The sequence below is a fragment of the Pseudomonas sp. GL_139_B genome, from assembly GCF_057834475.1.
This window is the reverse complement of the sequence record NZ_CM174403.1, coordinates 3,971,086-4,432,458: the sequence shown is the minus strand read 5'-3', so window position 1 is coordinate 4,432,458 and position 461,373 is coordinate 3,971,086. Positions and strand designations below refer to the sequence as shown.

At 57.7% G+C, this 461,373-nt stretch carries 405 protein-coding genes, 12 tRNA genes, 1 other RNA gene and 12 pseudogenes (2 of these 430 cut by a window edge); 254 read left to right on the top strand and 176 right to left on the bottom strand.

Translation table 11 applies throughout. The features are described from left to right. The 9 genes from AC3ISI_RS20185 to AC3ISI_RS20145 all read left to right on the top strand — a co-directional run. Positions 1–1,674, top strand: partial view of a long-chain-acyl-CoA synthetase gene (locus AC3ISI_RS20185; RefSeq protein WP_489333491.1) — the 3' portion only. It extends 165 nt beyond the left edge of the window; 1,674 of the gene's 1,839 nt are visible here — the last part of the coding sequence; the start codon falls outside the window, past its left edge; its stop codon occupies positions 1,672–1,674. A 96-nt stretch (positions 1,675–1,770) separates the two neighbouring features. Beyond that, on the top strand, positions 1,771–2,289 hold the full coding sequence (locus AC3ISI_RS20180) for an ankyrin repeat domain-containing protein (RefSeq protein ID WP_223518709.1): 519 nt from the start codon (positions 1,771–1,773) through the stop codon (positions 2,287–2,289). Positions 2,290–2,403: 114 nt separating this feature from the next. Beyond that, on the top strand, positions 2,404–2,934 hold the full coding sequence (locus AC3ISI_RS20175; protein WP_489333490.1) for a hypothetical protein: 531 nt from the start codon (positions 2,404–2,406) through the stop codon (positions 2,932–2,934). A gap of 78 nt (positions 2,935–3,012) precedes the next feature. Continuing rightward, on the top strand, positions 3,013–3,204 hold the full coding sequence (locus AC3ISI_RS20170) for a PLDc N-terminal domain-containing protein (RefSeq protein WP_452627535.1): 192 nt from the start codon (positions 3,013–3,015) through the stop codon (positions 3,202–3,204). 127 nt (positions 3,205–3,331) lie between these two features. Next, the gene (locus tag AC3ISI_RS20165) at positions 3,332–3,565 is read left to right on the top strand and encodes a hypothetical protein (protein ID WP_489333489.1); all 234 of its coding nucleotides are present in this window, start codon (positions 3,332–3,334) and stop codon (positions 3,563–3,565) included. A gap of 213 nt (positions 3,566–3,778) precedes the next feature. Further along, positions 3,779–4,120, top strand: a complete 342-nt coding sequence (locus tag AC3ISI_RS20160; protein WP_489333488.1) for a ribonuclease E inhibitor RraB — start codon at positions 3,779–3,781, stop codon at positions 4,118–4,120. 393 nt (positions 4,121–4,513) lie between these two features. Continuing rightward, complete coding sequence (locus AC3ISI_RS20155; protein ID WP_027922514.1) at positions 4,514–5,923, top strand: circularly permuted type 2 ATP-grasp protein; 1,410 nt, start codon at positions 4,514–4,516, stop codon at positions 5,921–5,923. Between the two features lie 12 nt (positions 5,924–5,935). Next, positions 5,936–6,886, top strand: coding sequence for an alpha-E domain-containing protein (locus tag AC3ISI_RS20150; RefSeq protein ID WP_489333487.1), 951 nt, complete (start codon positions 5,936–5,938; stop codon positions 6,884–6,886). Beyond that, positions 6,883–7,692: a transglutaminase family protein gene (locus AC3ISI_RS20145; RefSeq protein ID WP_489333486.1), complete on the top strand. Its 810-nt coding sequence runs from the start codon at positions 6,883–6,885 to the stop codon at positions 7,690–7,692. The genes AC3ISI_RS20150 and AC3ISI_RS20145 overlap by 4 nt, the downstream gene beginning before the upstream one ends. Positions 7,693–7,826: 134 nt before the next feature. Here the strand turns inward: AC3ISI_RS20145 and AC3ISI_RS20140 are convergent, their stop codons facing one another. Then, on the bottom strand, positions 7,827–8,648 hold the full coding sequence (locus AC3ISI_RS20140) for a c-type cytochrome (RefSeq protein ID WP_489333485.1): 822 nt from the start codon (positions 8,646–8,648) through the stop codon (positions 7,827–7,829). 594 nt (positions 8,649–9,242) lie between these two features. Here AC3ISI_RS20140 and AC3ISI_RS20135 point away from each other — a divergent pair. The 3 genes from AC3ISI_RS20135 to AC3ISI_RS20125 all read left to right on the top strand — a co-directional run bounded on the left by AC3ISI_RS20135 (position 9,243) and on the right by AC3ISI_RS20125 (position 13,437). After that, complete coding sequence (locus AC3ISI_RS20135; protein WP_489333484.1) at positions 9,243–10,448, top strand: acetyl-CoA C-acetyltransferase; 1,206 nt, start codon at positions 9,243–9,245, stop codon at positions 10,446–10,448. Between the two features lie 26 nt (positions 10,449–10,474). Beyond that, positions 10,475–12,619 (top strand): 3-hydroxyacyl-CoA dehydrogenase NAD-binding domain-containing protein, encoded by a 2,145-nt coding sequence (locus AC3ISI_RS20130; RefSeq protein ID WP_489333483.1) that lies wholly within the window; start codon positions 10,475–10,477, stop codon positions 12,617–12,619. 95 nt (positions 12,620–12,714) lie between these two features. Beyond that, entirely contained in the window at positions 12,715–13,437 is a 723-nt protein-coding gene (locus tag AC3ISI_RS20125; protein WP_489333482.1) for an amidotransferase, read from the top strand. 84 nt (positions 13,438–13,521) lie between these two features. Here AC3ISI_RS20125 and AC3ISI_RS20120 read toward each other — a convergent pair whose 3' ends face one another. The 3 genes from AC3ISI_RS20120 to AC3ISI_RS20110 form a co-directional block, all read right to left on the bottom strand. After that, positions 13,522–14,493: a magnesium and cobalt transport protein CorA gene (locus tag AC3ISI_RS20120; RefSeq protein WP_489333481.1), complete on the bottom strand. Its 972-nt coding sequence runs from the start codon at positions 14,491–14,493 to the stop codon at positions 13,522–13,524. A gap of 158 nt (positions 14,494–14,651) precedes the next feature. After that, entirely contained in the window at positions 14,652–15,374 is a 723-nt protein-coding gene (locus AC3ISI_RS20115; RefSeq protein WP_489333480.1) for a lysophospholipid acyltransferase family protein, read from the bottom strand. 213 nt (positions 15,375–15,587) lie between these two features. Further along, a complete protein-coding gene (locus AC3ISI_RS20110) occupies positions 15,588–16,277 on the bottom strand; it encodes a crotonase/enoyl-CoA hydratase family protein (protein ID WP_222585383.1) in 690 nt (229 codons plus the stop codon). A 308-nt stretch (positions 16,278–16,585) separates the two neighbouring features. Between AC3ISI_RS20110 and AC3ISI_RS20105 the strand changes: the two genes are divergently transcribed. After that, positions 16,586–16,675 (top strand) — tRNA-Ser (locus AC3ISI_RS20105). A gap of 154 nt (positions 16,676–16,829) precedes the next feature. Here the strand turns inward: AC3ISI_RS20105 and AC3ISI_RS20100 are convergent. Continuing rightward, positions 16,830–17,120, bottom strand: a pseudogene (locus AC3ISI_RS20100) (Fis family transcriptional regulator). 8 nt (positions 17,121–17,128) lie between these two features. Further along, a pseudogene (locus AC3ISI_RS20095) lies at positions 17,129–17,448 on the bottom strand (type II toxin-antitoxin system RelE/ParE family toxin). A gap of 419 nt (positions 17,449–17,867) precedes the next feature. Between AC3ISI_RS20095 and AC3ISI_RS20090 the strand changes: the two are divergent. From AC3ISI_RS20090 to AC3ISI_RS20055, 8 genes are all read left to right on the top strand, one after another. Then, entirely contained in the window at positions 17,868–18,071 is a 204-nt protein-coding gene (locus AC3ISI_RS20090; RefSeq protein WP_489333479.1) for a hypothetical protein, read from the top strand. 110 nt (positions 18,072–18,181) lie between these two features. Then, complete coding sequence (locus AC3ISI_RS20085; protein WP_489333478.1) at positions 18,182–19,510, top strand: serine hydrolase domain-containing protein; 1,329 nt, start codon at positions 18,182–18,184, stop codon at positions 19,508–19,510. 27 nt (positions 19,511–19,537) lie between these two features. Next, complete coding sequence (locus tag AC3ISI_RS20080) at positions 19,538–19,858, top strand: YbjQ family protein (protein ID WP_489333477.1); 321 nt, start codon at positions 19,538–19,540, stop codon at positions 19,856–19,858. A gap of 161 nt (positions 19,859–20,019) precedes the next feature. Then, on the top strand, positions 20,020–20,208 hold the full coding sequence (locus AC3ISI_RS20075) for a hypothetical protein (RefSeq protein ID WP_489333476.1): 189 nt from the start codon (positions 20,020–20,022) through the stop codon (positions 20,206–20,208). 330 nt (positions 20,209–20,538) lie between these two features. Then, positions 20,539–20,910 (top strand): bacteriocin, encoded by a 372-nt coding sequence (locus tag AC3ISI_RS20070; protein WP_489333475.1) that lies wholly within the window; start codon positions 20,539–20,541, stop codon positions 20,908–20,910. Between the two features lie 111 nt (positions 20,911–21,021). Next, positions 21,022–21,492, top strand: a complete 471-nt coding sequence (locus AC3ISI_RS20065) for a glycine zipper domain-containing protein (protein WP_489333474.1) — start codon at positions 21,022–21,024, stop codon at positions 21,490–21,492. A 124-nt stretch (positions 21,493–21,616) separates the two neighbouring features. Beyond that, the gene (locus AC3ISI_RS20060) at positions 21,617–21,799 is read left to right on the top strand and encodes a hypothetical protein (RefSeq protein ID WP_489333473.1); all 183 of its coding nucleotides are present in this window, start codon (positions 21,617–21,619) and stop codon (positions 21,797–21,799) included. Positions 21,800–21,903: 104 nt separating this feature from the next. Then, complete coding sequence (locus tag AC3ISI_RS20055) at positions 21,904–22,116, top strand: hypothetical protein (protein ID WP_489333472.1); 213 nt, start codon at positions 21,904–21,906, stop codon at positions 22,114–22,116. A gap of 862 nt (positions 22,117–22,978) precedes the next feature. On the opposite strand, the gene AC3ISI_RS20050 is transcribed toward AC3ISI_RS20055, so the two are convergent. Together AC3ISI_RS20050 and AC3ISI_RS20045 are read right to left on the bottom strand one after the other, a co-directional pair. Beyond that, positions 22,979–23,395, bottom strand: a complete 417-nt coding sequence (locus AC3ISI_RS20050; RefSeq protein ID WP_489333471.1) for a hypothetical protein — start codon at positions 23,393–23,395, stop codon at positions 22,979–22,981. After that, the gene (locus tag AC3ISI_RS20045; protein ID WP_489333470.1) at positions 23,392–28,248 is read right to left on the bottom strand and encodes an RHS repeat-associated core domain-containing protein; all 4,857 of its coding nucleotides are present in this window, start codon (positions 28,246–28,248) and stop codon (positions 23,392–23,394) included. Before AC3ISI_RS20045 ends, AC3ISI_RS20050 begins: the two co-directional genes overlap by 4 nt. A 252-nt stretch (positions 28,249–28,500) precedes the next feature. Here AC3ISI_RS20045 and AC3ISI_RS20040 point away from each other — a divergent pair, with 252 nt between their 5' ends. Next, the gene (locus AC3ISI_RS20040; RefSeq protein ID WP_489333469.1) at positions 28,501–29,196 is read left to right on the top strand and encodes an HAD-IA family hydrolase; all 696 of its coding nucleotides are present in this window, start codon (positions 28,501–28,503) and stop codon (positions 29,194–29,196) included. A gap of 115 nt (positions 29,197–29,311) precedes the next feature. Here the strand turns inward: AC3ISI_RS20040 and AC3ISI_RS20035 are convergent, their stop codons facing one another. Beyond that, positions 29,312–30,058, bottom strand: coding sequence for a 3-oxoacyl-ACP reductase family protein (locus AC3ISI_RS20035; protein WP_489333468.1), 747 nt, complete (start codon positions 30,056–30,058; stop codon positions 29,312–29,314). 124 nt (positions 30,059–30,182) lie between these two features. Between AC3ISI_RS20035 and AC3ISI_RS20030 the strand changes: the two genes are divergently transcribed. Then, complete coding sequence (locus AC3ISI_RS20030) at positions 30,183–31,106, top strand: LysR family transcriptional regulator (protein WP_489333467.1); 924 nt, start codon at positions 30,183–30,185, stop codon at positions 31,104–31,106. 152 nt (positions 31,107–31,258) lie between these two features. On the opposite strand, the gene AC3ISI_RS20025 is transcribed toward AC3ISI_RS20030, so the two are convergent. Next, positions 31,259–31,999: a phosphoadenylyl-sulfate reductase gene (locus AC3ISI_RS20025; RefSeq protein ID WP_489333466.1), complete on the bottom strand. Its 741-nt coding sequence runs from the start codon at positions 31,997–31,999 to the stop codon at positions 31,259–31,261. A 173-nt stretch (positions 32,000–32,172) separates the two neighbouring features. Here AC3ISI_RS20025 and thrH point away from each other — a divergent pair, with 173 nt between their 5' ends. Beyond that, positions 32,173–32,790, top strand: coding sequence for a bifunctional phosphoserine phosphatase/homoserine phosphotransferase ThrH (thrH, locus tag AC3ISI_RS20020; RefSeq protein WP_477791820.1), 618 nt, complete (start codon positions 32,173–32,175; stop codon positions 32,788–32,790). Between the two features lie 102 nt (positions 32,791–32,892). Here thrH and pabB read toward each other — a convergent pair whose 3' ends face one another. From pabB to rloA, 4 genes are all read right to left on the bottom strand, one after another. Further along, positions 32,893–34,230, bottom strand: coding sequence for an aminodeoxychorismate synthase component I (pabB, locus tag AC3ISI_RS20015; protein ID WP_489333465.1), 1,338 nt, complete (start codon positions 34,228–34,230; stop codon positions 32,893–32,895). A gap of 215 nt (positions 34,231–34,445) precedes the next feature. Then, positions 34,446–35,432 carry an alpha-L-glutamate ligase-like protein gene (locus AC3ISI_RS20010; protein WP_489333464.1) on the bottom strand — a complete coding sequence of 329 codons (987 nt, stop codon included), beginning with the start codon at positions 35,430–35,432 and terminating at the stop codon, positions 34,446–34,448. Continuing rightward, a complete protein-coding gene (rloB, locus tag AC3ISI_RS20005) occupies positions 35,432–36,967 on the bottom strand; it encodes an osmotic stress tolerance membrane protein RloB (RefSeq protein ID WP_489333463.1) in 1,536 nt (511 codons plus the stop codon). Before rloB ends, AC3ISI_RS20010 begins: the two co-directional genes overlap by 1 nt. 5 nt (positions 36,968–36,972) lie before the next feature. Then, the gene (rloA, locus tag AC3ISI_RS20000) at positions 36,973–37,509 is read right to left on the bottom strand and encodes a retropepsin-like aspartic peptidase RloA (RefSeq protein WP_223516750.1); all 537 of its coding nucleotides are present in this window, start codon (positions 37,507–37,509) and stop codon (positions 36,973–36,975) included. Between the two features lie 302 nt (positions 37,510–37,811). On the opposite strand from rloA, the gene AC3ISI_RS19995 reads away from it, so the two are divergent. The 5 genes from AC3ISI_RS19995 to prpF all read left to right on the top strand — a co-directional run bounded on the left by AC3ISI_RS19995 (position 37,812) and on the right by prpF (position 44,623). Next, the gene (locus tag AC3ISI_RS19995; RefSeq protein ID WP_489337758.1) at positions 37,812–38,528 is read left to right on the top strand and encodes a GntR family transcriptional regulator; all 717 of its coding nucleotides are present in this window, start codon (positions 37,812–37,814) and stop codon (positions 38,526–38,528) included. Beyond that, complete coding sequence (gene prpB / locus AC3ISI_RS19990; RefSeq protein WP_053157387.1) at positions 38,525–39,415, top strand: methylisocitrate lyase; 891 nt, start codon at positions 38,525–38,527, stop codon at positions 39,413–39,415. The genes AC3ISI_RS19995 and prpB overlap by 4 nt, the downstream gene beginning before the upstream one ends. A 44-nt stretch (positions 39,416–39,459) precedes the next feature. Further along, positions 39,460–40,587: a bifunctional 2-methylcitrate synthase/citrate synthase gene (prpC, locus tag AC3ISI_RS19985; protein ID WP_489333462.1), complete on the top strand. Its 1,128-nt coding sequence runs from the start codon at positions 39,460–39,462 to the stop codon at positions 40,585–40,587. A 184-nt stretch (positions 40,588–40,771) separates the two neighbouring features. Further along, on the top strand, positions 40,772–43,366 hold the full coding sequence (gene acnD / locus AC3ISI_RS19980; protein ID WP_489333461.1) for a Fe/S-dependent 2-methylisocitrate dehydratase AcnD: 2,595 nt from the start codon (positions 40,772–40,774) through the stop codon (positions 43,364–43,366). A gap of 66 nt (positions 43,367–43,432) precedes the next feature. Then, positions 43,433–44,623 (top strand): 2-methylaconitate cis-trans isomerase PrpF, encoded by a 1,191-nt coding sequence (gene prpF, locus AC3ISI_RS19975; protein ID WP_489333460.1) that lies wholly within the window; start codon positions 43,433–43,435, stop codon positions 44,621–44,623. A 138-nt stretch (positions 44,624–44,761) separates the two neighbouring features. Here the strand turns inward: prpF and ppsR are convergent, their stop codons facing one another. Further along, positions 44,762–45,580, bottom strand: a complete 819-nt coding sequence (gene ppsR, locus AC3ISI_RS19970) for a posphoenolpyruvate synthetase regulatory kinase/phosphorylase PpsR (RefSeq protein WP_027922552.1) — start codon at positions 45,578–45,580, stop codon at positions 44,762–44,764. A 174-nt stretch (positions 45,581–45,754) separates the two neighbouring features. Here ppsR and ppsA point away from each other — a divergent pair, with 174 nt between their 5' ends. The 8 genes from ppsA (at position 45,755) to AC3ISI_RS19930 (ending at position 53,804) form a co-directional block, all read left to right on the top strand. Beyond that, positions 45,755–48,130: a phosphoenolpyruvate synthase gene (ppsA, locus tag AC3ISI_RS19965; protein ID WP_489333459.1), complete on the top strand. Its 2,376-nt coding sequence runs from the start codon at positions 45,755–45,757 to the stop codon at positions 48,128–48,130. A gap of 85 nt (positions 48,131–48,215) precedes the next feature. Continuing rightward, positions 48,216–49,205 (top strand): alpha/beta fold hydrolase, encoded by a 990-nt coding sequence (locus tag AC3ISI_RS19960; protein ID WP_489333458.1) that lies wholly within the window; start codon positions 48,216–48,218, stop codon positions 49,203–49,205. A gap of 120 nt (positions 49,206–49,325) precedes the next feature. Beyond that, positions 49,326–49,817, top strand: a complete 492-nt coding sequence (gene rraA / locus AC3ISI_RS19955; protein WP_027922555.1) for a ribonuclease E activity regulator RraA — start codon at positions 49,326–49,328, stop codon at positions 49,815–49,817. Positions 49,818–49,841: 24 nt separating this feature from the next. Continuing rightward, on the top strand, positions 49,842–50,837 hold the full coding sequence (locus AC3ISI_RS19950) for a zinc transporter ZntB (protein WP_489333457.1): 996 nt from the start codon (positions 49,842–49,844) through the stop codon (positions 50,835–50,837). 63 nt (positions 50,838–50,900) lie between these two features. Beyond that, positions 50,901–51,149, top strand: a complete 249-nt coding sequence (locus AC3ISI_RS19945) for a hypothetical protein (RefSeq protein WP_007944521.1) — start codon at positions 50,901–50,903, stop codon at positions 51,147–51,149. A gap of 1 nt (position 51,150) precedes the next feature. Beyond that, a complete protein-coding gene (locus AC3ISI_RS19940; RefSeq protein WP_008048604.1) occupies positions 51,151–51,975 on the top strand; it encodes a mechanosensitive ion channel family protein in 825 nt (274 codons plus the stop codon). Positions 51,976–52,062: 87 nt separating this feature from the next. Further along, positions 52,063–52,653 carry an RNA polymerase sigma factor SigX gene (gene sigX, locus AC3ISI_RS19935; RefSeq protein WP_033049026.1) on the top strand — a complete coding sequence of 197 codons (591 nt, stop codon included), beginning with the start codon at positions 52,063–52,065 and terminating at the stop codon, positions 52,651–52,653. A 107-nt stretch (positions 52,654–52,760) separates the two neighbouring features. Then, positions 52,761–53,804, top strand: a complete 1,044-nt coding sequence (locus AC3ISI_RS19930; protein ID WP_489333456.1) for an OmpA family protein — start codon at positions 52,761–52,763, stop codon at positions 53,802–53,804. 75 nt (positions 53,805–53,879) lie between these two features. Here AC3ISI_RS19930 and cobA read toward each other — a convergent pair whose 3' ends face one another. The 8 genes from cobA to AC3ISI_RS19890 all read right to left on the bottom strand — a co-directional run bounded on the left by cobA (position 53,880) and on the right by AC3ISI_RS19890 (position 65,571). Next, positions 53,880–54,665, bottom strand: coding sequence for a uroporphyrinogen-III C-methyltransferase (cobA, locus tag AC3ISI_RS19925; protein ID WP_489333455.1), 786 nt, complete (start codon positions 54,663–54,665; stop codon positions 53,880–53,882). 10 nt (positions 54,666–54,675) lie between these two features. After that, positions 54,676–57,393 carry a nitrate reductase gene (locus tag AC3ISI_RS19920; protein ID WP_489333454.1) on the bottom strand — a complete coding sequence of 906 codons (2,718 nt, stop codon included), beginning with the start codon at positions 57,391–57,393 and terminating at the stop codon, positions 54,676–54,678. Then, entirely contained in the window at positions 57,393–57,710 is a 318-nt protein-coding gene (nirD, locus tag AC3ISI_RS19915) for a nitrite reductase small subunit NirD (protein WP_489333453.1), read from the bottom strand. The genes AC3ISI_RS19920 and nirD overlap by 1 nt, the downstream gene beginning before the upstream one ends. Further along, positions 57,707–60,160, bottom strand: a complete 2,454-nt coding sequence (nirB, locus tag AC3ISI_RS19910) for a nitrite reductase large subunit NirB (RefSeq protein ID WP_489333452.1) — start codon at positions 60,158–60,160, stop codon at positions 57,707–57,709. Before nirB ends, nirD begins: the two co-directional genes overlap by 4 nt. A gap of 361 nt (positions 60,161–60,521) precedes the next feature. Beyond that, positions 60,522–62,192: a bifunctional protein-serine/threonine kinase/phosphatase gene (locus tag AC3ISI_RS19905; protein ID WP_489333451.1), complete on the bottom strand. Its 1,671-nt coding sequence runs from the start codon at positions 62,190–62,192 to the stop codon at positions 60,522–60,524. Between the two features lie 7 nt (positions 62,193–62,199). After that, positions 62,200–63,411, bottom strand: a complete 1,212-nt coding sequence (locus AC3ISI_RS19900) for a nitrate/nitrite transporter (RefSeq protein ID WP_489333450.1) — start codon at positions 63,409–63,411, stop codon at positions 62,200–62,202. Between the two features lie 357 nt (positions 63,412–63,768). Then, entirely contained in the window at positions 63,769–64,344 is a 576-nt protein-coding gene (locus AC3ISI_RS19895; RefSeq protein WP_489333449.1) for an ANTAR domain-containing response regulator, read from the bottom strand. A 15-nt stretch (positions 64,345–64,359) separates the two neighbouring features. After that, entirely contained in the window at positions 64,360–65,571 is a 1,212-nt protein-coding gene (locus tag AC3ISI_RS19890; RefSeq protein WP_489333448.1) for a CmpA/NrtA family ABC transporter substrate-binding protein, read from the bottom strand. 226 nt (positions 65,572–65,797) lie between these two features. Here AC3ISI_RS19890 and AC3ISI_RS19885 point away from each other — a divergent pair, with 226 nt between their 5' ends. Then, on the top strand, positions 65,798–66,817 hold the full coding sequence (locus AC3ISI_RS19885; RefSeq protein ID WP_489333447.1) for a quinone-dependent dihydroorotate dehydrogenase: 1,020 nt from the start codon (positions 65,798–65,800) through the stop codon (positions 66,815–66,817). Positions 66,818–67,025: 208 nt separating this feature from the next. On the opposite strand, the gene rmf is transcribed toward AC3ISI_RS19885, so the two are convergent. Further along, positions 67,026–67,244, bottom strand: coding sequence for a ribosome modulation factor (gene rmf, locus AC3ISI_RS19880; RefSeq protein ID WP_007948532.1), 219 nt, complete (start codon positions 67,242–67,244; stop codon positions 67,026–67,028). Between the two features lie 529 nt (positions 67,245–67,773). On the opposite strand from rmf, the gene rlmKL reads away from it, so the two are divergent. Continuing rightward, positions 67,774–70,044 carry a bifunctional 23S rRNA (guanine(2069)-N(7))-methyltransferase RlmK/23S rRNA (guanine(2445)-N(2))-methyltransferase RlmL gene (gene rlmKL, locus AC3ISI_RS19875; protein ID WP_489333446.1) on the top strand — a complete coding sequence of 757 codons (2,271 nt, stop codon included), beginning with the start codon at positions 67,774–67,776 and terminating at the stop codon, positions 70,042–70,044. A 141-nt stretch (positions 70,045–70,185) separates the two neighbouring features. Next, positions 70,186–72,585, top strand: coding sequence for a sensor domain-containing diguanylate cyclase (locus tag AC3ISI_RS19870; protein WP_489333445.1), 2,400 nt, complete (start codon positions 70,186–70,188; stop codon positions 72,583–72,585). Positions 72,586–72,723: 138 nt separating this feature from the next. Here the strand turns inward: AC3ISI_RS19870 and dacB are convergent, their stop codons facing one another. Continuing rightward, positions 72,724–74,184: a D-alanyl-D-alanine carboxypeptidase/D-alanyl-D-alanine endopeptidase gene (gene dacB, locus AC3ISI_RS19865; protein ID WP_489333444.1), complete on the bottom strand. Its 1,461-nt coding sequence runs from the start codon at positions 74,182–74,184 to the stop codon at positions 72,724–72,726. 234 nt (positions 74,185–74,418) lie between these two features. Here dacB and AC3ISI_RS19860 point away from each other — a divergent pair, with 234 nt between their 5' ends. Next, positions 74,419–74,763, top strand: coding sequence for a YggL family protein (locus tag AC3ISI_RS19860; RefSeq protein WP_007896965.1), 345 nt, complete (start codon positions 74,419–74,421; stop codon positions 74,761–74,763). A gap of 64 nt (positions 74,764–74,827) precedes the next feature. Here the strand turns inward: AC3ISI_RS19860 and AC3ISI_RS19855 are convergent, their stop codons facing one another. Continuing rightward, positions 74,828–76,018, bottom strand: a complete 1,191-nt coding sequence (locus AC3ISI_RS19855) for a benzoate/H(+) symporter BenE family transporter (protein ID WP_489333443.1) — start codon at positions 76,016–76,018, stop codon at positions 74,828–74,830. Between the two features lie 355 nt (positions 76,019–76,373). On the opposite strand from AC3ISI_RS19855, the gene AC3ISI_RS19850 reads away from it, so the two are divergent. Beyond that, positions 76,374–77,138 carry a GntR family transcriptional regulator gene (locus tag AC3ISI_RS19850; protein WP_489333442.1) on the top strand — a complete coding sequence of 255 codons (765 nt, stop codon included), beginning with the start codon at positions 76,374–76,376 and terminating at the stop codon, positions 77,136–77,138. A gap of 179 nt (positions 77,139–77,317) precedes the next feature. On the opposite strand, the gene guaD is transcribed toward AC3ISI_RS19850, so the two are convergent. From guaD to xdhA, 4 genes are all read right to left on the bottom strand, one after another. Further along, positions 77,318–78,622, bottom strand: a complete 1,305-nt coding sequence (guaD, locus tag AC3ISI_RS19845; protein WP_489333441.1) for a guanine deaminase — start codon at positions 78,620–78,622, stop codon at positions 77,318–77,320. A 23-nt stretch (positions 78,623–78,645) separates the two neighbouring features. Further along, positions 78,646–79,491: a xanthine dehydrogenase accessory protein XdhC gene (gene xdhC, locus AC3ISI_RS19840; RefSeq protein WP_489333440.1), complete on the bottom strand. Its 846-nt coding sequence runs from the start codon at positions 79,489–79,491 to the stop codon at positions 78,646–78,648. 116 nt (positions 79,492–79,607) lie between these two features. After that, complete coding sequence (gene xdhB, locus AC3ISI_RS19835) at positions 79,608–82,007, bottom strand: xanthine dehydrogenase molybdopterin binding subunit (RefSeq protein WP_489333439.1); 2,400 nt, start codon at positions 82,005–82,007, stop codon at positions 79,608–79,610. Continuing rightward, complete coding sequence (gene xdhA / locus AC3ISI_RS19830; RefSeq protein WP_489333438.1) at positions 82,000–83,454, bottom strand: xanthine dehydrogenase small subunit; 1,455 nt, start codon at positions 83,452–83,454, stop codon at positions 82,000–82,002. Before xdhA ends, xdhB begins: the two co-directional genes overlap by 8 nt. A 267-nt stretch (positions 83,455–83,721) precedes the next feature. Between xdhA and AC3ISI_RS19825 the strand changes: the two genes are divergently transcribed. The 6 genes from AC3ISI_RS19825 to ffs all read left to right on the top strand — a co-directional run bounded on the left by AC3ISI_RS19825 (position 83,722) and on the right by ffs (position 93,061). After that, entirely contained in the window at positions 83,722–84,381 is a 660-nt protein-coding gene (locus AC3ISI_RS19825) for a GntR family transcriptional regulator (RefSeq protein ID WP_489333437.1), read from the top strand. Positions 84,382–84,383: 2 nt separating this feature from the next. After that, positions 84,384–87,872: a chromosome segregation protein SMC gene (smc, locus tag AC3ISI_RS19820; protein ID WP_489333436.1), complete on the top strand. Its 3,489-nt coding sequence runs from the start codon at positions 84,384–84,386 to the stop codon at positions 87,870–87,872. Between the two features lie 258 nt (positions 87,873–88,130). Further along, a complete protein-coding gene (zipA, locus tag AC3ISI_RS19815; protein ID WP_489333435.1) occupies positions 88,131–88,985 on the top strand; it encodes a cell division protein ZipA in 855 nt (284 codons plus the stop codon). A gap of 166 nt (positions 88,986–89,151) precedes the next feature. Then, a complete protein-coding gene (ligA, locus tag AC3ISI_RS19810; protein ID WP_489333434.1) occupies positions 89,152–91,509 on the top strand; it encodes an NAD-dependent DNA ligase LigA in 2,358 nt (785 codons plus the stop codon). A gap of 154 nt (positions 91,510–91,663) precedes the next feature. Next, on the top strand, positions 91,664–92,830 hold the full coding sequence (locus AC3ISI_RS19805) for a zinc-binding metallopeptidase family protein (RefSeq protein WP_489333433.1): 1,167 nt from the start codon (positions 91,664–91,666) through the stop codon (positions 92,828–92,830). Between the two features lie 134 nt (positions 92,831–92,964). Continuing rightward, positions 92,965–93,061: signal recognition particle sRNA small type (gene ffs, locus AC3ISI_RS19800), an RNA gene on the top strand. 124 nt (positions 93,062–93,185) lie between these two features. Here ffs and AC3ISI_RS19795 read toward each other — a convergent pair. Beyond that, complete coding sequence (locus AC3ISI_RS19795) at positions 93,186–93,950, bottom strand: substrate-binding periplasmic protein (protein ID WP_489333432.1); 765 nt, start codon at positions 93,948–93,950, stop codon at positions 93,186–93,188. Positions 93,951–94,093: 143 nt separating this feature from the next. Here AC3ISI_RS19795 and dnaX point away from each other — a divergent pair, with 143 nt between their 5' ends. The 5 genes from dnaX to AC3ISI_RS19770 all read left to right on the top strand — a co-directional run bounded on the left by dnaX (position 94,094) and on the right by AC3ISI_RS19770 (position 99,890). Beyond that, the gene (gene dnaX / locus AC3ISI_RS19790; protein ID WP_489333431.1) at positions 94,094–96,187 is read left to right on the top strand and encodes a DNA polymerase III subunit gamma/tau; all 2,094 of its coding nucleotides are present in this window, start codon (positions 94,094–94,096) and stop codon (positions 96,185–96,187) included. Positions 96,188–96,253: 66 nt separating this feature from the next. Next, positions 96,254–96,592, top strand: coding sequence for a YbaB/EbfC family nucleoid-associated protein (locus AC3ISI_RS19785; RefSeq protein ID WP_027921723.1), 339 nt, complete (start codon positions 96,254–96,256; stop codon positions 96,590–96,592). Between the two features lie 263 nt (positions 96,593–96,855). Further along, positions 96,856–97,890 (top strand): NADP-dependent oxidoreductase, encoded by a 1,035-nt coding sequence (locus AC3ISI_RS19780; RefSeq protein WP_489333430.1) that lies wholly within the window; start codon positions 96,856–96,858, stop codon positions 97,888–97,890. A gap of 65 nt (positions 97,891–97,955) precedes the next feature. Then, positions 97,956–98,558, top strand: coding sequence for a recombination mediator RecR (recR, locus tag AC3ISI_RS19775; RefSeq protein ID WP_489333429.1), 603 nt, complete (start codon positions 97,956–97,958; stop codon positions 98,556–98,558). A gap of 183 nt (positions 98,559–98,741) precedes the next feature. Continuing rightward, positions 98,742–99,890 carry an acyl-CoA dehydrogenase family protein gene (locus tag AC3ISI_RS19770; RefSeq protein ID WP_489333428.1) on the top strand — a complete coding sequence of 383 codons (1,149 nt, stop codon included), beginning with the start codon at positions 98,742–98,744 and terminating at the stop codon, positions 99,888–99,890. Between the two features lie 121 nt (positions 99,891–100,011). Here the strand turns inward: AC3ISI_RS19770 and AC3ISI_RS19765 are convergent, their stop codons facing one another. The 18 genes from AC3ISI_RS19765 to ccoN (AC3ISI_RS19680) all read right to left on the bottom strand — a co-directional run bounded on the left by AC3ISI_RS19765 (position 100,012) and on the right by ccoN (AC3ISI_RS19680) (position 120,764). Beyond that, complete coding sequence (locus AC3ISI_RS19765; protein WP_489333427.1) at positions 100,012–100,560, bottom strand: adenine phosphoribosyltransferase; 549 nt, start codon at positions 100,558–100,560, stop codon at positions 100,012–100,014. A gap of 79 nt (positions 100,561–100,639) precedes the next feature. After that, positions 100,640–101,374 (bottom strand): fumarate/nitrate reduction transcriptional regulator Fnr, encoded by a 735-nt coding sequence (gene fnr / locus AC3ISI_RS19760; protein WP_489333426.1) that lies wholly within the window; start codon positions 101,372–101,374, stop codon positions 100,640–100,642. A 126-nt stretch (positions 101,375–101,500) separates the two neighbouring features. Next, entirely contained in the window at positions 101,501–102,883 is a 1,383-nt protein-coding gene (gene hemN, locus AC3ISI_RS19755; protein WP_489337757.1) for an oxygen-independent coproporphyrinogen III oxidase, read from the bottom strand. Between the two features lie 120 nt (positions 102,884–103,003). Beyond that, positions 103,004–103,687, bottom strand: coding sequence for a sulfite exporter TauE/SafE family protein (locus AC3ISI_RS19750; RefSeq protein WP_489333425.1), 684 nt, complete (start codon positions 103,685–103,687; stop codon positions 103,004–103,006). Beyond that, positions 103,680–103,898 (bottom strand): cbb3-type cytochrome oxidase assembly protein CcoS, encoded by a 219-nt coding sequence (gene ccoS / locus AC3ISI_RS19745; protein WP_223511746.1) that lies wholly within the window; start codon positions 103,896–103,898, stop codon positions 103,680–103,682. Before ccoS ends, AC3ISI_RS19750 begins: the two co-directional genes overlap by 8 nt. A 25-nt stretch (positions 103,899–103,923) precedes the next feature. Then, positions 103,924–106,374, bottom strand: a complete 2,451-nt coding sequence (locus AC3ISI_RS19740; RefSeq protein ID WP_489333424.1) for a heavy metal translocating P-type ATPase — start codon at positions 106,372–106,374, stop codon at positions 103,924–103,926. A gap of 113 nt (positions 106,375–106,487) precedes the next feature. After that, positions 106,488–107,027 carry a FixH family protein gene (locus AC3ISI_RS19735; RefSeq protein ID WP_489333423.1) on the bottom strand — a complete coding sequence of 180 codons (540 nt, stop codon included), beginning with the start codon at positions 107,025–107,027 and terminating at the stop codon, positions 106,488–106,490. Between the two features lie 11 nt (positions 107,028–107,038). Next, positions 107,039–108,454 (bottom strand): cytochrome c oxidase accessory protein CcoG, encoded by a 1,416-nt coding sequence (gene ccoG / locus AC3ISI_RS19730; protein ID WP_489333422.1) that lies wholly within the window; start codon positions 108,452–108,454, stop codon positions 107,039–107,041. A 267-nt stretch (positions 108,455–108,721) separates the two neighbouring features. Continuing rightward, entirely contained in the window at positions 108,722–110,500 is a 1,779-nt protein-coding gene (locus AC3ISI_RS19725; protein WP_489333421.1) for an inositol phosphate phosphatase SopB, read from the bottom strand. A gap of 163 nt (positions 110,501–110,663) precedes the next feature. After that, entirely contained in the window at positions 110,664–113,672 is a 3,009-nt protein-coding gene (locus AC3ISI_RS19720) for a hypothetical protein (protein ID WP_489333420.1), read from the bottom strand. A gap of 193 nt (positions 113,673–113,865) precedes the next feature. Continuing rightward, positions 113,866–114,849 carry a cytochrome-c oxidase, cbb3-type subunit III gene (gene ccoP, locus AC3ISI_RS19715; RefSeq protein ID WP_489333419.1) on the bottom strand — a complete coding sequence of 328 codons (984 nt, stop codon included), beginning with the start codon at positions 114,847–114,849 and terminating at the stop codon, positions 113,866–113,868. Further along, positions 114,846–115,031: a CcoQ/FixQ family Cbb3-type cytochrome c oxidase assembly chaperone gene (locus tag AC3ISI_RS19710; protein ID WP_003175465.1), complete on the bottom strand. Its 186-nt coding sequence runs from the start codon at positions 115,029–115,031 to the stop codon at positions 114,846–114,848. Before AC3ISI_RS19710 ends, ccoP (AC3ISI_RS19715) begins: the two co-directional genes overlap by 4 nt. A 5-nt stretch (positions 115,032–115,036) precedes the next feature. Beyond that, positions 115,037–115,645 carry a cytochrome-c oxidase, cbb3-type subunit II gene (gene ccoO / locus AC3ISI_RS19705; RefSeq protein WP_223511739.1) on the bottom strand — a complete coding sequence of 203 codons (609 nt, stop codon included), beginning with the start codon at positions 115,643–115,645 and terminating at the stop codon, positions 115,037–115,039. After that, the gene (gene ccoN, locus AC3ISI_RS19700) at positions 115,645–117,087 is read right to left on the bottom strand and encodes a cytochrome-c oxidase, cbb3-type subunit I (RefSeq protein ID WP_489333418.1); all 1,443 of its coding nucleotides are present in this window, start codon (positions 117,085–117,087) and stop codon (positions 115,645–115,647) included. Before ccoN (AC3ISI_RS19700) ends, ccoO (AC3ISI_RS19705) begins: the two co-directional genes overlap by 1 nt. Before the next feature lie 482 nt (positions 117,088–117,569). After that, entirely contained in the window at positions 117,570–118,523 is a 954-nt protein-coding gene (gene ccoP / locus AC3ISI_RS19695) for a cytochrome-c oxidase, cbb3-type subunit III (protein ID WP_489333417.1), read from the bottom strand. Next, entirely contained in the window at positions 118,520–118,717 is a 198-nt protein-coding gene (locus tag AC3ISI_RS19690; RefSeq protein WP_489333416.1) for a cbb3-type cytochrome oxidase subunit 3, read from the bottom strand. The genes ccoP (AC3ISI_RS19695) and AC3ISI_RS19690 overlap by 4 nt, the downstream gene beginning before the upstream one ends. Before the next feature lie 3 nt (positions 118,718–118,720). Continuing rightward, positions 118,721–119,329, bottom strand: coding sequence for a cytochrome-c oxidase, cbb3-type subunit II (gene ccoO / locus AC3ISI_RS19685; RefSeq protein WP_428270231.1), 609 nt, complete (start codon positions 119,327–119,329; stop codon positions 118,721–118,723). Positions 119,330–119,339: 10 nt separating this feature from the next. Beyond that, entirely contained in the window at positions 119,340–120,764 is a 1,425-nt protein-coding gene (gene ccoN / locus AC3ISI_RS19680) for a cytochrome-c oxidase, cbb3-type subunit I (protein ID WP_489333415.1), read from the bottom strand. A gap of 109 nt (positions 120,765–120,873) precedes the next feature. Here ccoN (AC3ISI_RS19680) and AC3ISI_RS19675 point away from each other — a divergent pair, with 109 nt between their 5' ends. Beyond that, on the top strand, positions 120,874–121,551 hold the full coding sequence (locus AC3ISI_RS19675) for an alpha/beta family hydrolase (RefSeq protein WP_489333414.1): 678 nt from the start codon (positions 120,874–120,876) through the stop codon (positions 121,549–121,551). A 175-nt stretch (positions 121,552–121,726) separates the two neighbouring features. Here AC3ISI_RS19675 and AC3ISI_RS19670 read toward each other — a convergent pair whose 3' ends face one another. Beyond that, positions 121,727–123,292: a methyl-accepting chemotaxis protein gene (locus AC3ISI_RS19670; protein WP_489333413.1), complete on the bottom strand. Its 1,566-nt coding sequence runs from the start codon at positions 123,290–123,292 to the stop codon at positions 121,727–121,729. A 317-nt stretch (positions 123,293–123,609) separates the two neighbouring features. On the opposite strand from AC3ISI_RS19670, the gene AC3ISI_RS19665 reads away from it, so the two are divergent. Both AC3ISI_RS19665 and AC3ISI_RS19660 read left to right on the top strand, forming a co-directional pair. Beyond that, entirely contained in the window at positions 123,610–131,172 is a 7,563-nt protein-coding gene (locus tag AC3ISI_RS19665; protein ID WP_489333412.1) for an SDR family NAD(P)-dependent oxidoreductase, read from the top strand. A gap of 8 nt (positions 131,173–131,180) precedes the next feature. After that, positions 131,181–132,530, top strand: coding sequence for an aminotransferase class I/II-fold pyridoxal phosphate-dependent enzyme (locus AC3ISI_RS19660; protein ID WP_489333411.1), 1,350 nt, complete (start codon positions 131,181–131,183; stop codon positions 132,528–132,530). A 51-nt stretch (positions 132,531–132,581) separates the two neighbouring features. Here AC3ISI_RS19660 and AC3ISI_RS19655 read toward each other — a convergent pair whose 3' ends face one another. The 8 genes from AC3ISI_RS19655 to AC3ISI_RS19620 form a co-directional block, all read right to left on the bottom strand. Continuing rightward, on the bottom strand, positions 132,582–133,040 hold the full coding sequence (locus tag AC3ISI_RS19655) for an REP-associated tyrosine transposase (protein ID WP_489333410.1): 459 nt from the start codon (positions 133,038–133,040) through the stop codon (positions 132,582–132,584). A 231-nt stretch (positions 133,041–133,271) separates the two neighbouring features. Next, positions 133,272–134,723: a capsular polysaccharide export protein, LipB/KpsS family gene (locus AC3ISI_RS19650; protein ID WP_489333409.1), complete on the bottom strand. Its 1,452-nt coding sequence runs from the start codon at positions 134,721–134,723 to the stop codon at positions 133,272–133,274. 11 nt (positions 134,724–134,734) lie between these two features. Continuing rightward, entirely contained in the window at positions 134,735–135,346 is a 612-nt protein-coding gene (locus AC3ISI_RS19645) for a GNAT family N-acetyltransferase (protein ID WP_489333408.1), read from the bottom strand. Beyond that, on the bottom strand, positions 135,339–136,895 hold the full coding sequence (locus tag AC3ISI_RS19640; RefSeq protein WP_489333407.1) for an LTA synthase family protein: 1,557 nt from the start codon (positions 136,893–136,895) through the stop codon (positions 135,339–135,341). The genes AC3ISI_RS19645 and AC3ISI_RS19640 overlap by 8 nt, the downstream gene beginning before the upstream one ends. After that, positions 136,888–137,664 (bottom strand): SDR family NAD(P)-dependent oxidoreductase, encoded by a 777-nt coding sequence (locus tag AC3ISI_RS19635; RefSeq protein ID WP_489333406.1) that lies wholly within the window; start codon positions 137,662–137,664, stop codon positions 136,888–136,890. Before AC3ISI_RS19635 ends, AC3ISI_RS19640 begins: the two co-directional genes overlap by 8 nt. After that, positions 137,661–138,920 carry a capsule polysaccharide biogenesis protein gene (locus AC3ISI_RS19630; RefSeq protein ID WP_489333405.1) on the bottom strand — a complete coding sequence of 420 codons (1,260 nt, stop codon included), beginning with the start codon at positions 138,918–138,920 and terminating at the stop codon, positions 137,661–137,663. Before AC3ISI_RS19630 ends, AC3ISI_RS19635 begins: the two co-directional genes overlap by 4 nt. Further along, complete coding sequence (locus tag AC3ISI_RS19625; protein ID WP_489333404.1) at positions 138,920–140,947, bottom strand: capsule polysaccharide biogenesis protein; 2,028 nt, start codon at positions 140,945–140,947, stop codon at positions 138,920–138,922. Before AC3ISI_RS19625 ends, AC3ISI_RS19630 begins: the two co-directional genes overlap by 1 nt. Before the next feature lie 293 nt (positions 140,948–141,240). Next, positions 141,241–142,275 carry a phosphotransferase gene (locus AC3ISI_RS19620; protein WP_489333403.1) on the bottom strand — a complete coding sequence of 345 codons (1,035 nt, stop codon included), beginning with the start codon at positions 142,273–142,275 and terminating at the stop codon, positions 141,241–141,243. A 261-nt stretch (positions 142,276–142,536) separates the two neighbouring features. On the opposite strand from AC3ISI_RS19620, the gene AC3ISI_RS19615 reads away from it, so the two are divergent. Then, positions 142,537–143,469: a KpsF/GutQ family sugar-phosphate isomerase gene (locus AC3ISI_RS19615; RefSeq protein ID WP_489333402.1), complete on the top strand. Its 933-nt coding sequence runs from the start codon at positions 142,537–142,539 to the stop codon at positions 143,467–143,469. A gap of 251 nt (positions 143,470–143,720) precedes the next feature. On the opposite strand, the gene AC3ISI_RS19610 is transcribed toward AC3ISI_RS19615, so the two are convergent. The 3 genes from AC3ISI_RS19610 to AC3ISI_RS19600 all read right to left on the bottom strand — a co-directional run bounded on the left by AC3ISI_RS19610 (position 143,721) and on the right by AC3ISI_RS19600 (position 145,944). Further along, positions 143,721–144,014, bottom strand: a complete 294-nt coding sequence (locus tag AC3ISI_RS19610) for a hypothetical protein (protein WP_489333401.1) — start codon at positions 144,012–144,014, stop codon at positions 143,721–143,723. Positions 144,015–144,518: 504 nt separating this feature from the next. Continuing rightward, a complete protein-coding gene (locus AC3ISI_RS19605) occupies positions 144,519–145,184 on the bottom strand; it encodes a DUF1796 family putative cysteine peptidase (RefSeq protein ID WP_489333400.1) in 666 nt (221 codons plus the stop codon). A 487-nt stretch (positions 145,185–145,671) separates the two neighbouring features. Further along, positions 145,672–145,944 carry a hypothetical protein gene (locus tag AC3ISI_RS19600; RefSeq protein ID WP_489333399.1) on the bottom strand — a complete coding sequence of 91 codons (273 nt, stop codon included), beginning with the start codon at positions 145,942–145,944 and terminating at the stop codon, positions 145,672–145,674. A 72-nt stretch (positions 145,945–146,016) separates the two neighbouring features. On the opposite strand from AC3ISI_RS19600, the gene tnpB (AC3ISI_RS19595) reads away from it, so the two are divergent. The 8 genes and pseudogenes from tnpB (AC3ISI_RS19595) to AC3ISI_RS19560 form a co-directional block, all read left to right on the top strand. Further along, on the top strand, positions 146,017–146,220 hold the full coding sequence (tnpB, locus tag AC3ISI_RS19595) for an IS66 family insertion sequence element accessory protein TnpB (protein WP_489333398.1): 204 nt from the start codon (positions 146,017–146,019) through the stop codon (positions 146,218–146,220). Positions 146,221–146,731: 511 nt separating this feature from the next. Further along, positions 146,732–148,000 (top strand): group II intron reverse transcriptase/maturase, encoded by a 1,269-nt coding sequence (gene ltrA / locus AC3ISI_RS19590; RefSeq protein ID WP_489333397.1) that lies wholly within the window; start codon positions 146,732–146,734, stop codon positions 147,998–148,000. Positions 148,001–148,033: 33 nt separating this feature from the next. Beyond that, the gene (gene tnpB / locus AC3ISI_RS19585) at positions 148,034–148,237 is read left to right on the top strand and encodes an IS66 family insertion sequence element accessory protein TnpB (RefSeq protein ID WP_489333396.1); all 204 of its coding nucleotides are present in this window, start codon (positions 148,034–148,036) and stop codon (positions 148,235–148,237) included. Positions 148,238–148,254: 17 nt separating this feature from the next. Beyond that, the gene (gene tnpC / locus AC3ISI_RS19580; protein WP_489333395.1) at positions 148,255–149,799 is read left to right on the top strand and encodes an IS66 family transposase; all 1,545 of its coding nucleotides are present in this window, start codon (positions 148,255–148,257) and stop codon (positions 149,797–149,799) included. A gap of 373 nt (positions 149,800–150,172) precedes the next feature. Further along, positions 150,173–150,285: pseudogene (locus AC3ISI_RS19575) on the top strand (transposase domain-containing protein); the annotation flags it as partial. A gap of 207 nt (positions 150,286–150,492) precedes the next feature. Continuing rightward, positions 150,493–150,605, top strand: a pseudogene (locus AC3ISI_RS19570) (transposase domain-containing protein); the annotation flags it as partial. A 271-nt stretch (positions 150,606–150,876) separates the two neighbouring features. After that, a pseudogene (locus tag AC3ISI_RS19565) lies at positions 150,877–150,989 on the top strand (transposase domain-containing protein); the annotation flags it as partial. Between the two features lie 155 nt (positions 150,990–151,144). Then, a pseudogene (locus AC3ISI_RS19560) lies at positions 151,145–151,309 on the top strand (transposase domain-containing protein); the annotation flags it as partial. Positions 151,310–151,413: 104 nt separating this feature from the next. On the opposite strand, the gene AC3ISI_RS19555 reads toward AC3ISI_RS19560, so the two are convergent. From AC3ISI_RS19555 to acnA, 10 genes are all read right to left on the bottom strand, one after another. Further along, positions 151,414–153,195, bottom strand: coding sequence for a hypothetical protein (locus AC3ISI_RS19555; RefSeq protein WP_489333394.1), 1,782 nt, complete (start codon positions 153,193–153,195; stop codon positions 151,414–151,416). Positions 153,196–153,301: 106 nt separating this feature from the next. Then, complete coding sequence (locus AC3ISI_RS19550) at positions 153,302–154,864, bottom strand: glycosyltransferase (protein ID WP_489333393.1); 1,563 nt, start codon at positions 154,862–154,864, stop codon at positions 153,302–153,304. A 14-nt stretch (positions 154,865–154,878) separates the two neighbouring features. Then, positions 154,879–156,330 (bottom strand): capsular polysaccharide export protein, LipB/KpsS family, encoded by a 1,452-nt coding sequence (locus AC3ISI_RS19545; protein ID WP_489333392.1) that lies wholly within the window; start codon positions 156,328–156,330, stop codon positions 154,879–154,881. A gap of 103 nt (positions 156,331–156,433) precedes the next feature. Continuing rightward, positions 156,434–157,864: a mannose-1-phosphate guanylyltransferase/mannose-6-phosphate isomerase gene (locus AC3ISI_RS19540; protein WP_489337756.1), complete on the bottom strand. Its 1,431-nt coding sequence runs from the start codon at positions 157,862–157,864 to the stop codon at positions 156,434–156,436. A 45-nt stretch (positions 157,865–157,909) separates the two neighbouring features. Next, positions 157,910–158,986 (bottom strand): polysaccharide biosynthesis/export family protein, encoded by a 1,077-nt coding sequence (locus AC3ISI_RS19535; RefSeq protein ID WP_489337755.1) that lies wholly within the window; start codon positions 158,984–158,986, stop codon positions 157,910–157,912. Positions 158,987–159,026: 40 nt separating this feature from the next. Then, a complete protein-coding gene (locus tag AC3ISI_RS19530; RefSeq protein ID WP_489333391.1) occupies positions 159,027–160,133 on the bottom strand; it encodes a KpsE/RkpR family capsule polysaccharide export protein in 1,107 nt (368 codons plus the stop codon). A gap of 47 nt (positions 160,134–160,180) precedes the next feature. Beyond that, positions 160,181–160,834 (bottom strand): ABC transporter ATP-binding protein, encoded by a 654-nt coding sequence (locus AC3ISI_RS19525; protein ID WP_489333390.1) that lies wholly within the window; start codon positions 160,832–160,834, stop codon positions 160,181–160,183. Positions 160,835–160,847: 13 nt separating this feature from the next. Next, positions 160,848–161,642: an ABC transporter permease gene (locus AC3ISI_RS19520; RefSeq protein ID WP_489333389.1), complete on the bottom strand. Its 795-nt coding sequence runs from the start codon at positions 161,640–161,642 to the stop codon at positions 160,848–160,850. A 241-nt stretch (positions 161,643–161,883) separates the two neighbouring features. Then, complete coding sequence (locus AC3ISI_RS19515; protein ID WP_489333388.1) at positions 161,884–162,675, bottom strand: CPBP family intramembrane glutamic endopeptidase; 792 nt, start codon at positions 162,673–162,675, stop codon at positions 161,884–161,886. 267 nt (positions 162,676–162,942) lie between these two features. Then, positions 162,943–165,684, bottom strand: a complete 2,742-nt coding sequence (acnA, locus tag AC3ISI_RS19510; protein ID WP_489333387.1) for an aconitate hydratase AcnA — start codon at positions 165,682–165,684, stop codon at positions 162,943–162,945. Between the two features lie 222 nt (positions 165,685–165,906). On the opposite strand from acnA, the gene rlmM reads away from it, so the two are divergent. Beyond that, positions 165,907–166,980: a 23S rRNA (cytidine(2498)-2'-O)-methyltransferase RlmM gene (gene rlmM, locus AC3ISI_RS19505; protein ID WP_223511694.1), complete on the top strand. Its 1,074-nt coding sequence runs from the start codon at positions 165,907–165,909 to the stop codon at positions 166,978–166,980. Between the two features lie 192 nt (positions 166,981–167,172). After that, the gene (gene tusA, locus AC3ISI_RS19500; RefSeq protein WP_489333386.1) at positions 167,173–167,424 is read left to right on the top strand and encodes a sulfurtransferase TusA; all 252 of its coding nucleotides are present in this window, start codon (positions 167,173–167,175) and stop codon (positions 167,422–167,424) included. On the opposite strand, the gene AC3ISI_RS19495 is transcribed toward tusA, so the two are convergent. Next, positions 167,421–168,830 carry an MATE family efflux transporter gene (locus tag AC3ISI_RS19495; RefSeq protein WP_489333385.1) on the bottom strand — a complete coding sequence of 470 codons (1,410 nt, stop codon included), beginning with the start codon at positions 168,828–168,830 and terminating at the stop codon, positions 167,421–167,423. The genes tusA and AC3ISI_RS19495 overlap by 4 nt on opposite strands. Positions 168,831–169,050: 220 nt before the next feature. Between AC3ISI_RS19495 and pdxB the strand changes: the two genes are divergently transcribed. Further along, positions 169,051–170,193 (top strand): 4-phosphoerythronate dehydrogenase PdxB, encoded by a 1,143-nt coding sequence (pdxB, locus tag AC3ISI_RS19490; RefSeq protein WP_489333384.1) that lies wholly within the window; start codon positions 169,051–169,053, stop codon positions 170,191–170,193. A gap of 185 nt (positions 170,194–170,378) precedes the next feature. Here the strand turns inward: pdxB and AC3ISI_RS19485 are convergent, their stop codons facing one another. Next, positions 170,379–170,558, bottom strand: a complete 180-nt coding sequence (locus tag AC3ISI_RS19485; RefSeq protein WP_489333383.1) for a PA1571 family protein — start codon at positions 170,556–170,558, stop codon at positions 170,379–170,381. A gap of 256 nt (positions 170,559–170,814) precedes the next feature. Here AC3ISI_RS19485 and AC3ISI_RS19480 point away from each other — a divergent pair, with 256 nt between their 5' ends. Beyond that, positions 170,815–172,593 (top strand): ABC transporter transmembrane domain-containing protein, encoded by a 1,779-nt coding sequence (locus AC3ISI_RS19480; RefSeq protein WP_489333382.1) that lies wholly within the window; start codon positions 170,815–170,817, stop codon positions 172,591–172,593. Positions 172,594–172,678: 85 nt separating this feature from the next. Here AC3ISI_RS19480 and AC3ISI_RS19475 read toward each other — a convergent pair whose 3' ends face one another. Beyond that, positions 172,679–174,607: a transglycosylase SLT domain-containing protein gene (locus AC3ISI_RS19475; RefSeq protein WP_489333381.1), complete on the bottom strand. Its 1,929-nt coding sequence runs from the start codon at positions 174,605–174,607 to the stop codon at positions 172,679–172,681. Between the two features lie 213 nt (positions 174,608–174,820). Between AC3ISI_RS19475 and AC3ISI_RS19470 the strand changes: the two genes are divergently transcribed. After that, positions 174,821–176,740, top strand: coding sequence for an ATP-binding cassette domain-containing protein (locus AC3ISI_RS19470; RefSeq protein ID WP_489333380.1), 1,920 nt, complete (start codon positions 174,821–174,823; stop codon positions 176,738–176,740). Between the two features lie 191 nt (positions 176,741–176,931). Here AC3ISI_RS19470 and AC3ISI_RS19465 read toward each other — a convergent pair whose 3' ends face one another. Beyond that, complete coding sequence (locus AC3ISI_RS19465) at positions 176,932–177,369, bottom strand: universal stress protein (RefSeq protein ID WP_489333379.1); 438 nt, start codon at positions 177,367–177,369, stop codon at positions 176,932–176,934. Positions 177,370–177,473: 104 nt separating this feature from the next. Here AC3ISI_RS19465 and AC3ISI_RS19460 point away from each other — a divergent pair, with 104 nt between their 5' ends. The 7 genes from AC3ISI_RS19460 (at position 177,474) to AC3ISI_RS19430 (ending at position 185,971) form a co-directional block, all read left to right on the top strand. Next, on the top strand, positions 177,474–177,911 hold the full coding sequence (locus AC3ISI_RS19460) for a hypothetical protein (protein WP_489333378.1): 438 nt from the start codon (positions 177,474–177,476) through the stop codon (positions 177,909–177,911). Positions 177,912–178,448: 537 nt separating this feature from the next. Beyond that, a complete protein-coding gene (fadB, locus tag AC3ISI_RS19455) occupies positions 178,449–180,596 on the top strand; it encodes a fatty acid oxidation complex subunit alpha FadB (protein WP_489333377.1) in 2,148 nt (715 codons plus the stop codon). A gap of 29 nt (positions 180,597–180,625) precedes the next feature. Beyond that, the gene (gene fadA, locus AC3ISI_RS19450) at positions 180,626–181,801 is read left to right on the top strand and encodes an acetyl-CoA C-acyltransferase FadA (protein ID WP_489333376.1); all 1,176 of its coding nucleotides are present in this window, start codon (positions 180,626–180,628) and stop codon (positions 181,799–181,801) included. 98 nt (positions 181,802–181,899) lie between these two features. Continuing rightward, the gene (locus tag AC3ISI_RS19445) at positions 181,900–182,130 is read left to right on the top strand and encodes a DUF1653 domain-containing protein (RefSeq protein ID WP_489333375.1); all 231 of its coding nucleotides are present in this window, start codon (positions 181,900–181,902) and stop codon (positions 182,128–182,130) included. Between the two features lie 120 nt (positions 182,131–182,250). Further along, positions 182,251–184,878, top strand: coding sequence for a type I DNA topoisomerase (topA, locus tag AC3ISI_RS19440; protein WP_489333374.1), 2,628 nt, complete (start codon positions 182,251–182,253; stop codon positions 184,876–184,878). Positions 184,879–185,060: 182 nt separating this feature from the next. Beyond that, complete coding sequence (locus AC3ISI_RS19435) at positions 185,061–185,585, top strand: DUF6586 family protein (RefSeq protein WP_489333373.1); 525 nt, start codon at positions 185,061–185,063, stop codon at positions 185,583–185,585. Positions 185,586–185,737: 152 nt separating this feature from the next. Continuing rightward, positions 185,738–185,971, top strand: coding sequence for a hypothetical protein (locus AC3ISI_RS19430; RefSeq protein ID WP_007944145.1), 234 nt, complete (start codon positions 185,738–185,740; stop codon positions 185,969–185,971). 94 nt (positions 185,972–186,065) lie between these two features. Here the strand turns inward: AC3ISI_RS19430 and sulA are convergent, their stop codons facing one another. Together sulA and lexA are read right to left on the bottom strand one after the other, a co-directional pair. After that, on the bottom strand, positions 186,066–186,539 hold the full coding sequence (gene sulA, locus AC3ISI_RS19425) for an SOS-induced cell division inhibitor SulA (RefSeq protein ID WP_489333372.1): 474 nt from the start codon (positions 186,537–186,539) through the stop codon (positions 186,066–186,068). A 10-nt stretch (positions 186,540–186,549) separates the two neighbouring features. Next, complete coding sequence (lexA, locus tag AC3ISI_RS19420; protein ID WP_007944149.1) at positions 186,550–187,158, bottom strand: transcriptional repressor LexA; 609 nt, start codon at positions 187,156–187,158, stop codon at positions 186,550–186,552. 229 nt (positions 187,159–187,387) lie between these two features. On the opposite strand from lexA, the gene AC3ISI_RS19415 reads away from it, so the two are divergent. The 4 genes from AC3ISI_RS19415 (at position 187,388) to AC3ISI_RS19400 (ending at position 193,356) form a co-directional block, all read left to right on the top strand. Then, on the top strand, positions 187,388–188,095 hold the full coding sequence (locus tag AC3ISI_RS19415) for a TetR/AcrR family transcriptional regulator (RefSeq protein ID WP_489333371.1): 708 nt from the start codon (positions 187,388–187,390) through the stop codon (positions 188,093–188,095). A 170-nt stretch (positions 188,096–188,265) separates the two neighbouring features. Then, positions 188,266–189,264, top strand: coding sequence for a beta-N-acetylhexosaminidase (gene nagZ / locus AC3ISI_RS19410; protein WP_489337754.1), 999 nt, complete (start codon positions 188,266–188,268; stop codon positions 189,262–189,264). Positions 189,265–189,276: 12 nt separating this feature from the next. Continuing rightward, a complete protein-coding gene (locus AC3ISI_RS19405; protein ID WP_489333370.1) occupies positions 189,277–190,014 on the top strand; it encodes an S-methyl-5'-thioinosine phosphorylase in 738 nt (245 codons plus the stop codon). Positions 190,015–190,059: 45 nt separating this feature from the next. Next, positions 190,060–193,356, top strand: a complete 3,297-nt coding sequence (locus AC3ISI_RS19400; RefSeq protein WP_489333369.1) for a DEAD/DEAH box helicase — start codon at positions 190,060–190,062, stop codon at positions 193,354–193,356. Positions 193,357–193,501: 145 nt separating this feature from the next. On the opposite strand, the gene AC3ISI_RS19395 is transcribed toward AC3ISI_RS19400, so the two are convergent. Genes AC3ISI_RS19395 through mfd form a run of 3 tightly spaced genes read right to left on the bottom strand, consistent with a single transcriptional unit; the run spans position 193,502 to position 200,233 of the window. Next, a complete protein-coding gene (locus AC3ISI_RS19395; protein WP_489333368.1) occupies positions 193,502–196,195 on the bottom strand; it encodes an SNF2-related protein in 2,694 nt (897 codons plus the stop codon). An 11-nt stretch (positions 196,196–196,206) separates the two neighbouring features. Next, complete coding sequence (locus tag AC3ISI_RS19390) at positions 196,207–196,773, bottom strand: CsiV family protein (RefSeq protein WP_489333367.1); 567 nt, start codon at positions 196,771–196,773, stop codon at positions 196,207–196,209. Positions 196,774–196,783: 10 nt separating this feature from the next. Continuing rightward, a complete protein-coding gene (gene mfd, locus AC3ISI_RS19385; RefSeq protein WP_489333366.1) occupies positions 196,784–200,233 on the bottom strand; it encodes a transcription-repair coupling factor in 3,450 nt (1,149 codons plus the stop codon). 363 nt (positions 200,234–200,596) lie between these two features. Between mfd and AC3ISI_RS19380 the strand changes: the two genes are divergently transcribed. The 5 genes from AC3ISI_RS19380 to AC3ISI_RS19360 all read left to right on the top strand — a co-directional run bounded on the left by AC3ISI_RS19380 (position 200,597) and on the right by AC3ISI_RS19360 (position 208,636). Continuing rightward, positions 200,597–202,060: a glyceraldehyde-3-phosphate dehydrogenase gene (locus AC3ISI_RS19380; protein WP_489333365.1), complete on the top strand. Its 1,464-nt coding sequence runs from the start codon at positions 200,597–200,599 to the stop codon at positions 202,058–202,060. 528 nt (positions 202,061–202,588) lie between these two features. Further along, on the top strand, positions 202,589–203,794 hold the full coding sequence (locus AC3ISI_RS19375; protein ID WP_489333364.1) for an HlyD family secretion protein: 1,206 nt from the start codon (positions 202,589–202,591) through the stop codon (positions 203,792–203,794). Beyond that, complete coding sequence (locus tag AC3ISI_RS19370; RefSeq protein ID WP_489333363.1) at positions 203,791–205,035, top strand: hypothetical protein; 1,245 nt, start codon at positions 203,791–203,793, stop codon at positions 205,033–205,035. The genes AC3ISI_RS19375 and AC3ISI_RS19370 overlap by 4 nt, the downstream gene beginning before the upstream one ends. A gap of 1 nt (position 205,036) precedes the next feature. Further along, positions 205,037–207,187 (top strand): glycosyltransferase family 2 protein, encoded by a 2,151-nt coding sequence (locus tag AC3ISI_RS19365; protein WP_489333362.1) that lies wholly within the window; start codon positions 205,037–205,039, stop codon positions 207,185–207,187. Positions 207,188–207,196: 9 nt separating this feature from the next. Beyond that, positions 207,197–208,636, top strand: a complete 1,440-nt coding sequence (locus AC3ISI_RS19360) for an efflux transporter outer membrane subunit (RefSeq protein WP_489333361.1) — start codon at positions 207,197–207,199, stop codon at positions 208,634–208,636. Between the two features lie 120 nt (positions 208,637–208,756). On the opposite strand, the gene AC3ISI_RS19355 is transcribed toward AC3ISI_RS19360, so the two are convergent. Continuing rightward, on the bottom strand, positions 208,757–210,058 hold the full coding sequence (locus AC3ISI_RS19355) for an MFS transporter (RefSeq protein ID WP_489333360.1): 1,302 nt from the start codon (positions 210,056–210,058) through the stop codon (positions 208,757–208,759). A 405-nt stretch (positions 210,059–210,463) separates the two neighbouring features. On the opposite strand from AC3ISI_RS19355, the gene AC3ISI_RS19350 reads away from it, so the two are divergent. Continuing rightward, positions 210,464–211,450 (top strand): FAD:protein FMN transferase, encoded by a 987-nt coding sequence (locus tag AC3ISI_RS19350; RefSeq protein ID WP_489337753.1) that lies wholly within the window; start codon positions 210,464–210,466, stop codon positions 211,448–211,450. Positions 211,451–211,648: 198 nt separating this feature from the next. Continuing rightward, complete coding sequence (sthA, locus tag AC3ISI_RS19345; protein ID WP_007984277.1) at positions 211,649–213,043, top strand: Si-specific NAD(P)(+) transhydrogenase; 1,395 nt, start codon at positions 211,649–211,651, stop codon at positions 213,041–213,043. A gap of 42 nt (positions 213,044–213,085) precedes the next feature. On the opposite strand, the gene AC3ISI_RS19340 is transcribed toward sthA, so the two are convergent. After that, positions 213,086–213,808 carry a glycerophosphodiester phosphodiesterase gene (locus AC3ISI_RS19340; protein ID WP_489333359.1) on the bottom strand — a complete coding sequence of 241 codons (723 nt, stop codon included), beginning with the start codon at positions 213,806–213,808 and terminating at the stop codon, positions 213,086–213,088. A 14-nt stretch (positions 213,809–213,822) separates the two neighbouring features. Beyond that, positions 213,823–214,401 (bottom strand): PilZ domain-containing protein, encoded by a 579-nt coding sequence (locus tag AC3ISI_RS19335; protein WP_489333358.1) that lies wholly within the window; start codon positions 214,399–214,401, stop codon positions 213,823–213,825. A gap of 94 nt (positions 214,402–214,495) precedes the next feature. Here AC3ISI_RS19335 and AC3ISI_RS19330 point away from each other — a divergent pair, with 94 nt between their 5' ends. The 3 genes from AC3ISI_RS19330 to AC3ISI_RS19320 all read left to right on the top strand — a co-directional run bounded on the left by AC3ISI_RS19330 (position 214,496) and on the right by AC3ISI_RS19320 (position 217,747). Further along, positions 214,496–215,746 carry a lipoprotein-releasing ABC transporter permease subunit gene (locus AC3ISI_RS19330; protein WP_489333357.1) on the top strand — a complete coding sequence of 417 codons (1,251 nt, stop codon included), beginning with the start codon at positions 214,496–214,498 and terminating at the stop codon, positions 215,744–215,746. A 7-nt stretch (positions 215,747–215,753) separates the two neighbouring features. Further along, a complete protein-coding gene (lolD, locus tag AC3ISI_RS19325; RefSeq protein WP_489333356.1) occupies positions 215,754–216,437 on the top strand; it encodes a lipoprotein-releasing ABC transporter ATP-binding protein LolD in 684 nt (227 codons plus the stop codon). A gap of 65 nt (positions 216,438–216,502) precedes the next feature. Beyond that, complete coding sequence (locus AC3ISI_RS19320; RefSeq protein WP_489333355.1) at positions 216,503–217,747, top strand: lipoprotein-releasing ABC transporter permease subunit; 1,245 nt, start codon at positions 216,503–216,505, stop codon at positions 217,745–217,747. 122 nt (positions 217,748–217,869) lie between these two features. On the opposite strand, the gene AC3ISI_RS19315 is transcribed toward AC3ISI_RS19320, so the two are convergent. Continuing rightward, the gene (locus AC3ISI_RS19315) at positions 217,870–219,219 is read right to left on the bottom strand and encodes a heavy metal sensor histidine kinase (RefSeq protein WP_489333354.1); all 1,350 of its coding nucleotides are present in this window, start codon (positions 219,217–219,219) and stop codon (positions 217,870–217,872) included. After that, positions 219,219–219,899, bottom strand: a complete 681-nt coding sequence (locus AC3ISI_RS19310) for a heavy metal response regulator transcription factor (RefSeq protein ID WP_489333353.1) — start codon at positions 219,897–219,899, stop codon at positions 219,219–219,221. Before AC3ISI_RS19310 ends, AC3ISI_RS19315 begins: the two co-directional genes overlap by 1 nt. 155 nt (positions 219,900–220,054) lie before the next feature. Between AC3ISI_RS19310 and copI the strand changes: the two genes are divergently transcribed. Both copI and queF read left to right on the top strand, forming a co-directional pair. Next, positions 220,055–220,579, top strand: coding sequence for a copper-resistant cuproprotein CopI (gene copI, locus AC3ISI_RS19305; protein ID WP_489333352.1), 525 nt, complete (start codon positions 220,055–220,057; stop codon positions 220,577–220,579). Positions 220,580–220,640: 61 nt separating this feature from the next. Next, positions 220,641–221,471: an NADPH-dependent 7-cyano-7-deazaguanine reductase QueF gene (gene queF / locus AC3ISI_RS19300; RefSeq protein WP_489333351.1), complete on the top strand. Its 831-nt coding sequence runs from the start codon at positions 220,641–220,643 to the stop codon at positions 221,469–221,471. Between the two features lie 173 nt (positions 221,472–221,644). On the opposite strand, the gene AC3ISI_RS19295 is transcribed toward queF, so the two are convergent. Together AC3ISI_RS19295 and pcrP are read right to left on the bottom strand one after the other, a co-directional pair. After that, a complete protein-coding gene (locus AC3ISI_RS19295) occupies positions 221,645–221,908 on the bottom strand; it encodes a DUF4404 family protein (protein ID WP_489333350.1) in 264 nt (87 codons plus the stop codon). 109 nt (positions 221,909–222,017) lie between these two features. Continuing rightward, positions 222,018–222,638, bottom strand: a complete 621-nt coding sequence (pcrP, locus tag AC3ISI_RS19290) for an HAD superfamily inactivated hydrolase PcrP (RefSeq protein WP_489333349.1) — start codon at positions 222,636–222,638, stop codon at positions 222,018–222,020. Positions 222,639–222,839: 201 nt separating this feature from the next. Between pcrP and AC3ISI_RS19285 the strand changes: the two genes are divergently transcribed. From AC3ISI_RS19285 to rssC, 3 genes are all read left to right on the top strand, one after another. Next, positions 222,840–223,529 carry an MlaA family lipoprotein gene (locus tag AC3ISI_RS19285; protein WP_489333348.1) on the top strand — a complete coding sequence of 230 codons (690 nt, stop codon included), beginning with the start codon at positions 222,840–222,842 and terminating at the stop codon, positions 223,527–223,529. Positions 223,530–223,999: 470 nt separating this feature from the next. Beyond that, complete coding sequence (gene rssB, locus AC3ISI_RS19280; RefSeq protein ID WP_489333347.1) at positions 224,000–225,181, top strand: two-component system response regulator RssB; 1,182 nt, start codon at positions 224,000–224,002, stop codon at positions 225,179–225,181. After that, positions 225,181–225,663 carry an anti-sigma factor antagonist RssC gene (gene rssC / locus AC3ISI_RS19275; protein WP_007943680.1) on the top strand — a complete coding sequence of 161 codons (483 nt, stop codon included), beginning with the start codon at positions 225,181–225,183 and terminating at the stop codon, positions 225,661–225,663. Before rssB ends, rssC begins: the two co-directional genes overlap by 1 nt. 200 nt (positions 225,664–225,863) lie before the next feature. Here rssC and AC3ISI_RS19270 read toward each other — a convergent pair. The 4 genes from AC3ISI_RS19270 to AC3ISI_RS19255 form a co-directional block, all read right to left on the bottom strand. Continuing rightward, positions 225,864–227,086, bottom strand: a protein-coding gene (locus AC3ISI_RS19270) for an IS3 family transposase (protein WP_489333346.1) whose coding sequence is annotated in 2 segments (ribosomal slippage) — positions 225,864–226,735 and positions 226,735–227,086 — 1,224 coding nt in all. Because the reading frame shifts where the segments join, the coding sequence is not laid out codon by codon here. Between the two features lie 114 nt (positions 227,087–227,200). Beyond that, positions 227,201–228,127, bottom strand: coding sequence for a transaldolase (gene tal / locus AC3ISI_RS19265; protein WP_489333345.1), 927 nt, complete (start codon positions 228,125–228,127; stop codon positions 227,201–227,203). Positions 228,128–228,305: 178 nt separating this feature from the next. Continuing rightward, positions 228,306–229,301 carry a tRNA dihydrouridine(20/20a) synthase DusA gene (gene dusA, locus AC3ISI_RS19260; protein ID WP_489333344.1) on the bottom strand — a complete coding sequence of 332 codons (996 nt, stop codon included), beginning with the start codon at positions 229,299–229,301 and terminating at the stop codon, positions 228,306–228,308. 149 nt (positions 229,302–229,450) lie between these two features. Then, positions 229,451–230,905 (bottom strand): TrkH family potassium uptake protein, encoded by a 1,455-nt coding sequence (locus AC3ISI_RS19255; RefSeq protein ID WP_489333343.1) that lies wholly within the window; start codon positions 230,903–230,905, stop codon positions 229,451–229,453. A 315-nt stretch (positions 230,906–231,220) separates the two neighbouring features. Between AC3ISI_RS19255 and AC3ISI_RS19250 the strand changes: the two genes are divergently transcribed. Then, a complete protein-coding gene (locus AC3ISI_RS19250) occupies positions 231,221–231,439 on the top strand; it encodes a hypothetical protein (protein ID WP_489333342.1) in 219 nt (72 codons plus the stop codon). A 127-nt stretch (positions 231,440–231,566) separates the two neighbouring features. On the opposite strand, the gene AC3ISI_RS19245 is transcribed toward AC3ISI_RS19250, so the two are convergent. Together AC3ISI_RS19245 and AC3ISI_RS19240 are read right to left on the bottom strand one after the other, a co-directional pair. After that, a complete protein-coding gene (locus AC3ISI_RS19245) occupies positions 231,567–232,352 on the bottom strand; it encodes a transporter substrate-binding domain-containing protein (RefSeq protein WP_489333341.1) in 786 nt (261 codons plus the stop codon). 234 nt (positions 232,353–232,586) lie between these two features. After that, complete coding sequence (locus tag AC3ISI_RS19240; RefSeq protein WP_489333340.1) at positions 232,587–233,291, bottom strand: murein L,D-transpeptidase catalytic domain family protein; 705 nt, start codon at positions 233,289–233,291, stop codon at positions 232,587–232,589. 81 nt (positions 233,292–233,372) lie between these two features. Here AC3ISI_RS19240 and AC3ISI_RS19235 point away from each other — a divergent pair, with 81 nt between their 5' ends. Continuing rightward, complete coding sequence (locus AC3ISI_RS19235) at positions 233,373–235,103, top strand: L,D-transpeptidase family protein (RefSeq protein ID WP_489333339.1); 1,731 nt, start codon at positions 233,373–233,375, stop codon at positions 235,101–235,103. On the opposite strand, the gene AC3ISI_RS19230 is transcribed toward AC3ISI_RS19235, so the two are convergent. Together AC3ISI_RS19230 and AC3ISI_RS19225 are read right to left on the bottom strand one after the other, a co-directional pair. Next, entirely contained in the window at positions 235,104–236,108 is a 1,005-nt protein-coding gene (locus tag AC3ISI_RS19230) for an alpha/beta hydrolase (RefSeq protein ID WP_489333338.1), read from the bottom strand. A gap of 27 nt (positions 236,109–236,135) precedes the next feature. Continuing rightward, complete coding sequence (locus tag AC3ISI_RS19225; protein ID WP_489333337.1) at positions 236,136–236,603, bottom strand: hypothetical protein; 468 nt, start codon at positions 236,601–236,603, stop codon at positions 236,136–236,138. A 250-nt stretch (positions 236,604–236,853) separates the two neighbouring features. Here AC3ISI_RS19225 and AC3ISI_RS19220 point away from each other — a divergent pair, with 250 nt between their 5' ends. The 3 genes from AC3ISI_RS19220 to AC3ISI_RS19210 all read left to right on the top strand — a co-directional run bounded on the left by AC3ISI_RS19220 (position 236,854) and on the right by AC3ISI_RS19210 (position 240,166). Continuing rightward, positions 236,854–238,260 carry a DUF1254 domain-containing protein gene (locus tag AC3ISI_RS19220; RefSeq protein ID WP_489333336.1) on the top strand — a complete coding sequence of 469 codons (1,407 nt, stop codon included), beginning with the start codon at positions 236,854–236,856 and terminating at the stop codon, positions 238,258–238,260. Positions 238,261–238,446: 186 nt separating this feature from the next. Continuing rightward, positions 238,447–239,241 (top strand): exodeoxyribonuclease III, encoded by a 795-nt coding sequence (locus AC3ISI_RS19215; protein ID WP_489333335.1) that lies wholly within the window; start codon positions 238,447–238,449, stop codon positions 239,239–239,241. A gap of 112 nt (positions 239,242–239,353) precedes the next feature. Further along, positions 239,354–240,166 (top strand): arylamine N-acetyltransferase family protein, encoded by an 813-nt coding sequence (locus tag AC3ISI_RS19210; protein WP_489333334.1) that lies wholly within the window; start codon positions 239,354–239,356, stop codon positions 240,164–240,166. Between the two features lie 48 nt (positions 240,167–240,214). On the opposite strand, the gene AC3ISI_RS19205 is transcribed toward AC3ISI_RS19210, so the two are convergent. Then, entirely contained in the window at positions 240,215–240,547 is a 333-nt protein-coding gene (locus tag AC3ISI_RS19205; RefSeq protein WP_489333333.1) for a BrnA antitoxin family protein, read from the bottom strand. Between the two features lie 3 nt (positions 240,548–240,550). Then, positions 240,551–240,832: a BrnT family toxin gene (locus tag AC3ISI_RS19200; protein ID WP_489333332.1), complete on the bottom strand. Its 282-nt coding sequence runs from the start codon at positions 240,830–240,832 to the stop codon at positions 240,551–240,553. 255 nt (positions 240,833–241,087) lie between these two features. Here AC3ISI_RS19200 and AC3ISI_RS19195 point away from each other — a divergent pair, with 255 nt between their 5' ends. The 4 genes from AC3ISI_RS19195 to AC3ISI_RS19180 all read left to right on the top strand — a co-directional run bounded on the left by AC3ISI_RS19195 (position 241,088) and on the right by AC3ISI_RS19180 (position 246,128). Then, positions 241,088–242,605: a nucleobase:cation symporter-2 family protein gene (locus AC3ISI_RS19195; protein ID WP_489333331.1), complete on the top strand. Its 1,518-nt coding sequence runs from the start codon at positions 241,088–241,090 to the stop codon at positions 242,603–242,605. 314 nt (positions 242,606–242,919) lie between these two features. Continuing rightward, positions 242,920–244,179: a SorA family sulfite dehydrogenase catalytic subunit gene (sorA, locus tag AC3ISI_RS19190; protein WP_489333330.1), complete on the top strand. Its 1,260-nt coding sequence runs from the start codon at positions 242,920–242,922 to the stop codon at positions 244,177–244,179. Positions 244,180–244,188: 9 nt separating this feature from the next. After that, positions 244,189–244,836, top strand: a complete 648-nt coding sequence (gene sorB, locus AC3ISI_RS19185; RefSeq protein ID WP_489333329.1) for a SorB family sulfite dehydrogenase c-type cytochrome subunit — start codon at positions 244,189–244,191, stop codon at positions 244,834–244,836. 818 nt (positions 244,837–245,654) lie between these two features. Next, the gene (locus AC3ISI_RS19180) at positions 245,655–246,128 is read left to right on the top strand and encodes a GNAT family N-acetyltransferase (RefSeq protein ID WP_489333328.1); all 474 of its coding nucleotides are present in this window, start codon (positions 245,655–245,657) and stop codon (positions 246,126–246,128) included. Between the two features lie 446 nt (positions 246,129–246,574). Here AC3ISI_RS19180 and AC3ISI_RS19175 read toward each other — a convergent pair whose 3' ends face one another. The 3 genes from AC3ISI_RS19175 to AC3ISI_RS19165 all read right to left on the bottom strand — a co-directional run bounded on the left by AC3ISI_RS19175 (position 246,575) and on the right by AC3ISI_RS19165 (position 251,129). Next, a complete protein-coding gene (locus tag AC3ISI_RS19175; RefSeq protein ID WP_489333327.1) occupies positions 246,575–248,065 on the bottom strand; it encodes a DUF1254 domain-containing protein in 1,491 nt (496 codons plus the stop codon). 14 nt (positions 248,066–248,079) lie between these two features. Next, positions 248,080–249,546, bottom strand: coding sequence for a DUF1254 domain-containing protein (locus AC3ISI_RS19170; protein WP_489333326.1), 1,467 nt, complete (start codon positions 249,544–249,546; stop codon positions 248,080–248,082). A gap of 524 nt (positions 249,547–250,070) precedes the next feature. Next, positions 250,071–251,129, bottom strand: a complete 1,059-nt coding sequence (locus AC3ISI_RS19165) for a diguanylate cyclase (protein ID WP_489333325.1) — start codon at positions 251,127–251,129, stop codon at positions 250,071–250,073. 704 nt (positions 251,130–251,833) lie between these two features. Here AC3ISI_RS19165 and AC3ISI_RS19160 point away from each other — a divergent pair. Then, positions 251,834–253,705 (top strand): DUF1302 domain-containing protein, encoded by a 1,872-nt coding sequence (locus AC3ISI_RS19160; protein ID WP_489333324.1) that lies wholly within the window; start codon positions 251,834–251,836, stop codon positions 253,703–253,705. 26 nt (positions 253,706–253,731) lie between these two features. Next, the gene (locus AC3ISI_RS19155; protein WP_007943012.1) at positions 253,732–255,099 is read left to right on the top strand and encodes a DUF1329 domain-containing protein; all 1,368 of its coding nucleotides are present in this window, start codon (positions 253,732–253,734) and stop codon (positions 255,097–255,099) included. Positions 255,100–255,227: 128 nt separating this feature from the next. On the opposite strand, the gene AC3ISI_RS19150 is transcribed toward AC3ISI_RS19155, so the two are convergent. Further along, complete coding sequence (locus AC3ISI_RS19150) at positions 255,228–257,924, bottom strand: winged helix-turn-helix domain-containing protein (RefSeq protein ID WP_489333323.1); 2,697 nt, start codon at positions 257,922–257,924, stop codon at positions 255,228–255,230. 247 nt (positions 257,925–258,171) lie between these two features. On the opposite strand from AC3ISI_RS19150, the gene AC3ISI_RS19145 reads away from it, so the two are divergent. The 10 genes from AC3ISI_RS19145 (at position 258,172) to AC3ISI_RS19100 (ending at position 268,375) form a co-directional block, all read left to right on the top strand. Beyond that, entirely contained in the window at positions 258,172–259,302 is a 1,131-nt protein-coding gene (locus tag AC3ISI_RS19145) for a CaiB/BaiF CoA transferase family protein (RefSeq protein ID WP_034150882.1), read from the top strand. 155 nt (positions 259,303–259,457) lie between these two features. Continuing rightward, the gene (locus AC3ISI_RS19140) at positions 259,458–260,645 is read left to right on the top strand and encodes a lipid-transfer protein (RefSeq protein ID WP_034150883.1); all 1,188 of its coding nucleotides are present in this window, start codon (positions 259,458–259,460) and stop codon (positions 260,643–260,645) included. Between the two features lie 175 nt (positions 260,646–260,820). Then, positions 260,821–261,258: a MaoC family dehydratase N-terminal domain-containing protein gene (locus AC3ISI_RS19135; protein WP_320396229.1), complete on the top strand. Its 438-nt coding sequence runs from the start codon at positions 260,821–260,823 to the stop codon at positions 261,256–261,258. A gap of 10 nt (positions 261,259–261,268) precedes the next feature. Next, on the top strand, positions 261,269–261,703 hold the full coding sequence (locus AC3ISI_RS19130; protein WP_007943006.1) for a MaoC family dehydratase: 435 nt from the start codon (positions 261,269–261,271) through the stop codon (positions 261,701–261,703). Positions 261,704–261,749: 46 nt separating this feature from the next. After that, positions 261,750–262,580, top strand: a complete 831-nt coding sequence (locus tag AC3ISI_RS19125; protein WP_007943005.1) for an SDR family NAD(P)-dependent oxidoreductase — start codon at positions 261,750–261,752, stop codon at positions 262,578–262,580. A 69-nt stretch (positions 262,581–262,649) separates the two neighbouring features. Beyond that, positions 262,650–263,795, top strand: a complete 1,146-nt coding sequence (locus AC3ISI_RS19120) for an acyl-CoA dehydrogenase family protein (protein ID WP_489333322.1) — start codon at positions 262,650–262,652, stop codon at positions 263,793–263,795. Positions 263,796–263,857: 62 nt separating this feature from the next. After that, a complete protein-coding gene (locus AC3ISI_RS19115; RefSeq protein WP_489333321.1) occupies positions 263,858–265,426 on the top strand; it encodes a long-chain-fatty-acid--CoA ligase in 1,569 nt (522 codons plus the stop codon). A gap of 90 nt (positions 265,427–265,516) precedes the next feature. After that, positions 265,517–265,852 carry a helix-turn-helix transcriptional regulator gene (locus AC3ISI_RS19110; protein WP_489333320.1) on the top strand — a complete coding sequence of 112 codons (336 nt, stop codon included), beginning with the start codon at positions 265,517–265,519 and terminating at the stop codon, positions 265,850–265,852. Positions 265,853–265,863: 11 nt separating this feature from the next. After that, on the top strand, positions 265,864–266,766 hold the full coding sequence (locus tag AC3ISI_RS19105; RefSeq protein WP_489333319.1) for an enoyl-CoA hydratase: 903 nt from the start codon (positions 265,864–265,866) through the stop codon (positions 266,764–266,766). A gap of 52 nt (positions 266,767–266,818) precedes the next feature. Further along, on the top strand, positions 266,819–268,375 hold the full coding sequence (locus AC3ISI_RS19100; RefSeq protein ID WP_489333318.1) for a long-chain-fatty-acid--CoA ligase: 1,557 nt from the start codon (positions 266,819–266,821) through the stop codon (positions 268,373–268,375). A 183-nt stretch (positions 268,376–268,558) separates the two neighbouring features. On the opposite strand, the gene AC3ISI_RS19095 is transcribed toward AC3ISI_RS19100, so the two are convergent. Then, positions 268,559–270,058 (bottom strand): DUF1254 domain-containing protein, encoded by a 1,500-nt coding sequence (locus AC3ISI_RS19095; protein ID WP_489333317.1) that lies wholly within the window; start codon positions 270,056–270,058, stop codon positions 268,559–268,561. Positions 270,059–270,116: 58 nt separating this feature from the next. Beyond that, on the bottom strand, positions 270,117–271,613 hold the full coding sequence (locus tag AC3ISI_RS19090) for a DUF1254 domain-containing protein (protein ID WP_489333316.1): 1,497 nt from the start codon (positions 271,611–271,613) through the stop codon (positions 270,117–270,119). 326 nt (positions 271,614–271,939) lie between these two features. Between AC3ISI_RS19090 and AC3ISI_RS19085 the strand changes: the two genes are divergently transcribed. The 7 genes from AC3ISI_RS19085 to AC3ISI_RS19055 all read left to right on the top strand — a co-directional run bounded on the left by AC3ISI_RS19085 (position 271,940) and on the right by AC3ISI_RS19055 (position 279,277). Beyond that, entirely contained in the window at positions 271,940–273,133 is a 1,194-nt protein-coding gene (locus AC3ISI_RS19085) for an acyl-CoA dehydrogenase family protein (RefSeq protein ID WP_320396238.1), read from the top strand. A 14-nt stretch (positions 273,134–273,147) separates the two neighbouring features. Continuing rightward, positions 273,148–274,290, top strand: coding sequence for an acyl-CoA dehydrogenase family protein (locus AC3ISI_RS19080; RefSeq protein ID WP_489333315.1), 1,143 nt, complete (start codon positions 273,148–273,150; stop codon positions 274,288–274,290). A gap of 66 nt (positions 274,291–274,356) precedes the next feature. Continuing rightward, entirely contained in the window at positions 274,357–275,184 is an 828-nt protein-coding gene (locus AC3ISI_RS19075; protein ID WP_489333314.1) for an enoyl-CoA hydratase-related protein, read from the top strand. A gap of 55 nt (positions 275,185–275,239) precedes the next feature. Beyond that, positions 275,240–276,001 carry an SDR family oxidoreductase gene (locus tag AC3ISI_RS19070; protein ID WP_489337752.1) on the top strand — a complete coding sequence of 254 codons (762 nt, stop codon included), beginning with the start codon at positions 275,240–275,242 and terminating at the stop codon, positions 275,999–276,001. Positions 276,002–276,048: 47 nt separating this feature from the next. Continuing rightward, complete coding sequence (locus AC3ISI_RS19065) at positions 276,049–276,825, top strand: SDR family NAD(P)-dependent oxidoreductase (RefSeq protein ID WP_489333313.1); 777 nt, start codon at positions 276,049–276,051, stop codon at positions 276,823–276,825. Between the two features lie 60 nt (positions 276,826–276,885). Continuing rightward, positions 276,886–278,178 carry an acyl-CoA dehydrogenase family protein gene (locus AC3ISI_RS19060; RefSeq protein ID WP_034150893.1) on the top strand — a complete coding sequence of 431 codons (1,293 nt, stop codon included), beginning with the start codon at positions 276,886–276,888 and terminating at the stop codon, positions 278,176–278,178. 34 nt (positions 278,179–278,212) lie between these two features. After that, complete coding sequence (locus tag AC3ISI_RS19055; RefSeq protein ID WP_007942989.1) at positions 278,213–279,277, top strand: phosphotransferase family protein; 1,065 nt, start codon at positions 278,213–278,215, stop codon at positions 279,275–279,277. 46 nt (positions 279,278–279,323) lie between these two features. Here the strand turns inward: AC3ISI_RS19055 and AC3ISI_RS19050 are convergent, their stop codons facing one another. After that, positions 279,324–280,766 carry a DUF1254 domain-containing protein gene (locus AC3ISI_RS19050; RefSeq protein WP_489333312.1) on the bottom strand — a complete coding sequence of 481 codons (1,443 nt, stop codon included), beginning with the start codon at positions 280,764–280,766 and terminating at the stop codon, positions 279,324–279,326. 203 nt (positions 280,767–280,969) lie between these two features. On the opposite strand from AC3ISI_RS19050, the gene AC3ISI_RS19045 reads away from it, so the two are divergent. Then, positions 280,970–281,833, top strand: a complete 864-nt coding sequence (locus AC3ISI_RS19045) for an MBL fold metallo-hydrolase (RefSeq protein WP_489333311.1) — start codon at positions 280,970–280,972, stop codon at positions 281,831–281,833. Between the two features lie 360 nt (positions 281,834–282,193). Here the strand turns inward: AC3ISI_RS19045 and AC3ISI_RS19040 are convergent, their stop codons facing one another. The 7 genes from AC3ISI_RS19040 to AC3ISI_RS19010 all read right to left on the bottom strand — a co-directional run bounded on the left by AC3ISI_RS19040 (position 282,194) and on the right by AC3ISI_RS19010 (position 287,856). Next, on the bottom strand, positions 282,194–282,487 hold the full coding sequence (locus tag AC3ISI_RS19040) for a hypothetical protein (RefSeq protein ID WP_489333310.1): 294 nt from the start codon (positions 282,485–282,487) through the stop codon (positions 282,194–282,196). Continuing rightward, entirely contained in the window at positions 282,487–284,376 is a 1,890-nt protein-coding gene (locus tag AC3ISI_RS19035; protein ID WP_489333309.1) for a YfjI family protein, read from the bottom strand. The genes AC3ISI_RS19040 and AC3ISI_RS19035 overlap by 1 nt, the downstream gene beginning before the upstream one ends. Then, entirely contained in the window at positions 284,373–285,224 is an 852-nt protein-coding gene (locus AC3ISI_RS19030) for a toprim domain-containing protein (RefSeq protein WP_489333308.1), read from the bottom strand. The genes AC3ISI_RS19035 and AC3ISI_RS19030 overlap by 4 nt, the downstream gene beginning before the upstream one ends. A 196-nt stretch (positions 285,225–285,420) precedes the next feature. Beyond that, the gene (locus AC3ISI_RS19025) at positions 285,421–285,726 is read right to left on the bottom strand and encodes a helix-turn-helix transcriptional regulator (RefSeq protein ID WP_320396248.1); all 306 of its coding nucleotides are present in this window, start codon (positions 285,724–285,726) and stop codon (positions 285,421–285,423) included. Between the two features lie 80 nt (positions 285,727–285,806). After that, complete coding sequence (locus AC3ISI_RS19020; RefSeq protein ID WP_489333307.1) at positions 285,807–286,232, bottom strand: hypothetical protein; 426 nt, start codon at positions 286,230–286,232, stop codon at positions 285,807–285,809. Positions 286,233–286,302: 70 nt separating this feature from the next. Next, positions 286,303–287,619 (bottom strand): tyrosine-type recombinase/integrase, encoded by a 1,317-nt coding sequence (locus tag AC3ISI_RS19015; RefSeq protein WP_489333306.1) that lies wholly within the window; start codon positions 287,617–287,619, stop codon positions 286,303–286,305. Between the two features lie 164 nt (positions 287,620–287,783). Next, positions 287,784–287,856 (bottom strand) — tRNA-Asn (locus AC3ISI_RS19010). A 227-nt stretch (positions 287,857–288,083) separates the two neighbouring features. On the opposite strand from AC3ISI_RS19010, the gene AC3ISI_RS19005 reads away from it, so the two are divergent. Next, the gene (locus AC3ISI_RS19005) at positions 288,084–288,314 is read left to right on the top strand and encodes a hypothetical protein (protein WP_489333305.1); all 231 of its coding nucleotides are present in this window, start codon (positions 288,084–288,086) and stop codon (positions 288,312–288,314) included. Here AC3ISI_RS19005 and AC3ISI_RS19000 read toward each other — a convergent pair. Together AC3ISI_RS19000 and AC3ISI_RS18995 are read right to left on the bottom strand one after the other, a co-directional pair. Next, a complete protein-coding gene (locus AC3ISI_RS19000) occupies positions 288,311–288,511 on the bottom strand; it encodes a hypothetical protein (RefSeq protein WP_489333304.1) in 201 nt (66 codons plus the stop codon). The genes AC3ISI_RS19005 and AC3ISI_RS19000 overlap by 4 nt on opposite strands. A 231-nt stretch (positions 288,512–288,742) precedes the next feature. Continuing rightward, positions 288,743–289,939, bottom strand: a complete 1,197-nt coding sequence (locus AC3ISI_RS18995; RefSeq protein ID WP_489333303.1) for an amino acid aminotransferase — start codon at positions 289,937–289,939, stop codon at positions 288,743–288,745. Between the two features lie 338 nt (positions 289,940–290,277). On the opposite strand from AC3ISI_RS18995, the gene uvrB reads away from it, so the two are divergent. After that, the gene (gene uvrB / locus AC3ISI_RS18990; protein WP_489333302.1) at positions 290,278–292,293 is read left to right on the top strand and encodes an excinuclease ABC subunit UvrB; all 2,016 of its coding nucleotides are present in this window, start codon (positions 290,278–290,280) and stop codon (positions 292,291–292,293) included. A gap of 84 nt (positions 292,294–292,377) precedes the next feature. Here uvrB and AC3ISI_RS18985 read toward each other — a convergent pair whose 3' ends face one another. Then, positions 292,378–293,928 carry an MDR family MFS transporter gene (locus tag AC3ISI_RS18985; RefSeq protein WP_489333301.1) on the bottom strand — a complete coding sequence of 517 codons (1,551 nt, stop codon included), beginning with the start codon at positions 293,926–293,928 and terminating at the stop codon, positions 292,378–292,380. After that, the gene (locus AC3ISI_RS18980) at positions 293,918–294,967 is read right to left on the bottom strand and encodes an HlyD family secretion protein (RefSeq protein WP_489333300.1); all 1,050 of its coding nucleotides are present in this window, start codon (positions 294,965–294,967) and stop codon (positions 293,918–293,920) included. The genes AC3ISI_RS18985 and AC3ISI_RS18980 overlap by 11 nt, the downstream gene beginning before the upstream one ends. A 220-nt stretch (positions 294,968–295,187) precedes the next feature. On the opposite strand from AC3ISI_RS18980, the gene gltX reads away from it, so the two are divergent. The 10 genes from gltX to AC3ISI_RS18930 all read left to right on the top strand — a co-directional run bounded on the left by gltX (position 295,188) and on the right by AC3ISI_RS18930 (position 301,158). Then, entirely contained in the window at positions 295,188–296,669 is a 1,482-nt protein-coding gene (gene gltX, locus AC3ISI_RS18975) for a glutamate--tRNA ligase (RefSeq protein WP_489333299.1), read from the top strand. A 189-nt stretch (positions 296,670–296,858) separates the two neighbouring features. Further along, positions 296,859–296,934 (top strand) — tRNA-Ala (locus tag AC3ISI_RS18970). Positions 296,935–297,013: 79 nt separating this feature from the next. Continuing rightward, positions 297,014–297,089, top strand: a tRNA-Glu gene (locus tag AC3ISI_RS18965). 53 nt (positions 297,090–297,142) lie between these two features. Continuing rightward, positions 297,143–297,218: transfer RNA gene (locus AC3ISI_RS18960), tRNA-Ala, on the top strand. Between the two features lie 80 nt (positions 297,219–297,298). After that, positions 297,299–297,374: transfer RNA gene (locus AC3ISI_RS18955), tRNA-Glu, on the top strand. Between the two features lie 183 nt (positions 297,375–297,557). Continuing rightward, entirely contained in the window at positions 297,558–298,097 is a 540-nt protein-coding gene (locus AC3ISI_RS18950; RefSeq protein ID WP_489333298.1) for a TetR/AcrR family transcriptional regulator, read from the top strand. Between the two features lie 31 nt (positions 298,098–298,128). Next, positions 298,129–298,962 (top strand): alpha/beta fold hydrolase, encoded by an 834-nt coding sequence (locus AC3ISI_RS18945; RefSeq protein WP_489333297.1) that lies wholly within the window; start codon positions 298,129–298,131, stop codon positions 298,960–298,962. Between the two features lie 48 nt (positions 298,963–299,010). Then, complete coding sequence (locus AC3ISI_RS18940) at positions 299,011–299,466, top strand: acyl-CoA thioesterase (RefSeq protein ID WP_489333296.1); 456 nt, start codon at positions 299,011–299,013, stop codon at positions 299,464–299,466. Between the two features lie 165 nt (positions 299,467–299,631). After that, positions 299,632–300,591, top strand: coding sequence for a tRNA dihydrouridine synthase (locus tag AC3ISI_RS18935; RefSeq protein WP_489333295.1), 960 nt, complete (start codon positions 299,632–299,634; stop codon positions 300,589–300,591). 120 nt (positions 300,592–300,711) lie between these two features. Continuing rightward, positions 300,712–301,158 carry an Hsp20 family protein gene (locus AC3ISI_RS18930; protein WP_007943514.1) on the top strand — a complete coding sequence of 149 codons (447 nt, stop codon included), beginning with the start codon at positions 300,712–300,714 and terminating at the stop codon, positions 301,156–301,158. A 48-nt stretch (positions 301,159–301,206) separates the two neighbouring features. Here the strand turns inward: AC3ISI_RS18930 and AC3ISI_RS18925 are convergent, their stop codons facing one another. Further along, positions 301,207–304,485, bottom strand: a complete 3,279-nt coding sequence (locus AC3ISI_RS18925; RefSeq protein ID WP_489333294.1) for a sensor domain-containing protein — start codon at positions 304,483–304,485, stop codon at positions 301,207–301,209. A 70-nt stretch (positions 304,486–304,555) separates the two neighbouring features. Further along, a complete protein-coding gene (locus AC3ISI_RS18920; protein ID WP_489333293.1) occupies positions 304,556–305,446 on the bottom strand; it encodes a LysR family transcriptional regulator in 891 nt (296 codons plus the stop codon). Positions 305,447–305,593: 147 nt separating this feature from the next. Here AC3ISI_RS18920 and leuC point away from each other — a divergent pair, with 147 nt between their 5' ends. The 23 genes from leuC to AC3ISI_RS18805 all read left to right on the top strand — a co-directional run bounded on the left by leuC (position 305,594) and on the right by AC3ISI_RS18805 (position 330,650). Beyond that, positions 305,594–307,012: a 3-isopropylmalate dehydratase large subunit gene (gene leuC, locus AC3ISI_RS18915; protein ID WP_489333292.1), complete on the top strand. Its 1,419-nt coding sequence runs from the start codon at positions 305,594–305,596 to the stop codon at positions 307,010–307,012. 11 nt (positions 307,013–307,023) lie between these two features. Further along, complete coding sequence (gene leuD / locus AC3ISI_RS18910) at positions 307,024–307,668, top strand: 3-isopropylmalate dehydratase small subunit (protein WP_489333291.1); 645 nt, start codon at positions 307,024–307,026, stop codon at positions 307,666–307,668. Between the two features lie 144 nt (positions 307,669–307,812). Next, positions 307,813–308,580: a class I SAM-dependent methyltransferase gene (locus AC3ISI_RS18905; protein WP_489333290.1), complete on the top strand. Its 768-nt coding sequence runs from the start codon at positions 307,813–307,815 to the stop codon at positions 308,578–308,580. 66 nt (positions 308,581–308,646) lie between these two features. Further along, positions 308,647–309,729, top strand: a complete 1,083-nt coding sequence (gene leuB, locus AC3ISI_RS18900) for a 3-isopropylmalate dehydrogenase (RefSeq protein ID WP_489333289.1) — start codon at positions 308,647–308,649, stop codon at positions 309,727–309,729. Between the two features lie 69 nt (positions 309,730–309,798). Beyond that, entirely contained in the window at positions 309,799–310,911 is a 1,113-nt protein-coding gene (gene asd, locus AC3ISI_RS18895) for an aspartate-semialdehyde dehydrogenase (RefSeq protein ID WP_027921588.1), read from the top strand. 293 nt (positions 310,912–311,204) lie between these two features. Continuing rightward, positions 311,205–312,215, top strand: a complete 1,011-nt coding sequence (locus tag AC3ISI_RS18890; protein WP_489333288.1) for an aspartate-semialdehyde dehydrogenase — start codon at positions 311,205–311,207, stop codon at positions 312,213–312,215. A gap of 114 nt (positions 312,216–312,329) precedes the next feature. Further along, positions 312,330–314,978, top strand: coding sequence for a motility hub landmark protein FimV (locus AC3ISI_RS18885; protein WP_489333287.1), 2,649 nt, complete (start codon positions 312,330–312,332; stop codon positions 314,976–314,978). A 268-nt stretch (positions 314,979–315,246) separates the two neighbouring features. Next, positions 315,247–316,071, top strand: coding sequence for a tRNA pseudouridine(38-40) synthase TruA (gene truA, locus AC3ISI_RS18880; RefSeq protein WP_489337751.1), 825 nt, complete (start codon positions 315,247–315,249; stop codon positions 316,069–316,071). Between the two features lie 63 nt (positions 316,072–316,134). Beyond that, the gene (locus AC3ISI_RS18875; RefSeq protein WP_489333286.1) at positions 316,135–316,758 is read left to right on the top strand and encodes a phosphoribosylanthranilate isomerase; all 624 of its coding nucleotides are present in this window, start codon (positions 316,135–316,137) and stop codon (positions 316,756–316,758) included. 177 nt (positions 316,759–316,935) lie between these two features. Continuing rightward, on the top strand, positions 316,936–317,856 hold the full coding sequence (gene accD / locus AC3ISI_RS18870) for an acetyl-CoA carboxylase, carboxyltransferase subunit beta (protein WP_489333285.1): 921 nt from the start codon (positions 316,936–316,938) through the stop codon (positions 317,854–317,856). Continuing rightward, the gene (gene folC / locus AC3ISI_RS18865; RefSeq protein WP_489333284.1) at positions 317,853–319,160 is read left to right on the top strand and encodes a bifunctional tetrahydrofolate synthase/dihydrofolate synthase; all 1,308 of its coding nucleotides are present in this window, start codon (positions 317,853–317,855) and stop codon (positions 319,158–319,160) included. Before accD ends, folC begins: the two co-directional genes overlap by 4 nt. Further along, a complete protein-coding gene (locus AC3ISI_RS18860; protein WP_489333283.1) occupies positions 319,144–319,800 on the top strand; it encodes an SPOR domain-containing protein in 657 nt (218 codons plus the stop codon). The genes folC and AC3ISI_RS18860 overlap by 17 nt, the downstream gene beginning before the upstream one ends. A 99-nt stretch (positions 319,801–319,899) precedes the next feature. After that, positions 319,900–320,460, top strand: coding sequence for a CvpA family protein (locus AC3ISI_RS18855; protein ID WP_489333282.1), 561 nt, complete (start codon positions 319,900–319,902; stop codon positions 320,458–320,460). 41 nt (positions 320,461–320,501) lie between these two features. Then, complete coding sequence (gene purF / locus AC3ISI_RS18850; protein WP_007935163.1) at positions 320,502–322,007, top strand: amidophosphoribosyltransferase; 1,506 nt, start codon at positions 320,502–320,504, stop codon at positions 322,005–322,007. Positions 322,008–322,086: 79 nt separating this feature from the next. Next, entirely contained in the window at positions 322,087–323,298 is a 1,212-nt protein-coding gene (locus AC3ISI_RS18845) for an O-succinylhomoserine sulfhydrylase (RefSeq protein ID WP_489333281.1), read from the top strand. Next, a complete protein-coding gene (locus AC3ISI_RS18840) occupies positions 323,295–324,071 on the top strand; it encodes an SDR family oxidoreductase (RefSeq protein ID WP_489333280.1) in 777 nt (258 codons plus the stop codon). Before AC3ISI_RS18845 ends, AC3ISI_RS18840 begins: the two co-directional genes overlap by 4 nt. A 158-nt stretch (positions 324,072–324,229) precedes the next feature. Then, a tRNA-Val gene (locus AC3ISI_RS18835) sits at positions 324,230–324,305 on the top strand. Positions 324,306–324,358: 53 nt separating this feature from the next. Further along, positions 324,359–324,435: transfer RNA gene (locus AC3ISI_RS18830), tRNA-Asp, on the top strand. A 92-nt stretch (positions 324,436–324,527) separates the two neighbouring features. Then, positions 324,528–324,604: transfer RNA gene (locus AC3ISI_RS18825), tRNA-Asp, on the top strand. Between the two features lie 471 nt (positions 324,605–325,075). Next, positions 325,076–327,907, top strand: a complete 2,832-nt coding sequence (locus tag AC3ISI_RS18820) for a xanthine dehydrogenase family protein molybdopterin-binding subunit (protein WP_489333279.1) — start codon at positions 325,076–325,078, stop codon at positions 327,905–327,907. Next, positions 327,900–328,439 carry a (2Fe-2S)-binding protein gene (locus tag AC3ISI_RS18815; protein ID WP_489333278.1) on the top strand — a complete coding sequence of 180 codons (540 nt, stop codon included), beginning with the start codon at positions 327,900–327,902 and terminating at the stop codon, positions 328,437–328,439. The genes AC3ISI_RS18820 and AC3ISI_RS18815 overlap by 8 nt, the downstream gene beginning before the upstream one ends. A gap of 2 nt (positions 328,440–328,441) precedes the next feature. Beyond that, positions 328,442–329,677, top strand: coding sequence for a c-type cytochrome (locus AC3ISI_RS18810; protein ID WP_489333277.1), 1,236 nt, complete (start codon positions 328,442–328,444; stop codon positions 329,675–329,677). A gap of 1 nt (position 329,678) precedes the next feature. Continuing rightward, on the top strand, positions 329,679–330,650 hold the full coding sequence (locus tag AC3ISI_RS18805) for an XdhC family protein (protein ID WP_489333276.1): 972 nt from the start codon (positions 329,679–329,681) through the stop codon (positions 330,648–330,650). Positions 330,651–330,815: 165 nt separating this feature from the next. Here AC3ISI_RS18805 and AC3ISI_RS18800 read toward each other — a convergent pair whose 3' ends face one another. Further along, positions 330,816–332,099, bottom strand: a complete 1,284-nt coding sequence (locus AC3ISI_RS18800) for an NAD(P)/FAD-dependent oxidoreductase (RefSeq protein WP_489333275.1) — start codon at positions 332,097–332,099, stop codon at positions 330,816–330,818. A gap of 183 nt (positions 332,100–332,282) precedes the next feature. Here AC3ISI_RS18800 and AC3ISI_RS18795 point away from each other — a divergent pair. Beyond that, positions 332,283–332,359, top strand: a tRNA-Val gene (locus AC3ISI_RS18795). Positions 332,360–332,471: 112 nt separating this feature from the next. On the opposite strand, the gene AC3ISI_RS18790 is transcribed toward AC3ISI_RS18795, so the two are convergent. After that, the gene (locus tag AC3ISI_RS18790; protein ID WP_489333274.1) at positions 332,472–333,611 is read right to left on the bottom strand and encodes a tyrosine-type recombinase/integrase; all 1,140 of its coding nucleotides are present in this window, start codon (positions 333,609–333,611) and stop codon (positions 332,472–332,474) included. Further along, on the bottom strand, positions 333,611–333,844 hold the full coding sequence (locus AC3ISI_RS18785; RefSeq protein WP_489333273.1) for a hypothetical protein: 234 nt from the start codon (positions 333,842–333,844) through the stop codon (positions 333,611–333,613). The genes AC3ISI_RS18790 and AC3ISI_RS18785 overlap by 1 nt, the downstream gene beginning before the upstream one ends. A 514-nt stretch (positions 333,845–334,358) precedes the next feature. Here AC3ISI_RS18785 and AC3ISI_RS18780 point away from each other — a divergent pair. Next, positions 334,359–334,580, top strand: coding sequence for a hypothetical protein (locus AC3ISI_RS18780; protein ID WP_489333272.1), 222 nt, complete (start codon positions 334,359–334,361; stop codon positions 334,578–334,580). A 147-nt stretch (positions 334,581–334,727) separates the two neighbouring features. Here the strand turns inward: AC3ISI_RS18780 and AC3ISI_RS18775 are convergent, their stop codons facing one another. Continuing rightward, positions 334,728–335,117: a hypothetical protein gene (locus tag AC3ISI_RS18775; protein ID WP_489333271.1), complete on the bottom strand. Its 390-nt coding sequence runs from the start codon at positions 335,115–335,117 to the stop codon at positions 334,728–334,730. A 152-nt stretch (positions 335,118–335,269) separates the two neighbouring features. Here AC3ISI_RS18775 and AC3ISI_RS18770 point away from each other — a divergent pair, with 152 nt between their 5' ends. Beyond that, positions 335,270–335,509 (top strand): hypothetical protein, encoded by a 240-nt coding sequence (locus AC3ISI_RS18770; protein WP_489333270.1) that lies wholly within the window; start codon positions 335,270–335,272, stop codon positions 335,507–335,509. Positions 335,510–335,516: 7 nt separating this feature from the next. On the opposite strand, the gene AC3ISI_RS18765 is transcribed toward AC3ISI_RS18770, so the two are convergent. From AC3ISI_RS18765 to AC3ISI_RS18740, 6 genes are all read right to left on the bottom strand, one after another. Then, positions 335,517–335,948 (bottom strand): hypothetical protein, encoded by a 432-nt coding sequence (locus AC3ISI_RS18765; RefSeq protein ID WP_489333269.1) that lies wholly within the window; start codon positions 335,946–335,948, stop codon positions 335,517–335,519. Positions 335,949–336,610: 662 nt separating this feature from the next. After that, positions 336,611–336,940: a hypothetical protein gene (locus AC3ISI_RS18760; RefSeq protein WP_489333268.1), complete on the bottom strand. Its 330-nt coding sequence runs from the start codon at positions 336,938–336,940 to the stop codon at positions 336,611–336,613. An 81-nt stretch (positions 336,941–337,021) separates the two neighbouring features. Next, positions 337,022–337,351, bottom strand: a complete 330-nt coding sequence (locus AC3ISI_RS18755; protein ID WP_489333267.1) for a hypothetical protein — start codon at positions 337,349–337,351, stop codon at positions 337,022–337,024. Positions 337,352–337,511: 160 nt separating this feature from the next. Continuing rightward, a complete protein-coding gene (locus AC3ISI_RS18750; RefSeq protein WP_489333266.1) occupies positions 337,512–337,829 on the bottom strand; it encodes a hypothetical protein in 318 nt (105 codons plus the stop codon). Positions 337,830–338,075: 246 nt separating this feature from the next. Beyond that, on the bottom strand, positions 338,076–338,327 hold the full coding sequence (locus tag AC3ISI_RS18745) for a DUF1654 domain-containing protein (RefSeq protein WP_489333265.1): 252 nt from the start codon (positions 338,325–338,327) through the stop codon (positions 338,076–338,078). 157 nt (positions 338,328–338,484) lie between these two features. Further along, positions 338,485–339,138: a LexA family protein gene (locus tag AC3ISI_RS18740; RefSeq protein WP_489333264.1), complete on the bottom strand. Its 654-nt coding sequence runs from the start codon at positions 339,136–339,138 to the stop codon at positions 338,485–338,487. Positions 339,139–339,225: 87 nt separating this feature from the next. On the opposite strand from AC3ISI_RS18740, the gene AC3ISI_RS18735 reads away from it, so the two are divergent. The 8 genes and pseudogenes from AC3ISI_RS18735 to AC3ISI_RS18700 form a co-directional block, all read left to right on the top strand. Continuing rightward, positions 339,226–339,441: a hypothetical protein gene (locus AC3ISI_RS18735; protein ID WP_489333263.1), complete on the top strand. Its 216-nt coding sequence runs from the start codon at positions 339,226–339,228 to the stop codon at positions 339,439–339,441. A 63-nt stretch (positions 339,442–339,504) separates the two neighbouring features. Then, positions 339,505–340,002 (top strand): YmfL family putative regulatory protein, encoded by a 498-nt coding sequence (locus tag AC3ISI_RS18730; protein ID WP_489333262.1) that lies wholly within the window; start codon positions 339,505–339,507, stop codon positions 340,000–340,002. Between the two features lies 1 nt (position 340,003). Next, positions 340,004–340,858 (top strand): hypothetical protein, encoded by an 855-nt coding sequence (locus tag AC3ISI_RS18725; protein ID WP_489333261.1) that lies wholly within the window; start codon positions 340,004–340,006, stop codon positions 340,856–340,858. Then, on the top strand, positions 340,839–341,621 hold the full coding sequence (locus AC3ISI_RS18720) for an ATP-binding protein (protein WP_489333260.1): 783 nt from the start codon (positions 340,839–340,841) through the stop codon (positions 341,619–341,621). The genes AC3ISI_RS18725 and AC3ISI_RS18720 overlap by 20 nt, the downstream gene beginning before the upstream one ends. Positions 341,622–341,638: 17 nt before the next feature. Next, positions 341,639–341,848: a hypothetical protein gene (locus tag AC3ISI_RS18715; protein WP_452629096.1), complete on the top strand. Its 210-nt coding sequence runs from the start codon at positions 341,639–341,641 to the stop codon at positions 341,846–341,848. Beyond that, on the top strand, positions 341,845–343,140 hold the full coding sequence (locus AC3ISI_RS18710) for a tyrosine-type recombinase/integrase (protein ID WP_489333259.1): 1,296 nt from the start codon (positions 341,845–341,847) through the stop codon (positions 343,138–343,140). The genes AC3ISI_RS18715 and AC3ISI_RS18710 overlap by 4 nt, the downstream gene beginning before the upstream one ends. A 4-nt stretch (positions 343,141–343,144) precedes the next feature. Continuing rightward, positions 343,145–343,465: a hypothetical protein gene (locus AC3ISI_RS18705; RefSeq protein WP_489333258.1), complete on the top strand. Its 321-nt coding sequence runs from the start codon at positions 343,145–343,147 to the stop codon at positions 343,463–343,465. 12 nt (positions 343,466–343,477) lie between these two features. Beyond that, positions 343,478–343,852: pseudogene (locus AC3ISI_RS18700) on the top strand (antiterminator Q family protein); the annotation flags it as partial. Between the two features lie 1,001 nt (positions 343,853–344,853). On the opposite strand, the gene AC3ISI_RS18695 reads toward AC3ISI_RS18700, so the two are convergent. After that, a complete protein-coding gene (locus AC3ISI_RS18695) occupies positions 344,854–345,540 on the bottom strand; it encodes a hypothetical protein (protein WP_489333257.1) in 687 nt (228 codons plus the stop codon). A gap of 130 nt (positions 345,541–345,670) precedes the next feature. Between AC3ISI_RS18695 and AC3ISI_RS18690 the strand changes: the two genes are divergently transcribed. The 28 genes from AC3ISI_RS18690 to AC3ISI_RS18555 all read left to right on the top strand — a co-directional run bounded on the left by AC3ISI_RS18690 (position 345,671) and on the right by AC3ISI_RS18555 (position 370,444). Beyond that, positions 345,671–347,383 carry an arylsulfatase gene (locus AC3ISI_RS18690; RefSeq protein WP_489333256.1) on the top strand — a complete coding sequence of 571 codons (1,713 nt, stop codon included), beginning with the start codon at positions 345,671–345,673 and terminating at the stop codon, positions 347,381–347,383. Positions 347,384–347,796: 413 nt separating this feature from the next. Beyond that, positions 347,797–348,123: a phage holin, lambda family gene (locus AC3ISI_RS18685; RefSeq protein WP_489333255.1), complete on the top strand. Its 327-nt coding sequence runs from the start codon at positions 347,797–347,799 to the stop codon at positions 348,121–348,123. Between the two features lie 128 nt (positions 348,124–348,251). Further along, positions 348,252–348,698: a DUF1737 domain-containing protein gene (locus AC3ISI_RS18680; protein ID WP_489333254.1), complete on the top strand. Its 447-nt coding sequence runs from the start codon at positions 348,252–348,254 to the stop codon at positions 348,696–348,698. A gap of 504 nt (positions 348,699–349,202) precedes the next feature. Then, positions 349,203–349,760, top strand: coding sequence for a terminase small subunit (locus tag AC3ISI_RS18675; protein ID WP_489333253.1), 558 nt, complete (start codon positions 349,203–349,205; stop codon positions 349,758–349,760). A gap of 4 nt (positions 349,761–349,764) precedes the next feature. Beyond that, positions 349,765–351,792, top strand: coding sequence for a phage terminase large subunit family protein (locus AC3ISI_RS18670; protein WP_489333252.1), 2,028 nt, complete (start codon positions 349,765–349,767; stop codon positions 351,790–351,792). Between the two features lie 53 nt (positions 351,793–351,845). Beyond that, positions 351,846–352,052 carry a phage head-tail joining protein gene (locus tag AC3ISI_RS18665; RefSeq protein WP_095059241.1) on the top strand — a complete coding sequence of 69 codons (207 nt, stop codon included), beginning with the start codon at positions 351,846–351,848 and terminating at the stop codon, positions 352,050–352,052. Then, complete coding sequence (locus AC3ISI_RS18660) at positions 352,052–353,536, top strand: phage portal protein (RefSeq protein ID WP_489333251.1); 1,485 nt, start codon at positions 352,052–352,054, stop codon at positions 353,534–353,536. Before AC3ISI_RS18665 ends, AC3ISI_RS18660 begins: the two co-directional genes overlap by 1 nt. Continuing rightward, on the top strand, positions 353,533–354,681 hold the full coding sequence (locus AC3ISI_RS18655; RefSeq protein ID WP_489333250.1) for a head maturation protease, ClpP-related: 1,149 nt from the start codon (positions 353,533–353,535) through the stop codon (positions 354,679–354,681). The genes AC3ISI_RS18660 and AC3ISI_RS18655 overlap by 4 nt, the downstream gene beginning before the upstream one ends. Further along, positions 354,678–355,022, top strand: coding sequence for a head decoration protein (locus AC3ISI_RS18650; RefSeq protein ID WP_489333249.1), 345 nt, complete (start codon positions 354,678–354,680; stop codon positions 355,020–355,022). Before AC3ISI_RS18655 ends, AC3ISI_RS18650 begins: the two co-directional genes overlap by 4 nt. A 63-nt stretch (positions 355,023–355,085) precedes the next feature. Continuing rightward, positions 355,086–356,081 carry a major capsid protein gene (locus AC3ISI_RS18645; RefSeq protein WP_489333248.1) on the top strand — a complete coding sequence of 332 codons (996 nt, stop codon included), beginning with the start codon at positions 355,086–355,088 and terminating at the stop codon, positions 356,079–356,081. A gap of 2 nt (positions 356,082–356,083) precedes the next feature. Beyond that, positions 356,084–356,398 (top strand): head-tail joining protein, encoded by a 315-nt coding sequence (locus tag AC3ISI_RS18640; RefSeq protein WP_489333247.1) that lies wholly within the window; start codon positions 356,084–356,086, stop codon positions 356,396–356,398. Then, positions 356,395–357,027 (top strand): hypothetical protein, encoded by a 633-nt coding sequence (locus AC3ISI_RS18635; RefSeq protein WP_489333246.1) that lies wholly within the window; start codon positions 356,395–356,397, stop codon positions 357,025–357,027. The genes AC3ISI_RS18640 and AC3ISI_RS18635 overlap by 4 nt, the downstream gene beginning before the upstream one ends. Further along, a complete protein-coding gene (locus AC3ISI_RS18630; protein WP_489333245.1) occupies positions 357,020–357,589 on the top strand; it encodes a hypothetical protein in 570 nt (189 codons plus the stop codon). The genes AC3ISI_RS18635 and AC3ISI_RS18630 overlap by 8 nt, the downstream gene beginning before the upstream one ends. Next, complete coding sequence (locus tag AC3ISI_RS18625) at positions 357,556–358,116, top strand: phage baseplate assembly protein V (protein ID WP_489333244.1); 561 nt, start codon at positions 357,556–357,558, stop codon at positions 358,114–358,116. Before AC3ISI_RS18630 ends, AC3ISI_RS18625 begins: the two co-directional genes overlap by 34 nt. Positions 358,117–358,175: 59 nt before the next feature. Further along, positions 358,176–358,397 carry a hypothetical protein gene (locus AC3ISI_RS18620; RefSeq protein ID WP_489333243.1) on the top strand — a complete coding sequence of 74 codons (222 nt, stop codon included), beginning with the start codon at positions 358,176–358,178 and terminating at the stop codon, positions 358,395–358,397. Positions 358,398–358,410: 13 nt separating this feature from the next. Further along, positions 358,411–358,737, top strand: a complete 327-nt coding sequence (locus AC3ISI_RS18615; protein ID WP_043302559.1) for a GPW/gp25 family protein — start codon at positions 358,411–358,413, stop codon at positions 358,735–358,737. Beyond that, positions 358,734–359,612 (top strand): baseplate assembly protein, encoded by an 879-nt coding sequence (locus AC3ISI_RS18610; protein ID WP_489333242.1) that lies wholly within the window; start codon positions 358,734–358,736, stop codon positions 359,610–359,612. Before AC3ISI_RS18615 ends, AC3ISI_RS18610 begins: the two co-directional genes overlap by 4 nt. A gap of 1 nt (position 359,613) precedes the next feature. Then, a complete protein-coding gene (locus tag AC3ISI_RS18605; protein WP_489333241.1) occupies positions 359,614–360,225 on the top strand; it encodes a phage tail protein I in 612 nt (203 codons plus the stop codon). After that, entirely contained in the window at positions 360,218–362,290 is a 2,073-nt protein-coding gene (locus tag AC3ISI_RS18600; RefSeq protein WP_489333240.1) for a phage tail-collar fiber domain-containing protein, read from the top strand. The genes AC3ISI_RS18605 and AC3ISI_RS18600 overlap by 8 nt, the downstream gene beginning before the upstream one ends. Then, positions 362,290–362,721, top strand: coding sequence for a tail fiber assembly protein (locus tag AC3ISI_RS18595; protein ID WP_489333239.1), 432 nt, complete (start codon positions 362,290–362,292; stop codon positions 362,719–362,721). Before AC3ISI_RS18600 ends, AC3ISI_RS18595 begins: the two co-directional genes overlap by 1 nt. Positions 362,722–362,817: 96 nt before the next feature. After that, positions 362,818–363,981, top strand: a complete 1,164-nt coding sequence (locus tag AC3ISI_RS18590; protein WP_489333238.1) for a phage tail sheath subtilisin-like domain-containing protein — start codon at positions 362,818–362,820, stop codon at positions 363,979–363,981. A 12-nt stretch (positions 363,982–363,993) separates the two neighbouring features. Further along, positions 363,994–364,497: a phage major tail tube protein gene (locus AC3ISI_RS18585; protein ID WP_489333237.1), complete on the top strand. Its 504-nt coding sequence runs from the start codon at positions 363,994–363,996 to the stop codon at positions 364,495–364,497. An 11-nt stretch (positions 364,498–364,508) separates the two neighbouring features. Further along, positions 364,509–364,817 carry a phage tail assembly protein gene (locus AC3ISI_RS18580; RefSeq protein ID WP_489333236.1) on the top strand — a complete coding sequence of 103 codons (309 nt, stop codon included), beginning with the start codon at positions 364,509–364,511 and terminating at the stop codon, positions 364,815–364,817. Positions 364,818–364,960: 143 nt separating this feature from the next. Further along, positions 364,961–367,312 (top strand): phage tail tape measure protein, encoded by a 2,352-nt coding sequence (locus tag AC3ISI_RS18575; protein ID WP_489333235.1) that lies wholly within the window; start codon positions 364,961–364,963, stop codon positions 367,310–367,312. Between the two features lie 9 nt (positions 367,313–367,321). Next, entirely contained in the window at positions 367,322–368,179 is an 858-nt protein-coding gene (locus AC3ISI_RS18570) for a phage tail protein (RefSeq protein ID WP_489333234.1), read from the top strand. Further along, complete coding sequence (locus AC3ISI_RS18565) at positions 368,154–368,360, top strand: tail protein X (protein ID WP_223513278.1); 207 nt, start codon at positions 368,154–368,156, stop codon at positions 368,358–368,360. The genes AC3ISI_RS18570 and AC3ISI_RS18565 overlap by 26 nt, the downstream gene beginning before the upstream one ends. Positions 368,361–368,412: 52 nt before the next feature. Beyond that, on the top strand, positions 368,413–369,447 hold the full coding sequence (locus AC3ISI_RS18560) for a phage late control D family protein (protein WP_489333233.1): 1,035 nt from the start codon (positions 368,413–368,415) through the stop codon (positions 369,445–369,447). 202 nt (positions 369,448–369,649) lie between these two features. Beyond that, a complete protein-coding gene (locus AC3ISI_RS18555) occupies positions 369,650–370,444 on the top strand; it encodes a DNA adenine methylase (protein ID WP_489333232.1) in 795 nt (264 codons plus the stop codon). A 231-nt stretch (positions 370,445–370,675) separates the two neighbouring features. Here AC3ISI_RS18555 and AC3ISI_RS18550 read toward each other — a convergent pair whose 3' ends face one another. After that, a complete protein-coding gene (locus AC3ISI_RS18550; protein ID WP_489333231.1) occupies positions 370,676–371,584 on the bottom strand; it encodes a LysR substrate-binding domain-containing protein in 909 nt (302 codons plus the stop codon). Positions 371,585–371,886: 302 nt separating this feature from the next. Here AC3ISI_RS18550 and AC3ISI_RS18545 point away from each other — a divergent pair, with 302 nt between their 5' ends. The 9 genes from AC3ISI_RS18545 (at position 371,887) to AC3ISI_RS18505 (ending at position 379,421) form a co-directional block, all read left to right on the top strand. Further along, positions 371,887–372,270, top strand: a complete 384-nt coding sequence (locus tag AC3ISI_RS18545) for a VOC family protein (RefSeq protein ID WP_096510388.1) — start codon at positions 371,887–371,889, stop codon at positions 372,268–372,270. 108 nt (positions 372,271–372,378) lie between these two features. After that, positions 372,379–373,224 (top strand): S-formylglutathione hydrolase, encoded by an 846-nt coding sequence (gene fghA, locus AC3ISI_RS18540; protein ID WP_489333230.1) that lies wholly within the window; start codon positions 372,379–372,381, stop codon positions 373,222–373,224. Positions 373,225–373,346: 122 nt separating this feature from the next. After that, complete coding sequence (locus AC3ISI_RS18535) at positions 373,347–374,171, top strand: phytanoyl-CoA dioxygenase family protein (protein ID WP_489333229.1); 825 nt, start codon at positions 373,347–373,349, stop codon at positions 374,169–374,171. Between the two features lie 129 nt (positions 374,172–374,300). Continuing rightward, positions 374,301–375,071 carry an ABC transporter substrate-binding protein gene (locus tag AC3ISI_RS18530; RefSeq protein WP_489333228.1) on the top strand — a complete coding sequence of 257 codons (771 nt, stop codon included), beginning with the start codon at positions 374,301–374,303 and terminating at the stop codon, positions 375,069–375,071. A 91-nt stretch (positions 375,072–375,162) separates the two neighbouring features. Further along, entirely contained in the window at positions 375,163–375,852 is a 690-nt protein-coding gene (locus AC3ISI_RS18525) for an ABC transporter permease (RefSeq protein WP_489333227.1), read from the top strand. Positions 375,853–375,854: 2 nt separating this feature from the next. Next, entirely contained in the window at positions 375,855–376,568 is a 714-nt protein-coding gene (locus AC3ISI_RS18520) for an ABC transporter permease (RefSeq protein ID WP_489337750.1), read from the top strand. A gap of 11 nt (positions 376,569–376,579) precedes the next feature. Continuing rightward, positions 376,580–377,347: an ABC transporter ATP-binding protein gene (locus tag AC3ISI_RS18515; RefSeq protein WP_489333226.1), complete on the top strand. Its 768-nt coding sequence runs from the start codon at positions 376,580–376,582 to the stop codon at positions 377,345–377,347. A 90-nt stretch (positions 377,348–377,437) separates the two neighbouring features. After that, positions 377,438–378,613 carry a M20 aminoacylase family protein gene (locus AC3ISI_RS18510; protein ID WP_489333225.1) on the top strand — a complete coding sequence of 392 codons (1,176 nt, stop codon included), beginning with the start codon at positions 377,438–377,440 and terminating at the stop codon, positions 378,611–378,613. A gap of 31 nt (positions 378,614–378,644) precedes the next feature. Then, on the top strand, positions 378,645–379,421 hold the full coding sequence (locus AC3ISI_RS18505) for an ABC transporter substrate-binding protein (protein ID WP_489333224.1): 777 nt from the start codon (positions 378,645–378,647) through the stop codon (positions 379,419–379,421). 256 nt (positions 379,422–379,677) lie between these two features. Here AC3ISI_RS18505 and AC3ISI_RS18500 read toward each other — a convergent pair whose 3' ends face one another. The 3 genes from AC3ISI_RS18500 to AC3ISI_RS18490 form a co-directional block, all read right to left on the bottom strand. Beyond that, on the bottom strand, positions 379,678–379,959 hold the full coding sequence (locus AC3ISI_RS18500; RefSeq protein WP_489333223.1) for a hypothetical protein: 282 nt from the start codon (positions 379,957–379,959) through the stop codon (positions 379,678–379,680). Between the two features lie 128 nt (positions 379,960–380,087). After that, complete coding sequence (locus AC3ISI_RS18495) at positions 380,088–380,297, bottom strand: hypothetical protein (protein ID WP_489333222.1); 210 nt, start codon at positions 380,295–380,297, stop codon at positions 380,088–380,090. A gap of 453 nt (positions 380,298–380,750) precedes the next feature. Next, a complete protein-coding gene (locus AC3ISI_RS18490) occupies positions 380,751–381,014 on the bottom strand; it encodes a hypothetical protein (protein ID WP_489333221.1) in 264 nt (87 codons plus the stop codon). 601 nt (positions 381,015–381,615) lie between these two features. Between AC3ISI_RS18490 and AC3ISI_RS18485 the strand changes: the two genes are divergently transcribed. Both AC3ISI_RS18485 and AC3ISI_RS18480 read left to right on the top strand, forming a co-directional pair. Continuing rightward, positions 381,616–382,185, top strand: a complete 570-nt coding sequence (locus AC3ISI_RS18485) for a lipid-binding SYLF domain-containing protein (RefSeq protein ID WP_489333220.1) — start codon at positions 381,616–381,618, stop codon at positions 382,183–382,185. Between the two features lie 300 nt (positions 382,186–382,485). Beyond that, positions 382,486–382,613, top strand: a tRNA-Val gene (locus tag AC3ISI_RS18480). A 282-nt stretch (positions 382,614–382,895) separates the two neighbouring features. On the opposite strand, the gene AC3ISI_RS18475 is transcribed toward AC3ISI_RS18480, so the two are convergent. After that, entirely contained in the window at positions 382,896–383,255 is a 360-nt protein-coding gene (locus tag AC3ISI_RS18475; RefSeq protein ID WP_489333219.1) for a hypothetical protein, read from the bottom strand. A 548-nt stretch (positions 383,256–383,803) separates the two neighbouring features. On the opposite strand from AC3ISI_RS18475, the gene AC3ISI_RS18470 reads away from it, so the two are divergent. After that, positions 383,804–384,049, top strand: a complete 246-nt coding sequence (locus tag AC3ISI_RS18470; protein WP_489333218.1) for a hexameric tyrosine-coordinated heme protein — start codon at positions 383,804–383,806, stop codon at positions 384,047–384,049. A 102-nt stretch (positions 384,050–384,151) separates the two neighbouring features. On the opposite strand, the pseudogene AC3ISI_RS18465 reads toward AC3ISI_RS18470, so the two are convergent. Then, positions 384,152–384,253: pseudogene (locus AC3ISI_RS18465) on the bottom strand (SDR family oxidoreductase); the annotation flags it as partial. 167 nt (positions 384,254–384,420) lie between these two features. Between AC3ISI_RS18465 and AC3ISI_RS18460 the strand changes: the two are divergent. Then, positions 384,421–386,034: a mechanosensitive ion channel family protein gene (locus AC3ISI_RS18460; protein ID WP_489333217.1), complete on the top strand. Its 1,614-nt coding sequence runs from the start codon at positions 384,421–384,423 to the stop codon at positions 386,032–386,034. Positions 386,035–386,055: 21 nt separating this feature from the next. Beyond that, positions 386,056–387,747 (top strand): aspartate-alanine antiporter, encoded by a 1,692-nt coding sequence (gene aspT, locus AC3ISI_RS18455; protein ID WP_489333216.1) that lies wholly within the window; start codon positions 386,056–386,058, stop codon positions 387,745–387,747. A 159-nt stretch (positions 387,748–387,906) separates the two neighbouring features. On the opposite strand, the gene AC3ISI_RS18450 is transcribed toward aspT, so the two are convergent. After that, on the bottom strand, positions 387,907–388,488 hold the full coding sequence (locus AC3ISI_RS18450; RefSeq protein WP_489333215.1) for a hypothetical protein: 582 nt from the start codon (positions 388,486–388,488) through the stop codon (positions 387,907–387,909). 838 nt (positions 388,489–389,326) lie between these two features. Continuing rightward, positions 389,327–390,070, bottom strand: coding sequence for a hypothetical protein (locus AC3ISI_RS18445; RefSeq protein WP_489333214.1), 744 nt, complete (start codon positions 390,068–390,070; stop codon positions 389,327–389,329). A gap of 816 nt (positions 390,071–390,886) precedes the next feature. Here AC3ISI_RS18445 and AC3ISI_RS18440 point away from each other — a divergent pair. Both AC3ISI_RS18440 and AC3ISI_RS18435 read left to right on the top strand, forming a co-directional pair. After that, complete coding sequence (locus AC3ISI_RS18440) at positions 390,887–391,081, top strand: hypothetical protein (protein WP_489333213.1); 195 nt, start codon at positions 390,887–390,889, stop codon at positions 391,079–391,081. Positions 391,082–391,584: 503 nt separating this feature from the next. Continuing rightward, positions 391,585–392,040 (top strand): DUF2214 family protein, encoded by a 456-nt coding sequence (locus tag AC3ISI_RS18435; protein WP_489333212.1) that lies wholly within the window; start codon positions 391,585–391,587, stop codon positions 392,038–392,040. 174 nt (positions 392,041–392,214) lie between these two features. On the opposite strand, the gene csrA is transcribed toward AC3ISI_RS18435, so the two are convergent. Beyond that, positions 392,215–392,409: a carbon storage regulator CsrA gene (csrA, locus tag AC3ISI_RS18430; RefSeq protein ID WP_007938114.1), complete on the bottom strand. Its 195-nt coding sequence runs from the start codon at positions 392,407–392,409 to the stop codon at positions 392,215–392,217. Positions 392,410–392,659: 250 nt separating this feature from the next. Here csrA and AC3ISI_RS18425 point away from each other — a divergent pair, with 250 nt between their 5' ends. Further along, positions 392,660–393,037 (top strand): SPOR domain-containing protein, encoded by a 378-nt coding sequence (locus AC3ISI_RS18425; protein WP_489333211.1) that lies wholly within the window; start codon positions 392,660–392,662, stop codon positions 393,035–393,037. A gap of 68 nt (positions 393,038–393,105) precedes the next feature. On the opposite strand, the gene AC3ISI_RS18420 is transcribed toward AC3ISI_RS18425, so the two are convergent. The 3 genes from AC3ISI_RS18420 to AC3ISI_RS18410 all read right to left on the bottom strand — a co-directional run bounded on the left by AC3ISI_RS18420 (position 393,106) and on the right by AC3ISI_RS18410 (position 395,347). Continuing rightward, entirely contained in the window at positions 393,106–393,795 is a 690-nt protein-coding gene (locus AC3ISI_RS18420; RefSeq protein WP_489333210.1) for an endonuclease, read from the bottom strand. A 4-nt stretch (positions 393,796–393,799) separates the two neighbouring features. After that, on the bottom strand, positions 393,800–394,069 hold the full coding sequence (locus AC3ISI_RS18415) for a DUF1654 domain-containing protein (protein WP_489333209.1): 270 nt from the start codon (positions 394,067–394,069) through the stop codon (positions 393,800–393,802). Positions 394,070–394,258: 189 nt separating this feature from the next. Beyond that, on the bottom strand, positions 394,259–395,347 hold the full coding sequence (locus AC3ISI_RS18410) for an asparaginase (RefSeq protein WP_223511522.1): 1,089 nt from the start codon (positions 395,345–395,347) through the stop codon (positions 394,259–394,261). 612 nt (positions 395,348–395,959) lie between these two features. Here AC3ISI_RS18410 and AC3ISI_RS18405 point away from each other — a divergent pair. Genes AC3ISI_RS18405 through AC3ISI_RS18375 form a run of 7 tightly spaced genes read left to right on the top strand, consistent with a single transcriptional unit; the run spans position 395,960 to position 402,935 of the window. Then, positions 395,960–396,916 carry a sugar ABC transporter substrate-binding protein gene (locus AC3ISI_RS18405; RefSeq protein ID WP_489333208.1) on the top strand — a complete coding sequence of 319 codons (957 nt, stop codon included), beginning with the start codon at positions 395,960–395,962 and terminating at the stop codon, positions 396,914–396,916. 55 nt (positions 396,917–396,971) lie between these two features. After that, the gene (locus tag AC3ISI_RS18400; RefSeq protein ID WP_489333207.1) at positions 396,972–398,525 is read left to right on the top strand and encodes a sugar ABC transporter ATP-binding protein; all 1,554 of its coding nucleotides are present in this window, start codon (positions 396,972–396,974) and stop codon (positions 398,523–398,525) included. Then, on the top strand, positions 398,522–399,499 hold the full coding sequence (locus AC3ISI_RS18395; RefSeq protein WP_489333206.1) for an ABC transporter permease: 978 nt from the start codon (positions 398,522–398,524) through the stop codon (positions 399,497–399,499). Before AC3ISI_RS18400 ends, AC3ISI_RS18395 begins: the two co-directional genes overlap by 4 nt. A 3-nt stretch (positions 399,500–399,502) precedes the next feature. Then, the gene (locus tag AC3ISI_RS18390) at positions 399,503–400,522 is read left to right on the top strand and encodes a LacI family DNA-binding transcriptional regulator (protein ID WP_489333205.1); all 1,020 of its coding nucleotides are present in this window, start codon (positions 399,503–399,505) and stop codon (positions 400,520–400,522) included. Between the two features lie 24 nt (positions 400,523–400,546). Further along, entirely contained in the window at positions 400,547–401,464 is a 918-nt protein-coding gene (gene rbsK, locus AC3ISI_RS18385) for a ribokinase (protein WP_489333204.1), read from the top strand. After that, entirely contained in the window at positions 401,461–401,865 is a 405-nt protein-coding gene (gene rbsD / locus AC3ISI_RS18380; protein ID WP_489333203.1) for a D-ribose pyranase, read from the top strand. The genes rbsK and rbsD overlap by 4 nt, the downstream gene beginning before the upstream one ends. 41 nt (positions 401,866–401,906) lie before the next feature. Next, positions 401,907–402,935, top strand: a complete 1,029-nt coding sequence (locus AC3ISI_RS18375) for a nucleoside hydrolase (RefSeq protein ID WP_489333202.1) — start codon at positions 401,907–401,909, stop codon at positions 402,933–402,935. A gap of 31 nt (positions 402,936–402,966) precedes the next feature. Here AC3ISI_RS18375 and AC3ISI_RS18370 read toward each other — a convergent pair whose 3' ends face one another. Then, on the bottom strand, positions 402,967–403,179 hold the full coding sequence (locus tag AC3ISI_RS18370) for a hypothetical protein (protein WP_489333201.1): 213 nt from the start codon (positions 403,177–403,179) through the stop codon (positions 402,967–402,969). 132 nt (positions 403,180–403,311) lie between these two features. Here AC3ISI_RS18370 and AC3ISI_RS18365 point away from each other — a divergent pair, with 132 nt between their 5' ends. Beyond that, positions 403,312–403,617 carry a hypothetical protein gene (locus tag AC3ISI_RS18365; protein WP_489333200.1) on the top strand — a complete coding sequence of 102 codons (306 nt, stop codon included), beginning with the start codon at positions 403,312–403,314 and terminating at the stop codon, positions 403,615–403,617. 164 nt (positions 403,618–403,781) lie between these two features. Then, entirely contained in the window at positions 403,782–404,102 is a 321-nt protein-coding gene (locus tag AC3ISI_RS18360) for an I78 family peptidase inhibitor (RefSeq protein WP_489333199.1), read from the top strand. 72 nt (positions 404,103–404,174) lie between these two features. Here the strand turns inward: AC3ISI_RS18360 and AC3ISI_RS18355 are convergent, their stop codons facing one another. Next, entirely contained in the window at positions 404,175–404,387 is a 213-nt protein-coding gene (locus tag AC3ISI_RS18355) for a cold-shock protein (RefSeq protein ID WP_003179963.1), read from the bottom strand. Positions 404,388–404,679: 292 nt separating this feature from the next. Beyond that, the gene (locus tag AC3ISI_RS18350) at positions 404,680–404,982 is read right to left on the bottom strand and encodes a hypothetical protein (RefSeq protein ID WP_489333198.1); all 303 of its coding nucleotides are present in this window, start codon (positions 404,980–404,982) and stop codon (positions 404,680–404,682) included. A gap of 374 nt (positions 404,983–405,356) precedes the next feature. On the opposite strand from AC3ISI_RS18350, the gene thrS reads away from it, so the two are divergent. The 15 genes from thrS (at position 405,357) to AC3ISI_RS18275 (ending at position 422,601) form a co-directional block, all read left to right on the top strand. Beyond that, entirely contained in the window at positions 405,357–407,279 is a 1,923-nt protein-coding gene (thrS, locus tag AC3ISI_RS18345) for a threonine--tRNA ligase (protein ID WP_477791789.1), read from the top strand. Next, complete coding sequence (gene infC, locus AC3ISI_RS18340) at positions 407,279–407,830, top strand: translation initiation factor IF-3 (RefSeq protein WP_172435341.1); 552 nt, start codon at positions 407,279–407,281, stop codon at positions 407,828–407,830. The genes thrS and infC overlap by 1 nt, the downstream gene beginning before the upstream one ends. A 60-nt stretch (positions 407,831–407,890) precedes the next feature. Then, a complete protein-coding gene (rpmI, locus tag AC3ISI_RS18335; RefSeq protein WP_002553160.1) occupies positions 407,891–408,085 on the top strand; it encodes a 50S ribosomal protein L35 in 195 nt (64 codons plus the stop codon). 28 nt (positions 408,086–408,113) lie between these two features. Continuing rightward, positions 408,114–408,470, top strand: a complete 357-nt coding sequence (gene rplT / locus AC3ISI_RS18330; RefSeq protein WP_007905879.1) for a 50S ribosomal protein L20 — start codon at positions 408,114–408,116, stop codon at positions 408,468–408,470. 109 nt (positions 408,471–408,579) lie between these two features. Further along, the gene (gene pheS / locus AC3ISI_RS18325) at positions 408,580–409,596 is read left to right on the top strand and encodes a phenylalanine--tRNA ligase subunit alpha (RefSeq protein ID WP_007905876.1); all 1,017 of its coding nucleotides are present in this window, start codon (positions 408,580–408,582) and stop codon (positions 409,594–409,596) included. 26 nt (positions 409,597–409,622) lie between these two features. Next, entirely contained in the window at positions 409,623–412,004 is a 2,382-nt protein-coding gene (gene pheT, locus AC3ISI_RS18320) for a phenylalanine--tRNA ligase subunit beta (RefSeq protein ID WP_489333197.1), read from the top strand. 3 nt (positions 412,005–412,007) lie between these two features. Continuing rightward, positions 412,008–412,310: an integration host factor subunit alpha gene (ihfA, locus tag AC3ISI_RS18315; protein ID WP_002553164.1), complete on the top strand. Its 303-nt coding sequence runs from the start codon at positions 412,008–412,010 to the stop codon at positions 412,308–412,310. Then, complete coding sequence (locus AC3ISI_RS18310; RefSeq protein WP_003179985.1) at positions 412,291–412,647, top strand: MerR family transcriptional regulator; 357 nt, start codon at positions 412,291–412,293, stop codon at positions 412,645–412,647. Before ihfA ends, AC3ISI_RS18310 begins: the two co-directional genes overlap by 20 nt. 89 nt (positions 412,648–412,736) lie before the next feature. Next, positions 412,737–412,813 (top strand) — tRNA-Pro (locus tag AC3ISI_RS18305). Positions 412,814–413,020: 207 nt separating this feature from the next. Further along, complete coding sequence (locus AC3ISI_RS18300) at positions 413,021–415,801, top strand: type I restriction endonuclease subunit R (RefSeq protein ID WP_489333196.1); 2,781 nt, start codon at positions 413,021–413,023, stop codon at positions 415,799–415,801. Further along, on the top strand, positions 415,798–417,549 hold the full coding sequence (locus tag AC3ISI_RS18295) for a restriction endonuclease subunit S (protein ID WP_489333195.1): 1,752 nt from the start codon (positions 415,798–415,800) through the stop codon (positions 417,547–417,549). Before AC3ISI_RS18300 ends, AC3ISI_RS18295 begins: the two co-directional genes overlap by 4 nt. A gap of 2 nt (positions 417,550–417,551) precedes the next feature. After that, positions 417,552–419,300, top strand: a complete 1,749-nt coding sequence (locus AC3ISI_RS18290) for an AAA family ATPase (RefSeq protein ID WP_489333194.1) — start codon at positions 417,552–417,554, stop codon at positions 419,298–419,300. Beyond that, complete coding sequence (locus AC3ISI_RS18285; protein ID WP_489333193.1) at positions 419,297–420,100, top strand: hypothetical protein; 804 nt, start codon at positions 419,297–419,299, stop codon at positions 420,098–420,100. The genes AC3ISI_RS18290 and AC3ISI_RS18285 overlap by 4 nt, the downstream gene beginning before the upstream one ends. A gap of 1 nt (position 420,101) precedes the next feature. Next, positions 420,102–421,574, top strand: a complete 1,473-nt coding sequence (locus AC3ISI_RS18280) for a class I SAM-dependent DNA methyltransferase (RefSeq protein ID WP_489333192.1) — start codon at positions 420,102–420,104, stop codon at positions 421,572–421,574. Positions 421,575–421,608: 34 nt separating this feature from the next. Further along, positions 421,609–422,601, top strand: a complete 993-nt coding sequence (locus tag AC3ISI_RS18275) for a restriction endonuclease (RefSeq protein ID WP_489333191.1) — start codon at positions 421,609–421,611, stop codon at positions 422,599–422,601. 625 nt (positions 422,602–423,226) lie between these two features. On the opposite strand, the pseudogene AC3ISI_RS18270 reads toward AC3ISI_RS18275, so the two are convergent. After that, positions 423,227–423,433: pseudogene (locus AC3ISI_RS18270) on the bottom strand (helix-turn-helix domain-containing protein); the annotation flags it as partial. A gap of 140 nt (positions 423,434–423,573) precedes the next feature. Here AC3ISI_RS18270 and AC3ISI_RS18265 point away from each other — a divergent pair. The 3 genes and pseudogenes from AC3ISI_RS18265 to AC3ISI_RS18255 all read left to right on the top strand — a co-directional run. After that, a complete protein-coding gene (locus AC3ISI_RS18265) occupies positions 423,574–424,557 on the top strand; it encodes a tyrosine-type recombinase/integrase (protein ID WP_489333190.1) in 984 nt (327 codons plus the stop codon). Positions 424,558–424,783: 226 nt separating this feature from the next. Further along, positions 424,784–425,118 (top strand): annotated as a pseudogene (locus tag AC3ISI_RS18260) (IS3 family transposase); the annotation flags it as partial. Positions 425,119–425,188: 70 nt separating this feature from the next. Then, positions 425,189–425,794 (top strand): annotated as a pseudogene (locus AC3ISI_RS18255) (DEAD/DEAH box helicase); the annotation flags it as partial. Positions 425,795–425,849: 55 nt separating this feature from the next. Here AC3ISI_RS18255 and AC3ISI_RS18250 read toward each other — a convergent pair. Then, a complete protein-coding gene (locus AC3ISI_RS18250; RefSeq protein ID WP_489333189.1) occupies positions 425,850–426,467 on the bottom strand; it encodes a class I SAM-dependent methyltransferase in 618 nt (205 codons plus the stop codon). 78 nt (positions 426,468–426,545) lie between these two features. Then, a complete protein-coding gene (gene lysA, locus AC3ISI_RS18245; protein ID WP_489333188.1) occupies positions 426,546–427,784 on the bottom strand; it encodes a diaminopimelate decarboxylase in 1,239 nt (412 codons plus the stop codon). 128 nt (positions 427,785–427,912) lie between these two features. Here lysA and AC3ISI_RS18240 point away from each other — a divergent pair, with 128 nt between their 5' ends. Continuing rightward, entirely contained in the window at positions 427,913–428,839 is a 927-nt protein-coding gene (locus AC3ISI_RS18240; protein WP_489333187.1) for a LysR family transcriptional regulator, read from the top strand. A 31-nt stretch (positions 428,840–428,870) separates the two neighbouring features. Here AC3ISI_RS18240 and AC3ISI_RS18235 read toward each other — a convergent pair whose 3' ends face one another. The 10 genes and pseudogenes from AC3ISI_RS18235 to AC3ISI_RS18190 all read right to left on the bottom strand — a co-directional run bounded on the left by AC3ISI_RS18235 (position 428,871) and on the right by AC3ISI_RS18190 (position 437,635). Then, entirely contained in the window at positions 428,871–429,677 is an 807-nt protein-coding gene (locus tag AC3ISI_RS18235) for a sulfite exporter TauE/SafE family protein (protein ID WP_109787604.1), read from the bottom strand. A gap of 9 nt (positions 429,678–429,686) precedes the next feature. Next, positions 429,687–430,904, bottom strand: coding sequence for an NAD(P)/FAD-dependent oxidoreductase (locus AC3ISI_RS18230; protein ID WP_335739953.1), 1,218 nt, complete (start codon positions 430,902–430,904; stop codon positions 429,687–429,689). A gap of 45 nt (positions 430,905–430,949) precedes the next feature. After that, positions 430,950–431,273 (bottom strand): annotated as a pseudogene (locus AC3ISI_RS18225) (protein tyrosine phosphatase family protein); the annotation flags it as partial. A gap of 59 nt (positions 431,274–431,332) precedes the next feature. Further along, a complete protein-coding gene (locus AC3ISI_RS18220; protein WP_109787645.1) occupies positions 431,333–432,196 on the bottom strand; it encodes an MBL fold metallo-hydrolase in 864 nt (287 codons plus the stop codon). A gap of 57 nt (positions 432,197–432,253) precedes the next feature. Further along, positions 432,254–433,012 (bottom strand): amino acid ABC transporter ATP-binding protein, encoded by a 759-nt coding sequence (locus tag AC3ISI_RS18215; RefSeq protein ID WP_109787606.1) that lies wholly within the window; start codon positions 433,010–433,012, stop codon positions 432,254–432,256. Between the two features lie 4 nt (positions 433,013–433,016). Continuing rightward, entirely contained in the window at positions 433,017–433,706 is a 690-nt protein-coding gene (locus AC3ISI_RS18210; RefSeq protein ID WP_109787607.1) for an amino acid ABC transporter permease, read from the bottom strand. Positions 433,707–433,708: 2 nt separating this feature from the next. Continuing rightward, positions 433,709–434,404 carry an amino acid ABC transporter permease gene (locus AC3ISI_RS18205; RefSeq protein WP_109787608.1) on the bottom strand — a complete coding sequence of 232 codons (696 nt, stop codon included), beginning with the start codon at positions 434,402–434,404 and terminating at the stop codon, positions 433,709–433,711. A 44-nt stretch (positions 434,405–434,448) separates the two neighbouring features. Continuing rightward, a complete protein-coding gene (locus AC3ISI_RS18200; protein ID WP_109787609.1) occupies positions 434,449–435,294 on the bottom strand; it encodes an ABC transporter substrate-binding protein in 846 nt (281 codons plus the stop codon). Between the two features lie 99 nt (positions 435,295–435,393). Continuing rightward, a complete protein-coding gene (locus tag AC3ISI_RS18195) occupies positions 435,394–436,572 on the bottom strand; it encodes a trans-sulfuration enzyme family protein (protein WP_489333186.1) in 1,179 nt (392 codons plus the stop codon). Between the two features lie 22 nt (positions 436,573–436,594). After that, on the bottom strand, positions 436,595–437,635 hold the full coding sequence (locus AC3ISI_RS18190; protein ID WP_109787611.1) for a PLP-dependent cysteine synthase family protein: 1,041 nt from the start codon (positions 437,633–437,635) through the stop codon (positions 436,595–436,597). A 217-nt stretch (positions 437,636–437,852) separates the two neighbouring features. Between AC3ISI_RS18190 and AC3ISI_RS18185 the strand changes: the two genes are divergently transcribed. After that, positions 437,853–438,311, top strand: coding sequence for an Lrp/AsnC family transcriptional regulator (locus AC3ISI_RS18185; RefSeq protein ID WP_109787612.1), 459 nt, complete (start codon positions 437,853–437,855; stop codon positions 438,309–438,311). 427 nt (positions 438,312–438,738) lie between these two features. Continuing rightward, positions 438,739–440,022 carry a cystathionine gamma-synthase family protein gene (locus AC3ISI_RS18180; RefSeq protein WP_489333185.1) on the top strand — a complete coding sequence of 428 codons (1,284 nt, stop codon included), beginning with the start codon at positions 438,739–438,741 and terminating at the stop codon, positions 440,020–440,022. A 433-nt stretch (positions 440,023–440,455) separates the two neighbouring features. On the opposite strand, the gene AC3ISI_RS18175 is transcribed toward AC3ISI_RS18180, so the two are convergent. Next, positions 440,456–441,262, bottom strand: coding sequence for a helix-turn-helix transcriptional regulator (locus AC3ISI_RS18175; RefSeq protein ID WP_109787614.1), 807 nt, complete (start codon positions 441,260–441,262; stop codon positions 440,456–440,458). 96 nt (positions 441,263–441,358) lie between these two features. On the opposite strand from AC3ISI_RS18175, the gene AC3ISI_RS18170 reads away from it, so the two are divergent. Beyond that, positions 441,359–442,315 carry a threonine dehydratase gene (locus AC3ISI_RS18170; RefSeq protein WP_109787615.1) on the top strand — a complete coding sequence of 319 codons (957 nt, stop codon included), beginning with the start codon at positions 441,359–441,361 and terminating at the stop codon, positions 442,313–442,315. Between the two features lie 633 nt (positions 442,316–442,948). On the opposite strand, the gene radC is transcribed toward AC3ISI_RS18170, so the two are convergent. The 5 genes from radC to AC3ISI_RS18145 form a co-directional block, all read right to left on the bottom strand. Next, on the bottom strand, positions 442,949–443,446 hold the full coding sequence (radC, locus tag AC3ISI_RS18165) for a RadC family protein (RefSeq protein ID WP_489333184.1): 498 nt from the start codon (positions 443,444–443,446) through the stop codon (positions 442,949–442,951). Positions 443,447–443,498: 52 nt separating this feature from the next. Next, positions 443,499–444,419: a recombination directionality factor gene (locus AC3ISI_RS18160; RefSeq protein WP_489333183.1), complete on the bottom strand. Its 921-nt coding sequence runs from the start codon at positions 444,417–444,419 to the stop codon at positions 443,499–443,501. A gap of 78 nt (positions 444,420–444,497) precedes the next feature. Then, positions 444,498–445,502: a YqaJ viral recombinase family nuclease gene (locus AC3ISI_RS18155; protein WP_489333182.1), complete on the bottom strand. Its 1,005-nt coding sequence runs from the start codon at positions 445,500–445,502 to the stop codon at positions 444,498–444,500. 79 nt (positions 445,503–445,581) lie between these two features. Then, complete coding sequence (locus AC3ISI_RS18150) at positions 445,582–446,550, bottom strand: DUF932 domain-containing protein (RefSeq protein WP_489333181.1); 969 nt, start codon at positions 446,548–446,550, stop codon at positions 445,582–445,584. A gap of 71 nt (positions 446,551–446,621) precedes the next feature. Beyond that, positions 446,622–446,951, bottom strand: a complete 330-nt coding sequence (locus tag AC3ISI_RS18145; protein WP_489337749.1) for a hypothetical protein — start codon at positions 446,949–446,951, stop codon at positions 446,622–446,624. 514 nt (positions 446,952–447,465) lie between these two features. Between AC3ISI_RS18145 and AC3ISI_RS18140 the strand changes: the two genes are divergently transcribed. From AC3ISI_RS18140 to AC3ISI_RS18130, 3 genes are all read left to right on the top strand, one after another. Then, entirely contained in the window at positions 447,466–447,753 is a 288-nt protein-coding gene (locus tag AC3ISI_RS18140; RefSeq protein WP_489333180.1) for a helix-turn-helix transcriptional regulator, read from the top strand. Positions 447,754–447,762: 9 nt separating this feature from the next. Beyond that, the gene (locus tag AC3ISI_RS18135) at positions 447,763–449,268 is read left to right on the top strand and encodes a YfjI family protein (RefSeq protein WP_489333179.1); all 1,506 of its coding nucleotides are present in this window, start codon (positions 447,763–447,765) and stop codon (positions 449,266–449,268) included. 350 nt (positions 449,269–449,618) lie between these two features. Next, on the top strand, positions 449,619–450,680 hold the full coding sequence (locus AC3ISI_RS18130; RefSeq protein ID WP_489333178.1) for a YagK/YfjJ domain-containing protein: 1,062 nt from the start codon (positions 449,619–449,621) through the stop codon (positions 450,678–450,680). An 85-nt stretch (positions 450,681–450,765) separates the two neighbouring features. On the opposite strand, the gene AC3ISI_RS18125 is transcribed toward AC3ISI_RS18130, so the two are convergent. The 6 genes from AC3ISI_RS18125 to AC3ISI_RS18100 form a co-directional block, all read right to left on the bottom strand. After that, the gene (locus AC3ISI_RS18125; RefSeq protein ID WP_489333177.1) at positions 450,766–451,803 is read right to left on the bottom strand and encodes a hypothetical protein; all 1,038 of its coding nucleotides are present in this window, start codon (positions 451,801–451,803) and stop codon (positions 450,766–450,768) included. A gap of 73 nt (positions 451,804–451,876) precedes the next feature. Then, entirely contained in the window at positions 451,877–453,286 is a 1,410-nt protein-coding gene (locus AC3ISI_RS18120; protein ID WP_489333176.1) for a tyrosine-type recombinase/integrase, read from the bottom strand. Between the two features lie 300 nt (positions 453,287–453,586). Continuing rightward, positions 453,587–454,699: a phage integrase Arm DNA-binding domain-containing protein gene (locus AC3ISI_RS18115; protein WP_489337748.1), complete on the bottom strand. Its 1,113-nt coding sequence runs from the start codon at positions 454,697–454,699 to the stop codon at positions 453,587–453,589. After that, positions 454,699–454,911, bottom strand: coding sequence for a hypothetical protein (locus AC3ISI_RS18110; protein ID WP_489333175.1), 213 nt, complete (start codon positions 454,909–454,911; stop codon positions 454,699–454,701). Before AC3ISI_RS18110 ends, AC3ISI_RS18115 begins: the two co-directional genes overlap by 1 nt. Positions 454,912–454,947: 36 nt before the next feature. Continuing rightward, on the bottom strand, positions 454,948–455,184 hold the full coding sequence (locus AC3ISI_RS18105) for a hypothetical protein (protein ID WP_489333174.1): 237 nt from the start codon (positions 455,182–455,184) through the stop codon (positions 454,948–454,950). 193 nt (positions 455,185–455,377) lie between these two features. After that, on the bottom strand, positions 455,378–456,166 hold the full coding sequence (locus tag AC3ISI_RS18100; RefSeq protein ID WP_489333173.1) for a hypothetical protein: 789 nt from the start codon (positions 456,164–456,166) through the stop codon (positions 455,378–455,380). A gap of 49 nt (positions 456,167–456,215) precedes the next feature. Between AC3ISI_RS18100 and AC3ISI_RS18095 the strand changes: the two genes are divergently transcribed. Beyond that, a complete protein-coding gene (locus AC3ISI_RS18095; protein WP_489333172.1) occupies positions 456,216–456,626 on the top strand; it encodes a hypothetical protein in 411 nt (136 codons plus the stop codon). Between the two features lies 1 nt (position 456,627). On the opposite strand, the gene AC3ISI_RS18090 is transcribed toward AC3ISI_RS18095, so the two are convergent. Then, entirely contained in the window at positions 456,628–457,551 is a 924-nt protein-coding gene (locus AC3ISI_RS18090) for a DNA cytosine methyltransferase (RefSeq protein ID WP_489333171.1), read from the bottom strand. A gap of 79 nt (positions 457,552–457,630) precedes the next feature. Between AC3ISI_RS18090 and AC3ISI_RS18085 the strand changes: the two genes are divergently transcribed. Both AC3ISI_RS18085 and AC3ISI_RS18080 read left to right on the top strand, forming a co-directional pair. Next, positions 457,631–457,816 carry a hypothetical protein gene (locus tag AC3ISI_RS18085; protein WP_489333170.1) on the top strand — a complete coding sequence of 62 codons (186 nt, stop codon included), beginning with the start codon at positions 457,631–457,633 and terminating at the stop codon, positions 457,814–457,816. 97 nt (positions 457,817–457,913) lie between these two features. Then, positions 457,914–458,150, top strand: a complete 237-nt coding sequence (locus tag AC3ISI_RS18080) for a hypothetical protein (RefSeq protein ID WP_489333169.1) — start codon at positions 457,914–457,916, stop codon at positions 458,148–458,150. Here the strand turns inward: AC3ISI_RS18080 and AC3ISI_RS18075 are convergent. The 4 genes from AC3ISI_RS18075 to AC3ISI_RS18060 form a co-directional block, all read right to left on the bottom strand. Further along, the gene (locus AC3ISI_RS18075; protein ID WP_489333168.1) at positions 458,117–458,422 is read right to left on the bottom strand and encodes a hypothetical protein; all 306 of its coding nucleotides are present in this window, start codon (positions 458,420–458,422) and stop codon (positions 458,117–458,119) included. The two genes, AC3ISI_RS18080 and AC3ISI_RS18075, sit on opposite strands and share 34 nt — an antisense overlap. Positions 458,423–458,503: 81 nt before the next feature. Next, the gene (locus tag AC3ISI_RS18070) at positions 458,504–458,965 is read right to left on the bottom strand and encodes a hypothetical protein (protein WP_489333167.1); all 462 of its coding nucleotides are present in this window, start codon (positions 458,963–458,965) and stop codon (positions 458,504–458,506) included. Then, positions 458,962–459,198: a hypothetical protein gene (locus AC3ISI_RS18065; RefSeq protein ID WP_489333166.1), complete on the bottom strand. Its 237-nt coding sequence runs from the start codon at positions 459,196–459,198 to the stop codon at positions 458,962–458,964. The genes AC3ISI_RS18070 and AC3ISI_RS18065 overlap by 4 nt, the downstream gene beginning before the upstream one ends. Further along, on the bottom strand, positions 459,195–459,554 hold the full coding sequence (locus AC3ISI_RS18060) for a hypothetical protein (RefSeq protein ID WP_489333165.1): 360 nt from the start codon (positions 459,552–459,554) through the stop codon (positions 459,195–459,197). The genes AC3ISI_RS18065 and AC3ISI_RS18060 overlap by 4 nt, the downstream gene beginning before the upstream one ends. 520 nt (positions 459,555–460,074) lie before the next feature. Here AC3ISI_RS18060 and AC3ISI_RS18055 point away from each other — a divergent pair. Then, complete coding sequence (locus AC3ISI_RS18055; protein WP_489337747.1) at positions 460,075–460,338, top strand: DUF1654 domain-containing protein; 264 nt, start codon at positions 460,075–460,077, stop codon at positions 460,336–460,338. Positions 460,339–460,385: 47 nt separating this feature from the next. Here the strand turns inward: AC3ISI_RS18055 and AC3ISI_RS18050 are convergent, their stop codons facing one another. From AC3ISI_RS18050 to AC3ISI_RS18040, 3 genes are all read right to left on the bottom strand, one after another. Continuing rightward, complete coding sequence (locus AC3ISI_RS18050; RefSeq protein ID WP_489333164.1) at positions 460,386–460,826, bottom strand: helix-turn-helix domain-containing protein; 441 nt, start codon at positions 460,824–460,826, stop codon at positions 460,386–460,388. After that, the gene (locus AC3ISI_RS18045) at positions 460,823–461,140 is read right to left on the bottom strand and encodes a DUF4258 domain-containing protein (RefSeq protein WP_489333163.1); all 318 of its coding nucleotides are present in this window, start codon (positions 461,138–461,140) and stop codon (positions 460,823–460,825) included. The genes AC3ISI_RS18050 and AC3ISI_RS18045 overlap by 4 nt, the downstream gene beginning before the upstream one ends. A gap of 163 nt (positions 461,141–461,303) precedes the next feature. Continuing rightward, a protein-coding gene (locus AC3ISI_RS18040) for a LexA family transcriptional regulator (RefSeq protein ID WP_489333162.1) crosses the window boundary here: on the bottom strand, positions 461,304–461,373 show its end. It continues 815 nt past the right edge of the window; the window shows 70 of its 885 coding nt (coding positions 816–885); its start codon lies beyond the right edge, outside the window — the gene reads right to left on this strand; it ends in the stop codon at positions 461,304–461,306.

The following is a 461,373-nucleotide window of genomic DNA, read 5'->3' as shown; positions in this document are numbered from 1 at the left end:
CGCAATCCCGATGGTTCCGCATTACTACAGGGCGACGTGACGCTGACCTATAGGCAGGTCAATCAATGGGCCAACCGCATTGCTCATCATCTGATTGCCCAAGGCATCGGGAAGGGGGACGTGGTTGCGGTCTTCATCGAGAACCGCCCTGAGCTACTGGTGACGATTCTGGCGGTGGCCAAGGTCGGCGCGATCAGCGCGTTGCTCAATACCTCGCAGACCCGCGATACCCTCGTGCACAGCCTGAACCTGGTGGCGTCCGTGGCGATCATCGTCGGTGGCGAATTGGTCCCGGCGTTTTTGCAGGTCCGCGAACGGGTGTCCATCGCTTCCGCGCGAACCTGGTTCGTTGCCGATCAAGCCACCTATAACCATCCGGGCATTGCCCCCGACGGGTTCGTCAACCTGATGGCGGCCAGTGCCGATGCGGCCGACGACAATCCGGCCAGCAGCCAGCGGGTTTTTTTCGACGATCCTTGTTTCTACATCTACACCTCCGGCACCACTGGACTGCCCAAGGCCGGTATCTTCAAGCACGGGCGCTGGATGCGCAGTTCTGCCAGCTTCGGCCTGATCGCCCTGGACATGCAGCCGCACGACATCGTCTATTGCACCTTGCCGCTGTATCACGGCACCGGGCTCTGCGTGTGCTGGGGTTCGGCCATCAGCGGCGCCTCGGGGTTTGCCATCCGTCGCAAGTTCAGCGCCAGCCAGTTCTGGAGCGAAGTACGCAACTACCACGCGACCACCCTCGGCTATGTGGGCGAACTGTGCCGTTATCTGATAGATCAGCCGCCCAGCGCCGAGGACCGCCAACACAACGTGACCAAGATGATCGGCAACGGTTTGCGTCCCGGCGCGTGGAACGCCTTCAAGAACCGTTTCGGCGTTAACCACATTTGCGAGTTATATGCGGCCAGCGACGGCAACATCGGGTTCAGCAACATTCTCAATTTTGACCACACCATCGGTTTCTCGCTGATGGCCTGGGAATTGGTGACCTACGACCATGACAGTGGTCAGCCGATTCGTAATGACAAGGGTTTCATGAACAAAGTCGCCAAAGGCGCGCAGGGGCTGTTGTTGGCAAGAATCGACGACAAGGCACCGCTGGACGGCTACACCGACCCGCAAAAAACCGAAAAAGTCGTGCTGCATGACGTGTTCAAGAAGGGCGATCGTTACTTCAACACCGGTGACCTGCTGCGCAACATTGGTTTCGGCCATGCACAATTCGTCGATCGATTGGGTGACACCTACCGCTGGAAAGGCGAAAACGTCTCGACCACGGAAGTTGAAAACATCTTGCTGCAATATCCGCAGATCGCGGAAGCCGTGGCGTATGGCGTAGAGGTCCGAAACACTAACGGGCGCGCCGGCATGGCTGCGATTACCCCGGCCGAATCCTTGGCCACCCTGGATTTCAGTGAATTGCTGGATTTCGCTCGCCAGCAAATGCCGGCCTATGCGGTGCCGCTGTTCCTGCGGGTAAAAGTGAAAATGGAGACCACCGGGACGTTCAAATACAAGAAGACCCGGCTCAAGGACGAAGCCTTCGACCCCGGCAAAACCGGCGATGACCCGATCTATGCCTGGTTACCCGGTACCCACACCTATGTGCAGGTGACCGAGCAAGTGCTGGCGGATATTCTCGGCGGTAAGTACCGCTATTGAATGTGGCTATGGCAGCCCTTGAGAAAAAACAAGTGACAGCGTGGGGGCTGCTCGGGAAACTGTCGCCTTTGCGAACAACCCAACGTGGAGCCCCCGATGTCAGACCAAAGTCGCCAGATGACCCCCGAAGAAGCCGCTGAATTTGCCGAACAGGTCTTCAACAAAGCGCGCGAGGGCGATGCGGCCATGATGGCTGCGCTGCTGACCAAAGGCCTGCCGCCTAATCTGCGCAACCACAAAGGCGACACCTTGCTGATGCTGGCCGCCTACCATGGCCATGTGGATACCGTAAAAGTCTTGCTCGAACACAAGGCCGACCCGGAAATTCGCAATGACAACGGCCAAAGCCCGATTGCCGGTGCCGCGTTCAAGGGCGACCTGGCTGTGGTCAAAGCGCTGGTAGACGGCGGGGCGCAAGTGGAAGGTTCATCGTTTGATGGCCGAACCGCGCTGATGATGGCGGCGATGTTCAACCGCGTCGAAATCGTCGACTACCTGATCAGCAAAGGTGCCGATCCGAAAGCCAAGGACGCCAACGGCGTATCTGCACTTGATGCCGCGAAAACCCTGGGCGCCACCGATACCATCGCGCAGCTGGAAAAACTGCTCGGCTGATCAGTTGTGGTGACGGGCTAGCTCCCTCACCACAGGTCCCACCCTGCTCGGTAACTTCCTCCAAATGCGCTATCCTTCGCGCCCTCAAAATTCATTCGCTACAGGATCCACCTCATGAAAGCCGCACTCGTCGAACTCATCAGCAAAATCAGCTCCGGGTGCATGAGCGATGACGAAATCCTGAAGGTCGCTGACGAAGCGGCTCAGGCTTACGCCGATCCTGAAGCTTTTCTGACGGCCAATCCGGATATCAACTACGACGACTCGTTCCCGATCCCTTTGGGCGAGTGGGTGGTTGTTGGCAGTCTGCCGGAGACGGTGCTGTTCCAGGCCGACACGTACATGGACCTGTTCGCCCGGATCGTCGCTTCGTTCGGCCCCGGTGTTGATTTCAATATCAAACCCAAGCAACTGGCCAAAACCGAAGCCCTGACCGCGCTCAACCGCATTCAGGTGCAAATGGGCAGCATGAACAAGGAAAACGGCGGGTACACGCTGATGAACTTCAGCCAGTTGCTCGACGACGAGATGCAAGTGGTGCTGGTCTACGGCAACGACGTGCCACGAGTTCTTGAACTGTGCGCCGAGGTCGGCATCGCCGCTGCGCCATCCCTGGAAGCCTTGAAAGTGGCGATCCATATCTGACGTAAACCCTGAAAAAATCTGAACCCTCGCATTAGGCGGCTATCCTAAGAGTGCAAATTACTCTTAGGGAGCGTCACCATGGGTTCTACGTTCAACAGCCTGATTGCCTTGATCATTTTCGTTCTGGATATCTGGGCCATCATCAACGTGTTTAAAAGCGGCGCCACCACCGGGATGAAAGTCCTCTGGGTGCTGTTGATCGCGTGCTTGCCGGTGCTGGGGCTGATCATCTGGGCCATCACCGGGCCGCGGGCTGACGTACGGATCTGACTCAGAATTCCCTGTGGAAGCGAGTCGTGTTTTTCACGCTCGCACGCCGTAATCCGTTGAACGAACAGTCCGCGCAAAAGTCCAGATGCTTGTAAGCCCATCCATGGGTTTTATCGAGGAGGCTCTGATGCAAAAGTGGAAAATCACTTTCGTAGATGATCACGGTGAAACAGTCGATGAAGTCTTTGAGTGCGACGAGTGCCCGGACAATGAGCACGCGGCCAAACTCATCAAGGCCCGACTTCTTCCAGTCGCCGCCGAACTGGATCTGAATGATCTGGAAGGGCGAACCGCTGATGCGAGCGTCAAAAGTCTTAAATCACAGAACAGCATACAAATCCTCGGTATCACGCCAGCCTGAACACTTCCTGTCACATTCTCATGCAGGCCTTGGCATCGGCGCTCTCTTGAGGCTACTCTGCAATCGAGATCAGCGAATGGATCGCTAAGGTCTGGTCTTGTCAGCTACATGCTTGCTTCCCACCGGCAACGAGGTTGCCGCATCGCTCGCACCACTCGGTTGCGTGTGCCGGGAATACGGAAAGTCTATCCATCACTATGAGGGGGACGTTTCATGAGCACAGCCTATCAAGAAGACATCAGCAGCTCGGTGCTGCGCCGCATGAAAGAAGGCGGTTTCGACTTTTCAAGATTCCATCCCATCGAGTTCTACGCCATTTTTCCCGACGAGGAGCGGGCCCGCAGAGCAGCAGGTCATTACCGTGGTGAGTCCTTGAATGCGCAAATCAGTGTGCGCGAAGACGGCGCATGGGCGCTCGAACTGAGCAAAGTCATGTACGCCACCTACGATGACATCGGCGATTTCGAGCAATGTTTTGAGGCCGTGGTCGAGCCTCTGGGCGGCATCATTGAAGGATGGGGCGTCAAGCAGGAGGTACGAGGGCTACTCGCATAAGCTTATGAACAGTGACACGCACTAACGGCTGGCCTTCGGGTTGGCCGTTTTAGTTTATGGGGCGGCAAAAACTTCCGGCAAAATCCTGAAACAAGAAACCGGCGCAAAAAAAAACCGCCCGAGCAGGCGGCTAAAGGGAAGTTCGGGCTGTTTTCCAGCGAATGCGCGGATTATCCGCACCGACGACCGGGCAGCGAAATCAACTCTGACTATGCTGGTGATAGGCGACAACGTCGCCTTGCAATGAAGCGGGGGCAATCAAGTTGGGGCGTTTGCTGCACAGGATTGGTGCGGTATTAACGGTGTTTATTTCCAACTGATTGATATCAAAGCGTTTATGCCGATGGCACGGGCCTTGCGAAGCCTAGATGTCCGGGTGACAAGGAGTACGGCATGATCCGCACCTATTTTGATGAAATGTACGATGCAGGCGGCCAGGTCCGCCCGCATTATCGGGAGTTTGCCCGTTGGCTGGCCGAAACGCCTGACGAGCTTTTGGCACAACGGCGACGCGAGGCCGATCTGTTGTTTCATCGCGCCGGGATTACTTTCACCCTCTATGGGGATGAGCAGGGGACAGAGCGCCTGATTCCCTTCGATACCATCCCTCGTAGCATCCCGGCCAGTGAATGGCGGGTCGTCGAGCGCGGCTGCATTCAGCGGGTCAAGGCATTGAATATGTTCCTTGCCGACCTCTATCACGAGCAGCGCATCATCAAGGCGGGCATCATTCCTGCCGAGCAAGTGCTGGCCAACGAGCAATATCAGTTGGCGATGCAAGGGCTGGATCTGCATCGGGATATCTATTCGCACATCTCTGGCGTCGATCTGGTGCGCGACGGCGACGGCACGTATTACGTGCTTGAAGACAACCTGCGCACACCTAGCGGCGTGAGCTACATGCTCGAAGACCGCAAGATGATGATGCGGCTGTTCCCCGAACTGTTCGCGGCGCAACGCATTGCTCCTATCGATCACTACCCGAATTTGCTTTTGGATACCCTGAAAAGCTCCAGCCCGATTGATAACCCGAGCGTGGTGGTGCTGACACCGGGTCGCTTCAACAGCGCATTTTTCGAGCATGCCTTTTTGGCTCGGGAGATGGGGGTTGAATTGGTGGAGGGCGCGGACCTGTTCGTGCGCGATGACAAGGTGTTCATGCGCACGACGGACGGGCCTAAGGCCGTCGACGTCATCTACCGTCGCCTCGACGACGCGTTCCTCGATCCGCTGGCGTTCAATCCGGACTCGATGCTGGGCGTTCCCGGGCTGCTGTCGTCCTACCGCTCCGGCAACGTGGTGCTTGCGAATGCCATCGGTACCGGCGTCGCGGACGACAAGTCGGTGTATCCGTTTGTCACCGACATGATCCGTTTTTACCTCGACGAAGAACCGATTCTGAAAAACGTGCCGACGTTCCAGTGTCGCAACCCCTCTGAACTGTCCCACGTGTTGGCCAATCTTCCCGATCTGGTGGTCAAGGAAACCCAGGGCTCCGGCGGTTACGGAATGCTGGTGGGGCCGGCGGCGACGGCGGCGGAAATCGAGTCGTTTCGCGCACGGATCAAAGCCAAACCACACGCGTACATCGCCCAACCGACGTTATCCCTGTCGACCTGTCCGACCTTTGTCGAAAACGGCATCGCCCCACGCCACATCGACCTGCGTCCGTTTGTACTGTCTGGCCGCGAAACCCGGGTCGTGCCCGGCGGTTTGACCCGTGTCGCCCTGCGTGAAGGCTCTCTGGTGGTGAATTCATCCCAGGGTGGCGGAACCAAGGACACCTGGGTGGTCGAGGATTGAAGGAAGCCTGCCATGCTAAGTAGAACTGCCTCGGATTTGTATTGGATGTCGCGTTACCTGGAGCGGGCGGAAAACCTCGCTCGTATGCTCGACATCAGTTATTCGCTGTCGCTGATGCCACAGGATGGCCGCGGTGACGGGCTGCACGAACTCGCCATGCCGTTGCTGATCACCGGCACCCTGGACGACTACCTGGAGCGCCACGGCGAGTTACATGCCGAACGGCTGCTGCACTTTTTCGCCCTGGACGCGGACAACCCGGCGAGCATCTACAGTTGCCTCGGCGCCGCTCGGGCCAGCGCCCATGCGGTGCGTGGGCGAATCACCGCCGACATGTGGGAAAACATCAACGCCACCTGGCTGGAGATTCGCGGGATCGCCGTACAGGGCTTGAGCCGTTACGGCATGAGCCGTTTTTGCGAGTGGATAAAGGAACGTTCCCACCTGTTTCGGGGCGCGTCCTACGGCACCATCATGCGTAACGATGCGTTCCGCTTCATTCGTCTGGGAACCTTTATCGAAAGGGCCGACAACACGCTGCGCCTGCTTGACGCTCGCTACGAAATGGCCGGCGATCAAGCGGAAGCCGTCAGTGACAGTACGGCGCACGCCTATTACCAGTGGAGCGCATTGCTCCGTGCGCTGTCGTCGTTCGAGGCGTACACCGAGATCTACCGCGACGCCCCCGGTGCCCGGCATGTGGCTGAGTTGCTGTTGCTGCGCGCGGATGTGCCGCGCTCCTTGCGCGCCTGCACCGAAGAAATCGACCAGATCCTCGCCAGCCTGCCGGGGGCCAACGGCCGCCCGGCACAACGCCTGGCCGCTGAGATAGACGCGCGTCTGCGCTACACCGGCATCAACGAAATTCTCGACGAAGGCTTGCACGCCTGGCTGACCGAGTTCATCCCGCTGGTGCGCCGGTTGGGTAACGCCATTCACAGTTCTTACCTGGAGGCTGCATGAGACTTTCCATTAGCCACGAAACCACCTATCACTATGAAGATCAGGTGCGGGCGAGCATCCAGTACCTGCGACTGACACCCCACGACAGTGAGCGCCAGCACGTTCTCAGCTGGCAGCTCGACCTGCCGCGCCCGGTACGCGCGCAACTCGATCCGTTTGGCAACATATTGCACGTGCTGACCATGGACGAGCCGCACGAGGCAATCATCATCGGCGCCCGTGGTCAGGTCGACATCGACGAATTGCGCGAAGCCGAGCATGAAAGCCAGTCGGCGCTGCCGTTCCTGCGCTTCACGCGCCTGACGGAGCCAGACGAAGCGTTGCGAACGTTCGCGCAAAAGGAATGTAAAACACGTCGTGATCGCACTGCGCTGATCGATTTGATGCATGGTCTTAACCAGCGCATGACCTATACGCCGGGCTCAACCGAAGTCGACACCAGCGCGGCTCAGGCCTTTGCCGGGCGTTCAGGTGTCTGTCAGGACCACACCCATGCCTTTCTCGCCTGCGCACGTAGCCTGGGCATTCCGTCGCGTTATGTGTCGGGCTATTTGTACAGCGAGAACAGCGAACACCTGGCCAGTCACGCCTGGGCGGAAGCTTGGCTGGATGACGCCTGGTACAGCTTCGACGTGACCAACGAACTGGCCCGACCGGAGCGCCATTTGAAACTGGCGGTGGGCCTGGATTACCTGGATGCCTGCCCGGTACGCGGGATGCGCCGGGGCGGCGGGTGCGAACAGATGCATGCGAAGGTGTTTGTGTCGCCAACACCGATGCCGGTTATCTCTGTCCAGCAACAGTAAATCCGGAACAGCCCCCCTCTGTGGGAGCGGGCTTGCCCGCGATAGCGGTTTTCCAGTCACTGCATGAGTGTCTGAACTGACGCTTTCGCGGGCAAGTCGAATCGTCGCACCGCCGCTCTCACAGGGGATTAGGGTCAAGGCTTTATCTTGCGTCCGGCCATATGCTTCAAATACCCCACCAGCATTTCCAGATCCCGCTCCGGCAACACCTGAGTGGTAAACCCCGGCATCTTCGCCTGGGGCCACTGGCGCAAGCTCTGCGGATCACGGATGTACCGCTTCAGGAAGTCCGCTCCAAAATACTCGGTCGGGTTATACGGAATATTCAGGTCTGGCCCGAACTGCGCATCCCCGGCACCGTTCAGTCGATGGCACGCCAGGCAGTTCTTTTGAAACAGCGCAAAACCTTGATTGATCGGATCATCTGCTTTTAAGGCCGGATCCGGCAGCAGGGCAGGGAAACGTTCGGCCACCGGCGCCATGCGCTTGATGCTGGCGACCTGGTATGGCCACTGCTCCGGGCTGATATTGCCCGCTTGAGGATTCGTCCAGACCAGATAAAACGGCCCGGCACTCGGTTTACCCTCAGACAACGCTGGCCACGGTTTTGCCGGGTCTTCAACCGCCAACCAAGCCTGCGCACCTTGGGTGTTGAGCAATGGTGCAGCGGCCAGTTCGGCGGCAAATCCGTCCAGCGCCACGGCCTGTAGATGGTCAGCGGGCTTGATGCCGGTCAACAACGCCGCCAGCGGCACCGCTTGATAGCTCATCTCCCGTTTGTAGGAAACGTCGTCGGCAATGCGCAGGGTCCGGAGTTGCGGGTGCTTAAGCAGCTCCTCGGTCTGCCAGGTGCGACTGCTCGCGCCCAGCTCAAGGTTCAGCTGTGCGGCAAACAGAGGCGTGCTGAACAGCAAGGCCCCGATCAGAGTGAGCGTTTTCAATAGATCGCCATCCATGTCGTGAAAGTGCCACAAAGGTTGGCACACCCACGCTGACTCGGGTAGCGAGCCAGTCACATTTTTAAATGACGATATAAATACCCGACGCCGTATTTTTTTACCGACTAACCAATCACCTTGGTCAGATTCGGCAAAATCAACAACAGCGTGGTAGCGAAAAGAATGAGCCCGGCTTGACGTACTTTCGAATGTTTGAACATGGCTTGACCGCCTTTTTTGTTATTTCCTGATGCCTGCCTGCATATCTCCATGACGGCAGAGCGTTGCACTTCCTGTCAGACGAGCGCCTCGGCAAAACCCGACGACAACTTCGTACACTTCACCTTAGAGCCCGCGTCACCTGTGGCTTAGATCCATTTCGTATGGATATTCCATAAAAAACTATAAAAAAGGCATGAGGCCTATTGCCAGCTTCTTGGACGCCCTTTTGCTAGACAGCTCCGTGTCCTGAAACGGTTAATCCCATTGCTCACTACCGTCCGTCTGAGCGTGTCCGTCAACGCCGGTGAGCGTTGCGGTCATTGAATCCGCGGTGGCTCGGCATAAGAGTGAGCGCTCAGTATTTACTCACCGCCCAGGTTCGAGGACGTCATGACCCAAGCTTTGATTTTCGATGCGTTACGTACGCCCCGTGGCAAAGGCAAGGCCGATGGCGCCCTGCACAGCATCAAACCGGTCAATCTGGTGGCCGGGTTGCTGACGGCATTGCAGCAGCGCACCTCGCTTGATACCAGTCAGGTCGATGATGTCGTGCTCGGCTGCGTGACGCCTATTGGTGATCAGGGCTCTGATATCGCCAAGACCGCGACCCAGGTGGCGAATTGGGACGTCAGCGTCTCGGGTGTGCAGATCAACCGTTTTTGCGCGTCGGGTCTTGAGGCGGTGAACCTCGGCGCGATGAAGGTGCTTTCCGGTTTCGAAGAGCTGGTGGTGGTCGGCGGTGTCGAGTCGATGTCCCGCGTGCCGATGGGCAGTGACGGCGGGGCCTGGGCGCTGGACCCGGAGACCAACCTGCACAGCCATTTCACCCCGCAGGGCGTGGGTGCTGACCTGATCGCCACCCTCGAAGGATTCAGCCGCCAGGACGTCGATGCCTACGCGTTGCACTCCCAACAGAAAGCGGCACGGGCGCGGGTGAACGGTTCGTTCAACAAGTCGCTGGTGCCGGTGCAGGATCAGAACGGCATCATCCTGCTCGATCACGATGAGTTCATTCGGGCCGACTCCACCCTGGAAGGCTTGGGCAAGCTCAAGCCGAGCTTCGAGATGATGGGGCAGATGGGCTTCGACGCCACGGCATTGCGCGTCTACAGCCATGTCGAACGGATCAATCACGTGCACACGCCGGGCAACAGTTCCGGGATTGTCGATGGTGCCGCGCTGATGCTGATCGGTTCCGAAGCCAAGGGCCGGGCGCTGGGTTTGCAGCCACGGGCGCGGATCGTTGCCACGGCGGTCACCAGCACCGACCCGACCATCATGCTCACCGGCCCCGCGCCGGCCACCCGTAAAGCTCTGGCCAAGGCCGGCCTGCGAGTGGAGGACATCGACCTGTTCGAAGTCAACGAAGCGTTCGCCTCGGTGGTGCTCAAATTCATCAAGGACATGGCCATCGATGCGGACAAGGTCAACGTCAACGGCGGCTCCATCGCCATGGGCCATCCGCTGGGCGCCACGGGCTGCGCGATTCTCGGCACGCTGCTCGATGAGCTGGAAACCCGACGCCTGCGCTATGGCCTCGCGACGTTGTGTGTCGGTGGCGGCATGGGCATTGCCACCATCATCGAACGCCTCTGAGCCCCGACTTTCAAGGAAACATGTTCATGACTGAAGCCATTCGTTACGAAAAGGGTCAGGACCAGATCGTCGTCCTGACCATCGACATGCCGGGCCAGAGCGCCAACACCATGAACGCGGGCTACCGCGAAGCCATGGCCGCCTGCGTCGCCCGGTTGGTCGCAGAAAAAGACAGCATTGCCGGGGTCATCATCACCTCGGCGAAGAAGACGTTTTTCGCCGGCGGCGACCTCAATGAGCTGATCAAGGTCGGCAAACCCGAAGCCAAAGCGTTCTACGACATGGTGCTGACCCTCAAAGGTCAATTGCGCACCCTGGAAACCCTCGGCAAACCGGTGGTGGCCGCGATCAACGGCGCCGCATTGGGCGGCGGTTGGGAAATCTGCCTGGCGTGCCATCACCGCGTGGCGCTGGACAATCCGTCCGTGCAACTCGGCCTGCCGGAAGTCACGCTCGGCTTGCTGCCGGGCGGCGGCGGGGTGGTGCGCATGGTGCGGATGCTAGGCATCGAGAAAGCCTTGCCGTATTTGCTGGAAGGCAAAAAAGTCCGGCCACAACAGGCGCTGCAGGCTGGGTTGGTTGACGAGTTGGCGAAGGATCCTGGCGAACTGCTGAGCAAGGCACGGGCCTGGATTCTGGCCAATCCGACGGCGATACAGCGTTGGGACGTGAAGGGTTATCAGATTCCCGGCGGCACCCCGTCCAGCCCGAAAGTCGCGCAAATGCTCGCCATCGCGCCGTCGATCCTGCGCAGCAAAACCCAGGGCTGCATGCCCGCGCCGGAGAAAATCCTTTGTGCGGCGGTTGAAGGCGCTCAAGTGGATTTCGACACCGCGCACCTGATCGAAACCCGCTACTTCACCGAGTTGACCACCGGCCAAATCTCGAAAAACCTGATTGGCACGTTCTGGTTCCAGCTCAACGAGATCAATGCCGGTGGGTCACGGCCGCAAGGTTTTGCGCCTTACGTGACGCAAAAAGTCGGGGTGCTCGGCGCCGGGATGATGGGCGCGGGCATCGCGTTTGTCAGCGCTTCGGCGGGTATAGAGGTGGTGCTCAAGGACATCACCCTGGCGGCAGCAGAGAAGGGCAAGGCCCATTCGGCGGCGCTGCTGGACAAGAGAGTCGCGCGCGGCCAGATGATTGCGCAGCAGCGTGAGGCGATCCTGGCGCGGATCCGCACCACCGAAAGTGATGCGGACCTGGCCGGTTGCGACTTGATTATCGAGGCAGTATTCGAAGACCGTGAACTCAAAGCCAAGGTCTCCTCGGCTGCGCAAAAAGTCGTCGGCGCGGATGCCGTAATCGCCTCCAACACTTCGACCTTGCCGATCAGCGGACTGGCCACTGCGGTGCCGGATCAGACCAAGTTCATCGGCCTGCATTTCTTCAGTCCTGTGGAAAAAATGCCGTTGGTGGAAATCATCAAAGGCGCCCACACCAGCGACGAAACCCTGGCTCGCGGTTTCGATTTCGTCCTGCAAATCAAGAAAACCCCGATTGTGGTCAACGACAGTCGCGGTTTCTTTACTTCACGGGTGTTCGGCACCTTTACCAACGAAGGCATCGCCATGCTCGGCGAAGGTGTCAGCGCGCCGATGATCGAAACCGAAGCACGAAAGGCCGGTATGCCCATCGGGCCTCTGGCTATCTCTGACGAAGTTTCCCTCAGCCTCATGAGCCATATCCGCCAGCAAACGGCCAAAGACCTGCAAGCAGAAGGGAAACCGCTGATTGAACACCCGGCGTTTGCCGTGATTGACTTGCTGCTCAACGAATACAAACGGCCCGGTAAAGCGGCAGGAGGCGGTTTCTATGAATACCCGGCCGCCGGCCAGAAACATTTATGGCCGGAGCTGAAAAGCCGCTTTGAGAAGCCTGACAGGCAAATTTCGCCAAAGGATGTGCGTGATCGCCTGCTGTTCGTGCAAGCCATCGAGACCGTGCGCTGTGTGGAGGAGGGCGTGCTGACGTCGACGGCGGACGCCAACGTCGGTTCGATCTTCGGCATCGGTTTCGCGGCCTGGACCGGCGGCGCGCTGCAATTTATCAATCAATACGGCGTGCAAGACTTCGTCGCCCGTGCCCAATACCTGGCCGCGCAGTATGGCGAGCGCTTCAATCCGCCGGCCTTGTTGCTGGAAAAAGCCGCTAAAGGGGAGGCGTTTTAAGGGACCGGTGACGCCTCGCAGGGCTTGCCTTGGAACGGTGTTTCGAGGCAGGCTCTGGGGTGTGCATTATTCCCATCACGTGTCAGGTATTTTTTATGTCGTTACGCATCTGCATTCTGGAAACCGACATCCTGCGTCCAGAATTGGTCGACCAATATCAGGGCTACGGGCAGATGTTCAAACACCTGTTTTCGCAGCAACCCATCGCGGCCGAGTTCACGGTTTACAACGTGATGCAGGGCGAATACCCAAGCGATGAGCTGACCTTCGACGCTTATCTGGTCACCGGCAGCAAGGCCGACTCTTTCGGCACCGACCCGTGGATCGAAACCCTCAAAACTTACCTGATGTCCCGCTACGAACGCGGCGACAAGTTGCTAGGCGTGTGTTTCGGCCATCAGTTACTGGCGCTGTTGCTGGGCGGCAAAAGTGAACGCGCAACCCAAGGCTGGGGTGTCGGCACCCATCGCTACAAACTTGCGGCCAAGGCGCCGTGGATGAGTCCGGTCAGGGAAGAGTTGACCTTGTTGATCAGCCACCAGGATCAAGTGACCTCGCTACCGGAAAACGCCACGGTCATCGCTTCCAGCGATTTCTGCCCGTTCGCCGCTTACCACATCAACGATCAGGTGCTGTGCTTCCAGGGGCATCCGGAGTTCATTCACGATTATTCGCGTGCGCTGCTGGAAATCCGCCAGCAAGCACTGGGCGAGCAAATCTACTCCAAAGGCGTGGCCAGCCTTGAGCATGAGCATCATGGCGCTACCGTTGCAGAGTGGATGATGCGGTTTGTGGCGCACAAGCCAGAAACGGCTTAAAACCCAATAAATGCTCGCACCCACAATGGAGATCCCCTGTGGGAGCGAGCCTGCTCGCGATTTTCACAGACACCTCGGTAGCGGCTACAGCCACCCCGACTTCTTGAAACTCGCCCACAACCCTGTACACCCCACCGCAATAAACCCCAGCACCCCGAAGTACCCGTAATGCCACGTCAGCTCCGGCATGTCTTGGAAGTTCATCCCGTAAATCCCGGCCACCGCCGTCGGAAATGCCAAAATCGCTGCCCACGCCGCAAACTTGCGCTGCACCACGCTCTGGCGCGCTGCTTCCAGCAGCACTCCAATCTCAATCGTCTGGCTGGCAATGTCCGCCAGGGTTGTCAGGTCTTCCATCTGCCGGGTCACGTGTATCTGCACATCACGGAAGTACGGGCGCATGTTCTTGTCAATGAACGGGAAGCTCAGCTTCTGCAGCTCCTCACCGATCTCCACCATCGGCGCCGCATAACGACGCAGACGCAATACGTCCCGGCGCAAGCCGTGAAGTTTCTGGATGTCATGTTCATTCAACGCACCGCACAACACGTTGCGTTCCAGCTCATCGATCTCGGCATGGATCGCTTCGCCCATCGGCTGGTAGTTTTCAATCACGAAATCGAGGATGGCATAGAGGACGAAATCTTCCCCGTGCTCAAGTAACAGCGGACGCGCCTCACAACGCTGTCGGACATAGGCGTAGGACGCCGAGTGGCCATTGCGTGCGGTAATGATGTAACCGTTGCCGGCAAAGATATGAGTTTCGATGAACTCCAGTTTGCCTTCGTTACGAATCGGCGAATAGGTGACGATAAACAGTGCATCACCGAACGTTTCGAGCTTCGGTCGGCTGTGCTTTTCCAGGGCATCCTCGATGGCCAGTTCATGCAGATTGAACTGGCGTTGCAGGTTGGCCAGTTCCTGGGCGTTCGGCTCTTCGAGGCCGATCCAGACAAAGTGGCCAGGCTTTGCAGCCCAGGCAGCGCCTTCGTCGAGGGTGATATTGGTGACTTTTTTACCGGCGCTGTAAACGGCAGCAGCAACAACTCTACCCATGTCTGGTTCACTTCTTATTAGCAGGTGGCAGTGGCAGGCAATCTTCAGCTTAGCCTTGTCTACTGCTTGAGAGTGAGCGAACTCTGCTTAGTTCTAAGGTGAAAGCTCGATGGTAAAAGTTCGCAGGCAAAAGAAACCCGCACAAAGCGGGTTTCTTTTTACGCGGCTTGCAGTTGCCGATCCATCGAAGCGATGCACTCGCGCATCTGCTCGCGGCACTGATCCATCAGCATGGGCATGTCGTCCAGGCTCAATCCCGCTGTCGGAATCGCCGGCAACGAACGAATCAGGATTGTCCCGCTGCGCCAGCGGTTCAATCGCATGTGTTTGACGTAACTGCTGACACACACCGGCACGATTGGCACACCGGCAGCGATCGCCATTTGGAACGCGCCTTTCTTGAACGGCAGCAACTCTTCGCCGAGGTTGCGCGTGCCTTCCGGGAAGACCCATATGGAAGTGTCTTCATGCTGCAAGGTGTGGGTGGTGGTCAACATCGACTGACGCGCCTTATGGGCATTGCTGCGGTCGATCAACACGTTACCGGCCAGCCAGAACAGTTGCCCGAACAGCGGCACCCACTTAAGGCTTTTCTTGCCGATGCACACGGTGCGGCGGGGCACCACGTTGCCGAACACAAACAAGTCGTAGTTGGACTGGTGATTAGCGACGATCACGCAGCTGTCAGGCTTGTTCATCAATGGCCCGACATCGGTCTTCACCCGTAAACGCAAAATACACATCGCTGGCCACGCATATAGACGTGCGCACAAACGGCTGTTGTCCGGGTTGAACGGGCGGCAAAGGCCCAGAATCACCCCAAGCACACCGGCCAGAATAAAGTGCAGGCCCATCAGGAACATACGAAACACAAACAGCATTTGCAGGCCCCACCGGGACAAAAGGTGGCGCAGTGTACGGATGTGCACTGTTTTCGGCAATTGCCACTAAAGAGGGGGAGATAGGCGATGTTTGTGAGCATGTTTCTGACTTGTTGGTCAGATGCGACTTAGAGCGGTCGCAGACTTTTCAACGCGATGTGTAAGAAAAAGCCCGACACGACGGTCGGGCTTTTCCGTGCAGCAAGTTTGAGCTTAACCCATATGCTCCTGGTCCAGGATGATCGCGTTGTCCAGTGTCTCCAGCAACGCCTTGCGTACTTTCAGCTTGGTGTTCTTGTGTGCGGTCATGTTGATCTTCTTCAACTGACGAGCCGCCGCCAGCGCTGCGCCTTGCAACTCTTCGGCCGACACCACTACGTCGAGGAAACCGGCGTCCACGGCGCTCTGCGGGTTAAACATCTCACCATTGATCACGGAGCGGTGGAACGCCGATTTGCGCAGGCGATCACGCGCGATCTCGATACCGGCGTGGTGCATGGTCATGCCGATCTGCACTTCGTTCAGACCAATGCTGAACGGGCCATCGACACCAATGCGGTAATCCGCCGACAACAGCAGGAACGCACCCTTGGCCACGGCATGCCCAGGGCACGCGACGATCACCGGGAACGGGTGCGACAGCAGGCGACGGGCCAGAGTCGAACCGGCAGTGACCAACGCCACGGCTTCTTTAGGGCCGGACGTCATCACCTTCAAGTCATAACCACCCGACAAAATTCCTGGCGTACCGGTAATGATCACCACCGCGCGATCAGTCACCGCCTGATCCAGCGCAGCGTTAAACGCAGCAATCACGTCGGGCGAGATGGCATTGACCTTGCCATTGCTCAAGGTCAGGGTCGCGATGCCGTCTTCGAGATGGTAGGAGATCAACTCACTCATGACGCTATTCCTTGTATGAAAGTTGAGGCAGACGTTACCCACCGCGGCACGTCAGGTAAAGCGCTGTGACTGACCCGCCAGTCACCCTTTCCCTTCCGGGCAAGCGTGTCCCGCCACACCCGCCGCGCATTCCCCTCTATATAGAAGAGGGCGCGAAGCCGGAGATTGGCAGGTTTGCCATGGCCAGCAACCCGCCGGAATGACTAAAACGCTAAGCGCATGAAAATTCTGCAAAAAAAGTTTGCCATCGGAAAAGGTTTCGACTACATTAGCGCGCCTCGACAGACAGAACTTGTTTGACGAGATACGGTGAAGTGTCCGAGTGGCTTAAGGAGCACGCCTGGAAAGTGTGTATACAAGAAATTGTATCGAGAGTTCGAATCTCTCCTTCACCGCCAAATTCGATGTAACCAGAACCCCTGATTTCGAGAGAAATCAGGGGTTTTGTGGTTTCTGGGGTCTGGGTTTCGGCAGGAAACTGGGTGCGACAGGGCATAAGTGTTGAAGCAGGCGTAATGGCAGCCCCAAGGTTCGCTATCCAGCGAACCAAGTTTATGCGTGAGATTCCTCGCTCTCAGGTATCAGTCGAACCTCTACTCGCTGGCCTAGTGCACGGGCAGCGCTGGCCAAAGTCATACCAGAGTCATTTTGATCCAGTGCCCGATCCACCGCGGTGCGACTTGTGTGCATCCGTTAAGCAAGCTTTTTTTTGCTGATTCGCTGCTGCTTCATAGCTTCAAGCTGCCAGGAAATGACACGCTTGAGTGCTGCGGCGGAGACCTCCTCTGCAAGACCTTGCTCGACGAGAAATTCATCAAAGTCAGATCCAATATGCTTGTTCATCGATTGCCTCATAATTTTGCTCTGCGCTGTTTGGCGGTTGCCAGGTCTGGCGCTGGTGTTTTTTGACTCTTTTTGATGAATCCATGCAGCAACACCCTGTCAGATCCAACGACAGTAAAAATAATGCGTGTGATGGTCTCGTCAAGGTCGACTCTTACCTCCCAAAGCCCGGTTTCAAGCTTTCGAACGAAAGCTGAACGGTTTTAATCTCTGTCCCTACCAATCGCCTATTGTCGCGGGGAAGATCTGCAAGCCATTCACGCACCGGTTCATTTCCAGCATCCGTGCGGAGGAAGCGGACATTAAGTACTGGTACGAAGTAAGTCATGAGAACGGTGCACCTAAATAGGTGCATACCGCAAATTTCCGCTAACCGAAGCGATCGCCGGTATAGAGGTTGCGACCAGCGAGGTGATTTTTCAAAAGAAGGAGGTGGGTCTATTTCTTGGCAACAAAAAGTCAGAATGGGTGCGACTTCTGGCATTTGATTTTCAATCACGAGCGTCCAATTGTCCTTGGCGAATCAGTGGAGCGCTTCCGAAAATGATGTAGGACGAGTCGCAGGCTAGTGGGAAGTCGTGCTGGAGTGCCAGGCGATTGGGGCGTCTACAAGGTTTAGCGTTTCAAATGAGCCATCTCGAGAAGGGGTTTTCGATTTGTGCCTTCGGGTTCAAGATGAATGGGCAGCAAATATGACGGCTCCCCTCAATTTGGAATGGACTTACCCGTGTTATGCAGGAAATGACCATGAAACAGGCCGAACTCGAAAAGGCCCACGTAGAAATCATCAAATTGCTCGCTGAGCAGCGCAAGTTGAATGCCGAAGCCGGCAAGCTGAGTGCTAATGCGGGCAAGATGACCCGTGAAACCTTTTGGTATCCGGTGGCGATAGCCATTGGGATGATTGGTACGGTAGCGACCGTCACTGCGGTGTTGATCAAGCTCCTTTAACGCCTGATTTTCCCCCATCCGGTACGACCCTTCAGTTCCTTGAAAAGCCCGGTCTTCAGCCTCGCCACGCACCTGTTAGACTGCCGGCCCCCTCGAACGGAATCGACACCATGTACCACCCTCGCGCTGTTCATTGTCGCAGTCTCATTTACATCACTGCGGTGTTGGCGTGTGCGCTGTCATCACTCGCTACCGCAACAACATTCCCCAACGCCGAAGCCAGCGACCCCGCAAAGCTGGGTTGGATGGTCGGCTCGCCGCCTCCTGCAGATCGAACCGTGCGTTTCGAAGACGGCAGCTATTTTCAGTTTCCGGCGATGCGTTGGAGTGTCTCGAACTTCCGGCAGCTCATGCCAACGATCAACGTGTCACGAGGCCTTGGCGCGCCGGTGCCGTTGGTTTCCGCGCTGCGCAACGATATCGATGCCCTCAGTTTCACGCCGCTCGGCGCAACGCAGTCGATGACCTGGAATCAATCCCTCGCGGCGACTTACACCGACGGAATTGTGGTGATGCACAAGGGCAAGGTTGTTTATGAGCGTTACTTCGGCGTACTGAAACCAGAAGGCCAACACGCGGCGATGTCGGTGACCAAATCCGTGGTTGGCACGCTCGGTGCGATGTTGGTGGCTGAAGGGCGGATCGATGCGAACAAGTCTGTTGCCGATTACGTTCCCGAATTAGCGGCTTCTGCGTTCGGCAGCGCTACGGTGCGTCAGGTCTTCGATATGACAACTGCGCTCAAATACAGCGAAGACTATGCCGACCCCAACGCCGAAGTCTGGGCTCACGCCAAGGCGGGTAGCCCATTGCCCAAGCCAAAGGACTACACCGGGCCGCGAAGTTACTACGAGTTTTTGCAGACCGTTCAACTGCAGGGCGAACACGGCAGCGCGTTTGGCTATAAGACCGTCAACACCGACGTCCTGGGCTGGGTCATCGCCCGAGCGACCGGCCGTAACGTTGCGCAGTTATTGTCAGAGCGCATCTGGAGCCGCTTGGGCGCCGAGCAGGATGCCTATTTCACAGTGGACTCCATCGGTACGCCGTTTGCTGGCGGTGGCTTGAACACTGGCTTGCGTGACCTCGCCCGGTTTGGCGAGATGCTGCGCAATGATGGCCTTGCCAACGGCCAGCAGATCGTGCCCAAAGCCGTCGTGGATGACATCCGCCGTGGCGGCGACAAGCAGGTTTTTGCCAAGGCTGGTTATGACTTGTTGAAAGGCTGGAGCTATCGCTCGATGTGGTGGGTGACGGACAAAAAGGGCGGGGCATTCATGGCGCGCGGTGTTCATGGCCAGCGCATCTATGTCGATCCGAAAGCCGAGATGGTGATTGTTCGTTACGCCTCGCACCCGGTTGCGAGTAATTCGGCGAATGATCCGGTGACGTTGCCGGCGTTTGATGCGTTGGCTGCATACCTGTCCAAGTTGCCTTGATCCACCGTTTATGAAGAAGGAACCCCCATGATCACCACCACAACCCATGCCATCGAAGGCCGCCAAATCACCGCTTACCTGGACATTGTCAGTGCCGAGTCAGTGCAGGGTATTAATGTTGTCCGTGACGTATTCGCCGGGATGCGGGATTTTTTCGGAGGGCGCTCTCAGACGTTGGAGCGGGCGTTGAAAGAGGCGCGGATTCAAGCGACGGACGAGATCAAGGAACGGGCGCGGGCTCTTGGGGCAGACGCTGTGGTGGGGCTCGATTTTGAGATCAGCATGCCGGCTGGCAAGGGTGGGATGGTGGTGGTTTTTGTGACAGGGACAGCGGTCAAACTGAGGTGATCCATTCTGAGCGCGCGCGTTGAGTGCGGGCCACTCGTCGGGCGTGCTGAACTATGAATTACAAGTCCGGGTGTGACCGGCTAGTCTAAAGAACCTTGGCGGTCGATATTTTTCAGGCAAAGGGCTTTGCCGGTGTCGACCCTTTTGAGAGGGGAAGAGGTATGGCTGATCCGTATATCGAAGACGACGGGGCTGAATTTCCGATCAACAATTGTGTCAATTGTGGCCAGACCGAGTATGTGGCGGGCTTTGGGGAAGACCCGATCCAGATCAGCAAAGTGAAGTCGACGACGCCCAGAGGCCCAAAAGCGAAATTTCTGCCAAAAGTGGCGGCACCTTCCAGGAAGTAACGGTTAACCGGACAGGCCCCGCCTTCGAGCGGGGTTTTCATTTTCGCAGTATCGATTCAAAACTGGGGCTCAGACGCTCGGTCATGACGCGCTCCGTTTATATTTCACACACTTTTCACAAGTTCGTCCGTAGGCTCAAACTATCCGTTAGAAAGCAGTACCCTAGCCCGTTCCCCAGCGGGTTTTTTTTTGCCTGTCGTAAAACCTTTTCTATAAAAGCTGTCCAACCGACGCTAATTGCAAGGTATGGAGGTTTTTGTCTGGACGTTTACTGCGTTACAGCATTCAATCCCCGGCTTTCTTTTTTCCCCTATTTTTGAGGTTTTCGTCATGCGTTTAACACTGCCTGCTCTGGTTCTTGGGCTTTTGGTTGCTCAAGGTGCGATGGCTGCCAGCAATGGCACCGCGGCGGTCGGCGGCGGTCTGGGTGGCGCGCTGGGTAATGTGGTCGGCCAGAGCATGGGTGGCAGCACCGGCGCAGCGATTGGTGCTGGCGTAGCGGGCGCAGCCGGCAGTGCTGTTGCTGCACCTAAAGGCCACCGTACTGAAGCTGCCATTGGTGGCGGTGTGGGTGCAGCTGGTGGTTCGATGATCGGCCATAGCCTGGGCGGCAAAAACGGCGCCACCATTGGCGCAGGTCTGGGGGGCGCGTTGGGCGGCGGCGTAGGCAGCAACATGGCCAAAGGTCACAAAGGTCACTGATCCTTATGGATCAAATTGAAGAGCCCGGCTAAATGCCGGGTTTTTCGTTTATGAACGATTTTTTAAACATAGTCTCCAAGCCCATATACCCCAGAAAACACGAGGCGTCCTATGACACCGGTTAACAACGGCAAAAAGACTAGAAGCGAAAGTGCGCGACGTTTGGCGCTGTCCGCGTTTGTGGTTGGATTGTTGATGGCACAAGGAGCAATGGCAGCCAACGATGGCACCGCTGCAGTGGGCGGCGGCCTGGGTGGTGCGTTGGGTAACGTCGTCGGTGGACAATTGGGCGGCAGCACAGGCGCGGCCATTGGCGCCGGTGTCGGCGGCGCGGCAGGGAGCGCGGTCGGGGCGAATAAGGGCAGTCGCAATGAAGCGGCCATTGGCGGTGGCTTGGGCGCGGCAGGTGGGTCGGTGATTGGCAACAGTCTCGGCGGCTCTACCGGTTCGACCATCGGTGCCGGTCTGGGTGGTGCAGCGGGTGGTGGCGTCGGCAACAACCTGGGCAACGACGACAATGATCATGGCAGTTCCCATTCCCATGGCGATCATAAGCACAAGCATAAAAACAAACATCACTAACTCGCTATCGAGTAGAAAAACCGGGCCCCGCGCCGGGTTTTTCGTATCTGGACTACGCAACTCGGAACGATTGGCTACAGGCAGTCTCGAACTTCATACACACCCAAACTTTACGAGGCATGCCATGACGCCTGAAACCGAAGGCAACGAAGAAAAAGGCCCGAGCGGGCTTCCGTTCATCAACGATCCCGGCAACGAAGATCCAGGCTCATTGATGGACGACGCCACCGTGCCGCTCAACGATTCAGATGATGCGGGCGATGTGGGGAATCTCGAGTACGAAGAGGAGGGCGAAGACGAAGATTGATCTTTTTGTGTTCTGTTTGACCGATCGTCTCCCTGATCGAACATAGCCCTGCATCACCCCTCGAAATATCAGGGCCTGCTTTTCAGGCCCTTCAAGAGGTGCTTATGAACGCAGATCCGAAAGACAGTGATACCGACGACACCCCTGAATATCCGCTGCCTTCACCGACTGACTCGTTGAGTCGCGATCAACGTCCGCCGGATGACGATACGGCGGTGGAGCAACTGCCAGTTGATGATGTGAAGCGCAGTGATGTCGAGGCCGATCCTGAGGATCCGGACATTGCCGGTGATGATTACTCGGGCGAACCTAGCTGAAAAGCCGCTGGTCGATTGTGCAGTAACTTTAAAAGGGAGCGCTGCCAGATCAGGTATGCACCTTTTAAAGGAGATGCATCATGATCAGTTCAAAGGTAACAGCCCTGATCATTGCAGGGCTGTTGTCTGTGGGATCATTGACCGCTGTTGCTCAATCCAACGGGAATGATTCACCTGTGGATAAAGGCGGATTGCCTCCGTCTACTGAAATGAATGCGAATTCTGCGGATGGTACGGAGTTGCCGCCTGGATCTATTCAAAGTGGGAATGGTGGTGATGGTAATGGGAGTAGCACTAGGTTGGGGACGGGAAGTGGGGTGGTGAGTGGTGATAGGAATGGATCTGAAAGATCTGATAGTGCCGCGAGTGCTGGAAGTACCAGTGGTTTTGGTGGCCCAGACTGAGCGCTTACTAGATGAGCCCAGTATTCGAACTGGGCTTTTTATTAAAAGTAATGGGCTATGCATCGCATTTTTCAGACCAAAACCATCGCAAGAAAAACTCTTTTTGAACATCAGGGTCATTGGTTAAGTTGTTTTCCTCGTGATCAAAAATATTCACGATGTCATCCCGAAACGCTCGTTTTCCTAGCGTGAGCTCGTATGCTTTTACTCCAAGTGACATCTGTGAGGACATGGAGGAAGGGTGTACATTGATTTTTGCACCTTTGCACAAAAAAAATTATGTCGGAATGATCTTTTCTTACATTGCCTAGGCATTTGTAAAAATTGTCACCGGTGTAGGAATTTCGGTATCCATCCTCCATGCAGAAAGTGATGGCCAGATTTTTTATGTTGCAAAGAAGCTTAGCGGTTTGACGCTTGCTATCTTTGACTATCGATATTTTTACAGTCTCCATGGTTTAATCACTTTTGCTTTCGTGGCTGCTGTTTTTTAGAGATTTTAACCAGCGATGGAAAAAATCTGTTTGCATCTTTGGATCATTAATAATGTCTTGGTCGTCATACTGAAAGATGTTAACAAGGTCCTTTCTTGAAGCTCGGATTCCTAATTTGTGCTCGTAAGCCATGACCCCACAGCTCATTTGTGAGGACATGCTGGATGGCCGCACATTTATTTTTGCGCCTTTACATAGAAACTTAACATCCGGAAGCGATTTGATTATTTTTCCGAGGCATTCATAGATATCTAACCCTGAGAATTTTTTAGTCCAGCCGCTCTCCAGTGTGATTTGGATGGTTGGCGTATCTGTATTGTAATCAAACATCGCGGTCTCTAATTTCTCATTGATCAATATAGAAACTCTTTCAATTGTCATTGTCGTTTCCTTTGAGGGTTCGGTATTGAATGCCCAACATAACTACCGTCTGTTTTTAGTGGGGTAGCACCTAGGATGTCTTCGGTTTTTACTCTGCTGGGAATAGCTATCTCGTCTTCATAGTGATAAGGGATATCGTTGGGGTTTAGCTCTTTGTTGATGTCATGGCCAAAAACCCTTCTGAGTGTGTACATGTAACCTTTCTTGGTCCTGTAATCGGTGCCAAAGTCTATAGCTATTTCCGGGTCAGTAGATGTACTGATGAAATTGCTCGGGGGGTTTTTGTTGTCCCAAACGTGAAGTATTAAATCGTTACTATCTCCTCTACTCAAAAATCCAGTTTCAAAAATTCCGTCAGGCTGACGCAAATCACCACGATATAGATACTCGCTTTCCTCTGTCGAGGAAGGAAGTGATGGCTCGCCTTTATCAACCTTAGCATTCCCCGCAGGATCCTCATCCCCAAACGCCGGCCTCTTACACCCATCCGCCCCAGGACACTCACTCAACCCCAACGGATCAACCCATCGAGTCGGATTCCGCGTGTACTGATACCCGTTTATCCCGCCCGCCAACCCACTCGGATCAGGCGTCAAATACCGCCCGAGATCCGGGTTGTAGTAACGATGTCGGTTGTAATGCAGCCCCGTCTCCGCATCGAAGTACTGCCCTTGAAACCTGAGCGGTTGATCCAGCACCTGATGCGTATCGCGGTTCAGTCGGGTCAGGCGGCCGTAGGCGGTGTATTGCGCGGCCCAGATGATGTCGCCGCTGTAGTCGGTGAGTTCTTGCGGGGTGCCGAGGTGGTCGAGTTGGTAGTAGAACGGGCAGGCTTTGCGCGGGCCTTTGCCGTCGAGCATGGCCAGCGGGCGGAAAGTGCCCGGTTCGTAGACGTAGCTGCAGTAGTGTTCGCGGCTGCTTTCTGCGACGAGGTTATCGCCTTGCCAGAAAAACTCGGTGGTTTTGCCGTCGACGGTTTTGCTGATACGGCGGCCGAAGGCGTCGTAGCGGTAGGTCGCGCAGGTGCCGTTAGGCAGGGTGGCGCCGATGAGTCGGTGCTGGCAGTCGTAGCGGTATTCCGTGATGAGTTTTTGCGCGGTACCTCGGCGTTCGCGGATCAGGTTGCCGAAGGCGTCGTAGTCGAAGTGGCGGTCGCCTTGCATCAACAGGCGATTGCCTTTGACGGCGGACGGGCCGGGGCGATCCTGCATCAGCAAGTTGCCGGCCGGATCGTGGGCGAAGCTTTCGGGTTGTTGATCGCGGGAATGGCGGACGCGGATCAGGCGGTTGAGGGGATCGTACTGGTAGTTGCGTTGGCCGTGGCGGGTGTCAGCGATGGTGTCGAGATTGCCGTTGGCGCTGTAGGCGAAGTCGCGTCGGTATATCGATTGCTGATGTTGGCTAACCGCGTGGGCCTTCAGGCGACCTTGTTCGTCATGGTCATATTGGCTGTGTAACAAGCCTTGCTGACGCTGCAACTCACGGCCGAATTGATAGGTGTGGCTCGTAAGTCGTGTGCCGTTTAGGTCGATGGCTATCAGCGCGCCACCCTTGGCGCGGTGGTAAGCGAGTTTGCTGTTGTCTGGCAGACGCAGGTGGCTGAGTCGGCCGCAAGCGTCGTAGCCGTAACGCAACGTGGCCCAACTCTGGTGTTCAGTAATCAGCCGGTTCTGGGTGTCGTATTCGAACTCCAGTGGGTGATCGTGGCTGTCATTAACGCTGACCAAGCGCCCGAGGCTGTCGTAGTGGTATTCGACCTTGATGCCGTCGGGCAGGGTTTTGATCAGCAGGCGACCGGCCGAGTCCCGCTGATAACGCGTAACCAGCTGCGAGCCGTCATCGCCGAACTCTGTTTTCTCCAGCAGATGGCCATTGAGGTCGTAGGCGTACTCGGTGCGTTGACCGTCAAATCCGCATTCCTGTCGGATCAATCCACTGGGCGTGTAGTCCAGCTGATAGCGTTCGCCGGATTCGCTCTCGATTTCCGTCAGCAGCAGCCGTGCGTTGTCATAGCGATAACGCAGTTGCGTGCCGTCGGGGTTGATCCGGCGACTGACCAGGTGCAGGTCATCGTTGTACTCAAATCGCGTGATGCGACCCAGTTCGTCGCATTCGGCGGTGATCTTGCCGTAGGCGTTGTAGCTGAAGGCTCGGCTGGCGCCAGTAGAAAAAGTTGTCTGAATCAGGCGGCCAACGGCGTCCCATTGACAGTGAGTGACAGCACCGTGTTCGTCCTGACGGGTAATTTGCCGTCCCAGAGCATCGTAGGAAAACCGCCGCTGACCGCCGTTCGGCAGGGTTTCCTCGATCAGTTGCCCGATCGCATCCCGAACGAAAACATGACGACTGCTGTCCGGATACCGGATCGACAGCAGTCGCCCTTGAACGTCGTAGTGGTAGTGGGTGATCTGACCGTCGGGATCGATGGCCTCAGTGACGTCGCCCTGAGCATTGCGTTGATATTTCCATACCGCTTTGCCGCGATAGCACGCATGCAGGAAACCGTTGCGGTACTCGTAGGACGTTGGCTCATCTTCAGGGGGAATCAGCGCAATCAGCCGCCCGATGTCGTCGTAGCGGTATTGAGTAATTGCCCCCAGCGGCCCCTGTTCGGCAATCAGTTGACCCTTGTGGTCGTAAGTCTTGAGGTGCTCGGCGCCATCCGGCTCAACCCGGCGCACCAATCGCGCCGTATCGTCATGGACATAGATTTCCTCGCTGCCATCGACGTTTTTAACCCGCACTGCGCGGTTGTCGTCCCAGACATAGCGCGTATCCATTTGCGAGAACGTCGCCCAGTGCCGAATGCAACGGGCGGCTTTGCCGGATCGTTCCCATTCCCAAAAGAAACTTGCCCCACCGGCCAGTTGCCGCTGGAGAATCACGTGTTGGTCGTCGTAGTCGTACCGTTCGCTTTCACCCGCGGCATTGGTCGCTTCGATCAGTCGATGTCGGGCGTCGTAGCGGTAGGCAATCAGCGTTTGTTCTGTACGCCAGGCGTCATCCGCGGTGTCGGCAGGGTGAAACGACTGATACTCGACGGCGATGATGTGCCGTCGCTCGTAGCGCAACAGCAGCGAGCGACCGGCACCGTTGTCGAGGCGCTGAATGCGATCCTGACGATCGTGGGTGATGCGCAATCGGTTGTTGTAGGCGTCACTGATCGCGGTCAGCCGCTCATCGCGAAAGTGATAAAAGCGCACCGTCTCGCCAGCCAGGGCGAGGATTAATTCTTCAGGCTGATCCCCGAGATAAATCGCGGCCCGGGACAGGCTGTTGTGAATGGCCGGGCGTTCCTGGCTGGGCAGGGGAAATGTCGTGCGGCGGTTTTCATGGTCGATCCAGACGACGTGTTCTGCGTCCAGTTCCAACCGGTGCGCCAGCGAATGACTCCACCCCCAGCCCAGCCCGCAATCGATTTCCACGGCACTGGTTCGGTACAACCGGGTGAACGCAAACGGCAGTAAACCGTTGAGCGATCCATCGTCCAGCGTCAGCAGCTCCTCGCCGGTGACCATCGACACCGGGCAGCCGTTGGTGCAGGTGAGAAGTGCGCAATCGGCGCTGTCACCGTTGGGATTTTTCGCCTGCTCGGGGGCATCGTCACGGTGCTCCTGGCGGCTCAGGCGGGTCTTGGCAGCGGATTTTTTGCGAGCAATGGCGACCGGATTGTTCACCAGTACCTTCGGTGCCGCGCCTGGACTGATCTGCAACGGCACCGCGGGCGCGGGGTTCAGTGGAGCAGTCCGGACGTTGATTGCGAGAGGTTTGAGCACACCCGCGTGATTCGTGAGTCCAGGCAGGGCGGCCAACCGCAAACTCGCGCCGGCCAACCATTTGCGCGCACGCTCCGATTTGATTTTGCTCAGCACCTTGGCGCCGATACCGAACGTCAGTCCTGCACTACTGGTGAAGCGAGCCAACAGGAATCCAATCAATATCCCTGTACGAATTTCTGCCACGACCTCGGCGATGTACTGCGGTGGCAGCATTCGCAGCCAACTGGTGAGCGCCGCCAGATGTATGAACATCAACGGTTCGTCACTCAACACCAACAACAGATTGGCAATCGATTCAGCCGAGGCCTTCAACAGCGTTTCAAGTTCAGTCTCGGTCAGGTATTCAAGGAGCTTTTCGCTGTTGGCTTGCAGGTCCGTGATCAGCTCGTAAATCTGCTTCACGTCGTCCCACAAACCATTCAGCGAGTTCTCGAAACCGAGCCAGTCAGCCTGTTGCAGCAGGCCGTAGCGCTGGATGAATCCGGCCTCGGAATACGCGGCCCATGACGGTTCGAACTCACTCGACCACTCATTGCGCAGCCAGCCTTCCAGGTCGTCGATGAAGCCTTGATACGAGGCGTACAACGCTTTGACATGGTCAGTGGAAACATTCGGAAAGAAGGTGATGCGGTAACGCTGGCCGCGCTCGCACTTGGGAATTTCGAGGATGCCGCTGGGGCCGATCTCGTGGTTGATCGGCTCGCCATAGGTGCCGTCGGCGTTCAACGGCTCCAGCATCACTGGCGTATTGCCAATCGGTACGAACCGCGCCGCGTCGAACATGTGCACCAGCGTCAATGGGCCGCTGGCCGGACACGCCCCGACGGTTGAGCTGACAGGTGTCGTGGAATGTTTTGGCGCGACCAGCCGGACTTCGTTGCCGACCTTGAATACCTGCTCGATATCCAGCGTCCTGCCGGTCCAGAAACTCTCCGCCCAGGCGTCGTAGTCGTTGAGGCACAGCCGAAAGTCTGCGAGCAACGCTTCGACGTCCGGCTGCTCGGGGTCCATGGCCGTGACCACCAGCAACCCTATGGCGTTATTCAAGGCCAGTACCTTGTCAGGTACGAACATTCGCAGTCCCTCGCGCAGATCAAATGTGAGCGCGAGACTTTGCTTGGGATCAGCGGGTAAAGAAGTCGGGAAAGGAGGCGTTTTATGTAGGGAAAATCGCTAAATGACGGCCAGCACTTTTTGTAACGGTCGGATATTGCCCGTTGCCGAACGTCAGCCGCGCTCGCTATGCTGCTGAATCCTTTAATCGATCACGGACCCGGCCGTATTTGAGCCGCCTCTGGGATGTCATTAGCAAACGGATCCGATGCGATGAATGCACCGCTCAACCAGTTCGGCCCGATCAAGGCCGTGATTTTCGACATGGACGGTTTGTTGCTGGACACCGAGGGCATTTATACCGAGGTCACGTCCCTGATCGCCGCGCGTTACGGTCGGGTTTTTGACTGGAGCATCAAGCAAAACATCATCGGCCGTGGTGCCGAAGATCTGGCGCGTTACGTGGTCGAGGCGCTCGATCTGCCGATCACCGCTGAAGAATTCCTGGTGATCCGCGAGCCGCTGATGCGTGAGCGTTTTCCTACCGCTTTGGCGATGCCGGGTGCAGAGGAATTGGTACGGCACTTGAAAGCCAACCAAATTCCGATTGCAGTGGGCACCAGTTCTTCGCGCCAGTCGTTCGGTCAGAAAACCACGTTGCACCGTGACTGGTTTGCGCTGTTCGACTTCATCGTGACGGCCGATGACCCGGAAGTAGGCGCTGCGAAGCCCGCACCGGATATCTTCCTCACGGCAGCGCGGCGACTTGGCGTAGCACCGGAGGACTGCCTGGTGTTTGAAGATTCACCGTTTGGTGTCACCGCGGCGAAAGCAGCGGGGATGACTGCGATAGCGATTCCGGATGCAGCCATGGCAGACGAAAAATACGCACATGCCGATGGGATTCTTCGCACGTTAAAGGCGTTCAAACCCAGCGCTTGCGGCTTGCCTGCCCTGGAGTGGACTTAACGCAACAGCTGACAAATGTGGGAGCGAGCCTGCTCGCGAAAGCGATCGGTCAGACAATAACAATGTTGCCTGACGCACCGTCTTCGCGAGCAGGCTCGCTCCCACCTTTAGCGCATCAGGCGCCGAAACCACCGTCGATGGTCAGGCTGGCCCCAGTGATGTAACCGGCTTCCGGACCCACGAGGTAGGCAACGAAGCTGGCGATTTCTTCGGCTTTGCCGTATCGACCCACCGCCATCAATGGGATCAGGCTTTCAGCGAAGTCACCGTGGGCCGGGTTCATGTCGGTGTCGACCGGGCCGGGCTGCACGTTGTTGATAGTGATGCCGCGCGGGCCGAGGTCGCGGGCCAGGCCTTTGGTCAGGCCGACCAGCGCCGCTTTGCTCATGGCGTACGGGCCACCACCGGCGAAGGGCATGCGATCGGCGTTGGTGCTGCCGATGTTGATGATGCGACCGCCCTCGGTCATGTGTGTGGCGGCGGCCTGGGTGGCGATGAACACGCTACGCACGTTGATGGCGAGGGTCTGGTCGAAGTCTTCGAGTTTGAAATCTTCCAGGGGAGCAACGGCCAGCACGCCGGCGTTGTTGACCAGGATGTCCAGGCGACCAAACGCTTTGACGGTAGCGCTCACTGCGCTGCGAATGGCCTCGGCGTCGGCGCTGTCCGCCTTGATGGCCAGGGCTTTGCCGCCGCTGGCGGTGATGCTGTTTTGCAATTCTTCGGCTTTGGTTGTGGAACTGACGTAGGTGAAGGCAACGGTCGCGCCTTCAGCGGCCAGGCGTTTGACGATGGCTGCGCCGATACCGCGGGATCCGCCTTGGATCAACGCCACTTTGCCGCTGAGGTTCTGAGTAGTCATATCGATCTCCAAAGTCCCGAGGCGGATGCCTCGGTTGATGGAGCCTAGTATCGATTGAGGACTAGACGCTGAGTAGACGGTAATTGCGATAGTCTGTGTAAACCCAAAGTTTATAGTGGCGCCTATGGAAACCTTCAGCAGTATCGAATGCTTTGTGCGCAGCGCCGAGGTCGGCAGCTTTGCCGAAGCCGCCCGGCGCTTGAGCCTGACCCCGGCCGCTGTGGGCAAGAGTGTTGCAAAACTTGAGGCTCGGCTCGGTGTGCGGCTGTTTCAACGCAGCACCCGCAGCCTGACGTTGACGGAGGCCGGTCAACTGTTTCTCGGCGAGGTCAGTTCCAGCCTGCACACGATCCAGAATGCCGTCGCCAATCTGGCCAGCGCCGAAGGGCGACCGGCGGGGACGTTGAAGGTCAGCATGGGTACGGTGTTTGGGCGTTTGTATGTCGTGCCGTTGCTGGGAGAGTTTTTGCGGCGGTTTCCGGCGATCAATCCGGACTGGCATTTCGAAAACCGCCAGGTTGATTTGATCGCGCAGGGGTTCGACGCCGCGATCGGCGGTGGTTTTGAGCTGCCTCAAGGTGTGGTGGCGCGCAAGCTGACGCCGGCGCATCGGGTGTTGGTGGCGTCATCCGATTACTTGAGCACACATGAAGCGATCATCGAGCCTGACGACCTGAAGCATCACGATGGCATCTTGATTCGTTCCCCGCAGACCGGCCGGGTGCGTTCCTGGCAGTTGACCAGTCGCTCGCAGCAACACAGCCCGCTGACGCTGAAGGCGCGAATGACCATGAGCGATTCGGAAGCGGCGTGCGCGACGGCAGTTCAGGGGTTAGGGATTGCACTGGTGAGCATGCCGTTTGCTTGCGGTTATCTGGAGAGCGGGAAGCTGCAACGAGTGCTGCCGGACTGGTATGTTGACGATGGCAATATTTCGATCTATTACGCGGAACACAAATTGTTGCCGGGAAAGACCCGGGCGTTTGTGGATTTCATCATTGAACAGTTTGCGGAGCAGGGGTTGAGGCAACGATTTAGTGCGGTTTGACTTCGGCTTGGGACCGAGGTGCTGCTATCGCGGGCAGCCCGGCTCCCACAGCGATGTGTGAGCGCCGAAAATCCATTGTGGGAGCGTGGCTTGCCCGCGATGAACGATAACGCGGTCTAGCGCTCCCACAGGGGAATATCACAAGGCGGGGATCAGGCCTTGGACTTGCTGATGATGTTGCCCGCATGCAGCCCGCATTCTTTCTGCGTCGCCTCTTCCCACCACCAGCGACCTTCGCGTTCATGCTGGTTCGGCAGCACTGGCCGGGTGCACGGTTCGCAGCCAATGCTGATGAACCCGCGCTCATGCAGGCTGTTGTACGGCAGCTCCAGCATGCGGATGTAGCCCCAGATTTCTTCGCTGGTCATTTGCGCCAACGGGTTGAATTTGTACAGGGTGCGCTCGGGGGTGGAGAACGCGGTGTCGATTTCCAGCACGGCGACGGCGCTGCGGGTGCCGGGGCTCTGGTCGCGGCGCTGGCCGGTGGCCCAGGCGGTTACGCCGGACAATTTGCGGCGCAGCGGCTCGATCTTGCGGATACCGCAGCATTCGCCATGGCCGTCCTTATAGAAACTGAACAGGCCTTTTTCCTTCACGAACGGTTCAAGTTTCGTGTAGTCCGGCGACACCAGTTCGATGTCGATCTTGTAGTGCTCACGCACTTGATCGATGAAGCGGTAGGTTTCCGGGTGCAAGCGGCCGGTGTCGAGGCTGAACACTTTGACGTTCTTGTTCAGCTTCCAGGCCATGTCTACCAGCACCACGTCTTCGGCGCCGCTGAAAGATATCCACAGGTCATCGCCAAACTCGGCGAACGCCAGTTTCAGGATGTCCTGCGCGGATTTATTGGCATAGGTCGTGGCGAGTTCCACGATGTCGAACGTTGGGCTCATCAGGGCGGCTTCCTACAGGTCAGTGGCGCTGGGCGCTCTATATGGTCCGGATGGTAACAAAATCCTGCAGCCGCTGGCGCGCCCTCTGCGTTGCGCCGGTCAGCCTGAATCGCTAGAGTTCGGCTGTCTTTTTACTCGCTCGACTCAATAATCAATACAAATGGGAGTGTCTTGTGGAAATTGCCTGTCTGGATCTTGAAGGTGTACTGGTCCCGGAAATCTGGATCGCTTTCGCCGAAAAAACCGGGATCGAATCGCTCCGGGCCACCACTCGGGACATTCCCGATTACGACGTGTTAATGAAGCAACGTCTGCGAATCCTCGACGAACATGGCTTGAAACTCACTGACATTCAGGAAGTGATTGCCACGCTTAAGCCGCTCGATGGCGCCATTGAGTTCGTCAATTGGCTACGTGAGCGTTTTCAGGTGGTGATTCTGTCGGACACGTTCTACGAGTTTTCCCAGCCGCTAATGCGCCAGCTGGGCTTCCCGACGTTGCTCTGCCATCGTCTGATTACCGACGATTCGGGTCGGGTGACCAGCTATCAGCTTCGTCAGAAAGATCCCAAGCGTCAGTCGGTTTTAGCCTTCAAGAGCCTTTACTATCGGGTGATCGCGGCGGGGGATTCTTACAACGACACCACGATGCTGGGTGAGGCGGATGCCGGGATTCTGTTCCATGCGCCGGATAATGTGATTCGTGAGTTCCCGCAGTTTCCGGCGGTGCACACATTTGAAGAACTGAAGCAGGAGTTCATCAAGGCTTCGAATCGGGCTTTGAGTTTGTAGTTGTCCTTGAGGACGCCATCGCGGGCAAGCCCGGCTCCCACATTGGAATGCATTCCAACTGTGGGAGCCGGGTTTGGTCCGGGCGGCGTTCCGACGATGCTTTTAAAGGTTTTGCAGGGTATCGAGCAGGACCTTTACCTTGGTAATTGATTCCTGATACTCGGCCTGCCATTCGGAATCGGCGACAATCCCGCCGCCGCCCCAGCAGCACACCTGTCCATCCTTGACCAGCAGGCTGCGAATCGCGATGGAGCTGTCCATCTCGCCGCGCACATCCAGATACAGCAGTGACCCGCAGTACAATCCGCGCCGGGTTGGTTCCAGCTCGTCAATAATCTGCATCGCACGAATCTTCGGCGCGCCGGTGATCGAGCCGCCGGGGAAACTGCCGGCGATCAGGTCTAGCGCATCCCGATCATGCGCCAGTTCACCGGTCACGCTGCTCACCAGGTGATGCACGTTCGGATAACTTTCCAGGCTGAACAACTCCGGCACCCGTACCGAACCTATACGGCAGGTTCGGCCGAGGTCGTTGCGTAGCAGGTCGACAATCATCAGGTTTTCCGCGCGATCCTTGGGGCTGGCCAGCAGTTCGGCGGCGTTCGCTGCATCTTCGGCTGCGGTCAGGCCGCGCGGGCGAGTGCCTTTGATTGGACGGGTTTCCACATGACGTTCGCTGACTTTGACGAATCGCTCCGGGGACAGGCTCAGCACCGCGCCGCCATCGGGCAGGCTCTGGAAGCCGGAAAAGGGTGTCGGGCACGCGGCTCGCAGCGCCACATACGCCGCCCATGGATCGCCTTGGCACTCAGCGCGGAAGCGCTGGGCGAAGTTGACCTGGTAGCAATCGCCGGCCTGGATGTAGTTTTGAATACGTTCCAGCGCCCGGCGATACTCGTCAGCGCTCAGATCGGCACTCATCGGCGCTTTTAGTTTGAAGGGTTCAACGGTTTCAGCCGTCGGCTGGCCGAACAGCGTGATCAGGCGCTGGCGTTCGCTATCGATCAGCGTCGGGTGAAACACCAGTTGAGTGGTCTTTACGTGGTGATCGCTGATCAAGGCCCAGTCGTATAACCCGAAACGTGCGTCGGGCAAGTGCAGGTCATCTTGCGCCTGACTCGGTAGATGCTCCAGGTGCCGACCGAAGTCGTAGCTCAGATAACCGATCAGGCCGCCGGCGAAGGGCAGTTCGTGAGGAACCGTCGCTTCACCGAGTCGTGTCAGATGGTCGCGCAGGCGTTGCAGGAAATCGCTGCCGCTTTCGTCGGGCAGCACCGCCAATTGCACTAGCGGCCAGGCGCTGAGCAGATCAAAACGGCCACGCTCGGCACTCGGCCGGCCACTGTCGAGCAGCACGGCGCCGGGGGCATGACGAATCGCCGCGAAGTACTCAGCGGGGTTGGCGCGATAAGGGAGCGGGTGTACGGAACAGGTCAGCATGGGCGGGGCAGATCAGCCATCGAGGCGGGGTGGCGATTGTAGTCCTCTGCAGGATTTGCTCCTAGAGGGGATGTCGGGGATTGGCAGATTGGCGGCAGGGTTGACAGAGCTGGTGACTGTTCGACCGCTATCGCGAGCAAGCTCGGCTCCTACAGGGTTTGGCGCGTTCTTGTAGGAGCCGAGCTTGCTCGCGATGGCAGCGGCTCGGTCTTGGATCAGCCCTCAACCGCCGGAATATGCCCAAACATCTCCTGAACAAACTCCACTCGCTCCTTCACCGTTTCAGTCATCCCGCGAGCTTTCAACTCTTCCAGTCGCGCTTCAACCGCATGGGTGCGCAACGTCAAACCGCAATCGTTGGCGATCTGAATGTTCAATCCCGGCCGGGCATTGAGCTCAAGGATCAGCGGGCCTTTTTCCTGGTCCAGGACCATATCAACGCCGATATAACCCAGCCCGCACAGCTCATAACAGCCGGCAGCGAGTTTCATGAAACCGTCCCAGTAGGGCAGTTGCACGCCATCGACGGCGTTGGTGGTGTCCGGGTGTTTGGTGATGATGTTGTTCAGCCACGTACCACGCAGTGTCTCGCCGGTCGCGAGGTCGACGCCGACACCGATGGCGCCCTGGTGCAGGTTGGCCTTGCCGCCGGATTGTCGGGTCGGCAGGCGCAGCATGGCCATCACCGGGTAGCCCATCAGCACGATGATGCGAATGTCCGGAACGCCTTCATAGCTGATGCTTTTGAAAATCTGGTCCGGGATCACCCTGTATTCGATCAGCGCGCGGTCGCGGTGACCGCCCAGGGAATACAGGCCGGTGAGGATGCTGGAGACATGGTGCTCGATTTCCTCATGATCGATGATCTTGCCGGACACCGTGCGATAGCGGCCCTCGAAACGGTCGACAATCACAATGATGCCGTCGCCGCCTGCGCCCTGGGCCGGTTTGATCACGAAGTCGGTGCGCCCGCCGACGATGGAATCGAGGTTGTCGATTTCCTTTTCGGTGGAGATCACGCCGTACAGTTCCGGCACGTGAATGCCGGCGGCAATGGCGCGCTCCTTGGTGATGATCTTGTCATCGACAATCGGGTACAGGCTGCGCTTGTTGTACTTGAGCACGTAGTCGGCGTTACGCCGGTTGATGCCCATGATGCCCCGGGCTTCCAGGGCCTTCCAGGTCTTCCAGAAACCGAACATCAGGCGTCAGCCTTCTTCAGGAACGCCTTGAAACGCACCAGTTCGGTCAAGCGGTAGCCGCGATAGCGACCCATCGCCAGCATGAAGCCCACCAAGATCAGCAGGATCGCCGGGAAGGTGAACACGAAGTACACCAGCTCCGGCACGGTCATGATCAAGTGCGCCAGGGACGCGGCGAACAGGGTGCCAATGGCCACTTTCATGGCATGGCCCGAGCCGCGTTCTTCCCAGGTAATCGACAGGCGTTCGATGGTCATGGTCAGGATCACCATCGGGAACAACGCCACCGACAGCCCGCGTTCCAGGCCGAGTTTATGGCTGAACAGGCTGATGGCCGCGATCAGCACCACTACGAAGGTCAGCACCACCGACAGCCTCGGCAGCATTTGCAGCTTCAGGTGTTCCAGGTAGGAACGTAGCGAGAGCCCCAGCGCGGTGATGATCGTAAACAGCACGATGCCGAAGCCGAGCTGGGTCTCGCGGAAGGCGAGGGCGATCAGCACCGGAGTAAAGGTGCCGAGTGTCTGAATGCCGATCAGGTTGCGCAGGATCAGAATCACCAGCACGCCAATCGGGATCATCACCATGATCATGAACGTCTGCTGGGTTTGCAGCGGCAGGCCGTACAACGAGTACTCGAGGAAGTTGGCGTCAGTGTTTTCATCGGTCAGCTTGGCCAGGCGAATGGCGTTCATTTCGCTGTTGTTCAGGCTGAACGTCACGTTGGCTTTTTTGCCGCCATCGACCGTGATCAGGTTTTCGTCGCCGGTCCACCACAGCAAACGGTCAGTCGGCAGGCCTTGTTCACCGGTTTCCGGGTTGAAGTACAGCCAGTCCGTGCCGTTGAAGCTACGCAACCACAGCTCAGGCAATTGCGGTTGGTCGGCCACCAGACGGATGGTGTGGACCTTTTCCACCGGCACGTGGGCGATGGACAGGACCAATTCGACGATCCTGGCTTTGTTTGCAGTGGACGGATCGCCGCCCAGCAGCAGTTTCACATTGTCGTCGCTGAGGTTGTTGACTCGCTTGATCGCTTCGCCGACGAAGGTTTCGACGTCGGCCGAGTGCTGGCGGATCGGCGCGAGCAGGGCTTCGGCGGCGACTTTTTCCGCGCCTTCGACGGCGATGCTGTCGCGGAAGGTCGGGCCCTTGATCTTGGATTTTTCGCCGGAGTAACGCTTGGTCAGCACCAGGCGGTAATAAAGGGTCTGATTGCCCTTGGCCCGGCGCGCCGACCAGGTGACCTTGCGGTTGCCGTCGACCCGGTTCACCGCCACGCCATAATTATTGGAGATGAAGCTCTCGTTGAGGCTGACGAAGTCGCGGCTCAGTGGCGGCACGAACATCTGGATCTTGACCGGGTCCTTGGCACTGGCGACGAACTCGACCTTGGCGTCGATGTTCCACAAGTCGTCGGTGGCGTCTTCGGTCACGGGAATGCCGAGCACGAAGATCTGATAGGCCGTAACTGAAATGCCCAGCACCACCAGGATGGCGATCAGCAATTTCAGATGGAGGGTAAGAGAGCGCATTGGAATTACTCTGCGGTATGAGCGTCGGTGGCGCAGGCGGGTTTGCCCGCAGCGTATTTAAGACTGGGGTCGACCAGCGCGTCGAAACGTTTGAGCGCTTCGGAGCCGATCAACAACGGATATTGGAAGGCGCTGCGGTCGGTCAGGTTCACTTCGATGCTGCGTAAAGCCGAACCCATGCAAATATCCAGTTCGATCACCGGGCGGGCCGTGTACTTCTTACCTTCTTCCGGGTCGTAGTCACCGGCCCGGCGCTTGATCTTGCTGACTCGGGCCAGTGGGCGTTCGATCGGGTGCGAATGGGCGGCGTCGATGGCCAGGTAAAAGCGCACCCAGGACTCGCCATTGCGTTTGAAGCGTTTGATGTCGCGGGCACTCAGCGAAGCGGTCTTCGCCCCGGTGTCGAGTTTGGCCGCGACTTCAAGGTTGATGCCATCCAGGGACGCGTACTCGTTGAGGCCGTACACCGTCTTTTCCCCTGCTGCGGCAAAACCGGGCAAGCAAAGTAGATAAAGGAATGTCGGGAAGGGCTTGAGTCTCATAAATCCTGGCGCGCAGCGGTCCGTACTTCGATTCAAGGCCCTGGCATTGCTGCACAAGCCCCCTCGTATGCCTGTCAGCTATTTATGACAAGCCGTGCAGATGCCACAAACAAATGCGGGCGGCATTCTAGCACGGTGGTTTGACGGCGCCAGCGCTGGCAGGCGGCTATAAACCACTGTGCTGCTTAGTTATGGTGCGGCTGGTTATTAGACGATTGTCGACAATATCTAATTAACCTTTGACTACACGGCCTGTTTTCGCTAGTTTTTGCGCCATCAGCTTTCAAGGTGTCGACAATATGCTGGATCAACTGGATCCCCCGCTCACTACCCAAGACGATTCGGAGACGCTTTCCGAAAACGTCTTTCGCCGTATTCAGGCGGCCATCGTCAAGGGCGAGATCGCCCCAGGCAGCAAGATCTCCGAGCCGGAGCTGGCGCGCACCTACGGCATCAGCCGCGGGCCATTGCGTGAGGCGATCCACCGCCTGGAAGGCCAGCGTCTGCTGGTACGTGTGCCGCATGTTGGGGCGCGGGTGGTTTCGCTGAATCATGCCGAGTTGCTGGAACTCTACGAAATCCGTGAGTCCCTTGAAGGCATGGCCTGCCGCTTGGCCGCCGAGCGGATGACCCTCGAAGAAATCGACGAACTGCGCCGTGTCCTCGAAACCCACGAGCGCGATGAGGCGTTTCGAGCCGGACGAGGCTACTACCAGCAGGAAGGCGATTTCGACTTCCATTACCGGATTATCCAGGGCAGCGGCAACCGCACGCTGACCCAAATGCTCTGCGGCGAGCTGTATCAATTGGTGCGCATGTACCGCATCCAGTTTTCCACCGTACCCAATCGCCCGCATCAGGCGTTTGCCGAGCACCACCGAATTCTCGATGCCATCGCCGACCGTGACGGTGAACTGGCCGAGTTGTTGATGCGCCGTCACATCGGCGCCTCCAAACGCAATATCGCCCGTCATTACCAGGACGGCGCTAACCCGACAGCCAAACGAGGTGAGTCATGAGTTTGAACAAGAGCACTCCAGGCCAGCGTTTCCGCGATGCGGTCGCCAGTGAACATCCATTGCAAGTGGTCGGCGCAATCAACGCCAATCACGCGTTGCTGGCCAAGCGCGCCGGTTTCAAGGCGATTTACCTGTCGGGTGGCGGCGTCGCCGCCGGCTCTCTCGGCCTGCCGGACCTGGGCATCACCGGCCTGGATGACGTGCTGACCGACGTGCGTCGCATCACTGACGTCTGCGACCTGCCGCTGCTGGTGGACGTGGACACCGGTTTCGGTTCCTCGGCCTTCAACGTCGCCCGTACCGTGAAGTCGATGATCAAGTTCGGCGCTGCGGCGATTCACATCGAAGACCAGGTCGGTGCCAAGCGTTGCGGCCACCGCCCTAACAAAGAAATCGTTACCCAGCAGGAAATGGTCGACCGCATCAAAGCCGCTGTGGATGCGCGTACCGATGACAGCTTCGTGATCATGGCGCGTACCGACGCCTTGGCGGTCGAAGGTCTGGAATCTGCCCTGGATCGCGCTGCCGCGTGCATCGAGGCGGGCGCCGACATGATTTTCCCGGAAGCCATCACCGAACTGGACATGTACAAGCTGTTCGCCAGCCGTGTGAAAGCGCCGATCCTGGCCAACATCACCGAATTCGGCGCGACGCCGCTGTACACCACCGAGCAACTGGCCGGTGCCGATGTATCGCTGGTGCTGTACCCGCTGTCGGCCTTCCGCGCCATGAACAAGGCGGCGGAAAACGTCTACAACGCTCTGCGCCGCGACGGCACGCAGGCGAATGTCATCGACACCATGCAGACGCGCATGGAGCTTTACGATCGCATCGACTACCACACCTTCGAGCAGAAGCTCGATGCGTTGTTCGCTGCGAAGAAGTAAGTCGATTAACTCCCTAACAAATTCAAGAAATTCTGGAGACAGCAATGGCCGAAGCAAAAGTACTCAGTGGCGCCGGGCTCCGTGGCCAGGTTGCCGGGCAAACCGCACTGTCCACCGTAGGCCAATCGGGCGCGGGCCTGACCTATCGTGGCTACGACGTTCGTGAACTGGCGGCTGACGCTCAGTTCGAAGAAGTCGCCTACCTGCTGCTGTACGGCGAGCTGCCGAACAAAGCGCAACTGGATGCCTACGTCAGCAAGCTGAGCAAGCTGCGTGACTTGCCGCAAGCATTGAAAGAAGTGCTGGAACGCATCCCTGCCGACGCCCATCCGATGGACGTGATGCGTACCGGCTGCTCGTTCCTGGGCAACCTGGAGCCGGAGAACAATTTCTCCGAGCAACACGACAAAACCGACCGTCTGCTCGCTGCATTCCCGGCGATCATGACCTACTGGTACCGCTTCAGCCACGACGGCAAGCGCATCAGCTGCGTGACTGACGAGCAGTCTATCGGTGGCCATTTCCTGCACCTGCTGCACGGTGAAAAGCCGAGCGAGTTGCACGTCAAAGTGATGAACGTTTCGTTGATCCTTTACGCAGAGCACGAGTTCAACGCGTCGACGTTCACCGCACGTGTTTGCGCGTCCACCCTGTCGGATCTGTTCTCCTGCATCACCGCCGCTATTGGCTCGCTGCGTGGTCCACTGCACGGTGGCGCCAACGAAGCTGCGATGGAAATGATCGAGCGCTTCAGCTCGCCGGAAGCGGCGATCGAAGGCACCCTCGGCATGCTCGAGCGCAAAGACAAGATCATGGGCTTCGGTCACGCGATCTATAAGGACAACGATCCGCGCAACGAAGTGATCAAGGGCTGGTCGAAAAAACTCGCTGACGAAGTGGGCGACAAGGTGTTGTTCCCGGTTTCCGAAGCCATCGACAAGACCATGTGGGAGCAAAAGAAACTGTTCCCGAATGCCGACTTCTACCATGCCTCGGCGTACCACTTCATGGGCATTCCGACCAAGTTGTTCACACCGATTTTCGTCTGCTCGCGCCTGACCGGTTGGGCTGCTCACGTGTTCGAACAACGTGCCAACAACCGCATCATCCGTCCGAGCGCCGAGTACACCGGCGTTGAACAGCGCAAGTTCGTGCCAATCGAACAACGCTGAATGGTGGGGGCTGGTTAATCGGGAACCTGTAGGAGCCGAGCTTGTTCGCGATGACGGTCTGACATTCAACATTGATGTCGACTGATACACCGCCATCGCGAGCAAGCTCGGCTCCTACAGGGGATCGGTTTCAATGCAATGCCAGGCCCCACCCTTTGTAATTACCGTGACCGAGTCCCTGACGATGAACACAGAATTTCGTAAACAGCTGCCCGGCAGCCATCTGGATTACTTCGACGTCCGCGCGGCAGTCGAAGCCATTGCCCCTGGCGCCTACGACACCCTGCCGTACACCTCGCGCGTGTTGGCGGAAAACCTTGTGCGTCGCTGCGACCCGGCCACGCTCACCGAATCCCTGAAGCAATTCATCGAACGCAAGCGCGACCTCGATTTCCCTTGGTTCCCGGCCCGCGTGGTGTGCCACGACATTCTCGGCCAGACCGCACTGGTCGACCTCGCCGGCCTGCGTGACGCCATCGCCCTGCAAGGCGGTGACCCGGCGCAAGTGAACCCGGTCGTGCCGACCCAATTGATCGTCGACCACTCCCTGGCCGTCGAGCGCGGTGGTTTTGATCCGGAGGCGTTCGAGAAGAACCGCGCCATCGAAGACCGTCGCAACGAAGACCGTTTCCACTTCATCAACTGGACCAAGAAGGCGTTCAAGAACGTCGACGTGATCCCGCCAGGCAACGGCATCATGCACCAGATCAACCTGGAGAAAATGTCTCCGGTGATCCAGGTGCGTGACGGCGTGGCGTTCCCCGATACCTGCGTCGGCACCGACAGTCACACCCCGCACGTTGATGCGCTGGGCGTAATCGCCATCGGTGTGGGTGGTCTGGAAGCCGAGAGCGTGATGCTCGGCCGTGCTTCCTGGATGCGTCTGCCGGAAAGCGTCGGCGTCGAACTGACCGGCAAGCTGCAACCGGGCATCACCGCCACCGACATGGTGCTGGCGTTGACCGAGTTCCTGCGCAAGCAAAAAGTCGTGGGCGCATGGCTGGAGTTCTTCGGTGAAGGCGCCGCCGCGCTGACCCTCGGCGACCGCGCAACCATTTCCAACATGGCCCCGGAATACGGCGCCACGGCTGCGATGTTTTACATCGATCAGCAGACCATCGACTACCTCAAACTCACTGGTCGTGAAGATGATCAGGTGCAGTTGGTCGAGAATTACGCCAAGGTCACTGGCCTGTGGGCCGACAGCCTGAAGGGCGCGCAATACGAGCGCGGCTTGACCTTCGACCTGTCCACCGTGGTGCGCAACATGGCCGGCCCGAGCAATCCGCACGCCCGTGTAGCGGTTTCGGATCTGGCCGCCAAAGGCATCTCCGGCCAGTGGGATGACGTGCCGGGTCAAATGCCGGACGGCGCGGTGATCATCGCCGCCATCACCAGCTGCACCAACACCAGTAACCCGCGCAACGTGATCGCTGCCGGCCTGCTGGCGCGCAACGCCAACAAGCTCGGTCTGACCCGCAAACCATGGGTCAAGTCGTCCTTGGCACCGGGTTCGAAAACCGTCGCGCTTTACCTCGATGAAGCCGGCCTGACCGATGAGTTGGACAAGCTCGGTTTCGGTGTTGTCGCCTTCGCGTGCACCACCTGCAACGGCATGTCCGGCGCATTGGACCCGGTGATTCAGCAAGAGATCATCGACCGCGACCTGTACGCCACTGCCGTGCTGTCCGGTAACCGCAACTTCGACGGCCGGATTCACCCGTACGCCAAGCAAGCATTCCTCGCATCGCCGCCACTGGTGGTCGCTTACGCCATCGCCGGGACCATCCGTTTCGACATCGAAAAAGATGTACTGGCCGTGGTCGATGGCAAGGAAATTCGCCTGAAAGATATCTGGCCAAGCGACGAAGAAATCGACGCTGTGGTCAAGGCATCGGTGAAGCCGGAGCAGTTCCGTCAGGTCTACATCCCGATGTTCGCCATCCACGAAGACACCGGTCCGAAAGTGGCGCCGCTGTACGACTGGCGCGAGATGAGCACCTATATCCGCCGTCCGCCGTACTGGGAAGGCGCGTTGGCCGGGGCACGTCCGCTCAAGGGCATGCGCCCATTGGCAGTGCTGCCGGACAACATCACCACCGATCACCTGTCGCCGTCGAACGCGATCATGCTGGACAGCGCCGCCGGTGAATACCTGGCGAAAATGGGCCTGCCGGAAGAGGACTTCAACTCTTACGCGACTCACCGTGGTGACCACCTGACTGCGCAGCGTGCCACCTTCGCCAACCCGAAACTGTTCAACGAAATGGTTCTGGAAAACGGCAAGGTCAAGCAAGGTTCGCTGGCACGCGTCGAGCCGGAAGGCAAAGTGATGCGCATGTGGGAAGCCATCGAAACCTACATGGATCGCAAGCAGCCGCTGATCATCATTGCCGGTGCCGACTACGGTCAGGGTTCGTCCCGCGACTGGGCAGCCAAAGGCGTGCGTCTGGCGGGTGTGGAAGCGATTGCGGCTGAAGGTTTCGAGCGCATTCACCGCACCAACCTGGTGGGCATGGGCGTGTTGCCGCTGGAGTTCAAAGCCGGCACCAACCGTCACACCCTGGCTATCGACGGCAGTGAAACCTACGACGTGATCGGCGAGCGCACACCGCGCGCCGAGCTGACGTTGGTGATCCATCGCAAGAATGGCGAACGCGTCGATGTGCCCGTGACCTGCCGCCTCGACACCGCTGAAGAAGTGTCGATCTACGAAGCCGGCGGCGTGTTGCAACGCTTTGCGCAGGACTTCCTCGAAGAGTCGGCAGTCGTCGTTTAACACACGCTGTACAAACACGGGACTTCAAGTCCCGTGTCTGTTTTCAAGGTAAGGAGTAACGAGCAAATGGCTCACGCAGCTCAGATCAAAATCCCTGCCACCTACATGCGTGGCGGCACCAGCAAAGGCGTGTTTTTCAGCCTGAACGACCTGCCCGAAGTGGCACAAATTCCCGGCCCGGCCCGCGATGCCTTGTTGCTGCGCGTGATCGGCAGCCCCGACCCGTACGACAAGCAAATCGACGGCATGGGCGGCGCAACTTCCAGCACCAGCAAAACCGTGATCCTGTCGAAAAGCCTCAAGGCTGATCACGACGTGGATTACCTGTTTGGTCAGGTGTCCATCGACAAGCCTTTCGTTGACTGGAGTGGCAACTGCGGCAACCTGACGGCGGCAGTCGGTTCGTTTGCCATCAGCAATGGTCTGGTCGACGCCAGCCGCATCCCGCACAACGGCGTGGCCGTGGTTCGTGTGTGGCAAGCCAACATCGGCAAAACCATCATTGCCCATGTACCGATCACCAACGGTGAAGTGCAGGAAACCGGTGATTTCGAGCTCGATGGCGTGACCTTTCCCGCCGCCGAAGTACAAGTCGAATTCCTGGACCCTGCCGCGGAAGAAGAGGGCGGCGGTGGTTCGATGTTCCCTACCGGCAATCTGGTGGACGACCTCGAAGTACCCGGCGTCGGGACCTTCAAGGCGACCATGATCAATGCCGGCATCCCGACGATTTTCGTCAATGCCGAAGACATCGGTTACACCGGCACCGAGCTGCAGGGCGCGATCAACAGCGACCCGAAAGCGTTGCTGATGTTCGAAACCATCCGCGCTTACGGCGCATTGCGCATGGGCCTGATCTCGAACATCGACGAAGCGGCCAAGCGTCAGCACACTCCTAAGGTGGCCTTCGTGGCCAAGCCGGCGGACTACGTGTCGTCCAGCGGCAAGGCGATTGCAGCGGGGGATGTCGACCTGCTGGTACGTGCGTTGTCGATGGGGAAATTGCACCACGCGATGATGGGCACGGCGGCTGTGGCGATTGGCACGGCAGCGGCAATTACCGGCACGTTAGTGAACCTCGCGGCGGGCGGTGTCGAACGCAATGCAGTACGTTTCGGCCATCCGTCCGGCACGTTGCGCGTCGGTGCCGAAGCCAGCCTGGTGAACGGTGAGTGGACCGTGAACAAAGCCATCATGAGCCGCAGTGCGCGGGTATTGATGGAAGGGTTTGTCCGGGTGCCGGGCGACTCTTTCTAACCAGGACACCAAACCTGGGGGCATTGGCTGAGACCGTGTGATCGTTCATCGCGGGCAAGCCACGCTCCCACATTTGGAGTCAGTTTCCTTGTGGGAGCGTGGCTTGCCCGCGATGGCGATATAACAGGCGACGCAGAACTACTTGAACCGCCGCTCCACACCTTTCTCCACCAGAATTTTCGCGGAAATCTCTTCCACCGAAAAGTGCGTGGAGTTGATGTGCGGGATGTTCTCGCGGCGGAACAGGTTTTCCACCTCGCGCACTTCAAACTCGCACTGGGCATAGCTTGAATAACGGCTGTTGGGTTTGCGCTCGTTGCGGATCGCAGTAAGGCGGTCCGGGTCGATGGTCAGGCCAAACAGTTTGTGCTGATGGGCGCGCAGGGCGCTTGGCAGGGTCAGGCGCTCCATGTCGTCTTCGGTCAGCGGGTAGTTGGCCGCGCGGATGCCGAATTGCATGGCCATGTACAGACACGTCGGGGTCTTGCCGCAACGCGACACGCCGACCAGGATCAAATCGGCCTTGTCGTAGTAGTGCGTGCGGGCGCCATCGTCGTTGTCGAGGGCGAAGTTCACCGCCTCGATACGTTCCATGTAATTGGTGTTGGCGCCGATGGAGTGGGATTTGCCCACGGTGTAAGAAGAATGCTCGGTCAATTCCTGCTCAAGCGGTGCCAGGAACGTCGAGAAAATGTCGATCATGAAACCATTGGAGGTCGCGAGGATCTCACGGATGTCCTGATTGACGATGGTGTCAAAAATAATCGGCCGGAAACCGTCGGTTTCAGCGGCTTTGTTGATTTGTTGTACCATGGCCCGCGCTTTATCCACGTTGTCGATGTACGGTCGCGTGAATTTGCTAAAGGTAATGTTTTCGAACTGCGCCAGGAGGCTTTGACCCAGGGTTTCGGCCGTAATGCCGGTACCGTCGGAAATAAAGAAAGCAGATCGTTTCATTTGCACCTTGGGCCTTAAGCTAATGACGAATCTTGGATATGATAGGCGCGGTTTGTCGGCCGCCAGTGGCCCGCATTCTCACTTATTTTCCAGGTCCAGGCCATACAGCTGGCAAATGCTCCCCCGAGCAGCCGGCTTCTGAGCGTTTCCAACACAGTTAGTGGAGAGATCACCTTGGTAGAGTACGTAGTTTCCCTCGATAAGCTCGGCGTCCATGATGTGGAGCACGTAGGGGGCAAGAACGCATCCCTGGGCGAGATGATCAGTAACCTTGCAGGTGCCGGTGTATCGGTGCCCGGTGGCTTCGCCACGACAGCTCAGGCTTATCGTGATTTTCTGGAGCTGAGCGGCCTCAACGATCAGATCCACGCCGCCCTCGACGCCCTGGATGTCGACGATGTCAACGCCCTGGCCCGTACCGGCGCCCAGATCCGTCAATGGATCATGGAAGCCGAGTTCCCCGAGAAGCTCAACGCCGAGATCCGCACCGCGTTCGCCACGCTGTCGGCCGGCAACCCTGACATGGCCGTGGCCGTGCGTTCCTCCGCTACCGCCGAAGACTTGCCGGACGCTTCTTTCGCCGGTCAGCAGGAAACCTTCCTGAACATCCGTGGTGTCGAAAACGTCATTCGCGCCGCCAAAGAGGTGTTCGCTTCGCTGTTCAACGACCGTGCGATTTCCTATCGCGTGCACCAGGGCTTTGACCACAAGCTGGTGGCTCTGTCGGCTGGCGTTCAGCGCATGGTCCGCTCCGAAACCGGCACCGCCGGCGTGATGTTCACCCTTGATACCGAATCGGGATTCCGTGACGTCGTGTTCATCACCGGCGCCTACGGCCTGGGTGAAACCGTCGTACAAGGCGCGGTGAACCCGGATGAGTTCTACGTCCACAAAGGCACGCTGGCCGCTGGTCGCCCAGCCATCCTGCGCCGCAACCTGGGCAGCAAAGCCATCAAGATGATCTACGGCGAAGTCGCCACGGCCGGGAAATCGGTCAAGACCATCGACGTCGACAAGGCGGATCGCGCTCGTTTCTGCCTGAGCGATGCCGAAGTCAGCGAACTGGCCAAGCAAGCGATGATCATCGAGAAGCACTACAAGTGCCCGATGGACATCGAATGGGCCAAAGACGGCGACGACGGCAAGCTCTACATCGTTCAGGCCCGCCCTGAAACCGTGAAGAGCCGTACCCAGGCCAACGTCATGGAGCGTTACCTGTTGAAAGAAACCGGCACCGTGCTGGTTGAAGGTCGCGCCATCGGCCAGCGCATCGGCGCCGGCAAGGTCCGCATCATCAAGGACGTGTCCGAGATGGACAAAGTCCAGCCGGGCGACGTTCTGGTTTCTGACATGACCGACCCGGACTGGGAACCGGTCATGAAGCGTGCCAGCGCCATCGTCACCAACCGTGGCGGTCGTACTTGCCACGCGGCGATCATTGCACGCGAGCTGGGCATCCCGGCCGTAGTCGGTTGCGGCAACGCCACCCAGCTGTTGAAAGACGGCCAGGGCGTGACTGTTTCCTGTGCTGAAGGCGACACTGGTTATATCTTCGAAGGCGAACTGGGCTTCGACATCAAGAAAAACTCGGTCGATGCCATGCCGGACCTGCCGTTCAAGATCATGATGAACGTCGGTAACCCGGACCGCGCCTTCGACTTCGCGCAACTACCGAACGCCGGTGTGGGCCTGGCCCGTCTGGAATTCATCATCAACCGCATGATCGGCGTTCACCCCAAAGCGCTGTTGAACTACGACGGTCTGCCGCAGGACATCAAGGACAGCGTCGACAAGCGCATCGCCGGTTACAACGATCCGGTCGACTTCTATGTCGACAAACTGGTGGAAGGCATCAGCACCCTGGCTGCAGCGTTCACGCCGAAAAAGGTCATCGTGCGTCTGTCGGACTTCAAGTCCAACGAATACGCGAACCTGATCGGCGGCAAGCTCTACGAACCGGAAGAAGAAAACCCGATGCTGGGCTTCCGTGGCGCTTCGCGTTACATCAGTGAATCGTTCCGTGACTGCTTCGAGCTCGAGTGCCGTGCCCTCAAGCGTGTGCGCAACGAGATGGGCCTGACCAACGTCGAAATCATGGTGCCGTTCGTCCGTACCCTGGGCGAAGCCAGCCAAGTGATCGATCTGCTGGCCGAAAACGGTCTGGCTCGCGGCGAAAACGGTCTGCGCATCATCATGATGTGCGAACTGCCGTCCAACGCGATCCTCGCTGAAGAGTTCCTCGAATTCTTCGACGGTTTCTCGATCGGTTCCAACGACCTGACTCAGCTGACGCTGGGCCTGGACCGTGACTCCGGGATCATCGCGCACCTGTTCGATGAGCGTAATCCGGCGGTCAAGAAGCTGCTGGCCAACGCCATTGCCGCGTGCAACAAGGCTGGCAAGTACATCGGCATTTGCGGTCAGGGTCCTTCGGACCACCCTGATCTTGCCAAGTGGCTGATGGAGCAGGGCATCGAAAGCGTTTCGTTGAACCCCGATTCCGTACTGGAAACCTGGTTCTTCCTGGCTGAAGGTCAGGCGCAGGCGTGATGTGAATGAAGCCCCGGTCAGGCGGCCGGGGCTTTAATTTGAGTAGGGCGGGCTTGGATGCCGCCCTTTTTTGTGCAAGAGCATTATGCAAAGCAGCAGCAACCTATTTCCTGTCGCCCTGATCAGCGCCGAGCGGCGCGGCGATCTGAGCGAAGATGTTTATCGATTGAAACCGGCCAATAGCCCGGACCCTAGTGTCGAGCTGGCCGTTACCCGATTGGGCATGGCCGATGGAGCGGTGGGGCGCGGTGTGCCGCTGATTCTGTTGCACGGCAGTTTTTCCAATCGGCGCTTCTGGTTTTCCCCGAAAGGGCTGGGGTTGGGCGCTTACCTTACGCGTCTGGGATTCGACGTATGGATCCCGGAAATGCGCGGCCATGGCCTGTCCCAGCGTAACCAGAACTACCGCAAGAACCGTGTCGCCGACTACGCGCGTTACGATCTGCCAGCCATTGGCGCGTTCGTACGTGAACAGAGTGGCCAGATTCCGCACTGGATCGGTCACTCACTGGGCGGTATCACGCTGGCAGCGGCATTGGGCGGTGAGTACATCGGCGAGCCTGTGGTGGCGTCTGCGGCGTTCTTTGGTGCGCAGGTCAGCCGGACTTACTGGCCATTGAAAATTCCACCGGTGGAATGGAGCGGGCGTTTTATTCTCAAACGCTTTGCACAGCTGTCGGGATCCCGGCTCAAGCGCGGCCCGGAGGACGAGCCGATTGGCCTGGCCCTGGAAAGCATGCGCTGGTACGGCTTGTTCGGGCGTTTTGGTGATGCCGACAAGGACTGGTGGGCCGGCTTGGCCAATGTTGCGATGCCGGTGTTGGCCGTAAGCGCGGTGGGTGATCATCAGGACCCGACGTGGGCGTGCCGCAAACTGTTCGACCAGATAGGTTCTGAGCACAAACAGTTCGTAGAACTTGGTCGCGAGCAGGGTTTTGGCGACAATTTTGGTCACGTTGAAATGCTCGTCAGCAAAGCCGCTCAAGCCGAAGTCTGGCCATTGGTGGCGCGTTGGTTGGCTGAACAACAGACGCCCTTGATGGGCGACAAGCCGGATCGGGCGACCGCAGTTTGATGCAGGTGCTCTAACAAGGGCATTCCGCTCTGTTCGGCTAGCGGCTAAGATATGACGCATTGAGCTATTTTGGTCACGTTCGACACCCTCGATTGTCTTCCTCTTTACAGGAGTTTCTCGATGAACCATTACCTCACGCCTGACCTGTGCGACGCCTATCCGGAGCTGGTGCAGGTGTTGGAACCGATGTTCAGCAATTTTGGTGGCCGTGATTCTTTCGGCGGCGAAATCGTGACCATCAAGTGCTTCGAAGACAACTCGCTGGTCAAGGAACAAGCCGAGCTCAAGGGCAATGGCAAGGTGTTGGTGGTCGATGGTGGCGGTTCGCTGCGTCGTGCGCTATTGGGCGACATGATCGCCGAGAAAGCCGCGAAAAACGGTTGGGAGGGGCTGGTGATCTACGGTTGCATCCGTGACGTCGACGTCATTGCGCAAACCGACCTGGGCGTTCAGGCCCTGGCCAGCCATCCGATGAAGACCGACAAGCGCGGGATCGGCGATCTCAACGTAGCGGTGACATTTGCGGGCGTGACGTTCCATCCAGGCCATTACATCTATGCGGACAACAACGGTGTCATCATCTCGCCAAGCCCGTTGAAAATGCCTGAATAAACAGAAACCAACAAAGGGATGCGGATGTTCGAGGAAGAAAACGCGCAGTGGGGCCTGGTGCATGCCCTGGTGCTGGACGGAAAAGGCGGTGCGCGTTCGATAGCCCGGACTGAGCTCGATGACTTGCAGCTGCAGGCCCATGAAAGCCTGTGGCTGCACTGGGATCGCAGTCATCCGCAAACTCAGACCTGGCTGCGTAAATCCAGCGGTCTGAGTGAATTCAGCTGTGATCTTTTACTCGAAGAAAACACCCGGCCACGTCTGTTGCCCTTGCCGGACGCTGAACTGTTGCTGTTTCTGCGCGGGGTCAACCTGAATCCCGGCGCAGAGCCGGAAGACATGGTCTCGGTGCGCATCTTCGCCTCAGCCCAGCGAGTTATCTCCTTGCGTCTGCGGCCCTTGCGCGCAACCGATGAATTGCTGGTGCAGCTCACCGATGGCAAAGGGCCGAAAACCGCCTCCGAACTCGTCCTGTATATGGCGCAGTACCTCACCAACAAAGTGCAGGATCTGGTCAGTTGCCTCTCGGAAGTGGTCGATGAGGAAGAAGAAAAACTGGATACCGACGAGCGGTATACTCCCGAACACGGCGCCATTTTGCAGATCCGTCGCAGGGCGGCGGCGCTGAAACGTTTCCTTGCACCTCAACGGGATATTTTTGGGCAACTGACGCGTATAAAACTGCCCTGGTTTGTCGACGACGATGGCGATTACTGGAACGAATTGAACAACAGCCTGACCCGCTATCTTGAGGAGCTGGAATTGACCCGGGAGCGGGTGGGGCTGGTCCTTGAGGCTGAAGACAGACGCTTGAGCGTGCGCATGAACCGCACGATGTACCGTTTCGGGATCATCACCGGGATCTTTTTGCCGATGAGTTTTCTGACCGGTCTTTTGGGGATCAACGTGGGTGGCATTCCGTTCTCTGCCAACCCTTATGGCTTCCTGATTGCGTGCCTGATGATGGTCTCGGTGGCACTCGGGCAGTGGTGGTTATTTCGACGTTTGCGCTGGGTCTGAGGATAAGTCATGTGACCCGAGCAAATTTGACCGCGTCTTTCACAGACATCACGAGAGGTGCGTATGCACGATCCGTTTGAACAGTCTTTGCGTGACATGCTCAATGCATCACCCTCCACCCGGGACGATGATGCGTGCCTTGGGCGTGTACTGAAAACCGCCAACCGCCAGGTCGGCGCCGGTGATCTGTTCAGCCTGCTGGGGCGCTGGTTGCCTGCGCTGATGATTGCCCTCAATAATGGCTCGGCCCACGTCTCGCCGGTATCCCGTCACCGTAAACCTACCGTTCGCACTGCTGATAAGGCTGATTAATATGGAACTTGATCTCTGGACTCAGAGTCTCGTCACTGCAATGACTGCGTTATGGACCAAGGTTGCGAACTTCATTCCGAACCTGTTCGGCGCACTGGTCGTGCTGCTGTTGGGTTTCGTCGTGGCGAAACTTTTGGACACTTTATTGTCCAAGCTGCTCGCCAAGCTGGGGCTCGATCGCCTGATGGGCGGTACCGGGCTGACTAAGTTGCTATCCCGCGCCGGGCTTCAAGTTCCGATCTCGACCCTGATCGGAAAAATTGTCTATTGGTTCGTTCTGCTAATTTTTTTGGTTTCTGCCGCAGAATCCCTTGGACTTGAGCGAGTTTCAGCTACGCTGGATATGTTAGCTCTGTATTTGCCGAAGGTATTCGGCGCGGCGCTGGTGTTGCTGGTGGGTGTTTTGCTGGCGCAGCTGGCCAATGGATTGGTGCGTGGCGCAGCAGAAGGTGTAGGACTGGACTACGCTTCAGGATTGGGACGAATTGCGCAGGGGCTGGTGATTATCATCAGCATTTCGGTTGCGATCAGCCAGTTGGAGGTCAAGACTGACCTGCTCAACCATGTGATCGTCATCGTATTGATTACCGTTGGTCTGGCGGTTGCGCTGGCCATGGGGTTGGGAAGCCGGGAAATCGCCGGTCAGATTCTTGCGGGAATCTATGTGCGTGAGCTATATCAGGTTGGGCAACAAGTGCGTGTTGGTGAGGTTGAGGGGCAGATCGAAGAGATCGGCACGGTTAAAACTACATTGCTGACCGATGAGGGTGAGCTAGTCTCTCTCTCGAATCGGATTCTCCTGGAGCAGCATGTGAGTAGCCGCTAACCCGGCAAACCCTGCTAACGTATGCCGCCGCAAAATGCCCTGAAAGGGCTGCGGCGGACATTGACCTGACTGTCGGCCCGACTTGTTTTGAATAAAGCTCAATCGCTCTCCACGCGCTACGACCCCCGCGAGCTCTCTGATGAGGAGTTGGTCGCGCGCTCGCATACCGAGCTGTTTCACGTAACGCGCGCCTATGAAGAACTGATGCGGCGTTACCAGCGAACATTATTTAACGTCTGTGCTCGATACCTTGGGAACGATCGCGACGCAGACGATGTCTGTCAGGAAGTGATGCTGAAGGTGTTGTATGGCTTGAAGAACTTTGAAGGGAAATCGAAGTTCAAGACATGGCTGTACAGCATCACCTACAACGAATGCATCACACAGTATCGAAAGGAGCGGCGAAAGCGTCGTTTGATGGACGCCTTGAGTCTTGACCCTCTCGAGGAAGCATCTGAAGAGAAGATGCCGAAACCTGAGGATAAGGGTGGACTTGATCGCTGGCTTGTGTATGTAAACCCGATTGACCGTGAAATTTTGGTGCTACGATTTGTCGCAGAGCTGGAATTTCAGGAGATCGCGGATATTATGCACATGGGATTGAGCGCAACAAAAATGCGGTACAAACGCGCTCTCGATAAATTGCGTGAGAAATTTGCAGGCAGTGCTGAAACTTAGTTCAGCGCAAATATCTCTTACGTGTAGGCTAGTTCTGATAGACTAGCCGCCGAGTTGTCCCCCGGTTTGAGGGACTGCTTTACAATCACCAGATGGGGATTTAACGGATGAAACTGAAAAACACCTTGGGCTTGGCCATTGGTACTCTTATTGCCGCTACTTCTTTCGGCGCTCTGGCACAAGGCCAAGGCGCTTTTGAAGGCGAGCTTAACTACGGGAAGAAGTACAACGACAGCGTTGACAACGTTCAAGATGGTTACACTCCTGGCGCCTCCATCGGTTACTTCTTGACCGACGATGTATCGATCAACTTCACGTACAACGCTGAAGACTACACCCGTTCGGAAAACAACACTGGCAATCAGAAAATCGAAGGCGACAGTTTCGGTCTGAACGGTCAGTACCACTTCAACAACGCTGGCGACGCTCTGCGTCCTTACGTTCAAGGTGGTGTTAAGCACGGCAGCATGACCAACGTACGTGATGATGGCCACTCCGGCCGTGACCAGTCGACTTTCCTGACTGCTGGCGCTGGTGTTAAGTGGTACTTCGTAGAAAACGTCTTCGCCCGTGCTGGCGTAGAAGCTGACTACAAGCTGGACAACGGCCGTTGGGACTACATTCCTTCCATCGGTCTGGGTGTGAACTTCGGTGGCGGCAACAAGCCTGCTCCAGTTGCTGCTGCTCCAGAAGTTTGCTCCGACAGCGACAACGATGGCGTGTGCGACAACGTTGACAAGTGCCCAGACACTCCAGCCAACGTAACTGTTGACGCTGATGGCTGCCCGGCAGTTGCTGAAGTTGTTCGTGTTGAGCTGGACGTGAAATTCGACTTCGACAAGTCGGTAGTCAAGCCAAACAGCTACGCTGACATCAAGAACCTGGCTGATTTCATGAAGCAGTACCCAGCCACCAGCACCACTGTTGAAGGTCACACTGACAACGTCGGTCCTGATGCTTACAACCAGAAACTGTCTGAGCGTCGTGCAAACGCCGTTAAGCAAGTTCTGACCAGCCAGTACGGTGTTGAATCGTCGCGCGTTCAGTCTGTTGGCTACGGCGAATCCCGCCCAGTTGCTGACAACAAAACCGCTGAAGGTCGCGCTGTAAACCGTCGCGTAGAAGCGCAGGTTGAAGCTCACGCTAAGTAATTAGCCTGTAGCTCCGAGAAAAGCCCGGCTTAGGCCGGGCTTTTCTTTGTCTGCGATTTGGTGAGGAGGGACGTATCAGGCGCGTTGGCATCCGACATTGATGTTGACGGACAGGGCCTCTTCGCGAGCAGACTCGCTCCCACAGGAGGACGTGGAGTTGTCTGCGACCGCGCCAATCACCAGGATGGCCGGGCTTTTCAAATCGAAGGCACAGGCATCTTCTTCCATTGCCATCAGGCTGCTCCGACATTCCCGTTGATGCGGCAACGATGCATTTTCAATCATCGCTACCGGCGTATCGGCTGCCATTGCGCCAGCCAGCAGTTGCTCACGGATCTCGCTGAGCTTCGCCACACCCATGTAGATCACCAGTGTCGTACCACCTTGGGCCAGCGCCTGCCAGTTAAGGTTGCTGCCATCCTGAGTGTGGGCGGTGACCAGCGTTACCCCTCGTGCCACGCCGCGCAAGGTCAGCGGAATATCGCATTGTGTCGCGCCAGCCAGCCCGGCAGTGATGCCATTGACCAGCTCAACTTCGACTCCACGTTCGCGCAGCCACTGTGCTTCTTCACCACCACGCCCGAAAATGCAAGGGTCTCCCCCCTTGAGACGAACGACGCATTTGCCCTGACGGGCATAACGCAACATCAAACGATGAATGAATGCTTGCGGAGTAGAGCGACAACCACCGCGCTTGCCAACAGGAATAATCCGCGCGCCGCAGCAATGCTCCAGCACCGCGTCGTTGACCAGATCATCGATCAGCACCACATCCGCTTCTCTCAACGCCCGGACAGCTTTGAGCGTCAGCAATTCAGGGTCACCGGGACCCGCACCCACCAGCCAGACTTTTGCGCTCATAGTGTTTTCCTCACGAGATGGCGACTTGCGGCTGCGCGGTGGCGGCCAGCAAACGCTTGATTTCCGGGACGCAGGAGCCGCATTGCGTGCCGCAACCGAACTCTTGCTTCAAGCCTTGCAAGTCCAGGCCACGACGAATGCCGGCGCAGATCGTGCTTTGGCTGACGTTTTTACAGTTGCACAGGGTTTTGTTGCCGACCGCTTCGGCGTCGACCTGGCCCGGCGGAGCGCTTAGTGGCGCGAGCAGCCAACGCCGTAGCTGTTCATCGGCGCGACCTTCGAGCCAGAGGTTTTGCAGCCAGTGTCGGGCAAGGGTTTCACCCGCCAGGCGGATCGCGGTGATCCGGCCGTTTTCGATGCGTACCCGCTTGCCGATGGAGCGTCGTGGATCGTCGTAGGCCAGGACTGGTCCGTCATTTAGGCCCAGACATTGATCGATTTCCCGCAGCAGTTGAGGGTCCGGCGCGGTGGCGCTGGCAGCGCGTATCAGCAACGCAGGGCGCTCACGGCCAACGAGGCTAAGGCTGACGTAGGAAAACGTCTCGCAAAGGGGCCGTAGCGTCTCAAAGTGCTGTTGGACATCGCCCTCAATCAGCGCGAAAAGGTGCCAAGGCAGTTGGACCGGTTCAAGGCGTACGCCGCTGTGTTTGAGCTCCGGTTGTTTCGACAAAGGGTCGAAGGCGGGGAGCGTGAGTGTGTTTATGCCGCCCTTAAGAAAGCGGTCACCAAAATGCATCGGCAAAAAGGCTTGGCCCGGTCGCACGCTGTCATCGCTGGCCACCGGAACGATCACTGCGCCTCGACGGCTTTTCAGGCTGATCAGATCACCGGATTGCAGGCGATGCCGGCGCAACTCATCCGGGTGCAGGCTCAGCACGGCTTCGCTGACATGGCCGAACAGCTGTGCGGCGGTGCCGGTGCGGCTCATACCGTGCCATTGATCCCGCAGGCGACCGGTGATCAGCGTCAGCGGGAAGCGTGCATCCCGTTGTTCCTTGGCGGCGCGATACGGATCGGCGACGAACTGAGCGCGGCCACTGGCAGTCGGGAAAATACCATCCAGATACAACCGGGCGGTGCCGGTGCTGGAGCCCGTAGGAAAAGGCCATTGTTGCGGACCGATTTTGTCGATCAGCGCGTGGCTGATTCCAGACAAATCCAGATCGCGGCCGCGCGTCAGCTGTTTGTATTCGTCGAAGACCTGCGCCGGGGTTTCAAAGGCAAACAGGCTGGCCGCGTCCGGGCGCAGACGTTTCTCCAGGCACTGTGCGAAATCAACCGTGATCGCCCAGTCCGGACGCGCTTCGCCGGGTGCGATGATCGCCCGGCGGACGTGGGAAATGCGTCGCTCGGAGTTGGTGACCGTGCCGTCTTTTTCACCCCAACTGGCGGCGGGCAGCAGCAGATCTGCGAACGCAGCGGTTTCGGTGGTGCGGAATGCCTCTTGCAACACCACGAACGGGCAAGTCTCCAAAGCCGCGCGCACGGCGGTCTGATTGGGAAGGGACTGCGCGGGATTTGTACACGCGATCCACAAGGCTTTGATCTTTCCGCTGCTTACCTGCTCAAACAACTCGATGGCGCTCAGCCCCGGGTTTTCAGGCAAGTGATCAACGCGCCAGTAAGCCGCCACCTCTGCACGGTGCTGCGCATTGGCGGCGTCGCGATGCCCCGGCAGCAAGTTGGATAAACTGCCAGTTTCGCGCCCGCCCATGGCATTCGGCTGACCGGTCAATGAAAAAGGTCCTGCACCCGGACGGCCAATTTGCCCGGTCGCCAGGTGTAAATTGATCAGTGCGCTGTTTTTTGCGCTACCGGCGGTGGACTGGTTCAGCCCCATGCACCACAACGACAGAAAACTCGGTGAAGTACCGACCCACTCAGCGCATTGCTGCAATTGTTCAATACTGATTCCGCACAACTGCGACACCATCTGCGGTGTGTAGTCGCGCACCAGTCTCTTCAGCTCGGCCAGGCCTTCGGTATGGGCCTTGATGTAGTCGCGGTCGACCCAGTCTTCCCACAGCAGCAGGTACAAAATCCCATGGAACAAGGCGACATCGGTCCCCGGAAGAATCGCCAGATGCAGGTCAGCTAAATCGCATGTGTCGGTACGACGCGGGTCGATGACGATGACTTTCATCTGCGGTCGGCGGGATTTGGCTTCTTCGAGGCGGCGAAACAGTACGGGGTGGGCGTAGGCCATGTTGCTGCCGACGATCATCACGCAGTCGCTCAATTCCAGGTCTTCATAGCTGCACGGCGGCGCATCGGCGCCCAGGCTGCGTTTGTAACCGACCACCGCCGACGACATGCACAGCCGCGAATTGCTGTCGATGTTATTGGTGCCCACCAGCGCTCGCGCCAGTTTGTTGAAGGCGTAGTAGTCCTCGGTCAGCAACTGCCCGGAAATGTAAAACGCCACGCTGTCCGGGCCATGCTCGGCAATGGTTTGGGCAAAAACGCTGGCGGCGTGGTCGAGGGCGCTGTCCCAGTCGGTGCGGCCACGCGCCAGGCCTTTGCCGAGGCGCAGTTCGGGGTACAAGGCCCGCGCCGTCAAGTCGCCGGTCAAATGCAGGGTTGATCCCTTGCTGCACAACTTGCCGAAGTTGGCCGGGTGTGCCGGATCGCCGCTGACGCCGAGGATGCGCTCGCCGTCATGCTCGATCAGCACGCCGCAGCCGACCCCGCAGTAGCAGCAGGTAGACGCGGTGATCTGGCGGTCCATCAGCCTGCGTCCCGCAGGGCCAGCATCACTCGGCCATTTTCGACCCGCGCCGGGTGGTGATGGGCGCAGCCGATGTCCGGAGCCAAGGCTTCGCCGCGTTCCAGGTCGATTTGCCAGTTGTGTAGCGGGCAGGCCACACGTTTGCCGTAGATCAAGCCTTGGGACAGCGGCCCGCCCTTGTGCGGGCAGCGGTCGTCGAGGGCGAAAACCTCATCGTCGCTGGTACGGAAAATCGCAATGTCACCTTTGGGGCCGGCGATGATCCGTGAACCCAGGGCGTTGATTTCTTCCAGTGCGCAGATATCCAGCCAGTTCATGCCAGCACCTCCAGGTTTTTCACGGGGATGACGTCGAATTCTTTTTTCAACAGTGGCTGTGTCAGGCGCTCCTTCCACGGATCCTGCTCGAACGACAGAGAGAATTGCAGGCGATCATTGAGCGCCTTGCGCCGCTCCGGGTCTTCCAGCACGGCTTTCTTGATGTGGTCCATGCCGACCCGTTGCAGGTAATGCACGGTGCGTTCGAGGTAGAAGGCTTCTTCGCGATAGAGCTGCAGGAACGCGCCGTTGTATTCGCGCACTTCTTCAGCGGTTTTCAATTTGACGAAAAACTCGGCGACTTCGGTTTTAATCCCTCCGTTGCCACCGATGTACATCTCCCAACCGGAGTCGACACCGATAATGCCTACGTCCTTGATGCCCGCTTCCGAGCAGTTGCGTGGGCAACCGGAGACCGCCAGTTTCACTTTGTGCGGCGACCACATGTTGAACAGGTCATGCTCCAGTTCGATGCCCAACTGCGTGGAATTCTGTGTGCCGAAACGGCAGAACTCACTGCCGACGCAGGTCTTCACGGTGCGGATGGATTTGCCGTAGGCGTGGCCGGACGGCATGTCGAGGTCTTTCCAGACGCCTGGCAAGTCCTGCTTTTTGATCCCCAGCAAGTCGATGCGCTGACCGCCGGTGACCTTGACCATCGGCACGTTGTACTTGTCGGCGACGTCGGCGATGCGGCGCAATTCCGAAGGGTTGGTCACACCGCCCCACATCCGCGGGACAACCGAGTAGGTGCCGTCTTTCTGAATGTTGGCGTGGGCGCGTTCGTTGATCAGGCGCGATTGCGGGTCATCCTTGGCTTCGCCCGGCCAGGTGGAAATCAGGTAGTAGTTGAGCGCCGGGCGGCAGGTGGCGCAGCCGTTCGGGGTGCGCCAGTTCAAGTAGCTGATGGCCCCGGCGATCGTCAGTAAATGCTGATCGCGGATGGCTTGGCGGATTTGCCCGTGGTTGAGGTCGCTGCAACCGCAGATGGCTTTTTCGCTTTTCGGCTTCACGTCTGCTGCGCCGCCCACGGTGTTGATCAGGATCTGTTCGACGAGGCCGGCGCAGGAACCGCAAGAGCTCGCGGCCTTGGTGTGTTTTTTCACCTCGTCGACACTGAACAGTCCGTGCTCCTGAATTGCCTTGACGATGGTGCCTTTGCACACGCCGTTGCAGCCGCAGACTTCGGCGGTGTCGGCCATGCTCATGGCTTTGTCCTGGCCTTGATGTCCTACGTCGCCCAGGGCGTTTTCACCAAACATCAGGTGATCGCGGATCTCGCCAATGGCGTGGTTCTCACGAATCTGCCGGAAATACCAACCGCCATCTGCCGTATCGCCATACAGACAGGCACCGACCAGCACGTCATCCTTGATCACCAGTTTTTTGTAGACCCCGCCGATCGGGTCGGAGAGGGTGATGGTTTCCGTGCCTTCGCCGCCCATGAAGTCGCCAGCGGAGAACAGGTCAATGCCGGTGACTTTCAATTTGGTCGACGTCACTGAGCCTTGATAACGGGCGAAGCCCAATTGTGCGAGGTGATTGGCGCAGACCTTGGCTTGTTCGAACAGCGGCGCGACCAGGCCGTAGGCGATGCCGCGATGGCTGGCGCATTCACCGATGGCGTAGACCCGCGGGTCGTAGGTTTGCATCGTGTCGTTGACCAGAATCCCGCGATTGCAGGGAATGCCGGATTTTTCCGCGAGTTCGGTGTTGGGGCGAATGCCGGCGGCCATCACCACCAGGTCGGCGGGAATGATGTCGCCGTTCTTGAACTCAACCGAGCCGACCCGGCCATTGCCGGCGTCGTGCAGCGCTTGGGTCTGTTCGCACAGACGAAAGTGCAGGCCACGCGCTTCCAGGGCGGTTTGCAGCAACTGGCCGCTGGTCTTGTCGAGTTGCCGCTCCAGCAGCCACTCACCGATGTGCACCACGGTCACGTGCATGCCGCGCAACATCAGGCCATTGGCGGCTTCCAGTCCGAGCAGGCCACCGCCGATGACGACGGCGTGCTTGTGGGTCTTGGCGGTGTTGATCATGGCCTGGGTGTCGGCGATGTCGCGGTAGCCGATCACACCCTGCAAGGTGTTGCCGGGGATCGGCAGAATGAACGGGGTCGAGCCGGTGGCGATCAGCAGGCGATCGTATTCGGCCTCGGTGCCGTCTTCAGCGATGACGCGGCGTTTGACCCGGTCGATCTCCACCACTTTGCGGTTGAGCAGCAGCTTGATGTTGTTGTCCAGGTACCAGTCGAGGTCGTTGAGCACGATCTCTTCGAAGGTCTGTTCGCCGGCCAGCACGGGCGAGAGCAGGATGCGGTTGTAGTTGGTATGGGGTTCGGCGCCGAAGACCGTGATGTCGTAGAGCTCGTTGCTCAGCTTGAGCAGTTCTTCCAGGGTGCGAACCCCGGCCATGCCGTTGCCGATCATCACCAGTTTTAGTTTTTTCATCAGGTTCTCCGGGGAGCTGCGACCCGCCTAATCAGGGCTTCTGGTCTGGCTCGACAAATTTTGCGCAAACAAAAAAGGCGTCCCGCTAGTTGCCTAGCGAGGACGCCTTTGTCCTGGTCCCGTTCTCTCGGGAAGCGCAACCTTCGTCGTTGAAGGTCGGGCTTTATGTATGGTGAAAAGGGTAATGCAGTGGTTGTGCCAAGTCGTACAGACCTCGGATTTGTTGGGTGGGAGAGGGTTTTTGCAGGTCGTTATCGATTTTTTTTGCACCGCATCGAAGCGCGTTGCCCGGTAATGGAGCGCTTTGCCGATGTATTTGATGAGGCTGTTAGGCCGCCTTCGCGATGGGCGCGACTCGGTATCAACCATGAAATACAAGAACCAGCAGCACCAGATTCAACAGCAACGACACCAATGCCATTGTCCGCCAGACCTTCAACGGTTCGCGTTCCAGTAGCGGTCTGGGACGGACGCTCAAACTGCGGCGCTCGCCTTGTTCCAGAAGCAGCAGCCATTCCTCCGCCGTTTCAAACCGCTGGCCTGGATCCGCCGCGACGGCGCGTTCCAAACATTGCGCAATCCACTCCGGCAAGTCCGGCCGATAACGACTGGCATTGACCGGTACACCGAACCGCGGTCGCTGGAATGCTTCGATTTCACCGTAGGGATAATGCCCGGTCAGCAGGAAGTACAGCGTCACGCCAACCGCGTACAGATCTTGTTGTGGGGTCGGTGCATCTCCGCGAAAGGCTTCCGGCGCGATGTAGCTGGGCGTTCCAGGCAGGGCAGAAGGTTGATCCTCTGACAGGCCCGCGCAATACGCGAGGCCGAAATCCAGCAGGCGCAACTCGCCGTCGTCACCCAGCAGCAGGTTTTCCGGTTTGATATCGCGGTGCAGAATCTGCCGTCGATGCAGCATGCCGACCGCCCGTAACACGCGTTCGGCCACATCCAGCCATTGAACAAGGGATAGTGGACCTACAGCCGTATGCAGTTCTGCCAGCGTAGATCCGGAGTATTCGCGCATCACGTAGTACAAATGCTGACGCTGACTGGCGGCATGGACTTCAGGAAAGTGCCGTCCGGCCACGCGTTTGAGAAACCACTCTTCCGACAGCAACGCTTGGCCTGCCAGGTGATCGTCTTGCAGCGCAGCGGGTAAGGTTTTTAACAGCCAGGGTTGTTGTTGCCCGTCGCGAACCCGGTAAAGCAGTGACTGCTGGCTGTGGCCGAGTACGCCTTCGACGTGCCAGCCTTCGAAGGATTGACCGGGTTTCAGCGCGGGTGGCAATGGCCATTGTTGTAAATGCATCAGCGCATCGCCAATGCTCGTTTCACCCAGGGCATCGACCCGCACCAGCAGGGCGCTGGCATTGTCCTGACTGCCGGCCAGATGCGCGGCATTCACCAGGGTCTGCGCCGCGCTGTCCAGATCGGGCTGATCTCGCAGAATAGCGGCAATGGCGGTGTCGCCCAACACCGCCCAAACGCCGTCGCTGAGCAGCACGAAACACTCATTCAAGCGCAATTCGCCATCGAGAAAATCCAGCACCAGATGTTGATCCAGCCCCAGCGCACGTTTGAGCACATGCTGCATGCCCGGTTGGTCCCAGACATGATCCTCACTCACGCGTTGCAACTGGTCCGCGTGCCAGCGATACACCCGACAATCTCCTACATGGGCCAGGGTAAAACGCCTGCCGCGCAGGACCAAAGCACTGACAGTGGTCAGCAACGGTTGCCCGCCGCCATTGGCCTGCAACCAGCGGTTTTGCGCTAGCAGCAAGCGGTCCAATGCTTGAGCGATGCTCCAGGTTTGCGGGGTGGCGTAATAGTCCAGCGCCAGGGCCTGCAAGGTCGAACGGGCCGCGAGACCGCCGTCGGCGCATTGGCTGACCCCATCGGCAATCGCGAACAGGTAACCCTTGCTGACCGCCAGCGCCGGGGCCGGTGTCACCAGGCGCAGGGCATCCTGATTTTCCTCCCGCGGGCCGGTGGCGCTGGCTTGGGCAAAGCTCAGTTGCAGGCTCATCGAGGTCTCAGACCCGAGCCGCCGTCACGGCAGCCGAACCCCAGGTGGTTCTCCAGCGACGTTTCACCCCGTGCAGACCGAACCAGGCCAGAACGCCAAGGCTGGCGAACAACCACAAAGCCAGTTGATAGCTGCCGGTGCTTTGCTTGATCGCGCCCATGCCTGCCGCCAATGCAAAGCCACCGATACCGCCAGCCATGCCGATCAAACCGGTCATCACACCGATCTCGCGACGAAAGCGTTGCGGCACCAATTGGAAAACCGCACCGTTACCAGCGCCCAATCCGAGCATGGTGCAGACGAAAAGCGCCAGTGCCGCGTAGGAACTCGGCAGATTGAAACCCACCACAGCGATACAGATTGCCGCCACCGTGTACATCGCCAGCAACGTGCGAATACCACCGAAACGGTCTGCCAGCGCACCACCCAACGGGCGCATCAGGCTGCCGCCAAACACGCAGGCCGCCGTGTAGTAACCGGCCGTGACGGGGCTCAGGCCGTATTGGTCGTTGAAGTAGCCGGGCAGGGCACTGGCCAGGCCGATGAAGCCGCCGAAGGTCACGCTGTAGAAAAACATGAACCACCAGCTGTCGCGGTCGCCCAGGGCTTTGAAGTAGTCGGCCATCGACTTGGTTTTCGGCCGTTCAGGTGCGTTTTTCGCCAACCAGGCGAAGACGATGAAGGTCAGGATCAGCGGGATCAAGGCGAAGCCGAACACGTTGCTCCAGCCGAACGCGGCGGCCAATACCGGGGCGATCAGCGCGGCGAGCACCGTGCCCGAATTGCCTGCGCCGGCAATGCCCATGGCTTTGCCCTGATGCTGCGGCGGATACCATTGCGAGGCCAGCGGCAGGGCGACGGCGAAGGACGCACCGGCCATGCCGAGGAACAGGCCCAGCATCAGCGCTTGTTCGTAGCTGTGAATCCCGAGTTTCCAGGCGCCGAACAGCGCGCAGATGACGATCACCTGGCCAATCAGCCCGGCGGTTTTTGGCGACAGACGATCCGCCAGCATGCCCATGATAAAGCGCAGAACGGCCCCGGCCAGAATCGGCGTCGCCACCACCAGCCCGCGTTGTTGGGTGGTCAGGTGCAGGTCGGCGGCGATCTGTACGGCCAACGGGCCAAGCAGGTACCAGACCATGAAGCTCAGGTCGAAATAGAGGAAGGCCGCAAACAGTGTCGGCGTATGGCCGGATTTCCAGAAGCTTGAATTCATCGCGCACCTCAGCTGTGAAGAGTCTCGAGAAGGAGTCATGAGCTATCAGGTGGGGCGCCTAAGGGCCGCACCACCGGCCCCGGGCTGTGGGGCCAAAACGAAAAAACGCCGCTACCTGATTCGCCAAGGGCAAAAGAGGTGAGCGACGTCTTTGTCGTAGGTGGGGCAACCGCCGTTGGTTACCTGTGGTGATTGCTAAGCCAGATCTGTGCCAACAATCTGCTTTTGTGGCGAGGGGGCCCGCCCCCGTCCGGCGACGAAGCCGTCGCAAGACCTGTGTGCAGGGTATGCCTGAGGGAATGCATAGGGCGGCTTCGCCACCCAGCGGGGGCAAGCCCCCTCGCCACAATGATCGAGTTATCCAAGCAACTCACTCATGGCAATAATCTGCTCCGCCACCTGGATCAGCTTCTGCTGCCGGCTCATGGCCTGGCGGCGCATCAGGGTGTAGGCCTCTTCTTCATTGCAGTTCTTCATCTTCATCAGCAACCCCTTGGCCAGCTCAATGCGCTTGCGTTCGGCCAATTGCTGGTCGCGGGCATGAAGCTGGGCGCGTAACGCCTGGTCACTTTCAAACCGCGCCATGGCCACGTCGAGAATCGGCTGCAAGCGTTGTGCGTGAATGCCTTCGACGATGTAGGCGCTGACCCCGGACTGGATTGCCTGGCGCATCACACCCGGGTCATGTTCATCGGTAAACATGACGATTGGCCGTGGCTGGTCGCGAGTCACCAGCACCACTTGCTCCAGCACATCGCGGCTCGGTGACTCGGTATCGATCAGAATCACGTCCGGACGCACCGTTTCGACGCGTTCGGGCAAATCGATGGTCAGGCCTGACTCGTCGATCACCTCGAACCCGGCTTCAGTCAGGGCGACTTTGAGGCGGCCGACTTTCTTCGCGGTATCGTTGATCAGCAGGATACGCAGCATGTTTGCAGTCTCCTGTCAGCGCTGAGCGAATCGTTGCGAGCTGTCGCTCAGAGCGTGCAACTTGAAGCTGCGGGCATAACCGGATGGATCGGAGCCGTTCCAGATTTTGCCGTCGATCAACTGGCTGCTGCGCATGTCCTGGCCACTGGCGTTGACACCGACCGCGCTGGCGGCCTCACGGTATAAGTCCAGTTGTTGAATCTGACGGGCCACGCCGAGGTAATCCGGATCGTCGCGCAACAAACCCCAGCGCCGGAACTGGGTCATGAACCACATGCCGTCGGACAGGTACGGCACATTGACCTCGCCGCTGGCATGGAAGCGCAGCGCGTGCGGGTCCTGCCAGCGATTGCCCAACCCATCGGCATAATCGCCCAGCAGACGCGGTTCAATACAGTCGAGGGCGGCGTCGAGGTAGTCGGGCGCACTCAAGAGTTGTGCGGTGCTGCGACGGTTTTCCGTGCTTTGCTCGATGAACCGGCTGGCTTCCAGGATCGCCATCACCAACGCCCGCGCGGTGTTTGGGTATTGCTCGACAAACGCGCGGGTGCAGCCGAGGACTTTTTCCGGGTGATCGGGCCAAATGGTCTGCGACGTTGCCAGGGTAAAGCCGAGATTCTGCTGCACGGCACTGGCGGACCAGGGTTCGCCGACGCAGAAACCGTCGATACGCTGCGCTTGCAGGTGCGCGACCATTTGCGGTGGCGGCACCACTACGCTATCGACATCTTGCAACGGGTGGATGCCTTGACTCGCCAGCCAGTAATACAGCCACATGGCGTGGGTGCCGGTGGGAAATGTCTGGGCGAAGGTGAGTTTCGAGCGAGTTTGGTGCACGTGGCGGTCGAGTGCTTCAGGGCTGGTCACGCCCAACGCTTGCAAGCCGTGGGAGAGATTGATGCTCTGGCCGTTCTGGTTCAGGCCCATCAGCACGGCCATGTCGGTCGAGGCCACGCCGCCGATGCCCAGGTGAACCGCATAGACCAGGCCGTACAGACTGTGGGCTGCGTCGAGTTCGCCGCTGACCAGTTTGTCCCGCAGGTTGGCCCAGGACGACTGACGCTTGAGGTTCAGGGTAAGGCCGTAGGGCTGGGCGAACCCCTGCGTGGCGGCGACCACGACCGAGGCGCAGTCGCTCAGGGCCATGAAGCCGAGATTGATGTCGGTCTTTTCCGGGGCATCGCTGCCATTGACCCAGGCCAGAGGGTTGGCTGGAACTTCAATCATCAATAAGTACCTTGCATAAAAAAAACGCCGTACAGGCTGCTTGCCAGAGCAAGGTCCAGTGACGACGCCGTTGTCTTTCGACTCATCCCGCCGTGAGATAAGTGCTGGTACCGGTGACGGTGCAAGGCATATGCCATCGCTCGCTGATTTCATCGCGCGCCTCGCCTGCAACCTCGATGCGCGGCTATAATTGCCGCCACTTTTCAGCCCAGAGTCAAACCCGCCCATGTACACCCTGGCCCGTCAGATGTTGTTCAAGCTTTCCCCGGAAACCTCCCACGATTTGTCCCTGGACCTGATCGGCGCGGGCGGGCGTTTGGGCCTCAACGGCTTGCTGTGCAAGGCCCCGGCGAAAGTGCCAGTGTCGGTCATGGGCCTGGATTTTCCCAACCCGGTGGGTTTGGCGGCCGGTCTGGACAAAAACGGCGCGGCCATCGACGGTTTCGCTCAATTGGGTTTTGGCTTTGTCGAAATCGGCACCATCACCCCGCGCCCGCAACCGGGCAACCCGAAACCACGGATCTTCCGTCTGCCGGAAGCCGAGGCGATCATCAACCGCATGGGGTTCAACAACCTTGGCGTCGATTATCTGCTGGCCCGTGTGGCGGCAGCCAAGTACAAAGGCGTGCTGGGCATCAACATCGGCAAGAACTTCGACACCCCGGTTGAGCGCGCGGTCGACGATTACCTGATCTGCCTGGACAAGGTCTACGCCCACGCCAGCTACGTGACGGTCAATGTCAGCTCGCCCAACACCCCGGGCCTGCGCAGCCTGCAGTTCGGCGATTCGCTCAAGCAGTTGCTCGCTGATCTGGCCACGCGCCGCGCGGAACTGGCGTTGCGCCACGGCAAACATGTCCCGCTGGCGATCAAGATCGCGCCGGACATGACCGACGAAGAAACCGCACAAGTCGCACAAGCGCTGATTGAAACCGGGATGGACGCGGTGATTGCCACCAACACCACTCTGAGCCGCGTTGGCGTCGAAGGCATGGAATACGGCGACGAGGCGGGTGGTCTGTCCGGCGCACCGGTTCGCGACAAGAGCACTAACACCGTGAAAGTGCTGGCGGCGGAACTGGCAGGTCGCTTGCCGATCATCGCCGTGGGCGGCATCACCGAAGGTAAACACGCAGCCGAGAAAATCGCGGCGGGTGCGAGCCTGGTGCAGATCTACTCCGGCTTTATCTACAAAGGCCCGGCGTTGATCCGTGAGTCGGTAGACGCCATCGCAGCACTGCGCTAACCCCCTGCAGGAGCCCGGCTTGCCGGCGATGGCGATCTCAAGGACGCCATCGCCCACAAGCCGGGCTCCTACACGTTTCGCCAGAGAGCAGGCATAAAAAAGGGCTCCTAGAAGGAGCCCCTGGGCCGAAGCCCGCCGTCCGGATGGGACGTGCGTGGTTAATTCAGTCAGTCATCAGATTGTCGTGTCGGAGTGTTAGGCCCTGTAATTAATTGCCGACGGCGTGAAGTTCGTTGAGTCTGTGGATTCCCGCAGTGCCGGTCATACCGTCCCAGTTGTCGCCGCGTCCCTCGCGCCAGCCGTTAATCCAGGCTTGGCGTACTGACGGTAGAGTAAATGGGCAAAGCTCACGGGATTTGCCACCAACGCCATATTGATATCCGCGCAAAAATGCTCTTTCCAACGGATCACGCTTAAGTCTTCTCATAGGGTGTTGCCCTCACTTGTTGACTGTATTCATCGCGTAGACCTCAATCGAGGTCTGGCAGAAAAAAACTTCTGCCGTTGGGGCCCGCTGCCGGCGTCGCGAGCCAAGGTGTTGACGTCGTTGCGGCGTCAACCTGTGTTGAGTTCTAACCAAAGCGTCACATCGAGGGAATGATCGTTTTGTCATAAGAACGTAACGATAAAGATGCTAAGGCAATAAGTAACACGATGTTTGGCCCGTGTTCGTTGATAAAGCCCTGTATGATCGGCCCCCCGCAGGATGATGAGGCTAATCCTTTAGTGAGAATGACTTCTGTTGCATGGAAGCATTATTCGACGAAGGGTCGACTTGTGACATTTTGTTGCATCAACTTTTTTATCTGCCTGTGCATCTAAGCTCTTCTAATCTGAGCAGCACAGGTGGGACGGCACACCTTCGTGCCACGCGGGCGCTCTTTTAGAAAAGCGCCTGATTGAAATCCGGGCCGGCAATGCGTTGCCGGTTCACTGCTAAAGGCTCTGAAAATCCAATGTCCGATCAATTCGAAATCTTCCTCACTTGCCCCAAAGGCCTTGAAGGCCTGCTGATCGAGGAAGCCGTCGGGCTTGGCCTTGAAGAAGCACGCGAGCACACCTCTGCCGTGCGCGGCATGGCGACCATGGAAACCGCTTATCGCCTGTGCCTGTGGTCGCGTCTGGCGAACCGGGTGCTGCTGGTGCTCAAGCGGTTCCCGATGAAGGACGCCGAAGACCTGTACCACGGCGTGCTGGATATCGAGTGGCAAGACCACATGCTCAACGCCGGTACCCTGGCCGTCGAGTTCAGCGGCCATGGCTCGGGTATCGACAACACCCACTTCGGCGCTTTGAAAGTCAAAGACGCCATCGTCGACAAACTGCGCACTCCGCAAGGCGACCGTCCGTCGATCGATAAACTCAACCCGGACCTGCGCATTCACCTGCGCCTGGACCGTGGCGAAGCGATTCTTTCCCTCGACCTGTCGGGTCACAGTCTGCACCAGCGAGGTTATCGCTTGCAGCAAGGCGCGGCACCGCTGAAGGAAAACCTCGCGGCCGCGATCCTGATCCGTTCCGGCTGGCCACGCATTGCGGCCGAAGGCGGCGCGCTGGCTGACCCGATGTGCGGTGTCGGTACGTTCCTGGTCGAAGCCGCGATGATCGCCGCCGACATGGCGCCGAACCTGCGTCGCGAGCAGTGGGGCTTTACCCATTGGCTGGGCCACGTTCCGGCACTGTGGAAAAAGCTTCACGAAGAAGCCACTGAGCGTTGCGCGGCCGGCCTGGCCAAGCCACCGCTGTGGATTCGCGGTTACGAAGCCGACCCGCGCCTGATTCAACCGGGCCGCAACAACGTTGAGCGTGCCGGCCTGAGTGAGTGGATCAAGATCTACCAGGGCGAAGTCGGTACGTTCGAGCCACGTCCGGACCAGAACCAGAAAGGCCTGGTGATTTGCAACCCTCCGTACGGCGAGCGTCTGGGTGACGAGGCGAGCTTGCTCTACCTCTATCAGAACCTCGGCGAGCGTCTGCGTCAGGCCTGCCTGAACTGGGAGGCCGCGGTGTTCACCGGCGCGCCGGACCTGGGCAAGCGCATGGGCATTCGTAGCCACAAGCAGTATTCGTTCTGGAACGGCGCGCTGCCGTGCAAGCTGCTGCTGATCAAGGTCACGCCGGACCAGTTCGTCACGGGCGAGCGTCGTACCCCGGAACAGCGTCAGGTGGAGCGTGAGCAGGCGGCCTATGATCAGGCGCCAAGCGAGCCGGAAGAACGCAAGTACAACAAAAACGGCAACCCGATCAAACCGACGCCAGCACCCGCACCGGTGATCGAGCAACCGCGCTTGAGCGAAGGCGGGCAGATGTTTGCCAATCGCCTGCAAAAAAACCTGAAAGCGATGGGCAAATGGGTCAAGCGCGAAGGCATCGATTGCTATCGCGTCTACGATGCCGACATGCCGGAATATTCCATGGCCATCGACCTGTATCAGGATTGGGTCCACGTCCAGGAATACGCGGCGCCGAAATCCATCGATCCGGAAAAAGCCTCGGCACGCATGTTCGATGCCCTGGCTGCGATTCCGCAGGCTCTGAACATCGACAAGAGCCGCGTGGTGGTCAAGCGTCGCGAGCGTCAGAGCGGCACCAAGCAGTACGAGCGTCAGGCCGCGCAGGGCAAGTTCGTCGAGGTCAACGAAGGTGGCGTGAAGCTGCTGGTCAACCTCACCGACTACCTCGACACCGGGCTGTTCCTCGATCACCGTCCGATGCGCATGCGCATTCAGAAAGAGGCGGCCGGCAAGCGCTTTCTCAATCTGTATTGCTACACCGCTACCGCCAGTGTTCACGCGGCCAAGGGCGGCGCACGCACCACCACCAGCGTCGACCTGTCGAAAACCTATCTGGACTGGGCGCGACGTAATTTGTCGCTGAACGGGTTCTCGGACAAGAACCGCCTGGAGCAGGGCGATGTGATGGCCTGGCTCGACGCCTGCCGTGACGAATACGACCTGATCTTCATCGACCCGCCGACGTTCTCCAACTCCAAGCGCATGGAAGGGATCTTCGACGTGCAACGCGATCAGGTGCAGTTGATCGACCTGGCCATGGCGCGTCTGGCGCCCGCTGGCGTGTTGTATTTCTCCAACAACTTCCGCAAGTTCACCCTTGAGGAAAACCTCACCGAGCGTTACGCCGTTGAAGAAATTACCGCCCAGACCATCGATCCGGATTTCGCCCGTAACGGCAAGATCCACCGTGCCTGGAAAATCACTGCACGCTGATAGCTGAACGGTGGATCCACAGAGCCTTGATTTTTAAAGGCTCTGTGGATTCGTTCAGTGCTGGTCAAATTAGTGGCTAATAGCTATAACTCTTCTCATGGCCAATGGGTTTTCCCGCACCTGGCGTTTTGAGTTGTGTCTATGTCGTTGCACGCCGTGCGCCCCAGGATCCTGGGTATTATCAGCGAAGATGCGTCGGCCTGGCTGGTGGCGCTTCTGGTGTTGCTTATGGGGGGCGTTCTTACGGGGATACTGGCCTGGTCGACGCTCAATGTATTCCAGCATCAACTCAAGCAACGCTTCCAACTGCTGGCCAGTGAGCGTTATAGCCGCATAGAAGAACGTTTCGTAGACCAGGAGCAACGCCTCGACGGCCTGCGCCGGTTCTTCGCCAATTCGGACTCGGTCTCCCGCGAGGAGTTCGACGGTTACACCCACCCTTTATTGCACCGGACTCAAGCCTTTGAGTTCGCGACCCGAGTGACGCGTGCCGAGCGCGCAGAATTCGAGCACAAGGTGCGGAACGAGGGGGTGAACGACTTCAGCATTCGTGAGCAAGACGGCAACGGTCATCTGCAATTGGCCGGTGAACGCGATGAATACGTGGCGGTGCTCTACAGCCAGACGCAAAGTCGATTTGGCTCGCCGCTGGGTTACGACTTGCTGGCCGAGCCGATGCGTCGATCAACCCTTGAGCGGGCGGACAGACTGGGCACTATGGCGGTGTCGCAGCCGATGCATCTGGTCAGTATCGATCCGGCCTATGCGCGTGGCGTGCTGCTGGTGGCGCCGGTGATTTTGCGCAACTCGCCAAGCATTGTGGGGGCAAAACCCTACGGGTATGTCATGGCAGTGATCAGCATGCGCCAGTTACTGGCAGATGGATTGCCGGATGCCAGTTACGACTTTCTTTCGGTGCGCATTCTCGACTTGTCAATCGAGGGGCAACACGAAGTGCTTTACGAATCCTTCAACGGGCCGGCGGTCAGTAAATTGTCCACGAGCCGGCTATTGCGATTGGCCGATCATGATTACCAAGTCGACATCATGCCGAGCGAAGCCTTTATAAAAGCCAACCACTCCTCGGTGAAGACCCTGATGGTGCTGGGTGGTTTGCTTAGTCTGCTTCTCAGTGCATTGCTGTATGTGTTGGTCAGCCAGCGTCAGCGCGCGCTGAAAATGGTGGAGCAGCGGACTAAGGAATTACGTGCCCGCGAACAGGAGTTACGTGGCACTCACGGCCAGTTGCGTGGTGTGTTGAATGCGGCAACTCAGGTGGCGATCATCGCCACCGACCTGCGCGGGGTCATCAATACGTTCAATGCCGGTGCCGAGCAGATGCTGGGTTACGCCAGCGTCGAGGTCGTGGGGCACATGACCCTGGAAAACCTGCACTTGCGCCGGGAGTTGGTGGTGCGTGCGGCGGAGTTGAGTACGCGGTACGGCAAACCGATTTCGACCAGTCAGTCGATGTTGGTCAAGGGGGGCGAAGAGGGCGGGGATGAGGCGCGTGAGTGGACGCTGGTGCGCCGCGATGGAAGCCATTTGGCGGTGAACATGCTCGCGACCCCGGTGCTCGACGAGCACGGCCTGTGGGTCGGTCATCTGGCGATCTGCATCGACATTACCGAACGCAAGCGCGTCCACGAGGCGCTGGCGGCACGGGACCTGTTGTTGAAAAAACTCAGTGCCCATGTGCCCGGTGGCATCTATCAATTCAAGATGGAATTCGACGGTCGCTTCAGTGTGATCTATGCCAGCGACGGTATTCGTGAGATCTACGAACTCGAACCGGATGTGCTGCTGCTCGATGCCGAGTCGATCTTCACGCGCATTCATCCACAGGACACGACCCGGGTCCGTGCCTCGATCCGGGAGTCAGCGGACACCCTTAGCCCGTGGCGCGAGGAATACCGCGTGCAGTTGCCCATACGCGGCCTGCGCTGGGTTCGCGGTGAGGCGACCCCTGAAGAGCTGCCCGGTGGCGGCGTGCTCTGGCATGGCTACATTTCCGACATCTCCGACCTGAAACGGGTGGAGGAAGAGTTGCGCGCACTGTCGATCACCGACTCGCTGACCGGGATCCATAACCGCCGCTATTTCCAGGAACGTCTGACCACCGAAATGATTCGAGTCCAGCGGGGAGCGGGCGAGTTGTCGGTGATCATGCTCGACATTGACCACTTCAAACGCATCAACGACCAGCATGGCCACGCCGTGGGGGATCGGGTGTTGCAGGCCGTGTGTGAGCGTATCGCTCATCGGCTGCGACGTACGGATGTGTTCTGTCGCCTCGGGGGGGAAGAGTTCATGGTGCTCTGCCCGGACACCGACAGCGAGCAAGCTCAAGTGCTGGCCTTGCAGTTGTGGCAAGGGCTGCGCAGTTCACCGATCGACGACGTCGGGTTCGTCACCGCGAGTTTCGGTATCGCCAGTTGGCGCGTCGGGGAGGGCGCGGATGCGCTGTTGCTGCGGGCGGACTCAGGGGTTTATGCGGCGAAGCTGGCTGGGCGGGATCGGGTTGAAGCGCAGGTAAGCTGAAGCCGGATGCGGCCCTTTGTAGGAGCGGGCTTGCCCGCGAAAGCAGTGTGTCATTCAGCATTTTAGTTGACTGATACACCGTATTCGCGAGCAAGCCCGCCGCTCCTACATTTGATCTTCAGTGTCTGGAAGATCGGGTTAGAGCACCGAAGCCGTATCTGGCAGTTTCGGTTGGCGATACAGATCCAGCAGCACCTGATCCAGTACCGAAGACGCGCCAAACGGTGCCTTGTCGTTAAGGATCGCCACCACTGCCCAGGTGTTGCCATTGACGTCGCGGCTGAAGCCGGAGATGGCGCGTACGGTGTTCAGGGTGCCCGTCTTGACGTGGGCTTCGCCGCGCATCGCGGTGGTTTTCAGGCGTTTGCGCATGGTGCCGTCGGTGCCGGCAATCGGCATCGAGCTGATGAACTCCGCGGCATACGGGCTGTGCCAGGCTGCTTGTAGCATGGCCGCCATTTCACGGGCGCTGACACGTTCGGAGCGGGACAGGCCGGAACCGTTTTCCATCACCAGATGCGGCGCCGTGATGCCTTTTTTCGCCAGCCACTGACGCACCACACGCTGCGCGGCTTTGGCATCATCACCATCGGCATCGGTGCGGTACTTCTGGCCCAGGCTCAGGAAAAGCTGCTGCGCCATGGTGTTGTTACTGTATTTATTGATGTCGCGGATGATTTCCGCCAGGTCCGGCGAGTAAGCCCGGGCCAGCAATTTTGCACCGCTTGGGGTGGGTGCCAGCACATCCTTGCCTTGAATGCTGCCACCCAGTTCTTTCCAGATGGCCCGCACAGCACCAGCGGTGTAAGTCGCGTGGTCAAGCAACGACAGGTAGGTCTGGGAGCTGCAGCCATCGCCCAATTGGCCGCCGACCGTCACGGTTACGCTGCCATCGGCCTGGGTCACCGGGTTGTACCGTACGCCACCGGTGCATTGCTTGGAGTTGATGGCCTTGACCTGATTTTCGATGCGGATGCTGGCAATCGGCGGTTCCACCGACACCAGCACTCGGCCGTTGTCATTGCGCGCCACAAAACGCAGGGCCTTGAGGTTGACCATCAACGAGTCGGGCTTGACCAGGAACGGCTTGTTTTCGTCATTGCCGTCATCATTGAACTCGGGCAACAGCGGCTGGGCGAAGAAATTGCGGTCCAGCACCAGATCGCCGGTAATTTGCGTCACGCCGTTGGCGCGCAGATCACGCATCAGCAGCCAGAGTTTTTCCATGTTCAGTTTCGGATCGCCGCCACCTTTGAGGTAGAGGTTGCCGTTGAGGATGCCGCCGCTGAGGGTGCCGTCAGTGTAGAACTCGGTTTTCCACTGGTGGTTCGGGCCGAGCATTTCCAGGGCGGCATAGGTGGTGACGAGTTTCATGGTCGAGGCCGGGTTGACCGAAACGTCAGCGTTGAAAACGGTCGGGGTGCCAGGACCGGTAAGCGGGATCATCACCAGCGACAGGGCGCTGTCCTGCAATTTGCTGGCCTTGAGGGCCTTTTCGACGTTGGGCGAGAGCGCAGTATTGATCGGAGCGGCGGAAACGGAGAGGGCCAGCGGAAGAAAGAAACTGGCCAGCAGCAATGGACGCAAAGACTTGATCATGTGCAATAAAACCCTACAGCCGAGGGGGAAAAAAACGAGGGCATGGCGATAAAATCCCTCAGTGGTCATGAAAGTGTCGGCATTATGCCCCAAGGCTTGACGGCGTGTGCCGTACCATAAGCCTCTAATCCGCTATTTTTTTACCGGCGGTCAGCCATGCACCCCAGAGAGTCGGGCAATTAGTGGCTTAAACTGCTAAAGTGCCGCCCGTTATTACTTTTGAGGATTGTTCCAATGGCGACTAACCGTTCCCAGCGTCTGCGCAAAAAACTGTGCGTCGATGAATTTCAAGAGCTGGGTTTCGAACTGAACCTGGATTTCAAAGAAGATTTGGCTGATGAAGCCATTGATGCTTTCCTCGACGCGTTCCTGAAAGAAGCCATGGAAGCTAACGGTCTGGGCTATGTTGGCGGCGACGACTTCGGTCTGGTTTGTCTGCAGAAGCGTGGCTCGGTATCCGAAGAGCAGCGTGCCGCTGTTGAAGCCTGGCTCAAAGGCCGTAGCGAACTGACTGAAGCAACCGTCAGCCCGCTGATCGACGTCTGGTACCCGGAAAAGCCGATCAATCCGGTAGCTTGATGTCATAGCTTTTTGTCTTAAAAAAAGCGGCGACCCAAGGGTCGCCGTTTTTTATGCGCAGATTTTAGTTTTTACGCCAATTCAAAATCACCAGCGTCAACACCCCCGCGACAATCCCCCAAAACGCCGAGCCGATGGAAAACAGCGTCAACCCCGACGCCGTGACCATAAAGGTGATCAACGCCGCTTCACGTTCCTTCACTTCCGTCATGGCGATGCTCAAGCCATTAATGATCGAGCCGAACAACGCCAGCGCCGCAATCGACAGCACCAACTCCTTTGGCAATGCCGCAAACAGCGCCGCCAGCGTCGCGCCGAATACCCCGGCGATCCCGTAGAAAATCCCGCACCAGACGGCGGCCGTGTAACGCTTGTTACGATCCTCATGGGCATGTGGGCCAGTGCAGATCGCTGCGCTGATAGCGGCAAGGTTGATCCCGTGGGAGCCAAATGGGGCCAGTAGCAATGAGGCAATGCCAGTGGTGGTGATCAGCGGTGACGCTGGCACGGTGTAACCGTCGGCGCGCAGGACGGCGATGCCCGGCATGTTCTGTGAGGTCATGGCCACCACGAACAACGGAATGCCGATGCTGATGGTCGCCGCTAGGGAAAAGTGCGGCGTGGTCCAGACTGGCGTTGCCACTTCCAGATGGAAGCCACTGAAATCCAGCAGCCCCATAAAGCCTGACAACGCCGTGCCGATCAACAGCGCGGCCAGCACGGCATAACGCGGCGACAGGCGCTTGACCAGCAGATAGGTGAAGAACATCCCCAACACCAGCCCGGTGCGATGCTGGGCGGCGACGAAAATCTCGCTGCCGATCTTGAACAGTATCCCTGCCAGCAGGGCCGCAGCCAGGGACGCCGGAATCTTCTTCACCAGCCGTTCGAAGCTGCCGGTCAAGCCGCAGAGGGTTACCAGCACCGCACACGTGATGTAGGCGCCGATGGCTTCGCCGTAACTCACACCGCCCAGGCTGGTGATCAGCAACGCTGCACCGGGAGTCGACCAGGCAATCGTGATAGGGGTGCAATAACGCAACGACAGACCAATCGAGCACACGGCCATGCCAATCGAAATCGCCCAGATCCACGACGAAATTTGCCCGCTGGTCAGGCCTGCCGCTTGTCCGGCCTGGAACATCAGCACCAGCGAGCTGGTGTAACCGGTCATCATCGCGATAAACCCGGCGACGATGGCCGATGGCGAGGTGTCGGCCAAGGGGCTGAGCTGCGTGTGCGTGGCGTCGTTCATGACAGCGATATTCCTTCTGATAAAGATGTCCGAAAGGCCACTGAACCCTGTAGGAGCGTGGCTTGCCCGCGAAGGCGTCGTGTCAGTCGCCTCAATGTTTAATGACAGGACGCCTTCGCGGGCAAGCCACGCTCCCACAGGGGGCTGTGTTTGAGCGGCAGATTCCGGGTTCAAGCCTAAACTCAAACGTAGCGGATCGTTGCAATACAGCGGACGCGACAAACAGCCGTACAGTCGTGTTGCCACCATCCGTTGTGTACAATCGCGGTGTGTTTAACGCGATACTTGCCAGCGACCCACTGTGCCGTATTACAGTCACCGTCAATTCGCCGCAGTTTTCCCGACTCGAGTGCCCATGAACGAACAGTTGCAACCCCTAAAGAAACAACCGCGAGCAGGCAAGGCCGGTCGCAGCGGTACCCAGGACGATATTGTCTACGCGCATATCTTCGAGGCCATTCTCGAGCAGCGTCTGGCACCCGGCACCAAGTTGAGCGAAGAAGCGTTGGGGGAAATTTTCGGGGTCAGTCGCACCATCATTCGCCGCGCACTGTCGCGCCTGGCCCATGAGGGCGTCGTGCTACTGCGTCCGAACCGTGGCGCGGTCGTCGCCAGCCCGAGCGTCGAGGAGGCCCGTCAGGTGTTCTTCGCGCGCCGTCTGGTGGAGCGGGCGATCACTGAGCTGGCGGTGCAACACGCGACCGCTGAGGAACTCGCCGAGTTGCGGCAGATGGTCAACGATGAGCGCGACAGCTTCTCCAGGGGCGATCGCGGTGCTGGCATCCGTCTGTCGGGTGAATTCCACCTGAAACTCGCTGAAGCGGCGAAGAATGCGCCCCTGATCAGCTTCCAGCGCAGCCTGGTGTCGCAGACTTCATTGATCATTGCCCAGTATGAAAGTGGCAACCGTTCGCACTGTTCCTACGACGAGCACACCCAGTTGATTGACGCCATCGAAGCGCGCAACGGAGAGCTGGCGGTGAGTTTGATGATGCATCATATGGATCACATCGACAGCAAACTCAACCTTAACGAAGAAAGCGCGTCGGATGATTTGCACGCGGTGTTCTCGCATTTGTTGCAGACCAAGAAGCCAGGGCGGCCGAGCGCGAAACTCTGATAGACCGAGTTGCCCCATTCGCGAGCAGGCTCGCTCCCACAGGGTTTTGTGTTGAATGCAAAATTTGTGATCACTGAAGATCCACTGTGGGAGCGAGCCTGCTCGCGATGGCGGTCTGACGGATAATAAAAATCCCCCAGGCTGTTAAGCAATGGGGGATTTTTTGTACCCGAAAAACCTCAGCGCTGATGCACCAGATTCCCCGCTGCATACGTCTGCAACACCGTCCGGTCATCCCCCAGCGTCATCAGCACAAACAATGTCTCGGCAATGTTGTTGGCCTGCTTCAAGCGATAGCTCAGCAGTGGAGTGGCGTTGTAGTCCAGCACCAGGAAGTCCGCATCGGTACCCGGTTTCAGCGTGCCGATCTTGTCTTCCAGTCGCAGCGCTCGCGCTCCGCCGAGTGTGGCCAGGTACAGCGACTTGAACGGGCTCAGGCGCGCACCTTGCAACTGCATGACTTTGTACGCTTCGTTCAAGGTTTGCAGCAGTGAAAAACTGGTGCCGCCGCCCACATCTGTACCCACGCCGACATTCAGTTTGTGTTTCTCGGCCATCGGCAGATTGAACAGGCCGCTGCCGAGGAAGAAGTTCGAGGTCGGGCAAAAGGCGATAGCCGAGCCGGTTTGCGCCAGACGTGCACACTCGTCGTCGCACAGGTGCACACCATGGGCAAACACCGAACGCTCGCCCAGCAATTGGTAGTGATCGTAGACGTCCAGGTAGCCTTTGCGTTCCGGGAACAGCTCTTTGACCCACTCGATTTCTTTCAGGTTTTCACTGATGTGAGTTTGCATGTACAGGTCTGGGTATTCACTCAGCAACTGGCCGGCAAGGGTCAGTTGCTCCGGAGTGCTGGTCGGGGCGAAACGCGGGGTGACGGCGTAGTGCAAGCGGCCCTTGCCGTGCCAGCGCTCGATCAGCGCCTTGCTTTCGACATAGCTGGACTCGGCGGTGTCGGTCAGGTAATCCGGCGCATTGCGGTCCATCATCACCTTGCCGGCGATCATGCGCAGGTCGAGCTGTTCGGCGGCCTCGAAGAACGAGTTCACTGATTGCGGGTGCACACTGCCGAACACCAGCGCGGTGGTGGTGCCGTTGCGCAGCAGTTCCTTGATGAAAATGTCGGCCACTTCATCGGCATGAGTCTTGTCGGCGAACTGGCTTTCGCATGGGAAGGTGTAGGTGTTGAGCCAGTCCAGCAGCTGTTCGCCGTAGGCGCCGACCATGCCTGTTTGCGGCAAATGGATGTGGGTGTCGATGAGGCCCGGTGTGATCAGCGCATCCTGATAATGGGTGATCTCGATATCGGTTGTCAGCGTCGGCAGCAAGTCGCTGGCGTGGCCGAGCGCACTAATCCGGCCGTTATCGACCACCAGCACGCCGTCTTCGAAATACTCGTACGAGGCTTCAATCCCGACTTCGGCGGGGTCAGCGATGCTGTGCAGGATGGCGGCACGGTAGGCTTTGCGAGTCAGAGGCATTGTCGTTCTCTATTAGTGGCTCTTTAATTCGAAGCGTGACTGCGGCGAGAAGCAGGCAGCAGTTTGGCGATCGATGATCCGGCGCTGGCGGTCTGCTGGCCGAAATTCGCGTTATAGGTGGCGATGATTTCGCCGGCGATGGAGATGGCGATTTCCACAGGCAACTTGCCTTTGACTTCGCCGATGCCCATCGGGCAGCGCATGCGTTGCAGCACGGCGCTGTCGAATCCACGATCACGCAGACGGTGTTCGAACTTCACCCGTTTGGTTTTCGAACCGATCAGGCCGAAGTAGGCGAAATCGTTGCGCTTGAGAATCGCGGCAGTGAGTTCGAGGTCGAGCTGGTGATTGTGGGTCATAACGATGCAGTAACTGCCGACGGGAAGTTCGTCGATTTCATCCACCGGTTCTTCGCTGACAATCTTGCGCACGCCGTGGGGGATCTGTTCAGGGAATTCGTCCTCCCGCGAATCGATCCAGCGCACCCGGCAAGGCAGGCTGGCGAGCAGCGGTACCAATGCGCGGCCAACGTGGCCGGCGCCGAACACGGCAATCTGCGCCTGGACCTGGCCCATCGGTTCGAACAGCAATACGGTCACGCCGCCGCAGCACTGGCCCAGGCTGGCGCCGAGGCTGAAGCGCTCCAGGTGCGTGTCCTGTTTGCCGCTGGCAAGCATGTCGCGGGCGATCTGCATGGCCTTGTATTCCAGGTGCCCGCCACCGATGGTGTCGAAGGTCTGGGTGGCGCTGATGACCATCTTCGAACCGGCATTGCGCGGCGTCGAGCCAAGCTCTTCGATGATGGTCACCAACACGCAGGGATCACCCTGGGATTGCAGGTCGGCGAGGGCGTCGATCCAGTTGTACATGTTTCACCTCAACATCTCTGTTGTCTGTTCGGGCCTCATCGCGAGCAGGCTCGCTCCCACATTTGGAATGCATTCCCCTGTGGGAGCGAGCCTGTTCGCGAAGGCCGCGCCTCGGTCTAGAGCGAAGCCAGCTCGGTTTCAGCTTCCACGGCTTTCGCCGCCTTCAACTGCCGCATCTGCTCACAGCCCCACAACACCCGCTCCGGGGTCGCCGGTGCGTCGATTTTCGGTTGATGCGTGTAGTCACCGAGGCTCGCTACGGCGTCCTTGATCGCACACCACGATGCAATGCCCAGCATGAACGGCGGCTCACCCACAGCCTTGGAATGAAACACTGTGTCTTCGGGGTTTTTGCGGTTTTCCACCAGCTTCACCCGCAGATCCAGCGGCATGTCCGCCACGGCCGGGATCTTGTAGCTGGCCGGGCCGTTGGTCATCAGTTTGCCCTTCGCATTCCAGACAAGCTCTTCCATGGTCAGCCAGCCCATGCCCTGGATGAATCCGCCCTCGACCTGGCCGATGTCGATGGCCGGGTTCAGTGAGGCGCCGACGTCATGGAGGATGTCGGTGCGCAGCATTTTGTATTCGCCGGTCAGGGTGTCGACGATCACCTCGCAACAGGCCGCGCCAAAGGCGTAGTAGTAGAACGGCCGACCTCGTGCCTGACTGCGGTCGTAGAAGATTTTCGGGGTCTTGTAGAACCCGGTGCTCGACAGCGACACCTGGGCGAAATACGCCTGCTGGATCAGCGCTTCAAACGTCAGAATGTGATCGCGAACCCGCACGTGACCGTTATGGAATTCCACATCCTCTTCGCTGACCTTGTAGTGCCGTGCGGCAAATTCGATCAGGCGTTTCTTGATGATTTCAGCCGCGTTCTGTGCCGCTTTACCGTTCAGGTCGGCGCCGCTGGATGCGGCTGTCGGCGAGGTGTTCGGCACTTTGTCGGTGTTGGTCGCGGTGATCTGCACGCGCTCCATTTCGACCTGGAACACTTCGGCCACGACTTGCGCCACTTTGGTGTTCAAACCCTGGCCCATTTCGGTGCCGCCGTGGTTCAGGTGGATGCTGCCATCGGTGTAGACGTGGATCAGCGCACCGGCCTGGTTGAGGAAGCTGGCGGTGAAGGAAATACCGAATTTCACCGGGGTCAGCGCCAGGCCTTTTTTCAGGATCGGGCTATTGGCGTTGTAGCGACGAATCGCTTCGCGGCGCTCAAAGTACTGGCTGCTTTCTTCCAGTTCGGCGGTCATTTCTTCGAGCATGTTGTGCTCGACGGTCTGGTAGTAATGCGTGACGTTGCGCTCGGTCTTGCCGTAGTAGTTGGCCTTGCGCACCGCCAGTGGATCGAGGGCCAGATGACGGGCAATCGCGTCCATTACTTCTTCGATCGCGACCATGCCCTGCGGGCCGCCGAAGCCACGATAAGCGGTGTTCGACGCGGTATTGGTCTTGCAACGATGACCGTTGATGGTCGCATCGCCCAGGTAGTACGAGTTGTCGGCGTGGAACATCGCGCGGTCGACAATCGACGCCGAAAGGTCCGGCGAGCAACCGCAATTGCCTGCCAGTTCCAGGGCGATGCCGTGCAGGCGGCCGGTGCTGTCAAAGCCGACGTCGTACTCGACGTAGAACGGATGACGCTTGCCGGTCATCAGCATGTCTTCGACGCGCGGCAGGCGCATTTTGGTCGGTTGGCCGGTGAGGTGAGCGATCACGGCGCACAGGCAGGCAGGACTTGCTGCCTGAGTTTCCTTGCCTCCGAAACCGCCGCCCATGCGGCGCATGTCGACGACGATTTTGTTCATCGACACATCAAGCACTTCGGCGACAAGTTTTTGCACTTCGGTGGGATTTTGCGTCGAGCAATAGACGATCATCCCGCCGTCTTCAGTCGGCATCACCGACGAGATCTGGGTTTCGAGGTAGAAGTGTTCCTGGCCGCCGATGTGCAAAGTGCCTTGAATGCGATGTTCTGCCGTGGCCAACGCACCGGCCGAATCGCCGCGCTGATGGGTGTGGCTGTCGAGCACGAAGTGGCGTTTGCGCAGGGCTTCAACCACGTCCAGCACCGGCTCCAGATCTTCGTATTCGATGATCGCGGCCATGGCGGCTTTTCGCGCGGTTTCGAGGTCTTTCGCCGCCACCGCGAGCACCGGCTGACCGACAAACTGCACATCATCAATGGCTAGCAATGGATCACCCGGCAGCAGCGGGCCGATGTCTTTCAGGCCCGGCACGTCTTCGTGGGTGATGGCAATGCGCACGCCTTCGAAGGCGTAGCAGGGCTTGGTGTCGATGCTGATGATTTTCGCGTGGGCGCGGTCCGACAAGCGTGCGTAAACGTGCAGTTGGTTCGGAAACTCCAGGCGGTCGTCGATGTACTGCGCTTCACCGGACACGTGCTTGGCGGCGCTGTCGTGCTTGACGCTGCGGCCGACACCGGTAGTCAGGTCCTTGGCGAACAGTTCAGCCAGTTCGGCTTGGGTCTTCTCTACAGCGTGATGATTAGACATAAGCGGTCACCCGAGTCTCGATGTGCGGTGTTTGCAGTTCGATGAGGTATTTACGCAGCAGGTTTTGCGCGCTGAGCAGGCGGTATTCCTTGCTGGCGCGGAAGTCCGAGAGCGGCGTGAAGTCTTCGGCCAGTGCGGCGCAGGCACGTTCAACGGTGGCGTGATTGAACGGTGCGCCGAGCAACACTGTTTCGCAGGCACTGGCGCGTTTTGGAATGGCTGCCATGCCGCCAAAGGCGACGCGAGCATCGGCGATCACGCCGTTTTCCAGACGGATATTGAAGGCAGCGCAAACGGCGGAGATGTCATCGTCCAGACGCTTGGAAACCTTGTAGGCGCGGAACAGTTGCTCGGCGCTGGCACGCGGCACGATGATCTTCTCGATGAACTCGCTTTCCTGGCGCGCGGTGACCCGGTAATCGATGAAGTAATCTTCAAGGGCCAGGGTACGCCGGGTTTCGCCTTTGCACAGGATGATCTGCGCGCCCAAGGCGATCAGCAGGGGGGGCGAGTCACCGATGGGCGAGGCGTTGCCGATGTTGCCGCCGAGGGTGCCCTGGTTGCGGATCTGCAGTGACGCAAAACGTTGCAGCAATTCACCGAAGTCCGGGTACTCGGCCTTCAACGCTTCGTAGCAATCGGATAGGGCGGTGGCGGCGCCGATTTCCAGGCGATCATCGAAGCGCTCGATACGCTTCATCTCGGCCACGTTGCCGACGTAAATCATCACTGGCAAGGCGCGGTGGAACTGCGTGACTTCCAGCGCCAGGTCTGTACCACCGGCCAGCAGTCGCGCCTGTGGATAAGCGTCATAGAGGTCGGCCAGGTCTGCGACGGTCAGCGGCACCAGGCAGCGCTTGTCGCCACTATTAAGTTCACCGATGGACGTGGGGGCGATGGCTTTCAGGCGCGCGATGGTGTCGGCTTCGCGCGCATCGAACTGGTCTGGTTGCTTGCCGCAGCAGGACTGCTCGGCGGCTTGCAGGATCGGCCGATAGCCGGTGCAACGGCACAGGTTGCCGGCCAGCGCTTCGTGAGCCTTGTGGTGATCCGGTGCATCGCTATTCTTTTGCAGGGCGAACAGCGACATGACGAAGCCCGGGGTGCAGAAGCCGCATTGCGAACCGTGGCACTCGACCATGGCTTTCTGCACGCTGTGCAGTTCGCCCTGGTGTTTGAGGTCTTCGACGCTGATCAGTTGTTTGCCGTGCAGTGACGACACAAACGTCAGGCACGAGTTGAGGCTGCGATAGCGAATGTGTTCGCGGCCATCGTCATCCGTTTGCAACTCGCCGACCACCACAGTGCAGGCGCCGCAGTCACCGCTGGCGCAGCCTTCTTTGGTGCCGGGTTTGCCCACATGGTCGCGCAGATAATTGAGCACGGTCAGGTTTGGGTCCAGGGCGTGCTCGCTACGGAGTTCCTGGTTAAGTAAAAACTGGATCACGGAAGGCCTCGCAGAATCATTATTATTGTTAACCGACTAGGACCGAATTTAGCAGGTCTGACTTTTCGGTCAATGATTTTCTGACTTTAAGGTCAGGAAATCGCTTTTTGTCGATCAACCTTTCATTTCTTCATTATTGACCCCTGTGCACTTGTCTGCTTTTTTTGCTTGAATCGTGCCAAAACCGCCGAGCGGACCCTCCGCCATAACCTATCAAGTGGGTTACACTGCGCCGCTTGTGCAGATCGAAGAAATTGAAGGACAACCATGACGTTCAAGGCGCCGGACAGCCTCGCCGAGCAAATAGCTCACCACCTCGCCGAACGCATCATTCGCGGCGAAATGAAGCCCGGGGAGCGCATTCAGGAACAGAAGGTCACGTTGGCACTCAATGTCAGCCGCGGCTCGGTCCGTGAGGCCTTGCTGATCCTTGAGCGTCGCCACCTGATCGCGATCCTGCCGCGACGGGGCGCCCATGTCACCGAACTCACGGTACACAAGGTGCAGAGCCTGTGCGCGCTGATGAGCGAGCTGTACATTCTGCTCGGTAACGCCGTGGCCAGCGGCTGGAAAACCCAGGTCGACATGGCGCCGTTCGTGCAGATCCAGCAGCGCCTGGCCGCCAGTTATGAGCGTCAGGACATCCGCACCTTCGTCGACGACAGCTTCAATGTGATGCGCGCCGCGTACCCGTTCGCCAATAACCCGTACTTGCAGGAAACCGTCGAGAATCTGCAGCCTGCCATGAGCCGCGCGTATTTCCTCGCCCTGGACCAGCGCAAGGCCTCGATGAGGGAGTTCCTGGAGCTGTTCGAACGCCTGCTCGGCGCGGTCCTGAACCGTGACTTTGCGCAGATCCGCGAAGTGCTGACGGCCTACACCCAGCGCAGTTGCGATCTGGTGGTTTCTGCCCTGACGGACGCTTAAGCGTGCGGCTCAAGTGCATCAAGCTGGCGGGGTTCAAATCCTTCGTCGACCCGACCACGGTGAACTTCCCCAGCAACATGGCGGCAGTGGTCGGGCCCAATGGTTGCGGCAAGTCGAACATTATCGATGCCGTGCGCTGGGTGATGGGCGAAAGCTCGGCCAAGAACTTGCGCGGCGAGTCGATGACCGACGTCATCTTCAACGGCTCGACCAGCCGTAAACCGGTGAGCCAGGCCAGTATCGAGCTGGTGTTCGACAACTCCGATGGCACCCTGCTTGGCGAATACGCGGCCTACGCGGAAATTTCCATTCGCCGCAAAGTGACCCGCGACAGCCAGACCACCTATTACCTCAACGGCACTAAATGCCGCCGTCGCGATATCACCGACATTTTCCTGGGGACCGGCCTGGGCCCGCGCAGTTATTCGATCATTGAGCAGGGAATGATCTCCAAGCTGATCGAGTCCAAGCCCGAAGACCTGCGCAACTTCATTGAAGAAGCGGCGGGCATCTCCAAGTACAAGGAGCGTCGGCGCGAAACTGAAAACCGCATCCGCCGCACCCACGAAAACCTTGCGCGCCTGACCGACTTGCGTGAAGAGCTGGAGCGTCAGCTTGAGCGCCTGCATCGCCAGGCAGAGGCGGCGAAGAAGTATCAGGAATACAAAGGCGAAGAGCGTCAGCTCAAGGCCCAGTTGTCGGCCTTGCGCTGGCAGGCGTTGAACGAACAGGTCGGTCAGCGTGAAGCGGTGATCGGCAACCAGGAAGTCACCTTCGAAGCGTTGGTTGCCGAGCAACGTAATGCCGATGCGAGCATCGAACGCTTCCGGGACGGGCACCATGACCTGTCCGAACGCTTCAATCTGGTGCAAGGTCGCTTCTATTCGGTCGGCGGCGACATCGCCCGGGTCGAGCAGAGCATCCAGCACGGCCAGCAGCGTTTGCGCCAGCTGCAGGACGATTTGAAAGAAGCCGAGCGCGCACGTCTGGAAACCGAGTCACACCTGGGCCACGACCGCACGTTGCTGCTGACCCTCGGCGAAGAGCTCGACATGCTCACCCCGGAGCAGGAAGTCACCAGCGCCGCCGCCGAAGAGGCCGCCGCTGCGCTGGAAGAATCCGAAACCACCATGCACGGCTGGCAGGAGCAGTGGGACACGTTCAACCTCACGGCTGCCGAGCCACGTCGCCAATCCGAAGTGCAGCAATCGCGCATCCAGCAGCTGGAAACCAGCATGGAGCGTTTGGCCGACCGTCAGAAGCGCCTCGGCGAAGAGCGCGCGTTGCTCTCGGCTGACCCGGAAGACGCGGCGATCATGGAGCTCAGCGAGCAGCTGGCGGCCAGTGAAGCCACACTTGAAGATTTGCAGGCCAGTGAAGAAGCGCAGGTCGAGCGCCTTGAGCAACTGCGCCAGGAATTGCAATCAGCCCTGCACAATCAACAACAGGCGCAAGGCGATTTGCAGCGCCTCAATGGTCGGCTCGCCTCCCTTGAAGCCTTGCAGCAAGCCGCGCTTGATCCGGGCACCGGCACCGCCGAATGGTTGCGTGAGCAACATCTGGCAGATCGCCCGCGCCTGGCTGAAGGCCTGAAGGTTGAAGCGGGTTGGGAGCTGGCGGTGGAAACCGTGCTTGGCGCCGACCTGCAAGCGGTGCTGGTGGACGACTTCGGCGACTTCGACCTGGCCGGTTTTGCCCAGGGCGATTTACGTTTGCTCAGCCCCGCCAGTGATGGCGTACGCGTGCCGGGCAGTTTGCTGGACAAGGTTGAGGCGCAGATCGATTTGTCGCCGTGGCTGGGGCACGTCAAACCGGTCGACAACCTCGAACAGGCGTTGGCGCTGCGCGGTCAATTGACGGTCGGGCAGAGCTTGATCAGTCGCGATGGTTACTGGGTCGGTCGGCACTTTTTACGCGTGCGTCGGGCCAGCGAAGCCGAAAGCGGTGTGCTGGCGCGCGGTCAGGAAATCCAGCGTTTGACCGAGGATCGCGAACAGCGCGAAGCCACGGTCGAAACCCTGGAAACCCAACTGCAAAACCTCAGGGCGCAACAGCGTCAGCAGGAAAACGGTCGCGAACATCTGCGCCGTCTGCTGCAAGACGAAGCGCGCCAGCAAGGCGAGCTGAAGGCACAGCTTTCTGCCGGAAAAGCCAAGGCTGAGCAGTTGACGTTACGTCGCACACGCCTTGACGAAGAGCTGGCCGAGCTAAGCGAGCAGCGTACGCTGGAACACGAAAACATCGGGGAGGCGCGTCTGCAATTGCAGGAAGCTCTCGACGCGATGGCGCTGGACACCGAGCAGCGTGAGTTGCTGCTGGCCCAGCGCGACAGCTTGCGCGAGCGGCTGGATCGGGTGCGTCAGGAAGCCCGGCAGCATAAGGATCACGCGCATCAATTGGCTGTTCGTCTCGGTTCGCTGAAGGCGCAACACGACTCGACGCGGCAGGCGCTGGAACGACTGGAAATGCAGTCCGAGCGTCTGACCGAAAAACGCGAACAGCTCAGCCTCAATCTGGAAGAGGGCGAGGCGCCACTGGAAGAGTTGCGGCTGAAACTTGAAGAGCTGCTCGACAAACGCATGACCGTCGACGAAGAACTAAAGACCGCGCAGATCGCCCTGGAAGACGCCGACCGTGAACTGCGCGATGCCGAGAAGCGGCGTAACCAGGCCGAGCAGCAGTCGCAGTTGATTCGCGGACAGATGGAAACCCAGCGCATGGAATGGCAAGCCCTGACCGTGCGCCGCAAAACGCTCGAAGATCAATTGCACGAAGACGGCTACGACCTGCACGGCGTGCTCGCCACGCTGACGGCCGAGGCCAACGAGAAGGACGCCGAAGAAGAACTTGAACGCATCGCTGCGCGCATTCAGCGCCTCGGTGCGATCAACCTGGCGGCCATTGACGAGTACCAGCAACAATCCGAACGCAAACGTTATCTGGATGCGCAGAACGATGATCTGGTGGAAGCGCTGGACACGCTCGAGAACGTGATTCGCAAGATCGACAAGGAAACCCGTAACCGCTTCAAAGATACCTTTGATCAGATCAATGGCGGTTTACAGGCACTTTTCCCAAAAGTTTTCGGTGGCGGGCGCGCGTATTTGGAACTGACGGGCGAAGATCTACTCGATACAGGGGTAACGATCATGGCGCAGCCGCCAGGGAAGAAGAACAGCACCATCCATTTGCTCTCCGGCGGCGAAAAAGCCCTGACGGCTTTGGCTCTGGTTTTTGCAATCTTCAAGTTGAACCCGGCGCCATTCTGCATGCTCGATGAAGTTGACGCGCCACTCGATGACGCTAACGTTGGACGCTACGCACGGCTGGTCAAAGAGATGTCGCAGACAGTGCAGTTCATCTATATCACCCACAACAAGATCGCCATGGAAATGGCCGAGCAACTGATGGGTGTAACGATGCACGAACCCGGTTGCTCGCGTCTGGTGGCGGTGGACGTCGAGGAGGCGATGGCGATGGTGGATGCTTGAGATGGCATGTGTAGGGCAAGTATTACAATGTTGTAGGAATGTTTTACTTGTCTTTACTTGCTGGCCAATCGACATATTCGCTAAAGCCATGGTGACAGACGGTGTAAAGTTGCCTTTGGTCGTGCTAGTTTAATGTCAATTTTTCGTATACGTGGGCAAAACGCCTGTCAGAACATAGAGTTGGCGCCACGTTTTAAAGCGGTTTACAGGTTGTAAACCCCTTATTTTTCAGCATTTTTTATAGAGGCACGGGATTACATGGAAATCGGTCTGCGCGAGTGGCTGATCGTCATCGGCATTATTGTCATTGCCGGTATTCTTTTTGATGGCTGGCGACGTATGCGCGGCGGCAAGGGAAAACTGAAATTCCGTCTTGACCGAAGTTTGTCCAATTTACCGGAAGAGGACACCGGCGCCGAGCTGTTGGGTCCGCCCCGTGTACTGGACACGCAGAAAGAACCGCAACTGGACGAGCACGATCTGCCGTCGGTGAGCATGCCTGCCCGTGAACCACGCGAATCGGGTTCCAAGCGCGGCAAGCGTGGCCATGGCGAACCTTCCCAGGGCGACATGAACCTCAGCCTGGACCTGGACGGCGGCCCGAGCTTCAGCAGTCGTGACGACGATTTCCCGGATGACACCAAAGCCTCGCCAGCTGTCAGCGAAAAAGATCAGCCACAAGCTGAAGAAGTGTTGGTGATCAGCGTGATCTGCCGTGACGCCGCCGGTTTCAAAGGTCCGGCGCTGTTGCAGAACATTCTGGAAAGCGGTTTGCGTTTCGGTGAAATGGACATCTTCCACCGTCACGAAAGCATGGCCGGTAATGGCGAAGTCCTGTTCTCCATGGCCAATGCGGTCAAGCCGGGTATCTTTGATCTGGATGACATCGACCACTTCAGCACCCCGGCCGTGAGCTTCTTCCTCGGTCTGCCAGGCCCGCGTCATCCCAAGCAAGCCTTCGACGTGATGGTGGCTGCGGCGCGAAAACTGTCCCAGGAGCTGAACGGTGAACTGAAAGACGACCAGCGCAGCGTGTTGACCGCCCAGACGATTGAGCACTACCGTCAGCGCATCGTTGAATTCGAACGCCGCGCCCTGACCCAGAAGCGTTGAAATTGGCAACGTATGGGGGGCTGCGACGCGTCTCCCGTACCCTGTAGGAGCCGAGCATGCTCGCGATGGCGATCCCAAAGACGCCATCGCCGGCAAGCCGTGCTCCTACAATGATTTAACAGATAGAGCAGCCTCGGCTGCTCTTTTGCTTTATGAGAGAACACCCATGACCGCCGCCAAAAACCGCATTTTAGAGCTGCGCGCTGAGCTGGATCAGCACAACTATCGCTACCACGTGCTGGACGAGCCGAGTATTCCAGACGCCGAATACGACCGTTTGTTCCACGAGCTCAAGGCCCTTGAAGCGGCTAACCCCGAACTGATCACCAGCGATTCGCCGACCCAGCGGGTGGGCAGTGCTGCGTTGTCGGCATTCACGCAGGTGCGTCACGAAGTGCCGATGCTCAGTCTCGGTAACGCCTTCGAAGAAACCGACATGCGTGAGTTCGATCGCCGGGTGACGGAAGGCCTGGACTTGCCGGTCGGTGATCTGTTCGGTGGCGGTGCAGCGGTGGAATATAGCTGCGAGCCGAAGCTCGATGGCCTGGCGGTCAGCTTGCTGTATCAGGACGGCGTGCTGGTGCGCGGCGCGACACGCGGCGACGGCACCACCGGCGAAGACATCAGCATCAACGTGCGCACTGTACGCAACATCCCGCTCAAGCTGCACGGCACTGGCTGGCCCGCGACCCTGGAAGTGCGCGGCGAAGTGTTCATGTCCAAGGCCGGTTTCGAGCGGCTCAACGCCACGCAACTGGAAGTCGGCGGCAAGACCTTCGCCAACCCGCGTAACGCGGCAGCCGGTAGCTTGAGACAGTTGGATTCGAAGATCACTGCCAACCGCCCGCTGGAATTCTGCTGCTACGGCATCGGCCAGATTTCGGCGGACATTGCCGACACACACATTGGCAATCTCAAGCAGCTCCAGGCATGGGGCATGCCGATCAGTCATGAGCTGAAACTGGCGCACGGCATCGATGAGTGCCTGGATTACTACCGTGACATCGGCGAGCGTCGTAACGGGCTGGCGTACGAAATCGACGGCGTGGTGTTCAAGGTCAACAGCATCGCCTCTCAGCGCGAGTTGGGTTTCCGCGCTCGGGAGCCGCGCTGGGCGATCGCGCACAAATTCCCGGCAATGGAAGAACTCACCGAGTTGCTCGATGTCGAGTTCCAGGTCGGTCGTACCGGTGCCGTCACGCCGGTGGCGCGCTTGAAACCGGTCAAGGTGGCCGGTGTCACCGTGGCCAACGCGACGTTGCACAACATGGATGAGGTCGCACGTCTGGGCTTGATGATCGGCGATACGGTGATCATTCGCCGTGCGGGGGACGTGATTCCTCAAGTGGTGCAAGTAGTGCTTGAGCGCCGCCCGGAAGATGCTCGCCCGGTGCAGATTCCCGAGCAGTGTCCGGTGTGCGGCTCGCAGGTCGAGCGCACGCAACTGGTCAAACGCAGTAAAGGTCGCGAGACCGTCAGCGAGGGCGCGGTGTACCGCTGCGTCGGGCGTCTGGCGTGTGGTGCGCAGCTCAAGCAGGCAATCATTCACTTCGTTTCCCGTCGTGCGATGGACATCGAGGGCCTCGGGGACAAGAGTGTCGAGCAGCTGGTCGACGAAGGCCTGGTGAGTTCGCCGGCCGATTTGTATGCCCTGAAGTTCGACGACATTGTCGATCTGGAAGGGTTTGCCGAGGTGTCGAGCAACAAGCTGCTGAGTGCCATCGAGGACAGCAAAAAACCGAGCCTGGCGCGGTTTATCTACGCCCTCGGGATTCCCGATGTTGGCGAAGAAACGGCCAAGGTGCTGGCGCGCTCGCTGGGCTCGCTGGAGCGGGTTCAGCAGGCATTGCCGCATGTGCTCACGTACTTGCCGGACGTTGGTCTGGAAGTGGCTCACGAGATCCACAGCTTCTTCGAAGATGCGCATAACCAGCAAGTGATCGAGGAGCTGCTCAAGCACGGCTTGCAGATTCAGGATCAAGGCGAGCTTGGTGCCGAGTTTGCTGCGAGCACCACGCTGGGCGGGCTCCTCGATAAGCTGCACATCCCTTCGGTCGGGCCGGGTGGGGCGCAGAAGCTGGCGGACAAGTTTGGTTCGCTTGAAGCGGTGATGAGTGCCGATTGGCTGGACATGCGTCAGGCGTTGCCGGAGAAACAGGCCAATGCGGTTCGCGAGTTTTTTGCGCTCGAGGATAATCGCCAGCTCGCAGTGGCTGCCGAGAAGCAGCTGCGCGATTTTGGCATGCACTGGCTGAGCGAGAAAAAAGTCGTCGAAGGCTTGCCGCTGGCGGGGCAGACCTGGGTGCTGACCGGTTCGCTGGAGTTGATGAGCCGCGACATCGCCAAGGACAAACTCGAAAGCCTGGGTGCCAAGGTGGCAGGTTCGGTGTCGGCCAAGACCCATTGTGTGGTGGCGGGGCCGGGGGCGGGTTCCAAGTTGGCCAAGGCTAATGAGTTGGGGTTGAAGGTTCTTGATGAAGAAGCGTTTGTCGAATTTCTGCGTAAGCACGATATTTCGGTGTGATGTCCTTCGCTGGCAAGCCAGCCCCTACAGGGGGTACGCGATCCTTGTAGGAGCTGGCTTGCCAGCGAAGGCGATCTCAGTCCTCTCACAAGAGCTGGGAACGATCTTCACCGGAGAATGATCTAGTCTTGGCAAGCCCCAGGGAGAGATCGCCATGTACCGCTTTTTCGAACAGCTCAGCTCGCGCATCGCCGCGCCCTTCATCGCTGAAAGCTCCCGCAACAGCAAGGTATGGCCGTGCCGTTGCGGTCAGTCGCTATTCTTTCGTAATAGCCAATGCCTGGCCTGCCTGGCAGTGTTGGGTTATCAGCCCGAACAGAGTCGCTTGTCGTCGCTGCAACCGGGTGTGCAGGCTGATACCTGGCTGCTCGATGCCGACCCGCCAGCCGGTGTGTTCCGCCGCTGCGCCAATCTTGATTCCCCGGCTGCGTGCAACTGGCTGCTACCGGCCAATGACCATGATGCGCTGTGCATCGCCTGTAGCCTGAATCACACCATCCCCGACCTGTCGATTGCGCAAAACCACGACCGCTGGTGCAAGGTGGAAACGGCCAAGCGGCGTCTGGTCGCGCAGCTGATCAGCTTGGGCTTGCAGGTGATTCCCAAAACCCTCGACGAAGAAACCGGTCTGGCGTTTGATTTCATCGGTATCGATCTGGAAGGCAAGTCGCCGACCACCGGACACGCCAACGGCCTGATCACCCTCGACATCAAAGAAGCCGATGACGCCCACCGCGAGCAGGTGCGGGTGCAGATGCACGAGCCCTATCGCACGTTGCTCGGGCATTTTCGGCATGAGGTCGGGCACTACTACTGGGACCGGCTGATCGCCAACAGCCAATGGCTGGAACCGTTTCGCGGATTGTTCGGTGATGAGCGCGCGAGCTACGCAGAGGCGCTGGAGCGGCATTACCAGCAAGGCGCACCGCTCGACTGGCAACAGCAGTGCGTCAGCGCCTACGCGACCATGCACCCGTGGGAAGACTGGGCGGAAACCTGGGCACATTACCTGCACATGATGGATGCGGTTGACACCGCTCTCGGGTTTGGCATGAGTGCACGGGAAATGGATTTCGATTACCAGCCATTTCCGTCGAGCACGCTCTACGATCCACAGCATCCGGGCGGCGCGGCGTTTCTGGCGTTCGTCAAGGCGTGGATCGAACTGGCCGGGATGCTCAATGAGCTGTCACGCAGCATGGGGCAGCCGGATTTCTATCCGTTCGTCCTGCCGCCAGCCGTGATTGCCAAGTTGCACTTCATTCACCTGGTGATCCAGCGAGAGGGCGGCAGGGCGGATGAGGTGTTGCAAGACCTGTAGGCCGGGTTGTTCCGAAGACTTTGCATGTCCTTGAAGCCGCTCATTTTTTTTAATCCGCGCCAACGGTTGTAACTTCGTCTCAGATAGGTACAATGGCGCGGCTCGCCGTCAGGTGAGCGTCGTTATGGTGACCCCATCGGTCCCCCCGCAACGATTACCCGTGAACCTGGTCAGATCCGGAAGGAAGCAGCCACAGCGGGAACATTGTGTGCCGGGGTGTGGCTGGTGGGGTTGCCTCCATAACGCACCGCGAATCCTCTTTCGCGTGATCTTTCTGAAAATATTTTTTATCGTTCTGCCATGGATTATCTCCAGGGCGGCGTTTCGTCGTTTCCGCTTTTCAGAACGAACGTTACTAAGGCTTACTCACCGCCACGCTGGATGACTCATTGCCGATATACAGGCGAATAATGTCATCAATCTCCCCCGACATTTTCATCCGCAACAACGTGCGCAGAATGCGCTGCACCGGCACCTTGGGGTCGTTGCGCACATAACAGCCAACATTCTGCTCTTGCAGCACGGCCACCGGTTTCAATTGCCGGTCAGGTAGCAGGCGCTGATTGAACCAGTCCAGTGTCCATTGATTGCTTACGGCAAAGCGATAGCGGCCGGCGTGGAGTTTTTCCAGCACTTGTTCCTGATTGCGTGCATCTTCGCGGTGCAGACGGTCGGTATCGAACAAGGGTTGCAGCGTCGGGTAGCTATAGCCGAGTACCGTGCCGACCGGTTGCCGAGGCAAATTGGCGGGTGTTACCGCGTCTGGCGATTCTGGCGGGCCGATCAGCACGTCGTGCTGGTGCCACAGCGGAATGCTCCAGATGTAGTCGCCAGACTGATTGGGTAGCCAGGACTGTGCGGCATAGCAACGCACATCGACCTCGCCGTGTTCCATAGCGTTTTGTACTCGCGCCCGGGGTATTACATGAAATTCGGCTGGCACACCGACCTGGGTGGCGAGGCTCAGCATCACGTCATACAGGATGCCCTGGGTCAGACGGCCGTGATCCAATTGCACCATTGGCATTGCCCAGCTGTCGGGCACCACAAAACGCAACGGCGCTTCAGCAGCGTCGACGTTCAGGCTTATCCACAGCAATGCCCCCAAGGCACAACGCATAAACGCTCCGGTACCTCTGAAACCCGAGCCGATTAAAGCCCCCAAAGTGCAGCTTAGCCAGATTAGACGAGCACACCGGATGCAATTTTGGCCTTGCTCCGCTAGCATTAGCCGCTTCTGTTCCTTCGTTGCGACGGTTTTCGATGAGTTATCAGGTTCTTGCACGTAAATGGCGTCCGCGCTCGTTCCGCGAAATGGTCGGCCAGACCCATGTGCTCAAGGCTCTGATCAATGCCTTGGACAGCCAGCGGTTGCACCACGCCTACCTGTTTACCGGTACGCGCGGGGTCGGAAAGACTACCATCGCGCGCATCATCGCCAAATGCCTGAACTGCGAAACAGGTATCACGTCGACGCCCTGCGGCGAGTGCTCGGTGTGCCGCGAAATCGATGAGGGGCGCTTTGTCGACCTGATCGAGATCGACGCCGCGAGCCGGACCAAGGTCGAGGACACCCGCGAGCTGCTCGACAACGTGCAGTACGCCCCGAGCCGCGGGCGCTTCAAGGTCTACCTGATCGACGAAGTGCACATGCTCTCCAGTCATTCCTTTAATGCGCTGTTGAAAACCCTCGAAGAGCCGCCACCTTACGTCAAGTTCATCCTGGCGACGACCGACCCGCAGAAACTTCCTGCAACCATTCTGTCGCGGTGCCTGCAATTCTCCCTGAAGAACATGACGCCGGAACGTGTGGTCGAGCATTTGACCCACGTGCTGGGGGTCGAGAACGTTCCGTTCGAAGACGACGCTTTGTGGCTGCTGGGCCGTGCCGCCGATGGCTCGATGCGCGACGCCATGAGCCTCACCGACCAGGCCATCGCCTTCGGTGAAGGCAAGGTCATGGCCGCCGACGTGCGGGCGATGCTCGGTACGCTGGATCACGGTCAGGTCTACGACGTTCTGCATGCATTGATCGAAGGTGACGCCAAGGCGTTGCTCGAAGGTGTCCGTCATCTGGCCGAGCAAGGCCCGGACTGGAACGGCGTGCTCTCGGAAATTCTCAACGTGCTGCACCGTGTGGCCATCGCCCAGGCCTTGCCTGAAGGCGTCGACAACGGTCAGGGCGACCGTGACCGGGTGCTGGCGCTGGCCCACGCGTTGCCGGCCGAAGATGTGCAGTTTTATTACCAGATGGGCCTGATCGGCCGTCGTGATTTACCGCTGGCACCGGACCCGCGTGGTGGTTTTGAAATGGTGCTGCTGCGGATGCTCGCCTTCCGCCCGGCAGACACCGCGGACGCCCCGAGGCAACCGCTAAAGCCAGTGGGGATCAGCCAGGCCACAGTTGATTCCGCAAACTCAGTGGCTGCCGCGCCGGTTGTTGCGCCGGCGGTCGCTACGGCAGTTGCGCCTGTTCCAGTTGCTCCAGTTCCAGTTCCAGTTCCAGTTCAGGTTCCGGTTCCCGCGCCGGAACCTGAACCGGTTGCACCCGTTGTCGTGCCTGAACCTGTGGTTGAGCCCGTGGCGGTCGAGGAAGTCGTCGACCTGCCGTGGAACGACCCGGTCATTCCCGAAGTCGTGCAGCAACCCGCCGTCGAGCCGGTACTGGAAACCACTGGCGAGCAGCCCGAGTTGCCGCCAATGCCGTTGCCAACGCCGGACAGTGCGGTCCCGGACGCGCCGGAATGGGCCGCAGCGCCGATCCCGGAACCGTCCGTTGCCGAAGTCGATGCCGCCACGCCGGGCATGGACCAGGACGACGAACCGCCGCTGGATGAGGACTACATCGAGCCGGACATGGATTCGGCCTACAGTTACCTCGATGAACTGGCCAGCGAACATGCCGCCGACCCCGCGCCGGAACCCGAGCCGGAACCGGCTGCGATGCCGGCCACCGGTCTGGCGTTGCAATGGCTGGAGTTGTTCCCGAAACTGCCGATCTCCGGCATGACGGGCAGCATCGCCGCCAACTGCACGCTGATTGCCGTCGAGGGCGATCACTGGCTGATGCATCTGGACCCGGCCCACAGCGCCTTGTTCAACGCGACCCAGCAACGGCGTCTCAACGATGCGCTGAACCAGTTTCACGGGCGCACGCTGACCCTGAGCATGGAGCTGATCAAGCCTGAACAGGAAACCCCGGCTCAGGCCGCGTCCCGGCGCCGTGCCAACCGTCAGCGCGAGGCCGAGGAGTCGATCCACGGCGATCCGTTCATCCAGCAAATGATGCAACAGTTCGGTGCGGTGATCCGTAACGATACTATTGAACCTGTCGACGCTCTGGTCAGTCAGGGCTAATAACTGAAGGCGTTCGGTCAAAAGGGCCGGACGCTGTTTAATCCAAGTACTTTTGAGGTGATTCCCATGATGAAAGGTGGCATGGCCGGCCTGATGAAGCAGGCACAGCAGATGCAGGAAAAAATGGCCAAGATGCAGGAAGAGCTGGCCAACGCCGAAGTCATCGGTAAAGCGGGTGGCGATATGGTCACCGTGGTGATGACCGGTCGTCACGACGTCAAGAGCGTGACCATTGACCCGAGCCTGGTTGAAGGCCTGAGCGAAGACGACAAAGAGATGCTGGAAGCCGTCGTCGCCGCCGCCGTCAACGATGCCGTGCGCAAGATCGAAGCCAACAGCCAGGACAAAATGTCCGGCATGACCGCTGGCATGCAACTGCCGCCGGGCATGAAACTGCCATTCTGATTCGCTAAAGCGCGTCGGATGAGCTACAAAAAAATGCCAGGCATTGCGCCTGGCATTTTTGTGTTTGCCTGTTACAAGTGTATGCCTTGAGGTCGCCATCGCTGGCAAGCCAGGCTCCTACAGGGATCACCTCTATCCCGTAGGAGCCTGGCTTGCCAGCGATGAGGTCCCCTCGGCACAACTGACGAAACATCGAACCCGACACCGCCACAACGGTCTGCTCCCCTATACCGCCCGATTCTCGATAAAAAGGAGACGCTCACATGCCACAAGCATTGACCCTCAACCAATGTATCGTCCTGGCGTCCCGCCCGATAGGCGCGCCGACGCCGGAGAATTTCCGCCTGGAAAGGGAAGCACTGCCTGACCTCGCTGACGGCCAGATACTGCTCAAGACCCTCTACCTGTCACTGGACCCATACATGCGCGGTCGCATGAGTGATGCGCCGTCCTACGCCGCCCCCGTCGAAATCGGCGAGGTCATGACCGGTGGGGCTGTCAGCCGGGTCGAGCGTTCATCTAATCCAAAATTCCAGGAAGGTGATGTGGTGGTGGGTGTTACCGGCTGGCAAACCCACAGCATCAGCGACGGTCGCAACATCATCCCGGTGCCGTCCGGGCTGCCGAGCCCGTCGATGGCCTTGGGTGTGCTGGGCATGCCGGGCATGACGGCCTATATGGGCTTGATGGACATCGGCCAGCCGAAGGCCGGCGAAACCCTGGTGGTCGCGGCGGCGTCCGGCGCGGTGGGTTCTGTGGTCGGCCAGGTGGCGAAGATCAAGGGACTGCGCGTGGTCGGAGTGGCCGGTGGTGCGGAAAAATGCCGTTATGTCGTCGACGAATTAGGCTTTGATGCCTGCGTCGACCACAAGAGCCCGAACTTTGCCGATGAGTTGGCGCAGGCCTGCCCCAACGGGATCGACATTTACTATGAGAACGTCGGCGGCAACGTGTTCGACGCGGTAGTGCCGCTGCTCAATGCCAAGGCGCGAATTCCGCTGTGCGGTCTGATCGCTTCCTACAACGCCCACGAAGCACCGACGGGCCCGGATCGCCTGCCGCAATTGCAACGGACAATCTTGACCAAGCGTGTGCGGATTCAGGGCTTCATCGTGTTCGACGACTACGGCGATCGTCAGCCGGAATTCATCAGTGCCATGGCGCCGTGGGTCCGTGATGGCAAGGTGAAATTCCGCGAAGACGTGGTCGATGGCCTGGAGCAGGCGCCCGAAGCGTTCATCGGCCTGCTGGAAGGGCGCAATTTCGGCAAACTGGTGGTGCGGGTCGCGCAAGACTGAGTATTTGACGCTAAAGAGAGGCGCGGGTATAAACCGCGTCTCGTTGTTTTGTCGGACGTTTCCCCATGAGCTTCAGCCCTTTGATTCGCCAACTGATCGATGCCCTGCGAATTTTGCCGGGTGTGGGTCAGAAAACCGCCCAGCGCATGGCGCTGCAACTGCTTGAACGTGATCGCAGCGGTGGTTTGCGACTGGCGTCGGCCTTGAGCCAGGCCATGGAAGGGGTCGGCCACTGCCGGTTGTGCCGCACGTTGACCGAAGACGACCTTTGCCCGCAGTGCGGGGATACCCGTCGCGACGACACCTTGTTGTGTGTGGTGGAAGGACCGATGGATGTCTATGCGGTGGAGCAGACCGGGTTTCGTGGTCGCTACTTTGTGCTCAAGGGGCATTTGTCCCCGCTCGACGGCCTCGGGCCTGAGGCGATTGGTATCCCGCAGTTGATGGCGCGGATCGAAGAGGCCGGGAGCTTTACGGAAGTCATCCTGGCGACCAACCCGACGGTCGAAGGTGAAGCGACGGCGCACTACATCGCACAATTGCTCAGCAATAAAGGCCTGATAGCCTCGCGTATCGCCCATGGCGTGCCGTTGGGTGGCGAGTTGGAGTTGGTGGATGGCGGGACGTTGGCGCATTCGTTTGCCGGGCGTAAGCCGATCGCTTTGTAGTGGCTGAACTGACGCCATCGCGAGCAGGCTCGCTCCCATATTGAATTTGTGGCGTTCACAAGTCCCCTGTGGGAGCGAGCCTGCTCGCGATGCGGACACCTCGGTTCCCCTGATTTACACATTCCTGTTGAAAACCAAGCAAGCGCTCGGTTAACGTCGCTGAACCTTCAGTGGAGTTCGCCGATGCCTGCCTTTCAGGAATACTTCGATCCCAGCCACCAATTGGTCCGTGACAGCGTCAGACGTTTCGTCGAACGGGAGATTCTTCCGGACATTGATCAGTGGGAGGAAGCTGAACGCTTTCCCCGTGAGCTCTACCTCAAGGCCGGTGCTGCCGGGATTCTGGGCATTGGGTACCCCGAGGCGCTGGGTGGCAGTCACGAAGGTGATCTGTTCGCCAAGGTCGCCGCCAGCGAAGAGCTGATGCGCTGTGGGTCTGGTGGACTGGTGGCCGGTCTCGGTTCGCTGGACATCGGCTTGCCACCGATCCTCAAGTGGGCCAGGCCTGAAGTCCGTGATCGCGTCGTGCCTCAAGTGCTGGCCGGCGAGAAGATCAGCGCCCTGGCCGTCACCGAACCCAGTGGCGGGTCCGACGTCGCCAACCTGCACACCCGTGCCGTGCGTGATGGCGACTTTTACCGGGTCAGTGGTAGCAAAACTTTTATCACCAGCGGCGTTCGTGCCGATTTCTACACCGTCGCGGTGCGCACCGGCGAGCCGGGTTTTGGCGGCATCAGCCTGTTGTTGATCGAGAAGGGCACGCCCGGTTTCACCGTTGGCCGTCAGTTGAAGAAAATGGGCTGGTGGGCGTCGGACACAGCCGAATTGTTTTTTGACGATTGCCGGGTGCCAGTCGGCAATCTGATCGGCGCAGAAAACATGGGCTTCGCCTGCATCATGGGTAACTTTCAGAGTGAGCGTCTGGCGCTGGCGCTGATGGCCAACATGACCGCGCAGCTTGCGCTGGAGGAGAGCCTGAAATGGGCGCGTCAGCGTGAAGCCTTCGGTAAACCCATTGGCAAGTTCCAGGTGCTCAAACACCGCCTTGCCGAGATGGCGACTGCACTGGAAGTGTCCCGAGAGTTTACCTATCGCCAGGCGGCGAAGATGGCGGCGGGGCAGAGTGTGATCAAGGAAATTTCGATGGCCAAGAACTTTGCCACCGACACGGCGGACCGGATCGTTAATGATGCGGTGCAGATCTTGGGGGGCTTGGGCTATATGCGCGATAGCCTGGTGGAGCGGCTGTACCGGGATAACCGGATTCTGTCGATTGGTGGCGGGACGCGGGAAGTAATGAACGAGATCATCAGTAAGCAGATGGGGCTTTGAGATTTGCTGTGTTGCTGATTACGCCATCGCGAGCAGGCTCGCTCCCACAGGGGTTATGTGAACGACACAAATCCAGTGTGAGAGCGAGCCTGCTCGCGATGGAGTCAGTACAGGCGCAGCCTTACTTATCGGACAACGCAAACTGTGTCAGGCAGAACGTCGGGATGCCCATGTCTTCCAGACGCTGCGACCCACCCAGCTCCGGCAGGTCAATAATCGCCGCCGCTTCATGAACCCGCGCACCCATGCGTCGAATCAGGTTCGCCGCCGCAATGAGCGTGCCGCCAGTGGCGATCAGGTCATCGAACATCACCACCGAATCGCCCTCGCACAGGCTATCGGCATGCACTTCGAGGAACGCTTCGCCGTACTCGGTCGCGTAACCCTCGGCCAGCACGTCGGCGGGCAGTTTGCCTTGTTTGCGGAACAGCACCAGCGGCTTGTTCAGTTGATACGCCAGCACTGAGCCGATCAGGAAGCCACGCGCATCCATCGCCCCGATGTGGGTGAAATCGGCTTCGACATAGCGATGGGCAAAGCTGTCCATCACCAGGCGAAGAGCCTTGGGCGATTGAAATAAAGGGGTGATGTCACGAAAGATCACGCCTGGCTTGGGGAAGTCGATCACGGGGCGGATCAGGGATTTGATGTCGAAGGAGTCGAAGGCCATAGTCGAAAAATCCTGGCAGGCTGCAAACGTCGCAGTATAACGGCGGCTGAACCGTTTCGCTCAGCCGCAAGGGTTGTAATCAGCCTTCGACAGAGCCGCCGGCCAACGCGCAGAGTTGGATCGGGTCAAGGATATGGATTTCCTTGCCTTCGGCAGCGATCAGCTCGTTTTGCTGGAAACGGGTGAAGACCCGGGACACGGTTTCGACCGCCAGCCCCAGGTAGTTACCGATTTCATTGCGCGACATGCTCAGGCGGAACTGGTTGGCCGAGAAGCCGCGGGCGCGAAAACGTGCCGACAGGTTGACCAGGAACGTGGCGATGCGCTCGTCGGCGGTTTTTTTCGACAGCAGCAACATCATTTGTTGATCTTCACGAATCTCGCGGCTCATGACGCGCATCAACTGGCGGCGCAGTTGCGGCAGTTGCAGGGCCAGCTCGTCGAGGTGGTCGAAAGGGATTTCGCACACCGAGGTCGTTTCCAGCGCTTGCGCCGACACGGGATGCTTTTCGGTGTCCATGCCCGACAGGCCGACCAGTTCACTTGGCAGGTGGAAGCCGGTGAGTTGCTCTTCACCGCTGTCGCTCAGACTAAACGTCTTGAGGGCGCCGGAACGTACGGCGTAGACGCAATCGAAGGTGTCGCCCTGACGATACAGGAACTCGCCTTTTTTCAGCGGGCGGCCACGCTTGACGATGTCGTCCAGCGCATCCATGTCTTCCAGGTTCAGAGACAGCGGTAAACACAGGGGGGCGAGGCTGCAATCCTTGCAGTGGGCCTGGTTATGAGCACGCAGTTTGACTGGCTCGGACATTTCTTCAATCCTTGTGGGAAAACACACATAAGACGTAAGGGTAACCCACAGGAGGGCGTTCCGGCCAGTTTGTGCAGATATTGTCACGACACGATATAGGGTGATCTTTGGCGGTGCTGGGCAAAGCTAGATCACCCGGGAAAACCGTTGGTGGTTGAGCGGTTGCAGATAGGCATCAAACACCATGCACACCGACCGCACCAGCAAACGACCGGCCGGCAGGACGGTGATTCGTTCGTTGTCGAGCGTGATCAAACCGTCATCGGCCATGGTCTGAAGCTGCGGCCATAGTTGGCCGAAGTAGCCGCGAAAGTCGATGTTGAAGACCTCTTCGAACTCGACGAATTCCAGGCTGCAATTGCAGATTAGCTGCTGTATCACTGCCCGCCGCAACCGGTCATCGGCGTTACATACCAAGCCACGGCTGGTAGCCAGTTGAGCGGCGGCCAGGGTGTTCTGGTATTGAGCCAGGTCGCTAGTGTTCTGGCAGTACAGATCACCGATCTGGCTGATGGCTGACACCCCCAAACCGATCAGATCGCAATGCCCGTGGGTGGTGTAGCCCTGAAAGTTGCGTTGCAGGGTCGATTCTTCCTGAGCAATCGCCAGTTCGTCGTCGGGCAGGGCAAAGTGGTCCATGCCGATGTAGCGGTAACCGGCTGCGGTCAATTGTTTGATGGTGTTTTGGAGTATTTCCAGCTTCTGCGCCGGCGTAGGCAACTCATCGCTGTTGATGCGCCGCTGCGGCATGAAGCGTTCCGGCAAGTGCGCGTAATTGAATACTGAGAGCCGATCCGGTTGCAGGTTAATGACTTCATCGACTGTGCGGGCGAAGTTTTCGGGCGTCTGCCTGGGCAAGCCATAGATCAGATCGATGTTGATCGAACGAAATTGCAGGGTCCGGGCAGCGTCGATCACTGCGCGGGTTTCTTCCAGGCTTTGCAGGCGATTGACCGCCCGTTGCACGGCCGGGTCGAGGTCTTGCAGGCCAATGCTGACGCGGTTGAAGCCCAATTCGCGCAGTAAACCCATGGTCGACCAGTCGGCTTCACGAGGGTCGATTTCGATGCCGTAGTCGCCGGAATCGTCATCCAGCAAATTGAAGCTTTTGCGTAACCGGGCCATCAACTGGCGCAGTTCATCGTGGTTGAGAAAAGTCGGGGTGCCGCCGCCAAAGTGCAGTTGCTCAACCTTTTGCGCCGGGTCGAGGTGACTGGCGATCAACTGGATTTCCTGCTCAAGGCGCTGCAAGTAGGGCAGGGCCCGGCCACGGTCTTTGGTGATGACTTTGTTGCAGGCGCAGTAGTAGCAAATATTCGCGCAAAACGGCACGTGCACGTACAGCGACAACGGGCGTATGGCCTTGCGGCTGTCGCGCAGCGCTTGGAGCAGGTCGAACGAGCCGACCTGACTGTTGAATTGCATTGCAGTCGGGTATGAGGTGTAACGCGGTCCCGCCAGGTCATAACGGCGGATCAGATCGGTGTCCCAACGAATGGCGTCGAGCATCATGCGGGCATTCCCCCGGATAGGCTGGCAGTGACTGCGAGTCTAGGGGGCGAGGCGGTGGGGCATGTTGATTTGTGTCAAGGCCAAGATCTGCGTGTTGCTGAAAGCCTCAGCGCCGATCTAATGCCCCATCAGCCAATGCTGATGCGGCCCCGGCAAGGTCCAGAGGCCGAACAGCATCACCAGCATCCCGCCCGCCATGCGCACACTGCGTTTGCGCAACAGCACCGTCACGCGCTCAGCGGCAAGACCCGTGGCGAGTAGCACCGGCCAAGTGCCCAGTCCGAAGGCAAGCATCAACAACGCACTGTCCAGCGCATTGCCCTGGCTGGCCGACCACAACAACGTGCTGTAAACCAAGCCGCACGGTAGCCAGCCCCAAAGCGCACCCAGCAGCAAGGCGCGGGGCAGGCTCGACACAGGCAGCAAGGTGTTGGCAACCGGCTGGATATGCCGCCACAGGCCGCGGCCCAGGCTTTCGATGCGAGTCAGGCCGCTCCACCAGCCGGCGAGGTACAAGCCCATGGCGATCAGCAGTAAACCGGCGATGACCCGCATAAACATGGCCGCCGGGCTGTTGGCCACGGCCCAGCCCGCCAGGCCGATCAGCAGGCCGGCCGTGGCATAGCTGAGGATTCGTCCCAGGTTGTAGGCGAGCAGCAGCCGAAAGCGCCGGCTGCGTTGTTCCTTGGGAATTGCCAGGGTCAGCGCGCCCATCAAGCCGCCGCACATGCCCAGGCAATGGCCGCCCCCGAGCAAGCCGAGAATCACCGCAGACACCAGCAGTGGCGCCAATTCAAGCATGAGGTGGTGCCTTGTCGTCTGGCTTGGCCGGGTGGCCGCTGGCTTCGTCGACCGCTGCTTTGTGGGCCGGGTCCTGGTCGTCAAACAGTATGCTGTGGGCCGGGCCGTCGAGGTCGTCGTACTGACCGCTGTCGACCGCCCAGAAGAAGATGTAGACAGCGATGGCCACGAGCAGCAATGCGGCTGGGATCATCACGTATAGAGCTGGCATGGGTGGACTCCATGCCCGCGCAGGCTCAGGCCGGCAGCGGGCGGGTTTCTGGCGTGGCGCTGATGGCTGGCGTGCTCGGCAAGCGAGTCAGGCGCAGGGCATTGAGCACTACGGTCAACGAACTGATCGACATGCCGACGGCAGCCCACACCGGGGTAATCCAGCCGAGGGCAGCGAACGGCAACATGAGGCCATTGTACAATCCGGCCCACAGCAGGTTCTCGATGATAATTCGGCGGGTTCGCCGCGCCAAACTGAAGGCTTGCACCAGCGCGTCGAGGCGGTTGGACAGTAACACGGCATCGGCGCTGGTTTTCGCCAGATCGGTGGCCGAGCCCATTGCCACGCTGATGTCGGCCGCGGCCAGCACCGGCACGTCGTTGACCCCGTCACCGAGCATCAACACCTTGCGGCCTTCCTTGTGCAGTTGTTGCAGGACCTGCAATTTATCGTCCGGACGTAAACCGCCATGGGCTTCGTCGATGCCCAACTCGGCAGCGACACTGGCGACCATCGGCGAGCTGTCGCCGGACAGCAGCAAGGTTCGCCAGCCCCGCGCCTTGCAGGCTTGCAGCAACGCTGGGGCATCGGCGCGCAAACGGTCGTCGAGGACAAACCACGCCAGAGGCCCCTGACTGTCGCCGAGCAGCAACCATTGGCCGGCTTCATCGGGCATCAAGGGCACGGCAGCGCAGCTGAGTTCGCAGACAAAACCTGGCTGGCCAATGCGCAATCGCTGGGCGCCCACCAGGCCTTCAAGACCCAACCCCGGCGTGCTGTGGACTTCTTCGGCGGCCAGTGGCGCGCGACCAAAGGCCCGAGCTATCGGGTGTTCGGAGCGGTTTTCCAGTGCGGCAGCGAGGCTCACGCAGTGGTCACTGTCGAGTGCGGCAAGGGGGCGGATTGAACGCAACGCCAGACGACCTTCAGTGAGGGTGCCGGTTTTGTCGAAGATTACCGTGTCGATCTGGTTCAAGCCTTCCAGCACATGACCGCGCGTCAGCAACAGACCGAGTTTGTGCAGCGTGCCGGTGGCGGCGGTCAGCGCGGTTGGCGTCGCGAGGGACAAGGCGCACGGGCAGGTGGCGACGAGCATGGCCAGCACAATCCAGAAGGCTCGCGATGAATCGAGTTCCCACCACAACAGGCCAATGGCAGCCGCGGCAATCAGCGACAACAGCAAAAACCACTGCGCGGCGCGGTCGGCGATTTCCGCCAGGCGCGGCTTTTCGGCTTGCGCACGATCCAGCAAGCGGACAATGGCGGACAGTCGAGTGTCCTGGCCCAGCGCCAACACTTGCACCGTCAACGCGCCTTCAACGTTCAGCGTGCCGGCTGTCACTGCATCGCCTGGCGTTCGCGGTTGCGGCAGGTATTCACCCGTCAGCAGCGACTCGTCGATGCTCGACTGGCCATCGAGAATCTTGCCGTCGGCAGGAAGAATCGCACCAGGGTGAACCAGTACCTGATCGCCCACACGTAACTCGCTGAGCAGGATCCGCTCGCTCTGGCCATCAGTACTGAGGCGCAGGCATGAAGCGGGCAGCAGGTTGACCAGTTGTGCGGTGGCGGCGGCGGTGCGCTCCCGGGCTCGGCGTTCCAGATAGCGGCCGGCGAGCAGGAACAGCGCAAACATTCCGACCGCATCGAAATACAGCTCACCGACGCCGCTGATCGAGGTCCAGATGCCGGCGAGGTAGGCGCTGCCAATCGCCAGTGAGACCGAAACGTCCATGGTCAGGTGGCGGGTGCGCAGGTCGCGCATTGCGCCTTTGAAAAACGGTGCGCAACTGTAGAACACAATCGGTGTGGTCAGAAACAGTGCGACCCAGCGCAGAATGGTGTGCATTTCGGGGCTGAGGTCGATGTTGAATTCCGGCCAGGTGGCCATGGTCGCCATCATCGCCTGGAACCACAGCAACCCGGCGACACCCAGTTGACGCAAGGCCAGACGGTTTTCACTGGCCAGTTGTTCGCTGGCTCGATCGGCCTGGTATGGGTGGGCGGCGTAACCGATATGGCGCAATTCACTGAGGACCTGACTCAAAGGCAATTGTGCGTCGGCCCAGCGTACGTGCAAGCGATGATTGGACAGGTTGAGGCGTGCTTCGGCCACCGCCGGCAAGCCGCGCAGGTGTTTCTCGATCAACCAGCCGCACGCAGCGCAACTGATGCCTTCCATCAACAGGGTGGCTTCGGCGAGGTCACCGTCGTGACGCACGAATGGTGCTTGCACGTCGGCGCGGTCGTACAGCGCCAGTTCGTCCACCAACTGCACTGGCAAGGCTTCGGGGTTGGCTGATGACTCGCTGCGATGCTGGTAATAGCTTTCCAACCCGCCCGCCACGATAGCTTCGGCCACTGCCTGGCAACCCGGGCAGCAGAACTCGCGGGTTTCACCCAGGACCGCAGCGGTGAAGCGGCTGCCGGTCGGGACGGGCAGGGCGCAGTGGTAGCAGGGGGTTGGAGTGGTCATGGGGTGGAGTCTACATCGTCTGGACGGGCCTCTTCGCGGGCAAGCCCGCTCCCACAGGAGATCGCAATCCACTGTGGGAGCGGGCTTGCCCGCGATGCGCGAAGCGCTGGGTTTTACTTTTTCAGGTCTTCGGCACCTTGCAGCGGCTCATCGCCCAGCAGCAGGTCTTTGTCATGGCTGACCGGTTCTTCTTCGAACAGGCGCCAGGTCTTGTCACCCTCGACCCCCAGCAGTTCGACAAAGCGCCGGCCTTCGACCTTGTCGCTCAGTTGACCAATGTAGCGGCCCTGTTCTGTGTCGCTGTGTATGAGGGTGATTTTGCGATCCTTCTCCGGCTGCGTCGGCGAAATCAGGTTCAGCTCGAGGGTTTTCGGTTGGCTGTTGCCGCTCAGGTGCAGGTCGACTTCGCCGGTTACGCCATCCAGATGAACACTGGCGCGCAGTTGCAGGGTCTGGGCCAGCAATTCACGGTCGAGTGAACGGTTAATGCCTTTGCCAGCCTCGTAGTAGTTGTCGTTCACCAGGTTGTCCGGGTGGTTCACCGCGATGGTCACCATGGACAAGGTCAGGGTCACCGAACAGGCCAGAATCCCGATGATGATCCACGGCCAAAGGTGCTTGTACCAGGGGCTTGCGGCAGTTGCTGCGGGCATGATGACTTCTCTCAACGATTTTGTGGGCCGATGAATCGGCTCTTGGCTTCAACGTGAACGCTATTGTCATCGGCATCCTTGAGGATGAATTTCACCTCGTTGGTGCTCGATGGCAATTTTTCCGGTGCGCTGGACAGCTCCACCGGTTGGCTGAAAATTTCACCGGCGGCAACTTTGATCTCGCGCTTGCCTTGCAGCTTGAGGTCCGGCAAACCGGTGGCCTCCAGCACGTAAGTGTGGTCGCGCTGGTCCTTGTTCATGACTTTCAGGCTGTACACGTTTTCGATTCGGCCTTCGGCATTCTCGCGGTACAGCACGCGGTCTTTACTGACGTCGAAACCGACCAGCGAACGCATGAAGAACGCGGTAATCAACAACGAAATCATCGCCAGCAGCACCACGGCATAGCCGATCAGGCGCGGGCGCAGTTTATGGGTTTTTTGCCCGGACAGGTTGTGCTCGGTGGTGTAGCTGATCAGGCCGCGCGGGTAGTCCATCTTGTCCATGATGGCATCGCAGGCGTCGATACAGGCGGCACAGCCGATGCACTCGATTTGCAGGCCATCGCGGATGTCGATGCCGGTCGGGCAGACCTGGACGCACATGGTGCAATCAATGCAATCGCCCAGGCCTTGGGCTTTGTAGTCGATGCCTTTCTTGCGCGGGCCACGGGATTCGCCACGACGTGGATCGTAGGAGACGATCAATGTGTCCTTGTCGAACATCACGCTCTGGAAGCGAGCGTACGGGCACATGTAAATGCACACCTGCTCGCGTAGCCAGCCGGCGTTGCCGTAGGTGGCGAGGGTGAAGAAACCCACCCAGAAATACGACCAGCCATCCGCTTCGCCCGTAAAAAAGTCGAACACCAGTTCGCGGATCGGCGAGAAGTAACCGACGAAGGTCAGGCCAGTGACGAAGCCGATCAGCAGCCACATCGAATGCTTGCTGAATTTGCGCAAGAATTTGTTGGCGCTCATCGGCGTTTTGTCGAGCTTGATACGCTGGTTACGGTCGCCTTCGGTGACTTTTTCGCACCACATGAAAATCCACGTCCAGACGCTCTGCGGGCAGGTATAACCGCACCAGACGCGACCGGCGTAGACGGTGATGAAGAACAGTCCGAAGGCACTGATAATCAAAAGCCCCGACAGCAGGATGAAGTCCTGAGGCCAGAACGTTGCACCAAAAATAAAGAATTTACGCTCCGGCAGGTTCCACCAGACGGCTTGATGACCACCCCAGTTCAGCCATACCGTGCCGAAATACAACAGAAACAAAAAGGCGCCGCCCATCATCCGCAGATTGCGGAACAGGCCAGTGAAAGCGCGGGTGTAGATCTTTTCCCGAGAGGCGTAGAGGTCGACGCTTTTGTTCGCGTCTTTGTTGGGCGGAGTGATGTCGTGTACCGGAATCTGGTTGCTCATCGTTGCATCCCACGGCAGTGGAAAAATGCCCCGGTCAGTACATGCCAACCGCGGTCAAAAAGGGGTGTTGCAGTGGCGCAATGATACGCCTGAAGCTCTAGCACAAGGGTGCGACCTTTGGTCACGTTGGTGGAAATCAACTGAAGGTGTAGTGATTTGTATCAATTGACTTGTGAATTATGGACGGTTTTGCCGGGGGCGCAGGATGATCAGCCTTTGGGCCGATCAATTGAATACTGCTACGCACAGGATTCAGCCCCCCGGAATTCAGACCAGGCGGGACAAGCCCTGGGCCTTGTCCCATACCTCATCATCGCCCACGCGTGATCGGTATGACAGACCAAAGCCTGGCACGTCTTTCATCACTTTATTTCCCGGAGCGCCGGTATTGTATGCCTGCACCTCACTGTTGCCGCCGTGAAGCAGTGTTTGTTGCAGCAGTCGCTGGTGGCCCTTTGTCAGCTGACTGCCGGGAGCAATCGGCTCCCAGTTTTGATGCAAAGCCACCGCTTCGCGCTTCAACTCGACATCCAGCATACCGGTTCTGTCCTTGCCGCTCTTGCAGTTCCAGCAAGGCACTGCGCCAATTTCGAACGCCAGCATCGCTGCGCGCTGCGCTGCTTTGTAAGGTTCTTTGCCGTCGTGTTTATGCGCCTTGGTCGCCAGGATTTCCTTCAGTTGGCCGCTCAGCAATTCCACCCGATTGGCATTTGCGGGTATCGGGTGTCGATTCAGATACTCTCCCACCCAGCCCCCCGGAGCAGCGGATGGCCGGAGATCCTCCCCCAGTAGTTGGCGCAATGCGGTGGCGTTGTAACGATCAGCCTGGGTGTGGCCAAAATGGAATTTCAGCGCAAATTCGTTGACCCCGAAATTAAATGCAGCGACCTCCAGGTTGACGCGGACAGTGTGTTGCTTGCCGTCACCACCCATCAGGGACAAGACCAGCGGCTGCGTCTGACAAAGCGCCTGCCATGCCCCTATTTGATCCTTCAGCATGTCGCCTTCCCCCCCAAGCCCGCCCGTCAACAGCGACGTTGACACGAGATGGAGCGGGACCACTTCCCCCGCCAGGGCTAACCGCAGTAATTCAGGGCGCGCAAATAGCGCTGCTGTTACTACCTCGCGCGCCCGGTTTTGTGCGCCTGCGTGCCGTTGCTCGCTTCCCTTCTCCAACCCATAAGGCGATAGCGTGCCGTGACGGACCCCCTTGAACAGTAACTGTTCCCGACCATCATGCCCCAGCGCCCGGATTTCCGATGTCCACAAATTGGTGGCGTGCGCGATCTCGCGGGTGGATGACGAACCGACGCCGTGGCCGCGGTAGGAAACTGGAAAAATATCATTGTCCTCCAGCTTCATCTGCGCAGCAGGTGTCATCGTGCAGGCGTAACGCTGATTGTCATGTTTGAAACTGGTTTCCACCTTGTTCCACAGGTTACCGTTAAGCAACGCCTGCCGGGCGCTGAGAAATGCCGTTTCAGCCTCCCGCATCACCGCTTTGGAGCTTATCCCCGGCCGCTGCAATTGGTTTGCGACAAATTGGATCATGTCCTTGTCCAGTCGCTCAGCGGCCTTCAGCTCAGCCTTGGTTGCCGCTCTGTCGTCTTTGAAGCACGAGGCTCGCAGTTGGTCAGACATTTGTTTTAGTGCCGTCGTGTCTTTGCCCAGTTGCCCGAGTGCGAGTGCCGCGGCATCCACACGGGTTTGTTGAAGCGCGAATAAGGTCTGAATGGAACGTGGGGACGTCATAGAGGGCTTTGCAAGCGTGGATAGCAAAAGCATTTCATTGTCACGCAAGCAATCGACCTTGGCCTGCGCCTGCGCCAAGGCCTGCGCCACGTTTGGTCGCTCACCCCGGAAAGCCCCCACTCGCTGGAACGGACTGCGGCCTTCGTCTGTATTCAGAAGAGGTGACAGTTGCGTCGAAACGTTGCCGCAATGTTTGACAGCAGCGGCAACGCGGCTATCTGGCTGGCTGGCGCCAGCTACCTCGGCCGTGCGTGCAGTGGCTACGCGCTGCGATGGCGTGAGCTGGATTGGCATACTTGCCTCTTGATCGATATGAGTTCATTTCGAGCAAGGTATGAACTATTTTCTTGGATCGCTTGTAGAAACCAATCATCGCGATGACCAATGGCTCATTTTTAGTAATACAACAGTGGACGGCGCGTGTTGAATCACGCGCCGTGCCTTGATTGTCGGCGAATTAGGTGATGCGGCGCATCGGTGGATTGAGAATGTCTTCAGCCAGTGGGGTCAAGGCCTTGAAGGAAGACTCTTGTTTGTTCAATTGCGCCAATGCGTATAAGGCCCGTGCGGTTCGACCATTGCCATCGCCGTAGGGGTGGTAACGGACGATGGCGGCAAAGAGTGCTTCACCCGCGTCCACTTGACCGGCCTGAACCTTGATCCTGATCTCGCTCAGGGCGTTCTCAAAACCGACTCGGGCGATATCCGACCCCATGAACATGGGGTCGCTGCTTGAGCGGAAAACCCGCTCTACTTGCCCTGCTGCTGGCTGGTATACCGCAGTGTGCAGGCGATCGATTGTATTGATATCCAATAGATCAGCTTGGCGATTCTGTGAAAGTGCACTCCTGATACGCCCTTGTAATTCGCTGATCGACGCTGCGTCGGCGGCGGAGCGGCTATTGCTTGTAATCCAGTCCGCGGCAGCTTGCATGGGTTCCCCAGGCAAAGTTTGCCGCGGTAATGTGGGGGGCGAATCCAGAAGTCCACGGATGTGAGTATTGACCTCGCTCAAACGTGCCAGGTCTGACTGTAGCCGTCGCTGAACCTGAGCTTGTTCGAGTGCAAGGTCACCCCAGGCGAAGCGGGTTTTTGCGCTCCCCAGAGAATCCAATACCAGATTCTGGCGTATCGACTGTGCAACGACCTCAGAATTGGTCAGGCGTGCCAGGTCGCGCGCGGGCAGGCTGTCCTTCATGGTGTCGACCAGCAGATTGACTTTGATGCTATCGGACAGTTTTTGCCAGGTCACTCTGCGTAATGCCGCTGGGATGAGCGTGTGTGCCGCTGACTTGGTCTGCCGATAGAGGGCAAGGGCTTCAGTAACTCCGCGCCGGGTCAAGGGGGCTGCGCCTGCAATAGCACCAAGTCCGCTCAATACGCCGGCAAAGATAGCGTCGTTGCGAAAAGACGCGGCATCTTCCGGCCTATCGGCCATATGCGCCTGGGTCGCGCTGGCCGCTACGTAAGCACCATCTACGGCGAGGCTGGCCATGAACAGTCCGCCACGACTCAACAAAGTACCCGTTCCGGGTAGGGCGGTATTCAACGCAATGACGCCAACCATCAGAATGGTCTTGGCCACCTCAAGCAAATGTTCAGTGGCTTGCTCCCAGGAACTGAAAACCAGGTAATCGATGTCCGAATCCAGGCGGTTCATCAGGCCATCAAACAATTTATTGGCCAGATCGCCTTGGTCTTGGGTTGCGGTGAATGTGACCGGTCGCTCCAGGCGCCTGGTGATTGGAAAATTCGGCTGTGAATTTGCATAGATGACGCTATCAAATATTGAAACCGGATCGTTCTTATAGGTCTGGGCAATATGGCTGGGCATTTTGCTGAGAAACCATTGCTTGAATTCAGTGGTGCGGGGAAAAACGGATACTGTTGCGGTTTCCTGCCTGGCCATAGTCCTTGTATAGGTAAGCGACTGGTTGCCTACATGGAAAAAGGTCGATTCATCCACGCTGAAGAGCACTCCACCGGCCTCGCCGGAGGGGATCAAAAATACGCCGTTCAGTTTGGTCCCCCCGAAGGATACTTCCTTGGCCTGGATATTTCCTTTTAGGAAATCCTCCACTGCTTGCACATAGGCAGGGTCTTTATTTGGACTATCCAGATACGCCAGGCCGCGCAGTTTTATCATGTTCTGATAGAGCGCTTTCAATCCGGTCTGGTTGGACACGTTGTCGCGGTATGTCGACAACGCGCTGTTCATCGCGGTTTGCAGATTTTCCTGAGTCAGTGCATTGATTAGCCCACTCGGCTCGAAAGTGGTTCGGGGATATGAGTAACGATGGCCCAGTGAATCCCTCGCTTGCTTGAAATCATACAAATAGTGTCCCGTCACCACGTCGCGCAGCGGGACGCTTACCGTCGTACTGCTCGGTGCTCGTAGGTCAGGGGGCACCATCGTGGGGTCGTAGGGACCAGGATGGTAAGTTACATCTACATGGCTGTTTGGCGACAAATAAGTGGTCGTGCCGGTTTGTTGTTCAAAGCGTTGTATTCCGGTCTTGATGTAATCATCAATAAACGCCGAAGGATCAAGAATGGGGTTGTACAGGGCTTCGAGCTGTTGCAGAGTTTGCGCCGAAGAGAGCTCTGCGCTACTCGCTGGCTCAGTTGCCTCGGGCTCCAGCGGAGATGGCGGCGTGCTTGTAATCAACAAGGTCTGCTTGTATTGGCTCACCCGGGATTGGCCGAAAGCATCGGGCAAACTGTCTGCCATTTGCCACAACCCATCCAGCAGCGGACGGTAGAGCTGGCGAGAGGCGAAGTTTAGCCCTTCAATGAATGCAGATACCTGTTCAATAGATTGGAGGAGGCGTATGACATCTCTTTCTGCCTGAGGCCTTCCCCTTGCATTTCTAACAGCGGTTGACTCATCAATACTCGTAAAAACAGCATTTATTATCGAATTATTAGGGTTTGTTTCTTGGCGAAGGCTTTCAATGCGTTGCGGGATGGATCTAGCGCTGTCTTGAATGCTTCTCTTTGTTCTGTTGGTTTTTTGTTCGGTGGGGGGCGCATCTGCGGAGAGCGCTATTCCCGACCCCAGTAACGATGTTTCGGCGTCGCCCTGTTCACCGAATAACAGGTCATGAAAATGCTCCGGATCACGCTCCACTTCGGCGGCGACCTTGTGAAAAAACACCCGCAAATACTCCGGCGCGTGTCGGGCGTTGCTGCGCCAAACGAACTTTTCCAGACCGGCCAGGAAGCGGTCGTTATCCAGGTGGACAGACAACTCCTCTTGGCTGGCATGCAGTTCCTGAGCTACCAATTTGACCAAAGCGGTGGTGTTGTGATCCCAAGGAGATAAGTATTTCAGGTTTTCGACTTGTTGCTGGAGTACCGGGTAATTAGCCAGCGACGAATGATGAGAGGACGGCGCGGGGGTAGAGGTGTCGAGGGTGCGTGAGAGCATTACAGCAGTATTTAACGTAACTACGTTGCCAGACATCTGTTCTTCCAAATTAGATCAAGTAATAGCTTTGTGACTGTGCAGTCAAAAAAAATACGGATCTATAAGTTAGCGCTCATTTTAATGTTTTGATTAAAGCGACTTAGTTACTTCGCCCGATCTGATCGCGCCCCAGAACGAAAACGGCCCCGTCAAATGACGGGGCCGTTTTATGTTGCGACAGGCGTGTGCCTTACTGGGCGTCTGTCGCCGGTGCTTTCTCACCATGAGACAGGCTGTAGACGTAAGCGGCCAGCAGGTGAACCTTGTCGTTCCCTTGCAGCTGTTCTTGCGCAGGCATCTGGCCCTGACGGCCGTAGCGGATGGTCTGCTGCAATTGAGCGAAGCTCGAACCGTAGATGAACGCGGCCGGATGGGTCAGGTTAGGTGCGCCCATCGCTGGCGTACCTTTGCCTTCCGGACCGTGGCAGGCCACGCAGTTGGCGGCGAACAGCTTCTGGCCGGCAACCGGGTCCGCCTTGGTGCCTTCCGGCAACTTGCGGCCATCGAGGTTGGTCAGTACAAACGCGGCAACGTCTGCAACGCCTTGCTCGCCAATCACGTCAGCCCACGCTGGCATGACCGCGTGACGGCCACCCATGATGGTGGTCTTGATGGTTTGTGCTTCGCCGCCCCAACGCCAGTCAGCATCAGTCAGGTTAGGGAAGCCGTAAGCGCCCTTGGCGTCGGAACCGTGGCAGACCGAGCAGTTGGAGGCGAACAGACGGCCACCCATCTTCAAGGCCTGCGGGTCTTTGGCAACTTCTTCGATCGGCATGGCGGCGAACTTGGCGAAGATCGGGCCGAACTTGGCGTCCGACTTGGCCATTTCCTTTTCCCACTCGTGAACGCCGGTCCAGCCAGTCTGGCCGTTGGCGAACGCGGTCTGCTTCTCGGTATCGAGGTAGTTGTAACCCGGCAGCAGGCCTTTCCAGTTGCCCAGGCCCGGGTATAACACCAGATAGCCCAATGCGAAGATGATGGTGCCCACGAACAGCATGAACCACCATTTTGGCAGTGGGTTGTCGTACTCCTCGATCCCGTCGAAGGAGTGTCCAACCGTATCTTCCGTCTGCTCGGCGCGCTGACCTTTGCGGGTGTTCAGCAGCAGCCAGGTCAGGGCGAAAATGGTGCCGAGAGTGAGGACTGTGACGTACAGACTCCAGAATGTAGTCATTCTTTGTTACTCCTAGAAGCTTGCTCGACGTGCTTGATGGCCTCGGGATCATCCGCGAAAGGCAGCAAGGTCGCGTCTTCAAACTCCGACTTGCGCTTGGGGCTGAACACCCACAACGCCAGACCAATGAAGGCCACCATCACAACAACGGTGCCCAGGCCACGAATCATCCCGATATCCATCTAAATCACCGTTTGCTTTTGATGATGGTGCCCAGGCCTTGCAGATAGGCCACCAGCGCGTCCATTTCGGTTTTGCCCTTCACAGCATCCTTGGCACCGGCGATGTCTTCGTCGGTGTAAGGGACGCCGAGCGCGCGCAAAACTTCCATTTTCTTGGCGGTGTCTTTGCCGTCGAGCTTGTTTTCCACGAGGAACGGGTAAGCCGGCATGACCGACTCAGGCACAACGTTGCGCGGGTTGTACAAGTGCGCACGCTGCCAGTCATCGGAGTAACGACCGCCGACACGGGCCAGGTCCGGACCGGTACGCTTGGAGCCCCACAGGAACGGGTGATCCCAGACGCTTTCACCGGCGACCGAGTAGTGGCCGTAACGTTCGGTTTCAGCACGGAACGGGCGGATCATCTGCGAGTGGCAGCCGACACAGCCGTTGGCGATGTAAATATCGCGGCCTTCCAGTTCAAGGGCGGGGCGCGGCTTCATGCCTTCGACCGGCTTGTTGGTGACGTCCTGGAAAAACAGCGGAACGATCTGGGTCAGGCCGCCGATGCTGACGGCGATAACCATGAAGAAGGCCAGCAGGCCAATATTCTTCTCGACTGCTTCATGCTTCATCAGTGAGCTCCAACTACAGCGATCTGTTCGGCGGCTTTGGCTTCTGCCGGGTTCGAGGCGCGTACGGTACGCCATACGTTGTAGGCCATGAACAGCATGCCGCTGGCAAAGAACGCACCGCCCATGGCGCGAACGATGAAGCCAGGGTGGCTGGCCTGCAGCGCTTCGACGAACGAGTAGGTGAGGGTGCCGTCATCGTTGATTGCACGCCACATCAGACCCTGGGTGATGCCGTTGACCCACATCGAAGCGATGTACAGGACGGTACCGATGGTCGCGAGCCAGAAGTGCGTGTTGATCAGGCCGACGCTGTACATCTGCGGGCGACCGAACAGTTTCGGGATCATGTGGTAGATCGCGCCGATCGAGATCATCGCTACCCAGCCCAAAGCACCGGCGTGTACGTGGCCGATGGTCCAGTCGGTGTAGTGAGACAGCGAGTTGACGGTCTTGATGGCCATCATCGGGCCTTCGAAGGTCGACATGCCGTAGAACGCCAGCGACACGACCAGGAAGCGCAGGATCGGGTCGGTGCGCAGCTTATGCCAGGCGCCCGAGAGGGTCATCATGCCGTTGATCATGCCGCCCCAGCTTGGTGCCAGAAGAATGATCGACATTGCCATGCCCAGCGACTGAGCCCAGTCCGGCAGAGCGGTGTAGTGCAGGTGGTGCGGACCGGCCCAGATGTACAGGGTGATCAGCGCCCAGAAGTGCACGATGGACAGGCGATAGGAGTAGATCGGACGCTCGGCCTGCTTCGGAACGAAGTAGTACATCATTCCCAGGAAGCCGGTGGTCAGGAAGAAGCCTACGGCGTTGTGGCCGTACCACCACTGGATCATTGCGTCAGTCGCACCGGCGTAAGCCGAATAGGACTTGAACAGGCTGACCGGCAGCGACATGTGGTTGACGATGTGCAGCATCGCAGTCACGACGATGAACGCGCCGTAGAACCAGTTACCGACATAGATGTGCTTGGTCTTGCGCTTGACGATAGTGCCGAAGAACACCAGAGCGTAAACGATCCAGACAACGGCCAGCAAAATAGCCAGAGGCCATTCCAGCTCCGCGTATTCCTTGCTGGTGGTGTAGCCCAGCGGCAAAGTAATGCCGGCACCGACGATCACCGCTTGCCATCCCCAGAAGTGGAAGGCCGCAAGGCTGTCGGAAATCAGTCGCGTTTGGCAGGTTCGCTGCACGACGTAATAAGAAGTGGCAAACAGTGCACAACCACCGAAGGCGAAAATCACCAGGTTGGTGTGCAACGGGCGTAAGCGTCCAAAAGTCGTCCACGGCAGACCGAAATTCAACTCCGGCCATACAAGCTGTGAGGCGATGAAGACACCGAGCCCCATGCCAAGGATCCCCCAGACCACCGTCATGATGGCGAACTGGCGGACTACCTTATAGTTATAAGCAGTCGGACTGATTGCTGTGCTCATTCTAAGGTTCCACGGTTTGGGTGTTTTATTAGGAGTAAAAATCGGCCGCAAGTATGGAGAAAGCAGGGGGTCATTGCAACGCGCCATGACCCCGGTCAAGGCTTTCTAAAGCTGATTCTGCGGCCTTTCCATGCGCCGCGTAAGGACAAAATCGCCCGAGGGCAAAATGTCGCAGCGGATGAAAATGGTGAGGGGGTCCGGTCAGTTGTAACTGGACGTGTTCAAACGCAACGATCAAGTGACCGACGGCAATTGGCGCGACAGCCGGTAATTACCAGCCTTTGCAGCTTGTCATCGAACAGAGTCGTCGAACACATCGGCTAAAAACGACCTGGAACCGGCTCATGTCAGTCCGCACCGAGCAAGCTTAGACCCGAATCTGGTGAACCGAAAGAAAGAGCAAGAGGAGGGTGCGACAATGGGTCGCAAAGAAGCAGGGAACTGCCGCATCCGGGAGAATGCGGCAGCAGAGCGGTCGAGAATTATTCGGTTTTGCCTTCAGCCTGCAAGCGCTCGGTACCGGCACCGTGGGACAGGCTGTACACGTAAGCCGCCAGTAGTTGCACTTTGTCATTGCCGAGCATTTCGTTCTGCGCCGGCATATGGCCCTGACGGCCATGACGAATGGTCTGCTGCAGTTGTGCCAGGCTTGTACCGTAAATAAATCCGTTCGGATGCGTCAGATTCGGCGCGCCCATGGCTTCAGTGCCTTTGCCCGTTGCCCCATGACAGGCTGTGCATGTGGTGTTGAACACTTGCTGTCCGGCTTGCAGATCGGCACCGCTGTCGGCAGGCAACGGCAGGCCGGCCAAGTCATGGCGAACGTACGCCGCGACATTTTTCACGCCGGCCTCTCCGAGGATTTCACCCCAGGCCGGCATGGCTGCCATGCGACCGCCCATGATCGTGGTTTTGATCATTTGGGCGTCGCCACCCCAGCGCCAATCGCTGTCCGTCAGGTTCGGGAAGCCAAAGGCGCCCTTGGCATCCGAGCCATGGCAGACCGAGCAGTTGGAGGCAAACAGGCGGCCGCCCATTTTCAGCGCTTGCGGGTCCTTGGCCACTTCTTCCAGCGGCATCGCGGCGAATTTGGCGAAGATCGGCCCGAACTTGGCGTCGGCCTTGTCCATCTCCTTTTCCCATTCATGTGCGCCGGTCCAGCCGTTTTCATAGCCCGGCAAGAGGCCTTTCCAGTTGCCAAGGCCCGGATAAAGGATCAGATAACCCACGGCAAACACCAGCGTGCCGGCAAACAGCATGAACCACCACCGCGGTAACGGGTTGTCGTACTCCTCGATGCCGTCGAAGCTGTGCCCCATGGTCTGGTCGACGCTGCCCTTGGTTTCACCTTTGCGGGTGGCGATCAGCAGCCAGGTCAGGCCGATCAGGCTGCCGATGGTCAGTACGCAGATCCACGTACTCCAGAAGGTGGTCATGGCCGTGTACTCCTTGTTGCAGATTCTGGGGGGGTGTCGGGTTGTGGCTCATCGGCGAACGGCAGCAGGCGCGCTTCGGCGAATTCCGGCGTGCGCTTGCTGTTGAACACCCACAGCGTCAGGCCGACGAAGGCCACAAACACCACGACCGTGCCCAGGCCTCGGATCATTCCAGTGCTCAATTCAATGACCATGCTTCACCTCTTGCTCTTGATGGCAGTACCGAGCACTTGCAGGTAAGCAACCAAGGCGTCCATTTCAGTCTTGCCCTTGAGCGAGGCGACTGCGCCAGCGATGTCATCATCGGTGTACGGCACGCCGAGGGTGCGCATGGCGCGGATCTTGGTTTCGGTGTGGCTGCTGTCGAGTTGATTGGCCACGAGCCATGGGTAGGCGGGCATTTTCGATTCCGGCACCACGTTGCGCGGGTTGTACAAGTGTGCGCGATGCCAGTCTTCCGAGTAGCGACCGCCGACCCGTGCCAAGTCCGGCCCGGTGCGTTTCGAGCCCCAGAGGAACGGGTGATCCCAGACGCTTTCCCCGGCGACCGAATAGTGGCCGTAGCGTTCGGTCTCGGCACGGAATGGGCGGATCATTTGCGAGTGGCATCCGACGCAACCTTCGCGGATGTAAATGTCGCGACCTTCCAGTTGCAGCGCGGTGTAGGGCTTCATGCCCTCCACCGGTTTGTTGGTCACGTCCTGAAAGAACAGCGGGACGATCTGGGTCAGACCGCCGATGCTCACGGCCAGCACCATCAACAAAAGCAAAAGGCCGACGTTTTTCTCGATTGTTTCGTGTTTCATCGCGGACTCCTCAAGCCATCTGCGCGGCAGCGGCGACGTCGGCAGGCTGCGAGGCCCGTACGGTGCGCCAGGTGTTGTAAGCCATCAGGAACATGCCGCTGAGGAAGATCGCCCCGCCCACCAGCCGCACGATGAAGCCAGGGTGACTGGCCACCAGGGTTTCGACGAAGGAGTAGGTCAGCGTGCCGTCTTCGTTGACCGCGCGCCACATCAGGCCCTGGGCGATGCCGTTGACCCACATGGACGCGATGTACAGCACAGTGCCGATGGTCGCGAGCCAGAAGTGCGAGTTGATCAGGCCGACGCTGTACATCTGCTCGCGTCCAAAGACTTTAGGAATCATGTGGTACAACGCGCCGATGGAAATCATCGCCACCCAGCCGAGTGCGCCGGCATGAACGTGGCCGATGGTCCAGTCGGTGTAGTGGGAGAGGGCGTTGACCGTTTTGATCGCCATCATCGGTCCTTCGAAGGTCGACATGCCGTAGAACGCCAGCGACACCACGAGGAAGCGCAGGATCGGGTCACTGCGCAACTTATGCCAGGCGCCCGAGAGCGTCATCATCCCGTTGATCATCCCGCCCCAGCTCGGTGCCAGCAGGATCAAGGACATCACCATGCCCAGCGACTGCGCCCAGTCCGGCAGCGCGGTGTAGTGCAAATGGTGCGGGCCGGCCCAGATGTACAGGGTGATCAGCGCCCAGAAGTGCACGATGGACAGGCGATAGGAATATACCGGCCGCTCGGCCTGTTTCGGCACGAAGTAGTACATCATCCCGAGGAAACCGGCAGTGAGGAAAAAGCCCACGGCGTTGTGGCCGTACCACCACTGCACCATGGCATCGGTTGCACCGGCATACACCGAGTAGGACTTGGTGAAACTCACCGGCAGCTCAATGTTGTTGACGATGTGCAGAATCGCCACGGTGATGATGAACGCACCGAAGAACCAGTTACCGACATAGATGTGCTTGGTCTTGCGCTTGACCAGTGTGCCGAAGAACACGATGGCGTAGGCGACCCAGACGATGGTGATCAGAATGTCTATCGGCCATTCCAGCTCGGCGTATTCCTTGGAACTGGTGTAACCCAGGGGCAAGGTGATGGCCGCCAACAGGATCACCAACTGCCAGCCCCAGAAGCAGAACGCGGCGATTTTTGGCGCAAACAATTGCGTCTGGCAGGTGCGTTGCACCGAATAGAACGAACTGGCGAACAGGGCGCAACCGCCGAACGCGAAGATCACAGCGTTGGTGTGCAACGGGCGCAACCGGCCGAAACTGGTCCACGGCAAGTTGAAGTTGAGTTCGGGCCAGACCAATTGGGCCGCGAGAAAAACCCCGAGCCCCATACCGACGATGCCCCACACCACCGTCATAATGGCGAATTGGCGGACCACCTTGTAGTTATAGGCGGTACTGATAGAAGTGTTCATGGTTCCCCATCCACGGTTCAGCCGAAGTGAAGGCCCGTCTTTGCGAATAAGCCGCAAGGCAGACGCTTCCTTCGCCTGGAGTTATAGGCAGACTAAAAGCGAGGCAAGCATGGACAAACAGCACATGGCCAGTATTGACGGGGATCAATGGGCGCAGTGCGTGCGGGATCACGGATGGTTGTGGAAGGCAGCTGTCGCGCCAGCATCGGCGACCCTGATCCTCGCCCACGGTGCCGGCGCGCCGATGGACAGCGGCTGGATGAACGACATGGCTGCACGCCTTGCCGATCAAGGCGTCAACGTGGTGCGCTTCGAGTTTCCGTACATGGCGCAACGGCGTGTTGATGGAGGTAAACGCCCACCCAATCCAGCCCCGAAACTGCTGGAGTGCTGGCGTGAGGTGTATGCCCTGGTGCGACGCCATGTCACTGGGCGCCTGGCCATCGGCGGCAAGTCGATGGGCGGGCGGATGGCGAGTTTGCTCGCGGATGAGTTGGGCGCTGATGCGCTGGTGTGTCTGGGGTATCCGTTTTATGCCGTCGGCAAACCGGAAAAGCCTCGGGTTGAGCATTTGGCCGGGTTGAAGACGCGGACGTTGATTGTGCAGGGCGAGCGGGATGCGCTGGGTAATCGGGAGGCGGTGGAGAGGTATGTGTTATCGCCGAGCATCGAGATGATGTGGCTGGTGGCGGGGGATCATGATTTGAAACCGCTGAAGGCTTCGGGGTTTACGCATGAGCAGCATTTGGCGGCTGCGGCGCAGAAGGTTGCCTCGTTTCTTCAGTAAGATTTTCGCTGGCAGTTCGGGCCTCTTCGCGGGCAAGCCCGCTCCTACATTAGATCTCTGGTGCCCACAAATTTGTGTTCACAGCGAAGAGGCCCTGGCAGGCGCCATACCTTTTAGATCGGCAATAAAAAACCCGGAAGCTTCCACTGTCCGGGTTTTTTCGTTCCAGCAACAATCAGCGGTTAAACCGCTCCACCAACGAATACTGGGTATTCGCGGTTTTGGTCAGCTCTTCACTCAACAACGCCGAGTGTTGAGCCTGTTCTGACGTTTGATCCGCCAAGTGCGAAATGTTGCTGATATTGCGGCTGATCTCCTCGGCCACCGCACTTTGCTCTTCGGTCGCCGCAGCGATCTGGGTGGTCATGTCGGTGATGTTGGCCACCGCTTCGCTGATCCCCACCAATGCCTGGTCCGCTTCCAGTACCCGCGCCACGCCTTCTTCGGCCTGACGATGCCCGGCTTCCATGGTTTGCACCGCCGTACTCGCCGTTTGCTGCAGCTTGGCGATCAGGGCGTGAATCTGCCCGGTGGATTCGCTGGTGCGCTGCGCCAGTTGGCGAACTTCGTCCGCGACCACCGCAAAACCACGGCCCATCTCGCCGGCGCGGGCCGCTTCGATGGCAGCGTTCAAGGCCAGCAGGTTGGTCTGGTCGGCGATGCCTTTGATCACATCGACCACGCCGCCGATTTCGTCGCTGTCCTTGGCCAGTTGGGTCACGGTCAGGCCGGTTTCACCCACCACTACCGACAGGCGCTGAATGGCTTCGCGGGTTTCCCCGGCGATGTCGCGGCCGCGACCGGTCAGGCGATTGGCTTCCTGGGTGGCGTCGGCGGTGCGCTGTACGTGGCTGGCGACTTCCTGCGTGGTGGCGGCCATCTGGTTGACGGCGGTGGCGACCTGTTCGGTTTCGACGCGCTGACGTTCCAGGCCGCTGGAGCTGTTGTGCGCCAGGGTATCAGACTGCTTCGCTTGCAAGGACAAATGCTCGGCGGTGTCCTGCAGACGGGTCAGGCAGGTTTTCAGACGGGCTTCCTGGCTGAGGATCGACATTTCCAGTTGCGCTTGAGCGCCACGGCTGTCGGTGTACATCTGCGCGATCAGCGGGTCGGACGTGGTCTGATCGGCCAGGCGCAGCAGGCGCTTGAGCCCGCGTTGCTGCCAGCTCAAGCCTATCAGGCCCAAGGGCACCGACAGACCGGCGGCCAGGGCAAAGCCCCATTGGGACGACAGCGAGGCACCGATCATGAAGCTGACTTGGCTAACCAGAATGAACGGCAGCCAATCTTGAAGTACCGGTAGCCATTTATCAGTCGATGGAATGGCCGACTTGCCTTGGTTGATGCGTTGGTAGAGTGCTTCGGCACGCTGGATCTGTTCGGCGGTGGGTTTGATCCGCACCGACTCGTAACCAATCACTTGGTTGCCATCGAAAACCGGTGTTACGTAGGCGTTCACCCAATAGTGATCACCGTTCTTACAGCGATTCTTGACGATGCCCATCCATGGCAAGCCTTGTTTCAGCATGCCCCACATGTGCGCGAACACCGCCGCAGGAACGTCGGGGTGGCGGACCAGGTTGTGCGGGGCACGGATCAGCTCCTCACGAGAAAAACCGCTGATCTCGACGAACGCGTCGTTGCAATAGGTGATCACGCCCTTGGCATCGGTGGTGGAAATCAACCGTTGCTGAGCCGGGAAGGTCCGCTCGCGTTGGGTAATGGGTTGGTTGTTTCGCATGGCTATTTCAATCCGCAAGGCTTTCAAGCGTTGTCGGCCGCGTCGCGAATTTGATGAGTATTTTTTTCAGAACCTGACATTTGTCGCAATTTCGCAACGTGGGTGAAAGTTGATCCGTCCGGAAATTGAGCTTTCAGGTTTCCCTTGGGGGGATGGATGCGTATGATTCGTCGCGCTTTTGTGTAGGAAATTTCCTACGTTTTCGGTTGGGTCAGAACATAGCACTCAAGGTATAGCCGGATTCCCAACATTTACATTAATAGAATTTGATTGTTGTTCAGCTTGGAAAAGGGCTGGGGATTAAAGGATTAGCTGCAATGCGTAAGAAAGTTGCAATCATAGGGACGTCTCTCCGGTTTCCAGGCTCTACTTCTGCAACTTTTTGGCCGCACCTGCTAGATAGGCAGAGCTTTATCACCCAGGTGGATTCTTCTCGCTGGTCTAGAGACGAATTCCTGCACCCGGACAAAGCAAACCCTGCAACGTCCTACACCTTTGCTTCCGGATCCCTAGGCGATATTTCGACCTTCGACGCCGGATTCTTCAATATCTCTCCTCGTGAAGCGGCGGTCATGGACCCCCAGCAGCGTTTGTTGCTGGAGCTTGGCTGGGAAGTGTTTGAGAACGCTGGCGTCAAGCCGTCGAGCCTGCGTGGTAGCAATTGCGGTGTTTACCTGGGCATTGCCAGTGTCGACTACGGCTACCGTCTGGCCCATGACCTGTCGATGATCGACGCCGCCACCGCCACCGGCAATACCAACAGCATCGCGGCCAACCGGTTGTCTTTTTTCTATGACCTGCAAGGTCCGAGCATGGCCATCGACACGGCGTGCTCTTCTTCCCTGATCGCTTTTCACCAGGCTTGCCAGGCCATTCAGAACGGCGATATCGAACAGGCGATTACAGGTGGGGTCAGCCTGCACCTGCATCCTTTCGGCTTCCTGATCTTTTCCAAGGCTTCAATGCTATCGCGCACCGGGCAATGCCATGTGTTCGATGAGTCGGCGGACGGCTATGTCCGTTCCGAGGGCGCCGGGCTGTTTTATCTGAAGGATTACGACAAAGCGATCGCTGATGGCAACCAGATCCTCGCGGTCGTTGCCGGCAGTGCGGCCAATACCGACGGGCGCAAATCGACGCTGACCCTGCCCAGTGCAGATGCGCAGATTGCCCTGATGAAACAGGCCTACGACACAGCGGGCATTGATGCGGCAGATATCGATTACCTGGAGGCTCACGGCACCGGTACGCCAGTCGGCGACCCCATCGAGAGCCGGGCCATCGGTGAGGCACTGGGTCAGCAACGCCCGGCGGATCAGCCACTTCTGATCGGCTCGATCAAAAGCAATATCGGCCACCTTGAGGCTGCCTCCGGCGTCGCCGGCCTGATGAAAGCGCTGCACTGTGTGATCGAACGCAAGGTGCCGGCCACCATTGGCATCAAGAAGCTCAATCCGAATATTCCTTTTGCGGATCTCAACCTGAGTGTGGTCACCGAGACGCTGGCCCTCAAATCCAGTGGAAAACTGGTGGTCGGAGTTAACTCCTTCGGTTTCGGCGGGGCCAACGCCCACGTGATTCTGGAAAGTCCGCCGCAGGCAACGCAAGCCCCGAGCCCACCGCAACAATCCGTGCCGCTGATGGTTTCTGCCAAGGACAGCACCGCCCTGGCGGCCCAGTGTGAACAGCTCGCGCAATTCATGTCCGTGCCGAACGCGGCAAGCCTTTACGATGTTGCCTACCAGTCACTGGTGCGCCGCGAACTGCACCCGCAAAGGGTTGTGGTGTTCGGTGCGCAGGCTCAGGACAGCGCTCAGGCACTCCTGGATTTCGCCACGGAACCCGGTGTTCCGGCGTTGTCGACAGTGCTGGAAAGTGGTCGTGCCCTGGATCAGGCCAAAGGACCCGTGTTCGTTTTCTCCGGTAATGGGTCGCAGTGGCAGGGCATGGGCAAGTCATTGCTGGCCGACCCGCTGTTCCATCAGGCAGTTACTGAGCTGGACTCGATTTTCCAACCGCTGGCCGGTTATTCGTTGATCGCTGAACTGGCGGGTGAGTTGGGCGAAGACCGTTATCAGCTGACTGAATTTGCACAGCCGGCGCTGTTTGCATTGCAGGTGGGGGTTACCCGCATGCTCGCCGAAAAAGGCGTCGTGCCGGTGGCCGTCATTGGCCACAGCGTGGGTGAAGTCGCTGCCGCCTGGGCGTGCGGGGCGCTGACGCTGAGCGACGCCACCGCCGTGATCTACCATCGCAGTCGCTTGCAAGGCTTGACCAAGGGCTGCGGCAATATGTCGGCGGTCGGCTTGTCAGGTGCAGAGACCGCGAGCCTGTTGCAGGCGCTTGGCCTGGACAACGAGCTGGTGGTCGCCGGCGACAACAGTTTCAAAGGGGCGACTGTCGCCGGTCTGCCGGTTGCATTGGAACGCCTGGAAAATGCACTGACCGAGCGCCAGGTTTTTGCTCGTCGCCTGGGACTCGATTACGCGTTCCACTCGCCGGCGATGAATGTGATTGCCGATCAGGTGGTCGAAGCCTTGAGCAGCATCGTCCCGGGGCCTGCCCGTATTCCAATGTATTCGACCGTGACCGGCGACCTGTTGGCTGGCGAATATCTGGACGCCGAATACTGGTGGAAAAACATTCGTTATCCGGTGCTGTTCAAGTCTGCCAGTGAGGCCCTCGTCGAGCAGGGCTACAACGTCTTCGTGGAGGTCGGGCCCCATCCGATCTTGCGCGCCTATGTGGCCGACGCACTGACCCGTCAGGAACTGGACGGTGTCGTGATCCCGACGGTGCTGCGCGGTGAACAAACTTCACAGTTGATCGATCGCACGCTGGCCAAAGTGCTGATTGCCGGTGTCGACATCGATCTGCAATGCGTGTTTCCCGAGGTCGGGCGTTTCGTGCTACTGCCCAATTACGTTTGGCAGCGCGAACGTTACTGGCTCGCCGACTCGCCCGAGTCAAGCGGCAGCCTGCGCCGCGAACGCGTCCACCCGCTGTTGGGTTACCCGCTGCCCGAGCACGAGTTCACCTGGGACAACCGTCTGGATACGCAACTGTTCCCCACGCTCGGTGACCACCGGGTGGGCGACTCGGTGCTGTTCCCGGGGGCGGGTTTCACCGAACTCGCACTGGCAGCGGCATTGCAGTATCAACCCGGCGAGTTTGTTGAAATCGAAGAGCTGGAAATTCACAGCCCACTCTTGCTGCATCCGGATTTCAGCAAAAAAGTCCGCGTAACTATCGATAGCAGTGACGGAACGGTTTCCATCGTGTCGCGCACCACCGCCCAGGCTGAGCCGTGGGCGCAGCATGTGGTTGCCAGGCTTCCGGGTGAAGCACGCGGCGGCATGCTGGCCTGCGCCGCCCCGACGCTGCCGACGCGTGCGCCGGATTTCAATTCGTCCGGGCACCTCGCGCTGACCCGGGCCGTCGGCCTTAATTATGGTCCGGCTTATCAAGCGGTCGAGGCCGGCTGGATCGAGGGCAACCAGGTAGTGGCACGCTTGACGGTCCCGGCGCTGATCGAGGCCGAACTGAGCACTCTGAATCTGCACCCGGCGCTGCTGGACGGTGCTTTCCAATTGATCACCCAACTGTTGAGCCAGGATGCCGGGTGCCGCAAAGACCTGGCCTTTATCCCGGTGAAACTGGGGCGAATCTGTTTTGCTGCCGGCAGTCTTGCGCCTTGCCTGGCCCAGGTCACCCTGGTGAAACGCTCGGAGCATTCGTTGCTGGCGGATTTCACGCTGTTCGATGCCCAAGGCAATGCGGTCATCTGCATCAAGGACGCGCGTTTTCGTGGAGTACGACTGCACAAGGATCGCAGCGGTGACATCAAGCTGGCGGACTTTGTCGGGGTTGCCAAACCCTATCCTGCCAATGCGCGCGCCTTGCCAATGGTCAGTTCTGGGCTGCAGGTGAAGCTGCAGCAGCACCTTGGCACTCTCGCGGACGATGACGGGTTGGCCCGGTATGCCAATGAAATCGACCCGTTGCTTGATGGCCTGTGCGGCAGCTTCCTGCTCGAAGCGGTCGAGAAACTCGGCGGTCAACTGACGCGGCAGCAGTACGCCACTTGGGAATCTGGCAGTTACCTTGACCATTTGCTGAATCAAGCCATAGAGGATGGCAGCCTGGTCACGGTCGGCAACGACGTCTGGCAGTTGGCCGACCAGGGCGAACGCTCGCGTGCACAGGACATCTGGCAGGAACTGTTCCGCAGTTATCCCGAGCACTTCCAGATCATTCATTCGGTTGGCCGCATCGGCATGCACCTGCTGGAGTTGATCAGTGGGCGGATGAGTCTTGCGCAGCTTTTGCCGAGGGAAACCACGCCCGCCGTATTGACCCGCCTGGTGCTCGGCGCGTCCGGCCACTACGCATTGCTGGGCGGTCTGCGAGAGCACATTGCGCAACGCTTGAGTGCTCTGCCTGACGGGCAGCGCTTGCGTATTCTCGAGCTTGGCTTCGAGGGTGCGCCTTTGGCGGCTGATCTGTGTGTCGGGCTGGATTTTGATCGGGTCGATTATCAGTACGTGGCACAGAACATTGAAGCGGCATCGATGCTCCAGACTGACTTCCCGGATCTACAGATGCTGAACCTGGAAGAGGCGGAAAAAGTCGCCCGGGTGCCGGCGAACGGTTTCGATCTGGTCCTCGTCGCCACTGATCTGGCGCCGCTGGAAGCCCTCAGTCAAGGTCTGCAACAGGGGGCCGCAAGGTTGTGTGCCAATGGCGAAGTGCTGCTGCTCGCGCAACATCCTGCACGCTGGGCCGACTTTACTTTCGGCGCCGAACCTTCCTGGTGGCTGGCCCGCCAAGGGCAGCAGGCGCTATCGGTGCAGCAGACGCCAGGCTTCTGGCAGCAGGAATTGCGGCGCCATGGCCTGACGGTATCCGAGCCGCTGGAATTTATTCCGGAGTCGGCATCCGGCAGTTATCTGTTGGTGGCCGCCAAAGATGGGGTGCAGACCCTCGCGGTTGCTCCCGAGTATCCGCGTCAACGCTGGTTGCTGGTTGCTGACGAGCTAGGGCCTGAAGGCTCATTTGCCCAGGCACTGGCGTCGGTCTTGCGCGTGCAAGGTCAGGACGCCGCACTGCTCGCACCGGGCTCGGCAGTGGTTCTGGCGCAACAGTTGATTGAGGAGGCAGCGGCGCCTCAGCACATTGTGCTGCTCGCGGGTTTGTTCGCCTCCCAAGGGCTGGATGCGCAGGCGGATCGGTGCATGCTCGCCGCAGCCATTACGCAGGCCTGTGAGTCGGCCGGCATCGCCGCCGATTGCTGGTTGCTGACCTCCGGCGCAGCGGTTCATCTATTGCCGCAAGGTGCCCGGCCGGAAGCGACCGTGGTGGACATCGCCGACGCGGCCTTGTGGGGCTTCGGTCGGACCCTGAGCAACGAAGCTGTCGGCTGTCGTGTCCGCCTGCTCGATCTGGCGCTGGGGGCCGGTGTCGAGCCTCTGGTTCAGGCACTGCTCAACGCTGATGAAGAAACTGAACTGGCGATCAGTGCGGCGGGCGATCGTTATGTCGCGCGGCTGCGCATCCAGCCCGATGGGGTGTCGAGTAACGCTGCGCTGGAGGCTTCGGCCCAGGTCAAGCTCGGATTCGATTTGCCGGGACAGCTGCGCCATTTGCGCTGGGAAGCGCGGGCGCCACGGTTGCCGGCTGACGACGAACTGGATATTGAGGTTCAGGCCACGGGTCTGAACTTCCGCGACGTCATGTATGCGTTGGGCCTGCTGTCCGATGAAGCGATCGAAAATGGCTTCTCGGGACCGACGCTTGGCTTCGAGTTTGCTGGCGTGGTGCGGGACAAAGGGGTGCGGGTCGAAGGCGATTTCCAGCCGGGCGACCGAGTCGTCGGCTTCGGTCCGTCAAGCTTCGCCAATCGTCTGGTCACCAACGCCAATGCGGTGGCACGCATTCCTGACGGTATGTCTTTCGAGGCAGCGGCGACCATCCCGAGTACCTTCTTCACTGTGTACTACGCGGTGCATCACCTGGCGCGCCTTGAGCCGGGAGAGAAGATCCTCATTCACGGCGCAGCGGGCGGCGTGGGTATTGCCGCGATCCAGATTGCCAAATGGTGCGGTGCCGAAATCTATGCCACCGCGGGCAGCGACGAAAAACGCGATTTCCTGCGGCTGATGGGCGTCAAGCATATCTTTGACTCGCGTTCGTTGGCGTATGCCGATGACATCCTGGCCATCACCGATGGCCGCGGCGTGGATGTGGTACTCAACTCGCTGGCGGGGGAGGCGATCAATCGCAATCTGCGAGTACTTAAGCCGTTTGGCCGGTTCCTCGAACTGGGCAAGCGCGACTTCTACCAGAACACCAAAATCGGTCTGCGACCTTTCCGCAATAACATCAGCTACTTCGGCATCGACGCCGACCAACTGATGAGCGAGCGCCCGCAGCTGACCCGTCGCCTATTCGGCGAAATGATGGAGCTGTTCCGCGAGGGCGTTCTGAGCCCGTTGCCGTACCGCGCCTTCGATGCCAATGAAGTGGTCGAGGCGTTCCGCTACATGCAGCAGGCACGTCAGATCGGCAAGATTGTCGTGACGTATCGCACGCCGATCCAGGGCGTCGTCGCGACGTCGGTCGCGCCAGCACCGGAGTTGACATTGGCCGCTAACGCCAGCTACCTGGTCACCGGTGGCCTCAGCGGTTTTGGCCTGCGCAGCGCCCAATGGCTGGTGGAAAAAGGCGCTCGTCATCTGGTCCTGCTAGGTCGTCGCGGAGCCGCGACGGAGGAGGCGCAACCCTTGTTGGCGCTGTGGCGCGAGCAGGGTATCGAGGTCCAGGCGCTGGCCTGTGACATCACCGATCGTGCGCAACTGGCATCCGTTATGGCGCGCATTGACGCCAGCGGTCAGCCCTTGCGTGGCGTGGTGCATGCGGCAACGGTGTTCGATGACGGTTTGATCCGCAATTTGACCCGCGAACAATTGCAACGAGTCCTCGAGCCCAAGGCCAAGGGCGCGCAGTACCTCCATGAGTTAACGGCCCATTTGCCACTGGACTTCTTCGTGCTGTTCTCCTCGGCAACCACCCTGTTCGGTAATCCGGGGCAGGCCAACTACGTTGCCGCCAACCATTGGCTCGAAGCACTGGCGCGCCATCGCCTGGCGCTGGGGTTGCCGGCCACCAGCGTGCTCTGGGGGGCCATCGATGACGCGGGTTTCCTGGCTCGCAATCAGGACATCAAGGACGCACTGCAAAGTCGTATGGGCGGTGCAGCCTTGCAATCGCAAGCGGCGCTGCAGACCCTGGAACGCTTGCTGTTGCAGCGTCGTTCGGGGCTGGGCGTGCTGGAACTGGACTGGAAGGCGCTGTCGCGTTTCCTGCCGGCAGCCGGCTCGCCCAAGTTCAATGAACTGGCGAGGTTGTACAGTGGTGAGCAGGACGACGAAAGCGATGCCGACGATATTCAGCGACTGTTGGCCGAAATGGATGACCCTGAGCTGATCGAACTGTTCAGTGAAATGCTCAAGCAGGAAATCAGCGAAATCCTTCGTTTGCCTACCAGTAAACTGGACGCCACCCGACCGCTTCAAGAGTTGGGTCTGGACTCGTTGATGAGTGTCGAACTGGTGGTGGCGGTCGAGGAGCGATTTGGTGTGCGTCTGCCGGTCATGGAGCTGAGCGAAGCGTCGAGCATCGGCAAGATCACCGTTCGAATCCTTGAACTCCTGCGCGGTCATCAGCAAGGCGATGTGCAGCCGGATGCCGAAAATAGACTGCAGCCGCTGGCGAGCGAAACGTATTCGCGTCATGGTGTCGATATTTCCCGTGGCGATATCGCGCAGTTAAGCGCGGGCCTCGATGCTCAGGATTCCAAACTTTCACGCTTGATTAATTGATCCGGACCATGACCCATACAACCTCGCCCAAGCTTGCCACTTCGATGAAAGACAAGCTGATCCAACAGGCACTGCAACGGCGTCTGCGCAAAGCCGGCAATAGCGTATCCAGCCCATCGCTGGAGGGGCTCAAAAGTGCCCCGCGCGAGGGGTTCGGGCAATTCTGCCGATTTGACCAGTTCCCCGGCTATCAGCAGTTACGCATCATGCTCGACGGCGCCGCGCACTTTGGCCTGACCAATCCGTTCTTCAAGTTGCACGACGGGTTGGCGGGAGCCGAAACCGTCATGGACGGTAGCCGTTACGTGAACTTCGCGAGCTATAACTACCTGGGCTACTCAGGACACCCGGTGGTCGCCGAGGCCGCCAAGGCCGCCATTGATCAATATGGAACGTCGGTATCGGCCAGTCGCCCGGTGTCGGGCGATCGTCCGATTCATCGTGAACTGGAGCAGGAACTGGCTCGCCTCTATGAAGTGGACGACGCCATTACCTTCGTCAGTGGCCATGCGACGAACGTCACTACCATTGGCTATTTGTTCGGTCCGCGGGATCTGATTCTGCACGATGAACTGATTCATAACAGCGTGCTGCAGGGCATTCAGTTGTCTGGTGCTCGGCGCCTGAGTTTTGCTCATAACGATTGGGAAGCGGTCGATCGTGTGCTGAGCGATCAGCGTCAGCATTTCGAGCGGGTGTTGGTGGTGCTTGAAGGCATTTACAGCATGGATGGTGACTTCCCGGATTTGCCTCGATTCGTCGAACTCAGGAGCAAGCACCAGGTCTTGCTGATGGTCGATGAAGCCCATTCGCTGGGCGTCATGGGGCAGACCGGGAAAGGCATCCGTGAGCATTTCGGTCTGGCCGGCAGTGACGTGGATATCTGGATGGGCACCTTGAGTAAAAGCCTGGCCAGTTGCGGTGGTTACATCGCCGGTGAGTTGGCGTTGGTGGAACATCTCAAATTCCTGGCCCCGGGATTTCTCTACAGTGTCGGCATGCCGCCATCGGTGGCGGCAGCAGCATTAGCGGCGCTGCGTTGCCTGCCAGAAGATGGCGAGCGCGTCGCCACTTTGCAGGCGCGTGGCAGGCAATTCCTCGAACTGGCCAGGGAAGCAGGCCTGGACACCGGCACCAGCACCGGTCTGGCGGTAGTTCCGGTCATCACCGGCAGTTCGCTCAAGGCGACCCAATTGTCCAGTGCGTTGTCCCGTCGTGGAATCAACGCCCAACCCATCTTGCATCCGGCGGTGCCCGAGAAGTCGGCGCGAGTGCGCTTCTTCGTGTCATGCCTGCACACCTCGGAGCAAATTGCCGAAACCGTCGCCATCGTTGCGCAGGAACTGCGAAAGCTCTAAGGCGAGCGGCCAGAAGATCGATGCGGCGTGCCTTCGCCGGCAAGTCCACCTTCACAGCCATTTGGCATCCCACAGCGGATAATCATGAGCACGCCTGACCAGGTCGGCGCGCAATGGGTTGGCGATGATGTAACGGGCCACCGTCAACAGGTTTTCTTCGCGGCGGATGGCGCGATCATGGAAGCCTTTTTGCCAAAATCGGCCTGAGCGACCCAGGTAGGTATTGATCTCTCTCGCGCTACGAGATTTGGTGGCAAGCATCAACTCCGCCAGCGTGCTGTTCTGGCGTTCGACCAGCCAGTGAAAATGGTCGGGCATTGCCACCCAGGCCAGGGAATCTGCCCGTCCTTCTGTCATGGCCAGACGAAACTGATCCACCACCAAACGTCCTGCTCGCCAATCGCTGAACACCGGTTCACGCCGATGGGTCACCGCAGTGAGTAGGTAGATTTGTCCGGCTTGGGAATGGCGACCGATGCGCAGATGGTTGGCGTCGGAACGAGTAGGCAATCCTTTGCCCTCCTGTATAGGTTGAAAAGGGTAAGGCTAGGGCGTTGACGATTGAACGTCGTAAAAGTTTGGAACCGGATGTGTACGGGCCGGCTACTCCGGGGTTGGTTTCGTGCGAAAAATCATGGCGTGTACGGTGGTTTTGTAGGAGCTGGCTTGCCAGCGAAGGCGGTCTTGCGACGTGCGGCGGCTGCGGGGGCGCCTTCGCCGGCAAGCCGGCTGCTACAGGGGTTATAGCGGGAACATGCCTTTGAGGTAGCGGCGAACCTGTCGATAGCGCGGGCAGTTTTCGAGTAGGCCAGGTGTGTTTTGTGCGCGGTGTTCCAGCGCCTGCTGTTGGCTACACGGCATGCCACGGACTTGCGCCAGTTGTTGTACATCGCCGTCGCAACGCTGGAGGTTCACGCGGGCTGTTGCGTTGTCTTGGCTGATTCGCCAAAGCGGTACGCCCTGTGCTGCGGCACGTGATGACAGATCGCGGGGTTCATGGGCGCTCCATACCAACACCTTGCCGTTTTCGCGCGCCACGGTCGTCATCAGGTCGGCGCTATTGTGGGAGAATTTCACTCGGCCCCAACGGCTGTCGAGCAAGCGGCGGATTGCCGGTTGCTGGCGCCGAGGTACGCCAAGCACGGTCAATGCGCCGGCGAACTGGCTGTCCTGTTGTTTTTGCCGGGCCAGTTGCCGAGCCACGGTCATCACGTCGCAGCGCTGATCGGTCAATGGGTCCACATAGCGGCAATAGCGAATGTAGGCGGCGGCCACCAGTTGCTCCAGCGTGGGCCGGGCCTGGCGTCGCGGGATCGGCAAGCGATCATCGGTCAGCCCCCAGCCGGCGTAGAACGGTAGCCCGAAACACGTCACCGGTACATCCTGAATCAACGCTTCCAGCCCGGCCTGGCTGGTGCCGACATATACGCGTCGGGCCCGGCTCGCCAGCGAGGCCCAGGATACGTGGCGGTTCTCCAGCGCGACGCCCCGTGCAAGGGCTGCGTCGAGCAGGCAGCTTTTCTTGTGACCGTTGATGCAGTCAGGGTGAATCCGCACCCGCACGTCCGCATCGGGGTTTTCCGCCAGCGCCGCATCGAGCATGCGGATAAAGTCCGCTTCGCAAAGCCCGCCGCCAGGTATGGAAAAGTCGCCGTAGGTCTGGTCCACCACCAGGATCAGCGGTTTGTCGCGGCCAAGGGCGTCGTCATCGGTCAAATCCGGAGCGTTGTTGTATTTGCCGATCCCGCTGCTGCGCATCAGGGCAATCAACGCCTGGGCGGTTGCCAATTCCTCAGCCGTCAAGGTGTGCGGGGTTTGCAGAATGTTTTCCAGCAACGACGGACGATCGGCCAGGTAGTGAATGCCGATGGGATCGACCACCATCGACATCGGCGTATCGCCTTCCACCCCCAGCGAAGAGGAGCGCAGAAAGCCGTCCTCCAACGCCACATAAGGAATGCCCCAGCGTTTGCACAGTACCCGGGCATGGTTGGACGAACTTTTGTAGCCGATCCCCGAAATCGCCTTCAAACCTTCGGGCCGTTGTTGGCCGCGTCTCCACAACCAGTAGGGTTGCCCTTCAGGGTCGAGAAACTCACGCAGGTGGTGCACTTTCCACATCACCCACTGCGACATGATGCCCACCCAGCCGGGGCCTTCCACCAGTGACTCAAGGGGAACCGATCGACTCATTTCTTCACCGCTCATGGCTGGGATGTCATCGAGCGACGCATGTTGATCACCGCCGGGAAGGGCAGCAGGCGCCCAAGCCAATTCACCGCAGTGGTCCGGATCCGGGTGAATCCCATATGCGCATAGAGCCGCTGGGCCCTCACATTTTTCACCTGAACCTCCAGCTCTACCCGGTCATAGCCGGCTTGCCGGGCCTGATCAAAGGTCGCGGCCAGCAGCGAACTGGCAATGCCCTGATGCCGTGCATGTTTGATCACATGCAGGCCATAGAGATAAAAGCCGTAGTACCACTCACGACCTTCGGTGATCGCAAACAGCAGGTAGCGCAATACACCCTGCCACCAGCCGAATTCGCGCAAAAAAGGCCTGATGCCAGGTGAAAATGGCCCGCGTCGATGATGTTTGAAGGCGGCATAGCCAAGGGTGGTGCAATTGCGGCGGGCGATCAGAATCCGGTCCCAGTTGATCGACTCGGCCAGCAGCCGATAGCGGCAGGCTTCATCGCCGAGAAAGAAGGCCAGCGAATTGCGGCCCGAAGTGATCATCCGCGCGATTGACTCATCAGGTTCCAGCAAGCTGGAACCGAGGGCAATCCGCAAGGGGGCGATGTCGATGTCAGCCATGGGTTGCGGTCCGGGCTTGCTTTGCGATGGATTGCTGGCTGCTGTTCAAGTGGTCGACGAAGGACTTGGCCAGCTGTTCCACGCCTATTGGCCGGGGCGCGTTGGAGGACGGAGCCTGATTGGACCAGATGAAGTAATCCGTATCGCCATCGGGTGCGCCCAAGGCGGTATACACATCCGGGAGAATGGGCACGTGGTCGCCAAAGAAACACAGCCCGGTAGACGTCGGGCTGGCCAGCAGGTACTCGCGCAACTTGCCGAGCATCCGATCAGCATTGCTCAGGTGACGCAAATAAGGCGCCAGGTCTCGCAGGCCGTCCGGCAGCGGACGATCGAACCAGCTTGGCAACTCGGCCGCGTCAACCTGCTCCAGTTGCAGCGGTCCATGGTTCTCCATTGTTACGGCGTGGATATACAAGGGCTGGGTGCGCGCGCTGTCGTCGAGCAGTTCGATGATCTTGTCTGCCACGGCACAGTCGCCAATAAAAGGTCCGGCCTTTTGCCCGTCATTGAAGCTGCGCACATCGATGAACTCATCGAATCCCAGTGCCGGCAGCACGCGGTCACGGCCATAAAAGCTACCCGCGTAAGGGTGAATGCACACAGTGCGATAACCCCGGCGCTTCATCTCGGCGGCGACGCTTGGCAACCCCTGGCGGGCCAGGTGGCGATAAGGATTGAAGCGATGAACGCCCAGCCTGTCGCCGGCAATCCCGGTCAGGAAGGCGAACTCGGTGCGCACGGTATTGGCGCCCCAGGCCGCGACTTTCAGGCGCCCATGGGCCCTGGCTTCGGTGCGCAGCACATCGTATTGGCTCAGCACCTGCTCGCGGATACCGGGCCACAATCGGCGAATATCGAAAAACGATTCGCTCTGCACCGAGACCAGGTCAGGCAGCGCCTCGTCAGAAGGGGTACGAATCGATTGCGCACTGATCGCAAAAGGCGAGCCCAGTGTGTCGATGGGCACCTTGCGCCGGGCTGCGCAAAAGTAGGTCCACAAACTGGCGGCCAATCCCCAACGGCGTAAATCCAGGCTGGCGTCGTAGCTCGGTTGGAGCGGTTTCAACGCGCCGATGACCAGCACCACCACGGCACAGGCCAGTGCCATAGCCGCAGTTGCCAACGCATCACTGGCAGCGGCCTCGAAATACAATCCGCAGGCCAGGTAGGCGACAAAGGCCAACGCCAGCCCAATGGTTTTGCCGATGCCGAAGAAGGGCAGGTACAGACGCGGGAAACGCACCGCGTCGCTGAAATACTCAAAGTCCGCGCACACAAAGGGTTCGCGCAACGAGTGATACTTCGAATTGCTCACCAGTACGATCAGCAGCCAGAGGGCCAGCACATTCACCGCACTGAAATACGGGCGTCCGGTCAGGCCATAAAGCACGGCAACCGAGAATAACCATACCCCGGCGTGCAAAAACCAGCTGCGCAGCGGTCGGCGCAACGTGGGCCTGGGAGCCAGCAGCGCTTCGATGGCGCAGGAGAGCAAAAAACCACCCAGGATGACCCAGGTGAAAGCACTGTTAAAAAAGTCAGGCACCGTAGTCCAGCCATCGCAAAATTACAGAAGACATCCGTGGGGGAATCACGCCCAGGGCCCAGCATCCAAGGTTCAAAGGGAAGGGAAAACTGATTCGCGCCTGGTTGGCTGCCAGGCCCCGGCGAATCCGCTGCGCGGCTTTGTCCGGGTTCCACAGCAACGGCTTCGGTCCCGGCATTTCAAAGCACATTTTCGATTCAACATAACCGGGCATGATCACGTTGATGCGCACGCCGTCGGCGGCCACCAAGTCGCGCATGGATTCGCCGTACGCCTTGATTGCCGCTTTACTGGCGCTGTAGCTCGGCGTGGCCGGCAGCCCGCGCCAGCCGGCGAGGGAACTGAACAGCGCAATCTGCCCGTGCTTACGTGCACGCATCGCCGGCAACGCCGCTTGTACCGTGGCAATGGCGGCCATGACATTGACCTCGATCACCGCCTGAGACAACGCCCACTCTTCATCCTCGGCATTCGGGCCGCTCGCCGTGTTGAGCCCGGCGCCGACAATGATCAGGTCTGGCTGCTCGGTTTCGCTGATCCGGGTAATCCATTCACGCACCGCCTCCAGGTCCTGCACGTCCAGTGCATGGAGGACGACCCGGGCGCCGGCAGCGCGACACTGTTCGGCCATTTCCTCCAGGCGTTCGGTGCGCCGACCTTGCAAAATCAGGGTCATGCCGGGTGCCGCATAGGCGGGTGCCAGTGCGCCGCCGATGCCACCTGTGGCACCGGTGATCAGGATGCAGCGCGGTTTTTTCAACAGCGTCATAAGTAGCGTTCAATCCGAGAGGTTTTGGCCAGCAGTACTTCCAACGAGTTGTTCACAGCCATGTCGATCCCGCAGCGCGTATAGAAGCCGCCATTGACCTGGGTGGTGTGAATCACCGTGCTGCGAAAGCGCTGGAACAGCGTGGTGTCAGGCGGTTCCGGCGTGTGCCAGAAATCGTCGAGGCTGCCCTGGTGGGTGAGCCCCTTGAGGTTGTAGATCGGGTCGCTGAGGGCGATGGTTGGCACACTGTGCATCAGCGACGAACCGCCCACGGTGCTGTTGACCGTGACCACGCCCGCGACATGCGACAGCAAGGTCGGCATGTGACCGCTTTCGAGGAAGTCCACCCGATCGGCAATGCCGTATTTGTGGGCAATGCGCCGGGTGATCCGGTGGTAATTGATGATGCCCGGGGTCAGCGGGTGGTTTTTGACCACCAGGCGCGTGTCACTGCCGGCATGGCGGGCGAACGAACCCAATACGTGCTTCAGCACATCCTTCATGTGTTTGAACGGCGAGTGGTCGCGGATCTGCGCGTCGCTGTCCAGCTGCAGTGGCAGCAGGAACGTGCGATAGCGATTGTGCGCCACTTGACTGATCACCTCGGAATCGCGGCCCTTGGCACTGACCAGGCGAAGGCCCTGGCGAATGTAGCCCGCATATTCCACCGCCGCGTTGTACGGCGCGTGGGTGTTGTAGTGGGGGAAGATCACTTTGTTCAGTGCGCCACCGACGTGGTACATCACATCGTGCAGGGCCCTGGAGGCAAAGGACAAGCGGAACGAATTACCGTTGTGATAGCGGGGAATGTACTTGCCCACCTCCCGATACCAGTCCGGATCACGCGGCAGCAGCGAGTGATTGTTCACGCCATTGCGCTCAAGGGTGATCCAGTAGGGCCGGAAGTAACCTTCTTCAAACACATGCACGCGAATGCCCAGCGACCTGGCCAGCTCCACCGCCGGCTGATGCACCGGACGGCAGTCGCCGAACAGCACCACGTCGGTAGTGTGGTCCGCCCTGAAACATTGGCTGTAGAAATCCATCAGCTGCTCGGGGCGAGCGGAATAAAATACCCGCGCGCCGCTGCCGTACAGGATGTCGCCCATGTTGAAGTTGACCGACTTGACCAACTGTCCCTCGGACCGCAGAGCCTTTACCAGACGCGCAAAAAACGGCGAACTGACGCCCTGCAAGAACAGGAACGAGTTGCGCGGTTTCACCGATACCGGGCGCGGGGAGCGCGCGACAGGCACTACGAGTTTTTTGGGCGTGGTCTTAACGCGGTGAGGAGCAAACGCTGGATCATCTCTCGCCATGTTGGACGTCTTCCATGTGTAGGTACTTCATCCCAATGTTGAATCTCGACTAACGTACGTTCGGGAGTCGTGAATTTTTTAGTAATGCGACTGACATAGGTCGGGTAGCGGATCAGGGTCGCGGCCACCAGTTCGTCCAGGCTCAGGCGCCGGGTGCGGCGCGCCTGGACGTCGGGGCTAAGGTCTTTGTCCCGGGTCAAACCCCAACCGGCATAAAACGGCTGGCCGTAGGTGGTCACGGGCACACCGCGCAACAAGGCTTCGAAACCCGATTGCGAGGTCAGCACATGCACTTCATCCACTTCAGTCAACAGCTCATGAAACGGCACATCGCCGACCACCTGATTGCACCAGTCGCTGGTGCGCTCTTCGTCAATGCCTGCTTCGCGAGTGCCGGCCAGCACTTCCGGATGCGGCTTGTACAACAGCCATGCCATCGGATGGTGCTGGCGCACCGCTTTGAGCAAATCGATGTTGCGTCGGATACGGTGCGCGCCGTAGCGAATCGAGGCGTCGGACTCGACCTGACCCGGTACTAGAATCACTTGCCCGGCGCCGGCGGGACGTTTCCACGTGGTGCCGGGCAGGTTGTATTTGGTCACGCCGGCAGCGCAGATCGCTTCGCGCAAGGCTGCTGCCCGTTGCAATAAACCCGGACTGCACGGTTCGTGTTGCAAGAGATGTTCGAGGCGCGAAGGACGGGTGGCGTCGTAGTAAATGCCCAGGTCGTCGAAGACCCAGGACAATGGCCGGGTTTTCTTCGCACCCAGGCCGACGGAGCGCAGGAAGCCGTCTTCGACGCGGCCGAGGTGGCTACCGACTTTTTTGCTCAACGGCGCATCGTGCTGGCAACCCCACGTGATGACCGGCTCGATGCGACGACGGGAAAAGCGACCGAGGAAGCGAATCGATGAACCATTGAAAAAGTCCAACACCAACGGTTGCTTCCATTTGCTGAAACCGACCATCTGCAAATCTTGCGGCAACCGACTGCGCATCCGCCGTTGCAGACCGAGCCAGGCCAACACGGTCTCGGGCTGGCAAGGCGCGCCCGTTTCCGGGTCGACGTAGCGCGGGTATTCCACCAGCGCGGCATGCAGCAACTGTTCAAGGCTGACAGGTTGACGTCGCTCGGGAGCGGGCAGGGCATCATTGGTCAGACCCCAGCCGGCATAGAACGGCATGCCAAAGGTGCACACCGGCACGTCCCACAGCAAGGCATCGAAGCCCAGTTGCGAAGTCATCACGTACGCAGCCTGCACGGCGGGCAGCAATTCAGCGGGGTGAACGTTATGGCTGATCAGATGAACCCGTGGGTGCTTGCGCAGCGCCGCCAGATCGAAGTGACCTTGCTTGCGCCCGGCCACCACGTCCGGGTGAACCTTGACCACCACCGTGCTTTGCGGGTGCCGGGCCAGCGCGGCTTCGAGCATTCGCTCGAAATCGGCGACGGTGGCGCCTTGCAGTGAGGCATCACCGCGGGTCTGATCGGCGACCAGCACGCACGGCTGCGGCAATGTGCAGGCTTCGATGCGAGCGCCGTTGTATTTGGACACGCGCTCTTCACACCAACTTGCTTGCAAGGCACGGGCGCGCAGGATCTGTGCTTCTGTGAGCGGCACAGGAATCAGTTGTTCCAGGCGAGAAGGAGCGGTGGCGTCGTAGTAGATGCCCAGCGGGTCGACGATCAACGACAGCGGCGGGTCTTCGGCACCCAGGCCCACCGAACGCAAAAAGCCGTCTTCGACGGTGAGTAGCGGCAATCCGGCAGTTTCAGCGGCCTCTTGGGCGCGCATCGCACTGGGTTTGCGTCCCCACGCGAGCACCTCATCGGCCTGGGCAATGTCGCGCACCGTGCCACACAGCAGCAGATACTCAGGCAGCAGGGCAGGGAGCGTGGGGATCTGTTGCGCACCTTTAGACAGAATCAGCAAAGCGCGGCGGTTTGAAGCGACATTGTCCATAAAAAAACAGCGGATATCCCTAAGTGGTGCACACATCTATCAGGCTCGAATACGTGCGAACCTGTAAAAAATGTCGAATAAAATTTGCCGCAAATAGTAATACATATGGCACGTCGCCATTCACAAAAAATTGACCAAACGCACGGTTTTTTCACATCTTGTGTGAAATTTTATTTTGATAGCTGTAACGGCGTAAACAGTCCGATGGGCGGCTTGCTTCTTGGGTATCGGCGAGATTGACAACGGCTTTGCTTTCTTCGTTGCAACTGGCTCGCCGCGACAGCGAATTCACGTCATGCGTCGCCGGCAAGCGCCCCTTTTTCCAGCAGGTACTCATATTTTTCGTGCAGCAAATCCAGTTTGCCCCGTTGCTGATAATCGGCAATCGTCTTGGGGCGCAGGAAATGCCAGAGGGAGTTTTGCAGGAAAAAATAGTCAACGTTACGCAATGCACTTTGCACGTCGAAGCGTCCATCCAGCGCATCGGCATAGGCACTCAGGAACTCCGCACGGACCTTGGTAAAACGTGCCATGTCCCCTTGGCGGAAAATCCCACTGAGGTACGCGCCGCCATCAAAACCGATCCGGCCGACCTTCACCTCACTCCAGTCGATCATCTGCAAGCCTTCGGGCGAGACAAAAAAGTTCTTGGCCAGGTAATCCATATGGCAAAAACAGCGCTGGGTATGGCTGGCGCGAGACTGGGCGCGACGCAGTCCCGGCTGCAAACCGCGCAGACGCTCGGCCAGGCCGCGAAAACGTGCGTCATCAGCGGGCAGTTCGATGAGGGAGGGCAGGTAGCGTACAAAGTTGAAGCGCCAGCGCAGCAGGTACCAAGGGCGGAAATAATCCATTTCCCAGAACCGATACCGTTGACGCCAATTGGCAGGTTGCAGGAATTGATGGGACAGCATCTCGATTTCGGCGATGCCCAGGGCAATTTGCGGCGCAACTCTGACCATCCGTGGCGCCGGGCCTTCAACGAAACGTGTGAAGACCAGGCTTTCCCGCGGCGTTTCAATGACCCCCAGACAACCGGGATGCCGGAAATGCACGCTGCCTGCCAGCACATCGCGTTCGCGGTAAAAGCGCGACTCCAGACTTGAGATGAACAACAGTTTGCGGATCGACTTTTCCACCACATCCAGTGTGGTGCCGCTAGGCAGGTGGGTCAGGCGGTGATGGCGTACGTAGTTGACGAACGAGGCATTGGACTCAAGATCACGGGTGTTGATGCTGTACTCAACCAGCGGGTGACCGAGCACGTGGCTCAAGCGTTTTTCCAGAGTGGAATGCCCCCACCAGAAGGCATTCTTGCGGGCAAACATTCCATGTCGCTTTGATTCGATATCCATGGGTTCCAACTGTTAACAACTACTCAAATGCCGATCTGAACGTGTATGTCTCCGGATCAGACGCGGCGCGATAGTACGGATTCCATCGCCTCATTGCCACGATCGCGGTGCTGGAGACAAAAGAACTTACGAAATTTCCTACACGTCGATCAGATTAAACCTGCGTCACGTTTCCTGCCGTCGCCTCAACCGGTAACATACGCGTCACTTAAATCAAGGAACGATAGCGTCCCCATGAATCACCTTCCAATCGCCAAAGAAGCCCTTAGCGCCCAGGCGCAAGCCATTAGTCAGCTTGCCGAACGCCTCGACGGCGAGTTTCAGCGCGCTGTTGAACTCATCCTCGGCTGCAAAGGCCGCGCCGTCGTGTGTGGCATGGGCAAGTCCGGACTGATCGGGAAAAAGATGGTAGCGACCTTCGCCTCCACCGGCACCCCGAGTTTCTTCCTGCATCCGGCTGAAGCCTTCCACGGCGACCTGGGCATGCTTAAGCCGAGCGACGTGTTAGTCCTGATCAGCTACAGCGGCGAGACAGAGGAAGTGGTCAAGCTGATTCCGAGTATCAAATCTTTCGGTAACAAGATCATCGCCATGACCGGCAATGGAAAGTCGTCCCTGGCCAAACACGCCGACATCTGGCTGGATATCTCGGTAGAGCGCGAAGTCTGCCCGAATAACCTGGCACCGACCACCTCGACCTTGGCGACCATGGCCATGGGCGATGCCCTGGCTGTGGCCTTGATCGAAGCCATTCAATTCAAGCCGATGGACTTCGCCCGTTACCACCCCGGCGGCAGCCTCGGCCGCAAACTGCTGACTCGTGTCAGCGATGTCATGCACTCGCCAGCACCAATGGTGACCCCGGGCACCAGCTTCCACGATTGTCTGATGATGATGACCAAAAGCCGGTTGGGGCTCACCATGGTTATTGATGAAGGCGTTTTGGTTGGTATCGTCACCGACGGCGACCTGCGTCGCGCATTACTGGAAAACCAAGGTGTGATCCACACCACTGTCGCCCACTTCATGACTGCTAACCCGCATACGATCAAGGATGATGCGCAATTGTCGGAAGCTGAAGCCTACATGCTCGATAAGAAAATTCGTGCCTTGGCGGTTACCAATAGCGAAAACGCTGTAGTAGGCGTCGTCGAGATCTTCGACTGATACCGCCAACCTCCGGACTCCAACAGTTCCTGCAATCCCTCGCGATCCCACACGACCTCTGTAGGAGCTTGCCAGCGAAAGCGCCTGCAAGGGCGCCTTCGTTATAAGGATGTTCTCACCCACCAGGCGTGGGCGCGATGTATCCCGCCAAAGCCCACATGTCGGCCTGCATAAACGATAACGGGGCCCAACTTCGGCCCGGTTATTCTCTACTATGAATGACTCGTAGTCTTACTGCGCCATCTTCGCCATCACCTGCGCATAACCCGCAGCAGCGCCCAGTACCGCATCCTTACCCTGAGCAAAAGAATACAGTCCGCCACTTCACGAAACCCATCGGTACCGCCCGCTGTATTCAATGCATGGGTGGGGGCCGCTTTCACGTAAACCGGTACATCTGCCACGGCAAAAGACAATGTGCAGGCCACGAAAGCCAGCAGATCGATGCAGTCGTCACCGATGCGCGCCGTTTGCGCAGCGCTGACACCTGCTTCGGCCATCAACTGGTTGCAGGCAGCCTGCTTGTCCTTCACCGCCGCCCGCACACCATTCTCCTTCAGTAACCGCTGCTCATGCCATCACGCACATTGGTGATCACCGTGCGAATGTCGTTGAGGGTCTACTCAATGGTATTGTCCTCCGTAGCTTGCTTGGATAATCGATTAGCTATGATGATGTTTCCGAATCTTTTTTCGTGTCATTCATGGTTATACCGAAGGTCAAGTTAGCAGCCTTGGCGTCTGTATTCTGGCGCGAGGATCTAACTAATAAAAGTCTGGGTGTAATGGTTTCTGCTGGTGCGACTTCCAAAATTCGCTGTGGTACTCAGCTACTCGCTATATCGAAGATAAAGATTTTGTCTTATCTAAGAAGCGCTGTTCGTCGCTGAGTTTCTAGGGCGTGGGTGGTTACATCTTGCGGGATGGTAAAGTGTAGATTAAGTATGGTATTTGATTCTAGAGTTACCCGCATTCAGTGTGGCGATCTTTTGCTAAAATTAGTATGGCGTGCCGTTGTTTAATTGTTTTTCGCGCGGGCACGCGTTGAAATTATAGAAAGGTTTCGGTTGAATTGGATCTTATTTTGTTGATGAGCTCAAACCATTCTTCGTTGGATCCTTCCCAGCGAGCTTTTTCGCCCCGCCCTACGTGCATAAAGCTAATTCTGCTATCGAGTTCATGAGTTTCGATTTCGAAATTCATGCACTGAGAGTCTCGAATAAATACAATTCTGAATTTTAGATTTGGTACTGCATTTTGAATGGATAATGGTAATTGATTTAATTGGGCTGTAGTAATTTTTTCTTTATCTTTGGCGTATGGCCAAGCAACAGCTGGCAGTGCGTGTCCGCCAAATCTAATAAAAACTACTTCATCTTCTGTTTTTTTAAGTTCTTCTACCAATTTTTTGTGTTTGTATAAGAGTTTATTTTTGGTTTCCTCGGTTTTCTCGGGCTCAATTATCGCGACTTTGTCTTGCCCTCTTCGGTACTCATGATGATACAAAACTCCGTATGTTTTGCATTCCACAGAGTTTGAGGGTTCGCCGATAAATATATCTTGCGAAAAGTGTTCGCCTGCGCTGTTAAATATTTTTGATACTGAGTGTAGTGGAGTTACTAGCCAGTCGAACGCCCCGCTGATGAATTCCTCACCACAATGCGCTTTTAATTGGTAGCTAACTTGGCACCATGCTCCAAGGCTTACGAACAACATTATGCCTCCATTTTCATTTTATTTTAGTATCGCCTTGCGATATTTTTCGCTAGACAATATTTGTGATTGTAGCAAATCTACGAATTCTATCAATCTGGAATGTAAGCGCTCCATAAACCCCGCTATTAAAATCATCATCTGATCCTCGATGCTGTGCTCCCGATTTTTTTCCGGAGCCTGCACCTCATGATGCGCCCCGACGCAAATTTCGAAAAAGTCTAACTCTACCCCAAGTCCGTCGCCTTCCGAAAATCACTCGACCGTCCCACCGCTCAAGTCGAATTGGACATTAAGGTCGCGGTGTTTGGGTACCCTATACACGCGAGCTAACGATGCATCCTTATCCCACAACCCGCTTCTGCGTCAAAATCCAAGGCGGGAGCCGTATGCGGTGTAACTGATCCATAAACCCCACCTATCCAAACAGGCGGCGCCTGAGGTGGGGAGGAATCAAATCATGCTGGTGCGGAGGCCATTCGCGGCGCAGCTACTTCATTTTTTGTGGTTTGATATCCACTACCGTCCGCGCTTGTACGTTTTTGATCGGTGACAGCAAGTGCGGCGAAATATTCCAGCGTTGACTGGTGTCGGTTACTACTGTGACGGTCTTGCGGTTGAACTTCATGACGGTACCGGACAGGCGCTCACCACTGGGTGAGTCGAAGCTTACCCGTGCTCCTGGATGGAACTGCATCATCGATTTATGAGCCTCCAGCGATTCCAACATCTTCAGCCGTTCGATAATGTGTAAGGGATCCATGAACCCCACATTCAAAGCCGCCTATTGAAGCCTGATGCTGTGCTCTCGATTTCTTTCCGGAGCCAGCCCGTCATGATGCGACCCGACACCAAAGTCGAAAAAGTGTACCTCTACCCCAAGCCTGTCGACTTCCGTAAATCCATCGACGGTCTGGCCGCGCTGGTCGAGCTGGATATTAAAGTCGCCGTATTCGACCCGGTGCTTTTCGTATTTCTGAATCGCCACCGTAACCGAGTGAAGATCCTCTATTGGGGTGTGTCACGAACGCTGGCGTAATCCAGCGAAGCTGTATCAAAGATGGGAGTAGGCCTCCCGGAGTCTGCTTGCAGGAGCTGGCTTCAAACCGCCCGGTGCTGCTGCGTTCAAAAGGCGTGGTGGTGAGCGACCGTTGGAAAAGGCGCCGATAACGGCGTCAGGTACGTATTGAGAAGATGAGCGAAAGCAAACCGTCCGAAGACGCATCGTTAAGGATTCAAGCGCTGTCAAAACCGAGGTCGCCCGTTAGCCTCGGGATTAGTCTGGAAGATACCTGTCTACTGTCCAGATGGCAGCCGGTGTATAGGCGGCATGAGCTCAATACAGGCTTTGATATGGAACGTGAGAACCTCGCCTTTGATGCCAAGGGAAATGACAAGCGGCTACCACCGCAAGGAAGAATACCGATGCAAAGGCCGAGGGGCGGAGTCATTCGTAGTAGTGATGAAGTTCTTGTAATGAGAATGGAGCGAAGGGATGGCGTTGCCCAGCTCGCTTATGTCGTCAACCGGCTTCGGCGGGGAAGAGCGGCATGAGCGCAGCAAAGTCGTACAGCATTTCCAAACTGACAGTTTGGGAGGCCTTCCAGCGAGTGAAAGCCAATCGAGGAGCCGCTGGGATAGATGAACAATCTATTGCCCAGTTCGAGCAGAAGCTGCAACGGAACCTGTACAAGGTTTGGAATCGCATGTCGTCGGGTTCCTATTTTCCGCCACCGGTTCGGCAGATGGAAATTCCGAAGCAATCAGGAGGCAAACGCAAGCTGGGTATTCCAACAGTAGCCGATCGGGTGGCTCAGACTGCTATCAAGTTGCTTATAGAGCCGAGTCTGGACTGTCTGTTCCATCCGGACTCCTATGGATACCGGCCGGGAAAGTCAGCCAAACAGGCAGTGGAGATCACTCGCAGGCGTTGCTGGAATATTAATTGGGTGGTGGAGTTTGATATCAAGGGAGCCTTTGATCACATTGATCATGAGCTGCTGCTCAAAGCGGTCAGGCATCACATAAAGGATGACTGGATTCTGTTGTATATCGAACGGTGGCTTAAAGCGCCGTTTGAGACTGCTGATGGCGTTCAGATTCCGCGTGAAAGCGGTACACCCCAAGGTGGGGTTGTCAGTCCCTTATTGATGAATCTGTTTATGCACTATGCGTTCGATGCCTGGATGCAACGGACTTTTCCAGGTTGTCCATTTGCACGCTACGCCGACGATGCGGTGGTTCACTGCCGTAGCGAAAAGCAGGCGTGTGAAGTCATGGCGGCAATCAAGGCACGGTTGGAAGTATGTCTGCTGACCATGCACCCGGAGAAGTCGAAGATTGTTTATTGCAAAGACAGTAACCGCAAAGCAGCGTACCCAACGACGCAATTCACGTTTCTGGGGTTCACCTTCCGGCCGCGGGCGGCATGGGGTAATAATGGACGCCGGTTTACCAGCTTCCTGCCCGGTGCTAGCAACGTGGCTCTGAAACGGATGCGTCAACAAACTCGCAGCTGGAATATCCAGCGGCAAACACCAGCCAGCCTTCTTGAACTGTCAAAACAGTACAACGCTATCCTTCAAGGGTGGTGGAACTACTATGGAGCCTTTTACAAAACGGTGATGCGCAAGGTCTTCAATCACTTTGACTTGAAGCTGCAACGCTGGGCCCGTCAGAAGTACAAACCACTGTCGGGGCACAAGCGCCGCAGTGTTGATTGGCTCAACCGGATGAAGAAGGCATGTCCATCGTTGTTCGTGCACTGGCATGTCTATGGAAATGAGGCTCGACCGGGCAACGGGAGCCGTATGAGTTGAGAGACTCACGTACGGTTCTGCGAGAGGCTGAAGGTGAAACCCCTATGGCCTACTTACCAGCGCAACGGCTTCTGTCTTTGGCTCAAGCGCCTGGAGTCCGAGCGGTTCAAAACGTCGCCTGATGCCACCGACGAAGCCATCGTATTGAGCGTCCAGGAGCTGAACTGGCTGCTCGACGGTTTTGATCTCTGGCGCAACCGTCCGCATCAGGTTCTGACTCCACGTTTCGTGGCTTAACCCGGTATAATCCGGGCATGACTTTCATGCCCGACGACCTTCCAGACGATCCTGTTTTGCTCAAGCAAATGTTGCTTGAGGCGTTCAGTCGTCAAGAGGAAGTGGCTCAGTCCTACCAGACCTACATCGTCGATTTGAAAGAACAGATCAAATTGCTACGCGACCGTCTATTCGGACGTAAATCCGAACAGACAGTTGAGCCCAACACGCCGCAACTGGCTCTTTTCAACGAGCCAGAAAGCGAACCGATATCTCTCATCGTTGATATCGAAGAAGAAGTCGTTACACCGACCCCGCGCCGTGGTAAACGCAAACCATTGTCGGCTGACCTACCGCGTATCGAAGTCATCCACGAACTGCCTGAACACGAACTGACCTGTGCCTGCGGCTGCCGCAAACACGCCATCGGTGAAGAAACCAGCGAGCAACTGGACATCGTGCCAATGCAGATCCGGGTGATCAAACACATCCGCAAGGTTTACGGCTGCCGCGGTTGTGAAACGTCGCCGGTTACCGCCGACAAACCCGCCCAGCTCATCGAAAAGAGCATGGCCAGCCCGAGTGTGCTGGCCATGCTGTTGACCACCAAGTATGTCGATGGCTTGCCGCTGCATCGTTTCGAGACGGTCTTGAGCCGACACGGTATCGATATCCCACGTCAGACCCTGGCACGTTGGGTTATCCAGTGCGGTGAGCACTTACAGCCGCTGCTGAATTTGATGCGCGACCGCTTACTGGAAAGTCCAGTCATCCACTGCGATGAGACTCGCGTCCAGGTACTCAAAGAACCGGATCGAGATCCGACCAGCCAGTCCTGGATGTGGGTGCAGGCCAGCGGCCCGCCGGATCGAAAAGTCGTGCTGTTCGACTACACCTCCAGCCGTGCGCAGGAAGTGCCGCTACGGCTGCTGGAAAGTTATCACGGCTACGTGATGACCGACGATTACGCAGGTTATAACGCGCTGGCGTTGCAACCGGGCGTGGAACGCCTGGCGTGCATGGCCCATGCGCGGCGCAAGTTTGTTGAGGCGCAAAAAGTGCAGCCCAAGGGCAAGACGGGCCGCGCCGATATCGCGCTGACCATGATTAATAAGTTGTATGGCGTCGAGCGCGAACTCAAGGACGCCTGCGATGAACAGCGTTTTATTGGCCGTCAGGAAAAGAGCTTGCCGATCCTGGGTCAGTTGAAAAGTTGGCTGGAGAAAACGCAGCCACAGGTGACGCCACAAAGTGTGCTGGGCAAGGCCGTGAATTATCTGGCCAGCAACTGGTGCCGGCTGGAACGCTACGTGGAGGCTGGGTTTTTACCGATCGACAACAACCCGGCAGAGCGTGCAATAAAACCGTTTGTGATCGGGCGCAAGGCATGGCTGTTCAGCGATACGCCTAAAGGCGCTACCGCCAGTGCCCAGATCTACAGCTTGGTCGAGACCGCCAAGGTCAACGGCCAGGAACCTTATACGTGGCTGCGCCACGTACTGGAGCGACTGCCACATGCGCAGTCGGTGGCAGACTATGAAGCACTGCTGCCGTGGAATTGCTCGCCAGAGATACCACGTTAAATCTGCCCCCTATTGAGGGAGGATCGAATCGTACGCTCGGGAGACCTCTGGATGTCCTTGGTGTACCGCCAAAACCAACCAACACGTAATAGATTCGTGACGTTTTTAGAGCGTCCGGCCGCCATGAAAACTAGAGCGTCCGCCCCCCGGTACAAAAAACGTCCTACCCCTGGTACAGGATCAAAGTGGCTCAAATGAGCACAGAGAGGGCGAAACTCCGCATTTATGTGGCTTTGTTGGGGCTTTGTTGTGCCACAGAAATAGCCGGACTTTGCATTTTTCTGCCATCTAAACCGGACGTGACTATTTATGTGGCACAACAAAGCCGCAACAAAGCCACAACAAAGCCACAACAATGTCACATGTGCCAAGCCAAGAATCCTATGCGTGGCTGCGCCACGCACTTGAACGCCTGCCACAGGTAATCTCGGTTGAAGATTGCGAAGCCTTGATCCTTGGAGCTGCTCGCTTGCATCGCCTCGCTAAGCGCGACGCCTATTTTGAATGGGTGGGGTTCATGGAGCGCTTACACTTGAACGCCTGCCACAGGTAATCTCGGTTGAAGATTGCGAAGCCTTGATCCTTGGAGCTGCTCGCTTGCATCGCCTCGCTAAGCGCGACGCCTATTTTGAATGGGTGGGGTTCATGGAGCGCTTACGATGACTTGGCCGGACGGATACACATGTGCCAAGCCAAGAATCCTATGCGTGGCTGCGCCACGCACTTGAACGCCTGCCACAGGTAATCTCGGTTGAAGATTGCGAAGCCTTGATCCTTGGAGCTGCTCGCTTGCATCGCCTCGCTAAGCGCGACGCCTATTTTGAATGGGTGGGGTTCATGGAGCGCTTACGATGACTTGGCCGGACGGATACACATGTGCCAAGCCAAGAATCCTATGCGTGGCTGCGCCACGCACTTGAACGCCTGCCACAGGTAATCTCGGTTGAAGATTGCGAAGCCTTGATCCTTGGAGCTGCTCGCTTGCATCGCCTCGCTAAGCGCGACGCCTATTTTGAATGGGTGGGGTTCATGGAGCGCTTACGATGACTTGGCCGGACGGATACACATGTGCCAAGCCAAGAATCCTATGCGTGGCTGCGCCACGCACTTGAACGCCTGCCACAGGTAATCTCGGTTGAAGATTGCGAAGCCTTGATCCTTGGAGCTGCTCGCTTGCATCGCCTCGCTAAGCGCGACGCCTATTTTGAATGGGTGGGGTTCATGGAGCGCTTACGATAATGTGATGATTCAATGTCACTAACTCATCGACACTCAGATGATCAATATTGATACTCATGATGCCCTCCAATTCCAAGGTAGTAGCGCCTCAAAGTCTTCTACCGACTCGGCCAGCACTCAACTTTACAGTTTGGTCGAGACGGCTAACGCCAACGGCCAAGAGCCCTATGCGTGGCTGCTCTACGCACCTGAGTACTTCCCACAAGTCTCGAGCGTAGAAAACCTCGAGGCCTTGCTGCCTTGGAACTGCTCGCCCACATCGCCTCGCTAAGCGCGCCGCCTATTTTTGAATAGGTGGGGTTTATGGAGCGCTTACAATACACTCATCGTTGGTACGCACTGTTTGTACCTTGAGGTGATTTTGATTCATTGGCGTCAATTAAATTTCTTGGCCATGTCAAGCTTTGCAGTTGGGTTTGCTTTTGCGAATTCGAATGCGCTATTGATTTTCGAAAATATGTCTGCGAATACATAGGTTTCTTTAAGTTGCTTGTGCGCCTCGAATAATGCAACTTGGTCTATCCACCATTGATTGGGGTTTGATAGGTTGAAGTTATTCTCAAACCAGATTTTGATGTGAGTAAGAAGTTCTATCGCTGGCTGTTTTTTATAAAAAGCAGTGCCGCTAGCTTGGAGCGTGTGCCAAGGAAAGTGGTGATAATAGGGGGCGACTTTTATACCAATATCTGAATTGTTGTCGCTGATGATTTCCATTAATGAGCTTTCGTCTGTTAATGCTGAGTCGATGTCGATAATGAGCAAGGGGAAAGAAATTCGTTCTATATTGTTGTGGCAGTAAATAAACCTCGCCATAGTGTAGTAAGCGCGCGGCAGAGGGGTCGAGTGGAATTCGAATGAAAAGGTTATCTCCGGATTTTCAGAGACAAGTTTTTCACTGAGGCTTTTTTCGCAAGCTTGATCTATTATCACGTGAAGGTGCCAAGTGATATGAGGTACAGAAGCTGCGTTATATTTTATATTGTTTAGGTAAAGTTTAAGGTAGTTGATGTCGCAGGACATTAGGATTGTGGGGCGGTCCTCTTGCGCGCGATGGCTATGTTGAATGTACTGGACGTTATTGAAGTTTGAGCGTCCAGTGGCGCCATAAGAATTCGCCCCCCATGAGTGATTTAAAGCGAAAGAGTTGCTGGTGGCTGCGCTTTCCCAATGTAAACTATAGTCAGATTGACCTTTTAAGTGTGCAATTAAGCCGGAGTAAAGCAGATTCCAACTTTTATTGCCGTTTATTTTTTTGTCTGAATCTACGATTTGTTCAAGTTCTTCGTTCAGCCCAAGTTGTAAGAGTGCTTCGGCTAGACATTCAAAAGCTAATGAGTAAAAAAGATCGAAGTCCTCGCTTGGGCATGGGATGTGAGATTTTAAAGTGTCTTTTATTTTAGAGTAATTACCCGCCCAACGATCACCATAGGATTTTAGTGATGTCCACTCAATTTTATTGCTGGGGCGTGATTGGGTAAGAATGCTGAGTTCATGTTTAAGGTCTAGCTTTATAAGTGTGTATCCATATGCTGCTTGAAAATTAAAGCTGTTTTCAATGTCTAGCAATAGTTTTTTTACGGAGTATAGTAGTGCGATATAGCACTGCACATATCTCCCTTCCTGCATGAGATTTTTTATACTTTTCACGGATAATGAATCAGTTTTTTTATCCCAAATTTCAGCAGTCGTACCATGGTGGGCGGCTGTGGTTTTTTTTATTAAATTTGATATTTCGGTGCGTAAGTTCTCATCTGAAATATTTTCCAGCAGGGATGCGGCATTTTTTAGTTTTAAGTTGTATATGTATATCAGCGCTTTTGTGCGGATGAACTCAATGTTTTCTGGTTGTTTTTCTATGCAAGAGTTAATGGATGTGGTTGCTAGCTGAAAGTCGGGAAGGAAGAATCCAGCTATTACAGAGATGTAATAATTTACAGAGGTGGTGCTGATTTTTGTTAGCCTAAATAATTTTAGTGCCGCGTAAAATTTTCGTTTGTGAAATAGTAAGGATATCGACTTTTCAATAAAACTGGTTTCGTAATCTGGTAGCTCAAAAAGGCAAGCTGAAATTATGAGTGATTCTCTGTCTAGCTCGCCGCTAAGGGTCATGCTGCGAATGTCTGTAAGTCTAGTGTTGTGAATTTTGTCTAGATTCATAATGCAAGTCTTTCGTGGTGAGCTATGAGATGGTTGATGCTAATCTAATTGATAATAAATACAGTCGGAAATATTTTCGACTGCATTTATTATGTAGTGACGCTTTTTACGCTTGTTGGCCGGCAAGATAGTTAACGAGTTCGCGATAGGTTTTTTTGTTGGCAAATAGTTGCTTCGCCTTATTTTGATTTGCTATTCGAATGCCGTAATCTTTTTTGATGTTAAATTCATATTTGGATATGAAGTTGACAATGTCATCGGGCGTATTGGCTATGGCTGAGGGGAAATCACTGCCAAGACACTCTTGTCCTAACTCGTTGGTGATAAGATGCTTTCCTGCGAATACAGCTTCAACACTTTTAAAGTTAAGGCCGCCCTGTACTAGTACTGGATTCAGAGAGACATCAATATGATTATAGAAGTCAGCGATGCTGTTCACGAACCCAAGTGGTACGACATTAGGGTCGAGAAAAATCTTCGGCAAAATATCTGTTGATTTGCAAATTGACCCGGCAATCAAAAGCTTACTGTCTGGTGAGTACTTTTTGATTGCTGGCCACCACTCATCCAGAATATGGATGAGTGATTTTACATTGGCTGACATTTGGCCGCCGATAAAACCAAAATATAGAGGTTTGCCATGTGGTCGGGATTTCACTTGCGACAGGGCATAATCGAACCCAGATGATGCTCGAATCACATTAGTGGATTTTTTCAGCGATTTTTTAAGAATGTCTTCATCTGAAACCGATATCGCAAGCACGGAATCGCATTTTTTCAGTTGCTTAAGTTCGCACTTTTTTTCAATAACGCTATTGAAGAAAATCCTTTCTTTGCGGTTGAGGATTTCTTCATTTCTTGTAAATTGAACGTCGTGTGTGTCACAGATGACTTTGAAGTTCTCATTGTCGTGTATTATGTGGTCGAGGGCGCCCATCATCCATGCATAAGAGACAATCACCGACTCATATTTGTTTGCGAGATAGAGAGAGTTTACCCAGCGTTTGCATGACTCTGTAGGTCGAGTATTAAGTCGCTCAGAAAATAGTTCTGGAAGCTCTTTGGATTTTCCAAGTATAGTTCGTGCTTTTGATTCGAGATAACGCTTTGCGATTATGCATGCGTTGTGTTTTTTCTTGTTGTTTTTATAGATATAAACATTGTTGCAAATCGTGCCAAGCGCTGTTTGGAATTCGCTTTGCTTAACGTTTTTTGGCGTGGTAAGCAGAACGTCAACCAAAATTCCATTTTTTCCAAGATTGAACAGCAGGTTGAATGCACGCTGGTGCGATCCTAATGTCAAGGGCAGGATGGAACCAGGGAATACCAACAAAGTGGAGGCTTTTTTCTTCGGGTTGAGCCGATATCTAGCAAGTTTTCCATCGCTATGAATATGCCAAACGTTCCCGAGGCTATTGGAGAAAAAGCTGTTTAGCATTTTTTCATCGGCAGCATAGTTGTCCGCTGCAACTAATATTAAGTCATGGGCGTTACAGCAAAAATCTAAAAAAGCTTGAGTGTCTTTTGCTTCTTTTAAGTTAGGGTGTGAGGTGCATTTCTTTAGATTTAATCCAACGTAACTATTGCCTGTGTTTTTTGTCAATAGTTCGCTAATGCTGGTCTGCTGAGCAGCGTTAATGGTTTCAATGAAGATTGCAACGTTTTTCATGATATGGTCCCTATTTATCTTACTTCGTTGCCGTAGATGTCGATAGTTTTATTGAATTTGTAGTCGGGCTTTGCTGATTTACATTCGTCGACTATTTTAATAGAATATCGGTCTTTACTTGGCTTTCTGGAAGTTGAGAACTCATATTGTTTCGCATTTATGTGTTTCTTCGTTATTTCAGTTAGCCATTCTTTAGTTATGGGTGTTTTGTTTTTTCTGTATGTCAAATCAAGTGTTGAGTTGAGCGGGAATGCGAGGTGCACTTCTACGGCATCAACTTGCAGTTTAGCGGGATTAGGGGGGGGTTCGACTTCAAGTGTTGCGGTGCTTTTCGAATTGATCGAAAGCTGTGCATTTACCACTGAACTATTGTATGGGCCATTAGGTAAAAGCAGGTTCGATTTCAGCAGCAATCCCAAATATTTGATTAGTCGCTGATAATTAATGCCTGTGGAGATATTTTTTTCATTCAGTTCACTCGTTAATCCGGCGGACGAATAGATAGACTGGCCCAAGGATATGACTGGCTTTCCTTTTATCAGGGCTTCCAAGCCCACCGTGCTATTGATAGTTACAACAATATCTGACCAGTCCAGCCAGTGCTCCAGGCTTTTTTCGCTTGATATTTTAACGTTATCAAATCGTGGGATATTGATAAGCGTATCAGTAGTTTCTTCCGGGTGTGGGCGAATCAAGAAGGAGCTTTCTTTAGTGTTTAGAGTGGAGTGGATGTCTAAAAACGTTTCGCGCATAGTTCGGTATTTGCAGTACAGAATAATGTTTGTATCGAGTTGAACCTGCAATGGAAAGAATACGTTTAAGTTTCTTTTTTGTTCGGTGTTTTTTTCGATCTGAGGGCCGATATTAAAGAGTTGTTTGGTGAATGAAGTTTCCTCGTCGGATAGAAAAAATTTATCCACGATTTCGGGCGTCAGCTCATTCAATGAAGAAGCGCCATTTACGCCTATGCGGTCGATAAATAAAGAACCCTTGAGAAGGCCGCGCTCAAGGAAGGCGCACTCTATTTTTCGTTGTTGGCAGATAAGTCTCAGGGTGTTGGCAACATAACCTGTAAAGCCGTTCCAGATAACTATTTTTTCGAAGTTGTAAGTCTCTATGATGTTTGAAAGGGTTTTGTGGATTTTATGGATGTCTCTAATGGTTTTTGCTCGCTGCCCAGGCCATCCAACTACCGGTCGACGTCTTGCCTCTGCGCTCATAACGTCATTGTACTTGATGCCGTCTTCAAGTAGGGAGTCTATGGTTGCGTCTGTGTCAGCGGCGTCTTTCGATGCGTGATCGTCGATTGATATGGTTTTTATTCCATTATTCTCGAAATATCGTCCTTTGGTACTGGAATATAGAAGTATTATAGGGGAGTGCCCGGCCTCTTTTATCCCCAGAGCCAAGGTCAAAATTCTGTATTGATTCTCTAGGTGATCGCCGCATTGAATCAGTATGTTCATATATGCACTTTAACTTACCATGCTCACTCTGTCTGTTAGATAAAGTGAGCAGGCTGAATAACTTTTTTGCACAAACTTATGTTTGTACGCGGTTAATAGGTGATTATGCAGGTTCCCGCACGGATTCAACGCTGCGTCCGTAGCGGTCTTCGAAACGAACTATGTCGTCCTCACCTAGATATCCACCTGATTGAACTTCAATCATTTCCAGAGGGATTTTCCCTGGGTTCTCAAGCGCATGTACAACGCCTACTGGGATATAGGTAGATTGGTTTTCGGTAAGCAGTATCTGCTTGTCGCCAATCGATACTTTCGCCGTGCCAGTAACGACAATCCAGTGTTCTGCGCGGTGATGATGCATCTGTACCGAGAGCTTTTGCCCTGGTGCAACAGTAATGCGCTTCACCTGATAACGCGGACCATGGTCAATGGCGTCGTAAGCCCCCCATGGACGGTAGACTTTGCGGTGATTGGTTGCCTCGGTACGAGCGCTCTGCTTGATACGGTCAACCAACAATTTGACGTCTTGAGCATGGTCCTTATTGGCGACCATTACGGCATCAGCCGTTTCGACCACGATTACATTGTCCAGGCCCAGTACCGACACTAAGCGGTGCTCTGCGTGTACATAGGCATTGCGGGTGGATTCAAGTATGACATCGCCGCGAGAAGCGTTGCCTTGCGGGTCCTTATTGGCGATCTCCCATACCGCTGTCCAAGAGCCTACATCATTCCAGCCAGCGTCCAGCGGAACGACGGACACTTGATTGGAGCGTTCCATAACGGCGTAATCGATGGAGATGTTTTCGACGGTGGCGAAGGTCTTAAGGTCCAAGCGGGTGAAATCCAGGTCTTCCTTGGCGTTGGCCAACGCGATTTCCACAGAAGCGAGCACCTGCGGCGCATGTTCTCGCAATTGGGCGAGCATGCTTGAAGCTTTGAATAGAAACATGCCACTGTTCCAATAGAAACGACCGTCAGCCAGATACTGTTCGGCGGTGGCGAGGTCCGGCTTTTCCACAAACGCTTGTACCGCTTGGATCTGGTCGGATTTTTCCGCAGTGCGAATGTAACCGTAACCGGTTTCGGCTTTGGTGGGCACGATTCCGAAGGTCACGATTCGGCCTTCCAGCGCGGCGGGTTTGCCTTTTTCAAAGGCTGCGCGTAGCGCGTCCAGATCATCAATCACGTGATCGGCAGGTAGTACCAGCAGCAATTCATCCTTGCCATCTGCCAGTGTTTTAACCACTGCCGCTGCAATGGCCGGAGCGGTATTGCGCCCAATGGGCTCAAGCAAAATGGCTTGTGGGTTGATACCGAGCGCACGGCATTGCTCGGCCACCAGAAAGCGATGGTCCTCATTGCTGACAACAATGGGGGTCGGCGGTCCATCCAGGATCCCTGCCAGACGCGTCAAAGTGTTCTGGAACAGCGATTGGTCGCCGTTGAGGGTCAGAAACTGTTTTGGGTGCATGGCTCTAGACAAGGGCCAAAGCCGGGAACCGGAACCGCCTGATAAAATTACTGGGATCATCATGTGCCCTATATTCGTCCGTGAAATGTCTTGAATGATTAAGAGTTAATTAGCTTCATAGGCTTCTATAGATCTGCCCAACACCATTGTCTGAACAATCGGGCCTATGATTTTTTGCCATTCATACACCGCAGCATTGGTGACATAAATGGTGTCATCGGGCTTTAACATGACTTTACGTGCGAAGAAAATCGCTGCTGGATCACGCATATCAATGCGCATGACTGTAGGTTTGGGTGTTTCGCCTTCGCCCATTCGAAATACGAAAACACCTTGTGGATTCGCATTGGCTTCTCTCAGGCCTCCAACCGAGCCCAGTGCATCTAGCAGGCTGGCATTTTGGGAGGGGAGGTCGTGTAAGCCCGGTTGACCCACTGCGCCCATTGCAACAAAGCGTTGACGTGCCCGATCGAGGACTACTTCTGTATTGGGTTTCAGTACAAAGTTATTACCGGCCAGAATGTCCTCGTAGTTGAACGTGCTGACCTGACTACCATTGCGCACAGTGACATTGACCAGATGCGGTTCCATTACCGGTCCACCAGCCTGGTTAACAGCATCAAGCAAAGTCAGTGGGCCTTGCAGGGTGGAAAAACGCCCCGGGGCTTTTACTGCACCAGCTACCAGCACCGAGCCAGACAGATCGCCAACCAAATCAACGTGTGCTTGCACGTCGGTGGTCACGCCCTTCAGCTTCTGGCGAATCATGTCTTCGACCTGAATCAAAGTCATACCAGCAACAAATTGATGACCAACGTACGGTAAGGAGATCATCCCCTTGTCGTCGATGCGCACTTTGAGTTGGGTGCCGCCCGTAGAGAGCGGGGCGAACAGGCGGCTGCCTTCCGGAGCATTGTCGGTGATCAGCACGTTGATCACGTCACCGCCCATCAGGCGCACACTTTGCGCCAGAGAAGTGGTGATTTGAGTTTTGGCCGGTTTGGCGGCTGGGCGCATGAACGGTGCGATGGTGTTGGCGTTGATGTCCACCAGGTCATACGCAGTGCTTTGGCTTTTGCTTTCGATATCACCTTTGTACGGACCTGCGCCGGACAGGGTGCCACCGCACCCTGCCAGCGCCAAAGTCACCAGCATCAAACCCGCAACAGCACTGTTTCGCATGCTCACATTCAGGGGGCGAAAGGGCAGGCCAGAAATGGATTTAATCACGATGATCCTCGATCGATGCAATAAGGAAGCGGGCAATACCGTAGAGCAACAGCAGGGCCAGGAAGATGGTTGCCAGGTTGTAGATGCGCTCTGGGTACAGGGCCATCTGCGGCGTGTTCGGGGTGACTACGGTGACCAGGGTGCGGATCTTCTTGCTGGCTTCGATGCGGGCGTTGTCGAGTGCGGCAACGGCGGTCTTGTAGGTTTCTTCGGCGATGCCAGCGTCCAGGGTCAATTGCTGGAAGCGCGAGGCGACGACGTTGAGCTGGTCGCCGTCAGGCGCGGACACCAGCAGGCGTTTTTCGGCACTCAGCTGTTCGCGAATGGCGGCCACGCGTTGCTGTTGTTGCTTGACCTGCGGTGAGTCCGGGTGAAGTTTGTAGAGCATTTGCGTGAGTACGGCGCGCTCTTTGGAGTGCTCGCCTTCGAGGGTGTCGATGATGCTGGCGCGGCCGAGAGCCGAGCTTTTACCGTCCAGTACCTTGTTGCGGTTCTGGAAGGTCAACAGCTCTTCTTTGCGTTGGGTGTAGTTCTTTTTGGCGCCTTCCAGTTCGCCTTGGGCAAAGCGCATCTGCTCGCGGGCGATGCTGTGGGAGACTTCGTTCACGAAGTGCTCGCTGGCTTCCAGAATGGTCTTGACCATTTGCTCGGCCAGTTCCGGGCTGAAGGCTTGTACTTCAACTTTCAGCAGGCCGGTGGTTTCGTCGTAGTGGGCCGACACCATGCGCTGGTAGTACTTGAGCAAATCCTCACGCTCGGTGTCTTTGTCCAGCCAGAAGAAAGGGTCGTTGCGTTGCTTGCTGTATTGCTCGACCCAGTGCAGGCGATCTTCCAGCAGCTGCATCATGTCCATCGACACGATGTACTCGCGCAGGTACAGAGTCTCTTCCCGGGACGCCGGATTGGTGCCGCTGAGCAGCATTGCCAGGCCTGGGAGTTGAGCGCCAGGATTGTTGCCTTCTTGGCGCACCACGACTTGCGCGGAGCTGACATAGCGGTCCACGGCAAAAAAGCTGTAGTAGACGATGGCCAGTACCATCGGTACTAGGATTAGCCCCAGCGTCAGGCGCCAGCCCTTGAATTTACCCGTACTGCTCATATGCACTTGCATCCTTGAAATAAAACAATCACGCCACGGTCAGGTGATCAGGTGTTGTAGGCCTTGATGCCTTCATCGACATCGTCATAGATCTGTACCCCGCCATCGCGTACCAGCAGTACGACGTCACAGAGCTTTTTGATTTCGGGCATGCTGTGGGAAACCAGCACCACCTTGGATTTCTGCAGGCGTGCTTCAAACACGTCAGCGCATTTGCGCTTGAAGTGCGCGTCGCCAACCGACATCACTTCATCGATCAGGTAGTAGTCGAAGTCGAAGGCCATGCTCAGGCCAAAAGCCAGGCGCGAGCGCATGCCGGAGGAGTAGGTCTTGACCGGTTCGTCGATCCAGCTGCCGATTTCGGCAAAGTCTTCGACATAGCTGACCTTCTGACGCATGGCATCGCCTACTGCGCCGTAGACCCGGCTGACAAACTTGATGTTTTCCCGGCCGGTCATGCTGCCCTGAAAACCGCCGGACAAGCCCACAGGCCAGGAAACGCTTTTATCGGTGACGATGGTGCCGGAGTCCGGCACGTCGGCTCCCCCCAGCAGGCGCATCAAGGTCGACTTGCCTGCGCCATTGCGGCCGATCAGGCCGATGTTCTTGCCGGCGGGAATCTTCAGTGACAGGTCACGAAACACGTGGCGACGCCCCTTGGGGGTCAGGTACGACTTGGTGAGATTTCTGAGCTCGAACACGGGAAGCCTGCGGTTAGCCGTTCTTGGTGGAGATCAAATGCAGTCGACGAACCCGATAAGTGCCCAGGGAGACGAACAGCAAGACCAGGGTGAAGACAATCACGTATTGCACCGAAACGCCGTCGACTGGAACGTAGTGCGGAAAGATTTCGGCGCGAATCAGTTCCAGTAGGTGCAGGAAGGGATTGAGCAGCAGCAGTGGCAGCATGGCGTGCGGCAGGTAGGCGGCGGGGATGAGTACGCCGGATATAAAATACAGCGGGAAAAACATCATACGGATGAATAACGTACTGCTGGGCATGGCATGGGCGATCAGCGACAACAACATGCCCAGGCCGAAAGAAAACAATACGCCCAACAGAATGGTCAGCATCCATTCAATAGGTGATTTGATCGACACATCGAAACCAAACCAAGCGAAACCGAACACCAGAATGGCGTACACAGTCGCTGAAATGCTGAACTCCACCAGCACTCGGGCGATAAAGGTGTCGAGAGGCTTGATTTGTTTATAAGCAAATAGCGAGCGGTTTTCCTTGGGGCTGTTCATCAGGCGCAAGGCGGTGTTGCGGAACAGCAGGAAGGGTGCGAGACCGACCAGTACAAAAACGGGATAGTCGATGCCGGACACAGTGCGGCCACGTATCAGGGCAAAGAACACGCTAAGAATCAGCAGGTGACAAATCGGTTCGATCAGCGTCCAGATTGCGCCCATACGCCGTTCGCCAAAACGCGATCGCGCTTCACGCAACACCAACGCAAAAATAACGGATTTTTTGATTTGCAGCGAGGAACGAGGCTTGAGCATTATTTACCGCACAGCACAACGGCGCGGTAAACGCGTTGCTTGAATTCATTTTCAGAGGACTATCTGTCGCTGTAGGACAAATCGCTTCCATTCGTGGGGCGGGAGGGTAAACGGTGTGGCCGACAGGAGTCAAGTCACTTAGTTCCCTACCTATAGTCGGAAAATTTTGCCAATGATCAGGGCATTTTGAAGGTTTTTACCGCCCAGTTAGCCGCTGGGGGAGGGGCGCTCCCGCGGTGAGTCAGCCGGCCAGCATCGGGTAGGTAAACAGTCCAAAGTGCAACAAATTAATACCAAAGTGGGTGGCGATGGCCGCCGCCAATCCGCCGTACCGATAAGCCAACCCATAACCGGCACCGGCCAGGCTTGCCAGCAATACCCATTCCCAGCCCGCACCCCAATGGGCCAGCCCGAACAGGATCGAAGCGATCAGCAGGGCAAGGTGTTCGCCATAGGCCAGGTGTTGGAAGCGCCGGCTCAGGCCTCCTTGCAGGTAGCCGCGAAACAGGGCCTCTTCTACTAATGTCACCAGCAGCAGGTTGTTGTTTATCCACAGCCATGCCTGCTCCGGCCATTTCGGTGCCCACTCGACGATCCCCAGCAGCCAGGCTCCCCCAAGTGTGGTGAGCGCCGTCAGGCTGATGGCCAGCGCGCAGGTCTTTAATGTCTGTGTCAATGAATAGGGGGCGACGATCCACGGGCAGACGAGTAGCAGCCAGAAGCCTATCAGCGGTTTGTCGAGGTTGAGGTTCATCGAGAACGGTACGGCGTTCTCGGTAAAGCGCTCGTTGTCGATCATCCTGGCGTTGTAAAACCCCGGCCACCAGTGGAGTGCCAAGGCGAGTGCCAGGAAGATGAACAGGATATGACCGACATAGCGGCCGTAGCGGTAGTGGTGTTGCCGGGCGGCAAAACCGGCGAGTAGCAGCAGGATGATCGCAATGCTCGCCAGTGCCGTCAGTTGTCCGTAGGTGAGTGCCAGGACATAGCCGGCAGAGAGGAGGGTCAGGTACGGCCAGGGCAGTACGAGCATGGGGTCATCCTGATTGACTGGCGGGGCCACGTTATGCGGGGCATTTAGGCAGAAAAGACGGTGAATCAGCAATGACGGAGCTGATTTTTTGCACGTCGCAAGGCCGCCTTCGCTGGCAAGCCGGCTCCTACAAAAACGTGTACACCCTCATTTCGTGGACAGCACAAAACCGGTAGGAGCCGGCTTGCCGGCGAAGGCGTCTGCATTGTCGCCGCACGTCTCAAGGCCGCCTTCGCAACAAGCCAGCTCCTACAAGTTTGCGGTGCTTCAGGACGCAATCAGCTGCCGCAACACGTAATGCAGGATTCCGCCTGATTTGAAGTACTCCACTTCATTGAGTGTATCGATCCGGCACAACACTTCGATTTTCTCGCGGCTGCCATCTTCACGGGTGATGACCAGGGTCAGGTTCATTCGCGGCGTCAGTTCGACGCCGGTCAAGCCGAGGATCTCCAGCGTTTCCTTGCCGGTCAGGTTCAGGCTTTTGCGGTTCTGATCCAGTTTGAACTGCAACGGCAACACGCCCATGCCAACCAGGTTGGAGCGGTGGATGCGTTCGAAGCTTTCGGCGATGACCGCTTTCACGCCCAGTAGATTGGTGCCTTTGGCGGCCCAGTCGCGGCTCGAACCGGTGCCGTATTCTTGACCTGCAATTACCACCAACGGGGTGCCCGATGCTTGATAACGCATGGCGGCGTCGTAGATCGGCATTTTCTCCATAGTGGGAATATAGAAAGTGTTGCCGCCTTCTTCGCCGCCGAGCATTTCGTTGCGGATACGGATGTTGGCAAAGGTACCGCGCATCATCACTTCATGGTTGCCGCGACGCGAACCATAGGAATTGAAGTCGCGCGGCTCCACGCCTTTGTCGCGCAAGTACTGACCGGCGGGGCTGTCGGCCTTGATGTTGCCGGCGGGGGAGATGTGGTCGGTGGTGACCGAGTCACCCAGCAGCGCAAGCACTCTGGCCCCGTCGATGTCCTTGATCACGGGCGGTGGGCCGCCGATGTCGTCGAAGAAGGGCGGGTGCTGGATGTAGGTCGAATCGTCCTGCCACACATAGGTCGCCGCTTGCGGCACCTGGATGGCTTGCCATTGCTCGTCGCCGGCAAACACTTCGGCGTATTCCTTGTGGAACATGGCGGTGTTGACCTGACTCACCGAGTCGGCAATTTCCTTGCTGCTTGGCCAGATGTCGCGCAAGTACACCGGGTTGCCCTCCTTGTCGTTGCCCAGCGGTTCAATGCTGATATCGATGCGCACCGTGCCGGCCAGGGCATAGGCGACGACCAAGGGCGGGGAGGCCAGCCAGTTGGTTTTCACCAGCGGGTGCACGCGGCCTTCAAAGTTGCGGTTGCCCGACAAGACCGAGGCGACAGTCAGGTCGGCGGCCTGGATGGCTTTTTCGATGGGTTCCGACAAGGGCCCGGAGTTGCCGATGCAGGTGGTGCAGCCGTAGCCGACCAATGCAAAACCCAGCTCATCAAGGTATTGGGTCAGGCCCGCCGCCTTGTAGTAGTCGGTGACTACTTTGGAGCCCGGTGCCAGCGAACTCTTGACCCAGGGTTTACGCGTAAGGCCTTTTTCCACGGCTTTTTTCGCCACCAGGCCCGCCGCCATCATCACGCTCGGGTTGGAGGTGTTGGTGCAGGACGTGATCGCGGCAATCACTACGGCGCCGTTTTTCAGGCGATGGGTTTGGCCGCCATGTTCGTAGTCTGCTTCACCGGCCAGATCGGCATTGCCCACCGCGACACCGCCGCCGCCCTCACTTTCGAGGCGCCCTTCTTCTTTGCTGGTGGGTTTGGATTGCAAGTCGATGAAGTCAGAGAACGCCTGCGCGACATTGGGCAGGGAAACGCGATCCTGTGGGCGTTTAGGGCCGGCGAGGCTGGCTTCGACGTTGGTCATGTCCAGTGCGAGGCTGTCGGTGAACACCGGTTCTTTGCCCGGCAAGCGCCACAAACCCTGGGCTTTGGTATAGGCCTCGACCAGTTTGACCACTTCGGCCGGGCGGCCGGACAGGCGCAAATACTCCAGGGTCACGTCGTCTACCGGGAAGAAGCCGCAGGTGGCGCCGTATTCCGGGGCCATGTTGGCAATGGTCGCGCGGTCGGCCAGCGGCAAGTCGGCGAGGCCGTCGCCATAGAACTCGACGAATTTGCCGACCACGCCTTTCTTGCGCAGCATCTGTGTGACGGTCAGCACCAGGTCGGTGGCGGTGATGCCTTCCTTGAGCTTGCCGGTGAGTTTGAAACCGATCACTTCGGGGATCAGCATCGACACCGGCTGACCGAGCATCGCTGCTTCCGCTTCGATCCCGCCGACACCCCAGCCGAGGACGCCAAGGCCGTTGATCATGGTGGTGTGAGAATCAGTGCCGACCAGGGTGTCGGGGAAGGCATAGGTGCGGCCATCCTCGTCCTTGGTCCAGACCGTGCGGCCCAGGTATTCGAGGTTGACCTGATGGCAAATCCCGGTGCCCGGCGGCACTACGCTGAAGTTGTGGAAGGCGCTCTGGCCCCAGCGCAAGAACGCGTAACGCTCACCATTGCGCTGCATCTCAATGTCGACGTTCTGCTCGAAGGCGCTGGCGCTGGCGAATTTATCGACCATCACCGAGTGGTCGATCACCAGGTCCACCGGCGACAACGGGTTGATGCGTTGCGGGTCGCCACCGGCCTTGGCCATGGCAGCGCGCATGGCGGCCAGGTCGACCACGGCGGGAACGCCGGTAAAGTCCTGCATCAACACGCGGGCTGGGCGGTACTGGATTTCCCGGTCGGAGCGACGCTCCTTGAGCCACGCGGCAATTGCCTTGAGGTCGGCGCCGGTGACGGTTTTTTCGTCCTCCCAGCGCAATAGATTTTCCAGCAGCACTTTCAACGACATGGGCAATAGGTCGAGATCACCGAGGCTCTTGGCAGCGTCGGGCAGACTGAAATAGTGGTACGTCTTGTCGTCGACTTGCAGTGTTTTAAGGGTTTTCAGGCTATCGAGGGACGGCATTGAAATGACTCCTTTTGGTCCGCACGGCTACGGACTGACGGGACGAATAGAGCTCTAAACCTAGTCCTGTTTGGACGTTAAGGCTAATAACTGGACTCTATGGTTAAGTCCAAAGTTGCGAACTCGGCTATCATGCGCCCGTTTTCGTGACAGGCTTTGCTTCAACGCAAGTCTGGGCATCGCGCAGTGGTTGAATGTCTCGCCATCTGCTCAGGAGTAAAAATGAACACCCTCTTTATGCATTGCCGGCCGGGCTTCGAAGGCGAAGTCTGTTCCGAGATTGCCGAACACGCTGCCCGCCTGAACGTGGCCGGTTATGCCAAGGCCAAAACCGCCAGCGCCTGCGCCGAGTTCATTTGCACCGAAGAAGACGGCGCCGAGCGGCTGATGCGTGGCCAGCGTTTCGCCGATCTGATCTTCCCGCGCCAATGGGCGCGCGGGATCTTCATCGATCTGCCGGAAACCGACCGCATCAGCGTGATCCTCGCGCACATGGCGGACTTTCCGCTGTGCGGCAGCCTCTGGCTGGAAATGGTCGACACCAATGATGGCAAAGAGCTGTCGAACTTCTGCAAGAAGTTTGAAGGTCACCTGCGCAAGGCGCTGATGGCCGCCGGCAAACTGGTGGAAGATGCACACAAGCCGCGTCTGCTGCTGACGTTCAAGAGTGGTCGTGAAGTTTTCATGGGCCTGGCCGAGTCGAATAACTCGGCGATGTGGCCGATGGGCATTCCACGCCTCAAGTTCCCGCGTGAGGCGCCAAGCCGTTCGACGCTGAAACTGGAAGAAGCCTGGCATCACTTCATCCCGCGTGACCAGTGGGATGAGCGTCTGCACAGTGACATGACCGGCGTTGACTTGGGGGCGGCACCCGGCGGCTGGACTTGGCAATTGGTCAATCGCGGCATGCTGGTGACGGCCATCGACAACGGCCCGATGGCTGAGAGCCTGATGGACACCGGTTTGGTACAACACTTGATGGCGGACGGTTTCACCTTCAAGCCCCGGCAGCCGGTGGACTGGATGGTCTGCGACATCGTCGAAAAACCGGCACGTAACGCCGCGATGCTGGAAGAGTGGATTGGTGAGGGGCATTGCCGGGAAGCGGTGGTCAACCTCAAACTGCCGATGAAACAGCGTTATGCCGAAGTGAAACGTTTGCTGGAACGCATCGCCGACGGCTTCAAGGAGCGCGGCATTCGGGTCGAAATCGGCTGCAAGCAGCTGTATCACGACCGTGAAGAAGTGACGTGCCACCTGCGTCGGCTGGACGTAAAGAAACCCAAGTCTCGCTGAAACACTGATATCCCTTGTAGGAGCTGGCTTGCCAGCGAACGCATCAACACGGTTCTACGTCAAACCGAGTCGCCTGCATCGCGGGCAAGCCCGGCTCCCACAAAAAGCCTGCAACCACAGGTACGGTGTCCGCCACAGATGACGTTTAACCCGGCAATGCGCGACAATGCCGGCCAGTTTCAGGAGTTAATCATGAGTGAAATGCTTGATACGCCGGTAGACGGCACCCTCGACGCCACCGGCCTCAACTGCCCGGAACCGGTGATGATGTTGCACCAGCACATCCGTGACCTGGTGCCCGGCGGCCTGCTCAAGGTGATTGCGACCGACCCGTCGACCCGTCGCGACATTCCCAAGTTCTGCGTGTTTCTGGACCACGAACTGGTGGCGCAGCACGAGGAGGCAGGCACCTACCTGTACTGGATCCGCAAGAAACTCGTTTAACCCGCCGAATGACTGATGCGAATCCGCTTGCGTGCACTGCGCGCCAAGCGGATCGACAGCATCAGCGCCGCGCAGCTCAAGCCCACGATCAAGCCTTGCCACAGCCCGCTCGGGCCGCTTGGCGCGCCGAGCCAATCGGTCAGGCCCAGCGCGTAACCCACCGGCAAACCAATGCCCCAGTAAGCGAACAGGGTCAGGATCATCGTTACCCGCGTGTCCTGATAGCCGCGCAATGCACCACCCGCCGTCACCTGGATGGCATCGGAAAACTGGAACAGTGCCGAGTACACGATGAGCATCGCGGCCACTCGAATCACCGTCGGGTCAGCCGTGTAGATCGCTGCAATCGGCTCACGCAACATCAGCATCAAGCTCGCGGACAGGCAGGCATAAGCCAACGCCGTGCCCATGCCGACACCGGCAGCAAAACGTGCCTCGCGTGGCTCCTGACGGCCGAGGGCCTGGCCGACCCGCACGGTCACGGCCATGCCGAGGGAGTAAGGGATCATGAACACCAGCGAACTGAAGTTCAGGGCGATCTGATGCCCGGCCACCACCGTGGCGCCGAGGCTGCCGATGAGCAGCGCAATCACCGCAAAGATGCTCGACTCGGCGAACACCGCGATGCCGATCGGCAGGCCGATGCCCAGCAAGCGTTTGATCACCGACCATTGCGGCCAGTCAAAACGGCTGAACAACTGACTCGACTGATAAGCCGGTGCCCAGCGTTCCCAGCCGGCCATGCCCAATGCCATTACCCACATCACAATCGCCGTGGCCCAGCCGCAGCCGACACCGCCCATGGCCGGTACACCGAAGTGGCCATAGATGAAGATGTAATTCAGTGGAATGTTCAACGCCAGCCCGCACAGGCCCAGCACCATCGCCGGACGCGTACGGCCCAGGCCATCACTGAAACAACGCAATACATGGTAGAAGGCGACGGCGGGCAAGCCGCTGGCGATGCCGTGGAGGTACTGCATGCACGGGCCGATCAATTCGGGATCGACCTTCATGAAGTGCAGGATTGGCTCGGCGCTAAACAACATGCCAGTCGCCATCAAACCCACTACCAGGGCCAGCCACAGTGCCTGGCGCACAATCGGGCCGATTTCACTGTGGGTGCCGGCGCCAAAACGCTGGGCGACTTTTGGCGTGGTGGCCAGCAAGGTGCCGGTCATCAGCAGAAACACCGGCACCCAGATTGAGTTGCCCAGCGCGACCGCCGCCAGATCGCGAGGCCCGACCCGGCCCGCCATCACCGCATCGACGAACCCCATGGCGGTGGTGGCCAGTTGCGCGATCATGATCGGCAGCGCCAGGGTGAGCAGGTTTTTCAGCTCAAGGCGAACCCGGGCCGGGCGGGTGAGGGCGGTAGCGGCAGTGCGGTGAGTCACGGAATTCAAAGGCGAAACGTCCAAAGGTGTTAATGCGCAAGGCAGCGCATTCTACGCGCTGACGCAGCGGTCAGGAAAAGTCCTGTGTTAGGGATTTGTAATCGTGTTTCGCACGTTACGACATTCTTTGTGGCGAGGGGGCAGTGTTCCAGGCTAAGGGCTCTGCAATGCTCGCTGGCTCACAAAGGTCATCTGCGCCTACACTGCCGATCCGCCAAAGGAGCCTGCCATGCTGATTGTTGCTGACGAAAATATCCCGCTACTCGATGCCTTCTTCTCAGGTTTCGGCGAAATCCGCCGGGTGCCGGGGCGTTCCATCGACCGCGCCACCGTCGAACATGCCGATGTGCTGCTGGTCCGTTCAGTGACCAACGTCAATCGTGCCTTGCTCGAAGGTAGCAACGTGCGTTTTGTCGGCACTTGCACCATCGGCACTGATCACCTGGACCTGGATTACTTTCAACAACATGCAATCACCTGGTCCAGCGCACCCGGCTGCAATGCCCGGGGCGTTGTCGATTATGTGCTCGGCAGCCTGCTGACCCTGGCTGAAATCGAAGGCGCTGACCTGACTCAACGCACGTATGGCGTGGTCGGTGCCGGCCAAGTCGGTGGTCGTCTCGTCAAAGCCCTACAAGGCCTTGGCTGGAAAGTGCTGGTGTGTGATCCGCCCCGGCAGGCGGCGCAAGGCGGTGATTTTGTCAGCCTCGAACAGATCATTGAGCAGTGCGACGTTATCAGTCTGCACACCCCTTTAAAGAAGCACGGCGCGCAGTCCACCTGGCATCTGTTCGATAAAAAACGTTTGAGCCAGCTCAAGCCTGGCGCGTGGCTGATCAATGCCAGTCGTGGCCCGGTGGTCGATAACGCCGCCCTGCGCCAGGTACTGCTTGAGCGCGAAGACCTGCAAGCGGTACTCGACGTTTGGGAGGGCGAGCCTGAGGTCGACGTGGCGCTGGCTGAGTTGTGTGTGCTGGCGACGCCGCACATTGCCGGTTACAGCCTTGAAGGGAGGCAGCGCGGGACGGCGCAAATTTATCAGGCGTACTGCGATTTTCTCGGGCGACCGGCCGAGGTGAGCCTCAGTGATTTGCTGCCGGCACCGTGGTTGTCGCACGTGACTCTGCATGCGCAGACTGATCCGGCGTGGGCGTTGGCCATGCTGTGCCGTGGGGTGTACGACCCGCGCCGTGACGATGCGGATTTTCGGCGCAGTCTGGTAGGTAGCGTGAGCGAGCAGCGTGCGGCGTTTGATGCGCTGCGCAAGCATTATCCGAAGCGACGGGAGATTGATGGGTTGCAGGTGCGGATTGAGGGGGAGTCGGCTGAGTTGCAGAGGATTGTGGCGGCGCTGGGGGCGTCGGCCGTATAGAGACCGAGTCGGCCCCAATCGCTGGCAAGCCAGGCTCCCACAGGTTTGAGTCGTCCGCTAGTTTGGATGGACGACCCAAATTCTGTGGGAGCGCGGCTTGCCCGCGATAGGGTGCGCAGCACCCTCAAAAATCGCCCATAAAAAACCCGGCCCACCAAGGCCGGGTCAAGAAGACGGTGGCTATATCACTTTTGTTCGGCAGGCTGGACCAATCGCTGTTCCAGTTCGCGGCAAGCACACTGGATCATTTCTTCAGTGATCGGTACTTCACGCCCATCGGCATCGATAATCGAGCAACCCAGAGACTGGTTTGGCTGAGTGCGGATCACTTGAATCTTGTCTTCGCTGCTGTTTTGCAAGGACATGGCCTGTCTCCTCATCAGGTTGTTGTGCCTACTTTAAATCCGCCAGGTGACCGGGCTATGACAACTCCCTGCGATCTTTCCCAAGCGGTAATGTCAGTCCAACAGAAATTTAAAAACCTTGCCACCCGGACTTTAGACCAATAGCGTCTAGAGACTAGTCGTCGAGGTGATAATTAACCTGACTCGTTGTGATTTACAGGGTTCCGTGTCTGACGGTGTAGGCTGGCCCTTTCATTGGCGTACCTGGATAACTGCGATGCTCTCTGCCCGTCACCGCCGCGCGATCCGCCTGACCCTGCGTTTTCTTGCGCCCTATCGCTGGCAAGCCTTTAGCGCCTTGCTCGCGTTGGTTGTCACCGCTGGCATCACCTTGTCGATGGGACAGGGCATTCGCCTGCTGGTAGATCAGGGGTTCATGACCCAGTCGCCGCACTTGCTCAATCAATCCATCGGCTTGTTCATGGTGCTGGTGGTGGGACTGGCGATCGGCACCTTCGCGCGTTTTTATCTGGTGTCGTGGATCGGCGAACGCGTGGTCGCGGACATCCGCCGACAAGTGTTCAACCACCTTGTCTACCTGCACCCGGGCTTCTACGAAAACAATCGCAGCTCCGAGATCCAGTCGCGGCTGACCGCCGACACCACCCTGCTGCAATCGGTGATCGGCTCTTCGTTGTCGTTGTTTTTGCGCAATTTGCTGATGGTCATCGGAGGGATTGTGCTGCTGTTTATCACCAATCCCAAACTCACCAGCATCGTGGTCGTCGCCTTGCCGTTGGTCATCGCCCCGATCCTTATTTTCGGCCGCCGGGTACGCAACCTGTCGCGCCTCAGTCAGGACCGGATCGCTGATATCGGCAGCTACGTCTCCGAAACCCTCAGCCAGATCAAGACCGTGCAGGCCTACAACCATCAGGTTCAGGATGAGCAGCGTTTTGCCGTGACGGTGGAAGAAGCGTTCAACACCGCGCGTAAACGCATCTTCCAACGCGCCTGGCTGATCACGCTGGTGATCGTGCTGGTGCTGGGCGCGGTGGGCGTCATGCTGTGGGTCGGTGGCATGGATGTGATTGCCGGGCGGATCTCGGCCGGTGAACTGGCGGCGTTTGTCTTCTACAGCCTGATCGTCGGCAGCGCCTTCGGCACCTTGAGCGAAGTGATCGGCGAGCTGCAGCGAGCAGCGGGCGCAGCCGAGCGTATTGCCGAATTACTGCGTTCGGAAAACATCATCCAAGCGCCGACCACCGGTCTGGTGACCTTGCCGGAGCGGGTGAAGGGCGGTCTGGTTTTGCAAGACGTGCGTTTTTCCTACCCCTCTCGGCCGGAAAGCTACGCCGTCGATGGCTTGAGTCTGACCATTAATGCGGGTGAAACTCTCGCGCTGGTGGGGCCCTCCGGAGCCGGAAAATCCACGGTGTATGACCTGCTCCTGCGCTTTTATGATCCGTCCGCCGGACAGATTCTGCTCGATGGTGTGCCGTTGACTCATCTTGATCCGCTCGATCTGCGCCGCTGCTTCGCATTGGTCTCGCAGAACCCGGCGCTGTTCTTCGGCAGCATCGAAGAGAACATCCGCTACGGTAACCCGAGCGCCACCCTGGGCCAGGTTCAGGAAGCGGCAAAAATCGCCTACGCACACGACTTCATCGAGCAAATGCCCAACGGTTACCAGACGCATCTGGGCGACGGTGGACTCGGTCTGTCCGGCGGTCAGCGCCAACGCCTGGCCATCGCCCGGGCGTTGTTGGTGGATGCGCCGATCCTGTTGCTCGACGAAGCCACCAGCGCCCTCGATGCCCAGAGCGAACACCTGATCCAGCAGGCCCTGCCAAGCCTGATGAAAAACCGCACCACACTGGTCATCGCCCACCGTTTGGCCACCGTGAAAAACGCTGACCGGATAGCGGTGATGGATCAGGGGAAACTGGTGGCGGTGGGGACGCATCAGGCGTTGATTGCGAGCAATGCATTGTATGCAAGGCTGGCGGCGTTGCAGTTTAGTGGCGGCAAGGCTGAACTCGGTCTCCATTTGTAAACGCTATGTAGGAGCTGTCGAGTGAAACGAGGCCGCGATATTTTGAATGCGACCTCGTTCGACATCTCCTGCACAGCATTACCGCTCACTGATCGTCAAAATACCGCTCATGCCAATCCACCAGCGGCTGTGGCGAGTTGAGCTTCTGGCCGTAAATTACCGAATACGACAGCACGTTCTGCACATACTGACGGGTTTCATCGAACGGGATGCTTTCCACCCAGACGTCGAAGCTCAGGTGGTTTGCGCCGCGCAGCCATTGGCGCACGCGGCCCGGGCCGGCGTTGTAGGCGGCGGAGGCGAGGACGCGGTTGCCGTTGAACTGGGCGTGGACCTGGCTCAGGTACGCGGCACCCAGTTGGATGTTTTTGTCCGGGTCCAGCACTTGCTGCGGCGAAGCCAGCGGGATGCTGAACTTGCGCGCGGTTTCCTTGGCGGTGGCGGGCATCAATTGCATCAGGCCGCTGGCGCCGACGCCGGAGCGGGCGTCGTCCATGAAGGCGCTTTCCTGGCGAGTGATGGCGAACACCCAGCTTGGATGCAGGCCACGGATCTTGGCCTCACGGACCAGCGTTTCGCGGTGGGCCATTGGGAAGCGGATGTCCAGATCGTCCCAGTACTGTGCCTGGCTGATGGTGCGGATCGCCGGGAAATACCATTTCAGGTCATAGGCCAGTTTTGCCTGGGCGACCATTTCGTCACGGCTGAAGTGTCGGCTGACGTGATACCACTCGCGGCGACCATCGACGATCTGCCCGCGTGCGTGGAATTCCAGGGCGCGACGAACGCCCGGTGTATTGCGCACTTTGTTGATCAGCGCCTGGCTCAACACCAGCGGTTTATTGACCAGCGAATACGGGGACTGCGAACGATCAGCCGCGAGGAAACCATAGAAGTCACGCTCGTGAGCGAGGTTTTTATAAAGTGTTTGTACTTCCGTGCTCTGTGGCTGGGCCAGTTCAAGGCTGCGGGCCTGCCAGTAGCGCCAGCGATTGGTGGTCGCCAGGTCCTGCGGCAAGCGTCGGGTCAACTGATAGGCATCGTCCCAACGGGCCAGGCGCAACAACAACCGCAGGCGCCATTCGGAGACGGTGTTGTCGCGCAGTTCCGGGTCGTACTGGGTCATCACATCCAGTGCGCGGCTGTCGTAACGTCGTGCGAGGGTCAGTCCGATTTCACGGGCGATCGCCACTTTTTCATCGCGAGAGAAGTGCATGCTGCTGGCATAACCGTCGAGCAGGGCCATCGCCCTGTCCGGATCTTGTTTGGCCAGGCGGCGCAGGCCGAGGCTGACCACGTCGGACATCGGCTCGTCAGCCGGGGTGAAGCGCGAAGGCTGGTTGAGCAGTTCGGGCTTTTGCGCCACGTCGATCAGCAGCCGACCGCGCGGGGCGAGGGTGGTCAGGCCGTTCACGAGGCTGTTGGCCAGCGGGTAATTGCGCGCCTGGGCAGCGAGCTTGAGGCGCTCCCAGCGTTTTTGCTCGGTCAGTTGACCTTCGCCAGCCCATAGCACGAACAGCGCGTCGCACGCTTCCGGCTGGGATTTGCCGGTCAGCCACAGTTTGTTGGCGTTGGCATTTCCCTCGGTCTTTTGGTTGTGGGTGAGTTGGTACTGCGCATTCAGGCAGTCCAGTTCGGTGAAGTTGAGCTTGGGGTCGTAATATTTGACGAAGGTCGCCCAGTCGCCACGCTCGGCCAGCCAGCGCAGCCAACGCAATTTCATCCAGTTGGCTTGCGGCAGGTCACCGTGTTCGGCGAGGAACTTCTCGATTTCGGCATTGCTTGCGGTTTTCAGGCGAGCGGTCAACTCGTCATAGGCGAGGTACGGTTCCAGCGGATAATCACTGAGGGCCTGGCTGTAACGAAAATAAGGACCGGAATCGCCCTTGGCCAACGCACGCTTGGCTTCATCGTAATACTGACGTTGGGTGGACAAGTCCACTGCCTGGGCTGACTGAAAGGCAGTGGCAGAAAGAAGCAGGCAAGACAAAAGACTGAAAAGGCGACTGCGCATGAGACATCCGGGCAGAGAAATCATGACAAGTGCGGGCATTGCCCGCACTGAATTATCTGTAGCTTAGCCTTTTGCCAGCAACGGGCGAAAGCTTTGCAGGCCTGTCGGTATAAGTTCGCAACTTTTGTTATGCAGAGTGCTTCGAGAGTGAAATTGCCGGCCTTCTGAAGCCTCAAGTCAGGTAGAATGCGCGCCCGGTTTTTGGAGAAGCTCATGACCCTGCTCAAATTCAGCGATGTGTCCCTTGCTTTCGGCGCTATGCCGTTGTTGGACAAGGTGTCCTGGCAGATCGCCCGTGGTGAGCGGGTGTGCATCATCGGCCGCAATGGCACTGGCAAGTCCAGCATGATGAAGCTCGTCAAGGGCGACCAGAAGCCCGATGACGGCTCCGTTTGGCGCGCACCCGGCCTCAAGATTGGCGAATTGCCGCAAGAATTGCCGGTAGCCGACGAGCGGACCGTGTTCGACGTGGTTGCCGAAGGCCTGGACGGTGTGGGCGAGTTGCTCGCGCAGTATCACCACCTGAGCCAGAACATCGTCACCGACGCCGATCTGGACAAGCTGATGCACGTCCAGCACGACCTCGAAGCCCGCGATGGCTGGCGTTTGCAGCAACTGGTCGACAGCACGTTGAGCCGTCTGCAGTTGCCGGCCGACAAGACCCTCGCCGAATTGTCCGGCGGCTGGCGTCGTCGCGTCCTGCTGGCTCAGGCGCTGGTTTCCGAGCCGGACTTGCTGCTGCTCGACGAACCGACCAACCACCTGGACATCGGTGCAATCGCCTGGCTCGAAGAAGCGCTGAAGGATTTCCAGGGCGCCGTGCTGTTCATCACGCACGACCGTTCATTCCTGCAAAACCTCGCGACCCGCATCCTCGAACTGGATCGTGGCGGCCTGATCGACTGGAACGGCGACTACGCCAGTTTCCTCGTGCACAAAGAAGCGTCGCTGGCCGCTGAAGAAACCGCCAACGCGCTGTTCGACAAAAAGCTGGCCCAGGAAGAAGTCTGGATCCGCCAGGGCATCAAGGCCCGTCGCACCCGTAACGAAGGCCGCGTCCGCGCATTGAAAGCCTTGCGCGTAGAGCGCAGCGAACGACGCGAGCGCACCGGCAAGGCCAACATTCAACTGGACACGGCTGACAAATCCGGCAAGCAGGTGATGGTCCTCGAGAACGTGAGCTTCGCTCACCCGGGTGGCCCGTTCCTGATCAAGGATTTCTCGATGGTCCTGACGCGCGGCGACCGTATCGGTCTGCTCGGCGCCAACGGTACCGGCAAGACCACGCTGCTGAAGCTGATGCTCAGCGGTCTGCAGCCTACCAGCGGCAAAGTGGAAGAGGGAACGCGCATCGACGTGGCCTACTTCGACCAGTTGCGCCATCAGTTGGACCTGGAGAAGACCGTCATCGACAACGTCGCCGAAGGTCGCGACTTCATCGATATCGATGGTCAGAGCCGTCACGTGCTGAGCTACCTCGGCGACTTCCTGTTCAGCCCACAGCGTGCCCGCACGCCGGTCAAGGCGCTGTCCGGTGGTGAGCGTGCCCGTCTGTTGCTGGCCAAACTGTTCAGCAAGCCGGCGAACCTGCTGGTCCTCGACGAACCGACCAACGACCTCGACGTTGAAACCCTCGAACTGCTGGAAGAGGTGCTGCTGACCTTCAACGGCACCGTGCTGATGGTCAGCCACGACCGGGCATTCCTCGACAACGTGGTCACCAGCACCCTGGTCTTCGAGGGTGAAGGCAAGGTTCGTGAATACGTCGGTGGTTATCAGGACTGGCTGCGTCAGGGCGGTTCTCCACGCCTGCTGGGCGTGACCGAGAGCAAATCCGGCAAAGCCGACCTGACCTCCGCCGTTGTCACCGCTGAAGCTGCGCCGGTTGTAGCTGCTGTTGAAGCGCCAGTGGCGAAGAAGAAGCTCAGCTACAAGTTGCAGCGTGAGTTGGAAATGTTGCCGGGTCAGATTGAAGCCATGGAACAGCAGATTGCTGCAGTTGAAGCGCAAATGGCTGATGCCTGTTTCTATCAGCGACCTGCTGCCGAAACCGCTGCTGTGATTGCTCAGTTGGAGCAGTTGCAGGCTGAACTCGACGTGATGGTCGAGCGTTGGGCCGAGCTGGATGCCTGATTGATCCAGTAACAAAAAAGCCCGGCGTTCAGAGATGAACGCCGGGCTTTTCGTATGGAGTACGATCTACTGAACGCTGTAGATCTCCTGTAGGAGCCGAGCTTGCTCGCGAAGAGGCCCTGTCAGTCAATATCTATGGGACTGACAGGCCGCCATCGCGAGCAAGCTCGGCTCCTACAGGTTATGTGTTATCAGCTTTTGATCAGGCGTACCGCGAGCACGTCGCAAGGAGCGCCGTGCAACACGTCGTTGGCGGTCGACCCCAGTAGCAATGCCAAGCCGTGTCGACCATGGCTGCCCACTACGATCAGGTCGCATTCCTTCTCTTTGGCAAAGAGGTGGATCTCCTGGCGTGGCTGGCCATAGGTCAGGTGGCAGTTGGCGCTTTCGAGTTCCGTGTATTTGCGTTTCAAGTGCTCGAGACGCTCCTTGGCCTGATCGAACTGCTGTTGTTGCAGTTGTGACAGGTCCATGGGGACGTCGCCACCAAAGGCCATGGCCATTGGCTCGACAATGTGCACCAGGGATAACTTTGCCCCGTTGCTCACCGACAGCTCGCGAGCGCGGTGGATTACAGGGTCGCACTCTTCGGTTAGATCTACAGCGACCAGGATATGGTTGTAGGGCATGAGGTGCTCCTCCTGAGGATTGCAATATTGGTAAGTATGGCTGGTTTCAAGCGCAATGGTTTCAAAGTGACCCAAAGCGCTCATCAAGAATCGGGAGTACAGATATGACGGTCTGGATAGTGGTGTCAATCCTGCTGGTGGTGCTGAGTCCACTGGCATGGTTGCGACCGTCTCGTGGTCAGAGCGGGCGAATGGCCCTGCGCATGGAGGCGCGACGTATCGGCCTGGCCATGCAATTGGCGCCTCAAGAGTGGCCGCATTGGTTGAGTCAGGAGCCGCCGAGCCCTTGCGCGCAGTACCATCGGCCGCGCCGTGGCAATCAGCCGGCGTGCTGGAGTTACTGGCAAAAATCGCCCGGTGTGTGGGTGAATCAATGGCAGGAGGTTTGCGAGGACCGGGCGCTGCTCAATCATTTCGAAAAGTTGCCAGCCAACGTCTACAAGGTCGAGGCGGACAAGCAGATGATCACCCTGTATTGGGGGGAGAAGGGCGATGCTACGGTTTTGCAAGACATTGATGCAGTGCTGAAAGCGCTGGCGTAAGCCGAAAATATTTCGTGCTGCAATGGCACGAAATGACGCAGACAGACAATAAAAAGCCCGACATCATCATCGGGCTGGGGTTGGCCAGGCAGGCCGGTAATTCGTTGTAGGGCTGTTCTTACGCGGGGCGTTCGCCCAAAACGTTCATATTTTTTCTTCGGGTTCGTGCCAGCGTAGCTTGTTAAACGCGGGCTGCAGCGAATTAGGGCGAATTTTCTAACTATTGATTCTATGAATGACTTCACATGCATCTGCGTGTTGAAGATCTTCGCAGTACGGAAGTGACCGCAAAGTCGCGTTTCAACCCGTATTTTGGGCGATTGACAATTGTCGGAAATTCCGTGAAGGTGGCGTACCCAAATCAAACGGGCGTATGAATTGAGCGTTTGTATTTCAGACCGCTCCTACAGAATCCCGACTATCGCGTTGGAGGGTGTGCCGGGTGGATTGGCGTAGCATTGACGTTTAACGTCCTGTCCAGCCATTCGCCTGCGTCCGACGTGTACTGTTCAGCTTCCATATCGTGGAGATCAGTTGATGATTTACGAAGGTAAAGCCATCACGGTTAAGGCTCTTGAAAGTGGCATCGTCGAATTGAAATTCGACCTCAAGGGTGAGTCCGTCAACAAGTTCAACCGTCTAACCCTGAACGAACTGCGTCAGGCCGTAGACACCATCAAGGCAGATGCTTCGATCAAGGGCGTGATCGTCAGCAGTGGCAAGGACGTGTTCATCGTCGGCGCGGACATCACCGAATTTGTCGAAAACTTCAAGCTGCCTGATGCCGAGCTCGTTGCTGGCAATCTGGAAGCCAACAAGATTTTCAGCGATTTCGAAGACCTCAACGTCCCGACTGTCGCGGCAATCAACGGCATCGCCCTGGGTGGCGGTCTGGAAATGTGCCTGGCGGCGGACTACCGCGTCATGTCCACCAATGCAAAAATTGGTCTGCCGGAAGTCAAACTGGGCATCTACCCAGGCTTCGGCGGTACTGTGCGTCTGCCGCGCCTCATTGGTGCCGACAACGCCATCGAGTGGATTGCCGCCGGCAAGGAAAACCGTCCTGAAGACGCGTTGAAAGTTGGCGCAGTGGACGCAGTGGTTGCTCCTGATAAGTTGCAAGAAGCGGCCCTGGAACTGATCAAACGTGCCATCTCCGGCGAATTTGACTACAAGGCCAAGCGTCAACCGAAGCTGGAAAAGCTGAAGCTGAACGCCATCGAACAAATGATGGCTTTCGAAACCGCCAAAGGTTTCGTAGCTGGTCAGGCTGGCCCGAACTACCCGGCGCCGGTTGAAGCGATCAAAACCATCCAGAAAGCTGCGAACTTCGGTCGTGACAAGGCTCTGGAGGTCGAAGCAGCAGGTTTCGTCAAACTGGCCAAGACCTCTGCTGCGCAGAGCTTGATCGGTTTGTTCCTGAACGATCAGGAACTGAAGAAAAAGGCCAAGGCCTACGACGAAATCGCTAAAGACGTGAAGCAGGCTGCCGTATTGGGCGCCGGTATCATGGGTGGCGGTATCGCTTATCAGTCGGCCTCCAAAGGTACGCCGATCCTGATGAAGGACATCAACGAGCACGGCATCGAGCAAGGTCTGGCTGAAGCCGCCAAGCTGCTGGTCGGTCGCGTTGATAAAGGTCGCATGACCGCCGCGAAAATGGCTGAAGTGCTCAACGGCATTCGTCCGACCCTGTCCTACGGTGATTTCGGTCACGTGGATCTGGTGGTTGAAGCGGTCGTCGAGAACCCTAAGGTCAAGCAAGCCGTTCTGGCAGAAGTAGAAGACAAGGTCAAAGAGGACACCATCCTCGCGTCCAACACCTCGACCATTTCCATCACCTTGCTGGCCAAAGCCCTCAAACGCCCGGAAAACTTCGTCGGCATGCACTTCTTCAACCCGGTGCACATGATGCCGCTGGTTGAAGTGATTCGTGGCGAGAAGTCCAGCGAAGTGGCTGTTGCTACCACCGTTGCCTACGCCAAGAAAATGGGCAAGAACCCGATCGTCGTCAACGACTGCCCGGGCTTCCTGGTCAACCGCGTACTGTTCCCGTACTTCGGCGGTTTCGCCAAGCTGGTCAGCGCCGGTGTGGACTTCGTCCGCATCGACAAGATCATGGAAAAATTCGGCTGGCCGATGGGCCCGGCGTACCTGATGGACGTGGTCGGCATCGACACCGGTCACCACGGTCGTGACGTCATGGCTGAAGGCTTCCCGGATCGCATGAAAGACGACCGCCGTTCGGCTGTCGACGTGCTCTACGAAGCCAAGCGCCTGGGCCAGAAGAATGGCAAGGGCTTCTACGCCTACGAGACCGACAAGCGCGGCAAGCAGAAGAAAGTCGCCGATCCTTCGGTCCTGGAAGTGCTCAAGCCGATCGTTTACGAGCAGCGCGAAGTTACCGACGAAGACATCATCAACTGGATGATGATCCCGCTGTGCCTGGAAACCGTGCGTTGCCTGGAAGACGGCATTGTTGAAACCGCTGCCGAAGCCGACATGGGTCTGGTCTACGGTATTGGTTTCCCTCCATTCCGTGGCGGTGCACTGCGCTACATCGATTCGATCGGTGTTGCCGAGTTCGTTGCCCTGGCTGACCAGTACGCTGATTTGGGCGCGCTGTACCACCCGACCGAGAAGCTGCGCGAAATGGCCAAAAACGGCCAGAGCTTCTTCGGTTAAGTGCCCCCAACTAGAGTGAGAGTGAACTTATGAGCTTGAATCCTAGAGACGTCGTGATTGTCGACTTCGGTCGTACTCCGATGGGCCGCTCCAAGGGCGGCATGCATCGCAACACCCGCGCCGAAGACATGTCGGCGCACCTGATCAGCAAATTGCTGGAACGCAACGACAAGGTCGACCCGAGCGAAGTCGAAGACGTGATCTGGGGCTGTGTAAACCAGACCTTGGAGCAGGGCTGGAACATCGCCCGCATGGCGTCCCTGATGACTCAGATCCCGCACACCGCTGCCGGTCAGACCGTCAGCCGTCTGTGTGGCTCGTCGATGAGCGCACTGCACACTGCCGCGCAAGCGATCATGACCGGCAACGGTGACGTGTTCGTCGTCGGCGGCGTCGAGCACATGGGCCACGTGAGCATGATGCACGGTGTCGATCCGAACCCGCACATGTCCCTTTACGCGGCGAAAGCCTCGGGCATGATGGGCCTGACCGCTGAAATGCTGGGCAAAATGCACGGCATCACTCGCGAACAACAGGACGCTTTCGGCGTGCGCTCCCACCAGCTCGCTCATAAAGCGACGCTGGAGGGCAAGTTCAAAGACGAAATCATCCCGATGCAGGGCTATGATGAGAACGGTTTCCTGAAACTGTTCGACTACGACGAGACCATTCGTCCGGAAACCACCCTGGAAAGCCTGGCGGCTCTTAAGCCAGCGTTTAACCCGAAGGGCGGCACCGTGACAGCCGGTACCTCGTCGCAGATCACCGACGGTGCTTCGTGCATGATCGTGATGTCGGCGCAGCGTGCACAGGACTTGGGCATCCAGCCTATGGCGGTGATTCGTTCGATGGCAGTGGCAGGTGTGGATCCGGCAATCATGGGCTATGGTCCAGTACCGGCTACACAAAAAGCACTGAAGCGCGCGGGCCTTGGTATTAACGATATCGACTTCTTCGAGCTCAACGAAGCTTTCGCCGCACAGGCTCTGCCAGTGCTGAAAGATTTGAAAGTACTCGACAAGATGAACGAGAAGGTTAACCTGCACGGCGGCGCGATCGCCCTGGGTCACCCGTTCGGTTGCTCCGGTGCACGTATCTCCGGCACGCTGTTGAACGTGATGAAGCAAAATGGCGGCACCTTCGGGGTGGCTACCATGTGCATTGGTCTCGGCCAAGGCATCTCCACCGTCTTCGAACGCGTTTAAGCGTTCCGTTGACGGAAGCCGGGGCCAAGTGCCCCGGTTTTTGTTTTTCTAAATTTATTTTGTTTTTATTTTGAAAAGATTTGAGTGAGGGCCAAAGCATGCCGATACAACCTGGGCTCTACGAACATTACAAAGGTCCGCAGTACCGCGTATTCGCTGTTGCGCGGCATTCGGAAACCGAAGAAGAAGTGGTCTTCTACCAAGCCCTGTATGGCGATTACGGCTTTTGGGTGCGTCCCTTGAGCATGTTCCTGGAGTCGGTCGAAGTTGACGGCGAACAGGTGCCGCGCTTTGCTTTGGTGCAAGTCGAACCGAGCGTTTTTCCGTAGCCATAAGGGGAGTGCGCGCAGAACCCTGCGCTTGACCTCACCTTGTAGCCACTATATATAGCGGTGCCGCGTCAGGCGCCAACCGCCTTTCACTTCTAGAATTCAGGAATTTTCTGATCCATGGGCAAATCGCTGGTCATTGTGGAATCCCCGGCTAAGGCCAAGACCATCAACAAGTATCTGGGTAACCAATACGTGGTGAAGTCGAGTATCGGCCATATCCGAGACCTGCCCACCAGCGGTTCGGCTAGCGCCAGCAAAGAGCCAGCCGCCAAGCGCGGCAAGGCCGCCGCGGGTGAAGGTCCGGTGCTCACGCCGAAAGAGAAAGCGCGCAAGCAGCTGGTCTCGCGCATGGGTGTCGATCCCGATCATGGCTGGAAAGCCAAGTACGAGATCCTCCCAGGCAAGGAAAAAGTCATCGAAGAGCTGCGCCGGCTCGCCAAAGATGCTGACACCATCTATCTCGCAACCGACTTGGATCGCGAGGGGGAAGCCATTGCCTGGCACCTGCGCGAAGCCATCGGTGGTGACGACAGCCGGTACAAACGCGTGGTGTTCAACGAAATCACCAAGAAGGCGATTCAAGAAGCCTTCTCCAAGCCGGGCGAGCTGGACATCGACCGTGTAAACGCCCAGCAGGCGCGTCGTTTCCTCGACCGCGTTGTGGGCTACATGGTTTCGCCGCTGTTGTGGGCCAAGATCGCCCGTGGTCTGTCCGCCGGTCGTGTGCAGTCGGTGGCGGTAAAGCTGGTCGTTGAGCGCGAACGTGAAATTCGTGCGTTCAACCCGGAAGAATACTGGGAAGTTCACGCTGACCTCGGCACTGCCAAGGGTGCGACTGTGCGCTTTGATGTGGCTCGCGAGAAAGGCGAAGCCTTCAAGCCGCTCAACGAAACCCAGGCCATGGCCGCGCTGGAAAAGCTCAAGGCTTCCAGCTACAGCATCGTCAAGCGTGAAGACAAGCCGACTAGCAGCAAGCCGTCGGCCCCGTTCATCACCTCCACGTTGCAACAGGCTGCGAGCAACCGCTTGGGCTTTGGCGTGAAGAAAACCATGATGATGGCCCAGCGTCTGTATGAAGCCGGCTACATCACTTACATGCGTACCGACTCCACCAACCTCTCGGCCGATGCCGTGACAATGGCGCGCACTTATATTGAAGGCGAGTTCGGCAAGAAGTACCTGCCGGAAACCCCGAACGTCTACAGCAGCAAGGAAGGCGCACAAGAGGCTCACGAAGCGATTCGTCCTTCTGATGCCAACACCGAGCCAAGCAAGCTGTCGGGCATGGAACGTGATGCTGAGCGCCTCTACGAGCTGATCTGGCGCCAGTTCCTCGCTTGCCAGATGCTGCCGGCGCAATACCTGTCGACCACGGTCACCGTCGGTGCTGGCGATTTTGAGCTGCGCGCCAAGGGCCGCATCCTGAAGTTCGACGGTTACACCCGCGTCATGCCGCAAATTACCAAGCCGGGCGATGATGATGTGCTGCCGGACATGGCCCAGGGCGACGCGATGAAGCTGATCAAGCTTGATCCGACCCAGCACTTCACCAAGCCACCTGCGCGCTACTCGGAAGCGAGCCTGGTTAAAGAAATGGAAAAACGCGGTATCGGTCGTCCTTCGACCTACGCAGCGATCATTTCGACCATCCAGGACCGCGGCTATGTCGCGCTGCACAACCGTCGTTTCTATTCGGAAAAGATGGGCGACATCGTTACCGAGCGTCTGTCCGAGAGTTTCTCCAATCTCATGGACTACGGTTTCACCGCCGGCATGGAAGAGAACCTCGATGACGTGGCCCAGGGCGAGCGCGACTGGAAAAACGTGCTGGACGAGTTCTACGGTGACTTCAAGAAAAAGCTCGAAGTAGCCGAAAGCGCGGAAAACGGCATGCGCGCCAACCAGCCAGTCATGACCGACATTCCGTGTCTGACCTGTGGCCGTCCGATGCAGATTCGTACGGCCTCGACGGGCGTGTTCCTCGGTTGCTCGGGCTACAGCCTGCCGCCGAAAGAGCGTTGCAAGGCCACCGTCAATCTGGTGCCGGGTGATGAAATCGCCGCGGACGACGAAGGTGAATCGGAGTCGCTGGTTCTGCGTGGCAAGCACCGCTGCCCGATCTGCAGCACGGCGATGGACGCGTACCTGCTCGACGAGAAGCGCAAGCTGCACATCTGCGGTAATAACCCGGATTGCTCTGGCTACGAAATCGAAGAGGGCACCTATCGCATCAAAGGCTATGAAGGTCCGAGCCTGGAGTGTGACAAGTGCGGCAGCGAGATGCAGCTCAAGACCGGTCGTTTCGGCAAGTTCTTCGGTTGCACCAACGCGACGTGCAAGAACACTCGCAAGCTGCTGAAGAGTGGTGACGCGGCGCCGCCGAAAATGGACCCGGTGAAGATGCCTGAGCTGAAATGCGAAAAGGTCAACGACACCTACATCCTGCGCGACGGTGCCTCCGGCTTGTTCCTGGCAGCGAGCCAATTCCCGAAAAATCGCGAGACCCGTGCTCCGCTGGTCATGGAAATTGTGCCGCACAAGGACGAGATCGATCCGAAGTACCACTTCCTCTGCGAAGCGCCGAAGAAAGATCCGGACGGTCTCCCTGCGGTAATCCGTTATAGCCGCAAGACCAAAGAGCAGTATGTACAGACAGAAGTCGACGGTAAGCCGACTGGCTGGAAAGCGTACTACGACGGCGGCAAGTGGAAGGTTGAAGACAAGCGTCCGGCTGCAAAGGCTTAAAAGGATAGTGGGCCGACTCCGTCGGCCAGCGGGAGCAAGCTCCCTCGCCGCAGGCAAAAGGCCGCGTGACAACCTTCGGGTTTTCATGCGGCCTTTTTGTTTTGTGCTTGCGGGAGGTCTAGGTGATCCACGACACTGTCTGACCTGCGTGAAGCAATTATTTCGTTGTGGAGGCTGCCGTCATGGCCCACGAACTCTATACCCGTACCAATCAGAAGATTTATTTCGCCGGCCTGTCGCTGGAAGCGCTCGCCAGAGCCGAAGAGGGGCGGGCAATGAACTCTCTGGCGCTGATCCAGGCGGGTCGCGAATCGGCGTTGTTTCACCTGTACGGTGCCCTGCTAGGGCTGTGTCATGAAATCGCCGGGTTCTATCGCTTGCCTCAGGCCAATGCTCCTCGGGCTGAGTTGTTGCTGACCCGCGAAGTCCTCGAAGCCATCGCCATTCCTGAAATGGCTGAGATGGTCGAGCTCGCACACAACCCTGAAACCTGGCTGGCCAAGTTGTTGGCAGCCCATTCGGCGCTGTTTCAACCTCCCCGCATCCCGCATAAACCTAAAGGCGACGTGACTCAGCCGCTGATCCTGGCCGTTAATCTGGATGAAGAAGAGGCGTCTGCAGAGTTAAGCCGGGAAGAGTTGGAAAGCTGGCGTCAGAACCTCAAGGGATTGGCGATCCGGTTTCGCGAAGGGTTGAACGAGTGCTGAAGGATTAAGCGGTAAGTCGGATGCCCCGGTGGGGTATCCGCTCATGGATGAGTGCAAAAAGATATTTCCTTATGATGACATCTGGTCAAGTTGCCGAGCGAAGCCTGACCGATGCCTATATAATCCCCGCCTTTCGTGGAGAACAAACCTTTATGCCAACGTCCTTTCTAGAAATTGTCGAGTTACCAGACGGCCGTATCGAGCTGCGCAGGGCCGAGGACGAGGGTTCTCTGGTTACTTTGGATTTCTCCGAAGATGCTAAAGCATTCCTGCAAGGTCAGTACGTGGAAGTCGCCAAGGCGATGTTGAGCGTCGGCGTTCAGATGGCAGGACGCCTGGTTGAAGGCGAGTTTGATAAGGATCAGGGATCTCGCGTCCTTCATTGATCCCGCCCGTCGGCTTTTTACGAGTATCGCTTCATGTCGGCTTCTCTATCCTCGGAGAAGCCTCGCGTAGATCAAAGCGCGCATTGTTTCTCAGCTAACCCAATCGAATATTCAAGCTCTGTGCGTCCCCAATTCGGGCGGCGCTGATCAACTGTTGCCGTGAAGTCGTGTTCAAGGGGTTGAGCCAGCTGACCACCGTGTGGCTGCGGCCCAGGCGTAAGGCTTCGCAAGTCAATTGTTGGGCGCTCTGGGTGCCGCGAGGTTGAAGCAGCAGAATGCGTTCGCGGTTAAGACCGGCGTCCCGTAGCCAGGCCTGGGTCAGGCTTGCTGGTGGGGCAATCAATGTCAGCCAGCGTGCATCCTGGTCCTGACTCAGCTCCCTGAGAATCGGTGCCAGAAGGTTCAGGCAGCTCCCGGCTGCACCACGTAGCGACAGCTCACTGAAGACTTCGGGTTCGGCGCTCCATGGCGACTCTACTACGTCTTTCAGAATCGGCGTCAGGGGGTGCGCCATGAACGCCTCGAACAGCGGCAGTTGGGCTTGCAGTGATGGGTGTGGGAACTGCATAAAGCCTCCTTTAGCGGCGAATCACGCCGACGCTCAAGCCTTCAATCACCAGTTCCTGATCTTTCAGGTTCACTTCGATAGGGGCAAATTCAGGGTTTTCGGCAATCAACCAGACCTTGCTGCCATCTCGCTTGAAGCGCTTTACCGTCACTTCGTCGCCGATTCGCGCGACTACGATCTGGCCGTTACGGGCTTCACGCGTGGTGTGCACGGCCAGCAGGTCTCCATCGAAAATACCGACATCTTTCATGCTCATGCCATGCACGCGCAGTAAGTAGTCGGCACGTGGATGGAAGAAAGCAGGGTTGATGTTGCAGGACTCTTCGATGTGCTGTTGGGCCAGAATGGGAGCGCCGGCAGCCACTCGACCAATGATTGGGAGGGTGGACTCGTCGGCCTTGGCTTCAAAGCCTGGAATGCGAATGCCTCGGGAAGCGCCCGGGGTCATCTCGATGGCGCCTTTGCGGGCCAGCGCCTTCAGGTGTTCTTCTGCCGCGTTGGGCGACTTGAAACCCAGTTCCTGGGCGATTTCCGCACGGGTCGGCGGGTAGCCGTTGTCTTCGAGGCAGCGTTTGATGAAGGCCAGAATCTCTGCTTGGCGTGGCGTCAGCTTTAGCATTTTGATCGCTCTGTCTTTTTATACAGTGACTGGGATTATATACAGTGAAAGCATCTTGGCAATGCCCCTTTTTTTGCAGGCCGCCGGACGGTCTATCTGTCCACCGCTTGAAGCTTTGCCGTTGTGTGGTTAAATAGCTGACTGACCATTCCCAAAGCGAACGGCCAAGCTTGACAATACACAGGCTGAAACGTATGTTTCAAACAAGTGTTTGTCAGGCGGAGTAGCCATGGCCCAGTCGGAAACCGTTGAACGCATTCTCGATGCTGCCGAGCAGTTGTTCGCGGAAAAAGGTTTCGCTGAAACCTCATTGCGTCTGATCACCAGCAAGGCCGGTGTGAACTTGGCGGCGGTGAACTATCACTTCGGCTCCAAGAAGGCGTTGATTCAAGCCGTCTTTTCGCGATTCCTCGGGCCGTTCTGCATTAGCCTCGATAAAGAGCTGGAGCGGCGTCAGGCCAAGCCTGAAAACAAGCCGACTCTTGAAGAGCTGCTGGAGATCCTCGTCGAGCAAGCCCTTGTCGTGCAGCCGCGTAGCGGTAACGACCTGTCCATCTTTATGCGTCTGCTGGGTCTGGCGTTCAGTCAGAGTCAGGGCCACTTGCGTCGTTATCTGGAAGACATGTACGGCAAAGTGTTCCGCCGGTACATGATGCTGGTCAACGAAGCCGCGCCACGTATCCCTCCGATCGAGTTGTTCTGGCGCGTGCACTTCATGCTGGGTGCTGCGGCGTTCAGCATGTCGGGTATCAAGGCCCTGCGCGCGATTGCCGAGACCGATTTCGGCGTCAACACCTCCATTGAGCAGGTGATGCGCTTGATGGTGCCGTTCCTGGCGGCAGGCATGCGTGCTGAGACGGGCGTGACCGACACGACCATGGCCACCGCACAGCTGCGTCCACGTAGCAAGTCCGCCTCGGCTGCCGCCAAGGTTTAACCGCGCACGGGTGGGCGCGGCAGCTGACATCCGCTAAGCTAGCCGCCCATGCCGACTCTCGTTCTGAACCCGTCCCCCATTTGTATCGCTGACCCGCCGGGCATTGCCCAAGGCGGTGAATGCGCGTGGGCCGGGTTTCTCGTTCTCAAGGAATCTCTATGACTGCTGGCCTGCAAGGCTCGTTGATGGTGGACGTCGCCGGTACCTGGCTGACGGCCGAAGATCGCCAATTGTTGCGCCAGCCCGAAGTGGGCGGCTTGATCATCTTTGCCCGCAACATCGAAAATCCGCGCCAGGTGCGCGAGTTGAGCGCCGCGATTCGCGCTATTCGTCCCGATCTGTTACTGGCGGTGGACCAGGAAGGCGGCCGCGTTCAGCGTTTGCGCCAAGGCTTCGTCCGACTGCCAGCCATGCGCGCGATCGCTGACAATCCGAATGCCGAATACCTGGCTGAACAGTGTGGCTGGATCATGGCCACCGAAGTGCTGGCCGTCGGTCTCGACCTCAGTTTCGCCCCGGTGCTGGATCTGGATCATCAGCGCAGCGCTGTTGTCGGGACCCGTTCGTTCGAGGGTGATCCGGAGCGCGCAGCGCTGCTGGCCGGTGCATTCATCCGTGGCATGAACAGTGCCGGCATGGCCGCCACCGGCAAACATTTCCCCGGTCATGGCTGGGCTGAGGCGGATTCCCACGTCGCCATCCCGAATGACGAGCGCAGCCTCGACGAGATCCGCGCCAGTGACCTGGTGCCGTTCGCCAAACTGAGCAAACAACTGGCCGCCGTCATGCCGGCCCACGTTATTTACCCGCAAGTCGACGCCCAGCCTGCCGGCTTCTCCCGTCGCTGGTTGCAGGACATCCTGCGCGGCGAGCTGCAATTCGATGGCGTGATTTTCAGCGATGACCTGTCGATGGCCGGTGCCCACGTGGTCGGCGATGCCGCCAGCCGTATCGAAGCCGCGCTGACCGCCGGCTGTGACATGGGCCTGGTGTGCAACGACCGCGCCGCTGCAGAATTGGCGCTGAGCGCAGCCCAGCGCCTGAAGGTCAAGCCGTCCGAGCGAATCGCGCGAATGCGCGGCCAGTCATACGCGAATATCGAATACCGTCAAAACCCACGCTGGCTGTCCGCTGTCGGCGCGCTCAAAGACGCTCAACTGATCGAATAAGGACATTGCGTCATGACGGTTTACGCGATTATCGGAGGCACCGGCCTGACTCAACTGGCAGGCTTGAGAATCCGTCAATCGCTGGCCGTGGACACGCCTTACGGCGCACCCTCGGCTGAAGTGCAGATTGGTGAATACGCCGGCAAGGAAGTGCTGTTCCTCGCGCGTCACGGTCACCCGCACCGTTTTCCGCCGCATCAGGTGAACTACCGCGCGAACCTCTGGGCGTTGAAGCAGGCCGGCGCGGAAGCGATCCTCGCGGTCAACGCCGTGGGTGGAATTCATATGGCGATGGGCACCGGGCATTTCTGCGTGCCACATCAACTGATCGATTACACCAGCGGTCGCGAACACACCTATTTCGCCGATGACCTGGAACAGGTCACCCACATCGACTTCAGCTATCCCTACACTGAGTCGCTGCGTGAGCAGCTGATCGCGGCACTGGTGGCAGAGGGCGTGAGTTTTAGCGGCCATGGCGTTTATGCCTGTACCCAAGGCCCTCGGCTGGAAACCGTCGCTGAAATCGCGCGCCTTGAGCGTGACGGCTGCGACATCGTCGGCATGACCGGCATGCCGGAAGCGGCACTGGCGCGTGAACTGGAACTGGATTATGCGTGCCTGGCGCTGGTGGTGAACCCGGCGGCAGGCAAGTCGACGGCGGTGATTACCATGGCCGAGATTGAACAGGCGTTGCATGACGGGATGGGGAAGGTGAAGTCGACGTTGGCGCGGGTGCTAAAAGACTAAGTTTTACACAACCATCATTGATTCATTTTAATAAGCATCGAGTGTATGTCGGCAATCATCGAGAAACTTCAACAGCTGCTATGGGCGGATGAGTTCAGTCATCGTGCCCTCGACAAGGCGCGTAGATACGCCCATGAGCATCGGGTGAAAATCCTCGAGCTTGATGATGTGTTGGTTCGGGCGACCTGCAGGGGCTCTGAAGGTAACGTCTACGAACAGCACATCGAACTGATTGAAGATGCCAATGGCGATTTTGAGTTGGACTGCTCTTGCTCATGCCCCGTAGTGATTGATTGCAAACATTGCGCAACCGTTATTTATCACTTGCAGGACCTTCCGGTCGCGGCGCCTGACAGTTCTGACCCTGTTCACCTGAACCGTGAACTGGAGCGCTGGCTTGACGGAATTCCTTCTACAAGCAATGCCGCCGATGAGCCGGCGCAGGTAACGAGTACGCGTCTGTTTTACAAGCTCCGGGCAACGCCCACTGCCGGGAAATGGACGCTGGAAATTTTCAAGGCCCGTCAGCTCAAGGACAGCCGCCTGCAAGACATCAAATCGGTGTACTCGCTGTCGGATATGCTTATTCGGCAACCCGGTTACTTGACTGAACTGGATCTGCGCATCGCCAGGCTGGTGGTCGCTGTTCACTCCCATCATGCCTATTACGCCGGCTATCCCTTGGAAGGCAGCAGTGGCGCTGAACTCATTGAAATGCTGTTGCGAACTTCGCGCCTTTTCCTCGATCTCGAACAGCCACAACCTTTAACGCCAGGAATGAGAAGAACCGGCCAATTTATCTGGGCCGAACAGGCCAACGGCAGTTTTCGCCCGCAATGGGGTAGCGACGAAGCCTCGGTGGAAACGATCCTGGCCCTGGAACCCTTGTACTATCTGGATCGCGAGCGTCTGCAAATTGGATCACTGTTCAGTGAACTCGACGAAAAGCTGGCTTGCCACTTGTCCTTGGCTCCCGATATTCCGGCGCGGCAGGCGATGCAGTTCAGCCATCGGATGAGCGCCGCAACGCGGGTAGCTCCGGCACCCCATGCGCTGACGGAGCGGATCATCGACGGCATTTTTCCTGAGGCTCACCTGATCCTCGCCAGCGGCAAGCGCTACATCCGCTGGCAGCACGAGCCCGAGCACCGTGCGGCATTGGTGTTTACCTACAACGGCCAACCGACGTCGGACCGGAACCCGGAAGTGTTGATCCTTTCCGGGACGGAAACCCAGCGTATCCAGCGCAACCCCGTCGCCGAAAAAGCCTTGCGCCAGGCCCTGCAAAAACACGGTTTTAAAAAGGCTACGCGTAAAAGCAGCCTGGACCGTCCAGGCGAAATGTTCACCCTGCCGGATGATACCGCCTGGCTTGCCTTTGCGCAGGACGGGGTCCCGGCACTGCGGGCGAAAAACTGGCTGATCGATATCAGCGATAACTTTCACTTCAACTTGCAGCCAGTGGAAGAGTGGTATGCCGAGGTCGAGGAAGAGTCGGGCCACCACTGGTTTGATCTACAACTAGGGATCGTCGTCAGCGGTGAGCGCCACAGCCTGTTGCCGATCTTGCTGCATTTGCTGCGCACCCAGCCACAGCTGATGGCCCCCGAAAGCCTGGCTCAACGTAACGATGATGAACAACTGCTGATCGAACTTGGCGCCGGGAATTCAGGTGGCAAGCCCCGAAGCAAAGTGGCGCTGTCCTACGGCCGGATTAAACCGTTGATGGCCACCCTTGGCGAGTTGTATCTGGGATCGCATCAGGGCGATTCGTTGCGCTTGAGTACTCCGGATGCTGTGCGCCTGAGTTTGCTGGAAGGCGTTCCGCTGGTCTGGCAGGGCGGAGAGCGGCTGCGCAGTTTTGCGCAACGAATGCGAGAGTCGACCCATGCTCAAGTCTCGGCACCTGTGGGTCTCATGGCGACATTGCGACCGTATCAGCTTGAAGGCCTGAACTGGATGCAAACCCTTCGCGAGTTAGAGGTCGGCGGCATCCTGGGCGACGACATGGGGCTGGGGAAAACCCTGCAAACCCTGGCGCATTTGCTGACGGAAAAGCAGGCCGGGCGACTTGATCTTCCGGCGCTGGCCGTAATGCCCACCAGCCTGATTCCGAACTGGCTCGACGAAGTGGCGCGCTTTACCCCGCAATTGAAGGTCCTGGCGCTGCATGGCTCCGCCCGGCAAAAAGATTTTGCCAGTCTTGCTGAATACGATTTGGTGTTGACCACCTACGCGCTGCTGCCTCGGGATCTGGAAGTTTTGCAGCCGCAAATCTGGAGCGTGCTGATTCTCGATGAGGCGCAGAACATCAAGAATCCTGCCAGTAAAGCTGCTCAAGCAGCCCGCGACCTACAAGCCTGCCAGCGATTATGTCTGTCCGGCACACCGATGGAAAACCACCTCGGCGAACTGTGGTCCCAGTTTCACTTTTTACTGCCGGGTTGGCTTGGCGACAGCAAATCCTTCAATCGTGACTACCGCACACCGATCGAGAAGCACGCAAATAGTGAGCGGATGCAACATCTCACGGCTCGGATAAAACCCTTTCTGCTACGCCGCAAGAAAGACCAGGTAGCAACCGAACTACCGCCAAAAACCGAGATTGTGCATTGGGTTGATCTCAGCGATGGGCAGCGGGATGTGTATGAAACCGTTCGCGTCGCGATGGACAAGAAGGTACGTGACGAAATCGCCCTCAATGGCGTTGGACGCAGTCAAATCATCATCCTTGACGCGTTACTCAAGCTGCGCCAGGTGTGCTGCGATCTGCGCCTTATCAAAACGCCGCTCACGACAAAGGTCCTTCGTTCTGGCAGTGGGAAACTGGTCAGCTTGATGGAGATGCTGGAAGAGTTGCTCAGTGAGGGTCGCAAGATTTTACTGTTTTCGCAGTTTACGTCGATGCTCGCCTTGATTGAGGAGGAGTTGCAGCAGCGTGGTCTCGATTACTCGTTGTTGACCGGTGATACGACGGATCGGCGCACGCCGGTCAAAGACTTCCAGAGTGGTAAAGTGCCGCTGTTTCTGATCAGTCTGAAGGCCGGCGGTACAGGTCTGAACCTGACAGCGGCGGACACGGTGATCCATTTCGATCCTTGGTGGAATCCGGCGGTGGAGAATCAGGCGACCGACCGTGCCTACAGGATTGGGCAAAACAAGCCGGTGTTTGTTTACAAGCTGATTGCTCGGGGCACAGTGGAGGAGAAAATTCAGGCTTTGCAGCAGGAAAAGGCCGCTTTGGCGGGTGCTGTGCTTGAAGGCGGGATGACCGGAGGATGGAAGCTTGAGCAGACTGAGATTGAGGCGCTGTTTGCGCCGCTGCCCAACTCCAAGTCCTGACAGTGGGGTTCTTCAGTGATGGCCCCTTCGCGAGCAGGCTCGATCCCACAGTAGATCTATAGCGTTCCCATCATGGTGGGCAATCGCAGATCCAAATGTGAGAGCGAGCCTGCTCGCGATGGCAATGTATTTGGCAGCAAAAGTCTCAGCGTTTTTCCAACTTATCCGGCAACGGCGCAAACAGCGCTTCAATATCATCACTCTGCAACTTCCAGTCCCCCGTCTTGCGTCCATCCAGAACACCGGCGGCCAGGTCGGATTTTTCTTTTTGAAGATGCTGAATCTTTTCTTCGACCGTGCCTCGGGCAATCAGCTTGTAGACGAACACCGGCTTCTCTTGACCGATACGATATGCCCGGTCAGTCGCTTGATTCTCCGTTGCGGGGTTCCACCACGGATCGTAGTGAATCACCGTATCCGCTTCGGTCAGGTTCAAACCAACACCGCCAGCCTTCAAACTGATGAGAAAAATCTGACGCTTGCCGCTCTGAAAGTCCTTCACCGGTGCGCGTCGGTCGCGAGTCTGGCCGGTCAGCAGCGCATACTCAACGCCACGCTTCGTTAGCTCGACCTCGATGAGTGCCAGCATTGACGTGAATTGCGAGAACAACAGAATCCGTCGGCCTTCCTCGAATAACTCCTCAAGCATTTCCATCAAACTGTCGAGTTTGCCCGATGTGCTGCCTCGAGTTGGCAGGACGGCATCGTTGACCAGGCGCAAATCGCAACACACCTGACGCAGCTTTAGCAACGCCTCAAGAATAATGATCTGGCTGCGCGCCACGCCTTTGCGGGTGATCTCGTCGCGGACTTTCTTGTCCATCGCCAGACGCATGGTTTCGTACACGTCGCGCTGCGCTTCGTTGAGTTCGACCCAGTGAATGATCTCGGTCTTCGGCGGCAATTCCGTCGCGACCTGTTCCTTGGTCCTGCGCAGCAGAAACGGTTTGATCCGACCGTTGAGGTGTTGAAGTCTGACTTCACTGGCGCGCTTTTCAATTGGCACGCGGTAATCGCGGTTGAAGCTTTTCACATCGCCGAGCCAGCCGGGCAGCAGGAAGTGGAACAGCGACCACAACTCACCCAAGTGGTTTTCCAGCGGTGTACCACTGAGGCACAAACGCTGACGCGCATTCAGCTCGCGCGCCGCCTGCGCCGCCTTGCTGTTGGGGTTTTTGATGTACTGCGCTTCATCCAGTACCAGCACGTGCAGAGGCTGCGCGGCGAGGCGTTCGACGTCCTTGGGCAGCAGCGCGTACGTGGTCAGGATCAGGTCGTAGTCGGCCAACTGGTCGAAATGCTTTTTGCGACTGGCGCCGTACAGCGCCAACACTTTGAGTTGCGGCGTGAAGTGCGCTGCTTCGTCGAGCCAGTTCGGGATCAGGCTGGTGGGCATCACCACCATGCACGGCCGATCGAGGCGTCCGGCATTTTTCTCAGTAAGAACATGCGCCAAGGTTTGTAGGGTTTTGCCCAAGCCCATGTCGTCCGCGAGAATCCCGCCGACTTCCAGTTGCCGCAGCGACTGCATCCAGCTCAAGCCTTCAAGCTGATAGGGGCGCAGGGTTGCGTTCAAACCCTCAGGTGCGGTTGCGGTGTAGTCTTTGATATCGCGTAAACGCTGGGCAAAGGTGCGGATCTGCTCGCCACCCTCCCAGAGCAGCGGCATGTCTTCCAGCGGATTCAGGCGCGTGGCATCGGCATTGCTCAGGCGCAGCGTGGTTTCGCCGGGTTCTTGCAGATAGAACTCGCCGAGCGTCGCCAGTACTGGCTTCAAGCGGCCGAAGGGCAGGGCGACTTGCAGCGGGCCGTACTCGGAATTCGGGCGATTGGGGATGTTCACCAGAATCAGTTCGTCGTCGCGACGTCGGGCGAGGCGTTCCGGGTTGAGAATTTCGGTGTGAGAGCGCATCAGGTTCAACAGGATCGGCAGCAAGCTCAGGCGCTCGCCGTTGACGATGATCCCCAGTTCCAGATCAAACCAGTCACGCTCCGGCACCTGCTCGACAGTGGCGTACCAGTCGTCTACGGCGGTCAGGTCGAAACCGAAGTCTTCGTCGATCTGCAGCTCCCAACCTTGGGTGCGCAACTTCGGCAGCTCATTAAGGGTGAACGTCAGCCAGGCGCTGTCGTTCACCATCTCGTAGAGTTCGCCGGCACTTTCCGGCAAGGCTTTGCTTTGCCGGGTGGCAATCTTGAAGCCGAGAATGCGTAACTGTTCCCTGTAGGTCTGTTCGACATCCGGGTGGCGTTTTATCCGCAGCGTCTGGGTTTCCTGGCGGATCAGAATGTCGGCGTTCTTTTGTCCGCAAACGTATTCGTCCAGATAGCTGAAAGACAACGCCGCGCGATGCTGAATGTAACGCTGCATTTTGCCGTTGCGCGGTTCGAAAGCGCTGAACTCGATACTCGCCAGCCACAGGCGCGGCACTGGCTGTACGTTATCCACAAGCACTTGCGGTGGTGCTTTCGGGCTGCGATTTTCCAGTACGGCCTGAAGCTTTTCCAGCAGCTCGGCATCTTGCGCAGCCGCGGGATAGGCCAGTGTTTCCTGTACTTTCAGCAGTACCGCCGCGCAGTGTTTGCAGTTACTGCGAACCGGGCAGGTGCAGGTCGCATCGACCATCAGCAAGGTGGCTTTGGCCGACTCACGCAGACGAATGGTCTGACGGTAAACGTTGCCGCCAGAGCCTTCGCACGCAGCGGTAATCGTGGCGTCACCGACCTCGACGATCCTGACACGATTCTCCAGCGCGTAGCGGCGGCCACGCTCCAGGCTCTGTTCTTTGAATCGGCTGACCCAGGAAGGTGCCAGGGGTTTACTCAGGGTCGAGGGCATAGGGACTTCAATCAGTCCGGTATTTCATCGGGGACTGGCCGAGGCGCAGGTGCTGTGAGCGAGGTGATCTTGATCAACAGGCCGAGGTGGCCGTTGTCGAGGAAGTTCAGCTGGCCGTTTTTGGTATGGCTTTCTTGCTTGAGGCGTTCGCTGGCGGTGACCGTGCCGTTGCCATCGATCTGGTTGACCCAGAAATCGGCGTCGACGTCGGTGAAGCGCCCCAGCTTCAGGTTCAAGGTGCCCTCGATCGGGAACTGACCGTATTGTTCCTTGCCGTCGCTGATCGCGATTTTGCTGTCTTGTTCGCCGAGGTTTTGTTGCCAGGCCTTGTGCAGTAACACAGTGTAGTCAGCGCTGGCGGTGAGTTTTTCCACTTCGCCATTCAGGCTCGGCGTGCGCAGGCTGTCTTTGCTGATGGGTTGGGCGCCGGAAGCCCAGTCTTCCGGTGCCGCGCGGCTGACGATAGCGGGTACGGCGTTTTGCCGGACCAGAATCATTTCAATCTGATACAGATCATCGGCAAACGCCGTGGGTGCGACCAATGTTGTCAGCAAGGTCAGTAAACGAAACAGGCGCATGCGGCGTCCTTCAAGCAGTTTTCGGGATAAGGAGCTCAAGCAGCGCCTCTACTGTATTAAAACGTTCTTCCGGACGCTCCATCGGCACCATGAATTTAAACATCGTGGCACCTTCGAATTTGTAGCGTTTGGGCTGGCCCTGGATCAGTTTGATCAGCGTCAGCGGATCGACTGGCGTCTGTGCCGCAAACTCGATGCGACCACCTTGCGGGCCGCCGTCGACTTTCTTGATGCCCAGCAATTCAGCCTGCAACTTCAGCGCCGTGATGCGGATCAGGTTCTTGGTCGGCTCTGGTAGCAGGCCGAAACGGTCGATCATTTCTACTTGCAAGTCCTTGAGGCCGTCTTCATCGGTGGCCGAAGCGATGCGTTTGTAGAGAATCAATCGAGCGTGAACGTCTGGCAAATAGTCTTCGGGAATCAACGCCGGTACGCGCAGGTTGACTTCCGGACCACCGCCCAGCGGCTGATCAAGGTTCGGCTGCTCGCCTTTGCGGATCGACTTCACCGCGCGCTCGAGCATTTCCATGTACAGCGTAAAACCAACCGCCTGGATCTGCCCGCTTTGACCATCGCCCAACAGCTCGCCAGCGCCACGGATTTCCAGGTCATTGGTGGCAAGCACGAAGCCTGCGCCGAGGTCCTGGGTGTTGGCGATCGCTTCCAGACGCTTTTCCGCATCCGGGGTAATTTGCTGGCGCGGCGGCGTCAGCAGGTACGCATAAGCCTGGTGGTGGCTACGACCGACACGGCCGCGCAACTGGTGCAACTGCGCCAGGCCGAACTTGTCGGCACGCTCGATGATGATCGTGTTGGCGCTCGGCACGTCGATGCCGGTCTCGATGATGGTCGAGGCGATCAGCACGTTGAAGCGCTTGTGGTAGAAGTCGCTCATCACCTGTTCGAGTTCACGCTCGCGCATCTGCCCGTGGCCAATGCCGATCCGTGCTTCCGGCACCAGTTCGGCGAGGTCGGCGGCGCATTTTTCGATGGTTTTCACGTCGTTGTGCAGGTAGTAAACCTGGCCGCCACGCAGCAATTCACGCAGCAGGGCCTCTTTGACCGTGCTCTTGTTCTGCTCCATGACGAAGGTCCGCACCGACAGGCGACGGGCCGGCGGGGTAGCGATGATCGACAGGTCGCGCATGCCCGACACGGCCATGTTCAGCGTGCGTGGAATCGGCGTGGCGGTCAGGGTCAGGATGTCGACTTCACTGCGCAGGGCCTTGAGCTGTTCCTTCTGACGTACACCAAAGCGGTGTTCTTCGTCGATGATGACCAGCCCGAGATTTTTGATCTTCACATCATCTTGCAACAGCTTGTGCGTACCGATCACGATGTCGATCTTGCCTTCGGCGAGGTCCGCGACCGCAGCGTTCACTTCCTTGGTCGACTTGAAGCGGCTCATCACTTCCACGGTCACCGGCCAATCGGCGAAGCGGTCGCGGAAGCTGTTGTAGTGTTGTTGGGCGAGCAGGGTAGTTGGCACCAGAATCGCTACCTGCCGACCGCCATGCACCGCGATGAAGGCTGCGCGCATCGCGACTTCGGTCTTGCCGAAACCGACGTCGCCGCAAACCAGCCTGTCCATAGGCTTTGGCGCGAGCATGTCGGCGCGTACCGCATCGATGGTGGTTTGCTGGTCCGGGGTTTCTTCGAACGGGAAACCGGCACTGAACGTCGCGTAGTCAGCTTTTGGATCTTCGAAGGCATAGCCTTCGCGGGCGGCGCGACGGGCATAAATGTCGAGTAATTCTGCTGCGACGTCGCGCACCTGTTCGGCGGCTTTGCGTTTGGCTTTTTGCCAGGTTTCGGAACCGAGACGGTGCAGCGGGGCCAAGGCATCGTCGCTGCCGGTGTAGCGCGCAATCAGGTGCAGGTTGGCCACCGGCACGTACAACTTGGCGCCTTCGGCGTATTGCAACGTGAGGAATTCGGCGGCCTGATCGTCGATTTCCAACGTGGCCAGCCCGAGGTAGCGACCGACGCCGTGATCGATGTGCACCACCGGCGCGCCTTCGCGCAGTTCGGTGAGGTTCTTGATGACTGCATCGTTGTTGGCGTCGGCGCGTTTTTCGCGACGACGACGCTGCATCACGCGCTGACCGAACAACGGACTTTCGGCCACCAGCGCCAGGGCCGGATTGTCGAGCACCAGGCCTTCGTCGAGCGGGGCGATGGTGATTGCCAAACGTTCTTTGCTCGCGACGAAGTCTGGCCAGCTGTCGACGGTTTTCGGTCGCAGCTTCAGGCGTTCGAGCAACTCCAGCAACACTTCGCGACGGCCCGCCGACTCGGCGGTGAACAGCACGCGTCCAGGGAATTCGTCAAGGAAACCCGCCAGTGCCGCCAATGGCTGAGTGGCCTTGGCTTCGATGGCCAGGTTGGGCAGTTCCCGCGCCGGGAAACGCTCGCGGCCGACACCGGTTTCCACGTCCTGCTGACTGGCCACCACACGCGGCCAGTTTTTCAGGCGGGCAAAGCAATCCTCCACCGGCAGGAACAACTCGGCCGGCGGTAATAAAGGACGAGACGGATCGACGCGGCGCTCTTCATAGCGGTTGCGCACGTCGTTCCAGAAATTCTCCGCCGCCTGCTCGATGCCTGGCAGGGAGAACACTTGAGTGTCCTGCGGCAGGTAATCGAACAGCGTGGAGGTTTCGTCGAAGAACAGCGGCAGGTAGTACTCGATACCGGCCGGTGTAATCCCGCTGCTCAGGTCCTGAAAGATCGGGCAGCGGCGGAAGTCGACGTCGAAGCGTTCACGGAAGCGTGCCTTGAAGCGGGTGACCGCATCTTTTTGCAGTGGGAATTCCCGCGCTGGTAACAGGCGGACGGTGTCGACTTTATCGATGGAACGCTGGTTTTCCGGATCGAACGTGCGCAGCGTTTCGATTTCGTCATCGAACAGGTCGATGCGGAACGGCAGTTTGCTGCCCGTCGGAAACAGGTCGATCAGCGAGCCGCGCACAGTGAACTCGCCATGCTCGTACACCGTGTCGACGTAGCGATAACCGCTGGCTTCGAGCCGGGTACGCATTTGTTCGACGTCGAGCTTTTGGCCAACATCCAGCACCAGGCTGCTACCCAGCAGGAACTTGGTCGGGGCCAGGCGATGCAGGGCCGTGGTGATCGGCACCACCAGAACGCCATGGCTCAGCTCCGGCAGCCTGTAAAGGGCGGCGATGCGCTGGGAAATAATGTCCTGATGCGGCGAAAACAGATCGTAGGGCAGGGTTTCCCAGTCCGGAAAATGCAGTACGGGCAAATCCGGGGCGAAGAAACTCAGCTCCTGTTCCAGCCGTTCGGCACTTTGGCTGTCGGCGGTCAGCAGCAGGGTAAAGCGCTTGGCAGCGCTGGCAGCCTCGGCGATGGCCAGGCTGAGGGCGGCACCGGGCAGGTTGCCCCAATGCTGTTTACCTGCCGCGGCAGGGAGAAGCGGTAGACGCAGAACGGGCACGGAAGGTTGAGCTCCAAGCGTTGCGACAAAGTCGGTAATTGTAGCGGTCCCGGGTGCCGCCTGTCAGTTGCAGACTGTGTCTATTACGCAGGTTTGGCGAAATGTAGTGGTAAAGACAAAATTCACCGGATTTTTACTGAAAATTGCTGAATATGTAGTGGCAAAACCAATCGGTGTTACGGAGGGTTACGGACAAGCTGGCGTTGTCTCCAAAAAATTGACTGCGCTGTAAGCCGCGGTTTTATTGGGCTTTAGCGGGGCGTGATTTTTTTGAACAGGAAATTGTTACGGATCGCACGACAAGCGCGCATTGCTACGGGAGGGAGTCGGCGGCATAATGTAGCCCCTTTTTTCTGCCCCTACATGTGGAAGGTTCCCGTGACTCAGAAGCCCGACCAGTGTCTTGGTGAATGGATCGACCGTGAAGCACTCGCAGAAGCGATGATTCCGCTTATCGGTCAGCTCTACCGCAATAACAACGTGGTGAGCTCGATCTATGGCCGCAGCCTGATCAACCGTTCAGTCATTGCGATTCTCAAAGCTCACCGCTTTGCCCGTCATCGTCAGTCCGATGACAGCGAATTGTCCGTCCACGAAACATTCCCGCTGCTCAAAGCGATGAGCGAGCTCAAGCTCGGCGCCGCTTCGGTAGACCTGGGCAAGCTTGCGGTCAAGTTCAAGGCCGAAGGCAAAGGTCGCACCGCAGAGCAGTTCGTCCGTGAAGAACTGGCTGACGTCGTTGGTCAGCAGAACGTTGCCGCACGCAAAGGCACCGACGTTGTCCTGTACGGCTTCGGTCGTATCGGTCGTCTGCTGGCGCGTATCCTGATCGAGAAAACCGGTGGTGGCGACGGCCTGCGTCTGCGCGCCATCGTTGTCCGCAAGGGCGCCGAGAACGACCTGGTCAAGCGTGCAAGCCTGCTGCGTCGTGACTCGGTTCATGGTCCGTTCGACGGCACCATCACCATAGATGAAGCCAACAGCACCATCACCGCCAACGGCAACCTGATTCAGGTTATCTACGCGAAGAACCCGACTGAAGTGGATTACACCCAGTACGGCATCAAAGACGCGCTGCTGGTGGACAACACCGGTGTATGGCGTGACGCCGAGGGCCTGGGTCAACACCTGGCGTGCCCGGGTATCGACCGCGTTGTTCTGACCGCGCCGGGTAAAGGCAAGCTGAAGAACATCGTTCACGGCATCAACCACGGTGAAATCACCGCTGACGACAAGATCGTTTCCGCCGCTTCCTGCACCACCAACGCCATCGTGCCGGTGCTCAAAGCTGTGAACGACAAGTTCGGCATCATTAATGGTCACGTTGAAACCGTTCACTCGTACACCAACGACCAGAACCTGATCGACAACTTCCACAAAGGCGATCGTCGTGGCCGTAGCGCCGCGCTGAACATGGTCATCACCGAGACCGGTGCTGCCACTGCTGCTGCCAAGGCACTGCCTGAACTGGCCGGCAAGCTGACCGGTAACGCGATCCGCGTTCCGACGCCAAATGTGTCGATGGCCATTCTCAACCTGAACCTTGAGAAAGCCGCTACCCGCGAAGAGATGAACGAGTACCTGCGCTACATGGCGCTGCACTCCGATCTGCATAAGCAAATCGACTACGTCAACTCGCAGGAAGTGGTTTCCACCGACTTCGTTGGCTCGCGCCACGCAGGCGTCGTGGATGCTGAAGCAACCATCACCCAAGACAACCGCGTTGTTCTGTACGTTTGGTACGACAACGAATTCGGTTACAGCTGCCAGGTGGTACGCGTGATGGAAGACATGGCCGGTGTAAACCCGCCTGCGTTCCCGCGCTAAGCGTTAGCTGCACATGAAAACGCCCCGACTTCGGTCGGGGCTTTTTTTTGTCGGTTACTTATATCGTTTTAATCTTTACGATCAAAATACAAGCGTTATCTCATCACCGGCTCAAAGTTCCATTGGTTAAAAAAAATAAAAACTCCCTATAAAAATAAGTAGTTGTCGACTGATAGTTGTTTACTTGCAAAAGCGGATCCAATTCAGTGTGCGCTACCTATTTGACGTCATTTAATTGCCTCATCCAAATGCTTGACACTCTGAAGCACTGAATCTAGTGTCGCCAATGACAACGCCCGCTCTGTCTCGGGCTTTGTAAGTCTTTCGGTCTCTGCGCGTTACAGCAATTCCCCAACAAGACAGGAATCTCATTCCTGCTCACATCACTATAAATCCAAGTAAATCTGCGTCGGCTTAGTTGCCGTCCATCACATCTATTTCGTATTGCTCGCCCTGCCAAAAGTGTCTCGCGGTCACGGCCTGCTGTTGCCTGACTTTTATGCGGTTGGTCTATCGGGAGAGTAGAACATGGCTGAAGAACGCTCGCGGTTACTGTCACTGTTACCCCGCCTGGTGGGATTGGGAGTTCTTGGGTTTGTCATCTGGCTACTGTTGTCGACGTTATTGATGCCCTTGGTGTCGGCCTCCGCTACGCGGGCTATTTTGAATGCCCCGGTGATTCTGCTGACAACACCGATTGACGGTGTGGTGAGTGCATTGGACGTCAAGCCCGGTGCGACATTTGTTCAGGGCCAGAAGATTGCGGTTGTAGAAAATCCCCGGGCGAATCAGGAAACCTTGCTGACCCTGCAAACGCGACGACTGACGCTTGAGCAGCAGTTGTCATCCTCGGCCAGTCAGGCCGATCACGATCAGCAGTATTACGAGGCGCTTGAGAAAACCAGTCAGCAGTATCAATCCGCGTTCCATACTCGCCAGCTGTTCACCCAAAAAGCCCTGAAAGCCGAGAACAGTGCGGCCAGTGCGCGGCTGAAAGATGCTCAAGAAACGGTCGAACGCAATCTTGAGTTGTTCGTTCAAGGCGCGGTAAGTGGCGCAGTGGTTGCCTCGTCGAAAGCCCAGCTTGCGTCCTTGCAGGGGGCGGCCGAGTCGGTGCGTTCGCAATTGCGGATCAATGACGGCGATGTCAGTGCCGCCAACCAGCAGGTCTACCTCGATCCCGACCAACTGCGCATGTTCGACCTCAGCGCCCAAATGACCACGCTGAAACTCAGTCTGGATAATCAGGCGCGCAATCGTGCGACCTATCAGCGCGAACTCGATAACCTCAACCAGCTGATTGAAACGGAACAGAACCGGGTCAAGCTGATGGCCGGTTACGATGTCGTGGCGTATTCGCCGGGCACCGTTCAGGAACTGTTGGCACCGCAGGGCACGCTCGTACAGGCTGGCTCGACGTTGCTGCGCGCCACCGATTGCGGGCAGAGCTATGTGATTGCGGTGTTCCCCGAACGCATGGCCAGCAAGATTGATCGTGACAGTGTGCTGACCGTGAAAATCCGCGGCCTCGATGAGCCGCTCAAGGCGAGTGTGGTGCAGTTGTTGTCTAGCGCTTCTGACATTCGCGCCAACACCTACAGCGTGCCGTTTCCCTATGCCGAGCAGAACTCGGTGTACGTAGTCGGGACCTTTTCCGCGGACCTGACGGATAGCCAGCGCGCCATGACCTGCAATCCGGGATTGTGGGCAAGCGCCGAGGTGTCGAGGCCATGAGTCGCGTCTTGCGAGGTATCGTCGGTGCGATTCTGATGAGCAGCGCAGCCTGTGCACTGTCGGCACAAGCCCGGCCGCAACTGGCGGCGATGACTTGCGCGGCGTTGGATCGAGCCGTGACATCGCAACCGGCGGGTCCGGTGCTGGTCGCCAGTTATCCATCACTCAATGGCCAGCCTGCGCCGATTCTGGCCCTGCGCGGCGTGGCGTTCACCTACGACAACGCCCTGGCCAGCATTGCGTTGTTTGCCTGCGGTAAGGCCGAGTCCGCGCGGCGGATTGCCGATGCCTTGGCATTCGCCACCAATCACGATCCCGAATATCAGGACGGACGCCTGCGCAATGCCTACGCTGCCGGTCCGGTGGCGGCGCCGTCGATGAAATTGCCGGGTTATTGGAGTATCGAGCGCAATGCCTGGAATCAGGATGCCTACCAGGTCAGCAGCGCCACGGGCAATCAGGCCTGGGCAGCCCTGGCGTTGTTGGAGGCATTTCGACAAAGCGGTGAGCCGTCTTACCTTGAGGCGGCGCGAAGAGCCTTGCAGTGGTCGCAAAAAAACACCTACGACGGGCAATCGCCAGCAGGCTTCAGTGGCGGTTATTACGGGTACTTCTCCAAGCAGATCCAGCAGAACTGGAAGTCCACCGAGCATAACGTCGACCTCGCCGCTGCTTGGTCGGCCCTTGATGCGGTGGCGCCGAATCAGGGATCGGCGCAGCAGGCGCAGATCGCTCGGCAATTTGTTTCAAGCCAGTGGGACGCTGGGGAAGGGCGCTTTCTGATCGGCACCGGGGCGGACGGTCAGACGTCCGACCGTGTGCGCTCAGGGCTGGACGCGCAGATCTGGCCGTTGATTGCCTTGCACGATCCACCCAAGGATTGGCGTCGGGTCTTCACATTCATTGATCACGCTCACCGTGCGGGCGATGGCTACGGTTTCAACCGCGACCCCGACGGCTTATGGACCGAAGGCACGGCGCAAGCCGCTGCCGTCGCGCAATTGAGCGGCATGAGTGACAAGGCGCAACCGCTATGGAGCGTATTGCTCGCCCAAGAGGCTAGCAACGGCTGGCTATTTGCAACACCGGCAACGCGGATCAGTACCGGGCTGGCCATAGGCCCGGACTCCGTCACCAACGACTTTTTCTATTACCACCTGCCTCATTTGGGCGCCACGGCGTGGGCGGCGATCGCAGCCACCGGCGTCAATCCCTTTACCGGTTCGCTAGAGGCTGACTGACATGCAGGCACTTGACTCGCTGCAACTACTGCAAATCAACTTCTGGACGCTGGCGGTGGTGATTCTGTTCACCTGCCTGACGCACCGCGACCAATGGGCCGCGCGTGCGGGGTTCGGCGCCGTCACTGCCTTGTTGTTGGTCAACTACGCGGCCTGGCGGATTCGCGACACTCTGCCCGACGGCCATTCCGGGTTTGCCACGGTCTGGGCATACACCTTTTTATTTTTTGAAATGTTGGCGATCGGTTACACGCTGTTTTCCATCGTTGTCATGCTCTGTCGCTCGGATCACAGCAAGGACGCCGATGCGGGCGAACGGAGGCTGCGTACTCAGGGCGTGAAGTTGCCGGCAGTGGACGTGTTCATCGCTACGTACAACGAGGGTCTGGATATCCTCGAAAAAACCATTATTGCCGCCCAAGCCATCGACTACCCCAACTTCACCATTTGGGTTCTCGACGATACGCGCCGCGACTGGCTGCGCGATTACTGCGCCGAGGTCGGCGTGCAATACACGCGGCGTCCTGATAACGCCCACGCCAAGGCCGGTAACCTCAACAACGGCTTGCGCCAATCGGCGGCGGGCAGCAATGCCCCATACATTCTGGTGCTCGACGCCGACTTCGCGCCGCAGCAACCGATCCTCATGCGCACCCTTGGCCTGTTCGACGATCCGAAAGTCGGCCTGGTGCAGACGCCGCAGTTCTATTACAACCCCGATCCGATTCAACACAACCTGGGCACGTCGGATTGCTGGGTCGATGAGCAACGGGTGTTTTTCGATGTGTTTCAACCGGCGAAGGACGGTTGGGATGCGGCGTTTTGTGTCGGCACGTCGTTTGTGGTGCGGCGCGATTTGATCAACGAAATCGGTGGTTTTCCTACAGGTTCGGTTTGCGAAGACATCTACACCACCTACCGATTGCTGCAAAAAGGCTACGTCACGCGCTGGCTGAACGAGCGACTGTCGATTGGTTTGTCGGCAGAAGGCCTGACCGAATACATCAACCAGCGCGGGCGCTGGTGCCTGGGCACCATTCAGGTGGCGCTGCTCAAGGATGGGCCGTTGCGCGGTGGCGGCTACACGCTTAATGACCGGTTGCACTACATCCACGGGCTGATGCATTGGTTTTCCAAGCCGTTCATTTTGATGATGCTGGTTTCGCCAGTGTTGTATTGGTACTTCGGCATCGCCGGGTTCTACGCCAACCCGGTCGATTTTCTTGCTTTCGGCATGCCGGCGCTGATTGCGTTCTGGGGGTACGGGACGTGGGTCACGGACCGGCGCACCTTACCGATTTTCACCGAGGTCACGCAGATCGTCGCCTCCCTGGCCGTTACCGCCACTATCGCCAGCGCCATGATCCGGCCGTTCGGGCGGCCGTTCAAAGTCACCGCCAAAGGCCTTGATCGGACAAAGACGATGGTTCACTGGAACCTGTTCGGCTTCTTTTTCGCCCTGACCCTGTTTTCTCAGATTGGCGCTTACGTTGCCATCAGCACGGCCGCGGCGTTCGACGGCAATATGCTGTTCAACCTCTGTTGGACGGTGGTCGCGCTGGTCTACAACCTGGCGACGCTGGTCGCGTGTGTCGATCGTCCCAGGTTGCATGGCGAAGAGCGTTTCCCGTTCGACAAGCCCGCCGGGTTTCGTTTTGGCGGCAAAGTCCTCCCCGGTCGACTGGTGGATATTTCCCTCAGCGGTGCGTCGCTCAACTGCGCCTTTGCATCGTCGATCAAGCCGGGGCTGTGCGGCCAGATTTGGGTCGACAAACTGGGATGGCTCGACGTCGAAGTCATGCGCAATCACGGTGAGGATGAGCTGGGCTTGAGGTTTGCCGATCTCGATGAGGCGCTGCGGCGGCGGCTGATTGCGCGTCTGTTCAGTGACGCGTCGATCAACGTGGTCAGCAAGGCCGAGCCGGCGCTGGCGTTCGGCACTCTGCTGCGGCGATCGTTGCTCGGAGAAAAACGTCAGGTACCGCATTTGCCTGTGCAAGCCAAGACACCGACCTACACCCCCGTCACCCGGTGGCGGCCGGTCAGTGTTCGTTCGCGTAAGCAGCCACTGCCGCACATCAATGTCGGCCGCTCCAGCCTGTGGTCAGCGCTTCTTTCTCCCTTGCGAGCTTTGCTCGGTCAACGTTTTTAGGTGCGTGCCATGAACAGTTGCTTACCGACTACATGCTTCATGTCTCTGCTGCTGCTCGGCGGGTGTTCGTTGGAACCGACCTACGAAAAACCCGACGCCCCGATTGATCAACAGTGGCCGGCCAACACGGTGGGTGAATGTTGTGCCGGCAAGCAGGCATTCGATAAGGATTGGCGCGGTTTTGTGGTGGATGACCGTCTGCGTCAGCTGATCGAAATGGCCCTGACTAATAATCGCAGCCTGCGTCAGTTCGCGGCTGGCGTCGAAGAGTCGCGGGCCGGGTACGACAGCGCGCAGTCGGGGCTGTTTCCTACAATCGGCATCGACACTTACGCTGGACGTAGCAAGTTACCGCCGCTGGTGCGAACGCCAAACGGCGGCGACACCGCTGGCAGCATCGCCAACACCTTTCAGGCAACGGGTGGGTTTACGTCCTACGAGTTGGATTTTTTTGGTCGCATTCGCAGTCAGCGCAACGCCGCGGGCGCGCGTTTCGAAGCGTCCGAAGCGGATTATCAGACGGCGCGACTGGCGCTGATCGGCGAAGTCGCCAGCACTTGGTTGAGCCTCAAGGCCAATCAGCATTTGCTCGATCTTGCGCAGACGACCTATCAATCCCAGGACCGCTACGGACAGCTGCTGCGCAAGAGTTTCAACTTGGGCTCCAGCGCGCGAATCGACGTTCACCAGGCGGATGCGCAAACCAACACGGCGGCGGTACAGGTCAACACGTACCGGATGCAAGTGGCGCAAAACATCAATGCGTTGCGGGTGCTGGTGGGTCAACCGGTACCGGCGAACTTGTTGCCGACCGGTGAATTGGGCCAGCAGTTGGCGACGCTTGACGTGCCGGCCGGCTTGCCATCCTCACTGGTCGAGCGCCGTCCCGACATCATGTCTGCCGAAGCGCAGTTGCGTGCGGCCAATGCGGACATCGGCGCAGCGCGTAGCGCGTACTTTCCAACCTTTTCCCTGACGTCCGCGTTGGGCAGCCTGACCGGGGATTTCTCCCAGTTGCTCAGTGGTCCGGCCGAGTTCTGGTCCGTGGCGCTGGCCGGCTCAATGCCTTTGATCGATGGCGGCGCGCGGCGCGCGCAGGTGGACGCCAGCCATGCACGGTTCGATGGTCGGGCGGCGGCGTATGAAGCCACGGTGCAGAACGCCTTTCGCGAAGCGGCCGATGCGTTGAATGCACGGCAGGAAATGCTCACCCAGGTGCAATCCCAGAAAAAACTGGTGGGGGATTATCAGGAAGCTTATCGCCAGTCCCGCTTGCGCTTCGAGGCTGGGCTGGACAGCTATTTTTCGACGATGGACGCGCAGCGTTCGTTGTTTGATGCGCAGCAGAGATGGGCGCAATTGGAATTGGCGCGGGAGATTAATCAGGTGACGTTGTACAAGGCGCTGGGCGGGGGGTGGAGTCAGTCGCTGAAGATGGCGGATCGATGATCTAAGGTCTTATCGGGCCTCTTCACGAGCAAGCCCGCACACACAGGTTTTGGTGGTGTGAACACTCTTTGCAAACACCACCAAAACCGTGTGAGCTGACTTGCCCGCGAAGGCGATCTATCAGGCGCCGCCGCCTGCGACAGAGGCTTGCGCCGTACGCAGTTCATGTTTGTTGCCACGGAACAGCACCAGCGTCGCGATCAACCCCAACACCGCCGCGCCACTGAGCCAAATCCCTGGCGCAGCCTTGTTGTCCAGCACATGAATCAGATACGTACACGCCGCCGGGGTAAACCCACCGAAGGTCGCGGTCGCCAGGCTGTAGGCCAACGAAAAACCGGTTGTACGAACCTCCACCGGCATGATCTCGGTCAACGCTACCACCATGGCGCCGTTGTACGAGCCATACAGGAACGACAGCCACAACTCGACAATCAGCAAATGGCTGAAGCTCGGGTTCGCCACCAGCCACGACAGGGCCGGGTAAGCGGTGAGGATCGCCAGAATCGTCGCCGCCAACAGTAGGGGTTTGCGCCCGATCTTGTCGGATACGGAGCCCATCACGGGCAGCCAGAAGAAGTTCGACAGGCCGATGCACACCGTCACCAGCAGCGCATCCAGATCGGACAGGTGCAATTCGGCTTTGCCGAATGTCGGCGTGTAGGCGGTGATCAGGTAGAACGACACGGTGGTCATCACCACCAGCGCCATGCCAGCGATAACAATGCCGAAGTTTTGACTGATCGAACGGATGATGTCCCGCAGGGTAGGGCGGTGTTTACGCGCCTGGAACTCCGGCGTTTCTTCCAGCGAACGTCGAATGACGAAAATGACTGGCACGATCATGCAGCCGATCAGGAACGGCACGCGCCAGCCCCAGTCGCCCATTTGCTCCGGGCTGAGCCAGTGGTTCAAGCCGACACCCAGCAGGCCGGCGAACACCACCGCGGCTTGCTGACTAGCGGACTGCCAACTGACGAAAAAGCCTTTGCGACCTGGAGTGGAAATCTCGGCGAGGTACACCGACACGCCGCCCAATTCCACACCGGCCGAGAAGCCTTGCAGCAGTCGACCGAACAAAACGATCAGCGGCGCCGCGACACCCAGCGTGGCGTATCCCGGCACGCAGGCAATCAGCACCGTACCGGCAGCCATCATGGCCAGGGTGATGATCAAGCCTTTGCGACGGCCATGACGGTCGATGTAGGCGCCGAGGAAAATCGCCCCCAGCGGACGCATCAGAAAGCCGGCACCGAAAGTGGCCAGTGACAACATCAGGGAGGCGAAAGCGCTGTCGGCAGGGAAGAAGGTTTTGGCGATGGCCGTGGCGTAAAAGCCGTAGACCATAAAGTCGAACATCTCGAGAAAGTTGCCGCTGACAACGCGAAAAATCGCCTTGCCCTTACCCGTATTTGAGGACATTTGAACGTGCTCACTGTTGGCTGTCTTGTTGGAAATCCTTGGTCTAGACGCTTCCTCGCCGCCGCTTGAAGGGCAGGCTCCCTCGGCAAACGGTTTTGTAACGATATGTGTATGAGGATCGTTGGGCAACAACTAGTTAGCTTGCTGCTTAAACGATATAGCCATTACGCAGCATGGATTGCAGGTTTCAGTGAATAAATAATCAGCTACGACGCAGATCCGATGTGGGGGGCGAGCTTGCTCGCGATTGCGCTCTGTCAGTTGATATCAATGTCGCCAGATACACCGCTATCGCGAGCAAGCTCGCTCCCACAGTTCTATCGCATAATGGCTGATCTTGGCGTTGTGTCTGGGGTGGCTTGGGGGGAGTAGGAATTGTTGAATAGGTGGCAGGGTGTTTTCTTTTTGCTGTTCGGCGCGTTGTCAGGCTGCGGCAACAGCGACTCTATGGAAAGCTTCGGCGGCCCCACCATGGGCAGCACTTATTCGATCAAATACGTGCGCCGCGCGGGACTTCCAGCCCCGAAAGAGGTACAGACCGAAGTCGAAAAAATCCTTGCTGACGTCGATCAACAAATGTCGACCTATCGCAGCGACTCAGACATCGAGCGCTTCAATGATCTCCCCGCCAATCGCTGTCAGAAAATGCCCGCGCCCATCCTCAAATTGGTCCGTCTCGGTGAGCAGCTGTCAGAGCAAAGCGAAGGCTCCTACGACCTGACAGTAGAACCGCTGCTCAACCTGTGGGGATTTGGCCCGCAGGCGCGAGAGGAAAAAGTCCCGACCGTTCAAGCACTGACCGAAGTGCGGCAGCGCGTTGGTTACCAGCACCTGCGCATTGAAGGCGAACAGCTTTGTAAGGATGCCGCCGTCGAAGTTGACTTCAATAGCATCGCGGCCGGTTATGCCGTCGACACCATTGCCGCAAAACTCGACGCCATGGGCATCCACAATTATCTCGCCGAAGCCACTGGTGAGCTCAAGGCTGCCGGCAAAAAACTTGACGGTTCACCTTGGCGTGTTGCCCTCGAAGAGCCTCGGGATGATCAGCAGGTTGCGCAGAAAATTATCGCTGTCGACGGATATGGCGTGTCCACCTCCGGCGACTATCGCAACTATTTTCAGCAGGGCGGAAGGCGGTATTCCCACACCTTCGATGCGCGTACCGGTGCGCCGGTCCTACACGCTCTGGCGTCAGTCACGGTGATTCATCCTTCAGCGCTGATGGCTGATGGACTATCGACGCTGTTGCTGATTCTCGGCCCTGAACAGGGTTGGGACTATGCCCAGGCGCATGACATCGGTGCATTCTTTGTGATTCGTGCCGATACCGGTTTCGTCACACGAACCAACCAGGCTTTCGAGCGACTCAGTGGCGCAAAAACTGACTGAGGACAATACGAAAACTGGCGTTGTAGTGCAGGCAAAACTAGCCTACGACACGACCAAGGGTTAATGTGCGCGGCGTTGACGCTTCTATAGACTGTGTCCGGGTTCTGCATTGGCCCCAAATTGTTCCTTCACGCCACAGATCGGCGTGATTTAGCCGCAGGGTGCCGATGGCGCCGCGGCCTGTTCTGAGGAGTACGCATGGCTGTCTACAACTACGACGTGGTGGTGCTGGGTTCCGGCCCGGCGGGAGAAGGCGCGGCAATGAATGCCGCCAAAGCAGGGCGCAAGGTGGCGATGGTCGATAGCCGTCGTCAGGTCGGCGGCAACTGCACCCACTTGGGTACCATCCCGTCCAAGGCACTGCGTCACTCGGTCCGGCAGATCATGCAGTTCAACACCAACCCCATGTTCCGGGCCATTGGTGAGCCGCGCTGGTTCTCATTTCCGGACGTACTGAAAAGCGCCGAGAAAGTCATTTCCAAACAAGTCGCTTCGCGCACTGGTTACTACGCCCGTAACCGCGTCGACGTGTTCTTCGGCACCGGCAGCTTCGCCGACGAGCAAACCATCGAAGTGGTCTGCGCCAACGGTGTGGTCGAAAAGCTGGTGGCCAAACACATCATCATCGCCACCGGCTCGCGCCCTTATCGCCCGGCGGACATCGATTTCCACCACCCGCGTATCTACGATAGCGACACCATCCTCAGCCTCGGCCACACCCCGCGCAAACTCATCGTTTACGGCGCTGGCGTGATCGGTTGCGAGTACGCCTCGATCTTCAGTGGTCTGGGTGTACTGGTTGAGCTGGTGGATAACCGCGGTCAGTTGCTGAGCTTCCTCGACTCGGAAATTTCCCAGGCGTTGAGCTACCACTTCAGCAACAACAACATCACGGTTCGCCACAACGAAGACTACGACCGCGTCGAAGGCGTGGACAACGGTGTGATCCTGCACCTCAAGTCCGGCAAGAAGATCAAGGCCGATGCCTTGCTCTGGTGCAACGGTCGTACCGGTAACACCGATCAGTTGGGTCTGGAAAACATCGGCGTGAAGGTCAACAGCCGTGGCCAGATCGAAGTGGATGAGGCCTACCGCACCTGCGTACCGAACATTTACGGCGCCGGTGACGTGATTGGCTGGCCGAGCCTGGCGAGTGCCGCACATGACCAAGGTCGTTCGGCCGCCGGCAGTATCGTCGACAATGGCAGCTGGCGTTTTGTGAATGACGTTCCGACCGGTATCTACACCATTCCTGAGATCAGCTCGATCGGCAAGAACGAGCAGGAGCTGACGCAGGCCAAGGTGCCGTACGAAGTGGGCAAGGCGTTCTTCAAGAGCATGGCGCGGGCGCAGATTGCCGGTGAGCCTCAGGGCATGCTGAAGATCCTGTTCCACCGCGAAACCCTGGAAGTGCTGGGCGTTCACTGCTTCGGTTATCAGGCGTCGGAAATCGTGCACATCGGTCAGGCGATCATGAACCAGCCGGGCGAACTGAACACGCTGAAGTATTTCGTCAACACGACGTTCAACTACCCGACCATGGCTGAAGCCTATCGGGTAGCGGCGTACGATGGCCTCAACCGGCTTTTTTGAGCGGCTCCGGCCGGTGGCCTGAGCCGGCCGGGGAGACCGATTTCAGCAATTCTCGAGCGTGGCGCTGGCCAAACCGGGAAAGTCTGTAATCAGGCTGTCAACGCCGAAGTCGGCGAGTCTGCGCATTAGCGCGGGCTCGTTGACTGTCCACACCGATACATGCAGCCCCTGACGCTGCGCCTTCTGCAGGCGTTCCGGCGTACACAGCGTCCAGTTCAACGCCAGAATTTCACAGCCATAGCTTTGCGCAACCTTCAGCGGGTCGAGCCAGGCGTACTCGGCCACCAATCCGCGAGACACGTCCGGCACCAGGTCCAGCGCGGCCTTGAGCACTTCCCGTGAACTTGAGGTGATGGTGACTTTGTCGAGCAGGCCGAATCGCTGAGCCATTTCACGAATCGCCAGCACGGTTGTCGCCGCGCGGGTGCGTGAGGCGCTTTTGACTTCCAGTTGCCAGTGATCGAAGTCGCACTTCTCGAACAATTCTTCCAGCGTCGGGATCGGGCAGGGTTTGATCCAGCCTGGGCCGCCATTGCGCGCGTCATAAGTCACCAGATCGGCCGCCGTATGCTCGACGACCTTGCCGCGCCGCTCAGTGGTGCGCTTGAGTGTCGGGTCGTGGATGACCATCAGCTCGTTGTCCATGGACAGGTGCAGGTCCAGCTCGCAACGGCGTACGCCGTGCTTGAGGCATTCCTGAAAGCTGGTCAGGGTGTTTTCCGGTGCTTCGCCCTTGGCGCCGCGATGTCCGTAGATGAGGGTCACGGTTCTTCCTTAAATTAAATGCCTGATTCGTTTTCACGGGCCAGTCGTCGTTCCTGGGCCTGTTTCTGCAAAATGTAGCGGGCCAACAACTGCCGCTGAGCATCGGTCGGGCGTTCGAACTCGGTGCCGACATCAAAGCTGTCAGCCTTGCGATCGCAATGGATGACTCGGGCTCGCAGCAGCAGGCCGAGGGCTTGCGGCATCAGCACCAGCTTGACCGACAGGTGCGCGCCCACGGCGAGAGGCGTTGGATGCAGGAACTCGATGCCGCCTTCGGAAATGACCACGGGCTGGGGCTCGCCGATCTGCCCAAGCACAGTGATTGCGATCACCTGGCTCAGTAAATCGATGCGTTTGTTCTGGGATTTCAGGAATGCCGCGAGGTTGCGGTCGCGCTCACTGATCTGGCGTAAGAGGTGCTGCGACTCGAATTCGCTCAAGTGTAGCTCACTGAGCAAATTGAACAGTGGAGACGCATCCTGCAACACTTCCTGGCCTGCGACCTCGGGAGCAGACAGGGTCCGAATTTCCAGTGCGATCGTGTCCTCGATACGGTAGTATTCGCGGCGATCTTCTTCATCTAATGTCGACATGGCGAACCCATGGTAGCGGCGGTGGTCTGAGTGTAAAGCTGGTTATCGACCCCCGCCACAAGGACGTTCCTTTTCCCTCCGAACAAGCCCCGACATGTTCAGACCTCTCTTCGTATTTATTGGCACGCGTTATACCCGTGCAAAGCGTCGCAATCATTTTGTGTCGTTCATTTCCCTGACCTCGATGATCGGACTCGCCCTCGGCGTGGTGGTGATGATTGTCGTGCTGTCGGTCATGAACGGCTTCGATCATGAGATGCGCACCCGCGTGCTGGGCATGGTGCCCCACGCGACCATCGAGTCCGGTGAGCCGATCAGCGACTGGCAAAGTCTGGCGGCCAAGGTCAAGAAAAACTCGCAAGTGACGGCCGTAGCGCCGTTCACTCAGATGCAGGGTTTGCTGACCAACAACGGCAAAGTCTCCAAAGTCCTGCTCAATGCCATCGACCCTGCGCTGGAGCGCAACGTCTCGATCATTGATAACTTCATGCAGCAGGGCAAACTCGACGATCTGGTTCCGGGTGAATTCGGCATTGTCATCGGCGACAAGGCCGCGGCCAAGCTCGGCGCCGCCATCGGCGACAAGCTGACGTTTGTCGCGCCGGAAGTTACCGTGACCCCGGCCGGCATGTTCCCGCGCATGAAACGCTTTACCGTGGTCGGCATTTTCCATGTTGGCGCCGGTGAGCTGGACGGTTATCTGGGCATCACCAACTTGCAGGATCTGGCCCGGCTGCACCGCTGGAAACCGGATCAGGTGCAGGGCATTCGCCTGAAGTTCGACGACCTGTTCCAGGCGCCGCGCACCGCGTGGAGCATCGCCCAGCAGCTCGGTGAAGACCATTTCTACGCCCGCGACTGGACGCGCACCCATGGCAATCTGTATCAGGCGATCCGCATGGAAAAAGCCATGATCGGGTTGCTGTTGCTGCTGATCGTCGCCGTTGCTGCGTTCAACATCATTTCCACACTGGTGATGGTGGTGAACGACAAGAAGGGCGACATCGCAATTTTGCGCACATTGGGCGCAACGCCGCGCACGATCATGGCGATCTTCATGGTGCAGGGCACTGTCATCGGGGTGGTCGGGACACTGATTGGCGCCGCGGTCGGGATCTTCGCCGCGTTGAACGTCAGTGCCGCGATTTCGGCCCTCGAAGGCCTGATTGGCCATAAATTCCTCAACGCCGACGTGTACTTCATCGATTACCTGCCGTCGCAAGTGCAGAGCCAGGACGTCTTGATGGTCTGCGGCGCCGCGTTGGTCCTGAGTTTCCTCGCCACCCTGTATCCAGCCTGGCGTGCCGCGCGCACCCAGCCTGCGGAGGCGCTACGTTATGAGTGAGTCGGGTATGAGTGATAAAGCAATCTTGAGCTGCCGCAACCTGGGCAAATCCTACGAGGAAGGCCCTGAGTCGGTTGAGGTTCTGGCCGGTCTGCAACTGGAACTGCATCCGGGTGAGCGCGTGGCGATTGTCGGCAAGTCGGGCTCCGGCAAAAGCACCTTGCTCAATATGCTGGGGGGGCTTGATACGCCGACCAAGGGCAGCGTCTGGCTCGACGGTGAAGAACTCTCGGCGTTGAGCGAGAAAAATCGAGGCTTGTTGCGTAACCGCGCCCTCGGGTTCGTGTATCAGTTCCACCACTTGCTGCCGGAATTCACCGCGCTGGAAAACGTCTGCATGCCGTTGCTGATCGGCAAGACTGCGATCCCGCAAGCGCGTCAGCGTGCGACAGCGTTGCTGGAGCGGGTAGGGCTGGGTCATCGTCTGGAACACAAACCGGCCGAATTGTCCGGTGGTGAACGCCAGCGTGTGGCTATCGCTCGTGCCCTGGTGAACAATCCAGGCCTGGTGATGCTTGATGAGCCGACCGGCAACCTCGACTCCCACACCGCCCAGGGCATTCAGGATTTGATGCTGGAACTGAGCACGTCGATGCGCACTGCGTTCCTGGTGGTGACCCACGACATGAACCTGGCCCGTCAGATGGATCGCGTCCTGCATTTGCAGGAAGGTTGCCTGACACCCATCTGAATGAGCGAAACCCGACGTACCGGACGGTACGCCGGGTCTTTTATTTTTATACGGTGCCCCAGCGAATGTTCAGACCGTTATCGATCTTTATCGGCGCGCGCTATACCCGCGCCAAGCGCCGCAATCGCTTTGTTTCCTTCATATCGATGACTTCGATGATCGGCCTCGCCCTCGGCGTGCTGGCGATGATTGTGGTGTTGTCGGTCATGAATGGTTTTCAGCGCGAAATGAGCTCGCGCATCCTCGGCATGGTGCCGCACGCCACCATCGTCGGCGTAAACCCGATTGACGATTGGCAGCCTGTCGCAGCGGCCGCGATGAAAAATCCGCAAGTGACGGCGGCCGTGCCTTTCACCGAGATGGAAGGCATGCTGTCCTATAAGGGCATGATGCAGCCGATCCAGGTCAGCGGCGTCGATCCGGCGCAGGAAGGCAAGGTGTCGATCGTTGCCCAGCACATTGTTCAGGGGCGTCTCGATGCCTTGAAACCGGGCGAATTCGGTGTGGTTATCGGCGAGATAACTGCGCGTCGTTTTCGTTTGAACGTCGGTGACAAACTCACCCTGATTGTGCCGGAAGTCAGCAACGCACCGGGCGGGATTACCCCGCGCATGCAGCGCTTGAACGTGGTCGGTGTGTTCAAGGTCGGTGCTGATCTGGACGGTTCGATGGCATTGATCCACGTCGCCGATGCCGCGCAGATGCAGCATTGGGAGCCTAATCAGGTACAAAGCGTGCGTCTGGCGGTGAAGGATTTGTACGCCGCGCCGCAAGTGTCGAGCGACATTGCCAGCGGTTTGGGCGCCGCGTACAAGGCTGACGACTGGACCCACACCCAGGGCAGTCTGTTCAGCGCGATGAAAATGGAAAAGACCATGATCGGCCTGCTGTTGCTGATGATTGTCGCGGTGGCGGCGTTCAACATCATCGCGACCTTGATTATGGTGGTGAACGACAAAGGCGCGGACATCGCGATCCTGCGCACCATTGGCGCAACGCCGGGGCAGATCATGGCGATCTTCATGGTCCAGGGGACGGTGATCGGGATTGTCGGGACCTTGATCGGCGGCGTGCTTGGAGTGATTGCGGCGTTGAACGTCAGTCAGTTGGTGGGCTGGATCGAGCGGGTGAGCGGGCAGCACATCTTCAGTTCGGATGTGTATTTCGTCAGCAACCTGCCTTCGGAATTGCAGGGCGGGGATGTGCTGTTGATTTGCTCGGCGGGGTTTATCTTGAGTTTTCTTGCCACCGTGTACCCGGCGTGGCGTGCGGCGAAGATCGAGCCGGCTCACGCGTTGCGGTATTCGTAACTCCTGAAGTCGCCATCGCGAGCAGGCTCGCTCCCACAGGGTTTGGAGTCGATCACAAAATGTGGTTCAACTCGGACATTTTGGGAGCGAGCCTGCTCGCGATGCGGCCAGACCTGTTGGCCTCAATCTCTCTTAGGCAACTCAATCACAAACCGCGTCCACCCCTTCTCCGATTCGCAACGAATCTGCCCACCATGGGCACGAATGATCGACTGAGTAATCGCCAACCCCAACCCTGCATGCTCACTGCTGCCTTCCTGGCGCGCCGGATCGGCTCGATAAAACCGGTCAAACAAACGCGGTAGCAACGCCCCTTCAATACTGTCGCCACTGTTCTCAACCGTCAGACTCAACCCTTTAACCTGATCAACAATCCGCACCCGAACCTCACCCTCGGTAGACGTAAACCGCAACGCGTTGTCCAGCAGATTGGACAGCGCCCGCCGCAGCATGCTGCGGTCACCCTCCATGCGCGCACTACCTTCACGATTCAGTGTCACCCTGGCGTCTTCAGCCAGTGGCGCAAAAAACTCCAGCAACAGATCCGTTTCCTCCGCCAGTTCCAGCGGTTCACGCTTGGGCGTCAGCAGTCCGTGATCGGCCTTGGCCAGGTACAACATGTCCTTGACCAGTTGCGCCATCCATTGCAGCTCTTCGAGGTTACTGTGCAGTGCCTCGCGGTAATCCTCGATGGGGCGGGGGAGGGTGAGGGTGACCTGTGTGTGGGTCAGAAGGTTGGATAACGGCGTGCGCAGTTCATGGGCGATGTCAGCGGAGTACGCGCAGAGCCGTTGAAACGAGTCGTCAAGGCGTCCGAGCATGGCGTTGAAGCTGTGGGCCATTTCTGCGAGTTCGGGCGGCATGTTCTCTTCGGGCAGACGCGCATTCAGTGATTGCGCCGAAACGCCGCGGGCGACCGCGCTCATGCGCCGCAACGGGCGCAACCCGCTGCGTGCCGCCCAAGCCCCGAGAAGGGCCGTGGCCAAGGCTGACAATCCAACGGTCAGCCAGATCAGATGCTGCATGCGTTGCAGAAAGTGCTGGTGATGGGTGATGTCCAGCAGCAAGGTCAGTTGTGGGGAGTCAGGTTTGTCGACAAATAACGGCGCGTTCAACACGCGGTAGTCGGTGCCGTCGTCGTTCAGGGTCGATAAACCCGTTTTTTGCGGGAGCTTGTCCGGCATTTGTGCGGAGCTGTCATACCAGCGCTGGCCATCGCTGCCGGTAATGCGTAGCGACAAATCGGCCTGCCGGCTCAATTCATCCGCGAGTCTGATTTGGCTGTCGCTGGATTGAATATCGTGAAGTGCCCGGCGTAAACCAATCAGCTTGCCGTCCAGTAGCTGCTGATCAAGCTCGACAAAGTGCGCTTCACTGGCGCGGCTGAACAACACCCCGGCGAACAGTGAAACCACTGCCGTGCAGGCCGCAAATAGCAACGCCAGACGGCTGCTTAACGAAAGATGCCGCATCAGGCTGAGCGCTCTTCAAGGACGTAACCCATGCCGCGCACGGTGTGGATCAATTTGTTGGGGAATTCATCGTCGATTTTCAGGCGCAAACGGCGGATGGCGACTTCGATCACATTGGTGTCGCTGTCGAAATTCATGTCCCAGACCTGAGAGGCGATCAGCGATTTGGGCAGGACTTCGCCCTGACGACGCAGGAGCATTTCCAGTAGGGCGAATTCCTTGGCCGTCAGGTCGATGCGCTGACTGCTGCGCTCAACGCGGCGGCGAATCAGGTCCAGGCGCAAATCGGCCAGTTGCAAACTGGTTTCCTGCGACGAGGCGTTGCCACGACGCAACAGGCTGCGGACTCGGGCCAGCAGCTCGGAGAAGGCGAACGGTTTGACCAGATAATCGTCGGCACCGAGTTCAAGGCCGTGGACTCTGTCTTCCACCGCGTCACGGGCTGTCAGAAAAAGTACCGGCGTGTCCAAGCCGGCACCGCGCACCGCTTGCAGAATCTGCCAGCCATCTCGGCCGGGTAGCATCACGTCGAGAATCAATAACGCGTAGTCACCGCTCAGTGCCAGTTGTTGTCCGGTGTTGCCGTCGGCCACCAGTTCGGTGTTGAAGCCGGCCTCGCTCAGGCCCTGACGCAGGTAGTGGCCGGTTTTTGGTTGGTCTTCGACGATCAGCAATTTCATGGGCGACTCTAGGCAAATGGAACGAATGCTTTATACCGTGGGCAGCGTGGATACAGATCAACCTGACAAAGTTGTAATCTGGCTGTCAGGTTGCGGGCAGCGGCCGCAGTTTAGAGTTTTCCACAGGCTGAACCTTATCTTGTTGGAGTACGACGATGTTTTTGCGCAAATCTTTGCTGCCGGTGGTGTGTTTGTTGGCGTTTAGTTCGCCGGTCTGGGCTGCACCGGCACAGACCTTCGACTTCGGCCAACCTGCTGCGGCGGCCAAGGCGACTCGCAGTGTTGAAGTGGTGATGGGCGATATGTCGTTTACTCCCAAGGCCATCGAGATCAAGGCCGGTGAGACGATTCGCTTTGTGCTGGTGAATAAAGGCCAGTTGCTGCACGAATTCAACCTGGGGGACGCGGCGATGCATGCCAAACACCAGCAGGAAATGTTGGAGATGCAGCAGAGCGGCATGCTGACGCCTACAGGCGTGAAGAAAATGGACCACGGTTCAATGGCTGGCATGGATCATGGAACGATGAAACACGATGACCCGAACAGCGTCCTCGTCGAGCCGGGCAAAACGGCGGAACTGACCTGGACCTTCACCAAGGCCACCAGCCTGGAGTTTGCCTGCAATATCCCCGGCCATTATCAGGCCGGCATGGTCGGCAAGTTGACTGTCAGTCAGTAAGCGTTCAATGGCGGGAGCAAAGGCTGGTAGAATCCGCTGATTCTTCAGTCAGGTTTCCGCCATGCATCCCGCAGCCGAACACTCGCCGCTGGGCAAATCCAGCGAATACATCGCCACTTACACGCCGTCCTTGCTGTTCCCTATTCCGCGCACGGCGAAATGGGCCGAGCTGGGCCTGACGGCTGAAAACCTGCCATACAAGGGCGTGGATTTCTGGAACTGCTTCGAGCTGTCGTGGCTGTTGCCGTCCGGCAAGCCCGTGGTGGCGATTGGCGAGTTCAGCATCCCGGCGGATTCGCCGAACATCATCGAATCAAAGTCGTTCAAGCTGTACTTGAATTCCCTGAACCAGACGGCGTTTGCCGATACGGCGAGCCTGGAAGCGACGCTGGTCAAAGACCTGTCGGCGGCCGCAGGCAAGCCGGTTGGCGTACGCATTCGCAGCCTCAAAGACGTGGAAGCCGAAGGCGTTGTCGCGTTGCCGGGCGTATGCATCGATGATCTGGACATCAGCGTCAGCAACTACGAGCAACCGCGCCCGGAACTGCTGCGTTGCGATGAGTCGCGCATTGTCGAAGAGAGCGTGCACAGTCATTTACTCAAATCCAACTGCCCGGTTACCAGTCAGCCGGACTGGGGCAGCGTGGCGGTGGAGTACCGTGGCGCGGCGCTGGATCACGCGAGTTTGCTGGAATACATCGTGAGCTTCCGTCAGCACTCGGACTTTCATGAGCAGTGCGTGGAGCGGATTTTCCTCGATCTGCAGCGGTTGTTGAAACCAGAGAAATTGACGGTGTATGCGCGTTATGTGCGCCGTGGCGGATTGGATATCAACCCGTATCGCAGTACCGAAACGGTTCAACTGCCGAACCACCGCCTGGCCCGTCAATAAAGCATCCCCTGTGGGAGTGAGCCTGCTCGCGATAGCAATGGCTCATTCAACATCGATGTCGCCTGACACTCAGCCATCGCGAGCAGGCTCGCTCCTGTAGGGGATTGCATTGCAAATCCCGGATATGAAAAAGCCCCGCTATCGCTAGCGGGGCTTTTTTGCGTTTGGCGGGTTCAGATGCCCATATTGCCCAAGGCTTGCGCAATGTTGCGCAGGGTGCCGGCCAGGGTTGGGTGCTCGAGTTCGAAGCGTTCGACGGCCAGGTTGACACCGTCGGCGAGGCTGGCGTCCTGGGTCTTGGACTCGAGCTCAATCTTGAGTTCGATCTGTTGCATCAGTTCATGCAGGTTTTCACGTTCGGATTCGGACAGCGGTGGATTCTGTTCCAATTGCTCGCGCAGAGTATTGAGCTGTTCTTGCAGTTCGCGGGCAGGCATGACGTTCTTCCTTTTATCAATAGGCACTGGCATAGACCGCAGCCTCGCGCCAAAGGTCTATGGCTGACCTTTAGATTAATCCACTTGTGCACAACCTGCATGATCTCGGTCAGGGCTTTTCGCCCTTGAGCCGGCGCAGGCTGATATCGGCCAGGCAGGTGTCGAGTTCGCCCAGATGATCGATCACCGAATGCACGCCCAAACCGAATAACTGCATCGTCGCCTTGCCGCGCAAGTGCTCGCGTTCTTTTTGACTCAACGTATGCCATTCACTGGGCGCGAAGCCGCAGAGCGAGCCGCAGGACGCCAGACCGATCGTCCACAATCCGGCATTCAAGCCCGATTGCAGCAACCGTGGTTCGCCGCTGACCAGCACACAGCCATCCAGACGTTCGACATTCAACGCCATCAGGGCTTGCCAGCAAGCGTTCGGAGCGGGCCATGGGTTAATTGTTGCGGAGTGTTTCGAAGAGCTGATCCAGGAAGGCAGGGTAACGGCCAGAGAATGGCTGAGGGCAGGGGGTAATTCATCGAGCCAGGCGCAGGGAATTTGCTGGCGCTGCAAACTGCGCAGGCTATCCAGCGCACCGGGAGTGGCCTCGGCGTGCTCCGCAGAATAAACCCCGTGCTGGCGCGTGCGGGCGCCGAAATCCACCAGGCAACCGCTGAGGCCGAACAAGACGGCGGTCAAACCGGGTGCTGCAATGGGCAAGGTTTCAGCGTTTGGCATATCAACATCCCTGAAATAGTGACAAGGCTATGCGGCGTCAGTGACAGTTGAGTGACATTGGTGTGAAGCGCTCTCAATCAGGACTATTCATCTGTAGGCGAATGCGCGCGATGCTGCATCAATCGGCTTTTCCGACTTATACTAACCAGCTTAACGCCCGGGCCAAGTGCTCGTGCCAGTAATAATCCAAGGAGTTTTTCTATGCGCTGGAGCAAACATTTCGCTCAGCTTTGTATGTGTGCCAGTGTGTTGCTGGTTCCGTTTGTAGCTCAGGCTGCTTCGGAAGACGACCCTTGGGAAAGCGTTAACCGTCCGATCTTCAAGTTCAACGATGTGATAGACACTTATGCGCTCAAGCCTATTGCTCAGGGTTATGAGTTCATAACGCCGCAGTTCCTGGAAGACGGCATCCACAACATGTTCCGCAACGTCGGTGATGTCACCAATCTGGTGAACGATATTCTGCAGGTTAAACCGACCGCCGCAGGCACTGATACGGCACGCATCATCTTCAACACCACGTTCGGCGTGCTGGGCTTTTTCGATGTGGGCACCAAGATGGGCCTGCACCGCAACGACGAAGACTTCGGTCAAACCCTCGGCTATTGGGGTGTCGGTAGCGGTCCTTACGTGATGCTGCCATTGCTGGGGCCTAGTACTGTGCGTGATGCGCCTTCCAAGGTCGTTGACGGCTACACCGGCCCGTACCCGTACATCAACGACGTGCCGGTGCGTAACTCTGTCTTCGGCCTGAACATCGTCGACACGCGCGCCAGCTTGCTGTCGAGCGAGAAGCTGATCACCGGTGACAAGTACACCTTTATTCGTAATGCGTACTTGCAGAACCGCGAATTCAAAGTCAAAGACGGCCAGGTCGAAGACGATTTTTAATTTCGATCGGTAATACGAAGAAGGCGGCCTTTGGGTCGCCTTCTTTCGTTTGGATCCGGCTTATTTCATTTTCAAGATTGTAAGCCCCAGTTTCTGATTCTCACTGTCCAAATGGCTTCGCCCCTACCCCCTTGGCATCCTCGTATGTGTATGAAACCGCGCTTTTCGCTGTAGTCCCGACCGGTTTGGCTCATGGGTTCGATCCTTCCATTGAGTTACGGAATTGTCTGTTCTTATAACTCCCAGTGATTTGACAACTAAAGACGCCAAGCGACCATCGGCGTGAGCTTGAAACGCCCCGCGGATGGGAGTACCGTCTGCGCCTTAGAAGGGCACCTCTGGTGTACGTGTGAGTAGGGCAAGCGCTCGAAAACGGTGCAGCAGAGTGGCTAGAAAGCGAATCCAGTAGTGTGAGCCGGGCTAAAGCCCCTGCCTGCTACGCCAACCTAATTCTGGCGCCGTTTGCCCACATGCCAAAAACCAGTGCCACGCTGCTGATAATCGATGATGACGAAGTAGTGCGCGCGAGTCTCGCGGCCTATTTGGAAGACAGTGGTTTCAGTGTCCTGCAGGCCAGCAATGGCCAGCAGGGTCTTCAGGTATTCGAGCAAGACAAGCCCGACTTGGTCATCTGCGATCTGCGCATGCCGCAGATGGGCGGACTCGAACTTATCCGCCAGGTCACTGAGCGGTCTCCGCAAACCCCTGTGATTGTGGTCTCCGGTGCCGGCGTGATGAACGACGCGGTCGAGGCGTTGCGCCTGGGCGCGGCGGATTACCTGATCAAGCCTCTCGAAGATCTGGCTGTGCTCGAACATTCTGTTCGTCGAGCCCTGGATCGCGCGCGTCTCCTGCTGGAAAACCAGCGTTACCGCGAGAAGCTGGAAAAGGCCAACCGTGAGCTCGCTGCCAGCCTGAACCTGCTCCAGGAAGACCAGAACGCCGGTCGCCAGGTGCAGATGAACATGCTGCCGGTCAGCCCCTGGACCATCGACGAGTTCCAGTTTGCACACCAGATCATCCCGTCGTTGTACCTGTCGGGTGATTTTGTTGACTACTTTCGGGTCGACGAGCGTCGGGTAGCTTTCTACCTGGCAGACGTTTCCGGGCATGGCGCTTCTTCAGCCTTCGTTACCGTGCTGCTGAAGTTCATGACCACGCGCTTGCTGTTCGAATCCAAGCGCAGCGGTACATTGCCGGAATTCAAGCCTTCAGAGGTCCTTGGTCATATCAACCGAGGCCTGATCAGTTGTAAGCTGGGCAAACACGTCACAATGGTCGGTGGAGTCATCGACGAGGAGACAGGTTTGTTGACCTATAGCATCGGTGGTCATTTGCCGTTGCCTGTGTTGTACACGCCAGACAGTGTTCGTTATCTGGAAGGGCGCGGTCTGCCGGTGGGCCTTTTTAATGAGGCCTCCTACGAAGACCACGTGCTGGAACTGCCGTCGACATTCAGCCTGACGCTGATGTCTGATGGCATTCTGGACCTTTTGCCAGAACCCACACTCAAAGAAAAAGAAGCGGCGTTGCCCCAACGGGTCAAGGCTGCGGGCGGCACCCTGGATGGGCTGCGGCAGGTTTTTGGATTGGCCACGCTTGGGGAGATGCCGGATGATATCGCCCTGTTGGTGTTGAGCAGGAATCTTTAATGAGTACCGGTAGAATCCAGTTCGCCGAGCAGGATGGCACTTTCGTCCTGAAATTCGTCGGTGAAGTTCGCCTGACCCTGTGTTCGGCGTTGGATGCGACTATTGATCGGATCTTCACTGCGCTGAACTTCAACGCGATCGTGATCGACCTGACCGAAACCCGCAGCATCGACAGCACGACCCTTGGCCTGCTGGCCAAGTTGTCGATCCTGTCGCGGCAAAAGGTCGGCCTGTTGCCGACCGTCGTCACCACCCACGAAGACATCACCCGTCTACTGGAGTCCATGGGCTTCGAGCAGGTGTTCAACATTGTTGACCAGCCCGTGCCATGCCCGGAATGCCTGGACGACCTGCCAGACCAGGACCAGTCCGAAGAAGTGGTGCGGATTAAAGTCCTCGAAGCACACAAAATCCTCATGGGGCTGAATGACCACAATCGCGAAGCGTTTCATGATCTGGTGAATGCGCTGGAGCGTCACTGATTAGGCTTATAGTGATGTGGGTCTTACGGGCCCCATCGCAGGTATGCCAGCTCCCACACAGACCTACGTCGTAATCCACCACAAATTCCCTGTGGGAGCCGGGCTTGCCCGCGATGGCGTCATAACTGTCATCATTCACTAGGTGCCAAGCCAAGCCACCCGGTGTCTAGTCCTGAAATAGGTTTACACCTGTTTCAGCCTCAAAACGCCCGATGCACCGCATCGGGCGTTTTGTATTTCAGCGACAGATGAGGCCGCTCGTTGTTATAGATCTGCACCGACTCGTCCACCATCCGGATGGCCTCTGCAAAATCTTTGGGGCGATGTAGCAATAACTCGTTCTTCAAAATCCCATTCACACGCTCAGCCAATGCATTTTGGTAGCAGTCGTAGCCATCGGTCATTGAGCAGGTGATGCCGTACTTGGCATGCAGCCGCTGATAAAGCTCGGAGCGGTATTGGACGCCTCTGTCCGAGTGATGCACCAGGCGTTGTTCCGTTGTCCGCTGCTTGAGGGCTTTGTTGAACGCCTGGATCACCGATTCGGTGTGCAAGCTTTCATGGACATGGTGCCCCACGATTTTTCGAGAGTACGCATCGGTGATCAAACTCAGATAAGCCACACCCGTTTGCGTCGGTAAGTAGGTGATGTCCGCAACCCATACTTGTTCTGGCGCCTTGGCGACTACCTGAATCGGCCCATCTTTGAGCAGGTTTGGATGCCGGCGAAAGCGATGATGGCTGTCTGTCGTTTTGTGATAGGCCCGTCTGCGGGGAACCAGTTCGCGCCGATCTCGCAAGATATCGAATAAACGGTCTCGACCAACCTTTACGGACACTTCTGGCTCAGTGCGCATTAGATTGTGAAGTTTTCGGGTGCCAAGGCGCGGTTGCCTAAGTCGCTTTTCCCTCACGAACCCCATCACTTCCTGGGCATGACGGGCCCGGGCATCACACGCCCGGTTGCGCTTGTAATACGCCTGACGGGAAATCCCTATGAACTGGCAAGCCCGACTAATGCTCAGGTCTTGGATCTGCCCTTGGGAGAGGACTTGCCGGATCGCTTTTTTACGACAGAAACACCGAAGTCGTTCTTCAAAACATCAACGACGGCTTCGAAAAATTGAGCTTTCTGGTTGGCTTGGGCAAGCTTTTCTTCAAGCTCTTTGATTCGCTGCTCGGGTGTCAGCGGTTTATCGGGCTCATCCATGGAACGGGGTCTCTTGGAGCGAATGGACGCGCCTTGACTCCAGTCCTGCCGACCATGCCTGCGTAACCAGTTCAGTACGGTCGTTTTACCCTGAATGCCATAGCGCTCTTGAGCCTCTTTATAACTCAACTCGCCTTTTTCGACCTGATCGACGACCGACAATTTAAAGGTCAGCGTGTAATCACGCTGACTGCGCCTTTCTCCCGTATTCATTACTCTCTCCTGATAATGGGTCAGAAGGTGTAAACCTTATTCAGGACGGGACACGGGCACAAAAAAGGGCGAACCCACCAGGGGTTCACCCTTTTTGCATTGCCTTGAGCTAGATCACAGCTTGGCCTGCAACAGCGCCTCCAGCTTCTCCTGATCTCGAGCAAACTGTCGAATACCCTCAGCCAGTTTCTCAGTTGCCATTGCATCTTCGTTGGACAACCAACGGAACTGCGCTTCATTCAAGCTCAAGCGCGCTTCACCGGCATGCCCAGGCGCCAGCTTGCGCTCCAGCTTGCCAGTATCCGCTGCCAGCTTCTCCAACAGGTCCGGGCTGATGGTCAGGCGATCACAGCCTGCCAACTGCTCGATCTGGCTCAGGTTACGGAAGCTCGCGCCCATCACCACAGTCTTGTAGTCATTGGCCTTGTAGTAGTTGTAAATCCGCGTCACCGACTGCACGCCCGGATCATCCGCGCCGGTGTAGTCATTGCCGTTGGCTTTTTTGTACCAGTCGTAAATCCGGCCCACGAACGGCGAGATCAGGAACACGCCCGCATCGGCACACGCCGCCGCCTGAGCAAAGGAGAACAACAGCGTCAGGTTGGTCTGGATGCCTTCCTTTTCCAGCGTTTGCGCCGCGCGGATGCCTTCCCAAGTGGAGGCGATCTTGATCAGCACACGGTCACGGCCAATGCCGGCCTTGTCATACAACTCAATCAGGCGGTGCGCACGTTTCAATACGGCGTCAGTGTCGAACGACAGGCGCGCATCCACTTCGGTGGAAATACGGCCCGGTACAACCTTCAGAATCTCTTGCCCGACCGCAACACCGAAACGGTCACTGGCCAGGCCCACATCGCCTTTACAGTCGTGAACGCAGGCGTCCAGCAATTCGGCATACGCAGGGATAGCCGCGGCTTTGAGCAGCAGGGAAGGGTTGGTGGTAGCGTCCACCGGTTTGACGCGAGCGATTGCTTCGAAGTCGCCGGTATCGGCAACCACGGTGGTCATTTGTTTAAGTTGTTCCAGCTTGGAAGTCATGGGCGTGCTCTGTCCTGTGGGTCTAATGACATTACCCGAGCGCTGACAGCCACTCAAGGGCGCATGTACGTATCGATGGTCCCAGCGGCAACAACCTGAAAACGGCTGTTTGAATGGTGGGACATGGTGTCGGTAAATACGATGCCAAATCAGCGCACAGGTTCAACCCGGGCGACTGTTAGCGCCCCTCTAACAACTCCGCCGCCTGATCCAGCAACGACAAAGGCTCTTTAGCCTTGTGAATGTCCACCGACAACAACTGCCGAAACTTGCGCGCCCCTGGAAACCCGGTGCCCAGCCCCAGCACATGCCGGGTGATATGGTGCATCGAACCACCCCCATCAATGTGCGCGGCGATATAAGGCCGCAACTGCGCGAGCGCCTCGGCCCGAGTGATCACCGGTGCCGTGCTGCCAAACAGCTGCTGATCCACCTCAGCCATCACGTAAGGATTGTGATACGCCTCACGGCCCAGCATTACACCGTCGAACGTCTGCAAATGCTCGTGACAGTCCTCAAGCGTCTTGATCCCGCCGTTGAGAATAATCTCCAACTCCGGAAAATCCGTCTTTAACCGCGCCGCCACGTCATAACGCAGGGGCGGAATGTCGCGGTTCTCCTTCGGCGACAACCCCTCCAGAATCGCAATCCGAGCATGCACCGTAAAACTCGTACATCCGGCATCCCGAACCGTACCGACGAAATCACACAATTGCTCATAACTGTCCCGACCATTAATCCCGATACGGTGCTTCACTGTCACGGGAATCGACACCGCATCACGCATCGCCTTCACGCAATCAGCCACCAACTGCGGATGCCCCATCAGGCACGCACCGATCATGTTGTTCTGCACCCGATCGCTTGGGCAGCCGACATTTAGGTTCACCTCGTCGTAGCCATGCTCCTGCGCCATGCGGGCGCAGGCGGCCAGGTCCAGCGGGACACTGCCACCGAGTTGCAGGGCGAGCGGGTGTTCGGCTTTGTTGTGACGCAGGAAACGATCGTGATCGCCGTTGAGGAGCGCGCCGGTGGTGACCATTTCGGTGTAGAGGAGGGCGTTTTTAGACAATAGGCGTAGGAAGAAGCGGCAATGTCTATCGGTCCAATCCATCATAGGCGCGACGGAGAAGCGGCGGGAGAGTGGGGCGGGTGTGGCGGTGATTGGGGGCATTGGGGGATCTGGAATGGGTGAGGCTGGGAGAGGGGGAGTTTATCAGGATTGGGCTTGTGGGGCGCAGACAGACTGCTGCGTTAGTCCTGAGCATGTGCTCAGCATCACTCACGGAGGCTGATTTCTCTGGGCCTGGCCATTGCTCGGCTTCAGAATCGCCAGAACGCCGGGGTCAGCAGCACCAGCACGGTAAGAATTTCCAGTCTGCCCAGCAGCATGCCGATTGTCAGTAGCCATTTCGCAGCGTCCGGCAACGTGGCGAAGTTGCCGGCCGGGCCAATGATCGTCCCCAATCCCGGGCCCACGTTGCAAACGGCCGTGGAAGCGCCGGTCAGCGCAGTGGTCCAGTCTAGACCGATCAATGCCAGGCCCGCCGCGATGCAGCCGATGGTGATGCTGAAAAAGAAAGAAAATGTCAGCAGCGACCTGACAATGTCTTCGTCCACTGGATGGTCGTTGTATTTTTTGGGGATGACTGCACGTGGATGGATCAATTGTTCAAGGTTGTTGCGCAGCAGCGAGTATGCCACTTGAAAGCGGAAGATCTTCAAGCCACCAGCAGTGGAGCCCGAGCAGCCTCCGACGAATGTCAGGTAGAAAAACAGCATCACGGAAAAGCTACCCCACGTTGTGTAGTCACCCAAGGCGACGCCCGTGGTGGTAACTACCGACGTCACGTTGACTGCGGAGATGCGTATAGCGTCCCACCAGGCAAAGTCGCTGTTGAAGTGCAACCAGGTCCCTAACACCAGCCAGGTGATGACCAGCAAGCCGACAAAACCCCGAACTTGTTGATCCTTGAACAGCGCCATCTTGTCGCCACGCAAGGTGGAGACATACAGCGTGAAGGGCATACTGCCAAGCATCATGATCACCACTGCGACCCAGTGGATCGCGGGTTGCGACCAATGTGCCAGAGAGGCATCGGAGGTCGAAAAGCCGCCGGTTGAAATCAAGGACATGGAATGATTGACGGCTTCGAACGAGGTCATCCCGACAAGCCAGAATGCTAACCAGCCCGCCAAGGTGATGCCGATATAGATGGCGAAAATATACTGTGCAGTCATATGCGAGCGCGACGTGACCTTATCCGACCAGTCAGAGGACTCGCTCTGAAACAGGCGCATGCCGCCGACCCGCAACAAGGGCAGAATGGCCACGGCCATGCCAATAAAACCGATGCCTCCCAGCCATTGCAACATCGAGCGCCAGATCAGCAAGCCGGGCGATGCGGTGTCCAGGCCCGTGATGACAGTGGAGCCGGTGGTGGTAATTCCCGACATGGTTTCGAAGAAAGCATCGGTGTAGCTGATTCGGTGCAGAAGCACCAACGGCAGAGCAGCGAAGGCGCAGATGACCACCCAACTGATCGTTGTCAGAAAGTACATGTGCCGTGCTCGCAGTTGTGTTTTCTCAAACTGGCCTTTGACGATCAACACCAAGCCGCAGGTGAAGGTAATCAGGCTCGACCAGAGAAAGGCGGGGACCCCTTCGTGACGGCCATAAATTGTTAATGTCAGTATGGGGATGGTCATACTCACGGCCAGGGCTATCAGAAATATCCCCAGGATGAAGCCGACAAGACGCAACACCGAGAAGGACATGTAGGAACTCTATCGGTTGATTGAGTACGATGAGTATCGGCGCTGTAGCTCATATTCGATGACACATTGGGTCGCATGAACGCCATCAGCTGAGCTTAGGGGCTGTTGGCGTTTCGAGCCAAAGGCGTGAATGAAAAAGAGCGAACCCGTGCAGGTTCCTGTCTGCCTGGAACACCCGTTTCCCCATCCAGTAACCGCCATACCTGAACCAATGCTGTCGCCACGTGATGTTTCATAATGTCCGCAGGGATTGCCGCCTAGGATGACAACTTAAGGTCGTATTGCCGCGCTTTCAAATCACAGGGGAACTCAAAAATGATCTCGAATCTCGTCAAAGTCGTGCTGATCGGTGGTGCGTTGTTGTTGAGCGCCTGTTCGGGTGTGAGCACCCATAGCGAATACTCGGAAGCCAACCTGCCGTCTGCTGGTTTTGGCCCGGGGCCCACCAACAACCCTAGTAAGATGAATTTCCATGGCAGCGCGCTTGGCAACAGTTTCGGCGAGTACAGTTCAGGTATGTTGCACGGCGATTAACGGCGGAAGTGTTTCCGCCGTTTTGAGTTTTGCCTGACGTGCCCTGCGCTTTTGGGGTGGCAACTGCTGCGCAGTCGGACGCAGGCTTCGCCATCTGCTACGGGAGATGGGTCGCGGCATATAGCGGCTATTTAGTCTCGGGTGTCGCTATCCATTGGCTCAGGACTTTTTGGTAATTGCCTGTCACCTTGGCCAAGTGCAGCCACTGATCGACATACAACTTCCAGGTGATGTCTTCGCGCGGCAGCAGGTAAGCCTTTTCCCCATATTGCATAAACTGACTTGGGTTAACCGCGCACAAACCGGGTTTGAGTTTCTGTTGGTAAAGCGCTTCCGAGGCATCGGTAATCATCACGTCAGCCTTTTTATCGAGCAGTTCCTGAAAGATGGTCACGTTGTCGTGAAGGCTCAGTTGCGCCTTGGGCAGGAAGGCGTGAACAAACGCTTCGTTAGTACCACCGGCCGGTTCAATCAGGCGCACTGAGGGCTGGTTAATTTGCTCGGCGGATTGGTAAAGCGCCTGATCTTCGCAGCGCACCAGCGGGATTTTGCCATCGATATCCAGTGTGGTGCTGAAGAAAGCTTTTTTCTGCCGTTCCAGGGTGACCGAGATCCCTCCCATGGCGATGTCGCATTTGCCCGCCAACATGTCGGGCATCAAGGTTTTCCAGGTGGTCTGCACCCATTCAGCCTTGACGCCCAGGCTGTCCGCCAATGACTGGGCCATAGCGATGTCGATGCCAGAGTATTCGCCGTTTTCGGCTTTGTAGGTGTAGGGTTTGTAATCGCCTGTGGTGCACACGCGAAGCTGGCCTTGCTGTATGACGCTGTCCAGATGAGAGGGGGCTGCCCGTATGCCAAACGATAGAACGAGCAAACCGCTGAGCATCATTGTGTTTTTAATGGTCTTCATTGTTCTCGGACTTTTAGATGGAATCTTATCGGCTAAGCGGTAACGCAGAGCCGCCTCCGAACGGATAATAAACACTAAATACCGCACGGGGTTTGAACAATGGTGCGTCTTGAAGTGAGGGGAGCACATGCCGTTATTCTCGGTCCGCCAACATGAAGTTGACGGCGAGACTAACGAATGCGGCCTTTCCGGAGACTGAGGGGGGATTACCGCTTTGGCAGGTTTATGCGCTGTTCACTTGCGAATGGTTTGTTTGGACGCCGACGCGACGGTCTCACTTCCACAATTGATGTAAGACGAAGTCTTCAACCACCGCTGATCCGGATAATAAGAAAACAACAACTGCCCATCTTTCATCGAATCAATCAACTGATGCGCAATCGCCGGCCTGACTGCCGGGCAACCGAGGCTTCTACCTATCCGGCCATTCACGCGGGCCAGCATTGGGCTGACATACGGGGCGCCGTGAATCACGATCGCCCGGTCAAACGCGTTGTCGTTGAAGCCCGGCTCCAGGCCTTCCATGCGCAATGAGTAGCCGTTTTGCCCGACATAACTTGACTGTGTGCGGTACAAGCCGAGACTGGTGGCGAAGCTTTCGTTTTTATTGGAGAAGTTAACGGCCATGTTCTCGCCGCTGTTTCGACCGTGGGCCACCAGTTCATGGAACAGTAATTTGCGTTTCTTTAGATCGAACACCCACAGTCGTTGTTCGGTCGAAGGCAGGGAATAGTCGATGACAGCAAGCCTTTGGACAGGGGCTGCGCCTTGAACGATGCTGCATGTTGAAGCGCGGACCGCGAGGTCAATCATCTTGGCGTTGGCACCGGGCGCGGCTTTGATGAGGGCGTCGGCAAGCGAATCGGCGTAAGCTGATGGTACGGACATTGCAGTCAGTAACAGGGCCGCGATTGGAAGGCCAAAACGTAGTAACGCCATATAGATGTCTCATCATGTTAAGTTCGAGTCTAGCAGTGTGCGGGAAGCTCGCTGGTGAATCCGGGAGATTAAGGATTATCTATGGTGCAATTAACAAGGTTATTCGTCATAAGCCGCATATTTTTTATGGGCTTTCTGATCAGCGGTGCAGCAGTCGCCGAAACCTCGCCGATTGAGCCGGTAACTGCGCCAAGCACCGTTATGGACGCTGCACCGGACGACTACGTTGCTCAAACGATTCAGTCCTCGCTTGAGCCGATGAGAACCGCGTTTCCACCATTGCTCACGTCGAAGCGCAATCGGCGGGTAGATGTCAGCCATCTGGTCATGGATTTTTATACCCATCGCGCCTATCGCGCGGCGTGGACGAATGACAGCGACGTTGAGCAGTTGATCAAAAGCTTGAACGACACCCAAACCGACGGTTTGAACCCGGCAGATTTCCATATTGAAGAAATTGTCCGGACTCAGCCTTCGGTACAGGCCTTGACGGCCACGACTGAGCAGCGGGCAGCGTTTGATATCGCAACCACACACACCTTCATTACAGCGCTGCAGCAATTGCGCCGAGGCAAGGTCGACCCTTCGCGGCTCGATAAATTCTGGAATTTCGACTCAAACGGCATCGATTCCCGTGACGACTTCAACGCGTCTTTCGCTGCTCTCGACACTCACGACGTGGCGAGTGCTTTTGCTCAGGCGCCACCGCAAGAAGCGGTGTATGTCAGTTTGCGTCAGGCATTGGCGCAACTGCGTGGTATTCGGGATAGAGGCGGCTGGCCGAAAGTGGCTGTGGACCATTCGCTCAAACCCGGCATGGACGAACCCGCGGTCGCACAATTGCGTGCGAGGATGGTCGCGGCAGGCTTTCTTGATCCGCGATTGGGCCGCGGCACGAAATACGACGGGGCCGTTACCGCAGCGGTGAAGAAATATCAGACCGAGCAATACCTGGGCGCGGATGGAGTGGCGGGGACGACTACGCTGGAGGCGCTGAATGTGCCTGTTGAGGCGCGTATCGACCAGGTTCGGGTGAACATGGAGCGGGCGCGCTGGCTGCTTTATAAACTGAAGGGCACTTTCGTCATCGTCGATATTGCTGGCTACAAGGTTGCGATGTACCGAGATGGTAAGCCGATCTGGCGATCCCGCGTGCAGGTGGGTAAAGCGGCTCGAAATACACCGATTTTTCAGGCGCAGATCACTTACATCACGTTTAACCCGACCTGGACTGTACCGCCGACGATCCTCAGAGAAGACGTACTTCCAAAAGTTAAAGCGAATCCAGGCTACCTGGCCAGCAACCGGATACGAGTACTTGATCGAGAAGGTAATGTGCTCGACCCGTCATCCGTTGACTGGAGCAATCCGCGTGGGCTCACCCTGCGCCAGGATGCCGGCCCTGACAGCTCGTTGGGCCAAGTGGTGATCCGCTTCCCCAATGACTATGCGATTTACCTCCACGACACACCGCACCGCGAGTTGTTTGCCAAAACTGTGCGTGCGACCAGTTCGGGGTGCATCCGCGTAGAGAACCCGCTGCAACTGGTTGAGCTGTTGTTCAATGACCCGGTTAAATGGAACAGCGCTGGTATTCAAAAACAATTGGCCAATGGCAAGACCCAGAACATCTCGCTTCCGGTGAAAGTGCCGGTGTTGTTGGCGTACTGGACGGTCGATCTGGAGAGTGACGGGCGAGTGGCATTCAAGCCCGATGTGTATGGCTACGATGCGCCGGTGTTGCGGGCATTGAACCGGCCTTCGCCATTGCCGGTGCTGGATTTGCATGCGGCACTAGGGGCGGGCGGGTAACTAGGTTTTCAAGACAAAGTCATTTTTACTGACCCAGATCCGGGTCGGAATGGAGTTGCGGTCGATTTGCCCTTGCAGGGTATAGGCGAGATCGTCGTACCAGACGGGATCCTCCAGGTACCAGGAGTGGGAAATCATGCCGTCGATGATCTTGAATGTTCTTTCGGGTACAGCCTTGTAACGCGGTCCGCAATCAACGTCGACGGCCTTTTCGTGCGCCGGCGTATCAGCCGGCATGCCAACGCGTCCGACGCGTGAGCTGATGTCTATGTTTTTGACATTTGAAACGGCCAGCGCTTCATCGTAACCACTGAAGTAGTTGGTCAGTCGGCCGCAGTGGTTGAAGATCGGAATCATGTCCGAGTTGTTTAGCTCAAAGCACTCTGAAGATATATCCGCCGCAAACAACACCAGTTGACCGATGCGCCAGTCATTGGCCAGGTCCGCATTGCGAGTTTTATCGACTGCGCGTACCGCCTCACGCACCACGAAGGCGCCCATGGAGTGGGCCATGATGTGGATGTTTATGGGGCAGTCTTTTAGCGTGTAGTTGGCGAACGGGATAATGCCGCCGGTCACTAACAGCGTGGCTGCTTTCTGAGCTTCGGAGCGGTCATACAGATACAGTTCAGCGCTGCCTGCACTGGGCCAATCGAAGCCAATGACCATGCAGTTGTAGTTGCGTTTTTTCAGTTCGCTCTCGACCAGTCGTTGGCGCTTGAGTGCTTCTATTGAATCGGTGTTGTAGCCATGAACGAAAAAAACAATATCCAGTTCATTTCCGGGTTTGGTGCCTGGAGGGTTCGCTTGTTGGACGATCAGATCCAGCCACTGTTTGACGGTACTGACCTGATCCGAGGGGGCGGGTTCGGTGGCGCCACTGGACACTTTCAAATATGAAACGGCGCCGGTGCGATTACCGAAACTGTTCTGACCAGACACTTTGGCGCGTGTGCTCAAAACAAAACTATCCATGCCTGTTGTCCTGTGCTGTTGATCGAACACACTCGAGGGTCGAAAAGAAGATTAGCCTCAAAGCTCCAAACCTTCCTGAACAACCGAAAGCAAATTGTTCTCCGTCAGCGCAACCGCATCCAGTTGTTGTCCTGCCTGCTCAATGGCCTGTAACCACCAATGCGTCTCGCCATGCTCGCCGACGGTACGCAGCAAGGCGAGCTCCTGGCCTTTGGAATGAATCTCTACACGGCCCTCTCCATCGCCGGTGAAGCGCGCGACGGGGTCGAAAGTCAGGGTGTGGCGATTACCTTCGATCAGCAGTTGGTCGATGGCATAGTCAAATGTTCCCCCCTCCGGATCGCTCTCGCATACATGTGTGGGGTTGTGACGCAAAACCAGACCGACCTCCATCATCGGCAGCAGCCACTGCTCGATCTGGCGATACAGCTCGTAAACCTGGATCGGCCAGCTGTCGATCGCCTGTTCGGCGCGGGTTGCCCCAGTGTATTTCAACTTCGTGGCGAGCTCGTCTGCCTTACTCATGTCGATTCCTTATCATGATGTAAATGTAATCGTAGCTCCTTCAGCGTTACCCGGGTTTGCCTTGGGTCATGCCCACAGGTCAATTCATTCCGTTGTTCGCGCGCATTAACGACCATTGAGTGCTATTTCAGGCTTGCAGTACCCCGACAACCGGTCGTCCGCCTGTCAGTTCTTACTGAGTCGATCGTCTAGAGTTCCGGTAGCTCTGCCGAACCCGGCGGCGCTCCCCATCGCAAGGACGATCGCCTAAATGTTGATTACTCAAGCATTGACAGCCGTTGCTCTAACGCTTGCGGCTGCGGCCGTTTTTCCCCTGGCCAGCCAGGCTCAACCGAAAGTCACGCCCGAAGAAGCGCATGCCATTGGCGTTGAGGCCTACCTGTATTTTTATCCGCTGTTGACCATGGACATCACCCGCAAGCAGTTCACCAACATCGAACCCGGTAAGGAGTTCGGTAAAGGCCCGATGAACATGTTTGTGAGTGTGCCGCAGTACCCGCCCGCGAGTTTCAGGGGTGTGGTGCGGTCGAACTTCGATACGTTGTATTCCATCGCCTGGCTCGACTTGACTAAGGAGCCATTGGTGATTTCCGCGCCGGACACGGCGGGGCGCTTTTATCTGTTGCCGATGCTCGATATGTGGAGCGACGTTTTTGCGTCGCCCGGTTGGCGCACGACCGGCACGCAGGCCAGTCAGTTTTTGGTGACACCGCCGGGCTGGACCGGAACGGTACCGGCTGGACTGAGCCAATTGCAAGCGCCGACGCCTTTCGTCTGGATCATCGGCCGGACCAAGACTGACGGGGAAGCCGACTACGCGGCAGTGCACAAAATTCAGGCGGGCTACACCGTGACGCCATTGTCGCAGCTGGGTAAAAAAGCTGAGCCGGTCACCGTGAAAATCGACTCGACGGTGGACATGAAAACGCCGCCGAAGATTCAGGTCGATACGATGTCGGTGGCCAGTTACTTTGCCTACGCCGCCGAGTTGCTCAAAGTGAATCCGCCTCATCTCACCGACCAGCCGATTCTGGCGCAGATGCAACGCATCGGTATCGAGGTGGGCAAATCGTTCGACATCGAGGCCCTGGATCCGGCCGTTAAAGCCGCGCTGCAAACCGCGCCCGAAGAAGCGCAAACGCTGATGAAGTGGAAGGTTGCCACGCTCGCTCCGGTGGTCAACGGATGGGCGATGAACACCGACACCATGGGCGTCTATGGTAACTACTACCTCAAGCGCGCGATCGTGGCGCAGGTCGGATTGGGAGCGAACTTGCCCGAGGATGCCATTTATCCACTGAACATGGGCGATGACCAAGGCAAGCCGCTCGATGGGGCCAACAAGTACGTGCTGCATTTCGATAAGGGTGAAGCGCCGCCGGTGAACGCTTTCTGGTCGATCACGTTGTACGATCCGGAAGGGTTCCAGGTGGGCAATACACTCAACCGCTTTGCGGTCAGCAGCTGGATGCCGTTCAAGACTAATGCCGACGGTTCGCTGGATATCTATTTCCAGAATGAAAGCCCCGGCAAAGACGTTGAGGCCAATTGGCTTCCTGCGCCCAAAGGTGCGTTCAACTTGACCATGCGCTTGTACGGCCCGAAATCCGAGGCGTTGACCGGTAGGTGGAGCCCACCCGCAGTCAAACGCCTGTGACGATCGAGTGGCGAAAACGGGCTATGAATTGCTTCATGGCCTGTTTTTACTCATTGAGCTGCCGGGTTCGCCCCCGGCATACGGCCGCCCTGGTACCTTTACTCGCCTGCAGCGTTAGCCACGGCAACTGTCGTCTCGCAATTCTGTCACAAGCGGATACCGCCAATCCGAAGCGAGCGTCGGACCATGAAGAACTTGAAAATCGCCACGTTCAATGTCAACGGCCTGCGCGCGCGTCTTCCCAATCTACTGGCGTGGCTAGAGCGGGAAAAACCGGACATCGCCTGTTTGCAGGAACTCAAGTCGGTCGACACGGCTTTTCCAGCTGCTGAGCTTGAAGCGGCCGGTTACGGCGCCATCTGGCAAGGCCAGTCATCGTGGAACGGGGTGGCGATCCTGGCGCGAGACGCGCAACCGTTGGAGAGTCGACGCGGTTTGCCGGGTGACGACACCGATACCCACAGTCGCTATCTGGAAGCGGCGGTGCACGGCGTATTGGTCGGGTGTCTGTACCTGCCCAATGGCAACCCGCAGCCGGGGCCGAAGTTCGATTACAAACTGGCATGGTTCGAGCGACTGATCGCCTACGCCAAGGATCTGCAAAGCAGCGAGCATCCGGTGGTGCTGGCCGGTGATTACAACGTAGTGCCCACAGACCTGGACATCTACAACCCGCGCTCCTGGCTCAAGGATGCGCTGCTGCAACCGCAAAGCCGCGCGTGTTATCAACGTTTGCTGGATCAGGGCTGGACTGACTCCTTGCGTCATCTGTACCCGGAGGATCGGCTTTACACCTTCTGGGATTATTTCAGACAGCACTGGCAGAAAAATTCTGGATTGCGCATTGATCACCTGTTGCTGAACCCGGCGCTTAGCCCCTATCTGCAAGAGGCCGGTGTTGATGCCTGGGTGCGCAATGAGCCGCATGCCAGTGATCATGCGCCGACGTGGATTCGTGTGAGCTCGCGCAAGCGACATTGACATTGATGAGAGCGGTGATTGGCGAAATCAATTGTCAGTTGCACTGCTTTATCCCTTATACATGGCGACCATCGGCGGAGAGATCCGCGGCCCCATGCATAAGGACTGAGCAATGAGCGAGCCACGCCTGACCCACCTTGCGTTGTATCTACAGCGTCTGGGCTTCGACACGCCCCCGGCGCCGACCCTGGAAACCCTACGCCAGCTGCAACTGCGCCATACCGGTGAATTCGCGTTCGAAAACCTCACTACGTTGTCGGGCGAACCGGTGCTGATCGACTTGCCGTCCATCGAGCAAAAAGTCCTGTACGACGGTCGCGGTGGTTACTGCTACGAGCTCAACAATCTATTCTTGGCGTTGCTCCAGGCATTAGGCTTCCATGCTCGCGGCATCACCGGCCGGGTGGTGATGGGCCAGCCCGAAGGCGCATGGACCGCTCGCACGCACCGCTTGAGCCTGGTCACGCTGGACGGCGTGCGTTACATCACTGACGTCGGCTTCGGCGGCATGGTTCCCACTGCACCGTTGATGCTCGATACCGAAGCCGAGCAACTCACCCCCCATGAACCGTATCGCATTGAACGGCATGAAGACGGCTACACCCTGCGCGCGAACGTCGGCGGCGAGTGGCGGGCGATGTACATCTTCGACCTGCAACGCCAGGAAGACATCGATTACACCGTCGGCAACTGGTACGTCTCGACCCATCCCGAGTCGTCGTTTGCCAGGCAACTGATGGTTGCCCGGACCGGGGAGGGCTGGCGCCGTACGCTGAACAACGGCAGTTTTGCGCTACACCGGGTCGGTCGCGAAAGCGAACGGCGGCAGGTGGAGGATGTAGATGAGTTGATCGAGGTGCTGAAGGTCGAGTTCAGGATTCGGGTTCCGGAGCATGAGGGGTTGAAGAAGGTGCTTGATCGGTAGGTCCGCTCAAGCTAAGCCAGTGCTTTTTGAGTCTTCACGGGCGGGAGCTCAAGGCATCATCACTCGATGGATTTCACTGAGCGCCTCGGATAATTTTTTCTCGAGGTTCTTCAGCTCTCGCGCAGTTATCCCTTCTTTGAAATGTCCGACATTTGCAATAGCAGTGCGTTGATCGAGCTCGGCGGCTGTTTCCTTGTGATTGAGCAACGCCTGACGCAAGGTGTTATTGATCACTGTCTGATAGCCAAATCCCTCACTCTCGGCGAGTGAGCGAGCCGCCTCTATGACGGCATCGTCGAGCATGATGGTGATTCTGGTTTTGCCTTTGCTGGAGGCAACAGCCCCGCGCTTGGCATTGCTGAAGTCGTATTCGTCTTTCATCGGTCAATCCTCCATGTACCGTCGGCGCTCGTTTTTGGTCGCGGTGCGCGCGGAAATTATTCGAACGAAATTCGGATCTCGATAGGTATACGCAACGACCAGCAAGCGACCCTTGGCATCCAGCCCCATGATGATCCATCGTTGTTCATCATGGTGGTGGTCCTGGAGCGTAAGCGCTCGCTCGTCACAGAAAACCGGCTCTGTTTCTGAAAGGCTGATGCCTTGGTGCTTTAATTTGTTGGCTGCGTTTTTTGCCTTGTGAAACTGAATTTCGAATGGCTTCATTATGCATACTTTATATGTATAAGCGAGAGGCGACCGTGCCGGCGGTCACTGAGAATGCCAAAGCCTAGTGGGGAATGAGGAAGGGCCGCGTCAGGATGTATTTCAAAATTTTTGAGGGGAGGAAAGCCGCACAGCTAAGGGTGAAATGACCAACTGGTCATAATTTGAGTGACAAGTTGTATACAACTCTATAGACATTTGTCCTATGTCTTGAATACAGTGTGCGCATAACAAAAACCAGGGAACCCCCCAACCATGAAAACGCCCCATGTTTCACACCAACGGCCTGAAGATGAAAATCTTGGGATCGGCGCGAATATGGCTTACGGCCTGCAACATGTTCTGACCATGTACGGCGGCATCGTCGCCGTGCCTTTGATCATCGGTCAGGCGGCCGGCCTCTCGCCAGCGGACATCGGTTTGTTGATTGCTGCTTCATTGTTTGCAGGGGGGCTGGCGACGTTACTCCAGACCCTTGGTTTACCGTTTTTCGGTTGTCAGTTGCCGCTGGTACAGGGCGTGTCGTTCTCTGGCGTCGCGACCATGGTGGCGATTGTCAGCAGTGGCGGGGAGGGCGGATTTCAGTCGATTCTCGGGGCGGTGATTGCCGCATCGTTGATTGGCTTGTTGATCACGCCGGTGTTCTCGCGCATCACCAAGTTCTTCCCACCGCTGGTCACGGGCATTGTAATCACCACCATCGGCCTGACGCTGATGCCGGTGGCGGCACGCTGGGCCATGGGCGGCAACAGTCACGCCCCGGACTTCGGCAGCATGGCGAACATTGGCCTGGCGGCGGTGACGCTGATGTTGGTGCTGCTGCTGAGCAAGATCGGCAGCGCGAGCATCTCTCGATTGTCGATTCTGCTGGCGATGGTCATCGGCACAGTCATCGCGGTGTTCCTTGGTATGGCGGACTTCTCCTCTGTTACTGAGGGCCCGATGTTCGGCTTCCCGACGCCATTCCATTTCGGCATGCCGACCTTCCACTTCGCCGCGATCCTGTCGATGTGCATCGTGGTGATGGTGACGCTGGTGGAAACCTCGGCGGACATCCTCGCCGTCGGTGAAATCATCGGTACCAAAGTCGACTCCAAGCGTCTGGGCAACGGCCTGCGCGCCGACATGCTGTCGAGCATGATCGCGCCGATCTTTGGTTCGTTCACCCAAAGCGCCTTCGCGCAGAACGTCGGCCTGGTGGCGGTGACCGGGATCAAGAGCCGCTTCGTGGTCGCCACGGGTGGTTTGTTCTTGGTGATTCTCGGCTTGCTGCCCTTCATGGGGCGGGTCATCGCGGCGGTGCCGACGTCTGTCCTTGGCGGTGCCGGTATCGTGCTGTTCGGCACTGTGGCGGCCAGTGGTATTCGTACGCTGTCCAAGGTTGATTACCGCAACAACGTCAACCTGATCATCGTCGCCACCTCCATCGGTTTCGGCATGATCCCGATCGCTGCACCGAATTTCTATGACCACTTCCCAAGCTGGTTCGCGACCATCTTCCACTCGGGCATCAGCTCGTCGGCGATCATGGCGATCTTGCTGAATCTGACCTTCAATCACCTCACGGCCGGTAACTCGGATCAGCAGTCGGTGTTCGCGGCCGGCACTGAGCGTGTGCTGCGTTATCAGGATCTGGCAGCGTTGCGTGAAGGGGATTACTTCAGCGAAGGCAAGCTGCATGACTGCGACGGGAAAGAAATACCGGTGGTGGAGGTGGACCACGAGCATGGAGAACCGCGTGCGGCGCATACGAAAAGCAGTGAGCATGTCTGACAACACTCAATGCATGGAAATATAAACAAGGCGTCCTTCGGGACGCCTTTTTTATGTGCGCCCCAATTCGGTTTGACGGCGGTGCTGACCAAAGTGTCTTCGACGCGTCTCTTGGGATGCCGCACGTGCCGGCTGCCTCTGTCGTCAAATGTTAAGTCTCTGACGTCAAATGAAAAGCGGTCCACTTATCCGTGACGATACTGGCGTCGCTACCGAAGTCGAAGCAAAACCCCGTTACACATCGAGTCCGATGCCTCCGCGCCTTGGCGGGGCTGTCAGTTGCATCTCAGTAAAACAATTATAGAGAGCGCAGAATGAAGTTCAGTTTTATAGATAACAGCAAGCCCAGTCGCCGGCGCGTTCTACGCGATGCCTTCACCCTGGCAGTGGCGGCCTCTCCATTGGCAAGCCTCGCCAAGGCAGCCGACGAAAACAAGACGGCCGACGAAACCGCCGAAGAAGTAACCTTTGCTGCTGGTCCACGGCCGCTGGTGCAGTATCCGCAAAAACGCCCGTTGACCTTGGTCACCACTCGCCCTCCGCACCTTGAGACGCCGTTTCCTGTCTTCAACGAAGGGCCGATCACGCCCAATGACGCCTTTTTCGTGCGTTACCACTTGGCCAATTTCCCTACCAGCATTGATCCGGATACTTACCGTTTGACGATCAAGGGGGCGGTCAACACGGCGCTGTCGCTTTCCCTGGCAGAACTCAAGGCTCTCGCCGAACCGGTAGAGGTGGTGGCCGTCAATCAGTGTTCGGGTAATAGCCGTGGCTTCTCGATGCCGCGTGTGTTTGGCGCTCAGTTGGGCAATGGTTCAATGGGTAATGCCCGCTGGGTGGGAGTACCGCTCAAGGCGGTATTGGAAAAGGCCGGTGTGAAAGCCGACGCCAAGCAAGTGACCTTCCGTGGGTTGGATAAGCCCGTGCTGCCAAGCACGCCGGAGTTCATCAAGGCCCTGGACATCAACCATGCGATGGACGGTGAGCCCATGATCGCTTGGTCGATGAACGGAACCGATCTGCCATTCCTCAACGGCTACCCGATACGTCTGGTGGTGCCAGGCTATTTTGGTACGTACTGGGTCAAGCACCTGAGTGAAATCGAAGTCGTCGACCATACCTTCGACGGTTTCTTCATGGCTAAAGCTTACCGCGTTCCGGACAACGATTGTTTCTGCATCACCCCCGGCACCACTGCGGCACAAACCCAGCCGATTTCCAAGTTGGCGGTACGCAGTTTCATCACCAGCGTTAAACATGGCGATGTATTGCCGCTGAAAAAAAACGTGGTGCTCAAGGGCATTGCGTTCGACGGCGGTGTTGGCGTGAACAAGGTGGAAATCTCGATCGACGGTGGAAAAAACTGGCGCGAAGCCAAGCTTGGGCAGGACCTTGGCCGTTTCTCCTTCAGAGAGTGGACGTTGCCGATCACCTTTACCAGCAAGGGCGCCACACAATTGATGGTGCGAGCCAGCAACAGTGCGGGCGAGACGCAACCGCTGCGAGCCGATTGGAACCCTAGTGGCTATCGCCGCCACGTCGTAGAAACCAGCCACGTGACTGTCGCCTGAGGGGCCCGCATGAAACTCATGAAACGCATGACCACCTTGCTGTGCGCGGCTCAGGTTTGTTTGGCTGTCTCGGTTAGCGCCGCGCCTCTGTCGATCACGTTGCCGCCGGAAACGGCTGTGCTCAAGCCTAATGCGCTGCCTGGCTATCAGTTGGCCCAGCAGAAATGTGCCACCTGCCACTCCGCTGATTACATCAACTTCCAGCCTCCTGGCATGAGCCTGGCGCAGTGGACCGCAGAAGCGGGCAAGATGCAGAAGGTGTATGGAGCTCCGATCAGCGATCAGGATGTGAGCATGATCGGCGCCTACCTGGCGGTGACCTACGGCAGTGCCCAGGCGAGCGATGCCGATGTGCAGACGGCCTCGAACCCGTCGGCCAGCCAACCTCCGGCGGCGCCTGTCGCAAAACTCGATGCCATGGCTTTGCTCCAGAACAACTCCTGTCTGTCCTGCCACGCGATCGATCATAAGGTCGTAGGCCCGGCCTATCACGATGTGGCTGCCAAGTACGCCAAAGATCCACAGGCGCAGGCCAAGGTAACGTCCAGCATTCTGCATGGCGGTACTGGCAAATGGGGGGATATCCCGATGCCGCCTTTCGCGCAGTTAAGCCCGGACGATCTGCAAACCCTGACTACGTTTATATTGAGGCAGTAAGTTCAGTCCCGGCTCAGCTGAACTCAGCCGGGAACCTACTCTCTGACGGCTGTATCCACCAAAGTCCGACGAAATGCCAGAAACGAAAAAACCCGCCTGAAAAGGCGGGTTTTTTGTGATTTCAGAGATTTTGAAGCCCTCTCTGGAACCTTGTATGGCTCCACGACCTGGAATCGAACATGGCACCTGTAGGCCGCATAGATACAGGAAAATTCCAAGATTAAAATAACGGCGTACCCCTTCACGTACCCCTAAAAAAGAAAGTACTGCGAGGCGACGTATGGTCAGCAGCATCTAGGCATACGCATCGTGCTACTGATCCTTTGACCAATGGTTCGCCGTAGTACCCGCTCCGCCAGATCAGCATCCGCGATACAGGTGATACCGCGCTCGTTCAGGGTGAACAGTGACTCGGAAAGGCGTCCCTCATTGCGAGCCTTAATGATCGCGGCCTTCGATATGCCAACGCGGCGGGCGATCTCACTGATAGTGCATTGCATAACACTTCACCTCGCGGCTACTTTCTGGAAGCGTATCTCAGATGATAGCTTTTTCGTATTGCGAGACTTGGCGCGGGCTAAGTCCTAACTAATTTCAATGAAATAATCCCTAACATAATTGGCCATCCGTGCGCGGCAACAACCCAGTCATGTTGCCGGTCAACATCGGCTGAAATAGGCCGATTGTTTCCTGCCGCCAAGGGCTGCAGACCCAAAGCAGCCACTCAGTTGTTCCTATGGAACCTGAGATCGTTTATTTCCGATTTTTACCAGGTATGGCAGACTCCTCGTTTTTCGCGGACGCCTTACGAGTAAACTATGGAGATTCGCCAGTTCAGAATCGGGGATGAGACTGCGTTGTTTCAAGTTTTTTACTCTGCCATCCATAAAGTCGCGTCACGCGATTACACTGCCGATCAAATCGATGCTTGGGCCCCTGCTGATCTTGATCAGGCGCTTTGGGCGGAGCACCTCCGAAATCTCCGCCCGTTCGTCGCCGAGTCAGACGGGAAAATAGTGGGCTATGCCGACATTCAACCGAACGGCTACATCGACCACTTTTTTGTGTCGGGTACTCGTCCTCGGCAAGGAATAGGCACCTTACTCATGAACCGAATTCATGAAGAAGCCAGGTTTCTTGGCATTGACGAACTAACTTCAGATGTCAGCATGACGGCTGAACCGTTCTTTGAATTGCACGGTTTTCATGTAGTGCGACGAGGATTTCCGATCCGTCGGGGTATAACGCTTCAGAATGCATTGATGCAGAAAAACCTAAAATGCGGCGCATGAATGCTCGGGTTGGATCAGCGACCACTTCGGGTAACCTAAAGTCCTTAGCGACAGGCAACTATGGGTCGGTTAGCGACGGCCTGACTTCGACCGTCGCTATGCATAGTCAAACCTCAGTCTGTTCCGCCATCTCCAAGGCGTCATCGACCTCGATCCCATAATCGAATGGTGCTCTCCAGCTTCGTATGGCTGACCAGCAGAAGCTTATGAGTAAATGGGCACGACCTGGCGCGGTGGAAACCTCAGCTCTGCGAATCAGTCTAGTGCACCTTGATGTTGCATTTAACTGACGACCGCTCTTGGCCGTTTTCTACCTATCGCGACAGGCAATAGTCGACCCAGAGCTGCCGGTGACCATTGGATAAATCCGAATAGATAAATCTATCGAACTTCCCCAGAAACGATATGAGCGCTCCTACGCTCATATCACCGAGTTGCATTTATGGTTACTGCTTCTGAAGGTCTCCAGGCTTCCATGCCTTGTCGAAGAAAGCCTTGGTCGGGCCATACAACCGCAAGATCACGAAAAAGCCTTTGCCTGGCAAAGTACGAATCCAGTTCTTGCCTTCGCCCGGTGAATCCGGTCCGAAGTGTACGTCGATCGACCCGTCGGCATTCACCAGTGGCTTGTCCATGGTGTTCAACGACGGGAACGGCTGGCCGTTGTCCACGCCAGAAGCCGTGATGGAGTCATACACCGTCACCGACCAGAACAACGCCGCGGGAATGCCTTTGGGCAGGTTCACCGTGTACGCGTTGCTACCCGAGAGAAACTCGCCCTTAGCATCGACGAACGTGGCCGGGTACTTGGCCCCGACGTTTTCCATGTTGACCGCCATGCCCGGGCTGGCCGAATAGGCATTGGTGAAGAAGCCGGTGCGCGGGTCAATGTAGTTGAAGGTGTCGGCGGTGAAGGTCGCGTTGCCCGGGAAGACGTTCAGCCACTTGCGGTCCGGATACCAGGTGCCATTGGTGACGATGGTTTGCGGGGTGTAGGAAGTGGCGTGGCCCATTTTGCTCGCGGTTTTCGCGGCCTTGTCGAGCAGGTCGCGAGTTGCCGCGTCCGGCTGGAACGGCTTGCCCTTGATGATGCCCAGGGCGGCAAGCATGCCGCGCATTTCCATGTCTTGCGGATCGACATATTCTTGGTCGATAAACCGCGACAGCATGTCGAACGCGCTGCCATTGGTGGGGTAGAGCATGTTGATCGGCGTTTTCGAGGCGTTGGGGAACTCCATCTTTTTCGCCGTGGCTTCTTTGCCCAGCGGATAGATGCGTGTCTGTTCCATGAGCGTGACCGGTGCTTCCAGCTGTTTCGGGTCCTTGAAGAAACCACGCCAGAACACAAACACGTTGTAGGTGCGCGAACGGTAGGTCAGGTAGCCGGGAGGCACCTCACCCTTGTAATCCGGCGGCAGTACTAGGTACTTGGCACCCTTGCCTTTGTCCGGTCCTGGCAAGCCGACGTCGCCGCACCACTGGCGGCCTTCGATCTGGCCTTCGGAGCAGATCGGGCGCTGGAAGAAGTCGTCGAGAATGCCCTGCATGCCCGGCGGCACTTCGATCACCATCGGCCCGTCCTGCTTCAGGTCCAGGTAACCCATGGCGTAGATCACGTCGGAGTTGGGCGTGGTCACTAGGGTCTTGGCGTTAAGGCGGTCCTTCCAGATCGGCAGCACGTTGTAGCCGGCGCCGAAGGTTTTCTCCGAGGCTTCCTTCATGGCGTACATGTTCAGTGCCGGCAGTGCCCAGATGTAGGACTGCACGGCGCGCTGGAACAGCAGTTCATTCTTGAGCTGAGCCACGCCTTCGAGGGTTGGATAACCGCCGGCGAAGGGCAGGTCGGCTAATTGTTCATAGTGCGTGGCTGCCTGGGCGCCGAGGCTGACCGAAACGGCTAGGGCCAGTGCGGTCAGCGTTTTGCTGGCTGCGTTCATCGTCGAAGTCCTTTTCAATGGGTTTTCAGCACGGCCGGTGGAGTCCAGCTGCCGTCGAGTGCATCGGCTTGCGGCCAGTAGGCACGAATGTACAGCGAGAAATCGGCATCTTTAGGGGAGGGCAACCAGTTGCTTTCTTTGTCCTTGCCCGGCGATTCGCTTTGTACGTAGAGGGTCAGCGAGCCGTCAGGATTGGTTTGCAGGGATTTGTTCTTGGTGCCGATGGAGTAGCGCTTGAGCTCGTTCGGCGAGAAGAAGTGCTGTTCGTTGTACAGCGTCAGCGACCAGAAACCCTTGACCGGCGGCAGTTTGCCCTTGTCAAAGGTCACGCTGTAGTTGTTCTGGCCATTGAGGCGCAGGCCGGACTGATCCAGGTCCTGATAGAAGTATTTGGTTTCTTTCTGCTGGTTCACGAAGATATTCGACCGTGCCACGGCGGTACGGCTGAAGTAATCGGTACCGAACGCTGCGCCGTTGCTGACGGTGCTCCAGTGATCCGGCAGCTGCAGGCCATAGTTGCGGAACTGCAACAGTGGGTCGATCACTTCGCTGTCGGCTTTTTTCGCTTCGTCGATCATCGCTACACGCAATTGCGGGTCGGCTTTGGCGATGGCCGCGAGGGCAGCCATTTGCGCGTAGCGGGCTTCTTCTCCCGGCAATGGCTTGGCGTCCTTGAGCAGGGCCGGCAGTTCGTCGAAGAACTTCTCCGGGATCACCCACTTGGTTTCGGCTTTGCCATCCGAGGCCTGCGCCGGGAATTTCGGCAGTTTGGCCCAGTCGCGTTTTTTGACCTTGCCGTCATATTGGGACAATGGGTACATGTCGATACCGGCCAGGGCCGGCTGCACGGCTTGGCGATCGGCGGCCGTGTCGTCCTGAAACACCCGGGGAATGACGAAACCGGTGTTGGTACGTGCCCGGAACACTCGGGTAATGCCTGGGGGTACCTTGCCGCTCCAGTCCGGGCCGACCAACAGGTAGAACCCTGGCTGGGTGTTATACATCTTGCCCAGCTCGGCGAAACTGTCGGAACGCAGGTCAACCACCTGATACACCCAGAAGCGGTCGTCGAAGTCCGGCACTTGCAGCACCACTGGCTCAAGGTCTAGGGCGATGCTGCCAGCACCGTACACGACGTCCTGATTCGGACAGGCTACCAGCCGCTCGGCCGGGTCGATGTAGTCGCTGAGCATCGACAATCGGTTGATCGGGGCCACCGGCACGATACCCCCCATCAAACCGGGTTCGGGCAGGTCCTTGAAGGCCTGGCGCCGATTGAAAATATTGGCCATTGGCCAACCCCAGAAATACGCTTCGCGCGCCATCATGCGCACATAGGGTTCGGTCACTTTGGTGCCGGCAACAGGCCCCGCGACGGAGGCTGGGGCATCAGGGCTCTGGGCGGCCAGCGTGGAGGTTGTGGCGAGTGTACTGACGAGCGTCAGTGCGAAGAGGGCGTGGCGATGAGGCAATAGATTCATACAGCATCCTTACTTGATGACCTTCACCTGATGCAGGTGATTCGGCTGACAAGATAACCCATCTTCTTCGCGTATTCATGACTCTCTGGAACGACTGCTATTTGCGGTTAATCACCTCCTACGAAGGACCGCTTTTGGCCGATTCTGTTGAAAAAGTCGGCCATGGTTTCCACGGCAGAAAAATACGCGCCTGAGATTGAAATCTTTATTTTTGGCAGAGACTTCCGGGCTCAGATTTCACGTAGCAGCGTGTAAAAATGGCGTTTTCACCAGTCAATATTCAGGCCATTTGGGCGAACCGACTTTTTCAACAGAATCGGCCGTTCTCTGCCGGTCGTAACTACGGCGTGTGCTGGTCCATTCAGTTTTCAAGCTGCGAAACACGCGCTCCATCGGGGCATTATCCCAGCAGTTTCCACGAGGAAATTACCTGGTTGCTATAAACCACTTTTTTGAGTTGTTAACCTCAGTGGTTTACAGATCAAAAAATTGGTTTACAAGGTGTCTAGCGAATCCACTGTAATTCAAGGTGCGTTGACAATGTCGCCTAAGGTGAAATGGACCTTGTCGCGCCCACTGTTCTTGGCCGCATACAGTGCCTTGTCGGCTTCGTTGAGCCAGTCTGCGGCGTCGGTCATTGCACTGCAGCACGATGCCAAGCCGATACTCAGGCTGACTCGCAGCTCAGGCAGTTGCTCATTGCGGTAGTTGCCCATTGCCCCTCGCAGTCGCTCCATAATTTCGCCGGCCTGGCTCAGTGGGCTGTTGGGCAGGATCACACAGAACTCGTCTCCACCAAAGCGACCGGCTAGGTCACCTTGGCGAAGGTTTTTCTTAAGTTCGGCGCTCAGCTGGCGTAGCACGCTGTCGCCAACGAGATGGCCGTAAGTGTCGTTGATCTGTTTGAAGTGATCGACATCAATGATCGCGATCACCGTTTCGAAGCTCTCCTGCCGGAAGGCGAAAAACTGCAGATGAAGCAAATCCTTCCACGCCCCATGATTGAGCAGGCCGGTGAGACTGTCGGTACAGCTCAGGGCGCTAAGACGGCGCTTGTGGTCGGCGAGCTTAATGGCCAGGCGATAACAGACCCAGCCCAGCGCTAATGGGTAGAGCGTCAGCATCGGCAAGCAGGCGTAGATCTGTAGGGCGGTTGCAGTAAGTTGCACCTGCGGGCCGAACAGTGTTATCGCAAGCAGAATTCCGACAACTTGGGCCAGCGCGCCATGCACGAATAAACGCTGGCCGCCTGCAGCGACGTTGTTCATCGTCATCATCGAAAGGATGGTGACGGCAGGCAACGGATTGAACTGCATGGTCGCGGTCCAGAACCCGCCCATCACTGAGTCGTAGAGTAAGTTGCGCCGCTCCGCCTGATACGGCTCACTAGCACGGGTGGCCAATTGATAGGCCAGATGCGGCCAAACCAAGCCGTTGAAAAGCAACAGTACCCATACCCATCCCGGCAGGCCCAGCGGCGCAATGGCGGCCAGTACGCTCAGCATGCCAATCGCCAGGCCAATAAGGCGTGGCAGGTAGATTCGTTTGGCAAAAGACTGTCCTTTGCCAATCTTATTTTCCATTACCCCATCACCATTCATGTTTCGCTCCCTCGATAGTTATTGTCTACTACAGGAGTCGCCGCTAATCGCATAAACATTCTTCAATATTAACGCGAGGGTGAAGAGCGACCTTGCAAGCGCTCTCAAGGCTTAGGCAAACCGCTCTAACTCCTGGCCTGCCACGATCGTACAAGCCTCGCTGGCCTTTCGATCATAATATTGAATCGCCAGCAGGGCGACTTCTGAATCGGTCCTGGTTTCATAGGCACATCTGAGGGGCTGTTTTTGGCCGATTTCTGCCTTTTACGGCCAGCTGAAACCGACCCATAGAGGTCAACAAGCTTGGCGTTACCGCTATACCGGGGTAACAGGCAAAAACATCAAAGAGCCCCCCGGTTAACGTCCACTTTTCCGGTCTCCAGCGGAGTTGGAGGCGCCAATTCGTCCCAAATCTTCAGAGTTTATAGATGCTTGAGGGTGATCTATTCGATTACCCCACCAACACCCCCCCACTCCCCCCCGTTTTCCCCTCCTTTGAGGGGCCGTATTACGCGATCTGACTCATAGCATCGCGTCGCGGTAACTGAAAAAAACACAAAAAGTCACCGAGCAATCACCGCTCCCGAAACCTACGAGTGCCTCCCAGGGCTTGAAGCAATTGGTGCGCTATTGACTCGTCTGAGCGATTGACGCTCGTTTTTCCTCATCCGTAATCGGAGTGCTGCATGATAAAAACAACAATGCACAGAGGCTTTCGGCCACACCTGTTGGCCATCGCTGTCGCTTCCGGCTTCAGTGCCCAAGCAACCGCTGTAAATTTCAATATCGGGGAGGTACAGGGGCAATTCGATTCGTCGTTGTCGGTGGGCGCCAGTTGGGCCGTGCGTGGGCCGGATCCGGATTTCATTTCCAACTTCAATTCTCAGGGCAAGCGTGGCGAGGCGTCGACCCGGGTGTCCGATGACAATCGCTTGAACTTCAAGAAAGGCGAGACCTTCTCGAAGATCTTCAAGGGCGTGCATGACCTGGAACTCAAATACGGCGAAAGCGGCGTGTTCGTGCGTGGCAAGTACTGGTACGACTTCGAACTCAAGGATGAACATCGCCTGTTCTATGACATTGACGACAGTGGCCGCAATGATCTGGCCAAGGCGTCCGGCGCGGAATTCCTCGATGCTTTTGTCTATCACAACTACACCATCGGCAATTTGCCGGGCAATGTGCGCCTGGGCAAACAGGTGGTGAGCTGGGGCGAAAGTACCTTCATCGGTAACGGTATCAACTCGATCAACCCGACGGACGCCGCGGCATTGCGCCGCCCGGGCGCCGAGGTCAAGGAAGGGCTGATCCCGGTCAACATGTTCTACCTGTCGCAGAATTTCACCGAGAACTTGAGCGCGGAGGCCTTCTATCAATTGGAATGGGAAAGCACCGTCGTCGATAACTGCGGCACCTTCTTCGGCTCTGATGCGGTGGCCAAGGGGTGCAATGACCGACTGGTGGTTTCCGGTCTGGACTTGGCGCCAGGCGTGGCCAGAAATACCGGTGGCGCAGCGGCAGTCGGTGGCTCAGCGGCTCAGGGTGGCGGTGTCGACGACGTCTACATTCCGCGAGTCAAAGACAATGAGCCGAGTGATAGCGGTCAGTTCGGCGTGGCATTGCGCTGGTTCGTTCCGGAAATGAATGACACCGAAGTCGCTGCCTATTTCATGAACTACCACAGTCGCAACCCATTGCTCAGCGCGGTTCGCACAACGGGGCCGGGTACGCCGGCCAGCTCACTGAACGTCATACGCAATTCACGCTACTTCGTGGATTACCCGGAAGACATCCGCCTGTACGGCTTGAGCTTCCAGACCAACCTGGGCGGTACTTCCCTGGGCGGTGAGGTCAGTTATCGTCCGAACATGCCGCTGCAACTCAACAGCCAGGACTTGATCAACGGCAGTCTTGGTACTGCCACGTCACCACTGGTTTCCACAGGTTTCGCCACGAGCACGCCCGGAGGCGTGATCAATGGCTACAAGCGCATGCCAGTGTTGCAGACGCAGATGACCGCTACCCAATTCTTCGATCAGGTCTTTGGTGCAAGCCGTCTGACCCTGGTGGGTGAGGTCGGGTACAACCGAATCAACGGTCTGGGCGAGACCGACGGTACCGATCTGCGCTTTGGCCGCAGCGGCATCTTCGGCAGCGGCATCCTGCCTGGTGCTGCCGGGTTGGCGGCTTGTCGGGGTTCGGTGTCGCAGGTTCCAGGGCAACCGGCAGGCGTAACCACGCCGACCAACCCGCAACAGGAGTGTAATGACAAGGGCTTCTACGACACCGATTCGTGGGGCTACCGTGCCCGTGCGCGTTTGGATTATCCGAACGTATTCGCCGGTATCAACCTGGCGCCGAACCTGGCCTGGTCCCATGACGTAAATGGCAATGGACCCAACTTCGAGGAAGGCCTCAAGGCCGTCAGCGTCGGCCTGGATGCCGACTATGCCAGCACTTACACCGCAAGCCTCAGTTACACCGATTTCTTCGGTGGTCATTTTAATACCAACGGTGATCGTGACTTCGTCGCGCTCAGCTTTGGCGCGAACTTCTAAACGAAGACAGGCGAGAGAACCTCAGCATGAAAACAAAAACAATGATGCAAACATGGGCGTTGTCATTGGCCCTGATCGTCGGTCAGGCAATGGCCGCCGTTACTCCGGAGGAAGCAGCCAAGCTAGGCACCAGCCTGACCCCGCTCGGCGCCCAGAAAGAAGGTAATGCCGAAGGCAGCATTCCAGCCTGGACTGGTGGGCTCAAGCAGGATGCGGCGCCGGTGACGAACCTGTTCGTCGGCGACCCGTTTGCCGGCGAGAAACCCCTGTTCACCATTACCGCTGCCAACGTCGGGCAGTACAAGGCCCGACTGAGCGAGGGGCAGGTGGCCATGTTCAAACGCTATCCCGATACCTACAAGATACCGGTATTCGCAAGCCATCGCACTGCGGCTAACCCGCAGAATGTCTATGATGCCGCGAAGAAAAGTGCGCTCAATACGCAGCCAGCCGATGGCGGCAATGGCTTGCTGAACTTCGCCGACTCGCGTTATTACGCGTTTCCGATCCCCAAGAGTGGCGTCGAAGTATTATGGAACCATTTGACGCGCTACCGTGGTTTGAACCAGAAACGCGAAACTGTGCAGGCGGTGCCGCAGGTCAATGGTTCGTTCACCATTGTTCAATTGAACGATGAAATCGCGTATCCGCAGTTCATGCCTGCCGATGCCCAAGCTGACGCAACTAACATCCTGTTCTACTACAAGCAGGAAGTGACGGCACCACCGCGACTGGCCGGTAGCGTGACGTTGATTCACGAGACCATCGACCAGGTGAAAGAACCGCGCCTGGCGTGGGTCTACAGCGCCGGTCAACGACGGGTTCGTCGGGCCCCGCAGGTCGCTTATGACGGACCGGGCACCGCGTCGGACGGCATGCGCACCACGGATAACGGCGACCTGTTCAATGGTTCGCCCGACCGCTACGACTGGAAACTGATCGGCAAGAAGGAAATGTACATTCCCTACAACAACTACCGGTTGGCTTCACCATCGCTCAAATACGCCGATATCCTCAAGCCTGGCCATATCAATCAGGACCTGACGCGCTATGAATTGCACCGTGTCTGGGAAGTCGAGGCAACCCTGAAACCTGGCATGCGCAACATTTATGCAAAACGCCATATGTACATCGATGAAGACACCTGGCAGGCGGCACTGATCGACCATTACGATGGCCGCGGGCAGCTGTGGCGGGTGGCCGAAGGCATGGCCTATAACGATTATGCCAACGGCGTCAGTACTTATGCGGCCCAGGCGTTGTACGACCTGATTGCCGGGCGCTACCTGGTCAATGCCTTGATGAACGAATCCCGGCACGGCAGCATTTACGGTAACGCGGCGAATCTCGCCGATTACACCCCGGCAGCACTGCGTAGCGCCGGTATTCGGTAACAATCGAAACACCGATTGAGCACCGCACCCCTGTAGGAGCGAGCCTGCTCGCGATAGCAACCTGACCGTCAACTTATCTGTTGAATGTTAAGCCGCCATCGCGAACAGGCTCGCTCCCTGCAGGGGCACTACTCGTTTGGGGAGATGCGTTGCCGGGCAGCGATCAGCGCTTCGTACCGCCCGGACACTCCAAGCTTGGCGTAGATGTTCTTGAGGTTCCACTTGATGGTTTCCTGACTCAGGTTCAGGGTCTGGGCCATGCGTTTGTTGGACATGGCTTGCTCAAGCAGACTGATGATTTCCATCTCGCGCTTGGTGAATAGCGCAGACTCGCTGACGCCGCTTTCCGTCGCGGCCCGCGCCGACATCGAAGGCGCAACGCTGAAGTTCAGCGGCGCTGCGATCAGGCGACTGCGATAGCTCTCCAAGACCGGATCATCCTCGCACTCCAGCTCAGCCAGCAGCGAGATCAGTGGCGCGCCTTCGTCCAGCAAGGTACGCACCAGGCCAAGACGCAGGCTTTCGGCCACGACCTGACGCAACAATATCCGGGCCTCTCCCGTTTGCCCCAGATCATTGAGCGCTACGGCGCGCAGCAATTGCGACTGCACTTTCCATATTCCGCGAGCGTAACGCGTCGCCAGTTGCTCCAGGCTGTCGAGGGCCACCAGTGCCCGTTCCGGCTCTTGCCGGGCCAGCGAGGTGCGGGCTCGCGACAAGGCGGCGAGGGCGGCGATCTGGTGGGCGGCCGGACTGTCGCCATCATGACGATGGGCCAGCGCTTCCAGTGCCGCGCGCTGGCTTTCGCATTGGCGCCAGTCGCCACTGCCCAACAGGATACGGATCTGCTCGGCCAGGTTGTACGCCACGGCGCGGTCGAAACCTTGTGCGCGTAGCCCGATCGCCTTGCTGGCCAGGTAGGCCAATGCGGCCGCCGAAGACTCCTGCAGGCAATTGAGACGCGCATTGCTGATCATCGCGCTGATAGTGATATCCGGTGGCGACAGGTGCAGCAGATTGAGGCGATTGCCCAACACCTGTCGCGCATCGTCGATACGGTCCATTTCGTAATGCGTCTCGGCGGCTCCTACGCCACAGCAAGTGGCGCTGATGGAGCGATGGCCATGGGCGCGCTCGGCCACGAGCAGTACGTCGACGATATTGCGCGATGCTTCACGCACATTCCCGCTGAGCATGGCGCCATGGGCGGCGGTGACGATGGCCAGCAGCGCCACTTCGTCATGACTGATGCGTATGGCCCGGGCCTGGGGTGCGTTGATGTAATCCCAGGCCGCTTGCTGCTGACCGGTTTGATTGAGGCAGTGGACGTGCAGGCACGCACGCATCTGCTCATTGAATGGATGATTGAAGCGATGCCCGCGGATGCCTTCCAGCAGTTGTTGGCACAGGGGTAGGTTGTCCTGCTGCGTGGCGATCGACGCCCTGACCAACGCGATGTGCGGGCTCAACTGGGCTTCGTCGTGGGGACTCTGTTCCAGCGCATCGATCCAGGCCTTCGCCTTGCCGGTCATCATCGTCAGCACACAACCCCAGGCGCCTTGCAGCAACACACCGGGATGTTGCACCAAGCGCTCGAGCGGCACGCAGTCGAGCCAGCGCACAAACTGACCGAGATAACTGATGTTGTGCTGGTCGGGCTGGCTGCGTTCAAGCAGCGCCACCAAGGCTTCGAAATTCTCGCTCTGCACCGCGTGATGCACGGCTTCGTTGACAACGCCGGCCTGCTCGAACCACGCCGAAGCGCGCAGATGCAGCGCTTGCAGATCAGCGCCCGAGGCGCTCAGGCGCTGCTGCAGAAACTCGGCGAACAACGGATGCAGGCGATACCACGGGTTCCGGCACTCCATGTCCATGGGCACGATGAATAGGTTGCGCGCCTCGATATTGGCAATCAGCGCTGGTGCGTCGCAACTCTGGCTGACTTCGGCGGCCACCTTCTCGTTGAAGCGGCGCAGGATCGAAACCTGTTCCAGGAAGGTGAGCGTCGCTGCCGGCAGATCGCTGATCACGTCTTCGACCAGGTAATCCACCAGGCCGGCCTTGCTCGACAGCAGTCGTTCGCTATTGAGGCCTTTACGCGGGTTGGCCTTGAGCGAGATCGACATCATTTGCAGGCCGATGGGCCAGCCGTCGGTCGAGGCATGAATGCTGTGGGCCAGATCGATGTCGACGTCGTCGTCCAGATAGGCCTTCAGGAATGCCAGCGATTCGTCGAAGCTGAAGCCCAGGTCGGTGCTGCTGATTTCGCACAGCTCGGCCATGGCCCGCAGCCTGCCCAGTTTCAAGTCGGGAAACACCCGCGACGCAAGCACCACATGCAGTTGCGTCGGCGCACTGTCGACCATGGTCTGCATGAGCATTGAAATGGCGGGGTCCGTGGCGAACTGAAAATCATCGATCATCAGGTACAGCGCCGTATCGACCCGCGCCAGCGTGTTGATCATCACCGACGCCAGGGCCAGCGAGCCGTTCTGTGCATCCCCCTTGACCAGCAACAGCAGGTCGTCATCCAGCGGCAGGCCGGCCTGTTGCAGCGCGCCGATCAGGTTGGCGCAGAACGATTCCAGCGTCGCGTCCTCCTGGGACAGAGACAACCACACCACGCCACTGCCTTCCTTGAGCAGGCTCTGACGCCACTGCGCCAGCAACGTGGTCTTGCCGAATCCGGCGCTGCCGTTGATCAGCGTGAGGCGGCAATTGCGCGCCGCCAGCAAGCGCGACAGCAGCGGCATGCGCAACACCGCATGGCTGCTGATGCGCGGCGGTGAAAAACGGGTGGTGATCAAGGGGCGGGTGGCAGGCATGGGAATCCAGACTACAGCTGTTCTTGTTATGGACGGGTGGGGTGGGACGGTTCCCCCAAGTGGAGTGGGTACGCCATCACACCGTACGTCTAGTGTGCTGAATCAGTGCCGGCTGACGAGCAGACGCGCAGCAGATCGACGTCGTGATGCTACCCGCGTGCTGCCCGTATTTCCAGTCGACCTCACCGACCCTAATGGACTGGCCACACTCGCCTGTCCCCTCATGACAAGAGCAGAGAACCCGACAATGCCCGGACCTTTGGCAGGTGTGAAAGTAGTTGAAATGAATGCGATCGGCCCTGCGCCGTTCGCCGCCATGATGCTGGCGGACATGGGCGCGCAGGTTATTCGTGTCGACCGTCAGGTGGCCGGTTTTCTCAATGCCGATGGCAGCCTGCTTGGACGCGGACGGCGCAGTATTGCTATCGACCCGCGTAAACCCGGCGCCGATGAAGTGCTGCTCAAACTGATCGACGGCGCCGATGTGCTGATCGAGGGCTTCCGTCCCGGCGTCATGGAACGCCTGGGCCTTGGACCGGAAGTCTGCCTTGAGCGCAATCCCAAATTGATCTATGGACGCATGACCGGTTGGGGCCAGAGCGGGCCGCTGGCTCCTGCGGCGGGGCATGACCTGAATTACATCGCACTGTCCGGCGTACTCAACGCCATGGGTCATGCCGACCGTCCGCCGACCCCGCCATTGCATCTGGTGGGTGACATGGGCGGCGGCGCGATGTTTCTGCTGACCGGCATACTCGCTGCGCTGTTCGAGGCGCAAAAGTCCGGCCTCGGACAAGTGGTTGACGCCGCCATCTGCGACGGCACCACGCTGCTGGGCAGCATGTACTACGACCTGCGTCATCAGGGCCAATGGGGCGACCAGCGCCAGAGCAACATGCTCGACGGCGGCGCGCCTTTCTACGGTTGCTACAGCTGCGCCGACGGCAAATTCGTGTCGATTGGCGCCATCGAGCCGCAGTTCTATCAGCTCCTGCTCGAGCTGTGCGAAATCGACGATCCGGACTTCAAGCAACAGTGGCAGCAGCAAGCGTGGCCGCTTCTGCGAGAGAAGCTTGAGGCCCTGTTCCTGACCCGTACCCGCGATACCTGGACCCAGCTGCTCGAAGGCACCGATGCCTGCTTCGCCCCGGTGCTGGACTTCAGTGAAGCACCCACCCATCCGCACAACCAGGGGCGCGGCCTGTTCATGGAAACCGCCGGCGTGCTGCATCCGGCCCCGGCGCCACGCCTGAGCCGTACACCGGCGCAGGCGGGCGGCCTGGTGAGAAACGGAGAAAACACCCTGGAGATCCTCGAACAATTGGGGCTCAGCGCTGCGCAGATCGATGAGCTGCGCAGCGTTGGCGCGATTGTTTGAGTGCGCACTGAACCACCAGCGCTGCCGCATCCCACCCCACCCGAGCTCCCCCCGTCCGAGCGGGTACAGCCCGGAGCGGCTGCGCAAGGATAAGAGGGTGGTTTGCTCGGGACCGCCGATCAACAAAAACAACAAAGAAATTCCAAGGAGTATGTATGTCGCACAAACCTTACGTCGCCGGTGTCGGCATGATCCCATTCCTCAAGCCGGGAGCCAGCGGTTCCTACATTGAAATGGGCGCCGAAGCCACGCGCCGGGCGCTCAAGGATGCGGGCCTGGACTATCGCCTGGTGCAGCAGGCCTATGTCGGCTACGTCTACGGAGACTCCACTGCGGGCCAGTCGGCACTGTATGAGGTCGGCCTGAGCGGTGTTCCGGTGGTCAACGTCAACAACAACTGCTCCACCGGCTCCAGCGCCTTGTTCCTGGCGCGTCAGGCCGTGGAAAGCGGGGCGGTCGAATGCGCGTTGGCCCTGGGCTTTGAACAGATGCAGCCCGGTGCCCTGAAAAACCAGTGGGAAGACCGCCCGATGGCGATGGGCAAATGCTCCGAAGTGGCGAACCTGCTGACCGCGGATGCCGAAGGTGTGCCCATGGCGCTGCGTATGTTTGGCGGCGCCGGCCGTGAGCACATGCACAAGTACGGAACGCAGATGAGCACCTTTGCCGCGATCCGCGCCAAGGCCAGCCGCCACGCTGCCAACAACCCATTGGCGCTGTTCCGCAAGATCGTCACCACTGAAGACGTGATGAACGACCAAGTGGTTTGGCCGGGCGTGATGACCCGCCTGATGGCCTGCCCACCGACTTGCGGCGCTGCGGCGGCGATCATTTGCAGCGAAGCCTTCGCCAAAAAGCACGGCCTGCGCACCGACGTGGTGATCCTCGCCCAGTCGATGACCACCGACGCGCCGATTGCCTACGAGCCGCCATCGATGATCCAGATGGTCGGTTTCGACATGGCCCAGCGCGCGGCCGGTGAAGTGTATGAGAAGGCCGGCGTCGGCCCGCAGGACATCCGTGTCGCCGAAATGCACGACTGCTTCGCGCACAACGAATTGCTGACCTACGAATCCCTCGGCCTGTGTCCGGTGGGCGGCGCCGAGCGCTTCGTGCTCGATGGCGACAACACCTACGGCGGCCAGGTGGTCACGAACCCGTCGGGTGGTTTGCTCTCCAAGGGCCACCCACTGGGCGCCACCGGCCTGGCCCAATGCTACGAGCTGACCCATCAGCTGCGCGGCAGCGCCGAGGCGCGTCAGGTTGAAGGCGTGAACCTGGCCTTGCAACACAACCTCGGCCTGGGCGGTGCTTGTGTCGTGACCCTTTACGGTCGCGCCTGAGTCCTGGCCGTAATGCTGATCCCTGTAGGAGCGAGCTCGCTCGCGATGGACTTGAAAGCGCCGCGTTCATTCAGAACGCCAGTGTCATCGTTGACAACCATCGCGAGCAGGCTCGCTCCTACAGGGGTTTGAGCAGCAATGCGGGATTTAAACAACCGCAGAGGAGACAAGTGAAATGGCAGACAAGAGTCTGATCGGGCGCTCCATGGGCGTCACCCAGGTAGAAGTGGAAAAGGGTCGCTTGCGGTTTTTCGCCAAGGCCATCGGTGAAACCGACCCGATCTACACCGACGAAGTTGCCGCCAAGGCCGCCGGCTATCCGTCGCTACCGGTGCCTGCGACGTTCCTTTTTTGCCTGCAGGGCGAGGGCCGGGACCTGGTTGAGCAGTTGAACGTCTACGGCTTCGATCTGGGTCGCATCCTGCACGCCGAGCAATCGTTCGTTTACCACAAGCCTGCGGTGGCCGGCGATGTCCTGACTTTCGACAGCCGCGTTGCCGACGTTTACGAGAAGAAGGGCGGCGCGTTGCAGTTCGTGGTCAACGAAACCCGTGTGACCAATCAGCACGGCGAACATGTTGCCGATATCCGCGGCACGCTGGTTCAGCGTTGAGGAGCAGTCGATGAGCAAATTTCTGAAGTGCGGCACTCAATACAGCGATATCCGGGTCGGTGACCAGATTCCGTTGCTGCAACTGCCTGCGATCAACCGCACAACCCTGGCCCTTTACTGTGGTGCTTCGGGTGACCACAACCCGATCCATGTCGACATCGACTTTGCCCGTAAGGCGCGCATGCCCGATGTGTTTGCCCACGGCATGTTGTCGGCGGCCTATCTGGGCCGCTTGCTGACCAACTGGGTGCCACAGCGGCAGATCCGTTCGTTGTCCATGCGTTTCACCGGCATCACCCAACTGGCTCACGTCCCGACCTGCAGCGGCACCATCGCCGAGAAGTTCGAAGTCGATGGCGAGCAATGTGTGCGCATCGACATCACCTGCAGCAACCAGTACGGCGAAGAAAAACTCGCAGGCAGCGCGGTGGTGGCTTTGGCCTGAAGCTGCCGTGAACACCCACATTCGAACAAGAAATGAGAACAGAACAATGAAAAAGCTTGAAGGCAAAGTAGCCCTGGTGACCGGTTCCGGTCGTGGCATTGGTCGCAGCGTTGCCCTGCAACTGGCAAGTTATGGCGCCAAGATCGTGGTCAACGACCTAGATGCCGCTCCGGCCGAAGAAGTGGTCGCCGAGATTCGCAACGCCGGTGGCGATGCCGTGGCCTGCGTGGGCAGCGTGACCACCCCCGACTTCGCCGAGCGCTTCGTCAAGACTGCCGTTGAAAGCTTCGGTGGCATCGACATCATCATCAACAACGCCGGCTACACCTGGGACAACGTCATCCAGAAAATGACCGATGAGCAGTGGTACGCGATCATCGACTGCCACCTGACCGCGCCGTTTCGCATCTTGCGCGCCGCTCAACCGGTGATCAGCGCCCAGGCCAAGAAAGAGGCTGCCGAAGGCCGCGAAGTGTTCCGCAAGGTCATCAACATTTCCTCCATCGCCGCCGGCGGCAATGCCGGGCAGTCCAACTACTCCGCCGCCAAGGCCGGCATCCTCGGCATGACCAAGACCCTGGCCAAGGAATGGGGGCGCATGAAGGTGTGCGTCAACGCCGTGGCCTTCGGCTTTATCGAAACCCGCCTGACCCAGGCGCTGGCCGGCGATGAAAGCAAGACCGTCACCATTGAAGGCCGCGAGATCAAGGTCGGCGTGCAGAAGGCCATGATCGACGGCGCCAGCCAGGTAATCCCGCTGGGCCGTCCGGGCACCCCGGACGAAGCCGCAGGTTCGGTGGTGATGCTGTGCCTGCCGGAAGCCAACTACGTTTCCGGCCAGACCCTGGTCTGCGGCGGCGGCCACGGCACTCTCTAAAGCGACGTCGCATCCCGGATGCCCTGGTGGTATCCGGGAGTCCCTTCCAAAGCACTCGAGGCCTTCACCATGCTGGATAACTACCGTTCGCCCTGGCTGGACGATGACGTTGTACCTTTTGCCGACAGCGTTCGCCGCTTTGTCACCCAATCGCTGGTACCACTGGAAGAGCAATGGCGCGAGCAACATCAGGTTGACCGTGCTTCCTGGCTGAGCGCTGGTGAGATGGGCATGATCCTGCCCGATGTGCCGGTGCAATACGGTGGCTCTGGCGGAACGCCGGCGCATCTGGCAGCCGTGATCAATGAAATGACCTATGCCGGTGTAACCGGGCTGGGGCTGGGTATCAGCCACATCGTCGGTCACTATATTCTGGCCGACGGCACCGAAGCGCAGAAACAGCAGTGGTTGCCGAAAATCGCCTCGGGCGAAGTGATCTGCGCGGTGGCCATGACCGAGCCGGGCACCGGTTCCGACCTGCAAGCCATCCGCACGCGGGCGGTAAAGCAGGGCGACCAATACGTCATCAACGGTGCCAAGACCTTCATCACCAACGGCCAGATCTGCGACATGGTGGCGGTCGTGGCCAAGACCGACCAGGACGGCGGTGCCAAGGGCCTGTCGATCTTCCTGGTGGATACGCGTTTGCCGGGTTTCCGTCGGGGCAAGACCCTGGACAAGCTCGGGTGGGAGGCCCAGGACACCGCGGAACTGTTCTTCGACGACTGCACGGTGTCGGCCGACTGCCTGCTCGGCGGTGTCGAAGGCAAAGGGTTCTTCACCCTGATGAACCAACTGCCTTATGAGCGCATGCAGATCGCCATCAACGCCACCGCCACCATGGAGCGTGCCCTGGCGCTGACGCTCGATTACACCAAGGAACGCAAGGTGTTCGGCCAGCGCGTCCTGGATTTCCAGAACACTCGCTTCACCCTGGCAGACATCAAGGCCACCACCCTCGCGGCGCGGGCCTTCTGTGACTGCCTGATCCAGCAATGGGTGGACGGCAAGCTCGACTCCAGCCAGGCCTCGATGGGCAAATTCTGGCTGACCGAAAGGGCAGGTGAAGTGGTCGATAAATGCCTGCAGTTCTTCGGCGGCTACGGCTACATGAACGAGTACCCGATCGGCCGCATGTGGACAGAAATACGCGTCACACGCATCTACGGTGGTGCCAACGAAATTCAGCGCGAGCTGGTGGGCCGCTCGCTCTGACAAGTCTTGGCTGCAAAACACATCAGTTGAACTCCGTATAAAAACAAGAGTGGGAGGTTTCGATGTACATGACTCAAGGGCTGCATCGCCATATGCAGCAGCGCCCCGATGCCACGGCCATTCGCTACCAAGGCGGCGGTGTGACGTTTGCCCAACTGGGCAATCGGGTAGCCCGACTCGCGGGCGCACTCAAGTCATTGGGTGTGGCCAGCGACGAGCGCGTGGCGATGCTTTCGCTGAACTCGCAACGCTTTATCGAGTATTACCTGGCGGTGCCTTGGGCCGATGCCGTGCTCAATCCGGTGAACATTCGCTGGAGCGCGGCGGAGATTGTCTACTCGCTGGACGATTCGCAAACGTCGGTACTGATCGTCGACGACACCTTCCTGGCGCTGGCTGAAAAAATCGGCAGCACAGCGAAAACCCTGCGCCTGATGATTTATGCCGGTGACGGTGAAACGCCCGCCGGCATGCTCAATTACGAGTCCTTGATCGCCAATCATGCGCCGGTGGAAGATGCCCGGCGTGGCGGCGATTCACTGTTGGGGCTGTTCTACACCGGAGGCACCACGGGCTTTCCCAAGGGGGTGATGCTCAGCCACAACAACATCGGTTTTTCTGCCTTGGCCGTCCTTGGTCAGGCGCTTTTTGGCCCGCACACCGTGTATCTGCATGCCATGCCGATGTTCCACCTGGCTGACCTGGCGGCAATGGTTGCGTTGATCATCAGTGGCGGCACCCATGTGGTGTTACCGGCGTTCAAGCCCCGGGAGGCATTGGAATTGATCAGCGGGGAGCAAGCCAGCGACACCTTGCTGGCACCGACCATGATCCAGATGTTGCTGGATGCACGGGAGGCGGACCCGGCCGTCGCCGCGCTTGACTTGAGTCCACTGCGGGAAATCACCTATGGCGCTTCGGTGATTTCACCGGCGTTGCTCGATCGTGCCCGCCGGGCCTTCCCGGCAGCAGATTTCCAGCAAGGCTACGGCATGACCGAAATGTCCCCGAGCATCAGTCTGCTTGCGCCCGAGCATCACAGCGAAGCCCACCAGCGCAGCGGCAAGATGTATTCGGCAGGGCTGCCAATCAATTGCGTCGAGGTGCGCATCGTCGACAGTGAAGACCGCGAGGTGCCGCGAGGCACGGTGGGTGAGGTGGTGGCACGAGGTCCGAACGTCATGCTCGGGTACTGGAACAAACCCGAAGCGACCGCCGAAACGCTACGTGGTGGCTGGATGCACACCGGCGACGGTGGCTACATGGATGAGGACGGGTTCATCTACATCTGCGACCGCCTCAAGGACATGATCGTCAGTGGCGGCGAGAACATCTTCACTGCCGAGGTCGAGAGCGCCATCGCCAGTCATCCGGCGGTCGCGCAGTGCGCCGTGATCGGGATTCCCTGTGACAAGTGGGGTGAGTCGGTGCATGCCGTCATCGTCTGCCGGGCAGAGTCGTGCATCAGCGAGCACGAAATCATCTCGCATTGTCGCGAGCGCATCGCGAGCTACAAAGTCCCTCGCAGTGTGGAGCTGCGCGACACCTTGCCATTGTCCAGCGTCGGTAAAGTGCTGAAGACCGAACTGCGCAAACCCTTCTGGGAAAACCGCTCGCGTCATATCGCCTGAGCCTCGACAGGCAGCCCATTGCGACCGTTGTCTCGCCTTCCTCGGAGGGCGGGCTTCGTGTTGCCCTCGGGCATCGCAAGGACATCAGTGATGACACCGTCAATGCCAATCGCGCAGTCAATGACTGACGCCGTGATGCATCAGCTCGATGCCGGTCTTTTCGATCAGCACGCGGTGACGCAGCGCCTGGGCGTCAGCGTGCGCACGTTGCAGCGTCGGCTGGCCGCCGATGGCACCAGCTTCAAGACGCTATTGCGCGAGGCGCGTCGACAAAAGGCCACACGCTACTTCAGCGAAGGGCGCCATAGCATCAAGGAAGTGGCCTACCTGCTCGGATTCCAGGACCTGAGCAACTTCGCCCGTACCTGCCGCGACTGGTTCGGTGCGCCTGCGACCCAACTGCTTAACCCTGACAATCATTCATGAGAGCATTCACCATGAGCCAGCCACTTGTTCTTGAATACAAGACCATCGCCTACGAAAAACCGGCGCCGCACATCGCCCGCATCAGCCTCGACCGCGTCGACAAGCGCAACGCCCAGGACACCCATCTGTTGTACGAGCTCAATGCCGCGATGGATTGCGCCAACCGCGATGACGAAGTCAAGGTCATCATCCTCGCGGCCAAGGGTGAGCATTTCTCTGCCGGCCACGACGTGAGCGAGGTGGACCCCACCGACGCCATGGCCCAGTGGGACACGATCGGCACCTTCTGCGGATACGGTTGCGCCACATCAACCGTCGAGTCGCAGATGACCCGGGAAAAGGAGATCTATATCGGCTTTTCCGAGCGCTGGCGCAACATTGCCAAGCCGACCATCGCCCAGGTCCAGGGCAAGTGCATTGCCGGCGGCCTGATGCTGGTCTGGCCTTGCGACCTGATCGTGGCCAGTGAAGACGCCTTGTTCATGGACAACACCGTGGCGATGGGCGTGTGCGGCATCGAATTCTTCGCCCACCCGTGGGAAATGGGCCTGCGCCAGGCCAAAGAATTTCTTTTCACCTCCGGTTGGGTGAATGCCCAGGACGCCTGGCGCATGGGCATGGTCAACCATGTCGTGGCCCCGGAGAAACTGGCTGATTTCACCCTCGCCCTGGCCGCCAACATCGCCCAGAAACCATCGTTTGCACTCAAGCTGGCCAAGGAAGCGCTCAACGCCGCCCAGGACGCACAAGGCCGGGTCAGCGCCATGCAGACCGCCTTCGCCCTGCATCAGGTCACCCACGCCCACAACACCCAGCGCTTCGGCATGTTGCTGGATCCGACCGGCATGCCTCGCATGACGGCTGGCGCAGTCAAGAAGCCCGTGGCAGCCGAAAGCGAAACGTCGGTGAAGTGATGTGCAAGGGTCGCTTCGGCGGCCCGTCCAGAACAAAAAACAGGGGAATCGCATGTACATCACTCAAGGGCTGCATCGGCATGTCCAGCAGAGACCCAACGCGATAGCCGTGCGTGACCGAGGTCAGGCACTGACCTTCGTGCAACTCGGCGAGCGGGTCGCAAGACTGGCCGCGGCGCTGCAACGACTCGGGGTCAAACCCGGTGACCGGGTGGCAATGCTGGCGCAAAACTCGGTGCGCTACATCGAATATTTCCTGGCCGTACCTTGGGCGAACGCGGTGCTCAATCCGGTCAATAGCCGTTGGAGCCTCAGTGAAATTCTGTATTCACTGGACGACTCTGAAACCTCGGTGTTGATCGTTGATGACGCGTTCATGGAGCAGGGTAAACAGATCGCGGTTCAAGCGATGACGGTCGAACACGTCATTCATGTCGGTATCGACGAAACACCGCCCCTCATGCTCGATTACGAAACGCTGATCGCTGAAAATCCACCGGTGGAGGATGCGCGTCGGCGTGGTAATGCGTTGCTGGGGATTTTTTATACCGGCGGAACCACCGGATTCCCCAAAGGCGTCATGCTCAGCCACAACAACGTGGCCAGCTCCTCGATGGCTACCGTGGCGATGGGTTCCTATGGCGCCGACGCGGTGTTTTTGCATGTGATGCCGATGTTTCACCTGGCCGATATCTGGGCCATGACCGGGCTGTTCATCAGCGGTGGCAGTCATGTGGTATTGCCTGCGTTCGATCCGGCCATGGTGTTGCGGACCATCTCCGAAGAGCGGGTCAATCAGGTACTGCTGGCGCCGACCATGATCCAGATGCTGCTGGACTGGCGCGACAATCATCCGCAATCTGCCGCGCTGGACCTGGGCTCGTTGACCACCTTGTATTACGGCGCGTCGACCATCACCCCCGCATTGCTGGACCGGGCGTGCAAGGCTTTCCCTCGGGCGCAGTTTTTCCAGGGGTATGGCATGACCGAGCTGTCACCGATGGCCAGCACCTTGAGTGGCGAATTTCACAGCGTCGAACACCAGGCCAGCGGCAAGATGTATTCCGCCGGACAGGCATCGGTCTGCACCGAGGTGCGCATCGTCGATGAAAACGATTGCGAAGTGCCCCGTGGCTGCGTCGGCGAGGTGATCGTGCGCGGGCCCAATGTAATGCTCGGTTATTGGAAAAAGCCGCAAGCCACCGAGGCCGCCCTGAAAAACGGCTGGATGCACACCGGTGATGGCGGCTACATGGACGCCGATGGCTTTATCCATATTTGCGACCGGCTCAAGGACATGATCATCAGCGGTGGCGAAAACATCTACAGCGCCGAAGTCGAGACAGCCATCGCCAGCCATCAGGCAGTGGCGCAGTGCGCGGTGATCGGCATTCCCAGCGAAAAATGGGGGGAGGCCGTGCATGCCGTCATCGTCCTCAAACCTGATGCCGATACAGGCTTCGATGACATTCTCGTCCACTGCCGTGAACGCATCGCCGGCTATAAATGCCCACGCAGCGTCGAGTTTCGCTCCGAGCTACCGCTATCCGGTGTCGGTAAGGTGTTGAAGACTGAATTGCGCAAACCTTTCTGGGGTACTCAACCTTGATTTTGGAATATTGATTCGGTACACGCGGACACTGTGCGAGTGAGCTTGGTCGGGGAGGCGATCTGACGATGAGGCAATCTGATCCAACATCTAGGTTGACTGATACACCGCCATCGCGAGCAAGCTCGCTCCTACAGTTGATGTTACGCCCGGGCCAGGAATGCTGGCCCGGGCGTTTTTCTGTCAGCCGACCTTGACGATTCCAGGCATCGCATAGCTGCCATCGATCAGTGGCCCACGAGGCCCATAAAAACGTGCGGTGAACTGGAAGGCATCCCGTGGGGCGGGCAGCCAGTTGCGCTGTTGATCGGGGTCACCGGGTTCGTCAGCCTGGACGTAGATCACCAATTTGCCGTCGACCGTGTGCAACTTGCCGCGTTGCAGCATGTAGCTGTTGAGCGAGTAACGATCGATTGGATTGTCGACGAAAAACCCTTCCTGGTCGTACAGCGGCAACTCCCAGAACTCCGTCACCGGTGGCATGTCTTTGAGGTCGAAGGTGATGGTGTAGCGGTTCTTCCCATTGAGCGGTTGCCCCGCTGCATCGTTGTACATGCGCGCGGCGGTGTGTGAGCGAACGGGCACCGGGCCAAGCACGGCGATATAACCGGCCAGTGCGCGGCGCATCCAGTCGGTATCGTGGTAACCGATGTCTGTGGCCAGCGACCAGCCATTCATTGGTTTGCCCGTACCCTTGGCCAATTGTGCCTTTAGCGCGGTGACGCCGTCCTCGATACCCTCGGCCACGGCGGTTTGCAACGCAGGGGAGAGACTGGTCGGATCGAAAGATTGCCCGGCCTTGAGACCAAGCCGTTCAAAGCGAGCGAACGCTTGCAGTTCCTTATGCCCGTCGGCCTGCTTGGTGAAGCTCGGATCGTTGAGGATCAGGCTGACCCATTGCAGAAACTCCGTGCCCCGCAGGCGACTCGGCTCGCGCACATTTTCCATGCCGCTATACGTCGGATATTCGGCCTTGCCCGGCACCACGTCTTCGGCTCGCACATCTTTTTTGCCTGTGGCCAGCCACTGGCTCAGCGGCATCAACGTGATGCGGTCCATGAAGGCATTGATCGCCTTGAGTTCTTCCGGGGTGTCGTCCGTCAGGGCGAGGCGGCCGAGGGCCACGGCGAAATCGGAGGGCGACTGCACGACCTCTTCACCAACGAATTCGGCGGGGAGAGTGCCGCTCCAGTTCGGCCCGACGAACAGGCGGCGCACCGGGCCAGGCGCATTGAACTGACTGCCGATCATGTGCCACCAGCGCGAATAGTTGTCAGCCATTTGCACGCTCCAATAGCGCTCGTCGGCCTTGGACATTGTCAACACGACGGGTTCCTGGCTGAGGTCTAGCATCGCCAGACCGTACAGCGTCGTGGCATTGGGTGTGGTCGCAAAACGCGGCAGGGCCTTGGCGGGCTGGCGTGACCATTTGAAGCGGTTCAGGCCCACGAAACGCGGGCTTTTCGGATTTTGCGCGTGGATGTAGCGCAGGTGATAAAGCGCCACCGGGTGCATGCCCCAGAGGAACACTTCCCGGGCAATGGCACGGGCCTCTTTGGGTGTCAGGGGGGCGGTGGCCGGGTTGGCTTGAGCGGGCTTGGGTATGAACCCGCCGAAGGTCAAGGTCGGGGCGATCACCGCACCGGTCAGCAGGGGCAAGAAGTCTCTACGGGTGAATTTCATCACGGGTTCTCTGAAGAGTTAAAACTGGCGCTAAAGGTCGTCATGAATACCTCAGGGATCAACTCACCCGAACGGCACCGGGCATGGCGTAGCTGGCGTCGATCAGCGGTCCGCGGGGTCCATAGAAACGCGCGGCGAACTGGAAGCCTTCCTTGGGTGCCGGCAGCCAGTTGCGGCGTTGGTCAGGGTCGGTCGGCGCCTCGTGCTGCACATAAATCACCAGTTTGCCCCCGGCGGTGTGCAACTTGCCGCGCTGGAGCATGTAGCTGTTGAGCGAGTAGCGGTTGATTGGGTTGTCGACGAAGTAACCTTCGCGGTCGTACAGCGGCAGTTCCCAGAATTCGGTGACGGGCGGCATGTCGGCCAGATCGAAAGTGAGGGTGTAGCGGTGCTCGCCGTGCAGCGGCTGGCCCCGGGAATCGCTGAGGGCAAAGCCGGCGGTGTGCGAGCGCGAAGGAATCGGCCCGAGTATTGCGACGTAGCCGTACACGGCACGCATCAACCAGTCGCTGTCCTGGTAACCCAGATTGGTGGAGAGCGACCAGCCATTCATGTCAGCCCCCAGGCCCTTGGCAATCTGTGCCTGGACCGCCTTTCTGCCATCCTCGATCCCCGCTTCGATAGCCGCCAAAACTGGAGCCGATAGACTGCCCGGTTCGAAGGTTTGCCCAGCTTTGAGGCCCAGTCGCTCGAAGCGGGCGAAGGCAGCAATTTCCTTGTGTCCGTCCGCTTGCTTGGTGAAGCTCGGATCATTGAGGATCAGGCTGACCCAACGCAGAAAGTCCGTACCCTTGAGGCGACCTGGCTCGCGCATGTTCTCCATGCCCGGGAACGTCGGATAGCTGGCGCGCATCAGCGGCACGTCTTCGGCCCTGATCTCTTTTTTACCCGCTGCGATCCATTGGCTCAGGGGCATGAGTGTGACGCGGTCCATGATTGCGTTGATGGTCTTAAGCTCTTGCGCGGTGTCGTCGGTCAGGGCGATGCGCAACAACGCGACGGCAAAGTCCGAATCCGATTGCACGATTTCTTCGCCGACAAAGTCGGCGGGCAACTTTCCGCTCCAGTTCGGACCGACGAACAAACGGCGCACCGGGCCGGGCGCATTGAACTGGCTGCCGATCATGTGCCACCAGCGCGAATAGTTGTCGGCCATCTGCAGGCTCCAGTAACGCTGGTCGACTGCCGGGATCGTGACCACCACCGGTTCCGCACTCAGGTCGAGCATGGCGTTGCCATAAAGCGTGGTGGCGTTCGGCGTCGTGGCCCCGCGTTGCTTGGCAGAGTAGGGCGCACGTGCCAGCCGTAGGCGGTTGAGGCCAACATAGCGGGGGTTCTGTTCGTTCTGCACGAGGTTGTAGCGAAAGTGATAAATCGCCACCGGGTGCATGCCCCAGAGAAACGCTTCCCGGGCAATCTCGCGGGCCTGTTCGGGTGTCAGCGGCAGATCGGCTGGCTTGGCATCGGCACTGGCCTTGTAGGCACTGATGCCAAGCAGGGGCGTGGCGCTGGCGGCGGCCAGCAGGGTAAGGGTTTGGCGTCGATTGAACTTCATGGGCAGTGCTCCAGTTGGCGCCAGTGAAGACGGCGCGTCTGTTTTTCTTGTTGAGTGACTGTCTGTGGCAGCCAGTTATTTCACCTCCCAATGGTTGTTTAGAGAGCCGGCGCGGCGATAGCCATGAGTCTCGTCATTGGACGCCAAAGCGTCGTCATTTGACGCCATGGCGGTGTTCCTGTGGTGCTACCGCCAGCAGGAGAGGGGGGTGGGTTTTTTCCCCCTGACCGGGTGGGTGCGCGCTCGGTTCATTCCTCTACCGTGGCTGTCGGTGGGCGAGTCGGGCCGTTCCTGACCCCCTTCAGCCGAATGCGAGGAGTACATCAGTGGATATCCAGTTCACCCCTGCCGAACAGGCCTTCCGCGAGGAAGTGCGCGCGTTTTTGCGTCACACAGTGCCGGCCGATATTGCTGCACGCGGACGCCATGGCAAGCATTTCAATAAAGAGGACCAAGTGGCCTGGATGCGCCTGCTCAATGAGCGGGGATGGCTGGCCGCCGGATGGCCCGTGGAGTTTGGTGGCACCGGGTGGGGGGTGGTCGAGAAGCATATTTTCGAGGAAGAGTGCGCCGCGTTCGGTGCACCGGGCATCGTGCCATTCGGTGTCAACATGGTCGCTCCGGTGATCATCAAGTTTGGTACACCCGAGCAGCAGGCGCGTTTCCTGCCGCGCATTCTCAGTTGCGAAGACTGGTGGTGCCAGGGCTATTCCGAGCCGGGGGCCGGTTCTGACCTTGCCGCCTTGAAGACACGTGCTGTTCGCGATGGCGATCACTACGTGGTCAATGGCCAGAAAACCTGGACCACCACGGCCCATTACGCTGACTGGATGTTTTGCCTGGTCCGTACCGACCCCGACGCACAACAGCAACGCGGTATCAGCTTCTTGCTGATCGATATGAAAACCCCGGGCATCACCGTTCGGCCGATCATCACCCTCGACGGTGAACACGAAGTCAATGAAGTGTTCCTCGACGACGTGCGGGTGCCGGTGCAGAACCTGGTCGGTGAAGAAAACAAGGGCTGGACCTGCGCCAAGTATCTGTTGACCCACGAGCGCACCAGCATTGTCGGCATCGGCCAAGCCAAACAGATGCTTTCGCGGCTCAAGCAGATCGCAAGCCAGGAGCAGCGAGACGGTTTGCCCTTGATCGATGACGATCAATTGCGCCTGCAAATCGCCGATCTGGAGATCCAGCTGAGAGCAATCGAGATGAGCAACTTGCGCACCCTTGCGTCCGCCCGTGACGGTGGGGTTCCCGGTGCCGAGAGTTCGTTCCTGAAGATCAAGGGCTCGGAGATTCGCCAGGCCATCACCTACCTGATGAGCAAGACGCTGGGCCCGTATGCCATGCCTTTTGTCGAAGAAGAACTCGGTTACGGCGACCAACCGGACCTGTACCGCGACTACAGCACCGCACCATTCAGCCAGTACCTGGACATGCGCAAGACCTCGGTCTACGGCGGTTCCAACGAAATCCAGAAGAACATCATCGCCAAGATGATTCTTGAGTTGTAAGGGGCTTATCGATCATGGACTTCAAACTTTCCGAAGAGCAGCAGATGCTGCAAGACACCGTCTCCCGTCTGGTGCGTGACAGCTACGATTTCGAGTTGCGCGAGCGCTTTGCCGCAAGTGAAGAGGGTTTCAGTGTCGCGTTCTGGCAGCAGCTCGGCGAACTTGGGCTGACCGCCGTGCCATTTGCGTCCGAGTACGGCGGCTTCGGCGGCGGTGGAGTAGAGACCCTGCTGACCATGACCGAGCTGGGCCGTGGCTTGTGCCTGGAACCCTACCTTCATTCGGTGATTTTTGCCGGTGGCCTGCTGAGCCAGCTTGGCAACGACGAGCAGCGCAGCGAATTGCTGCCGCAGGTCGCCAGCGGTCAATTGCAACTGGCGGTCGCTGTCGATGAGCCGACCAGTCATTACCAATTGCACGATGTGCGTACTAGCGCCGAGGCGGTAAGCGGCGGCTGGAAACTCAATGGCCGTAAATCGGTGGTAGTCGCCGGCCACAGCGCCGGGATGATCGTAGTGTCGGCGCGCACTGCCGGCAGCGAGCGCGATGAAAAAGGTGTCAGCCTGTTCTTGCTCGACCCCAATGCACCGGGCGTCAGCCGTCGTGCCTATCCCACCATGGACGGACGCAAGGCTTGCGACCTGTACCTTGAAAACGTTGTTGTCAGCGCTGCCGCGATGCTCGGTGAAGCGGGCCAGGCCCTGACGGCTTTGCGTTATCAGCAGGGCCGAGCGATTGCGGCGCAGTGCGCCGAAGCGGTGGGCAGCATGGAAGCGGTGTGCGACCTGACCCTCGACTATCTGAAGACGCGCAAACAGTTCGGCCAGGCGATCGGCAAGTTCCAGGTTTTGCAGCACCGCATGGTGGACATGCGCATCGAACTGGACCAGGCCACATCGATGGCCATCCTCGCCTCTTGCGCAGCGGACGCACCGGACAACGACGACCGCAGCCGCACCCTGGCAGCCGCCAAAGTCCTGATCGTGCGCGCCGGCCGGTTCATCGCCGACCAGGGTATTCAGTTGCACGGTGGCATCGGCCTGACCTGGGAGTACGTGTTGTCGCACCACGCCAAGCACTTGCTGATGCTCAACCATCAGTTCGGTAACGATGACCATCACATCAAGACATACAGCCGACTGATGCGGGTCGACTGACACAGTTGGGCATCGCTTTGCTTCTTTATGGGTTCTCGGGCCCTTTTTTCAGGAAAACCAGCCACCGTGAACTACCAGATGATCACCTACGAAAAACGCGACGCCGTCGCCGTCCTCACGCTCAACCAGCCGGAACTGCTCAATGCCTTGAGCGCGGCGATGCTGGGGGAAGTCCTCGAAGCCTTGGCCGAGGTGCGCCAGGACAACCGCGTGCGGGCCTTGGTGTTGACCGCCAACGGCAAGCTGTTTAGCGCCGGGGCGCAATTGAATGAATTGTTGCACGGCGGTGAGCCGGGGCTAAGCCGTGGGGCGAATGTCGCACGCATGATGGAAGGGGTGTTCAACCCCGTCATAGCCCAACTGCGAGAGCTGCCGGTACCCGTGGTGACTGCCTTGAACGGTGGTGTTGCCGGGGGCGCCGTGGGGATAGCACTGGCGGCAGACGTCATCATCGCTGCGCGTTCGGCGTACTTCTACCTGCCGTTCGTGCCAAAACTCGGCCTGGTGCCGGACCTCGGTTCGTCGTGGTTCCTCGAGCGCCTGCTCGGCGGACCACGGGCGTTGGCCCTGACGTTGACTGGCGGGCGCTGGTCGGCCGAACAAGCTGAACGCTGGGGGATGATTCACGCCTGCGTGGACAGTGAAGCTTTGTTAGGCCAGGCCATGGACGTAGCCCGTCAACTGGCCTCTTTACCCGCCCACGGTGTGATCGAGGCACGTCGTGTATTCGATGTGGCCAGAGGCAATTCGCTGGGTGAACAGTTGACCTATGAAACGGATCGCCAGCGCGAGCTCTTGGACAGGCCCACCTTCGAACAGGGTGCCCAGGCGTTTCTGGGGAAACGCGAGCCGCAGTTTCTCGGGCGCGAGTCCGGCGTCATGAACACTTTCTGACTATTTCGCCATGACGGGCGCTGGCACAGCGTCGCAATCCATTGGAGCAAAAATGATGAACAGCAGTTTTTCCGGTCAGGTTGCTTTGGTAACAGGGGCTGCGGGTGGAATCGGCAGGGCCACCGCTATCGCTTTCGCCGCGGCAGGCATGAAGGTTGCGGTGGTTGATTGTCAGCGCGACGGTGGCGAAACCACCGTGCGGATGATTCGCGAGGCGGGTGGCGAAGCCAGCTTCTTCGCCTGCGACGTGACCTGCGATGCCCAGGTCAAGCAACTCACGGAACAGGTACTCGTGGCTTATGGGGCCATTGACTATGCCCACAACAACGCCGGAATCGAGCGTGAGAAAGGCCGTGTGGGTGACAGCGGTGAAGAGGTTTACGACGCGCTGATGGACGTGAACGTCAAAGGCGTCTGGCTGTGCATGAAGCACCAGCTGGAGGTCATGCTGGCCCAGGGGCACGGGGCTATTGTCAACACAGCCTCGGTCGCCGGCCTGCGCGGCATTCGCAAAATGGGCATTTACAGCGCCAGTAAACACGCTGTCGTCGCACTGACCAAATCCGCGGCCATCGAATATGCGAAAAAGGGTATCCGCATCAATGCCGTGTGCCCGGCGGTCATCGAGACGCCCATGCTCGAGCAGATGATCAAGATCGATCCCTTAGTGGCGGAACGCTCTGCGGCCATGCATCCCATCGGCCGGCTGGGGCGTGCCGACGAGGTGGCCAACGCCGTGCTGTTCCTGTGCAGCGACGGTGCCAGTTTCATCACCGGGCACGCGCTCGCCGTCGATGGCGGATTGAGCGCCGGCTGATTCTGCACTGCATCCAGACTGCGTATTCAACGAGAGAGATTTCATTCATGACGCAACCGCTATCGTGCGACCCCACGCGCAACTTCGCCAACGCGCTCGACTTCACCGGCAAGACTGTTTTGGTGGTCGGTGGCTCCAGTGGCATTGGTAATGGCATCGCCCAAAGCTTCCGCGAACTCGGCGCCCAGGTGCATGTGTGGGGCACTCGCTCGCACGCCTGCGACTACAGCATGGAAGAAGGCTCGGACTTGCAAGGCTTGCACTATGCCCAGGTCGATTTGAACGAACAGTCGGCTATCGAAGAGGTTCAGCCGGCATTCGAGCGTCTTGATGTGTTGGTACTGGCCCAAGGCACGATTTTGTACAAGCGCGCCGAATTCGATATGCAGGGCTTCGACAAAGTCATGCGGGTCAATCTGGGCAGCATGATGGCGTGCTCGCTCAAGTTCCAGGACATGCTGCAACGCAGCCAAGGGGCATTGATCACTCTGAGTTCTACGGCGGGTTTTCGCACGACCCGTGGCAACCCGGCCTATGCCGCCTCCAAGTCGGGCGTCGTCGGGCTCACCGCCACCCTGGGCGACGCTTGGGCAAATCAGGGTATTCGGGTCAATGGCATTGCTCCGGGATTGGTCGATACCAAGTTGACACGGGTCAGCACGCAATCACCAGAGCGCCTGCAGGGACTATTGGCACGTATCCCACTCAGGCGCATGGGCCTGCCCGAGGAGATGGCGGGTGCAGCGGTGTTCCTGGCCTCGCCTTTGTCCTCCTACATGGTGGGGCAAACCTTGCTGGTGGACGGCGGACTTACGCTGGCCTGAACCCTTCGAAACCCTACATTGGCCACCGCTCGGTGGCGTTAATTGCGACGGAGTAATGACATGAGCTGGTCCTTTGAAACCGATGCCCAATTCCAGGCTGAGCTCGACTGGATGGATGAATTCGTGCGCACCCGCGTTGAGCCGCTCGACCATATTCTGGACTGCGCCTATGACGTGAAGAACCCGGCCAACGTGCGCCTGGTGCGGCCATTGCAGGCTGAGGTCAAGGCCCGTGGCCTGTGGGCCAGCCATTTGGGACCTGAACTCGGCGGGCAAGGTTTTGGGCAGGTGAAGCTGGGCTTGATGAACGAAATTCTCGGGCGCTCAGACTTTGCCCCGATCGTATTCGGTTGCCAGGCGCCTGATACCGGCAATGCGGAAATCCTCGCCCACTTCGGTACCCCGGAACAGAAGCGACGCTGGCTGGAACCGTTGTTGGCCAACGATATTGTTTCGTGCTTTTCAATGACTGAACCCCAGGGTGGTTCAGATCCTCAGGTGTTCACCACTCGGGCTGTCCTCGAGGGTGACGAGTGGGTCATCAATGGCGAAAAGTGGTTTTCATCCAACGCTCGCTATGCCGACTTCTTCATCGTGATGGCCGTGACCGATCCTGAAGCCCCACTGATTTCCAGTCAGTCGATGTTTATCGTTCCGGCAGGTACACCGGGCCTGGAGATTGTTCGTGATGTGGGCTTTGCCTCCGAGAAAGTCGCCACCCATGCCTACGTGCGCTACACCAACGTCCGCGTGCCGGCCGATCATATTCTCGGTGGCGTCGGCCAGGCCTTCGTGGTCGCACAAACACGCCTTGGTGGAGGTCGCATTCACCATGCGATGCGCACTATCGGTGAGGCAAAAATGATCCTCGACATGGCCTGCGAACGGGTACTGTCGCGGGTGACCAAGGGCGAACGCCTGGCCCGCAAGCAGATGGTGCAGGAGAAGATCGCCGACAGCTGGATCGAGCTGGAGCAATTCCGTCTGCTGGTATTGCGAACTGCCTGGCTGATTGACAAACACCAGGACTACAAACGCGTGCGCAAGGACATCGCTGCCGTCAAGGCCGTCATGCCCAAGGTCCTGCACGATATCGCCTCCCGCGCCCTGCACCTGCATGGCTCGATCGGCGTGTCCGATGAAATGCCATTTGTACATAGCGTGGTCAACTCGTATTTCCTGGGACTGGCCGACGGTCCTACCGAAGTGCACAAAGTCACCGTGGCCCGAGAGATCCTCGATACCTATCAGGCGTGCGACGAGTTGTTCCCGGCGTACCACCTGCCGCGTCAACGTGCCCGTGCATTGAACCAGTACGGCGATGTGCTCGAAGACCTGCAAGGTGTCCTGTGACGGGCGCTCTTGGCATGAATGACGGGAGTGCCTGATGAGCAAAATGGAAAACGGCTTGGATTGGCAGACACTGGTGGATATCCCTCGGCTGCAACGGTGGATGGACGTCGAGGGGCTGGGCGAGGGGCCGATCAGTGGTGCGCAACCACTGGCCGGTGGCACCCAGAACCTGCTACTGCTTCTGCACCGTAGCGGCCGCGACTATGTCCTGCGCCGGCCGCCGCTGCATCCGCGCATGGACGGCAACGCCACGATGCGCCGTGAAATGCGGGTCTTGCAGGCGCTGGCCGCCACCGACGTGCCGCATGCGGGATTCATCGCCGGGTGTAAAGACACTGAGGTGTTGGGTTCGGCGTTTTATCTGATGGAGCCCATTGAGGGGTTCAACGCGTGCGAGCGGATGCCGGCCCTGCATGCCGGCGACCTGGCCGTACGGCATGCCATGGGCCTGGCCTTGGCTGATGGTGCCGCGGCCTTGGGTCGGGTCGATCTGGCACGGGTTGGCTTGAGCGACCTGGGCAAGGTCGAGGGTTTCCTCGAACGCCAGGTCCCGCGCTGGCAAGCGTTGCTCCATAGTTACGAGGAGTTCACCGGCTGGAGTGGTTCGCAGGCGTTGGGCGATGTGGGCGCCATCGGGCGTTGGCTGGAGCAACGACGACCCCCAACGTTCGAACCGGGACTGATGCATGGTGACTATCACTTGGCCAACGTAATGTTCCGCAATGACGGGCCGCAATTAGGTGCCATCGTCGACTGGGAAATGACCACGGCAGGGGATCCATTGCTGGACCTCGGCTGGATGCTCGCGACCTGGCCGGATGCTGATGGCATCGCCACGGGCCCGGCTACCCCGCAGCCATGGAGCGGATTTCCTGACGCCGGGGCGCTGATAGCCCGTTACGCCATGGGCAGTAAACGCGACCTGAGCCACGTGCAGTGGTACGCGGTTTTGGCCTGTTACAAGCTGGGTATCGTGCTTGAGGGTACCCACGCTCGTGCCTGCGCCGGCAAGGCATCCAGAGAAATCGGGGTGCAGTTGCATCAGGCTGCGCTGAAGCTTTTCGAACGTGCAAGCCAGTGGATCGAAGGCAGGCGCTGAGAAAAGAGGACGCTTTGCAGCCAGAGGCAGCAAAGCGTCCTCATTTTCAATCAATGCGTTTGACGGCCGGTGGTACCCATTCGCCGTTAGTTACTTCCGATTTCGGCGCGTATAGGCGCAATGCCAACTTGAACCCACCTTGTGCTGGCGTCGGCAGCCAGTTCGCTTTCTTGTCGCCTCCTGGCGAATCCTTCTGGATGTAAAGCGTGAGAGAGCCGTCGTCGTCAAATGTGAGGTGACTTCGATCACCCAATGCGTAACGGTTTAGCGTGTTGGGAACCAGATACGATTCCTTGTCGTACATCGTCAAAGACCAGAAGGCATTGACTGGAGGCAGCTGCTCCTTGGTGAAGTGCAGGACGTATCGGTGAGCCGCGTCATAAGGTTTGCCGTCGCCGTCTATCAGCGATAGTGGATAAAAGGCGTCCTCGATCAAATTGCCACCGACACCAAAATAGGTCCATGCGGCCCGATAGGTGTACTGGGTGCCATAGCGACCCATGTCACGGGTCAGGTTCCAGCCGTTTACTCGCTTGCCCAGTTTTGCTTCTTCGTCGTGAACAGCTTGTCGACCTTCTGCAACCCCGCGCTCGATCGCCTGTTGTACTTGCGGTGTGAATCGCTGCATGTCGAATGCTACGCCGGGCTTGATACCTATCTGCGCAATTCGAGTCATCACAGGGCTGTCGGCCGGGTAGGGTGGGTTATGCACCATCAATGCATTCAAACGTTGAAAAAACACTTGAGCCGGCATGACGTCCACTTGGGCCGGCACGGGGGTCTTGCTATCCACACCGGGTTTAAGAGGCAGGTTGTCCGGTGGTGTGTAGGCATTGCCCCACGCCGAAAGCGGCACCAGTTTGTACTGGTCTTGCAGCGCGTGAACGGCGGGGTAATCCTCGGTTCCTGCGGTATAGGTGCGGCCCCCCAGTAGCGCAAGACTGGTAGGCATGCGCAGTTCGGTCATGCCCTTGGGCAACGTCCCGCGCCAGTCGGGGCCAACGATGGCGAACGTGCCACCTTTGCCACCCAGTGTGCGCGAGCCGGGCGCGTGCGGCACGTTGTTCCAGGCGTCGATCAATTGCATGATCCAGAACCGGTCGCCCATCGGCGGGACGAACAAAACCATCGGTTCTCTGGATAAATCCAGGTTGGCCAGCGAATACAGCGTGTCGACATTCAGACCGACGACGGTCTTGTTATCCGCGTTGGGAAACTCGCGATAGTGGACGAACTGGTTGAGGGGCGCTTGAAGCTTTCCGACCTTGGTGACGTGAGTCTGTATGTCACTCTGGGTCTGTATGTACACCAGCGGCAAGCCAAAAACATAAGCCTCCTTCGCCAGGGTTTGCGCTTGCTGCGCAGAGACCGGCGCGTTGATCGCAGCGCTGGTCAGACCGGCCGGAGCGCACAGGCTCAGAGCCACGCAACACTGTTTTAATAACCGGCACAGTCGAGGTGAAGATGCACGACGATGTTGATTGATCATGATTATCTCCGGATGGCTGCACAGGTCGAAACACCGCCTATAGCTTAGCTTGACAATGTTATGTGGCGTATTCGGGCCACCTGTCAGTGGTTAACCTTCCCCCCAAAAGGGGGGTGTGGCGGGTGAGTGCGCGGGCTTAACCTGACGCCCGAGGAAACACTTCAAGCGGTCGTCGAGATGACAAAATTAAAAAGGTAGGCATCGTGGAACGTACTATTTCCACCCTGGCGGGCACATCTCGCAGGCTTGATGGCGGCATTTTGTTCGGCCAGACCCCGCGCCGGCGTTGGGCAGATTTGATGAGGCCCGACCACGACAACCTGGTGGAGATCGCGGCGCGGACAATGCTGGTGCAAGAGCAGGGCAAGAACACGCTGGTCATGGCTGGCGCCGATGGGCTGCTGGCATCTGGGCATCGCAATTGCCGCTGTCACCCGCGCGAACCGGGATTGCTCGAAAGTCTGGCGCAACATGGCCTGGATGAAAATGCCGTGGATGCCGTGCTGTTGACCCATCTACAGGCGCATCTTTCCAGCGAGCTCAGTGAACTGATCAGGGACGGGGACATGCCACGCCTGTTGTTTCCCCGAGCCCGGTACTTCTGCGGCGAACGTCATTGGCTGCGGGCACGCCATCCGCATCCGCGTGATCGGGATTTGTTCGTTTCACCTCTAAATCACCGGCTTGAAGGCAGTGGGCGGTTGACGTTGATCGGTGATTCCGGCTGCGAGGCGTTCGGTGAGGGCTGGCGGTTTCACACCAGCGATGGTTATACCCCGGGCCAACTATTGCCCGAAGTTCAACTGCCTGGTGGTCCGGTGTTGTTTGCGGGCGATCTGATACCAGGGACCCATTGGTTGAACTTGGCAATGACCAGCGCGTTTGACCGCAACCCCGAATGCGTGATCGATGAAAAGGAGCACGTGCTCGACAACCTTGTGGCCAACGGTGGACGTCTGTTTTTTGCTCGAGATCCCGATGTGACGATGGTCAAGGTGATGCGCGACCGACAATCGCGCTACATCCCCTTTGACTATTACAGAACGTTGAGCCGCTTCGACAGCTGAGTGCTGCATGGTTGAGTGTTTGTACTTGCAAACAATGCAAATTGAATCGGTCCAAGAGTTGAAAGCAGCGAATAGCTGCTTCTGGCCGATTGTTGTCTGAAGCGCAACTCCGCTTAGGTCGAAAACCGAATAGATGCTTCTAACGGAAGTATGGAAAGTATGTCTATTAATGGTCACTATTTTTTCACGACAAAGTCGGCGAATTCCGGGCTTCGAACTACCCCCGATCAAAAAAAGGTAAAAAAGAACCTATACCGGGGGGTAGTGGCACGTCATCTGCGTGCTACTTAGGGGGTGGGTGGTGGGGGCGAATGATTCAGTCCCCCTCGCCAGCAGCGCCAGCAATCTTGTACGCAAGCTTCATACCTTCACCTCGGCATCAATCCAGCGGGCTTTAACTTCCTGGATTGCTTCCGCGTAGGTGCTCGGCTCACCGACCATCGTGCAAATCGTCTTGCCATCGCGAATGACGTTCCAGAAACATCGACGTTCAACACCGTCATTCGCTGCGAGCTCGGCCAGCAACTCCAAACGGTGAGATTTCACATACTGACGGACATCATTGGTCAGCTTTGAAGCCGGAGACACCCGGATACGCATTCCTGCTTTTTTCGCGGTAAATCCCCTCTCCAGTAGGTAGTCGATGGCGGCCATCACAGATCCTCTGCGTCATCAGAAAAAGATACTTCCCGACTCAATGCAAAGGTTCCGTTCTGCGGATTTTCTGCGGGTGCTGAGTCAATCCGCACGTTTCCCGCATCTGCCAAACCGTCTAGGAATTTTGAATGTGCTGCTACATCCGCTACATTTGCTACAAGTGTCGATTTAGAGCCTCCCGTTGCTTGCAACACAGTTGCTACAGGTTGCAACAAAACAGAGTCCCCGGTCGCGCGGTAGCAACTTGTAGCAACGTTGTTGCAACCGTTGAGGCCTTGCCGTACGGGCTTTGTAGCGGATGTAGCGGATGTTGCAGGCTTTGAGGATTTCGCCAACGGATTTATCGTGAATATTTTGCCGTCAGTGGTCAGCAGGTAGTGGTGGTCGCACAGGATAGCCAGCAATTTTCTGCACTCTTTGGCACTCTTGCGGCAGGTGCCTGTTCCATTTTGCTGCGCTGTTCGTACATCGAAGGGTGGCCACTCTTTCTCCAATATATGATTCAGCAGCTCTTGCGCTTGCAATAGCTGCGGTTCCACCTGCTCAGTCAGGCGCAAGGCTTCGCCCAGATACCAGCGCATGAGCAACGCGGCGCGCTCGATCAGATCTGGGCCAATGTTCGCTTTGTCCTCCACCACGGCCAGCACGCCGGCAATGCGAAGAATGTTCTCCGCGCTCTTGGCGGCGGTCGCCTTGATTACTTGCAGATCACCGCATGAACCTAACTGCCCCTCGATGGTGTCATGCTCGGCAATCCATACCGCCATCGCCGCAGGCGTCAGAGACAACGATGGCGGATCAAGTTCACCATGTTCATCCTTCGGTGCTTCTCGATTCAGCAGGGCCGTCATGCGTTCCCAGAAGCGACCCAATCTACTGTCCTGTGTGAGATCAATTGCCCGATAGAAGCGGCTGCCAGCCAGAGACTCCGGCCACGCGATCAGGAAGCGCGCCAAGATGCCCTGTCCTCTTAGGATGGGATCGTTCAACACGGTCAAGGCGACAACGGGCTGAATCATGAGGTGCACGCTCAGCCGGCAACCACTGCGCATATCGGTTTCGCCGTCAGCGGCACGAGTGCGGTTGAGAGGTGACCCATCCCAGCGCTTGGCCAGCCAGGCCGCACTCTTGAGGATGTTCTCTGGCTTGCTGGCATAGCCACCGAAGAACTGGCCGCCTTCATCACTGAACAGCCCTTGCGAGTGCTGGCCGCGCAGTAGGGATTTTTCCAGTCCTTCAATAGTGGGTTCTTCGCAAAGGATGTAGGGCAAAGGAGGTGCTTCGGGCACTGTTAGCTTGTCCAGCTCAGCGGCAACTGCCTCGGGATTGCCTTTGGCTTTATCCAGCATCGCAGTACGGGCCTTTTGATGGGCATCGCGATGATTGCGGTGTTTCTTGCTTGTACCCTTGTATTCATGAATCAAGTCTTTTTGGTGTTGTTGGTGGGCGGACAGTGCGCAGCGATCAGCCGATGACTTTCGGTCGCCCGATTCGGCTACGGTCAAAAGGTACAGTGATAGCGGAATCAATTGCCCGTCGCGCTTGACGTTGGCATGTGCCTGAGCGGCCAGTGCGGCGGCGGCAAGAATTGTTTGGGCAGCCATAACCTCCGGCACCTGTACGGCTTCGACAATGGCCATGGCGGCGGCGCCAAGGCAGTCACCCAGGGCGTCTAGCGGATAGGGGGTGGCGGTTTCCATTTCGGGCAGTAGGGGTTCTGGCTCAGGGAAAGTCGCTTGTAGAACCAATGACTGCGTCACGCCTTCAAGCGGTTTGCGCGTGGTGTTCCCCTTGGTCTCCACATCTGGTTCCCACATGATGCCGGGGATATTTTCGTAAGCCTCAAATGGCACCTGCTCAAACGCCGGAGGTTCGGGAATATTCATTGTTGAATTCTCCATTGGCGCAAGTCATTGAAGTCGGACAAACCCAGCGGAGCATCATCCGGCCAGGGCGGCAGTACCAGCCCGCAACCCAGCGCAGCGGCTGCCTTGATCGCCGCCAGCTTGCCCGTATTGGGCTTGCCCTCGGCTTCCTTGCTGCGGTCGTCATCGCCACCAACGATCAGCACGGCCTCGGGGTAGCGACGGCGCAGGTACTCGCCCACGGCCAGCAGGTTGCTGGCAGTCATGGCACAGGCCACGGCGGCGCCGGTTTCCTCGTGGATCGTGAAACCCGTTGCAAGACCCTCGCAGACGTACAGAGGCTGGTCGGCGCCGATGATGCCGACGGGCGAATAGGAGCACTTCACGCGCCCACCAGACAGGAAGCGCTTCGAACCGTCCGGGGCGATCTGTTGCAGATTGATCAGGTGCCCATCCAGGTACAGCGGCACCAACAGATTGGCGCCACGTTGGCGCAGGCTGTGGGAGCGGACACCCTTGGTCATCAAGTACGGGTGCGCAGGATCGGCGCGGCGCGCATCACGCCACCAACGGTCGGCCCACTCGGCGGCAGACTGCTGGCGCTGGTGCTGTACGGCTTCCCGCTGACGGCGGGCCTGCTCATTGCGCTGGGCGATCAACAGCGCCTCCAGCGGATCGGCAGGTTTGCGGCTGCTCCAGGTGTGAGTGCCGCCAACCTTCCAGCTACCGAACGCACCCGAGGCGATGCCATCCAGATACAAGATGTACCAGCCGTTGAGGCTTCCGGGCTTGTCATCAGGTACGCGGAAACGGTGAATGGTGCCATCGGCCACAGGCAGCCAATCAAGCGGCCCGTAGACGGCCTGCATGGCAGTGCAGAACGCTGGGCGGCAGTCGGATGGAGTCGTAAGGTATTGCTGTGAGTTGTTGTGAGAGGCCAGCCAGTTCCTCAGCGGGCTTTGTTTTTGGGACATATGTTTATGAGACATAGCCAGTCCTCATGGGGCGTTTTCCGGGCAAGCCGGGAGCGCCCCGCTGATATGCAGGTTGGGTCGTTATGGGCGATTACAGGGGTTGTTCAGGAGGCGAGCTGGGGTGGGATTCCGCATTTTCTTTGTATTGAGTGGGGTGGGATTCCTTACTCATTTTGTAGCGAGTGTCGCGTGCTGCGATCTTGGCCGCCAGGTACGCTTCGACCTCGGCCACGACATAGTAAACGGCGGCTTGGCGGCTTTCGCCGTATTTGATCGGTTGTGGGAAGTCTGGGTCGTTTTGCTTGAGTTTTTCCCCGCCGGAACGAGAAACTCCCATCAATTTAAAGGTATCAGGTTGTGGAATCAGACCTTTGTCGATGAGCGATTGCGATAGCATTTTGGGTGTCTCCAAATGTGTATGAACACCCATACGTTAGGAGTCACAACGAGCACCTGCTCAAGCTTGTGTTCGCTTTTTTACTTGAGCCCTGCCTCACGCAAGATTCGCCGAACAGTGGTTGGGTGAAGTTTGGTCAGCTCGGCAATCTTTGCAGCGATGCCACGCTCTGACATTTTTGTTTTCAGTGTGTGGAACATTTTTATTACTTCGGCGTGATCCACCTCTTTTTTTTGTTTCCGCTGCTCCCCTGTCACACGTCCGCCTGATTTTCTTTGTTCGCGTTTCTGCTCCAGGAGCTGAGGGATCTTCTTGTATTCATCCGTCGGTAAGTTTTCGAGCTTCCTGTTTGCCTCCAAGCACTCTTGATAATCGGCATAAAGACTGGCCCCTATATGCCCAATTAACTTGCCAAGGGGTAGAAACGGCTGAGTGATTTGTTGAAACGACTGAGCGAGTCGCTGGGAAAGCTCGTTGAGCGCCTGCTGTTTTTTGTCTTCTTTCATGGGTCGGCGTGCCTCCATATGACGCCCTATATAGTAGGTCAGCAGGTGGGGGTACGCCTTCGAAAGTGAGTTAGCCGCGCAGGATCGACACCACGTTGTCGCCTTCGGCCTCCGGGTGGGCAAAGTCGTATGGGGTAATGTGCTGTTTCCGATTGGCCTCCAGGTAGTCGGCCCACCACTGCATCATTTGCCGACGTTCTTCCATGTGTTCAGCCAGGTGGGTATAGGCACCGCGCACCTTGTTGCGCTCTAGGTGGCTCATTTGATGTTCTACTGCGTCCTTGCTCCACAGCCTGGACACCGTCAGGGCTGAGCAGGCCATAGCCCTGAAGCCGTGGCCGCACAACTCCGTCTTGGTGTCGTACCCCATCAGGCTGAGGGCCTTGTTCACAGTGTTCTCCGACATCGGCTTCCAGTGGTGGTGGTCGCCGGCAAACACTAGGTCAAGGTGTCCGGTGATCTGCTGAATCTGCTTAAGCATGGCGATGGCCTGTCGGCTCAGCGGCACCACGTGGGCCGTGGCCATCTTGGCGCCACGGTGGGAGTACTTCACGCCCTCGATGGGTGCCCGCTCGCCGGGGATCGTCCAGACACCCCGCTTCAGATCAATTTCAGGCCAGCGAGCGAAGCGCAGCTCACTGGAGCGGATGAACAACAGCAGCGCCAGGTGAACCGTCAGTCGAGTGAGTTGACGCCCTTTGTAGGCTTCGAGCCGTTCCAGCAGGTCGGGGATTTTATTGAAGGACAGTGCAGGGCGGCGCTTGGATTTTCCCGTGGCGGTCGCGCCCACCAGGTCGCGGGCTGGGTTGCTGTCGATATGCCCGTGTTGGACGGCGTGACGCATAATGCCTTCCTGGTACTGGCGTAGGCGGTTGGCCAGATCCAGTGCATCGGACTTTTCCACGACCTTGAGCGGTGCCAGCAGGTCGCGGGCTTTCAGGTCGGAGACTGGGCGGGCTCCAAGGCTGGGAAAGAGGTGAGTTTCCAGTCGGCGCAGGACGCTATGCGCGTACCCCTCCTTCCACTTGGGGGCGTTCGTAGCGTGCCACGCCAACGCCATCGCCTTGAAGGTGTGGCTGCGGGCGTTGGAAGCCTCGACCTTGGCTTGCTTGGCGTGCTCCATGGGGTCTATCCCGTGGGCCAGCAGTTCCAGGGCTTCCGCTCGACGCTGTCGTGCAGCCTTTAGCCCTAGCGCCGGATAGTTGCCGAAGGTGTCCAGCCCTTCGCGGCCATCAGGCCGGATGAACCTGAACCGCCAAGTCTTCACGCCAGAGGGCTTGACCACCAGGATCAGGCCTTGGCCGTCGTACAGCTTGTTATCCTTGTCGGGGCGGGGCTTGGCTGCCTCGCACTTGGAGTCGGAAAGGGGGGTCGCGGTGCGTGCCATAGGGGTATGCCTCCAAATCGAACCGGCATACCTCTTCACGTACCCTTAAACAGTGAAGGTATCCGGGTGCATGAATATACACCCAGAAACGACAAACCCCGCACTAGGCGGGGCTTGTAGGCTGCTTTCTGGTCATGTGGAAACATGTAAAAGCATAATAATTGCTCCACGACCTGGACTCGAACCAGGGACCCAGTGATTAACAGTCACTTGCTCTACCAACTGAGCTATCGCGGAATGGCGCCTATGTTACTGATTCAAAAAGAGAAGTCAAGCGTCTGATAGCAACATGGGCAATTCGTCGGGACAGACGGTGGTTTATCGGCCATGGGCGGTTACCAGATTCGTCCCAGAGGTCTACCATGGCCGCCCGGAAGTGGTAACACGCGCTGCCGGCCATTCGCCGAAAAGGTACGCGCCATGAATCACCCAGCCTGCACACCCCACAACAACGGGGTGCTCGCATGAGCATCTCTCAGATCAGCTTGCCCAAAGGTGTTGGCCCCCACGCCGAAAAACTGTTCGACGCAATCACGCAGGCCAGCACTGCCGAGGAATTGAACCGTGCCGGCGGCAAGGCCGAAGGTTTTGTTCTGGGCCTGGAAAGCACCAAGGCGATCAAGAGTCAGATTGCCGAGTCGCTCTATGTCGCCTATGACGATGCTGCCAGTCAGCGTGCCACCGAACTGGCTTAACCGCCAAACGTAAAGGTGCCGAGCATCATTTTGGCGTAGAGCATCGTGGCGCCCAGTTGCACCAGCCACAAGGCCAGGCCGCCGAGAAACACGCCCGCAGCGACTTGCATTACCAGGTTACTGCCGCGTTTGGCCGGAGTGCGAGGCACGAAGTGGTCCAGCTCATCGCGGTCTGCGCGTAGGTCATCGTTTTTCATGTGGGTTCTCGTAAAAATCCTGGATGTGCACAAAACCTGTAGGAGCTGGCTTCGATGAGGCCGTCACATTCAACATTGATGTTGGCTGGGCGACCGCCTTCGCAGGCAAGCCAGCTCCTGCATTTGAATTGTGTGGAGTCTAGAGGGCTGAGTCGCTGCTTTGAGAATTATCTGCGCCAAATAAAAAACGGGAAGCCATTTGGCTTCCCGTTTTTCATATCACCGAACGACTCAGATCACCTGAACGATGGCCTTGGTCACCACATCGATATTGCTCTGGTTCAGAGCAGCCACGCAGATGCGGCCGGTGTCCAGGGCGTAGATGCCGAACTCGGTGCGCAGGCGGGTGACTTGCTCAACCGTCAGGCCGGAGTAAGAGAACATGCCGCACTGACGACCCACGAAGCTGAAGTCGTGCTGCGGGGCGTTTTTCGCCAGCAGGTCGACCATCTGAATGCGCATGCCGCGAATCCGCAGGCGCATTTCAGCCAGTTCTTCTTCCCACTGGGCACGCAGGACCGGGCTGTTCAACACCGCGGCGACGATGCTTGCGCCGTGGGTTGGCGGGTTGGAGTAGTTGGTGCGGATCACGCGTTTGACTTGCGACAGCACGCGCGCGCTTTCTTCTTTCGATTCGCTGACGATCGACAGGGCGCCAACGCGCTCGCCGTACAGCGAAAACGATTTGGAGAACGAACTGGACACGAAGAAGGTCAGGCCCGACTCAGCGAACAGGCGCACAGCCGCGGCGTCTTCGTCGATGCCATCGCCAAAGCCCTGGTAGGCCATGTCGAGGAACGGTACGTGGCCTTTGGCTTTAACCACTTCCAGTACGTTGTTCCAGTCCGCCGGGCTCAGGTCTACGCCGGTCGGGTTGTGGCAGCAGGCGTGCAGCACAACGATCGAGCCTGCGGGTAGAGCGTTCAGGTCTTCCAGCAGGCCGACGCGGTTAACGTCGTGGGTCGCGGCGTCGTAGTAACGGTAGTTCTGCACCGGGAAACCGGCGGTTTCGAACAGTGCTCGGTGGTTTTCCCAGCTCGGGTCGCTGATCGCCACGACAGCGTTCGGCAGCAGTTGCTTGAGGAAGTCGGCACCGATTTTCAGTGCGCCAGTACCGCCCACGGCCTGGGTGGTGATGACGCGGCCAGCGGCGATCAGCGGCGAGTCATTGCCGAACAGTAGTTTCTGCACAGCCTGGTCGTAGGCAGCGATGCCGTCGATTGGCAAGTAGCCACGGGAAGCGTGTTGAGCGACGCGAATCGTCTCGGCTTCGACAACGGCGCGCAGGAGTGGAATTCGCCCCTCCTCGTTGCAGTAAACACCGACCCCCAGGTTGACCTTGTTGGTACGGGTATCGGCGTTGAATGCTTCGTTGAGGCCCAGGATTGGATCGCGTGGTGCCATTTCGACAGCGGAGAACAGGCTCATTTTTGCGGCGGCTCTGAATGGAGAGTGGAGGGACGTGTGGCGCTCCAGCCGAATGCACTAGAGCGGTGCACAAACGGGGAGCTAGTATAGAGGTCATCTGCGATTGATGGCGACAGACGATTCGGCTTTTCCGCTAAGTTTTTCCGATTATTTTTCGACCATTCACCGATTAGCGTCGTCAAAGGATTCACGGGATGTAGGACGTTTGCCTTGAAAGAGCAGGCAATCGACTCCACATTGAGCACAATCCAGTTTTTTCCTCGGGCGACTTCGGTCGTTTGTGGTCTTTCTCGTTGCTGTCCGGTTTGACCGGTCAGGCGCGACCCCAGGGGTATTGAATGTCTGAATTCCAGCTAGTCACCCGCTTCGAGCCCGCCGGCGATCAGCCGGAAGCCATCCGCCTGATGGTCGAAGGCATCGAAGCCGGGCTGGCGCACCAGACGTTGCTCGGTGTGACAGGCTCCGGCAAGACGTTCAGCATCGCCAACGTGATCGCGCAAGTGCAGCGTCCGACCCTGGTGCTGGCGCCGAACAAGACCCTGGCCGCTCAGTTGTACGGAGAGTTCAAGGCGTTTTTCCCGAACAACGCGGTGGAGTACTTCGTTTCCTACTACGACTATTACCAGCCTGAAGCCTACGTACCGTCGTCCGACACCTTCATCGAAAAAGACGCTTCGATCAACGATCACATCGAGCAGATGCGCCTGTCTGCGACCAAGGCATTGCTGGAGCGCAAAGACGCGATCATCGTCACCACCGTGTCATGCATCTACGGTCTGGGCAGCCCGGAAACCTATTTGAAGATGGTGTTGCACGTGGATCGCGGCGACAAACTCGATCAGCGTGCCTTGCTGCGTCGCCTGGCGGACTTGCAATACACCCGCAACGACATGGATTTCGCCCGTGCAACCTTCCGGGTGCGCGGCGATGTGATTGATATCCACCCGGCGGAATCCGATTTCGAAGCGATCCGCATCGAGTTGTTCGATGACGAGGTCGAGAGCCTGTCTGCCTTCGATCCACTGACGGGCGAGGTGATCCGCAAGCTGCCGCGCTTCACGTTCTATCCGAAAAGCCACTACGTGACTCCACGAGAAACCCTGCTCGGTGCCGTCGAAGGGATCAAGGTCGAGTTGCAGGAGCGTCTGGATTACCTGCGCACCAACAACAAGCTTGTTGAGGCCCAGCGTCTGGAGCAGCGCACGCGCTTCGACCTGGAGATGATCCTCGAGCTGGGCTATTGCAACGGCATCGAAAACTACTCGCGCTATCTGTCGGGTCGTGAATCCGGCCAGGCCCCGCCGACGTTGTTCGACTATCTGCCGGCCGACGCCTTGTTGGTGATCGACGAGTCCCACGTCAGCGTGCCGCAGGTCGGCGCGATGTATAAGGGCGACCGTTCGCGTAAAGAGACGCTGGTGGAATACGGTTTCCGCCTGCCGTCCGCGCTGGATAACCGGCCGATGCGTTTTGACGAATTCGAAAGCATCAGCCCGCAGACGATTTTTGTCTCGGCGACGCCGGGCAATTACGAGGCAGAGCATGCAGGCCGTATCGTTGAGCAGCTGGTGCGTCCGACGGGGCTGGTCGATCCGCAAATCGAGATCCGCCCGGCGCTGACTCAGGTCGACGACTTGCTCTCGGAAATCGGCAAGCGAGTCGCGCTCGAAGAGCGGGTTCTGGTCACGACTCTGACCAAGCGCATGTCCGAAGACTTGACCGATTACCTGGCCGACCACGGCGTTCGCGTGCGCTATCTGCACTCGGACATCGACACCGTGGAGCGGGTTGAAATCATTCGCGATTTGCGCCTCGGTACGTTCGACGTGCTGGTGGGGATCAACCTGCTGCGTGAAGGTCTGGACATGCCGGAAGTGTCGTTGGTGGCGATTCTCGATGCGGATAAGGAAGGCTTCCTGCGCTCCGAGCGCTCGCTGATCCAGACCATCGGCCGGGCGGCGCGTAACCTCAATGGTCGGGCGATTTTGTACGCCGACCGCATCACCGGCTCCATGGAGCGGGCGATCGGCGAAACCGAGCGCCGTCGCGATAAACAGATCGCCTTCAACCTGGCCAACGGCATTACGCCCAAGGGCGTGTTCAAGGACGTTGCCGACATCATGGAAGGCGCCACCGTGCCGGGCTCGCGCAGCAAGAAGCGCAAAGGCATGGCCAAGGCTGCCGAAGAGAGTGCCAAGTACGAAGCCGAACTGCGCTCGCCGGGCGAGATCGCCAAGCGTATTAAAGCCCTGGAAGAGAAGATGTACGCATTGGCGCGTGATCTGGAGTTTGAAGCAGCGGCGCAGATGCGCGATGAGATTGGCAAGTTGCGGGAGCGGTTGATCACCGTTTGATTTGCAGCACCTGTCAGGCCGCCATCGCGAGCAAGCTCGGCTCCTGTAGGAGCCGAGCTTGCTCGCGATAGGGGCACCTCGGTCTTAATGTGCTTCCCCAGCCTTAATCCCCTCCGGCAATTTTTTGGTCAGCAAGATCGCCAGCATGCTCACCCCCAGCGCAATCCCGACAAAGTGAAATGCATCGTTGTAGGCCATGATTGATGCCTGTTGGTGCGCAATCTCGCTGATCTTCGCAAGTGCCGCCGTCTCATTGCCCAGTCGGTCCGCCATCGATGCCAGCCGCTCGGCCACCTGCGGATTGCTTGGCACGATGGCTTCGCGCAAATAATCAAAATACGTCTTGGTTCGCGCGTCCAGAAGGGTGGCGAGGAGGGCGATGCCAATCGCGCCGCCGAGGTTGCGCAGGATGTTGAACAGGCTCGACGCCGAGCCTGCGTCCTGCGGCAGGATGTACGCGGTGGCGATCAGCGAAATGGTGACCATTATCAGGGGTTGCCCCAGTGCGCGCAGGAGCTGGATCTGATTGAACTGCGGTCCGGCGAAGTCCGGGTTCAATACTCCAGAATAAAAACTCGCCATCCCGAACAGCCCGAATCCAAGCGTACACAGCCACTTCGGCGAAATGTACTTCATCAGCTTGGGCACCAGCGGAATCAGAAACAGCTGTGGCACGCCCATCCACATGATCACTTCGCCGATCTGCAGGGCGTTGTAGTTCTGGATCTGCGCCAGGTACAGCGGCAACAGATAAATCGAGCCATACAGCCCGACGCCCATCCCCAGGCTGGAAATACTCGACAAGCCAAAGTTGCGGTTGCGCAGGATGCCTAGGTTGATCAGCGGGTTAGGTTTGGAAAACTGCACGATCACAAAGGTGATCAGGCTGATTAGCGCGATGCTGCCCAGGGTCACGATCAGGTTTGACTCCAGCCAGTCCTTGCGGTGGCCTTCTTCCAGAAACACCTGCAAACAACCGAGGCCGACGCCGAGGGTGAGAATGCCCATGTAGTCGGTGCTTTTCAGTAATTCCCAGTGCGCTTCCTTCTTCTCCAGGCCGTACATCAGGCCGGCGATCATGATCAGCCCCGGTGGCACGTTGATGTAGAAGATGTATTCCCAGCCCCAGTTTTCAGTCAGCCAACCGCCCAGTGTCGGGCCGATGGAGGGTGCAAAGGTGGCGGTCATGGCGAACATGGCCATGCCCTTGGCGCGGTGATGCTCGGGGAGTTTGATCAGCGTCAGGGTGAACGCCAGCGGGATCAGCGCGCCGCCGGTAAAGCCCTGCAAGGCGCGGAAGACGATCATGCTTTCCAGGCTCCACGCCATGGAGCACAGCAGCGAGGCGACCAGGAAGCCCAGTGAAACCCACACCGCCAGCCGTCGCGCGGACAGCAATTGCACGAGCCAGGCGGTCAGCGGGATCATGATGATTTCCGCCACCAGGTACGAGGTGGAAATCCACGAGCCTTCTTCCAGTGTGGCCGACAGGGCGCCCTGAATGTCCTTGAGCGAAGAGTTGGTGATCTGGATGTCGAGCACGGCCATGAAGGCGCCGAGCATCACGCTCATGACCGCAATCCAGTCCCGCCGGGTCGGTTCGCCGACCGGGCGGATCAACTGATCACCGGCCATCGTCAGGGGCGTCTTTGATGTTCACTTTAGCGGTGACCGACATGCCCGGGCGGATCTTGCCTTGCAGCGGATTGTCCGCGTCGAAGGTCAGTTTTACCGGGATCCGTTGTACAACTTTGGTGAAGTTGCCCGTGGCATTGTCCGGTGGTAACAGGCTGAACTGCGCCCCGGAAGCGGCGAACAGGCTGTCGACACGCGCCTTGATCGGCGTGTCGCTGTAAGCGTCGAAGGTCAGCTCTGCGCTTTGGCCGGGCTGCATGTGGCCAATCTGGGTTTCTTTGAAGTTGGCCTGAATCCAGATGTCCTGGTCCGGGACGATCGACAGCAAATACGCGCCGGCCTGCACCACTTGGCCTTCGCGGGCGGCGCGCTGGCCGATCAGGCCGCTGATGGGCGCGTGGATTTCGCTGCGGGTCAGGTTCAGTTCGGCTTGCGCCAGCTCGGCCTTGGCATTGGCGATCTGCGCGTCAAGACGCTTGATCTCGGCGGACAGGGCGTTGACCTGCTGACGTTGACTCTGAGCATCGGCCTGGGCCTTGGCGACTTGCGAGCGGGCGATGTGGTTGTCGGCAGACAGAGTGGTCACCCGTTCTTCTGAGATGAAGCCCGGTTTGCGCAAAGTTTGGGCTCGGGTCAAATCGATGAGCGACCTGCCGAGGCTGGCCTGGCTGGAGGCCACTTGCGCTTCGCTGGCCGCGATCAGGCTGGATTGCTGGGTGAGTTTGCTTTGTGCTTGCAGGCGTTCGGCCTCGCGGGTGGCAAGGCTGGCGCTGGCGCGGTCGACGGCGAGGTCGAAATCGGCGCCTTCGAGCTTGATCAGCAGCTGGCCTTTTTCGACGTGCTGATTGTCATGCACCAATACTTGGTCGATGCGCGCGCTAAGTTGGCTAGAGACGCGGGTGATCTCGCCCTGGACATAGGCGTTATCGGTGCTTTCATAAAATCGACCCTTGAAGAACCAGTGGGCGAAGAAGCCCCCGGCAATCAGCAGGATGAGCAGCAGGAAAATAAACAGGCGACGCTTGAGTTGGGCAGGCATGGGGCAGACTGTAGTCGAGAAAATGTAAGGAAAGGTATCAGCAGGTGAATCTGTCATACAGCCGACAAGCGGTAAATGCCATCGGTTGATATTCGGCCATTCAGCACGCCATACGCGCGCTGTAGACGCAAACTTGGCTTAAATGCCCTGCTCACTGGAGCGGGGCGGGTATCGCCTGTTACCATTCGCCCTTTGTTTTATCTTCATTTCGAGACTTGCCATGACCACCGTCCGCACGCGCATCGCGCCATCGCCTACCGGGGACCCCCACGTAGGTACCGCTTACATCGCTTTGTTCAACTACTGCTTTGCCAAGCAGCATGGCGGTGAGTTCATCCTGCGGATTGAAGACACCGACCAATTGCGTTCGACCCGCGAGTCCGAACAGCAGATTTTCGACGCGCTGCGCTGGTTGGGTATCGACTGGAGCGAAGGCCCGGACGTGGGTGGCCCGCACGGTCCTTACCGTCAAAGCGAGCGCGGTGAGATTTACCAGAAGTATTGCCAGCAGCTGGTTGAAATGGGTCATGCCTTCCCGTGCTTCTGCACCGCCGAAGAACTGGACCAGATGCGCGCCGAGCAAATGGCTCGCGGCGAAACCCCACGTTACGACGGCCGCGCGCTGTTGCTGTCCAAGGAAGAAGTCGCCCGTCGCCTGGCCGCTGGCGAACCTCACGTGATCCGCATGAAAGTACCGAGCGAAGGCGTGTGCGTGGTGCCGGACATGCTGCGTGGTGACGTCGAGATCCCGTGGGATCGCATGGACATGCAGGTGCTGATGAAGACCGACGGCCTGCCGACGTACTTCCTGGCCAACGTGGTCGACGACCACTTGATGGGCATCACCCATGTCCTGCGCGGTGAAGAGTGGCTGCCCTCGGCGCCGAAACTGATTCTGTTGTACGAGTACTTCGGCTGGGAGCAACCTGAGCTGTGCTACATGCCGCTGCTGCGTAACCCGGACAAGAGCAAGCTGTCCAAGCGCAAGAATCCGACCTCGGTGACGTTCTACGAGCGCATGGGCTTCATGCCGGAAGCGATGCTCAACTACCTCGGCCGCATGGGCTGGTCGATGCCGGACGAGCGCGAGAAATTCTCGTTGCAGGAAATGGTCGACCATTTCGACTTGAGCCGTGTCTCGCTGGGCGGGCCGATTTTCGACATCGAGAAGCTGTCGTGGCTCAACGGCCAGTGGCTGCGTGACCTGCCGGTGGAAGAGTTCGCTTCGCGCCTGCAAACCTGGGCATTGAACCCTGAGTACATGATGAAGATCGCGCCGCATGTACAGGGACGCGTTGAAACCTTCAGCCAGGTTGCACCGCTGGCCGGCTTCTTCTTTGCCGGTGGCGTGAACCCGGATGCCAAACTGTTTGAATCGAAAAATCTCTCGGGCGATCAGGTTCGTCAGTTGATGCAGCTGATCTTGTGGAAACTGGAAAGCTTGCGTCAGTGGGAGAAGGACAGCATTACCGCGACGATTCAGGCGGTGGTTGAATCCTTGGAGCTAAAGCTGCGTGACGCCATGCCGCTGATGTTTGCTGCGATTACCGGTCAGGCCAGTTCGGTGTCAGTGCTCGACGCAATGGAAATCCTCGGTCCGGACCTGACTCGTTTCCGTCTGCGTCAGGCGATTGACCTGCTGGGCGGCGTGTCGAAGAAAGAAAACAAGGAGTGGGAAAAACTCTTGGGCAACATCGCCTGAGGACGTTTGACCCTGCGATAACCGCCGGAGGCTACGATCATTTGATCGTGATCTTCGGCGCTGCCCCCGATTTCCCGGGGGGAGGGCGGTAAGTGATTGTTATGGCGACAAAAAATTTTGAAAATTGTTAAAAATAAGTTTGACAGCTTTCTGATCCGCCATTAAGATTCGCCCCGTCCTCAGCGATGAGGGGCTATAGCTCAGCTGGGAGAGCGCTTGCATGGCATGCAAGAGGTCGACGGTTCGATCCCGTCTAGCTCCACCAATTTACACTTCAAGGTCTGGCCACACCGGCCTTGAAGCGATCAACACTCAGCGTTGATCTGTTGTATAGAAGGGTTTGCGTCCCCTTCGTCTAGTGGCCTAGGACACCGCCCTTTCACGGCGGTAACAGGGGTTCGAGTCCCCTAGGGGACGCCAGTTTTACAGAAGCGATGTTGCAAGATGTCGCTCCGCCGCGAGGCGAAAAATCCGGGGCTATAGCTCAGCTGGGAGAGCGCTTGCATGGCATGCAAGAGGTCGACGGTTCGATCCCGTCTAGCTCCACCAATTTTACAGTTCAAGATCTGGCCACGCAGGTCTTGAATCGATCAGCTCTCAGCACTGATCAGTTGTATAGAAGGTTTTGCGTCCCCTTCGTCTAGTGGCCTAGGACACCGCCCTTTCACGGCGGTAACAGGGGTTCGAGTCCCCTAGGGGACGCCACGATTACCCGCTCTGCGGGATTTTATAAGGGTCATTCAATTATTGAATGGCCCTTTTGTTTGTCTGGCGTTTGGCCAAATCCCCTATTTCTTTCAAACTGTTCTTCAGACCAGCGGTCACATCCACGACTTGCGAAAAATTATTATGAGAATAATATTCTAGTCGTAATATTCGGAGGCAACGATGAACGATAAAAAAGCTCAAACCCGCGAACGCATCCTTAAGGCTGCCAGCGCAGCGCTGATTCAGCGCGGCCCGGCAGAGCCGAGCGTGGGCGAAGTGATGGGCGCAGCCGGCCTGACCGTCGGCGGCTTCTATGCGCACTTCGAAAGCAAGGACGCCATGATGCTGGAGGCGTTCCAGCAACTGCTGGGACACCGTCGTGACCTGATTGCTGACATGGATGCGCAGCTCACCGGTGAAGAACGTCGCGCACTGGTGGCTGCGTTTTACCTGTCGCGTAAGCACCGTGACTCCTCCGAATCGGCGTGCCCGATCCCGGCGTCTGTTGGCGAACTGGGACGGTTGCCGGATGCGTTTCGTGTCGCTCTGAACGAGCATGTGGAATTGATGGTCGCGCAGTTGGCGGCCAGCCCGGAAGACACCGACAAAGCCTTGGCAGACATGGCCTTGATGGTGGGTGGTTTGGCGCTGGCTCGCGCGCTGGGGCCCGGTGAGTTGTCCGATCGATTGCTGCGCGCCGCCAAATCGGCGGTGCTGTGACCTGAAGGCGTTGGCCTGAGGAGTGAGAGCGATGAGCACGTTGAAGTGGGTTCGTGGCGTTAATGGCACCTTGGGCTGGTTCGCACCACAACTGGTCGCGAGCAAAATGCGACTGGCGTTCATGACCCCGCGAGAACTGCCTCCGCGTGATTGGGAGCTGCCACTTCTGGCGAAGTCCGAACGTATCACGCTGCGCTTCGGCCTTTCGGCGCTACGGTGGGGGCAAGGCCCGGCCGTGTTGCTGATGCATGGTTGGGAAGGGCGGCCGACGCAGTTCGCCAGTCTCATCACAGCGCTGGTGGAGGCCGGGTATACCGTGGTCGCCCTCGACGGCCCGGCGCATGGACGCTCACCTGGCGAAGAGGCAAACGTCGTGCTGTTCGCTCGGGCCATGCTGGAAGCCGCTGCCGAGTTGCCGCCGCTGCAAGCAGTCATCGGTCATTCGATGGGGGGCGCCAGTGCCATGCTCGCCGTTCAATTGGGCCTGCGCACCGAAACCCTGGTGACGATTGCCGCCCCGGCGCGAATTCTCGGAGTGCTGCGCGGTTTTGCGCGTTACATGCGACTGCCGCCCAAAGCGCGCTCGGCCTTCATTCGTCAGGTCGAGAAAGACGTCGGCATGCGCGCAGCGGCTCTGGATGTCGCTCACTATCAACTCGACATGCCTGGCCTGATCGTCCATGCCGAAGATGACAATTACGTGTCGGTCAAGGAATCCGAACTGATCCATGAATCCTGGTTCGACAGCCGCTTGCTGCGCCTGGAAGAGGGCGGCCATCAGCGGGTACTGGCTGATCCCCGGGTCATTGATGGTGTGTTATCACTGTTGGCCGGTCGCAGCCTGCAATCGCGCCAATCGGCGTAAGCATCCGTTACACTGCCCCGGTCGACTTTATCTGACCGGGAGTGGGGCATGAGCTGGGATCGGGCAACGCCATTTATCATTGATCTGCAAGTAGGCGCCGAGGACATCGACGGGCTGGGTCACGCTAATAATGCGGTGTACGTGACATGGCTTGAGCGCTGTGCTTGGCGTCACTCGCAGCGTCTGGGCCTGGATCTGGTCGAGTATCGGCGTCTGGACCGGGCGATGGCTGTGGTGCGGCACGAGATCGACTACCTGGCCGCAGCCTATGAAGATGACGAATTGCAGTTGGCGACCTGGATCGTCGATTGGGATCAGCGTCTGAAAATGACTCGACATTTCCAGTTGAAGCGCCCGCGTGACAACACCACATTGCTGCGCGCCCAAACTACCTTCGTCTGCATAGAACTGTCGACCGGCAAGCCCAAGCGCATGCCACCGGAGTTCATTGAAGGCTACGGCCCGGCGTTGTTGTCGCAAGAACTGAATACCACCCAAATCTAATATAGGAGCGAGCCTGCTCGCGATTCAGATGGCGCGGTTTACCCAGTGCACCGCGTCATCGCTCATCGCGAGCAGGCTCACTCCTGCAGGGGGATCTGCGATGTTCTGCAGATTTCCCGCGCAATCCAGTAAACTGCCGCACGTTTTTCGTCGAGTGTGTTTTTCATGCAAATTGCTTTGGCGCCCATGGAGGGGTTGGTCGACAACATCCTGCGGGACGTGTTGACCCGTGTGGGCGGGATCGATTGGTGCGTGACCGAGTTCATCCGGATCAACGATCAGCTGCTCACGCCTGCCTACTACCACAAGTTCGGCCCCGAACTGCTGACCGGTGCGCGCACCGCGTCCGGTGTGCCGCTGCGCGTGCAACTGCTCGGTTCTGATCCCGTGTGCCTGGCGGAAAACGCCGCGTTGGCCTGTGAGTTGGGGTCTGAAGTCATCGACCTGAACTTCGGCTGCCCTGCCAAGACTGTCAACAAGTCTCGCGGTGGCGCGGTGTTGCTCAAAGAGCCTGAGCTGCTCAACCAAATCGTCGAACATGTGCGTCGCGCGGTGCCTGCACACATCCCGGTGACCGCGAAGATGCGTTTGGGCTTCGACAGTCCGGACGGTTCTCTGGTCTGTGCCACGGCTTTGGCCGAAGGTGGTGCCGCCCATATCGTGGTGCATGCGCGGACCAAGACCGATGGCTACAAACCCCCTGCGCATTGGGAGTGGATCCCTCGGGTGCAAGAAGTGGTCAAGGTGCCGGTGTTTGCCAATGGCGACATCTGGAACGTCGAAGACTGGCGTCGTTGTCGCGAAATCAGCGGCGTCGAAGACATCATGCTCGGTCGCGGCCTGGTCTCGCGGCCCGACCTGGCCCGGCAAATCGCTGCGGCGCGAGCCGGTGAAGAAGTGGTCGAGATGACCTGGGCTGAGCTGTTGCCGCTGATTCAAGACTTCTGGCTGCAAGCCAAGGCGCAGATGACCCCTCGCCAATCGCCGGGGCGTTTGAAGCAATGGCTGGCCATGCTGACCCGCAATTATCCGGAAGCGGTTGAGCTGTTCACCGTCCTGCGTCGTGAGACCGAGCTCGATCACGTTTCGCGTTTGCTCGGTCTACAGGTCAGCGAAGCGGCCTGAAAAAAATCTCCAATTAATCTCTTGAAATGCAATCAGTGGTCCCTATCTAAGGGGTACGCGATGCCGAATTCGGGTCGCGGAGACAAAAACCTTGCTGATTGTTTTCAGGAGATTTGAACCATGACTACTGCATTTTCCCTGGCCCCACTGTTCCGTTCCTCGGTAGGTTTCGACCGTTTCAACGACCTTTTCGAAACCGCTCTGCGCAACGAGCCAGGCAGCACCTACCCGCCCTACAACGTGGAAAAACACGGTGATGATCAATACCGCATCGTCGTCGCCGCAGCCGGTTTCCAGGAAGAAGACCTGGACCTGCAAGTCGAGAAAGGTGTGCTGACCATCAGTGGCGGCAAACGCGAAGCGAACGAAAGCGTGACCTTCCTGCACCAAGGCATCGCCCAGCGTGCGTTCAAGCTGTCATTCCGCCTGGCGGATCACATCGAGATCAAGGCCGCTGACCTGCGTAACGGTCTGTTGAGCATCGATCTGGTGCGCATCGTGCCAGAAGAGGCGAAAGCCAAACGCATCCCGATCAACGGGACGCAAAAGCCGGCTCTGCAGCACTAAGCCAGAGCAATGAAAAGGGCGCCCTGGTGGCGCCCTTTTTTGTGTTCGCTATTTCAGGAGTTTTTGAAACTCTTCCATCGGCAACGGCCGGCTGTGTAAATACCCCTGATAAAAATCGCAACCCAGCCCTTGCAAAAACTCCAGTTGCTCCGGCGTTTCTACCCCTTCGGCAATCACTTTCAGTTCCAGGCTGCGAGCCATGGCGACAATGGCTCGGATGATCTCGGCATCGTTCGGATCGGTAGTAGCGTCGCGAATGAATGACTGATCGATTTTCAGGGTGTCGACCGGCAAGCGCTTGAGGTAGGTCAGTGAGGAGTAGCCGGTGCCGAAGTCGTCCATCGCGAAACTCACGCCGAGTTTTTTCAGGCGGCGCATTTTGTTGATGGTGTCTTCCAGGTTCTGGATGACGATGCCCTCGGTGATTTCCAGTTTCAGCAACGAGCAGGGCAGGCCATGGCTGGTGAGGCTGTGTTCGATGCGCTCGACGAAATCGGTTTGACGAAATTGCCTAGGGCTGATGTTTACACACAGACTGAAGCTGAGCGGGTTGACCAGGCCTTTGGCAACCAGTTGTTTGAAGGCCCCGCAGGCTTCGTCGATTATCCAGGTGCCGACTTCAAGAATCAGGCCACTGTCTTCCAGCACCTTGATGAACTCGGTCGGGGATTGCGCGCCGAGCTCCGGGTGGTTCCAGCGCACCAGCGCTTCGGCGCCGACAATGCGATTGCCCCGGGCGTCGACCTGCGGTTGGTAATGCACATGAAATTCGCCCCGGGAAAGGGCCAGGCGCAGGTCGGTTTCCATGCGCAGGCGTTCGCTGGCAGCCTTCTGCATGGCGTTGTGGTACATCTGCGAGGTGTTGCGCCCCGAGTCCTTGGCGCGGTAAAGCGCGATGTCGGCGCGTTTGAGCAGGTCGGTCGGGGTCGAGCCGTGGTCCGGAATCAGCGCGATGCCAATGCTTGGCGTCACTTGCAGGCGCTGGCCATCGAGGAACATCGGTTCCGACAGCAGTTCTCGTAACGTGTCGGCCTGTTGCTGAACCTCAACGCTGACTTCATTGCGCGAACCTTCCAGGCCGCTGAGCAACACCACAAATTCATCACCGCCCAGTCGTGCCACGGTGTCTTCCATGCGCACGCTGGCTTCCAGTCGTGCGGTGATGATTTTCAACACCGTATCGCCGACCGGGTGACCGAGGGAGTCGTTGATGTGCTTGAAGTGATCAAGGTCAAGGAACAGTAGCGCACCCCGCAGATTATGGCGCTTGAGCAAGGCGATTTGCTGGCTCAGGCGGTCCATCAGCAAGGCGCGGTTGGGCAGGTTGGTCAGGGGGTCGTGGTAGGCCAGGTGACGGATTTGCGCCTCGGCGTTTTTCAGCAGGCTGACGTCGCGAGCCGTCAGCAACAGGCAGGCTGTTTCGTTGAGGGTGATTGGCTCCACCGAGACTTCGACGGTCAGCAACTCCCCGCCTTTATTGCGCCCGAGCATCTCCCTGTGATGCACACGGCCCTTGATCTGCAGCTCGGCCAGCAACGCCGCACGTTGTTTCTCTTCGGCCCAAATGCCCACTTCATACACCGTACAACCGATCACTTCTTGTGCGCGGTAGCCGGTCAGGCGGCAGAAACCGTCGTTGACCTCCAGATATCGCCCGGTATCGCGCTCGGTAATGGTGATGGCGTCGGGGCTTGAGTGGAACGCCTTGGCGAACTTCTCTTCACTGGCCTTGAGCGCCGCTTCGGAGCGTTGCTGGTGAGAGATGTCGCGCAAGGTGGTGACGATGCAGGGTTGGTTGCCAACGCTTATCTGGTGGCTGGAAATCACGCAGGTCAAGGATTGCCCGTCCTTGTGCCGGGCGACGATGGCGACATTGTCCAGCCCTTGTTCACGGATGACCTGTTCGATTCGTTGTGGGCTGTTCGCCGCCGCGTCCCACAGGCCAATCTCGTCGGCGTTTTGGCCAATCACTTCAGCGGCGCTCCAGCCAAAGGTCTGGGTGAAACTGGAATTGATCTCGATGAACTGGCCGGTGTCCTGGTCTGTCACGCAAATCGGGTCCGGGCTGACCTGGAACAGCGTGGCGAATTTCTCTTCGGAGGCCACCAGTCGCTGTTCGCGCTCCACCTGATCGGTGATGTCCAGCAGGGTGCCAGCCATGCGCAGCGGCGTGCCGTTTTCATCGCGGTAGAGGCGGGCGCGGCTTTCCAGGTAGCGCGAACTGCCGTCCGGCAGCTGTACGCGGTAGGTCAGTTGATAATTGCCGGCCGGGCCTTCGCGCAGGCTACGATAGGCGTCGCGCATGGTGTCGCGCTCTTCGCCAGGCACGCCTTCAAAAAAATCGTCGAAGGATTCATGGAAGGGTATGGCCTCCAGCCCGTGCAACTGCGCGGCCCGTGCCGAGCCGTAGAGCATGCCGCTGGGAATGTGCCAGTCCCAGGTGCCGAGTTGCGCAGAGTCCAGGGCCAGGTCCAGACGCTCCTGGCTGTCCTTGAGGGCTTGTTCGGCGATTTTGCGTTCGGTGGTGTCGAGGAAGGTGCTCAACAAATACGGCTGGCCCTCGAGTTCGACCTTTTGCGCGCTGAGGATGCCATTGTGGATCTGCCCGTCGCTGGCACGCAGCTGTACCTCCATGCTGATCAGCTCGCCTTTGGCCTTGCTGGCCGAGACCAGCTCGGCGCGTTGCTCCGGGTGAACCCAGAGGCCCAGTTCCAGTGTGGTGCGGCCAATCGCGTTCTGCACTGGCCAGCCGAACAGGCTTTCAAAGTACTGGTTGGCTTCGGTGATCAGGCCGTCTTCCTGGCGAGTCAGCAACACCATGTTCGGGCACAGGTGAAACAGCGTGGCGAAGCGTTTTTCCGAGCTACTCAGGGCTTGTTCGCGCTGACGCTGATGAGTGATTTCGCGGATGACACCAATCATGCGTGTCCGGCCGTGGATGTCCGGCAGCAGGCTGCCGCTGATTTCCAGCCAGTGCAAGCTGCCATCGGGCCAGCGGATGCGGTGGTGCATCGCTTGCTCAAGGGGGGCGCCGGCAATCACGGCATCGAACGCACGGACGGTTTTTGCGCGATCTTCCGGTGGCAGCAAATCGAGGTATTCCAGGTCCTCGGGCAATGGCACATGCGGATCAAAACCAAACAGCGCCTGAGTTCCTCGCGACCAGCTGATCTGCCCGCGCTCGATGTCCCAACACCAGGCCCCCAGCCGCGCGCCGTTCAAGGCGGCGAGCAATTGTGGCGCGCTTTCCCAGCTCAGCTCGGACCGTTTAGGGTCAAGCGCCTGAATGCGCGGCATCGGCGGAACACGGTCAACAGATTTCGGCATTGGCAGCAGGCCTTGGGCGGAAATGGGCGTTAAGCGCAGGGTTTTGCGGCTCTAACAGGCGGAGCACGCGCTAGCCAGGAGTCCCTGGCAGATCGATTTGTGCATCCAGCAAGGACATAAACGCCCTTGCCGCATTCGATAGCGTCCTTTCGGTGTGCAAGATATAGCCTAGCTGGCGAGTCAGTTGTATGCCGGGCAAGGGTATTCGCGCAACCTGTTCATCGAGCATCGTGCGCGGCAATACGCTCCAGGCCAAGCCGATTGAGACCATCATCTTGATCGTTTCCAGATAATTGGTGCTCATGGCGATGTTCGGTGTCAGGCCTTGCGCCTCGAACAGCCGCTGAACGATGTGATGAGTAAAGGTGTTGCCACCGGGGAAAACCGCCGGGTGCAAGGCGATGTCTGCCAGATTCACCGGCCCGTTGCTGATGAGTGAATGCTCTGGGGCGACCACGAAATCCAATGGGTCGTCCCAAACCGGCGTCGCCTTGACCAGTGGGTGCGGCTCTGGCGCCAATGTAATCACCGCCAGTTCCGCGCGGCCATGGAGGATTTCGTCGTAGGCCACTTCCGAATCGAGGAACTGAATATCCAGCGCCACTTGTGGGTAACGCCGGGTGAACTCCCTCAATAAGGGTGGCAAACGGTGCAGACCGATATGGTGACTGGTGGCCAGGGTCAGACGGCCGGACACTTCCCCAGTCAGATTGGTCAGGGCTCGTCGGGTGTCGTCCAGCACATTGAGTATCTGATAAGCCCGTGGCAACAGGGCGCGGCCGGCCTCGGTCAGGCCGACTTCACGGCCCAGGCGATCAAACAGCCGAACCTTTAATTGCTGCTCTAGCCCGGCTATGCGTTTGCTGATCGCCGGTTGGGTGAGGTGCAGTCGTTCACCGGCACCAGAGAAGCTCCCAGTCTCGGCGATCGCGATAAAGGCATTGAGGTTGGCCAGATCCATTGTTGTATTCCAGTTGGTTATCCAAAGCATAAAAAATATGAATTTGAGTTATTTAATGTAACCCCCTAGGATCGACCTCACAAGCCAAGGGGTTATTGAGTTGCTCATAACCCAGGGCATAGAAACAAGCTGATGAGGAACCGTCTGATGGCCGGCAAAACGCTCTACGACAAGCTCTGGGATTCGCATTTGGTCAAACAGCGCGACGATGGCTCCGCGCTGATTTATATCGATCGTCACATCATCCACGAAGTGACCTCGCCGCAAGCTTTTGAAGGTCTGCGTCTGGCCGGGCGCAAGCCTTGGCGCATCGATGCCAACATCGCAACCCCGGACCACAACGTACCGACCACACCGGAGCGCAAAGGCGGCATCGAAGCCATTGTCGACCAGGTCTCGCGTTTGCAGGTTCAGACCCTCGATGACAACTGTGATGAATACGGTATCGTCGAATTCAAGATGAACGACATTCGCCAAGGCATCGTCCACGTCATCGGCCCGGAGCAGGGCGCGACCTTGCCGGGCATGACCGTGGTGTGCGGCGACTCCCATACCTCGACCCACGGTGCATTCGGTGCCCTGGCTCACGGTATCGGCACCTCCGAGGTCGAGCACGTGCTCGCCACTCAGTGCCTAGTCGCCAAGAAAATGAAGAATATGCTGGTGTCGGTCGAAGGCCAATTGCCGTTCGGCGTGACGGCCAAGGACATCGTCCTCGCCGTAATCGGCAAAATTGGTACTGCTGGTGGTAACGGCCATGCCATCGAGTTCGCTGGTAGCGCGATTCGTGACTTGTCGGTTGAAGGTCGCATGACCATCTGCAACATGTCCATCGAGGCCGGCGCACGCGTTGGTCTGGTAGCGGCGGACGAAAAAACCGTGGCCTACGTGAAGGGCCGTCCATTCGCCCCGAAAGGCGCGGAATGGGACTTGGCCGTCGAAGCGTGGAAAGACCTGGTGTCGGATAAAGACGCCACCTTCGACACCATCGTTGAACTCGACGCCACCCAGATCAAGCCGCAAGTCAGCTGGGGAACCTCGCCTGAAATGGTCCTGGCCGTGGATCAGAACGTGCCGGACCCGGCGAAGGAAATGGACCTGGTCAAGCGCGACTCCATCGTTCGCGCCTTGAAGTACATGGGTTTGACCGCCAATCAGGCGATCACTGACATTCAGCTGGATCGCGTGTTCATCGGATCCTGCACCAACTCGCGGATCGAAGACTTGCGCGCCGCCGCCGTGATCGCCAAGGGCCGCAAAGTTGCGTCGACCATCAAGCAGGCCATCGTCGTGCCGGGCTCGGGTCTGGTGAAGGCGCAGGCCGAAGCTGAAGGTCTGGACAAAATCTTCCTCGAAGCCGGTTTTGAGTGGCGTGAGCCGGGTTGCTCGATGTGCCTGGCGATGAACCCGGACCGTTTGGAGTCGGGCGAGCATTGCGCCTCGACTTCCAACCGCAACTTCGAAGGCCGTCAGGGCGCCGGTGGTCGTACTCACCTGGTCAGCCCGGCAATGGCCGCCGCCGCGGCTGTAAACGGTCGTTTCGTCGACGTCCGTGAATTGATCTAAAGGAGCGCAGCATGAAAGCTTTTACCCAGCACACTGGTCTTGTCGCGCCTTTGGATCGTGCCAACGTCGATACCGATCAGATCATTCCGAAGCAGTTCTTGAAGTCGATCAAGCGCACCGGTTTTGGTCCGAACCTGTTCGATGAATGGCGTTATCTGGATGTGGGGCAGCCGTATCAGGACAACTCCACGCGTCCACTGAACAAGGACTTCATCCTCAACGCCGAACGCTATCAAGGCGCCAGCGTATTGCTGGCCCGCGAGAACTTCGGGTGCGGCTCCAGCCGTGAGCACGCGCCATGGGCGCTGGAAGAATACGGTTTCCGCAGCATCATCGCGCCGAGCTACGCCGACATCTTCTTCAACAACAGCTTCAAGAACGGCTTGCTGCCGATCATCTTGAGTGACGCTGAGGTTGATGAGCTGTTTCAGCAGGTTGAAGCGAATCCCGGCTACCAGCTGCAGGTTGACCTGCAAGCCCAGACCGTGACCCGCCCGGATGGCAAGGTGCATCAATTTGAGATCGATGCGTTTCGCAAGCATTGCCTGTTGAACGGTCTGGACGATATCGGCCTGACCTTGCAGGACCACGAGGCGATTGCGACGTTTGAGGCCAAGCATCGTGCGAGCCAGCCTTGGTTGTTTCGCGACGCGTGATTGATGCAGGCAATTGCGGCCCCATCGCGAGCAAGCTCGGCTCCCACAGGTTATGTGAACGCCACAAATCCCTGTAGGGGCTGAGCTTGCTCGCGATGAGGCCCGAGTAGACACCACAAGACTCACCCCAAAAAGGAAGTCCCCATGACCAGCACCGCCCAACACACTCAGGTTGTACAAAAGCAATTCGGTGAGCAGGCTTCGGCCTATCTGAGCAGCGCCGTACACGCTCAAGGCACTGAATTCGCGTTGCTACAGGCTGAGCTGGCAGGGCAGGGCAATGCCCGGGTGTTGGACCTGGGGTGTGGCGCCGGTCATGTGAGTTTTCACGTGGCGTCGCTGGTCAAGGAAGTGGTCGCCTACGACCTGTCCCAGCAGATGCTCGATGTAGTCGCCGCTGCTGCCGTGGACCGTGGCTTGAGCAACGTGACCACGGTGAACGGAGCCGCTGAGCGTCTGCCGTTCGCCGACGGTGAGTTCGACTTCGTGTTCAGCCGTTATTCGGCGCACCATTGGAGCGATCTCGGTGTGGCCCTGCGCGAAGTGCGTCGGGTGCTGAAACCGGGCGGTGTGGCGGCGTTCATCGACGTGTTGTCACCGGGCAGTCCGTTGTTCGACACTTACCTGCAAAGCGTCGAAGTGCTGCGCGACACCAGTCATGTGCGCGATTATTCCGCCGGCGAGTGGTTGCGCCAGGTCAGCGAAGCGGGGTTGCATACCCGCAGCACTACGCGTCAACGGTTGCGTCTGGAGTACAACAGCTGGGTTGAGCGCATGCGCACACCTGAAGTGATGCGCGCCGCAATCCGCGAGTTGCAGCAGTCGATGGGCAACGAAGTGCGCGAATATTTTGAGATTGAGGCCGATGGTTCATTCAGCACCGATGTGCTGGTGCTGTTTGTAGAAAGATAGCCACCGATCGATAGAATTTTTCCGGGTGTGCCCCTGGGGCGCACCGACTGATGACATGAGGAAAGCATGAGCAAGCAGATTCTGATTCTCCCAGGTGACGGTATTGGCCCGGAAATCATGGCCGAAGCAGTCAAGGTGCTAGAACTGGCCAGCGACAAGTACAGCTTGGGCTTCGAGCTGAGCCACGACGTGATCGGTGGCGCGGCCATCGACAAGCACGGCGTGCCATTGGCCGACGAAACCCTGGAGCGTGCCCGCGCAGCCGACGCTGTGTTGCTGGGTGCCGTGGGTGGCCCGAAGTGGGACACCATCGAGCGTGACATCCGCCCTGAGCGCGGTCTGCTGAAAATCCGTGCGCAACTGGGCCTGTTCGGCAACCTGCGCCCGGCGATCCTGTACCCGCAACTGGCCGAGGCTTCCAGCCTGAAGCCGGAAATCGTCGCCGGCCTGGACATCCTGATCGTCCGTGAGCTGACCGGCGGTATCTACTTCGGCGCGCCACGCGGCACCCGTACCCTGGAAAACGGCGAGCGTCAGTCCTACGACACCCTGCCGTACAGCGAAAGTGAAATCCGCCGCATCGCCCGCGTCGGTTTTGACATGGCCATGGTGCGCGGCAAAAAACTGTGCTCGGTGGACAAGGCCAACGTGCTGGCGTCCAGCCAGCTGTGGCGTGAAATCGTCGAGGAAGTGGCCAAGGATTACCCGCAAGTCGAACTGAGCCACATGTACGTCGACAACGCCGCCATGCAGCTGGTGCGTGCACCAAAGCAGTTCGACGTGATCGTGACCGACAACATGTTCGGCGACATCCTGTCCGACCAGGCCTCGATGCTCACCGGTTCCATCGGCATGCTGCCGTCGGCGTCCCTGGACACCAATAACAAGGGCATGTACGAACCGTGCCACGGTTCGGCACCGGACATCGCCGGCAAGGGTATCGCTAACCCATTGGCGACCATTTTGTCGGTGTCGATGATGCTGCGTTACAGCTTCAACCAGCAGGCAGCGGCCGATGCAATCGAGCAAGCCGTGAGCCTGGTGCTGGACCAAGGCCTGCGTACAGGCGATATTTGGTCGGCCGGTTGCACTAAAGTCGATACGCAAGAAATGGGCGACGCAGTAGTCGCCGCGCTGCGGAATCTGTAATCTCTCGGGCCCGCTGCCACTTTCAACTTCGAAAGCAGCGGCCCACTTTTTTAAGAAGGTGTAGTTGCGATGAAACGTGTAGGTCTGATCGGTTGGCGCGGTATGGTCGGTTCCGTGCTCATGCAGCGGATGCTGGAAGAGCAGGATTTCGATCTTATTGAGCCGGTGTTTTTCACCACTTCCAATGTCGGTGGCCAAGGCCCGTCCGTGGGCAAGGACATTGCTCCGCTCAAGGACGCTTACAGCATTGAAGAGCTGAAAACCCTCGACGTGATTCTGACCTGCCAGGGTGGCGACTACACCAGCGAAGTATTCCCCAAGCTGCGCGAAGCCGGCTGGCAGGGTTACTGGATCGACGCCGCTTCCAGCCTGCGTATGCAGGATGACGCGGTCATCGTCCTGGACCCGGTCAACCGCAAGGTCATCGACCAGCAGCTGGATGCGGGCACCAAGAACTACATCGGCGGCAACTGCACCGTCAGCCTGATGCTGATGGGCCTGGGCGGCCTGTTCGAAGCCGGTCTGGTCGAGTGGATGAGCGCCATGACCTACCAGGCGGCCTCCGGTGCCGGCGCGCAGAACATGCGTGAACTGATCAAGCAAATGGGCGCGACCCACGCTGCTGTCGCGGATCAACTGGCTGACCCGGCCAGCGCGATCCTCGACATCGACCGTCGTGTGGCCGAAGCCATGCGCAGCGAAGCGTACCCGACCGAAAACTTCGGCGTACCGCTGGCCGGCAGCCTGATCCCGTGGATCGACAAGGAATTGCCGAACGGTCAGAGCCGCGAAGAGTGGAAGGCCCAGGCCGAGACCAACAAGATCCTCGGTCGCTTCAAGAGCCCGATCCCGGTCGATGGTATCTGCGTACGCATCGGCGCCATGCGCTGCCACAGCCAGGCGCTGACCATCAAACTGAACAAAGACGTGCCGATTGCCGACATCGAAGGGCTGATCAGTCAGCACAACCCTTGGGTGAAACTGGTGCCGAACAACCGCGACATTAGCATCCAGGAGCTGAGTCCGACTAAGGTCACCGGCACCCTGAACGTGCCGGTTGGCCGTCTGCGCAAGCTGAACATGGGTTCGCAATTCGTCGGTGCCTTCACCGTCGGCGACCAACTGCTGTGGGGCGCGGCCGAACCGCTGCGTCGCATGCTGCGGATTTTGCTTGAGCGTTGATCGGTTGAAGCAACAAAAAGAACCCGTGCCTTGAAAGAGGTGCGGGTTTTTTGTTTTGTGCAGTCTGAGATTGATGGATTGCCCGGCAGGACGCCTTCGCTGGCAAGCCAGCGAAGAGGCCAGAGGTCATTGCCAATTTTGAAAACGCGCACGACCCTGTAGGAGCTGCGGTGCGACGATTCGACTTGCCAGCGAAGAGGCCGGCGCAGACACCACAAATCCCCGGCAGAAATTGCCTGCACGCCACCCAGCCGGTAAAGTGCCGCTCCCCCCGTTTCGCCTGAGGTAGAACCATGAGCCAGTCCTTTGATATCGCCGTGATCGGCGCCACCGGTACTGTCGGCGAAACGCTGGTGCAGATTCTTGAAGAGCGCGACTTTCCGGTCGGCAATCTGCATTTGCTGGCGAGCAGCGAATCAGCCGGTCATTCGGTGCCGTTTCGCGGCAAGAATGTGCGGGTGCGGGAAGTTGATGAGTTCGATTTCAGCAAAGTCCAGTTGGTGTTTTTTGCGGCCGGTCCTGCGGTGACGCTTAGTTTCGCGTCGCGCGCCAGCGCCGCCGGTTGCTCGTTGATCGACCTGTCTGGCGCTTTGTCGGCGGATCAGGCGCCGCAAGTGGTGCCGGAAGCCAATGCCGCGGTGTTGGCGGGTTTGAAAAAGCCATTCCAGGTCAGCAGCCCGAGCCCGTCGGCCACCACCCTGGCCGTGGTACTGGCGCCGTTGCTTGGGGTGATCGACCTGCAGCGGGTCAATGTGACCGCCAGCCTCGCGGTCTCCGCCCAAGGGCGCGAAGCAGTGACGGAGCTGGCCCGGCAAACCGCCGAGCTGCTGAACGTGCGTCCGCTGGAGCCGACGTTCTTCGATCGGCAAATGGCGTTCAACCTGCTGGCTCAGGTCGGCAAACCGGATGAGCAGGGCCATACGCTGCTGGAAAAACGCCTGGTGCGTGAGTTGCGGCAGGTGTTGGCGCTGCCGTCATTAAAGATTTCCGTCACTTGCATTCAAGCCCCGGTGTTTTTTGGCGATAGCTTTAGTGTGACCTTGCAGTCAGCGAGTGCTGTCGACCTGGCGAAAGTCAACGCGGCGCTGGAAGATGCGCCGGGTATCGAGCTGGTCGAGGCCGGCGATTATCCGACCGCAGTGGGCGATGCGGTGGGGCAGGACGTGGTGTACGTCGGTCGGGTTCGCAGCGGTATCGACGACCTGTCGGAACTTAATGTGTGGCTGACGTCAGATAACGTACGCAAAGGCGCGGCGCTGAATGCTGTGCAGGTGGCTGAATTGTTGATAAAAAACCTGCTGTAAAAGATACTTGGCAACAATTTGCAGAATGATTCTAACAGGGCGCGCAATGCCTTACGGCAGCGACTATCTAGACCTTCTCGCTGGCCGAGGAATGTTCAAACAAAGGATGAGGCTATGGTTCAAGTTCGCAAACTGGTGTTAGCAATTGCGGCCGCCTCGGCGCTGTCCTCCGGCATGGCACATGCCCTCGGGCTCGGGGAATTGACCCTGAAGTCGACGCTGAACCAGCCGTTGGTGGCGGAAATCGAACTGCTTGACGTCAAGGACCTTACGGTTGCCGAAGTGGTGCCGAGCCTGGCCTCACCCGAAGACTTCGCCAAGGCCGGTGTCGACCGCCAGGCATTTCTCAATGACCTGACCTTCACACCGGTGCTCAACGCCAGTGGTAAAAGCATCCTGCGTGTGACCTCCAGCAAACCCCTGTCTGAACCCATGGTGAAATTCCTGGTTCAGGTGATGTGGCCTAACGGTCGCCTGCTCCGCGATTACAGCGTGCTGCTCGACCCGTCCAAATTCTCGCCGCAGACCGCTGAAGCGGCTGCGCAGCCAGCGCCGACACAAAACGTCACGGCCCCCGTGACGGGTGCCACCCAACCGAGTCAACACACCACCACGGCGCGCGACACCCTGTGGGAAATCGCCGCGAAGGCGCGCAACGGCGGCTCGATTCAGCAAACCATGCTGGCCATCCAGGCGTTGAATCCGGATGCCTTTATCGACGGCAACATCAACCGCCTGAAAACCGGTCAGGTATTGCGCCTGCCGGATCAGGCGCAAGCCACCAGCCTGCCGCAACCCAAGGCAATCGCTGAGGTGGCTGCGCAAAACACCGCGTGGCGCCAGGGGCGTCGCTATGTGGCAAAACCCGGTACTACTGAGCAACAACTCGATGCCACCAAGCGTGGCACCGCTGAAGCCGGTACTGCACAAAACGCCAAGGACAAACTGAGCCTGGTCTCGGCCGAATCCGGCAAGGCGGGTGGTAAAGGTGCTGCGGGCGATGCCAAGAACCTGAACAACAAGCTGGCCGTGACCAAGGAAAGCCTCGACACGAAGCGTCGTGACAATGCTGAACTGAAAAGCCGCATGACTGATCTGCAAAGTCAGATGGACAAGTTGCAACGCCTTATCGAGCTGAAGAACAATCAATTGGCCAAGTTGCAAGCCGAAGGTGCGGTGGATGCACCGGCTGCACCGGCTGCACCGGCTACAACGGAGGCACCGGCTGCAACGGATGCTCCGGCCATGTCGGCTGAGTTGGCAGCGAGCCCTGCGACGGCCGCTGCAGACGTGGCACCAACGCCGGCAGCACCTGCGCCAGACGCCGCTCCTGCTCCTGCTCCTGCCGAACCGCCAATCGTGCCGGCGCCGGTTTCCGACGACCAGAAATTCAACGAGCTGCTGTCCAACCCGATCCTGTTGGGATTGATCGGTGGTGGTGCGGTGGTTCTGGCGCTCTTGCTGCTGTTGCTGGCACGTCGCCGCAAAGCTCAGCAAGAAGCCGAGAAACATCTGCGCATGGCCCGTGCTTTGTCAGAAGGGCAGGATTTGTCCTTTGATAACGACCTGTCGGAAAGCAGTTTCGAGGGCCTGGACGTTCCACCTTCGAGCGAAAAATTCGCCACTGCGCCGACCCCGGCACCTGTTCCTGCGCCAGTAATTGCGCCGGTCGTGGTGACTGCACCGATAGCGGCACCGCTGGTATCGCCTGCCGCCGAGCGTGATGACGACGTGCTGAGCAGGGCGCATTCGCACATCAATGCCGGTCGCCTGAACCAGGCTGCCGCCTTGCTGGAGGACGGCATCAAGCAAGAACCACAGCGCAGTGAGCTGCGTTTGAAACTGATGGAGGTTTACGGCCAGCAGGGTGATCGTGATGCGTTCGTTGGCCAAGAGCGCCAACTGGTCGCCAACGGCGATAACTTCGCTCAGGTCGAAAAACTCAAGGCGCGCTTCCCGGCCATGGCCGTGGTCGCCGCAAGTGGTCTGGCCGCAGCGGCCATCGCCGCAGAACTGGACGCTCAGTACGTCAAAGACCTGCTGCTGGACGAGCCGCAAGCTCCGGTGCCTGCCGATGACGACTTCGACAGTGCTTTCGACTTGAGCCTGGACGATCTGGAAGCTGCTTCCCCTGCCATGGTTACGCCAGAAGCAGACGCGTCGACCGAGCTGGACGAGTTCCCGCTGGATGACGATTTGAGCTTTGAGTCGGTGTTGCAGCAGCAAACCGAAATCAAGGAAAACCTCGACGACCTGTCGGACTTCGATCTGGACATGGACCTGGGCGCGGAACCGTCGCCGGCCATCCTCGCCGAAGACGACTTTCTGCTGGAATTGGACGAAGGCGTGAAGGATTTGCCTATCGTGCCTGAAGTGCCGCAGGACGATCTGGAGCTGCCTGCCGATTTTGATCTGTCGCTGGCTGATGAAATGGACGTGACCCCGGCCGGGCCGCGCGTTGCTGACATTCCGGACGCCTTTGAAACTGAACTGGGTGACGTCAACGCCGAGCTGGATCGTCTGTCCCAGAGCATTGGTGAGCCAAGCTTTACCGCAGATGACGCCATGGCCTCGGTGGCTGATGAACCGGATTTCGACTTCCTCTCTGGTACCGATGAAGTCGCTACCAAGCTCGATCTGGCTCAGGCCTACATCGACATGGGCGACAACGACGGTGCACGGGACATCCTCAATGAGGTGGTGACCGAGGGTGATGCGGGGCAGAAGAGCGAAGCCAAGGAAATGCTTTCGCGTCTGGCTTGAGTGATCAGGCAAAAGTAAAGAAAACGGCAGCCCATTGAGGCTGCCGTTTTTGTTTCAGTGTTGTATAGGCGGTACTGGATCGATTGCTATCGCGAGCAGGGTCACTCCCACAGGGGGATGCATTTCAATGTGGAAGATTCTAGGTTGAGGCCAATCAACAAAAGACATACGCCTCTGGCGTCCCGCTCCAGCGGCCTTATAATGCCCGCCTTTGCGCACATCAGCAGGCTGTCACCCCTTGGCAAATATAGATAATCCGGCTGCCGAAATGGCGGCCGATGGCTTTTTCCGGATCGCATTGGGCGTTGAATACAAAGGTTCGCGCTATCGTGGCTGGCAACGCCAGGCCTCCGGCGTGCTCACAGTGCAGGAAACCCTTGAAAAAGCCTTGTCCAAAGTCGCCGATTCGCCGGTTTCGCTGCTGTGCGCCGGTCGAACGGATGCTGGTGTGCATGCATGCGGTCAGGTGGTGCATTTCGATACCCAGGTCGAGCGTTCGATGAAGGCCTGGGTCATGGGTGCCAATATAAATTTGCCCCACGACGTCAGCGTCAGCTGGGCCAAAGTGATGCCGGCGCATTTTCATGCGCGGTTCAAAGCCATCGCACGGCGCTACCGCTATGTGATCTACAACGATCAGATCCGCCCGGCGCACCTCAACGAAGAAATCACCTGGAATCACCGCCCGCTGGACGTGGAGCGTATGGCTGAAGCGGCGAAGTACCTGGTGGGTACGCATGATTTCAGTGCGTTCCGCGCCGGGCAGTGCCAGGCCAAGTCGCCAATCAAGGAATTGCATCATCTGCGAGTCACGCGTCACGGCAAGATGATCGTGCTGGACATTCGCGCCAGTGCGTTCCTGCACCACATGGTGCGCAACATTGCGGGCGTGCTGATGACCATCGGTACCGGCGAGCGCCCGGTGGAGTGGATGAAAGAGGTGTTGGAAAGCCGCATTCGCCGTTCCGGCGGGGTGACGGCGCATCCCTTCGGCCTGTATCTGGTGCAGGTCGAGTACCGTGATGAGTTCCAATTGCCCGAGCGTTACATTGGCCCACACTTCCTGACCGGTTTCACGGAACTTGACGGCTGACGCCTTCGAACGCATTTGTTACCATCCGGGACTTTCCCGGATTTGCCCTGAGGTTTTATCGACATGTCTGCCGTTCGCAGCAAGATTTGCGGGATTACCCGCATAGAAGATGCGTTGGCGGCGGTTGAGGCCGGGGCCGATGCCATCGGGTTTGTGTTCTACGCCAAAAGCCCTCGGGCCGTGACGTTCCAGCAGGCGCGCGACATTATCAAGGCGCTGCCGCCGTTCGTCACCACTGTAGGTTTGTTCGTCAACGCCAGCCGCTGCGAATTGGGCGAACTGCTTGATGCCGTGCCGCTGGACCTGTTGCAGTTCCATGGCGACGAAACGGCCGCCGAGTGTGAAGGGTGGCACCGGCCATACATCAAAGCGCTGCGGGTCAAAGCCGGTGATGACATTGCGGCAGCCTGCGATGCGTTCCCCAGTGCCAGCGGCATCCTGCTCGACGCCTACGTTGAAGGAGTGCCGGGCGGAACCGGTGAAGCATTTGACTGGTCTCTGATACCGCAAGGCTTGAGCAAGCCGATCATTCTGGCGGGCGGTTTGACCCCGGATAACGTCGCCGGGGCGATTGCCCGGGTCCGGCCTTACGCGGTGGATGTCAGCGGTGGGGTAGAGGCGAGCAAGGGCATTAAGGATCACGCAAAGATTCAGGCATTCATCAAGGCGGTACGTACCTTGATGTGACGGCTGGCAGACTGCCGCCGTCCACAGGCATGGCTGAGGATTTATGGGTTGTACGCAGGTCGCTTTCGCTGACCCGGCCACCCGATCAATCATCGCCACACATATGAATTTAGCTCAAGGGCATACGCGGGGCTGCGAACCAGAGCGTTCGGGTCGCCGGTACTGGAGAAAGAAAGCATGAGCAACTGGTTAGTAGACAAACTGATCCCTTCGATCATGCGTTCCGAGGTCAAGAAGAGCTCGGTGCCTGAAGGTCTGTGGCACAAATGCCCGTCTTGCGAGGCTGTGCTGTATCGTCCGGAGCTGGAAAAGACCCTGGATGTTTGCCCCAAGTGCAACCACCACATGCGTATTGGCGCCCGCGCCCGCATTGATATCTTCCTCGACGCTGAAGGCCGTGCCGAACTGGGTGCCGACCTGGAGCCGGTTGACCGTCTGAAATTCCGTGACGGCAAGAAGTACAAGGACCGCCTGACTGCAGCCCAGAAGCAGACCGGCGAAAAAGATGCATTGATCTCCATGAGCGGCACCTTGCTGGGTATGCCGGTTGTGGTGTCTGCGTTCGAGTTCTCCTTCATGGGTGGCTCGATGGGCGCCATCGTTGGTGAGCGTTTTGTTCGCGCCGCCAACTACGCCTTGGAAAACAAATGCCCAATGATCTGCTTCGCCGCTTCTGGTGGCGCGCGGATGCAGGAAGCCCTGATCTCCCTGATGCAGATGGCCAAGACTTCGGCAGTGCTGGCGCGTCTGCGTGAAGAAAGCATCCCGTTCATCTCGGTGCTGACCGACCCGGTCTATGGCGGCGTTTCCGCCAGTCTGGCGATGCTTGGTGATGTCATTGTCGGTGAGCCAAAAGCCCTGATCGGCTTCGCTGGCCCGCGCGTGATCGAGCAAACTGTGCGTGAAAAACTGCCGGAAGGCTTCCAGCGCAGTGAATTCCTGCTGGAGCACGGTGCCATCGACATGATCATTCACCGTCAGGAACTGCGTCCACGTCTGGGTAACCTGCTGGCGCAAATGATGGGTCTGCCGACGCCTAAATTCGTCGCTGCGCCAATCGAGCCAATCGTGGTTCCGCCGGTACCTGCGAACGTATGACCGAGCGCACCCTTGGCGAGTGGCTCGCCTACCTTGAACAGCTGCACCCTTCGGCCATCGACATGGGTCTGGAGCGTTCGCAGCAGGTAGCGTCCCGCATGGGGCTGGGCAAACCGGCGCCCAGGGTGATTACGGTCACCGGCACCAACGGCAAGGGCTCGACCTGCGCTTTCGTGGCCTCGTTGCTGCGGGCGCAGGGCCTGAGGGTTGGTGTCTACAATTCTCCGCATCTGCTGCGTTACAACGAGCGGGTGCAGGTCAATGGCGTCGAAGCCACGGATGCCGAACTGTGTGAAGCGTTCGCCGCAGTCGAAGCTGGTCGTGGCGACACGTCCCTGACGTATTTCGAAATGGGCACCTTGGCGGCGTTCTGGCTGTTTCAGCAGGCCGGTCTCGATGCTGTGGTGCTGGAAGTTGGTCTGGGTGGGCGACTGGATACGGTCAATGTGGTGGATGCCGACATCGCGCTGGTCACCAGCATCGGCGTTGATCATGCGGATTATCTGGGCGATACCCGTGAGTCTGTGGCCTTCGAGAAGGCTGGCATTTTCCGTCAGGGCGCGCCTGCGCTCTGTGGTGATCTGAATCCTCCACAACCGCTGCTGGACAAGGCGCGCGAGCTGGCTTGCCCGTTTTTCCTGCGTGGTCGCGATTTCGACCTCGGTGTGACCGATCACAACTGGCAATGGCGTGGGCTCGACGCCCAGGGGCGAGTGGTCGAGTTGCATGATTTGCCGTTGCTCGATCTGCCGATGGAAAACGCCGCATTGGCGCTGCAGGCCTATCTGCTGCTCGGTTTGCCTTGGGTAGATGCACAGATTATTGATGCGCTGAAGTCGACGCGGGTGGTAGGGCGTCTCGACCGCCGTCAGTTCGACTGGCAGGGCAAGCGTCTGAGCCTGTTGCTGGACGTGGGGCATAACCCGCATGCCGCCGAATACCTGGCTCGCCGTTTGGCCAGTCGGCCGCCGACCGGCAAGCGTCTGGCAGTGTTCGGTTTGCTGGCTGACAAGGATCTGAATGGTGTTATCGGTGAGTTGAGTGCTAGTGTCCAACATTGGGCTGTCGCGCCGCTAGACTCGCCGCGTGCGCGCCCGGTTGCCGATTTGCAGGCTGCGTTGCAGAACCTCGGTGCGTCGGTGACGTCCTATGACAGCGTGGCGGCAGCCTTGGAAGGGCAGAGTGCGCTGGCGACGAGCGACGACGAGATTCTGTTGTTCGGATCATTTTATTGTGTCGCCGAGGCCCTTGAATGGCTGGCCCGGCGCTCCACGGAGGAAGCGGCAAATGGCATTGCTGGATAAGGCCTACAAACAACGCATGGTCGGCGCGCTGGTGCTGGTTGCGCTGGCGGTGATTTTCCTGCCGATGCTGTTTTCCCGTCAGGATGAGCAGCGTCAGGTGACAGTCGATGCACCGTCGATGCCGCATGCACCGGCGCTGCCGCAGGTGCAGGTCGAGCCAGTGGCGGTGCCTGAGCCGCAGGCGCTGCCTCAAGAGCCTGTGCCGAGCGATGATGAAATCGCTCAGCAAGAAGCGCCGTCGGCGCCCATTGCACCGGCTGTACCTGTGGCTCCGGCGCCTGTCGCCAAACCGGTCGCTCCGGCGCCTACGCCAGTCGCCAAGTCTACGACGCCCACGCAGCCCGTCGCGGCTGCATCGACCAAGCCGGATACCACTCAAAGTCGCATTGATGCCAATGGTCTGTCGGTCAGCTGGTCGATTCAAGTGGCGAGTCTTGCGAGCCGAGAAAACGCCGAAAGCCTGCAGAAAGACCTGCGCAGTCAGGGCTATAACGCTTACATCCGATCCTCTGATGGCAAGAATCGAGTGTTTGTCGGTCCGCTGATCGAGCGCGCCGAAGCCGACCGTCTACGTGACTTGTTGGACCGCCAGAGGAAGCTCAAGGGCTTCGTCGTGCGCTTTCAGCCTGAGCGCGGGTAAAAACTATCGCCCCGATTTGAAATGCACTAACAATCGCCGCTTACCGATCAGCATGGGCTCTGCTAAAATGCGCCGCCTTATCCGTCTGTAGGCTGCACTGTGCCATTTACCTGGGTTGACTGGGCGATCGTTGCAATCGTCGCCATCTCCGCATTGATCAGTCTGAGCCGCGGCTTCGTCAAAGAAGCGCTGTCGCTGGTGACCTGGATCATTGCAGGAGTCGTTGCCTGGATGTTCGGTGGTTCATTGTCCGAGTACCTCGCCGGATACATCCAGACACCGTCGGCTCGTGTGATCACGGGCTGTGCCATCATGTTTGTCGCCACGTTAATCGTAGGCGCGATGATCAATTATCTTATCGGCGAATTGGTTCGCGTCACCGGGCTCTCCGGGACCGATCGATTTCTCGGCATGGCCTTTGGCGCTGCGCGTGGCGTGCTGCTGGTGGTCGTGGCGGTCGGGCTGTTGAGCCTGGGGCCGGTACAGCAGGACGGGTGGTGGAAAGAGTCACAGCTCGTGCCAAAATTTCTATTGGTCGCCGACTGGTCCAAAAACCTGATTCTCGGGTGGAGCAGTCAGTGGCTTGCCAGCGGTATCAGCGTACCCGCTGAGATACCGTTCAAGGAGCAACTCTTGCCGATGGCCAAAATGCCTCAGTGAGTGTTGTTCAGTTCAGATCCATTAAGTAGGGGTTGCGTCGCATGTGTGGCATCGTCGGTATCGTCGGTAAGTCGAACGTCAATCAGGCGCTGTATGACGCGCTAACCGTGCTCCAGCACCGCGGCCAGGACGCTGCCGGTATCGTGACCAGCCATGATGGCCGGTTATTCCTGCGCAAGGATAATGGCCTGGTGCGTGACGTGTTCCATCAGCGTCACATGCAGCGCCTGGTCGGCCACATGGGTATTGGCCATGTGCGTTACCCGACCGCGGGCAGTTCGACGTCGGCCGAAGCTCAGCCGTTCTACGTCAACTCGCCTTACGGCATCACGTTGGCGCACAACGGCAACCTGACCAACGTTGAACAACTGGCCAAGGAGATTTACGAATCTGACCTGCGCCATGTCAACACCAACTCTGATTCGGAAGTTCTGCTGAACGTGTTCGCTCACGAACTCGCCCAGCGCGGCAAGTTGCAGCCAACCGAAGAAGACGTTTTCGCCGCTGTGACTGACGTGCACAATCGTTGCGTCGGTGGTTACGCAGTCGTGGCGATGGTGACCGGTTATGGCATCGTCGGTTTCCGTGACCCGCATGGCATCCGCCCGATTGTCTTCGGTCAGCGTCATACCGACGAAGGCGTCGAGTACATGATTGCCTCCGAAAGCGTCTCCCTGGACGTACTCGGTTTCACCCTGATTCGCGACCTGGCACCGGGTGAAGCGGTCTACATCACTGAAGACGGCAAGCTGCACACCCGTCAGTGCGCGACCAACCCGTCCCTGACGCCGTGCATCTTCGAACACGTCTACTTGGCGCGTCCGGATTCGATCATCGACGGCGTGTCGGTCTACAAGGCCCGTCTGCGCATGGGCGAGAAGCTCGCCGAAAAGATCCTGCGCGAACGTCCGGATCACGACATCGACGTGGTCATCCCGATCCCGGACACCAGCCGCACAGCGGCGCTGGAGCTGGCGAACCACTTGGGCGTCAAGTTCCGCGAAGGTTTCGTGAAGAACCGCTACATCGGCCGGACCTTCATCATGCCGGGCCAGGCTGCGCGGAAAAAATCCGTACGCCAGAAGCTCAACGCGATCGAACTGGAATTCCGTGGCAAGAACGTCATGCTGGTGGACGACTCGATCGTTCGCGGCACAACTTGCAAGCAGATCATCCAGATGGCTCGCGAAGCTGGCGCCAAAAACGTCTACTTCTGCTCCGCCGCACCGGCCGTTCGCTACCCGAACGTCTACGGTATCGACATGCCGAGCGCTCACGAACTGATCGCCCACAACCGTTCGACTCAGGACGTCGCTGATCTGATCGGCGCTGACTGGTTGATCTATCAGGACTTGCCTGACTTGATCGAAGCAGTCGGTGGCGGCAAGATCAAGATCGACAAGTTCGATTGCGCGGTGTTCGATGGCCAATACGTCACCGGCGACGTCGACGAGGCTTACCTGAACAAGATCGAGCAGGCACGTAACGATGCCTCCAAGGTCAAGACGCAGGCAGTCAGTGCGATCATCGATCTGTACAACAACTGAGTTTCTACCGGCCCTGAGGGGCCGGTTTTGTATCTACTAAAGACTCTCTATATCAAGCAGCAAGGCAAGGAGTGAAAGCATGAGTCAGGATTGGGATGCCGGTCGGCTGGACAGCGACCTCGATGGCGTAGCGTTCGATACCCTGGCCGTACGCGCCGGTCAGCACCGCACGCCGGAAGGCGAACACGGTGATCCGATGTTCTTCACTTCCAGCTACGTCTTCCGTACCGCTGCCGACGCGGCGGCACGCTTTGCCGGTGAAGTGCCGGGCAACGTTTACTCGCGCTATACCAACCCGACCGTGCGTGCGTTCGAAGAGCGCATCGCCGCGCTGGAAAGCGCCGAGCAAGCCGTGGCCACGGCCACCGGCATGGCTGCGATCATGGCGGTGGTGATGAGCCTGTGCAGTGCGGGTGATCATGTGATTGTTTCGCGCAGTGTGTTCGGTTCGACCATCAGCCTGTTCGAAAAGTATTTCAAGCGCTTCGGCATCGAAGTCGATTACGTGCCGCTGGCGGACTTGTCCGGTTGGGATACGGCGATCAAATCCAACACCAAATTGCTTTTTGTCGAGTCGCCATCGAACCCGCTGGCAGAGCTGGTGGACATCGCCGCGCTGGCGCAAATCGCTCACGCCAAAGGCGCGATGCTGGTGGTCGACAACTGCTTCTGCACTCCGGCATTGCAGCAACCGCTGACAATGGGGGCGGACATCGTCGTGCACTCGGCAACCAAGTTCATCGACGGTCAGGGCCGTTGCATGGGCGGTGTTGTGGCTGGTCGCAGCGAGCAAATGAAAGAAGTGGTCGGTTTCCTGCGCACCGCCGGGCCTACCCTCAGCCCATTCAACGCCTGGATTTTCCTCAAGGGGCTGGAAACCCTGAACCTTCGGATGAAGGCGCATTGCGCCAACGCCCAGCAACTGGCCGAATGGCTGGAGCAGCAGGGCGGCATCGAGAAAGTCCATTACGCCGGCCTGAAAAGCCATCCGCAGCACGAGCTGGCTCAGCGTCAGCAGAAAGGTTTCGGGGCGGTGGTCAGTTTCGAAGTCAAGGGCGGCAAAGAGGGCGCCTGGCGCTTTATCGATGCGACCCGCCTGATTTCGATCACGGCCAATCTGGGTGATACCAAGACCACCATCACTCATCCGAGCACCACCTCTCACGGCCGTCTGGCGCCGCAAGAGCGTGAAGCGGCAGGCATTCGTGACAGTTTGATCCGCATTGCGGTTGGCCTGGAAGACGTGGCTGACCTGCAAGCCGACCTGGCGCGCGGGTTGGCGGCATTGTGATCGAGTTGCCCGCGTCGACAACCGGGTCCAATGGGCGTGTTGCACTGGTCACCGGTGCGGCGCGCGGCATTGGTCTGGGGATCTCGGCCTGGCTGGTCAGTGAAGGCTGGCAGGTGGTGCTGAGCGATCTGGATCGGGTGCGCGGCTCGAAAGTGGCGAAGGTGCTGGGCGACAATGCCTGGTTTATCGCCATGGATGTCTCGAATGAAGGGCAGGTGGCGTTGGGCGTCGCCGAAGTGCTGGGTCAGTTCGGGCGCCTGGATGCGCTGGTGTGCAACGCGGCGGTGGCCGATCCGCACAACATTACGCTGGAAAGCCTCGATCTGGCCTACTGGAATCGCGTGTTGGCGGTGAACCTCAGTGGGCCGATGCTGTTGGCCAAGCACTGTGCGCCGTATCTGCGCGCGCACAGCGGTGCAATCGTCAACCTGGCCTCGACCCGCGCCGGGCAGTCGGAACCCGACACAGAGGCTTACGCGGCGAGCAAGGGCGGATTGTTGGCGCTGACTCACGCGTTGGCGATCAGCCTTGGGCCGGAAATCCGTGTGAATGCCGTCAGTCCGGGCTGGATCGATACCCGGGATCCTTCTGTGCGGCGTGCCGAGCCACTGACCGATGCCGATCATGCCCAGCATCCGGCGGGCAGGGTGGGGACGGTTGAAGACGTCGCGGCGATGGTGGCTTGGTTGCTGTCGAAGAATGCCGGGTTTGTCACGGGCCAGGAGTTTGTGGTCGACGGTGGCATGACCAAGAAGATGATTTACAGCGAGTAGTTCCGCCGGACCCATGTCAGACAGGGCTTGAGGTTGAACGTGCTGGTTGTCAGTGCTACAGGAATTGACACGATTTTGTCTTTTTCAGAAAAACTTCAATCCTGCTATTGACTTAGGTTCGGTACCTGCGTAAATTTCGCGGCCTCGGAGATGCAAACGGGTGATTAGCTCAGCTGGGAGAGCGTCTGCCTTACAAGCAGAATGTCGGCGGTTCGATCCCGTCATCACCCACCACTTCCGAGATACTTGTGAAAGCAAGAGGTAGGCTGAAATGCCTGCACCGACGCGCAGCGGTAGTTCAGTCGGTTAGAATACCGGCCTGTCACGCCGGGGGTCGCGGGTTCGAGTCCCGTCCGCTGCGCCATATTTTCCGAGTCAGATTTATCTGGTTCGAGATTGAAAAGCTTCTGAGTTTTCAATCAGACGAGTTACTTGGATGAAAGTCCAAAGCGATACGCAGCGGTAGTTCAGTCGGTTAGAATACCGGCCTGTCACGCCGGGGGTCGCGGGTTCGAGTCCCGTCCGCTGCGCCATATCTGCCTCAAGGCCCACTGAACGCCTTGAAGCTACAAAGAAAGACGCTGGTAATGCCGGTGTTTACTTTGAGTCGATAGCAAAAACCCTGGTCGTAAGACCGGGGTTTTTTGTGTCTGGAATTTAGCTTTTTCTCTTCTTGCGGTCCCCCTTGCCGGGCCTTCGTGTCTGCCTTCTTCTATGCTGCCTCTAAGGTTGTCGCGATAACGCCGTCCGGCCGGGCTGACCTTGGCGTTGCATTCGCTTGCCTGATCAATTCTGCGCACTGAAAGCACTGTATTTTGATTCGCTGGTCAGTTTTTTTGTGTGGGGCTGTTTGCCGCAGGCGCATAAGCCTATAAACTTAACCTTTCGGTCAGCTTTGCACTGTCATTTCAGCCCTTCGTTTCGTCAAAAAGGGCTTCTGCACGACTCGAGATTTCCAGAACATTACCAGAAGGGCGGGTCTATAACCGCCCAGAGGATGATCCATGTCCAACCGTGATATATCCCGGCGCTCGTTCCTTCAGGGCGGGCTGGTGGCAGGTGTGAGCGTGACGCTCACGCCGCTCAGCAGTCAGGCGCTCGCCGCCTTGATGGAAAACAGCGTGACCGTACCGTCCGAACAATGGCTCGGCAACAACGGCAAGGCACGCTCGCGTAACGATGCCTTGTCGAAAGTCTGCGGCAGCAAAGTCTTTGCCCGCGACATCCGTGCCAAGGACATGCCGGGCTGGCCGCAGCAGCAAGGCCACGCCATGCTACTGAAAACCATCAAGGCCGACCGCATCTATGCGGGCATGGACCTGTCGTGGCTCGGCGCTGAACTACAGCCTGACCGCATCGTCACCGCCGCTGACCTGGAGAAAGACGGTATCGTCTTCCCGGAAGAGCACGCACCTGATCCGTTGCTGCCGGAAGGCAAGGTGCCGATGTTCATCGGTCACCCGGTTGCAATCCTGATCTGGAACGACTTCGAGCGTTTCCGTCAGGCCAAGGCCAAACTCAAATTCAATGACAAAGCGATTCGTTACGGTGCTCAAGTGCCGTTCTATGAAGGCGATCCCTATGGCAGCTTCCGCTACGTGCGTGTGGGCGGGGCGACCTCGGCGGATGAAGACGAATTTGCCAGCCTCAAGGATTCGATCCTGTTCCCGATGCTGAAAAACCGTCGCCCGGTGTGGAATTCCCAGCCGAACCTGCACGGTAACCTGACCGAGCGCGGATTGTTCTACGCTGATCGGATGAAGCAGCAGATCGACACGCCGCCGGACAACTGGCTGGTGTTCGACGAGCGCTACAAAACCCCATCGATCGAACCCGCCGCGATGGAGCCGGACAACGGCAACGGTTGGTACGATCCGGCAACCAAGACCCTGCATTTCGTGGTGGCGACCCAGTGCCCACTGGAGGCGGCGACCGAGACCGCGAAGATGATCGCGCCGTCGCGCTTCGGCCTGGCGAACCTGAACATGCACCCAGGTTACACCGTGGGTTACGGTTCCAAAGACCACAACATTTTCGTCTACTACGCCGCCCTCGCGGCGTTGTATGGCGCCGGTGTGCCAGTGCGTCTGGCCAACGACCGCTATGAGCAATTTCAGAGCGGCATCAAGCGTCACCCGTTCGACATCCGCTACCAATTGGCCGTGGACAAGACCGATCACAGCTTCAAGATTTTCCGCGCAGAAATGAGCGTCGACGGCGGTGGACGGGTCAACTACAGCCCGTCCGTTGCGGCAGTTGGCGCCACGGCAGCGCAGTCTATCTACTACATGCCGCAGAACGATTTGCAGGTCACGGCCTACCATTCCCGCGCTGTTGAAGCCGGCTCGATGCGTGGTTACGGCACCCTGCAAAGCATGGCGTCCACCGAGATGATGGTCGACGAAATTGCCGGTCGCCTCGGCATCGACGCCATCGACCTACGCAAGAAAAACGCCATGGTCTCGGGCATGAAAAACACCCAGGGCGCGGTGCCGGCGGGTGCGTTGCGCTTGCACGAGATTCTCGACAAGGCCGCTGTTCACGACGTCTGGAAAAACCGCGACGCGATCAAAAAGCAACGCGAAGCGCAGGATCCGGATAACTGGTACGGCGTCGGTTTCGCCATCTGCCAAAAAGACTTCGGCACCGGTTCCGAAGCGCCGATGGCGAGCATCGAGTACACCGCGCAAGGGCACATCACCCTGCGCCACATCGGTATCGAAATCGGCACCGGCATGTCGACCTCGCAAGCCTTGGTCGTGGCCGATTTCCTCGGCATCGCGGCGACTGAAGTGAAGACCGGCGAGACCGAATGGAAAGAGTTGCAGCTGATCAGTGGCGGCAACCCTTACACCATGAGTCAGGCCGAACAGGACAACCTGCTGCGCAATCCGCGCTGGGTCGGCAAGGTCGCCTCGGCGTCGTCGGCCACCAACTCCGCCTACTATTTCAGCCACGCCACCCGTGAAGCGGCGCGTGTGCTGTTCAACCACGGTTTGTGGCCGGCGGCGCTGCAGATCTGGAGCCAGGGCCCGTACGGTGGCTCGGCTAACCCTTACGTGGTGCGTCGCGAAGATGCGCATTGGGTCGACGGAAAACTCACCGCCAACGGCATGCAGCCGCTGAGCTTTGAGCAGTTGGCCAAGCACGCTCACGAGAAGGGCCTGGTCACCGGCGCGACCGTGCACGGTTTCAACCGCTGGAGCTGGGCCGAGGCCGAGTTCAGCATCGATGGCGTGCGTGAACGTCTGCCGCTCGACGGCTTGGCGGTCAAGTACGGCGACGGCGCACCGAGCGTGAAAAAGGCGCAAATGAACAGCGCCGGTTTCCACCTGCTGGATCGCCAGAACGTGCACTACCCGGACACTCAGTTGAACAACGCGGCAGTGACTTACTACAGCCCGGTCGCGACGCTGGTGGAAGTGAAAGTGAACAAGGGTTCGGCCGACGTGCAGGTACTCAACCATCACTCGTGGGTCGAGTGCGGCCGTGTGCTGGTAGAAGAGTTGGTCAAGGGCCAGATCGAAGGCGGGATCGCCATGGGCATTGGTCATGCGTTGATGGAAGAGATGCCGCTGTACGAAGGCGGGCCGGGGGAGGGTGACTGGAACTTCAACCGTTATCGCTTGCCGATGGCGCGCCATGTTGCGGTATGGGATCAGACGTCTGAAATCCTGCCGCCGCTGTCGCCGAGCGATCCATCGAAGGGCATTGCCGAAGTGGTGATGATCCCGGTGGTCGGTGCCATCGGTAACGCGGTGGCGCACGCCATCGGTAAACGGGTCCGCGACCTGCCTATCACTTCTGCACGCATCAAGGAGGCCCTCAATGGCTAACCGTCCGCTCCAACTGACCCTCAACGGTCAAACCGTCGGCCCGGTGGACATCCCAGATGACCTGCCGATGATCGATTACCTGCACGAATACAAAAACCTCACCGGCTCCCGTTTGGGTTGCGGCCAGGGGATTTGCCACGCGTGCGTGGTGATCGTCGATAACCCGGACGGCACCAGCGAAGAAGTGCGCACCTGCATTACCGACGCACATTACTTTGAAGGCAAAAAAGTACGGACGATCGAAGGTCACGCGAAACGCGACGAGCAGGGCAAAGTCACTGAGCTGAACCCGATCCAGCAGCGCTTCGTCGACGAATTTGCTTTCCAGTGCAGCTACTGCGCACCGGGTTTCGTGAATGCCGCGACCGTGTTGGTGGAAAAGCTGCAGCGTCAGCCCGTTGTCAAAAGCCAACTGGAAAAAGTCATTGAGGACAGCCTCGGTCACCACATCTGCCGCTGCACCGGCTACGTGCGCTATTACAGCGCGACGCGCAATGTGCTGACCGATCTCGGCCTGGTCAAGGAGGGTTAAGCATGAAGCAACTACTTCCCCGCCTGGCGTTGGCGGTTGGTCTGGCTGCGCCGGTGTTGCTGGCTCATGCAGACGATCAGGTCAAGCGCGGCGAATACCTCGCCCGCGCAGCCGATTGCATGGCCTGCCACACCGCACCGGGTGGCGCGCCATATGCGGGCGGTCTGCCGATTGTCTCGCCGTTCGGCACGATCTACGGCACCAACATCACCCCGAGCAAAGAGCACGGCATTGGCCTCTACAGCGATGACGAATTCTTCGCCGCGCTGACCGAAGGCAAGCGCCGTGATGGCGCCAACCTGTATCCGGCGATGCCGTACACCTCGTATCACCTGATTCCGCGGGACGACTCAGACGCGATTCATGCGTACCTGAAAACCGTCGAGCCGATTGAGCGCGCAGCGCCAGTCACCAGCCTGAGCTTTCCGTTCAACGTGCGCCTGGGCCTGATGGGCTGGAACATGCTTTATGGCAAGGATGTGAAGCTGACGCCTACCGAGGGCAAAAGCGAAGCTTTCAAACGTGGCCAGTACATGGTTGATGTGCTCGGTCATTGCGGCGAATGCCACACCCCGCGCGGTTTGCCGGGTGCGATGCAACAGGATAAGCGCCTGACCGGCGGCGTGCTCAACGGCTATCTGGCACCTAGCCTGTTGGCCAATGATCTGGCGGCTCGCGGCTGGAACCATCAAGACCTGAGTTCCTTCCTCAAGCACGGCATGAGCGCTCAGGGCACGATGTTCAACGAGATGTTCCCGGTGTTCCACAACAGCACCCAAGGCCTGACTGACCCGGATCTGGCGGCAATGGCGACCTATCTGCTTGGCGATCAACCGCCGGCGGCGAAGGTGCTGACTGACGTGCCGTTCGAGAAGCTCACTGCAAGTGCCCAGCGTGGTCGTCAGGAATACCTGAACGTCTGCGCCGGTTGCCACGAGGTCGGTGGTGACGGCAAGCCGCACATTGCCGTGGCCATGCGCGGCAATACCACGCTGCGCCTGGATGATCCGCGCAACTTGGTGCGGGTGATTGATGACGGTATCGGTGAGCAGAAATTCGCCGGGTTCGAACACATGCAGCCGATGCCAGGGTTCGCTGAGAAGCTCAGTCACGAGCAACTGGCTGATCTGCTGAACTACCTGCGTCAGAGCTGGGGTGGTCAGTCGGGTGATCTGGCCGTGAGCGACGTGCAGAAGTTGCGGGCTGATGCGCCGCCGCTCGAGCACAAGGCGCACTGACATGCAGCATCTCGATCTGCAAGTGGTGCGCCGGGCGCTGGAATGGTCGATGGCTGGCCAGCGCCTCTGGCTCTGCACGGTGCTCGCCACCTACGGCTCGGCGCCTCGTGCGCCGGGATCGCTGCTGGCGGTGAACGCCGACGGGCACTGGATCGGATCGCTGTCGGGCGGCTGTGTCGAGGAGGATTTTCTCGAACGGGTCGCCGAGGGGGCGTTTCTTGAAGCGATCAGCGTTGTCCGTTATGGCGAGGGCGACGATCCGCGTTCCCGGGTGAGTCTGCCCTGTGGCGGTGTGCTCGATGTGCTGGTAGAGAAGCTTGAGCCGGTTTGCGAGGTTCAGGCGCATCTGCGGGAACTGGAGTCGGCGCTGTTAGGGCGGCGCCGGCTGATCCGCGAGGTCGATCTGGCCAGTGGTGCGCGCAGCCTGTTCGATGATCGCGAACAGGGTGTGCGAATCGAACGTGAGATCGATCGGGTGCGCGTGCGGATCGGCGCGGCCCAGCGCTTGTTGCTGGCCGGATATTCCTCGGTCGCTCAGGCCTGTGCAGAGTTTGCCGTCGGACTGGGTTTCGAAGTGATTCTGTGCGACCCGCGTGACGAGGTGCTGGAAGGCGTGGTGCTGGAAAACGTCGAGATTCGTCGTCAGCTGCCCTCGGTGTTCATAGCTGATGGCGGCTGCCATAGCGATACTGCGGTGGTGGCGTTGACCCACGATCCGCGCATCGATGACCTGGCGATGATGGAAGCGGTGCGTACCGAGGCGTTTTATATTGGCGTGATGGGCTCCCTGCAGACGTCGCAAAAGCGCTTCGAGCGGTTGCGCAGGATTGGTGGTTTGGGGGAGACCGAGTTGGCAAGGATTCATGCGCCGATCGGTTTGAACCTGGGCAGCAAGACGCCTTCCGAGATTGCCCTCGCCGTACTCGCCGATATTCTGCGAATCCGTAGCGGTATCGCGCGGGAAAAGCTGTAAACACCATTCCCATGTAGGAGTGAGCCTGCTCGCGATGGCGGTTTTGCTGTCAGAGATTCATAGCAGACACACCGCGATCGCGAGCAGGCTCACTCCTGCAAGGGATAGTGCTGACTTTCCAGGCTGATACAAAAAGGGGCCGCATTCCGCGGCCCCTTTTTTGTCTCAGTATCCGAACTTGTCCCGCAGCCCGTAATACCAGGCGCCCAACGCCGCGAACGGTGTGCGTAGCAATTGTCCGCCGGGGAACGGGTAGTGGGGCAGGTCGGCAAACGCGTCGAAACGCTCGGCCTGGCCTCGCAGCGCCTCGGCCAATACTTTGCCCGCCAGATGCGTGTACGTCACGCCATGACCACTGCAACCCTGGGAATAGTAGATGTTGTCACCGATCCGTCCGACCTGCGGAAGGCGCGACAGGGTCAGCAGGAAATTACCGGTCCAGGCGTAGTCAATTTTCACGTCCTTGAGTTGCGGGAGCGCCTTGAGCATCTTCGGTCGAATGATCGCCTCAATATTCGCCGGATCCCGCGCGCCATACACCACGCCGCCGCCAAAGATCAGCCGCTTGTCGCTCGTCAGGCGGTAATAGTCGAGCAAGTAATTGCAGTCCTCCACGCAGTAATCCTGTGGCAGCAGGTTTTTCGCCAACTCATCGCCTAACGGTTCGGTGGTGATGACCTGAGTCCCGCAGGGCATCGACTTGGCAGCCAATTCCGGCACCAGATTGCCCAAGTAGGCGTTGCCGGCAATGATGATGAATTTTGCCCTGACCTTGCCCTTTGGTGTATGCACTGCTGGGTTCGCGCCGCGCTCGATGCGCACCGCTGGCGACTGTTCATAGATTGTGCCGCCCAGCGACTCAACCGCCGCGGCTTCACCCAGCGCCAGATTGAGCGGATGAATGTGCCCGCCACTCATGTCGAGCATACCGCCGACGTACTGATCGCAATTCACGACTTCACGGATTCGACGCTGATCCATTAGCTCAAGTTGCGTATGACCGAAACGTTCCCACAGGCGTTTCTGGGATTCGAGGTGGCCCATCTGCTTGGCAGTGATGGCCGCGAACACGCCACCGTCCTTCAAGTCGCACTGGATATTATATTTGGCGACACGCTCACGAATAATCCGCCCGCCCTCGAACGCCATTTGCCCCAACAACTGAGCCTGCTTGGGACCGACGCTGCGCTCGATCACATCGATGTCGCGGCTATAGCTGTTGACGATCTGACCACCGTTACGGCCAGACGCACCAAAACCCACCTTGGCCGCTTCCAGAACCGTTACCTTAAAACCGTTCTCCAACAGAAACAGAGCCGAGGACAGACCGGTATAACCGGCGCCGATCACGCAGACATCAGTCTCTACATCACCCTGCAAGGCCGGCCGCGGCGGCACCGCATTGGCCGATGCGGAGTAATAGGACTCTGGGTAGGGAATGTTCGCCATCCGGCTGCCTCTGTTTAATATATTTTACGAGTGCATCGATCCTACGCGAGAAAAAAATCGATCGCCAGCTACCGGAAAATCTTCTTCGTCGCCACAAAATTAAATATTTTGCATATTCATAGGGTTAGCTCGAAAAAAGGTGTTGACACCCCTCCGGAATTCCGTAGAATGCCGCCTCACAGCAGGCACGTAGCTCAGTTGGTTAGAGCACCACCTTGACATGGTGGGGGTCGTTGGTTCGAGTCCAATCGCGCCTACCAAACAAAATCCGCTCTGCTGGGCGGTCTAGAAGGGCTCACCGAAAGGTGGGCCCTTTTTTGTTGGGTGCCGTTTGGAAAAACGTTGGAAACGATTTGGAAAAACGAACCACTGTCAAAGCGTCAAATCAGCTTTCACCTTCATGTAAACCACTGCGTCATCGCCGTGGCCCGCCTGGTAATGCTCAGTCATCTTCACGTCGGCATGACCCATCAGCCCCTGTATGTATTCCTGTGCAAAACCTTGCTGCTCATACAGCCAAGCGCCGAGTGCACGGATCTCGTGAAACGTGGGGCGCTCACCTACGGGCAACTCTTCGTAAGCCTTCGAATCGTCTCGCGCTTGGGCGAAGGACTTGGTCAGGTAGTCCGGCGTAACTGCGTTCCAGTGTAGCTTCGCGTCGAGTTGTGCACGCTTGCGCGCCTTTGGTGAGTAGTGGATCAGGTACGGGCAAACGACCGGCGACCGCATGCACTCCATGACCACCTCCCGCAGCGCCTGGCCCATGACAATCTCCAAGTGCACGGGCTTTCCGTAGTTCTGCGTCTTCCCGGGTGACACCTTGATGGTGTTCTGCTCGAGGTCCACGGCCGATTTAGGCCACATCACGATATCTTCCCGCCGCTGAAGACTCAGCAATCCCAGTCGGATGGCCCTTTTCAGCCAGATCGGTGTCCCCACGTACTCCAGAATTTTGTTCAGACCCTCGACGGTGTGGCGCTGGCGCTTCTTCTCTGCCTCCTTCTTGACCAGGGTCAGCTCGGCGGAGTTGCGCTCGCAAAGGCCCTTGGCCACAGCGAACGCGAACACCTGGACCAGTAGCCCCCGGTGCTTCGTGTAGGCGTTGTTCTCGAACTCGTCCAAATATACTGCGACGGTCAATACATCCAGCTGGCCAACCATCTTGCTCCCCAAGTCTTCTTTGTATCGAGCAAGTTTGAATTTGATCTCCTTCAGCGTTCTTTCAGCATAACCGCGCTCAATCACCCACTCGTTCTCGAATCGCTCAAGAAGGTAGGTAAAGGTCGGAGCTCGTTCTCCAGTAAGTACCTCGAGAAGCGCGCCGTCTGAGTCTATGAGCGGCTGCAACTTGGAGTTCGCCATCTTTGCGAGTCTCACAGCGTCGGCTTGAGGCTTGTTGATGCTGGTTCTTTTGCCGGTGATGGGATTGCGGTAGACAAAATACTTACCGTTTGGATAAAGGTTTTCAGGGAGCCTCCGGTTCGAGACATCCCGGCCGCGCGGGGGAGCCATCAGCCTACCTCCATCATTTTGGCGAGCAGGGGATCATTCGATTCCAGCACTACCGCCTGCAAGTCCACGAAATACATCCCACCTTTTACCTCTCCAATCACTTCGCCTTCCTCTATCCATTTTTTGAGCTGTTGCACGCTTGGCTTTCCGCCGGCGTATCGCAGCTTTCGGTATTCGCCGGCCTCCATGAGGCGCGGCAGTCGGACGGTGATCTGAGCTATGACTTTTGCCATATTGGTTTCCTGTTCCCCGTTTGGGGCTTTTGGTGTTTAAGCAGTTGCGAGCGGACTTTTCCGAAACTGCCAGGTATGGCCGCACTGACGGCACTTACCAAACGTCCGGCCGGTAGCGTCAAAGATGGCGGCGGCATTGATCCAGGCGACCTTTCCGCTTCGGAGCTCGTACTGGTCGCTGCCGACAAACTCTTCTGATATTTGAATGTTCCGACTGCCGCAGGGTGAGCACTTGGCGTCTACGGCTTCTCCGATGCTTTTTGCGGGCACGTCTTGCTCCATGCCGCGCGTGGCGGTAGAAGGTGGAGAGGGGGATTAATCGCTGCTATAGCTGGAACTGCTGTCGCTCGAGCTGGACGAACTGCAGCTGTCGCTCGACGAGTAGCTGCTGCTCCCGCTGTCCTGGCTGGAGTAGCTGCTGGTATCGCAACGACTGCTCGACCGCGAAGGCTCGTAGGTCTCGACCTGATTCAAAGGGCTAATTGGACTCAGCGGGTTGAGAGGATTCAGTGGGTTGAGTTGGGCTGCCGGCGGATCGCTTCTCGACGGCTGGGATGAAGAAGCGGCGAAGCTGCTGGCGGACCGGGTGGCTGCTGTTGGTGCCGCAGGTTTTAAAGCGGGCTCGCGTCGAAAGGGTTTTTTAAGAAAGTCGAGCATGAAAAATCCTTCACCCACCGTTCACCGGCAGGCTGGTAGGTGGATTGTGAAATCAGATGAAGGGCGCGAGGAAAGCTGAGTGGGTGAGTTAAGGTTCAGCGGTTCGCCTCGCCAGTTGCGTTACACAACTCCCTTCCTGAGGTAACTGGTGGGGTGAACCATTTCCGCCGCGGTCCCTTGTAGATGAGCCAGAGCATGTAGAGCGGCGCTGCGAATGGTAGGAGGATCATGACCTCCTCCCGATTTCAGCGGCTGCTACGACGATTGCGCGGCGCGTCGCTGCGAACGGATCGTCGTGGTGATATCTGGTGTGCTCGCCGAACTTCTCGGCATCCACGTAAGTGTAAGGGCCGGTATCACCGTCGTATGGCTCAACGATATGAATAGCCACGCCCAGCCGATCTATGCGGCCCATGACGACGGCCAGGCGCAGGGCATCGCCGTCGTTGATCAATGGGTTCCAATGAGCCCTGACACCCGACTCGCCTTGCAGACGATACGGCCATTTCGTATCTCGGCAGGTGCACGGCTCTATTTCGATGCGACCAGCTTTGGCCGCAAGTTCAAGCAGCGCTCGATCGGCTGCCGCAGCATCCGGTGTCATTTTTTCAGGCATGACTGTTCCTTTGCCGCTATAGAGGCTGACTTTGAAAGGTAGGGGTAACCGCTTATCGGGTAGTGAGGGTGAATCGATTCACGTTTGATACGGCAGTGACACCTCGCGGCGATCTACTACATTTGAGCGATCAGCCAAAAAAGGGGTAGTTCATGACTTGCTTGATTTGTGGTGGGCCTGCAATGGCAATTGATGCTGATGATGATTACTTGGAAAGAAGCTGCCCGAAGTGTGGGCACTATCGAATCACTGGTGCGGCACTTGTACTGATGAAGGCTCACGGGTGGCAATTTGACGTGGTGTTGGTTCGGAAGTGGATCGAGGAGCACCAGGACTCCGGCATGATTCCAAACATTGATTCGCATCAGGCAGCTCGTCTGATCAACGTTTAGATGCGCTTTAGGGGGCCTCCGCGACTTGCTGACGAAACACTGGAAGAGCGCTGGCCTGCTCGCGCACAGCCTTCATGCCCGCCTCGTCGTAACCCCAGATGTTGCTGTAGTCGAACCGATCCGGGCCGAGGTAGCCGGGGTGCATCGGTTCTCCAGTGCATATGTAATCCCGGAATGCTTTAACCACATCCTTCAGCGTGCCGCCATGGCTGAAGCCGCGCCACCGGCCGCCCCACATCGTGTCATGCGTGAATACACGCTTGCCGCTGTAGTCGTCGATGAACCAGACCTTGCCGCGGGCGTCGACCTCCATGCTGGCGTAGCGGTTCGCGGTTTGGCTGTAAAAGAACCGGCGGCCGTGGTCTGCGATGGTCCGGATTGCCTGGTTGACCTGATCGGCGCGCTGGCGCTTCAGGGCGAGTTTGTTTTCTTTGGGCATAGGGCGTCCTTTGCCGGGGCATGCTCGGGCGGTGGCATGATTTGAGTTTGTGAACTATTTGTTAAAGGACTGTATGACGTCGTAATGAGCTGATTTCATGGATAACAGACCAACAAACAAGGATATTTCCACGGTTCTCGGCATCACAATGCGCGAGGTCGGAACCTACTATGAGGATTCAGAGCGCAGGCCCGATGGGGCGTGGTTGATCTACTTCAGCTACGAGACCCCTCAGCGGATCCGCAAAGGGATGGGGGGTAGCTTCATACTGCTGATGCCATCGAAATAGTCAGCGCAGTAGGCGCCGCCCTCCGTGACCGGATGCGCAGCGAAGCGGTGGTGGTTTTGATTTCGGTGAGCTATTACTGATATCTAGCAAGTGCCGGCTTTCACAGGGGGGGGCGTATGCTGGAAGTGCTGGAAGACGTGATAGGGATTAGCAGAACAGGTCTTATCTGCCACCCATATAAATTCAAGTTGGGGTCAAAAAAAGGGCAATACATCTACACTCTTAACCCCGAGGACAGGACTTTTCATGAGGCCAGTGAAGCAGATCTTCGAGTGCTGATCGAAAATGGGCTGTTCAATGAGGGCGGTGGCATATTCATGGTGCCCGCAGGAAGCAAAAACATAGATCGCCGTTGCGTACTGAGCGTGCTCCGTTACAAAGGTGAGCTACTTCCAATCCGGTCGATACCAGTCTTGGCGAACTCTTCAAGCTGTCGCGACTGCTTTTGAGTAATGAGAAATTTAGGTCGCGACATGCTGGCGAAGCGTTCGGACTCTTCGGCCGGAGCGGCGGCCAGGGTGATCAGGAGCGTCGACACCGTCTCCTGCCATTCCTCAAAGCTGTGCCGCTCGCCCAAAACCTGAAGCGCATCATCAAGCGCCTTTGACACAATCAGCGTGCGCTTCTCGGCGCCGATCAGATCCAGCAAGCCTTTCTCCTTGGCGCGCTTGTCCTTCTGCAGTTCCGCGTTGCTCTTGGCCATGGCTCACCTCTTCAATTCCGTGGGCCGGTAGATCCACCCAAGTCTGTTGCCGGCGCTGGCGCACCAGTTTGTTGATCGGTCTCAATGTCCTGCGCCGAAGTAGGCGAACAGGATCAACAGGAGCGCCGAACCAGTCGTCCAACGCAGAAGCGTGCGAGCGAATGCTTTCGCTGGCTTGTGGCTGGCAGCGAACTGGCTGGCATTATCATCACCAAACGGCTCACCCTCTGCCGTCCCAGTGGAGCGCTCGATTACTTCAATTGTGATGCCGCCGCGTGGCACAACGGTGTAGTTCAGTATGCGAACAGGCTCATCACGACCTATGCGTTGGTACATTTCGGTGCGGGCCAGGGACGTCTGGAGACGCAACCCTTGGAGGATTGCTTGGCTCTGTCTGATCGTTTGGTTCATGGCTATTCCTCGGTGTGGGTTGCATGTATTCGTTAGCACTCGGCGTACTTGCTGGTTGCCGTTAGGCGCAGGGGAGAGTGCTGACGGATAAAGGCGTGAAAAAGAAAGGCCCGTTGGACGTTCGGACCTTTCGCAGATGCAGTGATCTTTGGGCTATGGTCTATTTCATGATGGTCATCCTCGAATGCGCGCCGTTGGCATCTTGGCGGGCGCTCGCCGTTCTCTGGTTTGTTGCATGCAGGTGGCCGGTATATGCCGGGATTTCGTCCGCATCGGTGAGCTCTGAAACGATGGCGCAGAGACCATCCAACAATCGTTGTGCTTCAGAGCTCACCGATGCGGCCTGGTGCTGGGGAGTACCAAGTGCTCGGGCAGTTTCGTCAGGCTGACGTGCAGTGATGTAGTTCCTCCTATTTCCGCCGGAGTGGCGGGGCGCATTGCTTGCCGGGTCATTCACACGGTTCTGGCGTTTCACCATCGATCAGCCGTCCAGGTTGTTCCTGTCGTTGGCAGGCTTTCAGGCCTGTCTGCTCGCCGGTCGCCGGTAGAGGCAATGCGGTCTGTTATTTGTTGCGCTGATTGTTAAAGAGTGACGCGGCTTTCGCTGCTGGGCCGGTTATGTGCTGGCATGGGCAAAATATAGGCGTACACATAATCTGAGTCAATGGGTAAACCCATAAAAATTCTTATGGGCGTAAAAAAGCCCGCAAATAGCGGGCACCTTCTATAGGTCGGCGTATTTCTGCCAGCCAATCCTCACGCTGTCTTCTTCTAAACGCTCGACAGTGATCCCGTCAGTCTCCTCGAGTTCTTGGATCACTCGGTCCCATGCCGCAGGGGACTCGTCGTCGCGCCTAGCAACCTTGATTGTCTGTACCTTTTGCACGTTTGGATCGGACACCAATCGTTGAATACGACGACCGACTTGTTCGTAGGTGTTGAGCGTGCAGGTACCGCAGGTAGCGCCATGATTCATTCCTGTCTTCCTTTGTTGTCTGTATGGATAGACAGTATTTAGTTCCAGATAAGGCAGCAATCCGGAAAGAGCACGTTTGTACTCTTTTTAGTTCAGCTCGAAAAAAAGCCCGCTGAGTGCGGGCTAGTTCATCACATGAAGAGCAGCGAGCGGCGCGCTAGAGCTTTCCGGTCATACGCACTGCTACTCCAATGATGCGGCAGTTTTCATCACACTCGACCATTTTGTAAGCTGGATTCAGAGGCTTCAGATAACGAATACCGCCATCTTCCACCAGCTTTTTGAATGTGGCCTCGTTGCTCGCGGGCAATTTGGCAATAACCAGCTTGCCAGGTTTCACATCAGCCTCGGTGTCTACCAGGATCATCATTCCTTCAGGAACACTGACGCCTGCGGGGGCGGTCATAGAATCGCCTTTTACCTCAAGCCAAAAGGCAGGTCCTTTGGAGTCGTAGTCAGAAACTTCATATCTGTCAGAAAAACCGTCGGGGTATGGCTGCACCGCTTCCTCCCAACACCCGGCTGACACCCAGCTGATCACTGGATATCGATAAAGCATCTGAGGTTGAACCACGTCTTTGACGTTGGCCTGTTCGGTAGTGTCTGAAACCATCGGGCCAGACCCACTCTCAATCCAAATGGCCGAAACCCCACAAGCTTTCGCAATGGAGGCGTTATAGGAGGAGCGCTGTGATCTCCCTCGTTCAAGGTCAGAAATAGACGCCTGATCGATGCCTACAAGCTTCGCTAGCTCGGCTTGGGTAAACCCGGCGTGCCGTCGAGCGGCCTTGATTCGTTCTTTATATTCCATCTTCCGATTATTACTGGCGAACCCATATCGTTGCAAAGTGGTATGCCTATGCTCTACGATATGGGTATTCACATATGGAGGGGCGGCATGAACACCATCTTTAAAGACCTCGTTGCCTTTTTCGGGACGCAAGAGGCCGCCGCAGAGAAGCTCAAGGTTGATCAAAGCACCGTTTCCGGTTGGGTTCGTGAAAAGCACGGGATGTCTCCGGTGGTTGCCAAACGAGCTGAAGTCTTGACCGACGGTGTATTCAAGAAGGAAGCGCTTTGTCCGTCATTTCCTTGGGCCGAGTTGAGCACTTAACGGACATCACAGCGATTAACTGAAGAAATTTTGAGCGCAACGGCGCCGAGAGAAAACTAGACGATGAAATCGCCAGTGCTAGACACCCGTCGCAAAGCAGTCATTGCCTCTGCCAATGCATTCCCTGGCGGACTTACATACGCCTCTGACTTTCTTGGCGAAGAGAATCTCAAGCGCTTCAAAAACCGGATTTACGAGTCGGCTGGCGTCAAGCCCCTCACCGACGATGAGGTCTGCACGCTTGAGACTGAAGCCAAAACCACATTCTTACCGGACTACATCTGCGCGATGTACGGCGGCGTATTTGTTCGCCTGCCTGAAGTCGGCGATTTGGACAACGTAGACATGCACCAGCGCTCTTTGCGTACTTCTGTGAAGCGCGGCCGGGTTGACCAGTTTCTTGCCCTCGCGCTGGAGGACGGCGAAATCACTGCCGTGGAAGCATCGGAGATTTTGGCCTTGCATGCCAAGCACCTGGCTGCGCGGCACGAGGAGGTGACCGCACTGATCGAGTTGCACAAGTCGAAGCGCCCAGCCCGACCGCTAGGCGGAAAGGATTGATATGCAGTTCACGATCACGATCAACCAAGTGAAAGCACTGGAGTGGGGGTTGAACTCCCAGCAGGCGTTGTTGTTTTCCTTTGTCTACGAGTGCCCTAGTTGGGCAAGGCCAATCAAGACCGATCACGGGATTTTCTTTGCCTTGAGTAAGGCAAAAATCGTGGAGGAGTTGCCCCTGCTCACCGACAAACCCGATACGGCGTACCGGCTTCTTAAGGGACTTGAGACTGCCGGACTGATCGAACTGTCCCACACAGCAAACATCAGTTTGTTTCGCTTGACCGAGAAGGCCAACGAGTGGAATCGCAAGCTGGACGGGTCGGAAAAATATCCGACCTCTGATGTGAGCCAAGGTCGGAAAAAAATCCGATCCACCTCGGAAAAATCTCCGAGCAAGGTCGGAAAAATATCCGAACAGGGTCGGAAAAATATCCGAGTAGGGTCGGAAAAATCTCCGACAAATCAGGGTACCAGTAATCAGGGTACCAATCAGGTAACCAGTAATCAGGAGAAGCAGGGCGCTAACGCGCCAAGCAAATCGCCAAAATTCGACCCGCTGACCGCCAAGCCGGAAAACGTCAGCGTCGAGGTGTGGGCCGACTGGTGCCAGCACCGCAAGGAAATCCACAAACCCCTCACCGCCAAGAGCTGCGAGCAACAGGCCAAGGCCTTGGCGAACCATCCAGCCCCCGATTCGGTGCTGGCCCTTTCGATCAGCAACGGATGGACAGGGATCTTTCCCGACAAGCCGACCAGCCCCGTCCATCCACTTCCGGCCAGTCGCCACTCCGGCTTCGACACTCGCGATTACAAGGCTGGCACCAAGGAGAACGCCAATGGCACCTTCCGTCTCTAATCTCGGCGCTCAGATTGACCGCAAATTCCGCGTCATTGGCCGTCAACCAGCGAGCTGCTTCGATCATGGCGATTACTCGGCGGTCATCCTCAAGGGCGGCAGCCTGTCGGGCTGCCCCATCTGCGCGAGCAACAAACGCGACATGCAGGAGCTTGAGCGCAAGCGCTTTCAGTTTCGGATTGTCCAGCATTCAAGCGCGCGGATTCCGAAGCGCTTCGCGGAAAAGACATTCGCCGACTTCGCCATATCGAACCCGGCGCAGCAGATTGCCCTGGATGCCTGCACCGATTACGTCGACAACTTTTCGAAGCATCGCCGGGAAGGTCGCTGCATGCTGCTGCTGGGGAAGGTCGGCACCGGCAAGACCCATTTGGCCATTGCCTCGGCCAGTTACCTGATCAACGAATGCATGGTCAAGGCGATCTACCGCACGGTGGGCACACTCATCGGCGATATCCGGGCGAGTTTCAATGATCGCTCTGGCGAGTCCGAGGCGCACATTTTACGAGAGGTGATCGGCGCGGATCTGCTGGTGCTTGATGAAGTCGGCGCGACCAAGCAGAGCGAGTTTGAGCTGGCCACGCTGTTCAGCATTATCAACGGTCGTTACGAGCAATGCCGTCCGACGATCATCGTCAGCAACCTGTCTCCTGCCGAATTGAACGATGCCATTGGCGCGCGCTGTGTCGACCGCATCCGCGAAAACGGTTGCATTGGCGTGGCATTCGAGTGGGAATCTCAACGCGGTAAGGAGGGCTTCTGATGGGGATCAGCTTGGAAATACCTGATCGCCGCTTGGCTGTTCCGGATCCGGCAAACTATCGGTTTGCCGTTTTCTGCTGCTCTTTCAAGTTGGACCTGAGTGATACACCAGACCATGCCTTGGCATTGTTCGCCGACCAGGCGATGGCCAATCGGTATGGCGCATGGATGTGGCCGACAACGTTCGAGGTGGTTGACCGTCTCGCCCAACCGGAGGCGACCGATTGAGCGCCCTGATCAAGACCTTGACCGTAAAATTGTCCGACGCGGAAATTCAGCGCAACGCCAAGCTTGAGCATGTGCGCGACCTGCGTGATGCCAGTCACCCCGCACTGCACTTCCGTTATGCGAAGAGTCGCGTGCGCGGGTCGTGGTACCTGCTGAACAAACGGAATTGGCACCGCATCGGCGCCTTTCCCGACCTGTCCACCAAGCAGGTGGTCGCGGCTTTACCGGCCGTACGCTTGCGCGTGGCGGCCGATGGCGCGGCCAGCGTTTCGGGGTGGGTCACCGTCGGCGAGCTGTTGGACTGGTATGCCGATCGCATGGCCCGTTCGCGCGCGCTCTCGGCCAAGCGTCGTGCGGCCGGCAAGTCCGCCATCAATTGCCAGCTCAAGCCGCGCCTGAAAGACCTGCTGATATACGAAGTGAATGCCCAGACCCTCGACCAGCGGCTGATGTGGCCGGGTCAGGAAGAGTTGTCGCTGTCGTACGTCCAACAGTTGTATCGCCTGCTGGCGGTGGCCTTTCGTCAGGCGCGCAAGCTGGACCTGATCCCGATCAACCCGATGGCCGAGCTCAAGTTCATCCATTTCACGACGGCCCGCATTCTGCCCAAGCCCGCCCGCCTGCGCGATGTCCAATTACCCGAGTTGGTGGTCCTGCTGACCGAACAGTTCGAGAGTGCGCCAGGGGACGCCATGCTGGCCTTGATGATGCTGTGCCACGGCACCCGCATTGGCGAAACCCGTCAGTCTCGCTGGGCTGACATTGCGTTGCCTGAACGTGAGTGGTTCCTGCCGGCCGAACACACCAAGAGCAAGACTGAGCTTCGGGTGCCGCTGACCGACCAAGCTTGCGCGCTGCTGCGCCGCTACCGTGAGCGGCAGGCTGCCCAAGGGTATGAGGGGCCATTCTTGTTTCCGTCCCGCCGAGGGAAGGCTCTGAGCGAAAACCAGGCCAGTGCTGTGTTTACTCGGCTGGGGCAGGGTGCTTGGACCAGTCACGACCTGCGCAAGGTAGCCCGTACCGCGTGGACCGACCTCGGCGTCGACGGCCACATCGGCGAGATGCTGTTGAACCACTCCCTTGGAAAGATCGCCTCGACCTACATCAATACCCAGGCCAAAGAGCAGCGTCGGCTGGCGTTGGTGAAGTGGCACTCCTGGTTAGATGAACGCGGCTTCAAGGCGATCCACAAGCAGACAGACGTTAGATATGAAGATTCGCAAAACCTGGTAGACGCCTTGAATAGCGTGGCCTGCGAGTCAATTTCGCAATTTGTTAAGGGCGAGGTTTGAAAACATGAAAAAAGCCCCGGCCTCTGGTTTTCGTAAGGCGTGGATTGAGCTGGAGCATTGCTTGACCTGCAAGGGCAAAGCCGTGGTGCAAGGGGTGTTTTATGAGCTGGTTTGCAGCGATTGTAACGGCTCAGGTTGGGTCATGGCCGGGAGTCGGTTGATGCTTTCTACAGACGAATTGGTGACACAACTCAGCCTCAGATTGCAGCAGGCTCAGCGCGAAATTGAGGTGCTCAAGCGGGGACCGTCGGTATCCGGTCCAGCCGCGTACTACCAACAGAACAACCGTCGCGGTGCCGGCGGGACGAATTTCACCGGGGACTAAGGGGTACAACACATGATGATTCGAAAACCAGCGCTGCACCCATTAGGCGATACGGAATACCTTCTAGAGCAATGGGGATGGTGGCGTATGGATGGACGGGGAGTCCCCAGCTATGCCTCGCCCATGTTGGCACTGATGCGCGATGCAATGCCGTCGTCAGCCAAGTCGTACTGCATCACCGATGAGCTTGCCTGTGTCGTGGATGCCGCGTTGGCCCGACTGTGTAAACGTGATCAGCAGATGGGGGATATTGTCTGGCTGTACTTCGGGGCGAAATGGCCGGCAGTTCGGGTCGGTCGGTATCACCAGGTGAGCGAGGGGAAAGCTAGGGAGCTGATGAAGGCCGGGGTGGCTTGGATTGATTGCGTGCTTGAAAGCATCAAGGAGGGAGACTGGACTGGGCGTTCAGAAAACCATTCCGATAGCCCACCCTTAGTGATTGTTGAAATCACAGCTGGTATTTGCACGGACTTGACCCCCAGTTGCATACCAGCTGACCCGGCATTGCATCTGTATTGACCATTTTTTGCGGGGGCTTGAGTGGCCGCGTCCTAGTGACGACCGGCCGCGCTCGCCCCAAACAGCCTTTGGAAAGTCGCTGTAATTTGGCCAGCGTGTTTCTCTTCAGATATGACTTTTTCTTTTCCGGCCCCGTTAACAGCCGAACACATCGATGAGTGAGAAGACTGCACCCGTGGACAAAATGAAGAGGATGACTGCCAAGGTTTGGATTATCGGGTTACTACGCCTATGAGTGATTCCCGGAATGGGCAGTACATCGTGCTCAAGACATTCGGTGACTAGAGAGATCTTGTTGTCATAGAGCCCACCCAAAAAACGATCACGCTGGTGAGAAGGAGTGACGATGGAAAACCACCGCAGGAGATTGAATTGGTTCGTCGGTGCAATCGAGTTAGTCATTCTACGACGCAGGCGTTTGAACAATGCATCGGCTACATGCATAGGGATTCCCCCTAGGTGTGCTGCTTATCTAGTTGTAGCAGCGTCAACTACCAAATAAAGCCCTCGATGAGAACACAGCATTCTTTATGCCAAGAGTTGAGCGCTGTTTAGTTTCTGGCCGAAGAGGTCCATATATGCCCAGTCACGCACTTGAAGAGGCGCCGTTTTCGACATTTTGCCGGCAAAGCTAAGCAGATAGCGGGGGTACTAATGCCCATATATGGGGATTGTTTTTTGCGGGATGTGGGGATAGCAATTTCATAGGAAGCTTAAGAGCTGCTCAATGGATGGGAACTCCGAAGGGGCTTATCTCCGCTTTTAGCCGATCTCCGCCTGTCAGGAAAGGCCACAAACGACCCACGCTGCGTGAAAACGCTTTCGAGCGCATTTGGCTGAAGGGGGGCGGGAGAAATTTTGAGCGAGCGCTAATCACAAGCCTCAGTTACAGCCTTCTCGGTACGCTTAATTTCCTGCTTGATATCAGTGGTTATGCGCTGTTTTTTGAGCTGTTGTTCGAGAAAAACCTGATTCCTTTGGTTTTTCAATTCTGCATCGGTTGCAGCGTCTTTCGCCTCTAACTGGGCAACATGTGAGTCTATGACAGCTTCAACCTCCGCATCATTGTTTGCTGTATCCAGCGCGCTGACTAATTTGTCCACCTCAGTATTCTCGGCCTCTGCGTAAGCGTCGATAGACAGTCCCGCAGCCATTGCTCGCGCTTGAATTTCCGGGGTTTTCATATGCTGCTGTGCTGCCTTGCACACCGTATCCTTTCGCTCGTACTCGATAGATGTCCACGCCATGAGCTTATACGTCGGCACACCAATCACCACGATGATGATGGTGGTCCCAATCAATCTGGCTCTCACGCTTCGCAACCTCAACTGAGTTTTGTGAGTTACTCCTGAATCCATTCGAGAAATGAAAAGCGTAGCAGGACGGACGGCGCTGAAAACCGCTTCGAGTCGTTTCTTGCCATATGTCATCTCCAGTGAGCGTCGACATATCGTGTCTATACTCACGTTTCTGTTATGGGTATTGGCGATGAATGCGAGGCAAAAATTCGCTTTCGCCATAAGCCATTGAGGTGCAATGCTCAATATATCAAGCACGCTGCATCCAGGGATGACGAATTACAGTCAGGGTGAAGATGGAGCTGTTGCAGTTTTTGAGCCTTGAGATGAGAACACGACATATCCGATATGGGTAATTTTGTGGATCAACTGGATGAGGATCAAATTCATGCAACCGAGAAAACTTATACTGGCCGGATTGGCGATGAGCAGTCTGGCGGTGGGAGCGAGCTTGCCTGCAGTGGCTCAAGCTGCGGACAAGAAACCCAACATTATGTTCATCATGGCGGATGACATCGGCTGGATGCAGCCGAGCATCTATCACCAGGGGCTGGCGGTCGGCGAAACACCGAATATTGATCGCATCGCACAAGAAGGTGCGAAATTCATGACCTACTATGCCGAGCAGAGTTGTACGGCGGGGCGCAACGCATTTTTTACCGGGATGCACCCGCTGCGTACCGGCATGATTCCACCGCAATTACCCGGCAGCCCTTCATGGCTGCGTCCTGGCACACCCGCACTGTCCAAGTTTTTGCTTGATCTGGGCTACACCACTGGCGAATTCGGTAAGAACCATCTGGGCGACAACTTTGAAGCACTACCAACTTCTCACGGCTTCCAGGAATTTTGGGGTTACCTCTATCACCTCGATGCGATGCAGGGCGTAAGCTTTGTCGACATCAACAAAACCCCGGGTGTGCAAGGCATTGCACCGCCTTGTAAGGCCACTCCAATCACCGGGCTGCCGGAAGTTCCCGGAGCCATCGATCCGAAGGACGGTACCTGCCTGACGCCGCCACGTCCGGTCATCTCCTGCGTCTCCAGCGACGGTACCCAGAAGAGCACCACGTGCAAGGACGAAGGGGCGCTGACGCTGGAACGCTCGAAGACTGTGGATGAAGAAATCTCCGCCAAGGTCATCGACTTCCTTGATCGCAACGATCCGAAGAAGACCGATAAACCGTTCTTCGTCTGGTACAACCCGGCACGCATGCACATCACCACGGTTTTGCCACCCAAGTATGAGGCCATGGTCGGTGAACCCGGTGGCAAGGACTGGGGCACCAATGAAGCGGGCATGAAGCAACTGGATGACAATATTGGTTATGTCCTGAAGAAACTCGAAGACATGGGTCAGTTGGATAACACCATCGTCGTCTTCACCACCGACAATGGCGCGGAAACCATTACTTTCCCGGACGGCGGTACCACGCCGTTCAAGGGCGGCAAGTTGACCACCTGGGAAGGCGGCATGCGCGCTCCGTTGGTCGTTCGCTGGCCTGGAAAAATTAAGCCAGGCACGATCCTGAGCGACATCTTTGCCTCGCTCGACTGGTTGCCAACCTTGGTCAATATTGCGGGCGGCAAGAAGGGGAACGAGCTGAATGAGGAGATTATGGCAGGCAAGTACCCTGGCATCGTCAAGACCAAGCTCGATGGTGTGGATCAGACGGACTACCTGACCGGCAAGTCCGCCACATCCGCGCGCGATACCTTCTTCTATTACACCGGCTCGCAACCTTCGGCAGTGCGCTACAAGAACTGGAAGATGTACTACACCATGGTGCCGGATACCGCGACAGGCGGGCTGTTTGGCGCGACCACATTTCACTGGACACAACTGCTCAACCTCAAGCGTGATCCCTTTGAAACAACAGTCGGCGCCGACGCGAAGTCCATCACCGGCTATGGCGGTGCGTTGGGCTCCCCTGGTAACGCCTATGTCTACAACTGGAACATGCTGCCAATCGGACAGCTGCTCTGGGAGAAGGAGTTAATGTCGTACAAGGAGTTCCCGCCCATGCAGGCGCCGGAAACTTACAACCTGGATGGCATTCTCAAAGCAATGCAGCAGAATGGTCATAACGGACACGATTAAATCCGTGGCTAATCAGCTGCTATAAATCAACGGGCGCCCCAGACAGGCGCCCGTTTTTTGGACTAGATGTATTTTCCCGATGCCCATTATTGGTCGTTGTAAGCCGGTATGAACAGCTCACGCGTGTCGACGAAAGTGACTGGTTAAACGATGTCGATTTCGCAACCAAAATGGGTTTTCCAAATAGTCATAAAAACAGTTGTCCATATGGAATAGCTCTGCTTTTATAGCAACGTGTTCAGCTGTACACCGCGACACCACAGAGGAGCTCGGCCATTGCGCCGGGCTTTCTATTTGCTGCTCCAAAGCCTCGCCATTGTGCGGGGCTTCTTTGTTTTTGGGATTCCCATCAGCAAAAACGCCATCTTTTGATACCTCAACTCCCTTATCGGGAACTCGCCGAGATGTTGCCCATGCCGGATAAACCAGATACCTGGGCTGTTGTATTCGTGTGGCTGAGTCAGCATTCGCAGACCATTTGGGCAGCATTTTTTTCGTTGTGTATGACTGTGCTGCGTGTGTTCTACACCGGCGGCACCTGGAAGGACGCGCTGATCGAAGGCCCCATGTGCGTCTTGCTCTCGCTGAGCATTATTTGGGGCTTCGAGCTGATGGGCTTGTCGTCGGCGCTGGCCCAGCCGGTCGGCATTTGGGTGGGTTTCCTTGGGGTGAAGAAAGTCGCCTACTGGGCTGATCGGATAGCTGAAACCAAGTTTCCAAAATCGGGTTCGACGCCGTGAAGCGTCGCCCTTGGTTACTGCCTCTTGTGCTCTTGATGGCCTACGCCATTACGGGCCACATCCACTGTGGTGAGTCGCCTGCATGTCAGCCACTGATCGCTCAATCATTTAATCGTGAGGTTTAGAGAATGCCCTACACCCAATATGGCGCAGTGGTTGCCGACAATGCTGAAGATCTGGTGGGCAAGCTGACCGAGTCCATTGCCGATGGCTGGCAGCCTTATGGTAGCCCTGTCTCCATCACTGAAGGCTTTCAAGTGCTTCAGGCTGTGGTGAAGGGATCGAGCAATGTCGGTGTTGCGCCAGGCGATATCACCTCGGACAACATTACCGATGCTTCGGAGGTTGGCAAGGCCGTGCTGGTGTGTGTCGACGCCACCGCTGCTCGTGCTGCTATAGGTAGCGGGACTTCGGATTTCTCGGGTAGCTACAATGACCTTAGCGACAAGCCGATCATCCCCATTGAAGGCGATGCAGCGCTGCTGGAAGCCGGCACCGACCTCATTGCGCATACCTGGTCAGCCAAGTTGATCCATGACGAAGTTGCCCGCCAGATTGCAGCGTTACCAGCATGAGTCACAAACAAGCGATCTCATCATGGGAAGTGGTGGTCTATGACGACTGCGTCCGTTTTAAACGCGTAGATCACGGGCAGATGCAGGAAGCCTATCCACCAGTCCCAACAGCAACGGCCGCGGTTTATGCCGCAGCTATCGTGCACGGTCTTCAACCGCCACGGGACATCCGCCCGTATGGATTGCCGATGTTTCCCAATCCAACGGGGACCCTGGCAACTTCCGAGGAACACGGGGCATAAGACTCGCGCAAACGCGTTAGCGGCAGGGTCTGAAAGTTAGTTGACACAGGTTGACAGGTTGACAGCAAATCCCTGATTTCGAGCCGTAAAAGTTTGTACTTATCCCCTCATCATTTCTCTGCACAGGCCCGCTACGATTGGTCGTAACGCCTATCTGCTCTATTCAGGTGTTCACAATGAAACTCCCGGATAAACGCTTGGGAAGCCTGTCAAGTAAGTTGACAAGGTTACGCGTTACCCGCAAATAATCAGGTGAGGGTGTATGGCTTTTTTAACTCGCAAGGAATACGGCGAACTGAAGGGCTGGTCGAGGCAGCACATCAGTAAATTGGTCCAAAATGAAAGGCTGGTTGTGAACGGCGCCGGGTTGATTGACGTGAATGCTAGCGATCAGCTCCTGGCGATGACCAGCGATCCGAGTAAAGCCGGCGTCGCTGCTCGACACGAGCAGCAGCGACTTCAGCGCGACGCCCCCAGCGCGGGCGATGAAATCGAGGCTGATCAGCTGGGACTGGCGCCGGATTTTCAGAAAGCCCGCGCTATGCGGGAACACTATTTGGCCTTGCAAGAGCAGGCCAACTTTCATACCCAGCAGGGCACACTCGTTGAGCGAAAGGCAGTGGAAAATGCAGCCTATAACGCTGGCCGTCTAGTGCGTGATCAGTTGCTGGGATTGCCTCCGCGCCTGGCCCCGGAAATGGCAGGGATGACCGACCCCTGGCAAATCGAGAGGCTTTTGACTGCGGCCATTCGACAAGCGCTGGAAGACGCCGAACGAGTGTCAAAGGCGGATCTAGAGCACGCCGTCACCCCGAGTTAAATCTATGCCCTCAGAGATCTCCAATGGTGCAGCGGTGTACCGTGAGGCGCATTTCCGTGGGCTACAACCGGACCCAGATCTCTGGATCGATCAGTGGGCCGACGAGTACATGCGTATCCCACGCGATGCCGGCGCCGCCGAACCTGGCCAGTACCGTACGGCGCGTACGCCGTATGCCCGCGAGCCCATGCGGTGTTTGTCACCGGCCCATCCGTGCAAGCGCGTGGTGACCATGGTCGCCTCGCAGTTGATGAAAACCCAGATTGCCTTGAACTGGATCGGCGGCCTGATCCACATGGCGCCGTCGAACATTCTCACGCTGTTGCCCAGCCTGGGGTTGGCCAAGCGGGTCTCGTCGCGCATCGGCAAGACCATCAAGGCCACCCCGGTACTGCGCGAGCGTGTGGCGGCGAACCGTGCCCGCGATGCGCGCAACACCATGGACACCAAGGAGTTCGAAGGTGGTTCGTTGTACATCACCACCGCCGGCTCAGCGGCCAACCTGTCCGAGCTGTCGGCTCGCTACATCTATGGTGATGAAGTGGATCGCTGGGTGGTGGATGTCGGCGAGGAGGGCGACCCCATCGAGTTGGCTGAAACCCGGGGCAGTACGTTTGGCCGTAACGCCAAGTTTTACTTTTCCAGTTCGCCGACGATCAGAGGGGCTTCGCGTATTGCCGATCTGTTCGAGACCAGCGACCAGCGTTTTTACTACGTGCCGTGCCCGACTTGCGGGCACATGCAAGTCCTGGAATGGGAGCGCCTGCATTACTCGGCGGATTGCCAACTGGCGCACTACGAGTGCGCCGGCCCCGACTGTGACGTGCTGATCGAAGAACATCACAAGGGCGAGATGTTGGCCAAGGGCGAGTGGCGCGCGCATGCCGAAGGTGATGGCGAAACCGTCGGCTTCAACCTCAATGCGTTGTACTCGCCGCCAGGCTGGACCGGTTGGGCCGCGCTGGCCAAACAGTTCGAAAAGGCCAAGACCGCCATGTCTCGCGGTGATCTGGAGCCTATGCAGGTGTTCTACAACACCCGTCTGGCCAAGGTCTGGGACAGCGCCCAAGAGCAAACCAAAGCCGATGTGCTGATGGCCCGGGCCCGCCTGGAAACCTATGGGCTGGGTTCGATGCCGTTTGCCGTGCTGATGCTCACCGCCTCGGTCGACGTTCAAGCCAACCGTCTGGAGTTTATGGTGGTGGGGTGGGGCGCCGGCATGGAGCGCTGGATCATCGACTACCAGGTGATCTGGGGCGATCCCTCCGACGAGCGAACCTGGTCGGCGCTCGATGAAAAACTCAAGGTGCGTTACCCACATCCGTGTGGGGTGGAGCTGACGATCCGCGCGGCCGGCATCGACTCCGGCGGTAATCACACCGACGAGGTGTATCGGTTCTGCCGGTTGCGGCGTTGGCGCAACATCTTCGCGATCAAGGGCGCGAGCAGGCCGGGTCGCCCGGTGATTGCCCAGCGACCGTCGATGATGGACGTCACTTGGAAAGGCCAGACCGAGCGCAAGGGCGTGGAGCTGTGGTTCGTCGGCACCGACACCGCCAAGGACTGGATTTACAACCGCTATCCGGTGGAAGACGGTCCCGGTGCATTGCACTTTGCCAACGACCTGCCGGACGATTTTTTTGCCCAGTGTGTCGCCGAGCGCAAGGTGACCCGTTACGTCAAAGGCTACAAAAAAATCGAGTGGGTCAAGGGCAAGGCGGAGCGCAACGAAGCCCTCGATCTGATGGTGTACAGCCTGGCGATGGCGCATTACCTGGGGCTGAACCGCTACAAGGAACACGACTGGGAGCGGGTGAGAAATGCGCTGTTTCAAGCGGCGCCCCCGGGCGGGAAACCCGTCACGGTCGAACGTGTCAGCGCTCCGGCGACATCGCGGCAGCAACCGGCAGATCAGGTACCGACACCGGCTGATCCCGTACCGCCACCGGCCAAGCCGGCAGTGGCACCGCTGCCCGTAGCACGCCCCCCACAACGTCGAAGCTCCAGCAGCGGCTACCTCAAGCGGCGCTGAGTGGAAGCACGCAGTTTTACCTTACGTAGTTTTTCTCTTTTAGAGCGATCCCCATGGCCTTTACCCAGCAGCAACTCGATGCGGTCGAGACGGCAATCGCACGCGGCGAGAAAATCGTGCGCTACGCGGATCGAAACGTCGAGTACCGTGACATCGACGAACTGCTCAGGGCGCGCGACGAAATTCGCAGCTCGCTGATCGCGGCGGCGGGTCCTCGGTCGCGTGTCGTGCGGCTTTACCATGGAGGCAAGGGACTCTAATGGCTCGTCAGTTTCCCACCTTGGGTCGCAGCGGTTTCCTGCTCCCGTCGAACATCAAGGCCAGTTACGAAGGGGCCGCCGAAGGGCGTCGCTCCGCCAGTTGGGATGCACCCGACGCCGGCTTCAACAGCATTGCCATTCCGGCGTTGCGCAACCTGCGTTCGCGCTCCCGGGCGGCGGTGCGTAACGACCCGTACGCGTTCAACGTCATCGATAAACGGGTCAGCAACCTGATTGGCACCGGCATCACGCCGCGCCCGAAAACCCAGGACGATGAACTTCGGCACCTGCTGCAGGAACTCTGGGCCGATTGGGCCGAAGAGTCCGATGCCGATGGTCTGACCGATTTCTACGGGCAACAGGCCCTGATCGCGCGGACGGTGGAAACAGCCGGCGAATGTTTCGTTCGCTTGCGGCCACGCAGCCTCGACGATGGTTTGGTGGTGCCGTTGCAGCTTCAGGTGCTGGCCCCCGAATTTGTCCCACACGACAAGTTCGAGGCCGCGCGCAACGGTAATGTGATCCGCGCCGGGATCGAGTTCAGTCCGGACAGCCGTCGGGTCGCGTACTGGATGTACCGCTCGCATCCCGGGGATGCCTCGTCATTGAACAGTGGTTACAACCAATTGGTGCGGGTGCCGGCCAGCCAGGTGCTGCACATTTTTGAACCGGTCGAACCGGGGCAGTTGCGTGGTCTGCCACGCTTGTCACCGGTCCTCAAGCGCCTGCGCAGCCTGGACAACTACGACGATGCGGTGTTGTTCCGCCAGGAGGTGGCCAACCTGTTCGCCGGCTTCATCAAGAAGCCGTCACCGGATGACATCCAGACCCCGATCGATCCCGTCACCGGCGCGCCGCTGAATCTGGCTTCGGATGGCTTCACGCCCATGGTCGCGCTGGAGCCGGGCACCATGCAGGAGCTGTTGCCGGGCGAGGAGGTTGAGTTTTCCACGCCGCCGGACGCGGGCAACAATTATGCGGACTTCATGCGTCAGCAACTGATGGCCGCGGCCGCCGGTGCGGGGATGCCGTACGAGATTCTCACCGGTGACATGCGTGACGTGAATGACCGCGCGCTGCGCGTGGTCCTCACCGAGTTCCGGCGCCGCCTGGAGCAGCTGCAATTTGGTGTGTATGTGCACCAGTTGTGCCGCCCGGTGCGGGCCGCCTGGATGGACATGGCGGTGCTCAGTGGCGCCGTGCTGTTGCCGGACTACGCGCAGCGCCGCCGTGAATACCTGCGTACGCGCTGGGTACCGCAAGGCTGGGCCTATATCCATCCCGTTCAGGATGTTCAGTCACGCACGATGGAAGTCAACGCAGGCTTTGCCTCGCGCAGCGAGATGGTCCTGCGCACCGGGTACGACGCGGAAACAGTGGACGAAGAAAACGCCGCCGATGCCGAACGGGCTCGGGGCAAGGGCCTCAATTACAGCACGCTCGTCGAACTGCTTCAGGCGTTCGACGACAAGGAGCAAACATGAGCAAGAACGCGCCTGCGCGCATTTACAACAGGGCCGGTCAGCGGGTGCCGGTGCAGGATAAAACCTGGTACGCCGTGCACTCCAGCGGCGAAGCCGCCGAGCGCGTGATCGAAGTCTTTGTCTACGGCGAAATCGGTACCTGGGGCATTACTGCCAGTCAGTTCATGCAGGATCTGCGCGCCGTGGATGACGGAGTGTCGCCGGTGATCGCGGCGTTCAACAGCATCGGCGGCGACCTGTTCGACGGGCTGGCCATGCACAACACGTTGTCGCGGCTGGGCGAGCGTTGCACGGCCCGCATCGATGCGTTGGCCGCGAGCGCGGCCAGTGTTGCGGTGTGCGGTGCACACAAGGTGGTGATCGCGTCCAACGCCATGTTGATGATTCATAACCCGTGGACCTACGCGGCGGGCGATGCCGACAGCTTTCGCAAGGTGGCCGATGTTCTCGACCAAACCATGGAGGCGATCATCGCGGCATACAAAGCCAAAGCCCCGGACATTGATGAGGTGGAGTTGCGGGGTTTAGTGGCCGCCGAAACTTGGCTGACCGCCAGTGAAGCGGTGGCCCTCGGCTTGGCCGATGAGGTCGGCGATGGCGTTACGGTCAAGGCCTGCCTCGGACAGGGCACTGTGCTTCAGCGTTACCAGCACACTCCTGCTGAATTGCTGGCCCAACTCGATGAGGCGCCCGAGCCGACTCCGGAGCCGGAGCCACACGCTCCACCCGCGCCCGTGGTTGACTCGACCACGCTGGCGTTGCTGATCACTCAGCGTTGTGCCGAGTCGGGGATCAGCAACCTGGTCGCGCCGTTGCTCAGTTCGACCCAGCTTGAAAGCGAAGAGATCGTCCTGGCAGGGCTAACCCGAGCCAAGGCGGTGCATGACCTGTGTGTCGCGGCTCGTCTGCCAGAGCTCAGCGTCGATTACGTGGCAGCGGGGTTGGATGAACCCGCGGTGCGGGCGCGCCTGTTTGACAAGATCGTCAGCAGCGGCAACGGTTTCGAAATCGACAACAGCTTGCCCCTCAATCACGACCCCGCACCGAAGGTGCTGGCGAAACAACCGGATCCTCCGTCGATCTGGGCGGCCCGTCAGGCGGCCCACGTGGGGACATCCAAATCTGCAAAAGGAGCACGAGCATGACCGTAAAGTACGAAACGCTGCACGCTGGCGAGTTTCTGCTCTCCGAAGGGGCCGGGAAGATCTCTCGTGAATCCATTCTGGTGGCCGCAGGTGCTGCCCTGAATGCCGGCCAGGTGCTGGGGCTGGTCACCGCCACCCATGAGTTTGCGCCCTACGATCCCGTCGCTACCGATGGCACCGAAGTGGCGGCCTGCATCCTGTACGGGCCGCTGGGCGAATCGACCGAGGAGCGTCGAGCCAGTGCGGTGGTGCGGCTGGCCGAGGTCAGCGAGGTGCATTTGACCGGTTTCGATGCGGATGCCGAGGTCGCCTTGGCGGCTCAGTTTGTGATTGCCCGCTAAGTCAGTCCCCCTTTTTCCAAACCCCGCCTTGTGCGGGGTTTTGTCTTTCTGGAGAGTCCTTTTATGGCCGATATTGGCATTTTTACCGACGATGTTTTTTCTGTGTCTTCGCTGACTGCGGCGATCAATGAGCAGGAATACCTACCGGGCCGCATCAGCAGCCTGGGCCTGTTTCGTGAAGAGGGCATCACCACCCTGACCGTGCAGATCGAAAAGGACGGCAACACCCTGGCGCTGGTGCCAGCGGGTGAGCGTGGCACCTCGGGTCTGGTCGTCGGTGGAAGCAAGCGACAAATGATTCCGTTCAATACCGTGCACCTGCCGCAACGCTTCGCCATCAAAGCCGACGAGATTCAGGGCATTCGTGCCTTTGGTACGACGACCGAACTGCAAGCTGTGCAGGGCGTAGTGAATACACGCCTGAGCAAAGCCAAGCGTCAGCTCGACGCCACCCATGAATTCCAACGCATGGGCGCGCTGAACGGCTTGGTATTGGACGCTGACGGCTCGACGGTCCTGCTGAACATTTATCAGGCGTTTGGTGTGCAGCAACAAAGCCTGTCCATGGGCCTGAATGATTCGGCCACCAAGATTCGGGTCAAGTGCGCCGAAGCGCTGGACATGCAAGACGATGAACTGGGCAGCGTCACCAGCTCGGGCGCGCGGGCCTTCTGTGGCAAGAACTTCTGGAACAAGCTGATCACGCACAAATCGGTTGAAGAAACCTACCTCAATACGATTCAGGCAGCCGAATTGCGCGGTGACGCGCGGGACAGCTTTGAGCTCGGCGGCATTGTCTGGGAGCGCTACCGCGGGCGCATCGCCGGGGTGACCTTTATCCATGACGATCAAGCACTGCTGATTCCGGAGGGCGTGCCAGATCTGTACATCTCCTGCTTTGCCCCGGCGGACTACATGGAGACCGCCAACACCCAAGGTCTGCCGTATTACAGCAAGCTGGAGCCCATGCCGTTCAATAAGGGCATGGCCGGTGAGGCTCAGTCCAACCCGTTGCACCTATGCACGCGCCCTCGGGCGCAGATCCTGCTGACGCTCTGACCATGGCCTTTCGAGACCTGGTCGCGCAGATCGACACGGTGGTGTTCGACACCCTCGCCGATGTTGGTTACATCGAAGGTCGCCGCGTGCTGGGCATGTTCTCGGCGCCTTGGTTACAGCCAAAAATTGGACGGACGAAAACGGGGCTGCGTGAACCTTGCTTTGAAATCCGTGTGGCTGATGCGGCAGGCGTGGAAAAAGCGCAAACGGTGCAGATTGAGCTGCCCGCCTTGGACGGCGGGGGCGAATACACCTTGATCGGCATTGAGCCGGGTGGTGATGGCATGGTGGCGTTGATCCTGAGGTTAAATCCATGAGCGCCGTACCTATCACCTTGCAGCTCTCTGCCAAGGACATGCAGGCGTTTAACGACTTGGCCAGAGTGGTGCCCAAGGCGGTGGCCGCCGCTCAGCGCCGAGCGATCAACAAGACCTTGGGCTGGCTGGCCACGCGTATTGCCAGGGATGCCAGCCGGCAGGAGCGCATCGCACTGCGGGCGGTGCGTCAGCGTCTGCGCAGCTATCCGATCAAAGGCAACGCCGACTCAGGAAAACTCTGGTTCGGTGTCAACGCGATGGACGCCAGCCGGGTAGGGAAGCCCAGGCAGGGCAAGGCCGGTGTCTCGGTGGCGGGGCGGCGGTATCGAGGCGCCTTCTACAAAAAAGTGTATGGCGGCAAAGCGGACATCTGGATTCGCACTTCCAGCAAACATTTCAATCCAGATGACTATCCCGGCGGCGCGTCCGCGGCTGGAGGCACGAGTTCGGGCTGGATCGCGGAAAACGACAATCGCTTTCCGCTGGCCAAGGCCAAGGTCTCACTCGAAGACGTCGAGGGGCCGTTCAATGCCTGGGCGCAAAAAGCCGACGAGCGTCTGCTGGTCGTGCTCAAGCAGGAGCTGAACTTTGAACTGCACAAATACCTGAAAGGAACGACTCGTGTCTGATCAATCACTGACGCTCGATGTCCTGTACGCGGCGATCGAAGAGCACATTCGACAGGCGTTGCCTCAGCTGAATTTTGTGGCGACCTGTCCTGAAATTGATGGAAGGATCGGACTACCGCTGCCCGCGGTGTTTCTGGAGCCCGTCGAATTTGAACCCGGGACAGACATTGGCACCGGCGAAACGGTGCTGGTGCTGCGTTTTGAAGCGCGGGCCATCGTCGGGCCCGAACTGGCACGGCATCAGCAACTGGGCGCCCAGCTGGCTACACAGATCGCGATCCTGCTCAGGGCGCAGACCTGGGGATTGGATAACGTCGAACAGGCGCAGTTCGTGGCCTCGCGTCAGGACTGGACCAAGCCGGAGCTGGATGGTTACACCGTGTGGACGGTGGAGTGGACCCAGCAGATCTACCTCGGGGAAGTCGAGTGGCTGTGGCCCAACGAACCGCCCGGCACGCTGTACCTGAACGTCGACGGCTGCACCGGTACCGGCAATGAAGATCACTACTTTCAGCCGGAGGATCTGGCATGTCCTACCCCAGCGCCGAACACGACCGGATGATTGCGGCGATGCTGATGCCCTGCGTGGTGGTCGGCATCGATCTGATGGCCGGCCGGGTGCGGGTCAAGGCCGGTACCTGGGTCAGTGCCTGGGTGCGTTGGCACAGTCTGGCCGCCGGCAAGGCGCGTCACTGGCGGGCGCCCAGTCCGGGGGAGCAGGGCGCGTTGTTCAGTCCGAGCGGTGATCCGGCCATGGGCACCTTTATCCCGGGGTTGTATGGCAACGCCGGGGCACCACCGGACAACCGCGATCACGTCGAGGCCTGGTACTTCGACGATGGCGGTTCATTGGTTTACGACTGGCAGGCCGGCAGTTACAGCATCGATCTGCCTAATGGCAGCAGTGCGAGGATCACAGTCGGCGGCTCGCAATTTGAGGTAACGCCCGATCATGTTCGTGTGACGGCCGGCCAGATTACGTTGGTCGGTGAGGTGAGCATCGACGGTGCGCTAAGCGTATCCGGCGACATCAACGGTGCCGGTTCAATCATGGATGCCGGCGGTAACAGCAACCACCATTCACATTAATTTGATGGCCTGAACATTCAGCCCGCCGCGTGCGGGTTTTTTCAGGTCTGGAGAAAACCATGACGAACAAAACCAAGGAAGTCTCAGCCGCCAGTGATGTGCCCGCGCCGGCCACGCTGAGCCTCTTTCGCGACACGCTGTACACCTCGCGGGTGTTGGTCCTGTTGGAGGCTGGGCGCACCTTGAAAGTGGAAAAGGGGCAGGTCGCGGTGGCGTCGGATGACACGGTCGCGATCGAGTATTTGCAGGGCCGCAAGGATTTTGTCGCGGTCGAGGGCTGATCCCATGATCGGGATGATCGGACTGGACCGCCGCACCGGCCAACTCATTTCCGGCCTCGATCACCTGCGCCAGTCCATCGAGGACATCTTGTCGACGCCGCTGGGCAGCCGACGCATGCGCCCGGAGTACGGCAGCAAGCTGCGGCGCTTTGTCGACCTGCCGGTCAATGACGGCTGGAAAAGTGCCGTTCAGGCAGAAGTGGCCAGCACGCTGGGGCGTTGGGAGCCGCGCCTGAAACTGGGGCGGGTGCGCGCCGTGGCCATCCTCGACGGGCGCATCACCTTTGAGCTGACCGGGCAGTACCTGGGCAGCGACGTGACTTTGGAGGTGTCCGCATGACCATGGAACTGGCAGCCCTGCCGCCGCCGCAAGTGCTGGAAGACCTCGACTTTGAAGCGGTCTACCAGGAGAAACTGGAAGCCTTCCGCCTGAGCATGGGCGACAACTGGAGCGCGGAGCTGGAAAGTGACCCGGTACTCAAGTTGATCGAGCAGGCCGCGTATGGCGCCTTGCAGAACCGGGCGCGGGTCAACGACGCGGGCAAGGCGCTGCTCTTGGCCCATGCCGAGCGGGCCGACCTCGATCACCTGGCTGCCAACGTCAACCTGCAGCGCCTGGTGATTCAGGCCGGAGATTCGAGCACGGTGCCGCCGACGCCGCAGGTGCTTGAAGAGGACGATGCTCTGCGCGAGCGGGTGCAGCTGTCGTATGAGGGGCTGACCACCGCCGGGCCGCGCAACAGCTACATCCTGCATGCGCGCAACGCCTCGGGTCTGGTGGCCGATGCCACGGCGGAAAGCCCGTCGCCGGCCGTGGTGGTGGTCACCGTGCTTAGCCTGGAAGGTAGCGGCGCGGCCTCGCCGGAATTGCTGGAGGAGGTCCGGCTGCACCTGAATGACGAGGACGTGCGGCCGGTGGCGGATCGGCTCACGGTGCAGAGCGCCGTGGTCATCGACTACCGCATTGAAGCCGTGTTGTACCCGCAGGCACCCGGTCCGGAGAACGAAGCCTACTTGGCCGAAAGCCAGAAACGCCTGAGCGAGTGGATCAACCCACGCCGCCGCCTCGGTCTGGAAGTGGCGCGCTCAGGGATCGATGCGCAATTGCACATTCCCGGCATCGCCCGGGTCGAGCTGCTGGGCTGGACCGACCTCAAGCCGAGTAAGGCCGAGGCGGCGTATTGCACCGGCTACAGCGTGACGCTGGGGGCCTGACATGAGCACTCAGTTACCGCTCAACAGCACGCCGCTGGAGCTGGCCGTGGAAGCGGCCAATTACGAAAACACGCTGATCCCGCTGCGCAGTTTGTACAACGCCGACACCTGCCCGGAACACCTGTTGCCGTATCTGGCGTCAGCTTGGTCGGTGGACCGCTGGAACAACAACTGGACCCAGGAGGCCAAGCGCACGGCGATCCGTTCGGCGTACGACGTGCATGCACGCAAAGGCACCATCGGTGCGCTGCGTCGGGTGGTCGAGCCCTTGGGCTACTTGATCGACGTCGTCGAGTGGTTCGACACCGTGCCGGAAGGCCTGCCCGGCACGTTCGCCCTGGAGGTCGGGCTGAACGACTCAGGCATCACCGAGGAACTGTACGAGGAACTGGCATGGTTGATCGACGACGCCCGTCCGGTCAGCCGGCACATGACCAACCTGGCGCTCAGTCTGCAGACCGAGGGGGTGCTGGGCATTGCCGTGTGCGTGCAAGAAGGCGAGGAGATCGACGTGTACCCACCGGCCCCGCAAGACATCGACGTGACCGGCACTTTTGGCCCGGCGCTCTGCGTCGATGAAACCGATACTTTGGACGTTTATCCCTATGATTGATAAGAGCAGTCAGTTTTTTGCCATCCTCACGGCGGTCGGCGAAGCCAAACACGCCAATGCCATTGCCATGGGCCTGGACTGGATGTTTACCGAGATGGGCTTGGGCGATGCCAACGGCACGGACCCGATCCCGGACCGACTGCAAACCGAGTTGATCAATGAGTGGCGCCGCGCGCCGATCAACCAGATCCGCGTCGATGCGGCCAACCCCAACACCGTGATCACCGAACAGATCATCCCGCCCGAGGTGGGTGGTGAGTGGATTCGCGAGATCGGCCTGTACGACGTCGACGGTGATCTGGTGGCGGTGGCCAACTGTGCGCCGAGCTATAAACCGTTGTTGGCCCAAGGCACCGGCAAGACGCAAGTGGTGCGGATGAACTTTATCGTCAGCAGCTCGGCGAACATCGTGCTGAAGATCGACCCGGCCGTCGTGCTCGCTACCCGCGAGTATGTCGACATCGCGATCAGCGAAGCGCTGGCCAAGCTCGATCACAAACAATCAGTGCGCGTCGCCACCACGACCGCCCTCACGCTGAGCAACGAGCAGACCATCGATGACGTGGCCTTGGTCGTCGGCGACCGGGTGCTGGTGACCGCCCAGGCAGAGGCCCAAGACAACGGTGTCTATGTCGTCAGCGCCGAGGCCTGGACCCGGGCCGCCGATGCCGATAGCAGCCTGGAAGTGACGCCGGGGCTGTTTGTCCACGTGGAGCAGGGCACCATCAACGGCGACAGCCTGTGGCAGCTGGTCACCGATGCGCCGATCACCCTTGGCACCACCGGCTTGCAGTTCGCGATGATCGCCGGAGCCAGCGGAGTGAGCGCCGGCACTTTTCGCAGTGTCACCGTGGACAGCCTTGGGCGGGTGATCGCGGGCAGCAACCCGACGACCCTCGACGGCTATGGCATTACCGATGCCTTGCCCGTGGACGGTACTGCTGTGGCGTCCACCCAACTGGAAACAGCGCGCTCGCTGGTCATCACGGGGGCAGCCAGCGGTAGTGCGATGTTCGATGGGACAGCCGATGCCGAGATTGAGCTGGTCCTGGCTGACAGCGGTGTAGCAGCGGGCACCTATTCCAGCGTTACCGTTAATGCCCAAGGTGTGGTGACCGCGGGCGAACAGCTGACGACAGAGGACCTTGGGCTGGGAACAGCGGCCACTGCGGATGTGCAAACCAGCCTGACCGATGCGACGGCTGAAAGGCTCCTGAAGGCGGGTGCTTTTGGAATGGGGGCTGCGTCGGCACTTATCTCCAACACGGATCTAAATGCCCTAAGCACTACGGGGTTTTATTTTGGTGAGTCGTTGGTTAGCGCGCCCGATGCGGGCTGGCATCATGTCATTAGTTTGATTCACAACGAGCTCTTTCGCTTGCAGATTCTGTCTTCTTTTGACGGGACGGGACTGTATTGCCGTACGCAAGAAAATGGTGTGTGGGAGATTAAGCAGCTTTGGGATACGGTCAACTTTAACCCGGGTAATTACCAACTTGCGTTAGGTTTTACTCCCGTGCAGCAAGGCGGAGGTGCCAACCAAGATGGCAATAAAATTCATATTGGATATCGGCCGGGCACATCCGATATCGGCATCCAAGTTGATGCATGGGACCACGGAACGCTCTGGACAGCCTCTAATTTTAATCCCGGCGCATACCAACCTGCATTAGGTTTTCCTCCCGTGCAGCAAGGCGGAGGAGGCGGGCAAGGCCCAAACAAGATTTATATCGGCTGGGGTAGTGACCACTTGCGCGCTACAGTGGATTCGACAGATTTAGGTGCAATATGGACCGATTCCGTTGCCACAGACAAAGTACGTTGGGCCAATGCAAATTTTGTTATAGGTGACGTAGGCACCTATGGGATGTTTATTGTTGTCGCCAACATAAATACCGGTGCATTGCCACCGGGAACTCTCGTAGCGGGTGGCTATATGGGCTGGTCAAATGCGGGGGGTGAGAACTATGGCGTCCCCGGTGGCACTTGGATGGTGTGTGGGGGCTCTGCCAATAGCTCTGCGGGTAATGTCTATTCAACAACTATTTGCAAGAGAGTTGCCTAATGAATTACACCGATGTATTGAACCCGCAATGGACTAATGCGGCCCATACGGCCATTAATCTCATGTTAGTGACTGAAGAACTGGGCACTATTCCCTTCACGGCCACCCCCGACGATTCGACCAGTTATGGCCCTGAAATCTATGCTCGTACCATTGCAGGTGAGTTTGGTGAGATCGCTGCGTATGAGCCGCCATCGGACGCGGACTTGTTGCCGGCTGCATGGGCTCAACATCAACAACTGATGCACGAAGCGGGCCTGGCGGTGGCGCCGCTGCAGGATGCGGTCGATCTAGGCGTGGCCACGGCCGAGCAGGTCGAGCAGTTGAATGCCTGGAAGTTCTACCGCATCGAGCTCAGTGAAGTGCCGCAGCAAGCGGGTTGGCCACGAACGATGGAGTGGCCGGATAAACCGAATCAGCAGACTCCCTGACGCCCCGCATTGCCGGGGCGTTTTCTTTTCCGTTACGCGTCACGTCACTCACAGCCTCGCTTATGCGGGGCTTTTTCGTTTCTGGAGCATCACTCTATGAGTTTCTTTCACGGCGTCACCGTGACCCTGGTGGATACCGGGGCACGCCACATCGCCACCCCGTCCGCATCGATCATTGGCCTGTGCAACACCTTTACCGTGGGCCCGCCGGCCACCGCGGCGGCCAACGAATTGCTGCTGATCACCCGCGAAAGCGAAGCAGTCGCCGCCTGGGGCCCGGACGCGGCGATCACTCAGGACTGCAAGGCCATTTTTAAACGGTCCAAAGCGGTGATTGTCGCCGTCGGGGTGCCGCTGTTGGAGGATCCGGCCGAGCAACTCTCCGCGATCATTGGCGGCGTTTGGGCCGACGGCACCCGGACCGGTATGCAGGCGTTGCTCAACGGCAAAAGCAAGTTCAACGCCCAGCCGCGTTTGCTGATCACCCCGCTGTACTCGGCGACCTTGGCGGTGGGCACCGAACTGGTGGCGCTGGCTGACAAACTGCGGGCCATGGCCATCCTCGACGGGCCGAACACCACCGACGAGGCCGCGATTGAATACGCTGCCAACTTCGGCAGTAAACACGCGTACATGGTCGATCCGGGTGTGCAGTTCTGGGACACCACGACCAGTGCCACGGTCAACGCGCCGGCCTCGGCCTGGACCGCTGGCCTGTTTGCCTGGACCGATGCCACCTACGGTTTCTGGGCTTCGCCATCGAACAAAGAGTTCGTCGGCATCACCGGTACCACGCGCCCGATCGAGTTTCTCGACGGCGATCCGTCCTGCCGGGCCAACCTGCTGAACAACGCCAACATCACCACGATCATTCGGGATGACGGGTATCGCCTGTGGGGCAACCGCACGCTGTCCAGCGATGCGAAATGGAAGTTCGTCACCCGCGTGCGCACGCTGGACATCGTCATGGACGCCATCCTCTACGCGCACAAATGGGCGGTCGACCGCTCGATCACGGCGACCTACGTCAAGGACGTGACCGAAGGCCTGCAGGCGTTCATGCGCGACCTGAAGAATCAGGGCGCGATCATCAACTTCGAGGTGTATGCCGACGAAGAGCTGAACACTTCCAGCGAACTCAGTGACGGCAAGGTGTACTGGAATATTCGGTTCACCGACGTACCGCCGGCCGAAAACCCGAACTTCCGCGTGGAGGTGACCGATCAGTGGATCACTGAAGTGCTGGACACCGCCGCCTAAGGAGGCCGCTTTATGATTCCTGAAGTGCTCTACAACACCAACCTGTTCGTCGACGGCATGAGCCTGCAAGGCGATGTACCGAGCCTGACCCTGCCCAAGCTGACCCTCAAAACCGACGAGTACCGCGCCGGCGGCATGGACGCGGCGGTCGAACTCGACATGGGCATGGAAAAGCTGGAAGCCAGCTTCATCACCAACGGCGTGCGCCGCGAGGTGCTGAAATTCTTCGGTCAGGCCGACCTGACCGGGTTCAACGCGTCATTCCGCGGTGCCTTCAAGGGCGAGAAAGGTTCGGTCAAGGCAGTGGTCGCCACCCTGCGTGGCGGGCTCAAGGAAGTCGATCCGGGGGACTGGAAACCGGGCGAAAAAGGCGAGTTCAAGTACGCCGTCGCCGTGACCTATTACAAGCTGGAAATCGACGGCAGCGTGATGTTTGAAATCGATCCCCTCAACTCGATCCGCGTCATCGACGGCGTCGACCAACTGGCCGCCGTGCGGTCTGCCCTGGGCATGTAAGGAGCCACACCATGAGCAACGCAAAAGACAACGTCCTGCCCAATTGGCTGCAACTGGGCAATGGCATTGCCACCGTCATCCTGTCCCGACCGAGCGAGGCCAACGGCATCAAGGTCGACAAGCTGACCCTGCGTGAGCCGACGGTGCGCGAAATGCGCGCCGCCACCTTGCAGGGCGGGAGCAATGAAGAAGAACAGGAGATGGTCTTGTTCTGCAGCCTGGCGAGCATCGGCCGGGGCGATCTGGAGGGGCTGCTGATGCGTGATTACCGTCGTCTGCAGACCGCCTATTTTCGTCTGGGAGCAGACGACGGGGTTTAACCCCAAGCTGCAAAAAGCCCTGGCCAAACGCTTGGCCGCCGAGCTGAATTTTTCGGCGGCCGAGATTCAGGGCCTGTCGTTTTCCGAGATGGTCTGGTGGCTCACGGACTGAGCCCATCCCCCTTTGCACACGGGTACCCTGCATGGCCAACAAACTCTCCCTCGGGCTGGTGATTGGCGGCGCCGTCGATTCTTCACTCGGCGCCGCTTTCAAGAACGTCAGCGGCGAAATGAAAAAGCTCGAGGCGCAAACCACTCGCGCCAAGGGCTTGCAGAAAGTCATCGGCGAGACCATGCGTCTGCGCGATGAATGGAAAAAAGCCCATGACAGTGGCGCGGCCAATGCTGACGCCTTGCTGCGCAAACTGGAAACCAACACCAGCAGCCTGCGCAAGCAGGGTGTTGAAGTCGGGCGTCTGCGTCATGAGTATCTAGCGCTGGGCAAGGTGGTGCGCAGTGCCGAGTTCAAAGCCAAAGGCATGGGGCAGGTGCAGGAAGGGCAAGAGAGCCTGCGCAGCGGATTCGGTACCGCGGTGGCCGGTACCACCCTGGCGGCCGTGCCGACCAAAGTCAGTGCCGATTTTCAGGCGATCATTCGCGACATCGCGATCAAGTCCGGTACCGCCAACACACAACAGGAAGTGAATACCGCTCGGGATATCGTCCAGACCTCCAAGGACACCGGCATGGCCAACACTCAAGTGGCCGAGCTGGTCAACCAACTGGTCGGTGGCGGCATGGAGCTGACCGAAGCGCTGACATATGCACCGGTGGCGGCCAAGTTTGCGGTCGGGCAGGGGGCGTCGGGCGCCGATACGGCGAAGATGATTCTGGCGATGCAGAACAACGCCAAGATCACCGACCCGCAGAAAATGGAACAGGCCTTGGCGTCGGTGGCGCTGCTGGGCCAGCAAGGCAGTTTCGAGGCGGCCGACATGGCCAAGTGGTTTCCGGAGCTGTTGGCACAGATGGCCAGTACCGGCATCACCGGCCAGGAGGCGGTCACGCAACTGGGGGCGATGCTGCAAGTGCAGATCAAGAGCGCCGGCAGTGCCGATGAGGCGGCGAACAACCTGAAAAACTGGGTCGCGAAAATCGGTTCGGAGGAAACGGTCAAAGGCTATGCCGATGCCGGGATTGATTATCAGGGTTCGATGAATGCCGCCATTGGCAAGGGCATGTCGACCTTCGAGGCGAGTTTTGAACTGGCGCGTCGGTATGTGGAAAAGACCGATCCGAAAAAGGCCAAGCAACTAAGTCAGGGACTGACGCAGATTGACAATGAAACCGACCCGGCCAAGGCGCAAGCGATGGCCGATGCCTTGGCCGCCACCCTGCGTACCGGGGATCTGTTTGCCGACATGCAGGTCAAGACTGCCCTGATGGCGTACACCCAAAACAAAAAATTCTACGCGGAGCTGAAAAAAGGCGCCTCGGACCCCAACGGTCCGCGCAAGGACATTCTCGACAAAAACCTGCGCGAACGGCGCGAGGCCTCGTCACAACGTTGGGCCGAAACCGGTCAGGCGTTCAACGACTCGCTGCGTGCCATCGGGGACGCCCTGCGTCCGGCGACCGATGCGCTGGCCAGCGGTATCGGTGCGGCCGCGCGGGGCTTGACCGCCTTGTCCGAGAAAACGCCCGAGGCGGTGCTGGGCCTGGCGGCGCTCACTACCGGAGCATTGGTGCTGGGCAAAGCCTGGGCCGCGCTGAAGATCGGCCGGGGGCTGGCCAACATCGCGCGCGGTTCGGCGGGCGGCAAGTCCAACATCGTGCAGCGGGTGTTCGTGACCAACGCGAATGACGGCGATGACGACGGGCTGGATCACGGCAAAGAAGGGAAGGGCGGAAAGGGCAAAGGCCCTGCAAGTCGGCCGTCCCGTGGCATGAAAGTGGGCGGGTCGCTGGCGGTGGCCGATGCCGGCTTCCAGGTGGTGAACACTTACCTCAACGCCACCACCCGTGATGAAAAGGCCGAAGGCTACGGCGAGGCGGCGGGCGGGCTGGCTGGTGGTTTGGCCGGTGCAGCAGCCGGCGCGGCCATCGGTTCGGTCATCCCGCTGATCGGCACCGCGATCGGCGGAGTGATCGGGGGCATGCTCGGTGCGTGGGGCGGCGGTGAGCTGGGCGCGACCATGGGCAAGGCGTTGTTTGGCGGCCCGGACACGCCGGTCGTACCCAAAGCACCGCTCGGCCTCTTTCCCATGGCCGCCGGCCAGGGCGTTGGCGCGGTTGTGCGCTCGATGGAACGCGCGCCCGTCGCGCCGGTGACGGCAGCGGCATTGATGGCGACCGCGGCGCCAAAGACGCCCGAATGGCCGAAGGTCGACCAGCAATTCACCTTCGCGCCGGCCCCGGTCATTACCGTGCAGGGCGATGTGAAAGACCCGGCGCAGTTGGCCCAAGCGTTGATGCCGTACCTGAGCCGTCAGTTTGAGGACTTCGCCCGGGAGGCGCGCGCCCGCCAGTTGTTTGATGCGCCCCATGTGGGCTAAGGAAATGTGATGACGGATGAAAAGACCTACTTGCAACACTTGCAGGGCGGGCTGAAGGACATGGTCGACGCCGGTGAAGCTGGTCGCACTGATCTCGAGTCGATGACCGGGCCGATGAATGGCGCGCTCAATGAAATCAGCGGGGCAGCGGATGCGCTGGAAGGTTTGCCCTTTATCAGCGAAGACCTCAGCGACAAGACCCGGCGCCTGCAAAGTGCAATCAACTCGGCGCAGGCGAAGATCGGCAAGGTGGCCAGCTACTACAACCAGACCCAGCGCGCACTGGCCGGGTTTGAGGAACACTTTTCTGCGTTAACAGAGCAGATTGGCCGCTTTGGCGCGGCGTTCAACAAGGTGGCCGGCAAGGCCAATGCCGCGCTGGGCAACATCTTCCCCACGGAATGGTTTGCCGGCGACATGTCGCCGATTCCCGACGCGGTGAAGCCGTTCCCGCACCTGCTGATTCTCTACCCGCTGAAAGCCAATGAGCGGCCGTATTACTTCAACCTGGATACGGCGGCGTTTGACGAACTACGCCGGCAGACGTCGTTTCGCTGGGCGGCGCAGGAACGCCTGACCCGGCGCCCGGCGCAACAGGCGGTGGGTCTGGGGGAGGAGAAAATCACCATCAAAGGCGCGATCTACCCGAGCTACAAAGGCGGCTTGAAGCAGCTGGATAGGCTGCGCAGCATCGGTGCCAAGTTGCTGCCGCTGAACCTGACCACGGGTTATGGCGAGGTATTGGGCAACTGGTGTTTGACCACTATTGACGAAGAGCAAAGCGCCTTGTTGCCCGGGGCGATCCCGCGCAAGCAAGGCTTTTCATTGGAGTTTGTCCGTTATGGCGATGACTTGCAGAACAGCTGACGGGGATCTGCTCGACACCCTGTGCCACCACTATTACGGTCACCTGAACCGTAGCGTCGAGGCGGTGCTGGCGGCCAATCAGGGCCTGGCCGATGAGCCACAGCCGTTCAGGGCCGGTGTGCTGATCACGTTGCCAGACCTGGTGGTCGAAACGGACAGCGTCATTTCGTTGTGGGAGTGATGCCGTTACCCAGCCCGCCGCGTGCGGGCTTTTTCTTGTCTGGAGTGCCGACATGCAACCGCTTTTCCGCATCGTCGCCGACGGTGCCGACATCACCACCTTGATCAATGATCGGTTGGTCTCGCTGCAGCTGTCCGACCGGCCCGGGATGGCCTCAGATTCGTTCGAACTGCGCATCGATGACCGCGATGGGGCGGTGTCGCTGCCTGCGCGTGGCGCGAGTATCGAGGTCTACCTGGGTTATGCCGGCGCCGACCTGACGCGCATGGGCCGCTACACCGTGGACGAGGTGGCCGTTTCCGGCCCGCCGGACACGCTAGTGATCAGCGGCAAGGCCAGCGACATGCGCGGCAGCGGCAAGACCACCCGCAGTGGTAGTTGGGAAGACGTCAGCTTGGCGCAGATCGTGGGCGACGTGGCCGTACGCAACGGCTGGCAGCCGTCGTGCCCGGTCGACACCCGCGTGCCGCGCATGGATCAGCTCAATGAATCCGACTTCAACTTCATCACCCGCGTGGCCAAAAAACACGACTGCACCGCCAAGGTGGCCGACGGCAAGCTGCTGGTCTTGCCGCGACAAGGCGGGCAGAGCGCCAACGGCAAGGCCTTGGGTGTGATCACCTTGCAGCGCAATGACGTCACTCGTTGGCAGTTTCGCTTGAGCGACCGCAGCACGCACCAGGGCGTCAGCACCCAGTATCAGGACCCGGCCAGCGGAGAATTGTTGGTCTCTCATCTGGACAATCCCAACGTGCCCGAGGGCCTGCCGCCGGTGCACACCGACCGCCATCTCTACCCGGACAAAACCGCTGCCGACGAAGCGGCGAAGGCGCGTTTGGCGGCGTTCAACCGATCCACCGCCTCGGTGCGCCTCGACCTGCCGGGCCGGACCGACCTGTTTGCCGAATGCATGATCGAAGCGCAAGGCTTCAAGCGTGGTCTTGATGGCGAATACCTGGTGGAGTCGGTGGATCACACCTTCACCCCGTCCGGATGGACGGTGTCGATCGAATGCAATGGTGGCAAGGAGGGTAAGGCGAAGGCGTCAGGCAAGCCGCAGAAAGTCGTGCTTGAAGTGCCCGTTTGATTACCCAGGAGCGTGAGTTGTCCCAAGTCAAAAAGGTTTTAACCTCGAAGTAAAAGGAGCGGCCAGTCTGGATGCGTCAACATCCCGCCTGGCCACCGTCCCCGCAGATGGTCCCTGCAAGTCCCGCCAAGGCTCCTGCTCTGTGCACAAAGCGGAGCGAGCCTAGCGCCTGTTTATTTATACAGTAAAGGTCTTGCACTCTATGTCTTCACCCATCATTCCTTGGATGGGCGGTAAACGCCGCCTGGCCGATCGCCTCATCCCGCTTTTTCCTCCTCACGAATGCTACGTCGAAGTGTTTGCCGGCGGTGCCGCGCTGTACTTCATGCGCCCCCAGGCCGCGCCCGTCGAAGTCCTCAATGACATCAACGGCGACCTGGTGACGTTGTACCGCGTGGTGCAGAACCACCTCGAAGAGTTTGTGCGCCAGTTCAAGTGGGCGCTCAGCTCGCGCCAGGTGTTTGAGTGGCAGAAAATGACCCGCGTCGAAACCCTCACCGACATCCAGCGCGCCGCCCGATTTTTCTACCTGCAGCACCATGCCTTCGCCGGTAAAGTCTCCGGGCAGACCTTCGGTACCGCGACCACCACCCCGTCGATTAACCTGCTACGGATCGAGGAAAATCTCTCGGCCGCCTGGCAACGCCTGTCGGGCACTTACGTGGAAAACCTACCCTGGCTGGAATGCGCCGAACGCTACGACCGTGCCCATACCTTCCACTACATGGATCCGCCGTACTGGCAGACCGCTGGTTATGGGGTGGATTTTCCGTTTGAAAACTACGAACGCATGGCCGACTTCATGCGCCGCTGCAAGGGCAGGGTGATGGTCAGCATCAATGACCACCCCGACATTCGCCGGGTGTTTGAAGGTTTTCATTTCGAGACGCTGGATATTCGTTACACCACGAGCAACCAGCGGCAGGGCAAGGCCGAGGTCAGTGGCGAACTGGTGATCATGAACTGGGAGCCAGCGGCGTTGGGAGGACTATTTTGACGTGACAGCCTGGGTCGTCTGCTGCCCGTCGTGACGGGCAGAAATCAGCCAATTTCGGTCAGTCCTGACAGGCAGAAAACGACCCAAAGCCGACGTTCGTTACAGGCAGGAATCGACTAAAGCTGACATTCTTCTTAATCAATCCTCCTGCAACGGGTTTGTGCGCGGAACCTGCATCAATCTCAATTCACTATTTCGGGTGCTGAAATGATGTGTTTGTTCGCCAGTGCTTCAGTCGTGTCGTTCTTGCCAGTCATTGGCGACCCATTTGACGAAGGCTTCTGCGACCGGTGATGGATGCATCGCTCGGGATTGGGCCAGAACCACTCGCTGAGGTGATACGTCCTCGATGACAGGGAGGCATGTCAGGGGCGTGCCGTCATAACAATGATCGCCGACAGGCCGGGTGCAAGACAACGCCACGCCGTACCCGTGGGCCACCAGACCTCGCTGCATTTCGAAGGTCTGGGTGTACTGTTGGGTGCGCGGCCGAAGGTCATGGGCCCAGAACAGCGACAGGAAATACTCGCGAGTCTGGGCGATGTCTTCGAGAATCAGGCATTCCTGGGCAAGCTCATGGAGCGAGACGGCATCGTGCGTGGCCAATCGATGATCCTTCGATAACAACGCATAGGGTGTCAGTTCCGCCAGCACTTGCCGGGGAAGGAGGGGGTCCAGCCCCAGGTCGTACGTGAGCGCCAGCTCCGCCTTCCCTGCGGTGATGCTCCTGTGAACGCCCGCCAGATCCGTTTCGAACAGAGTGACCTCAATTTCAGGATGCGCCTTTCGGAATCCCGACAGCAGGCGCGGGGCGTAGTACGGCCCCAAATCCTGAAAGCAGATCAGCGACAGGTTTCCGCGCAGCACTTGAGGCTGGGAATCAGCTTGAACGCTCATTTTCGCGGCCATGCTCAGGATGTCTCTCGCCTGACTGAGCAAGCGCGTGCCAGCGGGCGTCAACTCCAGCCCTCGACTGACCTGGCGCCGGAACAATCGGTCATTCACGGCATCCTCCAGTTGCGAGATGGCGATGGAAACGGACGGCTGCGAGACATGCCGCGCCCTGGCGGCCGCACTGATGCTCCCATGCTCGGCCACTGCCACGAAGTACTCGAGTTGTCTGAACGAGAAACCTATCAATTTTTTTTATACTCCAGAATAGGCAATATATTCTTTTCCTATTGGAGGCGAAAAGCAATACTGCGATTACGTTACAGCAGGGCGGTTACCGAACGGAAGGAATCAAGACTACTTGCAAAACGGCTGCGAATTTGAAGTTACGCCGGTTTATCGAATCAATCGCAAGTTTGTACCGCTGAGCTGCGTAATGTTTTAACAATGGGCACGGATGCACTGACGGCGAAGGCATTGATGGTGCATTCGCGACAGAGCGGTCATTAAATTGATCGACAACGAAAATAACAATTACAAGAGAGACAGACATGGCCATTTTTACACACGTTAGTGTCGGCACTAATGATTTGAATAAAGCCCGTGACTTCTATGACGAAGTCTTGAGCAAGTTGAATCTCAAGCGCATTGCCGACCTTGATGATAACGGTTCGATCTGGGGTGAAGCTGCACCTTCCTTTTTTGTCCTCAAACCTGCCAATGGTGCGCCTGCCAGTGTAGGGAACGGTGTGACCGTCAGTTTCGAAGCACCGAATCGCGCATCGATCGATGCATTCCACAAGGCCGCCCTGGCCGCTGGCGGTGTCTGTGAAGGCGCGCCAGGTCCTCGTGGTTGGGCGCCACATGCCTACGCCGCTTACGCCCGTGATCTGGACGGCAACAAGCTGGCCGCTTACTGCTTCAGGCCTGTCTGAGCCCTCGAAGTGCAGTAGGGTCGAGTGACCGTTCGCTCGGCCTGCATCAGTGCGATGTCGGCAGGTAATTGAGTCCTGTCGACAGTCGCGCGGTCACGAGCGCGAGAGATGACCATGGAACTTATTTCCAGCAGCAAATCGTTTGGCGGCCATTTAAACAAGTACAGGCATGTGTCCAGCGCTGTGGCGTGCGAGATGACGTTTTCCGTATTTCTCCCTGCGCAGGCTGACGTTGGCCCTCGGCTCCCTGTTCTTTATTGGCTGGCAGGGTTGACGGGCAATGAAGATACCTTCGTTCAAAAAGCGGGTGCGCTTCGCGTCGCAGCGGACTTGGGCCTGATCATTGTCGCCCCTGATACCAGTCCTCGCGGCAGCGAAATTCCTGACTCGGCTCCCGAAGAGTGGGTGTCCGGGCAAAGCGCCGGTTTCTACGTCAACGCAACCGAGAAACCCTGGTCCGATCATTACAACATGTACGACTACGTGGTGAATGAGCTTCCCGAGCTGATCGACCGCCATTTCCCGACGTCAGGTCGGTGTGGCATTTCAGGTCACTCGATGGGCGGTCACGGAGCATTGGTCTGTGCATTGAGAAACCCGCAGAAGTATCTCTCGATATCGGCGTTTGAACCGATCTGTAATCCCGCCAGTTCTCCCTGGGGGATCCAGGCCTTTTCTGGCTACCTGGGTGCCGATCGACAATCCTGGCTGTCTTGGGATGCTTCTGAGTTATTAGCGAGTTGCCAGTCGAATTTATCGATCCTCGTTGAGTTTGGCGGCGCCGACGAATACCTCGATGAAGAACTTAAACCGGGCACGTTACTGGGGGCGATGAGCAACAGTCGCTGCGAACTCGAGATCAGGGTGCGTCAGGGTTATGACCATAGTCATTACTTCATCGCTTCTTTTATAGAAGACCATCTTCGTTATCACTACAAGAAACTCGTGAGTTAAACATCATCAGTGGGTGATGTGTTTTCAACGGCCGGTCGACAGTGCGTGTTGGGCGGTAGCGTGTTGGCGAATGATAATTGAACTTTCATTTAATAAGTAACGTATTTGCTTAGAGGTGCCAGATGGAACAAGTCTCAGCATTTAAACTTCCCGCCGGAACGCAGGAGGCGTTTCAACGTGATGGTGCAGTGTGCGTTCGCCAACTGTTCTCTCCAGAAGAGGTGGCGTTGCTGGAAACAGGAATCGAGCAAAATCTCAGACATCCAAGCCCTCGCGCCAAGGTCGCCAGCCGCCCGGACGATCCCGGCTGGTTCTTTGAAGACTTCTGCAATTGGGAAGATATCGATGCCTACAAGGCCTTCATCTTCGAAAGCCGGGTCGGTCATGTTGCCGCGCAACTGATGGGAAGTGACACCGCCAGGCTTTATCACGACCACCTACTGGTCAAGGAAGCGAACACGCGCCAGCGCACCCCTTGGCACCAGGACCAACCGTACTACAACGTCGATGGCCGTCAGAACTGCAGCATGTGGATGCCGATTGACCCGGTCGCCCGCGAGTCGACGCTGGAGTTTGTCGCCGGATCGCATCTAGGGCCCTGGCTGATGCCCCGTAGCTTCATGGACAGCCAGGCCCAGTGGTTTCCCGAGGGCACGTTGAGCGACCTGCCTGACATCGAAGCGGATCGCAGTGCATGGAACATTCTGGGTTGGGAGCTCAATCCGGGCGATGTGGTGTTTTTCCACATGCTCACATTGCATGCCTCTGGTGGGGTGGGGGGCAACAGACGTCGGCGTGCGTTCTCGGTGCGCTTCCTCGGTGATGACGTTACCCATGCGCCACGGCAGTGGAAAACATCTCCTGACTTCCCGGGGCTCGAAGCTGAACTCGCGGCCGGGGCCAGGATGGAACACGCGCGGTTCCCGTTGCTCTGGTCCAAGCCCTGATCCGAGGCGCGAGTGTGAGGATGGCCGGCTATTTGGCGGATAGGGAGGCGAATGGCAGACACCGTCTGTGTGTGATCGAAGAACGTAAATCCCATGCAAAACCATTGATTAGCTAAGCAGGATAAAAATATGAAAAAGATTGTGTTAGCTACCGTATTCGCTGTCGTTTCGTCCGGTGTCATGGCCAGGGACCTGACGGAAATAAAGTTCGGTGTGGACCCGACCTTCGCGCCTTTCGAGTCCAAGGCGCCTGACGGCAGCCTCGTGGGTTTCGATATCGATCTCGGCAACGCGATCTGCGCCCAGCTCAAGGCCAAATGTGTGTGGGTCGAAACGTCGTTCGACAGCATCATTCCGGCGCTACGGGCGAAGAAGTTCGACGGGATCATGTCCGCACTGTCGATCAACGAAAAACGTAAAGCGCAGATCGATTTTTCCGATCGCCTTTATAACTCCCCGACCAAGCTCATCGTCAAAAAGGGCAGCGACCTCGATGCGACGGTCGAGTCGCTGAAGGGCAAGCACGTGGGGGTGACGCAAGGCACCACGCAGGAGGCCTACATGAAATCGGCCTGGGCCCCGGGTGGTGTCGTCATCAAGTCCTATCAGACGCAGGACCTGGTGTATCAAGACCTGATGTCTGGCCGCCTGGATGCCACGCTGACGGATGCACCCGTGGCGGATATCGGGTTTATCCAGACGCCCAAAGGCGCGGGCTACACCTTCTCCAAGACAGAGGTGAAAGACGAAAAGATCCTGGGCGAAGGCATTGCGATCGGGCTGCGCAAGGGCGACGACGAGCTCGAGACTGCGGTCAACGGGGCGCTCAAGGCGTTGCATGAAAACGGCACGTACAAACTGCTGGCCGACAAGTATTTCTCGTTCGACATCTACAACTGAGTTCACGGTTTTTTTCTGAATTCAACGGTGGACCCCCAGGTTTTTCCTGGGCGCCCATCGCGCACGATCATTTCATTTAGGAACGAGAGCCATGTTTCTAGAAGGGTTCGGGTCGATCATCCTCGACGGGACAATATCCACGATCAAGCTGGCATTACTGTCCATGCTGTTCTCGGTCGTGCTGGGTTTGATAGGCGCATCCGCCAAACTTTCCAAGAGTCGAATGCTACGAAATCTGGCGACGGCCTATACCACGCTGATTCGCAGCGTGCCCGATCTGGTGATCATGTTGCTGTTGTTCTACAGCCTGCAAATGGGGCTGAACAACATCACCGAGGCACTCGGTTTCAATCAGATTGACATCAATCCGTTTCTGGCAGGGGTCATCACGCTCGGTTTCATTTACGGCGCTTACTTCACCGAGACGTTTCGTGGGGCGTATCAATCCGTTCACGCAGGACAATACGAAGCCGCGATCGCTTACGGCCTCACGCCGGCAAAAGCGTTTCGCAGAGTCATGTTTCCGCAAATGATGCGTTACGCCCTGCCGGGCATTGGCAACAACTGGCAGGTGGTCGTCAAGGCGACCGCTTTAGTCTCCATCATTGGCCTCACGGACATCGTCAAGGTGACCCAGGATGCCGGTAAAAGCTCGATGCAGCTGTTCTACTTCAGCCTGGTCGGCGGTCTCATTTATCTGGCGATCACCACCGTGTCCAACGGTGTTCTCGTCTGGCTGCAGATTCACTATTCGGCGGGCGTGAGGAAGGCGGACCTATGAACATGCATGAGTTCATTGCCCAATACTGGAAAGCGTACCTGTGGACGGATGGTTACCAGCTGTCCGGCGTCGCCATGACGTTGTGGCTGTTGGTCGCTTCGATCGCCATCGGTTTCCTGCTCTCGATTCCCATGTCGGTAGCGCGGGTGGCGAAGAACCCGTTCATTCGCGGGCCGGTGTGGTTCTACACCTATGTCTTCAGAGGCACGCCGCTGTATATCCAGATGCTCGTTCTCTACACGGGCGTCTACAGTCTGAGCTACGTGCGTGATCAGCCCTTGCTGGATGCATTCTTCCGAGAGGGCTTCAACTGCACGTTACTGGCGTTTGCCTTGAACACCTGTGCCTACACGACCGAGATCTTCGCAGGGGCCATCCGGGCCACGCCCTATGGGGAAATCGAAGCCGCCCGGGCTTACGGCCTGTCGTCGTTCAAGGTCTACAAACGGGTGATTCTGCCCTCGGCGTTGAGGCGAGCGCTGCCGGCCTACAGCAATGAAGTCATCCTCATGCTGCACTCCACGACCCTGGCGTTCACCGCCACCGTGCCCGACCTCTTGAAAGTGGCTCGAGATGTCAACGCTGAAACCTATGCAACCTTCGAAGCATTTGGCGTCGCGGCTGCGCTCTATGCCGTGATGGTGTTTGGACTGATCTGGTTGTTCCGCAAGGGCGAGTCCCGTTGGCTCGCGTTTTTGAAGCCTCAAACACATTGATGGAGAGCACGATGCACAAGCTGAACGTAGAAAACCTCCACAAAAAATACGGCCCTCACGAGGTATTGAAAGGCGTCTCTCTGAATGCGAAAGCCGGCGATGTGATCAGCATCATCGGTTCCAGCGGTTCCGGTAAGAGCACCTTCCTGCGTTGCATCAATTTTCTTGAGCAGCCCTGTGCCGGGAAAATCACCGTGAGCGGCGAGGAAATCAGGACCCGGCTGGACATGTCAGGTTCGATGATCGTGGCGGACCCCAGGCAGCTTCAGAAGGTGAGAACCAAGCTGGCGATGGTGTTTCAACACTTCAACCTCTGGCAGCACATGACGGTGCTGGAAAACGTCATCGAGGCGCCCATCCAGGCGTTGGGGCTGAGCCGAAAAGACGCAGAAGCGCGGGCACGCAAGTACCTGGAAAAAGTGGGCCTGGCCGCGAGCGTTGAAAACAAATACCCGTCCCACATGTCCGGCGGACAACAGCAACGGGTCGCGATCGCCCGAGCCCTCGCCATGGAACCTGAGGTGATGCTCTTCGACGAGCCCACGTCCGCGCTTGATCCCGAACTGGTCGGTGAGGTCCTCAAGGTCATGCAAGCGCTGGCCGAAGAAGGGCGAACCATGGTTGTGGTCACCCACGAAATGGGGTTCGCTCGACATGTCTCCAATCACGTCATGTTTTTGCACCAGGGCCTGGTGGAAGAAGAGGGCAACCCTGCAGAAGTATTGACCAACCCCCGGAGTGAGCGCCTGGGCCAGTTCCTGTCGGGGCGGTTGAAGTAGCCTTGGCGTATGCGAGTGCGCTGAACCCGGCGCCCTCGCGACCTGTTCAGCCCTTTATTTTCCTAGCGTCTGCCCAGTAGGAGCACGCCAATGTCCTTAGCCATTCCTGAACTGCTTGAAGTGCAAGATGAAATCCAGCAGATACGCCATCTGATTCACTCCCGCCCAGAGCTGGGCTACGAGGAGTACCTGACCAGCGATCTGGTGGCCGAACGGCTGACCTCATGGGGATACGAAGTGAGCCGTGGGATCGCCAAGACCGGTGTCGTCGCGGTGTTGACTCGAGGAAGCGGAACTCGCAAGATCGGGCTGCGTGCCGACATGGATGCCTTGCCGATCCATGAAGACACGCACCTTCCCTATCGCAGCCAGGTCGACGGAAAGATGCATGCCTGTGGCCATGATGGCCATACGGCGATGCTGCTGGGGGCGGCCTATGCCCTGGCAAAGCGCAGTCACTTCAATGGCACGCTCACCTTGATTTTTCAACCCGCGGAAGAAGGCCTGGCCGGGGCGCGCCAGATGATCAGGGAAGGGGTACTCGAGCAGTTTCCCTGTGATGCGCTGTTCGCTCTGCACAACATGCCGGGCTACAAGACCGGGACCTTCGGTTTTCGCCCGGGGGCCTTCATGGCGTCGGCCGATCAGGTCGATGTAACCATCCGGGGGAAGGGCGGGCATGGTGCGATGCCTCATCTGACCGTCGACCCGATCGTGGTGTGTGCGAGCATCATCATGGCCTTGCAGACGTTGGTCTCCAGAACCGTCTCTCCTCAGGAAATGAGTGTCATCACCGTGGGCGCGATCCACGCTGGTCGGGCGTCCAATGTGATCCCCGACAGCGCGCACATGCTCATCTCGGTGCGCGCGCTGAATCAGCAGGTTCGCGATCAGCTCGAGATCGACATCACTCGCGTGATCGAGTCGCAAGCGGCCAGTTACGGCGCCACGGCAGAGATCAAATACAGCGCGGATTATCCCTTGTTGGTGAACGATCCTGCCGCCACGGCGTTCGCCGCGAGCGTGGCTCGGGATTGGCTTGGCGATTGCGAGGTCCTCGAGAACATCACCCCCTTTAACGGCAGCGAAGATTTCGCCTATTTCCTGCAAGAGCGTCCGGGCTGTTACCTGATTCTGGGGAACGGAGACGGGGAAGGGGGCTGCATGATCCACGATCCTCGATACGACTTTAACGACGAAATACTCATGCGCGGTGCGGAGTTTTGGGTCCGGCTGGCCGAGTCCTTCCTGAAGAAAGATGCGTGAAACATTGACCCCCGTTGAGCGAGGCTTTGACATGAACAAGAAAGTTGCATCAGCACTCACATTGGCATCACTCTTCGTTGCCCTCGGTGCCGAGGCCGAGCCCACACTGAAGTTCGGTGTGGACCCCAGCTATCCGCCTTTCGAGCAGAAGATGCCTGATGGATCCCTGAGTGGATTCGACATCGATCTCGGGGAGGCCATCTGCGCAAATCTGCAGGTCAAGTGCGTGTGGGTCGAGCAGAACTTCGACTCGATGATCCCTGCTTTGAAGGCCAAGAAGTTCGATGCCATTCTCTCGGCGTTCAGTGCGACGCCCGTACGCCGTCAGCAGGTGGATTTCACCAACAAGATTTACGTAGCCCCTTCTGCGTTGATTGCAAAAACCGATTCCGGGATTTTGCCAGGTGACGACTCGTTGAAAGGCAAGTCTGTCGGGGTCATCCAGGGCTCATTGCAAGAGGCTTACGCAAAAAGCGAGTGGGCCCCGAAAGGCGCTCGTATCCAGTCCTACCAGACTCAGGATCAGATCTTTCAAGACCTGATCACAGGTCGCCTGCAAGCGTCTTTCCAGGCGGCGGTTCAAGGCGATATCGGTTTGCTGCAGACGCCTCGAGGCGCTGGTTACGCGTTTGCCGGGCCTGCGATCACGGACAAGAGCATCATCGGAGACGGTGTCGCGATCGGCGTGCGTAAAGGGGGGGACGACCTGGTGCAGAAAATCAACGCGTCGATCGTCGCGATCCGGCAGTCAGGTGAATACGACAAAATCGCCAGCAAATACTTCAGCTTCAATATCTACGGCGACTGATCCTGTCGCGCTCGAGCGGGCGGACACTCGGATGTTCGCCTGTTCCTGTCCCTCACCCATTGCTGAAACGGTATCGAAACGTGCGTCAGCCCCGGACGTGTTGCGCAGTCCGGGGCTGTTGGTTCAGGTCAAGTGCGCATTTGTTGGCCTTTGAACGGTCTGATCGACAGGCAGATGGACAGGATTTCCGTACCCCCCTTCATTATTGGCGACAAGGGTGATGCCTACTGAAGTGACCGCTTTTGGCCGATCGCAGTCACTCGCGTGCCATCAGCAAGCTGACAGCTTCAATCTCAGCATCATTTTTTGCGGTATCCAGCGCGCTGACCAATTTGTCCACCTCAGTATTATCGGCCTCTGCGTAAGCTTCGATAGACAGTCCCGCAGCCATCGCTCGCGCTCGGATTTCCAGGGTATTCATATGCTGCTGTGCTGCCTTGCACACCGTATCCTTTCGCTCGCTCTCGATAGATGTCCATTCCATGAACTTATACGTCATCACACCAGTCACCACGATGATGATGGTGGCCCAAATCAATCTGGCTCTCACGTTTCGCAACCTTAACTGAGTTTTGTGAGTGATTCCGAATCCATTCGAGATATTAAAAGCGTAGCAGGACGGACCGTGCTAAAAATCGCTTCGAGTCGATTGATGCCCTTGCGTGCTCACTCCGGTGCCATGAGTACTGCGAGGCTCATTTTGATAAATTCTTCGTTTTTGTCGATCGTTTGCAGGGCGCCGCGAACGTTGCCGGCTACTTCCGCTGATCCTCTTTGCTCAACCCAAATCGTCAGCTCCATGATCGCGGCTTCGAGCGCCAGTTGGTTTTCGTTGATCTTGAACAGCAGGGAAGGGAGCAGGTCTGAATTTGGCATAGCAATTCCTCCGTGGAGGCGTGAGCGTAGCATCTGGAAAAATGGTGCACGAACGGATTGTGTTCGGTCGGCAGAACGCCGGAGAGGGCTGGGCCAATTCTTGGGCCAATTGTTCGGGCGAGGTTAGGTGAATTCGGGGAATTGCGAGGGTTTGACGGCATCAAGGAGAAGGCTGAACCCCCACATTCACCCGTGATGCCGTCATAATTAAATGTCGCGCCTTCCGTGATAGGCGCATGTCGATGGTGGATTCTGGAGGCTCCCCACGAAGGGAAGAAGTCGACCAAACGCGTTCCTTTGCGAAGGACGGCTATCGAAGCTGCCGGTCAAGTGACCAGCAGCAATCGGCCCCGAAAAGCCTTCGCCATGCCGTGATGTCGTCGCGTGCCCCTGACCGTTTCCTGGAACGTTCACCCCCCTTTTACAGAGTTGGGGCGGGATTTTTTTTAACGCTTAATATTTGATATCCCGCGCGGTGCCGCGCGTATCCTGCTTGGTGTTGCGCTTGTCCTGGCGACATTCTGGACGGCTCTTTTCATCGCCTGACTTGCATGCCTGCTTTGTGTCCCTTGCAGTGTTGCGTCCTTCCTGCTTCGTATCCCGCGCATCCTGCCGTTGATTGGACTGGTCGGTGGCGTAGGCCGGCACCGACACCCACTGCACGCCAGCGGTAATGACCAGTGTCGCCAGGGCGGTCAAGTAGTGCTTGCGAATCATGATCTTCCTCCCATTCAAGAGTACTCAATCATTTCGTTTTCCGGTCATTAGCCGCTCACGGCTCCAGACCGTTCGCTCACCGGGGATATTATTTCGCTTACAACCCAAAAATTTCCTCGTAAGACATGAAATCTAACGATAGGTCGACATAGGCAGCCACGCAAGCGTTGAGCAAAAGCCAGCAGCTCACGGCTGGGATTGCGGCGGGTGCGTGGGCCCTTTTCCCGCCCGTGTAGCACGGCCATCAGATTCCCTTTTCCTGGCGGCTTCCAAGGCGAGCTGATTTTCATTGATCTTGTAGAGCAGGGAAGGGAGCAGGTCTGAGTTTGGCATCGCGAAATCCTCCGTGGAGATTTCAGCGTAGCAGTCGTCAATCGTAAAGGAGGGTAGAGGCATACGGTCGGCAGGACGCCGGGGAATGGGGGGACTACCGTGGGAATATACATCGCTATGTCATTGATGTGACCAACCGCTTAATCCGATTAACGTCTATTGTTTGTGAGTAGTGACACCATGAATGTCGACCCCGTCAGTCTTTGATCCGCAATGACTGTCGTCACGCAGTCTCCTCAATGGCAGGCGCAGAAACGGAGTATTGCTCATGATCAAATACCTTCAAATGATGGCACTCATTTCAATCCTCGCGATCATTTCCGGTTGCCATACGTATCAATCAAGTTCCACCTCGGGTGCGATGGCTGCGAACACCGAGATGGACCGCGACGCGAAGGCGGCGTTACAGAGTTTGTATGCCAAAACGCCGCAAGCGCGCGCCCTCGCGCAGCGAGCCAAAGGTATCCTCGTTTTCCCTGATGTGCTGAAAGCGGGCCTCATCGCTGGCGCACAGCACGGCGAAGGCGAATTGATTGAAAACGGAAAAGTCACGGGATACTACGCGACCACAGCAGCCTCATACGGCCTTCAGGCGGGCGTGCAGAGGTTTGGTTACGTGATGTTCTTCATGACCTATTCAGCAATGAACGATCTGAAAAGTGTTAATGGATTTGAGGTCGGCGTGGGCCCAAGCATCGTGGTCGTAGATTCAGGCATGGCCAAGTCGTTGACTACTTCAACGGCTCAGTCCGATGTCTATGCGTTCATCTTTGATCAAAAGGGCTTAATGGCCGGGCTGGGATTGCAGGGTTCAAAGATTACCAAGCTCAATCGCTGAGGCCGTCTGCCGGTTACTTCAGCTAGCGGCGCCCGATACTTCGAAAAATAGGGATTGCGTTCGGTTGGCAGGACGCCGGGGGGAGGGTGAAACGCTGTCTAAAACTACCTCGCCCTTGCTCGGTTTCATTGGCCCGAAAGGCGCTTATGTCGGGTTAGGGTTTTAGACAATCGCCAACGCTTACCCTTGAACCACGAGGCCTGTAGCCAACTCCAGATAGTACTGTTGCATCAGTGGCGTGTGAGTGGTTTGGGGCTGACCACTGTAGGAATATACAACGCTAAGTTATTGATTCTTATAGGGTGATGTGCCGAATTTGTACCCTCGCAAAAACACCTATTTTTCCTTAAGGATCAATACCTTGCATTGATTTCGGGGTCACCTTGACATGGTGGGGGTCGTTGGTTCGAGTCCAATCGCGCCTACCAAACAAAATCCGCTCTGCTGGGCGGTCTAGAAGGGCCCACCGAAAGGTGGGCCCTTTTTTGTTGTCTTGGATTTCTTCAGAACGTTCACAAAGTATCGGGTTCGTTCACGCTGAGCAAAGTGACGCTGAAAGCCCCCTTTTCTTGTGTGAGAATTTTCCCTGCCTTTGGGGGGAGAATTAGGATGGTCTCAGAATGAGGCGGTCGGGAAGCTGTTGGCGCTATCACGCAGATTACAAAAAGCCCGCCGGAGCGGGCTCACGTCTTCGCATTGCAATGAATTGCTCAAGGCGTCACGGCATGTGGACGCATACCACTGACTTGGACCTGTTGTCCAACCACAAACTCTTCGTTGGGAGAGCGATACACGTGCTCTTCACCGTTACTGTTACGAACCCTGTAAGCATGCCCCTGCAGACCACTAGCAGATTGCACTTCGTATCCGACTAATAGACCAATACCTGCTCCGACTAGCGCACCCAGCGGGCCACCCGCTGCTCCACCGACCAGCACGCCGGTGCCTGCTCCGAATTCTTCACCTACGGAGTCGTCACCGACCTGCGCGATCACCTCGTCAGCCTGTGCGATACCCGCACTGAATAGACCGAGGCCAATGCTGAAGGCGAGGGTGTTCAGGTATTTCATGTTGCCTCCTATGTAAGCGGTAGCGCTTTCCCATGATGACTGCCCAGAAAAGAGCTATATATGGTTAGGATTTGTTCTTCTGATACACGCTGTAAAGCTTAGCAGCAGAAATATTCTTCCTACGATGATGGCTGCTCTTGGAACACATTTAAATGATCGGTTTGAGTTGTGGATTTACTGGTCAGGGAGGTCCGCTTCTGGCCGCAGAAAACGATCCGAAGTTGACACTGCAGAAGGAGTAGGGCACAGCAGGCCTTATCTACGGTATTTCACAATTTCGTATAAGAACTCGTTTAAAGACAGCTTGGGACTGCCGATTCAAAGGCGTGCTAATTGGTATTAGCTGTCCCTACTCGAATGCTGATCTCTTATTGATATTCCCGTCAAAGAGTAACGAGAATGGCTGGTGCGGTCTAAAGTAGCTCAAACGCCTGCCCTCATACCTGTCTTGACCTATACTTTTTTCGCTTCAAAAGAGGCTCACATTAGAAAAAGGCTGATTTCCGCAAAATTCCAACCGTATCAAAATACCTTATGAGGAAAATCCGATGAGCAATATCGAACTTGTACCTGGTGGTAGTTTGATCGTCCCTACAGCAGAAGCAGGTCGCCAGTTAGCGGTGAAAATGGCTCGATTGTCGATTAAGGTCACGCAACCAGATGACGTGGTCCGCTCAAGACTGCGGCCGATTTACGCTGAAGATCCGGCGATGCTGCTGCAGGTAGCGCAAATCGTTGCGACTGAGTTCGCAGTGATCGCAGCGGCCAATCAGTATTGGCGCGAAGTGCGTTGACCTTTTCACGTCTTCTCTTTTGAGACGCCGGGATTCTCTAGCTTTGCAGCACCAGGGGGGCGACTGACTAGAAGCTTACACGGGTCAATCGCCCTTTTTTCATTAAAACGGTGAGCGGCCAATCGAAGCCCCACCATCGACGAACAACGTTTGGCCGGTGATTACGCTGGCGTCTTGTGACAGCAGGAAGAGTACTTGTTCTGCTCGCAGGCGCGAACCGCCTCCATGATGACGTTGAGGGCCAGCGGGCTCAATATTGCTGTGAGCAATCAAGAGCAGCTCTACCCGCACAAATCTGACAACGATTCAGCACTGAACTACGCTGCGATACGTACCCTTGGCCTGAATTTTGTGAAGTAAGGAACTGGCGCATGCGCAGCAGGTTGCTCGCAACATTGGTGGTTGTGTTGGGAATGTTCTGGTCTGTCCTCCTATGGGCCGAGGACACTGCGAAACCGCTTGATGCCCCGGCCGTCGAACTGAAAATCGCCAATCGCAGCATCATGGTGTTCCGCGCCGCGCTGCTAGGCGAAGCGCCTGAAGCCAGGGTCAAAAGGGCGAAAACCGCAATCAATGAAGCGCTGGATGATGCCGACGATCTGCGTGTCACTCTCGATTCGATTCAGAACAGTTACCTGGTGCTGCTGGGCGCCAAACGTGCCTTTATCGTTTCGCCCAAGGACGTCGATGCCACTGAATACGAGTCAGTGCAGCAGGCCGCCGAAGCGGCAGCTGAAAAACTGCGTCAGGTGGTGACCGAAACCCAAGAAGCACGCAGCCTGCGCTCGATTCTCCGGTCGCTGGGGGCCGCTGCGCTCGCGACGTGCATTTATGTCGCTTTGCTGTGGGGGATGGCGTATCTACGCCGCAGACTGCTGAGGAAACTACCTGACTTGATGCATCGGCATACTCAGGCGCTGAAAATCGGGCGGGTTCAGATCATCGATGCCAACTACCTGTACCCCTTGGTCAGTCGCCTGCTGGGGGTGCTGCGTTGGTTCGTCGTGTTGCTGCTCACCTATGAGTGGTTAGGGTTTGCCCTGTCGCGTTTTCCCTATACCCGACCCTGGGGTGAAAGCCTCAATAACTACTTGTTGGAACTCGTCGACTATTTGCTGCAAGGCATACTCGGGGCCATCCCCGGGCTAGGCGTGGCGGTGGCCATCTTCTTCATTGCTCGGGGTACCACGGCTTTCGCTCGGCGGATTTTGCGGCGCATGGCGACGCCCGGTACTTTCAGTTGGCTGAGTCAGGAAACCCTGCAACCGACCCAGCGCCTGACCTCGCTGGCAATCTGGCTGTTCGCCCTGGCAATGGCCTATCCCTATTTGCCCGGCGCCGGTACCGATGCATTCAAAGGCTTGTCGGTGTTGATCGGTCTGATGATCTCGCTAGGTGCAACCAGCGTGGTCGGGCAGGCGGCAGCCGGATTGATCCTCACGTACACCCGCACCTTGCGCCCCGGTGAGTTCGTGCGCATTGGTGAATACGAAGGCACGGTTACAGAGTTGGGGATGTTTACTACGCGCATTCGCACCGGTCTAGGGGAAGTGCTGACCCTGCCCAATTCGATGATCACCGGGACGGTCACCAAAAACTATTCGCGGACCGTGAAAGGCCCTGGTTACGTGGTCGATACCGTGGTGACCATTGGTTACGACACGCCGTGGCGGCAGGTCGAAGCCATGTTGCTGGAAGCCGCCAGGCGTACTCCCGGTGTCCTCGAAGAACCACCGGCGCAGGTGTTCCAGACAGCATTGTCCGACTTCTATCCCGAATACCGGCTGGTCGCTCAGGCCATACCCAGCCAGCCACGACCGCGCGCGGTGTTACTCAGCATGTTGCACGCCAATATTCAGGACGTGTTCAACGAATACGGCGTGCAGATCATGTCGCCGCATTATCTGGGCGATCCGAGTGAAGAAAAATGGGTACCCAAGGACCAGTGGTTTACCGCACCCGCGCAAGAATCGAAGGAACTATAAGAACTGTAGGGAGTTCATACCATGCTTGAGTTTCTGCTTCATGCCTTGCGTACTGATCCGGAAATTGCGGTATTTCTGGCCATTGCACTGGGTGTCTTCATCGGTCGTATTCGTATCGGCAGTTTTCACCTAGGGTCGGTGGCGGGCGCTCTTTTGATGGGATTGCTGATCGGCCAGATCGGCCTGGAAATACCGACTGGTTTGAAATCGGTGTTTTTTGTGATGTTCATCTACGCGGTCGGCTTCAAGAGCGGGCCAGAGTTCTTCGGCAGCCTCAACCGCGGTACGTTAAAGCTGGTGGTGCTCAGCGTGGTGCTGTGTGCAACCGCGCTGGGCTCGATTTTGTTGATGAACGCGATATTCCACTTCGATGCCGGTTTCACCGCTGGGCTCGGTGCTGGTGCATTGACGGATACGGCGATCATGGGCACGGCCACCAGTGCCATTAATCAGCTGACGATCGATAGCATGGCCAAGGCTCAACTCAACAGCCACATGGCGATTGCCTATGCCATCACCTACCTGTTCGGCACCATCGGGCTGATCGTATTCGTTGGAAGCGTTGCGCCGAAATTGTTGGGCGTCGACCTCAGGGCGTCGGCCCGTGACCTGGAATTGGAACTGGGAATCGCCAAGGACGAAGACGCGATCACCGTACCGTACACGCGCATTGTCGTGCGCGCGCATCAGGTGGCGGGCAACAGTGCAGCGAATGGGCTGCGCATTGCCGACATAGAAAAAATGTACGAGTCGCTGACCATCGAACGGGTGGTGCGCGATGGGCTGATTATCGAGCGTGATGAAAGCTTCACCCTCGAGGCCGGCGACATCGTCGGGGTCTACGCCTTGCGTGAAGCCGTCGGTCCGCTGTCGCAGTGGGTGGGGCCGGAGATCGACCATGCCGAATCGCTCTCGTTTCCGACCCGCGAGGTCGATATCGTCCTGACATCGCCGGAGTTTGCCGGCAAGACCATTCACCAGGCCAAATCCCGGCTGGAAAATACTCGGCGCCTGGGCTGCTTCATCAACACCATTACACGCCAGGGCTACGAGCTGCCGTTGCTGCCCAATACCGTGTTACGTCGGGGCGACGTGCTAAAGTTGACCGGCCGCACCGCCAGCGTCGAGGCACTGGCCAAGCGTTTGGGGCGGATTCGTGAAAACAGCTTCAAAAGCGATATTGCCGTGCATACGCTGGGGATGGTACTGGGTTCATTGCTGGGGTTGCTGTCCACGCATATCGGCATGATCCCGGTGGAATTGGGTATTGGTGGCGGGGTGTTGGTCGCTGCGCTGGTGATTGGCTGGTACAACTCAAGACACCCGGAAATTGGCGCATTGCCCCCCGCCGCACAATGGGCATTTTCCGAATTCGGCCTGACCGCGTTCGGGGCGGTGGTTGGCCTGCTGGCAGGGCCTGCCGCATTTGCGGCCATGAAGGAGCAGGGCTTGGCACTGCTGGTATCCGGCGCAGTAGTCACCATCTTGCCGCCGCTGGTGGCCCTGTATTTCGGCCGCTACGTGCTGCGCCTGCACCCGATGATCCTGTTCGGTGCCCTGGCCGGGGCACAGACCGAAGCGGCGTCGATGAACAAGATCATCGAACAGTCCGGCAGCAATACGCCGGTGATCGGTTTTACTGTGTGTTATGCAATTTCCAATGTGTTACTGGCGGTTTGCGGGCCGATTATCATTTTTGTGGTGGCGGGGTAGCGATCGAGAGGTTTTGGTGAGCATGGGAAGTAAGCGTTCAAATTTCTATCTATTTGTACTTATTCTAAAGGCCCCATAATCCAAAAAGTGAATCATGTCGCCTGTAGGGTTACTAAGTTACTGAAAAAGTGTCTCTAGGCTATGTCTCGTGTACCTTTATTACGTTAGCTCGAATCGCTCTAATGCATAATCCTTTCCTGCCAGGGTAAGTGAGAAGGTGGTGGAGCCAAACGTACCGCGTGTCGCACTTCGCTTCACAAGACGTTTAACTTCTAGTTGCTTTAGACCGACTTCAACTTCTAGGGTGCTGAGTGATACAAGTTTGCAAATAGAGTCTAAATTTGCAATCTTTCTAAAGTTTGCATGATAGGCTAAAGCCTCCATCAGTAGCGTTTGGTTATCTGTCAGCTGTGGAAACTGAGGGTTGTTTTTTTTGTAAACTTTTCGCTCTATCTCATGTAATTCGCCGTAAGCTCCGTCAGTGGTGCGGGTGTAGTAAATCGCTACAGATAGAGTGCTGATTAAAGCCGCGATAATCATCAGCAGCGACCAATTCGGCATTGCCGTTTCCAGCAAAAGCCAATCCCGAACACGTAGCAGCCAGCCTTTGGTATTTGCCAGTAGCGTCAGTTCGAAGTAAGTGTCGAGCAGCCTTGTGACTGCCCAAACGACAAGGAAGCCTCCGACCGAGTAGGCCATACCTTTGACAGTGAGCGGGGATCGCTTGCCTTCTGCTGCCATGCTGCTCGTCTCTACTGTAGGAAATAGATGTTATCAGCATAGCAGTGGAAAAGAGGCACTCTGGCATTGGCATAGCCCCCAAAGCGCGGACCTCGTGGAAAGTGGGGCACTCATCGACAACCTGCTTAGCCAGAGCTTTTGGAGCTGCCGCAGTATGCCTGCCTATCGGCCGATGCCGACAAGTTCGAACTCATCGCTCGGCAAATCAACGGTGGGCCCATTGGCCATTCGGATCGCCTGAGTTTTGGGCGAAGGGGGCGGCGCGCTGGCGTGATCTCGCTGTCGCAGTCTGGCTGCTGGCGGCATGCCAGCCGTGCGTGCGGGAGTTAAATTGACGGGGTTTTCGGGCGAATAGGCATAGTTTTCGTCATCTCGCAGGTGGCTGTACCAGCCATAGAGTGCTGCCCCAAGGGTGACAACGATCATAGCTATGAAGATGAAGATTACATAACGCATCGTACTCGGCTGCCTTTAGTGGTGCGAGTGTAGGGTTGAGATGCGTCCTTGCTGGTGAGTGATTTAAGCCAGCTCTGCAAACTGCTGTCTGTAGGGGAGCACCCTACATGACGGGTTTTTTCCCTTAGATGGGGCTAGGGCCTCACGCTAATGGTGGTCATTAAGACTGATTCACTCCGGCGCCATGAGCACCGCGAGCGTCATCTTGAAGAGTGCGAGTTCGATTTCGATCATCTTGAGCAGCAGGGAGGGCATCAGGTCTGAATTTGGCATGCGCTCATTCTCGGTGGGCGAAGAAAGCGTAGCTGTCGAAAAGATGATTTGGATGGAGTTGTATTCGGTCGGCAGGACGCCGAGTGAGGGGGCTTCAACTACCTGAGCGTTAAAAGGCAATGCCGAATTTTACGCCATACTCATCCCTGGTTTGTTTGTCGAGGTCGGTCACTGCAAATTGGCCGTCCACGTCATAATTGAACCGGTTGAAGTATAGTGATGCTATCATCGGAATCGATTCGTGCGGATTAAACAAGAAGCTCAGCTCAACAAAAGGATTGGTGCTGTTTTCTAAATCCAAGCTCTCGCTATTGATTCCATGGAGTTTTAGTTGTGCATCACCGTTTATTCCCTTTCGAACTCCGGCTTCAATACGCACGATTGCAGTGCTGAACTGATGATTATAGCCCGCAGCAGCTTTAGCGAAAGAAGTGCGGTTGGTGATATCAATGTCGTATTTGTTAGAGTCTGGATTAAATCGATTCCATTTGTATCCGCCGCCCAGCAAGACATCTATGAAATCGCGTGAATTCAAGGCAATCCTCCAGCCAAGATCCAGGTCGGCTTGGCCATCCTTTACTTTTTGATCCTGTTTTTCAGAGTACTGTCCACTGACTTCTGCGTGATAAACCCAGCCGGTCTGGGCCGTCATTTTGTTACCGAAGTTTAGAAATAGGCCTCCTTCCGGCATGTGCTCGGTGGTGTTTTTATGTCCGGAGAATTCGAGTACGCTGTAGCTTCCAAGTAAGCCAAATGCAAAAACCGGATCTGTAAGAGGCGCAGCGCTAGAAGTGATGGGTACGATTCCCGCAATAAGGGTGGTAACCACAATAGTAAGATTCCTTCTATTCATAAAAACTCCATCAGAACACTATTGGCCCAGAGTGGACCGATATGTACAACGATAGTCGTTTTCTTGTGTTGGACCAGTTATCGGGGGCTGGCGGTGTATTTTTCGCTTCGGGACTTCTATTTTTTTGCCTCCCTCTCTTAATGTCTGGCGAACCTGTCGGCAGAACGCCAGAGGCGGAATTTTTGCGGGAAACTCCCCCCATCATGCAACCGTTTGGACCAATGTTTATTGGTTTCTAAAGGGTCGCAAAAGGCGATTGCTCTTGTGGCTGCATTGCAAAATCTCACCGGTGAATCATTGAGCAGACTCACGGTCATATCGGCGACCTTTGCTTTTAGGACGTTGAAATGAAGCGTGGAGTAATAATGTTCATGGCTATCTCAGGCCCTCTCTTGTTGGGAGGCTGCGGGCCTCACTGGGACGACGGAGAACGGTACGGGCGTGATCGGGGTTATGATCATGGTCGTGGATACGACCGAGGCTATGACGATGATTGGGGGCATTACCGCAGATATGATCGTCGCGACAATGATCAGGGGTATGCACGCAATCACGATCGTGATCGTGACGATAGAGGCGACTAACCCGCTCTGATCTCTCTTCTGCGTTTCTCTTTGGCCATTTTCCCGCTACCCCCCTGTTGCAGCTTTTGGCATTCGAGCGCTTCGGGATTTGAGATACAACGCTGGAAAGTATTGGTTAGGTGACACGAGGAGGGGACGCGCGCCTCTTTGGCTTATAAATGCCTTCAGTAGAACAGGTTGCTCACAATTCGGGCGTAAGATAGCGGTGCTACCTCACCAAAAGGAGCCGCATATGATCGCCGATCAAATGAACAAGCAGGCATCTGAAGGCTGGGCTGTTTGGGATCAATATTTCTGCGCTGCGTTGATTGCGGAAAGCAATCTGACGGCACCGGTCGTAGGAGGGGCTACTCACGAAGACAGGCAGAACCTGCTTATTGAAAGAGCCAAAGCCCTCGCCGACAGGATGATGGAAAACAGAAAATAACCGGAGCCCAGCCGTCGCGCTGGGCTCGTCACATCTGGCGGCCTCAACGACGGGCAAGTGCGCGTTCTGAATCAGGCAATCAGGTCTGCTGATTTGTCGTGCGATGGCTTGGTTCGGTTATGGATTTCTAAAGAACCATAAAAATAGTACGGATATTTAAAGACTTACGATTTTTATTAACCAAATAGTGAATAAAAATATATTGTTACAAGTGAGTTGTTGGGATATTATCGGCCCGCGTTCACCACCACGGTTTATGCATTTTTAAGTCCCAAGCTTCCATCAGCTGCTTGGGATTTTTTTTGCCTGAAATTTGCCCTGTGCCCTTCGACCGGCAGTGCCGCCTATCGCCGGTAGTCAGACAAGTACGAGCGCTTGTTGCCAATCCCTATATCCGATTCCTGCCAAGGCGCCGCCGGCTCAAATCGGGTAGATCCCGCGTTTTTGAGCTATTACTGACGGGCCAAACTCAAACTCAAACTCGGACTGATGGGGGTCTATCGATGCTGGTTCACTGGTCTCTTGCGGCAATTCACTTACTGGCTTTTGCGCTGGGTTTCTGGGCAGTTTTGACCCGAGGCGCGGCATTCAGCCGGGTGGCGGCCGGGACGGGAGAAGCTCGTCGCGTGCTGATGGCGGATAATCTGTGGGGGATCAGCGCCGCCATCCTTCTGGTCACCGGTGGGCTGCGGGCCTTTGGTGGCTACGAAAAAGGTGCCGATTACTACCTTCACCAGCCGCTGTTTCATCTCAAGATGGCGCTCCTCATGCTGATTCTGTTGCTTGAGGTCGCTCCAATGGTGGCGCTGATCAAGTGGCGAATTGCGCTTGTCCGTGGCTCGGAAATTGATACCAAGCGCGCAAAACTGTTTGCCCGCTTCAGTCATTTAGAGGCATTGCTGGTGTTGCTGATGGTCATAGCGGCGACCGGCATGGCGCGCGGGGTAACCTTTGGTTAGCCGAGAGCGGTAGGTCCTTCCTCGGGGTAATTCAGAAACGTCTGACAGTCATGACCTGGGGCATGCCGGTACTATCGGCTGCATGTTTTGGCAGGAGAGGGTGAGCTACGGCGCTCGAATCTTTAGCCAGCCGATGTTCAGGGCGAACGGGCTGGCTACTGACTGCAGCAGGATTCAGGGAGTTTGCGGCTTGTCCGGCGCGGTAAGGCCAGCCTGAATGCGCTGATAGATTTCTTCACGATGCACTGCAACGTCTTTCGGGGCGTTGATGCCGATCCTGACTTGCTGGCCGCTCACGCCCAGGATAGTGATCGTAATATCGTCACCGATGTTTATGCTTTCACCGACTTTGCGGGTGAGTATCAGCATGGTCTTCTCCTTGATTGCTTTGTAGGGCACCTGATTTGAACAGTGCAGAGGTCGGTGGTACGTATAGATTAGTGCGAAGTCTCACAGTTTGGGTGCCTCTTTCTGACGCGCAGATGCTGCATTAATTCCCAAGGCGTAACTATACAGAGGCCGCCTCCATCATTCTCGTTGTTTTGTGCCCATTTTGCGGCACTCCTAAAGTATTCATGAATGTTAAAATCGCCGCTTTCAGCATTCAGAGGGAACCGTTGTGCGCAAAATGGTCTTGGTAATCGCTGTATTGGCGCTGGCAGGGTGTGGTGAGGGCAAGGGTGTTGATGCTCAAAAGTCTAAACCTGCAGTCGTTTCCGTACCTGCGTCCGAACCGGCTGCGGCAAGCGGACCGAAATGGGATCTCGAAGTGCGTGGTGAAACAACCCAGGCTGTCAGCGATCTGAGCGGCTGGTTGATCGAGCATAGCTTCGTTTCCAACGTCGTCACGGAAAACGGCAAGGTGCGCATCTTGATGGGGCCATTCAGTTCGAAAGCCGAAACCGAGGCCAAGCAGGCGGAGGTGGCTGCGGCGCTTGCACGAGCCAAGAAGCAGAATGTCGAATTGCTGGTGCTTGAGCGTCCTGCGGTCCAGTAACGCAGGCAGCCGGAAACGCCAAAGGCCTTGGATATTACTCCAAGGCCTTTTGGTTTTTCAGCGGGTGATCAGCCGCAAGCTTTCAAATTCACTGGCCCGACAAACTCGTTGCCGCGCCCCATGACGCACGCCACGCTTTGGTTGCGCTGAAGCTCCCAGGGTTCAACCGGATAGGTCTTGTTCCAGGTCTCGTACAGTTGGCGATCCTGCTTTGACAAGCTCAAACCGTACTGCTTGCTCATGTAAAAATAAGTCCGGGCGATCATGCCGCGAATGGAGGGGCGGGGCATGACCTTCTTCGCCTTGAAATCGATCTGAGTCAGGCACGAGCCATATTGACCGGTCTGCACGGGTAGCCAACCAAAACTGAAGTTACTGCGATCGCCATTCACTTCACCAATGCTCGGCACCAGGTTGTGCAAATCGGCTTCGGCCTTCTGGTAAACCGGATCGTAACGGGTGCAATTCTTGCGTCCACCTGCTTGCCAGCAGCGGCGCTGATGGCCGATCTGCCACGCCGGGACAATGTGCTCCCACTCGATGCGGGCCGCGCGTTTGGCATCTTTGCGCGGCACATAACCGCAGGCCGCCAGGTTCACCTTGTTCCCGGTGTATTTGCAGCCGCAATAAAACTCGGTGGATTGAGGTGCGTACAGCGTCCAGGCGACTTTTTTGGCTTCGTCAAAAGTGCGCGGGGCGCCAGCCTGGACGCCGAGGGGGATGAGCAGAAACAGCAAAGCAGACCAGCGGAAGCTCATTGACTCAATCTTCCTTCGGCACAACCCAGAAAATCTGCACACCACCATCGTCGCGGTAGGCGAGGGTAACGTTGTCGTTCTCGTCGATTTCTTCGAGTAATTGTTCCCATTCATCCACGGGTTCGTCCAGCAGGCGGAAGATCAGTGCGGCTTTGGCTTTTTGAGCAATGGGGGAATTGATGATTTTCTGAACGCGCAGACCCATGTGTGCATAGGTGTCAGGGGAGGTGGAGGAGGTGGCCACAGGATTATCCTTATTAAACTGTACGTACATACAGTATTAAACTGTAAGCATTTTCGCAACTGCTTAAAATTCAAGAAAATTCTGTGACAGCAGTTTTTCCGTTTGATGTAGGAAGAAGGAAAACCTTTTATCGGAGTTTTGCGCAAGACGTGAGCCACTCGTCAACGCTGACGAGCGACTGAGAAAGTGCCCGACCAGGACAGGTCGGGCGAGGGTGAATCAGTATTCCCAGAACATCCGTTGCAGCTCTTTGCTGTCGTTGGTCTTGGTCAGTGCAACCATGGCCAGGATGCGGGCTTTTTGCGGGTTCAAGTCATGCGCGACAACCCAGTCGTATTTGTCGTCAGGTTGTTCGGCATTACGCAGCACGAATCCGCCGGCGTTGACGTGGGACGAGCGAATGATTTGCACGCCGTCCTTGCGCAGCGCTTGCAAGGAGGGAACGACGCGGGAGGAAACCGAACCATTGCCGGTGCCCGCGTGGATGATCGCCTTGGCACCGGATTGGGCCAGCGCCTTGTACGCCGTGTCGCTGACGTTGCCATAGGAATAGGCGATTTCTACGTCAGGCAGGCTCTTGATGGTTTTGATGTCGAATTCCGAGTCCATGGTGTGGCGCTTGGCCGGCAGACGGAACCAGTAGGATTTACCTTCGACCACCATGCCCAATGGACCCCAGGCACTTTTAAACGCCTCAGTCTTGATGTTGATCATCTTGCTGACGTCGCGACCGGACTGTATCTCATCGTTCATGGTCACCAGGACGCCTTTACCGCGCGCTTCTTTACTGCTGGCGACGGCGACGGCGTTGTACAGGTTCAGCATGCCGTCTGCCGACATCGCGGTGCCTGGACGCATGGAGCCGACGACGATGATCGGTTTGTCGGTTTTTTCCACCAGGTTCAGGAAGTAGGCGGTCTCTTCCAGAGTGTCGGTTCCGTGGGTGATTACGATTCCGTCGACGTCTTTGCTGTCGGCCAATTCGGCCACTCGACGGCCCAGTTGCAGCAGGTTGTCATTAGTGATGCTTTCCGAGGCGATCTGCATCACCTGCTCGCCACGAACGTTGGCCAGTTGGCTGAGTTCCGGAACGCCGGCAATCAGTTGCTCGATACCCACTTTTGCCGCTTGATACGTCGCGCTGTTGGCAGCACTCGCGCCAGCGCCGGCGATGGTGCCGCCAGTGGCCAGGATGACTACATTCGCCAGTTTCTGTTGGGTTTCGACTTCCTTGGCTTGAAGGGCGGTAGGCAAAAGCAGCAGGAGGGCCAAAGCGCCCGGAATAAAAGTGTTGAAAGCAGATTTCATTATTTTCTCTCTAGTAGTCAGGCGGTGCTGATGCAAGTTCATCTAGATGCGCCCGCGGCAGCTCTGAACGCCGTGGGTGTAGGTGAAGAGCAGGATCTATACCAGTCGTATACAAAACGAGAAAAACTTATAGTTTGTTGATTTATAAGACTATTTCTTTTAAAAATCGACAACGTTGAACTTGGTCTTGTCCGGGTTTCCGAATAAATTGATCGTCCGCGGTCGGCTCTCCGAAAACTCCTACGACTTATGTCCAGAAGATCCCTTGCCAGATAAAGATTAAATGCTAAAGAATTCCAGGCACATGGTTCAGGGGCAAAATCGCCGACCTCCGCGGCGCGCTGTCACAAGTGAAAGGTGATCTGGTGAAAGAATTGGCCATGGACTCCAGCGCAGGTAGCCTGATCAGCGCCTCTGTGTGACGTGGCGGGCCGGTTTATGACACGGCAGACATAAAACAGATCGTTGACAAATCCCGGCAGGGTTCGCATAGTTCGGTCTACGCAAACGTTTGCGCGGCCATGTTGGTAGCTCGAACTACCGACGATCAAAGTCCAGGCGATACTCCAGCGCAAGCGTTGCTCACAATAATCATAAGATCGGAGTGAACCCATGAAGCTGCCATTCGCTGGACGTCTTCTTGCTGTCGCTATGCTGGCTGTCGCATCCGCCGCGCTACCCGTCTCATCGGCCTTCGCCGAATCTACTGAAAAGCCCAAAGTTGCGCTGGTCATGAAGTCCCTGGCCAATGAGTTCTTCCTGACCATGGAAGATGGCGCCAAGGCGTATCAGAAAGACCACTCTGGCGAATTCGAGCTGATCTCCAACGGCATCAAAGATGAAACGGATACCGCTGGCCAAACACGTATCGTCGAGCAAATGATTCTGGCCAAGGTCAATGCGCTGGTCATTGCGCCCGCGGATTCCAAGGCCATGGTTCCGGTGATCAAGAAAGCCATCGATGCCGGTATCACCGTGATCAACATCGATAACCAACTGGATCCGGCCGTCGTCAAAAGCAAGAACCTGACGGTTCCATTCGTAGGCCCGGATAATCGCAAAGGCGCGCGTCTGGTCGGCGAGTACCTGGCCAAGCAGCTGAAGGCTGGTGACGAAGTCGGTATCATCGAAGGTGTGTCTACCACGACCAACGCTCAGGCCCGTACCGCGGGTTTCAAGGATGCGATGGAAGCGGCACAGATCAAGGTCGTTTCGGTGCAGTCCGGTGACTGGGAGATCGACAAGGGCAACAAAGTTGCCGCTTCGATTCTCAGCGAATACCCCGATGTCAAAGCCCTGCTGGCCGGTAACGACAGCATGGCCGTCGGTGTCGTTTCCGCCGTCCGTGCGGCGGGCAAGTCCGGCAAGGTGCAAGTGGTCGGGTACGACAACATCAATGCCATCAAGCCTATGCTCAAGGATGGTCGCGTTCTGGCGACCGCTGACCAGTTTGCCGCCAAACAGGCTGTGTTCGGTATCGAGACCGCGCTGAAAATCATCAAGGGCGAAAAGGTCGATAGCGGTACCAACGGCGTTATCGAAACGCCGGTAGAACTGGTCACCCAGTAAGCCTTTCGGCGACACACTGGTGCTCGCCCGTCCGGGCGAGCACATGGAGAGTTATATGTCCGTTTGCGCCCCGAACGCTGTCCTGACAGTCAGCGGTATCGGCAAGACTTATGCTCAACCCGTCCTGGCCGGCATCGACCTTGCGCTGATTCCCGGTGAAGTGCTGGCGCTGACCGGCGAGAATGGTGCGGGAAAAAGCACGCTGTCGAAGATCATCGGTGGGCTGGTCACGCCAACCACCGGCCAGATGCGGTTCCGAGGTCAGGATTATCGTCCCGGCAGTCGTACTCAGGCCGAATCCCTGGGCATTCGCATGGTCATGCAAGAGCTCAATCTGTTGCCGACCCTGTCGGTGGCGGAGAACCTGTTTCTCGAGAATTTGCCCAGCCGTGGCGGCTGGATCAGTCGCAAGCAATTGCGCAAGGCAGCGATCGAAGCCATGGCCCAGGTCGGACTCGATGCGATTGACCCGGACACTCTGGTCGGCGACCTCGGCATCGGCCACCAGCAAATGGTCGAGATTGCCCGCAATCTGATCGGCGACTGCCATGTGCTTATCCTTGATGAACCGACCGCGATGCTCACCGCGCGCGAAGTCGAGATGCTGTTTGTACAGATCACTCGCTTGCGGGCTCGCGGCGTGGCGATCATCTACATTTCCCATCGCCTCGAAGAGTTGGCGCGCGTCGCCCAGCGCATTGCAGTTTTGCGCGACGGCAACCTGGTCTGTGTCGAGCCGATGGACAATTACAACAGCGAGCAACTGGTGACCTTGATGGTCGGTCGTGAGCTCGGTGAGCACATGGACATGGGGCCGCGCAAGATCGGCGCTCCCGCTTTGACGGTCAAAGGCCTGACCCGCTCCGACAAGGTTCGCGATGTGTCCTTCGAAGTGCACGCCGGTGAAATCTACGGGATCTCTGGATTGATCGGGGCAGGGCGCACCGAATTGCTGCGTCTGATCTTCGGTGCCGACACCGCCGACAGCGGCACGGTGGCGCTGGGGTCACCGGCTCAAGTGGTGAGTATCCGTTCGCCCGCCGATGCAGTGAGTCACGGCATCGCTCTGATCACAGAAGACCGCAAGGGTGAAGGCTTGCTGCTGACTCAATCGATCAGCGCCAACATTGCCTTGGGCAACATGCCGGTGATTTCCAGTGGCGGTTTCGTCAACAACGGCGACGAGATGGCTTTGGCCCAGCGCCAGATCGATGCTATGCGCATTCGCAGTTCGAGTCCGACACAGTTGGTCTCCGAGCTCTCGGGTGGCAATCAGCAGAAGGTTGTGATCGGCCGCTGGCTTGAACGCGATTGTTCGGTGATGTTGTTTGACGAGCCGACCCGTGGCATCGATGTCGGCGCCAAATTCGACATTTATGCTTTGCTCGGCGAGCTGACCCGCCAAGGTAAAGCGCTGGTGGTGGTGTCCAGTGACCTGCGCGAGCTGATGCTGATTTGCGACCGGATCGGAGTGCTGTCGGCGGGGCGCCTGATCGATACGTTCGAGCGTGACAGCTGGACCCAGGATGACTTGCTTGCCGCCGCTTTTGCCGGCTACCAAAAACGTGATGCGCTGCTCAACGAAGCAGCGCCTAGGGACCTTCCATGAAAACAGCATCTTCTGCCAGCAAACGTAGTGGCAATTTTTACGGTCTGGGCACCTATCTGGGCCTGGCGGGTGCCTTGCTGGCGATGATTGCGCTGTTCTCGGTGTTGAGCAGCCACTTTCTTTCTTACGACACGTTCAGCACCCTGGCCAATCAGATTCCCGATTTGATGGTGCTGGCGGTCGGCATGACCTTCGTGTTGATTATCGGTGGCATCGACCTGTCAGTCGGTTCGGTGTTGGCGCTGGCGGCATCAACGGTCAGCGTGGCCATTCTCGGCTGGGGCTGGAACGTGCTGCCGGCAGCGCTGCTCGGCATGGCGGCGGCAGCTCTGGCCGGAACCATCACCGGTTCGATTACCGTGGCCTGGCGGATTCCTTCGTTCATCGTGTCACTGGGCGTGTTGGAAATGGCCCGGGGCGTGGCGTATCAGATGACCGGATCGCGCACGGCCTATATCGGTGACGCCTTCGCCTGGCTGTCCAACCCGATTGCCTTTGGCGTCTCGCCGTCGTTCATCATCGCCTTGCTGATTATCTTCATCGCCCAAGCCGTGCTGACCCGTACGGTGTTCGGCCGCTACCTGATCGGCATTGGCACCAACGAGGAGGCGGTGCGGCTGGCGGGGATCAATCCAAAGCCTTACAAGATTCTGGTGTTCAGCCTGATGGGGCTGCTGGCCGGTATTGCTGCGTTGTTTCAGATTTCTCGACTGGAGGCGGCCGATCCGAATGCCGGCTCCGGGCTGGAGTTGCAGGTGATCGCAGCCGTCGTCATCGGCGGCACCAGTCTGATGGGCGGGCGTGGTTCGGTGATCAGTACGTTCTTCGGGGTCCTGATCATTTCCGTGTTGGCGGCCGGTCTGGCGCAGATCGGCGCGACCGAGCCTACCAAACGCATCATCACCGGCGCGGTGATCGTTGTGGCGGTGGTGCTGGATACTTATCGCAGTCAGCGCGCAAGCCGGTGGACCTGAATCATGGCAACGATCAAGGATGTAGCCGCACTGGCGGGAATTTCCTACACCACGGTGTCCCATGTGGTGAACAAGACCCGGCCGGTCAGTGAAGAAGTGCGAATCAAAGTCGAGGCGGCGATCAAAACCCTGGACTACGTGCCGAGCGCCGTCGCCCGTTCGTTGAAAGCCAAAACCACTGCGACCATTGGTTTGCTGGTGCCTAACAGCCTCAACCCGTACTTCGCCGAACTGGCGCGAGGCATTGAGGACTACTGCGAGCGTAAGGGTTATTGCGTGATCCTCTGCAACTCCGACGACAACCCGGACAAGCAGCGCAGCTACCTTCGCGTATTGCTCGAAAAGCGCATCGACGGTTTGATCGTGGCATCGGCCGGCGGCGATGCGGGGCTGGCGGAAGGCCTCGCCGGTGTGCGAACGCCGATGGTCATCGTCGACCGTGGGTTGGAAGGCGTGAATGCCGATCTGGTGCGCATTGATCACGAATACGGCGCGTATCTGGCCACTCGACATTTGCTTGAGCTGGGGCATCGGGACATTGCCACCATCGGCGGTCCGGCGGGTACGAGCGTGGCGCAAATGCGACTGGCCGGTTATTGCCGTGCCTTGCAAGAGACGGGCGTCGAAGTGAATTGCGAACGTATGCTGGAAAGCGACTTCACCAGCACTGGCGGATACAACGCGGCCGCGATTTTGCTGGATAAGAATCCTCCCAGCGCGATCTTCGCCGGCAACGACATGATTGGCATCGGAGTGCTGCGAGCGGCTGCCGAACGCAATATTCGCGTACCGTCCGAGCTGTCGGTGATCGGCTTCGACGATATCCAGATGAGCCGTTATGTCTACCCGGCGCTGACCACGGTGGGGCAGTCGATCCTGCAACTCGGTGAGATGGCGGCTGAAGTGCTTTTGCGCCGGATCGCCACGCCGGACATGGCCACCGATCAGCGCATCGTGACGCCCAGTATTGTGCTGCGAGAGTCGACCGCGCCGCTCGCCGGCGTGTTCGCCCAGTTTCGTTGAAACAGAATTAATGAGTAGTTGTGTATGCCAGCAAAAGTGGTGGTGATAGGCAGCCTGAACATGGACCTGGTAACCCGGGCCCCAAGGCTGCCGCGTGGCGGTGAAACGCTGATCGGTGAGTCGTTTACCACGGTTTGCGGTGGTAAGGGGGCCAATCAGGCTGTTGCTGCGGCCCGGTTGGGTGCCGATGTGTCGATGGTCGGTTGTGTGGGCAGCGATGCCTATGGCGCACAACTGCGCGGGGCGCTGTTGGGCGAACGGATCGATTGTCAGGCAGTCAGCACTGTTGATGACTCCAGCGGCGTGGCGTTGATCGTGGTCGATGACAATAGTCAGAACGCCATCGTCATCGTCGCGGGTGCCAACGGTGCGCTGACGCCGCAAGTCATCGGCCGCTTTGACGCCGTATTGCAGGCGGCGGATGTGATCATCTGCCAGCTGGAGGTGCCGGACGCTACAGTTGCCCATGCCCTCAAGCGAGGTCGTGAACTGGGCAAGATCGTCATTCTCAACCCGGCACCCGCCAGTCGCCCATTGCCGGCTGACTGGTTTGCCGCCATCGATTACCTGATCCCTAACGAGAGTGAGGCCTCTGCCTTGACGGGTTTGCTGGTGGATTCCCTGGAATCGGCAGAAACCGCTGCGACTCGACTGATCGCCATGGGCGCGGGCAAAGTGATTATCACGTTGGGTGCCGAGGGTTCGCTGTTTGCCGATGGCACACGCCTGGAGCATTTCCCGGCACCGAAGGTCAAAGCCGTCGATACCACGGCCGCCGGGGATACCTTCGTGGGTGGTTTTGCTGCCGCATTGGCCTCCGGCAGCAGCGAAGCCGAAGCGATTCGATTCGGGCAGGTCGCTGCGGCGCTGTCGGTCACCCGGGCTGGCGCGCAACCCTCGATTCCCACCCTCTCCGACGTACAGGCGTTTAACGCACCATGAAAAAAACACCTCTGCTCAATGTCGCGTTATCGCGGCTGATTGCCTCGCTGGGTCACGGCGACATGGTCGTCATCGGCGATGCCGGTCTGCCGGTGCCGCCAGGCGTCGAGTTAATCGATTTGGCGCTGACCCAAGGTATTCCGGACTTCATCAGTACCTTGAAGGTTGTGCTCAGTGAAATGCAGGTTGAAAGGCATGTACTGGCCCAAGAGATTCTGGACAAGAAACCGCCGGCATTGAGCGTTCTGGATGAACTGAATGTAGAAGGCGCGCTGGGGGCGCGCGAATGGCTCAGCCACGATCAGTTCAAGGTCCTCAGTCGACAGGCGCGGGCGATTGTTCGTACTGGCGAATGTGCGCCGTACTGCAACATCGTGCTGATGTCGGGGGTGACGTTTTAGCGCTTTACACATTCGTTTCCCCCACGCACAAGGAGTGCGACATGCATCACTATGCTCAAAAACTGCATCACCTGCTTCGGAGTCTGCTGCTTTTGTCCCTGATTACTGCAACGAGCGCCCAAGCGGCGGAAAAGATCGACTTGATCATCGACACGGATCCAGGTACCGACGATGTAGTCGCCTTGCTGTTTGCCCTGGCTTCGCCGCAAGAGCTGAACATTCGTGCACTGACCACCGTGGCCGGCAATGTGCGACTGGACAAGACATCGCGTAACGCACGGCTTGCCCGTGAGTGGGCGGGGCGCGAAGACGTGCCGGTTTACGCCGGCGCACCGAAACCACTGATGCGTACGCCAATCTATGCCGAGAACATTCATGGTATGGAAGGTCTGTCGGGCGTCGCCGTGCATGAGCCAAAGAAGGGGCTGGCTGAAGGCAATGCAGTTAATTACCTGATTGATACCTTGACGGCCGCCAAACCCCACAGCATCACCATCGCCATGCTCGGCCCGCAGACAAATCTGGCCCTGGCACTGATTCAGGAGCCGGAAATTGTTCAGGGCATCAAGGAAGTGGTGGTCATGGGCGGGGCGCATTTCAACGGTGGCAACATTACACCGGTGGCCGAGTTCAACCTGTTCGCCGATCCGCAGGCCGCAGAAGTTGTGTTGAAAAGCGGCGTGAAGCTGACCTATCTGCCGCTGGACGTCACCCACAAGATCCTCACCAGCGAATCGCGCCTGAAGCAAATCGCCGTGCTGAACAACAACGCCAGCAAGCTGGTGGGCGATATTCTTGATGCATATGTCAAGGATGACATGGAGCACTACGGTCTTTCAGGTGGTCCGGTGCATGATGCAACTGTCATTGCCTACCTGCTCAAACCTGAGCTGTTTACCGGTCGCTCGGTCAACGTGGTCGTTGATAGCCGCGAAGGCCCGACCTTTGGTCAAACTATTGTCGACTGGTATGACGGCCTGAACGCACCGAAGAATGCTTTCTGGGTTGAGAGTGGTGACGCTCAGGGTTTCTTCGATTTGCTTACTCAGCGACTGTCGCGGCTGAAGTAAGCCGTCCGCCCGCAGGTGCCAGCCTGCGGGTTTACGCCCGTCCTGCCTCTGCCGCGACTTTTTGGTCCGCCGGGTGTTTTTCGAAAATCTGCTTAATGAACTCTTGGGCAGCCTCGGTTCCAATGTCCCTGACCAATAGATCGATAGCGATAATGGCAAGTTCTTCTGTACTGCCTGGGCTGTAAGAACTGTGCCCGTCTTGCCACTTGGCTTTGATGTCGGCGTCGATGCTTACAGTGGTCATGATGGCGCTCGTGAAGTCGGGGAGGTGTAGGTGTCGAGTTAAGCATTTTGCGCGGCGTTTAGCACTCTGACTTAGGCATGGGGTGGGGGCTATGCGACACTTGGCCTTTGACGAATTTTCAAGGATCGCGCTGTGCAGATCGATTTGAACACTCCTGGTGGTTTGACCCTTGAGGCTGTGCGCAAGCTGTTGGCGTCCGCCAGTGACGATGAGCACACTCAGCTGCGGGTCACCCAAAGCGGTATCGCCTACATTTCTTCGGGGGTCGTAGGCGGCACTGACATCGGCGGCCTGCGATTTCGGCTAGAGACGTGGGCCAAAGGCTCGGGCTATGTAGGATTGGTCGCAGCCAGTGACGAAGTCTGGGTCATGCAGATTTTCAACGCGCTGAAAGAGAACTGGCCGAACCCGCCTTACGACTACGTCGATGTTTATTGATCGCTGTTCATATTCAGTCACGATTGAGTGAAGAAGGGGCGGGCGATGCTCAGGCAAACTTGGCGCTTGTCCGGATCGAGGTAAGGGTGATGGCATTCGCTTTGAAACCTATCGCCGAAAGGGCGACCGCACGATCTCAGCTCACTCATTAGAAAGGAGGCTCCATGCCTTGGAAGCTCGCGTCATTGGGTACTTTGTTCGCCGTCTCTTGGCTGGCAGGTTGCAGCAGTACGTCATCCGAATCGGCAACAGACCCTGTAACGACGACTGACACGGGACATAGCCGCTGTGAGGCAAAGGCTGCCGAATTCACCCTTGGCAAAGCGGCTTCGCCCGAACTGCTGGAGCAGGCACGCACTCGCGCAGGTGCACAGAGCGCGCGGTTCCTGTCGCCCAATGACATGATGACGCTGGATTACCGCTCTGATCGCTTGAACCTGCACACCGATGCCAATCGGGTCGTCACTAGCGTCAACTGCGGCTGATCGCGCCAGGGTTTTGTTTCGCCCATAAAAAACCCCGTCACATGGACGGGGTTTTCTTAGTGCGCCAGAAACTTACTCTGGGCGAACTTGTGCAGCTTGCATACCCTTTTGGCCTTTCTCAGCCACGAAGGAAACGGTCTGGCCTTCTTTCAGGCTTTTGAAACCGTCGCTTTCGATAGCTTTGAAGTGTACGAACAGGTCGTCACCGCCACCTTGAGGAGTGATGAAGCCGAAGCCTTTTTCATCGTTGAACCATTTAACGGTGCCGGTTTGGCGATTAGACATGGTGTATCTCCAAGAAACATATATTTTCAGTAGTGCTGTGCTGCTCAGGCCAACTGGGCACACCGGAGTATCATAGTCGAAATGTTCGCTTTGGGAGCCCCCCGGACGTGCTGTTTGCCTTGCTGTCGAGCGTTCTTTGGTGCTTCAGGTGGCTGAAAGCCCCGTTTTTAAAGGCTTTCAGCCGAAAGTAAAGACGATAAAAAAAGCTGTAAAACCTTCAAAAAATGTCTGACAAAGCGACATTCGGGCAGTTTTTTCGGTCATTGCAGGTGAAAAAATGAATGTGTGAAGCTTATTTTTTCGCGCCGGGATCAACCCTGCAAGTAGCAATTTTCTGCATAGCCTGATTCCCCAGCTCTGGACTCGCAGAGCCGTTCATCAATGCCTGGAGGTCTTTGGCAGGATATGATTTGAGCTGATCGGCGCCGCAAGCACACACGGCTTTTGCCTCCGCTTGACTAATCTTCTTTGCCGCCGCAGGGACGCACTGCGCCATGTATTTCTCGCGCTCTCCCTTTGGCCAATCGGCATGGGCGGCCAATGGCAGCAACAAAACGATGGGGGCGACTACGGCGAACAAACGGTTCAGACGCATGCTGGGATGCTCCTTGTGGGTCAATGACGTGTTATCTGAGGGGCAAAGCGGTGTTCAAGTTCAGCACTCTGGCATAAAAATGCCCGATTTGCCCCCATGCAAAGTCTGCTTGCGTCGACGACCGGTCATCTGTGCTAGCATGCCTCGCTCGGGTGTTTGCAAGCTCCGGATGACCTTCAGTCCCGGTGGCGGCAACCGCGCGAATAACCCTGATTTGAATCCCAGTCACTCTGGTTCGGTTTTCCGGTTGGCCGCAAGGCTCCTGCCGCTGTAAGGCAGGCGTTCGTCATTGAATGGCCTGGATCGGATCTTGTACTGGCTCATCCCAACCCACGTGACCTTTGGTAGGGGTCACCACTAGGAGAGGAGGCGCCATGCCAACTATTACTCTTCCCGACGGCAGTCAACGTTCATTCGATCACCCGGTTTCCGTAGCCGAGGTCGCCGCATCCATTGGTGCAGGTCTGGCCAAAGCCACCGTGGCCGGCAAGGTCAATGGCAAGCTGGTCGACGCCAGCGACACCATCGACAGCGATTCCACGCTGCAAATCATTACGCCAAAGGATGAAGAGGGGCTGGAGATCATTCGCCACTCTTGCGCCCACCTGGTTGGCCACGCGGTCAAACAGTTGTACCCGACCGCCAAAATGGTGATCGGGCCGGTCATTGACGAAGGCTTCTATTACGACATCGCCTTCGAGCGTCCTTTCACCCCGGACGACCTGGCCGCCATCGAACAGCGCATGCAGCAGCTGATCGAAAAAGATTACGACGTGATCAAGAAAGTCACTCCGCGCGCCGAAGTGATCGAAGTGTTCAAGGCTCGCGGTGAAGACTACAAGCTGCGCCTGGTCGAGGACATGCCGAACGAACAGGCCATGGGCCTGTACTATCACGAAGAATACGTCGACATGTGCCGCGGCCCGCACGTGCCGAACACGCGCTTCCTGAAATCCTTCAAGTTGACCAAGTTGTCCGGCGCCTACTGGCGTGGCGATGCGAAGAACGAGCAGTTGCAGCGCGTTTACGGCACCGCTTGGGCAGACAAGAAGCAGCTGGCGGCTTACATCCAGCGCATCGAAGAAGCTGAAAAGCGCGATCACCGCAAGATCGGCAAGCGCCTGGGTCTGTTCCACACCCAGGAGGAGTCGCCGGGCATGGTGTTCTGGCATCCGAACGGCTGGACTCTGTACCAGGTGCTCGAGCAGTACATGCGCAAGGTACAGCGTGACAACGGCTACCTGGAGATCAAGACTCCACAAGTCGTTGACCGCAGCCTTTGGGAGAAATCCGGGCACTGGGCCAACTACGCCGACAACATGTTTACCACTCAGTCGGAAAACCGCGACTACGCCATCAAGCCGATGAACTGCCCTTGCCACGTGCAAGTGTTCAATCAGGGCCTGAAAAGCTACCGCGAGTTGCCTATGCGTCTGGCCGAATTCGGTGCTTGCCACCGTAACGAGCCATCGGGCGCGTTGCACGGCATCATGCGCGTGCGCGCATTCACTCAGGACGATGCCCACATCTTCTGCACTGAAGAGCAGATGCAGGCCGAATCCGCTGCATTCATCAAACTGACCATGGACGTTTATGCCGACTTCGGCTTTAAAGACGTCGAGATGAAGTTGTCCACTCGTCCGGAAAAACGCGTCGGTTCCGACGAATTGTGGGATCGCGCTGAAGCGGCATTGGCTGCAGCCCTTGATAGCGCTGGCTTGCCGTACGATCTGCAACCAGGAGAGGGTGCGTTCTACGGTCCGAAGATAGAGTTCTCGCTGAAAGATTGCCTTGGTCGCGTCTGGCAGTGTGGTACCCTTCAGCTCGATTTTAACCTGCCTGTCCGTCTGGGAGCCGAATACGTCTCCGAAGACAACAGTCGCAAGCACCCGGTAATGTTGCACCGGGCGATCTTGGGCTCCTTCGAGCGTTTCGTCGGAATTCTGATCGAGCACTACGAAGGTGCATTCCCTGCGTGGCTGGCTCCGACCCAGGCAGTGATCATGAATATCACTGATAAACAGGCTGATTTTGCCGCTGAGGTTGAAAAAACTCTCAACGAAAGCGGATTTCGTGCCAAGTCTGACTTGAGAAATGAAAAGATCGGCTTTAAAATCCGCGAGCATACTTTGCTCAAGGTTCCCTATCTCTTGGTTATTGGAGATCGGGAAGTCGAGATGCAGACTGTCGCTGTGCGTACTCGTGAAGGTGCTGACCTGGGCTCGATGCCCGTCGCCCAGTTCGCTGAGTTTCTCGCGCAAGCGGTTTCCCGGCGTGGTCGCCCAGATTCGGAGTAATTATTATTAAGCGTGAAATGAGACAAGATAAACGAGCTGCACCGAAAGCCCCGATCAACGAGAATATCTCGGCACGCGAGGTTCGGTTAATTGGGGCTGAGGGTGAGCAGCTTGGGATTGTGTCAATTGAAGACGCGCTTCTTAAGGCTGAAGAGGCCAAACTGGATCTGGTGGAAATTTCCGCCGATGCAGTACCCCCTGTTTGCAAGCTGATGGACTACGGCAAGTCGATCTTCGAAAAGAAGAAGCAGATTGCTGCAGCCAAGAAAAACCAGAAGCAGATTCAGGTTAAAGAAATCAAGTTTCGTCCAGGGACGGAGGAAGGGGATTACCAGGTAAAACTGCGCAACCTGGTACGTTTCCTGAGTGATGGGGACAGGGCCAAGGTATCTTTGCGATTCCGCGGCCGTGAGATGGCCCACCAGGAGCTGGGGATGGAACTCCTCAAGCGAGTTGAAGGTGACTTGCTCGAGTACGGTTCGGTCGAACAGCATCCTAAGATGGAAGGACGCCAGCTGATCATGGTCATCGCCCCGAAAAAGAAGAAGTAATCAACAGGGCACGGCAGGCCTTCTGATTATGTTTATCAACTGAATGCGGAGTATCCGAACATGCCAAAAATGAAAACGAAAAGTGGTGCTGCTAAGCGGTTTCTGAAAACTGCTAACGGTATCAAGCACAAGCACGCTTTCAAGAGCCACATCCTGACTAAAATGTCGACCAAGCGTAAGCGTCAACTGCGCGGTAGCAGCTTGCTGCATCCGTCTGACGTGGCAAAAGTCGAGCGCATGCTGCGCCTTCGTTAATTTTAGTCAAGAATAGAGGAAGTAACTCATGGCTCGTGTAAAGCGTGGCGTCATTGCCCGTAAACGTCACAAAAAAATTCTGAAACTTGCTAAAGGCTACTACGGCGCTCGCTCGCGCGTATTCCGTGTTGCCAAGCAAGCGGTAATCAAGGCAGGCCAATACGCCTACCGTGACCGTCGTCAGAAAAAACGTCAGTTCCGCGCTCTGTGGATCGCTCGTATCAACGCTGGTGCACGTATCAACGGTCTGTCCTACAGCCGTTTCATCGCCGGCCTGAAAAAAGCGTCCATCGAGATCGACCGTAAGGTTCTGGCTGATCTGGCAGTGAACGAAAAAGCGGCGTTTGCTGCGATTGTCGAGAAAGCTAAAGCCACCTTGGCTTAAGTACCCCCGACAGTCACCCGGCCTCACCTCTGTGGGGCCAGGTGTTAAACGTCATAAATAGGGGAAGAGCCTTCAAGCTCTTCCCCTATTTTGTATCTGGAGTCTGTACATGGAAAACCTGGATGCGCTCGTCTCTCAAGCACTAGAGGCTGTGCAAAGCGCTGAAGATATCAATGCCCTGGAGCAAATCCGGGTTCACTACCTTGGCAAAAAGGGCGAATTGACTCAGGTGATGAAGACCCTGGGGAATTTGCCGGCAGAAGAGCGTCCGCAAGTCGGCGCGCTGATCAACGTTGCCAAGGAGCGTGTCACAGAGGTTCTCAACGCTCGCAAGGCATTGTTTGAAGAGGCCGACCTGGCCGCCAAACTGTCTGCCGAGTCGATTGACGTGACCCTGCCTGGCCGCGGCCAGACCTCCGGTGGTCTGCATCCGGTTACCCGGACTCTGGAACGTATCGAACAGTTCTTCACTCACATCGGCTACGGCATTGCCGAAGGCCCTGAGGTTGAAGACGACTATCACAACTTTGAAGCGCTCAACATCCCAGGCCACCACCCGGCCCGGTCGATGCATGACACCTTCTATTTCAATGCCAACATGTTGCTGCGCACCCATACCTCGCCGGTACAGGTCCGCACCATGGAATCGAAACAACCGCCGATCCGCATTGTCTGCCCAGGCCGTGTGTACCGTAGCGATTCCGATATCACTCACTCGCCGATGTTCCACCAGGTCGAAGGCCTGCTGGTCGACCGCGATATCAACTTCGCCGACCTGAAAGGGACCATCGAAGAGTTCCTGCGTGTGTTCTTCGAAAAAGAGCTGGCCGTGCGTTTCCGTCCCTCGTACTTCCCTTTCACCGAGCCGTCGGCTGAAGTCGATATGGAATGCGTGATGTGCAGCGGTAAAGGCTGCCGCGTCTGCAAACAGACTGGCTGGTTGGAAGTAATGGGCTGCGGCATGGTTCACCCGAACGTGTTGCGTATGTCCGGGATCGACCCGGAAGAATTTTCGGGCTTTGCCTTCGGTATGGGCGTTGAACGTCTGGCCATGCTGCGTTACGGCGTGAACGACTTGCGTCTGTTCTTCGACAACGACTTGCGGTTCCTCGCGCAATTTCGCTAGTCGTAACGAATTCTTAGGAGAGCAGGATGAAATTCAGTGAACAATGGCTGCGCGGCTGGGTAAGCCCGCAGGTGAGTCGCGACGAGCTGGTTGCTCGTCTGTCGATGGCCGGACTTGAGGTCGATAGCGTAACGCCGGCCGCCGGTGTTTTCAGCGGTGTGGTTGTTGGCGAGGTGCTCAGCACCGAGCAGCACCCCGACGCTGACAAGCTGCGTGTTTGCCAGGTCAGCAATGGCTTGGAGAGCTTCCAGGTAGTCTGCGGCGCGCCAAACGTGCGTCCGGGCCTGAAGATCCCGTTCGCCATGATCGGTGCCGAACTGCCGGGCGATTTCAAAATCAAGAAAGCCAAACTGCGTGGCGTTGAGTCCAACGGCATGCTGTGCTCGCAAGCCGAGCTGCAAGTGGGCGAAGGCAACGATGGCCTGATGGAATTGCCGGCCGACGCACCGGTCGGTCAGGACATTCGTGAATACCTGAACCTGGACGACGCTAGCATCGAGGTCGACCTGACCCCGAACCGCGGCGACTGCCTGTCCCTCGCCGGTCTGGCCCGTGAAGTCGGCGCGCTGTACGCCGCCAACGTCACCCGCCCGGTCGTTGCGACCGTTCCAGCCGTGCATGATGAGGTGCGTTCGGTTGAAGTGTTGGCGCCGGCCGCTTGCCCGCGTTACCTGGGTCGTGTGATCCGTAATGTTGACCTGTCCAAGCCAACGCCGCTGTGGATGGTTGAGCGTCTGCGTCGTTCCGAGGTGCGCAGCATCGATGCGGCTGTCGACATCACCAACTATGTGATGCTGGAACTGGGTCAGCCGCTGCACGCGTTCGATCTTGCCGAAATCAATGGCGGCATCCGCGTGCGCATGGCCGAAAAAGGCGAGAAGCTGGTTCTGCTCGACGGCCAGGAAGTGACCCTGCGTAGCGATACCCTGGTAATCGCCGACCACACCCGCGCTCTGGCTATCGCCGGCGTCATGGGTGGCGAGCACAGTGGCGTGAACACCGCGACCACTCGCGATATTTTCCTTGAAAGCGCGTTCTTCGATCAGATTGCAGTCGCTGGCAAGGCTCGTTCCTACGGCCTGCATACTGATGCCTCGCACCGCTACGAGCGTGGCGTGGACTGGCAACTGGCCCGTGAGGCCATGGAGCGCGCCACTGGTCTGCTGCTGGAGATTACTGGCGGCGAAGCCGGCCCGATCATCGAAACCGTCAGCGAACAGCATCTGCCAAAGATTGCTCCCGTGACGTTGCGCGCACAGCGCATCACCCAGATGCTGGGCATGGAAATGGATTCGGTCGAAGTCGAGCGTCTGCTCAATGCTTTGGGTCTGACAGTTTCCGCTGAAGGGGCAGGGCAGTGGCGAGTAGAAGTGCCAAGCCATCGCTTCGATATCAGCCTGGAAGTCGATCTGATCGAAGAGCTGGCCCGTCTGTACGGTTACAACCGTCTGCCGGTTCGTTATCCGCAAGCTCGTCTGGCGCCACAAGCCAAGGCAGAAGCGCGTAGCGATCTGCCGGAGCTGCGTCGTCTGCTGGTCGCCCGTGGTTATCAGGAAGCGATCACCTACAGCTTCATCGATCCGAAACAATTCGAACTGTTTAATCCGGGTGTGGAGCCGCTGTTGTTGGCCAACCCGATTTCCAACGACATGGCTGCCATGCGTTCGTCTTTGTGGCCGGGTCTGATCAAGGCGCTCCAGCACAACCTGAACCGTCAACAGGATCGTGTTCGTCTGTTCGAGAGCGGCCTGCGTTTCGTCGGCCAGCTCGAAGGCCTGAAGCAAGAGCCGATGTTGGCTGGTGTTGTGTGCGGCAGCCGACTACCGGAAGGCTGGGCACAGGGCCGTGATGTCGTGGACTTCTTTGACGTCAAGGCTGACATAGAAGCGGTGCTGGGCTTTGCCGGGGCGCTGGATTCGTTCACTTTCGTGCCGGGCAAACACCCAGCGCTGCACCCGGGTCAGACCGCGCGCATCGAGCGTGAAGGCCGTCTGTTAGGTTTCGTCGGTGCTATCCACCCTGAATTGTCGAAAACCCTCGGTCTCGACCGTCCGGTCTTCGTTTTCGAGCTGGTTTTGGCTGAAGTGGCGTTGGGCAAAATGCCTAAATTCCAGGAGTTATCGCGCTTTCCTGAAGTGCGTCGTGATCTCGCGTTGCTGGCCGACAAAGACGTCGCAGCCAGTGCCGTACTGGACGTAATCCGTGAAAATGCAGGCGAGTGGCTGACAGACCTCAGGCTATTTGACGTGTATCAGGGTAAAGGCATTGATCCTGATAGAAAAAGCCTTGCCGTCGGCTTGACCTGGCAGCATCCATCGCGCACTCTTAATGACGATGAGGTGAATACCACGACGCAAAACATCCTCACCTCGCTCGAACAAAGGTTGAACGCCACGTTAAGGAAGTGACGTATGGGGGCTCTGACGAAAGCTGAGATGGCGGAACGTCTGTATGAGGAGCTGGGCCTGAATAAACGGGAGGCCAAGGAATTGGTCGAACTGTTTTTTGAAGAAATCAGGCACGCTCTTGAAGACAACGAACAAGTCAAATTGTCCGGTTTCGGCAATTTCGACCTTCGGGACAAACGCCAGCGGCCTGGCCGCAATCCGAAAACGGGGGAAGAAATCCCGATCACGGCTCGCCGTGTGGTCACCTTTCGTCCAGGGCAGAAGTTGAAGGCCCGAGTTGAGGCTTATGCTGGAACCAAGTCATAACGACGAGCTCCCCGTCATCCCTGGCAAACGCTACTTCACCATCGGTGAAGTCAGCGAGCTGTGTGCGGTAAAACCACACGTGCTGCGCTATTGGGAGCAGGAGTTTCCTCAACTCAACCCCGTCAAACGCCGCGGAAACCGCCGGTATTATCAGCGACAAGACGTGCTGATGATCCGGCAGATCCGCGCGCTTCTTTACGATCAAGGGTTCACCATCGGCGGCGCGCGCTTGCGCTTGTCCGGCGACGAAGCCAAAGACGACACCACCCAATACAAACAGATGATTCGGCAGATGATTGCCGAGCTGGAAGATGTGTTGGTGGTACTCAAGAAATAATTTACTTCGTTTGAATACTTCCAGTTTTCAAAAGCTTGGGATATATTCTTGAGCGTTCCTCGAGGTGAGGGACGGGTTCAACGCCTAGTCGGGGCGTAGCGCAGTCCGGTAGCGCACTAGCATGGGGTGCTAGGGGTCGAGTGTTCGAATCACTCCGTCCCGACCATAAATCTCCTGAAAATCCAATCACTTAACGGTGGTTGGATTTTTTATGCTTGGCGTATTTCATTGCCAATGTGAATTTGACAGTTCTGGTTGCCAATTGGTTGCCAATTGAGATTGGCTTGCCAGTCGTGTGGGATTAGGATGAGGCTTGAGGTGGGGTAGTTATCGTTCTAATCCAATTGTGCGGACATTTGCAGGGACCAGCATCATGACGCCAGAGTTAAAAGCCCGTCAGCAAATCGACCCTAAGCTTGAAAAGGCCGGTTGGGTTATCCAGGACATGAAAGAGCTCAACCTGTCAGCAGGTGTTGGCGTAGCCGTGCGTGAATGCCCGACTGATACGGGGCCGGCTGATTATATGTTGTTCGTTAACCGCATTGCAGTGGGGGTCATTGAAGCCAAAAAAGATAGCGCTGGCGAAAACCTCACCGTCACTGAAAGGCAGACCGAGCGTTACGCAACCTCCAGCCTCAAATGGCGCAAAGACAATACACCTCTGCGCTTTTTGTTTGAGGCTACTGGCCAGATTATCCGTTTTACCGACAACGCCGATCCGGCGCCGCGCTCGCGAGAAGTATTCAATTTCTTTAAGCCTGAAACGCTTGCGACTTGGTTGGCTCAACCCGAAACCCTGCGCCGCCGGCTGGCCGAGCAAATGCCTGCACTGCCTGAGCTCAACCTGCGCGACTGCCAGATCAGCGCGGTTACCGGGCTGGAACAGTCGCTGGCACTGAACAAGCCTCGCGCCTTGGTACACATGGCAACCGGAGCGGGTAAAACCTTCACTGCTATCACCGCTGTATACCGCTTACTCAAGTTCGGCGGTGCCAAACGCATTCTGTTTCTTGTAGATACTCGCAACCTCGGCAAGCAGGCCCATCAGGAGTTTATGGCTTACACACCACCGGATGATGGCCGCAAATTCACCGAACTTTACAACGTGCAGCGTTTGGCCTCGCCAAACATCGACCCGCACTCGCAGGTGTGCATAAGCACCATTCAGCGCATGTACTCCATCCTGAGCGGCGAACCGATCGATGACTCGGCCGAAGATGTTTCGCTCAACGAAGTACAACAGACGTCTAAACAAGTAAAACTCGTCCGCTACAATCCCGCCGTGCCGGTGGAAACGTTCGATTTCATCATCATTGATGAATGCCACCGCAGCATCTATAACCTCTGGAAGCAGGTGCTCGACTATTACGATGCTAGCCTGATCGGTCTCACAGCCACGCCCGACAAGCGTACTTTCGGCTTCTTTAACGAAAACATCGTCGCCGAATACACCTATGAGCAATCAGTGGCCGATGGCGTCAACGTCGGTTACGACGTATACGAGATTGAAACCGAAGTTACCCAAAAAGGTGCAGAACTCAAAGCCAAGGAATATGTCGACCACCGTGACCGGCAAACCCGTAAAAAACGTTGGGATCAGACCGAAGAAGACACAACTTATACCGGCAAGGAACTCGATCGCTCTGTAGTGAATGTGAGCCAGATCCGCCAGGTGATTCAGGCCATGAAAACCGCTGTTGAAAAACAGATTTTTCCGGCGCGCAAAGAAACACCCAAAACGCTGATCTTTGCCAAGACGGATAGCCACGCCGACGACATCATCAACATCCTGCGCGACGTTTACGGGCAGGGCAATGCCTTCTGCAAAAAGGTTACTTACAAAGCTGAAGAGGACGCCGACAGCATCCTTAGTAGCTTTCGCAACGACTACAACCCGCGCATCGCCGTGACGGTGGACATGATCGCCACCGGCACCGACGTTAAGCCGTTGGAAGTGCTGCTCTTCATGCGCGACGTGCGAAGCAAGGGCTACTACGAACAAATGAAGGGGCGGGGTGTGCGTAGCCTCGATGGTGACAGCCTCAAACGCGTCAGTAACAGTGCGGACGGCGCAAAAACTCGCTTTGTGCTGATCGACGCCGTAGGCGTGGAAAAAACGCTTAAAACAGAAAGCCGACCGCTTGAGAAAAAGCCCGGTATAGCGCTGAAAGACCTGCTGCAAGGCGTGGCGATGGGCAGTCGCGACGATGACACTGTACTTTCACTCGCCAACCGCTTGATTCGCCTGGCGAAACAACTGGACGACAGGGCCCAAGCCCGAATCGAGAAAGCCAGCGGCGGCATTCCGGTGGCTCAGTTGGGCAAGGGGCTGATCGCCGCTCTGGACCCTGATGCAATCGTGCAAGCCGCGTTGGTCACCGCCAAGGCGAAGGGCATTACCCGCTCTGAGGACACTTTGCTGCCCGTAGAGATTGAAGCCGCACGCGCCGAACGCGTGGCTGATGCCTGCGCCCCGTTCGACCAGCCGACTCTACGTCACGAGATCGAAAACGCCCGCCGCGAACGCGAGCAGATAATTGATCATATCAATCTGGATCAGGTGACTTTTTCAGGCTTCAGTGAGCAGGCGGAAGCGCAGGCCAAAGCGTTGATTCAAACATTTGCTGACTACCTAAAGCAGCACAAAGACGAAATTGCTGCGCTGGACTTTTTCTACCAGCAACCCTACCAGCGCCGCGCGCTCACTTTCGACATGATCGAGGATCTCCACGAACGCTTGAGTAAGCCGCCGTTGATGCTCACCACAGAGCGCCTATGGAGTGCCTACGCCCGCGTGCAGGCCAGTGCAGTGAAGGGCGCAGACCGCAAACGCCAGCTCACCGATTTGGTCTCACTGCTGCGTTTTGCTCTTGGGCTGGACGCTGAGTTGAAACCCTTTGCCGATGAGGTGGATAAACGTTTTCAAACATGGATCTTCCGTCACAACGCCCAGCGCGGAACTGCCTTCACTGCTGAACAAACTGATTGGCTGCGTCTGATGAAAGAGCACATCGCTAGCAGTTGCAGCATCAGCCGGGACGATTTTGATTATGCCGAGCTGGCCGGCAAGGGTGGGTTACAAAAGGCCTGGGTGCTGTTTGGCAAGGAACTGGATGGAGTGATGACCGAAATGAATGAGGAGTTGGTTGCGTGAGTGAATTGCCAAAAGGTTGGGCTCCAGCAACGCTGCAGGACGTTGCGTCATGGTCTTCTGGTGGTACACCGTCAAGATCCAATCCCGCGTATTACTTAGGTACGATCCCGTGGTTTAAGACTGGTGAGCTTGGCCCGCGTGTGCTGCATAATTCTGAGGAACACATCTCCGGTGAGGCCGTCGCAGCATCAAGCGCTAAGGTATTTTCCAAAGGTTCTGTCGCTATTGCGATGTACGGTGCAACCATTGGCAAGACTTCCATATTAGGAATCGATGCTGCAACCAATCAAGCCTGTGCGGTTGCACTTCCCGAGGCAACTAGCGCGGAGTTTCTCTATCACTTTCTGCTATCACAAGAAAAAGGTTTCGTCGATGCAGGCAAGGGTGGTGCTCAGCCCAATATTTCTCAGGGAATAATCAAGGTATGGCCTTTATCTTTGCCGCCAGTCGCCGAACAATCTCGCATCGTCGCGAAACTTGAAGAACTACTATCCGATCTCGATGCTGGCGTGGACGAACTCAAGACTGCGCAGAAGAAGCTCAAACAATACCGCCAATCGCTGCTGAAAGCCTCCGTGGAAGGCGCGCTCACCGTCGATTGGCGTGCCCAGCACACGCACATTGAGACCGGCCCGCAGCTGTTGCAACGCATCCTCACCGAGCGCCGCGCCCGCTGGGAAGCCAAGCAGCGCGCCAAGTTCAAGGAACAGGGGAAAAGCCTGCCCAAAGACTGGCAAAAGAAGTACTCAGAGCCGGTGCTGCCGGATACAGTTGGCCTGCCGGAATTGCCGGAAGGATGGGTGTGGGCGAGCTTGGACATGCTCGGTGAAATTGCGTCCGGTGTAGCGAAAGGTACCAAAAGAAATGCTGATATCGAGGTTCGCGAAGTGCCGTATCTGCGAGTGGCGAATGTGCAGCGCGGCTTTCTCGATCTCTCCGAGGTGAAGACAATTTTGGCTACCGAACGGGACATCGCCGAATTGACGCTTCAGGCGGGCGATATCTTATTTAACGAAGGTGGTGATCGCGACAAGCTCGGCCGCGGCTGGGTTTGGCGCGATGAGGTCGCCAACTGCATACATCAAAACCATGTTTTTCGGATGCGACCGTACCTACGAGAAGTCCTGCCTGAGCTGATCTCGCATCATGGCAACACGTTTGGAAAGACGTGGTTTCAAAATGCGGGTAAGCAAACGACTAACCTCGCGTCGATCAACATGACCATGTTGCGCATGTTCCCTGTCCCACTGGGGCCGGCAGATGAACAGCGCGAGTTGCTGACACTACTTGAATTGCAGATCGAACAAATTGATCGACAAGAGCAAGCCGTAGAGCTGGGCCTCAAACAATCCACCGCCCAACGCCAAAATATCCTGCGCGCCGCCTTCGCCGGCCAGCTTGTCCCGCAAGATCCGAACGACGAACCGGCCAACATACTGCTGGAACGAATCCGCGCGGAGCGGGCAGACCGGGAGAAACAGCCCAAGGTACGCAAAACCAAACAACAGAAGGGGATGGCCGCCGTGGTGAGCAAACTGATCAATGTGCTCGCCGAGGCGGGTGACTGGGTTCCCGCGCAAGAAGCTTTCCGCCGCTGCGGTGTGGCCGATGGTGCGCTGACAGATCAGATTGAAGATATCTATGCAGAGTTGCGTGCTTTGGACAAAGCGGGACAGCTGGCCGTGGAAGCGGTCACCGATGCACAGGGTCGCAAACTGTACGACCGCCTGAAGCTGCGGACGGCTTGACTATGCGTCTCGACAAACTCACCATCGGTAGCGCCAAAGACAGTCCAACCCACCAGTTCAAAAACTTGAAGAACGTCACCATCGATTTCGATCAGGAACATTGGGTGACGGTGGTGATTGGCTGGAACGGCACAGGCAAGTCCAACGTGCTGGAAGCGTTGGCCGTCATCTTCCGCGACTTGATCGGCAAGAAACGTACGCCAGCCTTCACTTTTCAACTGGCCTACCGCATGGGTGCGGGTGAGAGCGTTCGGCACATTCACATCGATGCTGATCCCGATCGCGAGAAAGAGCCATTCACCATTCACGTCGCGACGGATACACAGGCTCGTGGTGAGGGTACCTTGATCCCATTCATCGAGGGCGAGGAAACAGTATCTGCTCTACGTGGCAAAGCTATCAAACTCACGGCCTTCTTGAACGCGGACGCCGAATACTTGCCGCGCTATGTATTCAGCTACTACTCGGGCGAGAGCCCGCGCATGCACGAAGTGTTTCGCCCCTACCTGGAAAGCTACGACAGCAAGCTGCGCAACGGTGAAGACCCAGGCCTGAAGCGCTTGTTTTATGCCATGCCAGTGCACAGCCAGTTCGTATTGCTGGCTTTCCTAATTCATCAGCCTGAAGTGGTGCGGAAATTCCTTGATGACCACCTGGGCCTTGACCCGAAAGAAGGTATTGAATCGGTGCTGTTCGTGCTCAAACAGCCTGGATGGAGTAAGAAACGAGGCAAAAAAACAATCAGGGGCGACGGTGACGACCGCTTCTGGGGGGCGAAGGGTGTTGTGCAGAAGTTCTTGGATCGTTTGCAAAACATTGCGCTTGCGCCAATTCGAATAACTCGAGACAAGCAACTTACCCTCTGGAACAAGGAAAGCACTGAGTTTCAGTACCTCTTCATCAAGGATATTGATGCGCTCCGACGACTCGTGGGCAACCAATCGCCCAGTGCATTTTTCCGCGACTTAGAAAGCACTCATGTCTCCGAGTTGATCGAGGAGGTGCGCATCCGTGTGCGTCTCAAGAAAAACGATGGTAGCGTGACCTTCCGTGAGCTCAGCGAAGGTGAGCAGCAGTTGCTGACGGTGTTGGGCCTGTTACGCTTTACCGCCGAAAACGAAAGTCTATTCCTGTTAGATGAGCCGGACACTCATCTGAATCCGAGGTGGAGCGTGGATTACATCTCCTACCTGAAACAATTCATCGCCAGTGGCACAAAACAGGAAGAAACGAGCCACATCCTACTCACCACTCACAACCCCCTGGCCGTCGCCGAATTGGATCGCGAGCAGGTGCAGATTCTGCGGATGACGAAGCAGGATGGGCATCGTCAGATCGTGGCTTGCTATCCGGAAATGGCGCCGCGCGGTATGGGTTACGCCGCCATCGTGACCAGCGATATGTTTGGCATAGCCTCTTCGCTAGATGGCTCCACGCAGCTTCTGCTGGAAAAGCAGCGGGCATTCGGGGCAAAGCCCAATTTGTCCGAATCCGAGCAGAAGGTGTTGGACGCAGTGAATGGTGATCTTAATCGGCTTGGTTTCAGGTTCTTTCATCCTGACGACGAGTTTTCTAGGTATCTACGCTTGCGAAATGATGCGCTCAAGGAGCGCTTTCAAGTGACTGACCCACTGGTGTTAGCGGCAAAGACTGTAGCCATGAGCCGTGAAGAGCGCGAAGAGCTGGCTACTACTCTGATTGGAAGGCTCATAGCAGACGAGAACGAAGAGTCGGGCGGGGCCAGCCGATGAGGTATATCGACCAAGATGAGTTAGCTTTGCCCGACGGGTGGCTAGCAAAGGCTGCCATCGCAGCAACAGCCATTAATGGAGGCGACAAGCCCGACGATCACAAAGCTGTCTGGGGCGATCTTAAGAATGCTTTGGCTGCCCTATTCCCTGAAAAAAAGTGCTGGTATTGCGAATCACCAGTGGATCGCGATGACAATGCAGTGGACCACTTTCGGCCCAAGGGAAGGGTGGCTGACGCGGCAATGCCGCACGCTGGCTATCGTTGGCTGGCATTTGTTCCCCGCAATTTCCGATATGCCTGCACTTTCTGCAACAGCCGTCGCAAGGACTTAGTGAATGGAACTGCCGGAGGGAAGGCGGATCGATTCCCCCTCCTTGTGGAGGCAGATCGTCTGTACGCACCTGGCCTATTAAGCCAGGAAAAGCCAACACTGCTCGATCCCTGCGAACTCGACGACTGGGAATTGATTGGATGTCAGCGTGAGAATGGAAAACCCTGTCCGACAAGTCAGAACCCTTTGGAGAGGCATCGCGCTGAAGAGTCAATTTCCGTATATCACCTTGACTATGAACCTACTTGCAAGCAGCGGCATGCCGCTGCTGTTCGGCTGATGGCTGATGTCGAACAGGCCAAACTATTTTTCGGGCAACCGGGGATGAATGAGTACTTCACTGCCGTAGCGAAGAAAATTCGCCGGGCTATAGATCGCAAGGCCCCATATAGCGGGGACATGATTTTCATTCTAAGGGGAGAGCGGCACGCCGATCATCCTTGGATTCAAAAGCTCTTGGAAGCCTGATATGAATACAAGCACACTGGTCCAGAAAGTCTGGAACTTCTGCCACACCCTGCGCGACGACGGTGTGGGTTATGGCGATTACCTGGAACAGCTCACCTACTTGCTGTTCCTGAAGCTGGCGCACGAATACGCGCAAGAGCCCTACAACCGTGAAACTCACATCCCTAAAGGCTATGACTGGGCCAGCCTGACTTCCAAAGTAGGTGAACCGCTGGAAGCGCATTACCTAGCCACCCTACACAAGCTGGGACAAGGGGCCGGCATGCTGGGCGCTATCTTCTTTAAGGCGCAGAACAAGATTCAAGACCCCGCCAAGCTTTCGCGTCTGGTACAGCTGATTGATGCCGAAAGCTGGATCAGCCTGGGGGCAGACACCAAGGGCGACCTGTATGAAGGCTTGCTGCAGAAGAACGCCGAAGACACCAAGAGCGGCGCGGGCCAGTATTTCACACCACGCGCGCTGATCGAGGCGATGGTGGCCTGCGTCCGGCCCGAGCCGATGAAGACGATTGCCGATCCAGCCTGCGGCACAGGTGGCTTTTTTCTGGGGGCTTACAGCTGGCTCACTCGTCCAGAGGCCAAGCTGAACAAAGCACAAAAAGAGTTCCTGCGCAGCAAGACCTTCCACGGCAACGAGATCGTGCCAAACACTCGACGCATGTGCTTGATGAACCTGTTTTTGCACAATGTTGGTGAGCTGGATGGCGAGCCCTTGGTGGCGCGTTCGGATGCGTTGATCACTGAGCCCAAACTGAAAGTAGATTACGTTCTGGCCAACCCGCCCTTCGGCAAGAAGAGCAGCATGACCATCACCAATGAAGAGGGCGAGGAAGACAAGGAGGCGCTGACCTACGAGCGGCAGGATTTCTGGGAAACCACGTCGAACAAGCAGCTCAACTTCCTGCAGCACATCGTTAGTATGCTAAAGGTGGACGGAAAAGCGGCGGTGGTGTTGCCCGATAACGTGCTGTTTGAGGGTGGTGCGGGAGAAAAGATCCGCAAGAAGCTTTTGGAGAACTGCGACGTGCACACGGTACTACGTCTGCCTACGGGCATTTTTTATGCTCAAGGCGTGAAGGCGAACGTAGTGTTCTTCGACAGCGCTCCCAAAGATGGGCGTGTGCACACCAAGGGCGTGTGGTTCTACGATCTGCGTACCAACAAACACTTCACGCTGAAGACACGCACGCTGAAGTTGGACCACCTGCATGACTTCATCACCTGCTACAACCCGGAAAACCGTTTTGAGCGACAGGAAACCGAACATTTTAGGTACTTTAGCTACGAAGACTTGATGATCCGCGACAAGGCCAGTCTGGACATTTTCTGGCTCAAAGACGATAGCTTAGACAACTTGGATGACCTGCCGCCACCTGATGTGTTGCAGCAGGAGATCATTGATCATCTCGAAGCGGCTCTGCTCGCGTTTCGTGAGGTTTCCTTGAGTTTGCCGCGATCTGAAGTGGTTGATTGATTCTGATGATGGTGCGGCACTAAGGGGGGATAAGATGGCTCGGATGTGGATGGTGCGTGGCGAAGCTGGAAGCCTATACGAATCTTTTCGGGAGCGCGAAGTGGCCGCAATCGGGTGGAGCCGGTTGGCTGCTCATGCGAGGCCCGGCGTTGGGCGCAAACAGTTAATTGCTCTCTACCAATCCGCTGAGCCTCAGATGAAACAGGGCACGGTGATTTCGGGTGCCTCGCAAGTGTGGCGCTTCGTAAACGAGATTCAGGACGGTGATTGGGTTATTACTTATTCACCTGCCAATCGTCTCTATCTGGTGGGCAACGTCAAGGGACCGGCCGAGCACCATTCAGAATGGGCTGAGCAAGGCATGTCGCTGGTGCGCAAGGTGCAGTGGCAGCAGCAGGAGTTGCCGCGTGACAATTTGGGTACCAGTACCAAGAACAGCCTGGGTTCAACTTTAACCTTGTTCGAGGTGCCTTCCAGTGCTGCAGCCGAAGTAATCGCCGCGTTGAAGGGTAAACCAGTACTGCAAGTGGAAGATGAGGCTGAAGAAAGTATCGCTGATCCGTTGGCTGACATTGAGTCTCAGGCGTTGGAGCGAATCAAGGATCGAGTAAATGAACTCGACTGGGATGAGATGCAGCAGCTGGTTGCAGGGATCCTTCGTGCGATGGGCTACAAAACTCAGGTTTCGCCACCAGGTTCCGACCGTGGCAAAGACATCGTCGCCTCACCCGATGGCTTCGGCTTTGAGCACCCGCGCATTGTAGTGGAGGTCAAGCATCGTAAGGGGCAGATGGGTAGTCAGGACATCCGCAGCTTTCTTGGTGGGCGGCACAAGGATGATCGGGGTCTTTACGTAAGCACGGGAGGTTTCAGTAAAGATGCCCAGTATGAGGCAGACCGTGCATCCATTCCATTGGCGATGTGGACGTTGGATCACGTTGTGCGGGCCTTAATTGAGCATTACGATTCCACTGATGCAGAGACCAAACGCATCGTTCCATTGAAGCGGTTGCACTGGCCGGCGTAAGCTCGGTGTGGACGGTGTTTACCCATTTGCTTTGGCATTTAGGCCACGGGTTAGGTAAAAATAATAGCTATACCCCGAGCGACGAAGTGACTGCTGTTGCCGCTGACGAATAACCGATCCGGCACTGGCTATTCTGCCTGCTAAACATATCAGGCAGGTGTTGAAAACTGTCGATACTCCCGATAACAGCTCCCGGTCGGCTTTCTCGGACGCAGCGTGGAACAATGACTAGGCAAAGTAAGGGCGTATTTTGGACAAAGTTACGCCCTAAGTCGGTTTTTAAGCTCGATTACTTTAGCTCATGACATCCAGATGTACCGCGTCAATCGAACATCAATGCCCGCGTCAAACTAAGATCATAATCCGTATCACCCAAATGGCTAGCCATACACATCAAGCCAAACCCCACGGCCTTATGCTTGTTCCAAAGTCTTTCAAGATTTTCTACCAGCGGTAGCAAGCATTTTTCTTCGTAGGGGCTGAGCTCGAAGTCGCTCGGCTGTGAGCCAATCGTGTCAAAGTAATCGTTAGCCACCAGCTCTTCCTCTGCATCCGATCGCAAGCAAGTCATTTCATCGTAGGCGCTGTAACAGGTCTCGCGCTCCTCGGCCATGAACGCCTGGAACTCGGCTTTCAGCGCCTGTTCCAGCGTGTCGTGGAAAGGGCTGAGTTTGTTGAAGGTCGCGCACCGCTGGTACGCCGGCTGAGTGGCTTCGGGCGCTCTGACCCATTTTCGGATGGTGTTTCTCGACAGACCGGTACGCTTGGCTATCTGGTGCAGCGAGAGCTTGTCGCGGAAGTACATCCGCCGGATTTTTCCCAACATTTCCATGCTGATCACCCTGTGTTCTCCTGCTCGGAAAGTGAGCAGAAGCAGTTGAACACCTGGGTCAGTTTTCAGTCGGCAGAACAGCCTTTACTGGGTCAGTTTTCGGTCAGCGGCAACACGTAGCAAAAGGCATAGACCCACGGATGCAGCGCAGAGAGGATAAGCGCGCCGCCGCGTCTGGCGCTGTGAAGACCTTCGAAGTCGTGGCCAATGAGTGGCACGCTTTCAAAGTCCCACGGCTGGTGGTGACCAGAAAAGGCGCCGCATACCAGTCGAGATTTTACTTGGACAAGGATTTGATCCCTGTGCTGGGAAAGTTGCCAGTAGCCGTGGTAACGCGCACCGATGTCCTGGACGCAGTGCGCAGGGTTGAAAAGCGTGCGGCGTTGAATTCGGCCCGCAAGTGCCGGGCTTGGCTAAACGAGATTTTTCGATTCGCCATCGCTTCGGGCTATTTAGATATAAATCCGGCTGCTGATCTAGATATCGTCGCCGCCAAAGAACCACCTGTAAAGCACAACCCCATGCTGAGGCAGCGCGACCTGAAAGCATTCCTTCACACGCTTAGGGGCTTTGACTGTGCGGGATATACGAAGAGCGCCATTCGGATTTTACTGTTAACCGGTGTTCGAACGGGCGAGCTGCGCCACGCGACGGCAACCCAGTTTGATTTGGATGCCGCGTTGTGGACGATTCCGCCTGAGGGTGTCAAGCAATTGAGGAAGGTGATTCGAACGAAGGAGGGTGGTGAGGTTCCACCTTATCTAGTGCCGCTGTCGCGGCAGGCGGTTGAAGAGGTGCACAAAGTGCATCGGTTGACTGGCGGCTACAAGCTGCTGATCGCGGGTCGCAATGATCCGAGCAAGCCAATTAGTGATGGCACCGTCAACTCTGCATTAAAGCGCATGGGATATGAAGGGAGGCTGACCGGGCACGGAATACGCGCCACTATATCAACGGCCTTAAACGAGATGGGTTACAGCGAGGATTGGATTGAGGCGCAGCTTTCGCATGCTGGTTCAAGCAAGGTTCGGAAGACCTATAATCATGCGGAGTACGTAGAGCAGCGGCGAGCGATGATGCAGGAGTGGGCTGACTATTTAGATAATCTTGAGTTTTCGTGCTGATTTTTAGGTCGCGAACTAGAGGTGACAGTTTGGGGTGGGTTGCACAATAGCTCTGAGCGGCTACAGAGCTCCCTGCCATCCTCGGCATGAGGTTGACACTGCAAGCTGGTGGGCACGACCTGGTGTTCAATTCAAAGGACATTTTCAGCCGCGTGCCCATCGTTCAGGGTGGAGCTCCCCTACGGGCATGATCCGTATGCGTACCTGAAAGATGTACTGACGCGATTGGCTGTATTTGGCTGTGGTGCTGGATCTGTTTTCTCGTCAGATCGTTGGCTGGTCAATGAAGTCGCAGATGACCAGTGATTTGGCCATTGATGCATTATTAAGATGGCGGTTTGGAGGCGAAAACCGAAGCAGGAGGTGATGGTTCACTCCGACCAAGGCAGCCAGTACAGCAGCTCCGATTGGCGCAGTTTTTTGAAGGCGAACAATTTGGTTGCCAGTATGAGTCGCCGAGGCAACTGTCACGACAATGCCGTTGCCGAGAGCTTTTTCCAGCTTCTAAAACGGGAACGTATCAAGCGAAAAATCTACACCACGCGGCAAGATGCTCGTAGCTGCGTAATTGCACGGACTTGCACACTCGATTGCATTCGACTTGAACACCCAATTGCATTCCCACTGAACAGATGCAGCTGGCCTAGTCGTGGCTACCAATATTGCCCATGCCCACCAGATAGCTTTGGCACTAGAGGCCAAGGGAGAAAGTTTTCGGGTCGTGACTAACAGAACCCCTGATGCTCAAAAAGCGATCAATGAATTCAAGAGTAGCGACTGCCGGTGGGTAGTCGCTGTAGGTATGATCAGCGAGGGGACTGATATACCTCGTCTACAGGTCTGCTGCTACCTTAGTCGTATACGGACAGAACTGCACTTCCGACAGGTGTAGGGACGAGTTCTTCGGAGCACGGGTGAGACTGACGACCAAGCGTGGTTGTTTGTATTAGCGGAGCAAAAACTCAAATACTTTTCCCAGCGTATTGCCGATGACTTGCCAGAAGATATGGCAGTTTTAAGCTATGTTCATGCGCGTGAGACGGATTTATGTTCGTCAGCCGATTATAGTGCTTTCGGTAGGCAAGATGGAGAGCTTGAAAATCGTGGCGCTGTATCCACCTGTGCTGGCAGTGCCGGCGTTAGACACGCTTTATCGCAGGGCGGAATTGCAGCGATACCGTCCTATCAAGTCAGTTTTTCGCAACATTTTCGTCAGCAATTGTTGGCAGCTTTCTAATGTGGCTCTCGATTGGTGAATTGACGGCGCTTAATGTGATGTCGATGATTCGATCTCAGCGAAGTTTTCGGCAGTAGCAGTACACAAATTTCTGGACGGTTCCGAACGGAGTGTGATGTTCTTCCTTTTCATGCCCGAGCAATTCGAAAGGTGCACCAAACTCAGAGTGCAATTCGTCCGCGCTATAACGCCTCACAGGTAAACCGCTGCACTGGGTAGGCCCATCTTCTGCAAAAGTGGCAACAATTACGTATCCACCGGGCTTTACAGATGTCAGTACTTTTTCGAGATACGCCTGTCGCTCATCTGCACCGGTGAGAAAGTGGAACACGGCCCGGTCGTGCCAGACATCATAAGTCTGAGGTGCAAGCGATACTCGAGTGACATCCCCTTCAATCCAGATGACTTTTTCTGCCTTACTGCCCAAGCGGTGTTTTGCTGTGGCAAGCGCCGAAGCAGAGAGGTCAAGAACAGCCAGCTGGGTAAAGCCGTTTTCTATCAGGTCATCAATCAGTGTCGACGCCCCGCCACCAACGTCAATGATCGATGCCGAAAAGGAGGCGCCCGTTTTTTGAATTAGTCGCAACGAGTTGGTGGCGTGCTCCTGGAACCAGCTGATAGCATCTGCAGGCTTACTCGAATATACCTGCTCCCAATGCGCTTTCGATTGCATAGCAAGTTGTCCTCATTGACGATTTAGGAAATTGTAGGACCGTTTCATCACTTGGTTTTGACGCAGGCCATCTGGCCCTTAAAGGCCCAACTCTAAGGCCAGCAAGTCCGATAATGGCTGTGGTCGTCTAATCAATCTGGCTTGTCCTTGCTCGATCAATACTTCCGGCAACAGGGGGCGGCTGTTGTAATTGGATGACATGGAGGCGCCGTACGCACCTGTGTCATGCATGATCAGCAAGTCGCCAACCTGCGCCTCGGGTAGCAGGCGAGGTGTCACACCGTGTTCATCCTGCGTAAAGATATCGCCCGATTCACACAGGGGGCCGCCCACCACGTAGTCGTGTTCAGGGCGATGGATGGGCGCCCCCTCGGCATCCAGCAAGGTCATGTGGTGATAGGCGCCATAGAGGGCAGGGCGCATCAGGTCATTGAAGCCTGCGTTCACCAAAATGAAGTGTCGGCTCCCGACTTTTTTGACTGCGCGGACTTCGGTCACCAGACAACCTGATTCGGCCACCAGAAACCGCCCGGGTTCGATCTCCATCCGTACCGGATGACCAAGAAACGCTTCGATGTCCTGCCTGGCCTGACGCCATGCGTTGGCATAACGCTGGATGTCTACCGGCTCATCGCCTTCGCGGTAGGGCGTAGACAGCCCGCCACCGATGGAAAAGGCTTCGATGTCGTGGTCGAGCATTTTCACCGCCGAGGCCATTGCATTGCCCACTTGCTCCAGATGCGCATAATCCACGCCCGAGCCGATATGCATGTGTAATCCCACCAGCTTCAGCCCGAACTGCCGAATGACGTCGAGCGCTTCGTGAACCTGGTCATGCCAGATGCCATGCTTGCTGTTTTCACCACCGGTATTGGTCTTGCGGCTGTGACCATGGCCGAACCCCGGGTTGATCCGTAACCAGACGCGATGGCCCCTGGAGCGTTCGCCCAGCTGGCGGAGCATGTCGATCGACCCGGTATTGACCTCGATATTCAGCTCGACCACGCGGCGCAAAGTAGCCTCGTCGAACAGATCACAGGTAAACACGATGCCTGCTGGTGTGCCGGCCGGGCTGAAACCTGCCAATAGTGCCCGCTCGATTTCACCCAGCGAGACGGCATCGACCCGAACGCCTTGCTCTCGTATCAAGCGCAGGATGTGCAGGTTGGAACAGGCTTTTTGTGCGAATCGAACGGTCTCGAAGCACGCCAGTTGATCGACGCGTGCCTTGATGGTCTGTGCGTCATAACACCAGAATGGGGTGCCATGTTCTGTGGCAATAGCGGCTAACTGCTGGAAGTCGGGCTGGTTGGGCATAGAGATAGTCGATCTGATCTTGAGAGTGGAGACCATCATGCCGATTGCAGAACATTCAATAAAATATCTTCTTTTTAGTTATCAATTCAGTTCTGATATGGGCTTCAAGCGATCAATGAAGGTTGGGTATGAAAGTCTCGATGCGGCATATCGAAGTTTTCCGAGCGATCATGCAAGCAGGCAGCGTCACGGGAGCGGCGCGCTTATTGTTGACCTCCCAACCGACGCTCAGCCGGGAACTGGCCCGGCTTGAAAGCCTTTCGAGTTTGCGTTTGTTTGATCGGGAGGGCGGCAGGTTGGTACCGACGGCTCAGGCAATAATGTTGTTTGAAGAGGTCGAACGCTCCTATATCGGGTTGGAACGAATCAATAGCGTTGCGCAATCGATCCGTCGTTTCGAACATGGGCAACTCAGCATCACCTGCCTGCCGCTGTTTTCTCAGACGTTATTGCCCAACGTTTGCAAGCAGTTTCATCAACAGCATTCGGGCATAGGCTTGAGTATCACCGCGCAGGAATCGCCCTTGCTCGAGGAGTCTCTCAGCGCACAGCGTCACGACCTTGGCTTGACCGAAAGTGAACAGGTGCCAAGAGGCACCCGAGGGGAATTGCTCTTTTGTGCCGATATGGTCTGCATACTGCCAGAGGGGCATCCTTTGCTGTCCAGGTCGCTGCTGGTAATGGAGGACTTTCGCGGTGTCAATTTCATCAACCTGTCGGGCCTGGACATTTACCGTCAGAAGCTCGATCAGCACTTTCTTCACGCCGGTGTGGATCGGCATACCGTGATCGAAACCACCAATGCTGCGTCGGTCTGTGCCATGGTCAGGCAACAATTGGGTGTGGCGATCATCAACCCATTGAGCGCCGTGCAAGAGTCAGGCAGAGGATTGATCATTCGACCAATCAACGTGTCCATTCCCTACCGAGTCATGCTGATAAGGCCTGATTTTCGACCCTCCTCAGTTTTCGTTGACGCCTTTTACAAGGCATTGGGTGTTGAGGCGTTGAGTCTTGCCAGTGCCCTGGACAAGAGAATGGCGGGGGCCAGTTAGGTCGACGTACCTATGCTCAGTCCCAGGTTTTTTATATCCAGGTTTTGAGCATCAGGTAGCCCGCAACCACCAGGCATACGGCGGAAAAACCCAGTTGTATAGATTTGGCGGGAATCCTGGGTGAGAGGACTCTTCCCAATAGCATTCCGCTCACACTCGCAGCGATAAAAACTCCGCCAGTGACCGTTATGTGGGCTCCTGCATGAACGGCGCCTGCCACCGCAATAGCCGAGATCAGGGCGATGGTCATGAGTGAAGTCGCGACGATGCCATGCATGCGAATATCTGAAAGTTGTTGAAAGGCAGGCACGATCAAGAACCCGCCCCCCACGCCCAGCATCCCGGTGAGAAAGCCGGACAGTGAGCCGACTACCGCAAGGCTCGCTGAGCATTTTGGTGTCCAGCGCAGTCGGCCGGTCTGAGGGTTGATCATGCAATTTTTTTGTTGCCAGCACTGCTGATTGTCGGCGGCCTTGGCCGAGATGCCGCTCGCCTGTCGAATCATGCGAATCGCCACAATGACCATGATCAGGCTGAACAGCGAGGTCAGTACGGTGTTGGGCAGCAGATGGGCAAAATGCACGCCCAAACGCGAGAACACCGCCCCCAACAATGCCATCAACAGGGCAGCCCGATAACGTACCAGGCCTTTCCTCAGACCATCCATGGCCCCGACAGCGGCCGCCGCGCTGACGGCAAACAACGCAACGGGGGCCGATTCCGTCATTGACCATCCCAGGCCGATCACTAGCGCCGGTACAGCCAGAATTCCACCCCCTGCACCTGTCAGGCCGAGAATGATGCCGATGGCAATCCCGAATATTCCACTCAGTAGCATGCTCGCACCTCACTCAACCTTGGAGAGGCTGGTCAACCACTCACGACCTTTGAGCATGCCGTTCCAATAGAACCAAGGCAGGAACCGGGCTTTAAGGAACCATGCACTTTGTCGGGCGACCGTTGCGTCCAGGGGAAATGTCGGCAGCAGTTTCCCGCCGTAGCCAAACTCCGCCAGCACGACTTTGCCTTTTTCGACGGTCAACGGACATGAACCATAACCGTCGTAGCGCAGCGGAATGGGCTGGTTGCCGCGTACTGCCATGAGGTTCTCGGCGACGACGACGATTTGCTTGCGTGCAGCGGCAGCGGTCTTGGCGTTACTGGTGGAGCACACATCACCGAGCGCAAATACGTCCGGATAGCGGCTGTGTTGTAGAGTCCCCGGATCCACCTCACACCAACCGGCATCGTCCGCCAGAGGGCTTGTGCGGATGAAGTCGGGGGAGACCTGTGCGGGGACGACATGGAGCATGTCGAAGGTCTTGGCCAGGCGAATGACTGTGCCGTGTTCGTCCTTGCTTTCAAACCAGGCTGTCCGGCTGGGGCCGTCAACTTTGACCAGGTTCGAGCCGAATACCAACTGTGCTTGATACTTCTCGATGTATTTCATCAGGGGGGGGACGAAAGCCGGTACGCCGAACAGCACTGCGCCAGCGAGATTGAACTCGACCTGCATGTTCTGCAGAACGCCTGACTTTTGCCAGTGATCGCAGGAAAGGTACAGGGCCTTTTGCGGAGCACCGGCACATTTGATCGGCATGCCGGGTTGGGAGAAGAGGGCCTTGCCTTTGCGTAATCCCTGCACCAGTTGCCAGGTGTAAGCGCAAAGGTCATAGCGGTAGTTGGATGTCACCCCGTTCTTGCCCAGGGTTTGCTCCAACCCTTCGATTTTCTCCCAGGCAAGCCTAAGCCCGGGACAGACGATAAGATTTTGATAAGCGACGCTTTTGCCGTTACTCAGCTCTAGACGTTTTCCTTCGGGCAGGGCCTTGACCACTGCCGCCTTGATCCAGGTTACGCCACGGGGGATGACCTGCAACATGGGTCTGACAGTCTTGCGCACGTCATAAGCCCCTCCACCGACCAGCGTCCAGGCCGGCTGATAATAGTGGTGGTCATTGGGTTCAATGAGCGTGATCTGCAGATCGGGCGCACGCTTGAGCAGGCTCGCCACGACACCAATGCCGGCCGACCCGCCACCAATGACGACGATGTCGGCTGTGATGTCGAGGCAGCTAGCGGCAACTTCGCTACGTGCGGCACACGCCGACGCTTTTTGGTAGAGCTTGGTAGAGCGATTACCGGTGCGACAGAAAGCCAATACCGGTGCCGGCAGGCTGTCCAGCAGGTGGGCAAAGTGCTGTACATCGTTGTCGCTGATGGTGTCGGGTTGAACCGGGAAATAAGCAAACTCAAGGTCTAGCCGTTTGGCTTCGGCGTGTATGGCTGCGCTGGCAGGTTGATCCGCGCCGCCTTCACAATCCGGTCGGTTACAGATGATTGAGCGAAACCCCAGTTTGGCGGCTTCGTTCAAATCTCCTGGGGTCAATTGACCGGTTGTTGCAAAGTTTTTGTTGTGGGTGGTGATTTGCATGCCATTTAAACTCGTAAAGAGGTTATCCATTTCGCTCTGCCTGAACTCAATCAAGGTCCTCAGAGCATATTGAGCGGTATCTTCAAATAGCTGATGCCGTTGGCCCTGGCCGTAGGTGTCTCACCGGCTCGCATGTTGATCTGCACTGAGGGCAGCAGCAGCCTGGGCTGGTCCAGGGTCTTGTCGCGTGCCGTGCGCAGAGCAACGAAATCAGCCTCGGCGATGCCCTTGCCGATATGGATGTTGTGCGCGCGCTCCTTGTCCACTGTGGTCTGGTGACAGTAGGCGTTACGACCGGGCGCCTTGTAGTCGTGGCACATGAATAGCCGAGTGTTGCCCGGCAGCTCGAGCAGCCGGCCAATCGAGCGGTATAGCTGGTGTGCATCACCACCGGGAAAATCGCAGCGGGCAGTGCCACTATCGGGCATGAACAACGTGTCACCGACGAATGCGCAATCTTCAATCAGGTACGTCACGCAGGCCGGCGTATGGCCAGGCGTGTGCAACACGCGGACGGTCAGGGCGCCGATATGGAAAGTCTCGTTGTCGGCGAACAAGTGGTCGAACTGACTGCCGTCCGGGGACAAATCATCGTCGGCGTCGAACAGGGCGACAAAGGTCTTCTGTACCTGAGGAATGCGATCGCCAATGCCGATCTGTCCGCCCAGTTGCCGCTTGAGGTAGCGTGCAGCCGAGAGGTGGTCAGCATGCACGTGGGTTTCCAGAATCCACTCCAGCGTCAGCGCGTTGGCCCTTACATACTCAATAAGGCGTCCAGCACTTGAATACGTGATACGCGCGGCGGCGGCATCGTAATCGAGCACCGGATCGATGATCGCGCAATGCCGGGTCACTGGGTCGCTGACCAGATAACTGTAAGTACAACTCTGGGCGTCGAAGTAAGGCTCGATATGAAATTGCACGGTCATTGCCTCCATTTTCAAGGGAGGCAGCTATCGAGCCTGCCCCCTGTACTCCATTCAGCAAGCTTGTGGCATGCCACTCTCGGCCCAGGGCGAGCGGATATCGGACAGGAATCGCTGGGCGCGAGGATGCTCAGGACGCAGGAAGAAAGACTCGGGTGTCGCTCGTTCGAGCACCTTGCCTTGATCCATGAAGATCACTCGATCGGCCACTTCGCGTGCGAAACCCATCTCGTGGGTAACGCACACCATGGTCATGCCTTCTTTGGCCAGGCTTTTCATTGCCTGGAGCACTTCGCCGACCATCTCTGGGTCCAACGCGGAAGTGGGTTCATCGAACAGCATCACCGGAGGGTTCATTGCCAATGCCCTGGCGATGGCAACGCGCTGCTGCTGGCCACCCGATAACTCGGATGGGAAAGCGCATGCCTTGTGAGCCAGCCCCACGCGGTCCAGCAAACTCATGGCCAGATCGTCCGCTTCCTTGGCGCCCAGCTTGCGCAGGCGACGCGGTGCCAGCGTGCAGTTCTCAAGAACGGTGAGGTGGGGAAACAGATTGAACTGCTGGAACACGAAGCCAATACCGCTGCGCAAGGCGTTCACGCTGACGGAGCGATCATAGATATCCACGCCATCGATAAAGATATTCCCACTCTGGATAGCTTCCAGCCGATTGAGCGTGCGAATCATCGTTGACTTGCCGGAGCCGGACGGACCGCAGACCACGACCACTTCACCCTTGGCGACGGTTTCGTTGATGTCAGCCAGGGCATGGTAACTGCCGTACCACTTGTTAACGTTTTTCAGTTTGATCATGGTGTTAAACCTTTGCAGTTCGCACAGCGAGACGTCGTTCCAGCCAGAAGGCGAAGCGAGACAGGCTGAAGCACATGACGAAGTAAGTGAGGCCGAGTACGGCATAGACCTGGACCGGCTTGGTGAGCAGTTGAGCGCTGATCTGTGAGGCAACGAATGACACTTCCGAGAGGCTGATGATGTAACCCAGCGAGGTCTCCTTGATGGTGGAGACGAACTGATTCACCAGCGAGGGCAGCATGTTGCGAAAGGCCTGGGGCATGATCACCAGGCGCATCGTAGCCAGGTACGAAAAGCCGAGTGACCGGGAGCTTTCCATTTGCCCGCGAGGCAGTCCGAGAATCCCGGCGCGAATGATTTCGGCGAGGTAGACCCCATCAAAAATCACCAGGGCAGCCAGCATGGTGCCAAATTGGTCAGTGCGTTGACCGGTCAAGGTCGGTAGCAGGAAATAGGCCCAGAAAATCACCATCAGCAATGGCGTTCCGCGCAGTACGTACACAAGCCCCGTGACCGGCAGACGCAACAACCGGTAAGGGCTGATGCGGCAGAGCGCAAGCAGTACCCCAACAGGGAAGGCCAATACCAAGGCCATCGCTGCCAGGATCAGCGTCATTAACAAACCGCCCAAGGGGCCGTTCGGGTATTGGCCAATCAGGTAGAAAAGCCCGTAGTTGTGGATGATATCGAGCATCGTCAGGCACTCCGGACGGGATAGCGTTGCTGGTACCAACTGGACAGCAGCGTGATGATGATCGAGACGCCGACATAACCTACCGTGGTAACGGCGTACGATTCAAAACCCCGAAATGTGGAGCTTTCCACCTGCTGGGCCTGATACATCATTTCAGCGACGCCGATCACCATGGCGATGCTGGTGTTCTTCCACAGGTTAAGTGTCTGGCTAATCAGCGGCGGCACTGTCACCCGCAGTGACTGCGGGAGGATGACCAGGCGCATGGTGCTGAGGAAGCCAAAGCCCAGGGTCCGGCCAGCTTCCATTTGTTCCCTGGGAATGGAACGCAAGCCGCTACGGATGTCCTCGGACATATACGCCGCGGTGTACAGCACCAGGGCGATAACCGCGCTGACCGCTTCGATATTGTGGTCGTAGATCCAGCTCTTGATCGGGGTTGGCAGCAGCTCCGGTGCCCCGAAATACCAGAACAGCATGTGTGCCAGCAGCGGGACGTTGCGTATGGCTTCCACATACGTGATCGCGATTGCCCGCAGTGCAGCGTAAGGGGCCATTCGCAATACAGCGATGACGATTGCCAGCGGTAGGGCAATGGCCAGCGAGATCAAAGCGAGTTGGATGGATAGCAGGAAGCCACTGATGAGCCAGTCGTGATACTGCCCCGAGAGCACAACCGATAAATCAAACGTATTCATAACTAGGCCCGTGGCCCGACCCTGAGGTCGGGCCCTCAATGAAGTTAGTTGATTTGGTCGGTGTCGATCTTGAAGGAGCGACTGGCGAACTTCATGTTAGTCTCAGGACCAAACCACTTGGTGAAGAGCTTGTCAGCCTTGCCGGACGACTCCAGATCGCGCAGCGTCTTGTTCACCTGTTCCTGGAAGGCGGGTTCTTCTTTTCTCAGGCCCAGCGCAATGTGCTCGGCGGACAGGGGTGTTGGGAGAATCCGAAAATCTTTTGCCGCATCACCCAGCTTGGCGAAGTTGCCGGCCAATGAGGTCTCGTCATTGGCGTAACCCAGGCCTTTGCCTTGTTGCAAGGCGAGCAGGGCTTGAGGGTTGCTGTCGAACGATACGATCTGGGCGTCAGCGATCTTCGCGCGGATGCTCTGCTCCATGGTGGAGCCTTTGATCGTCAAGATTTTCTTGCCGGCCAGTTGGTCGAGTTGAGTGATACCACTGTCGGCCTTGACCATGACTTTCTGACCTGTAATAAAGGTCGAAAGAGAGAAGTTGATCAATGCTTCCCGTTCTTTGTTATGGGTCAGGGACGCCGCCAGAAGATCGACACGGCCTTGTTGTAATTCAGGAATACGTGCAGCGACGGTCAATTGCTTGAGTACCGGTTTGACCCCGATGTTCGCGGCAATGGCATTGCACATGTCGACGTCGTATCCGACGATCTCGCGCGACGCGGGGTCCTTGATGTAGCTGAACGGCTCGTCGGTGCCGAGCACCCCACAGACTAATTCACCCTTGGCTTTGATATCGCTGAGTTGATCAGCTGCAGCAGAGAAGCTGGTTGCCAGCGTCAGTGCCAGTACTGCGGTTTTCCAGTGTTTTTTGAGCATGCGGTTCGTTTGCATTTTATAGACCTTATTGTTTGATAAACGGAACGCCAGTTTTCATGAATCGTCGGTGCAGGGGACTTCGAAAGCCTCTTGTGGTTGGAGTGGGAATTTCTGTTATTCAACGTTGGTCATGGGTAGCCGCACAAAGCCGGCATTCAAGTCGGCGATTAGATCGTCGACATGTTCCAGGCCGATGGAGAGTCGGATCAGGTTCTCGCTGATGCCCAGGCTGATTTTCTGTTCATGGCTCAACGAGTTGTGCGACATGCTGTAGGAGTGGTTGATCATGCTCTCCACCCCGCCCAGGGAATCGGCCAGCACAAAGATCGACAGCTGCTCAATGAACGGTGCCATCGCCTTGCGGTCGGCCTTGAGTTTCAGTGAAACCACCGCGCCACCAGAACGCATTTGGCGTTTGCACAGTTCGTGCTGCGGATGGCTTTCCAGCCCCGGGTAATACACGGCCTCGACCTGCGGGTGCTGGCTGAGAAAGCGGGCGATCGTTAGCGCATTGCTGCACTGGCGCTCCATGCGTACGTCGAGGGTCTTGAGCCCACGCAGGGCGAGGTAGCAGTCGAACGGCCCCTGGACTGCTCCAATGGCCATACTGATGCCGCGCAGGCGGGTGAACAGTTGCTCATCGGCGGCCACCACGACACCCCCGATCAGATCGGAGTGCCCACCAATGTATTTACTCGCCGAGTGCATCACCAGGTCGACGCCGTACTCGACTGGACGCTGGTTCCAGGGTGAGCAGAAGGTGTTGTCGACGCAGGTCAGGATGCCGTGTGCACCGGCAAACTCTGTCACACACGGGATGTCCACCAGTTGCAGCAGAGGGTTGGTCGGTGTCTCGATCCAGATCAGCCGGGTATTGTCGCGGCGGCTAGCGGCCAGTGCCTCAAGGTCATTGAGGTCGACGTAAGTGGTGGTGAGCCCGGACGTCTTGCTTCGGTAGTCTTCCATCAGGCGGAAGGTGCCTCCATAGACGCCCGCCATCACGATTACATGGGAGTCCTTGGGCAGTAGCTCAAGCACGGTGGCGGTAGCAGCCAGACCCGAAGCGCAGGCCACGGCACCGAACCCGTGTTCCAACTGCGCAATGCAGCTCTCATAAGAATGTCGGGTTGGGTTGCCTACTCGCCCGTAAGCGTAGTCTGGGTTGTCGTCGAGGCTGCGCTTGATGAACGAACTGGAGGTGACGATCGCCGGGAAGATTGTGTTGTCGGCATAGGTCGACTGTTCGCCAGCGTGAATCACTTGGGTCGAAAAGTTGCTCTTGTTCTGGTTCATAGTCAGTCGTGACTCACGTGTATTAAAGGTAGCAATCGAGTTGTTTCGCATAGGGTGTGATGTCGCCGATGTGGCGAGCGACCCAGTCGCGGTCGTAATAGGTGTCCAGATAGCGTTCGCCGCCATCGCACATCAGGGTCACGATTGAACCCTGCAGGCCTTGCTCCTGCATCCTCGATGCGACTTTCAGTGCGCCCCACATGTTGGTACCGGTGGACCCTCCTGCCTTCCTGCCGAGCACCCTTTCCAGCCAATAAAGGGTGGCGATGCTGGCTGCGTCAGGGATTTTGAGCATGTCGTCGATCACTTCTGGCAGGAAGGACGGCTCGACCTGGGGACGACCGATGCCTTCGATACGACTGCCTTGGCTGCCGGTAAGACTTGAGTCGCCTGTTCGATAGCTGTCATAGAAAACCGAGTTCTCGGGGTCCACCACGATCAGTTGAGTGTCATGACCCTTGTAGCGGATGTAACGGCCGATGGTGGCGGTGGTGCCACCAGTCCCTGCGCTCATGACAACCGCGCGGGGAATGGGGTGCGCCTCGCCGGTCATCTGCTGGAAGATGCTGTCGGCAATATTGTTGTTGCCGCGCCAATCCGTTGCCCGCTCGGCGTAGGTAAACTGATCCATGTAGTGCCCGTCGCTTTCGCGCGCCAGGCGCTGCGCCTGGGCATAGACCTCTGACGAATGATCAACGAAGTAACAGTGCCCGCCGAGCAGTTCGACCTGCTCTATTTTTTTGCTCGCGGTGTTGCGCGGCATGACGGCGGTGAAACGCAGGCCAAGCATTTTGGCAAAGTAGGCTTCGGACACAGCGGTGCTGCCCGAGGATGCCTCGACCACATGGGTGCCTTCTCGGATCTTGCCACTGCAAATGGCATGTAGAAAAAGCGAGCGCGCCAGCCGATGTTTGAGACTGCCCGTTGGATGTGTGCTCTCGTCCTTGACGTAAATGTCGATGCCCTTCAACCCTGGAATTTCCAGCTTGTGGATGTGGGTATCGGCGGAGCGCAGCAGATCGCAGGAGATACGACTGATGGCTGTATGGATCCAATCGTTCACAGAGTTTCCCTCGCCCCGACAGGCGTCAACGGCATAAGGACCATCGCCTGAGGCGTGGCGAGTGTGGCGATGATCTTCTTCATTTTTGAGTGGCTCCAAGCGCGGTTTTATGGTGTAAATCCTACTGCCGCCCACTCGAAATTTAATTTCCATTTCTTCAGTTCTTAGGCTATTTTTTAGAAAAATATTCTACGAACTCAAAGATAAGAAGAAAAAAATGGATAGCTTTGATCGCCATATCCTCTCCCTCCTGCAACGCGATGCCGACATGCCTATCAAAGATCTGGCTGAAGCCGTCAACCTTTCAACGACCCCCTGCTGGAAACGGATCAAGAAACTCGAGAAAGAGGGCTATATCAGGGCCAAAGTAGCCCTGCTGGACCCCGTCCTGCTGGGTCTTGGGTTATCGGTGCTGGTGCAGGTCAAGACGCAGCGTCATGACAAGGTCTGGCTGGATACATTCGCCAAGACGGTGTCGCAGTTCGAAGAAGTGATGGCGTTCTATCGGATGTCGGGGGACTGGGACTATATGTTGCGCGTTGTGGTCAGTGACATTGCCGCCTATGACACGTTCTACAAGAAGCTGATCACGAGCATCGACGGGCTTTCCAACATCACATCAAGCTTCGCCATGGAGCAGATCAAGTACACGACGGCGCTGCCTTTGCCTCGATAATCTGCTCTACGTGGCAGATGCATCAGCCACAAAGCGATCTCTGGTAGGATTGCAATGTACCCGTTACAGGCCCGTGCCCTGCCCCCCATTCTGCTGCTACCGCTCAGGGAACGGGTCGATTACCGAAAGCGATACACCTTCCAAAACAACGTTCTATTGTTGGACGGCCATCGCCCAGAGGAATTCTAAGTACCTTCAGATCGCCACTCCAACCAAATACGCTTTCGCATATAGGGATTTAACGAAATCGACCGTTTTGGAGAATGATATTTCCCATTTCACGAAAAACCTGACAAAAATTGAAAAATTCATACTCCCCTTTCTGAATACACTCTTTCCATTACAAACAGGCTCAGAAACGATGCCGGCGAGGTTGGTACGTTTATGAGCGATGAGTCTTGATAGCAAACGCAGAAAGGGGTGGCTTATGTCTTATTCCAACTATCACAAAAAAACTATCGGAAGCCATGCGTTGCACCCTGAGACACTGATGATGTCTTATGGTTACGATCCGTTCCTCTCGGAAGGCGCAGTCAAACCACCGGTTTTCCTGACCTCCACCTTTGCATTTCGCTCGGCCGAGGAAGGTGCAGAATTCTTCGATGTCGTGTCAGGTCGTAAACCGATTCCGCAGGACTCATCAGCCGGCCTGGTCTACAGCCGTTTCAATCATCCCAACCTCGAAATCGTCGAAGATCGCCTCGCGCTGCTGGATGGCTCAGAAGCCGCCGCAATTACATCCAGTGGAATGTCCGCCATCAGTGCTGTTTTGTTTGCGTTCCTGCGCCCAGGGGATCAACTGATACAATCGGCGCCGCTGTACGGTGGTACTGAGACTCTGATTAGCAAGATTCTCTCGGTTTGGGGCATCGGTTCTCATGGTTTTGACGACGGCCTGTCCATGCAATCCATTGCAAATGCACTGGAAACTGCTGCCTGCAAGGGGCCAGTAAGAATTTGCTATATCGAGACTCCGGCTAACCCGACCAACTCACTGATCGACCTGGAAGGGTTGCGCAAGGAAATAGACGCTTTCGAAACGCGCCATAGCTACCGGCCAATCATTGTCTGCGATAACACCCTGCTCGGGCCTATCTTCCAGAAGCCAATTAAACACGGTGTTGACCTATGCGTATATTCGCTGACCAAGTATGTGGGTGGACACAGTGACCTTGTTGCCGGAGGCATCACGGGCACCAAAGAGCTGATCAGCAAAATACGCAGCGTTCGCAGCTCGTTCGGTTCGCAACTCGATCCACATTCCTCATGGATGATCTCCCGCTCGATGGAAACGCTCGTCCTGCGCATGAAAGAGGCCGCAAGAACCGGCACCGTGATCGCTCGCTGGTTGGCCAGCAACCCCCACCAGAAAGTCGTCGTTCTGCATCCAGAGCTTATTGAGGATGGCAGCTATCAGGAGGTCTACCGCCGGCAATGCACGGGCCCTGGCTCAACCTTCTCGTTCGTACTGGACGGCGGTCGCGAACGGGCCTTCCGCTTTATCAACGCCCTGCATCTTTTCAAGTCGGCTGTCAGTCTCGGAGGCACTGAGTCCCTGGTTTGTCATCCAGCTTCGACCACACAATCGGGTGTGCCGCAGGCTCTGCGCAGTAAAGCAGGGGTGTCCGAGGGGTTGATCCGGATCTCGATTGGCCTCGAGCACGAGGAAGACCTGATCGCTGATCTGGATAATGCTCTGCGTCATTGCTGAGCATCTGAGGAAAACAATGAGAAGCTGAAAAAATAGGCTGACGGGGGACTGAGTCTGAACAGCAAATGGTAGATATCAATCCCCCGAAATACTGGGTTCGCTGGAGGTGTTTGATACGTCGACCTGTCCACCAGCACGAGACATAGTACTGCTGACTGTGGTCGGCTTGCTGGTGACAGTGGTCATACCTTCGGAATATGCCCGTTGACCCTGCGGGCGTGGGCCGCACAATGCGTCTCACCCAGATGGGAGAGTTGAAGATCATCCTTGCCCAAGAGGCCTTGGCGGATGCAGCTCCGCCGCGAGCAATAGCTCCAGCTCCAGCTCCGCAGATTGCGCAAATCCAACCCGCTGTACAACCTGCAACTCAGCCAGTCCGAAAGTCTACTAAGCACTAAAAACAGATCAAATACCCGCTCCAACAGAACCTCAACTATCTACGCAGCTGTGCCGGACTTACTCCAAGGCGTTGCCTGAACGTGGTCGCCATATGCGCCTGGGAGTTAAAGCCGCAGGTGTGGGCGATCTCCGCCAGTCTGGCTGTCGAGTCGCGCATCAGTGCACGGGCCTTGGCAAGGCGTCGGTCGATCAGGTAACTGTGCGGACTTTTGCCCGTTGCGTTCTTGAAGGCTCGAATGAAATAGCCTTCGGATAATCCCAGTAACCCCGCCATCGCCTGTATTCCCAACTGGCCGTCGAGGCCTGCATCGATGAACTCGTCGAGTAGACGCATCCGGCTACCGGTTATCGAACCTTGAGGGGGCGCCGACCATGTTTCGTTGTCCTGCGCCTGTTCAGCCAATGCGAGTGCCCAGACCTCCCAATCGTCCTCCACAGAGGCTTGTAACAGCGCGGCGCGCATGCGCAGCGCCAGGGTAATGGCCTGTGGATCAATGCGATTGTTGAATGCACGGTCTCCTGCCAATGCAACACCGTCGGTGCGCATGACCCGCAGGTATTCACCGCCCTTGGGGGATTCGGACAACACGTCACAACCTGCGGGGACGAATGCCAAACCATTGGGCGTGGCGTCGAAGGGATACACTCGGTCGCTGCCGATGGCGTGCAGGCCTCGCTGGCTATCGAAAGCAAAGCCGATCGTAGCCTGGGTTGCTACATATCGGGCCGCGTAAGCAGCGCCGGGTAGCAACTCGATCAACCATGGTCCGGCCTCGGCACGACGGACCGGTTCAGGAAGGAGCGGGGGCAGGAGGCGGTTTCGATGGCTCATGAACACCATAGTAATAAAGAGGGCACGCAAAAGTCAGGTCAGTTTTCTGAAAGCCGGCGTGAGGCGCCCGTGCCTAGACTGGGCAAAATCCACGGGAGACAACTCATGTACAGACTGACCCGCGACGATATCGAACAAGCGGCTTGCCATGTTTATCAGGTAATGCCTGCGACTCCCCAGTACGCCTGGCCTCTGCTGGCCGAGCGGTTGGGTTGCACTGTGTGGGTCAAACACGAAAACCATACACCTACCGGTGCTTTTAAAGTGCGTGGGGGCATTACCTTCATGCACTGGCTCAAACGCGCGCACCCGGACGCCAAGGGTATTGTCGCCGCTACCCGCGGCAACCACGGTCAGAGCCTGGCGCTGGCAGCGGGCGCGCTGGGTTTGAGAGCGATGATTGTAGTGCCGGAAGGTAATTCGGTAGAAAAGAACAATGCCATGCGCGGCTTAGGCGGCGAAGTGGTCGAGCGTGGGCGCGATTTTGATGAAGCCCGTGAAGAGGCCGCGCGCCTGGCGCAAGTGCATGGCCTCTATTTGGTTCCGCCGTTCCATGCCGAGTTGGTCAAAGGCGTGGCCACTTATGCGCTGGAACTGTTCAAGGCCGCGCCGAATCTGGATACCGTCTACGTACCGATTGGCTGTGGATCCGGGATTTGTGGGGTGATCGCCGCCCGCGATGCGTTGGGTCTGAAAACCCAAGTGGTGGGCGTGGTGTCCAGTGAGGCAGCGGCAGCCAAGTTGTCGTTTGAAGCGGGAGAAATCCTTGAAACCGCTACGGCGAATACCTTCGCTGACGGCTTGGCCGTGCGTAAACCGATTCCCGACGCCTTTGCCATCTACGGGACGGCTGCCGCACGCATCATATCCGTCAGCGAGGAGCAGATTGCCGAGGCCATGCGTGTGTATTACACCGACACCCACAACCTCGCGGAAGGGGCCGGTGCGGCGGCCTTGGCAGCGCTGATGCAGGAACGTGAAACGATGCTGGGAAGAAGGGTTGGGGTGATTCTATCCGGCGGGAATGTAGATCAATCGGTGTATGCAAGAGTGATTGAGTAAAAAGACCACGCCAGGGAGGGGCCGTTGATTCGAGAGGACAAGTAGTAATCGACCGATATTAATCTACTTCCATTGTCCTTTCCTGCGCACCTGAACATAGAACACTAGTCAATTCATCCCCCCCCAGCAGCACGCTGTATATCCATCGCGCGTAGTAATTTGATGAAGTAAACGACTGCTACTTGCCCGGTTGCTGCCCGTCGCGAGAGGCAGAAAACGACCGATTCTGTTGAAAAAGTCGGCCAGTGTTGGCGCCGACGCCGAACTGACCCAGTTACCGAGATCTATCTGACCCAGTCTGATTCCTCGCGATCCATCGCCTTTGCTGGATTTGTGCCGATTTGGAGGAGGGGCTGTCTTGCGTCAGCATATGGGTCAATTCGGCGTCAGCGACAACATTTCAGTGCTCTAAACAGCGACTCCGGGTAGGGATTATCGTTGCTGACTCGCAGGATGCCCAGTTCGTAAATTTTCCTCAAAGTGGTAGGCGCCGGCGTGGACGCAGGCACTCAGGCTGAAATAGCCACGTATAGGCTGCTGATCGATGGCTAAAAAAATAAGTGATGGGGATTGTGCCGATGACCGCCCTAGCATCAACCAAGGGCAGTCTATTCGACGATGTGAGCCTAGGCGTTACAGGTAACCTTGTTCGGCCAACGACACGCAACCTTCATGGCCCACCACTACATGATCCAATATTCGGGTGCCGATCATGTTGAGGGCGTTCTTGAGGGTGGTGGTCAGTATGCGATCGGCTTGGCTGGGCTCTGGGTCGCCGGAGGGATCGTTGTGAACCAGAATCACTGCCGCGGCGTTGTGATCCAGGGCGATTTTGACCACCTCCCGCGGGTACACGCTGGCACCATCCAGCGTGCCTCTGAACAGCTCTCGGAAACCAATCACCCGGTGCTTGGTATCAAGCAGCAATAACGCAAAGACTTCATGCTCGTGGTACTGCAGCAGTGTTTGCAGGTGGCTGAAGACCTGCTTGGGCTCAGTCAATGCCTGGCCTTTAGACAGACGACTCATCGCCAGTTGTTGCGCCATCTGCAGGATGTCGGCCTCGGTAACCGGTGATTCCATGAAGTAGGTACCGGTGGTTTCACCGGCTATGAGCTTGTGATATTTCATGCGGGTAGTCCTGTACGAATGAGGGAGAACGCTGGGGAGTTTGAGAAGGGCGTTACTGAGCCGAGGGCCTGCTGTTATGCCTCGTGGCTTGCGACTCCAACTTTTGGGCAAGTGAAGGTTTGGCAGGCGCTGCCGGTTGGGCTTGGGGCTCTATAGGGTTGGACTGATCTTCAGCTGCGGGGAAGAACTCCTCGACGATGGCGCCGTTGTCCTCCTCACTGTCTTCAAAGGCCCCGTTGTTAAAGCCCTGCCGGGCGGCGTAGTCCAAGGCGCTCTGGTCAAAGCCCGCGGCTTGACGGGTTTCCTCCCGTTGCTTGGCCTCCAGCAAGGCATCTTCCAGGCGCAACCCAGTGCGCACCGTGATGTCCACGTAGAAAATCGGTGTACCGTGGCTCTGCCGAGTGGACTTTCCACGCAGACGTAGCTCCAGTGGCAGGCAGGCCAGGCGGTTGCCGGAGATGGCCTGGAAATACTGCAGGCGTGCCGCCAGGGTGCGGATGCTGTTGAACCCGGTGGTGCGGAAGACAAAACTGCCTAGCGGATCATCGTCACCAATCACCACGTTCAGCCGGCCGTAAGGCTTGCAGGCATTGCCTTGGGCCAGTGAGCAGCCATCCGGTGAAGGGCAGGGCAACGACTGGATGCCGTCCTTGGTCAAACGCTTGCAGGTCTCACCATTGCCGACGCACACCGGCCGGCCGGTGTTACGGTCGAACAGACTGTAGTCAGCCCGAAAGTTGAGGTCCGGCTCGTTGAACAGCAAACGGATCGGAATGCTGCGCAGTTTGCCATCCTGGCCATTACGCAGTTCCTCATTGATCGGGTGCAGCAGCCAGCCGTCGCGGCTTTGTACCTGCGAGGTGATGGTGAATTGATCGTCTTTCTCCGGCAGACGTTTGCCGTTTTTCTCGACGACCTTGCCGATGGAAATACGCCCGAGTACAGGAGGGGTGATCGCTAAACCTTTGAGCATGGCGGTTATCCTTGATCTGGAAATAAAAAAGCCACCAGGACGTGAGCGGTCCAGGCGGCTTGGGTGACGAGGAATGGCTCAGCTGATCAAAAAGCGACGACTGCCTGTTTTGATCTTGGGGTAGCGGGCCTGCAGGTAGGGTTTATCCTTGAGCATCTGTTCGACATCGAGCACGGTGCTGTCCTTGGACTTCTTCCAGCTGATATAGCCCTCGGTAAATTCGACACGAGTGGCTGCGCCCATGGCCTGCTGCAGGACTTGCTTGAGCTGCGCCTCGCGCGTCTCTTGCTGAGCAATGCTCTGGCGAACAGCCTTGAGCTCCAGGTAGGTGATGGCCAGCTCCGTGTGCTGGCTGAAATCCAGCGTCTGACCGTTGTCCTCGGGGTAGAGGCAGCGTAGTGCGGCTTCCGCTGACTCCGTACCATCGGCCGGTGGTGGGGTATCACTGACCACGTAATCCCAGAACAGCCGCTCCAGGTCGATCAGCCGAGCAATCATCGACTCGTCGCGTTCGATGCGATGGATCTCCAGGTGCTGGCCACCGAGCAGCACCGCCACATCTGCAGCCTGCTTGCCGGTCACGGCGAGCTGGTGCATGACTTGCAATTGCACATACTCGGGCACACCCTCCTTCCAGAGGCGTGCCCCGTTTATGCCGGCAGTCTTGCATTCAAGGATCTGTACGGCGTCGGCGCCGATGACCTCTCGATCGATGTTGGCCAGCATCCATGGCAGTTTAGGATCTGAATGCTGCAGCACGGCATTGATACGTCGTACCCGGTTGCCGCTGCGCTTGCTGTAATGCCAGGCGACGATGGGCTCCAGTACATTGCCCCAGTAGGCTGGACTCTCTTCATCCTGCGGATCGAGCTTGGGCAGTGAGGTATCACGGCCGGTTTTCTCCAGCCACAGCTCCAACGGGGATTTGTAGGGGTTAAGACCTACAGCCGCGGCGGCATCCGAACTGCCGATGCCTTGTTTACGCACTGCCAGCCAGGCCTCGAGCGGCAGTTGTTTGGTGCCTACCAGGCGCAGCGCCGGGCGGGGTTTGCGACTGGGTTGTTGCAGAGTTTGCGTGCCCATGATGTTTTCCTATGCGACAAAAAACGCCTGGCCAGCAGAAGCTGACCAGGCGCTTTAATAGTTGAGTAAGTGAGTGGGGCTAGGCGGCGAGTTGCAGTGCAGCCTGCAGGGCGCGTTGCTTGATCACAGCACCTTGGCCAAACCAGGCCGAGTCCATGCGGTACTCAGTACTCCTGGCGCGTCGCTCGTGATCGACATACTCCGTCACCGCGTTGAGCAAGCCCCACGCCGTTCCGCGAGACGACTCCAGCGTGGCACCACGGCCTTGGCCTTCGTACAGCCCTTGCACCTTGCGCAGGGCTCGCTCATTCGGCAGCACTTCCGGCAGTTTGCTATGGGGTGCTACGTCACACAGCACATTCATGAAGAAGCCCATCGCCTCATGCCACTGCACCTTGCGCTCCGCCAGTGCGCGCATGCGGTACATAAACTCGTCCCATTGCGAGACAGCGATGCCCAGTTGTTTCTTCACGGCCTGCGGATCGAAGCGGGTGTTGTGCGGCGCCTTGATCGCGCGGGTGGTGCCATCCAGGGCAATGGTCAGCGTGTTGTTGCAGACCACGCGAACCGTGGTGGGGGTGGCGGTAGTCGCCAGGGTGCCGTCGCAGGAGGTGGCCAGCAGCAGATAACCGTTCACCTGATCATTACCCTTTAGCGCGGTTGTCTGCCCAGTCCTGGCCAGAGCCCAGAACTTGCGACCACCTTTGAGTACTCCAGCGGTTTCCAGCTCGTAGCCCGAGACCTCAGTCAAATCCCGGTAGAACTCCAACACCTCGCGGGGTTGCACGATCTGGTAGCGGTTGGATACCACCGACAGTGGGGCCTTGCTGTCCGAACGATATAGCACCTTCTGTTCCGGAAAGGAGTGAATCGAACCCAGAGAGCCGATGCTCTCGGATTTGAAATGCACTGGACTGTCCTGGATCTGCCAGTCCATACCGGCTTCGCGCTGCCAGACTTCGAGCGGTTGTTTGGGGGTAAGGCGACTGCCCAGACCATGCCAGGGAGTCGGGCCGACGTAAGCCATTTGTTCAACGAGATGAGCCATGGGAATGATTCCTGACAAAAAATTGATAAAGGGCGGCGTTTCTACGAAAAACGCCGCCGGTTCACAAAGACTTAACGCCTGACGCTGAAGCAATGACCGCACTCCACGCATTGGTAGTTGTCCAGAATCTTGTCATCAATCTGTTCGCCAATCGTTGCGCCGGCGAGACCACCGGCGACGCCGCCAAACAACCCGCCGAGAAGGGCGCCGGCAATACTGCCCACCGCGACACCGACGGGGCCGCCGATTATGCCCAGCGCCGCGCCGGCTTCCGCTCCTGACAGGGCTCCGGCCGCGCCACTGGCCGCACCGCCGGCGGCACCAATCAAACCACCTGTTTGCTTACCGATATTTTTCGTGATGACTCGTTCAGATTTGCAGCGAGGGCAAGGGGTAGACATACGCATATTCTCTCCAGTGAGTGAGCGGGTCGAGCAAAATGCCGGCACGCCAAATCCCCTACCGCAGTCATACGGTGGGGCGTTCACAGGAGTGATATAGGTTTGATTTTTTTTTGAATATGATTTGAAAGTTTATGAAGCTATTGGTTATTCGATAATGATGTTTTTTTGGGCTTTAGTTGGTTCCGCTTCGTAAGTTCAGGGCTGGCACGGTAAGAATTTACTGCTATTTCTGCTACGTGTAGCAGAAATAGCAGCTGCTTGACGATCATCCGTCACAGTTTTCGCTCTGAGCTTCGCTCTTGGTCCTGGCAGCAGGGTGGCGTTGCGCCCCCTCGTCATGCTTCGCCCATCATTCACTAGGTACTGCCAAAGGGCCCGGCGTAACAGGGTGTGGACTGGGTTTCGGCCTGCAGTCTGGAGCCCTAACGTTAGTCAACGTTACGCTAACGCAGTTTGGTTTTTTCGGCTTGTTTCCTAGGATGAGCGCCAGTCAATCCTAAGGAGTTACATAATGTCCATTCAAGTTTCCCCAGTCCTGGTTATGCTTCGCTTGAAGCAGGTGATTGAGCGTACAGGGCTGTCCCGTTCCACCATTTACGGAAAACTTGATTCAAAATCGACACAGCACGATCCAAGCTTTCCCAAGCAAGTTTCTCTTGGTAATGGGGCGGTGCGTTGGGTTGATGCGGAAGTAAACGCATGGCTTGAACATTGCGTGAATTCGTCTCGCCCAAATAGCCCTAACTTGTTTGTGAAAGTTGGCTGCAAGGTGGGTAAGCATAATGTGTCAGTAGTATAGGGTAGCCTGATGAATTCCTATAACAACTCCGACCATTCATTTGTAGAGCCCGCTCAATATCAGCAACTGCCGCTGCGGGGACTGCCGTTTCCGCTTTACATGCCGTTGCCCCTACTGCAAGCGGCGGTCAATGAGGCTCAGAACAATATTAAGGCCCCTCAACCGCTCATTTTTACGGGAGCGCTGACAGCGATGGCTGTCGTGTTGCAGGGGCTGATTGATGTCTGTAAACCCACTGGTCAGGTAGTACCAACATCATTGATGTTGCTGGCTATCGCGAATTCGGGGGAGCGTAAATCGACTGTGGAAAATATCTTTCTGGGCCCGGTTCGCGACTTCCAACAACAGCAAGCCCTGATTTACCAGAGCCAAGAACAGGAGTGGCAGGTCCACAACACTATTTGGGAGGGGGGCCGCAAGGCGATTTTGAAAGGCATAACCAAAAAGGCTGGCCAGGAGCCTCCTACCCAAGACGAAATACAGCAGTTATTGGCACACCAGAAGAGTCAGCCGATCAAGCCTAAAGAATTCAAGCTCCTGTATGAGGACTCAACGTCTGAAGCCCTATTTCTAGGGTTGAACCAAAATCTGCCAACGGCAGGGCTGACATCCAGTGAAGGTGGTGGGGTATTAGGCGGGCGGGCATTTAACGATCTGTCAAAGATGAATGCCATCTGGAGTGGCGACTCCATCACCGTCGACCGTAAGACCGTCAAAAGCTTTGAACTGATCGGAGCTCGCCTGACGGTCTCGATCATGGCGCAAGAGAGTGCGGTCAGAGACTACATGACGCGTCGTGGTGAAAAGTCCCGTGGCTCGGGGTTGTGGGCGCGGTTCTTGGTCTGTCATCCGCTGTCGACACAGGGGTATCGTTCGCCCCTCAATGGAACGCAGTCGTGGGAGCATTGTGATCATTTTGTCAAACGTCTGACCGAACTGCTTCAGCAGAACACAGCTTTGCTGAAAGAGTCCGGACAAAAAAAACAGGTAATGAAGTTTACCTCCGAAGCCGCTACTCGCTGGCATTGGATTGCTAATGCCATTGAGATAGAAATTCAGCCAGGCGGGCGGTTTGAACACGCGGGTGATCACGCGTCAAAGCTGGCTGATAACATCGCCAGAGTGGCTGCCTTGTTTCATTGCTTCGAAAAGTTTGACGGAGATATCGCGTTGAGTACGCTAAATATCGCTATTGATTTTTGTTTTTCATATTCGGATGAGTTTCTCAAGCTATTCGTGCCTCCTGCACAAGAGTGCCTTGATGCATTTGAATTGGATGATTGGTTGAACCGCTTTCGGAATCCTAATGATCGTTATATTCTTAAAAACAAAATTCGCCAACGTTGTCCGAATAAACTACGAGTAAAGAATCGCTTAGATTGTGCTTTGGAGGTTCTTTGCAATAACGGGAAGGTTTCATTGGGGCATATGGGGCGCTCTGCTTGTGTGGATGTGATGCCATGGCTCCAACATCATCAACCGATGCCGCAAATGAAACCGTTCCATACAGTTTAGTTTGTCAGTTTGGCTACTAACTTATTTGTGGTGTTGCTGGTTGTTTGGTTTGGTTTTGTGGTACTTTCTGGTGTTATTGTTTGATTTTTAGGTTGGTTAATTATGGAGTGTTATTTAATTATAGAATTATAGAGAAATTACAATTGATTGGAGGTATAAGTATTTAAGGGTTGTTGGATTTATTATAAGAATCTATAGAAGTGGTTGTGAAGGTAGTGGTCGTTTTAGGCTTGATAGTGCTAACTATTGTCAGGGCCTTCTTAGCTTGTTTGTGTTGGTTGATCGCTCGGAGGTGTTGGGTTGTAACGGTGTGAATTTTATTTCAGTGGATAGCGGTTGAGGTTGGGGTGATGTATTTGGACGACTTGGACGATTACTCTCTAGATTCATTTGGAGAACTTGAGTACGAAGTATTGACGGCGGAGGAGGGGTTGCTCGAACAATTGAAGCAGATTGAGCCAGTGGTGATGCAGGTTCTGAGTAGTGGAGAGCAACTGTATTCCGTTGTTGTAAATAAACGCGGAGGTCTTGCATTTCAGGCAACACCCTTGGGTAAACAGTTGTTGGTAGCGTTAAAGAACGGAGCAAGTGAGTTTTCTTGTTATTTTCCTCTGTATGACCTGAACCCTTATGTGGCGCTATTTTTTGAGTGTGCTGAAAGACTAGGCAGTAGTCTGTTTTTGATTTCATCTACAGTCACGATTCTACCTTCTGAGGTTCCTGCGGTGGTGGCAGCCTTGAACGGTGTGGTCGATGAGATGAGGAAGGAAACTGCCGGGAGTAAATTCAAAAAAATCATAAAAAAGTTTGTTCGCGCTAAAAATAAACGCACTAGAAGCCTTGAGCAGTATATTGAGGCTTTGTTTGCAAAGCATTCTAGGATGGTTGTTATACGTCTGGATCTTTCATATGAGACTGGTTTTTTTAGGGATCGTAATGATTTGCTGAAGTACCTGGGCCAGGTGAAGGGCGACTGGTCCGTGCTGCAGCGAGATTTGCACAAAGGTATACCAATAGAGGGAATTCTGGGGTTTGCTTGTAAGTTGGAGTATGGGCATCTTAAGGGGTTTCACTTTCATCTGTTGGCTTTTTATAATGGCGCGCAATATCGTCAAGATGTGGTTTTAGCCAAGTTGATTGGGGAGTATTGGTCGAAGGATATAACGAAAGGCAAGGGGCGATATTTCAATTGCAATAATAAAAAAGAATCATATCGGTTCCCAGGGATAGGGGTGATCAGCCGATTTGATACGGAACTTATTTCAAATTTGAAAACTATGGTTGCGGCGTACCTGGTGAAGACTGATTATTGGTTGAGGTTTGCTTCGGAGTGTGGAAGGTCGTTCTTTAGAGGGAATATGCCAAAACTTGAAGGTGCTAAGCGGGGACGGCCGAGGGGAGTAGTTAAGTAGGGGGAGAGCATTCGTTTATATTGAATGCTCGTCTTGAGGTAGTCATTCTTTAAATTTCAAATCCTTTCTCAAAGGAGTGAGGCTTTTATTTGTACTTGTCAGGGCGAACTATTGTTGCTGTCGCAACAGAAAGTTTTACTGAGAATTTCGACTTTTCGATTAAATTATCTGTAATGGTTTTCCTCTTGGGGAATGTTTTGTGTCTGCCTGTTTGCATCTCCTGCCAGAATTCTTTGGCTTTTTCGTTGATTAGTATTAAGGCTGTGGACGCGTAGCTATTGTATTCACTCCTTAATGATTCGCTGACCTTTTCCTTTGGTGGCGAGTGCGTGTAAAGGTTGTCGGGCAATATCGCATTCGCAGCTTGTTCTAAGAGGTCTTTCCCTCCATCTACCCACTGCCGGGCAAACCAGTTTATTATTTCATTGCACAGTTGTGTTTTATCAATGTTGTTCGACTCACCTGAGAAGAAGTAGGTGGACGCTTCGTTAAGTTGTGCCAGCATTGTTGATGTCCATTCCTCGGTCTTAAACTTTCCGTAGGCCGGTCGCTTATTGCTCAGATCTTCCCTAATTGCCTTGAGATCTTTGGTGGTGATGAATAAGTCATTGAATGTAAAGGTGATTGTCTTTTCTTGTGTCGGTTTGCTGGGTGGTAATAGTGGAATTGATTTTTCTTTATGAAAGGAGTCAAATGTTCCATTGACTGCGGCTGCTGTTTTTGGGTGGCGATCTGTATAAGTGGCTGAGTTGAGAATTTTTATCTCAAAGCCATTTTCTATTGTTGCAATAGAGTTGAATTCTTTTTGTTGAATATGCCCCATTGGAATGAGTGATTCGTAATCGGATGGCTCCAAGCACAAAAAATCTATATTCGAAGTGACTAGGAAAGTGCGCTCGGCGCGGCCAAAATCGAAAATTAATGCTAATTCGCCCCGCAGTCTAGCTAGGCGCTTTCTTTCGCGGCATCTAAGATAAATTTCAGTATTTTCAGGAGTTTTAATTAAAAAAAATGATTTGAGTTTTGATGCAATATCAACAATGGTTTTGGGTGTGATGCCTAACTGAAAGGCTACCTCCATGGCGGAGTGAATTTTACGATCGTTATCGTCAATACTTCTCATTCTTAAGGTCGGCTCTTTAAATTATTCATGCTGCGTCTTGTTAGGTGTCTACTTCCTCAGTGTACAGATGGGGTCACCCAATCGGCCATTTTGTTTCTGGCTTAATCAGGCAGCGTACTGCTGCAGTGGTTTTGCAGGAGTCAATGCTAGTTAGTGTTTCTAAGCGTTCGCCGAGTAATTGCCATGCTGCAGCCATTTCGTCAGCATAGCTGTGACGCTGATAAGTACGTTTTACTTTGTTTTCCTCTGTGTGGTTGAGACAGCGTTCAGCCACTTCAGGAAGCACGCCCAATGCTGTCATGACTGTGGCGCCCGTGCGTCTTAAGTCGTGTGGTGTCCATTTTCCACCGGGTAGCAATAGTGCCTGCGATTTGGCGCTGCGGCGACTCATGGTGCCTTGATCAGGTTGGCGCTGCCTATCCCCTAACTGCTTGGTCGCTGTCTTGGAGCAGACTGGGCCGCTGTCGTCGGTGTTGGGATAGCACCAGGCAGAGTTGCCGTTATACGCTCGAACGTACTCGAACTGCCTGACGGCGAACGGTGACAGAGTAACGCTATGGGGTTTGCCGTTCTTGCTGTTCTCGGCAGGAATCAGCCAAGAACCCTTGATCAAGTTTAGATGCTCCCAACGTGCGCCAAGCAACTCACCAATACGGCAGCAGGTGGAAAGAGCAATCCAGATAGCGGCCTCGGTGGAAGGAAGCAATCCGGCTGCGGGGGCTAACTTAGCTAAGGTGCGGATTTCTTCATCACTCAACACTCGGTCGCGCTCAACATCCTTGCCGCCGATCTTGGCCTTGCGGATGCTGGCGGTAGGGTCGTATTCAATCAAGTCTCGATCCACCGCAAAGCGGAACATTTGGCGCATCAGCGAAAAGGCAATTTTTGCCGCACGATTGACTCCACGAGCTAGCATGGTGTCGGTCACTGCTGTGATGTGGCCTTTTTTAATGTCTGCTACAGCCAAACCTCCTAATAGCGGTAGGACGTCTTTCTCAAACATGCGACGTACCTCTGCCCCCCTATCCTTGCGGTTGATTAGGTCAACCTTGGCCCAATGCTCGAATAGCTCGGTGACGCTTTTTCTCGCAGCCTGACGAGCTTGTTCTGCTTCTATAGCGAGTTTTTCTGAGGCCAGGCGGGCAAGTTCGGCATCGCGTGCTGCAATGCGGGAAGCTTCCTCGGCCGTCAAATGCTCCCGGATATCGCGAATACCAGCTTTATGCAGACCAGCGAGTTCTTTGGCTCGCTGACCTGCCTCGGCGAGCGTCATGGTGCCTTCCAGCCCATCGCGGCTGTAGGTACCAATGGGGTAGGTGACGCGGTCACCGCTGCTGTTTGAGTAGCGAAAGTAGAACAGTCGCTCACCGCTGGGCGTGATGCGTGCTACCAAACTGCCATGTCCCCAGATGGCAACCTCGCTCAGCCATTTATCATTGTTGCCCGGCTTGGCCGTCATCTGCCTGTCGGTGATCTTCGCCATTGTCTGCCCGCTTTTCCCGTTGCCAATTCGTTGCCAATTGAGATTGGCTTTGACGGAATTCTATCGGATGTGATCGGACTGTAAAATAGCTAGAGGCTAGTAAAGTAAAGGGTTGTGAGGTTTTCGTTAGATTTGTAAGGATTGCTTTGGATTGGTAATCACCTTTATGGGGTGCTAGGGGTAGAGTGTTCGAATCACTCCGTCCCGACCATATTTACTGAGTAAAATCAGACACTTAAGCCGATCAGATAGATCGGCTTTTTTGTGTCTGCGCAAAACCCGCGCAAAACTGGCGCAAAACTACCCGTTGATTTCGCTGATGTTCAGGTCTGGAATCGCCTCGGACCAGACGATTTCCTCGTGGTCCCGCTGGTAGTTTTTGGTCATGCCCTCGCTCGCATGCCCGGCAATTTTCTGCCCATCTTTTCCGGCTTTTTTGTACAAGTGGAGCGACAGCGCCCGCACTTCATGAAAGCCCGGCATCTCCTCTTCCTTCCATCCCTTGTAGCATTCCGCCGCCTCCCGGGCGTCCTTGAATGATCGAGTCAAATACCTCTCTTCAACCTTCGTCCAGTGGTCCTTGGTCTGCGCCTGCTTCTGTTTCAGGCGCTCCGGTTTACGGTGCACCAGGTACGGCGAGACGACATCGTCACGGCACCGGCTGATGACTGCCTGCAACTCGGGCGTCACTCGAAAGCGAATCCATGCCGCGTCACTGGCTTTGGCGGTTTTCTTCTGAACCACGTAGAGGTGACCTTCCCGAACACCATCGAACCGCATGTCCAGGATGTCTGTCCGGCGCTGAGCGGTGATCAGGGCCAAGTCGATTGCGTTCTGTAGCCAAGCTGGAGACTTCTCCCGGATGGCTTTCAGTCCCTCGATGGTGTGGCGCTTGCGCAGTTTCTTCTCGATTCGATTGATCGTGCTCGCGGCGGGGTTGTCTGGGCACAGGCCCTTGGCCGCCGCGTGGTTGAAGATGTCAGTCAGAAGTGCGCGGCACTGGTTTGCGGTGCGCGGAGTAAGTGCATCCAACATCTCTGCAACCATGCGGATCGATATCTGGTCGACAGCCTTGCCATCGAACTGCTTGCGGAAGCGCCGGAAGTGCACCGCGTACAGGCTGAGCGTTCCCTTGGCCAGCTCGCGCGGAGGTAGAACGTCGCGCTCGTAAGTGTCGAGAAAACCGGCAAATGAATCCGAAGCTGTGTTCATCACAGCACCAACCAGGTCGGCGCCGCGCATGAACTCCAGGTTCAACTGTTTCGCGGCGTCGATTGCTTTGATGCGGTCGGTCCCGAACTGAAACCACTTGCCGTCGGTTGGCCGGCGGTAGCGATAGGTCGAGCGCCGCGCATCGAAGTACAGATTCTGCGGAAGGCTTTTGTTCGCAGTATTGCGCGGCCGTGGTGCCATCATGCAGCTCCTTTCAATACCATCGCCACCAGGTCGTTACCGGATGAGCGATTGAATGCGGTCCAGTCAACGTACCAGAGTTTCCCTATCTGCTCGCCGGGCACCACACCATTGCGGATGTGGTTGCGGATCGCTTGAGGGCACTGCGGTGTTCCATTTTCGCCCCAGCGCCGGCGCTGGAACTCACTGATCTTGATCAGCTCTCGTTTCATTGGGTGCTCCATGCCGCGTGTGGCGGCAGAAGGTGGTTATTCAGGAAGGAGTTCTTCGAGGCGAAGCTTTCCGTCACCCAGATAGGGCAGGCACTTCCCGTCCCAGCCATGAGGCAGCTCGGTGATCGCCTTGATTTCCGTGACTTCGGAGTGCTCAGCCGGGATTTCGTATTTGGCTTCGCTCCATGCGTCGTTTGTTTTCTCGGTGGCGTCGATGAGGTTTTCAGCCTCGATCACCAGCTCGATTTCATAGGTGACCCGATAAATCGGCATGCAGAATTCCTCCCCGCCGTTCACCGGCAGGCTTGTAGTTGGATTGTGAAATCAGATGAGGGGTGTCAGGCGAGTGGTGAGGGTGAACTAAGGTTTAGCTGCTCGCCTCGCCAGTTGCGTTACACCTCCCCCCCGAGATGACTGGCGAGGCGAGTCCTTGGGGCAGTTATAGGCTCGCTGGGGCAAACGCTTTTCATGCCATCTCCGTGATTGGCTGCCGAAATACGGGAAGGGCGCCGGCTTGCTCTCGCACAGCCTTCATACCCTCTTCGTCGTAACCCCAGATGTTGCTGTCGTTGAACCGCTCAGGCCCGAGATAGCCAGGGTGCATCGGCTCACCAGTGCATATGTAGTCCCGGAATGCTTTGACCACATCCTTCAACGTGCCGCCATGGGTGAAACCACGCCACCGACCACCCCAGACCGTTTCATGGGTGAAGACACGCTTGCCGCTGTAGTCGTCGATGAACCAGACCTTGCCGCGCTGATCGACCTCCATGCTGGCATAACGGTTTGCTGTCTGGTTGAAGAAGAAGCGGCGGCCGTGGTCGGCGATGATTCGAATGGCTTGGTTGACCTGCTCGCACCGCTTGCGCTTCATCCACATGCTGTTTTCTGAGTAGCGAGAGCCTCGATATTCAGGCTTCGGCTCGTAATCAGTAGGTCGAATAACGCACGCCAGGAGCTGCGCCCAGGTGCTGGCATCGTTCGGCAGGCACAGACCGAATTCCCTGGTGTCGTACTCGACCTCGCGAGAAAGCCGTTCCACCAGATCGAAAGGCACCGCAACGTTTGAGCAGCCGCTGTTGTAGTAGCCGAGATGCTCGAGCACGCGAGCTTCTTCGTAGATACCGGCGCTGGCCAGCTTCCAGCAATAACCCTTGTCGTCAGGCCGCCACAGGGTGATCGCTTTATGGCGGCGGTGAGTGTGCTTGGGGCTCAGCACAATGAAAGTGCCGGCTTGTTTTTTTTCTCTAGGCATGGGGATACCTCGACGCTATATTTACGTCTTTTTAGTCAGGAGGACTGGAATGAACGTTGAAAAAAATCCACAAAATGAAGCGCTTAAATCGCAATACAGGCGTATGGCAAGTAAATATCTTTATGCCTGCTATGCCTTACTTTTTATCGGAGTCATCGCTGTTCTTACTTCACCACTAGATTTCAAGCCATCTTTTGAAACCCCGGAGGTCTGGTTCCAGCGCAGCGGTGCCTTAATGACGGTATTCGCGCTTTTGGCAGCGTTGTTGAAAGACATGGGGACTCAAACGCTCCACAAACCTGGTTACTTTGGTGATGCTCTGAAACTGGAGGTGTTAGCGGAGTTAGAGCAGCGGTTTGAATGGGTGTTTTGGTTCGCATTTCTCTTTACGGTACTCGGTACCCTGGTGTGGGGTTACGGCGACACCTACTACAAATTCGTTATCCTTCATCAACGATGAATTATGCCGCGGCCAGCAGCGCCTCAATGATTCGTTGGCCTGCCAGCGGCGGTACCGCATTGCCGGCCATGTACATCGTCAGCCGGTGATTGTCCGGACGCTTCGTATCGGCTGGAAACGACATGGCAGCAAGCGCCTCGTTCGCCGAAAGCATTCGCATCTCATCGCCGCGCACCAAGGCCCATCGGTCAAGCGTGGTGATCGTTCCGATTGGCCTATCCAGGCTGCGGCCAGTCAGGCCAGAGCCTGATCCGTAGTAGGGCATGATGAATCGATCACCGAAGCGATCTCGACCATTCTTCACGCGAAGCAGCGTCGATTCAGCTCGGCCGGGTTTCACGACCTTGCTCCACTTCCCAGCGTCGAAATCAATGAAGGATGAAGCTGGAACATGCCGGCGCTGGTGAAGCTGAAGGTTCAGTGGTGCTTTGCTTCGGGTGCAGACAAGGAACAGGCGCACGCGGTGCTGCGGCACGCCGAGATCGGCGCAATCAACGACATGTGGCGCGAGCATGTAACCGAGCGCTGCCATTGCCTGCGACCAAGCGGGGTACAAAGCCCAGTCCGTGAACTCTTCGACGTTCTCGACCAGCACCACTTCCGGCCGTAGAAATTCGGCAGCCGACACAACCGCCCAGGCTGTGGACCGCGATGCGTCGTGCTGAGCGTTCCCGGACTTTTTGCCTCGTGCCTTCGAATGCCCCTGGCAACAAGGCGAGGCCAGCATGATGTCGTGGGCCGGAACCGTCGACCAGTTCGCCTGGTGCAAATCCTGGCAGATGTGAATGGCGTCCGGGTGGTTGGCGCTATGCCACTCCACCGCGACCGGCCAGTGGTTGGCGGCCCAGATAACGTCGACACCAGCATTGCGGGCGCCTCTAGACCATCCGCCGAGACCGGCGAACAAATCGATTGCTGTAGGCATTAAGGAACCTCGCCGGCTGGCGTGAAGTGAGTTTGTGGTTTATGTATCTATGTCGAATTCAGCCTGACGGGAGACCGACATGAGATTGCAAAGCGATATCGATGCACTCGCGGCAATCGAGGAAGACGCTCAAATGATGCTTAAGCGATTAGGGATTCCCGACGACAAGCAAAAGCTGGAGGTCGTCATTTGCTTGCGGCAGATCATTGATCTTGCGACCTACAGGAAGGCGATTGACCGACTTACAGAGCCTTCAGAGCGATAGGTGAGGCTCGGGGCGCTGGGCTCGCCGGCTGGCGTGATTCGTTGAAGTGGGCTATTGATTGATGGACCGGCATGGGGCCGGATAAGGAGGAAGTTCAATGCCTCATTCAATCTTCAGGGATGCTTACAAAGGGCGCGTATTCAAAATTTACTTTGATAGCTATCCGAACGGTTTTACCTCAAAGCTAGAAATAGAAGGGCTTCCACCTCGAGAGTACATCGACAAAATTTGGGCTGATCGCGAACAAGCCACGATTGAAGTCAGCAATGATGCGCGAACAATGATTGATGGCTTGGAAGGTTATTGGCAAATCCGCAGTTCTTCGCGCCGATAAGCCATCTCCAACTTCCGCGACACGTTTTCGGGTATCTCGTATTCGTGTCGCGGTGGATCGAAGAAGGGTGCAGAACCTTTCGGCCCAAGCGCATGGAGGTGATGAAGGGCTAGCGTCATTGCCTCTCCCTGCTCATCGATCTGATGCCACTCCATCAAGTCTGCCAGCACCTGCCGGGTGCCGGCCATGGCATGCATTCGCAACTCTTCCTCGCCGCGAGTCTTTCGCCTCGCCGCAGTCTTTGCCGATCGTTCTTTCGGTTGGGCTGCCATTGCTCACCTCTTCAATTCCACTGTCCGGTATATCCAGCCATGTCTGTCGTCGGCGCTGTCGCACCTGGTGGTTGATGCGCCTCATGCTGCCCTCAGCTGGTTCCAGACCCCAACGGCATCGAACATCCGTGCGGCCTGCTCTTCAGTCAGCGAGACTTCAGCGGGAATGGCGATCCAGCCCGATGCGACCCGATGATTCGGATTGCTATCGGCGACCAGAGCTTTGTAGGTGTCCTCGATCACGTCCTCGAGGTGGGCGGCCATATAGTTGCCTTGGGGCGCGACCTCGACCGATTTGGTGTAGCGGTGGCCGCGCTGGTCGCGGCACTGGACGCTGACATAGATCGTCCAGCGGTGAGCGATGTCACAGACTGCTTCGGCCATGCGCTGTCCTGGCGGGATGCTCCTACACGTCTTCCAGTTGATCATCCCTTGGCGGCCGCTGGGATCGATGTGGATCACCGCGACATGATGGGTGTTGAGCCGTGCCCGGCTCATTCGCTCGATTCGAGCGCGCATATTGTGTGGCTTCCGCTTGCTCATAGTCTCTCCACGAGCTTTGGCGTTTCCTTGCGTTCGGATTGTACCGGGGATGGTCGTCGCCGCTTCAATACGGTTTCAGGATCAATCGCAGTGGACCGTGGCGGTGGATGCTGAGTCTGGAAGCTTGGCGCTTCGGTCACCTTGCCACCGACACCGAAGTACTCGGCAGTCTTGCGGTTGATGTCGGCCTTCGCCTTCTGGTGCGAATCAGGAATAGGGCCGCCGATCATCATTGCGCTCCGAAGAAAGCAAATACGCCGAGCATCCCAGCCATGCCGACAACCCAGCGCAGCATGAGGCTACCGAAACGACGGGCAGACATGCCAACTGACTCAATGGCGTCGGCGTTTTCTTCAAGCTGTTGTGCGTACTGGCAGGCGCAGTTATGACCTGTTTGGGCGCCGCGGGAGCGGCCGGTAGAGCGCTCTATCACGTCGAACTGATTTGCACCCAGGGAGACAATGGTGAAGCGGAGTGCCCGTACTGGCTCTTCCTGACCGATCATTTGGTACATCTCCGAGGTGGACATTGAGAGGCGATCCCGCAACACCTGCAGGACTGCTTGTTTTTGGCGAATGGTCTGATTCATTTCGACTCCTTGAGCCTGAAGGTTGCGGATATTTGGCAACACCCTGGACACCCGCTTGAACCGGTGGGCGTGGGGAGGGTGGGGTGACATCCCGATGCACCCTGTCGCCAAGGTGCAGCAGTGATGCTGTCTTGTTGCTCAGCAAACCTAGCGTGCCGAATGACCGGACACGGAAGCGGGCTGTGTTGCGTTGTTGTTCCCTGATCGCAATCAGGGTCTGTCTTCAAACTGTTAAAGAGCGCTCAGGCCCTTTGAGGCCCTTCGCAGTGGCTGTGTGTTGCTGCGATGGGTGTAGTTAACCATCGGTATATTTTGGCGTCAATACCGATGGTTTATTTATTTTTGATGTGAGCTTGTTTTGGCGCCATTTACTATTTCGCTACCTAGCGCTTTTGGGATATTCCATAAAGCGCGGCCTCGCTATAGTTCCTAGCGCTGGACGTATATACAGTATCTAGGGGGTTGTGTGGGTAAGGCAAAGAAGCAGCAAAAACCAGCAGTGCGACAGGTAATCAGCGGGATGGAGCGGCTTGGTCTGCGTGTTTCCTCGATGATCAATAACCCAACTGCACAGGCGCAGCGCTGGGTGACGATCCACCGCCTGGACACGGACGGAGATCGGGAGTGGGAGGAGGTGATGGGGCTTCTTTCCGAGACGGACGATCTGGAGATGACGTTCAATGACGATGAGTCTGTGACGTTGAGGTGGGAAGCGCGTTCAGACGAGGATCGCGTGCTTGAGGTGGTCGACCTCGATGTCGTAGTGGAGCCAGCACCTTTCTGACGAGCACAAAAAAGCCCGCTCAGTGGCGGGCTTCTTGAAATCTATGCTCAGGCTGCAACAGCCTCTGACCATTGGCGGTCTTCGCTAAGCGCAAAAACAGCTCCCTCATCCGGCATGGCGGTGGGTGAAACCTCGAAAGGCCCATTCACCATGTGACAAAACGCCGAGTAAAAGGCTCGCATTGCGAAGTCTGACGGCCCAGGAATCGCTTCGGATCCAAGCTTCTCCCACCGGGCGACTGTCTGAACGTCAACCCTCAGTAACGATGCAAGCTCAGCTTGTACAAGATCTTGCTCTTTGCGCAAAAAGCGAAACTGGTGGCCGGTCATTGGTGTCTTTTGGCGGATGATATCGGCGGCGATTACTTTGTGCAGGCCTTCCATGTCTTCGATAGCAACGCCTTGGCCATACGGTGTCTCGACTATGCTGAACCCGTTCTTCAGGAAGATGCCATCCAGGCCGCTACCCTTGTATTCAAACATTTTCATATCTCCCATACCGTTACCGCGAAGAGCTTGCCGGGCTCCGGATTCGGTTCCACAGCAGCGACCACGCGCACAATATCCCTTGGCGATGGTTCGCTCATGCTGAACACGAAGTGCTTATTCTTTTGGTTGTAGGTGGGCTCATCTACAATTCTCCCCCTTTGCAGGCAGCGAAGAACCTCTATAGCTGATACCCCACGCTGCACCATTCTTTCATGGCAGTGGATGGTGATGATCACCTTACTGGAGTCTCTGGCAAGGACATGGACCAGATTTTCCAGTTGGAGCGTTGTCCATAACGGCTTAACAATTTTCATCCAATGCCTATCAAATTTATAGGCTGCGCCATAGTAGAGCGCAAGCCAGAATAGTCAACATGAACATTTTGCCATGACTTTGGCACTGGTCACTGATGTGGCTTGCAGCCATATGGCATCCGACCGGCGGCTATAAACCGATTGAAGATGGCAGAGTGAAGAGTCAAACCTTCTGCGCATTCCAAACCAGCAGAACCTTCGCGTGGATGGTCACATCATCGATTCGCGCGGTC

Coding starts and splice junctions, on each gene's coding strand:
- AC3ISI_RS20060 (WP_489333473.1), top strand. CDS start 21,617: ATGACGCCTGAAACCGAAGGCAACGAAGAAAAAGGCCCGAGCGGGCTT.
- AC3ISI_RS18510 (WP_489333225.1), top strand. CDS start 377,438: ATGTCCTTAGCCATTCCTGAACTGCTTGAAGTGCAAGATGAAATCCAG.
- AC3ISI_RS18720 (WP_489333260.1), top strand. CDS start 340,839: ATGGCACCTTCCGTCTCTAATCTCGGCGCTCAGATTGACCGCAAATTC.
- AC3ISI_RS18440 (WP_489333213.1), top strand. CDS start 390,887: ATGATCGCCGATCAAATGAACAAGCAGGCATCTGAAGGCTGGGCTGTT.
- AC3ISI_RS19930 (WP_489333456.1), top strand. CDS start 52,761: ATGAAACTGAAAAACACCTTGGGCTTGGCCATTGGTACTCTTATTGCC.
- AC3ISI_RS19670 (WP_489333413.1), bottom strand. CDS start 123,292: ATGCGAAACAACCAACCCATTACCCAACGCGAGCGGACCTTCCCGGCT.
- AC3ISI_RS20120 (WP_489333481.1), bottom strand. CDS start 14,493: ATGGGTAGAGTTGTTGCTGCTGCCGTTTACAGCGCCGGTAAAAAAGTC.
- AC3ISI_RS20080 (WP_489333477.1), top strand. CDS start 19,538: ATGATCACCACCACAACCCATGCCATCGAAGGCCGCCAAATCACCGCT.
- AC3ISI_RS19920 (WP_489333454.1), bottom strand. CDS start 57,393: ATGGACCGCCAGATCACCGCGTCTACCTGCTGCTACTGCGGGGTCGGC.
- AC3ISI_RS18045 (WP_489333163.1), bottom strand. CDS start 461,140: ATGAAAATTGTTAAGCCGTTATGGACAACGCTCCAACTGGAAAATCTG.
- AC3ISI_RS18520 (WP_489337750.1), top strand. CDS start 375,855: ATGCATGAGTTCATTGCCCAATACTGGAAAGCGTACCTGTGGACGGAT.
- ppsR (WP_027922552.1), bottom strand. CDS start 45,580: ATGAAACGATCTGCTTTCTTTATTTCCGACGGTACCGGCATTACGGCC.
- AC3ISI_RS19750 (WP_489333425.1), bottom strand. CDS start 103,687: ATGCTTGAATTGGCGCCACTGCTGGTGTCTGCGGTGATTCTCGGCTTG.
- AC3ISI_RS19245 (WP_489333341.1), bottom strand. CDS start 232,352: ATGAAGACCATTAAAAACACAATGATGCTCAGCGGTTTGCTCGTTCTA.
- AC3ISI_RS18105 (WP_489333174.1), bottom strand. CDS start 455,184: ATGCCGATTTATCGGGTCACCTATGAAATCGAGCTGGTGATCGAGGCT.
- AC3ISI_RS18580 (WP_489333236.1), top strand. CDS start 364,509: ATGAGCAACGCAAAAGACAACGTCCTGCCCAATTGGCTGCAACTGGGC.
- fadA (WP_489333376.1), top strand. CDS start 180,626: ATGAGCTTGAATCCTAGAGACGTCGTGATTGTCGACTTCGGTCGTACT.
- AC3ISI_RS19050 (WP_489333312.1), bottom strand. CDS start 280,766: ATGATCAATCAACATCGTCGTGCATCTTCACCTCGACTGTGCCGGTTA.
- AC3ISI_RS18640 (WP_489333247.1), top strand. CDS start 356,084: ATGGCCTTTCGAGACCTGGTCGCGCAGATCGACACGGTGGTGTTCGAC.
- fadB (WP_489333377.1), top strand. CDS start 178,449: ATGATTTACGAAGGTAAAGCCATCACGGTTAAGGCTCTTGAAAGTGGC.
- AC3ISI_RS18680 (WP_489333254.1), top strand. CDS start 348,252: ATGCCCTACACCCAATATGGCGCAGTGGTTGCCGACAATGCTGAAGAT.
- rloA (WP_223516750.1), bottom strand. CDS start 37,509: ATGAGACTCAAGCCCTTCCCGACATTCCTTTATCTACTTTGCTTGCCC.
- zipA (WP_489333435.1), top strand. CDS start 88,131: ATGGAAATCGGTCTGCGCGAGTGGCTGATCGTCATCGGCATTATTGTC.
- AC3ISI_RS19125 (WP_007943005.1), top strand. CDS start 261,750: ATGAAAAAGCTTGAAGGCAAAGTAGCCCTGGTGACCGGTTCCGGTCGT.
- AC3ISI_RS18750 (WP_489333266.1), bottom strand. CDS start 337,829: ATGGTGAAACGCCAGAACCGTGTGAATGACCCGGCAAGCAATGCGCCC.
- AC3ISI_RS18195 (WP_489333186.1), bottom strand. CDS start 436,572: ATGAACCAGAACAAGAGCAACTTTTCGACCCAAGTGATTCACGCTGGC.
- lexA (WP_007944149.1), bottom strand. CDS start 187,158: ATGCTAAAGCTGACGCCACGCCAAGCAGAGATTCTGGCCTTCATCAAA.
- AC3ISI_RS18170 (WP_109787615.1), top strand. CDS start 441,359: ATGTACAGACTGACCCGCGACGATATCGAACAAGCGGCTTGCCATGTT.
- rbsD (WP_489333203.1), top strand. CDS start 401,461: ATGAAAAAAACACCTCTGCTCAATGTCGCGTTATCGCGGCTGATTGCC.
- AC3ISI_RS20130 (WP_489333483.1), top strand. CDS start 10,475: ATGACTGAAGCCATTCGTTACGAAAAGGGTCAGGACCAGATCGTCGTC.
- AC3ISI_RS19475 (WP_489333381.1), bottom strand. CDS start 174,607: ATGCGCAGTCGCCTTTTCAGTCTTTTGTCTTGCCTGCTTCTTTCTGCC.
- AC3ISI_RS18175 (WP_109787614.1), bottom strand. CDS start 441,262: ATGGTGTTCATGAGCCATCGAAACCGCCTCCTGCCCCCGCTCCTTCCT.
- AC3ISI_RS19460 (WP_489333378.1), top strand. CDS start 177,474: ATGACGGTCTGGATAGTGGTGTCAATCCTGCTGGTGGTGCTGAGTCCA.
- AC3ISI_RS18925 (WP_489333294.1), bottom strand. CDS start 304,485: ATGCCGAAATCTGTTGACCGTGTTCCGCCGATGCCGCGCATTCAGGCG.
- AC3ISI_RS18435 (WP_489333212.1), top strand. CDS start 391,585: ATGCTGGTTCACTGGTCTCTTGCGGCAATTCACTTACTGGCTTTTGCG.
- AC3ISI_RS18995 (WP_489333303.1), bottom strand. CDS start 289,939: ATGAGCCTGTTCTCCGCTGTCGAAATGGCACCACGCGATCCAATCCTG.
- rlmM (WP_223511694.1), top strand. CDS start 165,907: ATGAACACCCTCTTTATGCATTGCCGGCCGGGCTTCGAAGGCGAAGTC.
- AC3ISI_RS20160 (WP_489333488.1), top strand. CDS start 3,779: ATGAGCACAGCCTATCAAGAAGACATCAGCAGCTCGGTGCTGCGCCGC.
- AC3ISI_RS18885 (WP_489333287.1), top strand. CDS start 312,330: ATGGTTCAAGTTCGCAAACTGGTGTTAGCAATTGCGGCCGCCTCGGCG.
- AC3ISI_RS19600 (WP_489333399.1), bottom strand. CDS start 145,944: ATGGATCCCTTACACATTATCGAACGGCTGAAGATGTTGGAATCGCTG.
- AC3ISI_RS18930 (WP_007943514.1), top strand. CDS start 300,712: ATGACTACTGCATTTTCCCTGGCCCCACTGTTCCGTTCCTCGGTAGGT.
- AC3ISI_RS19070 (WP_489337752.1), top strand. CDS start 275,240: ATGAACAGCAGTTTTTCCGGTCAGGTTGCTTTGGTAACAGGGGCTGCG.
- ccoO (WP_223511739.1), bottom strand. CDS start 115,645: ATGAAGCATGAAGCAGTCGAGAAGAATATTGGCCTGCTGGCCTTCTTC.
- AC3ISI_RS18535 (WP_489333229.1), top strand. CDS start 373,347: ATGGAACAAGTCTCAGCATTTAAACTTCCCGCCGGAACGCAGGAGGCG.
- AC3ISI_RS20075 (WP_489333476.1), top strand. CDS start 20,020: ATGGCTGATCCGTATATCGAAGACGACGGGGCTGAATTTCCGATCAAC.
- AC3ISI_RS19945 (WP_007944521.1), top strand. CDS start 50,901: ATGCACGATCCGTTTGAACAGTCTTTGCGTGACATGCTCAATGCATCA.
- AC3ISI_RS19780 (WP_489333430.1), top strand. CDS start 96,856: ATGCCACAAGCATTGACCCTCAACCAATGTATCGTCCTGGCGTCCCGC.
- AC3ISI_RS18130 (WP_489333178.1), top strand. CDS start 449,619: ATGTATTTGGACGACTTGGACGATTACTCTCTAGATTCATTTGGAGAA.
- AC3ISI_RS18735 (WP_489333263.1), top strand. CDS start 339,226: ATGAACACCATCTTTAAAGACCTCGTTGCCTTTTTCGGGACGCAAGAG.
- lolD (WP_489333356.1), top strand. CDS start 215,754: ATGAGTGATAAAGCAATCTTGAGCTGCCGCAACCTGGGCAAATCCTAC.
- AC3ISI_RS19805 (WP_489333433.1), top strand. CDS start 91,664: ATGTACCGCTTTTTCGAACAGCTCAGCTCGCGCATCGCCGCGCCCTTC.
- AC3ISI_RS18875 (WP_489333286.1), top strand. CDS start 316,135: ATGTCTGCCGTTCGCAGCAAGATTTGCGGGATTACCCGCATAGAAGAT.
- AC3ISI_RS18095 (WP_489333172.1), top strand. CDS start 456,216: ATGAACGTTGAAAAAAATCCACAAAATGAAGCGCTTAAATCGCAATAC.
- AC3ISI_RS18100 (WP_489333173.1), bottom strand. CDS start 456,166: ATGCCTAGAGAAAAAAAACAAGCCGGCACTTTCATTGTGCTGAGCCCC.
- AC3ISI_RS19025 (WP_320396248.1), bottom strand. CDS start 285,726: ATGCTATCGCAATCGCTCATCGACAAAGGTCTGATTCCACAACCTGAT.
- AC3ISI_RS18570 (WP_489333234.1), top strand. CDS start 367,322: ATGACGGATGAAAAGACCTACTTGCAACACTTGCAGGGCGGGCTGAAG.
- AC3ISI_RS19665 (WP_489333412.1), top strand. CDS start 123,610: ATGCGTAAGAAAGTTGCAATCATAGGGACGTCTCTCCGGTTTCCAGGC.
- lysA (WP_489333188.1), bottom strand. CDS start 427,784: ATGCCCAACCAGCCCGACTTCCAGCAGTTAGCCGCTATTGCCACAGAA.
- AC3ISI_RS19115 (WP_489333321.1), top strand. CDS start 263,858: ATGTACATGACTCAAGGGCTGCATCGCCATATGCAGCAGCGCCCCGAT.
- AC3ISI_RS19825 (WP_489333437.1), top strand. CDS start 83,722: ATGACGTTCAAGGCGCCGGACAGCCTCGCCGAGCAAATAGCTCACCAC.
- AC3ISI_RS19335 (WP_489333358.1), bottom strand. CDS start 214,401: ATGTCGACATTAGATGAAGAAGATCGCCGCGAATACTACCGTATCGAG.
- rplT (WP_007905879.1), top strand. CDS start 408,114: ATGGCTCGTGTAAAGCGTGGCGTCATTGCCCGTAAACGTCACAAAAAA.
- AC3ISI_RS18445 (WP_489333214.1), bottom strand. CDS start 390,070: ATGAATAGAAGGAATCTTACTATTGTGGTTACCACCCTTATTGCGGGA.
- hemN (WP_489337757.1), bottom strand. CDS start 102,883: ATGCTCGACGCCATTCGTTGGGACACCGATCTGATCCGCCGTTATGAC.
- AC3ISI_RS19530 (WP_489333391.1), bottom strand. CDS start 160,133: ATGAGCAGTACGGGTAAATTCAAGGGCTGGCGCCTGACGCTGGGGCTA.
- ltrA (WP_489333397.1), top strand. CDS start 146,732: ATGAGCGCAGCAAAGTCGTACAGCATTTCCAAACTGACAGTTTGGGAG.
- AC3ISI_RS19905 (WP_489333451.1), bottom strand. CDS start 62,192: ATGAGCCTGCAACTGAGCTTTGCCCAAGCCAGCGCCACCGGCCCGCGG.
- ligA (WP_489333434.1), top strand. CDS start 89,152: ATGACCGCCGCCAAAAACCGCATTTTAGAGCTGCGCGCTGAGCTGGAT.
- AC3ISI_RS18360 (WP_489333199.1), top strand. CDS start 403,782: ATGCCTTGGAAGCTCGCGTCATTGGGTACTTTGTTCGCCGTCTCTTGG.
- AC3ISI_RS18665 (WP_095059241.1), top strand. CDS start 351,846: ATGGCCTTTACCCAGCAGCAACTCGATGCGGTCGAGACGGCAATCGCA.
- AC3ISI_RS18495 (WP_489333222.1), bottom strand. CDS start 380,297: ATGCCAAATTCAGACCTGCTCCCTTCCCTGCTGTTCAAGATCAACGAA.
- AC3ISI_RS19480 (WP_489333382.1), top strand. CDS start 170,815: ATGCTCTCTGCCCGTCACCGCCGCGCGATCCGCCTGACCCTGCGTTTT.
- thrS (WP_477791789.1), top strand. CDS start 405,357: ATGCCAACTATTACTCTTCCCGACGGCAGTCAACGTTCATTCGATCAC.
- AC3ISI_RS18905 (WP_489333290.1), top strand. CDS start 307,813: ATGACCAGCACCGCCCAACACACTCAGGTTGTACAAAAGCAATTCGGT.
- AC3ISI_RS19415 (WP_489333371.1), top strand. CDS start 187,388: ATGGCCCAGTCGGAAACCGTTGAACGCATTCTCGATGCTGCCGAGCAG.
- AC3ISI_RS19895 (WP_489333449.1), bottom strand. CDS start 64,344: ATGCTGCGTATCCTGCTGATCAACGATACCGCGAAGAAAGTCGGCCGC.
- AC3ISI_RS18950 (WP_489333298.1), top strand. CDS start 297,558: ATGAACGATAAAAAAGCTCAAACCCGCGAACGCATCCTTAAGGCTGCC.
- asd (WP_027921588.1), top strand. CDS start 309,799: ATGAAACGTGTAGGTCTGATCGGTTGGCGCGGTATGGTCGGTTCCGTG.
- AC3ISI_RS20170 (WP_452627535.1), top strand. CDS start 3,013: ATGGGTTCTACGTTCAACAGCCTGATTGCCTTGATCATTTTCGTTCTG.
- AC3ISI_RS19620 (WP_489333403.1), bottom strand. CDS start 142,275: ATGTTTGCCCGCAAGAATGCCTTCTGGTGGGGGCATTCCACTCTGGAA.
- AC3ISI_RS19615 (WP_489333402.1), top strand. CDS start 142,537: ATGAATCACCTTCCAATCGCCAAAGAAGCCCTTAGCGCCCAGGCGCAA.
- AC3ISI_RS19390 (WP_489333367.1), bottom strand. CDS start 196,773: ATGCGCCTGTTTCGTTTACTGACCTTGCTGACAACATTGGTCGCACCC.
- AC3ISI_RS19365 (WP_489333362.1), top strand. CDS start 205,037: ATGCAGGCACTTGACTCGCTGCAACTACTGCAAATCAACTTCTGGACG.
- AC3ISI_RS19900 (WP_489333450.1), bottom strand. CDS start 63,411: ATGAATTCAAGCTTCTGGAAATCCGGCCATACGCCGACACTGTTTGCG.
- sorB (WP_489333329.1), top strand. CDS start 244,189: ATGAAACTCATGAAACGCATGACCACCTTGCTGTGCGCGGCTCAGGTT.
- sthA (WP_007984277.1), top strand. CDS start 211,649: ATGGCTGTCTACAACTACGACGTGGTGGTGCTGGGTTCCGGCCCGGCG.
- AC3ISI_RS18490 (WP_489333221.1), bottom strand. CDS start 381,014: ATGATTCGCAAGCACTACTTGACCGCCCTGGCGACACTGGTCATTACC.
- AC3ISI_RS18705 (WP_489333258.1), top strand. CDS start 343,145: ATGAAAAAAGCCCCGGCCTCTGGTTTTCGTAAGGCGTGGATTGAGCTG.
- AC3ISI_RS19555 (WP_489333394.1), bottom strand. CDS start 153,195: ATGAATCTAGACAAAATTCACAACACTAGACTTACAGACATTCGCAGC.
- csrA (WP_007938114.1), bottom strand. CDS start 392,409: ATGCTGATACTCACCCGCAAAGTCGGTGAAAGCATAAACATCGGTGAC.
- AC3ISI_RS18650 (WP_489333249.1), top strand. CDS start 354,678: ATGACCGTAAAGTACGAAACGCTGCACGCTGGCGAGTTTCTGCTCTCC.
- cobA (WP_489333455.1), bottom strand. CDS start 54,665: ATGAGCGCAAAAGTCTGGCTGGTGGGTGCGGGTCCCGGTGACCCTGAA.
- rloB (WP_489333463.1), bottom strand. CDS start 36,967: ATGCGCTCTCTTACCCTCCATCTGAAATTGCTGATCGCCATCCTGGTG.
- AC3ISI_RS18115 (WP_489337748.1), bottom strand. CDS start 454,699: ATGGCACCACGGCCGCGCAATACTGCGAACAAAAGCCTTCCGCAGAAT.
- AC3ISI_RS18090 (WP_489333171.1), bottom strand. CDS start 457,551: ATGCCTACAGCAATCGATTTGTTCGCCGGTCTCGGCGGATGGTCTAGA.
- AC3ISI_RS18805 (WP_489333276.1), top strand. CDS start 329,679: ATGCAGCATCTCGATCTGCAAGTGGTGCGCCGGGCGCTGGAATGGTCG.
- leuC (WP_489333292.1), top strand. CDS start 305,594: ATGGCCGGCAAAACGCTCTACGACAAGCTCTGGGATTCGCATTTGGTC.
- AC3ISI_RS18140 (WP_489333180.1), top strand. CDS start 447,466: ATGTCCATTCAAGTTTCCCCAGTCCTGGTTATGCTTCGCTTGAAGCAG.
- AC3ISI_RS18545 (WP_096510388.1), top strand. CDS start 371,887: ATGGCCATTTTTACACACGTTAGTGTCGGCACTAATGATTTGAATAAA.
- AC3ISI_RS19405 (WP_489333370.1), top strand. CDS start 189,277: ATGACGGTTTACGCGATTATCGGAGGCACCGGCCTGACTCAACTGGCA.
- tusA (WP_489333386.1), top strand. CDS start 167,173: ATGAGTGAAATGCTTGATACGCCGGTAGACGGCACCCTCGACGCCACC.
- AC3ISI_RS19435 (WP_489333373.1), top strand. CDS start 185,061: ATGGCCCACGAACTCTATACCCGTACCAATCAGAAGATTTATTTCGCC.
- AC3ISI_RS19850 (WP_489333442.1), top strand. CDS start 76,374: ATGAACGAACAGTTGCAACCCCTAAAGAAACAACCGCGAGCAGGCAAG.
- AC3ISI_RS18080 (WP_489333169.1), top strand. CDS start 457,914: ATGCCTCATTCAATCTTCAGGGATGCTTACAAAGGGCGCGTATTCAAA.
- AC3ISI_RS20165 (WP_489333489.1), top strand. CDS start 3,332: ATGCAAAAGTGGAAAATCACTTTCGTAGATGATCACGGTGAAACAGTC.
- AC3ISI_RS18590 (WP_489333238.1), top strand. CDS start 362,818: ATGAGTTTCTTTCACGGCGTCACCGTGACCCTGGTGGATACCGGGGCA.
- AC3ISI_RS18600 (WP_489333240.1), top strand. CDS start 360,218: ATGATTGATAAGAGCAGTCAGTTTTTTGCCATCCTCACGGCGGTCGGC.
- AC3ISI_RS19255 (WP_489333343.1), bottom strand. CDS start 230,905: ATGTCCTTCTCGGTGTTGCGTCTTGTCGGCTTCATCCTGGGGATATTT.
- AC3ISI_RS19330 (WP_489333357.1), top strand. CDS start 214,496: ATGTTCAGACCTCTCTTCGTATTTATTGGCACGCGTTATACCCGTGCA.
- AC3ISI_RS19015 (WP_489333306.1), bottom strand. CDS start 287,619: ATGGCACGCACCGCGACCCCCCTTTCCGACTCCAAGTGCGAGGCAGCC.
- rraA (WP_027922555.1), top strand. CDS start 49,326: ATGAACCATTACCTCACGCCTGACCTGTGCGACGCCTATCCGGAGCTG.
- AC3ISI_RS18530 (WP_489333228.1), top strand. CDS start 374,301: ATGAAAAAGATTGTGTTAGCTACCGTATTCGCTGTCGTTTCGTCCGGT.
- AC3ISI_RS19145 (WP_034150882.1), top strand. CDS start 258,172: ATGCCCGGACCTTTGGCAGGTGTGAAAGTAGTTGAAATGAATGCGATC.
- AC3ISI_RS19690 (WP_489333416.1), bottom strand. CDS start 118,717: ATGGTCATTGAATTGAGCACTGGAATGATCCGAGGCCTGGGCACGGTC.
- nirB (WP_489333452.1), bottom strand. CDS start 60,160: ATGAAAAAACTAAAACTGGTGATGATCGGCAACGGCATGGCCGGGGTT.
- AC3ISI_RS19110 (WP_489333320.1), top strand. CDS start 265,517: ATGACACCGTCAATGCCAATCGCGCAGTCAATGACTGACGCCGTGATG.
- AC3ISI_RS20025 (WP_489333466.1), bottom strand. CDS start 31,999: ATGAGCCCAACGTTCGACATCGTGGAACTCGCCACGACCTATGCCAAT.
- AC3ISI_RS19890 (WP_489333448.1), bottom strand. CDS start 65,571: ATGATTGAAGTTCCAGCCAACCCTCTGGCCTGGGTCAATGGCAGCGAT.
- ccoN (WP_489333415.1), bottom strand. CDS start 120,764: ATGAACACTTCTATCAGTACCGCCTATAACTACAAGGTGGTCCGCCAA.
- AC3ISI_RS18275 (WP_489333191.1), top strand. CDS start 421,609: ATGGCTCGGATGTGGATGGTGCGTGGCGAAGCTGGAAGCCTATACGAA.
- xdhB (WP_489333439.1), bottom strand. CDS start 82,007: ATGTCTAATCATCACGCTGTAGAGAAGACCCAAGCCGAACTGGCTGAA.
- AC3ISI_RS19535 (WP_489337755.1), bottom strand. CDS start 158,986: ATGCGAAACAGTGCTGTTGCGGGTTTGATGCTGGTGACTTTGGCGCTG.
- AC3ISI_RS18355 (WP_003179963.1), bottom strand. CDS start 404,387: ATGTCTAATCGCCAAACCGGCACCGTTAAATGGTTCAACGATGAAAAA.
- AC3ISI_RS20055 (WP_489333472.1), top strand. CDS start 21,904: ATGAACGCAGATCCGAAAGACAGTGATACCGACGACACCCCTGAATAT.
- AC3ISI_RS19285 (WP_489333348.1), top strand. CDS start 222,840: ATGCGCTGGAGCAAACATTTCGCTCAGCTTTGTATGTGTGCCAGTGTG.
- AC3ISI_RS19095 (WP_489333317.1), bottom strand. CDS start 270,058: ATGAAATTCACCCGTAGAGACTTCTTGCCCCTGCTGACCGGTGCGGTG.
- AC3ISI_RS19320 (WP_489333355.1), top strand. CDS start 216,503: ATGTTCAGACCGTTATCGATCTTTATCGGCGCGCGCTATACCCGCGCC.
- AC3ISI_RS18860 (WP_489333283.1), top strand. CDS start 319,144: ATGGCATTGCTGGATAAGGCCTACAAACAACGCATGGTCGGCGCGCTG.
- AC3ISI_RS19470 (WP_489333380.1), top strand. CDS start 174,821: ATGACCCTGCTCAAATTCAGCGATGTGTCCCTTGCTTTCGGCGCTATG.
- AC3ISI_RS19395 (WP_489333368.1), bottom strand. CDS start 196,195: ATGCCCTCGACCCTGAGTAAACCCCTGGCACCTTCCTGGGTCAGCCGA.
- AC3ISI_RS18370 (WP_489333201.1), bottom strand. CDS start 403,179: ATGACCACTGTAAGCATCGACGCCGACATCAAAGCCAAGTGGCAAGAC.
- AC3ISI_RS20010 (WP_489333464.1), bottom strand. CDS start 35,432: ATGTTCGGTTTCTGGAAGACCTGGAAGGCCCTGGAAGCCCGGGGCATC.
- AC3ISI_RS18395 (WP_489333206.1), top strand. CDS start 398,522: ATGAAAACAGCATCTTCTGCCAGCAAACGTAGTGGCAATTTTTACGGT.
- AC3ISI_RS18280 (WP_489333192.1), top strand. CDS start 420,102: ATGAATACAAGCACACTGGTCCAGAAAGTCTGGAACTTCTGCCACACC.
- AC3ISI_RS19020 (WP_489333307.1), bottom strand. CDS start 286,232: ATGAAAGAAGACAAAAAACAGCAGGCGCTCAACGAGCTTTCCCAGCGA.
- AC3ISI_RS18595 (WP_489333239.1), top strand. CDS start 362,290: ATGAATTACACCGATGTATTGAACCCGCAATGGACTAATGCGGCCCAT.
- queF (WP_489333351.1), top strand. CDS start 220,641: ATGCATCCCGCAGCCGAACACTCGCCGCTGGGCAAATCCAGCGAATAC.
- AC3ISI_RS19360 (WP_489333361.1), top strand. CDS start 207,197: ATGAACAGTTGCTTACCGACTACATGCTTCATGTCTCTGCTGCTGCTC.
- AC3ISI_RS19465 (WP_489333379.1), bottom strand. CDS start 177,369: ATGCCCTACAACCATATCCTGGTCGCTGTAGATCTAACCGAAGAGTGC.
- AC3ISI_RS18185 (WP_109787612.1), top strand. CDS start 437,853: ATGGATAGCTTTGATCGCCATATCCTCTCCCTCCTGCAACGCGATGCC.
- AC3ISI_RS18605 (WP_489333241.1), top strand. CDS start 359,614: ATGAGCACTCAGTTACCGCTCAACAGCACGCCGCTGGAGCTGGCCGTG.
- AC3ISI_RS20030 (WP_489333467.1), top strand. CDS start 30,183: ATGGAAACCTTCAGCAGTATCGAATGCTTTGTGCGCAGCGCCGAGGTC.
- AC3ISI_RS18655 (WP_489333250.1), top strand. CDS start 353,533: ATGAGCAAGAACGCGCCTGCGCGCATTTACAACAGGGCCGGTCAGCGG.
- AC3ISI_RS19195 (WP_489333331.1), top strand. CDS start 241,088: ATGAAAACGCCCCATGTTTCACACCAACGGCCTGAAGATGAAAATCTT.
- AC3ISI_RS19430 (WP_007944145.1), top strand. CDS start 185,738: ATGCCAACGTCCTTTCTAGAAATTGTCGAGTTACCAGACGGCCGTATC.
- AC3ISI_RS20155 (WP_027922514.1), top strand. CDS start 4,514: ATGATCCGCACCTATTTTGATGAAATGTACGATGCAGGCGGCCAGGTC.
- pheS (WP_007905876.1), top strand. CDS start 408,580: ATGGAAAACCTGGATGCGCTCGTCTCTCAAGCACTAGAGGCTGTGCAA.
- AC3ISI_RS19625 (WP_489333404.1), bottom strand. CDS start 140,947: ATGGACAATGTCGCTTCAAACCGCCGCGCTTTGCTGATTCTGTCTAAA.
- AC3ISI_RS18625 (WP_489333244.1), top strand. CDS start 357,556: ATGTCCTACCCCAGCGCCGAACACGACCGGATGATTGCGGCGATGCTG.
- AC3ISI_RS19090 (WP_489333316.1), bottom strand. CDS start 271,613: ATGAAGTTCAATCGACGCCAAACCCTTACCCTGCTGGCCGCCGCCAGC.
- AC3ISI_RS19855 (WP_489333443.1), bottom strand. CDS start 76,018: ATGAACGACGCCACGCACACGCAGCTCAGCCCCTTGGCCGACACCTCG.
- AC3ISI_RS19885 (WP_489333447.1), top strand. CDS start 65,798: ATGTACACCCTGGCCCGTCAGATGTTGTTCAAGCTTTCCCCGGAAACC.
- fghA (WP_489333230.1), top strand. CDS start 372,379: ATGACCATGGAACTTATTTCCAGCAGCAAATCGTTTGGCGGCCATTTA.
- AC3ISI_RS19030 (WP_489333308.1), bottom strand. CDS start 285,224: ATGCAGGCCGTCTACGGGCCGCTTGATTGGCTGCCTGTGGCCGATGGC.
- AC3ISI_RS19120 (WP_489333322.1), top strand. CDS start 262,650: ATGCTGGATAACTACCGTTCGCCCTGGCTGGACGATGACGTTGTACCT.
- AC3ISI_RS19040 (WP_489333310.1), bottom strand. CDS start 282,487: ATGGCCGCCATCGACTACCTACTGGAGAGGGGATTTACCGCGAAAAAA.
- AC3ISI_RS18775 (WP_489333271.1), bottom strand. CDS start 335,117: ATGCCTGAAAAAATGACACCGGATGCTGCGGCAGCCGATCGAGCGCTG.
- AC3ISI_RS19550 (WP_489333393.1), bottom strand. CDS start 154,864: ATGAAAAACGTTGCAATCTTCATTGAAACCATTAACGCTGCTCAGCAG.
- AC3ISI_RS18155 (WP_489333182.1), bottom strand. CDS start 445,502: ATGGGCACGCAAACTCTGCAACAACCCAGTCGCAAACCCCGCCCGGCG.
- AC3ISI_RS18615 (WP_043302559.1), top strand. CDS start 358,411: ATGATCGGACTGGACCGCCGCACCGGCCAACTCATTTCCGGCCTCGAT.
- AC3ISI_RS18675 (WP_489333253.1), top strand. CDS start 349,203: ATGGCTTTTTTAACTCGCAAGGAATACGGCGAACTGAAGGGCTGGTCG.
- AC3ISI_RS19380 (WP_489333365.1), top strand. CDS start 200,597: ATGTGGAAGGTTCCCGTGACTCAGAAGCCCGACCAGTGTCTTGGTGAA.
- AC3ISI_RS19635 (WP_489333406.1), bottom strand. CDS start 137,664: ATGACGCTGTTGAAAAAACCGCGCTGCATCCTGATCACCGGTGCCACA.
- rmf (WP_007948532.1), bottom strand. CDS start 67,244: ATGAGAAGACTTAAGCGTGATCCGTTGGAAAGAGCATTTTTGCGCGGA.
- AC3ISI_RS19725 (WP_489333421.1), bottom strand. CDS start 110,500: ATGCCAATCCAGCTCACGCCATCGCAGCGCGTAGCCACTGCACGCACG.
- ccoG (WP_489333422.1), bottom strand. CDS start 108,454: ATGAGCAACCAGATTCCGGTACACGACATCACTCCGCCCAACAAAGAC.
- AC3ISI_RS19155 (WP_007943012.1), top strand. CDS start 253,732: ATGAAAACAAAAACAATGATGCAAACATGGGCGTTGTCATTGGCCCTG.
- AC3ISI_RS18790 (WP_489333274.1), bottom strand. CDS start 333,611: ATGGCTCCCCCGCGCGGCCGGGATGTCTCGAACCGGAGGCTCCCTGAA.
- AC3ISI_RS19310 (WP_489333353.1), bottom strand. CDS start 219,899: ATGAAATTGCTGATCGTCGAAGACCAACCAAAAACCGGCCACTACCTG.
- AC3ISI_RS18250 (WP_489333189.1), bottom strand. CDS start 426,467: ATGCAATCGAAAGCGCATTGGGAGCAGGTATATTCGAGTAAGCCTGCA.
- truA (WP_489337751.1), top strand. CDS start 315,247: ATGGCGGCCGATGGCTTTTTCCGGATCGCATTGGGCGTTGAATACAAA.
- AC3ISI_RS19000 (WP_489333304.1), bottom strand. CDS start 288,511: ATGAAAAACGATGACCTACGCGCAGACCGCGATGAGCTGGACCACTTC.
- AC3ISI_RS19740 (WP_489333424.1), bottom strand. CDS start 106,374: ATGACCACTCCAACCCCCTGCTACCACTGCGCCCTGCCCGTCCCGACC.
- AC3ISI_RS18935 (WP_489333295.1), top strand. CDS start 299,632: ATGCAAATTGCTTTGGCGCCCATGGAGGGGTTGGTCGACAACATCCTG.
- pabB (WP_489333465.1), bottom strand. CDS start 34,230: ATGCTGACCTGTTCCGTACACCCGCTCCCTTATCGCGCCAACCCCGCT.
- dusA (WP_489333344.1), bottom strand. CDS start 229,301: ATGCCCCCAATCACCGCCACACCCGCCCCACTCTCCCGCCGCTTCTCC.
- tnpB (WP_489333398.1), top strand. CDS start 146,017: ATGATGCGACCCGACACCAAAGTCGAAAAAGTGTACCTCTACCCCAAG.
- AC3ISI_RS19215 (WP_489333335.1), top strand. CDS start 238,447: ATGAAGAACTTGAAAATCGCCACGTTCAATGTCAACGGCCTGCGCGCG.
- AC3ISI_RS20180 (WP_223518709.1), top strand. CDS start 1,771: ATGTCAGACCAAAGTCGCCAGATGACCCCCGAAGAAGCCGCTGAATTT.
- AC3ISI_RS19150 (WP_489333323.1), bottom strand. CDS start 257,924: ATGCCTGCCACCCGCCCCTTGATCACCACCCGTTTTTCACCGCCGCGC.
- AC3ISI_RS18585 (WP_489333237.1), top strand. CDS start 363,994: ATGATTCCTGAAGTGCTCTACAACACCAACCTGTTCGTCGACGGCATG.
- AC3ISI_RS18310 (WP_003179985.1), top strand. CDS start 412,291: ATGCTGGAACCAAGTCATAACGACGAGCTCCCCGTCATCCCTGGCAAA.
- gltX (WP_489333299.1), top strand. CDS start 295,188: ATGACCACCGTCCGCACGCGCATCGCGCCATCGCCTACCGGGGACCCC.
- AC3ISI_RS19250 (WP_489333342.1), top strand. CDS start 231,221: ATGATCTCGAATCTCGTCAAAGTCGTGCTGATCGGTGGTGCGTTGTTG.
- AC3ISI_RS18755 (WP_489333267.1), bottom strand. CDS start 337,351: ATGAACCAAACGATCAGACAGAGCCAAGCAATCCTCCAAGGGTTGCGT.
- AC3ISI_RS18265 (WP_489333190.1), top strand. CDS start 423,574: ATGCAGCGCAGAGAGGATAAGCGCGCCGCCGCGTCTGGCGCTGTGAAG.
- AC3ISI_RS19950 (WP_489333457.1), top strand. CDS start 49,842: ATGTTCGAGGAAGAAAACGCGCAGTGGGGCCTGGTGCATGCCCTGGTG.
- guaD (WP_489333441.1), bottom strand. CDS start 78,622: ATGCCTCTGACTCGCAAAGCCTACCGTGCCGCCATCCTGCACAGCATC.
- fnr (WP_489333426.1), bottom strand. CDS start 101,374: ATGTCCGAGCCAGTCAAACTGCGTGCTCATAACCAGGCCCACTGCAAG.
- AC3ISI_RS18120 (WP_489333176.1), bottom strand. CDS start 453,286: ATGGCGAAGATCACCGACAGGCAGATGACGGCCAAGCCGGGCAACAAT.
- AC3ISI_RS18660 (WP_489333251.1), top strand. CDS start 352,052: ATGGCTCGTCAGTTTCCCACCTTGGGTCGCAGCGGTTTCCTGCTCCCG.
- AC3ISI_RS19210 (WP_489333334.1), top strand. CDS start 239,354: ATGAGCGAGCCACGCCTGACCCACCTTGCGTTGTATCTACAGCGTCTG.
- rbsK (WP_489333204.1), top strand. CDS start 400,547: ATGCCAGCAAAAGTGGTGGTGATAGGCAGCCTGAACATGGACCTGGTA.
- AC3ISI_RS18555 (WP_489333232.1), top strand. CDS start 369,650: ATGTCTTCACCCATCATTCCTTGGATGGGCGGTAAACGCCGCCTGGCC.
- AC3ISI_RS18525 (WP_489333227.1), top strand. CDS start 375,163: ATGTTTCTAGAAGGGTTCGGGTCGATCATCCTCGACGGGACAATATCC.
- AC3ISI_RS19400 (WP_489333369.1), top strand. CDS start 190,060: ATGTCGGCAATCATCGAGAAACTTCAACAGCTGCTATGGGCGGATGAG.
- AC3ISI_RS18450 (WP_489333215.1), bottom strand. CDS start 388,488: ATGGCAGCAGAAGGCAAGCGATCCCCGCTCACTGTCAAAGGTATGGCC.
- AC3ISI_RS19660 (WP_489333411.1), top strand. CDS start 131,181: ATGACCCATACAACCTCGCCCAAGCTTGCCACTTCGATGAAAGACAAG.
- sulA (WP_489333372.1), bottom strand. CDS start 186,539: ATGCAGTTCCCACACCCATCACTGCAAGCCCAACTGCCGCTGTTCGAG.
- AC3ISI_RS19355 (WP_489333360.1), bottom strand. CDS start 210,058: ATGTCCTCAAATACGGGTAAGGGCAAGGCGATTTTTCGCGTTGTCAGC.
- AC3ISI_RS18890 (WP_489333288.1), top strand. CDS start 311,205: ATGAGCCAGTCCTTTGATATCGCCGTGATCGGCGCCACCGGTACTGTC.
- AC3ISI_RS18690 (WP_489333256.1), top strand. CDS start 345,671: ATGCAACCGAGAAAACTTATACTGGCCGGATTGGCGATGAGCAGTCTG.
- AC3ISI_RS19060 (WP_034150893.1), top strand. CDS start 276,886: ATGAGCTGGTCCTTTGAAACCGATGCCCAATTCCAGGCTGAGCTCGAC.
- AC3ISI_RS18160 (WP_489333183.1), bottom strand. CDS start 444,419: ATGCTCAAAGGTTTAGCGATCACCCCTCCTGTACTCGGGCGTATTTCC.
- AC3ISI_RS20110 (WP_222585383.1), bottom strand. CDS start 16,277: ATGAGTGAGTTGATCTCCTACCATCTCGAAGACGGCATCGCGACCCTG.
- AC3ISI_RS19645 (WP_489333408.1), bottom strand. CDS start 135,346: ATGGCTGACATCGACATCGCCCCCTTGCGGATTGCCCTCGGTTCCAGC.
- AC3ISI_RS19065 (WP_489333313.1), top strand. CDS start 276,049: ATGACGCAACCGCTATCGTGCGACCCCACGCGCAACTTCGCCAACGCG.
- rpmI (WP_002553160.1), top strand. CDS start 407,891: ATGCCAAAAATGAAAACGAAAAGTGGTGCTGCTAAGCGGTTTCTGAAA.
- topA (WP_489333374.1), top strand. CDS start 182,251: ATGGGCAAATCGCTGGTCATTGTGGAATCCCCGGCTAAGGCCAAGACC.
- AC3ISI_RS19240 (WP_489333340.1), bottom strand. CDS start 233,291: ATGGCGTTACTACGTTTTGGCCTTCCAATCGCGGCCCTGTTACTGACT.
- AC3ISI_RS20040 (WP_489333469.1), top strand. CDS start 28,501: ATGAATGCACCGCTCAACCAGTTCGGCCCGATCAAGGCCGTGATTTTC.
- AC3ISI_RS20135 (WP_489333484.1), top strand. CDS start 9,243: ATGACCCAAGCTTTGATTTTCGATGCGTTACGTACGCCCCGTGGCAAA.
- copI (WP_489333352.1), top strand. CDS start 220,055: ATGTTTTTGCGCAAATCTTTGCTGCCGGTGGTGTGTTTGTTGGCGTTT.
- AC3ISI_RS19080 (WP_489333315.1), top strand. CDS start 273,148: ATGGACTTCAAACTTTCCGAAGAGCAGCAGATGCTGCAAGACACCGTC.
- AC3ISI_RS18180 (WP_489333185.1), top strand. CDS start 438,739: ATGTCTTATTCCAACTATCACAAAAAAACTATCGGAAGCCATGCGTTG.
- AC3ISI_RS19235 (WP_489333339.1), top strand. CDS start 233,373: ATGGTGCAATTAACAAGGTTATTCGTCATAAGCCGCATATTTTTTATG.
- AC3ISI_RS20140 (WP_489333485.1), bottom strand. CDS start 8,648: ATGGATGGCGATCTATTGAAAACGCTCACTCTGATCGGGGCCTTGCTG.
- AC3ISI_RS19795 (WP_489333432.1), bottom strand. CDS start 93,950: ATGCGTTGTGCCTTGGGGGCATTGCTGTGGATAAGCCTGAACGTCGAC.
- AC3ISI_RS18350 (WP_489333198.1), bottom strand. CDS start 404,982: ATGCGTCTGAACCGTTTGTTCGCCGTAGTCGCCCCCATCGTTTTGTTG.
- AC3ISI_RS19295 (WP_489333350.1), bottom strand. CDS start 221,908: ATGCCTGCCCGCGAACTGCAAGAACAGCTCAATACTCTGCGCGAGCAA.
- AC3ISI_RS20045 (WP_489333470.1), bottom strand. CDS start 28,248: ATGTTCGTACCTGACAAGGTACTGGCCTTGAATAACGCCATAGGGTTG.
- AC3ISI_RS18460 (WP_489333217.1), top strand. CDS start 384,421: ATGCGCAGCAGGTTGCTCGCAACATTGGTGGTTGTGTTGGGAATGTTC.
- leuB (WP_489333289.1), top strand. CDS start 308,647: ATGAGCAAGCAGATTCTGATTCTCCCAGGTGACGGTATTGGCCCGGAA.
- AC3ISI_RS18770 (WP_489333270.1), top strand. CDS start 335,270: ATGACTTGCTTGATTTGTGGTGGGCCTGCAATGGCAATTGATGCTGAT.
- AC3ISI_RS18560 (WP_489333233.1), top strand. CDS start 368,413: ATGCAACCGCTTTTCCGCATCGTCGCCGACGGTGCCGACATCACCACC.
- AC3ISI_RS19485 (WP_489333383.1), bottom strand. CDS start 170,558: ATGTCCTTGCAAAACAGCAGCGAAGACAAGATTCAAGTGATCCGCACT.
- AC3ISI_RS18205 (WP_109787608.1), bottom strand. CDS start 434,404: ATGAATACGTTTGATTTATCGGTTGTGCTCTCGGGGCAGTATCACGAC.
- AC3ISI_RS18575 (WP_489333235.1), top strand. CDS start 364,961: ATGGCCAACAAACTCTCCCTCGGGCTGGTGATTGGCGGCGCCGTCGAT.
- AC3ISI_RS18125 (WP_489333177.1), bottom strand. CDS start 451,803: ATGAGAAGTATTGACGATAACGATCGTAAAATTCACTCCGCCATGGAG.
- AC3ISI_RS18785 (WP_489333273.1), bottom strand. CDS start 333,844: ATGGCAAAAGTCATAGCTCAGATCACCGTCCGACTGCCGCGCCTCATG.
- AC3ISI_RS19315 (WP_489333354.1), bottom strand. CDS start 219,219: ATGCGGCATCTTTCGTTAAGCAGCCGTCTGGCGTTGCTATTTGCGGCC.
- tal (WP_489333345.1), bottom strand. CDS start 228,127: ATGACTTCCAAGCTGGAACAACTTAAACAAATGACCACCGTGGTTGCC.
- AC3ISI_RS20175 (WP_489333490.1), top strand. CDS start 2,404: ATGAAAGCCGCACTCGTCGAACTCATCAGCAAAATCAGCTCCGGGTGC.
- pcrP (WP_489333349.1), bottom strand. CDS start 222,638: ATGCCAAACGCTGAAACCTTGCCCATTGCAGCACCCGGTTTGACCGCC.
- AC3ISI_RS18565 (WP_223513278.1), top strand. CDS start 368,154: ATGGCGATGACTTGCAGAACAGCTGACGGGGATCTGCTCGACACCCTG.
- AC3ISI_RS18815 (WP_489333278.1), top strand. CDS start 327,900: ATGGCTAACCGTCCGCTCCAACTGACCCTCAACGGTCAAACCGTCGGC.
- AC3ISI_RS19175 (WP_489333327.1), bottom strand. CDS start 248,065: ATGAACGCAGCCAGCAAAACGCTGACCGCACTGGCCCTAGCCGTTTCG.
- AC3ISI_RS18210 (WP_109787607.1), bottom strand. CDS start 433,706: ATGCTCGATATCATCCACAACTACGGGCTTTTCTACCTGATTGGCCAA.
- AC3ISI_RS18515 (WP_489333226.1), top strand. CDS start 376,580: ATGCACAAGCTGAACGTAGAAAACCTCCACAAAAAATACGGCCCTCAC.
- AC3ISI_RS19180 (WP_489333328.1), top strand. CDS start 245,655: ATGGAGATTCGCCAGTTCAGAATCGGGGATGAGACTGCGTTGTTTCAA.
- AC3ISI_RS19605 (WP_489333400.1), bottom strand. CDS start 145,184: ATGTTGTTCGTAAGCCTTGGAGCATGGTGCCAAGTTAGCTACCAATTA.
- AC3ISI_RS19135 (WP_320396229.1), top strand. CDS start 260,821: ATGGCAGACAAGAGTCTGATCGGGCGCTCCATGGGCGTCACCCAGGTA.
- AC3ISI_RS18610 (WP_489333242.1), top strand. CDS start 358,734: ATGACCATGGAACTGGCAGCCCTGCCGCCGCCGCAAGTGCTGGAAGAC.
- AC3ISI_RS18050 (WP_489333164.1), bottom strand. CDS start 460,826: ATGAAAATGTTTGAATACAAGGGTAGCGGCCTGGATGGCATCTTCCTG.
- rlmKL (WP_489333446.1), top strand. CDS start 67,774: ATGTCCGATCAATTCGAAATCTTCCTCACTTGCCCCAAAGGCCTTGAA.
- AC3ISI_RS19100 (WP_489333318.1), top strand. CDS start 266,819: ATGTACATCACTCAAGGGCTGCATCGGCATGTCCAGCAGAGACCCAAC.
- AC3ISI_RS19960 (WP_489333458.1), top strand. CDS start 48,216: ATGCAAAGCAGCAGCAACCTATTTCCTGTCGCCCTGATCAGCGCCGAG.
- ccoS (WP_223511746.1), bottom strand. CDS start 103,898: ATGCCAGCTCTATACGTGATGATCCCAGCCGCATTGCTGCTCGTGGCC.
- rssB (WP_489333347.1), top strand. CDS start 224,000: ATGCCAAAAACCAGTGCCACGCTGCTGATAATCGATGATGACGAAGTA.
- AC3ISI_RS19170 (WP_489333326.1), bottom strand. CDS start 249,546: ATGAATCTATTGCCTCATCGCCACGCCCTCTTCGCACTGACGCTCGTC.
- pheT (WP_489333197.1), top strand. CDS start 409,623: ATGAAATTCAGTGAACAATGGCTGCGCGGCTGGGTAAGCCCGCAGGTG.
- AC3ISI_RS18085 (WP_489333170.1), top strand. CDS start 457,631: ATGAGATTGCAAAGCGATATCGATGCACTCGCGGCAATCGAGGAAGAC.
- AC3ISI_RS19710 (WP_003175465.1), bottom strand. CDS start 115,031: ATGGATATCGGGATGATTCGTGGCCTGGGCACCGTTGTTGTGATGGTG.
- AC3ISI_RS18390 (WP_489333205.1), top strand. CDS start 399,503: ATGGCAACGATCAAGGATGTAGCCGCACTGGCGGGAATTTCCTACACC.
- AC3ISI_RS18135 (WP_489333179.1), top strand. CDS start 447,763: ATGAATTCCTATAACAACTCCGACCATTCATTTGTAGAGCCCGCTCAA.
- AC3ISI_RS18740 (WP_489333264.1), bottom strand. CDS start 339,138: ATGGAATATAAAGAACGAATCAAGGCCGCTCGACGGCACGCCGGGTTT.
- AC3ISI_RS19200 (WP_489333332.1), bottom strand. CDS start 240,832: ATGAAGCCATTCGAAATTCAGTTTCACAAGGCAAAAAACGCAGCCAAC.
- prpC (WP_489333462.1), top strand. CDS start 39,460: ATGGCCGAAGCAAAAGTACTCAGTGGCGCCGGGCTCCGTGGCCAGGTT.
- AC3ISI_RS20090 (WP_489333479.1), top strand. CDS start 17,868: ATGAAACAGGCCGAACTCGAAAAGGCCCACGTAGAAATCATCAAATTG.
- AC3ISI_RS18200 (WP_109787609.1), bottom strand. CDS start 435,294: ATGCAAACGAACCGCATGCTCAAAAAACACTGGAAAACCGCAGTACTG.
- AC3ISI_RS19445 (WP_489333375.1), top strand. CDS start 181,900: ATGCCGATACAACCTGGGCTCTACGAACATTACAAAGGTCCGCAGTAC.
- AC3ISI_RS19205 (WP_489333333.1), bottom strand. CDS start 240,547: ATGAAAGACGAATACGACTTCAGCAATGCCAAGCGCGGGGCTGTTGCC.
- AC3ISI_RS18415 (WP_489333209.1), bottom strand. CDS start 394,069: ATGTACGTACAGTTTAATAAGGATAATCCTGTGGCCACCTCCTCCACC.
- AC3ISI_RS18375 (WP_489333202.1), top strand. CDS start 401,907: ATGCATCACTATGCTCAAAAACTGCATCACCTGCTTCGGAGTCTGCTG.
- AC3ISI_RS20085 (WP_489333478.1), top strand. CDS start 18,182: ATGTACCACCCTCGCGCTGTTCATTGTCGCAGTCTCATTTACATCACT.
- prpB (WP_053157387.1), top strand. CDS start 38,525: ATGAGTTTGAACAAGAGCACTCCAGGCCAGCGTTTCCGCGATGCGGTC.
- AC3ISI_RS20145 (WP_489333486.1), top strand. CDS start 6,883: ATGAGACTTTCCATTAGCCACGAAACCACCTATCACTATGAAGATCAG.
- uvrB (WP_489333302.1), top strand. CDS start 290,278: ATGTCTGAATTCCAGCTAGTCACCCGCTTCGAGCCCGCCGGCGATCAG.
- ccoN (WP_489333418.1), bottom strand. CDS start 117,087: ATGAGCACAGCAATCAGTCCGACTGCTTATAACTATAAGGTAGTCCGC.
- AC3ISI_RS18940 (WP_489333296.1), top strand. CDS start 299,011: ATGAGCTGGGATCGGGCAACGCCATTTATCATTGATCTGCAAGTAGGC.
- AC3ISI_RS18725 (WP_489333261.1), top strand. CDS start 340,004: ATGCAGTTCACGATCACGATCAACCAAGTGAAAGCACTGGAGTGGGGG.
- AC3ISI_RS18485 (WP_489333220.1), top strand. CDS start 381,616: ATGATCAAATACCTTCAAATGATGGCACTCATTTCAATCCTCGCGATC.
- AC3ISI_RS19225 (WP_489333337.1), bottom strand. CDS start 236,603: ATGAGTAAGGCAGACGAGCTCGCCACGAAGTTGAAATACACTGGGGCA.
- rssC (WP_007943680.1), top strand. CDS start 225,181: ATGAGTACCGGTAGAATCCAGTTCGCCGAGCAGGATGGCACTTTCGTC.
- AC3ISI_RS18670 (WP_489333252.1), top strand. CDS start 349,765: ATGCCCTCAGAGATCTCCAATGGTGCAGCGGTGTACCGTGAGGCGCAT.
- dnaX (WP_489333431.1), top strand. CDS start 94,094: ATGAGTTATCAGGTTCTTGCACGTAAATGGCGTCCGCGCTCGTTCCGC.
- AC3ISI_RS18470 (WP_489333218.1), top strand. CDS start 383,804: ATGAGCAATATCGAACTTGTACCTGGTGGTAGTTTGATCGTCCCTACA.
- AC3ISI_RS19770 (WP_489333428.1), top strand. CDS start 98,742: ATGCCTGCCTTTCAGGAATACTTCGATCCCAGCCACCAATTGGTCCGT.
- dacB (WP_489333444.1), bottom strand. CDS start 74,184: ATGATCAAGTCTTTGCGTCCATTGCTGCTGGCCAGTTTCTTTCTTCCG.
- AC3ISI_RS18760 (WP_489333268.1), bottom strand. CDS start 336,940: ATGGCCAAGAGCAACGCGGAACTGCAGAAGGACAAGCGCGCCAAGGAG.
- AC3ISI_RS18285 (WP_489333193.1), top strand. CDS start 419,297: ATGAGGTATATCGACCAAGATGAGTTAGCTTTGCCCGACGGGTGGCTA.
- AC3ISI_RS19140 (WP_034150883.1), top strand. CDS start 259,458: ATGTCGCACAAACCTTACGTCGCCGGTGTCGGCATGATCCCATTCCTC.
- AC3ISI_RS19785 (WP_027921723.1), top strand. CDS start 96,254: ATGATGAAAGGTGGCATGGCCGGCCTGATGAAGCAGGCACAGCAGATG.
- AC3ISI_RS19370 (WP_489333363.1), top strand. CDS start 203,791: ATGAGTCGCGTCTTGCGAGGTATCGTCGGTGCGATTCTGATGAGCAGC.
- pdxB (WP_489333384.1), top strand. CDS start 169,051: ATGCTGATTGTTGCTGACGAAAATATCCCGCTACTCGATGCCTTCTTC.
- AC3ISI_RS18240 (WP_489333187.1), top strand. CDS start 427,913: ATGAAAGTCTCGATGCGGCATATCGAAGTTTTCCGAGCGATCATGCAA.
- AC3ISI_RS18300 (WP_489333196.1), top strand. CDS start 413,021: ATGACGCCAGAGTTAAAAGCCCGTCAGCAAATCGACCCTAAGCTTGAA.
- AC3ISI_RS18730 (WP_489333262.1), top strand. CDS start 339,505: ATGAAATCGCCAGTGCTAGACACCCGTCGCAAAGCAGTCATTGCCTCT.
- AC3ISI_RS18150 (WP_489333181.1), bottom strand. CDS start 446,550: ATGGCTCATCTCGTTGAACAAATGGCTTACGTCGGCCCGACTCCCTGG.
- leuD (WP_489333291.1), top strand. CDS start 307,024: ATGAAAGCTTTTACCCAGCACACTGGTCTTGTCGCGCCTTTGGATCGT.
- AC3ISI_RS19375 (WP_489333364.1), top strand. CDS start 202,589: ATGGCTGAAGAACGCTCGCGGTTACTGTCACTGTTACCCCGCCTGGTG.
- folC (WP_489333284.1), top strand. CDS start 317,853: ATGACCGAGCGCACCCTTGGCGAGTGGCTCGCCTACCTTGAACAGCTG.
- AC3ISI_RS18405 (WP_489333208.1), top strand. CDS start 395,960: ATGAAGCTGCCATTCGCTGGACGTCTTCTTGCTGTCGCTATGCTGGCT.
- AC3ISI_RS18110 (WP_489333175.1), bottom strand. CDS start 454,911: ATGAAACGAGAGCTGATCAAGATCAGTGAGTTCCAGCGCCGGCGCTGG.
- purF (WP_007935163.1), top strand. CDS start 320,502: ATGTGTGGCATCGTCGGTATCGTCGGTAAGTCGAACGTCAATCAGGCG.
- AC3ISI_RS18985 (WP_489333301.1), bottom strand. CDS start 293,928: ATGGCCGGTGATCAGTTGATCCGCCCGGTCGGCGAACCGACCCGGCGG.
- AC3ISI_RS18055 (WP_489337747.1), top strand. CDS start 460,075: ATGGAGCGGCTTGGTCTGCGTGTTTCCTCGATGATCAATAACCCAACT.
- AC3ISI_RS20035 (WP_489333468.1), bottom strand. CDS start 30,058: ATGACTACTCAGAACCTCAGCGGCAAAGTGGCGTTGATCCAAGGCGGA.
- AC3ISI_RS20125 (WP_489333482.1), top strand. CDS start 12,715: ATGTCGTTACGCATCTGCATTCTGGAAACCGACATCCTGCGTCCAGAA.
- AC3ISI_RS18845 (WP_489333281.1), top strand. CDS start 322,087: ATGAGTCAGGATTGGGATGCCGGTCGGCTGGACAGCGACCTCGATGGC.
- tnpC (WP_489333395.1), top strand. CDS start 148,255: ATGACTTTCATGCCCGACGACCTTCCAGACGATCCTGTTTTGCTCAAG.
- AC3ISI_RS18810 (WP_489333277.1), top strand. CDS start 328,442: ATGAAGCAACTACTTCCCCGCCTGGCGTTGGCGGTTGGTCTGGCTGCG.
- acnA (WP_489333387.1), bottom strand. CDS start 165,684: ATGCCGTCCCTCGATAGCCTGAAAACCCTTAAAACACTGCAAGTCGAC.
- AC3ISI_RS18410 (WP_223511522.1), bottom strand. CDS start 395,347: ATGAAATCTGCTTTCAACACTTTTATTCCGGGCGCTTTGGCCCTCCTG.
- AC3ISI_RS18800 (WP_489333275.1), bottom strand. CDS start 332,099: ATGGCGAACATTCCCTACCCAGAGTCCTATTACTCCGCATCGGCCAAT.
- AC3ISI_RS18065 (WP_489333166.1), bottom strand. CDS start 459,198: ATGATGATCGGCGGCCCTATTCCTGATTCGCACCAGAAGGCGAAGGCC.
- xdhC (WP_489333440.1), bottom strand. CDS start 79,491: ATGTACAACTGGATCGACGCCCTCGCCGACCTGCAATCCCAGGGTGAT.
- AC3ISI_RS18235 (WP_109787604.1), bottom strand. CDS start 429,677: ATGCTACTGAGTGGAATATTCGGGATTGCCATCGGCATCATTCTCGGC.
- AC3ISI_RS18645 (WP_489333248.1), top strand. CDS start 355,086: ATGGCCGATATTGGCATTTTTACCGACGATGTTTTTTCTGTGTCTTCG.
- nirD (WP_489333453.1), bottom strand. CDS start 57,710: ATGAACTGGCTGGATATCTGCGCACTGGAAGAAATCAACGCCCTGGGT.
- AC3ISI_RS19160 (WP_489333324.1), top strand. CDS start 251,834: ATGATAAAAACAACAATGCACAGAGGCTTTCGGCCACACCTGTTGGCC.
- AC3ISI_RS18745 (WP_489333265.1), bottom strand. CDS start 338,327: ATGAATCATGGCGCTACCTGCGGTACCTGCACGCTCAACACCTACGAA.
- AC3ISI_RS18620 (WP_489333243.1), top strand. CDS start 358,176: ATGACGAACAAAACCAAGGAAGTCTCAGCCGCCAGTGATGTGCCCGCG.
- AC3ISI_RS18400 (WP_489333207.1), top strand. CDS start 396,972: ATGTCCGTTTGCGCCCCGAACGCTGTCCTGACAGTCAGCGGTATCGGC.
- AC3ISI_RS19520 (WP_489333389.1), bottom strand. CDS start 161,642: ATGCTCAAGCCTCGTTCCTCGCTGCAAATCAAAAAATCCGTTATTTTT.
- sorA (WP_489333330.1), top strand. CDS start 242,920: ATGAAGTTCAGTTTTATAGATAACAGCAAGCCCAGTCGCCGGCGCGTT.
- AC3ISI_RS18420 (WP_489333210.1), bottom strand. CDS start 393,795: ATGAGCTTCCGCTGGTCTGCTTTGCTGTTTCTGCTCATCCCCCTCGGC.
- AC3ISI_RS19650 (WP_489333409.1), bottom strand. CDS start 134,723: ATGAGTCGATCGGTTCCCCTTGAGTCACTGGTGGAAGGCCCCGGCTGG.
- AC3ISI_RS19130 (WP_007943006.1), top strand. CDS start 261,269: ATGAGCAAATTTCTGAAGTGCGGCACTCAATACAGCGATATCCGGGTC.
- AC3ISI_RS18920 (WP_489333293.1), bottom strand. CDS start 305,446: ATGGATCTGGCCAACCTCAATGCCTTTATCGCGATCGCCGAGACTGGG.
- AC3ISI_RS20070 (WP_489333475.1), top strand. CDS start 20,539: ATGCGTTTAACACTGCCTGCTCTGGTTCTTGGGCTTTTGGTTGCTCAA.
- AC3ISI_RS19220 (WP_489333336.1), top strand. CDS start 236,854: ATGTTGATTACTCAAGCATTGACAGCCGTTGCTCTAACGCTTGCGGCT.
- AC3ISI_RS18145 (WP_489337749.1), bottom strand. CDS start 446,951: ATGTCTACCCCTTGCCCTCGCTGCAAATCTGAACGAGTCATCACGAAA.
- AC3ISI_RS19720 (WP_489333420.1), bottom strand. CDS start 113,672: ATGTCTGGCAACGTAGTTACGTTAAATACTGCTGTAATGCTCTCACGC.
- AC3ISI_RS20050 (WP_489333471.1), bottom strand. CDS start 23,395: ATGACAATTGAAAGAGTTTCTATATTGATCAATGAGAAATTAGAGACC.
- accD (WP_489333285.1), top strand. CDS start 316,936: ATGAGCAACTGGTTAGTAGACAAACTGATCCCTTCGATCATGCGTTCC.
- ihfA (WP_002553164.1), top strand. CDS start 412,008: ATGGGGGCTCTGACGAAAGCTGAGATGGCGGAACGTCTGTATGAGGAG.
- AC3ISI_RS20115 (WP_489333480.1), bottom strand. CDS start 15,374: ATGCTGTTTGTGTTTCGTATGTTCCTGATGGGCCTGCACTTTATTCTG.
- AC3ISI_RS19105 (WP_489333319.1), top strand. CDS start 265,864: ATGAGCCAGCCACTTGTTCTTGAATACAAGACCATCGCCTACGAAAAA.
- AC3ISI_RS19005 (WP_489333305.1), top strand. CDS start 288,084: ATGAGCATCTCTCAGATCAGCTTGCCCAAAGGTGTTGGCCCCCACGCC.
- AC3ISI_RS19860 (WP_007896965.1), top strand. CDS start 74,419: ATGGCGACTAACCGTTCCCAGCGTCTGCGCAAAAAACTGTGCGTCGAT.
- AC3ISI_RS19870 (WP_489333445.1), top strand. CDS start 70,186: ATGTCGTTGCACGCCGTGCGCCCCAGGATCCTGGGTATTATCAGCGAA.
- acnD (WP_489333461.1), top strand. CDS start 40,772: ATGAACACAGAATTTCGTAAACAGCTGCCCGGCAGCCATCTGGATTAC.
- AC3ISI_RS20150 (WP_489333487.1), top strand. CDS start 5,936: ATGCTAAGTAGAACTGCCTCGGATTTGTATTGGATGTCGCGTTACCTG.
- AC3ISI_RS20065 (WP_489333474.1), top strand. CDS start 21,022: ATGACACCGGTTAACAACGGCAAAAAGACTAGAAGCGAAAGTGCGCGA.
- AC3ISI_RS19035 (WP_489333309.1), bottom strand. CDS start 284,376: ATGAATATTCCCGAACCTCCGGCGTTTGAGCAGGTGCCATTTGAGGCT.
- AC3ISI_RS19540 (WP_489337756.1), bottom strand. CDS start 157,864: ATGATCCCAGTAATTTTATCAGGCGGTTCCGGTTCCCGGCTTTGGCCC.
- AC3ISI_RS18215 (WP_109787606.1), bottom strand. CDS start 433,012: ATGATCAAACTGAAAAACGTTAACAAGTGGTACGGCAGTTACCATGCC.
- AC3ISI_RS18820 (WP_489333279.1), top strand. CDS start 325,076: ATGTCCAACCGTGATATATCCCGGCGCTCGTTCCTTCAGGGCGGGCTG.
- AC3ISI_RS18945 (WP_489333297.1), top strand. CDS start 298,129: ATGAGCACGTTGAAGTGGGTTCGTGGCGTTAATGGCACCTTGGGCTGG.
- radC (WP_489333184.1), bottom strand. CDS start 443,446: ATGAAATATCACAAGCTCATAGCCGGTGAAACCACCGGTACCTACTTC.
- ccoP (WP_489333419.1), bottom strand. CDS start 114,849: ATGACTACATTCTGGAGTCTGTACGTCACAGTCCTCACTCTCGGCACC.
- prpF (WP_489333460.1), top strand. CDS start 43,433: ATGGCTCACGCAGCTCAGATCAAAATCCCTGCCACCTACATGCGTGGC.
- AC3ISI_RS19545 (WP_489333392.1), bottom strand. CDS start 156,330: ATGAACATACTGATTCAATGCGGCGATCACCTAGAGAATCAATACAGA.
- recR (WP_489333429.1), top strand. CDS start 97,956: ATGAGCTTCAGCCCTTTGATTCGCCAACTGATCGATGCCCTGCGAATT.
- AC3ISI_RS19165 (WP_489333325.1), bottom strand. CDS start 251,129: ATGGAAAATAAGATTGGCAAAGGACAGTCTTTTGCCAAACGAATCTAC.
- AC3ISI_RS19940 (WP_008048604.1), top strand. CDS start 51,151: ATGGAACTTGATCTCTGGACTCAGAGTCTCGTCACTGCAATGACTGCG.
- AC3ISI_RS18070 (WP_489333167.1), bottom strand. CDS start 458,965: ATGAGCAAGCGGAAGCCACACAATATGCGCGCTCGAATCGAGCGAATG.
- AC3ISI_RS19765 (WP_489333427.1), bottom strand. CDS start 100,560: ATGGCCTTCGACTCCTTCGACATCAAATCCCTGATCCGCCCCGTGATC.
- AC3ISI_RS18635 (WP_489333246.1), top strand. CDS start 356,395: ATGAGCGCCGTACCTATCACCTTGCAGCTCTCTGCCAAGGACATGCAG.
- AC3ISI_RS19055 (WP_007942989.1), top strand. CDS start 278,213: ATGAGCAAAATGGAAAACGGCTTGGATTGGCAGACACTGGTGGATATC.
- AC3ISI_RS19735 (WP_489333423.1), bottom strand. CDS start 107,027: ATGCCCGCAGCAACTGCCGCAAGCCCCTGGTACAAGCACCTTTGGCCG.
- AC3ISI_RS18060 (WP_489333165.1), bottom strand. CDS start 459,554: ATGAATCAGACCATTCGCCAAAAACAAGCAGTCCTGCAGGTGTTGCGG.
- AC3ISI_RS18685 (WP_489333255.1), top strand. CDS start 347,797: ATGCCGGATAAACCAGATACCTGGGCTGTTGTATTCGTGTGGCTGAGT.
- aspT (WP_489333216.1), top strand. CDS start 386,056: ATGCTTGAGTTTCTGCTTCATGCCTTGCGTACTGATCCGGAAATTGCG.
- AC3ISI_RS19515 (WP_489333388.1), bottom strand. CDS start 162,675: ATGCTCGTACTGCCCTGGCCGTACCTGACCCTCCTCTCTGCCGGCTAT.
- AC3ISI_RS18290 (WP_489333194.1), top strand. CDS start 417,552: ATGCGTCTCGACAAACTCACCATCGGTAGCGCCAAAGACAGTCCAACC.
- AC3ISI_RS19675 (WP_489333414.1), top strand. CDS start 120,874: ATGGACAAACAGCACATGGCCAGTATTGACGGGGATCAATGGGCGCAG.
- ccoP (WP_489333417.1), bottom strand. CDS start 118,523: ATGACCACCTTCTGGAGTACGTGGATCTGCGTACTGACCATCGGCAGC.
- AC3ISI_RS18475 (WP_489333219.1), bottom strand. CDS start 383,255: ATGAAATACCTGAACACCCTCGCCTTCAGCATTGGCCTCGGTCTATTC.
- AC3ISI_RS18980 (WP_489333300.1), bottom strand. CDS start 294,967: ATGCCTGCCCAACTCAAGCGTCGCCTGTTTATTTTCCTGCTGCTCATC.
- AC3ISI_RS18505 (WP_489333224.1), top strand. CDS start 378,645: ATGAACAAGAAAGTTGCATCAGCACTCACATTGGCATCACTCTTCGTT.
- AC3ISI_RS18765 (WP_489333269.1), bottom strand. CDS start 335,948: ATGCCCAAAGAAAACAAACTCGCCCTGAAGCGCCAGCGCGCCGATCAG.
- ccoO (WP_428270231.1), bottom strand. CDS start 119,329: ATGAAACACGAAACAATCGAGAAAAACGTCGGCCTTTTGCTTTTGTTG.
- AC3ISI_RS18075 (WP_489333168.1), bottom strand. CDS start 458,422: ATGGCAGCCCAACCGAAAGAACGATCGGCAAAGACTGCGGCGAGGCGA.